Origin of the sequence: Shewanella algae (assembly GCF_009183365.2) — a bacterium.
GTDB classification, from domain to species: Bacteria; Pseudomonadota; Gammaproteobacteria; order Enterobacterales; family Shewanellaceae; genus Shewanella; species Shewanella algae.
This window is the reverse complement of record NZ_CP068230.1, coordinates 2,699,917-3,161,289: the sequence shown is the minus strand read 5'-3', so window position 1 is coordinate 3,161,289 and position 461,373 is coordinate 2,699,917. Positions and strand designations below refer to the sequence as shown.

At 52.6% G+C, this 461,373-nt stretch carries 400 protein-coding genes, 12 tRNA genes, 3 rRNA genes, 1 other RNA gene, 5 pseudogenes and 1 riboswitch (1 of these 422 only partly in view); of the genes and pseudogenes, 244 read left to right on the top strand and 177 right to left on the bottom strand.

Annotated features, from left to right (window positions below):
• Positions 1-33: 33 nt before the first annotated feature.
• From E1N14_RS14165 to suhB, 4 genes are all read right to left on the bottom strand, one after another.
• Positions 34-336 carry a PilZ domain-containing protein gene (locus E1N14_RS14165; protein ID WP_025011485.1) on the bottom strand — a complete coding sequence of 101 codons (303 nt, stop codon included), beginning with the start codon at positions 334-336 and terminating at the stop codon, positions 34-36.
• A 277-nt stretch (positions 337-613) separates the two neighbouring features.
• Positions 614-1,018, bottom strand: coding sequence for a phosphate-starvation-inducible protein PsiE (locus tag E1N14_RS14160; protein WP_028781034.1), 405 nt, complete (start codon positions 1,016-1,018; stop codon positions 614-616).
• An 85-nt stretch (positions 1,019-1,103) separates the two neighbouring features.
• Positions 1,104-2,270 (bottom strand): NnrS family protein, encoded by a 1,167-nt coding sequence (locus E1N14_RS14155; RefSeq protein WP_025011486.1) that lies wholly within the window; start codon positions 2,268-2,270, stop codon positions 1,104-1,106.
• Positions 2,271-2,621: 351 nt separating this feature from the next.
• A complete protein-coding gene (gene suhB / locus E1N14_RS14150; RefSeq protein WP_025011487.1) occupies positions 2,622-3,422 on the bottom strand; it encodes an inositol-1-monophosphatase in 801 nt (266 codons plus the stop codon).
• Positions 3,423-3,572: 150 nt separating this feature from the next.
• Between suhB and trmJ the strand changes: the two genes are divergently transcribed.
• The 14 genes from trmJ (at position 3,573) to E1N14_RS14080 (ending at position 18,976) form a co-directional block, all read left to right on the top strand.
• Positions 3,573-4,301: a tRNA (cytosine(32)/uridine(32)-2'-O)-methyltransferase TrmJ gene (trmJ, locus tag E1N14_RS14145; RefSeq protein ID WP_025889458.1), complete on the top strand. Its 729-nt coding sequence runs from the start codon at positions 3,573-3,575 to the stop codon at positions 4,299-4,301.
• Between the two features lie 14 nt (positions 4,302-4,315).
• Positions 4,316-5,137, top strand: coding sequence for a serine O-acetyltransferase (gene cysE / locus E1N14_RS14140; RefSeq protein WP_025011488.1), 822 nt, complete (start codon positions 4,316-4,318; stop codon positions 5,135-5,137).
• A 198-nt stretch (positions 5,138-5,335) separates the two neighbouring features.
• The gene (gene iscR / locus E1N14_RS14135) at positions 5,336-5,797 is read left to right on the top strand and encodes a Fe-S cluster assembly transcriptional regulator IscR (protein ID WP_025011489.1); all 462 of its coding nucleotides are present in this window, start codon (positions 5,336-5,338) and stop codon (positions 5,795-5,797) included.
• A gap of 81 nt (positions 5,798-5,878) precedes the next feature.
• Positions 5,879-7,093 (top strand): IscS subfamily cysteine desulfurase, encoded by a 1,215-nt coding sequence (locus E1N14_RS14130; protein ID WP_025011490.1) that lies wholly within the window; start codon positions 5,879-5,881, stop codon positions 7,091-7,093.
• 32 nt (positions 7,094-7,125) lie between these two features.
• Complete coding sequence (iscU, locus tag E1N14_RS14125) at positions 7,126-7,509, top strand: Fe-S cluster assembly scaffold IscU (RefSeq protein ID WP_025011491.1); 384 nt, start codon at positions 7,126-7,128, stop codon at positions 7,507-7,509.
• 14 nt (positions 7,510-7,523) lie between these two features.
• Entirely contained in the window at positions 7,524-7,847 is a 324-nt protein-coding gene (gene iscA, locus E1N14_RS14120) for an iron-sulfur cluster assembly protein IscA (protein WP_025011492.1), read from the top strand.
• Between the two features lie 23 nt (positions 7,848-7,870).
• Positions 7,871-8,395, top strand: coding sequence for a co-chaperone HscB (hscB, locus tag E1N14_RS14115; RefSeq protein WP_025011493.1), 525 nt, complete (start codon positions 7,871-7,873; stop codon positions 8,393-8,395).
• Positions 8,396-8,478: 83 nt separating this feature from the next.
• The gene (gene hscA, locus E1N14_RS14110; protein WP_062793808.1) at positions 8,479-10,341 is read left to right on the top strand and encodes a Fe-S protein assembly chaperone HscA; all 1,863 of its coding nucleotides are present in this window, start codon (positions 8,479-8,481) and stop codon (positions 10,339-10,341) included.
• An 8-nt stretch (positions 10,342-10,349) separates the two neighbouring features.
• Positions 10,350-10,685, top strand: a complete 336-nt coding sequence (fdx, locus tag E1N14_RS14105) for an ISC system 2Fe-2S type ferredoxin (RefSeq protein ID WP_025011494.1) — start codon at positions 10,350-10,352, stop codon at positions 10,683-10,685.
• A 132-nt stretch (positions 10,686-10,817) separates the two neighbouring features.
• Positions 10,818-11,717 (top strand): 30S ribosomal protein S6--L-glutamate ligase, encoded by a 900-nt coding sequence (rimK, locus tag E1N14_RS14100; RefSeq protein ID WP_025011495.1) that lies wholly within the window; start codon positions 10,818-10,820, stop codon positions 11,715-11,717.
• Between the two features lie 81 nt (positions 11,718-11,798).
• Positions 11,799-11,996 (top strand): Fe-S cluster assembly protein IscX, encoded by a 198-nt coding sequence (gene iscX, locus E1N14_RS14095; RefSeq protein ID WP_025011496.1) that lies wholly within the window; start codon positions 11,799-11,801, stop codon positions 11,994-11,996.
• 393 nt (positions 11,997-12,389) lie between these two features.
• Positions 12,390-12,821, top strand: coding sequence for a nucleoside-diphosphate kinase (gene ndk, locus E1N14_RS14090; protein WP_025011497.1), 432 nt, complete (start codon positions 12,390-12,392; stop codon positions 12,819-12,821).
• Between the two features lie 388 nt (positions 12,822-13,209).
• Positions 13,210-15,879 carry a TonB-dependent receptor gene (locus E1N14_RS14085; RefSeq protein WP_062793807.1) on the top strand — a complete coding sequence of 890 codons (2,670 nt, stop codon included), beginning with the start codon at positions 13,210-13,212 and terminating at the stop codon, positions 15,877-15,879.
• A 445-nt stretch (positions 15,880-16,324) separates the two neighbouring features.
• Positions 16,325-18,976, top strand: a complete 2,652-nt coding sequence (locus E1N14_RS14080; RefSeq protein WP_025011498.1) for a TonB-dependent receptor — start codon at positions 16,325-16,327, stop codon at positions 18,974-18,976.
• A gap of 212 nt (positions 18,977-19,188) precedes the next feature.
• Here E1N14_RS14080 and E1N14_RS14075 read toward each other — a convergent pair whose 3' ends face one another.
• Together E1N14_RS14075 and E1N14_RS14070 are read right to left on the bottom strand one after the other, a co-directional pair.
• Entirely contained in the window at positions 19,189-19,530 is a 342-nt protein-coding gene (locus E1N14_RS14075) for a TraR/DksA family transcriptional regulator (protein WP_025011499.1), read from the bottom strand.
• Between the two features lie 126 nt (positions 19,531-19,656).
• Entirely contained in the window at positions 19,657-20,610 is a 954-nt protein-coding gene (locus E1N14_RS14070) for a tRNA-dihydrouridine synthase (protein ID WP_025011500.1), read from the bottom strand.
• 293 nt (positions 20,611-20,903) lie between these two features.
• On the opposite strand from E1N14_RS14070, the gene E1N14_RS14065 reads away from it, so the two are divergent.
• The 10 genes from E1N14_RS14065 (at position 20,904) to E1N14_RS14020 (ending at position 30,648) form a co-directional block, all read left to right on the top strand.
• Positions 20,904-21,356, top strand: a complete 453-nt coding sequence (locus E1N14_RS14065) for an HvfA family oxazolone/thioamide-modified RiPP metallophore (protein ID WP_025011501.1) — start codon at positions 20,904-20,906, stop codon at positions 21,354-21,356.
• Between the two features lie 59 nt (positions 21,357-21,415).
• On the top strand, positions 21,416-22,252 hold the full coding sequence (locus tag E1N14_RS14060; protein WP_025890164.1) for an HvfB family MNIO-type RiPP peptide maturase: 837 nt from the start codon (positions 21,416-21,418) through the stop codon (positions 22,250-22,252).
• On the top strand, positions 22,252-23,040 hold the full coding sequence (locus tag E1N14_RS14055) for an HvfC family RiPP maturation protein (RefSeq protein ID WP_062793806.1): 789 nt from the start codon (positions 22,252-22,254) through the stop codon (positions 23,038-23,040). The genes E1N14_RS14060 and E1N14_RS14055 overlap by 1 nt, the downstream gene beginning before the upstream one ends.
• Positions 23,041-23,718: 678 nt before the next feature.
• On the top strand, positions 23,719-24,093 hold the full coding sequence (locus E1N14_RS14050; RefSeq protein WP_025011502.1) for a YbaN family protein: 375 nt from the start codon (positions 23,719-23,721) through the stop codon (positions 24,091-24,093).
• An 87-nt stretch (positions 24,094-24,180) separates the two neighbouring features.
• The gene (locus E1N14_RS14045) at positions 24,181-24,576 is read left to right on the top strand and encodes a response regulator (RefSeq protein WP_025011503.1); all 396 of its coding nucleotides are present in this window, start codon (positions 24,181-24,183) and stop codon (positions 24,574-24,576) included.
• Positions 24,577-24,671: 95 nt separating this feature from the next.
• On the top strand, positions 24,672-25,223 hold the full coding sequence (apt, locus tag E1N14_RS14040; protein ID WP_025011504.1) for an adenine phosphoribosyltransferase: 552 nt from the start codon (positions 24,672-24,674) through the stop codon (positions 25,221-25,223).
• A 121-nt stretch (positions 25,224-25,344) separates the two neighbouring features.
• Positions 25,345-28,224 carry a DNA polymerase III subunit gamma/tau gene (dnaX, locus tag E1N14_RS14035; RefSeq protein WP_082813126.1) on the top strand — a complete coding sequence of 960 codons (2,880 nt, stop codon included), beginning with the start codon at positions 25,345-25,347 and terminating at the stop codon, positions 28,222-28,224.
• 131 nt (positions 28,225-28,355) lie between these two features.
• Positions 28,356-28,685, top strand: a complete 330-nt coding sequence (locus tag E1N14_RS14030; protein ID WP_025011505.1) for a YbaB/EbfC family nucleoid-associated protein — start codon at positions 28,356-28,358, stop codon at positions 28,683-28,685.
• A 13-nt stretch (positions 28,686-28,698) separates the two neighbouring features.
• Positions 28,699-29,298: a recombination mediator RecR gene (recR, locus tag E1N14_RS14025; protein ID WP_025011506.1), complete on the top strand. Its 600-nt coding sequence runs from the start codon at positions 28,699-28,701 to the stop codon at positions 29,296-29,298.
• A 156-nt stretch (positions 29,299-29,454) separates the two neighbouring features.
• Entirely contained in the window at positions 29,455-30,648 is a 1,194-nt protein-coding gene (locus tag E1N14_RS14020; protein ID WP_208155339.1) for an ISL3 family transposase, read from the top strand.
• A 73-nt stretch (positions 30,649-30,721) separates the two neighbouring features.
• Here the strand turns inward: E1N14_RS14020 and E1N14_RS14015 are convergent, their stop codons facing one another.
• Positions 30,722-31,180, bottom strand: coding sequence for a carboxymuconolactone decarboxylase family protein (locus E1N14_RS14015; protein ID WP_062793607.1), 459 nt, complete (start codon positions 31,178-31,180; stop codon positions 30,722-30,724).
• 243 nt (positions 31,181-31,423) lie between these two features.
• Between E1N14_RS14015 and htpG the strand changes: the two genes are divergently transcribed.
• From htpG to E1N14_RS13990, 5 genes are all read left to right on the top strand, one after another.
• The gene (gene htpG / locus E1N14_RS14010; RefSeq protein ID WP_025011038.1) at positions 31,424-33,337 is read left to right on the top strand and encodes a molecular chaperone HtpG; all 1,914 of its coding nucleotides are present in this window, start codon (positions 31,424-31,426) and stop codon (positions 33,335-33,337) included.
• 70 nt (positions 33,338-33,407) lie between these two features.
• A complete protein-coding gene (locus E1N14_RS14005) occupies positions 33,408-34,253 on the top strand; it encodes a tetratricopeptide repeat protein (RefSeq protein WP_028781268.1) in 846 nt (281 codons plus the stop codon).
• 187 nt (positions 34,254-34,440) lie between these two features.
• Positions 34,441-35,085: an adenylate kinase gene (adk, locus tag E1N14_RS14000; RefSeq protein ID WP_025888745.1), complete on the top strand. Its 645-nt coding sequence runs from the start codon at positions 34,441-34,443 to the stop codon at positions 35,083-35,085.
• 70 nt (positions 35,086-35,155) lie between these two features.
• Complete coding sequence (hemH, locus tag E1N14_RS13995) at positions 35,156-36,193, top strand: ferrochelatase (RefSeq protein ID WP_062793608.1); 1,038 nt, start codon at positions 35,156-35,158, stop codon at positions 36,191-36,193.
• A 161-nt stretch (positions 36,194-36,354) separates the two neighbouring features.
• Positions 36,355-37,659, top strand: coding sequence for an inosine/guanosine kinase (locus tag E1N14_RS13990; RefSeq protein ID WP_025011037.1), 1,305 nt, complete (start codon positions 36,355-36,357; stop codon positions 37,657-37,659).
• A 140-nt stretch (positions 37,660-37,799) separates the two neighbouring features.
• Here the strand turns inward: E1N14_RS13990 and E1N14_RS13985 are convergent, their stop codons facing one another.
• Positions 37,800-39,152, bottom strand: coding sequence for a dicarboxylate/amino acid:cation symporter (locus E1N14_RS13985; protein ID WP_028781266.1), 1,353 nt, complete (start codon positions 39,150-39,152; stop codon positions 37,800-37,802).
• Positions 39,153-39,372: 220 nt separating this feature from the next.
• On the opposite strand from E1N14_RS13985, the gene E1N14_RS13980 reads away from it, so the two are divergent.
• Positions 39,373-41,805, top strand: a complete 2,433-nt coding sequence (locus tag E1N14_RS13980) for an Ig-like domain-containing protein (protein WP_028781265.1) — start codon at positions 39,373-39,375, stop codon at positions 41,803-41,805.
• 143 nt (positions 41,806-41,948) lie between these two features.
• Here the strand turns inward: E1N14_RS13980 and astB are convergent, their stop codons facing one another.
• Positions 41,949-43,283 (bottom strand): N-succinylarginine dihydrolase, encoded by a 1,335-nt coding sequence (gene astB, locus E1N14_RS13975; RefSeq protein ID WP_062793609.1) that lies wholly within the window; start codon positions 43,281-43,283, stop codon positions 41,949-41,951.
• 336 nt (positions 43,284-43,619) lie between these two features.
• On the opposite strand from astB, the gene topA reads away from it, so the two are divergent.
• On the top strand, positions 43,620-46,259 hold the full coding sequence (gene topA, locus E1N14_RS13970) for a type I DNA topoisomerase (RefSeq protein ID WP_025011036.1): 2,640 nt from the start codon (positions 43,620-43,622) through the stop codon (positions 46,257-46,259).
• Between the two features lie 271 nt (positions 46,260-46,530).
• On the opposite strand, the gene E1N14_RS13965 is transcribed toward topA, so the two are convergent.
• Positions 46,531-47,310: a hypothetical protein gene (locus tag E1N14_RS13965; RefSeq protein ID WP_025011035.1), complete on the bottom strand. Its 780-nt coding sequence runs from the start codon at positions 47,308-47,310 to the stop codon at positions 46,531-46,533.
• Positions 47,311-47,538: 228 nt separating this feature from the next.
• On the opposite strand from E1N14_RS13965, the gene cysB reads away from it, so the two are divergent.
• Entirely contained in the window at positions 47,539-48,513 is a 975-nt protein-coding gene (gene cysB / locus E1N14_RS13960) for an HTH-type transcriptional regulator CysB (RefSeq protein WP_025011034.1), read from the top strand.
• 218 nt (positions 48,514-48,731) lie between these two features.
• Positions 48,732-50,078, top strand: coding sequence for a heme anaerobic degradation radical SAM methyltransferase ChuW/HutW (gene hutW, locus E1N14_RS13955; protein WP_062793610.1), 1,347 nt, complete (start codon positions 48,732-48,734; stop codon positions 50,076-50,078).
• Between the two features lie 155 nt (positions 50,079-50,233).
• Here the strand turns inward: hutW and E1N14_RS13950 are convergent, their stop codons facing one another.
• On the bottom strand, positions 50,234-51,610 hold the full coding sequence (locus tag E1N14_RS13950) for an L-serine ammonia-lyase (protein WP_025011033.1): 1,377 nt from the start codon (positions 51,608-51,610) through the stop codon (positions 50,234-50,236).
• A gap of 298 nt (positions 51,611-51,908) precedes the next feature.
• Between E1N14_RS13950 and nagZ the strand changes: the two genes are divergently transcribed.
• The 3 genes from nagZ (at position 51,909) to E1N14_RS13935 (ending at position 54,148) form a co-directional block, all read left to right on the top strand.
• Positions 51,909-52,925: a beta-N-acetylhexosaminidase gene (gene nagZ / locus E1N14_RS13945; protein WP_025011032.1), complete on the top strand. Its 1,017-nt coding sequence runs from the start codon at positions 51,909-51,911 to the stop codon at positions 52,923-52,925.
• Between the two features lie 83 nt (positions 52,926-53,008).
• A complete protein-coding gene (ycfP, locus tag E1N14_RS13940; protein WP_025011031.1) occupies positions 53,009-53,569 on the top strand; it encodes an alpha/beta hydrolase YcfP in 561 nt (186 codons plus the stop codon).
• 306 nt (positions 53,570-53,875) lie between these two features.
• Positions 53,876-54,148, top strand: coding sequence for an acylphosphatase (locus E1N14_RS13935; RefSeq protein WP_025011030.1), 273 nt, complete (start codon positions 53,876-53,878; stop codon positions 54,146-54,148).
• Here the strand turns inward: E1N14_RS13935 and E1N14_RS13930 are convergent, their stop codons facing one another.
• From E1N14_RS13930 to E1N14_RS22050, 3 genes are read right to left on the bottom strand one after another with little or no spacing between them, the layout of a single operon-like run.
• Complete coding sequence (locus E1N14_RS13930) at positions 54,149-55,279, bottom strand: CsiV family protein (RefSeq protein WP_062793611.1); 1,131 nt, start codon at positions 55,277-55,279, stop codon at positions 54,149-54,151.
• Positions 55,279-58,743: a transcription-repair coupling factor gene (gene mfd, locus E1N14_RS13925; RefSeq protein WP_025011028.1), complete on the bottom strand. Its 3,465-nt coding sequence runs from the start codon at positions 58,741-58,743 to the stop codon at positions 55,279-55,281. Before mfd ends, E1N14_RS13930 begins: the two co-directional genes overlap by 1 nt.
• 53 nt (positions 58,744-58,796) lie before the next feature.
• On the bottom strand, positions 58,797-59,393 hold the full coding sequence (locus tag E1N14_RS22050; protein ID WP_062793612.1) for a hypothetical protein: 597 nt from the start codon (positions 59,391-59,393) through the stop codon (positions 58,797-58,799).
• 96 nt (positions 59,394-59,489) lie between these two features.
• On the opposite strand from E1N14_RS22050, the gene E1N14_RS13910 reads away from it, so the two are divergent.
• The 3 genes from E1N14_RS13910 to lolE are packed head-to-tail and all read left to right on the top strand — an operon-like array spanning position 59,490 to position 62,687.
• Entirely contained in the window at positions 59,490-60,722 is a 1,233-nt protein-coding gene (locus tag E1N14_RS13910; RefSeq protein ID WP_062793613.1) for a lipoprotein-releasing ABC transporter permease subunit, read from the top strand.
• Positions 60,715-61,431, top strand: coding sequence for a lipoprotein-releasing ABC transporter ATP-binding protein LolD (lolD, locus tag E1N14_RS13905; RefSeq protein WP_025011027.1), 717 nt, complete (start codon positions 60,715-60,717; stop codon positions 61,429-61,431). Before E1N14_RS13910 ends, lolD begins: the two co-directional genes overlap by 8 nt.
• Entirely contained in the window at positions 61,428-62,687 is a 1,260-nt protein-coding gene (lolE, locus tag E1N14_RS13900) for a lipoprotein-releasing ABC transporter permease subunit LolE (protein ID WP_025011026.1), read from the top strand. The genes lolD and lolE overlap by 4 nt, the downstream gene beginning before the upstream one ends.
• A 155-nt stretch (positions 62,688-62,842) precedes the next feature.
• Here the strand turns inward: lolE and E1N14_RS13895 are convergent, their stop codons facing one another.
• Positions 62,843-63,349 (bottom strand): DUF2062 domain-containing protein, encoded by a 507-nt coding sequence (locus tag E1N14_RS13895; RefSeq protein ID WP_025011025.1) that lies wholly within the window; start codon positions 63,347-63,349, stop codon positions 62,843-62,845.
• Positions 63,350-63,378: 29 nt separating this feature from the next.
• Here E1N14_RS13895 and E1N14_RS13890 point away from each other — a divergent pair, with 29 nt between their 5' ends.
• From E1N14_RS13890 to E1N14_RS13870, 5 genes are all read left to right on the top strand, one after another.
• Complete coding sequence (locus E1N14_RS13890) at positions 63,379-65,778, top strand: DNA internalization-related competence protein ComEC/Rec2 (RefSeq protein WP_338126672.1); 2,400 nt, start codon at positions 63,379-63,381, stop codon at positions 65,776-65,778.
• A 33-nt stretch (positions 65,779-65,811) separates the two neighbouring features.
• On the top strand, positions 65,812-67,611 hold the full coding sequence (msbA, locus tag E1N14_RS13885; protein WP_025011024.1) for a lipid A export permease/ATP-binding protein MsbA: 1,800 nt from the start codon (positions 65,812-65,814) through the stop codon (positions 67,609-67,611).
• On the top strand, positions 67,612-68,640 hold the full coding sequence (gene lpxK, locus E1N14_RS13880; RefSeq protein WP_028780480.1) for a tetraacyldisaccharide 4'-kinase: 1,029 nt from the start codon (positions 67,612-67,614) through the stop codon (positions 68,638-68,640). It begins immediately after the preceding gene.
• Positions 68,630-68,809: a Trm112 family protein gene (locus tag E1N14_RS13875; protein ID WP_025011023.1), complete on the top strand. Its 180-nt coding sequence runs from the start codon at positions 68,630-68,632 to the stop codon at positions 68,807-68,809. The genes lpxK and E1N14_RS13875 overlap by 11 nt, the downstream gene beginning before the upstream one ends.
• 284 nt (positions 68,810-69,093) lie before the next feature.
• Positions 69,094-69,819, top strand: coding sequence for a BUD32 family EKC/KEOPS complex subunit (locus E1N14_RS13870; RefSeq protein WP_025011022.1), 726 nt, complete (start codon positions 69,094-69,096; stop codon positions 69,817-69,819).
• A gap of 40 nt (positions 69,820-69,859) precedes the next feature.
• Here E1N14_RS13870 and E1N14_RS13865 read toward each other — a convergent pair whose 3' ends face one another.
• The 5 genes from E1N14_RS13865 to E1N14_RS13845 all read right to left on the bottom strand — a co-directional run bounded on the left by E1N14_RS13865 (position 69,860) and on the right by E1N14_RS13845 (position 80,120).
• On the bottom strand, positions 69,860-70,744 hold the full coding sequence (locus E1N14_RS13865) for an MBL fold metallo-hydrolase (RefSeq protein ID WP_037437209.1): 885 nt from the start codon (positions 70,742-70,744) through the stop codon (positions 69,860-69,862).
• A gap of 109 nt (positions 70,745-70,853) precedes the next feature.
• Complete coding sequence (locus E1N14_RS13860) at positions 70,854-73,925, bottom strand: efflux RND transporter permease subunit (RefSeq protein WP_025011020.1); 3,072 nt, start codon at positions 73,923-73,925, stop codon at positions 70,854-70,856.
• A complete protein-coding gene (locus E1N14_RS13855) occupies positions 73,922-77,170 on the bottom strand; it encodes an efflux RND transporter permease subunit (protein WP_062793615.1) in 3,249 nt (1,082 codons plus the stop codon). Before E1N14_RS13855 ends, E1N14_RS13860 begins: the two co-directional genes overlap by 4 nt.
• A gap of 21 nt (positions 77,171-77,191) precedes the next feature.
• Positions 77,192-78,247: an efflux RND transporter periplasmic adaptor subunit gene (locus E1N14_RS13850; RefSeq protein WP_025011019.1), complete on the bottom strand. Its 1,056-nt coding sequence runs from the start codon at positions 78,245-78,247 to the stop codon at positions 77,192-77,194.
• Between the two features lie 586 nt (positions 78,248-78,833).
• Positions 78,834-80,120 (bottom strand): citrate synthase, encoded by a 1,287-nt coding sequence (locus tag E1N14_RS13845; protein WP_025011018.1) that lies wholly within the window; start codon positions 80,118-80,120, stop codon positions 78,834-78,836.
• A 412-nt stretch (positions 80,121-80,532) separates the two neighbouring features.
• Here E1N14_RS13845 and sdhC point away from each other — a divergent pair, with 412 nt between their 5' ends.
• The 10 genes from sdhC (at position 80,533) to E1N14_RS13795 (ending at position 91,417) form a co-directional block, all read left to right on the top strand.
• Positions 80,533-80,928 carry a succinate dehydrogenase cytochrome b556 subunit gene (gene sdhC / locus E1N14_RS13840; protein WP_025011017.1) on the top strand — a complete coding sequence of 132 codons (396 nt, stop codon included), beginning with the start codon at positions 80,533-80,535 and terminating at the stop codon, positions 80,926-80,928.
• Positions 80,922-81,269 carry a succinate dehydrogenase, hydrophobic membrane anchor protein gene (gene sdhD / locus E1N14_RS13835; protein ID WP_025011016.1) on the top strand — a complete coding sequence of 116 codons (348 nt, stop codon included), beginning with the start codon at positions 80,922-80,924 and terminating at the stop codon, positions 81,267-81,269. The genes sdhC and sdhD overlap by 7 nt, the downstream gene beginning before the upstream one ends.
• A complete protein-coding gene (gene sdhA / locus E1N14_RS13830; RefSeq protein ID WP_025011015.1) occupies positions 81,270-83,036 on the top strand; it encodes a succinate dehydrogenase flavoprotein subunit in 1,767 nt (588 codons plus the stop codon).
• A 12-nt stretch (positions 83,037-83,048) separates the two neighbouring features.
• Positions 83,049-83,756 (top strand): succinate dehydrogenase iron-sulfur subunit, encoded by a 708-nt coding sequence (locus E1N14_RS13825; protein ID WP_025011014.1) that lies wholly within the window; start codon positions 83,049-83,051, stop codon positions 83,754-83,756.
• 194 nt (positions 83,757-83,950) lie between these two features.
• Positions 83,951-86,773 (top strand): 2-oxoglutarate dehydrogenase E1 component, encoded by a 2,823-nt coding sequence (gene sucA / locus E1N14_RS13820; protein WP_025011013.1) that lies wholly within the window; start codon positions 83,951-83,953, stop codon positions 86,771-86,773.
• 30 nt (positions 86,774-86,803) lie between these two features.
• Positions 86,804-88,000 carry a 2-oxoglutarate dehydrogenase complex dihydrolipoyllysine-residue succinyltransferase gene (gene odhB / locus E1N14_RS13815; RefSeq protein ID WP_025011012.1) on the top strand — a complete coding sequence of 399 codons (1,197 nt, stop codon included), beginning with the start codon at positions 86,804-86,806 and terminating at the stop codon, positions 87,998-88,000.
• A 77-nt stretch (positions 88,001-88,077) separates the two neighbouring features.
• Positions 88,078-89,244 carry an ADP-forming succinate--CoA ligase subunit beta gene (gene sucC, locus E1N14_RS13810; protein WP_025888715.1) on the top strand — a complete coding sequence of 389 codons (1,167 nt, stop codon included), beginning with the start codon at positions 88,078-88,080 and terminating at the stop codon, positions 89,242-89,244.
• On the top strand, positions 89,244-90,116 hold the full coding sequence (sucD, locus tag E1N14_RS13805) for a succinate--CoA ligase subunit alpha (protein ID WP_025011011.1): 873 nt from the start codon (positions 89,244-89,246) through the stop codon (positions 90,114-90,116). The genes sucC and sucD overlap by 1 nt, the downstream gene beginning before the upstream one ends.
• 513 nt (positions 90,117-90,629) lie before the next feature.
• Positions 90,630-91,043: a nucleoside diphosphate kinase regulator gene (gene rnk / locus E1N14_RS13800; protein WP_025011010.1), complete on the top strand. Its 414-nt coding sequence runs from the start codon at positions 90,630-90,632 to the stop codon at positions 91,041-91,043.
• 92 nt (positions 91,044-91,135) lie between these two features.
• Positions 91,136-91,417 carry a hypothetical protein gene (locus E1N14_RS13795; RefSeq protein ID WP_025011009.1) on the top strand — a complete coding sequence of 94 codons (282 nt, stop codon included), beginning with the start codon at positions 91,136-91,138 and terminating at the stop codon, positions 91,415-91,417.
• Positions 91,418-91,471: 54 nt separating this feature from the next.
• Here E1N14_RS13795 and fur read toward each other — a convergent pair whose 3' ends face one another.
• Positions 91,472-91,903, bottom strand: a complete 432-nt coding sequence (gene fur / locus E1N14_RS13790) for a ferric iron uptake transcriptional regulator (RefSeq protein ID WP_025011008.1) — start codon at positions 91,901-91,903, stop codon at positions 91,472-91,474.
• Positions 91,904-92,164: 261 nt separating this feature from the next.
• Between fur and cobB the strand changes: the two genes are divergently transcribed.
• The 3 genes from cobB to E1N14_RS13775 all read left to right on the top strand — a co-directional run bounded on the left by cobB (position 92,165) and on the right by E1N14_RS13775 (position 95,847).
• Positions 92,165-92,899 carry a Sir2 family NAD+-dependent deacetylase gene (gene cobB, locus E1N14_RS13785; RefSeq protein ID WP_025890087.1) on the top strand — a complete coding sequence of 245 codons (735 nt, stop codon included), beginning with the start codon at positions 92,165-92,167 and terminating at the stop codon, positions 92,897-92,899.
• A 131-nt stretch (positions 92,900-93,030) separates the two neighbouring features.
• Positions 93,031-93,456: an AAA family ATPase gene (locus E1N14_RS13780; RefSeq protein ID WP_037437211.1), complete on the top strand. Its 426-nt coding sequence runs from the start codon at positions 93,031-93,033 to the stop codon at positions 93,454-93,456.
• 357 nt (positions 93,457-93,813) lie between these two features.
• Positions 93,814-95,847: a multiheme c-type cytochrome gene (locus E1N14_RS13775; RefSeq protein ID WP_062793616.1), complete on the top strand. Its 2,034-nt coding sequence runs from the start codon at positions 93,814-93,816 to the stop codon at positions 95,845-95,847.
• A gap of 111 nt (positions 95,848-95,958) precedes the next feature.
• On the opposite strand, the gene bioA is transcribed toward E1N14_RS13775, so the two are convergent.
• The gene (bioA, locus tag E1N14_RS13770; RefSeq protein WP_025011006.1) at positions 95,959-97,275 is read right to left on the bottom strand and encodes an adenosylmethionine--8-amino-7-oxononanoate transaminase; all 1,317 of its coding nucleotides are present in this window, start codon (positions 97,273-97,275) and stop codon (positions 95,959-95,961) included.
• Between the two features lie 174 nt (positions 97,276-97,449).
• Here bioA and bioB point away from each other — a divergent pair, with 174 nt between their 5' ends.
• The 4 genes from bioB to bioD are packed head-to-tail and all read left to right on the top strand — an operon-like array spanning position 97,450 to position 101,176.
• Positions 97,450-98,514 (top strand): biotin synthase BioB, encoded by a 1,065-nt coding sequence (gene bioB / locus E1N14_RS13765; RefSeq protein ID WP_062793619.1) that lies wholly within the window; start codon positions 97,450-97,452, stop codon positions 98,512-98,514.
• Position 98,515: 1 nt separating this feature from the next.
• On the top strand, positions 98,516-99,661 hold the full coding sequence (locus tag E1N14_RS13760; protein ID WP_025011005.1) for an aminotransferase class I/II-fold pyridoxal phosphate-dependent enzyme: 1,146 nt from the start codon (positions 98,516-98,518) through the stop codon (positions 99,659-99,661).
• On the top strand, positions 99,658-100,449 hold the full coding sequence (locus tag E1N14_RS13755) for a methyltransferase domain-containing protein (RefSeq protein ID WP_062793617.1): 792 nt from the start codon (positions 99,658-99,660) through the stop codon (positions 100,447-100,449). The genes E1N14_RS13760 and E1N14_RS13755 overlap by 4 nt, the downstream gene beginning before the upstream one ends.
• A gap of 37 nt (positions 100,450-100,486) precedes the next feature.
• Positions 100,487-101,176, top strand: a complete 690-nt coding sequence (bioD, locus tag E1N14_RS13750; RefSeq protein ID WP_028780466.1) for a dethiobiotin synthase — start codon at positions 100,487-100,489, stop codon at positions 101,174-101,176.
• 45 nt (positions 101,177-101,221) lie between these two features.
• Here bioD and pepE read toward each other — a convergent pair whose 3' ends face one another.
• Entirely contained in the window at positions 101,222-101,932 is a 711-nt protein-coding gene (gene pepE, locus E1N14_RS13745; RefSeq protein ID WP_025011004.1) for a dipeptidase PepE, read from the bottom strand.
• 288 nt (positions 101,933-102,220) lie between these two features.
• Here pepE and htpX point away from each other — a divergent pair, with 288 nt between their 5' ends.
• Entirely contained in the window at positions 102,221-103,087 is an 867-nt protein-coding gene (gene htpX, locus E1N14_RS13740; protein ID WP_025011003.1) for a protease HtpX, read from the top strand.
• A gap of 305 nt (positions 103,088-103,392) precedes the next feature.
• On the top strand, positions 103,393-103,740 hold the full coding sequence (gene cctA / locus E1N14_RS13735) for a tetraheme c-type cytochrome CctA (RefSeq protein WP_025011002.1): 348 nt from the start codon (positions 103,393-103,395) through the stop codon (positions 103,738-103,740).
• Positions 103,741-103,840: 100 nt separating this feature from the next.
• On the opposite strand, the gene E1N14_RS13730 is transcribed toward cctA, so the two are convergent.
• Positions 103,841-104,581, bottom strand: coding sequence for a cytochrome b/b6 domain-containing protein (locus E1N14_RS13730; RefSeq protein ID WP_025011001.1), 741 nt, complete (start codon positions 104,579-104,581; stop codon positions 103,841-103,843).
• A 182-nt stretch (positions 104,582-104,763) separates the two neighbouring features.
• Here E1N14_RS13730 and E1N14_RS13725 point away from each other — a divergent pair, with 182 nt between their 5' ends.
• Positions 104,764-105,408, top strand: a complete 645-nt coding sequence (locus E1N14_RS13725) for a helix-turn-helix transcriptional regulator (protein ID WP_025011000.1) — start codon at positions 104,764-104,766, stop codon at positions 105,406-105,408.
• Here the strand turns inward: E1N14_RS13725 and E1N14_RS13720 are convergent.
• Positions 105,405-107,159 carry a M61 family metallopeptidase gene (locus tag E1N14_RS13720; protein ID WP_025010999.1) on the bottom strand — a complete coding sequence of 585 codons (1,755 nt, stop codon included), beginning with the start codon at positions 107,157-107,159 and terminating at the stop codon, positions 105,405-105,407. The genes E1N14_RS13725 and E1N14_RS13720 overlap by 4 nt on opposite strands.
• Positions 107,160-107,399: 240 nt before the next feature.
• On the opposite strand from E1N14_RS13720, the gene hinT reads away from it, so the two are divergent.
• From hinT to E1N14_RS13660, 12 genes are all read left to right on the top strand, one after another.
• Complete coding sequence (gene hinT / locus E1N14_RS13715) at positions 107,400-107,756, top strand: purine nucleoside phosphoramidase (RefSeq protein WP_025010998.1); 357 nt, start codon at positions 107,400-107,402, stop codon at positions 107,754-107,756.
• On the top strand, positions 107,753-108,253 hold the full coding sequence (locus E1N14_RS13710) for a PaaI family thioesterase (protein WP_028780462.1): 501 nt from the start codon (positions 107,753-107,755) through the stop codon (positions 108,251-108,253). Before hinT ends, E1N14_RS13710 begins: the two co-directional genes overlap by 4 nt.
• Positions 108,250-108,702 (top strand): PaaI family thioesterase, encoded by a 453-nt coding sequence (locus E1N14_RS13705; RefSeq protein WP_025010997.1) that lies wholly within the window; start codon positions 108,250-108,252, stop codon positions 108,700-108,702. The genes E1N14_RS13710 and E1N14_RS13705 overlap by 4 nt, the downstream gene beginning before the upstream one ends.
• 17 nt (positions 108,703-108,719) lie before the next feature.
• Positions 108,720-109,109 carry a YcfL family putative periplasmic lipoprotein gene (locus E1N14_RS13700; protein WP_062793618.1) on the top strand — a complete coding sequence of 130 codons (390 nt, stop codon included), beginning with the start codon at positions 108,720-108,722 and terminating at the stop codon, positions 109,107-109,109.
• A gap of 185 nt (positions 109,110-109,294) precedes the next feature.
• Entirely contained in the window at positions 109,295-110,488 is a 1,194-nt protein-coding gene (locus E1N14_RS13695) for an ISL3 family transposase (RefSeq protein ID WP_208155339.1), read from the top strand.
• A gap of 71 nt (positions 110,489-110,559) precedes the next feature.
• Positions 110,560-110,669: riboswitch (TPP riboswitch) on the top strand.
• 55 nt (positions 110,670-110,724) lie between these two features.
• A complete protein-coding gene (locus E1N14_RS13690) occupies positions 110,725-112,881 on the top strand; it encodes a TonB-dependent receptor (RefSeq protein WP_025011198.1) in 2,157 nt (718 codons plus the stop codon).
• A 63-nt stretch (positions 112,882-112,944) separates the two neighbouring features.
• Positions 112,945-113,205, top strand: a complete 261-nt coding sequence (locus tag E1N14_RS13685) for a hypothetical protein (RefSeq protein WP_025011199.1) — start codon at positions 112,945-112,947, stop codon at positions 113,203-113,205.
• Positions 113,206-113,208: 3 nt separating this feature from the next.
• Entirely contained in the window at positions 113,209-113,859 is a 651-nt protein-coding gene (gene pnuC / locus E1N14_RS13680; RefSeq protein ID WP_025011200.1) for a nicotinamide riboside transporter PnuC, read from the top strand.
• The gene (locus E1N14_RS13675) at positions 113,856-114,938 is read left to right on the top strand and encodes a phosphotransferase (protein WP_062793371.1); all 1,083 of its coding nucleotides are present in this window, start codon (positions 113,856-113,858) and stop codon (positions 114,936-114,938) included. The genes pnuC and E1N14_RS13675 overlap by 4 nt, the downstream gene beginning before the upstream one ends.
• 55 nt (positions 114,939-114,993) lie before the next feature.
• Positions 114,994-115,833, top strand: a complete 840-nt coding sequence (locus E1N14_RS13670; protein WP_025011201.1) for a DUF6279 family lipoprotein — start codon at positions 114,994-114,996, stop codon at positions 115,831-115,833.
• Positions 115,834-116,090: 257 nt separating this feature from the next.
• A complete protein-coding gene (locus E1N14_RS13665; RefSeq protein ID WP_025011202.1) occupies positions 116,091-116,702 on the top strand; it encodes an HvfX family Cu-binding RiPP maturation protein in 612 nt (203 codons plus the stop codon).
• Positions 116,703-116,802: 100 nt separating this feature from the next.
• Positions 116,803-117,351, top strand: coding sequence for an NAD(P)H nitroreductase (locus tag E1N14_RS13660; RefSeq protein ID WP_062793391.1), 549 nt, complete (start codon positions 116,803-116,805; stop codon positions 117,349-117,351).
• A gap of 67 nt (positions 117,352-117,418) precedes the next feature.
• On the opposite strand, the gene E1N14_RS13655 is transcribed toward E1N14_RS13660, so the two are convergent.
• Entirely contained in the window at positions 117,419-118,156 is a 738-nt protein-coding gene (locus E1N14_RS13655; protein ID WP_025011203.1) for an oxygen-binding di-iron domain-containing protein, read from the bottom strand.
• A gap of 12 nt (positions 118,157-118,168) precedes the next feature.
• The gene (locus tag E1N14_RS13650) at positions 118,169-118,777 is read right to left on the bottom strand and encodes a hypothetical protein (RefSeq protein WP_025011204.1); all 609 of its coding nucleotides are present in this window, start codon (positions 118,775-118,777) and stop codon (positions 118,169-118,171) included.
• Between the two features lie 339 nt (positions 118,778-119,116).
• Here E1N14_RS13650 and E1N14_RS13645 point away from each other — a divergent pair, with 339 nt between their 5' ends.
• Positions 119,117-119,740: a 2OG-Fe(II) oxygenase gene (locus tag E1N14_RS13645; RefSeq protein ID WP_025011205.1), complete on the top strand. Its 624-nt coding sequence runs from the start codon at positions 119,117-119,119 to the stop codon at positions 119,738-119,740.
• Positions 119,741-119,795: 55 nt separating this feature from the next.
• Here E1N14_RS13645 and E1N14_RS13640 read toward each other — a convergent pair whose 3' ends face one another.
• The gene (locus tag E1N14_RS13640; RefSeq protein ID WP_129585983.1) at positions 119,796-120,335 is read right to left on the bottom strand and encodes a hypothetical protein; all 540 of its coding nucleotides are present in this window, start codon (positions 120,333-120,335) and stop codon (positions 119,796-119,798) included.
• Between the two features lie 477 nt (positions 120,336-120,812).
• Between E1N14_RS13640 and E1N14_RS13635 the strand changes: the two genes are divergently transcribed.
• The 9 genes from E1N14_RS13635 (at position 120,813) to E1N14_RS13595 (ending at position 128,471) form a co-directional block, all read left to right on the top strand.
• On the top strand, positions 120,813-121,427 hold the full coding sequence (locus tag E1N14_RS13635; RefSeq protein WP_025011207.1) for a GNAT family N-acetyltransferase: 615 nt from the start codon (positions 120,813-120,815) through the stop codon (positions 121,425-121,427).
• 42 nt (positions 121,428-121,469) lie between these two features.
• The gene (locus E1N14_RS13630) at positions 121,470-121,925 is read left to right on the top strand and encodes a GNAT family N-acetyltransferase (RefSeq protein WP_025887133.1); all 456 of its coding nucleotides are present in this window, start codon (positions 121,470-121,472) and stop codon (positions 121,923-121,925) included.
• 55 nt (positions 121,926-121,980) lie between these two features.
• Positions 121,981-122,385, top strand: coding sequence for a hypothetical protein (locus E1N14_RS13625; protein ID WP_025011208.1), 405 nt, complete (start codon positions 121,981-121,983; stop codon positions 122,383-122,385).
• Between the two features lie 52 nt (positions 122,386-122,437).
• A complete protein-coding gene (locus tag E1N14_RS13620; RefSeq protein WP_025887135.1) occupies positions 122,438-122,845 on the top strand; it encodes a hypothetical protein in 408 nt (135 codons plus the stop codon).
• A gap of 271 nt (positions 122,846-123,116) precedes the next feature.
• The gene (locus E1N14_RS13615; protein WP_025011211.1) at positions 123,117-123,797 is read left to right on the top strand and encodes an ABC transporter ATP-binding protein; all 681 of its coding nucleotides are present in this window, start codon (positions 123,117-123,119) and stop codon (positions 123,795-123,797) included.
• A 130-nt stretch (positions 123,798-123,927) separates the two neighbouring features.
• Positions 123,928-124,860, top strand: coding sequence for an HlyD family secretion protein (locus E1N14_RS13610; protein WP_234520649.1), 933 nt, complete (start codon positions 123,928-123,930; stop codon positions 124,858-124,860).
• Positions 124,847-126,010, top strand: a complete 1,164-nt coding sequence (locus tag E1N14_RS13605) for an efflux RND transporter periplasmic adaptor subunit (protein ID WP_028780452.1) — start codon at positions 124,847-124,849, stop codon at positions 126,008-126,010. The genes E1N14_RS13610 and E1N14_RS13605 overlap by 14 nt, the downstream gene beginning before the upstream one ends.
• Positions 126,007-127,227: an efflux RND transporter periplasmic adaptor subunit gene (locus tag E1N14_RS13600; protein ID WP_025011213.1), complete on the top strand. Its 1,221-nt coding sequence runs from the start codon at positions 126,007-126,009 to the stop codon at positions 127,225-127,227. Before E1N14_RS13605 ends, E1N14_RS13600 begins: the two co-directional genes overlap by 4 nt.
• On the top strand, positions 127,224-128,471 hold the full coding sequence (locus E1N14_RS13595; RefSeq protein WP_025011214.1) for an ABC transporter permease: 1,248 nt from the start codon (positions 127,224-127,226) through the stop codon (positions 128,469-128,471). Before E1N14_RS13600 ends, E1N14_RS13595 begins: the two co-directional genes overlap by 4 nt.
• Here the strand turns inward: E1N14_RS13595 and E1N14_RS13590 are convergent.
• Positions 128,449-129,267, bottom strand: a complete 819-nt coding sequence (locus tag E1N14_RS13590) for a substrate-binding periplasmic protein (protein ID WP_025011215.1) — start codon at positions 129,265-129,267, stop codon at positions 128,449-128,451. The two genes, E1N14_RS13595 and E1N14_RS13590, sit on opposite strands and share 23 nt — an antisense overlap.
• 186 nt (positions 129,268-129,453) lie before the next feature.
• On the opposite strand from E1N14_RS13590, the gene E1N14_RS13585 reads away from it, so the two are divergent.
• From E1N14_RS13585 to E1N14_RS13575, 3 genes are all read left to right on the top strand, one after another.
• The gene (locus tag E1N14_RS13585) at positions 129,454-131,670 is read left to right on the top strand and encodes a DUF2157 domain-containing protein (protein ID WP_062793372.1); all 2,217 of its coding nucleotides are present in this window, start codon (positions 129,454-129,456) and stop codon (positions 131,668-131,670) included.
• The gene (locus E1N14_RS13580; protein WP_025011218.1) at positions 131,667-132,185 is read left to right on the top strand and encodes a GDYXXLXY domain-containing protein; all 519 of its coding nucleotides are present in this window, start codon (positions 131,667-131,669) and stop codon (positions 132,183-132,185) included. The genes E1N14_RS13585 and E1N14_RS13580 overlap by 4 nt, the downstream gene beginning before the upstream one ends.
• Before the next feature lie 253 nt (positions 132,186-132,438).
• A complete protein-coding gene (locus tag E1N14_RS13575; RefSeq protein ID WP_062793373.1) occupies positions 132,439-135,276 on the top strand; it encodes an ExeM/NucH family extracellular endonuclease in 2,838 nt (945 codons plus the stop codon).
• A 118-nt stretch (positions 135,277-135,394) separates the two neighbouring features.
• Here E1N14_RS13575 and fabV read toward each other — a convergent pair whose 3' ends face one another.
• From fabV to pspF, 7 genes are all read right to left on the bottom strand, one after another.
• Complete coding sequence (gene fabV / locus E1N14_RS13570) at positions 135,395-136,597, bottom strand: enoyl-ACP reductase FabV (RefSeq protein WP_025887141.1); 1,203 nt, start codon at positions 136,595-136,597, stop codon at positions 135,395-135,397.
• Between the two features lie 116 nt (positions 136,598-136,713).
• The gene (locus E1N14_RS13565; RefSeq protein WP_025011219.1) at positions 136,714-137,499 is read right to left on the bottom strand and encodes a peptide ABC transporter ATP-binding protein; all 786 of its coding nucleotides are present in this window, start codon (positions 137,497-137,499) and stop codon (positions 136,714-136,716) included.
• Complete coding sequence (locus E1N14_RS13560; RefSeq protein WP_025011220.1) at positions 137,480-138,487, bottom strand: peptide ABC transporter ATP-binding protein; 1,008 nt, start codon at positions 138,485-138,487, stop codon at positions 137,480-137,482. The genes E1N14_RS13565 and E1N14_RS13560 overlap by 20 nt, the downstream gene beginning before the upstream one ends.
• 2 nt (positions 138,488-138,489) lie before the next feature.
• Positions 138,490-139,380, bottom strand: coding sequence for an ABC transporter permease subunit (locus E1N14_RS13555; protein WP_028780445.1), 891 nt, complete (start codon positions 139,378-139,380; stop codon positions 138,490-138,492).
• A complete protein-coding gene (locus E1N14_RS13550; RefSeq protein ID WP_025011221.1) occupies positions 139,367-140,398 on the bottom strand; it encodes an ABC transporter permease in 1,032 nt (343 codons plus the stop codon). Before E1N14_RS13550 ends, E1N14_RS13555 begins: the two co-directional genes overlap by 14 nt.
• Positions 140,398-142,002, bottom strand: a complete 1,605-nt coding sequence (locus E1N14_RS13545; protein WP_234520667.1) for an ABC transporter substrate-binding protein — start codon at positions 142,000-142,002, stop codon at positions 140,398-140,400. Before E1N14_RS13545 ends, E1N14_RS13550 begins: the two co-directional genes overlap by 1 nt.
• A 226-nt stretch (positions 142,003-142,228) precedes the next feature.
• Positions 142,229-143,308, bottom strand: coding sequence for a phage shock protein operon transcriptional activator (pspF, locus tag E1N14_RS13540; RefSeq protein WP_025011222.1), 1,080 nt, complete (start codon positions 143,306-143,308; stop codon positions 142,229-142,231).
• Positions 143,309-143,487: 179 nt separating this feature from the next.
• Here pspF and pspA point away from each other — a divergent pair, with 179 nt between their 5' ends.
• The 6 genes from pspA (at position 143,488) to E1N14_RS13510 (ending at position 148,758) form a co-directional block, all read left to right on the top strand.
• A complete protein-coding gene (gene pspA / locus E1N14_RS13535) occupies positions 143,488-144,171 on the top strand; it encodes a phage shock protein PspA (RefSeq protein ID WP_028780442.1) in 684 nt (227 codons plus the stop codon).
• Between the two features lie 20 nt (positions 144,172-144,191).
• Positions 144,192-144,425 carry an envelope stress response membrane protein PspB gene (gene pspB / locus E1N14_RS13530; protein WP_025011223.1) on the top strand — a complete coding sequence of 78 codons (234 nt, stop codon included), beginning with the start codon at positions 144,192-144,194 and terminating at the stop codon, positions 144,423-144,425.
• Positions 144,418-144,807, top strand: a complete 390-nt coding sequence (pspC, locus tag E1N14_RS13525; RefSeq protein WP_025011224.1) for an envelope stress response membrane protein PspC — start codon at positions 144,418-144,420, stop codon at positions 144,805-144,807. The genes pspB and pspC overlap by 8 nt, the downstream gene beginning before the upstream one ends.
• A gap of 54 nt (positions 144,808-144,861) precedes the next feature.
• The gene (locus tag E1N14_RS13520; RefSeq protein WP_025011225.1) at positions 144,862-146,298 is read left to right on the top strand and encodes a YcjX family GTP-binding protein; all 1,437 of its coding nucleotides are present in this window, start codon (positions 144,862-144,864) and stop codon (positions 146,296-146,298) included.
• Positions 146,299-146,301: 3 nt separating this feature from the next.
• On the top strand, positions 146,302-147,435 hold the full coding sequence (locus tag E1N14_RS13515) for a TIGR01620 family protein (RefSeq protein ID WP_025011226.1): 1,134 nt from the start codon (positions 146,302-146,304) through the stop codon (positions 147,433-147,435).
• Positions 147,436-147,564: 129 nt separating this feature from the next.
• The gene (locus tag E1N14_RS13510) at positions 147,565-148,758 is read left to right on the top strand and encodes a trans-sulfuration enzyme family protein (RefSeq protein WP_025011227.1); all 1,194 of its coding nucleotides are present in this window, start codon (positions 147,565-147,567) and stop codon (positions 148,756-148,758) included.
• Between the two features lie 48 nt (positions 148,759-148,806).
• Here E1N14_RS13510 and E1N14_RS13505 read toward each other — a convergent pair whose 3' ends face one another.
• Positions 148,807-150,201 (bottom strand): DASS family sodium-coupled anion symporter, encoded by a 1,395-nt coding sequence (locus tag E1N14_RS13505; protein WP_025887150.1) that lies wholly within the window; start codon positions 150,199-150,201, stop codon positions 148,807-148,809.
• Between the two features lie 376 nt (positions 150,202-150,577).
• Between E1N14_RS13505 and E1N14_RS13500 the strand changes: the two genes are divergently transcribed.
• Together E1N14_RS13500 and ffs are read left to right on the top strand one after the other, a co-directional pair.
• Positions 150,578-150,886, top strand: a complete 309-nt coding sequence (locus tag E1N14_RS13500) for a ComEA family DNA-binding protein (protein WP_025011228.1) — start codon at positions 150,578-150,580, stop codon at positions 150,884-150,886.
• Positions 150,887-151,031: 145 nt separating this feature from the next.
• Positions 151,032-151,127, top strand: an RNA gene (gene ffs, locus E1N14_RS13495) — signal recognition particle sRNA small type.
• Positions 151,128-151,490: 363 nt separating this feature from the next.
• Here ffs and E1N14_RS13490 read toward each other — a convergent pair.
• The 6 genes from E1N14_RS13490 to dinG all read right to left on the bottom strand — a co-directional run bounded on the left by E1N14_RS13490 (position 151,491) and on the right by dinG (position 156,987).
• The gene (locus E1N14_RS13490; RefSeq protein WP_025011229.1) at positions 151,491-151,781 is read right to left on the bottom strand and encodes a late competence development ComFB family protein; all 291 of its coding nucleotides are present in this window, start codon (positions 151,779-151,781) and stop codon (positions 151,491-151,493) included.
• A 62-nt stretch (positions 151,782-151,843) separates the two neighbouring features.
• A complete protein-coding gene (locus tag E1N14_RS13485) occupies positions 151,844-152,749 on the bottom strand; it encodes a histone deacetylase family protein (RefSeq protein ID WP_025011230.1) in 906 nt (301 codons plus the stop codon).
• Between the two features lie 3 nt (positions 152,750-152,752).
• Positions 152,753-153,451 carry a DUF2057 domain-containing protein gene (locus tag E1N14_RS13480; RefSeq protein WP_025011231.1) on the bottom strand — a complete coding sequence of 233 codons (699 nt, stop codon included), beginning with the start codon at positions 153,449-153,451 and terminating at the stop codon, positions 152,753-152,755.
• A gap of 9 nt (positions 153,452-153,460) precedes the next feature.
• Positions 153,461-154,123 carry a primosomal replication protein gene (locus tag E1N14_RS13475; protein WP_025011232.1) on the bottom strand — a complete coding sequence of 221 codons (663 nt, stop codon included), beginning with the start codon at positions 154,121-154,123 and terminating at the stop codon, positions 153,461-153,463.
• Positions 154,120-154,893, bottom strand: a complete 774-nt coding sequence (locus E1N14_RS13470) for a TSUP family transporter (RefSeq protein ID WP_025011233.1) — start codon at positions 154,891-154,893, stop codon at positions 154,120-154,122. The genes E1N14_RS13475 and E1N14_RS13470 overlap by 4 nt, the downstream gene beginning before the upstream one ends.
• 21 nt (positions 154,894-154,914) lie before the next feature.
• A complete protein-coding gene (dinG, locus tag E1N14_RS13465; protein WP_025011234.1) occupies positions 154,915-156,987 on the bottom strand; it encodes an ATP-dependent DNA helicase DinG in 2,073 nt (690 codons plus the stop codon).
• Between the two features lie 86 nt (positions 156,988-157,073).
• Here dinG and E1N14_RS13460 point away from each other — a divergent pair, with 86 nt between their 5' ends.
• The 9 genes and pseudogenes from E1N14_RS13460 (at position 157,074) to E1N14_RS13420 (ending at position 169,665) form a co-directional block, all read left to right on the top strand.
• Positions 157,074-159,443, top strand: coding sequence for a DNA polymerase II (locus E1N14_RS13460; RefSeq protein WP_062793374.1), 2,370 nt, complete (start codon positions 157,074-157,076; stop codon positions 159,441-159,443).
• Between the two features lie 215 nt (positions 159,444-159,658).
• Positions 159,659-160,858: a porin gene (locus tag E1N14_RS13455; RefSeq protein ID WP_025887154.1), complete on the top strand. Its 1,200-nt coding sequence runs from the start codon at positions 159,659-159,661 to the stop codon at positions 160,856-160,858.
• 419 nt (positions 160,859-161,277) lie between these two features.
• Positions 161,278-164,032 (top strand): annotated as a pseudogene (locus tag E1N14_RS13450) (TonB-dependent receptor).
• A gap of 676 nt (positions 164,033-164,708) precedes the next feature.
• Positions 164,709-165,491, top strand: a complete 783-nt coding sequence (locus E1N14_RS13445) for a DUF3450 domain-containing protein (protein WP_025011235.1) — start codon at positions 164,709-164,711, stop codon at positions 165,489-165,491.
• A complete protein-coding gene (locus E1N14_RS13440) occupies positions 165,491-166,846 on the top strand; it encodes a MotA/TolQ/ExbB proton channel family protein (protein ID WP_025011236.1) in 1,356 nt (451 codons plus the stop codon). The genes E1N14_RS13445 and E1N14_RS13440 overlap by 1 nt, the downstream gene beginning before the upstream one ends.
• Positions 166,846-167,373, top strand: coding sequence for a MotA/TolQ/ExbB proton channel family protein (locus E1N14_RS13435; RefSeq protein WP_081737208.1), 528 nt, complete (start codon positions 166,846-166,848; stop codon positions 167,371-167,373). Before E1N14_RS13440 ends, E1N14_RS13435 begins: the two co-directional genes overlap by 1 nt.
• Before the next feature lie 13 nt (positions 167,374-167,386).
• Complete coding sequence (locus E1N14_RS13430; RefSeq protein WP_025011238.1) at positions 167,387-167,791, top strand: ExbD/TolR family protein; 405 nt, start codon at positions 167,387-167,389, stop codon at positions 167,789-167,791.
• A gap of 1 nt (position 167,792) precedes the next feature.
• A complete protein-coding gene (locus E1N14_RS13425) occupies positions 167,793-168,413 on the top strand; it encodes an energy transducer TonB (RefSeq protein ID WP_025011239.1) in 621 nt (206 codons plus the stop codon).
• 1 nt (position 168,414) lies between these two features.
• Positions 168,415-169,665, top strand: coding sequence for a tetratricopeptide repeat protein (locus E1N14_RS13420; RefSeq protein ID WP_025011240.1), 1,251 nt, complete (start codon positions 168,415-168,417; stop codon positions 169,663-169,665).
• Between the two features lie 49 nt (positions 169,666-169,714).
• Here E1N14_RS13420 and E1N14_RS13415 read toward each other — a convergent pair whose 3' ends face one another.
• On the bottom strand, positions 169,715-170,224 hold the full coding sequence (locus tag E1N14_RS13415; RefSeq protein ID WP_025011241.1) for a diguanylate cyclase domain-containing protein: 510 nt from the start codon (positions 170,222-170,224) through the stop codon (positions 169,715-169,717).
• Between the two features lie 79 nt (positions 170,225-170,303).
• Here E1N14_RS13415 and E1N14_RS13410 point away from each other — a divergent pair, with 79 nt between their 5' ends.
• The 6 genes from E1N14_RS13410 (at position 170,304) to E1N14_RS13385 (ending at position 175,920) form a co-directional block, all read left to right on the top strand.
• Positions 170,304-172,139 carry a DUF885 domain-containing protein gene (locus tag E1N14_RS13410; protein WP_025011242.1) on the top strand — a complete coding sequence of 612 codons (1,836 nt, stop codon included), beginning with the start codon at positions 170,304-170,306 and terminating at the stop codon, positions 172,137-172,139.
• 177 nt (positions 172,140-172,316) lie between these two features.
• Entirely contained in the window at positions 172,317-172,613 is a 297-nt protein-coding gene (locus E1N14_RS13405) for a peptidylprolyl isomerase (protein WP_470424760.1), read from the top strand.
• 14 nt (positions 172,614-172,627) lie between these two features.
• The gene (locus E1N14_RS13400; protein ID WP_025011244.1) at positions 172,628-173,161 is read left to right on the top strand and encodes a GNAT family N-acetyltransferase; all 534 of its coding nucleotides are present in this window, start codon (positions 172,628-172,630) and stop codon (positions 173,159-173,161) included.
• Positions 173,162-173,248: 87 nt separating this feature from the next.
• Positions 173,249-173,470, top strand: a complete 222-nt coding sequence (locus E1N14_RS13395) for an RNA-binding S4 domain-containing protein (RefSeq protein ID WP_037437279.1) — start codon at positions 173,249-173,251, stop codon at positions 173,468-173,470.
• 16 nt (positions 173,471-173,486) lie between these two features.
• Positions 173,487-173,873 carry a ribonuclease E inhibitor RraB gene (locus E1N14_RS13390; protein ID WP_025011246.1) on the top strand — a complete coding sequence of 129 codons (387 nt, stop codon included), beginning with the start codon at positions 173,487-173,489 and terminating at the stop codon, positions 173,871-173,873.
• An 85-nt stretch (positions 173,874-173,958) separates the two neighbouring features.
• Entirely contained in the window at positions 173,959-175,920 is a 1,962-nt protein-coding gene (locus tag E1N14_RS13385; RefSeq protein WP_025011247.1) for an NERD domain-containing protein kinase family protein, read from the top strand.
• Here the strand turns inward: E1N14_RS13385 and gcvA are convergent.
• Positions 175,890-176,795, bottom strand: coding sequence for a transcriptional regulator GcvA (gene gcvA, locus E1N14_RS13380; protein WP_025011248.1), 906 nt, complete (start codon positions 176,793-176,795; stop codon positions 175,890-175,892). The genes E1N14_RS13385 and gcvA overlap by 31 nt on opposite strands.
• A 121-nt stretch (positions 176,796-176,916) precedes the next feature.
• Between gcvA and E1N14_RS13375 the strand changes: the two genes are divergently transcribed.
• The 6 genes and pseudogenes from E1N14_RS13375 (at position 176,917) to E1N14_RS13350 (ending at position 185,030) form a co-directional block, all read left to right on the top strand.
• Positions 176,917-177,690 carry a TSUP family transporter gene (locus E1N14_RS13375; RefSeq protein WP_025011249.1) on the top strand — a complete coding sequence of 258 codons (774 nt, stop codon included), beginning with the start codon at positions 176,917-176,919 and terminating at the stop codon, positions 177,688-177,690.
• A gap of 124 nt (positions 177,691-177,814) precedes the next feature.
• Positions 177,815-178,957 (top strand): exonuclease SbcCD subunit D, encoded by a 1,143-nt coding sequence (locus tag E1N14_RS13370; protein WP_025011250.1) that lies wholly within the window; start codon positions 177,815-177,817, stop codon positions 178,955-178,957.
• Complete coding sequence (locus E1N14_RS13365) at positions 178,954-182,112, top strand: AAA family ATPase (RefSeq protein ID WP_062793375.1); 3,159 nt, start codon at positions 178,954-178,956, stop codon at positions 182,110-182,112. Before E1N14_RS13370 ends, E1N14_RS13365 begins: the two co-directional genes overlap by 4 nt.
• 170 nt (positions 182,113-182,282) lie before the next feature.
• Positions 182,283-183,566 (top strand): peptidoglycan DD-metalloendopeptidase family protein, encoded by a 1,284-nt coding sequence (locus E1N14_RS13360; RefSeq protein WP_025011251.1) that lies wholly within the window; start codon positions 182,283-182,285, stop codon positions 183,564-183,566.
• Positions 183,567-183,737: 171 nt separating this feature from the next.
• Positions 183,738-184,047: pseudogene (locus E1N14_RS13355) on the top strand (transposase).
• A 131-nt stretch (positions 184,048-184,178) separates the two neighbouring features.
• Positions 184,179-185,030, top strand: a complete 852-nt coding sequence (locus tag E1N14_RS13350; RefSeq protein ID WP_025011150.1) for a TPR end-of-group domain-containing protein — start codon at positions 184,179-184,181, stop codon at positions 185,028-185,030.
• 47 nt (positions 185,031-185,077) lie between these two features.
• On the opposite strand, the gene E1N14_RS13345 is transcribed toward E1N14_RS13350, so the two are convergent.
• The 4 genes from E1N14_RS13345 to E1N14_RS13330 form a co-directional block, all read right to left on the bottom strand.
• Entirely contained in the window at positions 185,078-185,482 is a 405-nt protein-coding gene (locus E1N14_RS13345; protein WP_025011149.1) for a hypothetical protein, read from the bottom strand.
• Positions 185,483-185,788: 306 nt separating this feature from the next.
• Positions 185,789-186,298, bottom strand: a complete 510-nt coding sequence (locus E1N14_RS13340) for a M48 metallopeptidase family protein (protein WP_028780777.1) — start codon at positions 186,296-186,298, stop codon at positions 185,789-185,791.
• A gap of 4 nt (positions 186,299-186,302) precedes the next feature.
• Positions 186,303-186,740 (bottom strand): DUF3010 family protein, encoded by a 438-nt coding sequence (locus E1N14_RS13335; RefSeq protein ID WP_025011148.1) that lies wholly within the window; start codon positions 186,738-186,740, stop codon positions 186,303-186,305.
• A gap of 47 nt (positions 186,741-186,787) precedes the next feature.
• A complete protein-coding gene (locus E1N14_RS13330) occupies positions 186,788-188,143 on the bottom strand; it encodes a DEAD/DEAH box helicase (RefSeq protein ID WP_062793376.1) in 1,356 nt (451 codons plus the stop codon).
• A 218-nt stretch (positions 188,144-188,361) separates the two neighbouring features.
• Between E1N14_RS13330 and rssA the strand changes: the two genes are divergently transcribed.
• The 7 genes from rssA (at position 188,362) to E1N14_RS13295 (ending at position 195,215) form a co-directional block, all read left to right on the top strand.
• Positions 188,362-189,309, top strand: coding sequence for a patatin-like phospholipase RssA (rssA, locus tag E1N14_RS13325; RefSeq protein ID WP_062793377.1), 948 nt, complete (start codon positions 188,362-188,364; stop codon positions 189,307-189,309).
• A gap of 158 nt (positions 189,310-189,467) precedes the next feature.
• A complete protein-coding gene (locus tag E1N14_RS13320; protein ID WP_062793378.1) occupies positions 189,468-190,211 on the top strand; it encodes a hypothetical protein in 744 nt (247 codons plus the stop codon).
• 210 nt (positions 190,212-190,421) lie between these two features.
• The gene (gene nrdD / locus E1N14_RS13315) at positions 190,422-192,539 is read left to right on the top strand and encodes an anaerobic ribonucleoside-triphosphate reductase (RefSeq protein ID WP_044734729.1); all 2,118 of its coding nucleotides are present in this window, start codon (positions 190,422-190,424) and stop codon (positions 192,537-192,539) included.
• Positions 192,540-192,588: 49 nt separating this feature from the next.
• A complete protein-coding gene (gene nrdG / locus E1N14_RS13310) occupies positions 192,589-193,062 on the top strand; it encodes an anaerobic ribonucleoside-triphosphate reductase-activating protein (RefSeq protein ID WP_025011145.1) in 474 nt (157 codons plus the stop codon).
• A gap of 151 nt (positions 193,063-193,213) precedes the next feature.
• Positions 193,214-193,570: a YibL family ribosome-associated protein gene (locus E1N14_RS13305; protein WP_025011144.1), complete on the top strand. Its 357-nt coding sequence runs from the start codon at positions 193,214-193,216 to the stop codon at positions 193,568-193,570.
• Positions 193,571-193,738: 168 nt separating this feature from the next.
• Positions 193,739-194,356 (top strand): GTP cyclohydrolase II, encoded by a 618-nt coding sequence (gene ribA, locus E1N14_RS13300; protein ID WP_025011143.1) that lies wholly within the window; start codon positions 193,739-193,741, stop codon positions 194,354-194,356.
• A 10-nt stretch (positions 194,357-194,366) separates the two neighbouring features.
• Positions 194,367-195,215 carry a hypothetical protein gene (locus E1N14_RS13295; protein WP_025011142.1) on the top strand — a complete coding sequence of 283 codons (849 nt, stop codon included), beginning with the start codon at positions 194,367-194,369 and terminating at the stop codon, positions 195,213-195,215.
• 6 nt (positions 195,216-195,221) lie between these two features.
• Here the strand turns inward: E1N14_RS13295 and E1N14_RS13290 are convergent, their stop codons facing one another.
• The 18 genes from E1N14_RS13290 to E1N14_RS13205 form a co-directional block, all read right to left on the bottom strand.
• On the bottom strand, positions 195,222-195,683 hold the full coding sequence (locus tag E1N14_RS13290; RefSeq protein WP_025887169.1) for a hypothetical protein: 462 nt from the start codon (positions 195,681-195,683) through the stop codon (positions 195,222-195,224).
• Between the two features lie 132 nt (positions 195,684-195,815).
• Complete coding sequence (locus tag E1N14_RS13285) at positions 195,816-196,166, bottom strand: VF530 family protein (RefSeq protein WP_025011140.1); 351 nt, start codon at positions 196,164-196,166, stop codon at positions 195,816-195,818.
• 173 nt (positions 196,167-196,339) lie between these two features.
• The gene (locus E1N14_RS13280; RefSeq protein ID WP_025011139.1) at positions 196,340-198,712 is read right to left on the bottom strand and encodes a S8 family serine peptidase; all 2,373 of its coding nucleotides are present in this window, start codon (positions 198,710-198,712) and stop codon (positions 196,340-196,342) included.
• Positions 198,713-199,257: 545 nt separating this feature from the next.
• Entirely contained in the window at positions 199,258-199,578 is a 321-nt protein-coding gene (locus tag E1N14_RS13275) for a rhodanese-like domain-containing protein (protein WP_231473597.1), read from the bottom strand.
• Positions 199,579-199,654: 76 nt separating this feature from the next.
• Positions 199,655-199,867 carry a YgaP family membrane protein gene (locus E1N14_RS13270; protein ID WP_025011137.1) on the bottom strand — a complete coding sequence of 71 codons (213 nt, stop codon included), beginning with the start codon at positions 199,865-199,867 and terminating at the stop codon, positions 199,655-199,657.
• 1 nt (position 199,868) lies between these two features.
• Positions 199,869-203,114 (bottom strand): efflux RND transporter permease subunit, encoded by a 3,246-nt coding sequence (locus E1N14_RS13265; protein WP_062793380.1) that lies wholly within the window; start codon positions 203,112-203,114, stop codon positions 199,869-199,871.
• A 9-nt stretch (positions 203,115-203,123) separates the two neighbouring features.
• Positions 203,124-204,149, bottom strand: coding sequence for an efflux RND transporter periplasmic adaptor subunit (locus E1N14_RS13260; RefSeq protein WP_025011136.1), 1,026 nt, complete (start codon positions 204,147-204,149; stop codon positions 203,124-203,126).
• Between the two features lie 225 nt (positions 204,150-204,374).
• Positions 204,375-205,091, bottom strand: a complete 717-nt coding sequence (locus tag E1N14_RS13255) for an SIMPL domain-containing protein (RefSeq protein ID WP_028780787.1) — start codon at positions 205,089-205,091, stop codon at positions 204,375-204,377.
• A 220-nt stretch (positions 205,092-205,311) separates the two neighbouring features.
• Complete coding sequence (locus tag E1N14_RS13250) at positions 205,312-206,598, bottom strand: OmpP1/FadL family transporter (RefSeq protein ID WP_025011135.1); 1,287 nt, start codon at positions 206,596-206,598, stop codon at positions 205,312-205,314.
• Between the two features lie 362 nt (positions 206,599-206,960).
• Positions 206,961-208,412 (bottom strand): sodium/proline symporter PutP, encoded by a 1,452-nt coding sequence (gene putP / locus E1N14_RS13245; protein ID WP_044734719.1) that lies wholly within the window; start codon positions 208,410-208,412, stop codon positions 206,961-206,963.
• A 148-nt stretch (positions 208,413-208,560) separates the two neighbouring features.
• Positions 208,561-209,265, bottom strand: a complete 705-nt coding sequence (locus E1N14_RS13240) for a DUF3379 domain-containing protein (protein WP_025011134.1) — start codon at positions 209,263-209,265, stop codon at positions 208,561-208,563.
• Entirely contained in the window at positions 209,258-209,821 is a 564-nt protein-coding gene (locus E1N14_RS13235; protein ID WP_025011133.1) for a sigma-70 family RNA polymerase sigma factor, read from the bottom strand. Before E1N14_RS13235 ends, E1N14_RS13240 begins: the two co-directional genes overlap by 8 nt.
• 298 nt (positions 209,822-210,119) lie before the next feature.
• Complete coding sequence (locus E1N14_RS13230; protein ID WP_062793381.1) at positions 210,120-211,739, bottom strand: BatD family protein; 1,620 nt, start codon at positions 211,737-211,739, stop codon at positions 210,120-210,122.
• Entirely contained in the window at positions 211,733-213,799 is a 2,067-nt protein-coding gene (locus E1N14_RS13225) for a vWA domain-containing protein (protein WP_062793382.1), read from the bottom strand. Before E1N14_RS13225 ends, E1N14_RS13230 begins: the two co-directional genes overlap by 7 nt.
• The gene (locus E1N14_RS13220) at positions 213,796-214,785 is read right to left on the bottom strand and encodes a vWA domain-containing protein (protein ID WP_025887175.1); all 990 of its coding nucleotides are present in this window, start codon (positions 214,783-214,785) and stop codon (positions 213,796-213,798) included. The genes E1N14_RS13225 and E1N14_RS13220 overlap by 4 nt, the downstream gene beginning before the upstream one ends.
• Entirely contained in the window at positions 214,779-215,282 is a 504-nt protein-coding gene (locus tag E1N14_RS13215; protein WP_025011132.1) for a DUF4381 domain-containing protein, read from the bottom strand. Before E1N14_RS13215 ends, E1N14_RS13220 begins: the two co-directional genes overlap by 7 nt.
• The gene (locus E1N14_RS13210) at positions 215,279-216,223 is read right to left on the bottom strand and encodes a DUF58 domain-containing protein (RefSeq protein WP_025011131.1); all 945 of its coding nucleotides are present in this window, start codon (positions 216,221-216,223) and stop codon (positions 215,279-215,281) included. Before E1N14_RS13210 ends, E1N14_RS13215 begins: the two co-directional genes overlap by 4 nt.
• The gene (locus tag E1N14_RS13205; protein ID WP_028780795.1) at positions 216,223-217,179 is read right to left on the bottom strand and encodes an AAA family ATPase; all 957 of its coding nucleotides are present in this window, start codon (positions 217,177-217,179) and stop codon (positions 216,223-216,225) included. The genes E1N14_RS13210 and E1N14_RS13205 overlap by 1 nt, the downstream gene beginning before the upstream one ends.
• Before the next feature lie 243 nt (positions 217,180-217,422).
• On the opposite strand from E1N14_RS13205, the gene fadI reads away from it, so the two are divergent.
• Entirely contained in the window at positions 217,423-218,733 is a 1,311-nt protein-coding gene (gene fadI / locus E1N14_RS13200; protein WP_025011130.1) for an acetyl-CoA C-acyltransferase FadI, read from the top strand.
• A 6-nt stretch (positions 218,734-218,739) separates the two neighbouring features.
• Complete coding sequence (gene fadJ, locus E1N14_RS13195) at positions 218,740-220,878, top strand: fatty acid oxidation complex subunit alpha FadJ (protein WP_037437251.1); 2,139 nt, start codon at positions 218,740-218,742, stop codon at positions 220,876-220,878.
• Between the two features lie 504 nt (positions 220,879-221,382).
• On the opposite strand, the gene E1N14_RS13190 is transcribed toward fadJ, so the two are convergent.
• From E1N14_RS13190 to ggt, 3 genes are all read right to left on the bottom strand, one after another.
• Positions 221,383-223,011 carry a methyl-accepting chemotaxis protein gene (locus tag E1N14_RS13190; RefSeq protein WP_025887179.1) on the bottom strand — a complete coding sequence of 543 codons (1,629 nt, stop codon included), beginning with the start codon at positions 223,009-223,011 and terminating at the stop codon, positions 221,383-221,385.
• A 344-nt stretch (positions 223,012-223,355) separates the two neighbouring features.
• Positions 223,356-225,449 carry a putative Ig domain-containing protein gene (locus E1N14_RS13185; RefSeq protein WP_025011128.1) on the bottom strand — a complete coding sequence of 698 codons (2,094 nt, stop codon included), beginning with the start codon at positions 225,447-225,449 and terminating at the stop codon, positions 223,356-223,358.
• Between the two features lie 571 nt (positions 225,450-226,020).
• Entirely contained in the window at positions 226,021-227,763 is a 1,743-nt protein-coding gene (gene ggt / locus E1N14_RS13180; protein WP_025011127.1) for a gamma-glutamyltransferase, read from the bottom strand.
• Between the two features lie 92 nt (positions 227,764-227,855).
• Between ggt and E1N14_RS13175 the strand changes: the two genes are divergently transcribed.
• Complete coding sequence (locus tag E1N14_RS13175) at positions 227,856-229,037, top strand: GNAT family N-acetyltransferase (protein ID WP_025011126.1); 1,182 nt, start codon at positions 227,856-227,858, stop codon at positions 229,035-229,037.
• Here the strand turns inward: E1N14_RS13175 and E1N14_RS13170 are convergent.
• From E1N14_RS13170 to E1N14_RS13160, 3 genes are all read right to left on the bottom strand, one after another.
• Positions 229,034-229,648, bottom strand: coding sequence for a LysE family translocator (locus E1N14_RS13170; protein WP_025011125.1), 615 nt, complete (start codon positions 229,646-229,648; stop codon positions 229,034-229,036). The genes E1N14_RS13175 and E1N14_RS13170 overlap by 4 nt on opposite strands.
• Before the next feature lie 150 nt (positions 229,649-229,798).
• Positions 229,799-230,839, bottom strand: a complete 1,041-nt coding sequence (gene hppD / locus E1N14_RS13165; protein WP_045282736.1) for a 4-hydroxyphenylpyruvate dioxygenase — start codon at positions 230,837-230,839, stop codon at positions 229,799-229,801.
• A gap of 71 nt (positions 230,840-230,910) precedes the next feature.
• Positions 230,911-232,071, bottom strand: a complete 1,161-nt coding sequence (locus E1N14_RS13160) for a homogentisate 1,2-dioxygenase (protein ID WP_062793383.1) — start codon at positions 232,069-232,071, stop codon at positions 230,911-230,913.
• Between the two features lie 244 nt (positions 232,072-232,315).
• Between E1N14_RS13160 and E1N14_RS13155 the strand changes: the two genes are divergently transcribed.
• Positions 232,316-233,230, top strand: coding sequence for a LysR family transcriptional regulator (locus tag E1N14_RS13155; RefSeq protein ID WP_025011124.1), 915 nt, complete (start codon positions 232,316-232,318; stop codon positions 233,228-233,230).
• A 118-nt stretch (positions 233,231-233,348) separates the two neighbouring features.
• The gene (locus E1N14_RS13150) at positions 233,349-234,143 is read left to right on the top strand and encodes a TIGR00266 family protein (protein ID WP_025011123.1); all 795 of its coding nucleotides are present in this window, start codon (positions 233,349-233,351) and stop codon (positions 234,141-234,143) included.
• Between the two features lie 152 nt (positions 234,144-234,295).
• Here E1N14_RS13150 and E1N14_RS13145 read toward each other — a convergent pair whose 3' ends face one another.
• Positions 234,296-234,616 (bottom strand): hypothetical protein, encoded by a 321-nt coding sequence (locus E1N14_RS13145; RefSeq protein ID WP_025011122.1) that lies wholly within the window; start codon positions 234,614-234,616, stop codon positions 234,296-234,298.
• Positions 234,613-235,077, bottom strand: a complete 465-nt coding sequence (locus E1N14_RS13140) for an EVE domain-containing protein (protein WP_025011121.1) — start codon at positions 235,075-235,077, stop codon at positions 234,613-234,615. Before E1N14_RS13140 ends, E1N14_RS13145 begins: the two co-directional genes overlap by 4 nt.
• 143 nt (positions 235,078-235,220) lie before the next feature.
• Between E1N14_RS13140 and E1N14_RS13135 the strand changes: the two genes are divergently transcribed.
• Both E1N14_RS13135 and E1N14_RS13130 read left to right on the top strand, forming a co-directional pair.
• Positions 235,221-235,571 (top strand): DUF6508 domain-containing protein, encoded by a 351-nt coding sequence (locus E1N14_RS13135; RefSeq protein ID WP_025011120.1) that lies wholly within the window; start codon positions 235,221-235,223, stop codon positions 235,569-235,571.
• A 331-nt stretch (positions 235,572-235,902) separates the two neighbouring features.
• The gene (locus tag E1N14_RS13130) at positions 235,903-237,624 is read left to right on the top strand and encodes an AMP-binding protein (RefSeq protein WP_025011119.1); all 1,722 of its coding nucleotides are present in this window, start codon (positions 235,903-235,905) and stop codon (positions 237,622-237,624) included.
• Positions 237,625-237,687: 63 nt separating this feature from the next.
• Here E1N14_RS13130 and E1N14_RS13125 read toward each other — a convergent pair whose 3' ends face one another.
• Positions 237,688-238,677: a cytochrome-c peroxidase gene (locus tag E1N14_RS13125; RefSeq protein WP_062793384.1), complete on the bottom strand. Its 990-nt coding sequence runs from the start codon at positions 238,675-238,677 to the stop codon at positions 237,688-237,690.
• Between the two features lie 346 nt (positions 238,678-239,023).
• On the opposite strand from E1N14_RS13125, the gene E1N14_RS13120 reads away from it, so the two are divergent.
• From E1N14_RS13120 to E1N14_RS13110, 3 genes are read left to right on the top strand one after another with little or no spacing between them, the layout of a single operon-like run.
• The gene (locus E1N14_RS13120) at positions 239,024-239,788 is read left to right on the top strand and encodes a substrate-binding periplasmic protein (RefSeq protein WP_025011118.1); all 765 of its coding nucleotides are present in this window, start codon (positions 239,024-239,026) and stop codon (positions 239,786-239,788) included.
• 52 nt (positions 239,789-239,840) lie between these two features.
• Complete coding sequence (locus tag E1N14_RS13115) at positions 239,841-240,869, top strand: DUF2817 domain-containing protein (RefSeq protein ID WP_025011117.1); 1,029 nt, start codon at positions 239,841-239,843, stop codon at positions 240,867-240,869.
• Entirely contained in the window at positions 240,862-241,638 is a 777-nt protein-coding gene (locus E1N14_RS13110) for an alpha/beta fold hydrolase (protein ID WP_062793385.1), read from the top strand. Before E1N14_RS13115 ends, E1N14_RS13110 begins: the two co-directional genes overlap by 8 nt.
• A gap of 66 nt (positions 241,639-241,704) precedes the next feature.
• Here the strand turns inward: E1N14_RS13110 and E1N14_RS13105 are convergent, their stop codons facing one another.
• On the bottom strand, positions 241,705-242,112 hold the full coding sequence (locus tag E1N14_RS13105) for a YccF domain-containing protein (RefSeq protein ID WP_025011114.1): 408 nt from the start codon (positions 242,110-242,112) through the stop codon (positions 241,705-241,707).
• A gap of 347 nt (positions 242,113-242,459) precedes the next feature.
• Here E1N14_RS13105 and E1N14_RS13100 point away from each other — a divergent pair, with 347 nt between their 5' ends.
• Positions 242,460-243,398: a 1-aminocyclopropane-1-carboxylate deaminase/D-cysteine desulfhydrase gene (locus E1N14_RS13100; RefSeq protein ID WP_037437241.1), complete on the top strand. Its 939-nt coding sequence runs from the start codon at positions 242,460-242,462 to the stop codon at positions 243,396-243,398.
• Between the two features lies 1 nt (position 243,399).
• Here E1N14_RS13100 and E1N14_RS13095 read toward each other — a convergent pair whose 3' ends face one another.
• A complete protein-coding gene (locus E1N14_RS13095; RefSeq protein ID WP_037437240.1) occupies positions 243,400-243,636 on the bottom strand; it encodes a hypothetical protein in 237 nt (78 codons plus the stop codon).
• Between the two features lie 314 nt (positions 243,637-243,950).
• Complete coding sequence (locus E1N14_RS13090; RefSeq protein WP_093983382.1) at positions 243,951-244,124, bottom strand: hypothetical protein; 174 nt, start codon at positions 244,122-244,124, stop codon at positions 243,951-243,953.
• A gap of 513 nt (positions 244,125-244,637) precedes the next feature.
• Here E1N14_RS13090 and E1N14_RS13085 point away from each other — a divergent pair.
• A complete protein-coding gene (locus E1N14_RS13085; protein WP_062793386.1) occupies positions 244,638-246,209 on the top strand; it encodes a mechanosensitive ion channel family protein in 1,572 nt (523 codons plus the stop codon).
• A gap of 108 nt (positions 246,210-246,317) precedes the next feature.
• Here the strand turns inward: E1N14_RS13085 and E1N14_RS13080 are convergent, their stop codons facing one another.
• The 5 genes from E1N14_RS13080 to E1N14_RS13060 form a co-directional block, all read right to left on the bottom strand.
• A complete protein-coding gene (locus E1N14_RS13080) occupies positions 246,318-247,394 on the bottom strand; it encodes a ketoacyl-ACP synthase III (protein ID WP_028780812.1) in 1,077 nt (358 codons plus the stop codon).
• Positions 247,395-247,481: 87 nt separating this feature from the next.
• Entirely contained in the window at positions 247,482-248,153 is a 672-nt protein-coding gene (locus tag E1N14_RS13075) for a GntR family transcriptional regulator (RefSeq protein ID WP_025011106.1), read from the bottom strand.
• A 117-nt stretch (positions 248,154-248,270) separates the two neighbouring features.
• Positions 248,271-249,902 (bottom strand): aldehyde dehydrogenase (NADP(+)), encoded by a 1,632-nt coding sequence (locus E1N14_RS13070; protein ID WP_062793387.1) that lies wholly within the window; start codon positions 249,900-249,902, stop codon positions 248,271-248,273.
• A 63-nt stretch (positions 249,903-249,965) separates the two neighbouring features.
• On the bottom strand, positions 249,966-250,967 hold the full coding sequence (locus E1N14_RS13065) for a 4-hydroxyproline epimerase (protein ID WP_025011105.1): 1,002 nt from the start codon (positions 250,965-250,967) through the stop codon (positions 249,966-249,968).
• Positions 250,968-250,993: 26 nt separating this feature from the next.
• Entirely contained in the window at positions 250,994-251,908 is a 915-nt protein-coding gene (locus E1N14_RS13060) for a dihydrodipicolinate synthase family protein (RefSeq protein ID WP_025011104.1), read from the bottom strand.
• Between the two features lie 187 nt (positions 251,909-252,095).
• Here E1N14_RS13060 and E1N14_RS13055 point away from each other — a divergent pair, with 187 nt between their 5' ends.
• The gene (locus E1N14_RS13055; protein ID WP_062793388.1) at positions 252,096-253,367 is read left to right on the top strand and encodes an NAD(P)/FAD-dependent oxidoreductase; all 1,272 of its coding nucleotides are present in this window, start codon (positions 252,096-252,098) and stop codon (positions 253,365-253,367) included.
• Between the two features lie 80 nt (positions 253,368-253,447).
• On the opposite strand, the gene E1N14_RS13050 is transcribed toward E1N14_RS13055, so the two are convergent.
• Positions 253,448-255,775, bottom strand: coding sequence for an OmcA/MtrC family decaheme c-type cytochrome (locus E1N14_RS13050; protein ID WP_062793389.1), 2,328 nt, complete (start codon positions 255,773-255,775; stop codon positions 253,448-253,450).
• A gap of 340 nt (positions 255,776-256,115) precedes the next feature.
• Here E1N14_RS13050 and E1N14_RS13045 point away from each other — a divergent pair, with 340 nt between their 5' ends.
• The 12 genes from E1N14_RS13045 to corA all read left to right on the top strand — a co-directional run bounded on the left by E1N14_RS13045 (position 256,116) and on the right by corA (position 268,529).
• On the top strand, positions 256,116-256,760 hold the full coding sequence (locus tag E1N14_RS13045) for a 4Fe-4S dicluster domain-containing protein (protein ID WP_025011103.1): 645 nt from the start codon (positions 256,116-256,118) through the stop codon (positions 256,758-256,760).
• A 14-nt stretch (positions 256,761-256,774) separates the two neighbouring features.
• Positions 256,775-258,898: an aldehyde ferredoxin oxidoreductase gene (locus tag E1N14_RS13040; protein ID WP_062793390.1), complete on the top strand. Its 2,124-nt coding sequence runs from the start codon at positions 256,775-256,777 to the stop codon at positions 258,896-258,898.
• A gap of 3 nt (positions 258,899-258,901) precedes the next feature.
• Positions 258,902-259,426 carry a hypothetical protein gene (locus tag E1N14_RS13035; RefSeq protein WP_025011102.1) on the top strand — a complete coding sequence of 175 codons (525 nt, stop codon included), beginning with the start codon at positions 258,902-258,904 and terminating at the stop codon, positions 259,424-259,426.
• A 199-nt stretch (positions 259,427-259,625) separates the two neighbouring features.
• A complete protein-coding gene (gmhB, locus tag E1N14_RS13030; RefSeq protein ID WP_025011101.1) occupies positions 259,626-260,180 on the top strand; it encodes a D-glycero-beta-D-manno-heptose 1,7-bisphosphate 7-phosphatase in 555 nt (184 codons plus the stop codon).
• A gap of 327 nt (positions 260,181-260,507) precedes the next feature.
• A 16S ribosomal RNA gene (locus E1N14_RS13025) occupies positions 260,508-262,052 on the top strand.
• 66 nt (positions 262,053-262,118) lie between these two features.
• Positions 262,119-262,195: transfer RNA gene (locus E1N14_RS13020), tRNA-Ile, on the top strand.
• Between the two features lie 232 nt (positions 262,196-262,427).
• Positions 262,428-262,503 (top strand) — tRNA-Ala (locus E1N14_RS13015).
• A 439-nt stretch (positions 262,504-262,942) separates the two neighbouring features.
• Positions 262,943-266,104, top strand: a 23S ribosomal RNA gene (locus tag E1N14_RS13010).
• A gap of 91 nt (positions 266,105-266,195) precedes the next feature.
• Positions 266,196-266,271: transfer RNA gene (locus tag E1N14_RS13005), tRNA-Val, on the top strand.
• A 166-nt stretch (positions 266,272-266,437) separates the two neighbouring features.
• Positions 266,438-266,553: ribosomal RNA gene (rrf, locus tag E1N14_RS13000) — 5S ribosomal RNA — on the top strand.
• Together the 16S, 23S and 5S rRNA genes with 3 tRNA genes alongside form the textbook arrangement of a ribosomal RNA operon.
• 563 nt (positions 266,554-267,116) lie before the next feature.
• Positions 267,117-267,482 carry a hypothetical protein gene (locus E1N14_RS12995; RefSeq protein ID WP_025889694.1) on the top strand — a complete coding sequence of 122 codons (366 nt, stop codon included), beginning with the start codon at positions 267,117-267,119 and terminating at the stop codon, positions 267,480-267,482.
• A 99-nt stretch (positions 267,483-267,581) separates the two neighbouring features.
• The gene (corA, locus tag E1N14_RS12990; protein WP_025889695.1) at positions 267,582-268,529 is read left to right on the top strand and encodes a magnesium/cobalt transporter CorA; all 948 of its coding nucleotides are present in this window, start codon (positions 267,582-267,584) and stop codon (positions 268,527-268,529) included.
• A 25-nt stretch (positions 268,530-268,554) separates the two neighbouring features.
• Here corA and E1N14_RS12985 read toward each other — a convergent pair whose 3' ends face one another.
• Both E1N14_RS12985 and E1N14_RS12980 read right to left on the bottom strand, forming a co-directional pair.
• On the bottom strand, positions 268,555-268,866 hold the full coding sequence (locus tag E1N14_RS12985; RefSeq protein ID WP_025011469.1) for a DUF3135 domain-containing protein: 312 nt from the start codon (positions 268,864-268,866) through the stop codon (positions 268,555-268,557).
• 124 nt (positions 268,867-268,990) lie between these two features.
• A complete protein-coding gene (locus E1N14_RS12980) occupies positions 268,991-270,250 on the bottom strand; it encodes a cyclic di-GMP phosphodiesterase (RefSeq protein ID WP_025011468.1) in 1,260 nt (419 codons plus the stop codon).
• A gap of 114 nt (positions 270,251-270,364) precedes the next feature.
• Between E1N14_RS12980 and E1N14_RS12975 the strand changes: the two genes are divergently transcribed.
• Positions 270,365-271,063, top strand: coding sequence for a 2OG-Fe(II) oxygenase (locus E1N14_RS12975; protein WP_025011467.1), 699 nt, complete (start codon positions 270,365-270,367; stop codon positions 271,061-271,063).
• 3 nt (positions 271,064-271,066) lie between these two features.
• On the opposite strand, the gene E1N14_RS12970 is transcribed toward E1N14_RS12975, so the two are convergent.
• The 5 genes from E1N14_RS12970 to E1N14_RS12950 all read right to left on the bottom strand — a co-directional run bounded on the left by E1N14_RS12970 (position 271,067) and on the right by E1N14_RS12950 (position 275,455).
• A complete protein-coding gene (locus E1N14_RS12970) occupies positions 271,067-272,416 on the bottom strand; it encodes an ATP-binding protein (RefSeq protein ID WP_025889696.1) in 1,350 nt (449 codons plus the stop codon).
• Positions 272,407-273,081 carry a response regulator gene (locus E1N14_RS12965; protein WP_025011466.1) on the bottom strand — a complete coding sequence of 225 codons (675 nt, stop codon included), beginning with the start codon at positions 273,079-273,081 and terminating at the stop codon, positions 272,407-272,409. The genes E1N14_RS12970 and E1N14_RS12965 overlap by 10 nt, the downstream gene beginning before the upstream one ends.
• A gap of 221 nt (positions 273,082-273,302) precedes the next feature.
• On the bottom strand, positions 273,303-273,638 hold the full coding sequence (locus E1N14_RS12960) for a hypothetical protein (protein WP_025011465.1): 336 nt from the start codon (positions 273,636-273,638) through the stop codon (positions 273,303-273,305).
• A 143-nt stretch (positions 273,639-273,781) separates the two neighbouring features.
• Complete coding sequence (locus E1N14_RS12955; protein WP_025011464.1) at positions 273,782-274,534, bottom strand: LysE family translocator; 753 nt, start codon at positions 274,532-274,534, stop codon at positions 273,782-273,784.
• A 96-nt stretch (positions 274,535-274,630) separates the two neighbouring features.
• Positions 274,631-275,455: an AraC family transcriptional regulator gene (locus E1N14_RS12950; RefSeq protein WP_025011463.1), complete on the bottom strand. Its 825-nt coding sequence runs from the start codon at positions 275,453-275,455 to the stop codon at positions 274,631-274,633.
• Between the two features lie 124 nt (positions 275,456-275,579).
• Between E1N14_RS12950 and nadE the strand changes: the two genes are divergently transcribed.
• Entirely contained in the window at positions 275,580-276,410 is an 831-nt protein-coding gene (gene nadE, locus E1N14_RS12945; RefSeq protein ID WP_025011462.1) for an ammonia-dependent NAD(+) synthetase, read from the top strand.
• Positions 276,411-276,457: 47 nt separating this feature from the next.
• Here nadE and E1N14_RS12940 read toward each other — a convergent pair whose 3' ends face one another.
• Positions 276,458-276,937 (bottom strand): DUF6942 family protein, encoded by a 480-nt coding sequence (locus E1N14_RS12940; RefSeq protein WP_141250898.1) that lies wholly within the window; start codon positions 276,935-276,937, stop codon positions 276,458-276,460.
• A gap of 90 nt (positions 276,938-277,027) precedes the next feature.
• Here E1N14_RS12940 and E1N14_RS12935 point away from each other — a divergent pair, with 90 nt between their 5' ends.
• Complete coding sequence (locus E1N14_RS12935; protein ID WP_025011460.1) at positions 277,028-278,488, top strand: alpha/beta hydrolase; 1,461 nt, start codon at positions 277,028-277,030, stop codon at positions 278,486-278,488.
• On the opposite strand, the gene E1N14_RS12930 is transcribed toward E1N14_RS12935, so the two are convergent.
• Complete coding sequence (locus tag E1N14_RS12930) at positions 278,454-280,622, bottom strand: diguanylate cyclase (protein WP_025011459.1); 2,169 nt, start codon at positions 280,620-280,622, stop codon at positions 278,454-278,456. The genes E1N14_RS12935 and E1N14_RS12930 overlap by 35 nt on opposite strands.
• 289 nt (positions 280,623-280,911) lie before the next feature.
• Entirely contained in the window at positions 280,912-281,940 is a 1,029-nt protein-coding gene (gene yejK / locus E1N14_RS12925; RefSeq protein ID WP_025011458.1) for a nucleoid-associated protein YejK, read from the bottom strand.
• Positions 281,941-282,019: 79 nt separating this feature from the next.
• Here yejK and E1N14_RS12920 point away from each other — a divergent pair, with 79 nt between their 5' ends.
• The 3 genes from E1N14_RS12920 to E1N14_RS12910 all read left to right on the top strand — a co-directional run bounded on the left by E1N14_RS12920 (position 282,020) and on the right by E1N14_RS12910 (position 284,353).
• Complete coding sequence (locus tag E1N14_RS12920) at positions 282,020-282,232, top strand: YejL family protein (RefSeq protein WP_025011457.1); 213 nt, start codon at positions 282,020-282,022, stop codon at positions 282,230-282,232.
• A 104-nt stretch (positions 282,233-282,336) separates the two neighbouring features.
• On the top strand, positions 282,337-284,118 hold the full coding sequence (locus E1N14_RS12915; protein WP_025889703.1) for a DUF3413 domain-containing protein: 1,782 nt from the start codon (positions 282,337-282,339) through the stop codon (positions 284,116-284,118).
• A 158-nt stretch (positions 284,119-284,276) separates the two neighbouring features.
• A tRNA-Pro gene (locus tag E1N14_RS12910) sits at positions 284,277-284,353 on the top strand.
• 129 nt (positions 284,354-284,482) lie between these two features.
• Here the strand turns inward: E1N14_RS12910 and E1N14_RS12905 are convergent.
• From E1N14_RS12905 to E1N14_RS12890, 4 genes are all read right to left on the bottom strand, one after another.
• On the bottom strand, positions 284,483-285,211 hold the full coding sequence (locus E1N14_RS12905) for a DUF4336 domain-containing protein (protein ID WP_025011456.1): 729 nt from the start codon (positions 285,209-285,211) through the stop codon (positions 284,483-284,485).
• A gap of 70 nt (positions 285,212-285,281) precedes the next feature.
• Complete coding sequence (locus E1N14_RS12900) at positions 285,282-285,941, bottom strand: helix-turn-helix transcriptional regulator (RefSeq protein WP_025011455.1); 660 nt, start codon at positions 285,939-285,941, stop codon at positions 285,282-285,284.
• A 44-nt stretch (positions 285,942-285,985) separates the two neighbouring features.
• On the bottom strand, positions 285,986-287,260 hold the full coding sequence (locus E1N14_RS12895) for an L-cysteine desulfidase family protein (RefSeq protein WP_025011454.1): 1,275 nt from the start codon (positions 287,258-287,260) through the stop codon (positions 285,986-285,988).
• A gap of 23 nt (positions 287,261-287,283) precedes the next feature.
• On the bottom strand, positions 287,284-287,667 hold the full coding sequence (locus E1N14_RS12890) for a RidA family protein (RefSeq protein ID WP_028781671.1): 384 nt from the start codon (positions 287,665-287,667) through the stop codon (positions 287,284-287,286).
• A gap of 264 nt (positions 287,668-287,931) precedes the next feature.
• On the opposite strand from E1N14_RS12890, the gene E1N14_RS12885 reads away from it, so the two are divergent.
• Complete coding sequence (locus E1N14_RS12885) at positions 287,932-289,239, top strand: SLC5/6 family protein (protein WP_025889728.1); 1,308 nt, start codon at positions 287,932-287,934, stop codon at positions 289,237-289,239.
• Positions 289,240-289,328: 89 nt separating this feature from the next.
• Here the strand turns inward: E1N14_RS12885 and E1N14_RS12880 are convergent, their stop codons facing one another.
• Positions 289,329-290,414 (bottom strand): AI-2E family transporter, encoded by a 1,086-nt coding sequence (locus tag E1N14_RS12880; protein WP_028781669.1) that lies wholly within the window; start codon positions 290,412-290,414, stop codon positions 289,329-289,331.
• A gap of 504 nt (positions 290,415-290,918) precedes the next feature.
• Between E1N14_RS12880 and E1N14_RS12875 the strand changes: the two genes are divergently transcribed.
• Positions 290,919-291,245: a low molecular weight protein tyrosine phosphatase family protein gene (locus tag E1N14_RS12875; RefSeq protein ID WP_025011452.1), complete on the top strand. Its 327-nt coding sequence runs from the start codon at positions 290,919-290,921 to the stop codon at positions 291,243-291,245.
• A 199-nt stretch (positions 291,246-291,444) separates the two neighbouring features.
• Here E1N14_RS12875 and E1N14_RS12870 read toward each other — a convergent pair whose 3' ends face one another.
• Entirely contained in the window at positions 291,445-292,794 is a 1,350-nt protein-coding gene (locus E1N14_RS12870; RefSeq protein WP_025889417.1) for a dihydroorotase, read from the bottom strand.
• 212 nt (positions 292,795-293,006) lie between these two features.
• Between E1N14_RS12870 and E1N14_RS12865 the strand changes: the two genes are divergently transcribed.
• From E1N14_RS12865 to E1N14_RS12855, 3 genes are all read left to right on the top strand, one after another.
• The gene (locus E1N14_RS12865) at positions 293,007-293,891 is read left to right on the top strand and encodes a 6-carboxytetrahydropterin synthase (RefSeq protein ID WP_025011451.1); all 885 of its coding nucleotides are present in this window, start codon (positions 293,007-293,009) and stop codon (positions 293,889-293,891) included.
• Positions 293,892-294,090: 199 nt separating this feature from the next.
• On the top strand, positions 294,091-294,933 hold the full coding sequence (locus tag E1N14_RS12860; protein WP_099049558.1) for a M23 family metallopeptidase: 843 nt from the start codon (positions 294,091-294,093) through the stop codon (positions 294,931-294,933).
• Positions 294,934-295,084: 151 nt separating this feature from the next.
• A complete protein-coding gene (locus E1N14_RS12855) occupies positions 295,085-296,485 on the top strand; it encodes a GGDEF domain-containing protein (protein WP_025011449.1) in 1,401 nt (466 codons plus the stop codon).
• Between the two features lie 17 nt (positions 296,486-296,502).
• Here the strand turns inward: E1N14_RS12855 and E1N14_RS12850 are convergent, their stop codons facing one another.
• Both E1N14_RS12850 and E1N14_RS12845 read right to left on the bottom strand, forming a co-directional pair.
• Complete coding sequence (locus tag E1N14_RS12850; protein WP_025011448.1) at positions 296,503-297,069, bottom strand: VOC family protein; 567 nt, start codon at positions 297,067-297,069, stop codon at positions 296,503-296,505.
• A gap of 14 nt (positions 297,070-297,083) precedes the next feature.
• Positions 297,084-297,587 (bottom strand): L,D-transpeptidase family protein, encoded by a 504-nt coding sequence (locus E1N14_RS12845; RefSeq protein ID WP_025011447.1) that lies wholly within the window; start codon positions 297,585-297,587, stop codon positions 297,084-297,086.
• Between the two features lie 251 nt (positions 297,588-297,838).
• Between E1N14_RS12845 and E1N14_RS12840 the strand changes: the two genes are divergently transcribed.
• Both E1N14_RS12840 and E1N14_RS12835 read left to right on the top strand, forming a co-directional pair.
• A complete protein-coding gene (locus E1N14_RS12840) occupies positions 297,839-298,699 on the top strand; it encodes an ion transporter (protein WP_025011446.1) in 861 nt (286 codons plus the stop codon).
• Between the two features lie 106 nt (positions 298,700-298,805).
• On the top strand, positions 298,806-300,242 hold the full coding sequence (locus E1N14_RS12835; protein ID WP_051547136.1) for an MATE family efflux transporter: 1,437 nt from the start codon (positions 298,806-298,808) through the stop codon (positions 300,240-300,242).
• Positions 300,243-300,287: 45 nt separating this feature from the next.
• Here E1N14_RS12835 and E1N14_RS12830 read toward each other — a convergent pair whose 3' ends face one another.
• The 3 genes from E1N14_RS12830 to E1N14_RS12820 form a co-directional block, all read right to left on the bottom strand.
• Complete coding sequence (locus E1N14_RS12830) at positions 300,288-300,515, bottom strand: DUF2986 domain-containing protein (protein WP_025011444.1); 228 nt, start codon at positions 300,513-300,515, stop codon at positions 300,288-300,290.
• 126 nt (positions 300,516-300,641) lie between these two features.
• Positions 300,642-300,998 (bottom strand): hypothetical protein, encoded by a 357-nt coding sequence (locus tag E1N14_RS12825; RefSeq protein ID WP_025011443.1) that lies wholly within the window; start codon positions 300,996-300,998, stop codon positions 300,642-300,644.
• A 66-nt stretch (positions 300,999-301,064) separates the two neighbouring features.
• Positions 301,065-301,499, bottom strand: coding sequence for a hypothetical protein (locus E1N14_RS12820; RefSeq protein ID WP_025011442.1), 435 nt, complete (start codon positions 301,497-301,499; stop codon positions 301,065-301,067).
• A 146-nt stretch (positions 301,500-301,645) separates the two neighbouring features.
• Between E1N14_RS12820 and E1N14_RS12815 the strand changes: the two genes are divergently transcribed.
• Positions 301,646-302,335 (top strand): energy-coupling factor ABC transporter permease, encoded by a 690-nt coding sequence (locus E1N14_RS12815; RefSeq protein WP_025011441.1) that lies wholly within the window; start codon positions 301,646-301,648, stop codon positions 302,333-302,335.
• Between the two features lie 11 nt (positions 302,336-302,346).
• Here the strand turns inward: E1N14_RS12815 and E1N14_RS12810 are convergent, their stop codons facing one another.
• The 8 genes from E1N14_RS12810 to E1N14_RS12775 form a co-directional block, all read right to left on the bottom strand.
• Complete coding sequence (locus E1N14_RS12810) at positions 302,347-302,904, bottom strand: RDD family protein (protein WP_240517100.1); 558 nt, start codon at positions 302,902-302,904, stop codon at positions 302,347-302,349.
• Between the two features lie 101 nt (positions 302,905-303,005).
• Complete coding sequence (locus E1N14_RS12805) at positions 303,006-303,362, bottom strand: glutaredoxin family protein (protein ID WP_025011439.1); 357 nt, start codon at positions 303,360-303,362, stop codon at positions 303,006-303,008.
• A gap of 57 nt (positions 303,363-303,419) precedes the next feature.
• Positions 303,420-303,884 carry a GNAT family N-acetyltransferase gene (locus tag E1N14_RS12800; protein WP_025011438.1) on the bottom strand — a complete coding sequence of 155 codons (465 nt, stop codon included), beginning with the start codon at positions 303,882-303,884 and terminating at the stop codon, positions 303,420-303,422.
• 134 nt (positions 303,885-304,018) lie between these two features.
• Positions 304,019-307,243, bottom strand: a complete 3,225-nt coding sequence (locus E1N14_RS12795) for a DUF748 domain-containing protein (protein WP_062793794.1) — start codon at positions 307,241-307,243, stop codon at positions 304,019-304,021.
• Between the two features lie 558 nt (positions 307,244-307,801).
• Positions 307,802-308,191, bottom strand: a complete 390-nt coding sequence (locus E1N14_RS12790) for a VOC family protein (protein WP_025011437.1) — start codon at positions 308,189-308,191, stop codon at positions 307,802-307,804.
• A gap of 223 nt (positions 308,192-308,414) precedes the next feature.
• A complete protein-coding gene (locus tag E1N14_RS12785) occupies positions 308,415-308,918 on the bottom strand; it encodes an ankyrin repeat domain-containing protein (RefSeq protein WP_051547127.1) in 504 nt (167 codons plus the stop codon).
• 233 nt (positions 308,919-309,151) lie between these two features.
• Entirely contained in the window at positions 309,152-309,574 is a 423-nt protein-coding gene (locus E1N14_RS12780; protein WP_025011435.1) for a hypothetical protein, read from the bottom strand.
• A 57-nt stretch (positions 309,575-309,631) separates the two neighbouring features.
• Positions 309,632-310,006 (bottom strand): DUF1993 family protein, encoded by a 375-nt coding sequence (locus E1N14_RS12775; protein WP_037437402.1) that lies wholly within the window; start codon positions 310,004-310,006, stop codon positions 309,632-309,634.
• On the opposite strand from E1N14_RS12775, the pseudogene E1N14_RS12770 reads away from it, so the two are divergent.
• Positions 310,001-310,216, top strand: a pseudogene (locus E1N14_RS12770) (IS481 family transposase); the annotation flags it as partial. The gene E1N14_RS12775 and the pseudogene E1N14_RS12770 sit on opposite strands and share 6 nt — an antisense overlap.
• A 58-nt stretch (positions 310,217-310,274) precedes the next feature.
• Here the strand turns inward: E1N14_RS12770 and E1N14_RS12765 are convergent.
• The 5 genes from E1N14_RS12765 to E1N14_RS12745 all read right to left on the bottom strand — a co-directional run bounded on the left by E1N14_RS12765 (position 310,275) and on the right by E1N14_RS12745 (position 314,317).
• Complete coding sequence (locus E1N14_RS12765) at positions 310,275-310,892, bottom strand: hypothetical protein (protein WP_025011433.1); 618 nt, start codon at positions 310,890-310,892, stop codon at positions 310,275-310,277.
• A 358-nt stretch (positions 310,893-311,250) separates the two neighbouring features.
• On the bottom strand, positions 311,251-311,601 hold the full coding sequence (locus E1N14_RS12760; protein ID WP_025011432.1) for a hypothetical protein: 351 nt from the start codon (positions 311,599-311,601) through the stop codon (positions 311,251-311,253).
• 219 nt (positions 311,602-311,820) lie between these two features.
• Positions 311,821-312,213: a hypothetical protein gene (locus E1N14_RS12755; protein WP_025011431.1), complete on the bottom strand. Its 393-nt coding sequence runs from the start codon at positions 312,211-312,213 to the stop codon at positions 311,821-311,823.
• Positions 312,214-312,421: 208 nt separating this feature from the next.
• Entirely contained in the window at positions 312,422-313,033 is a 612-nt protein-coding gene (locus E1N14_RS12750; RefSeq protein ID WP_025011430.1) for an imm11 family protein, read from the bottom strand.
• Positions 313,034-313,339: 306 nt separating this feature from the next.
• Entirely contained in the window at positions 313,340-314,317 is a 978-nt protein-coding gene (locus tag E1N14_RS12745) for a hypothetical protein (RefSeq protein ID WP_025011429.1), read from the bottom strand.
• Positions 314,318-314,408: 91 nt separating this feature from the next.
• Between E1N14_RS12745 and E1N14_RS12740 the strand changes: the two are divergent.
• A pseudogene (locus tag E1N14_RS12740) lies at positions 314,409-314,996 on the top strand (transposase); the annotation flags it as partial.
• A 7-nt stretch (positions 314,997-315,003) separates the two neighbouring features.
• Here the strand turns inward: E1N14_RS12740 and E1N14_RS12735 are convergent.
• Positions 315,004-315,243: a hypothetical protein gene (locus E1N14_RS12735; RefSeq protein ID WP_140142615.1), complete on the bottom strand. Its 240-nt coding sequence runs from the start codon at positions 315,241-315,243 to the stop codon at positions 315,004-315,006.
• Between the two features lie 189 nt (positions 315,244-315,432).
• On the opposite strand from E1N14_RS12735, the gene E1N14_RS12730 reads away from it, so the two are divergent.
• On the top strand, positions 315,433-316,560 hold the full coding sequence (locus tag E1N14_RS12730; protein WP_152134916.1) for an IS110 family RNA-guided transposase: 1,128 nt from the start codon (positions 315,433-315,435) through the stop codon (positions 316,558-316,560).
• Between the two features lie 314 nt (positions 316,561-316,874).
• Here the strand turns inward: E1N14_RS12730 and E1N14_RS12725 are convergent, their stop codons facing one another.
• Positions 316,875-318,014 (bottom strand): SIR2 family protein, encoded by a 1,140-nt coding sequence (locus tag E1N14_RS12725; RefSeq protein WP_025011938.1) that lies wholly within the window; start codon positions 318,012-318,014, stop codon positions 316,875-316,877.
• 1,433 nt (positions 318,015-319,447) lie between these two features.
• Between E1N14_RS12725 and E1N14_RS12720 the strand changes: the two genes are divergently transcribed.
• The 5 genes from E1N14_RS12720 to E1N14_RS12700 all read left to right on the top strand — a co-directional run bounded on the left by E1N14_RS12720 (position 319,448) and on the right by E1N14_RS12700 (position 321,743).
• Positions 319,448-319,864, top strand: a complete 417-nt coding sequence (locus E1N14_RS12720) for a GNAT family N-acetyltransferase (RefSeq protein WP_025011941.1) — start codon at positions 319,448-319,450, stop codon at positions 319,862-319,864.
• A 127-nt stretch (positions 319,865-319,991) separates the two neighbouring features.
• Positions 319,992-320,660 (top strand): DUF445 domain-containing protein, encoded by a 669-nt coding sequence (locus tag E1N14_RS12715; protein ID WP_044735846.1) that lies wholly within the window; start codon positions 319,992-319,994, stop codon positions 320,658-320,660.
• Positions 320,661-320,770: 110 nt separating this feature from the next.
• Positions 320,771-321,121, top strand: coding sequence for a VOC family protein (locus E1N14_RS12710; protein ID WP_025011943.1), 351 nt, complete (start codon positions 320,771-320,773; stop codon positions 321,119-321,121).
• A gap of 34 nt (positions 321,122-321,155) precedes the next feature.
• Positions 321,156-321,500, top strand: coding sequence for a 5-carboxymethyl-2-hydroxymuconate Delta-isomerase (locus tag E1N14_RS12705; protein WP_025011944.1), 345 nt, complete (start codon positions 321,156-321,158; stop codon positions 321,498-321,500).
• A 9-nt stretch (positions 321,501-321,509) separates the two neighbouring features.
• Complete coding sequence (locus tag E1N14_RS12700) at positions 321,510-321,743, top strand: DUF1289 domain-containing protein (RefSeq protein ID WP_081782998.1); 234 nt, start codon at positions 321,510-321,512, stop codon at positions 321,741-321,743.
• A gap of 97 nt (positions 321,744-321,840) precedes the next feature.
• On the opposite strand, the gene asnB is transcribed toward E1N14_RS12700, so the two are convergent.
• The 5 genes from asnB to purM form a co-directional block, all read right to left on the bottom strand.
• On the bottom strand, positions 321,841-323,505 hold the full coding sequence (gene asnB / locus E1N14_RS12695) for an asparagine synthase B (RefSeq protein WP_025011945.1): 1,665 nt from the start codon (positions 323,503-323,505) through the stop codon (positions 321,841-321,843).
• A 321-nt stretch (positions 323,506-323,826) separates the two neighbouring features.
• Entirely contained in the window at positions 323,827-325,473 is a 1,647-nt protein-coding gene (locus E1N14_RS12690; protein ID WP_062793948.1) for a M28 family metallopeptidase, read from the bottom strand.
• A 131-nt stretch (positions 325,474-325,604) separates the two neighbouring features.
• Positions 325,605-326,351 carry an HAD-IIA family hydrolase gene (locus tag E1N14_RS12685; RefSeq protein ID WP_025011946.1) on the bottom strand — a complete coding sequence of 249 codons (747 nt, stop codon included), beginning with the start codon at positions 326,349-326,351 and terminating at the stop codon, positions 325,605-325,607.
• Between the two features lie 218 nt (positions 326,352-326,569).
• A complete protein-coding gene (purN, locus tag E1N14_RS12680) occupies positions 326,570-327,214 on the bottom strand; it encodes a phosphoribosylglycinamide formyltransferase (RefSeq protein WP_025011947.1) in 645 nt (214 codons plus the stop codon).
• Positions 327,214-328,251, bottom strand: a complete 1,038-nt coding sequence (purM, locus tag E1N14_RS12675; protein WP_025011948.1) for a phosphoribosylformylglycinamidine cyclo-ligase — start codon at positions 328,249-328,251, stop codon at positions 327,214-327,216. Before purM ends, purN begins: the two co-directional genes overlap by 1 nt.
• 260 nt (positions 328,252-328,511) lie before the next feature.
• Between purM and upp the strand changes: the two genes are divergently transcribed.
• Entirely contained in the window at positions 328,512-329,138 is a 627-nt protein-coding gene (gene upp, locus E1N14_RS12670; RefSeq protein ID WP_028781646.1) for a uracil phosphoribosyltransferase, read from the top strand.
• A gap of 110 nt (positions 329,139-329,248) precedes the next feature.
• Here the strand turns inward: upp and E1N14_RS12665 are convergent, their stop codons facing one another.
• From E1N14_RS12665 to E1N14_RS12650, 4 genes are all read right to left on the bottom strand, one after another.
• Positions 329,249-329,578, bottom strand: a complete 330-nt coding sequence (locus E1N14_RS12665; protein ID WP_028781645.1) for an SMR family transporter — start codon at positions 329,576-329,578, stop codon at positions 329,249-329,251.
• Positions 329,579-329,589: 11 nt separating this feature from the next.
• Positions 329,590-329,979, bottom strand: coding sequence for an SMR family transporter (locus E1N14_RS12660; protein WP_025011949.1), 390 nt, complete (start codon positions 329,977-329,979; stop codon positions 329,590-329,592).
• Positions 329,980-330,156: 177 nt separating this feature from the next.
• Positions 330,157-331,110 (bottom strand): LysR family transcriptional regulator, encoded by a 954-nt coding sequence (locus E1N14_RS12655; protein WP_044734660.1) that lies wholly within the window; start codon positions 331,108-331,110, stop codon positions 330,157-330,159.
• 210 nt (positions 331,111-331,320) lie between these two features.
• On the bottom strand, positions 331,321-331,749 hold the full coding sequence (locus tag E1N14_RS12650) for a hypothetical protein (protein WP_025011950.1): 429 nt from the start codon (positions 331,747-331,749) through the stop codon (positions 331,321-331,323).
• A gap of 553 nt (positions 331,750-332,302) precedes the next feature.
• Here E1N14_RS12650 and E1N14_RS12645 point away from each other — a divergent pair.
• The 17 genes from E1N14_RS12645 to E1N14_RS12565 all read left to right on the top strand — a co-directional run bounded on the left by E1N14_RS12645 (position 332,303) and on the right by E1N14_RS12565 (position 342,089).
• On the top strand, positions 332,303-334,480 hold the full coding sequence (locus E1N14_RS12645; RefSeq protein WP_062793949.1) for a prolyl oligopeptidase family serine peptidase: 2,178 nt from the start codon (positions 332,303-332,305) through the stop codon (positions 334,478-334,480).
• 128 nt (positions 334,481-334,608) lie between these two features.
• Complete coding sequence (gene ybgC / locus E1N14_RS12640) at positions 334,609-335,010, top strand: tol-pal system-associated acyl-CoA thioesterase (RefSeq protein WP_025011952.1); 402 nt, start codon at positions 334,609-334,611, stop codon at positions 335,008-335,010.
• Complete coding sequence (gene tolQ, locus E1N14_RS12635) at positions 335,000-335,689, top strand: protein TolQ (RefSeq protein ID WP_025011953.1); 690 nt, start codon at positions 335,000-335,002, stop codon at positions 335,687-335,689. Before ybgC ends, tolQ begins: the two co-directional genes overlap by 11 nt.
• On the top strand, positions 335,686-336,123 hold the full coding sequence (tolR, locus tag E1N14_RS12630) for a protein TolR (RefSeq protein ID WP_025011954.1): 438 nt from the start codon (positions 335,686-335,688) through the stop codon (positions 336,121-336,123). Before tolQ ends, tolR begins: the two co-directional genes overlap by 4 nt.
• Positions 336,124-337,083, top strand: coding sequence for a cell envelope integrity protein TolA (gene tolA, locus E1N14_RS12625; RefSeq protein ID WP_025011955.1), 960 nt, complete (start codon positions 336,124-336,126; stop codon positions 337,081-337,083). It begins immediately after the preceding gene.
• A 9-nt stretch (positions 337,084-337,092) separates the two neighbouring features.
• Positions 337,093-338,418, top strand: coding sequence for a Tol-Pal system beta propeller repeat protein TolB (gene tolB / locus E1N14_RS12620; protein WP_025011956.1), 1,326 nt, complete (start codon positions 337,093-337,095; stop codon positions 338,416-338,418).
• 24 nt (positions 338,419-338,442) lie between these two features.
• The gene (pal, locus tag E1N14_RS12615; protein ID WP_025889363.1) at positions 338,443-338,982 is read left to right on the top strand and encodes a peptidoglycan-associated lipoprotein Pal; all 540 of its coding nucleotides are present in this window, start codon (positions 338,443-338,445) and stop codon (positions 338,980-338,982) included.
• A gap of 26 nt (positions 338,983-339,008) precedes the next feature.
• Complete coding sequence (gene ybgF / locus E1N14_RS12610; protein ID WP_025011957.1) at positions 339,009-339,737, top strand: tol-pal system protein YbgF; 729 nt, start codon at positions 339,009-339,011, stop codon at positions 339,735-339,737.
• Between the two features lie 137 nt (positions 339,738-339,874).
• Positions 339,875-339,950, top strand: a tRNA-Lys gene (locus tag E1N14_RS12605).
• Positions 339,951-339,976: 26 nt separating this feature from the next.
• Positions 339,977-340,052: transfer RNA gene (locus E1N14_RS12600), tRNA-Lys, on the top strand.
• 35 nt (positions 340,053-340,087) lie between these two features.
• A tRNA-Lys gene (locus E1N14_RS12595) sits at positions 340,088-340,163 on the top strand.
• Positions 340,164-340,200: 37 nt separating this feature from the next.
• Positions 340,201-340,276: transfer RNA gene (locus tag E1N14_RS12590), tRNA-Lys, on the top strand.
• A gap of 29 nt (positions 340,277-340,305) precedes the next feature.
• Positions 340,306-340,381 (top strand) — tRNA-Lys (locus tag E1N14_RS12585).
• Between the two features lie 35 nt (positions 340,382-340,416).
• Positions 340,417-340,492 (top strand) — tRNA-Lys (locus E1N14_RS12580).
• A 28-nt stretch (positions 340,493-340,520) separates the two neighbouring features.
• Positions 340,521-340,596: transfer RNA gene (locus E1N14_RS12575), tRNA-Lys, on the top strand.
• 19 nt (positions 340,597-340,615) lie between these two features.
• Positions 340,616-340,691 (top strand) — tRNA-Lys (locus E1N14_RS12570).
• Between the two features lie 228 nt (positions 340,692-340,919).
• A complete protein-coding gene (locus tag E1N14_RS12565; protein ID WP_025012039.1) occupies positions 340,920-342,089 on the top strand; it encodes a DcaP family trimeric outer membrane transporter in 1,170 nt (389 codons plus the stop codon).
• Between the two features lie 452 nt (positions 342,090-342,541).
• Here E1N14_RS12565 and acs read toward each other — a convergent pair whose 3' ends face one another.
• Entirely contained in the window at positions 342,542-344,494 is a 1,953-nt protein-coding gene (gene acs / locus E1N14_RS12560) for an acetate--CoA ligase (RefSeq protein ID WP_025012038.1), read from the bottom strand.
• Between the two features lie 599 nt (positions 344,495-345,093).
• Between acs and E1N14_RS12555 the strand changes: the two genes are divergently transcribed.
• Positions 345,094-348,522 carry a hybrid sensor histidine kinase/response regulator gene (locus tag E1N14_RS12555; protein WP_025012037.1) on the top strand — a complete coding sequence of 1,143 codons (3,429 nt, stop codon included), beginning with the start codon at positions 345,094-345,096 and terminating at the stop codon, positions 348,520-348,522.
• Between the two features lie 70 nt (positions 348,523-348,592).
• Here E1N14_RS12555 and E1N14_RS12550 read toward each other — a convergent pair whose 3' ends face one another.
• Positions 348,593-349,393, bottom strand: coding sequence for a phosphatase PAP2 family protein (locus tag E1N14_RS12550; protein WP_051547206.1), 801 nt, complete (start codon positions 349,391-349,393; stop codon positions 348,593-348,595).
• Positions 349,394-349,737: 344 nt separating this feature from the next.
• Between E1N14_RS12550 and E1N14_RS12545 the strand changes: the two genes are divergently transcribed.
• Complete coding sequence (locus E1N14_RS12545) at positions 349,738-352,962, top strand: S41 family peptidase (protein ID WP_062793982.1); 3,225 nt, start codon at positions 349,738-349,740, stop codon at positions 352,960-352,962.
• A gap of 410 nt (positions 352,963-353,372) precedes the next feature.
• Here the strand turns inward: E1N14_RS12545 and E1N14_RS12540 are convergent, their stop codons facing one another.
• Positions 353,373-354,335, bottom strand: coding sequence for an integron integrase (locus E1N14_RS12540; RefSeq protein WP_062793981.1), 963 nt, complete (start codon positions 354,333-354,335; stop codon positions 353,373-353,375).
• Positions 354,336-354,646: 311 nt separating this feature from the next.
• Between E1N14_RS12540 and E1N14_RS12535 the strand changes: the two genes are divergently transcribed.
• The 6 genes from E1N14_RS12535 (at position 354,647) to E1N14_RS12510 (ending at position 358,440) form a co-directional block, all read left to right on the top strand.
• Positions 354,647-355,480 carry a hypothetical protein gene (locus tag E1N14_RS12535; RefSeq protein ID WP_025012035.1) on the top strand — a complete coding sequence of 278 codons (834 nt, stop codon included), beginning with the start codon at positions 354,647-354,649 and terminating at the stop codon, positions 355,478-355,480.
• Positions 355,481-355,572: 92 nt separating this feature from the next.
• Positions 355,573-355,992 carry a hypothetical protein gene (locus tag E1N14_RS12530; RefSeq protein WP_152134915.1) on the top strand — a complete coding sequence of 140 codons (420 nt, stop codon included), beginning with the start codon at positions 355,573-355,575 and terminating at the stop codon, positions 355,990-355,992.
• A gap of 134 nt (positions 355,993-356,126) precedes the next feature.
• The gene (locus E1N14_RS12525) at positions 356,127-356,543 is read left to right on the top strand and encodes a VOC family protein (RefSeq protein ID WP_025012034.1); all 417 of its coding nucleotides are present in this window, start codon (positions 356,127-356,129) and stop codon (positions 356,541-356,543) included.
• A 138-nt stretch (positions 356,544-356,681) separates the two neighbouring features.
• Positions 356,682-357,146 carry a hypothetical protein gene (locus tag E1N14_RS12520; protein ID WP_025012033.1) on the top strand — a complete coding sequence of 155 codons (465 nt, stop codon included), beginning with the start codon at positions 356,682-356,684 and terminating at the stop codon, positions 357,144-357,146.
• Between the two features lie 158 nt (positions 357,147-357,304).
• Entirely contained in the window at positions 357,305-357,676 is a 372-nt protein-coding gene (locus tag E1N14_RS12515) for a hypothetical protein (protein WP_025012032.1), read from the top strand.
• A gap of 107 nt (positions 357,677-357,783) precedes the next feature.
• Positions 357,784-358,440, top strand: a complete 657-nt coding sequence (locus E1N14_RS12510) for a DUF4145 domain-containing protein (RefSeq protein WP_062793980.1) — start codon at positions 357,784-357,786, stop codon at positions 358,438-358,440.
• Positions 358,441-358,447: 7 nt separating this feature from the next.
• On the opposite strand, the gene E1N14_RS12505 is transcribed toward E1N14_RS12510, so the two are convergent.
• Positions 358,448-359,407: an IS110 family RNA-guided transposase gene (locus tag E1N14_RS12505; RefSeq protein WP_152134913.1), complete on the bottom strand. Its 960-nt coding sequence runs from the start codon at positions 359,405-359,407 to the stop codon at positions 358,448-358,450.
• Between the two features lie 354 nt (positions 359,408-359,761).
• On the opposite strand from E1N14_RS12505, the gene E1N14_RS12500 reads away from it, so the two are divergent.
• Both E1N14_RS12500 and E1N14_RS12495 read left to right on the top strand, forming a co-directional pair.
• Positions 359,762-360,673 (top strand): hypothetical protein, encoded by a 912-nt coding sequence (locus E1N14_RS12500; RefSeq protein WP_025012141.1) that lies wholly within the window; start codon positions 359,762-359,764, stop codon positions 360,671-360,673.
• An 81-nt stretch (positions 360,674-360,754) separates the two neighbouring features.
• Entirely contained in the window at positions 360,755-361,507 is a 753-nt protein-coding gene (locus tag E1N14_RS12495) for a hypothetical protein (protein ID WP_025012142.1), read from the top strand.
• A gap of 402 nt (positions 361,508-361,909) precedes the next feature.
• On the opposite strand, the gene E1N14_RS22045 is transcribed toward E1N14_RS12495, so the two are convergent.
• From E1N14_RS22045 to E1N14_RS12460, 7 genes are all read right to left on the bottom strand, one after another.
• Positions 361,910-362,236, bottom strand: coding sequence for an NAD(P)/FAD-dependent oxidoreductase (locus tag E1N14_RS22045; RefSeq protein ID WP_263858745.1), 327 nt, complete (start codon positions 362,234-362,236; stop codon positions 361,910-361,912).
• Between the two features lie 659 nt (positions 362,237-362,895).
• Positions 362,896-363,630: an NAD(P)/FAD-dependent oxidoreductase gene (locus E1N14_RS12485; RefSeq protein WP_152134911.1), complete on the bottom strand. Its 735-nt coding sequence runs from the start codon at positions 363,628-363,630 to the stop codon at positions 362,896-362,898.
• 541 nt (positions 363,631-364,171) lie between these two features.
• Positions 364,172-365,353, bottom strand: a complete 1,182-nt coding sequence (locus E1N14_RS12480) for an NAD(P)/FAD-dependent oxidoreductase (protein ID WP_152134910.1) — start codon at positions 365,351-365,353, stop codon at positions 364,172-364,174.
• Between the two features lie 66 nt (positions 365,354-365,419).
• Positions 365,420-367,540, bottom strand: coding sequence for a LodA/GoxA family CTQ-dependent oxidase (locus tag E1N14_RS12475; RefSeq protein ID WP_025012125.1), 2,121 nt, complete (start codon positions 367,538-367,540; stop codon positions 365,420-365,422).
• Between the two features lie 2 nt (positions 367,541-367,542).
• Entirely contained in the window at positions 367,543-368,823 is a 1,281-nt protein-coding gene (locus tag E1N14_RS12470; RefSeq protein ID WP_152134909.1) for a hypothetical protein, read from the bottom strand.
• A gap of 681 nt (positions 368,824-369,504) precedes the next feature.
• Entirely contained in the window at positions 369,505-370,479 is a 975-nt protein-coding gene (locus E1N14_RS12465) for a hypothetical protein (protein WP_045284114.1), read from the bottom strand.
• Between the two features lie 273 nt (positions 370,480-370,752).
• On the bottom strand, positions 370,753-371,925 hold the full coding sequence (locus E1N14_RS12460) for a benzoate/H(+) symporter BenE family transporter (RefSeq protein WP_025011197.1): 1,173 nt from the start codon (positions 371,923-371,925) through the stop codon (positions 370,753-370,755).
• A gap of 129 nt (positions 371,926-372,054) precedes the next feature.
• Here E1N14_RS12460 and E1N14_RS12455 point away from each other — a divergent pair, with 129 nt between their 5' ends.
• From E1N14_RS12455 to E1N14_RS12440, 4 genes are all read left to right on the top strand, one after another.
• Positions 372,055-372,630 (top strand): helix-turn-helix domain-containing protein, encoded by a 576-nt coding sequence (locus E1N14_RS12455; RefSeq protein WP_025011196.1) that lies wholly within the window; start codon positions 372,055-372,057, stop codon positions 372,628-372,630.
• Between the two features lie 198 nt (positions 372,631-372,828).
• Positions 372,829-373,203: a hypothetical protein gene (locus tag E1N14_RS12450; RefSeq protein WP_054745546.1), complete on the top strand. Its 375-nt coding sequence runs from the start codon at positions 372,829-372,831 to the stop codon at positions 373,201-373,203.
• A gap of 14 nt (positions 373,204-373,217) precedes the next feature.
• Positions 373,218-374,003, top strand: coding sequence for a hypothetical protein (locus E1N14_RS12445; RefSeq protein ID WP_062793909.1), 786 nt, complete (start codon positions 373,218-373,220; stop codon positions 374,001-374,003).
• Positions 374,004-374,151: 148 nt separating this feature from the next.
• Positions 374,152-374,655 carry a YaiI/YqxD family protein gene (locus E1N14_RS12440; protein ID WP_255265333.1) on the top strand — a complete coding sequence of 168 codons (504 nt, stop codon included), beginning with the start codon at positions 374,152-374,154 and terminating at the stop codon, positions 374,653-374,655.
• 174 nt (positions 374,656-374,829) lie between these two features.
• Here the strand turns inward: E1N14_RS12440 and E1N14_RS12435 are convergent, their stop codons facing one another.
• Positions 374,830-375,723 (bottom strand): LysR substrate-binding domain-containing protein, encoded by an 894-nt coding sequence (locus E1N14_RS12435; RefSeq protein ID WP_062793910.1) that lies wholly within the window; start codon positions 375,721-375,723, stop codon positions 374,830-374,832.
• Between the two features lie 132 nt (positions 375,724-375,855).
• On the opposite strand from E1N14_RS12435, the gene E1N14_RS12430 reads away from it, so the two are divergent.
• The 3 genes from E1N14_RS12430 to E1N14_RS12420 all read left to right on the top strand — a co-directional run bounded on the left by E1N14_RS12430 (position 375,856) and on the right by E1N14_RS12420 (position 378,453).
• A complete protein-coding gene (locus E1N14_RS12430; RefSeq protein ID WP_028781420.1) occupies positions 375,856-376,980 on the top strand; it encodes an S-(hydroxymethyl)glutathione dehydrogenase/class III alcohol dehydrogenase in 1,125 nt (374 codons plus the stop codon).
• Positions 376,981-376,990: 10 nt separating this feature from the next.
• Positions 376,991-377,827 carry an S-formylglutathione hydrolase gene (gene fghA / locus E1N14_RS12425; protein ID WP_062793911.1) on the top strand — a complete coding sequence of 279 codons (837 nt, stop codon included), beginning with the start codon at positions 376,991-376,993 and terminating at the stop codon, positions 377,825-377,827.
• A gap of 164 nt (positions 377,828-377,991) precedes the next feature.
• Complete coding sequence (locus E1N14_RS12420; protein ID WP_025011191.1) at positions 377,992-378,453, top strand: hypothetical protein; 462 nt, start codon at positions 377,992-377,994, stop codon at positions 378,451-378,453.
• Positions 378,454-378,476: 23 nt separating this feature from the next.
• On the opposite strand, the gene E1N14_RS12415 is transcribed toward E1N14_RS12420, so the two are convergent.
• The 4 genes from E1N14_RS12415 to ppsR all read right to left on the bottom strand — a co-directional run bounded on the left by E1N14_RS12415 (position 378,477) and on the right by ppsR (position 382,114).
• A complete protein-coding gene (locus E1N14_RS12415; protein ID WP_025011190.1) occupies positions 378,477-379,142 on the bottom strand; it encodes a response regulator transcription factor in 666 nt (221 codons plus the stop codon).
• Positions 379,143-379,366: 224 nt separating this feature from the next.
• Positions 379,367-379,798, bottom strand: a complete 432-nt coding sequence (locus E1N14_RS12410; protein WP_025011189.1) for an acyl-CoA thioesterase — start codon at positions 379,796-379,798, stop codon at positions 379,367-379,369.
• Positions 379,799-379,994: 196 nt separating this feature from the next.
• Positions 379,995-381,059 carry a 3-deoxy-7-phosphoheptulonate synthase gene (locus E1N14_RS12405; protein ID WP_025011188.1) on the bottom strand — a complete coding sequence of 355 codons (1,065 nt, stop codon included), beginning with the start codon at positions 381,057-381,059 and terminating at the stop codon, positions 379,995-379,997.
• A gap of 242 nt (positions 381,060-381,301) precedes the next feature.
• The gene (gene ppsR / locus E1N14_RS12400; protein ID WP_025011187.1) at positions 381,302-382,114 is read right to left on the bottom strand and encodes a posphoenolpyruvate synthetase regulatory kinase/phosphorylase PpsR; all 813 of its coding nucleotides are present in this window, start codon (positions 382,112-382,114) and stop codon (positions 381,302-381,304) included.
• A 124-nt stretch (positions 382,115-382,238) separates the two neighbouring features.
• Between ppsR and ppsA the strand changes: the two genes are divergently transcribed.
• The 4 genes from ppsA to E1N14_RS12380 all read left to right on the top strand — a co-directional run bounded on the left by ppsA (position 382,239) and on the right by E1N14_RS12380 (position 389,138).
• Positions 382,239-384,608: a phosphoenolpyruvate synthase gene (ppsA, locus tag E1N14_RS12395; RefSeq protein WP_044734630.1), complete on the top strand. Its 2,370-nt coding sequence runs from the start codon at positions 382,239-382,241 to the stop codon at positions 384,606-384,608.
• 97 nt (positions 384,609-384,705) lie between these two features.
• The gene (gene ydiJ, locus E1N14_RS12390; protein WP_025011186.1) at positions 384,706-387,750 is read left to right on the top strand and encodes a D-2-hydroxyglutarate dehydrogenase YdiJ; all 3,045 of its coding nucleotides are present in this window, start codon (positions 384,706-384,708) and stop codon (positions 387,748-387,750) included.
• Positions 387,751-387,818: 68 nt separating this feature from the next.
• Positions 387,819-388,268 (top strand): DUF1285 domain-containing protein, encoded by a 450-nt coding sequence (locus tag E1N14_RS12385; protein WP_025011185.1) that lies wholly within the window; start codon positions 387,819-387,821, stop codon positions 388,266-388,268.
• A gap of 447 nt (positions 388,269-388,715) precedes the next feature.
• Entirely contained in the window at positions 388,716-389,138 is a 423-nt protein-coding gene (locus E1N14_RS12380; protein WP_025011184.1) for a MarR family winged helix-turn-helix transcriptional regulator, read from the top strand.
• Positions 389,139-389,166: 28 nt separating this feature from the next.
• On the opposite strand, the gene E1N14_RS12375 is transcribed toward E1N14_RS12380, so the two are convergent.
• Both E1N14_RS12375 and E1N14_RS12370 read right to left on the bottom strand, forming a co-directional pair.
• A complete protein-coding gene (locus E1N14_RS12375; RefSeq protein WP_223828833.1) occupies positions 389,167-389,505 on the bottom strand; it encodes a hypothetical protein in 339 nt (112 codons plus the stop codon).
• Positions 389,506-389,678: 173 nt separating this feature from the next.
• Positions 389,679-390,713, bottom strand: coding sequence for a Glu/Leu/Phe/Val dehydrogenase dimerization domain-containing protein (locus E1N14_RS12370; protein ID WP_044734628.1), 1,035 nt, complete (start codon positions 390,711-390,713; stop codon positions 389,679-389,681).
• A 300-nt stretch (positions 390,714-391,013) separates the two neighbouring features.
• On the opposite strand from E1N14_RS12370, the gene E1N14_RS12365 reads away from it, so the two are divergent.
• Positions 391,014-391,448, top strand: a complete 435-nt coding sequence (locus E1N14_RS12365; protein ID WP_044734627.1) for a DUF4826 family protein — start codon at positions 391,014-391,016, stop codon at positions 391,446-391,448.
• Positions 391,449-391,576: 128 nt separating this feature from the next.
• On the opposite strand, the gene E1N14_RS12360 is transcribed toward E1N14_RS12365, so the two are convergent.
• The 6 genes from E1N14_RS12360 to E1N14_RS12335 form a co-directional block, all read right to left on the bottom strand.
• Positions 391,577-392,719, bottom strand: a complete 1,143-nt coding sequence (locus E1N14_RS12360) for a ribosomal protein uL16 3-hydroxylase (protein ID WP_025011182.1) — start codon at positions 392,717-392,719, stop codon at positions 391,577-391,579.
• 123 nt (positions 392,720-392,842) lie between these two features.
• Positions 392,843-394,213, bottom strand: a complete 1,371-nt coding sequence (gene purB, locus E1N14_RS12355) for an adenylosuccinate lyase (RefSeq protein WP_062793912.1) — start codon at positions 394,211-394,213, stop codon at positions 392,843-392,845.
• A gap of 28 nt (positions 394,214-394,241) precedes the next feature.
• Positions 394,242-394,859, bottom strand: coding sequence for a high frequency lysogenization protein HflD (hflD, locus tag E1N14_RS12350; RefSeq protein ID WP_025011181.1), 618 nt, complete (start codon positions 394,857-394,859; stop codon positions 394,242-394,244).
• Between the two features lie 3 nt (positions 394,860-394,862).
• Positions 394,863-395,978: a tRNA 2-thiouridine(34) synthase MnmA gene (gene mnmA / locus E1N14_RS12345; protein ID WP_028781431.1), complete on the bottom strand. Its 1,116-nt coding sequence runs from the start codon at positions 395,976-395,978 to the stop codon at positions 394,863-394,865.
• Positions 395,979-396,145: 167 nt separating this feature from the next.
• Positions 396,146-396,598, bottom strand: a complete 453-nt coding sequence (locus E1N14_RS12340; RefSeq protein ID WP_025011180.1) for an NUDIX hydrolase — start codon at positions 396,596-396,598, stop codon at positions 396,146-396,148.
• A complete protein-coding gene (locus E1N14_RS12335; RefSeq protein ID WP_025011179.1) occupies positions 396,591-397,421 on the bottom strand; it encodes a pseudouridine synthase in 831 nt (276 codons plus the stop codon). Before E1N14_RS12335 ends, E1N14_RS12340 begins: the two co-directional genes overlap by 8 nt.
• A gap of 324 nt (positions 397,422-397,745) precedes the next feature.
• Between E1N14_RS12335 and E1N14_RS12330 the strand changes: the two genes are divergently transcribed.
• The gene (locus E1N14_RS12330) at positions 397,746-399,971 is read left to right on the top strand and encodes an NADP-dependent isocitrate dehydrogenase (protein ID WP_062793768.1); all 2,226 of its coding nucleotides are present in this window, start codon (positions 397,746-397,748) and stop codon (positions 399,969-399,971) included.
• Between the two features lie 99 nt (positions 399,972-400,070).
• On the opposite strand, the gene cspD is transcribed toward E1N14_RS12330, so the two are convergent.
• The gene (gene cspD, locus E1N14_RS12325; RefSeq protein ID WP_025011178.1) at positions 400,071-400,277 is read right to left on the bottom strand and encodes a cold shock domain-containing protein CspD; all 207 of its coding nucleotides are present in this window, start codon (positions 400,275-400,277) and stop codon (positions 400,071-400,073) included.
• 396 nt (positions 400,278-400,673) lie between these two features.
• On the opposite strand from cspD, the gene clpS reads away from it, so the two are divergent.
• Positions 400,674-400,982: an ATP-dependent Clp protease adapter ClpS gene (gene clpS, locus E1N14_RS12320; protein ID WP_025011177.1), complete on the top strand. Its 309-nt coding sequence runs from the start codon at positions 400,674-400,676 to the stop codon at positions 400,980-400,982.
• A 34-nt stretch (positions 400,983-401,016) separates the two neighbouring features.
• Positions 401,017-403,275: an ATP-dependent Clp protease ATP-binding subunit ClpA gene (clpA, locus tag E1N14_RS12315; RefSeq protein WP_045283861.1), complete on the top strand. Its 2,259-nt coding sequence runs from the start codon at positions 401,017-401,019 to the stop codon at positions 403,273-403,275.
• A 191-nt stretch (positions 403,276-403,466) separates the two neighbouring features.
• Here the strand turns inward: clpA and infA are convergent, their stop codons facing one another.
• The 3 genes from infA to aat form a co-directional block, all read right to left on the bottom strand.
• A complete protein-coding gene (infA, locus tag E1N14_RS12310; RefSeq protein WP_005500725.1) occupies positions 403,467-403,685 on the bottom strand; it encodes a translation initiation factor IF-1 in 219 nt (72 codons plus the stop codon).
• An 80-nt stretch (positions 403,686-403,765) separates the two neighbouring features.
• A complete protein-coding gene (locus E1N14_RS12305; protein ID WP_025011175.1) occupies positions 403,766-404,476 on the bottom strand; it encodes an arginyltransferase in 711 nt (236 codons plus the stop codon).
• Entirely contained in the window at positions 404,466-405,176 is a 711-nt protein-coding gene (gene aat / locus E1N14_RS12300) for a leucyl/phenylalanyl-tRNA--protein transferase (protein WP_025011174.1), read from the bottom strand. The genes E1N14_RS12305 and aat overlap by 11 nt, the downstream gene beginning before the upstream one ends.
• A 53-nt stretch (positions 405,177-405,229) precedes the next feature.
• Between aat and E1N14_RS12295 the strand changes: the two genes are divergently transcribed.
• Entirely contained in the window at positions 405,230-405,709 is a 480-nt protein-coding gene (locus tag E1N14_RS12295) for an outer membrane lipoprotein (protein ID WP_025011173.1), read from the top strand.
• A 76-nt stretch (positions 405,710-405,785) separates the two neighbouring features.
• Here E1N14_RS12295 and E1N14_RS12290 read toward each other — a convergent pair whose 3' ends face one another.
• Entirely contained in the window at positions 405,786-406,139 is a 354-nt protein-coding gene (locus E1N14_RS12290; RefSeq protein WP_025011172.1) for a hypothetical protein, read from the bottom strand.
• 237 nt (positions 406,140-406,376) lie between these two features.
• Between E1N14_RS12290 and E1N14_RS12285 the strand changes: the two genes are divergently transcribed.
• A complete protein-coding gene (locus tag E1N14_RS12285) occupies positions 406,377-407,129 on the top strand; it encodes a Nif3-like dinuclear metal center hexameric protein (RefSeq protein ID WP_062793769.1) in 753 nt (250 codons plus the stop codon).
• Between the two features lie 68 nt (positions 407,130-407,197).
• Here E1N14_RS12285 and metG read toward each other — a convergent pair whose 3' ends face one another.
• Positions 407,198-409,228, bottom strand: coding sequence for a methionine--tRNA ligase (gene metG, locus E1N14_RS12280; protein WP_025011171.1), 2,031 nt, complete (start codon positions 409,226-409,228; stop codon positions 407,198-407,200).
• Between the two features lie 159 nt (positions 409,229-409,387).
• Between metG and apbC the strand changes: the two genes are divergently transcribed.
• Genes apbC through E1N14_RS12235 form a run of 9 tightly spaced genes read left to right on the top strand, consistent with a single transcriptional unit; the run spans position 409,388 to position 416,357 of the window.
• Positions 409,388-410,503, top strand: a complete 1,116-nt coding sequence (gene apbC, locus E1N14_RS12275) for an iron-sulfur cluster carrier protein ApbC (RefSeq protein WP_025011170.1) — start codon at positions 409,388-409,390, stop codon at positions 410,501-410,503.
• 12 nt (positions 410,504-410,515) lie between these two features.
• Positions 410,516-411,154 (top strand): uridine kinase, encoded by a 639-nt coding sequence (gene udk, locus E1N14_RS12270; RefSeq protein ID WP_025011169.1) that lies wholly within the window; start codon positions 410,516-410,518, stop codon positions 411,152-411,154.
• A gap of 30 nt (positions 411,155-411,184) precedes the next feature.
• Positions 411,185-411,766 (top strand): dCTP deaminase, encoded by a 582-nt coding sequence (dcd, locus tag E1N14_RS12265; RefSeq protein WP_025011168.1) that lies wholly within the window; start codon positions 411,185-411,187, stop codon positions 411,764-411,766.
• Positions 411,767-411,780: 14 nt separating this feature from the next.
• A complete protein-coding gene (pabC, locus tag E1N14_RS12260) occupies positions 411,781-412,614 on the top strand; it encodes an aminodeoxychorismate lyase (RefSeq protein WP_062793770.1) in 834 nt (277 codons plus the stop codon).
• Positions 412,611-413,618, top strand: coding sequence for an endolytic transglycosylase MltG (gene mltG, locus E1N14_RS12255; protein ID WP_025011167.1), 1,008 nt, complete (start codon positions 412,611-412,613; stop codon positions 413,616-413,618). The genes pabC and mltG overlap by 4 nt, the downstream gene beginning before the upstream one ends.
• Positions 413,618-414,250, top strand: coding sequence for a dTMP kinase (gene tmk, locus E1N14_RS12250; protein ID WP_025011166.1), 633 nt, complete (start codon positions 413,618-413,620; stop codon positions 414,248-414,250). Before mltG ends, tmk begins: the two co-directional genes overlap by 1 nt.
• A 25-nt stretch (positions 414,251-414,275) precedes the next feature.
• The gene (gene holB, locus E1N14_RS12245) at positions 414,276-415,187 is read left to right on the top strand and encodes a DNA polymerase III subunit delta' (RefSeq protein ID WP_025011165.1); all 912 of its coding nucleotides are present in this window, start codon (positions 414,276-414,278) and stop codon (positions 415,185-415,187) included.
• A gap of 10 nt (positions 415,188-415,197) precedes the next feature.
• The gene (locus E1N14_RS12240; protein WP_025011164.1) at positions 415,198-415,524 is read left to right on the top strand and encodes a PilZ domain-containing protein; all 327 of its coding nucleotides are present in this window, start codon (positions 415,198-415,200) and stop codon (positions 415,522-415,524) included.
• A 44-nt stretch (positions 415,525-415,568) separates the two neighbouring features.
• A complete protein-coding gene (locus E1N14_RS12235) occupies positions 415,569-416,357 on the top strand; it encodes a TatD family hydrolase (protein ID WP_025011163.1) in 789 nt (262 codons plus the stop codon).
• Between the two features lie 369 nt (positions 416,358-416,726).
• Here E1N14_RS12235 and rsmF read toward each other — a convergent pair whose 3' ends face one another.
• Complete coding sequence (gene rsmF / locus E1N14_RS12230) at positions 416,727-418,130, bottom strand: 16S rRNA (cytosine(1407)-C(5))-methyltransferase RsmF (protein ID WP_062793774.1); 1,404 nt, start codon at positions 418,128-418,130, stop codon at positions 416,727-416,729.
• Between the two features lie 71 nt (positions 418,131-418,201).
• Here rsmF and E1N14_RS12225 point away from each other — a divergent pair, with 71 nt between their 5' ends.
• Complete coding sequence (locus E1N14_RS12225; protein WP_062793771.1) at positions 418,202-419,428, top strand: nucleoside recognition domain-containing protein; 1,227 nt, start codon at positions 418,202-418,204, stop codon at positions 419,426-419,428.
• A gap of 62 nt (positions 419,429-419,490) precedes the next feature.
• On the opposite strand, the gene E1N14_RS12220 is transcribed toward E1N14_RS12225, so the two are convergent.
• Genes E1N14_RS12220 through E1N14_RS12210 form a run of 3 tightly spaced genes read right to left on the bottom strand, consistent with a single transcriptional unit; the run spans position 419,491 to position 423,365 of the window.
• Positions 419,491-422,112 carry a PqiB family protein gene (locus E1N14_RS12220; protein WP_062793772.1) on the bottom strand — a complete coding sequence of 874 codons (2,622 nt, stop codon included), beginning with the start codon at positions 422,110-422,112 and terminating at the stop codon, positions 419,491-419,493.
• On the bottom strand, positions 422,090-422,728 hold the full coding sequence (locus E1N14_RS12215; RefSeq protein ID WP_025887715.1) for a paraquat-inducible protein A: 639 nt from the start codon (positions 422,726-422,728) through the stop codon (positions 422,090-422,092). The genes E1N14_RS12220 and E1N14_RS12215 overlap by 23 nt, the downstream gene beginning before the upstream one ends.
• Positions 422,718-423,365: a paraquat-inducible protein A gene (locus E1N14_RS12210; RefSeq protein ID WP_037437264.1), complete on the bottom strand. Its 648-nt coding sequence runs from the start codon at positions 423,363-423,365 to the stop codon at positions 422,718-422,720. The genes E1N14_RS12215 and E1N14_RS12210 overlap by 11 nt, the downstream gene beginning before the upstream one ends.
• Positions 423,366-423,561: 196 nt before the next feature.
• On the opposite strand from E1N14_RS12210, the gene E1N14_RS12205 reads away from it, so the two are divergent.
• From E1N14_RS12205 to tnpA, 14 genes and pseudogenes are all read left to right on the top strand, one after another.
• Positions 423,562-423,849 carry a YebG family protein gene (locus tag E1N14_RS12205; protein ID WP_025011161.1) on the top strand — a complete coding sequence of 96 codons (288 nt, stop codon included), beginning with the start codon at positions 423,562-423,564 and terminating at the stop codon, positions 423,847-423,849.
• A gap of 13 nt (positions 423,850-423,862) precedes the next feature.
• On the top strand, positions 423,863-424,321 hold the full coding sequence (locus E1N14_RS12200; RefSeq protein WP_025011160.1) for a GAF domain-containing protein: 459 nt from the start codon (positions 423,863-423,865) through the stop codon (positions 424,319-424,321).
• Between the two features lie 263 nt (positions 424,322-424,584).
• Positions 424,585-425,244, top strand: a complete 660-nt coding sequence (proQ, locus tag E1N14_RS12195) for an RNA chaperone ProQ (RefSeq protein WP_025011159.1) — start codon at positions 424,585-424,587, stop codon at positions 425,242-425,244.
• Positions 425,245-425,274: 30 nt separating this feature from the next.
• Positions 425,275-427,338, top strand: a complete 2,064-nt coding sequence (gene prc, locus E1N14_RS12190) for a carboxy terminal-processing peptidase (RefSeq protein ID WP_025011158.1) — start codon at positions 425,275-425,277, stop codon at positions 427,336-427,338.
• Between the two features lie 125 nt (positions 427,339-427,463).
• Entirely contained in the window at positions 427,464-430,049 is a 2,586-nt protein-coding gene (gene pepN, locus E1N14_RS12185) for an aminopeptidase N (RefSeq protein WP_025011157.1), read from the top strand.
• An 8-nt stretch (positions 430,050-430,057) separates the two neighbouring features.
• Complete coding sequence (locus E1N14_RS12180; RefSeq protein ID WP_025011156.1) at positions 430,058-430,273, top strand: DUF2835 domain-containing protein; 216 nt, start codon at positions 430,058-430,060, stop codon at positions 430,271-430,273.
• A gap of 315 nt (positions 430,274-430,588) precedes the next feature.
• Entirely contained in the window at positions 430,589-432,643 is a 2,055-nt protein-coding gene (locus tag E1N14_RS12175) for a DUF1302 domain-containing protein (protein WP_025011155.1), read from the top strand.
• A 13-nt stretch (positions 432,644-432,656) separates the two neighbouring features.
• Positions 432,657-434,024, top strand: a complete 1,368-nt coding sequence (locus E1N14_RS12170; protein ID WP_025887720.1) for a DUF1329 domain-containing protein — start codon at positions 432,657-432,659, stop codon at positions 434,022-434,024.
• Positions 434,025-434,113: 89 nt separating this feature from the next.
• The gene (locus E1N14_RS12165; RefSeq protein ID WP_025011154.1) at positions 434,114-435,154 is read left to right on the top strand and encodes a WD40/YVTN/BNR-like repeat-containing protein; all 1,041 of its coding nucleotides are present in this window, start codon (positions 434,114-434,116) and stop codon (positions 435,152-435,154) included.
• Positions 435,155-435,166: 12 nt separating this feature from the next.
• A complete protein-coding gene (locus E1N14_RS12160; protein WP_062793773.1) occupies positions 435,167-437,476 on the top strand; it encodes an efflux RND transporter permease subunit in 2,310 nt (769 codons plus the stop codon).
• 265 nt (positions 437,477-437,741) lie between these two features.
• Positions 437,742-442,589, top strand: coding sequence for an NAD-glutamate dehydrogenase (locus E1N14_RS12155; RefSeq protein WP_025011153.1), 4,848 nt, complete (start codon positions 437,742-437,744; stop codon positions 442,587-442,589).
• A 61-nt stretch (positions 442,590-442,650) separates the two neighbouring features.
• Positions 442,651-443,670 carry a quinone-dependent dihydroorotate dehydrogenase gene (gene pyrD / locus E1N14_RS12150; protein ID WP_025011152.1) on the top strand — a complete coding sequence of 340 codons (1,020 nt, stop codon included), beginning with the start codon at positions 442,651-442,653 and terminating at the stop codon, positions 443,668-443,670.
• A 186-nt stretch (positions 443,671-443,856) separates the two neighbouring features.
• Complete coding sequence (locus E1N14_RS12145) at positions 443,857-444,390, top strand: cell division protein ZapC (RefSeq protein WP_025011151.1); 534 nt, start codon at positions 443,857-443,859, stop codon at positions 444,388-444,390.
• A gap of 166 nt (positions 444,391-444,556) precedes the next feature.
• Positions 444,557-444,884: pseudogene (gene tnpA / locus E1N14_RS12140) on the top strand (IS200/IS605 family transposase).
• A 68-nt stretch (positions 444,885-444,952) separates the two neighbouring features.
• On the opposite strand, the gene E1N14_RS12135 reads toward tnpA, so the two are convergent.
• Positions 444,953-445,834 (bottom strand): LysR family transcriptional regulator, encoded by an 882-nt coding sequence (locus E1N14_RS12135; RefSeq protein WP_062794020.1) that lies wholly within the window; start codon positions 445,832-445,834, stop codon positions 444,953-444,955.
• A gap of 109 nt (positions 445,835-445,943) precedes the next feature.
• On the opposite strand from E1N14_RS12135, the gene E1N14_RS12130 reads away from it, so the two are divergent.
• Together E1N14_RS12130 and E1N14_RS12125 are read left to right on the top strand one after the other, a co-directional pair.
• Entirely contained in the window at positions 445,944-446,807 is an 864-nt protein-coding gene (locus E1N14_RS12130) for an MBL fold metallo-hydrolase (protein ID WP_025012149.1), read from the top strand.
• A gap of 107 nt (positions 446,808-446,914) precedes the next feature.
• Complete coding sequence (locus E1N14_RS12125; protein WP_152134908.1) at positions 446,915-447,547, top strand: DsbA family protein; 633 nt, start codon at positions 446,915-446,917, stop codon at positions 447,545-447,547.
• A 197-nt stretch (positions 447,548-447,744) separates the two neighbouring features.
• On the opposite strand, the gene hisIE is transcribed toward E1N14_RS12125, so the two are convergent.
• From hisIE to hisG, 8 genes are all read right to left on the bottom strand, one after another.
• Complete coding sequence (gene hisIE / locus E1N14_RS12120) at positions 447,745-448,395, bottom strand: bifunctional phosphoribosyl-AMP cyclohydrolase/phosphoribosyl-ATP diphosphatase HisIE (protein WP_062794022.1); 651 nt, start codon at positions 448,393-448,395, stop codon at positions 447,745-447,747.
• A gap of 296 nt (positions 448,396-448,691) precedes the next feature.
• Positions 448,692-449,465: an imidazole glycerol phosphate synthase subunit HisF gene (gene hisF, locus E1N14_RS12115; RefSeq protein ID WP_025011639.1), complete on the bottom strand. Its 774-nt coding sequence runs from the start codon at positions 449,463-449,465 to the stop codon at positions 448,692-448,694.
• On the bottom strand, positions 449,447-450,184 hold the full coding sequence (gene hisA / locus E1N14_RS12110) for a 1-(5-phosphoribosyl)-5-[(5-phosphoribosylamino)methylideneamino]imidazole-4-carboxamide isomerase (RefSeq protein WP_062793792.1): 738 nt from the start codon (positions 450,182-450,184) through the stop codon (positions 449,447-449,449). The genes hisF and hisA overlap by 19 nt, the downstream gene beginning before the upstream one ends.
• Positions 450,181-450,843, bottom strand: coding sequence for an imidazole glycerol phosphate synthase subunit HisH (gene hisH, locus E1N14_RS12105; RefSeq protein WP_025011638.1), 663 nt, complete (start codon positions 450,841-450,843; stop codon positions 450,181-450,183). The genes hisA and hisH overlap by 4 nt, the downstream gene beginning before the upstream one ends.
• The gene (gene hisB / locus E1N14_RS12100) at positions 450,843-451,910 is read right to left on the bottom strand and encodes a bifunctional histidinol-phosphatase/imidazoleglycerol-phosphate dehydratase HisB (RefSeq protein ID WP_025011637.1); all 1,068 of its coding nucleotides are present in this window, start codon (positions 451,908-451,910) and stop codon (positions 450,843-450,845) included. Before hisB ends, hisH begins: the two co-directional genes overlap by 1 nt.
• 43 nt (positions 451,911-451,953) lie before the next feature.
• Positions 451,954-453,057, bottom strand: a complete 1,104-nt coding sequence (hisC, locus tag E1N14_RS12095; protein WP_081782983.1) for a histidinol-phosphate transaminase — start codon at positions 453,055-453,057, stop codon at positions 451,954-451,956.
• A gap of 5 nt (positions 453,058-453,062) precedes the next feature.
• Positions 453,063-454,421: a histidinol dehydrogenase gene (gene hisD, locus E1N14_RS12090; RefSeq protein ID WP_025011636.1), complete on the bottom strand. Its 1,359-nt coding sequence runs from the start codon at positions 454,419-454,421 to the stop codon at positions 453,063-453,065.
• Positions 454,422-454,424: 3 nt separating this feature from the next.
• Positions 454,425-455,321: an ATP phosphoribosyltransferase gene (hisG, locus tag E1N14_RS12085; RefSeq protein ID WP_025011635.1), complete on the bottom strand. Its 897-nt coding sequence runs from the start codon at positions 455,319-455,321 to the stop codon at positions 454,425-454,427.
• Between the two features lie 553 nt (positions 455,322-455,874).
• On the opposite strand from hisG, the gene E1N14_RS12080 reads away from it, so the two are divergent.
• Positions 455,875-457,815 carry a DNA repair helicase YoaA gene (locus E1N14_RS12080; protein WP_062793791.1) on the top strand — a complete coding sequence of 647 codons (1,941 nt, stop codon included), beginning with the start codon at positions 455,875-455,877 and terminating at the stop codon, positions 457,813-457,815.
• A 120-nt stretch (positions 457,816-457,935) separates the two neighbouring features.
• Here E1N14_RS12080 and hemB read toward each other — a convergent pair whose 3' ends face one another.
• The 4 genes from hemB to E1N14_RS12060 form a co-directional block, all read right to left on the bottom strand.
• On the bottom strand, positions 457,936-458,946 hold the full coding sequence (gene hemB / locus E1N14_RS12075) for a porphobilinogen synthase (protein WP_062793790.1): 1,011 nt from the start codon (positions 458,944-458,946) through the stop codon (positions 457,936-457,938).
• A 151-nt stretch (positions 458,947-459,097) separates the two neighbouring features.
• Positions 459,098-459,532, bottom strand: coding sequence for a hypothetical protein (locus E1N14_RS12070; RefSeq protein ID WP_025011634.1), 435 nt, complete (start codon positions 459,530-459,532; stop codon positions 459,098-459,100).
• A 26-nt stretch (positions 459,533-459,558) separates the two neighbouring features.
• On the bottom strand, positions 459,559-460,500 hold the full coding sequence (locus E1N14_RS12065) for a zinc dependent phospholipase C family protein (RefSeq protein ID WP_025011633.1): 942 nt from the start codon (positions 460,498-460,500) through the stop codon (positions 459,559-459,561).
• A 164-nt stretch (positions 460,501-460,664) separates the two neighbouring features.
• A protein-coding gene (locus E1N14_RS12060; RefSeq protein WP_025011632.1) for an MATE family efflux transporter crosses the window boundary here: on the bottom strand, positions 460,665-461,373 show its 3' portion. 587 nt of this gene lie beyond the right edge of the window; the window shows 709 of its 1,296 coding nt (coding positions 588-1,296); the start codon falls outside the window, past its right edge; the stop codon is at positions 460,665-460,667.

Genomic DNA, 461,373 nt, shown 5'->3' with positions numbered 1-461,373 from the left:
AAGTATAGAACACCCCGGATACTGCGTCGGAGTCTAGATAAGTTGCATAGCGATGTGAAAACTCTTTGGATGACTCTCGCTGCAACGGCACACCTGTCCTTTTACAGTGTTTTGGGCATCGGTTCCGGCATGGAAGGTCACGGATACCAGTTCTCCCAAGGCAAAAGGCTGACTGTATTCAAACAAAATTCCCCGTCTGGACAGATCGATACAGACACCATCGTCAATGTGCTCATTGCCCGCTTTATCCAACCAATGAAGCCTGATCCGCTCCGCCTCCAGATCGACTCGCAGTGATCTGCGTCTTTCGATAAAGTCATCCAGATTTTCATCCATGTCGGTCCCCTTTAATTCAATGGATAGTCGGCAGTTTCCCATGCATTATCTAAGTTAGAGTCACTCGTTGCCGTGTATGCATCCAAGGCCAAGGTCGAACTACCCTGATAAACCTTTCTTGCCCTATTTGCCACCACAGCTTTTATTTTTGCTGAGTGAGTCAACTCTCATGTGCAATGGTATAAGTGTTTTAAAAATAGCATAGATTTGTCGGTAACTGCGGCCGGTTATCTCGAGCCGATAAAAAAGAACCCGGCGTTTGCCGGGCTCATTGAATTCAGTTGTCATACTCTTGATTCTTGGGGTAGGGCATCTTCAACTGCCCCCAGCGGATCACTATTACGGTTGCCGCCAGTACCAGGGTCGAGATTGAAATGGCTACTATGCGCCAATCCTCCATCGACTTCATATCCAAAATTAAGTAACGGGCCAAAGCTACAATCGCGATATAGAGTGGCATACGTACAGGCAACTTGCCGGACTCGGCATAATTGGCCACCATTGCCAACACTTCCAGATAGATAAACAGTAACAGCAGATCGGCAAGGGCCACAGCCCCCATTTTGAAGATATGCACTATCTCCTGGCCAATGGCGACAACTGTGGCAATGGCAATAACAATCAACACCAGATGTTCGACGGCTTTAAGGCTCTTAGAGCCGTATTTGCGATACAGTTCCATGAAAACTCCCTGAAATCATTTCCTAAATAGTATCAGCAAATTTTCTGCCTGCCGCGAAATCTGTGTGATAGCTTTCACAGAACCTTTAACCGGGGCGGCCATCTAGCCTCGCTCGGCAAAGGATTGGTGCGTAAAGCAAAACAAAAGTGGCAAATGCCATCAGCCAGCAGAGAATCGCGCCCATCAGCAAGATTTGACTTACCTGGGGCACAATAGCTGCCGTAACCCGCAATATTGCAGCCAGTAATATCAAGCCAAAGGCGGGTATCATGGGCCAGGCAATCTGCAGCGGTCTGCCGGAATGCCCCAAAGATACCCTCGCCATCATAGCCAGGATCATTCCGCCCATACCGCCAACGGTCAGGGCATGAAACCCCAACATCATCTGGCCACTGACACCGATAATCAACAGTCCGAGCGGAATAAACAAATAACTTAAATGCAGTGACCACAACAGTGGTACCTTGAGACTGGCGCGCCAGCCCCAACGCGCCCAGCGCAGTAGCAATGAGACACCTGCCAGCAAGGACAATGCTTGTGTTAGCCAAGGGTAGGGTAAAAATAGACTGATAAGCATCAGGGGTAAGGAGGCGAAGCTGAGCGCTTCGAGTAAAGGGTTTGGCGCCTTGCGGTTAAAGTCGGTGGCGCGCTCGGTAAAGAAGGGGATCACCCTGCCACCCAGCAGGGCCACCAGGAGAACGACCAGCAGCGCTGCGGCTTGCAGTGCTTTTTGTGCCAATCCGGGCTGTTCAAGGCCGAGATAAGAGAGGAGGTTGGCACCGAAGAGCAATAGCAGCAGAGGCACAAACACCAGGTTGCGCCACTGTTTGACCCGAATAACGGCTAAACCGAGCAACAGCGCCGTGACTGGGAAAAATGCCAGATCCAGCAGCATGACCAAAGTAAAAGGGGCTATGCCGGCATCGAGCAAGAGTAGTCTGGGAGCCAGCCATAGACACCAGAGCAGCAGCAATGGCCAGCCTCTTATACCTGGAACCCCTGTCCAGTTTTGAACTGCTGTTAACAAAAAGCCCGCGATAACAGCGCCTGTGAAGCCGAACAGCATTTCGTGACCATGCCACCACAGAGGGTTGGCGTGGGGCGTCAGTGGTACTTGACCACTGAGTAACGCTCCCCAAAGTAAGAGTGATAACAAGCCGAACAGGCTGGCGCCGAGAAAAAAAGGTCTGAAGCCCAAACGGAAGAGCGCCAGCGGAAACTGCTTGTTGGCCGGTTCATCGATGTTGAGGATGCCGCCCCGGGTGTTGCGAGTGCCGGATTTGCTCATAGTCTTGCCTTAAATACCCAAACAAAGTACTCGGGTATTTTAAGGTGCAATATAAATGCATGTAAATATATCCAAAGAGTTATCTGTATGAGAGACTGAGGGACGATCCCCATCCTTGGTTATTCCGGCTTGACTCGGCAAGAGCCTTATTGATTTAATCCTGTTTGATTCAATCTGATTTACTCGAACGGATTGAAGTCCGCTCTATCTTCTTGGCGTTCAGGCGTAAAAAAACCGCCATGAGGCGGTTTTTACCAACAGACTTCAGCACTTAGCAGCCTATTGCAATGTTTGCTTAAGCACTTGTCTGATAACTTACTTCAGAGCGTCGCTCAACAGGGGACGGAAGCGTTTGACCAGCAGGCTGGTGGCTTTAGGCGCACCGGCAACGATATTGCCAGAGAGCAAATAGTTGTGACCACCACTGAAGTCGGTAACTGTACCACCGGCTTCACGAACAATCAGATCGCCGGCAGCGATATCCCAAGGCTTGAGGCCCAGTTCGAAGAAGGCGTCTACACGACCGGCGGCCACATAGGCCAGATCCAGCGCAGCTGAGCCGGCGCGGCGCAAGTCGGCACACAGAGAGAAAGTCTCGCCAAACAGCTTCATATAAGTTTCAGTATGCTGACGGGCCTTGAAAGGGAAGCCAGTGGCAACCAGACTACCGCCCAGATCGCTGACATTGTTTACACGGATACGGAAATCATTCAGCTTGGCCCCTTTACCACGTACGGCGCTGAACAGTTCATCGCGAACAGGATCATAAACAACGGCAACTTCAGTCTTGCCTTTGTACTGCATGGCGATGGAAACGGCGAAGTGAGGTACACCATTAACAAAGTTATTGGTGCCGTCCAGAGGATCAACAATCCACAGATAATCTTGGTTGGTGCCGCGGTTTTCGCCATTTTCCTCACCCACTATGCTGTGGTCAGGATAGGACTTGCGGATCTGATAGATAATTGCTGCTTCTGCTTCCTTGTCTACACTGGTCACAAAATCGTTGACACCTTTGGCATCGACTTCAATACGGTCGAGTTCGGTGTAGGCACGCATAATAGTTTGGCCCGCAGCGCGAGCAGCGCGCACGGCAATAGTCAGCATCGGATGCATTGCAATCCCCTGGATGTTAAAGAACGGACAAAAATTCGGCGCAGATTATACCCTAGTTGTCAGTTATATCAAATGGCGATTTTTCTATAAGCAAAAAAATGTGCCTGTGGTACCATCCGCCTCCTGATTTTTTATTTTTGAAGTTGTTCCATGCTCTCCAATATTCGTGTCGTCCTGGTAGGTACCACGCATCCCGGAAATATAGGTTCTGTGGCCAGGGCCATGAAAACAATGGGATTATCCAACCTTTATCTGGCGGAGCCCAAAGTTGAGCCAGATGGCCAGTCCATTGCGCTTGCCGCCGGTGCCTCCGACATTCTCAAACATCTGGTCAAGGTCGATAGCCTGGAAGAGGCGATTAAAGACTGCAGCTTGGTGATTGCCACCAGTGCCCGCAGCCGCACTCTCGACTGGCCCGTGCTCGAACCCCGTGAAGCGGGCAGTAAATTGGCGCTTGAGAGCAGTCAGGGCCCGGTCGCCATTGTCTTTGGCCGTGAAAGCCATGGCCTGAGCAACGAAGAGTTGCAGAAATGCCACTATCATGTGTGTATCCCCGCCAACCCGGAATACAGCTCACTCAACCTGGCCCAGGCGGTGCAGCTTATCTGTTATGAAACCCGGGTGGCTTGGCTGGAGAAGCATCAACAAGCCGAGCAGGAGCTGGTTGAGTATCCCAGCAGTGAAGATCATGAGCGTTTCTTTGAACATCTGGAACGGACACTGCAAAAAACCGGCTTTATTATCAAGAATCATCCGGGACAGGTGATGATCAAGCTGCGGCGCCTGTTCACCCGCGCCAGAATCGAAACGCAGGAGATGAACATACTGCGCGGGATCCTGACATCGGTAGAGAAAAAGGTCGACAGCAAAGAAGAGTAATCCGAGGAATCAAGATGGGTGTGATAGCCAGACTGAAAGAGGACATAGGGTCCATTTACCATAGGGATCCTGCGGCGCGCGGTGCGCTGGAAATATTGCTCAATTACCCGGGTATGCAGGCCATTTGGCTGCACCGTATCAGTCATAAGCTATGGAAGGCCAATTGGTGTTTTCTGGCGCGCTGTTTGTCCACCTTTTCCCGTTGGCTTACCGGGGTGGAAATACACCCGGGCGCAACGATAGGTCGGCGCTTCTTCATCGACCACGGCATGGGGGTTGTAATAGGGGAAACCGCCGAGATTGGCGATGATTGTACCCTTTATCACGGCGTGACCTTGGGAGGCACCACCTGGCAAGCCGGTAAACGTCATCCAACCCTTGGCAATAACGTGGTCATAGGAGCGGGGGCCAAGGTGCTGGGCCCCATTACCATGCATGATGGTGCCCGGGTTGGTTCCAACTCTGTGGTGGTCAAAGACGTGCCCAAGGACACTACTGTTGTGGGTATTCCTGGCCGGGCTGTCACAGTGGCGTCGGCTCAGTCCAAGGAAACCAGCGAGCGTCGCAGCGCCATGGCCAAGAAATATGGTTTTGACGCCTACGCCGTGTCACCCGACAACCCCGACCCTGTTGCCAATGCCATAGGCCAGATGCTGGACCATATGCATCTGATGGACTCCAAAGTACAGGAAGTCTGTCAGGCGGTTCAGAAAATGGGTGGCAGTGTTTGCACCGAGCGCCTGCCTGAGTTGGATGTGGGCGAGTTCAGCGAGGCCGAAACCGCTGCGGCGGAAAAGCGCCAGCAGGCAATGGATGAGTTTGATCCCATAATCTGATACTTAATGGCTATTTTGTGGGCTTTTGCCATTGAATAATCGCGGCGAAAAAGGTTAAATACCCCACCAAGCAGACAGGGTATTCAACCTGATTTATGAACCACTAATACCCGAGTAAACAAGTAGGATTTATACTTGACTAAATTGCTCGGGTATGTTGAAATTCCCACATACCTGTTTGGGAGCCGTGGTCGTTTTATGAAACTTACATCTAAGGGTCGCTACGCAGTGACAGCCATGCTGGACGTGGCCATACATTCGGCGCAGGGGCCGGTACCGCTGGCAGATATTTCCGAGCGCCAGGGGATTTCCCTCTCTTACCTAGAACAACTCTTTGCCAAACTGAGAAAACAAGGCTTGGTCGCCAGTGTGCGCGGTCCCGGTGGTGGTTATCGCCTCGGACTGGAAGCCAACGATATCTCGGTGGGCATGGTGGTACATGCGGTGGATGAATCTGTCGATGCCACCCGTTGTCAGGGACAGGGGAATTGCCAGAGTGGCACCCGCTGTCTGACGCATTCGCTCTGGGGTGACCTGAGCAAACAGATTTCTGACTTTTTAAATGGCATCAGCCTTGCTGCACTGATGCAGAAACGGGATGTACAGTTCATCTCGGTAAAGCAAGATAAGATGCAGCAGGAGCAGAGAGTCAGCGCTTGAGCTGATCCTCTGGTGGATATAAAAACGAATAATGTACGTTGTATGTAGCCTCGGCCGAGACTGCGAAGTACGGAGTGTGTAATGAAGCTTCCTATCTATTTGGATTATGCCGCAACAACGCCTGTAGACCCCCGGGTTGCAGACAAAATGGTACAGTACATGACAATGGACGGTGTATTCGGTAACCCCGCATCCCGTTCACACCGCTACGGCTGGCAGGCCGAAGAAGCAGTGGATATTGCCCGCAACCAGGTCGCGGAGCTGATCAATGCCGATCCCCGTGAAATCGTGTTCACCTCCGGCGCCACTGAATCTGACAACCTGGCTATCAAAGGTGTTGCCCACTTCTACCAGAAGAAGGGTAAGCACATCATCACCAGCAAGACAGAACATAAGGCCGTACTGGATACCTGCCGTCAGCTGGAGCGTGAAGGTTTCGAGGTCACTTACCTGGAACCTGCGGCCAACGGTATTATTCCCATGGAGCGCCTGGAAGCGGCCATGCGCGACGACACCATTCTTGTCAGCATCATGCATGTCAACAACGAGATTGGCGTGATCCACGATATTGATGCCATCGGCGAACTGTGCCGTAGCAAAGGCATCATCTTCCATGTGGATGCTGCCCAGAGTGCCGGTAAACTGCCTATCGATATTCAAAAGACCAAGGTCGACCTCATGTCTATCTCGGGTCACAAGATGTATGGCCCTAAAGGCATAGGTGCCCTGTATGTGCGCCGTAAGCCTCGTATTCGTCTGGAAGCCCAGATGCACGGCGGTGGTCATGAGCGTGGTATGCGCAGCGGCACCCTGGCGACTCACCAAATTGTGGGTATGGGCGAAGCGGCAGCCATTGCCAAAGCCGATATGGAAAAAGATAACGAACGTATTCGCTATCTGCGCGACAAGCTGTGGAACGGTATCAAAGATATCGAAGAAACCTATCTCAATGGCGATATGGAGCAACGTGCCTGCGGCAGCTTGAACGTCAGCTTTAACTATGTGGAAGGCGAGTCGCTGATGATGGCGCTCAAGGACTTGGCCGTATCTTCCGGCTCGGCCTGTACTTCTGCCAGTCTGGAGCCCAGCTATGTGCTGCGTGCCCTGGGGCTGAACGACGAGATGGCGCACAGCTCAATTCGTTTCTCCATCGGTCGTTTCACTTCCGAGGAAGAGATCGACTACGCAATCGAAACCATTAAAAACTCTATTGGCAAACTGAGAGAAATGTCACCACTTTGGGAAATGTTCAAAGATGGTGTGGACCTCAACCAGGTGCAGTGGGCACACCACTGATCCCCGCGGATAGATGAATTTGGAGCAGTATCATGGCTTACAGTGAAAAAGTGATAGATCATTACGAGAACCCGCGTAACGTAGGTTCTTTCGACAAGAACGACCCCTCCGTAGTGACCGGCATGGTGGGTGCGCCTGCCTGTGGTGACGTGATGAAACTGCAGCTCAAGATTGACGACCAGGGCATCATTGAAGATGCTCGCTTCAAGACTTACGGCTGTGGCAGCGCCATCGCATCAAGCTCTTTGGTGACCGAATGGGTTAAAGGCAAGTCCATCGAGGAAGCGGCTGCCATCAAGAACACGGATATTGCAGAAGAGCTGGCTCTGCCACCTGTGAAGATCCACTGTTCTATTCTGGCCGAAGACGCCATCAAGGCGGCTCTGGAAGAGTACAAGTCCAAGCAAGCTAAATAACGCCAGGAGTTAAGATGGCTATTACTATGACGCCTGCCGCCGCCGAGCGTGTCCGTGCCTTTCTGAGCAACAGAGGAAAAGGCATAGGTTTGCGCTTGGGGCTTAAGACTTCAGGCTGCAGCGGGATGGCTTACGTTCTGGAATTTGTCGACGAACTCAATGAAGATGATGAGGTTTACAACATAGATGGTGTCAACATCATCATAGATGCCAAGAGCTTCATCTATCTTCAGGGGATCGAGCTGGACTTTGTCAAGGAAGGACTCAACGAAGGCTTTAAATTCAATAACCCTAACGCCAAAGGTGAGTGTGGTTGCGGTGAGAGCTTCACGGTTTGAGTTTCACCGCTGCCTGAGAGTATATGAATTATTTCGAGCTGTTTGATTTAACTCCCTCCTTTGATGTGGACACCGCCGAGCTGGCCAGTCGCTATCGCGATCTGCAGCGGGCGGTGCATCCCGACAAGTTTGCCAACGCCAGTGAACAGCAAAAACTGCTGGCCATTTCCCGCACTGCCCAGATAAACGACGCCTTTCAGACCCTGAAAGATCCTATCCGTCGGGCCGAACATATGTTGGCGCTCAAAGGTGTGGATATCAGTCACGAGACCACCACGGTTAAAGACACCGCCTTTTTGATGCAGCAGATGGAATGGCGTGAAGCGCTGGAAGAGATAGGCCAGAGCGGCGATGCCCAGAGCGATATCGATGAGCTCGATGTTTCATTTGCGGCTTACCGTAAGCAGGTGACAGAGCTGCTGCGTAACCAACTTCACAGTTCCAAAGAGGCCGACGCAATAGCCGCGGCAGATCAAGTCCGCAAGTTGAAGTTTATGGCAAAATTGCAGGATGAACTGCAGCGGGCCCAGGATGCGTTGTTCGACTGACGTCGCCTTCGGCCTTCAAGCATATTCCTACGGTTGGCTCAATTTTTGATTGGGCCAACTTTTTAAACACAAGATGGAAGACTATGGCACTTTTGCAGATTGCTGAACCCGGCCAAATGGCCGCTCCTCACCAACACAGATTGGCCGCAGGGATAGATTTGGGTACTACCAACTCCCTAGTTGCTGCGGTTCGCAGCAGCGAGGCGAGCACGCTGGCCGACGAGCAAGGCCGGCACTCATTACCATCTGTGGTGCACTATGGCGAGCAAGGAGTCCGTGTGGGTCACGATGCCCTGGCCGATTCGGCCAAGGATCCTGAAAACACCATAGTGTCGGTGAAGCGTTTCATGGGCCGCTCTTTGGCCGATGTGCAAAGCGGTGAGCAAGCTTTCCCCTATCAGTTTGAAGCCAGTGAAAACGGTCTGCCTCTGTTTGTGACCCGCGCCGGTAAGATGAATCCGGTTCAGGTGTCTGCAGAGGTATTGCGCCCCCTGATTGCCCGCGCCGAGTCTACCCTGGGCGGGCCTTTGGAAGGCGTGGTTATCACAGTGCCTGCTTATTTTGATGATGCCCAGCGTCAGGGAACCAAAGATGCGGCAGCTTTGCTCGGTATCAAGGTGTTACGCCTGCTCAACGAGCCAACTGCGGCCGCCATCGCCTATGGCCTGGACTCGGGACAGGAAGGCGTCATTGCCGTCTATGACTTGGGCGGCGGCACCTTTGATATCTCTATTTTGCGTCTCAACCGCGGCGTATTTGAAGTCTTGGCGACCGGTGGCGATTCGCGCCTGGGTGGTGATGACTTTGATGAGCTGCTGCAAGGCCTGCTGCGTGATCGCATGGCGCTGAAGTCGCTTTCAAGCCAGGAAGCGCGGCAGTTGCTGATGGAAGCCCGGCGGGTAAAAGAAGCATTGACCGATAGCGACAGCGCTATTGCTAAGCTGACACTGAAAGATGGCAGTGAGCGTGAAGCCGAGGTGAGTCGCAGCGAGTTTGACCAGTTGATCAACACGCTGGTGAAGAAAACCATTCAGGGTTGCCGCAAGGCCCTACGTGATGCCGGAGTGGATACTGACGAGGTGCTGGAAACCGTGATGGTTGGCGGCTCCACCCGGGTGCCTCTGGTGCGGGAAATGGTCGGTGACTTCTTTGGCAAGGCGCCGCTGACGTCAATCGACCCTGATCGCGTGGTCGCCATAGGCGCTGCGGTACAGGCCGATATTCTGGTGGGTAACAAGCCTGACTCGGATCTCTTGCTGCTGGATGTGATCCCGTTGTCGCTCGGCATTGAAACCATGGGCGGTTTGGTGGAGAAGGTGATTCCGCGTAACACCACCATTCCGGTTGCCAGAGCCCAGGAATTTACCACCTTCAAAGACGGTCAGAGCGCCATGGCGTTTCATGTGGTGCAAGGTGAACGTGAACTGGTGGCCGATTGCCGCTCTCTGGCACGCTTTACCCTTAAGGGCATTCCACCATTGGCTGCAGGCGCCGCGCATATTCGGGTGACCTTCCAGGTAGATGCCGATGGCTTGCTCAGTGTCACCGCCATGGAGAAGTCTACCGGAGTACAATCCAGCATCCAGGTTAAACCTTCCTTCGGTTTGAGTGATACTGAAATTGCCGGAATGCTCAAGGATTCGATGCAGAATGCCAAAGAGGATATTGAGCTGAGAATGCTCACTGAGCAGCGAGTGGAAGCGGCCAGGGTACTGGAATCGCTGCACTCGGCGCTTGCGAAAGATGGCGAACTGCTCAGCCAGGAGGAGCGCGCTCTGGTTGACCGCGCCATGGCTGATTTGAGTGAAACCGCTGCCAATGGCGATGTTGATGCCATCAAAGCAGCGATAGAAGCGGTGGATGCGCAGACCCAGGAGTTTGCCGCCAGACGCATGGACAATTCGATTCGGGCCGCACTGAAGGGTCAGTCGGTCGATAACATATAGGTGAGACTATGCCACAGATAGTATTTTTGCCCCATGAAGAACTGTGTCCTGAAGGCGCCGTGGTGGAGGCAGAGGTGGGTGAATCCATTTTGGATGTCGCGCTGAAAAACGGCATCAACATAGAGCATGCCTGCGAGAAATCCTGTGCCTGTACTACCTGTCATGTGATAGTGCGTGAAGGCTTCGATGAGCTTGAGCCAAGCGATGATCTGGAAGACGACATGCTGGACAAAGCTTGGGGCCTGGAGCCTGAAAGTCGTCTGTCCTGTCAAGCCAAGGTGGTTGAAGGTGATATGGTTGTCGAAATCCCCAAATACACAGTCAACATGGTCAGTGAAGGTTAAGTGCTGACATCTTTTGAAAACCGGCCCCAAGTGGCCGGTTTTTTATTGCTATGCTTGGCGTGCAGAGATTGATTTCCAACACGGCAGGCGTATGATGCGCTGTCTTTTTCACTCTTAGGGACACTGACCTGGATGCAGATTGCAATTTTGTCACAGAACAAAACCTTATATTCCACACGCCGTTTGGTGGAGGCCGCCCAGGAACGGGGTTATCAGGTGCAGGTGATCAATCCGCTGGAATGCTATATGAATATCAGTATGCAGCAGTCCAGTATTCATATCGGGGGCGTCGAGTTGCCGTCCTTCGATGCGGTGATCCCGAGAATAGGTGCCGGCATTACTTTCTACGGCACGGCTGTGGTGCGTCAGTTTGAGATGATGGCTACCTATACACTCAATAGCTCCATGGGGATCTCCCGCTCACGGGATAAGCTGCGCTCCATGCAGTTACTGTCCCGCAAAGGCATAGGACTGCCTGTGACAGGTTTTGCCAATAAGCCCAGCGATATTCCGGATCTTATCGACATGGTCGGTGGCGCTCCCTTGGTGATTAAACTCTTGGAGGGCACTCAGGGGATAGGTGTGGTGCTGGCTGAAACCCGTAAGGCGGCCGAGAGTGTGATTGAGGCCTTTATGGGCCTCAAGGCCAACATCATGGTACAGGAATATATCAAGGAGGCCCAAGGGGCCGATATCCGCTGTTTTGTACTTGGCGACAAGGTCATTGCCGCCATGAAACGCCAGGCTCTGCCGGGAGAGTTTCGCTCCAATCTGCATCGGGGCGGCACGGCAACCTTGGTGAAGTTGTCCCCTGAGGAGCGTTCAATCGCGGTGCGCGCCGCCAAAACCATGGGGTTGAATGTTGCCGGCGTGGATATTTTACGCTCCAACCATGGACCCGTGGTGATGGAGGTCAATTCATCACCCGGACTCGAAGGGATTGAAGCCGCTACCGGCAAAGATGTTGCCGGCGCCATCATAGAGTTTATTGCCAAGCAGAGGCGTAAGGGCAAGACACCAAGCGAAGCCTGATCTTGGTCTCAATCAAGGCTATTAAGGCTTCAACTGCGGCGCTATACTCAAAGTCAGTACTTATCTGAAGCAGGAGTAACCATGGGACTCAAGTGGATAGATTCATTGGACTTGGCTTTGGAGTTGCTGGAGGCACATCCTGATGTGGATCCAGAGCAACTGCATTTCCCTGAGCTTTACGAGTGGATATTGGCGTTGGAAGCCTTCGATGATGACCCTAAACGCTGCAGCGAGAAAATTCTCGAAGCCGTGCAGCAATGCTGGATCGAGGAAAAGTAACCCCCTCTGGCAGAAAACTGATCCCGGTCAAATTATCACCATCACGAGTCAACTATATTAACTTGGTTAATAAATTGTTGTGCCGGTTTCGGAGGTTTGTCATGTCACGTTTCTTCGCCTGTAGTTTTGGATTATTTGCTCCGGCCGTGCTGGCACATTCGGGGCATGGTGGTGTTGGCTTGTTTCATCATTTTCCTCAGTTTATGCCTTTGTTATTACTTTTGGTTTGTCTCTGCGGCGGTTACCTTTGGCTCAAGCGTCGGCATTGAGTCTTTGTGTACCTCCTCCCGGTAGATTTTGCCAGGCGCTTTGCGAGATAGGATTAGGATCTGGCGCATTTATTTCGTATAATCCGCGCGAAATTTAAAAACTCGCTGATTAAGGAAGCTAGTCATGGCGATCGAACGTACTTTTTCTATCATTAAGCCTGATGCGGTAGCCAAGAACCACATTGGTGCTATCTATAACCGTTTTGAAACTGCCGGCCTGAAAATTGTTGCCGCCAAAATGGTTCACCTGACCAAAGAACAAGCCGAAGGTTTCTACGCTGAGCACAGCGAGCGTCCTTTCTTTGGTGCTCTGGTTTCTTTCATGACTTCTGGTCCTATCATGGTTCAGGTTCTGGAAGGTGAAAACGCCGTTCTGGCCAACCGTGAAATCATGGGTGCGACCAATCCTGCTGAAGCTGCCCGTGGAACTCTGCGTGCTGACTTTGCTGACAGCATCGATGAGAACGCTGTTCACGGCTCTGATGCTCTGGCATCAGCCGAGCGCGAAATCGCATACTTCTTTGCTGCTGATGAGCTGTGCCCTCGCACTCGTTAATTAACAGCAAATAGACAAAAAGGAGCCGAATGGCTCCTTTTTTGTTTGATTTTTGTGTGCAGTAGAAATTCTACCTACATCACATTTTTCATCAAAAGCGTTGCATTAACAGTTGGTTGAAAAGTAAGCGTTGTAAATAAAATGTTTTGATACCTAATGATACATCTTGGCTGTAGCCGGCATTTGTTCTGTAAAAATATCATTAGTTTTTGATTGATAAGGTGCTTGAGTTTTACAAATTAAACCAGGTGTCAACAATTCGTTATCATTTAAGTGATTGATAATGTTGCTGTTATTGGTATGTTTCTCGTTTGGGGGGCTGAGTATTACATAGAATAAGAACACGGTGTTCCCTCCCTGCCACCGTGCTTGAAAAAGGAATGAGAATATGTCAACGCAGACTGCAGTCGCTAAGGCCATCCGCTTTAGTCTGTTTGCTTTTGTTTCCACATCAATCCCTACAATGGTTTATGCCGCCGATGATGCTCAGGCTACAGAACAAGTAGAACGTATTGAAGTCACTGGCTCCCGTATCAAACGCACAGATATGGAGAATGCTTCTCCTGTTGTTGTGATGAGTGCTGCCGATATTGAGAAAGGTGGTTTCAACTCGGTTCAGGATGTACTGGGTAACCTGTCGCAGAACTCAGGCGGCTCCATGACCCAACAGGAAGTACATGGTTTTACCCCTGCCGCTTCCTCTGTCAACCTTCGTGGCGTGGGCGCCGGTCGGGTACTGACCCTGATCAATGGTAAGCGGGTGCCCAAGTATCCCTTTGGTGCCGGTGGTACCGACAGCTTCGTGGATACTGCCAATATTCCTTTGGGTGCGATCGAGCGTATCGAGATCCTGACTACAGGTGCCTCGGCTATTTACGGCTCTGACGCCATGGGTGGTGTTATCAACATCATTCTCAAGAAAGATGTCGAACAGACAACTTTCAAGTACCGTTTCTCCGACACGGATGAAGGTGGTCTGCGCAACAATCAGTTCTCTTTCATGACAGGTGTCAGCAGTGATACGGCTAACCTGACTTTCTTTGCCGAATATGAAGACAGAACGGCACTGAAAGGGACAGATCGCCCAGAGTGGGGTACAGATATTGTCGACGGTCAGCCATACTCAGGTTACAGCTCTTACGGTGCCAACCTGGTACAGGACCTCGGCAACAACAAAACTTCGCTGACCAAGACCTTGTCACCGGCAGAATGTGAGGCCCGTGGCTATGTGGTGATGGAAAATGGCCGCTGTGGTTTTGACCGCTCCAAGCAGCGTGATTTCCTGCCGGAGCAGAAGCGCTACTCGACCATGATCAACCTCACCAAGGAGCTGAATGCGGATCATCAGTTGTATTCCCGCATTGATTACACTCATTCCTCGACCTTTACCGAGATTGAGTCTGCGACAGTGGGCACTGATTTCAAGTTCAATGTAGCCGGCGATAAAGTCACCATTGCCAATAAGGACAAGGGGCTGTCCCAAACTTTTGACAAGGACACTGCATTCGGTGGTGACTTTGCCAATGCTGCAGACGGCGACTACTACTACACCCGCCGTATGAGTGAGCTGGGGCCACGTACCTCTGACTTTGAAACCAATAACTTCTCTTTCATCATAGGTTCCAAGGGGTTCCTGACCGACAGTATCGAGTATGATGCTTCCTGGTCTATTGCGCGTCAGACAGTGGAATCCCGCAGCAACGGTTCTCCAACTTACCAGAGCACCTTCGACTACCTGACCTCTGGCGACAGCGGCAAGTCTCTGCTGGATGTGATCTCTCCTGAAGATGCGGCACTGCTGAACTACGAAGGTAACAAGAAGGGACAATCTACTCTGTCCAGCTTTAGTGCCGGTATCAATGGTGATGCGTTCGAACTTGCCGGAGGCACTGCTGCCTACGCTGTGGGTATCGAATACAGCAAGGAGTGGTTCTACGATAAGTCTGACAGCTTCACCTCCAACGGTGGCGTCATAGGCAAGGGGGGCAGCAGCGCCGAAGGTGAACGTGAGCAGTATGCTGCCTATGCCGAGCTGGCCTTGCCATTGCTGGATCAGTTGACCATGACACTGGCCGGACGTTATGACTACTATGATGATGAGTCTGATGTTGGTGGCCAGTTTACTCCGCAAGTGTCACTGGAATACCGTCCAATCGACAGCCTGATGCTGCGTGCTTTGTATGCCGAGACTTTCCGCGCACCGGATATGCAACGTTTGTTTGGCGATCCTACCACTGGCTACAGCACAGTTATCGACACTCCGCGCTGTGAAGCCTATGGTGAATGTGACAAGATTGAGTCTTTGCCGATTGCCATCGGTGCCAACCCAGAGTTGGAAGCCGAAGAGGGTAAAAACTACAACCTGGGTCTGGTCTGGGACTATGAAGGTATCAACCTGACGGTGGACTACTGGATGGTTGAAATCGACAATCTGGTGAATGACCCGAGTGCGCAGTATATTCTGGATCACGCCGATGCTTTTGCCGACAAGATTGAACGTGACAGCAATGGCAAGTTGCTGAAAGTGAACACTCAGGCGATGAATATGTCTTCTCGTGAGACTGCCGGTATTGATTTCTCTCTGGGCTATCGCTATGAAACCGAGAGCTATGGTGAATTCAGCAGCCGCCTGGAAGGGACTTACCTGACCCGTTGGAAGGAAAAGCTGACTCCGGATTCAGAGGAGCTGGACCTTATCGATGGTGAGGGATCTGCGCCTCAGCTGCGTGCCAACCTGAACCTGGGATGGTCTTACAACGACTTCTCCACCAACATTCTGTTCAAGTATATCGACAGCATGAATGGTGAGCGGATGGATTACTTTGTCAGCGAAGGTCTGGACAGCACTTATCCGGTGAAAATCGATAGCCATGTCGAGGTTAACCTGGCTGCCAGTTACTTCATCTACGACAATCTGAAGGTTTCTGCCGGTATCAACAACCTGTTTGATTCAGGACCGGAGATCGATTACACCCAGTCCAGCTGGCCTCATTACCCACGAGCCTACTATAACGTTATTGGACGTGAATATTATGCAGGGGTAGAGTTTACTTTCTAATAGTATTCAAACCTTGAAAACCGGCTTAATAAGCCGGTTTTTTATGCCTAAAATAAACAAAGGGAAAATGATGTTGGATACATATTGATTCAGGTGTTTTCTAAGTGTTTATTCTGGTTCGTTGTGACTTTTTGCTACGAGATTATTGTTTCTTGAATATTAAAATACAGGTAATTTTAAACTTAATAAAAACATTGTTTTCAATATGTATCAATTGTGTGTTTCTGTTTTAATAGTTTGATTTATAGATGTTTTTTAGTTCCATTGGCAGTTTCACTCTATTTATTTGTATCAATTGGTTACCCATTGGTTGTTTTTGTGTTTTGTTTGTTGACCGCATTGTTTTATTTGTGGAGTATCTTTGTGAGTGTTGCAATTTGTTTGCAATGTTTAAAACAAAAATAATCAGATATTTCTTGCAGAAAGAAACATCAGGGAGACAAGTATGAGTTCCATCAGTTTAACTGCAAAGGCAGTTCGTCGCGGTTTACTTGCTGCGGCAGTTACGGGAATAGCTTTCAGCGGATATGCAACCGCTGAAGAAGCAAAAGAAGGCAAAGTCGAGCGTATTGAAGTAACTGGTTCACGTATCAAACAAGTGGATATGGAAACCGCTTCACCTGTTACTGTTATCACAGCAGCCGATCTTAAGGTTACCGGGGAAACCTCGGTTGCCGATGTATTGAATAACTCCAGTATCAACAGCTTTGGTTCCTGGCGTGGCATGTCCGGCTATGGTGCCGGGGCCAGTGCCACCAGTGATGTGGATTTACGTGGTCTGGGTTCTCAGGCAACCTTGATCCTGCTCGATGGTCGCCGTATGCCGGGTACCAGCTCAAGCTCAGGAACCGTTGCCGATACTTCCAGCATCCCAATGGCGATTGTTGAGCGAATCGAAATTCTGCGTGACGGCGCCTCTGCAGTTTACGGCTCGGATGCGGTTGCCGGGGTAATTAACATCATTACCAAGAAAGACTTTGAAGGTGTTGAGCTGAACTACACCGGTGAATCACCTGATGTGGAAGGCGGCGATTCTTCACGTTTCTCTGTAGCGGCCGGTTTTAGCACAGATAAGGGCAATATCACCCTGACGTTCGAGCATTACGATACTACCTCTGTGTACGATAAAGATGTTTGGCGCTTTGATGATCCTAGCTGGAACGGCATCAGCTCCTATAGTGTGATCCCAAGAGCTACCTATATTGGCGCCGATGGTAAATCGGCCAATTATACCAATAGCGAGCTTTGCTCCCAGGCACCGAATGTTATTGATGGTACCGACGGCGCCAATGCCGGAACCTGTTACTATGACTTTGGTAAGGTGACCAAGCTGTTTGGTAATGTGAACCGCAACAGTATTCTGTCTAACTTCAATTACCAGCTGACTGACGACATACAGTTCCGTGGCCGCGCTTCTGCCAGTCTGAGTGAAACCAATACCCGTTACGCGGGCACCCCGGTATCAACCAACGCCCCAACCATGGCTGCGGACAACCCAATGAACCCATTGGGCACAGATATCACTGAGATCCGTATGCGTTCGGTACAGATTGGTGAGCGTGACACTACCACTGAAACCAACTCAATCGACTTCCTGGCCGGGTTGGTAGGTTATTGGGATGTGGGTAACGGTATCGATTGGGAAATCAATGCCCAGCATACACGTTCAACCACTGACTCATTCAACTACAACCTGATCAACGACAATATCGTTCAGGACCTGATCAACACAGGCAACTATGATGTCTTCAACACCACAGGCATGAGCTATGAAGATTGGGATGCGCAGATGGCTGATCTCTATGGTCAAGCGGCCCATACCGGTGTGTATCAGGCGCAATTTAACAGCACCCAATTTGATGGTCTGTTGTCCGGCATGCTGTATGAAGGCAACGGTATTACTTTGGCCGCTGTTGTCGGTGCCGAGTATGAGATGATTGAGTTTGTGCAGCTGAGTGACCCGCAATCTGCTGCCGGTATTATCTCCGGTGGTTCGGGTGGCGACGATGTTGATGCAACCCGGGATCGCAGTTCTGGCTATTTGGAACTGCAATCTTCGCTGCCATACAATGTGGATCTGTCCGCTGCAGTTCGTTATGAGCGCTATGAGCAGGAAGGTAACATAGCTTCCGGCTTTGCCTCTTCAACCTTCGATTCAGTTGTGCCCAAGTTCTCTGCGAGCTGGCGTCCGGTTGACTCTCTGTTGCTGCGTGCCAGCTGGGGTGAGTCTTTCCGTGCCCCTAATATGGGTGAGATGTTCTCCGGTGAAGCGCTGAGTTTTGAACGTACCCTGGATACTGTCTGGTGTAGTGCCAACCCCGGGGCCGATGAAAACTACTGTAGCCCAAGTAACCAATATAAGACCTTCTATGGCGGTAACCCGGATCTGAAAGCGGAAGAGGGTGAGTCCTTGACCCTGGGCTTCGTCTGGAACGTGACTGACGATTGGAGTATTGAAACCTCTTACTATGACATCAGCTACGACAGCAAGATTGAAGTGGTCGATGTTGCGGATCTGATCCGTGAAGAAGAAGCCAATGGTGGTTCGCCTTATATCATTCGTGGCAGCGATGGCAAGATTGAGACCATTCACAGCCAGTATCGTAACTTGAGTGCGCTGGAAACTTCCGGGATTGACTTTGTCACCAGCTACAACCAGGAAACTGATTTCGGTGATTTCCGTCTGAAGTTGGAAATGACTCATGTACTGGAATATAAGACCAAGGCCGATGCCGAGTCTGACTTCTTCGATGAAGCAGGTCTGCAGGACAAGCCTGAATGGCGTGGCAGTGCGTCAATCAACTGGAGTCGTGATAACTGGAGTGCAGCTTGGACTACCTACTATATAGGTGGCCAGGATTCAGGAGCTGTTGAATACAACAACGAATACCTAATCAACGTACCAAGCTACTTCAAGCACAACGTCCAGGTAAGCTACGCCCACGACTGGAATGGTTCCATCACCTTGGGTGTGAATAACGCCTTCGATGAGGAAGCACCAACCTGGTACAACTATGCTGACTATCGTGATGTCAACACAGGTCTGTACGACGTACTGGGTCGCACCTGGTTTGTAACCATTAATCAGAAGTTCTGATAAAACGCCGATTCTCCCTTACGGCTCAGCCCCGCCATTTTGGCGGGGCTTTTTTGTATAGAGCCCCCCAACTAGGCTGGGGGTTCCGTTTATCCGAATAAAAGCTTGTCTGTCAGGAGCCGAGGACATACGCGCAAAGAAAGAGCGGAGTTTTACGATAGTCATAAAAAAAGCAACCCTTGAGGTTGCCTTCATCGCTCTTGATTGATCAATCAGTGATTCAATCGCAATTCTTGTCTGTGTTCGTGTTTATATTGCTCATGGCAACGTTCACAACGCTGCTCGGTCGGATCTCTGTCGAGCCGATATGCTTCGATTTCAGCTTCACAGTCTGCACAAAGGCCATAAAGCCCTAAATCCAGTTGGCAGAGGGCGGCATCCAGTCTCAATAGTCTGTGGTAGAGAGGATGTTTGCAAAGATCGGCCTGAATCATGGTTTCAATCAGATCACTGAGTGACATCTGGGGATCCCAGTGGGGTCCGAGCACCATTATCTCTTTCCTGAGATCGATTTCTAACGCCGACAATGCTTGTCTGATATGGGAGCTGCTCACTGATAATTGCCTGTAAAGATTGAGTCTACGGTCATTTAGTCTAAACAGCCGGGTCAATGTCACTATGATAAAGATCAAATCTGGGTGACATTTTCTGTCGTTAAGGCGCTAATTTGTCAGAATTGCTCACATCTTGTCATCTATTTCGCGATGAGCTCGGCTGAGAGTGGCCACTATGTCGTCGGTTTGCTTGTGTACCCTGAGCTCCCTGAACAGGGTATCGGCCTGTGGATACTGGCGATTGAGGTAGCTGAACCACTGTTTGATCCGTGCCGGGTAGTAGCAACTCTTGCGGCCGCTGAGCTCTTTCTGGCTGTAACTCATCAGCAGTGCCAGGGTCTGTTGCCAGCTGTATTGCATGGCGCCGTTTTTGATGTGATCCGCCAAATTGGGCAGAGAGATGGCGCCGCGGCCCACCATGATACTGTCGCAACCCGTTACTTCCATGCAGCGCAGGGCATCTTCCCGGTTCCAAATCTCGCCGTTGGCGATCACGGGAATGGCCAGTTTTTCACGGATCTCAGTGATATATTCCCAATAGGCGGGTGGACGGTAACCGTCTTTTTTACTGCGGGCATGGACAGCCAACTCAGTGGCGCCGGCTTCATAAATCGCCAGCGCGTTTTCCATAAACAGGCTCTTGTCTTCGAACCCCAGGCGAATTTTGGCGGTCACCGCATGAGGTGCAGGAACCGCCTGCCGCATGGCTTTGACTATCTTATGGATCTGCTCCGGATACTGGAGTAACACAGCACCGCCCTTGCTGCGGTTGACCATCTTGGCCGGACAACCAAAGTTGGCATCTACCCCTTGGGAGCCGAGTTCTATTGCCCTCAAGGCGTTTTCAGCCATCCAACCTGGCTCCTGCCCTAAAAGCTGTACCCTGACTGGCGTACCACTGAGAGTCATGCCGCCCTGCAGCAGTTCGGGGCAGAGGCGATGGAAGACTTTTTCAGGCAAAAGTTGATCCACCACACGTACAAACTCTGTGACCATCAGATCATAAGGATTAATTGCAGAGAGCAGTTCCCGCATCAGATTGTCAACAACCCCCTCCATAGGGGCGAGAATAATACGCACGTGTTTAAGGCCTGGCTGAAATAGAAAGTGGCGCATTCTACCTTAAATCCCATCCGGCACCAATCGACAGCTTAAAAGGCACAGGATTATTCGAGAGATCTAACTGTTAACAGCTTGATCTTATCGGCATTTGCTATTTTACTCATGTATCCCTACATGGGGTTTTAGGTAAAAACTGTGATCCGCGGTTGAAAATGTGAAATAGATTCTGCTGTCCCCGGGTCTGATATTGCAAGCCGGCAATTGAGGCCGGTCACTCGTAACAACTCTATGAGCAACAGGCAGGAAAGACAATGAAGACAGTCAAGACAACTACAGTAGCAGCCGCTTTGGGTATGGTTATCGCAGGTTCCACCGTCGCGGCAGAGGCCCAGGCCAGTGCTTTCGGTTTTCAGGCAATGGAAGCCGGTTATCAATTGGTTGGTAATGAAGGCAAATGCGGCGAAGGTAAATGTGGTGATAAGAAAGCCAAAGAAGCCGAGCACAAGGGCCGTGAGGGTAAATGCGGCGAAGGCAAGTGTGGCGAAGGGATGAAGAAAGCTGCCGAAGGCAAATGTGGTGAGGGCATGAATAAGGCCGCCGAGGGCAAGTGTGGTGAAGGCATGAAAAAAGCCGCAGAAGGAAAGTGCGGTGAAGGCAAGTGTGGCGAAGGAATGAAGCATTCCGCCGAGGGTAAAGCCAAAGCCGAAGCCAATAAGGTCAAAGAAGGCAAGTGTGGTGAAGCCAAGTGCGGTAGTAACCACTGAAGCTGAATAGTGCAGGGCGCATTGCGCCCTGTCTGAAACCACAAAGGCGGTAATTATTTATGAATAACTGTGTCGGTTTGGGGCTTAGGCGGGAGATGCTGGCCGAGTTTTGTCAGGCAGCACCCAAGGAGGCCGATTTTTTCGAGGTCGCGCCGGAAAATTGGATGCGCCTGGGGGGTAAGTTTGGCAAGCAGTTTCGACAACTGACCGAGAAGCATTCATTTTACTGCCATGGGCTCAGTCTTTCTATCGGTAGCCCAGCTCCGCTGGATCTGGCGTTTATCAAGGAGATTAAGCGCTTTCTCGATTTGCACCAGATAGATGTCTATTCAGAACACTTAAGCTATTGCTCTGCCGATGGGCATATGTACGATCTTATGCCTATCCCTTTTACTTATGAGGCTGTACGGCATGTCAGTGCCAGGGTCAAACAGGTGGAGGCGATTCTGGAGCGGCCACTTATTCTGGAAAATGTGTCCTTTTATGCCGCGCCTGGTGCCGAGATGACAGAGCAAGAGTTTGTCTGCGCCGTGCTGGAAGAGGCTGACTGTCGTCTGCTGCTGGATGTCAACAACATCTATGTCAACTCAGTTAATCACGGTTATGACCCCAAGACTTTTCTGGCTGCCATGCCCAGTGAGCGCATCGCTTACCTGCATATTGCCGGTCACTATCAGCAGGATGAAGATCTGATTATCGATACCCATGGCGCCGATATTATCGACCCTGTCTGGCAACTGCTGGCAGAGTGCTATAGGTTGCACGGGGTGCATCCCACCTTGCTGGAGCGGGACTTTAATATTCCCGAAACCCAAGTCTTGTGTCAGGAGTTGAAGCAGATAGACACGCTGCAACACCGGGCCTTGGGTGCATTTGCACAAGAGAGGAGAGCTTGATGGCCTTGGCCCAATTACAACAGGCTTTTGTTGCCTATTTGCGGCGGGATGATATGCCTTTGCCGGCCGGCACCGATGAACGGCACATGCGGGTATATCGCGAGCTTTTTTTCAATAATGTCAATGGCTTTGTTTCCAATGCCTATCCGGTTCTTAAGTCGTTGCATACAGAGGCGCAGTGGTTGGCGTTGGTAAAGGATTTCTTTGCCCGCCATGATTGTCAAAGCCCGTTGTTTATCGATATTGCCGCCGAGTTTCTCGACTATCTGTGCCGGGAACAGGCAAGCGCTTTGGATGCCATGCCTTTTATGCTGGAGCTGGCACATTATGAACTCTTGGAACTGCAGGTATCTGTGGCAGTGGACAGTTCGGCGCCTTGGCTGGAGCCGACCGAGCTCCAGGCGCTGGAGCAACTGGCTGCAAAACTGCAATTGGCCGTCACCGCCAGAGTGGCGCAATATCAGTTCGAAGTTGACCGAATTAGCCCAGATTTCCGCCCGGATTCGGTGGCGGCCACCCCGGTATTTTTCTGTGTCTATCGTGACCGGGAAGAGGAGGTGCGCTTTTTAAGGCTCAATCCCATGACGGCGCAGCTGTTGGCCAAACTGCAGCAAACGCCGCTGAGTTTTACCCGGTTACTTGCTTGGCTGGCAGAGACATTTCCCCAGTTTCCTGAGCAACAGCTTTGTCAGGGCGCGCTCACTACTTTGGCGGAGCTGGCGGTCTTGGGCATTATTCGTAAGCAACCCACAACCGCCATCCAAGCCACAACACCTTGTCAGGCATGAGTTTATTTTAGTTGTACTTGCCTTGGGCTGACCCTTTGGCTGACATTGATGCCTGAGTACGGCCTTAATACAAGGGAGTGGCTAATCCCATTGAAAAAACATGGTTTTTATCGGCGTGAGAAAGGGCTAGAATAGCGCGGTTTTGTGATTGAGATCACTCCCACACTGGCCCTAGAAGTAGAGGAGCTGTCATGAGTCAGCCGTTTAAAGACCCATTCAATATTTTGTATTTTCTTGGTTTTATTCTGGTAATGCTGTTACCTACACTGCCTGCCAGTCTGTCTTGGCTGAAACACGCGGGATTGATCTGAAGCAGCAAGATCCAGCTTTTGCTACAATGGCCACCCTCAGCGGTGGCTTTTGTTTAGGGAAGGTGCGAACAAGTCCCATGTGTGCTCTGCGTCGGCTTACGGACCTGGATGAAAGGCGTGGTTCGCCGCAAATGGCCCTAGTCCTTTGCAAGAAGCAGAACACAGCAGGCAGGTCTGTAAGCCACGCCCTTTGGGGCTTTCACAGCAACCGGCTCTCTGCGTTATCCGACTTCGACAGGCCCCGGCATGCCTTCAGTCAGATGCCTTGAACGCCAATTGCTGTGCAAGCCACTTTCTACAAAAGAGAAGGCCACGAGGACTTATTCGCACCTTCCTTAGGCGCGACCGGTTTTCCAGAGGAAATTGGATGGTTATCAAAAGAGGCTTCTTTTTAATCTCGGGTATTTTGAGCCTGGCTATGGGATTACTCGGCATTGTCTTGCCTGTGCTGCCCACGGTTCCCTTTATTTTGTTGGCCGCTTTTTGTTTTGCCCGCTCCAGCGAAAGGCTACACGATTGGCTGCACAGTCATCCTTGGTTTGCCCAGCCTCTTGCCGATTGGCATTCCCGTAAAGCGATGCGTAAAGGATTAAAGCGAAGGGCTTTTTTGGTCAGTGGTGCCAGTTTTGCCCTCAGCATTGCCTTGGTGCCACTTTGGTGGGTGAAACTCTTACTTGCCGTTTGCTGTGTCTGTCTGTTGTTGTTCCTGTGGCAGATCCCCGAGCTGGGAGATAGTGAGTGATCCTGTAGACAAAAACGCCGACTTGTCGTGATTTTGTCATTCAGTTGGGGTAGCCTTGGCGCGCCTTGAAACCACCAGGGAAATTTAATGAGTTTCAACATTTTGCTTGTTGATGATAATAACATCAGCCAACAGGCTTTGGCCGAACTGTTCCAGAGCCAAGGTTGGCACTGTACGTTGGCCACCAATGGCATGCAGGGGCTGGCGTGCGCCGAGCGGCAAAACTTCGATGCCGTGATTAGTGGCTTTTTCATGCCTTTGCTCGACGGGCCGCACTTCATCCCGCTACTCAGGCAACTCGACGGTTATGCCAACCTGCCTGTCGTGGTGCTAAGTACTCACAGCCAAGAGGAAGTGGCCGCCAGTATGGATATGTCCCAGGTTAATGGCTTTTGGAGAAAACCATTGAACTGTGACACAAAGCAACAACTCCTGGATCACTTATCGACAGAGATTGTTGCATGGCGGATTAAAGCGGCTTAAGCTTTAGCCGGATTTTTGAAATGCAGTCCACCTCAGTGTGGACTTTTTTGTTGTAAAGAGCCGGGCCCAGTGTCTGGAAATGAAGTATTGAGACTATGGCAATGAACTCCGACAGCTTAAGCCTGATTAAGCAAAGCATTAAAACCATTCCGGATTATCCTAAAGCCGGGATCCTGTTCCGCGACGTAACCAGTCTGCTTGAAGACCCTGTTGCCTACCAGTTAAGCATTCGGTTGCTGGTGGATCATTATAAAGATCATGGTTTTACCAAGGTTGTCGGTACCGAAGCCCGTGGTTTCCTCTTTGGTGCCCCTCTGGCGTTGGAGTTGGGTGTGGGCTTTATTCCCGTGCGTAAGCCCGGCAAGTTGCCAAGAGAAACCATAGCCGAAAGCTATGAGCTGGAATATGGCCACGACACCCTGGAAATGCATGTTGATGCCATAGTGCCGGGTGACAAGGTACTGGTTATCGATGACTTGCTGGCAACCGGTGGCACCATTGAAGCCACAGTTAAGCTTATCCGTCGCTTAGGCGGCGAGGTGAAGGACGCCGCATTTGTGATCTCCCTGCCGGACCTGGGCGGTGAACAGCGCCTGACCGAGCAAGGGCTCGAACTGGTTAAGCTGTGCGAGTTTGACGGCGAATAAAAGCTCAGCCCTGCTGCTTTGCGGGTCGTCTCGGTAGCGTGAAGTCATACCTCATGTTATTGTTTTACGATCCGCGGAGCTTGCTCCCGCAAAGATACTTTTATGGATTTTGGGGAGTTTCATGTCCTATCAGGTACTAGCCAGAAAATGGCGACCTGCCAGTTTTGATCAGGTAGTCGGCCAATCTCATGTCTTGCATGCATTGACCAATGCCTTGAGTCAGCAACGACTGCACCATGCCTATCTGTTTACCGGTACCCGCGGCGTCGGCAAGACCAGTTTGGCGCGCCTGTTTGCCAAAGGGCTCAACTGCGAAACCGGGATCACCGCCAAGCCATGTGGCCAATGCAGTGCCTGTCAGGAAATTGCCCAGGGGCGTTTTGTCGACCTTATCGAAGTCGATGCGGCTTCCCGTACCAAGGTAGATGATACCCGCGAACTGCTGGATAATGTTCAGTATCGCCCAACCCGGGGGCGTTTCAAGGTTTACCTGATAGACGAAGTTCACATGCTGTCCCGCAGCAGTTTCAATGCGCTGCTCAAGACACTGGAAGAACCCCCAGAGCACGTCAAATTCCTGCTGGCCACCACAGATCCGCAAAAGCTGCCGGTGACTGTACTGTCCCGCTGCCTGCAATTTAACCTAAAGAGTCTGGATCAGACGGAGATGGCCGGCCAGTTGCAGCATATTTTGCAAAGCGAAGGTCTTAAGTTTGAAACTTCTGCGCTGACGCTTCTGGCGCGAGCCGCCAACGGCAGTATGCGAGATGCCCTGAGCCTGACAGATCAGGCTATCGCCTTTGGAGCCGGGCAAGTGATGCTGGAGCAGGTACAAACCATGCTCGGCGCCATAGATGAGCGCCAAGTGCTGGCGCTGTTTGATGCGCTCCTCACAGGCGACATCGCCAAAATGATGCAGGAAGTGGCCAAGGTGCTGGCATTTGGCGCCGATGCTGCCGAAGTGCTGCGTAGCTTGCTGGAGCTCTTGCATCAGATAACCCTGAGTCAGTTTGCGCCGGCGGCGGCCAATCTGTCGCTGTTTGGTCCCAGAATTAACCACTATGGTGAAAACCTCACCCCCGAGCAGGTGCAGCTCTATTACCAGTTGCTGCTCAGCGGTCGCAAGGAGCTGCCTTATGCACCGGATCCCAAGTCAGGGCTGGAGATGGCGTTACTCAGAGCCGTTGCCTTTGTGCCGGAAACGCCGCCCAAACGCTGGCAAAGGGGTGAAGTCGCCGATCTGTCTGCCTTGGATGACAGCAGCAGTGCCGCTGCGCCTGCGACGGTCGGGGCGCTGAATCAACCCCTGGCAAGCAACAACGCCGATGAGATAAAACCTCAAGCCGCCTCTGCTCAATCTGTTACAAGCCAGGTTGTTGAAGCGCAAGCCGAAAAGACGCAAGCTGCCAAGATGCCAACACAGGTAAGCCCGGCGGCTGAGACGCAGGCGAGCAATATTGACTCACAGATGGCTGCCGATGAGGGCGAAGATGCAGACGAACAGGCCTTATTGGCCGAACAAGCGCTGCTGTTATCCCAGGCCGGTAGCATGGGGTTCCGGAATGAGGCCTCTGAGCCTGCTAAAGTGGCCGAGTCTCTGCCGGCACGGCAACCGGCTGCAGCTCAACCTCACAAGCCTGTGTCACAAGCTGAAACCTCGGCTATTAGTGATGAGCAGCAATCTCAGGATGACTTCTATACTGCCATGGGCTATTCACTGCAAGGTGAAGGGCAGGATAGCAGCCTGGATTTTTATCAGCAGCAGATGTCGATGGACGGCCAAATGCCATCCGCTGCTGACAAGAGTACCTCCGAGGCATCGCTATCAAATAAGCCATCAAGCGAGCCAGTGCCTGCCGATGCCAACATAGACTCGGGCAGCGATGACATCTTGGGTGATGATCTGCTCGATCAGGTGCTTGCCACCCGGGATTTGCTGCTCAGTGATATAGAGGCCGCCAGCCCCAAGGACGGTGAAGAAAAAAAGCCCTTGCTGGAGCGCCGCAGCGCGGCTGCAGCACCTGAGTCCGATGCTGTAGCGGCCACTCAGTCAGAAGCGGCAGCAGAGCCAGGAAACAGCCCTGAGCTGAGCAAAAGCCCTGAGCGGGTAGACAGCCCTGAACCAAGCAATAGCCCTGAGCCCTCCCAAGCAGAAACACAAACTCCTGTTGCCGGGGAAGTGCCCTCCAAATCTGGCCCAAATCATGTTGCGGCGCTCAAGGAGGACAGGCCACCATGGGAAGATGCCCCAGAGGGTGCGGTTGAAGCTGGTCGCGAGGCAATGCAAGACAGTGAAACGGTTCAAAACGTGGCTTTCCTACAAGCCGAACCAGAGTCTGTGCCTGAGCCACAACCACAACCACAACATACCGCGCAGCAGACAGCACAGGAAGCTGCACCACAGGCGGTAGACGAGCCGGGACATGAGCTGAAAAATGAACTTGAGCTGGGATCTGGCCAAAGCGCTACAGTAAATACTGTAAACACAGGAGCTCGGCCTGCATCCGAGCCGCGCCAAGCACCAGGCCCGGAGTCCGCCGAGGCCTTCGCCCATGCTCCGCCCTGCGGTCATCCACAGGATCTCTATTGGTATAAATTGATGTCCTCGCTCGAAATAGGCGGCCGGGTTCGGCAACTGGCGGTAAACTCAGTCTGTGAGCGGATAGCTGAACCGCTGCCCTTGCTGCTCAAGCCGGATCAAAAGCACTTGGCGGCAGATTCGGCCATCAAACAGCTCGAAGAGGCGCTTTCCAAACTGTTTGGGAAACCTTGCCGCACAGAGATTGTCGTAGGAGTAGATGACCAAAGGGAAACGCCGTTGGAAATTCGTCATCGTTTTCATCAGGAGCTCCTGAGCGGGGCTCATGCTTCATTGATGAATGATGAAAACATTCAATGGCTTGTCAGTCATATGGGGGCCGAACTGGATCAGGATACTCTAGGGTATCCCCCTGAGCTGCTCAGTCAACGGGCTAATTTGATTGCAGACAAGGCGCCCTAGGGCACTGTGGATGTTACCCGCTTCATAAGATTGCCGCTCAAAGCGACTCTTGGATTGCCAAGCGGGTTTATTTCAGTAAGATTAGCCAACTTTGACCTGTTACTCACAACTTGAATTGAAGAGATAAAGCTATGTTTGGAAAAGGCGGTATGGGCAACCTGATGAAGCAAGCCCAGATGATGCAAGAAAAAATGGCCAAAATGCAGGAAGAGATTGCCCGCATGGAAGTCACTGGTGAGTCAGGCGCAGGATTGGTGAAAGTCACCATGACCGGCAGCCACAATGTTCGCAAAGTCGAGATAGATCCCAGCTTGCTGGAAGACGACAAAGAGATGCTGGAAGATCTGATCGCCGCGGCATGCAACGATGCGGCTCGCCGTGTTGAAGAGAACCAAAAGTCCAAGATGGCCGAAGTGACAGGTGGCATGCAACTGCCTCCTGGCATGAAGATGCCATTCTGAGTCGGAATAACAGATGAAATTCAGCCCACTGGTGGATGAATTGATCCAGTCGCTGCGCTGTTTGCCCGGTGTCGGCCCTAAATCGGCACAGCGGATGGCGTTTCAACTGCTTGAGCGCGAGCGTAAAGCCGGGCTCAAGTTGGCTGAAGCATTGGAGCGGGCCATGAAGGAGGTGGGGCATTGTCAGTCTTGCCGCACCTTCACTGAGGAAACGCTGTGTCCCATCTGCGCCAGTCCTCGGCGCGGCAACGCCGATACCATCTGCGTGGTTGAAACGCCGGCCGATGTGTTGGCTATCGAAGCCGGTGGGCATTTCAGTGGCCGTTATTTTGTGTTGCTGGGGCATCTGTCGCCTCTCGATGGTGTCGGACCCGAGGAGTTGGGGCTGGCGCTGCTGGAAGAGCATCTGGCCAAAGGCGAGATTGCCGAGCTGATCCTGGCCACGAACCCGACGGTGGAAGGTGATGCCACGGCGCATTTTATTGCCGATATCGCCCATCGCTACCAAGTCAAGGTGAGCCGAATCGCTCACGGAGTTCCGGTAGGTGGTGAGCTGGAATATGTCGACAGCACAACCTTGGCATTGTCGTTCAATGGGCGAATGCCGCTCTGAAACTTGGGTTAATGTGCCTTCTGTGAATACCGGCCCCGCTTATGCGGGGCTATTTTTTAGGTTCATCGCAGATTAGCGTGGACTGGAAATGAAAACGGTTGGAGAGTTATTGTTTAGTCGCCAAACAAAAACAATGACCAACCCCAACCGTTCTCAATGTCGAATATTACCTTCCCCATTGCGCTCTGGGAAGGCTTTGAAGCCGTCCATACCGAGCAAAATCAACAAACCCTCATCATCCACCTAAAGCCGATTGATAACGGCCACTGTGCTTGCGGCAAACCGGCTAAGGCTGTTCACGACGCTTCACTTCGCAGCGTATCGGAACGAACCATACTGGCGTTTCAGGTTCAGTTACGGCTACCCGTCCGCCGTATTCTTTGCCCTGATTGCGGTATCGTTCGGGAGCATATCAGCTGGTTAAAGCCCTATGCTCGCCAGACCACACTGCTCATTGAGCATGTCGAGGCGCTACTCAAGCTCTTGCCGATTAAACATATCTCGCAACTCCTTGGCCTGCACTGGCATACCATCAAGACTATCGACAAACGTCGGCTGGCAAGGGAGGTCACAGAGCCTGATTGGAGTCGTGTCAAACGCCTGGTCATGGACGAGTTTGCCCTGTTCAAAGGCCATCGTTACGCCACCGTGGTGGCCGATGCGGATACTCATCAAGTCCTTTGGATAGGTGAAGGCCGCAGTAGAGAAGCTATCCGGCCGTTTTTCGTTAAGTTGGGGCAGTACTGCCAACAGATTGAAGCCGTTGCTATGGATATGAATACTGCCTTTGACCTGGAGGTACAGAAGCACTGTCCCCAAGCCAAAGTGGTCTACGACTTGTTTCATGTTGTTGCCAAGTATGGCCGTGAAGTCATCGACCGAGTCAGGGTTGACCAGGCTAATCAACTCAAGCATGACAAACCGGCCCGCAAACGGGTAAAACGGGGGCGCTGGGTCTTACTCAAAAACAGAGATAATTTGACAGACAAACAGGCGGGGTATCTCAACGAGCTGTTGGAGTCGAACAAAAGCTTAATGACGGTTTACCTGCTCAGGGAGCAACTCAAGGAGATGTGGTACTGCACAGATGAAGCCGAAGCCACGGCTCAATGGAACCTCTGGTTGCAACAAGTCAGAGAGAGCGGTATCAGGCCACTACTCCAATTTGGCCAGCGTCTTAAAAACTATCTTCATGGCATAGTTGCTTCAGCGGTTCATCCGTTGCACACCTGCCGACTAGAGGGGATGAACAACAAAATCAAACTGCTGAAGCGAATGGGCTATGGCTACCGGGATACCGAATACTTCTTTCTGAAAGTCAGAGAGGCGTTCCCCGGAGATCCGCGATGAACCATTTTTTAACTGTTCCAGGTGTGCCTGCCTTTGGGAGAATAGTTTGCCGTCCATGGGTAATCCGAGTCATTTAGGGCTGGTAGTTGCCAACCTCGGGTTTAAACACTTTCACTATACGGTTCCAACTATTGATGGCATTGATAGCTATGGTCAAATCTGTCATCGCCTGAGGGCCGAAACAATCCAGCACCTGTTGGTACTCTTCATCGCTGATGCTTAAACCGGCGGTCAGTTTCTCGGCCCAACCGAGGGCGACACCTTCTTCGTAGCTATAGATGGGCATGTCCCGCCAGGCATTGAGGCCAAAAATTCGTTCGGCCTTTTCGCCGTACTTCAGTGCGTCTTTACTGTGAATATCAATACAAAAGGCGCACTGATTGATCTGCGAAACTCTGAGTTTGACCAGCTCCCAGATAGTCACTGACATGGTTTCCGATGCATTGAATTGTTGATGGAAGTAGCTTTCCTGTTGGTAAAGAATCTTCATTGCCTGTGGTGCGGCGTTCGCGTAATCGAGTCGTTTCATCATGATATCTCCTGAGATAGGGTCTCAGACGATAACCGGGCAAAGAGCGCAAAGATTGGATATTTCCGACATGGATGGAAATCGTCAATGGGCATCCAGGCGATATTTTGGGCCATGTGAGGGCTATTTTTTCGACGGCTGTTATCGGTCTGTGTCCTTCCGCCCTTGAATTTAAAAATCGCATCCCCATTTAGTTAAGCAACTCAAGTTGGTTTAACCTATTGCGATAAACAAGGGAAGCTATTCATGTCACATCAAGAAACTCATGGTTTTCAAACTGAAGTCAAACAACTTTTGCATTTGATGATCCACTCTTTGTACTCCAACAAAGAGATTTTCTTGCGTGAATTGGTATCCAATGCCGCCGATGCCGCCGACAAACTGCGTTATCTGGCGCTTACCAACGATGCGCTTTATGAAGGTGATGGCGAGCTCAGGGTACGTATCAGTACCGATAAGGAAAAGGGCACTATTACCATTGAAGACAATGGTATTGGTATGACCCGTGACGGCGTTATCGAGCATCTGGGTACCATTGCCAAGTCAGGCACTTCAGAATTCTTCAAAAACCTCTCCGGCGATGCCGCTAAAGACTCGCAGCTGATTGGTCAGTTCGGTGTGGGTTTCTACTCGGCCTTTATTGTGGCCGACAAGGTAACGGTGAGAACCCGCGCTGCCGGTCACAAGGCCGATGAAGGCGTGCAATGGCAGTCTGCAGGTGAAGGCGACTTTACCGTTGAGAACATAGTCAAAGAGAGCCGTGGTACCGAGATTACTCTGCATCTGCGGGAAGAGGAAAAAGAGTTTGCTGACGACTGGCGTTTGCGCTCTATCATCACCAAGTACTCAGATCATATCTCCATTCCGGTAGAGATGTGGCAGGAAGGTTCGCCCGAGTCTGAAGGCCCGGATGGTGAAAAAGTACCTGCGACCGAAGGTCAATGGCAAGTGATGAACAAGGCCACCGCGCTTTGGACCCGCAACAAGTCTGAGATTTCCGATGAGGAATATCAGGAGTTTTACAAGCATATCTCCCATGACTTCAGCGATCCTCTGCTGTGGAGTCACAACCGGGTCGAAGGTAAGCAGGAATACACCAGCTTGCTTTACATTCCTTCCAAGGCGCCTTGGGACCTTTGGAACCGGGATCGCAAGCAGGGTCTGCAACTCTTTGTTCAGCGTGTATTTATCATGGATGACGCCGAGCAGTTTATGCCCTCTTACCTGCGTTTCGTCAAAGGCCTTATCGACTCAAACGACCTGCCGTTGAACGTCTCCCGTGAGATACTGCAGGACAACAAGGTGACCCAAGCCATGCGCACGGCCATCACCAAGCGGGTGCTGGGCATGCTGGAGAAACTGGCAAAAGACGACAGTGACAAGTACCAGCAGTTCTGGGCCGAGTTCGGCCAGGTACTGAAAGAGGGCCCGGCAGAGGATTGGAGCAACCGCGAGCGTGTGGCCGGCTTGCTGCGTTTTGCCTCGACCCACAATGACAGCGCGGCGCAAACGGTATCGCTGGACGACTACATTGGCCGGATGAAAGAAGGTCAGAGCAAGATTTACTATATTGTTGCCGACAGCTATGAGGCGGCGGCCCACAGTCCGCACCTTGAACTGCTGCGTAAGAAGGGCATCGAAGTGCTGTTGATGTCTGATCGCATCGACGAGTGGCTCATCAACCATCTGACCGAGTACAAGGAAAAGGCGCTGCACTCTGTCACCCGCGGCGAGTTGGATCTCGGTGAGCTGGAAGATGAGAATGAAAAGGCCGAACAGGAAAAACTGGCGGCTGAGTCCGAGTCTTTGCTCAAGCGTATCAAAGAAGCACTGGGTGATAAGGTGAAGGATGTGCGGGTGACCACGCGTTTGACCGATACCCCAGCCTGTGTGGTGGCCGGTGAAGGTGAGATGTCGAGCCAGATGATCAAGCTGATGCAGGCCGCCGGCCAACAGGTGCCGGAAGTCAAACCGACATTTGAGCTGAACCCGACGCACCCGCTGGTGGCCAGGCTCAATGAAGAGGCAGACGAAAGCCGCTTTAATGACTGGAGTAACCTGTTGTTGCAACAGGCAATGTTGTCAGAAAAGGGCAGCCTGGCCGACCCATCTGAGTTTATCCGCTTGATGAACCAGATGCTGCTTGCCAATCTTAAGTAAGCCAATCAAAAAAGGGCCTTTATGGCCCTTTTTTACTCGGGAATAGCCCGACCATCCAACAAGGATTGCTATGGAAACACGTATCGAACTGACCCGCGACAATATTCAACAGGTGGTGGAAGCCTCGAAACAACAGTTGGTCGCGTTGGTCTTCTGGGCCCAGCAGAGCCCGGAGAGTCTGGGGCTGCTCGGCACCATGGAAGCATTGGCAAGCCGTTATCAGGGGCAACTGCTGCTGGCGGCCGTTAACTGTGAAACCGAGATGGAAATTGCCTCCTATTTCCAGATCCAGAGCCTGCCGACCACTTTGTTCCTCAGTCAGGGCCAGCCGGTTGACGGATTTGCCGGGGTGCAGGACGAGTCGCAAATTCAGGCCATGCTGGATAAACATCTGCCCGCCGCCTGGGAGTTGCAACTTGCTGACGCCAGAGAATTACTCGCAGGAGGCGATGCCGCGGCAGCCCTGGTGCTGCTGAAGGAGGCCTATGGCGAGCACAACGGCGCCGAGGTGGCCTTGCCCTATGCCGATGCATGCCTGTTAAGCGGTGATATTGCCGGTGCCAAGAGCTTGCTTGCCGGCATCAAGCTTGAAGATCAGGATGCATACTACGCCAGTTTACAAGCCAAACTCAAATTGGCGGAAGAGGCTGCCGATACGCCGGAAATCCGCTCTTTGCAACAAGCGCTTGAAGCGGCTCCGGGTGACCTGAGTTTACTTGGCAAGCTGGCAACAGCACTGCATCAGGCGCACCGGGATGAAGAGGCTCTTGAGCTGCTTTTTGCGCAACTGCAGCAAGATCTCAACGCCGGCAATGGTGAGTTGAAACAACAGTTTCTGACGATACTTTCAGCCCTTGGCCAGGGGAATGCACTGGCGAGCGGCTATCGTCGCAAGCTCTACAGTTTACTCTACTGATAGAGTCAAGCTTGACAGCCCAAGCCTCTGCCTGAGCGGTTTTGACCATTTTCAACAGGTCAGAGCTGTCAGGTTTTTTTGGCGTTTCTGTGGCTAAAGTCGAAGCCAAAAGCCTTCTCATGGGCGGTCAGATGTGCGAAGATCGCCGCCCTAACAAGAATATCAATGCGAAAAGAGGACTCTTGATATGCGCATTATCCTATTGGGCGCCCCTGGTGCCGGTAAAGGTACCCAGGCTCAGTTCATCATGGAAAAGTATGGCATTCCACAGATCTCAACCGGCGATATGCTGCGTGCTGCCGTCAAGGCCGGTACGCCTTTGGGACTGGAAGCCAAGAAGGTGATGGACGCCGGACAATTGGTTTCAGATGAGCTGATCATAGGTCTGGTCAAAGAGCGCATTACTCAGGACGATTGCGCCAAGGGTTTCCTGCTGGACGGTTTCCCGCGCACCATTCCACAGGCTGATGCCATGGTGGCCAACGGTATCCATGTCGATCATGTGATTGAGATCGATGTGCCGGACGAAGAAATCGTCAAGCGTATGAGCGGTCGTCGGGTGCACCCTGGTTCTGGCCGGGTTTACCATGTAGTCTTCAATCCGCCTAAAGAAGAAGGCAAGGATGACGTCACTGGTGAAGAGCTGGTTATCCGTCCCGATGATGAAGAGAGCACAGTACGTAAGCGCCTTGGCATCTACCACGAACAAACCAAACCTTTGGTGGATTACTATGGTGCCATGGCTGCCAAGGGTGATACCAAGTACAGCAAGTTCGATGGTACCCAGAGCGTTGCTTCCGTCAGCGAAGCCATTGTGAAGGCACTGGGCTGAATAATTATCAGAACCGGTTCTCATAATCGAAAAAAGCCCGCAGCTGCGGGCTTTTTTTATGGTTTTAGCGATGTTAACTTGGCGCCATCTTTCTCGGAACAGGAATAATACAGTGCAGGATACCCGTCCTCCATTCGGTGTGCTTTTAGTTAACCTGGGAACTCCCTCTGCGCCAACCAAAGCGGCGGTGCGTGCTTTTTTGAAGCAGTTCCTCAGTGATCAACGTGTGGTGGATCTGTCTCCCTGGCTGTGGCAACCCCTGTTGCAAGGGATTATTCTCAATACCCGACCGGGCAAAGTCGCCAAGTTGTATCAGTCTATCTGGCAAGCAGAAGGCTCGCCATTAATGGTGGTCAGTAAACAGCAGAGACAAGCCCTGGCGGAATTGCTTCGGGAGCAAACTGGCTGCCATATTCCTGTGGCGCTGGGTATGAGCTATGGCAGCCCGTCCTTGAATGATGGCCTGACGGCGCTGAAAAATGCTGGTGTGGACAGGGTGCTGGTGTTGCCTCTCTATCCTCAATATTCCTGCTCCACTGTGGCCAGTGTGTTTGATGGTGTTGCCGCTGCACTGAAACTGGAGCGTAATTTGCCTGAGCTGAGGTTTGTGCGGGATTACCACGACAAGCCAGGTTATATTCTGGCCCTGGCAGGCAGCGTCCGTAGCCATTGGCAGCGAGAAGGGCGGGGACAAAGGCTGCTTATGTCGTTTCATGGGGTGCCTGAGCGCTACATCAAGGAGGGCGATCCTTATCGCAGTCAATGCGAAACCACGGCCAAGTTGCTGGCCGCCGAACTTGGCCTGGGTGAAGGCGAATGGCAGCTGTGCTTTCAATCCCGTTTCGGCAAAGAGCCCTGGTTAACCCCTTATACCGATGAGCTGCTCGAATCTTTGCCGGGGCAGGGAATCACAGCGGTCGATATCATGAGTCCCGCCTTCGCCGCCGACTGTCTGGAAACACTGGAGGAGATAGCCCAAGGAGGCCGCGAGAGCTTCCTTGAAGCCGGTGGGAAACAATATCAATTTATCCCTTGTCTCAATGCACAATCGGCTCATATGCGTTTTCTTGCCGATTTGGTGAAGTTTCACACTGAAAACTGGCATTAAGCCGGCGAGCGCGCACTGGTGCGGCGGTGGATTTGTGATAGAATCTGCCGCCATTCGGTGTGGTCGCTGGCAGCCCAGTCAGCCTGGCCTAAGATCATTATCAGGAAAGTCTGTACTCAAGCAGTGCAGCTACTCAGGGACGAAGACAACGAGAGCCCAATATGAAATTTCCCGGTCAGCGTAAATCCAAACACTATTTCCCGGTCAAAACCCGTGATCCTCTGCTGGCGCAGTTGACTCAACAGCCGCAACCTTTCAGTACCTGGATTTCAGGTATAGATCAAACTCTGGTGGATATCGAAGCCAAGGTCGAAGATGAACTGCTGCAGCGTTACGGCTTACCCAAAGGCAACTCGACTCTGATTGATGATGCCAGTGCCCACCAGTTGTACCATGAGCTCAAAAGCCGTGAGTTGGTCAGCGATGAGTTTGCCGGCGGTACTATCGGCAATACCATTCACAACTACTCAATTCTCGCCGATGACAGATCTGTGCTCTTTGGCGTGATGAGCAAGAATATTGAAGTAGGCAGTTATGCCTACCGCTATCTGTGCAACACCTCGTCCAAGGTAGATCTTAACTACCTGCAGCCGGTTGAAGGCCCTATAGGTCGCTGTTTTACCCTGATCTCCGATGGCGGTGAGCGCACTTTTGCCATCAGCAAAGGCTCAATGGACAAGTTAAGCCCGGAGTTTATCGATAAAGAAGTGATTCAGGGCAGTTCTGCTTTGGTGTTGACTGCCTACCTGATGCGAGCCAGCGATGGCGATCAGATTGGTGAAGCGGCGTTGACCGCCATTCGCTACGCCCAGGAAGCCGAAGTGCCGGTAGTACTGACCTTGGGAACCCGCTTCCTGATTGCCGAAGATCCCAAGTGGTGGCAGGAGTTTATTCGCCAGCACGTTACTGTGCTGGCGATGAATGAAGATGAAGGTGAGGCGCTGACCGGATTTGCCGATCCTTTGCTGGCCAGTGAAGCGGCACTTGAATGGTGTGACATGGTACTGACCACAGCGGGTGCTTCGGGACTTTACACCGCCGGTTATACCAACGATGCCGAGAAACGCGAGACGGCTCATACTCTGCTTCCCGGTGCTATTCCTGAGTTCAACCGTTATGAGTTCTCCCGCCCGAAACTGAAAAAAGACTGTGACAAGCCCATCAAGGTGTATGCCCATATTTCGCCTTACATGGGCGGGCCGGAGAAGATTCACAATACCAATGGCGCCGGTGATGGCGCTCTGTCTGCCCTCTTGCATGACTTGGCGGCCAATACTTTCCATAAGACCAACGTGCCGGGCTCCAGCAAGCATAAACGCGATGGTTTGTGTTACTCCTCATTCTCGCAAATCTGTAAGTACGCCAACCGGGTGGCTTATGAAGTGCTGGCGCAGCATAGCCCACGCCTCTCCAGAGGTTTGCCTGAGCGGGAAGATAGCTTGGAAGAAGCCTACTGGGAGCGTTAAGCTCGTTTCCACAAGTAGATTAAAAGAAGAGGGCGCTCAAATGAGCGCCCTCTTTGTATTTCCACTCTTTTTGTTTTTGGTATCTGAAAGCCAAGCAGCAAGGGCTAACTTGGCTTTGATACCCAAATCCGGATTATCCCTTACATGGGAGTGTGGTGTTCCTTGTGAAAGCTGACATTGTTTTTGCCGGCTTTAGGGTCATTGAAGGTCTCTTCATTGAACTCATTTTCCGACTTGGCAATCACCACGGTTGCGACTGTATCACCTGTGACGTTAACCGCGGTGCGCACCATATCCAGCAATCTGTCTACGCCGATAATCAGTGCTATACCATCTACCGGCAGGCCCACTTGATTGAGTACCATGGCCAGCATCACCAGACCCACTCCGGGTACCCCGGCTGTACCGATAGAGGCCAGGGTGGCCGTGACAACCACAGTGATATAGTCGGTAATCGTCAGGTCGATACCGTAAACCTGAGCGATAAACACAGTCGCCACACCCTGCATGATGGCGGTGCCGTCCATGTTGATGGTCGCGCCCAAGGGTAAGGTGAACGAGGCTATCTTATTATCTACGCCCAGGCGATGCTCGGCCGTTTCTATAGTGACCGGCAGGGTAGCGTTGGAACTGGCGGTACTGAAGGCAAATAGCTGCACGTCGCGCATTTTACGGATAAAGGTGAGGGGATTTAGCCCTGACAGCAGATTAAGCAGCACTGGGTAGGTGACAAAGGCATGCACCAGCAGTACGCCCAGTACCACAAAGAAGTAAGCGACTACGCTGCTGAAGGTCTCCATACCGAGAGTCAATGCCAGTTTACCCATAAGGGCAAATACGCCATAGGGGGCCAGATGCATGATCAGGGTTACCACCTTCATGATCACCTCATTGAGGTCCTCAAACAGGGCGGCAACCCGCTTGCCCTTGTCGCCCACATGAGAGATGGCGAAACCAAAGATCACGGCAAAGATGATGATCTGCAGCATATTGCCTTCGCTCATCGCCTGCATCGGATTGGTGGGCACTATATTGATCAACACTTCTGCCAGGCTGGGGGCATCTTTGGCCTCAAAGCTGTTACCTGCGGTAGGCATACTGCTATGTCCAGGATGCAGCAATACCGCCGCCATAATCGACAGTGTCAGGGCAACGGCTGTGGTAAACAGATAGAAAGCCAAGGTTTTACCCCCAAGGCGTCCCAGTTTTGAAGGCTCACTGAGTGAGCTGGTACCGCAGACGAGAGAGATAAATACCAATGGCACCACCAGCATTTTCAAGCTGGAGATAAAGATGGTACCGACAACGTTGAGAAAACCTTCGGTGATGTAATCCTCAACAAAGATGAAGTAGGGGTCTTGCCGAACTTGTTCTGAGTTCAGGTCACCATCGGGGAAAAAATGTCTCAGAAGAAGGCCGAATAAAATACCGGCCGCCATCCCGATAAGGATCTTGCCGGTCAGGCCTATTTTCTTGGTTGGAGTGAATGCCATAAATCTTCCTGTTTAATTCTTGTACTTTTGTTATTTGGCGCACTAAAGCCTAGCAAGAAAGCTCTCTCGAGGAAATGATACGTGAGTTAAAGTTTTTGGCAAATAATGAGTCGTATAGCGCATTTGTGCTGGAAATGTTTAAGGAAAATTGTGTAATGTTGCTCTATAAGTAATACACAAGCAGATTGTTCGTATTTATTGAGTAACAGGGAGTCTGACAATGAGGTCAGCGTTTAAGTTTTGCTTCACTTTATTATGTAGTTTTCTTTTATTTGCCTGTGGCGGTGGGGGCAGTATTTCAGATACCGGGGATGGCTCGACGCCGCCAACGGGAACAACAACCGTCACTCTGAATATTTCAGATCCCAATATTTCCGCAGAAAACCCTGCGACCTTGACTGCGACTGTCAGCAATAGCTTAACGGGAGCGTTGGCGGGGCAACTGGTGACTTTTACCCTAAGTAACGAAAACCTGGGCACCTTCAACCCAGCCATAGGCACAGCCCTGACTGATGCAGATGGCAAAGCCGTGATTTCGCTGGCAACGTCCAACATTGCCGGTGCCGGTACTGTTAGCGCTGCAATCAGCTCAGGAGAGTCTGCCTCGGTCGGTTTCACTATGAAAGGTGATGGCGGTCAAGCCGGAGGTGGCGCGCAAGTCACCTTAACTCTTACTGACGTTGATGGTAATACGACAGACAGCATTACCAGCACATCTCCCGGTATTCTTGTTGCCACAGTAACCGGTCTGTCAAAACCGGCCATAGTGACATTCGATGCCTCTTTGGGCGATCTCCCGATAAAAACTGCGATTACGGATGCCAACGGTAAGGCCAGCGTCAGTATTTATGCAGGAAGTACTCCAGGCGCCAGTTCTGCCACCGCCTCGTTGGCAACCGGTGAAAAGGCTGAGCATGTCTTTGTGATCGGTGCTTCAGATGTACAGATGGGGAGTGGTGATCCTTTTGTTTCCGGAAAAGCAGCAGTGAGTGCAGCGACTCTATCGGCGGGGGGTACCGCTACGATTTCGGTAATGTTGCAAGATAGCCAAGGTAAGCCGTTTACTGAACCTGTCGATGTGAGTTTTTCATCAACCTGTTCCAAAAAGACTTCTCCTGAAGCCGTAATTAGTAGCCCTGTAACGGCCATTAATGGCCTGGCGACCAGTACTTATCTGGCCAAAGGATGTGTCGGTGACGATAACATCACGGTTTCTGCCGATGTTGGTGGCAAAAACCTGTCTGCTACCGGGGTTGTGAAAATATTGGCAGCCGACGCCGGAAGCATAGTGTTTGTTGATGCTTCCCCTGAGAATATCGGTATCAAGGGTACAGGTTCGGATGAGTCCTCTATTATTCGCTTTAAGGTGTTGGATACCAATGGTAATGCTGTTGCCAACAAGGCTGTCAGTTTCAGCCTTAATACCGATGTAGGTGGTTTGAGTCTCAACCCGGCAACGGCGACAACCAATAACGAAGGGATAGTACAGACAGTTGTAAATTCGGGCACGGTAGCAACTACCGTTCGGGTGACGGCTGACATAGATGGGACCTCTCCGCTGATCTCCAGTCAGTCCAGTGTCTTGGTTATCTCTACCGGTAAACCGGATCAGGACTCCTTCTCGCTTTCGGCTGAAACCCTCAATGCCGAGGGATGGGATGTAGATGGCACGGCAGTGAAAGTAACTGCTCGTCTGGCCGATGCTTTCAATAACCCGGTTCCCGATGGCACGGCGGTTTACTTTACAACAGAGGGGGGCGCAATTACTCCTTCGTGTACCACCACAGGTGGTGTTTGCTCAGTGACTTGGACCAGCCAGAACGCTCGCCCTGAAGGCCAATTACTGGTCGATAATAGCGGCTCCCGTAACCCCATTGCGGAGCTTTCTGCAACCGGTGGCAACTTCTATGGCCAAAAGTATGGTGGCCGCGCAACCATCACAGCTACAGCCAACGGTGAGGAGTCTTTCCCGGATACCAATGGTAACGGCCGTTTTGACGCATCTGAAGTCGCTGCATTCCAAGGTACTGATGTCAGTGGCCAACCTTATGATCTGGCAGAGGCCTTTGTTGATCACAATGAAGATGGATTGTTCAATCCTCAGCAAGCCGGTGGTGAAATTGGCGGTGAGAATGAGGAACTGATCGACTTCGACAGCGATGGCGTATTTGACTCGGCCGATGGCAAATACAATGGTGTATTGTGCTCTATCCCTGCCCATGACGCTTGTGCCGATGGCATTAGTCATTCTCAATCCATCAACGTTCGTTCCAGCTTGGTGATGGTAATGTCTGGCAGCACGGCTTATGCTACCGACCCAGCCGACATCCGCATTATTGATCGTGACGGCGATAATCTGGGAGGTGACATTGATATCAACGGTAAATCGAGTGCGACAGTCCAGTTCACTATTTCTGACTTGCATAATCAGCAAATGCCATCCGGAAGCGTGGTGACCTTTACGACATCTGCCGGTTCGGTAGCCAGCTCAGGAAGCTATACTTGGCCCAGCTCCAATCACAACGGTGGCCGTCAATTCAGCGTAACCTTGAAGGGGGCAGATGAACCAGATTCAGGCTCCTTCATTGTTAAGGTCAAAACTCCTGGTGGTGCAGAAACCGAAGTCGTTAACTTGAAGGTCAATATTTATTGATAAAATCAAGTGACCCAAAAGGCGCCATCGGCGCCTTTTTTATCAAGAGTGTTTGTACATATCGATTGGTTTATAACGACTTGAAATACGCGCTATCTACAAAAAGACCACTCATTTGAGTGGTCTTTTCATTAAGAAGTTGCCTATCTCTGAAACTGATAGACACTACCGAGCTTCATTATCTGGGTCAGTTCATCCAGCGCGGTGCGAGACTCGACTATCAATTGTGGGTCGGCCAAGTCTGCGGGTAACAAGCGGTCGCGGTAGTGTTTGTCCACCCAGGCGTTGAGGCGAGGAAACAGGCTATCGTCGAGCAGTACATGCTGATTGATGGCTGCCAACTCGGCATCATTCATGGCGACCCTCAGGCGAAGGCAAGCCGGGCCACCACCGTTTTGCATGCTTTGTTTAACATCAAAGTATTCAACTTTCTGAATCGGAGTATCCAGAGTCAGCAGTTCATCGAGGTAGGCTTTTACCGCAGGGTTCTCGGCACAATCGGTTGGCGCTATGATGACCATTTTGCCATCACTCATACTCAAAAGTTGAGTGTTGAACAGGTAAGATTTGACCGCATCCTGAATACTGACTTTGGCGGTCGGTACTTCAATGAAATGGAGATCACCTTCCAGCTTGGCTCGGATCTCTGCCAGCTTGGCCTTGGTATCAACAAAGGCTTGCTCGTGATGGAAAAGCACATTGCGGTTACCGACAGCAATCACATCATTGTGGAATACGCCTTGATCTATCACCTCAGGATTTTGTTGAATAAAGACAGTATTGTCTTCATCAAGACGATGTAAGCGGGCGATAGCCTGTGAGGCTTCCAGCGTTTGTCTGGCGGGAAACTTCTTCGGTTTTATGGCCTGAGGATTGGTAGCTTCCTGACCGTAAACAAAGACTTCGACTCCGGCATGACCATATTCCTGACACAGGCGGGTGTGGTTGGCAGCGCCTTCATCACCAAAACTGCTGTGTTCCGGCAGGTGCTGGTGGTGTACAAAATAGCGACTGTCACTGAAAATGGCTTTGAGAATGTTACCTGTGGTTTGCGGCTCGATTGAGCGATGCAATTTATCCACCAGGTTGGCCGGGGTAAAGTGCACGCGGCCATCATGGGTATCGGCGCTCGGGGATACGGTTGCTGCATTGGCGGTCCACATGCTGGAGGCGCTGCAACAGGCTCTCAGAACCGCCGGTGCCTGCTCGGCGGCCTTCTGCAGTACTTCTTTATCGGTACCGCTAAAACCTATCCTTCGCAGCGTATGCAGATCGGGGCGTTCTTGCGGTGCCAGCATGCCCTGGATCATCCCCATGTCGGCCAGCGCCTTGGCTTTTTGCAATCCCTGCTTGGCCGCAGCCTTGGGGTTGGCTGCCTGGGCGGCATTGTTCAGGGAGGCGACATTGCCGAACGACAGGCCAGCATAGTTGTGGGTGGGTCCCACCAATCCGTCAAAATTCGCTTCAAAATGCTTCATTGCTTGTCCTTTTGGGGTATTTGAGGTTGTTATAGGGGCCCAATCCAGGCCCTGGACTGGCCCCAGTATACTTGAGCTCCTAGGCTTAACAAGTCGCCCCACAGGGTGGCAAAAGTGCTTTTTCATCACAAATGCATAACTATTACTTGCTTGCAGTGAAATAATGAAATATTAGTTTTTAATTACGCAATATTATTTTGTACAAATTTTTAACCCTGCTTAAAAATTGAGTCGCCGGTACACATAAAAGAGGGATTAACTTGAAAGTCCGAGGACAACCCTCTATATATGGTGCCAATTTTCACCGTTCTGAGATCGTTTGGCGCAAATCACACTATGGGTAAATCGCTAGTTATTGTCGAATCGCCGGCCAAAGCCAAGACTATCAACAAATATCTTGGTAAAGAATTCATCGTTAAGTCGAGTGTGGGTCACATACGTGACTTGCCGACTTCCTCCTCCGCCGACGCCAACGGCAAGGCAAAAAGCGCAGCCGAAGTGCGTAAGATGTCGCCTGAAGAAAAGGCCAAGTACAAGAAGGTGAAAGAGAAAAAGGCTCTGGTTGCCCGTATGGGGGTTGATCCTGAGCACGGCTGGAAAGCCAACTACCAAATTCTGCCTGGTAAGGAGAAGGTGGTAAAAGAACTGCAAGCGCTGGCCGATTCCGCCGATGAAATCTATCTCGCGACGGATTTGGATAGAGAAGGGGAAGCGATTGCGTGGCATCTGCAGCAGGTGATAGGCGGCGACAATTCCCGTTATAAGCGGGTGGTGTTCAACGAGATCACCAAGAGTGCCATCCAGGATGCTTTCAGCAAACCCAGCGATCTCGACAACAATATGGTCAACGCTCAGCAGGCTCGACGTTTCCTCGATCGGGTAGTGGGCTTTATGGTTTCGCCGCTGCTGTGGAAAAAGGTTGCCAGAGGCCTCTCCGCCGGACGGGTTCAGTCGGTAGCCGTGCGTTTGGTGGTTGAGCGGGAAGCCGAAATTAAAGCCTTCGTGCCTGAAGAGTTCTGGGATCTGCACGCTCAGTTGGCGACTGCTACCGATGATGCTCTGACCATGCAAGTGGTCAAGCAAAACGGCAAGGCATTTGAGCCGGTCAACCAAGCCCAGGCGCTGGCCGCTGTGGCAGCGCTGCAATCAGCCAGTTATGAGGTGATCGGCCGCGAAGACAAGGCCACTCAAAGCAAGCCCAGCGCTCCCTTTATCACCTCGACACTGCAGCAGGCCGCCAGTACCCGTCTCGGTTTTGGGGTGAAGAAGACCATGATGATGGCCCAGCGTCTCTATGAGGCGGGTCATATCACTTATATGCGTACCGACTCTACCAATCTGAGCCAGGAAGCGCTGGATAACGTCAGAGCCATGATTGCCAAAGAGTTCGGCGACAAGTACCTGCCGGATGCGCCTATTCGTTATGGCAGCAAAGAGGGCGCGCAAGAGGCTCACGAAGCGATTCGACCTTCAGATGTCTCTGTACACGCCGCGTCACTGACAGACATGGAGCGTGACGCTCAGAGGCTCTATGAGCTTATTTGGCGCCAGTTTGTTGCCTGTCAGATGACTCCGGCTCAATATGATGCCACTCGACTCACGGTCAAGGCCGGTGAGTTTGAGCTGAAGGCCAGTGGTCGCACCCTGAAATTCGATGGTTGGACCCGGGTACAATCTGCGGTCAAACGCAAGAATGAAGATGAAGTCACCCTGCCATATTTGGCCGAGGGCGATAAACTGGATCTGAAACAACTGGATCCCAAACAGCACTTTACCAAGCCACCGGCGCGCTACAGCGAAGCCTCTCTGGTTAAAGAATTGGAAAAGCGCGGCATAGGTCGCCCTTCCACTTATGCCACTATTATTTCCACCATCCAGGATCGGGGCTATGTGAAGGTGGAAAACCGCCGTTTCTACGCCGAGAAGATGGGGGAAATTGTCAGTGAACGTCTGGTGGAAAACTTTGCCAACCTGATGAACTATGACTTTACCGCCGGAATGGAGCAGACCCTGGATAACGTTGCTCAGGGGCAACTCGACTGGAAACAGGTGCTTGATGGCTTCTACAAAGACTTCACCAAGCAGTTGCAACATGCCGAGCTACCACCGGAAGAGGGCGGTATGCGCCCCAACCAGATGGTGCTGACAGACATAGCCTGTCCGACTTGTGGGCGCCCCATGGGAATACGCACAGGTACTACAGGCGTGTTCCTAGGATGTTCCGGTTATGAGCTGCCACCCAAAGAGCGTTGTAAGACCACGCTGAACCTGACTCCGGGTGAAGAAGCGATCAGCGAGAGCGAAGATGCCGAAACCGAGGCGCTCAGGGCCAAGCATCGCTGTGGTATCTGTGGCACAGCCATGGACAGCTACCTGTTGGATGAAACCCGCAAATTGCATGTTTGCGGTAACAATCCTGCCTGTCCTGGATATGAAGTCGAGAAGGGACAGTTCAAGCTTAAAGGTTACGAAGGCCCGGTCATTGAATGTGACCGCTGTGGCAGCGATATGGAGCTGAAGAACGGCCGTTTCGGTAAGTATTTTGGCTGCACCAACAGCGAGTGCAAGAACACCCGTAAACTGCTCAAGAATGGCGAAGTGGCGCCACCCAAGGAAGATCCTATTCCATTACCCGAGCTCAAGTGCAGCAAGTCAGACGCTCATTTCGTCTTGCGTGATGGTGCCTCGGGTATCTTCCTGGCCGCCAGCACGTTCCCGAGATCCCGTGAAACTCGGGCACCACTGGTCTCCGAGCTGGTGGAGTACCGCGAGTTGCTGTGGCCCAAATATCAGTTCCTGGCCGATGCGCCGGTGAAAGATGATGAAGGTAATCCGACTCTGGTGAAGTTCAGCCGCAAGACTAAAGAGCAGTACGTGGCCAGCGAAGTTGATGGTAAGGCAACCGGCTGGGTCGCCCACTATCGCGATGGCAAGTGGTTTGCTGAAAACAGCAAGAAAAAGAAAGCCAAGAGCTAAGCTCAACTGAATACTTGAGCCAATAACGCCCTGCAATTGCAGGGCGTTATTGTTTGTGAAAGTGTAAGTTGACCCTAAATGGCAGTATCGGCAGCCTGGATTATTCGGAATAGATTAATCGAGATAGAATTGGCTGAGAGATCTTTGGGGATGAGTTACTTGGCTGGTAGAGTTCACTTGGCTAGGCAAAACCGACAGCAGCAATAAAAAGCACCCAAGAGGTGCTTTTTATTGGAGTTTACCGGTAGTAGCTTAAGCTCAAGTTGACGGCTTACCACTTCTTCTTAGGCTGGAACAATACATCGATATCATCTTCATCATTTTTCTGTTTGGGGGCGCTGGGCTGAGCCATTTTTTGCGCGCCCATGATTTCATCGAGCAGTTGCTTGGCTTCATCCACTTTTCGGGCAATAAAGGGATCATTCGGAGTTTGTGCCTTGATGGTATGCAGGGTACTGAGTGCCTTGGTGACCATCTGCCTCGATGAGCCGTATTGTTTCATGTAACTGGCGGCGCGGGCGCGTGACAGCATGCTCTCCACATTGATCCTGAGTTGCAGGCTGTCAATGCGTCCTTCTTCAGCGGCAAATACTGTGGGATCGACTTTGCCCTTGTTATGCTCGGCGCGCAAAATCGCCTTGAGCTTTTTCAAGGTCTGTACCAGCACCAATACCTGACGATCGTTGTCAGGCAGGCGAAAGTTTTCGATGGCCGGTGTTTGAGGGCCGCTGCTTTGCAGATTGTTGATCAGCGCCTCAAGATCAGTCAGCCGCCGCTCATAATCCCCTTTCTGATTGGCTTTGCTCAGGGTAACGGCGATTCTTGCCGCATCCTGAATACGCTTGTAGAGCACCAAAACCATTTGTGAAGAGCAAGGGAACATGCCGGTATTGGAGAGGACTTCTTCGGTTTCGTCCAAAATAGCCCGTTGGCGAGCCAGCTCGGTACGACGTTCGGCCTCGGCTCGCTCTTTTTGTTGCTGAATAACATTGATGCCGATCACCAGCAGAAGAAGCGCGCCAATCAGCACCAGTACAAGAGTAAATGCCATAGCCTTTCCGTAAATTTTATAATTCTGTTAATGCTACAATAAATCAATAAACTAGCCTAGTTATCTTAGTCCAGCATGAGGTATCTGTCCTGAAGATAGTTCGCATTCGTGGCTATATTCCTGTTTGATTTAGTTATTGCTTTATACTATAACCATTGATTATAGATGTCCGGCATTACAACATTCAAATTCTGCTCCTGAATGGAGCAGAAATTCAAGGATCTAAAGATGAAACTGCAACAGCTCAGATATATTGCAGAAGTGGTCAATCACAACCTCAATGTTTCCGCTACCGCCGAAAACCTTTATACCTCTCAGCCAGGGATCAGTAAGCAGGTACGCATGCTGGAAGATGAACTGGGGATCCAGATCTTCGGTCGCAGCGGTAAACACTTGACCCATGTGACACCGGCCGGCGAGCAGGTCATCAAAATCGCCAATGATATTCTCGGTAAAGTCGAAAGTATCAAGAAAGTGGCCGAAGAGTACACCAAGCCGGATCAGGGGGAACTGAATATTGCCACCACAGATACTCAGGCCCGCTATGCTTTGCCGCAAATTATCCGCCAGTTTATTGAACGTTATCCCAAGGTAAATCTGCATATGCATCAGGGCACGCCATCGCAGATAAGTGAAGCGGCTGCTCGCGGGGACGCCGATTTTGCCATCGCCACCGAGGCGATGCATCTCTATTCCGACCTGATTATGTTGCCTTGTTACCACTGGAATCGTTCTGTGGTGGTATCCAGAGATCACCCTCTGGCCAGCCGTAGTCAGATCAGCATTGAAGAGCTGGCGCGCTTCCCCTTGGTCACTTATGTGTTCGGTTTTGATAAAGCCTCGGAAATTGAGCGTGGTTTCCATGGTGCCGGACTTGAGCCCAGAGTCGTCTTCAGCGCCACCAGTGCCGATGTGCTCAAGACTTATGTCAGATTGGGTCTCGGGGTTGGTGTGATAGCTTCCATGGCGATTGATCCTGTTATCGACAAGGATCTGGTGGCTATAGACGCCAGTCATCTGTTTGCCCACAGTACCACTAAGATAGGCTTTAGAAAGGGCAGCTTCCTGCGTAGTTATATGTATGACTTTATTGAACGATTTGCGCCGCACCTGACAAGGGATGTGGTGGAAAAGGCGGTTGCATTGCGTGATGCGCAGTTGATAGAGCAGATGTTCGCCGATGTCGAACTGCCGCTGCGCTGAGACTACTGCTGAACAAAACCGTCCACAAGTTGGGCGGTTTTTTATGCAGTTACAAGGTTGGAGAGTTAACTGCGATCATTGCACCTTGGGGATTATTTGACGTTCTCACTAAGCTCTTGGGTAAATTTCAGGAGCCGCTTCACAGTCTGTTGATCTGAATCAAAATAATGGTAATGATAGTTATTATCATTTAAGTCTGTCGTTCAACGGACTTTCCGATGATTTTCACTCCTTCGATGACGGGGATTGCCAGCCCATCCCCCTTACTGTTTGCTTTTAGCCCAAAACGTGCGCCCCATTCCCATGGCGGAGTCAGAGTTGAAGCTCAGCTCGATGCCGGCCAATGGCACGAGCTTTGGCAACAAACCTCGACCAGCAGCCAGCGTGCTCTTTATCTGCACATCCCTTTTTGCCGAAAACGCTGTAGTTTCTGTAACTTTTTTGAAAATGGCGCCAAGCCGCAAAGAATAGCCGATTATGTTGAAGCCTTGAGCACTGAGCTGCGCCGCGCCGGCCAAAATCCACTGGTGCAAAGCAGGCCTTTCCAGGCCGTCTACATAGGTGGCGGCACGCCGAGCGACATGACGGCCAGCCAAATCGCACTTCTGCTGCGTTCACTGACTGATTTCCCTTTGAGTGATGATGTGGAAATCACCCTGGAGGGGCGTCTCAACGGTTTTGGCGACGATAAATGGCAGGCGGCACTCAATGGTGGGGTTAATCGCTTTTCATTCGGGGTGCAGAGCTTTGATACCCAGGTGCGCCTTGCCGCGGGGCGTCTGGACTCGAGGGAAAAGGTCATAGAGCGTTTACAGCAACTCAGCCGCCGAAATGATGCACCTGTTATTGCCGATCTTATCTTTGGCTTGCCCTGGCAAGATGAGCGGGTGTGGCAGCAGGATATTGCCGACGTGATTGAAAGCGGCATTCACGGAGTGGATCTGTATCAGCTGATAACCTTGAGTGGCAGCCGTATTCAGCGCCAGCAGCAGAGTGAGGTTGAAGCACCGCGTGCTGACAGTGCTACGCGCGCGCGGATGTACGCTTATGGTGCCAAGACTCTTGAAGCTGGCGCCTGGCAAGCTTTGTCCTGTAACCATTGGCGCAGAGATGCCAGAGAACGCAGCCGCTATAACCATATGGCCAAAGCCGGCGCCGAGATCATTCCCTTTGGTGCCGGTGCCGGCGGTAACATTCTCGGGTATGGCATCATGTATGGCCGTGAGCTTTCGGCCTGGCAGCAGGCGCTGAAGCTAGGGATCCGGCCACCGGCCCATATTACAGCGCCTGTGTCCAAAGGATTTGCCGGCACGATTAAAGGTGCTCTGGACTCAGGCTCCCTGGCATTTTCTCTCCTGCCTGACAGTCTGGTCAGTCACTTGATGCCGCTGTTTTTACGTTGGCAAAGCCATGGTTTGGCCGAGGTCAGTCAAACGGCCTTGAAGTTGTCTCTGGCGGGGCGTTTTTGGAATGTCAGTATGCAGTCGGGCTTGTTTGAATACCTTGAGCGCAACCCGCCGGCGGAATATCCATCTGTCCCACAAGAGCGGGAAAATTGTGCTTAAGGTCTGCAAGCGATCAGAAAAAGAGGGTTACGGCATAGGAAATCCTGTAAACAGCGGGAGGCAGTAATGAGGCGTTGCCTGAGCAACGCCTCATATGAGCTTTGGTGAACGAATCTGCTCTTGCTATCCTCTGAGTAAGCGCAGAGCTGCACCAATCAACATTCGACGATATTAACCGCCAGGCCGCCTTTGGCGGTTTCCTTGTACTTGCTGCGCATATCTTTGCCGGTATCCATCATGGTCTTGATCACTTTATCCAGGGAAACCTTATGATTACCGTCGCCGCGCAGCGCCATGCGTGAAGCGTTGATCGCCTTGACGGCGCCCATGGCATTACGTTCGATACAGGGAACCTGCACCAGGCCGCCGACAGGATCGCAGGTTAACCCCAGATTGTGTTCCATCCCGATTTCCGCCGCGTTTTCGACATGCTCGACCGTACCACCCATGATCTCGGTCAGAGCGGCTGCTGCCATGGAACAAGCCACGCCGACTTCGCCCTGGCAGCCAACCTCGGCTCCGGAAATGGAGGCGTTTTTCTTGTACAGAATACCTATGGCCGCGGCCGTCAACAGAAAGCGGCTACACACATCCTCATCGACTTCCTGAACAAAGGTGTCGTAGTAGCAGAGCACGGCGGGGATGATACCGGCGGCGCCATTGGTCGGGGCCGTTACCACCCGATCGCCGGCAGCATTTTGCTCATTCACAGACAGGGCAAACAAGTCCACCCAATCCATGGCATTGAGGGGATCTATGTTGTTGCGGCCCTCAGCCTTGAGGCGGCGATACAGCGCCGGGGCGCGGCGGCGCAGCTTGAGACCGCCGGGTAAAATGCCCTCTTTCTGATAGCCTTTTTCCACGCAGGCCTTCATGGTTTGCCAGATATGCCACAGTTTGGCTTTGACTTCACTCTCAGGGGCTATGCTGAGCTCATTGGCCATCATCAGCGAAGAGATGCTCAGGCCATTGTCGCAGCACAGTTCCAAGAGTTCGCTGGCGGTATTGAAATCGTAAGGAGCCTGGGCGATGGGAGTCGCTGGAGAGGCGTTACGCTGCTGAATTTCATCCTCATCGAGAATAAAACCGCCGCCGACCGAATAGTAAGTGCGTTGATACAAACACTCTCCGGCCTTGAGGGCGTAGAGTGTCATGGCGTTGGCGTGTGCCGGCAGTGTCTTGCGTCTGTGGTAGGTGATGCCATCTTCGCGGGTAAACTTAACCTTACGGCCATCGCTGAGTGTCAGTGTCTGGCTGTCGGCCACCTCTGCCAGAATCGTCTCTATGCTGTCGGTATCGACGGTTTCCGGATCTTCCCCCATCAATCCCAGGATCACCGCCTTGCCGGTACCGTGGCCCTTGCCCGTTTGTCCAAGAGAGCCAAAAAGCTCGGCCTGCAGTTCGTCGACCTGTCCAAGTAAGTCATCTGCAGCCAGTTGTTCGATAAAGATTTTGCCCGCTTTCATCGGACCCACGGTATGGGAACTGGAGGGCCCTATACCTATCTTGAACATATCGAATACGCTAATCATTTGGTTAACCCTGTTGCTGTTTCGTTGTTATTTTAGTCATTGGGAGGCGCATTGCTCGCGCATACGCGGGTTTCGGAGTAACCTTGACCCAGAGTTACTCTGCCCATAGGGCAAGTATCCCATACTTTTGGCCTGGAATATCATTAGTTATTTTTATCAAGCTATGGTCGGATTAGCCTTGCTAACAATGGGATTGACCCTAGTTGCGCTATCCTGGCAGCCATACCTGTATCGGGGCTAACACCATTTCGTACCTTTTTCAGTCGCTTTCATGCGCGGTACCCTGTTGGAGATGTTTATGAGTCACTTAATGCTGGATCTTGCCTCTGTCGAGTTGACGCCAGAGGAGGCCTCTGTCCTGCAGCACCCGGCCGTTGGCGGCCTAATCCTTTTCAGCCGTAATTACCAAGACAGAGAGCAACTGATAGCCCTGATCCGTGCGGTTCGCAGTGTGCGTTCCGAACTGCTGATCGCCGTCGACCATGAAGGGGGCAGGGTACAGCGTTTTCGAAAGGGGTTTACCGAAATCCCAGCCATGGGCGATATATTGCCGGCCGCCGCAGGCTCGCTGGAGCTGGCAACAACCTGGGCCAAAGAGCTGGGCTTCCTGATGGCCGTTGAGCTCTTGGCTTGTGATATAGATTTAAGCTTTGCCCCTGTGCTCGATCTCAATGGTATCAGTCAGGTGATAGGCACTCGCAGTTTCGCCTCAAAGCCCGAGCAGGTCACGGCTCTGGCAGCGGCCTTTATTGAAGGCATGACTGAGGCCGGTATGGCCGCGGTGGGCAAACATTTTCCCGGCCACGGCAGCGTCGAGGCCGATTCCCATATTGCCCAGCCGGTCGACCCGCGCAGTTACCAAGAGATTGCCGAGTGTGACATGCAGCCTTTTTCACAGCTGATCGCCAGAGAGATACTCCAAGGCATTATGCCGGCTCATGTCATTTATCCCGAAGTAGACCCTAACCCTGCTGGTTTTTCATCTTTTTGGCTCCAACATGAGCTGCGTGGCAAACTGGCCTTTAACGGGGTGATTTTTTCGGACGATCTCGGCATGAAAGGGGCGGCGGTAGCCGGAGATTATCAGGCAAGGGCCAGGGCGGCGCTGGATGCCGGTTGTAACATGGTATTGGTATGCAATGACCCTGAGGGTGCCAGAAGTCTTCTGGGGGACTTCTCTTGGCCAGAGAGCAATCCTTTCCCGGCTGCAACATTAAGGGCCGACCCCGTAAAGGTGATGCGTGCATTACAGGATGAAGTGCGCTGGGAGCGGGCCCGCGAGCTGGCGGCAAGGATTTCATCCACAAAAAATTGATTTGGCACAATATAGGCGCAAACTAACTTGGTTAGTTTGAAACCTGTATAACCATGACTGGAAATGAGACTTGAGGAAACAAAATGATTTTGTATTTTCACGGATTTGATGCCACCAGCCCGGGTAATCATGAAAAAGTCAGACAGTTACAGTTCATTGATGATGATGTGCGTCTCATCAGCTACAGCACCCAGCATCCCAGACACGACATGCAGCATCTGCTGAATGAGGTCAGTAAGCAGCTTAAACTCACCGATGACCCCCATCCATTGATCATAGGTGTGGGGCTGGGTGCCTATTGGGCCGAGCGAATCGCTTTTCTGTCCGGGCTCAAGGCGATATTGGTCAACCCCAATCTGTGGCCGGAGGAAAATATGCCCGGCAAGATAGACAGGCCGGAAGAGTATGCCGATATTGCCAGCAAGTGCGTGACCGATTTTCGCAGTAAGAATCGCTACCGTGCCCTGTGCCTGCTGTCGACCGAGGATGAGGTCTTGGACAGCACCCGCAGTCATGCCTTGCTCAGCCGCTATTATGAAGTGATTTGGGACAAACAACAGAGTCATAAGTTTGCTTCGCTGGCGAGCCATTTGACTCAGATAAAAGCCTTCAAGCAAACCGAGGGGGTTGAACGGGTAGGATAAATATCCACTCATACGGTAAATCGGGTGCTTTTTGTGATCCAAATCACGAGAGTGCCTCCGGGTTGTTTTTCAGTTTGTTTCGCTGGTTGCATCGGGCCATTGACTGTGTAAAGTTACCAATCATGGCGAGTTTGATACAGAATGTTACATTCGGTTATTCATACAGTGCCAGACCTTTTGCGTATGTCGCCCGATGCAGCTAACACTCTTTTGTTAGCTGTTTTTTTTGCTTTTTTGTTAATCAACTGCTTGATTTATAAGCATGGCAACACAAGGCCACCAAGACAAGTCTACAAGGAGACGCCCATGAAGCGGGTGCTGCTGACTGTGAAAGGCAAGGTGCAGGGAGTCTGTTTCAGACGCTTTACCCAGCAAAAGGCTCAGTCACTTGGGGTGACAGGCTATGTGCGCAACAAAGAAGATGGTTCGGTGGAGGTGTTGGCGCAGGGCGCCTTCCCGGCGGTCGACCACTTGATTGCCTGGTGCGAGCAAGGGCCACCTCAGGCTCGGGTCGATGGAGTGTATGTAGAGGAAGACGAGGCAGATGAGATCTACCTCGACTTCTCTATCAGTGATTGATCAGAGTTCTTCGCCACCATCGGCTTGAGTTTGGCTGCCTGGCTGAGCCATACGCCTTACCTGTAGGATCATCCCCATTCTGGGATGATCGAAGTAGTGTATTTCCCCGCTGCGAATACGGCGATTCTGTTCCATGGGAATGCTGTAAAGAAAGGGGGTTTGCAGTTCAGGTTCGCCTTCCTGAGTGGCTAGAGATTTATAGCCGGCCTCCCTCAAATTAAAGCGGGTTTCCACATAGAGATAATGGCTGAGATAGATATTTAAAAGCCCATCGAACTCCCACACCGCCTTGGGTGTTTTGGGGACCATCAAGCTGCCAAGCGCTGCGTATTCCTCACTGCCCATTTGATTTGGTTCACTTAGGCCATTGCCTATTGCCTGCCCAGGCAGTTTGTCTTCCGATAATTCTTCTGACAAGCCATTCAAAGAGGAGCTTGAAGCCGTGTCCAACTGGCTCTGGGGTAAACCTGACTGCCTGAACTGCGAGCCAAAGTTACGGCCACCAAAGAGATGCATCGCCTCTGCTCTATGGCGGGGCTTCATCTGTTGCTGCCAGGTGAGGTGTAAAAGTCCTTTCAAACCGCTCTGCCGCTTGAGGGCATTGATAACACCGCCAAATTGGGCTCGACTTTCACTGAGCAGCAAGGCGCCGGGTTGGCTGGCTGTGCTGCTGTCTCTGGGACTGATATTCACAGGCAACTGCTTGGGCATACGGATTTCCGCTTGCTGCTGTTGGCAAGGCAAACCGGCGGCATCCGCTTGAGTCGTGTTATCGGTCTGGGCCAGAGATATCACTTGGCCTGCCTGAAGGGGACGGCCGCGCTGTGAGTCAAAGGTATCTTTATTGAGAGCCTTATCTGCTGCGCTGTCTGCGGATTGAGATTGCCATTGCGGATCACAGTATCCCACAGCCATGCTGCTTGAGCTGATTTCGGTGGCGACCTGGGGAGTGATCAAGTCTATGGTCTTGTTCAGCTTGAGCTCCAGCGGCGTATCCGGCCACTTTTCCGTGCTTGGCCCGGGGCGCTCAAACAGGTATACCTCGACTTCGTACCAAGGGTATTGTGCCGCCTGCAATACAGGCGAAAGTGTCAGCCCCAGAGCCAGGGTTGCCAGCATATTTCGATACACTATTTTTCTCCCACAGTGTGTTGTGCCAGTTGTTGCAGCAGTAGACCCACTATCTCCAGGCGTTCTTTACTGCTTTCGGCCGCCAGGGTGAACTTTAACTTATTCGGTCCATCCATTCGATAGATTTGTGGCTGGGATTGCAACAGGCCAATGATAAAGCCGGGATCGATAATATGATCGTCACCGAACTCTACACTGCCGCCGCGGGCGTGAAAATCCAGTTTCTTCAGCCCGAGCGCGGTGGCCTGATGCTTGTACAGTGTCAGTTGCATCAGGTTACGGGTGGCTTCAGGCAACAAACCGAAACGGTCAATCAGTTCTACCTTGAGCTCATCCAGCGCCGCTTCCGTAGTGCAGTTGGCTATCCGTTTGTAGAGCGATAGGCGAATATTGACATCGCCCACATAGTCTTCCGGCAACAGCGCCGGGATCCTCAGCTCGATTTCGCACTGCTGGTTGAGCATCTGCGCCAGGGATGGCTCCTTGCCCTGTTTCAGCGCCTTGACCGCCGACTCCAGCATCTCCATATAGAGGCTGAAGCCTATCTTGGAGATATGGCCGCTCTGCTCATCCCCCAGCAATTCACCGGCGCCGCGGATCTCCAGATCCTGAGTCGCCAGCATAAAGCCGGCGCCAAGATCTTCCAGGGCGTCAATCGCTTCCAGGCGCTTGCGGGCATCTGAGGTCATGCGTTTCGGATGCGGGGTCATCAGATAGGCATAAGCCTGGTGATGGGAGCGGCCAACCCGGCCCCTGAGCTGATGCAGCTGCGCCAACCCGAAGGTGTCGGCCCGCTCTATGATGATGGTGTTGGCGCTCGGCACATCGATACCGGTTTCAATAATGGTGGTACACACCAACACGTTGTAGCGTCTGTGGTAAAAATCGGACATTACCCGCTCCAGCTCGCGCTCACGCATCTGGCCGTGGGCCACTACCACTCTGGCATCGGGCAACAGCTCGCGCAGCTCCTCGGCGCGTTTCTCTATGCTCTCCACATTGTTGTGCAGGTAATAGACCTGGCCGCCACGGAGGATCTCCCGCTCTATGGCCTCACGGACACTGGCCTTGTCGTATTCGCGCACGAAAGTTTTCACCGCCAGGCGTTTGGCCGGCGGGGTAGCGATAATCGACAGATCCCGCATGCCGGACATGGCCATATTCAGGGTGCGGGGAATAGGGGTCGCCGTCAGGGTGAGAATGTCCACATTGGCCCTGAGCGCCTTGATCTTCTCTTTCTGCCGTACCCCGAACCTGTGTTCCTCATCTATGATAAGCAGACCGAGGGCGTCAAATTTCACCTCGCTGTTGAGCAGCTTATGGGTGCCGATAACAATATCCACCTTGCCGTTTGCCAGGTCGGCAATCACCTGTTGCTGCTCTTTGGCGGTGCGAAAACGGGACATGACTTCAATCTGCACCGGCCAGTCGGCGAACCTGTCCTTGAAGTTTTCATAGTGCTGCTGAGCCAGCAGCGTCGTGGGCACCAACACCACCACCTGCTTGCCGGCGTTGACGGCAACAAATGCGGCGCGCATGGCCACTTCTGTCTTGCCAAAGCCCACGTCACCACAGATAAGACGGTCCATGGCCACCGGTGACTGCATATCGGCGAGAACGGCGGCGATGGAGGTTTCCTGATCCACTGTCTCTTCGAACGGGAAACCCTGGGCGAACAGAGCGTATTCGGCCTCATCCAGTTCACAGGCCTCGCCGGGGCGGGCCTGACGGCGAGCGTAAACATCCAGCAGCTCGGCGGCCACATCACGAATGCGCTCTATCGCCTTCTTCTTGGCCTTGGCCCAGCTCTCGTTGCCCAACTTGTTGAGGTTGGGGGATTCATCCGGTGCCACGGCGTAGCGGCTGATGAGGTGCAGCGACGACACAGGCACATAGAGTTTGTCGCCACCGGCGTATTCCAGCTTGAGGTATTCGGCCACCACGCCGCCGGTATCCAGGGTTTCCAGTCCTTGATAGAGGGCGACCCCGTGCTCCAGATGCACTATGGGTTGGCCGACCTTGAGCTCGGCGAGGTTTTTAATCAGGGCATCGCTGCTGATCTGGCGCTGTTTTTCCCGCCGCCTCTGCTGGGAGATCCGCTGACCGAAGAGCTCGGTCTCGCAAATAATGCTCAGCTTGGGCTCATGGAGTATGCAGCCCTTGGCAAGGGGCGAGACGATTAACCCCAGCTGTGCATCCGAGTCGATAAACGCCTTGAGATGCGGGAACAGTACCGGGCGCAACTCTATCTTGGCCAGCAGCTCCATCAGCGCCTCGCGGCGGCCTTCGGATTCGGCGCTGAGCAGGACTCTGCCCGCCGAGGTGATATAGTCGGCCAATGCCTGCAAGGGCTGCTTCAGCTTATGGTTGACCGAGATATCCGGCAGCGCGCTTACTGCAGCCAATTGCTGCTGTTTTTGGGCATCCACCTGGCTCAGTTGCAATCTTGGCCAGCGCTTGAAGGCGACAAACAGCTGCTCGGTCAACAGATATAGGTCGGCCGGGGCCAGCAAGGGCCGCAGCGGATCGACCCGCCTGTCTTCATAGCGATTGCGCACCTGCGTCAAATGGGTGTCGGCGGCCTGCTGCAGGTCGCCCAGCGTCAGCAGTTGCACATCGCCGGCAAAATAGTCGAATAGGGTCGCGGTTTCGTCAAAGAACAAGGGCAGGTAGTTTTCGATACCGGCGGGCATCAAATGGCGGCTCACCTGCTGATAGATGGACTCGGGCTCTTTAACCAATACTTCAAAATAGCGCCGATAACGCTGGCGGAAGCCTTCTATGGCCCGTTCATCAGTTGGGAACTCCTTGGCCGGCAGCATTCGTACCTGCGACAGGGGTTCCTTGGATAGCTGGGTTTCAGGATCGAAATGGCGAATCGATTCCACTTCATCATCGAACAGTTCAATTCGCAACGGCTCGGCTGAGCCCATGGGAAAGATATCCAGAATCGAGCCGCGAATGGCAAATTCGCCATGTTCATAAACCTGGCCGACCAGATGATAACCGGCGCTGACCAAGTGCTCGCGCATCTGTTGCAGGCTGTAGTTGTCGCCCTTGTTCAGCAACATCACATTGGCCGACAGGAAAGACTTGGGTGGCAGTCGCACCATCAGGGTGTTAATAGGCACTATTACCAGGGCGCGCTTGGCACTTGGCAACCTTGACAGGGTTTCCAGCCGCTGGGAGATCAGATCCTGATGCGGCGAAAAGCTGTCGTAGGGCAGGGTTTCCCGATCGGGAAACAACCACACGGGCAGGGCATCACCCAAAAGGTATTTAAGTTCGGCTTCCAGTGTCAGGGCGGTTGGCGTATCCGCTGTTACCAACAGGCTGACACCTTGATGTTGGCGGGCGAGGTTGGCCAAGGTCAGCGCGCGCTCCACGCCTTCGCCGAGGCCGAGATGGCGTATCTCGCCGGCCTTTGGGGCACCCTCAGGCGCCAGTACAGAAAACTTATTCATTGAAGATGTGATAACAGATTCATTCTGAATGGATTGCGCACCATTGTAGAGATTTAGGATGGCTCGTGCCAGTTGGGATCCTGACTGGCCTTACGCCGTTTGAGCTGCTTTTGTTGCACGCTGAGACTGGCCTTGACCAAGAATTCGATATCGGCATCCTGGATCACCCGATAGTCGAGATCGGCCAGAAACTGGCCTTCATGGCCTGGGTCGGCGCGGCATTCCCGTACCGAGGCGATGCACTGCAAGGACAGGATTTCATCGCGAATAAACAGGGTCAGCTTGCAAAATGTACCGGCGTCCAGTGCCTGGGGTAACTGCACCCGCACGCCGCTGCCGCCAAATTGCACCCCGGGGCAGTGTTGGCCTTCGCGGCTCTCCTGCTCCAATACGTGCTGTAACACCAGATCTATCTTACGGGACTGGAGTTTGAGGTAGTCGACTATTGCCCGGCCCTCATCGCCGAGTTGCCTCAGCTGCAATAAACAGCCGGCTTCCAGCGCCTTGACCTCGCTCATCAGTTTCAAGCCGGTGGATTGCATCGCCAGCAGTTGGCTCTCGGTCGGCAAGGGAGTGTCCTTGGGCCAGAGGCTGAGATAGACATCGAAGGCGTGGGGCACGCTGAAGTATGGATTGGATTCAGGAAACAAGGTCCCGCCTCTTGTATTTACCCGGTCAATCCACCTATTATCGTGCCCACTTCATTGATTTAGCAAGCGCAGCGCACAGGACATGCTATCCCTCTCATGAATCCGGGACTCTCATTTTACATAGGTTATCGTTACTGGCGTGCCCGCAAGGCCAACGCTTTTGCTTCCTTTATTACCTTCTTCGCCGTCAGCGGGATTTTTCTCGGGGTGGCAGCATTGATTATTGTCAGCTCTGTGATGAACGGCCTGGAAGGCCAGCTCAAGACCCGAATCCTGGGGGCTATCCCACAACTGACGGTACATACAGACAACTCTTTTGACGACTGGCAGAGCTTTAAAGGCGATTTGCAACAATTGCCCGGCGTGCTTGGGCTGGCGCCTTCGGCGACCACCCAGGCGATGGCCCAGTCGGCCGACAATATCAGTGCGGTGCAGCTCTATGGCATCTACCCCGAGGCCGAAAAAAATCTCTCGGTTATAGCCAAACACGCCTATCTGGATGCCTTCGATTCGCTCAGCAGCGGCAGCTACCGGGTGTTGTTGGGCTCAGAGCTGGCTCGGCGGCTCAATGTTGCCACCGGAGACAAGCTGCGTCTGCTCAGCGGTGATGGTGTGGTGTACTCGCCGCTCGGGCCTGTTCCCAGCCAGCGAATTTTTGAAGTGGCGGGTATTTTTGAGATGGGTTCTCAGGTCGATGCCGGGGTGGCTTTTCTGCACTATGAAGATGCCCGCCGCTTGATGCGTCAGTCGCCAAAGCAAATTCAGGATCTCAGGCTGTTTCTGAGCGACCCCTTCAGCGCCCCGGCGCTGGCGCCCAAGGTTGAACATTTGTTCGAAGATAAGGGAGTTGAGGTGAGCGTCAGCGACTGGCGTGACAGTTATGGCCATCTGTTCGCCGCGGTGAAGATGGAAAAGAACATGATGTCTTTGATGTTAAGCCTGATTGTTGCAGTGGCAGCCTTCAATATCGTCTCGGCGTTGGTGATGATGGTGGTGGATAAAACTGCCGATGTCGCAGTGCTCAAGACCCAGGGGCTGGGCAGGCTGGATATCATGACCATTTTTATCTCCCAGGGCTCTCTCAATGCCCTGATAGGCCTGGCGCTGGGCTTGGGTGTTGGCATAGTGGCCACCCTCAACATCAATCCGCTGCTGTCGACCTTGGGGATCGCCGTATTGGGCGCCGGACAGAGGTTACCCGTGCAGCTGGAACCGCAGCAACTGGTGCTTATCGCCATCGGCACTCTGCTGATGACCCTGGCCGCCACCTTGTACCCGGCTATTCGGGCCGCCCGGGTAGAACCTGCGACTGCACTTAGATATGAATAAGAGAATCAATACCATGCAACAAGCCGCGCTCCTTGAAGCCAAAGCCGTCAGCAAGAGTTATCAGGAAGGTAAGCTCAGCACCAAGGTGCTGGAGCAGGTCGACCTCAAGGTGTATCCGGGGGAGCAGTTGGCGATTGTCGGCAGTTCGGGCTCGGGCAAGAGTACCTTGCTGCATATTCTTGGCACCTTGGATAGGCCTTCTGCCGGTCAGGTGTTGCTCGAAGGCGAGGATTTATACAAGGCCTCGGCTTCCCGCCAGGCACAGCTGCGCAATCAGGCGATGGGCTTTATCTATCAGTTCCATCATCTGTTACCCGAATTCAATGCCCTGGAAAACGTGGCCATGCCGGGGCTGATTGCCGGTCGACCCAAGGCGGAAGTGCGAGCGCAGGCCAGGGCCTTGCTCGAAAGAGTGGGGCTGGGACATAGATTGGATCATACCCCGGCGGAGCTTTCCGGTGGTGAGCGCCAGCGGGTGGCCATTGCCAGGGCCTTGATCAACGGCCCCAAAGTGGTACTTGCCGATGAACCTACGGGTAACCTGGATGCCCACAGCGGCGAGGCTGTCTATGAGCTTATCCGCGAGCTGGCCTCGCAACTGGGCACGGCTTTTGTGGTGGTAACCCATGATCATCAACTGGCGGCCAGGATGGATAGGCAGCTGCAGATGGTCGATGGTCGTTTGTCGGCGCCGGAGGCGGGCCAATGACGGCGCATCCCGCCTTGCTGCCCCTGGTCATCGGCTGGCGCTTTTACCGTGCCCGCCAGAGCAGCAGCTTTATCAGTTTTATCTCTTTTGCCTCCACCGCAGGTATCGCCCTCGGGGTTGCCGTGCTTATTCTGGTGCTGTCGGCGATGAACGGCTTTGAGCGCGAGCTGGAGCAGCGCCTGCTCGGGGTTGTGCCCCAGGGGGAGTTGAGCCAGGTCCGTGAACCTATTCATGACTGGCGTCAGATAGTGTCGGACGCCGAGCAAATCGACGGCATCAGCGCCGCCGCTCCGCTGGTACGTATGCAGGGGTTGGTGCAAAAGCCGGGCGGCTTTGTCGGCTTGTCTGTGGTGGGGGTTAACCCCGAGGCCGAAGCGCGGGTTTCGACCCTGAGTCAGTATCTGACACAGGAAAGCTGGCAGAGCCTTGAGGGCGACAGCAATCATATTGTGCTGGGCCAGGGGATGCTGGACAAACTGGGACTTAAGGTGGGTGAGCGCCTGACCCTCTATCTGCCTTCACCCCATGGCAAGGGCAGTGGTCAACTGGCGCAGGCCCGCAGTCATTCACTGTTGATAAGCGGCAGCTTTCGTCTCGGCGGCGAGCTTGAATACACCACGGCTTATGTGCCCATGGCCTATGCCCAGCGCCTGCTTGGGCTTGGAGACGAGGTGACCGGGGTGAGAATCAAGGTTGAGCGGGTATTTGAAGCGCCGCGGCTGATTCGCGAGCTGGGTTATGCCCAGAGCCAGACTTTGTATCTCAACGACTGGACCCGCACCCAGGGCCACCTCTACCAGGACATTCAGCTGGTGCGCACCGTCATGTATCTGGTGCTGGCATTGGTAATAGGTGTGGCCTGTTTCAACATAGTCTCCACCCTGGTAATGGCGGTGCGTGACAAGGCTTCGGAAATCGCCATCTTGATGACCATGGGACTTAAGCGCGGCGCCGTGATGCTGGTATTTATTGTCCAGGGTGCGCTCAATGGTGTGCTCGGCTGCGCCATAGGAGCTCTACTGGGGGTACTGCTGGCCAAGAATCTCTCGTCCATCGCCAAGGGGATTGAGCAGTTGACCGGGCATAAGTTGCTCTCGGGGGATATCTATTTTATCGATTTCTTGCCATCCAGGCTCGAGTTGGCAGACGTACTGGTCGTGGTGGCTATGGCGCTGCTGATGAGTCTGCTGGCTACCTTGTATCCGGCGTTCAGGGCCAGTCGAATCGCCCCGGCAACCGCCCTGGCCGGGCGCTGATAAGCGACAGGCACATCCTAAATAGCAAGAACCCGGCCATCGCCGGGTTCCTGGTTTTGGTTGGCTGAACATGCTTTGGGTTGCCAAGTTTGGTCAGCGCTAAGACTAGGTATCCCTGAATTGTGCCGCTCCAGTGATGTTACTGCCAGCAGCAATTACTTACGTCGTTTTTGCCACTGCAGATAGATGGAGTACTGCCAGGCACTCTTGATCACAAAATATCCCGTCAGGGCACTGACCACACCCAATACCAAACAACCGAGCAGGAAAGGTGGGCCTATGGTACTGATGGAAGATTCTATCCAGGCCCAACTGGCTTCGAAGGTAAACTGCTGCGGCGGGTGATTGAGCAGCTTGGCGCCTATCAAATAGGCCAGATAAAACATGGGCGGCATGGTCACAGGGTTGGTAATCCAAACCAAGGCGACCGACACCGGCAGATTGACGTGGAAGTAGATTGCCAGCGCGGCGGCCAACACCATTTGGAACGGCATCGGCATCCAGGCAACAAACAGGCCTATGGCGAAGGCGCCGGGGGCAGAGCGGCGATTCAGTGCCCAGAGGTTGGGTTTGTTCAGCAGGCTGCCGAAGATCTTGAGGTGTTTATGATTCCTCAGTTTCTCCGGATCGGGCATGAATCTCTGAATGATCTTTTTTGGCATAGGCTTGGATTGCTGTCTTAAATTACTCAATGATGAATCAATGCTTATCGGGCTTTTGCATCGCTGTACTCTCGGCCATGCTTTGGCCTTGGATACCGCCCTTATTCTCATTGCCAATTATTGCAGTGCTGCTGGTCTTGTGCCTCAGAGTCTTGAGCGGGAGCTGGGTTCCCAAGGGAAGTGCTTTGCTCTATGGTGCTTTGGGCGGCGTGCTGTGGGTCAGTGTTTACTGTCAGTTAGTTATTGATATTAAAAGCCTTACTGACTCATCATCCAGCTCTGAAACGTCTGTTACTCAGACACTGCGGGGCGAAATCATATCACTAGTTTCTGCAAACGGCGACTGGATCCGTATGGATATTCGGCCAATTGATGATAATTCTTCAACCCTGTTGGCACCCCTGGCCTCCATGTGGCGTTTGAGCTGGCAGGGGGATGCATTGCCGTCACCGCAATTGGGTGAGGTGTGGCAGTTTGAAGTTAAACCCAGAACCTTCGCCGCCGTGCTCAATCAGGGCGGCTTCAATCGTCAGCGCTATCTGCTCGGCGAGCGGATAGCCGCCAGAGGCCAGGTGATATCAGGTGAGCGGCTGTTGCCATCAACTGGGCTCAGGGCCCGATTGGTTACGGAATTAACTCCCGTATTGGCCGAAATCGACGGCGGCGATCTGCTGCTGGCGCTGACCTTGGGTGAGCGGTCACTCTTTTCCAAGGCGCGCTGGCAAGAGCTGCGTCAATCCGGCAATGCCCACCTGGTGGCGATTTCCGGTCTGCATCTTTCGGTTGTTGCCTTCTGGTGTTATCTGCTGAGTTTTGGAGTGCTCAAACGTTGGGCACCCACCTATGGGCGGCGCAATTTGGTGTTGGCATCTTTGGCTGCATTGCTGATGGCGCTCTTTTATGCCTACCTGGCAGGCTTTGCCATTGCCACCCAAAGAGCCTTGCTGATGCTGTTTTTGCTGGTGCTCTCTTCATTAATGATGCGCTATGCCTCGGCCTGGGATCGGCTGCTGTGGGCGCTGTCCTGTGTGCTCTTGATTGACCCCTTGGCCAGTCTCAGCGGCGGCTTTTGGTTGTCATTCTCGGCACTGGCGTTAATTTTGCTGAGCCTTAATCATCAAGTTCATAATCCTAACGCTCTGGAGCAGGAGCAAGTGCTGACCCACTGGCCAGCCAAACTCAAGCGCTGGGCCTTGGCATTTTGGGCGATACAGTGGCGCCTTTGTCTGGGGCTGTCGTTACTGCAGGCGGTACTCTTTGGCGCCGTGACAGTTCACAGCCTGTGGCTCAACTTGCTGCTGGTGCCTTGGTTCAGTTTACTGGTGATCCCTCTGGCGTTGCTGGCACTGCTGCTGTGGTCGATTTTTTCCGCTCTCGGCATGGATGCAGTGGCACTCATGCCTTGGCAATTGGCGTCTCTCAGTCTCTGGCCGGTGCAAAAATTATGGCAGTTCAATAGTCAGCTTCCCGGCGGCTGGCTCATGTTGCCGCAGGCTCTCAGCGCCGCGGCGCTGTTGCTATTCCCGGCATGGCTTTGTTGGCGTTTACTGCCCAAGGGCCGGGGAGTGGCCATGCTGCTGATATTACCCTTTGTACTGCAGCTCGGGCTATGGCTTGGACTGCTCAAACCCAAGGGCTGGCAGCTGCATATGTTGGATGTGGGGCAGGGGCTGGCTGTGGTGGTACAAAAGGGGCCTAATGCATTGCTCTATGATACAGGTGCGGCTTTTGACGAGCGTTTCAGTTACGCAGAGCGGGTGATAGTGCCTTTCCTTGGCGCCAAAGGCGTGACCAAGCTCGATTTCCTTATTGTCAGCCATGGCGATAATGACCACGCCGGTGGTACCCAAGTGCTGATGCAGGCCTTTGACAAGGCAGGGTTGATAACCGATGTCCCTGAGCTCAAGAGCAGTCATCCAAAGCGTTGGCACAGGGGCTGCCGTCCGGGGATGTTCGAGTGGCAAGGGATAGATCTGAACTTTCTCGGCCCCGAGCAGCCAGAGCCAGGCAACAACGGTTCCTGCGTGCTGCAACTCTTCGATGGACATCATAGGGTACTGTTACCGGGGGACATAGAGCTGGCCGCCGAGGTTGCCTTATTGCACAAAAAAGGGTCACTTGAGAGCGATGTTTTACTGGCGCCCCATCATGGCAGCCGCACTTCATCTCACCCTGAGTTTATCGGTGCTGTGGCGCCGAAATGGGTGTTGTTTGCTGCCGGATATGGCAATCGTTGGGGGTTTCCCAAAGAGGAGATACGTTTGAGATATCACGCCTTTGGGGCCCAAGCCTTGATTTCCGGCGAGCTGGGGCAGGTGAGTATCCACTTTGATAGCCAAGGTTATACAGTGCACAGTTACCGCGAGGATCTGGCGCCATTTTGGTATAACCGCTTGTTTGGGTTTGGTATGGCAGGGAATCCAGAGTAGAATGGCGACTTTGTCATAAATATAGTTTCGCTGATGAGCACATCTCAACAACGTGAAGTCTGGACGGTTTTCAGACGTTTGCTGTCCTACCTCAAGCCTCTCAAAGGGGTATTTATCATCTCGATTCTGGCGTTGATCACCTATGGGGTTGTGGACGCTACTTTTATCGCTTTTGTGAAACCTTTTATTGATGAAGGGTTTGCCAATAATTCGGTCGTTGCCAGCGTGGAGCTGGGCACCTCCAAAGGGTTTAATGCCAGCTCGGATGTATTGACCATGGCCCCCTTCGTGGTAGTGGGGCTGTTTAGTCTTAGGGGATTGGCCAACTTTGTCTCTACCTATGGCATCTCTTATATCAGTGCCAAGCTTATTCAGGATATGCGTCAGCAGGTGTTTGAACACATACTGTCGCTGCCTGTCAGCTATATGGACAAGGAAAACACGGGTTCCTTGATCTCCAAAGTAACCTTTGACACAGAGCAAATTGCCAGAGCCTCCGGCAGCGCGCTGATCACTCTGGTGAGAGACAGTGTCACTGTCATCGGCATGCTGGGGTTGATGTTCTATTACTCCTGGAAGCTGTCGCTTTGCATTCTGATCATTGGTCCTTTCATCGGGGTGGTGATTGCCGTTGTCAGTCGCCGCTTCCGTAAGGTATCGCGGCAGATCCAGGGCGCCATGGGGTCAGTGACTGCAGTGACTGAGCAGATGATCAAGGGCCACAAGAACGTGTTGTCTTTCGGCGGTCAGAAGACTGAGGCCGAGCGTTTTGCCAAGGTCAACGATCAAAACCGCTATCAGAACATGAAGTTGGCAGCGGCCCAGGCCATCAGCCAACCGCTTATTATGATCATAGGTTCCTTTGCATTGGCCTTTGTACTCTATGCTGCGAGCTTTGACAGCCTGAAGGATGAACTGACCGCGGGTACCTTTGCCACTATCCTGGGTGCCATGCTGGCCATGCTGCAGCCCATCAAGAACCTCACCCGGGTTAACGCCGAGTTTCAACGCGGTATTGCTGCCTGTACCACAGTGTTTGAGTTGCTGGATACTCCGGGGGAGTCCGATAGCGGCACTCACACAGTAGAGCGGGTTGAGGGTAATCTGCGTTTCGATAACGTCAGCTTTGGTTATCCGGGGCAGGAGCGTCTGGCGCTTGAGAATATCGACTTTGAAGTGCGTCAGGGGCAGACTCTGGCGCTGGTGGGTCGCTCAGGCTCGGGTAAGTCGACCATCGCCAGTCTGGTGACCCGTTTTTACGCTGGACTGAAACAGGGGGAGATTACCCTGGATGATGTCAGTATTTACGACTATTCACTCAAGTGTCTGCGTAGCCAGGTCGCGTTGGTGTCGCAGCAGGTCACTCTTTTCAACGACACCATAGCCAATAATATCGCCTATGCCTATCCAGGCGAGGCGACCCGCGAACAGATAGAAAACGCCGCCAAATTGGCCTATGCGATGGAGTTTATCGAAACCTTGCCCCAAGGACTGGATACCGAGATAGGTGAAAACGGCGTGATGTTGTCCGGTGGTCAACGCCAGCGGATCGCCATTGCCAGAGCCATCCTCAGGGATGCCCCTGTGTTGATCCTCGATGAAGCGACCTCGGCACTGGATACCGAATCAGAGAAGGCGATTCAAAAGGGGCTGGATAACCTGCGCCGCAATCGTACCTCGATAGTTATTGCCCACAGACTGTCGACCATTGAAAGTGCCGATCAGATTTTGGTGGTCGATCAGGGCAAGATCCTCGAGCGCGGCACGCATCAGAGCCTGCTGGAAAAGGATGGGACGTACGCCAAGTTGTACCAGATGCAATTCGGAGGTTAAGTGGAAGCTCTGCTTAACCGTATCTGGTATCAGAAGCATTGGGGAAGGTGGTTGCTTTGGCCGCTTTCCTGGTTGTTTGCCTTGCTCAGTGGCCTGAGACGCCTGGGGTTTAAACTTGGGCTCAAGGCCTCGCAAGCTTTGCCCGTACCCGTGATCATTGTCGGCAACATTACCGTCGGCGGCAGTGGCAAGACGCCTACCGTTATCTATCTGATTGAGTTGCTCAGGCACTATGGTTACCACCCAGGGGTAATAAGCCGTGGTTATGGCAGTGGTCAAACCGAGCCGAGACTGGTGCCCCAAGGCGCCAATCCAACGGATTTTGGTGATGAGCCGGCGATGATAGTGGCCCGCACTCAAGTGCCTATGGCTGTGGGAGTGGATCGTATAGCCACCGCCGAGTTGCTGCTGGCGTCCGCTGATGTGGATATTATTATCAGCGATGATGGTTTGCAGCATTATCGACTGGCGCGGGATATTGAAGTGGTGGTGCTCGATGCCAGCCGCCGCTTGGGTAATGGCATGTTATTGCCTGCAGGTCCCTTGAGAGAGGGGGAATGGCGCTTGGAGAGTGCCGATTTCGTTATTCACAACGGTGAAGCCAGCGATACTGTCAGAGAGTTTGGTATGCAGCTCATTCCCGGTGCAGTACTGAGTGTCGCAGGGGAAAACCAGACTCAGGCCCCCACAGCGCCTATGGCGGTAAAAGCCATGGCTGGTATCGGTAATCCGGAACGTTTTTTTGAAACTCTCTCTCAGATGGGGTTCAAGCTCGAAGCTCAAGAGGTCTTTGCCGATCATCAGGCCTACAGTCTGGAGGCCTTGGCGCCACTTGGCGATGAACTGCCGCTGCTGATGACAGAAAAAGATGCGATCAAGTGTCGCGAATTTGCAAAACAACACTGGTGGTATTTGGCCGTCAATGCCAAGCTATCACCCCAATTCGATGCCCAATTGCTGACTCGGGTGCGAGAGGCAATGGCAAGCAAACAAAAGGCAAACCAAAAAGGACAGTCTGATGGCGTTTGATAAGAAACTATTGGAAATCGTAGCCTGCCCCATATGTAAAGGCAGACTGGAGTATGACAAGCAGGCACAGCAACTTATCTGTAAGGCAGATAGGCTGGCTTATCCTATCAATGATGGGATCCCTGTGCTGCTGGCTGACAAGGCCGAGCCTTGGCAGGAAAAGCAATAACAGCCCCTGTCCGATCCCCCCAATCCGCAACAGCGGATTGGGGTCTACATTTCTACTTCCCTCCCTGGCATCGTCTCCCTCTTTTGTATTAGTTGTTGTGTTTGGAAATTGTTAATTTCATTCATCAATTGTTTTTATCATTAAGCCTCTGTGGTATTAGTCTCTGAAAATGCGTTAAATAGCAGGGTTTTAGCCTAAGTGAATTTGCTTTAATCGCCATTCCCTAAGATACTAATAAGAATTTTCTGTGAACCACCACCAATTCTTGGAAGGGAGTCCTGTCCATGGAGCAACCTAAATTCAATCAATATGTTCTGCGGGTGCTGGAAGCTCATCCCGGGGAGCGTATTTGCTCGTTTGAATATGAGGGTAAAAAATACTGGCTCAAACAGGCAGAGACTCTTCAGGGGGCCATGCGGGTGTTGAAACCCAATCCTCAACTGGCGCTGGAAAAAGAGAAACAGACTCTGGAACATCTGGCCAGCCGCTCAGCTCCTGTGCCGCGCATTGTTCAGTCCGATAAGGGCTACTTTGTCGTGGAAGATGCTGGTGTGACAGTCAAAGACTGGTTGGCACTCAAATCGGAGGATCAGCAAGGCATGCAGCAGATCCTCAATGACAGCGCCGCTGCTCTGGCGGGTTTGCACAGTATGGGCTTGGCCCACGGCCGTCCGGCACTCAGGGATATCAGTTGGCAACAGGGACAGGTGACCTTTATCGATTTTGAAGCCAATCAAAAGGGTAAAGACATGCTGATGCAGCAGATAAGGGATCTGCTGGTGTACATTCACAGCTTATACCGCTACATGGGGCCGGCCAACGAAGCGATTGCCCAAGCGATAGCCAGTTATCGCCAAGCCGGTGGTGAAGCTATCTGGCATGAGACCAGAAGTTTCCTGGTCAGTTGGCAGTGGCTCTATCTGTTGCTGAGGCCGTTTCGCGATATAGGCGGCCGTGACCTCAAGCCCATCTATTGGGTGTTGTGGCATTTTCGCAATATTCCTGCCTGAACCTTGCCGAGTCAATATACGCCTACAACTGAGAGGGCCGTTATTCCTCGGTTAATCCCTGATACAGGGTTTTAACCCAGCGCTCCTTTGGGATGAACTGCCAGCCCCATTCCCGCCATGCTTGGGGTAGTTCTGTGGCCTGCATCTGCTCGAGAGTCATGCCGCGCTGCTTCCCCTCTTTCATCCAATTGATGCAGTCATCCAGCATATGTTTGAACCTCAGGAGATCGGCCTTGTTGGCCAGTTCACCATGACCTGGAATAACCAAGGTATCCTGTTCTATGAGTTCAAGCACGGCCGCGACATTGTCTCTGTAGCCGATGACTGAGCCGCCGTGGTCGAGATCGATAAAGGGAAATCTGTCTTTAAAGAAGAGATCGCCCATATGTACCAGTTTGCGATCCTGCCACAGCACCAGGGTGTCACCATCCGTATGCCCTGGGCCCAGATGAATAAGTTCCAACACCTGGTTGTTGAAGTGAATTTTCAGTCCCTTGTCATAGGTGATAACAGGTAGCGCCTTCTTTTGGGGTTCCTTCTCACTCAACCGCTTGAGCACATTCTCGTGGGCAAGAATGTTGGCGTTTTGGCCAAAGTACAGATTGCCCCCGGTATGATCGCCGTGAAAATGGGTATTGATGACAAAAGCCGGATGGCCCGGCTTGAGACCCTGTAATGCCGCAGAAATCTTCTCTGCCAGCGGCGCAAACTGGTCATCTATGATAAGCAGTCCATCCTCCCCGGCGCTGACACCTATGTTGCCGCCGGCGCCGGTCAACATATAGCGACCTGACAGCAGTTCATGAGTGGTTATCTTGACCTCGGCATAGGGATTCTCGGCATAGGAATTATTTTCCGCCGCGGCAGCCAAGCTGACAAATGTAAACAGCACGAGTGATGTAAAGCGTTTACGCAAAAATGGCATGGGAACTCCAAATAGTTGAGTGCTGGGATAAAGCTAGTTCGCTATTGATGTCCGGGAAATAAAAAAGCTGCAATGGCAGCTTTTTTATCTGTTCAGCGGTGTTTTGGGCTCAGGTCCAGGGCAGCAGGCGCTGACTGAGTTTGAGCGATTGCCCGAGCCTGATGGCCGCATTATGACGCAGGCGGAAGAAGGCCTGGTAACACAGGGGCACCAAATAGAGACTGGTCAGGGTGGAGAAACTCAAGCCGCCTATGATGGCAATCGCCATAGGTGAGTATGGCGGGCCACCGCCGCCTATCTGAGTGTCTCCCAGCGCCAGAGGAAGCAGGCCCAGAACTGTGGTCCCAACCGTCATCAATACCGGCCGCAAGCGGGTGACACAGACAGAGGCTATGACCTCGGACAACTGCTCCAGTGGCGGCGTCATCTGATTGATTTGATCCACCAGCACTATGCCGTTGTTGACCACTATCCCCATCAGGATCAGTATGCCTATCATGGCCATCACGGACATAGGCGTGCCGCTCAGCCACAGGGCCCAGAATACCCCTGTGATGGAGAAGAGTATGCTGGTAATGATGGCGCTCGGCAGCAGCAGCGACTCAAACAAAGCCGCCATCACTATATAGATCATGGCAATCGCCAACACCATGTTGATCAGCATGACTGACTCTTCCTCGTCCTGACGTTGAAAGCCGCCTCTGAGTGAGTAGTCATAACCATGGGGGAAGTTGACATGCTTGAGCGCCGCCATGATCTGTTTCTGCGCCTCTTCCATACTGAGATCTTCAAGGTTAGCGCCTATGGATAGTGCCGTCTGGCGATCATAGTGACGAATGACATCGAATCTGGGGACAATTTCCACCTTGGCCAGACTCTCGAGCGAATAGACCTTGTTGTCCTGTCGCACTATGGGCAATTGTTTTAGCCGCTCCAGCGACTGACGCCAGTCGCGTTCAAAGGCCAGTTCGATTCTGAGCTCACCACTGGGATCGTGGCGAAATGAACGCAGTGCCGCGCCCCGCAGTGCCAGGGAGATACTGCCGGCAATATCCTTGATGCTCAGCCCCAGGCGGGCGGCCAGCTCTCTGTCTATCTGTACTATCACCTCCTGCTGGGCACCGTTGAGCTCAGAGCGCACATCATGCAGGCCCTCTATGTTGGAGAGCAAAGGGATCACCTGTTCACTGAGGCGAATAAGCTCTGAGGTGGAGCGTCCGGTCAGTGTGACTCTGACGCCGGACTCATCGCTGCCCCAGCCAAACTGAGGCTTGGCAATGGAGAACTTGGGAAATCCTTCGCGGATCCGCTTTTTCAGCTCGGCGACATCTTCTTCCAGATCCGGCTTCAGCAGTATGGTGGAAGAGGCATCCTCGGGAGAGTAATAGCTGTAGACGGCATCTATGTGGAACTCTTCCTTATGGGCATAGAGGTAGTCCTCCATCTGGCTGACCATGGCCTCGGTGACCGCCAGGCTATGACGTCCTTCCAACTGGTAGTTGATGTAGAAGCGCTCCTTGCTTTGGCTGTCCTGACTGTCCTGTTTCACCAACGACAGCGGCAGGGCGGTTGACAGTAACATCAGCAGTGCCAGGCAAGTAGCGGTTTTCGGGTGCTGCAGTATCCAGTTGAGACTGGTGTGGTAAGACTTCTGCAGCCGCGACTCTTTCTCGACCCGCTCAAACCTGAGTTGCAGTTTTGACAGCATCAAGGGGATCAGTGTCTTGGCCACCAACAGCGAGGCTGCCAGCGAAATACAGATGGCGATGGCAACATGTTCGAGGAAGATGGTCAGCTCCACTTTGACCCCGAAAATATTCGGCAGGAACACTATCGCCGTGGTCAGGGTGCCGGCCAGCACCGCCAGCGCCACCTTGTCGACCCCGTTGAGGATTGCCCGATCGCCATTGTCGTTGGGGCTGTCATCTGTATTGTGACCGGCAGCGCCATGTTGCTGCTCCTGCAACACACTCTCTGTGACCACCACGGCATTATCAATCAGCATACCTATTGCCAGCAGCAGCCCCATCATAGAGAGGATATTGAGGCTGTAGCCGAGAAAGTACATGCCGGCCAATGTCATACAGATGGAGATGGGCACGGAGGAAACCACCACCAGGGTCATGCGCAGGTTGCGCAGGAACAGGTACAGCACGGCAAAGGAGAGCAGGGCGCCCAGCAGGCCGGACATTAATAAGTCCTTGAGTGACGATTTCACTCCATGGGCCTGATCTTCCATGATAAACAGCTTGATCCCCTGAAATTGCTTATCCTCTCTGGCAGCCTCAATCACCTTTAGCACCCTGGCAGAAACTTCCACCAGATTGGCGCCGGATTCCTTGAACACATCCAGGCCGACGGCATATTTCTTATCAAGATGGCGGCCCTCGGTGGCTTCAGGCAGGGCGAAATTGACTTCGCTGATATCGCCCAGGGTCAAACCCGGCAGCAATACCAGCGCCTTGATCTCTTCGAGATTACGGAACTCGCCCTTGGGAGACACCTGATAGACCCGGCCGTTGTCCCTCAGGTTGCCGCCGCTTATCACAAAGTTTTCTGCCGCCAGACGTTTGTGAATGGCGGGAACACTCATGCCACTGGCGGCCAGGCGCTGGGCATCGAGACGTATCTCTATCTGTTTTTGCTCCACGCCATAGAGAGTGACCTTGGAGACACCTTCCACCCGCTCCAGTGGCCGTTTGAGCTGTTTTTCCAGTAGATCGAAGGCGCCGGAGAGTTCCCGCTCACTGGATATCCTGATATTCAGCATAGGCATGTCGGCAGTGGAGAACTGCATGATAAACACCCGCTCCACATCGGTTGGCAGCAGATGGCGCACCGCATCCACCTTTTCCCGCGCTTCCAGGCTGCGGGCGGCGACGTTTTCACCCCACTTCATTCTCACTTCTATCTCGCTGCCATCCTGGCTGGAACGTGAGCGCAGCTCATCGAGTCCACCCATGGTGGCGAGTGACTCTTCCAGGACATTGGTGATGTCGCGTTCCACTTCCGCCGGAGAGGAGCCTTTGTAAGGCACCTGGATAAAGATCCGCGGTATCTCTATTCCGGGGAACATCTCCAGCGGCAGCAAGCGGCTGGCGGCCAGACCAAAGAGCAGAATGGCCACAAAGAACATGCTGGTGGTCACCGGGCGCTTGAGTGCCAGTTTGGTCAGATTCATGCGCCTTCTCCCATGGTGGCCGGCTCGGCGTACTGTTTGCGGTCGAACAGGGCATAGAGCACAGGAATAACCACCAGAGTCAGCAGAGTCGACAGGCTGAGGCCGAAAATGACAGTGATCGCCATGGGGGCGCGTACTTCACTGCCGTCCCCCAAGCCTATGGCCATGGGCAGCAGCCCCAGATTGGTGGTCAGTGTGGTCATCAGTATGGGTCTTAAACGCGATGCTGCCGCTTGCTTGATGGCGTCGAGACGTTGTTTGCCGCTTTGCCTGAGCTGATTGATCCTGTCTACCAATACTATGGCGTTATTGACCACTATCCCGGCGAGCATGATAAGGCCGATAAAGACGATGACAGACAACTGGGTGCCTGTTATCGCCAGGCCGTAGATACTGCCGCTCAGTGCCATGGGTACAGCCATCAGGATAAGCAAGGGGTGCAGCAATGACTCAAACTGACTGGCCATCACCAGATAAACCAGGAATACCGCCAAGATCAGCGCTATCTTCAGCGATTGGAACGAATGCTCCATCTCTTCATTCTGACCGCCGAATCGGCTCTGCACCGAGGCGGGTAGTGTCAGTTGGCTGAGAATGCGCTTGGCACTGGCCACTGCCTGATTGAGATCGCCATAGGCCAGATTGGCCGACACTATGGCTACCCGCTGCTGGCTGATGCGATTGATTGCCGAAGGTCCCAGAGTCAACGAGACATCGGCCACGGCGCTCAAGGGGATGGGCTGGGGGCTGGATGGGTTGATCAGCATGGCATCGATATCGCTTATCTGATTGCGTTCATCCAACTCGCTGCGCACTAGAATATCTATCTTGCGCTCCCTGAGAGTGTATTTGCTGGCTACGGTACCGCCAACCCGCTGAGCTATGCTGGTGGCCACGGTTGGTGCATCGAGGCCAAGGGCGGCCATTCTGGCGTGATCAAAACGGATACTCAGCTCCGGCTGACCGTCACGCAGGCTGCTGCTGACATCGACAAAGCGGGGATCGCCCTCCAGCGCCTTAACCAGTGAAGCGGCCGAGGTTTTCAACTGTTCCAATTCATAGCCGGACAACTCTATCTCCAGCGGAGTCTTGAAGCTGAACAGCTCGGGATATTGGATCTGCGCTTCCAGCTCGGGAATAGTGCGCAAAGTGCTGCGCAGTTTGGCGGCAACTTGGTCAAACGCGCGGTGATCGGCCAGCACCACCTGCAGACGCCCCCAGTTTTCGCCGCCACGCCGGGTATCCGAGGTCATGAGACCACCGCTGCCGGCCTGGCTGTATGCGTGTTTCACTTCCTCTCTGTCCTTGATGGCCAGCGCCAGACGCTGCAATACGGCATCGGTTTGGCTCACCTCACTGCCGGGAGGCAGCAGGATTTCCACATAGAATTCGCCTTGATTCATCGGTGGGATCAGCTCCATTCCCAGGCGGCTCATCAAGACGCCAGAGATGGCGGTGACCGCAATGGCCAGCGCCAGAGTGATGCCACGGAACTTGAGCGCCAGGTTCAGCAGCGGCCGATAGCCATCGGCCAGCCAGCCGTAGCAAAGGTTAAACAGTCTGGACAGCGGCTTCATCACCAGGGATACCAGCCACACCAGCAGCCGGGTGACGATTAACACCAGCGTCAGCAGCAATCTTGGCAGATAGCTGAGCAGCAACAGGAAAGGGAAGGTAAACACAGTGGCGCTGTAATGCTTGAGCTTGCCAAGCTTACCCGCCGGAGGCTGCGGTTTGTCACGCTTGACCAGTTCCGGCAACATTGTGAAGCCTTCGCGGGAAGCCAGCATAGGAATCGAGGTGAGGGCAACCAGCAAAGAGGCCAGCAGGGCGAAAGTAACGGTCAGGGCCTGATCGGCAAACAGGGCTCCGGCAATGCCGTCGACAAATACCAAGGGCACAAATACCGCCAGCGTGGTCAGGGTAGAGGCAAAAATCGCCCCGGCCACCTCTTTGGTTCCTGTGATGGCGGCCTGACGGCGATCCATCCCCTGGGCCTTGCACCTGTCGATGTTTTCCAGCACCACGATGGCGTTATCCACCAACAACCCCACCGCCAGCGCGATACCACCGAGCGACATGATGTTAAGACTGATATCGGCAAAATACATCATGTTAAAGGTGGCTATCACAGAGAAGGGGATAGAGATGGAGATGATCAGGGTAGGGATGATGTCTCGAAGGAACAGGTAGATCACCAGCATCGCCAACAGACTGCCGATAAGGGCTGATGAAGTCACTTCACTGACGGCGCTTTCGATAAACTCCGACTGATCGTAAATTATCTCAGGCACTGGCGTGGCGCTGTCTTTGGCCTCGGAGCGCATCTGTTGCAACTGGCTCTTAAGCTTATTGGCTACGGCTACCGTATTGGCATCGCCCTCCTTATAGATGGCGAGCTCAATGGACTCCTTGCCGCCGATGCGGGTAATATCGCTGCGCTCTTTAAAGGCATCTGTGACCTCTGCTATTTCGCCAAGACGTACCAGGGTATTGCCCTCTTGGTAGACAATCACATTGGCCAGCTCATCGAGGGAGTGAAACTGGTTAACGGTGCGCACCAGATATTCGCGGTCGCCCTGGATCACCTTACCGGCAGAAAGGTTGACGTTTTCTTCACTGATGCGATTGCGAATAGCTTCACTGCTGAGATCCAGCTGCGCCAGTTTCTCTTGATTGAGCAGAATATGCACTTCCTGCTCCAGCCCGCCGGAAAGGCGCACGGCAGCGACTCCGGAAAGTGACTCGAGATCCCGCTTAAGCTCCTCTTCGGCATAAGTCCGCAGGCGCTTGAGCTCGGCTTCCGTGGCCTTGGGGGCCGGCAGTGCCAGGCGCATGATGGGATCGAGATTGGGATTAAAGCGCAGCAACAAAGGCTTTTTCACATCCAGCGGCAGCTCTATGGTGTCGAGTTTTTCCCGCACATCGAGACTGGCCATATCCATCTCTGTGCCCCATTCAAATTCGAGCACCACATCGGACATACCGGAGCGGGAAATCGAACTTATCTGCCTCAGCCCTTTAACAATACCGACCGCTTCCTCGATAGGTTTGGAGATAAGCTGCTCCACCTCCACGGGTGCCGCGCCCTCGTATAGGGTGCGTATGGTGAGTGTGGGGTAGCTCAAGTCAGGCAACAGCTTTACCGCCAGACGGGAGAAACCCACCATGCCGAACAGGATAACGGCCAGCATAAACATCCAGACGGTCACCGGACGCTTGACCGAAGTGGTAATAATAGACATAAGAGGTGGTCCTTGTGACAGTTAGTTGGCCTTGGCCAGATCCAGCGGAGCTATCACTTCCACCAATGATTGATCCTTGAGATTGTGTTGACCGCGAACCACCACCTGTTCACCAGGACTTATGCCCTCGGTGATTTCCACTTTATCGTCCTGGCGGTAACCCAGTTTGACCTCGCGGCGCTGCGCCTTGCCCTCTTTGATAACATAGAGCGCCTTGCGATCATCTTGATTGATGACGGCGTTATAGGGCACCACTATCACATTATCGTGGGTGTCGTATCTGAGTTCGACCCGGGTAAACATCCCGGCCTTGAGACTGGCATCCTGATTGGGGATCGAAAGGGTTACCTTGAAAGTACCGCTGGTAGCTTCCACCACAGGGCTTATTCTGAGTACCTTGGCCGCCACTTGCTGCTGGCGGGAACTGATGACTTCGGCTTCCTGGCCTATGCGCAAACTGCTCAGTTGCTGCTCCGGCAGATTGACTATGCCGTAGAGCTCATCCTGATTGACCAGGTAGAACAGCTCTTCAAACTCCTTGGCCATATTGCCCTGTTTGACAAAACGTTTGGCGACGACGCCATCTATGGGAGAGCGGATTTGGCTTTCTTCCACCTGCAGTTTGGCCAAGTCCCGACGCGCCTTGGCGGCTTGCAGGTTGAATTCCAGTTTGGCCATGGCATCGGCACTGACAAACTCTCGGTTATTCATTTTCTTCAGCCGGTTGAGCTCCTGCTCGATGATTTGCACCTCGGCTTCGGCCTTATCCAGCTCATAACGTTGGCGACGGGAGTCTATCACCGCCAACAACTGTCCCTTGTTGACTCTGTCACCTTCCTCGACTTGCAGAGCTTCTATCAGCCCGGCAATACGGCTGACCACATGGGCTTCTTGTGGCGCTTCCAGTGTGGCTGTGGTGGCGTAGAAGGAGGAAACCTGGCCTTGAGTGACTATGCTGGTCTCGACCGGAATGGCAAAGGCTTGTTGTTCTTCTTCCTGCTGCTGTTCGCTGCAGCCGCTGGCCAGAGACCCAAGCAGCAAAACAGTGCTCAGGGTGTAGGTGAGGTTACGCTTCATGTGAAAGTCCTTATCTTGATCTTTGTTGCGATAAAGCAAAACCAATGCCAATTTTAAATTTCATTTTAAAACAAAGGTTAATAATATTTTAGTGTCTACCTTATTGAGGTGTTTGATGCCGATGTAGCAAAAAAGTTTATTTTGTGATGATTTTTACCAATGCTGCTCAGTATAGCGTCTGCGCAAGCGGCTGAGCTGAGACCAGGGAAGTGACCGCACTGCGCTGAGCTGATGGTGTAATACAGTTCACGGCAAGCGAGGGAATCACTCATTCGCTAAAGGCGGCGCTATTGAGGCTTGGTAACATGAAGCGGGCACTAAGGGTTGGTGACATTAAGAGTTAGTGGCATTAAGAGTTGTACTGGATGCGGCTTTAGCGGGTGAACCGGCTTTTGAGAGGTGAGACAACAGCAAGTGAGCTTAAGAGATAGTGGGTTAGGCGAGGGCCAATTTGCAGAACAAAGTTAGCAGCCGGTTATCGAAAGTGAAGCCTGGCTGGTTTCCCCTTGATCACGCGACATGCTTGAACACAAAAAAGGCGCCCAAGGCGCCTTTTTTCAATGAGTTAGACTTAGCGTTGTCAGACTCAGCGTTTGTCCAGTTCCACGAAGTCGCGGGATGTGGCACCTGTGTAGAGCTGACGTGGACGGCTGATCTTGTGACCAGGCTGATCCAGCATCTCTTTCCAGTGAGCAATCCAGCCAACGGTGCGGGCCAGGGCAAAGATAACGGTAAACATGGAGGTTGGAATACCAATCGCCTTCATGATGATACCTGAGTAGAAGTCGACGTTTGGATAGAGCTTCTTGGAGATGAAGTACTCATCTTCCAGTGCGATACGCTCAAGTTCCATGGCGACATCCAGCAGAGGGTCGTTAACCTTGAGTTCAGCCAGCACTTCGTGACAGGTTTCACGCATCACTTTGGCGCGTGGGTCAAAGTTCTTGTAAACCCTGTGACCGAAGCCCATCAGACGGAAAGGATCATCCTTGTCTTTGGCGCGTTCGATAAACTCAGGGATGCGATCCACAGTGCCGATTTCTTCCAGCATACGCAGACAAGCTTCGTTGGCACCACCATGGGCAGGTCCCCACAGCGAAGCGATACCGGCAGCGATACAGGCAAATGGGTTGGCACCCGAAGAGCCCGCCAGACGCACGGTAGAGGTTGAAGCGTTCTGTTCATGGTCGGCGTGCAGGATAAAGATGCGATCCATGGCACGTTCAACTATCGGGTTCACCTTGTACTCTTCACAAGGTACCGCGAACATCATCGACAGGAAGTTACCGGCATAGCTCAGATCGTTGCGTGGGTACACGAACGGCTGACCTATGGAGTACTTGTAGCACATGGCGGCAATGGTCGGCATCTTGGAAACCAGGCGGAAGGCTGCAATTTCACGATGACGGGCATCGTTGACATCCAGAGAGTCCTGATAGAAAGAAGACAGGGCGCCTGTTACGCCACAAAGCATGGCCATTGGGTGAGCGTCACGACGGAAGCCTCTGAAGAAGAAGGCCAACTGCTCATGCACCATAGTGTGAGTTTTAACTGTGTAGGCAAACTTCTCATACTCTGCCTTGGTTGGCAGCTCGCCGTACAACAGCAGGTAACAGAGATCCAGATAGTCGGATTCTGTCGCCAGTTGATCTATCGGATAGCCACGGTGCAACAATACGCCCTGTGCGCCATCGATATAGGTAATTGCAGATTCACAGGAGGCCGTCGCGAGAAATCCTGGATCAAAGGTAAAGTAGCCTTTACTGCCGAGTTTACTGATGTCGATTACGTCGAAACCAGCAGTTCCTTGTTTCACTGGCAGTTCAATCGAGTCGTTCCCTGGTAATTCCAATTTGGCTTTTAAATCAGCCATACCCCGTTCTCCTTACTTCATTCTTATGTGAGTGCGGCATGTCAAACGGCCATTACTTTACAGCCAATCTAGATCACATTTCAATTTAAATAAGCGTTTAAATTCGTTAGACCATGGTATAGGTAAGACCAATTTCCCTGATAACACCAGCACTTATCCTGAAAAAAGCTCAAAAAAACAAAATTTGGATAATGTGATGTTTGTATTTGACATTTACGGCGAGTATACTTGCTCCGGCTCGCAAGAGCTGCAAACGGCGGGCTTGGTTAGCATATCACTAATTAACTAATTTTGTGTGTTGTCAACAAGTTAGCTTTTTGTTTCAACTTTCTTTTGTGAAACCCTTCTCTGTGACTTCAGTCACGGAACTGTGTAAGAGCAAAATCGGTTCACATAACAAAAAAAATGCTCAATGGAGCTGAGTGAGCAGAACGTGAAAAAGCAAAGACCTGTCCATTTAGATCTGCAGACCATTCGCTTCCCGGCGACTGCAATTGTGTCCATTCTGCACCGGGTTTCCGGTGTCATCATGCTGTTCGCTGTTGGTATACTCCTGTGGTTGCTGAATGCCTCGCTGGCATCGGCCGAGAGTTTCCAAGGCGTACAATCTCTGTTAGACAACTTCGTGGTGAAGTTTATCCTGTGGGGCATTCTGACCGCACTGGCTTACCACTTGCTGGGCGGCTTGCGTCACCTGGTAATGGATACCGGTCGTTGGGAAGAGTTACCTTCGGGTAAAGCATCGGCCAAGGCAGTATTTGTCCTGACCGCAGTGTTTTCTGTATTAGCGGGGATCTGGGTATGGTAACCAATGCAGCGAGTTTTGGACGCAGTGGTGTTCATGACTTCATCCTATTACGCGCAAGCGCCGTTATTCTGGCCGTTTACACTATATTCCTGGTCGGATTCGCAGCTTGCAGTTCACCTCTCACCTACGACGTCTGGCATGGGCTGTTTGCTTCACTGCCGATGAAGGTCTTTACTCTGTTGGCGCTGATTGCGCTGCTGATCCACGCCTGGATCGGTATCTGGCAGGTACTGACAGACTACGTCAAAAACGTAGCACTGCGTGGGGTTTTACAGTTTGTCTTTGTCGTGACCGCCTTTGCTTATCTGGCGTCAGGCATAGTAATAGTGTGGGGTGTTTAAGTGGCTATTCCAGTACGCGAGTTTGACGCTGTCGTGATTGGTGCCGGTGGTGCCGGCATGCGCGCAGCACTGCAGATTTCCCAAGAAGGCAAGAGCTGTGCGCTCCTGTCCAAGGTTTTTCCTACACGTTCTCACACGGTTTCGGCTCAGGGCGGGATCACTGTTGCTCTGGGTAATGCCCACGAGGACAACTGGGAACACCACATGTACGACACGGTAAAAGGTTCCGACTTCATCGGCGACCAGGATGCCATCGAGTACATGTGTCAGACCGGCCCCGAAGCGGTTATCGAGCTGGAGCAGATGGGTCTACCATTCTCACGCTTTGAAAACGGCACTATTTATCAGCGTCCTTTCGGCGGTCAATCCAAGAATTTCGGTGGTGAGCAGGCGGCCCGTACCGCGGCTGCAGCTGACCGTACCGGCCACGCTCTGCTGCACTGCTTGTACCAGCAGAACGTTAAGAACAAGACTCAGGTATTTTCCGAGTGGTATGCCCTGGATCTGGTTAAAAACGAAGACGGTGCCATCGTAGGTTGTACTGCAATCGAAATTGAAACCGGTGAAATCGTTTACTTCAAAGCCAAGGCCACTGTATTGGCTACCGGCGGTGCCGGTCGTATCTTTGCCTCTACCACCAATGCTCACATCAACACAGGTGATGGCGTTGGTATGGCTGCCCGTGCCGGGGTTCAGCTGCAGGACATGGAAATGTGGCAGTTCCACCCAACCGGGATTGCCGGTGCAGGTGTTCTGGTGACTGAAGGTTGTCGTGGTGAGGGCGGTTATCTGCTCAATAAGGACGGCGAACGCTTCATGGAGCGCTATGCGCCCAACGCCAAAGACCTGGCATCCCGCGACGTGGTTGCCCGCTCCATGATGACAGAAATTCGTGAAGGCCGCGGTTGTGAAGGTCCTATGGGCCCACACCTGAAGCTGAAACTGGACCATCTGGGCAAAGAAACCCTGGAAGCGCGTCTGCCTGGCGTATGCGAACTGTCCCGTACCTTTGCTCACATAGATCCCGCCGATGGCCCAATTCCGGTTATCCCGACCTGTCACTATATGATGGGTGGTCTGCCAACCAAGGTATCCGGTCAGGTGATCCATAAGAACGCCGATGGTACTGAAGAAGATATCACGGGCCTGTTCGCCGTGGGCGAAATCGCCTGCGTATCGGTTCACGGTGCCAACCGTCTGGGTGGTAACTCACTGCTCGACTTGGTGGTGTTCGGTCGTGCGGCCGGTCAGCATCTGGGTAAAGCGCTGGATGAAACGGCAGATCCCAAGGCTGCGACCGAAGCCGACATACAGAAGTCTCTCGAGCGCCTGAATCGTTGGGAAAGCAATAAAGACGGTGAAGATCCAGCGGTTATCCGTAAAGATCTGCAGATGTGCATGCAGCTGAACTTCTCGGTGTTCCGTAGCGGTGATGCCATGGCCGAAGGCCTGAAAGAATTGCAGAAAATTCGTGAGCGTCTGGCCAATGCCAAGCTGTCTGACAATTCCAAAGAGTTCAACACTCAGCGTATCGAGTGTCTGGAACTGGATAACCTGATGGCGACAGCAATCGCTTCTGCTTACGCAGCCAACTTCCGTACCGAGAGCCGTGGTGCTCACAGCCGTGAAGACTTCCCTGAGCGTGATGACGCCAACTGGCTGTGCCACAGCCTGTTTGACCCTGTCAACGAAACCATGTCCACCCGTGAAGTGAACATGGCGCCCAAGACACGTGAAGCCTTCCCGCCTAAGAAGCGTACCTACTAAGGAGTTGCGAAGATGAAATTGGATATTGCAGTTTATCGCTACAATCCTGATGTAGATACTAAGCCCTACATGCAGGATTACAGCCTGGAAGTGGCTGAAGGTTCAGATATGATGGTGCTGGATGCCTTGCTCAAGCTTAAAGAGCAGGACCCAAGCCTATCTTTCCGCCGCTCTTGTCGTGAAGGGGTTTGTGGCTCCGACGGCATGAACATGAATGGCAAAAACGGTCTGGCCTGTATCACGCCTGTGTCTACCTTCAAAGGCAAGAAGATTGAAATCCGTCCTCTGCCCGGTATGCCTGTGGTGCGTGACCTGGTGGTTGACCTGAGTCAGTTTTACAAGCAATACGAGAAGATCAAGCCGTACCTCATCAATGATGAGAAGAAGCCGGCCCGTGAACATCTGCAGTCACCGGAGGAGCGTGCTCACCTGGATGGCCTGTATGAATGTATCATGTGTGCCTGTTGTTCTACGGCTTGCCCATCATTCTGGTGGAACCCGGACAAATTTGTTGGCCCCAGTGGTCTGCTGCATGCCTATCGCTTCCTGATAGACAGCCGTGATACTGCGACCGAGGAGCGTCTGAGCGAGCTGGATGATGCATACAGCGTCTTCCGTTGCCACGGCATCATGAACTGCGTGGATGTTTGTCCGAAAGGCTTGAACCCAACCAAGGCCATCGGACACATCAAGTCCATGTTGCTGAAGCGGGCTGTATAAATGCAAGACGACGAGCTTAATCCAATAACTACATAGGCTCGTAGGGAGTCACTTTCTCTGGGCAGGAAGTGGCTCTTTTGTGTGTAAAGGACTACAAAAGGCCGTAACATCCGGATGTCCCAGGGGCGGCTGAGACCCTGCCAAGGCAGGGAAAATATGGCTAAGCACGTGTATCAAGTTTGAAAGGATAAGAAATGCACCAAGGCAGCATGAAAGCCTGGCTCGAATCATCTCACTTGAGTGGGGCGAACTCGACCTACGTTGAAGAGATGTATGAAGCCTACCAAGAAGACCCCACCTCGGTATCTGATGACTGGCGTGCGGTGTTTGAGCAACTCCCTCCCGTGAACGGTGCCTCTGCTGATGTACCCGAAGCTTCTCACTCCAAGATCCGTGACTATTTTCGTTCTCTTGCACAGGAAGGCCGCAGCAAAGGTACCAGCCGTGTGTCCGATCCTGATGTGGACGCCAAGCAGGTAAAAGTTCTGCAATTGATCAACGCCTACCGTTTCCGTGGCCACCAGAATGCCAATCTGGACCCACTGGAGCTGTGGAAGCGCGACACAGTTGCTGAATTGGATCCGGCTTTCCACGGCCTGAGCGGCGAGGATATGGAGCGGGAGTTCAACACAGGTTCTTTTGCTTATGGCGGTGATACCCTGAAACTGGGTGAGCTGGTGAAGGCGCTCAAGGCGACTTACTGCGGCTCTATCGGCGCCGAATATATGCATATCACCGACACCGAGGAGAAACGTTGGATCCAGCAACGTCTCGAACCTTCACTGGGTAAGGGCAGCTATGATAAGGCCGTCAAGACCCGGATCCTTGAAGGATTGAATGCCGCCGAAGGCATGGAAAAATATTTGGGTGCCAAATTCCCCGGTGCCAAGCGCTTCTCCCTAGAAGGGGGCGACTCGCTGGTGCCTATGATGCGCGAAATTATCTATCGCGCCGGTGAAGCGGGTACCAAAGAGATAGTCGTGGGTATGGCTCACCGTGGCCGTCTTAACGTTCTGGTTAACATTCTGGGCAAGCGTCCTGCCGAACTCTTTGACGAGTTTGCCGGCAAGCATCATGAGACGCTGGGTTCAGGGGACGTTAAGTACCATCAGGGCTTCTCTTCCGATTTTGAAACGCCCGGTGGCAATGTCCACCTGGCTTTGGCGTTTAACCCTTCACACCTGGAAATCGTTAACCCGGTAGTAATGGGTTCGGTACGCGCCAGACTGGATCGCCGCGGCAGCGAAGATGGCCTGCAGGTCATGCCTATCACCATCCATGGTGACTCGGCCATTGCCGGACAGGGCATAGTGCAGGAGACATTCAATATGTCTCAGACCCGTGGCTTTAAAGTCGGCGGCTCTATCCGCATTGTGGTGAACAACCAGGTGGGCTTTACCACCTCCAACCACCAGGATGTGCGCTCAACCGAATACTGTACCGATATCGCCAAGATGGTGCAGGCGCCGATTTTCCACGTCAACTCTGACGATCCAGAAGCTGTGGCTTTCGTATCTCAGCTGGCGGTGGATTATCGCAACACCTTTAAGCGTGACGTCGTTATCGACCTGGTGTGCTACCGCCGCCATGGTCACAACGAGGCCGATGAGCCAAGCGCGACTCAGCCACTGATGTACGCCAAGATCAAGAAGCACCCAACGCCACGTAAGATCTACGCCGACAAGTTGATTGCCGAAAACAGCATTGCGGCCGACGATGTCACCGCCATGATCAACAGCTATCGTGACGCGCTGGATCAAGGGGATTGTGTGGTCAAAGAGTGGCGTCCAATGACGCTGCACACTGTGGACTGGACTCCTTATCTCAACCGCGAGTGGGATGAGTCTTTTGAATCCGGTATGACCCGCGAACGTCTGCAGAATCTGGCCGACAAGATAAGTTATGTGCCGGAGAGCCATAAGCTGCACTCCCGCGTGGCCAAGATATATAACGACCGCGTCGCTATGGCCAAAGGCGAGAAGCTGATGGACTGGGGCTTTGCCGAGACTCTGGCCTATGCCAGCATCCTCGAAGACAAGCAAAGAGTCAGGATCACGGGTCAGGACTCGGGTCGTGGTACCTTCTTCCATCGCCACGCCGTGCTGCACAACCAGAACGATGCCACTACTTACCTGCCGCTGCGCCATGTGGCCGAAGAGCAGGGCCCTATCGACATCACTGACTCTGTGTTGTCTGAAGCCTCAGTGCTGGCGTTCGAGTACGGTTATGCCACTGCTGAGCCAGGCGGCCTGACTATCTGGGAAGCCCAGTTCGGTGACTTTGCCAACTGTGCCCAGGTGGTTATTGACCAGTTCCTGTCATCCGGTGAGCAGAAGTGGGGCCGTCTGTGCGGTTTGACCATGTTACTGCCTCACGGCTATGAAGGTCAGGGTCCGGAGCACTCCAGTGCTCGTCTGGAGCGCTTCCTGCAGCTGTGTGCCAACCACAATATGCAGGTGTGTGTGCCTTCGACTCCGGCTCAGGTTTACCACATGCTGCGTCGTCAGGTGGTGCGTCCAATGCGTCGTCCGCTGGTGGTAATGTCTCCCAAGTCGCTGCTGCGTCATCCGCTGGCAGTGTCTTCCATGGATGAGCTGGCCAATGGTCAATTCCAGAACGTTATCGGTGAAATCGATACATTGGATGCCGCCAAGGTCGATCGCGTGGTGTTCTGTAGCGGTAAGGTTTACTACGAGCTGCTGGAACGTCGCCGCAAAGAGAATATCGATAACGTCGCTTTGGTGCGGGTCGAGCAGTTGTATCCCTTCCCACACGAAGAGATGGCAACAGCACTGAAAGACTATCAGCATGTGACCGACTTTGTTTGGTGTCAGGAAGAGCCTCAGAACCAAGGTGCCTGGTATTGCAGCCAGCATCACTTCTGGGCAGCCATTCCCAAAGGTGCCCAGCTCAGCTACGCTGGCCGTGACGCCTCTGCAGCGCCGGCCTGTGGCTACCCTGAGTTGCATACGCATCAGCAGGAATCACTGATCACTAGCGCATTAAAACTGAAGTAATAGAAATTTATACAAAAAGGAAAGCTTTCCATGAGTATCGAAATCAAGGTACCTGTACTGCCCGAATCTGTTGCCGACGCGACTATCGCCACTTGGCACGTTAAGCCTGGTGAGCCGGTTTCCCGTGATCAGAACCTGGTTGATATTGAAACAGATAAAGTGGTGTTGGAAGTTGTAGCACCCGAAGATGGCCAGATCAGCGAACTGCTGTTCCAGGAAGGAGATACCGTCCTGGCAGAGCAGGTTATCGCCAACTTCGTCGCCGGCGCGGTTGCCGGCCAGGAAGTGAGCAAAGAGCAGGCTGAAGCCGCTGCGCCAAAGGCTGAAGAAGCCGCGGCAGAAGGCAACGATGCCCTGAGCCCATCAGTACGTCGCCTGATAGCCGAACACAACCTGGATGCCGCTAAAATCAAGGGCACAGGTGTAGGTGGCCGTATCACCAAAGAAGATGTGGAAGCCTTCGTTAAGTCAGGCTCTGCCAAGCCAGCTGCAGCTGCTGCCACAGCACCTGTGACCCTGGCGGGCGATCGCAGCGAGAAGCGCGTACCTATGACGCGTCTTCGCAAGACTATCGCCACTCGTCTGCTGGAAGCCAAGAACTCCACCGCCATGCTGACCACCTTCAACGAGGTCAACATGAAGCCTATCATGGACATCCGTAAGAAGTATCAGGAAGTCTTTGAGAAGAAACACGGCATCCGTCTTGGTTTTATGTCTTTCTATGTGAAAGCGGTAACCGAAGCGCTGAAGCGTTATCCAGAAGTCAACGCTTCTATCGATGGCAGCGACATCCTGTACCACAACTACTTCGATGTCAGTATCGCCGTTTCCACGCCTCGCGGCCTGGTAACGCCTGTACTGCGCGACACAGATACCATGAGCCTGGCCGATATTGAAAAAGCGGTTCGCGAACTGGCTATCAAGGGCCGTGACGGCAAGCTGACAGTGGAAGATATGACAGGTGGTAACTTCACTGTGACTAACGGCGGAGTGTTTGGCTCCTTGATGTCGACGCCTATTCTTAACCTGCCACAGAGCGCAATCCTCGGCATGCATGCCATCAAGGACCGCCCAATGGCAGTCAATGGTCAGGTGGAAATCCTGCCCATGATGTACCTTGCTCTCTCATATGACCATCGCATCATTGATGGTCGTGAGTCAGTTGGCTTCCTGGTAACCATTAAGGATCTGCTGGAAGACCCAACTCGTCTGCTGCTGGACTTGTAAGCGCCGCCAGACAATAACCTCGTGACTGGCCCCTCGGGGCCGGTTGGATTTAAAACGTAGTATACGGATAGATCATCATGAATTTGCATGAGTATCAGGCAAAAGCCCTATTTGCCGAATATGGTTTACCAGTGTCAGAAGGCTATGCTTGTGACACAGCTCAGGAAGCTGTTGAAGCAGCCGGTCGCATTGGCGGAAACATGTGGGTAGTCAAGTGCCAGGTGCACGCTGGCGGCCGCGGTAAGGCAGGTGGCGTTAAAGTTACTGGCGACAAAGAAGAGATCAGAGCCTTTGCCGAACATTGGCTGGGCAAGAATCTGGTAACTTATCAGACTGATGAAAAAGGTCAGCCGGTTGCCAAGATCCTGGTTGAAAGCTGCACTGATATCGCCAACGAACTCTATCTGGGTGCCGTTGTCGACCGTGGCACTCGCCGCGTCGTGTTTATGGCTTCTACCGAAGGTGGTGTGGAAATCGAAAAGGTGGCCGAAGAGACCCCTGAGCTGATCCACAAAGCCATTATCGACCCTATCACAGGTCCTCAGCCTTACCAGGCGCGTGACCTTGGCTTCAAGCTGGGTCTGAACCCAACTCAAATCAAGCAGTTCACCAAGATCTTTATGGGTCTGGCGACCATGTTCCTGGAGCATGACTTTGCCCTGCTGGAGATCAACCCTCTGGTGATCACCACCGAAGGCAACCTGCACTGTCTGGACGGCAAGATTGGCGTAGATGGTAACGCTCTGTTCCGTCAGCCAAAGATCAAAGACATGCACGATCCTTCACAGGATGACCCACGTGAAGCCCACGCCGCCAAGTTCGAACTGAACTATGTGGCTCTGGACGGTAACGTAGGTTGCATGGTCAACGGTGCCGGTCTGGCCATGGGTACCATGGATATCGTTAACCTGCACGGTGGCAAGCCAGCCAACTTCCTCGACGTAGGTGGCGGCGCGACCAAAGAACGTGTTGCCGAAGCCTTCAAGATCATTCTGTCTGACAGCAATGTGAAGGCCGTTCTGGTGAACATCTTCGGTGGTATCGTACGTTGTGACATGATCGCCGAAGGTATTATCGGTGCAGTGAAAGAAGTCGGTGTGAAAGTGCCTGTGGTTGTGCGTCTGGAAGGTACCAACGCCGAGCTGGGCTCTAAAGTTCTGGCCGAATCAGGTTTGGATATCATTGCTGCGACAAGTCTGACCGACGCTGCTCAGCAAGTAGTTAAAGCTGCGGAGGGCAAATAATGTCTGTTTTAATCAACAAAGATACCAAGGTTATCTGCCAGGGTTTTACCGGCGGTCAGGGTACTTTCCATTCTGAGCAGGCGATTGCCTATGGTACTCAGATGGTCGGCGGTGTGTCTCCAGGTAAAGGCGGTACCACTCACTTGGGCTTGCCAGTATTCAACACTGTGAAAGACGCTGTTGCCGCTACCGGCGCCACTGCATCTGTTATCTATGTACCTGCGCCTTTCTGTAAAGACGCTATCCTGGAAGCCATAGATGGCGGTATCGAGCTGATCGTATGTATCACCGAAGGTATCCCGACTCTGGATATGCTGCAGGTAAAAGTGAAGCTGGAAGAAACCGGCGTGCGCATGATTGGCCCTAACTGCCCGGGTGTTATCACCCCCGGCGAATGTAAAATAGGCATCATGCCAGGTCACATCCACAAGCCAGGTAAAGTGGGTATTGTTTCCCGCAGCGGCACTCTGACTTACGAAGCCGTTAAGCAGACTACTGACGAAGGTTTCGGCCAGTCTACCTGTGTCGGCATTGGTGGTGACCCAATCCCTGGTACCAACTTCATCGACGTACTGGAAATGTTCCAGAACGATCCTCAGACAGAGGCCATAGTGATGATAGGTGAAATCGGCGGTACCGCCGAAGAAGAAGCGGCGGCTTACATCAAGGCCAACGTCACCAAGCCTGTGGTCTCTTACATTGCCGGTGTGACTGCACCAGCAGGTAAGCGTATGGGCCATGCCGGCGCCATCATTGCCGGTGGTAAGGGGACAGCCGCTGACAAGTTCGCCGCCCTGGAAGCCGCGGGCGTGACTACCGTACGCTCGCTGGCCGAAATCGGCAGCGCGCTGCGTGAGAAGACCGGCTGGTAAGCACAGTCGTTAAGCTCACAAAAGGCGCCGCAAGGCGCCTTTTTTGTTGGCTGCTGTGATGAAGCTCAGATGCCCCCGGCTGGATATTTGATTGGGAAAAGGTTAGATTGGGGCTAGGCTATCCCTTCGGGGAGTCTTGGTGCATTAATGCGCTAAAAAATTAAAAAATTCAAATTGTTATCAATCATCTTTCTCTGGGTTGTGGGTTTGTTGTTATCAGGAGCCGGGTAATGGGTTGCGCCAGAGCAGCCACTGGCGCGGGTATCCGGATAAACCCAGAGGGTTTGATGCAGTGTTAACACAGACTTCAGCGCCGTATTGGTTCGCCCGATGCGGCGCTGAAGTGCAATTCGGGGGCGAAAGACCTCGAGATAGTTGATTCAAGCTGAATGAGTCTGAAACGCCTGTCAGGCGATTTTCAGCGATTGGGTATTGGTGTCAACCCTCAATGGGGGAAGGGATGACCCGATGTGGGGCCGCTCAGGCGGCTTTTCTGAAAAGTAGAGGATTGCTGTGAGTACACAACCTAATATCGTAATTTCTGAAGTGGATCTGGAGCGCCTGGAGCGTTTACTGGATTCATTGCCGGCCAATGCCTTTCCTGGCCATCAAGCGCTTGAGGCTGAGCTGGAGCGTGCGGAAATCAGGCCATCCAAGGAGATGCCGGACAATGTGGTGACCATGAACTCTGAAGTTCGTTTTCGTATGTCTTCCTCCAATGAAGAGTTCACCTTGCGTCTGGTTTACCCAAAAGATGCCGATGGCAGTGCCGGTAAAATTTCAATTCTGGCTCCGGTTGGCGGCGCCTTGTTGGGCTTGGCCCAGGGTGATGAAATTGAATGGCCGGGCCCGGGTGGCGGCACAGTGAAAGTGCGGATTGAAGAGATTATCTATCAACCGGAGCGCTCAGGTGATTTTCACCGCTAAGCACCGGAGCCGGTAAGGCTCTTGAACGGATACGGGAGTGATATACAACTAAGTCACTCAGAATGCACCAACGACAGGGAATGGAGATAAAGATGAAGCAGTACTTTGTCCACAATGGTTTTTCTGCCGGCAGCGGTAAATTACCGGCGGATCCACAGTTGATCAGTGAACAGGACGCCGACAAACTGATGCAGTTTGCCGGTTTGGAGCCCAAGCTCGTAGGGAATTTGACCCCTCCGGCGCAGTTTGCCGAAGAGGGGGACTGGTTGTTCAGGCTTTTCGCCAATAACCGTTTTCTTTGCTATGCGGATCCAACACTTTTCAGCCATGCCTGCCCAAGGAAGAAGGGCGAGCCTCTGGCTTTAAACTGGTAACTCCAAGGTTACCGGCAATAAAAAACCAGCGCTTGGCGCTGGTTTTTTTAATTATCACTCTTGGCCGTGATCGCACTTGTCGTTGGTGCAGACGCCATAGAGGTAGAGGCTGTGATTGGTGAGCTTGATATTGTGACGCATGGCGATTTCATGCTGACGACGCTCGATAAGATCATCGGAAAACTCGATCACTTTGCCACAGCTCAGGCATACCAGGTGATCATGATGGTGTTGGGTGGAGAGTTCAAACACGGCTTTGCCGCTTTCGAAGTGGTGACGGCTGACTATGCCGGCATCATCAAACTGGTTCAGTACCCGATAAACGGTAGCCAGACCTATCTCTTCGCCGATATCCAGCAATTTCTTATATAAATCTTCGGCACTGATATGCTGGTTCTCCGGTTCTTGCATCAGCTCCAGGATTTTGACTCGTGGCAGGGTGATTTTCAAACCCGCTTTCTTCAGCGCTTGATTTCCATCTGTCATGGCTAATCTCTTGATTGCAGAACCCTTGGTATTACACATAGGTTCGTCCGTGGATAATAGACCCCATTATATGTGTACTGTTCTAAAACTTAAACCTCTGATCCGGCTTTTGGTACTTCTGTGGGGTAACTTGGCTATAATCGGCATAAATTTGAATAAAAACAAGCAATTTAAACATACTTTTTGTATGGTTATACCAAGGCATAATTGCAGTGTTTGGTCATCGTTGGCAGGATGACAGAAAAACAAAAAGGACACTAGATGCATCGTCGAATCGTGGTTTTAACCGGCGCCGGGATCTCTGCCGAGTCCGGATTACGTACCTTCAGGGATCAAGATGGCCTGTGGGAAGAGCATCATATTGAAGATGTGGCGACTCCTGAAGGCTATGAGCGTGACCCTGAGTTGGTCGAGCGCTTCTACAATGGCCGTTGGCAGCAATTGCATGCGGGCAATATAGAACCCAACGCCGCCCATACGGCGCTCTCTCGCCTTGAGCAGGAGTTTGAGGGGGAACTGCTTATTGTCACCCAAAACATAGACGATCTGCACGAGAGAGCCGGTTCCAGGCGCTTGCTGCATATGCACGGTGAACTTTCCAAGGGGCGTTGTCCGCGCTCACGGCAAACCTTTACCCTGCACGAACCCTTCGGGCCGGAGAATACCTGCACCTGTTGTATTCCGGCGCAGCGTTTGCGGCCTCATGTGGTTTGGTTCGGTGAAATGCCCCTGGGAATGGATAGAATTCACGATGCTTTGGATCACTGCGATCTCTTTATTGCCATTGGCACTTCAGGCACTGTCTATCCCGCTGCCGGTTTTGTCGACAGCGCCAATCATCATGGTGCGCTTACCGTCGAGGTCAATCTGATGCCGGCAGACAGACACAGCCAGTTTCAAATTCACCTGCAAGGCAAGGCCAGTGAGATGGTACCGGCACTGGTGGAGCGGATCCTTGCCGGTCAGTCTATCTGCAATCAAACCGGCCAGAACTGATGCCTGAGCCCAAAACAGGTGCCAGCCTGCTTGAGCCGCCTGTCGGTATTTCAAGCGCGCGTAATATCCAAGAGATCAAGGGGGTTATTGACCCCGGGGCTATTGATGGCAACAGCCGCTTGGCGATCATCATGCGCGGCCTGCCGGGCAGCGGTAAATCATACTGGGTTCGGCAGTTTATCCAGGAACTACCAGCGAGGATTGCCCAGAATGTCACTGAGAGAGGCCTGTGCTCAACCGACAGTTTCTTTTACCAAAATAACCGCTACTGCTTCGACATTGCCCGTTTGCCGGAATTTCATCAGCTCAATCTGAGCCGCTTCATCGAGGCGTTGGCATCTGGTATGCCTGTGGTTATCTGCGACAATACCAATATGGCACTGTGGGAGTTCGCGGCCTATCAGGCGGCAGCAAAGGCCTTGAATTACCGGGTGCATATTCAACAGATTGGTGATGTGCGCAGCAAAATTCACCAGCGTGAATGTGCCAAGCGAAACAAACATGGCGTAAGTCTTAACTCCATTCAACGAATGGCCAGTCAATTTCAAAGAAATTAAAAATAACTTTTGCAAGTAAATTAAAATATCTGATTTCATAAATTGCAATATATCGGTATAAGATGAGTATGATTAAAGAAATTCCGAGTTGATATATTTCTTTAATAAAGCCAGTAATTCACCTATTAATATTTTTAAGTTTATTTTAATAATTGCAATCGTATTAAAATGTTCCATAGTCACATCTTGTGTCTTTGCTCACTCTTTTGTTTTATTTTTAGTCATATTATCTGCTCGGGTCAGAATAGACCCGTTAATCATTATTATAACTTTCGTTTGAGTTTCGGGAGTCGGATTGTTCCTCTTAAAAATAAAGAGTGAGCAAGCGGTATTCCTTTGCTCAAATAGGAGAGAAAGATGACCATACTTAAAAAGAAAAGAGTTGCGCTGATGGTGATGGCGATACTGTTGGCCGGTTGCAGTGATGGTGAAGATGGCCGTGATGGAGCGCCAGGTGAACCGGGAACCCCCGGAGAACCTGGGAAGCCGGGGACGAATCCCCCAGTGACCCAATCGGTCGAAACCCAAGTTAAAGTGATTAATTACACATTGGGCGAGGGTAAGGTTAGCTACGAATTTGAAGTAACAGATGAAAATGGCGACTTAATTAATGAACTGACAGATGTTCAGGCAAAAGTGGCTGCTTTGACTGCTAAAGGTTTTATTCTCAATCGGGATGAAAATCCTATTAATGGGGTTGAGGACAATGTTCATATCGGCGGTGCAGTAACTCAGGCAACAGAAGGTGCAACGCTGACTCAAGTAGATGATGGTCATTATATTTTTGAAGCCCCAATGGCAGGTGTTAATGCCTCCACTGAAGGCATTGTTTGGCTGCGTGTCGGCGGTAATGATGCCATTGCCCGTTCAAAGGCGTTGGTCGTCAATAAGCCGGAAGGTCAATTCAGTACCACAACAGAAGCCTGTTATGCCTGTCACGTGGATTATTCACTCAGTCCTCGTCGTCACGCCAGCTACGTGGCTGAAGGCATGGACGGTGAAGTGGATTTTGTGGCAGGTTGCTTGGTCTGTCACGGCTCAGTCAGTCGCGCAGCGACCAATGATGAAGGATTCTCCATCGGTGGCTATGCCACCAATACCTTATCCAAGATAGGTCACATCAATCACAGGGAGTTCAGCAAGGACTTCAGCGTGCTCAACTGCAGCAGTTGCCATACTGATGCGCCCATCAACAGTAACTTTACCGGCCCTGGTTGTATCGATTGTCATGGTAAAGAAGGGACACCGGCCGGAGACATAGTGCCTTCAAATGGTCTGGACTTCCGTGAACTGCATGAACAGAAAGCCGGGATCACCAAGTTGCAAGCGCTGCGCCTTGGTTACACAGTGGCGCTTTCTACCCCTGAATCCGATGGTGCCGGTGGTTGGTGTTCTACCATCAGTGTCAAGGATAAAGAGGGCAATCTGGTCAATATCGGCAACAACTATAATGCCGATTATGCCACCGCAGGTTATGTTGGCGCCAAGCCGATAGTCTATGCCGGCGCATACTTGCATGCCTATGACAACCATGGCTTGGTGGGCCGCCCGGGCGCCCGTAACTCAGAAACCAAGACGGACAATGCCGATGGTACCCGCACTGTGTGTTATGCGGCGGCCAACATAGCCGCAGGTTATGAGAATGCCGGTTATATGTTCTCGGCGCGGGTGACTTTCTCCAGCGAAGGTTGGCAGTACTATGATGGCAAGGTACGTGGTCAGACAGGTGATCGCATTCGTGCCAATGGTTATGACGGCTCCATGGGGGTCTCCTTCACAGCTTACTCAGATGTGATCAGTCCGGCCGATGGCAGCAAGATCTCCGGCTTTGATCGGCGTCAGGTGGTGGCTGACAGCAGCTGTATCACCTGCCATAACGATGTGACTGCCTTCCACAAGAACGGTGAGTTCGATAACGGTGGTAAGGGTTGTATCGCTTGTCACGGCAACGGAATGGCCCGCACCAGCGCCGATTATGGTGCCGGCTTCGGTCCCATGATCCACAGCTGGCACTGGGGTAAGGGGGCTACCGTCGGTGAAGTGGCTCAGGATGCCGATGGTAACTGGAGTCAGACAGGAAAAGCCAACGGCGCCGCAGCGATTGCACCGGCCAGCAGTTGTGTAGCCTGTCACCAGGATGGCCTGTCGCTGGCCGCTGTGCCCAACCAGTATATTCTGGAGCCCGGCAGCAAGATGACCAGCCCGGTCACCGCAAACTGTTATGCCTGCCACACCAGTGATTCGGCCAAGGCGCATATGAGCCAAAATGGCGGTGATATCAGCGTGGATATCCCGGCTGTTGAGTGGTTCAAGCAGCCAAGTGCCGAATCCTGTGCGACTTGCCATGACACCGGCAGAACCTTTGGTATCGATAAGTACCATAAGTTCTAAAAGGGTTCTATTGAGTAAACATTCCCTGCAAGGCTTGGTTTACCTCAAGACAAAGCGGCTCATTTGAGCCGCTTTTTTTGCTGTCCTGAGTAGAGTTGAGGTGTAGCGGGCTCAGCCGTGACTGACGAAGGCGCTGTCATCTTGATTTTGCTCGCTCGTCAGTGCTGCTACTTCCAGCATGGCCTGGCTCAGGCAGCTCAGCTCTTCTGCGCTGATACCATAGGGCGGCATGATATAGATGAGTTTGCCAAAGGGACGGATCCACACGCCGCGGGCAACAAATTCGGCCTGCAGCGCCGCGGTATTGACCTGTTTGTGCATCTCCAGTACCCCAACGGCGCCAAGTATCCGTACCGCTTTGACTCCCGGCAGTACCGCTGCCGGTGCCAGTTCCTGTTTAAGCTGAGTTTCAATGGCCTTGACCTGAGCTTGCCACTCACCGCTTGCCAGCAGTGCCAGGCTGGCGCGGGCGGCACTACAGGCCAGAGGATTGGCCATAAAGGTCGGCCCATGCATAAATACGCCGGCAGGGGAGCTGTCTATGCCCGCCGCCACTTTATCGCTGCACAGCGTCGCCGCCAGACTGATATAGCCGCCGGTGAGCGCCTTGCCGACACACATGATGTCCGGCGCTATGTCTGCGTGTTCGCAGGCAAACAGCTTACCGGTGCGGCCAAAACCTGTGGCGATTTCATCCAGGATCAGCAGCACATCGTACTTGTCGCACAGGGCTCTTGCCGCCTTGAGATAGTCGGCGCTGTAAAACCACATGCCACCGGCACCTTGCATTATAGGCTCGAGGATTAGCGCGGCGGTTTGCTTGCCGTGCTCGGCCAGCATGGCCTCGAGTCCGGCGATGTCATCTGCTTTAGCGGCTTCACCGAAGGGTGTGCTCGGCGCCGGGGCAAACAGTTGCCGGGCCACATTGTCACCAAACATGGTGTGCATGCCGCCCTCCGGGTCGCAGACGCTCATGGCGGCGAACGTGTCGCCATGGTAGCCCTGCTTGACCGTCATGATACGGTTTTTCTCAGTCTTGTTTTGTCCTTGCCAGTACTGCAGCGCCATTTTCAGCGCCACCTCCACCGAAATGGAACCTGAGTCAGCCAGAAACACCTTGGTCAGTGGCTCCGGGGTGATAGTGATGAGCTGGCGACACAGCTCAATGGCACTCTCATGGGTGATCCCTCCGAACATCACATGGCTCAGGCGTTTGAGTTGCTCTTCCATGGCGCTGAGAATTGCCGGGTGGCTGTAACCATGGACGCAGGCCCACCAAGAGCTGGTGCCGTCGATAAGCTCGCGACCATCCTCCAGCGTCAGGCGTACGCCCTCGGCGGCTTTAACCCCATAAACGGGTAGGGTGTGGCTCATGGAAGTGTAGGGATGCCAGATATGCTGACGGTCAAAACAATAATCTATGCTCATATATTAACCAAAGGTAAACCTGTGCAACTGGTTGGCGTTGACAGTGAGGGCGTCGCGGGTATGCTAACGAAAATAATTCAGGCCTTCAAGCAGCCAGCTGAACCCGGATCCCGATGGATTAATCGACAAAATCGGCTTCAGCAACAAATAGATCAGACTCAGGTAACACAGAATATGTCCAATACAGAGCTGCGCCATGACTGGCGCCGCGAAGAGGTTGAAGCCCTCTTTGCCCTGCCGATGAATGATTTGTTGTTTCGTGCCCACAGCGTGCACAGAACCCATTTCAATCCCAATGAAGTTCAGGTCAGTCGTCTGTTGTCAATCAAGACGGGTGCCTGTCCGGAAGACTGCAAATATTGCCCCCAGAGCGCGCGCTACGACACAGGATTGGAAAAAGAGCGTCTGCTGGAGATGGAAAAGGTACTGACAGAGGCCAGAAGTGCCAAGGCCGCCGGTGCGACCCGTTTCTGCATGGGAGCCGCCTGGCGTAACCCGCATGAGCGCGATATGCCTTATCTCAAGCAGATGGTGCAGGAGGTTAAATCCCTGGGGATGGAAACCTGTATGACCTTGGGTATGCTCAGCGAAAACCAGGCCAACGAGCTGGCCGAAGCCGGGCTGGATTACTACAACCATAACCTGGATACCTCGCCGGAATACTATGGTGACATCATCACCACCCGCACCTATCAGCAGCGGTTGGACACTCTGGCCAATGTGCGCGCCGCCGGCATGAAGGTGTGCTCCGGCGGGATTGTCGGCATGGGCGAGCAGGCTACCGACAGGGCGGGGTTGCTGCAGCAGTTGGCCAATCTGGAACAACATCCCGACTCTGTGCCTATCAATATGTTGGTCAAGGTGACCGGTACGCCGCTGGACAGCCTGGACGACCTGGATCCACTGGAGTTTGTGCGCACCATAGCCGTGGCCAGAATCATGATGCCTTTGTCGCGGGTACGCTTGTCGGCCGGGCGTGAAAATATGACAGATGAGCTGCAGGCCATGTGTTTCTTTGCCGGGGCCAACTCGATTTTTTATGGGTGCAAGCTGTTGACCACCGCCAACCCGGAAGAAAATGACGATATGAGCCTGTTCCGCCGTCTGGGATTGACCCCGGAGCAGGGTAAGGCCGCCACGGTCGAGGAAGAGGGCGCCGAAATAGCCCGCGCCGCGGCCAAGGCAGAGGCTATCAATAACAAGGCTCAGGGACAGTTTTACGACGCCGGAGCCCTGTAACTTGACCTCATTGCTGGACAAAATGGCCCGCCGCCGTGAAGAGCTTGCGCGCGGCGGCTTGCTCAGGCAAAGACGCTGCTTCGCCGCAGCGCCTGGCCGTGAGCGACTATTGCATCCTGTTGCCCATGCAACAGATAGTGGCAAACCATTACTGGATTTTGCCGCCAATGATTATCTGGGCCTGGCCCGTCATCCCAAGGTCATCTCTGCGCTTGCCAAGGGGGCAGAGATCTATGGCTGCGGCAGCGGCGCTTCACCTCTGGTTTCGGGTTACAGCGAGGCGCATCTCAAGCTGGAACAAGGCCTGTGCCGGGCACTCGGCGCAGAAGCGGCGTTACTGTTCAGCTGTGGTTTTGCCGCCAACACTGCGCTGATGAAAACCCTTTTTAGCGCTGAAGATACAGTGATTGCCGATAAATTGGTGCACGCCTCCATGATAGATGGCCTGCGCGACTCAAAGGCCAAAATACGGCGTTTTGCCCATAACGATATGGCGGCTGCTACAACGCTTTTGGCCCGGCATCCCGGCAGCGCTGTGCTCACTGAAACCGTGTTCAGCATGGATGGCGACAGGGCGCCGCTCGGTAAATTGAGCCACTTGTGCCAAGAGCACGGCAGCCCGCTTATTCTCGATGATGCCCACGGCTTTGGCCTATTTGAGTCATCATCCCTGCCTGTATTTGCCCGTTTGGTGACCTTTGGCAAGGCGCTCGGTGGTCAGGGCGCGGCGATTGTGGGCTCGCAGGAATTGATAGACTATCTGGTGGCCAATGCCCGTGAATACATCTATTCCACCGCGCTGTCACCCGCCTGCTGTATGGGCGTGCTCAAGGCTCTGGAGCTGATCCAGCAAGAGCCCTTGCTCGAGCGCCTCAACGCCAATATCGCTTTGTTTCGCCGCAGCTGCCAAGAGGCGGGGATCTCCTTGATGCCATCTGAGTCGCCAATTCAACCTCTGTTGGTGGGTGAGAGTGACAGATGTATGGCGCTGGCGGCAAGGCTTTTGGAACGCGGCTTCCTGGTGGGGGCGATTCGGCCACCCACAGTCCCAAAAGGCAGTGCCAGACTGCGTATTACCCTGAGCGCCGAGCACAGGGAGCAGGATATACTGGCCTTGGCCTCGGCACTGGCGGAGCTGATGGCATGAGCAACATGAGTCATGAGCCTCTGGCCAGTCACTCAGGCCTGGTGCAATCCGTGCCGCTTGGGGATGTTGCCGGGCGCTTTTCCAAGGCGGCAACCGCTTATGAGCGTCACAATAGGGTGCAGCGTCTGACGGCCGAAGCCTTGCTTGACTGGGACGATTGCCCACACTCAGGAAAACTGCTGGATATAGGTGCAGGTCCGGGCACGGCTTTTGCCACGCTCTGGCCCCAAAGCGTGACTGCCCTGGATATCGCCAGCGGGATGCTCAAGCAGCTGAAGGGAAACTTCCCCGATTATCAGGCTGTTTGTGGCAATGCCGAGCAGCTTCCCTTTGGCGACAACAGCTTTGATGCGGTTTATTCCAACCTGGCACTGCAGTGGTGCGGCGATATTCCGGCCGCCTTGGCAGAGATTTTTCGGGTCATGCGCCCGGGCGGCTTGGCGCGCCTTGCCATAGTGGCCCGGGGCAGTTTGCCCGAATTACAGACGCTGGGGCTGCGAGTCAAGGCGTTTGCAGCCGAGGATATGTTAGAGCAAGCGCTGGCGCAGCATCCCTGGCAGAGCTTGCACACGCAAAGCCGCACCTTTCAGTGCCATTTTGCCAATCTCAGGGAATTGCTTTACTCCATCAAGGGGGTCGGCGCTTCAGTCGGCGCCGACAAAAACTCAGGTGCCGGGCTCAAGGGAAAGGGTTTTTGGCATACACTTAACGGGCAGGCCGAAGTCCTTAGAACGGACAAGGGAATGCCGCTGACATACAGGATAGTAATGGTTCAGGCCCGAAAATAACCATTGATGTTTTGGCTGTAGGGGTAGTTCAGCGATGATTTTTTTTGTAACAGGTACAGATACCGACAGTGGCAAGACTCAGGTCGGGGCCGCGCTGCTGCATAAGGCACGAGTCGAGCATGGCTTGAAAACCTTGGGGGTAAAACCCCTGGCCTCGGGTTGCCACAACACCCCTTACGGGCTGAGAAACCCGGACGCCCTGGCCCTGATTGATGAATCCACTCTGAAACTGCAGTACGACAAGGTGAATCCTTTCAGTTTTGAGCCGGCGATTGCCCCTCATGTTGCTGCCGCCGATCTCGGCTTGGATATCAGCCCCGAGGCGGTACTGGCAGCGCTGGATTTTACCCAATATGCCATGGCCGATTTCTGCCTGATAGAAGGGGCCGGTGGTTGGCGTTTGCCTTTGGGGGAGGGGCGTTTCTTATCGGAAGCGGTGCAGGGACTGGCTCTGCCCGTGATTCTGGTGGTGGGAATGAAGCTTGGCTGCCTTAATCATGCCGTGTTGACCCAGGAAGTGATCCGCGCCGATGGGCTTGAAATCGCCGGTTGGGTGGCCAATCGCGCCGAAGCCGATATGAGTCGCTTCGATGAAAACCTGGCCAGCCTTAAAGACTTGATGCAGGCGCCGTTGTTGGGAGTGGTGCCGCATCTGGCTCATCCCAGTGCCGAGGCCATGTCTCAGCACCTGGATTTGAGCCCTTTGCTGGCCAAAGTGCCCGGTTGAGCCCTGGAGTTAAAAAGAAGCAAGGCCACGTAGGGCCGAGGTTTTTTAGCTCAATAGATTGGAAAGATCACTGCCTACAGGCACGGGGATCTCCTGCTCTACACCGCTGAACAGATAAGCTTCCTTATCTCCTAAAAGACTCAGTTTATTGTCCTGCAGCAACAGGGCGCTGCCTTCCTGGATGGCCAGTACCGGCGTCTTGGGATCGACACAGGTAAACTCAAGCAAGCGCTGGGCCCGGGTTTCACCATTATGACCCGGCGCCTTGTAGTTGCTGTAATGCGGATTGATCTGCAGTGGCAGCAGGCCAAGGGCGCTGAATGATGGCGGCTCTATAATAGGCATATCATTGGTGGTACGTATGCTGAGGCCGGCAATATTTGAACCTGCACTCCAGCCAATATAGGGTTTGCCGGCGGCGACTTCCTCTTTGATCAGATGCAGCAGATCGTAGCGGTACAACTCATGCAATAGGTGGAAGGTATTGCCACCACCAACCAGAATGCCGTCAGCATCGCGAATAGCCTGCTTGGGATCGCCATGTTGATGGATAGAGGAGATATCCAACCTCAATGGTGCCAGGCCATTAACCACGGCTTCCAGATAGTTGTCATAGCTCATGCTGACACCGGCATAAGGGATAAATATCCACTTGCGGGCCTTTTCTGTCATAGGCTCAATATAGGGCAGGGCATGTTCCAGGTAAGGGGTGTCGCCAGCGCGGGAGCTGCTGAGCAGCAGGGTATTTATCGTCATAATCGTCGCTGTCCTTCAGATTGATTTGCGTTGCTTGATGGTAACAAAAAGCCTTTACACTCAACAATCGCCGCCGGTGTTTTTGGTCGCTTTAAAAAGCCGCACTCGGGCAATTGATTAAGTTTGATTTAATCAAGCCTGCCTAGACTGCTTCCTCTGCGTAACCGGGGCGTTTGGGCGAGAAAGCTAAACAATAATTTACCTTTTCCCACTTGAATTCCCGCCAAGTGGACATATTATGTCTGCAATGACGCAATTCCGGTACAAGGGTACCTTACAGGAGCTGATATGAAGCGTGTATTTCTATTGATTTTGACTAACCTTGCCATCCTGTTGGTGGCATCGATCGTCATGTCTATTTTGGGTGTCAATACTCAAACCATGGGTGGCTTGCTGGTGTTTGCGGCGATCTTCGGTTTTGGTGGTGCCTTTATCAGCTTGGCGATTTCCAAGTGGATGGCCAAGAAGACTATGGGTTGTGAGGTGATCACTCAGCCCCGAGATAACACAGAGCGTTGGTTGCTCGAGACCGTAGCCCGTCAGGCACAGCAGGCCGGGATCAAGATGCCGGAAGTGGCCATCTACCAATCGCCTGAACTGAACGCCTTTGCTACAGGTCCAAGCAAAAACAATTCTCTGGTGGCTGTGAGTACAGGTCTGCTTTACGGCATGAGTGCCGATGAAGTGGAAGCCGTACTGGCGCACGAAGTCAGCCATGTGGCCAACGGTGACATGGTGACTCTGACCCTGATCCAGGGCGTGGTGAACACCTTTGTTATCTTTGCTGCCCGTGTGGTTGCCGGTATCATCAACAACTTTGTTGCCAGCAACGATGAAGAGGGTGAAGGCCTGGGCACCATAGCTTATATGGCTGTGGTATTTGTGCTGGATATGCTGTTTGGTATTCTGGCGTCCATGGTGGTGGCTTACTTCTCCCGCATCCGTGAGTTCCGCGCCGACGAAGGTGCCGCTCGCCTTGCCGGCAAGAACAAGATGATTGCGGCGCTTGAACGTCTGCGCACCGGGCCGGAAACCGGTGCCATGCCGGCCAATATGTCGGCCTTCGGTATCAATGGCAAGCGCTCAATGACCGAACTCTTTATGAGTCACCCACCGCTTGAAAAGCGTATCGAAGCGCTGAGAAACCGCGGATAATTTAGCAGTACTTTCTCTTAAGGAGGCCGGTTGGCCTCCTTTTTTTATGCTGTTGAAACGCTTATTGATACAGATGCTTATGTGTAAATTAAATGTAAAATTCCGTAATTAACCGATGGTTACATGATTCAGCGCACATTTTGCTTTTGCGCAAGTTGTTAAAGTGGCGGCGACTCAGAATTAGTTTGCCAATTGGCAAAAGCTTGGCTAAGTTAATCCAAGTCGTGCTATTTACTGATAGTGAGACAAAGGTCATACCTGACATAAGAACCTTTGCTCGACTGTCATCATCGGAGGATATTATTGTGAGCAAGAAACTCTTGAGTGTGTTGTTCGGTGCCGGTTTGGCCGCACTGGCCATGTCACCATCTGCTTTTGCAGAAGATCAGAAGCTGTCAGATTTCCACGCGGATATGGGTGGCTGTGAAAGCTGTCATGCCGATGGTTCACCTTCAGCTGACGGCGCCTATGAATTTGAACAGTGTCAGAGCTGTCACGGTTCGCTGGCAGAAATGGATGCGGTACACAAGCCACACGATGGTGCCTTGATGTGTGCTGATTGCCATGCTCCCCACGACATGAACGTAGGTCAAAAGCCTACCTGCGATAGCTGTCACGATGATGGCCGTACTTCAGATAGCGTACTGAAGTAAGAAGCGCATATCGCACGAATGACAACGCCGGCTTGATGCCGGCGTTATTGTTTCTGGCTGGTGCCTATCTCTGGCTCTGTGTGGTGAGCCAATATCTCAATCAGTCTTTATCCACCGGCGTTGTTGGCAGATATTTATTGCCGGAAAACATAGCAGAAATAATACCGGGCTGACGCTTACGCTCGGCGTGGATCACCGCGGCTATGTGCAGCAATACCAAGAGAAGCAACAGATATACGCTGTAGACATGTACTTTCCCCGCCAAGCCCTTGGCGCCCTTAATCGCTGCAGCCTTGTCTGGATTAACGCCTGTGTCATCATAGGGTTTGAGGCTGGCAGGCTCAACACCATCGGCGGCGATATATTCCTGAACCATGCCGCCCAGCGGTGGATAGAAGATGTCAGTACCGGCTCGCACCAAACCTGTCACCATGATCAGCGTCAGCAAACCCAATAAGGCGATGACCGCCAGTTTGCCCGCCGGATTATGGCCGAGATATTGTGGGTTTTCGCCTTTCTTGAGTGCTGCACGATAGCCTGCCAATTCCCCTTTTTTGGGGAGTAGTTTACCAAGACGCGCCTTGATAGGGCCGAATAATCCCCACAGTAATCTGAATGCCAGGTTGATGGCAAAGGCATAACCTATCCATACGTGCAGTGTCTTCAGGCCGATTTTGGCGTCGAGACCACTGATCCCGAAGTCAGATTTGAACATCATTACCCCGCCGATGATCACCAGCAGCAGCACCAAAAGCAGGTTTATCCAATGAAAAAGGCGAGTGGGAAGATCCCATGCCTTATAGCGAGACAGGCGCACTTCGCCCGCAGTATTTGTTTCCATGTTTGATCCCCCAGATCTGTTTTACCCCTTTATGTTAACGCCTGTAGCGGCGCTTGTTCAGTTAACTCTTATTCATTTTGAGTTTTTGGTAAGGAATCTGTACTTCCATTTCAAGCAGTTGTCTGCTTTGATACTCATGTTGCAGCAATGTAAATTTTTTATTTTTTAGCTGAGGGCAGCCTATGTTCAATGTGATGCACTGGCTGGTGGTTTCCAGATCCGCGCTGTTGACCGAGCTGATGGATAGCCGTTGGCCGCAGGAGTTTCTGGTACGCTTGTCCTGCTTATCTCCCGATAGATGGCACACAGATGCCTTGGGAACTGATGTCGACATGTTGTTGCTGGATTTGGCCACTGTGGAACCGGCCTTGGGCTATAAGATTCTTAAACAGGCCACCAGGAATCGCGGTTGCAAAGTGGTGTTACTGCATTATCCCAGAAGGGTGGAGTATGAATGCCTGTTGTTGCCGTCTGTGGTCAAGGCGGTTTTCTATCCCGAGGCGACCTTGGCACAGTTGGGCCGTGGCCTGGATATTGTGCAGAAGGGTGGCTGCGACATTCCTTTTGAGTTGCAATCTCGGCTGGCCAAGGGAGAGCTTAGTGGCGATGTACTGACTTTCAGGGAGCGGGAGGTGCTGCAGGCGCTACTGGCCGGGCTCAGTAATCAACAGATTGCCACTTCCCTTTATGTCAGTGAAAGTACGGTCAAGACCCATCTCTATCGGGTGTTTCGCAAACTGAATTTAAGCAACCGAGCCCAGGTGATGGCCTGGGCCCAGCGTCACTTGATGGCCGATGTGGCCGAGAGTCAAGGCTCAGGTAGTTAACCCAGCCAGGCCTTGGCTTTGGCTGGATCGGTGAGCTTGAGTGACACAGTATCTATTGCCGCCGGGTTGATAGGCAGTTGGCCTGTCATCAGTTCATCACGGCGGAAGAAGTGCAGCTCCAGACTATCGCCGGGCTCATATTGTTGCAGTTCATTTTCAAATTGAGCGCCGACCTGCAGACCATTGGCGGCAATCAGCAGATCCTGAGCCGCGAGCCCGGCGCTGTGAGCCGCGCTGCCATTGGTCACACTCACAATCCTTAACCCCAGGACTTCAGCCTTGTAGCGGGCTCCGAAGCCGATTTTTTGCCCCTCAACATCCCCGCCGCCCTGATCCTGAGCGCCTTGGGCACTGCGAAGTTGCATCTCGATTCCGAATTGCGCCAGCAGGGGCGCCAGTGGCAACTCTTGGGTATTATCCAGAAAGGCAAATTCTGCGCTGGCATCCCGGCCAAGCAGCTCCTCGTAGAGGCGGCGATGGGAGTCATCTTCAGTGCCTATACCCTGACTGCCAAAGGCCTGCCACAGCTTCTGCATCAGGTTATCCAGTGTGTATTCTCCCTGGGTTTCCAGTCTCAGAGTCAAGTCCAGATACAGGGCAAACAAAGCTCCCTTGGTGTAATAGCTGACGATGGCGTTGGCGGCGTTTTCATCCTGTTTGTAGAACTTGGTCCAGGCATTGAAGCTCGAATCTGTCAGGCTCTGCAACTGCCTGCCCGGCATGCGATACACCCGGGTCATGGTCTGGGATAGCATCTCCAGATATTGCTCATTGGAAACCCTGTTGGCTCTGAGTGTCATCAGGTCATCATAGTAGGAAGTGATACCTTCATAAGCCCACAGTTGACGGGTGTAGCTCTCGGCCTCCAGCGCATAGGGAATAAAGCTGGCAGGCTTAATGCGTTTGACGTTCCAGCTGTGGAAGTATTCGTGACTGCAGAGCGACAGATAAGTGCGGTAATCCTTGTTGACCGGCATCTCCATACTCAGCGGCAGATCCTTACGGGAGCAGTGCAGGGCGGTGGAGGCTCTGTGTTCCAGTCCTCCAAAGCCATTGCCCAATACCTGGGTCATAAACAGATAGCGCTCAAACGGCGCTTCACCGAAGAGGCGGATCTGGCTCTCGCAAATAGCCTTGAGATCGTCAAGCAGTCTGGGCATGTGGCAGCGGTGACGCCCGGTCAGTATCACATCATGGCGCACGCCACAGGCCTCAAAGCTGCCGTGGGTAAAGGTGCCCATCTCCACCGGATGGTCGATAAGCTCATCATAGTTGGCGGCGCTGAAACGGCCGAACTGCCACTCTTCACCCTCGATTCGACTCAGGGTTGTTGCCAGCTGCCAGTTGGCCTCCTCCTCCGGAGGCAGAATTTCCAGCTCCAGCGGCTCAAGCTCTTTGCCGGCCACCGCCAAAAAGACGCTGCTGCCGTTGAAAAAGCCGTGGGTCTGATCCAGGTGGGCGCTGCGCACCGACATATCCCAGGCATAAACCGAGTAGCGCAGTTGCAGCGATTCGGCATTGGAATCTATCAGCCAGCGCTGCTTGTCAAGCTGAGTAATGCTGAGCGGACGCTCCAGCTCATCAAAGGCTTTAATATCTATGATATTGCGACAAAAATCGCGAACCATGTAGCTGCCCGGGATCCAGGATGGCAACCAAAGTTCCTGTTTCGGAGCCGGTGCCTGAATGGTGATTTTGACCTCGAACAGGTGAGCGTGGGGATCTATGGGGCAAATCTGATAACTGATCATCTGATATCCGTATGAATCGTTGGCGAGTGCCGGGAGCCAAATTGAGTGCTATCCGGCTGAGCATGGCGACAATGCTGCCAAAAAAGCCAGGCTGCGGCAATTGCTGCCGAGTTTTAAATGGCTTGAGGTTCAAATCGCCGTGGCCAATTACATCTCCGGGCCGAATGGTATTATACTGCCAAGAACACAGAGGTTTGGCCCTTGGGCCGAGCCTGAACCGACACACCGGAGAGTGGCAAAATGGCCGAAGAAACCATATTCAGCAAAATTATCCGCCGTGAAATTCCCACGGACATTCTGTATCAGGACGAACTGGTAACCGCCTTTCGGGATATCAATCCCAAGGCGCCCACCCATGTACTGATAGTGCCCAATCATCTGATCCCCACAGTCAATGACGCCAAGGCTTCGGATGAGCAGGCCATAGGCCGTATGGTGACTGTGGCTGCCAAGCTGGCCGCCGAGGCCGGGATCGCCGAGGACGGTTATCGTTTAATCATTAACTGTAATGAACATGGCGGCCAGGAAGTGTTCCATATCCACATGCATCTGCTTGGCGGTAAAGCCTTGGGGCCTATGGTGAGTTCAGCGTCATGAAAGTGAATCCGGAGTTTTTCCCGCTGACGACTCTGGCTACCCGTTTCGTCAACCAGTTGGCCCAGTGCCGCCGTCTCGGGCTCAAGGTGCATGAGGCCAGTGAACACCATGTACTGATAGAATTGCCTTACAGCACCGAGCTGGTGGGTTACCCTGAAACCGGGGTTATTCATGGTGGGGTTATCACCACATTGATGGATACTGCCAGTGGTTGCGCCGTGGTTTGTGCCATCAAGGACAAATATGGTTCGCTGGAGATCTCGCCAACTCTGGATCTGCGGGTCGACTATATGAAGCCTGCCGAGCCCCACAAGCCGGTGTATGGTTTTGCCGAGTGTTATAAGTTGTCATCCAGCGTCGCGTTCACCCGGGCCATCGCCTATCAGGACAGCATAGACGACCCCATCGCCCATGCGGTTGGCTCCTTTATGCGGATAAGCCCTGAAATGATAGGGGATACTTTCCGCAAGGCACTGATGGGTGAGGAGACGAAATGACAGATCCCAAGGCATCCATGGATGTAAAAAGCATAGTTGCTAAAGTGACAGAAACCAATGATTTCAGTCACTTGCTTGAGCATGTTCCCTATGCTCGCTTTATCGGCATGCAGGTGGACAGGTTTGGCGATGAACTGGTGTTTCGTCTGCCGGCCAAAGATGACAACATAGGTAACCCGGTACTGCCGGCCATTCACGGTGGCGTGATAGCCGGGTTTATGGAGATGTCGGCCATCATCCAGCTTATGGTGTTTATGCAAACCAGTAAGGTGCCCAAGGTGGTTGATTTTTCCATCGACTACTTACGCGCCGGTTATCATAAGGACAGCTTCGCCGAGTGCCGAATAACCCGTCAGGGGCGGCGAGTGGCCAATGTCAATATCGACTGCTGGCAAACCAACCGCAAACAGTTGATTGCAACGGCCAGGGCGCACTTTTTGATTGATTGAGAATAAGGGATTGGCAGATGAAAAAAGTCTTGGTAATAGCAGCAACCGTGCTGGCTCTGGCAGGCTGCGCCAACCATACGGCCGGGGTGTATGCCAGCTCGACCGGTGAAAGCCGCGCAGACAACAGCAGCTTTGCCCGCTCTGTGAGTGTGGGTGATCTTATGGCCAGAGGCGAGGGCGGCTTGCTCAGAGGCACAGCCACCATCAGCAGCAAGGTCGCTACCGATATGCGCATTCAGTACAAGTTCACCTGGTATGATGCCAGCGGCTATACCCTGGATGATGAAGGTGTGTCCTGGAAGTCGGTCAAGCTGCATGGTAAACAGCAGTTGCAGGTGAGCGCCGTGGCGCCGAATCCGACCGCCAGCCGTTTTGAGATCTATGTGCGCGAGGCCTTTTCAAACTAAAAGTTGAAACCTCGGCACCACTGCCGCCCGAGCCATTATTCCCGTTGAATGCTCAACACTCGGGAGTATTGGAGTGGGCTTTTTTTTTGGTTCATCGCAGATTAGCGTGGACTGGAAATGAAAACGGTTGGAGAGTTATTGTTTAGTCGCCAAACAAAAACAATGACCAACCCCAACCGTTCTCAATGTCGAATATTACCTTCCCCATTGCGCTCTGGGAAGGCTTTGAAGCCGTCCATACCGAGCAAAATCAACAAACCCTCATCATCCACCTAAAGCCGATTGATAACGGCCACTGTGCTTGCGGCAAACCAGCTAAGGCTGTTCACGACGCTTCACTTCGCAGCGTATCGGAACGAACCATACTGGCGTTTCAGGTTCAGTTACGGCTACCCGTCCGCCGTATTCTTTGCCCTGATTGCGGTATCGTTCGGGAGCATATCAGCTGGTTAAAGCCCTATGCTCGCCAGACCACACTGCTCATTGAGCATGTCGAGGCGCTACTCAAGCTCTTGCCGATTAAACATATCTCGCAACTCCTTGGCCTGCACTGGCATACCATCAAGACTATCGACAAACGTCGGCTGGCAAGGGAGGTCACAGAGCCTGATTGGAGTCGTGTCAAACGCCTGGTCATGGACGAGTTTGCCCTGTTCAAAGGCCATCGTTACGCCACCGTGGTGGCCGATGCGGATACTCATCAAGTCCTTTGGATAGGTGAAGGCCGCAGTAGAGAAGCTATCCGGCCGTTTTTCGTTAAGTTGGGGCAGTACTGCCAACAGATTGAAGCCGTTGCTATGGATATGAATACTGCCTTTGACCTGGAGGTACAGAAGCACTGTCCCCAAGCCAAAGTGGTCTACGACTTGTTTCATGTTGTTGCCAAGTATGGCCGTGAAGTCATCGACCGAGTCAGGGTTGACCAGGCTAATCAACTCAAGCATGACAAACCGGCCCGCAAACGGGTAAAACGGGGGCGCTGGGTCTTACTCAAAAACAGAGATAATTTGACAGACAAACAGGCGGGGTATCTCAACGAGCTGTTGGAGTCGAACAAAAGCTTAATGACGGTTTACCTGCTCAGGGAGCAACTCAAGGAGATGTGGTACTGCACAGATGAAGCCGAAGCCACGGCTCAATGGAACCTCTGGTTGCAACAAGTCAGAGAGAGCGGTATCAGGCCACTACTCCAATTTGGCCAGCGTCTTAAAAACTATCTTCATGGCATAGTTGCTTCAGCGGTTCATCCGTTGCACACCTGCCGACTAGAGGGGATGAACAACAAAATCAAACTGCTGAAGCGAATGGGCTATGGCTACCGGGATACCGAATACTTCTTTCTGAAAGTCAGAGAGGCGTTCCCCGGAGATCCGCGATGAACCCTTTTTTTTATGCCCTCAGGTACAATTTGGCAACCTGGCTCACTTTTGTTGGTAACTCGTGTATACTGGCCCGCGCCAAGGGGTGTTTACCGCATTGCGGTTGACTGAGATGTCGTATGACGAACCCTTAGAACCTGATCCGGCTAGTACCGGCGTAGGAATGGGCCACAATTCGTGCACTTTCAACTCGCTTTCTTATTGCCGGATCTCAAACTGTGAATATTTGAGGTCCTATGTCCAAGTTTACCGTACCTACTCTGCTTGCCAGTACCATTCAGATGCTGCTGTGGGCACCCGTTCATGCCGCCGATAATCCCGGCGTTGAAAATCAAGATGAACAGCAAGCCATGGAAGTAATAGTCGTCAGCGGCGACTTTCGTGGCCTGACGCTGGAGAAGATGCCTTCCAGCGTGACTGTTATCGATGAGCAGCGCATTGAAGATCAAGGCGCCGAGCATTTCGAAGACATGCTGGGTAATGTGGCCAATTTCAACTGGTCAGGTGCCAGCTCCCGGCCAAGATACTTCCAGATCCGCGGTGTAGGTGAGCAGGAGCAATACCAGGGAGCGCCCAACTCCTCTGTGGGCTTTATTATCGACGATATCGATCTCTCCGGGCTGGGCAGCGTTTCCAGCCTGTACGACCTGCAGCAGTTTGAAGTGCTGCGCGGCCCCCAGGGCACCCGCTATGGCGCCAATGCTCTGGCCGGTCTTATCTATCTCAAGAGCAATGATCCTACAGATGTGTTCGAGCACGGCGCCGAAGTCTCGCTCGGTAATGATAATCTGCAAACCTTCAGCGGCTTCAGCTCCGGCCCAGTGACAGATTCCGGCAAGTTGCTCTATCGTGTGGCGCTGCAGCAACACAAGCAGAACGGTTATCGCGACAACCTGTATCTGGGCCGTGACGATACCAATGAGCGTGATGAATTCAGCGGCCGTATCAAGCTGCGCTGGTACGCCACCGACAAGTTGCAGGCGGACTTCACTCTACTGCACGCCGATTTTGACAATGGTTATGATGCCTGGACCCTGGACAATAACGGCTTCGATACCATTACCGATGCGCCGGGCGTCGACAAGCAGCGCACCACGGGCTCCAATCTCAAGCTGAGCTATACCGGCTTTGAGGCTTTTGAGCTGGTGTCCCTGTCAAGCTCTGCCGCAACAGATCATCACCACGGTTACGACGGTGACTGGGCCAACCCGGATTACTGGGCCGGGAAAGAGTGCGGCGGCGCACCCTGTGAGTACGATTACACCTGGGATAAACGCGGCGAGCGGCGCACTCTGTCACAGGAGTTCAGATTCAGCTCCAACGAGGCCGGGCGGATTTTCGGCGGCAGCACAGACTGGCTGGCCGGGTTCTATTTTATGGATCTCGATGAGGACAATGATCTCTACTCTGAATACAACAGCTGGCCGGATGAAGTGCTGACTTCCCGCTACAGCGCCAGTAACTATGCAGTGTTTGCCCAGTTGGACTCAGATCTGGGGGCGGGCTACAGCCTGTCTATCGGTGCTCGTATCGAGCGACGTGAGAGTGACTACAGCGACAGCAATGGTGATGCCTTTAGCCCATCGGAAAACATGTGGGGCGGCCATATCGCCCTGTCCAAGGCACTGGCTGAACATCATGAAGCCTATGTTCGGATAGCCAGGGGCTACAAGGCCGGTGGTTTCAATATGACGCTGCCCCAGGAGCTGGCCGACAAGAAAGAGTTCGATACCGAAATCCTCTATAACTATGAACTGGGGCTGAAATCCAGCTGGGCCGATGGCTTGTTGGATACTCGTCTGGCACTGTTCTTTATGGACAGGGAAGATCAGCAGGTAGCGGCCTCGCTGCAGGATCCTGTCGATCCCCAGCGCTTTATTCTGTTCACCGAAAACGCCGGCAGCTCCAATAACTATGGCGCCGAGCTGGAAGCCAACTGGTATCCCACAGATTCACTGCAGTTCTACACCAGCCTTGGATATCTGCAGACAGAATACGGTGATTACCTGTATCAGGATAAATATGGCAACCCTGTGGATCTCAGCGGCCGGGAACTGGCCCACTCGCCGAGATGGACCTATAGTCTCGGCATGACCTGGCGCAATGACATGGGCTGGTTTGCCAACCTCAACAGCAGTGGCAAGAGTGCGTTCTACTACTCAGACAGCAATGACTCCCGATCTGAAGACTATCAAGTGGTCAACGCCAAGCTGGGCTATGAGGCCGACAAGTGGTCGATTTACCTCTGGGGCCGCAACCTGTTCGATGAAAAATACGGCGTGCGCGGTTTCTACTTCGGCAATGAGCCGGATCAGGACTGGGCCGAGAAACAATATATCCGCTACGGAGACCCACGCCAGGTTGGTGTGACCTTCAAGGTCAAATTTATCTGATGGCATAAGCCGTTGTCGGCCGGGGCGTGTTGCAGCGCCCCGGTTCATTACAGGAGATGTAAAATGAAGTTAACTGCCGAAATCAGCATGTATCCGCTCCACGATGAGTATCTGGAGCCTATTCAATGGTTTATCAAGCGCCTGGACAGTTATGCCAACATAGAGAGAACCACCAATGCCATGGCGACTCAGGTGTGCGGTGATTATGCCGAGGTGATGGCCATGCTGGCCACCGAGATGCAGGCAGCGCACGAGAAATTTGGCAAGGCGGTGTTTGTCTGTAAATTTATCGGCGGTGAGCTGAACTTGGGCCACAGGGAATAACCCATGAGTGAATTCTGGCACTGGCTCGCCGAGGCCGGCTCTCAGGCCCAGGGTATGGGCGCCTGGGAAGCGGTAGCTGTGGTATTGGCCTTGGCCTATCTGCTGCTGGCCATGAAAGCCAATATCTGGTGTTGGGCGGCAGCCTTTGCCAGCACCGCCATCTACACTGTGCTGTTCTGGAAAGTCGCGCTGCTGATGGAGTCAGTGCTCAACGTCTATTACATGGCGATGGCGCTGTACGGATACTGGCTCTGGCGCCGGGGTGGGGAAAACCATCAAGGAGTGGCCGTGACCTCCTGGCCCTGGCAGCGGCACCTGGTACTGATTTTGTTGACTGGGTTGGTGTCTCTGTTTGTCGGTCATATGATGGCGACTTTCACTCAGGCAGCCTTTCCCTACCTGGATGCAGCAACCAGCTGTTTTGCTGTGATGACGACTTTTCTGGTGGCGCGCAAGGTGCTGGAAAACTGGCTCTATTGGGTGGTTATTGATCTGGTGTCCATCTATCTCTATTTAAGCAAGGGCTTGATGTTGACCTCACTCTTGTTTGTGCTCTACGTGGGGATGGCGGTAGCCGGATACTTTATCTGGCGCGCCAGAGCCCAGGAGTCCCGCGGTCGCGACTCCTCACAGCTTGAAAGCGGTGCGGCATGAAAGGCAAACCGCTGACAGCACTTGAAACCAGTCTGGGTGAAGGTTTGAGCTGCGAGCTCAACGCCGCCCTCAAGCGGCTACAGTTGTGGCCGCTTGAGGGGGCCAAGCCGCTCACCCTTGGGCTAAGCAACCAAAACTGGTTCTTGCAGGCCGGTAGCGAGTCATTGGTGCTGAGAGTCAATTCCCCGGGCTCAGACCGTATCTGCGACAGAAACAACGAACTGGCATGTTGGCGGGTTGCCGAGAAGGCGAACCTGGCACCAGGGCTGATTTGGGTCAGCGCTGACAAGGGGTTATATCTGAGCCGCTTTATCGAACAAGCGCCGCAAGCCAACTGGCAGCAGTTACTCGCATCCAAAGGCGCGACCGAGATCGCACGCGCGGCTCAGAAAGCCTATGCAAACTCAAAGAGCCTCTCTAGCCTGCCTGAGCGTAAACATGATTCTAAACATGAGCCTAAACATGAATTGGGCTCAGGCGCTGTATTGGGAGCCAAGCAAGGCAAATCCCCTCAGGCCTTACTGCTGGAGTTGCTGCTGGGGCTGAGAGCATTGCCGGCTCCCAAGCTCGAAATCAGTGTTGCCGAGCAGTGGCGCATCTATCTGGAGCGGCTCGATGATATGGCACTGAGCCGGGGGCAGCCTTCAAGCTGGCAACAGCGGCTTATGCAACTTCACTCGGCCCAAGGGTTATTCGAGCAGTGCAACGCTCGGCTGGAAGCCTGTCTGCTGAGGCCTCAGTATTGTCACAGGGATCTCAATCCTCATAATCTGCTGCTGGCCGAGGATGGACTCAAGTGCGTCGATTTTGAATATGCCTGCGCTTCCCATCCGCTGTTTGAGTTGGCCGGGGTGCTGTCATCCCATCTGCTGAGCGCCGAGGGGCAGCAGTGGCTCATCTATCACTATCTTGAGCAGCATCCGCATTTAACCGGCGATGCCCACCTGGCCGTGGCTGCCGCCGTCGATGTCTACTGGCTGTTTGCCTGCTGCTGGGCCTTGCAGATGGCCTGGGACAATCAGCAGCAGTCTTATCTCGACTGGTTTGATGACTTCTGGCATCTTGTAAAGCATCAATGAGTCAGGCAGGGAAGAAGCTGTCGCCTGGCCTTAGCCAACTTAAAGTATTTAATGGATGAAACGCATTGTTATTGCCCTGGCGCTGCTTATTGCGCTCAGTGCCTGCTCCACCAAGGTCAGCTATTATTTCCTCGATTGGGCCATAGAGTGGCAGCTGGAAGATTATGTCACTCTCGACCGGCAACAGGAGCAGGCGTTTGACGCCATTCTCGACCCTTTTCTCGTCTGGCATCGCAGCCAGGAGTTACCCAGATACAGTGCCCAGCTAAAAACGCTGCAAACCGAGCTTGCCGATGGTACTTTAACGCCACAGAGTTGGCGCCATCATGTGGATATGGCAAGAGATCACTGGTTTCGGCTGTTTGCCCAGGTGTTTGACGATCTTTTGCCCCTTATCGCTTCTTTGAGTGACAAGCAGGTCGCGCAGGTGATTGCCAAACTGGAGGCCGATGAGCAGGAGCTGGTGGATGAATACAAGGACAAGAACCAGGAACAACTGATTAAAGATGCGGATGAACGGCTGGAGGAGCTGTTTGCCGATTGGCTGGGGCGTTTGAGTGAGCAGCAAAAGGCCCTGATCCATGAGCACAACAGCCGCCGACTGGCGACCCTGGATATGTGGCTCGAGTATCGTCACGAGTGGCTCCGGCAGTTCAAACAAGCATTGCTGCAACGCAGTGATTCTGACTTGTTGGCGCAGCGCTTGCGGCTGCTGATGACATCGCCCGATGAGCTCAAGTCTGATGTGCACAAGCAGAAATTGGCGCAAAACACGGAAAACTTCGGCATGCTGTTGTTGCAACTGCACCAGAGCCTGAGTGCGCGCCAGCAAAAGCACTTCAAGCGTAAGCTGGGCAACTTGATTGACGATCTGGATGAGCTGAGTCAGGCATAGCCTTGAGTTGGCACAGCCCTGAGCTTATGAGGCAGACATAACCCTGAGCTTATGTGGTCGTAAAGCGGGTCTTTGGTCTGTAGAACGGGCATTGGACCATTTGCCCGCGAACCACGTCTTGCATCCAGGCCCTTAAGTGGACGCAGAGCAGACATGGGGCTTGTTCGCACCTTTCTAAACTAAAGACTGAAATAAAATCGCTTATTGCCGGGTCAACTGCAGCATGACAGGAATACTCCCCGAATAAGGAGGTTTTCATGCAAGCCATCATTCAAACCTATGCGGCATTTTTGAAATCACTGCGCCACTTCGATGCCCTGGCACCTTTGGCATTGCGGCTCTATCTGGCGCCGGTGCTGGTGCAGGCCGGTTACAATAAACTCAGCCACTTCAGCGACACAGCGGCCTGGTTCGGTAATCCGGACTGGGGGCTGGGCTTGCCCATGCCTGAAGTGATGGTGGCGCTGGCGGCCGGGACCGAATTTTTTGGTGGCTTGTTGCTTCTGCTCGGGTTGGCCACTCGGCTGGTAGCTATCCCCATGAGTATTACCATGTTGGTGGCGGCCTTCAGTGTGCACTGGTCCAACGGCTGGCTGGCGATTGCCGACCCCTCATCCTGGCTCGCAAACGACAGGGTGATGGCTTCGGTGGAGAAGCTTGAGCGGGCCAAGGGGATACTGCAGGAGCACGGCAATTACGACTGGCTTACCAGTTCGGGTAACCTGGTGATCCTCAACAACGGCATTGAGTTTGCGGCCACCTATTTCATTATGCTGTTGGTATTGCTGTTTATGGGCGGCGGCCGTTACACCAGTGTGGACTATTTTATTGGCCGTAAATGGCTGCCCAAAACCGCTAACCTCGGCTGATTGTTGCTTAAAACAAGTCGTCCGGCTTTTTTGCCTCTGGCGATCCGGGGCGGATTTGGTATCCTGTGAAGTCATTGATATCTCAGCTGAGGATCGCGCATTGGACGCACTTACTCTTCTTCTTACCCGTCAATCATGTCCACGACTGCAGGCTCCGGCGCCGAATGAGGCGCAACTGAAAATTATCCTGGATGCTGCGGCCAGAGTACCGGATCACGGTGGCCTGGCGCCCTGGGAGTTTATTATTGCTACCGGCGAAGGGCTCAATCGCCTGGCGGATATTTTTGTGGCGGCCGCAACAGCAGATGGTGCCGACGAGGGCTTTATCAACAAGGCTGCCGGTATGCCGCTCAGGGCGCCTATGGTGATCACTGTGGTTGCCAAGACCAAAGATCATCCCAAGGTCCCTGAGTTGGAGCAGCAATTGGCAGCCGGCTGCGCCGTGATGGCGATGCAGCAGGCCGCATTTGCCCAGGGGCTGGGCGGAATATGGCGCACTGGTACCTTTGCCTTTGACTCTACGGTCAATACGGCGTTGGGGCTCGATGGCAGCGATCAGATAGTGGGCTTTCTCTATCTGGGCACTCCTGTGGTTGAAGCGCCGCTCAAAGCCACCAAAGAGGGCAGCGCCTTTGCCCGCTATCTCTGATAGCTGCCGAACACTCAATGGCGGAAAACTTGCCATGGGCTAAGCTCATGGCATCAAGCTATTTTACTCAGTTGCCTACCGCAACCCCCACTTCCAGGCGCTCGAACCAGTCGAGAAACTCAGGTATCTGCTCGCCCCTGAATATCCGCCCGTGCTGCGGACATAAATAGTCCAGCTCCAGCTCTCTCACTCTGGCTATCCAGTCCTGCTTGGCGCGGTTGGAGGGCATCCATCTTTGATGGAAAAAGCGCATCTTCTCGGTGTGACGGCCAAAGTCATCGACAAATAGCCCGGCATCCGTGTCTTCCAGTGCCGCACCTATATCGCCCGACATTAGCACTTTGCCGACAGGGTCGTAGACATGAAAATTGCCGGAAGCGTGCAGATAATGGGCCGGGATAAACTGCACCTCTACGCCATCGAGCGTCAGCTTGCCGCCTTGATCTTTAATGGCCTGGTATTGGATATGCTCCATCCCGAAATGGCGGATGAAACCTTCCCAAATCCAGGGCGCGTGCAGCTGGGCCCGCTCCAGAGTCTGATCCCACAGCCCCAGGGAGGAGATGATATCGGGATCCTGATGGGATGCGAATAGATGGGTGAGCTGCTCTATGGGAATGTGGCAAACCACATTGGCCAGCATGGGGGCAAATAGCTCTATGCCACCTGGGTCCATCAGCAGAGCCTGCTCGGCAGTGACCAACATATATTGATTGGTGTCTATGATGCCGTCGGGTTTGTCCGGATCCCGGCCAAAATAGATCCATTTGTGGCTATGGGTTTCCAACAAGAGTTGGCTCTTCATCCCTGTACTCCCTTATTGTTCAAGTAATTGAATCGCCTTATCTACCTGAGTGCGGATCGCCCCGGCAGCAGCATCGACCCGGTTGGCAACATGGTTGAAAGTGGCCTGGTCGGCGGGCTTTATCCGGCAGGCTTCGATGCGGCACAGCGAGGCCAGCACTTTAGCGGTTTTCAGCTGCTGGCAGAGCTCTTCCAGTTGCAATTCAATATCCAGGCTCAGGCGTTTGCACTGCTGCTCAAGGGCCGTAAAGTGTTGGCTGTTCTTCTCCAGCGCCGGCATGATGCTGTCGCCATAACGGGCTTTACGGGCTTTCTCCCTGGCGCGGGCAAATTGCAGCATCGCCTTGCGGACTCGGGTCTGCTCGCTGGTTAGGCGGCTGATGGTCTGTGCCAGATGATTGATTCTTGCGGCTGAGTGGGTGGTGAAATGCGCCAGTTCGTCGATGGAGTGGGTCAGCGCCTTAAAGCCCAGCGCCATGCTGCCGGCACGAATCGATGCCGCCTGGGCATTGCTGGCGATGATATTAATCTCTTTGCAATGGCCCTGAGTCTTTTCCAGTTCGGCGGCTATGATGGCGGCACGAACATAGAACTGACGCGTTGGTTGACGTTCTGATCCCATAATTCACTGTTTTACAGTCATAATCCTGTTTGAGAGTATAGAAGATAATTAACTTCCCCACAGGCGCGAGCCGATTTTTCCCATCAATGGATTCAAGCTACAACTCAAGCGCTTGAATTTGCACCCTGTTTAGCTTGAAGAGCCTCTTTGAGAATAGATGGTTAGTGTTGTAACTATATGAATTGAAAGTTTTATTTTGATTGTCAGCCCAAATCGAATGCTCTAGTATCCGCTGCTATCAGAATCGGCCCCCGCTTTATTCAAGTGGGGGCTTTTTAGGTTGTGGCTTTGTCAATAAGCAGGCAATAACAGCCGCAGCATTTCAGAGAGGATACCCATTTGGTTTCGCTGTTAAACGATGAACTATTGGACAGGATTGCCGATGCACTTACGGACAAGGGATACATAGTGCTTGAGGATGTGCTGCCGGAGACGTTGAGTAGCGCATTGCTGGATAAGGTTAACCACTCGCCGGTAGAGAGTTTTCGCTGGGCTGAAATCGGCCGTGGCAATGAGCGTGTTCGCGAGCAGGAGATACGTTCAGACAGGATCCGCTGGTTGAATGAAGCACAACAACCGGATGCCGACTATTTGGAATACATGGCGTGCTTGCGTCATGGGCTTAACCGGCGCCTGTTTATGGGGCTATTCGATTATGAAAGCCATTACGCCTTTTATCGCCCTGGTACTTTTTACCGTAAACACCTGGATGCGCTGCGGGGCAGTCGCAACCGGATCTTGACCACGGTATTTTTCCTTAACCCCGACTGGCAACAGGGTGATGGTGGCGAGCTGATGCTCTATGAAGAGGACGACGCTCTGCTTGAGCAGATCCCGCCGAGAATGGGCACTCTGGTGATCTTCCTGAGCGAGCGTTTCCCCCATGAAGTACTGCCAACCCATAAAGATCGTGCCAGCATAGCCGGTTGGTTCCGGGTTGCCGGTAGTTATGAATTGTTGTAACTGGCACGATATTTGGCCGGGGTTAACCCGGCCAACGTTTTACTATTCTGAGCGCTTATATTGTTGGGGTTAATTCTGATGTATCAAACGGAATTGCTTGACATAAATTATGATGGCCGTTCATAAGGCCAGCGATAAACTTTTCCACAATACTAACATCAAAAAATACCGTATTTGACTCTTTCACCCTAAAAACCAAACGTTTATGTAATGGAATAAGCTCGAGTTTTTCCGGGCATATAGCTAGACGAGAAACAATAGGTGGTCGGTGGGGCTTTGGATTTTGAATAATTCTACTACGCTCAGTATCTATAACGTCAATGACATTCTTTATTGATACTATGTACCTTTCTGTAAGAAGTTCATTTTCAATGAGCAAACTTGCTGGATATATCTCCACACCATAAGGGTCAAATGACATTATTAGTTTAGCAACTTCTTTGGATACGAGCTTATCACCTTTTTCAACGATATCAGGAATCTCAGTACTATCTGATATCTCTAGATCCTCCCAAGTTATGGGTGAAATAGAAGAGCAAGGTATATATTCATTGGTGGCATAAAAGTAACTTCTCTCATCAACCTCTTTAAACATACAATCAGACTCGTCGAAGTCCTCGGATAGGGTCCCTAAATTAAAACATTTCTTACTCATCATTCTGCCTTCGACTGCAATTATTCAACTGTCATGACTCTATTACCGTCTCTCTATAGTGATTCAAGGGAAGCACGAATTCAACTTGGAAGTGCGACTCCGTCTATGTGATCAGAAGGTTCTTCAGGAGCACCACCTCAGGTTGCCTCAATTCAATCTATATAGGTAGCAGATGCGTGCTGCTCAACGGTTGATGCCTCAGTCCGTTCAACCATGCGCGTTGCACTTATTGACTGCAGCCCTGGCTGATATTCAGCGGGCCAAAAGGCCGGGTTTTCCCGTCAGATTGACAGAGTTCAGCTGGCTTGCTGCAGAAACCGTTTGTTAACATTTTCTCTGGTTTAATGATTTATTCATGTTAGTCTGGTAATCAAACAAGTGTTAAATCATCATCTTGCATTATTAGGGAGGCAAATCATGGGACTGGAAGCATGCTTGACCGGAGAACATGTGATCCTCGAACCTTTGAGTCAGGATCATCTGCCGGCGTTGTCGCTGGCGGTCGCCGATGGTGAGTTGTGGCGCTTGTGGTACACCAGCGTGCCGCATCCGGATGAGATGAAGGAGTATATCCAGCAGGCTTTGGATAGTGAGCAGCGCGGTGAAGCCTTGGCCTTTGCGGTACGTAGCCGAAGCAGCGGTGCAATTGTCGGTTGTACCCGCATTTGCAACTGGGATCAGGCCAACCGCCGGCTGGAGATAGGGTATACCTGGTATGCCAAGAGCGTGCAGCGCAGCGCCATCAATACCGAAACCAAGCTGTTGTTGCTGGAGTACGCCTTCGAGACCCTGGATGTGATGGCGGTGGAGTTCAGAACCCATTTTCACAACCAGGCTTCGCGGGAAGCCATCACCCGTCTGGGAGCCAAGCAAGATGGCATCTTACGCAATCACAGACTGCTCAAGGACGGCAGTGTCAGGGATACAGTGGTTTACTCCATCATTGACAGCGAATGGCCCGAGGTGAAACAAGGCCTCAAGGACAGGCTGGCATTTTACAGTGATCAGTACAATGCCGAACTCGCACAGTGAGTGAGCGCCACTTAGGACAATAGAATTGAAGGGAAATCATTCATGCTAAAGCAAGTTATTCGGGCACAGTCACAGGATGCCGAGATTATCTCACCGCTGTTTGATGAGTATCGCCGGTTTTATGGATATCCCAGCGAGCCCGAACTGGCGTTAAGCTTTATCAGCCAAAGGCTTAAGCGGGATGAATCCGTGATTTTTTATCTGCCGGATGAGCAAAACCAAGCCTTGGGGTTTGTGCAGCTCTATCCCGGCTTTTCTTCGCTGCAGGCGGCGCCGCTGCTTATCCTCAATGATATTTATGTCACTCAGCATGCCAGGTGTGTCGGCATAGGTCGTGCGCTGCTCGATGCCACGCTGAGTTACGCCAAAGCACAGGGCATTGATGAATTGATCCTCGAAACCCAGCGTAATAATGTCAGGGCTCAAGCGCTCTATGAGTCCATTGGTTTTGTCCGGGACAATGAATTTTTCCACTACAGTCTGACCCTAAAACCTTGAAATTCATCAGGCACTAAAGTAGCTTGCCTTCATTGATATCAAGAGGATCACCAAGATGCCCCATAAAACTGCTTTGTCTGTCTTTGCCGCCATCGGCTTGTTTTCCAGTGCCACAGCACTCGCCGGTTCTGCCGAGGAGGCCTTTAGCGCCGAGTTGCAGCAATGCGCCGCCTATTATCAGATAAGTTCTGAAGCCATAGCAGCAATGAATGCACCGCAGATGGCCGCCGTTGGAGATAGACTGAAACAATCTGCCAAGGATGCCGAGGCTTTGGCCGCCCAGTACAGTTCGGCACAGGATGCCGAGAAGGGCGTGGCTGCGGCCCGTGCCGAAATGCTGGAAACCATGGGTAACAGCAAGAGTTTGGGTGGTTTGATGAGCCAATACAAAGACAGCTGCAAAACCATCTTGGCCGAGCCGCAAAAGCGCCTTGACTACTGGATAATGGCCAACATGTGATGCAATAAAATGCAGCCGCAGCCTGTCTCTTTGTCCATGGGAGGGAGGCACTATGCTTTTGAGTCTGTTATTGGCTGCTTGTATCATCTTGTTCGCGCTGGTGATTGAGTTCTGGCCCAGGATCCGTTCCAAAGCCCGCGAACGCCGGCAAGGGGCAGCTTGGACGCAGGAAAACCATGGCCGTGTCAGCGGGCGTGAACAGCAAGACTGCTTTGCGGATCTCAGTTTTGCGCCCTTCTTGCTTACTGCTGCTCTGGCCTTGATAGCCTGCGCGTTTGAGCTGATGCCGGCAACTTATGTGTTTGGTTTAATACTCTTTATTGTTCTCAACCTACTTCTCTTGATGGTCTGGCATCTCTATGCCAGACTGCTTGGCGGGCAAAAAAGTGGCCAGAGCCTGTTGCCGCCGCTGCTTTACGGCCTCGCGGCCCTGTTTGCCTGGATAGGGGCTATGCCATAAGTCAGCCCATAAGTCAGGCCCTAAGCCCGATTCCAAGGCAAGAATTCATGAGCCCGGCCCGAATTACACCAAGAGGCGTTGCATCGGCCTCAAGCTGTTTGAGGCATCACAGCATTGGTTCTCGGGCGCTGAAATGTCAGCTTACAATTAGCTTGCGGCCCGGCGTTGGAATTTGGCATTAAATAGGGAACTTGCGCCTTTATCCAAGGTTCAAAGCTGCAGACAATAACAAGGAGTGGTTGAGCGCCGGTCGCAATACCCACCAAGAGCAATGATAAAGCTTCAACAACTTTGCAAAACCTATCAGATGGGCGACGCTTGTGTGCGTGCGCTTGATGAAGTCAGTTTCGACATTCAAGCCAATGAATTTGTGGCCATCATGGGGCCATCGGGTTCAGGCAAGTCGACGCTGATGAATATCATAGGCTGCCTGGATAAACCCAGCAGCGGCAGTTACCTGCTCAATGGCGAAGAGGTGGGACAACTGGATGATGATGCCTTGTCTGCGGTGCGTAACCGCCAGATAGGTTTCGTGTTCCAGAGTTTTCACCTCTTGCCGAGACTCACGGCGCTGCAAAATGTAATGCTGCCGTTGAGATACAGTCCAGAAGGGCAGGGCGATGAAACCCACGCTATAGAGTTACTGAGGCGTGTCGGGCTGGGAGAGCGACTGGATCACAGGCCCAACCAACTCTCGGGCGGTCAGCGTCAGCGGGTGGCGATAGCCCGCTCCCTGGTCAATCGCCCGGCCATTTTGCTGGCCGATGAGCCCACAGGGGCGCTGGACAGCAAGACTTCACTTGAGATCATGGCGCTGTTTACCGAGCTGCATGCCGCAGGGCAAACCATTATTCTGGTGACCCACGAAGAGGAAGTGGCCGCTTACGCCCAGCGGGTTATCCGCATGCGTGATGGTTGCCTGCAGAGTGACAGGAGGGCAGATGCGGCCTGATTCTCTTTTACTTTTGAGCCTGGCGGTCTCGGGCCTGACTTTTTCAAGCTTGGCTGTTTCAGAAATTGCTATACCGGCAACGGCTGCTGCCAGCTCGCCCTCTTCTTCATTCGGGGCGCCAGGGGGCAAGGTGACGGACGCCAAGTCGCAGCCCGCAGCGCAGCTGCTACTGACAGGTAAAGTCAGTTCCGCCAAGTCGCAGACTTTCAGCGTCCCCAAGGCCGGAGATGCCTGGCGCTATCAAATTCAGTGGATGTTACCCGAGGGCTCTTTGGTGTCCCCCGGGCAAGTGGTGGTGGTGTTTGACAAGAGTCAGGTAGCCAATCAGATAGAACAGTTGGAAGCCAGCATGCTCAGGGTATCGGCGCAGGAGCAGAGCCAGTCCATAGAGCTCAAGTCCAAGGTATTGCAAGCCAGATTTGAGCTGAAAAAGCAGTTACTGGAGCAGGAAAAGGCGCAACTGGTAGCGGCCGTGCCGGCGGATTTTATTGCTGCCAAGGAGTACGCCGACAATCAGTTCAAGCTGTTGCAGATAAACGCCGAGGTGACCAAGGCCAAGCAAGCACTGGCCGAAGCTCTGGATACCGAGAAGGCGACTCTGGCACAGCTGAAGATTGACAAGGAAAAGGCGGCGCTCGAGCTGGCCCAGGCCTTCAAGGACTTGGACAGCCTGGAGCTGAAAGCCGAAATCGCCGGCCCCTTGCTGCTTGGACGGGACCCTTGGAGCAACAAAAAATTCGAGGTGGGGGATACGGTGCAAGTGGGGCGACAAATTGCCACTGTGCCAGCCATGGAAGATCTGGAGGTGATCGCCTGGGTCAATGAGGTGGACGTGGATCGCCTGAAACCCGGGCAAGCCGTCACCATGAGTTTGGATGCGGAAATTGAGCGCGCCTTTCCCGGACAAATAGCCAGTATCGGTCGCCAGGCCATCAATTTACCTGCCTGGGGCCGCAGTAACTGGTTCGAAGTCGGGATCCGTTTCAAGGCGCCTGAGGATATCGCCATGATCCCCGGCATGAGTGTGCTGGTGGAAACCGGAGGCAAACATGAAGCGTTTTAGTTTGGCCTGGTTGGCACTGCTTGCGCTGAGCGCCTGCAGTGATGGGGTGAGCACTCAGGTGGTGCAGGGGCCCTTGAGTCAAAAAATAGAAGTCACCGGCGAGCTGGTGGCGGCCGATACCGTGTCTTTAATGCCGCCTGTGATGCGGCGCATCTGGCAATACCAGGTCAAGCAACTGGCGCCCGAAGGCAGCGAGGTGGAAAGCGGCGAGATGGTGGCTCAGTTGGATACCTCGGAACTGACCCAAAGGTTGTCGGTCAAATCGGCCGAGCTTGAGGCAACGGTGCAGGACTTGCAGACCTCCAAGCTGCGTAATGCCAAGAAGATGGAAGAGCTCAAGTTGCAACTGGCGGAGGCCAAAATGGAGTTGGACAAGGCCGAGCGTAAGTTTGCACTCTCTGATGACACAGTTGCGGCGCTGGATAAAGAAAAGTACCAACGTGACGCGGTGATTGCCCGTGACAAGGTGGCTCTGGTGCAGCAGCAACTGGTACTTGAGGCCGAGAGCGCCCGGCAACGGGAAGCCATGCTCGACGGAGACAGGCAGAAGTTCGCTGCCGAAGTGGCGGCGCTGAAAAAGGGGATCGCCTCGATGACATTGGTGGCGCCCCGTGCCGGTATGGTGGTTTATGGCAACGATCCTCAGGGCAACAAGCTCAAGGAGGGCCAATCTGTGTTTGCCGGTGATGTGGTGTTGTCTATCCCGGATCTCGACAGCATGCAGGTCAATATGGCGATCCCTGAAGTAGAAGCCCGCAGAGTTAAACTGGGCCAGCAACTCAAGATCCGTCTGGATGCCAATCCTGATAAAGTATTTACAGGAAAAATCAAAGAGTTGGGCGCGGTTTTTCGTAACAAAAGCCAGGAGGTTCCTCTGGTGGTGTTCGATGCGGTTGCCAGCATAGACGAGCCGGATACCGAGCTGATGCGTCCGGGAATGACCGCCAAGATCAGCATAGAAATTGCCGATGACAGCCAGCGTACTCTGGTGGCTCAGGATGCGGTGCATTACGAGGCCGGTCATCCTTATGTGCTGCTGGACGGGCTCTTGGGGGCTCGCAAACAGTCGGTGCGGGTTGGTGCCATGGGTGGCGATCAGGTTGAAATACTCTCCGGTTTGCAGGTGGGCGATGAGGTATTGCTGCCATGAAGAATCATTCGCTAATCGCTTGTGCCTTGATAACGCAGGCCTTAATAGCTTTGGCCTTGAGTGGCTGCCAACCAAGCGGCAACGATGGCGTGCTCACCATGACAGTCAGCCGCGGCGAGTTTCAGGTCAATATCCCCGCCAGCGGTGAGCTGGAAGCGGCGCAGTCCACTCCCGTTGTGGTGCCCACGGGGTTACGTGGGCCTCAGTCCCTGGCCTGGATCCAGAACAACTTTACCCAGGTTAAGGCCGGGGATGTGGTGGCCAGGCTCGATGATACCCGTGAGTCGTTTCGCTTGCAGATGGAAGCCTTCGACTTTGAGCGCCTGGCTCAGGATGCACAGATCCAGACAGAGAAAGATCTCACCTTGAGCCAGAGTTTGACTCTGGGAAGCAAGGTTACAGGTAATGAGCGGGAGTTGGCCGAGCGCTTTTTCAGTGAAGATGAGCGGGTCTACACCAAAATCGACATCATAGATCAGATGCGCAACAAGGAATATCTGGATGCCAAGCTGGATTATTTTCAGTGGGGCGGCACTCAGCACCAGGCGCAGGCCGATGCCGAGCAGGCGCTTATCAAGCTGAAACAGAAAGGCCATCAGGCCAAGATGGACAGGTATCAGGGCAATCTATCACAGATGGAGATCATCGCGCCGCACGATGGGCTGTTTGTCTATCAGGCTGGCTGGGATGGCGCCTTTCCTGTGGTGGGTGACATGATCTGGTCCGGATTCCCCATAGGTATATTGCCGGATACTTCCGTGATGCAGGCAAGGGTCTATGTGCTTGAATCGGAAGCTGTGGGGCTCGCCATCGGCAAGCAGGCCACCGTGACTCTGGATGCCTATCCTGAGAGGCCTTTTAGCGGCACAGTGACCCAGGTCGATGCGCTGGCCAAGCCCAAAGACAGAGATAGCCCGGTAAACTATTTCCAGTTCACCATCAGCCTGGATCAAACTTTGCCGGCCATTATGCAGCCGGGAAGACAAGTGAACGCCAAGGTACAGGTGCTGGATCTCAATGATGTATTGACTGTACCCAATCAAGCCCTGTTTCAAAAAGATGGGCGCTACTGGGTGTTTCTTAAGCAGGGCGGCGGGTTTGTGCGCCGGGATGTGACTCCGGGGCACAGGTCCCTTAACCGCACCGAAATTACCGCCGGGCTAAATCCCGGTGATGTAATAGCCCTGACAACCCCACCCAAGAGGAGTCAGCTATGAGTCCGGTGATAGGGCTATGGCAAGGATTTGCCCAGGCGTTCGATGAGATGCGCCACCATAAGCTGCGTACCGCCTTGACGTTGCTGGGGATGATATTCGGTGTCGGCGCCGTTATAGCCATGCTCAGCGTCGGTGAGGGTGCCGAGCGTGAAGCTTTGAAGATGATTGAATCCATGGGGGTTCGCAATCTGGTGGTCAACAGCCGCAGCAATGACGGCGAGGCGCTGAAATCGATTCGTGAACACAGTGTCGGCCTGAGCCTGCGTGATATCGACAGTGCCAGAGACACCTTGCCTTTTATCCAGGATTGGGGCGCCGCCAAGGAAGTAAAGGCCTTCAGCCTGTTTTCCGCCGAAGGGCGCAGCGATGCCAGTGTGATGGGAGTGACTCCCAGCTATTTTGGGCTGACATCGCTCAAGCTCAGTGAAGGGCAGATTTTTACCGAGCAGGATCAAGTTTACTTTCGCCAGGTCGCCGTGTTGGGGCCAGAGGCGGCCCGCAGCCTGTTTCCCAAGGGCGATGCCCTTGGCAAGAACATCAAGATTAACCATCAATGGTTTACCGTGGTGGGTATCTTGGCCGATGCCAATCGCGGTAAGTCCAAAATCCAGGGCGTCAAGCTTGGGGGCGAGCGCAATCAGGTGTTTATTCCACTGTCGAGCGCCCTGAAAAAGATGCAGTTCAAGGCGCTTGAAGATGAGCTGGACATGATCAAGCTGTCGCTCAGGGAAGAGGTTGAGCCTTCGCTGGCGGCCAAGAGCCTGAATCATCTGTTGCAGCGCCGTCATGGCGGTGAGAAGGACTATGACATAGTGGTGCCGGCCGACCTTCTGGCCCAACATCAGAAGACCCAACAGATCTTCAATATCGTCATGGCCTGTGTCGCCGGGATCTCGCTTCTGGTGGGCGGAATTGGCATTATGAACATTATGCTGGCCACCATTTTGGAGCGCACCGCCGAGATAGGTTTGCTGCGGGCGCTGGGAGCCAGGCGCAAGGATATCGCCCGGCAGTTTTTGATTGAAAGTATCGCCATTTCGGCTACCGGCGGTCTGTTTGGCATAGTCGTAGGGCTGGGACTGGCGCTGCTTATATCAACTGCGGCCGGTTGGCCTGTGGCTTGGTCTCCCTTTGCGATACTGCTGGCGCTCGGGGTTTGTATGAGTATTGGGGTCGGCTTTGGCCTCTATCCGGCGCAGAAGGCGGCCAAACTGGATCCCATTATTGCCTTGCAACGGGACTGACAGAGGGTTCTTTCGCCTCTGTCAGCGGCTTTGGCGCCATGGACGGCGCTCGCAAGGGCAGGCTGAACTGACGTGACAACTTTTGCAGCACGCCTTCGGCTCGTAACGCTTCCAGAGTGGCTATCAGTTTGGTCTCTTTGATGGCGGCATCGTCCGCGAGCAGAATATGGTGGTCATAATGCTGCACCCTGAGGTCGGATATCATCAATTGCCGGCGTTTATTGGGATACTTGGCCAGGTAGCGCTCCAGCATGGAACGGGTCAGGGGGGCGATATCTGCCCGCCCTTTGAGGATCCCCTGCAATACCTCATGATTACTGCTGACATAACGCACTCTTTTAGGTGGGCCTCCGAGCTCCTGCCAGAGTCCGGGGTAATGATAACCTTCCACCAGTAACATCTGTTTGTTGTTCAATTGGTTAAAAAACTGCTCGTCGCGATTTTTCTCTGCCTTGGCGATATAGATCTCACTGTCTTCAAATGGCAGTGGGATGAAGTGTGGCTGTGGGTTGAGTTTGCTCCAGCCCCACTGTGGGTTTTCAAACAACATCATCTGGAAACGGCCACGACTGAAGGCGGCGTATCTGTTGTGTATGCTGGTGGGAACAAACAGAAATCGATATTCGGGGTGTCTGGCGGCAATCGCATCGAGCAGCATGATACTCAAGCCCGAGGGTGGATGCTGATTGTGCAGCCGGATATAGGGCGGAAAATCATAACCGCCCACCAGGATAAGGGGCCTTGAGTCGCGAGACTCGGGCGTCTCAGTGGCGGCCTGCACTTGCGTGGGCAGCAACAGACAAGCCTGAAATAGGCAAGCCAACAGCCACTGCCAAACAGGGGCTCTTCTTGATATCTTCCCGGTATGGAAACGTCTGACACACAAACCCTACCTCCAACTCTGCTGATCTGTTTGATCTGTTTGATCTTGTGATTAAATATAGGAACTTAATTCATTCAAGGAAAGCGGGCAGGTCATTTCATGGATGCTTTGCAACAACACAGAGCCCAGGCCAAGCAGCAACTTTATCTATGGCATTCGCAGCATCTTGTCTCGGGGGCTGCGTGGCGCAAAGCCTTGGGATTACTGCCATCACCTGGGGCCAAGCAGAGCCTGAGCTTTTTCAACCCTCTGCTGCTGGGGAGTGCTGCACTCTGTTTTGCTTCGGCGCTTATCTGCTTTTTTGCCTACAACTGGGCCGCTTTACCGCGCATGGGCAAGTTGGCGTTATTGGAAACCGGCTTGCTGGGCTGTTTGTTGCTGGCCTTTGCGTTGAGCCGATGGTTAAAGCCACCCCTTGCCGACAAGGCACAAGGCGCTTTGCCCTGGCTCCTGTTTGTGGCCTGTGTGTTTATCGGCGTCTTGCTGGCCTTTATCGGCCAGAGCTATCAGCAAGGGGCTGACAACTGGCAGTTGTTTGCCGTGTGGGCACTGCTTATTCTGCCCTGGGTGGTGTTTTTGAAACTGGAAGCCGGTTATCTGCTGCTTATCTTGCTGTTGAACCTGGCCCTGTGCTTGTTGCTGCAGATAACCTCATTGCCGTTTGCAGACCTGTTTAGCTTGCTGGGGGATGACAGGCTCGCTATCCCTTGGTCACTGTTTGCGCTTAATTGGCTGCTGCATCAATGCCTGCTTCGTTTTGCGCTGACAGACAAGCACGGCATCCCCCTCAGCGAGGTAACAAGCGGGCTGCTGAGTTGGGGCTTTTTGTTGTTGGCGAGTTGTTGGACACTGTTCGACTCCTTGAGCGCACAGCAGTTTATTGCTGTCGTTCTCTACGGGGTTGTTGCCGCAGCGCTGATACGAGGCTATCACACAAGGCGTAAACTCTACGGCATGGCGCTCGGGCTTTTCGGCACGGCAGCGCTGTTTGATCTCTGGTTGCTGCGCTTGCTGTCTGAAGTGCTTGACGGTGATGCCGTGGTACTGTTGTTTGCCCTGATGACGCTTTGCGTGCTGCTCAGTGCCTCAGTCGTCGCCTTGCTGCTAAAGCGCTTGCAGGCTGACTATCTGGCCGCTGCACCAGAGCAACAGACCCAAAAATACAAGGATGCGACAGCCGACACAGAGCCCAGGGAGGATGAGCAAATCGTCCTTAATGCGGACAGCCTTTTCTGGCAACGGCTGCAGCAGGCAGGCATTGTCTCGGGGGATGTGGCACAAGAGACACCAGAGTTGCAAAGTCCCTGGTATCTCAAGGCGATGCTTATCCTGTTTGGCTGGTTAGCCGGGATCTGTTTGCTGGGTTTCATCGGCACCAGCCTGGCGTTATTGTTGGACGATATTCAGCCTGGGTTGTTGCTGAGCCTGGCGCTGGCGGCATCTGCAGTGGCCTTTGGTTTGAGCCGAGGTCAAAGTGGACTGTTTATCTCTCAGTTTGCCTTGAGCTTTGCCGTGGCCGCCTTGGTGCTCTATGGCATAACCTTTGACGAGCTGCTGTTTGAAGTGGCTTCCTGGCGCTGGTGGTTGATGCTGGCCCTGGTGGCCTCGCTTCACTGGTATCTGCTGCCACCTTATTTGACCCGGTCCAGTTGCGCGCTGCTGGCATTATTGGCCTTGATTGCGCTGCTGCAGACTCTTTCATTATTACCCTTGGTGACGCCGGCACTGCTACTGGGCTTTGTGCTGCTTTGGCGCCATGAGGCCGACTGGGGCAAGACGCCGCTTCGCTGGCGCTCCCTTGCCATGGCCATGACCTTGGCGCTGCTCTTTTGTCAGACGCCGCAATTGGTTTGGCTGGAAGGTGTCTGGGAGTTAAAGGATACCGGTGTGAGCCTTGCTATGTTGCAGGGCGCGCAATGGTTACTTGAAGCTTTGCTGCTGTGGCAACTTTGGTGTCTTTTCGGCAGTCGAATGAACGCAATCCGGCATCAATTGGATGGGCGTTCGCAGGTGCTGTTGTTACTGGGACTGCTGTCGGCCTTGGTTTGGTTTTGGTGGATCCCCGGGCTTATCGCCGGCGCGTTGGTCGCGGTTTTCGGCTTTGTGCTGGCCGAGCGCTTGCTGCTCTGGCTCGGGGTCCTGGCTATGCCGGTCTACTGCGGTTATTACTATTACTCGTTACAGCAAACCTTGTTGGAAAAATCCTTGCTGCTGATGTTGCTTGGCGTGAGTCTGCTACTGCTCTGGTTTGCGCTCAAGCCTTTGAGCGACAGGCCTGAGTGGCTGGCGGCGCAGAATGGAGGAGAGCAGTCATGAAACCGAAATTGACGCCAAAAATCATGGGGTTGTGCCTCATATGGGGGCTGCTTTGTTTGCTGGCCATCAACATTTCCGTGTGGCAGAAAGAGCAGCTCTGGCAGCACGGTGAGCCCATTTTGCTTGAGCTGGCCCCGGTGGATCCCCGCTCGCTGATGCAGGGGGATTATATGCAACTCGACTATAAATTGGCCCGGAAACTGGCCAATGAGCTGCGTGCAAAAGGGCAGTTTCAGGACAATATGCAGGGCTGGCTCAGAGTGAGTCTCGACGAGCAGCAGCGCGCCGCTTTTGTGGCGTTGGAGAGTGACCCGGAGGCTCCTTTGTTGCAGCGGCAAAGACGCTTGCCGTTTAAAGTCCGTCAGGGAGAAGTGCAATTGGCGAGTCAGGCTTTTTTCTTTGAAGAGGGCCAGGCCGAGCATTTCAGCCAGGGGCGTTATGGCGAGCTGAGATTGGGCGCTGACGGGGAGCTGATGTTAGTGGGCTTGCGTGACAGCCAACTTAAGCCGCTTTGAACCTAAGAGTGGTAAGGCCATATTCTTAGAGCACTAGAGTTACTCAGGCGCTTTCAATTTTTTCTCCAAGCTAACCCCTTGATAGGACTAATTAACTAACACTAAAGTTTGATAAATATTTTACATATTGCAACTTGATTGTAACCTGTGGCCTTTATAGTGGCTGCATCTCCGGATGCGGGGATGTGGAAATAACATTACTTATTGATAAATAAGAAAATCACTATAATCAGGATATATTTCAGGGGTCAATATGTTAACCAAGGCAAGTCTGCTTGCCCTGGCCGTGGGCAGTATTGCTGCCCAGGCTCAGGCGAGCGAGCAAGTGATCATTTCCGAATATGTTGAAGGCTCAGGCAATAACAAGGCCATCGAACTCTTTAACGCCGGCAGCCAAGCTGTCGATCTCAGCCAGTATCAGCTGGATATCTTCTTCAATGGCAGTAGCAGCGCAGGCAGCAGCATTGCCCTGAGCGGCATGCTGGCCGCCGGTGGCACTCATGTATTGGCCGACAATGATGCCGATGCTGCAATCCTGACATTGGCGCAGCAAACCAGCAGCGCCAGTTTCTTCAACGGTGATGATGCCCTGGTGCTGAGCCGTAATGGTGAGGTGGTCGACAGCCTGGGCCAGGTTGGGGTGGATCCCGGCTCCGAGTGGGGCAGTGGTGATGTTTCCACTCAAAACAATACTATAAGGCGTAAGCTGGACAACTTGAGTGCGGATCTCGACCCCTTCGATGCGGTTGACCTCAGCGGTTGGGATGGTTTCGCCATCGATAATATCGACGACCTGGGGGCCTTTGGCGGTAATGCCGGCGAGCCGGGTGAACCGACAGATCCCGGTAATGGCGCCTTGGTTTGCGGCGATGCGGCTACACCCATTCATGCATTGCAGGGTAGCGGTGAGGCCAGTCCATTGGCTGGTGAAACCCTGGAAGTGGAAGCTATAGTCACCAGCAACCAGGAAGCGGGTCTCAAGGGATTGTTCCTGCAGATGGCCGATGCCGAGGCGGATGCCGATCCTTTGACCTCGGAAGGGGTGTTCCTGTACACAGGCAATAGCGCCAGTGGCTATCAGGCCGGCGACCGAATTCGAGTGCGGGCTCAGGTCACTGAATATCAAGGCCTGACCGAACTGACCAATGTCAGTGCCAAGGCCTTGTGTGCCACATCACAGCCTCTGCCGAGTGCAGCCAGAGTGAGCCTGCCGGTCAATGACAGCAGTGCACTTGAAGCCTTCGAAGGCATGTTGGTTAGCTTTGAGCAACATCTTACGGTAAACGAAGTCTACAACCTTGGCCGTTATGGTGAGGTGTTGTTGGGTTCAAGCCGTCACTTTATCGGTACTCAGGTGGCCAATCCCGGCGCCGATGCCTTGGCGGTTACGGCAGCCAATGCCCTGGATTCCATAGTGCTTGACGATGGCCTGACAGCACAAAACCCGGATCCTGTTATCTATCCGGCCCCGGGTCTGAGCGCCGCTAACCCGCTCAGAGTCGGTGATACTGTCACAAACCTCACCGCGGTGATGCATTACGGCTTTGGCATTTACCGTTTGATGCCGGTCGATACCGTCAACTTTGTTGCCGCCAATCCCAGAGCGTCCGAGCCTGAGTTGAATCGTCTCGATGCCTTGACAGTTGCCAGTTTCAACGTGCTCAACTATTTCAACGGCGATGGCCAGGGCGGTGGTTTCCCCACGTCCCGTGGCGCCGATACTCAAGAGGAGTTTGAGCGCCAACGAGCCAAGATAATCGCGGCGATGAAAACTATTAACGCCGATGTCTTCGGTTTGATGGAAATCGAGAACGATGGTTTCGGCAGTAACTCGGCAATTGCCGATCTGGCCCGCGGTCTCAACGACGCCATTGGCACTGACAGCTATCGCTATCTGGCGCCACAGGTTAATCGTATTGGCAACGATGAGATCAGCGTCGGTATTTTGTATCGTCAGGACAGAGTCACCCCGGAAGGGGTAGCGGCGATTCTGGACAGCAGCAATTCGGCGCTGGATGACAATGGTCAGGTGCTGTTCAACGATGGCAAGAACCGTCCCATGCTGACCCAGAAGTTTAGCGTGAACGACAGTGAGGATAGCTTTGTGGTGGCGGTCAACCACCTCAAGTCCAAGGGCAGTGATTGTAATGCGCTGGGCGATCCCGACATGAACGACGGCCAGGGTAACTGTAATCTGACCCGAACCCGCGCAGCCATGGCGATAGGCCAGTTCCTGCAGGCAGAATATCAGGATGACAAGGTGCTGGTGATAGGGGATCTCAATGCCTACGCCAAGGAAGATCCACTGACGACCCTGGCCAATGCCGGTTACGCCGAGCTGTTTGGCGAGCTTGGTAAGCCTTCAGCATACTCCTATGTGTTCTCCGGTGAGTCGGGACAGCTAGATCATGCATTGGCCAATGAAGCCATGCTGGCCAATGTTCGTGATGTGACCGATTGGCATATCAATACTGATGAACCCAGGGTGCTGGACTACAACACTGAGTTCAAGACGCCGGAGCAACTGCAAAGTTTCTACAGCAACGATGCCTTCCGCTCATCGGATCACGACCCTGTGATCATCGCCCTGGACTTTGCCGCGGCCAATCAGACACCGGTTGCCGAGTTCTCAGTGCAGCAAAATGGTGCCGCAGTGGCGCTTGCTAGCACTTCGAGTGATAGCGACGGTGAGTTGGTGAGCCTGGAGTGGGATCTGGGTGATGGTACTCAAGCCTTTGGCGAGCAGGTGAGCCATGAATACCAACAAAGCGGTGTCTACCTCATCACTCTGACCGTGACCGATGACAAAGGTGCCCAGCACAGTGTCAGCCGTGAGGTAACCGTTGAGATAGCCCCTGAGCCGACCGAGCCTGTGGCGGTTATCCGTCATCTGGATCTTTGGCTGCTGCAGGTGTTTATCTCCGAGAGCTATGATCCTGACGGTTATATCAAAAAGCAGCAGTGGCGCTTCAACGATGGGCGTAGATTCAACGGCCCGGTTGCCATGCGTATTGGCGGTCGTGCCAATGAAGTGACACTGACAGTGACCGACAATGATAAGCAAAAGGCCAGCACCAGCCTGAGCTTCTAATCAAAAATACCCGAAAAGGTAAAACGCCCCCAATAGCTAAGGCAATTGGGGGCGTTTCTTTTGTGCATTTAATCAAGAGCAGCGTTTAACAGCGACTTGATACTTGCCTGCACCTTGTTTAGAGCTCTATAACATCAAACTCAACGGCCGGATTAACGTCGGCATCATAGTCTATGCCTTCGATACCAAAGCCAAACAGCTTGAGGAATTCGGCCTTGTACTCACGGTAGTCGGTCAGCTCACTGAGGTTTTCTGTGGTGATTTGTGGCCAGAGATCGCGGCAATGCTGCTGGATATCTTCTCTCAGTTCCCAATCATCCAGGCGCAGGCGGTTGGCATCGTCTACTTCTGGCTTGCTGCCATCGGCCTTGTATAGGCGCTCGCTGAACATACGGTAAATCTGTTCCATGCAGCCTTCATGCAGGCCTTCTTCGCGCATCTTCTTGAAGACCATGGCGATATACAGTGGCATTACCGGAATAGCCGAACTGGCCTGAGTGATCACACTCTTGAGCACGGCGACATTGGCACTGCCACCCTTGGCGGCCAGTCTTTGGTTCAGTTCGCCGGCGGCGCGGTCGAGATCCATCTTGGCTTTACCCAGAGCGCCATGCCAGTAGATAGGCCAGGTCAGCTCTGTACCTATATAGCTGTAAGCTACTGTCTTGCAACCATCGGCCAGCACGCCGGCCTTGTCGAGGGCATCTAGCCACAGTTCCCAATCCTGACCACCCATCACAGTAACAGTATCTTTGATTTCCTGCTCTGTCGCCGGCTCAACCGAGGCTTCAATGATGGTGTCTTTGTTGGTGTCCACCGCGGTAGAGCGATATGACTCGCCGATAGGCTTGAGGGCCGAGCGGATCACTTCGCCGCTGTCTGGCAGTTTGCGTACAGGCGAGGCCAGTGAATAAACCACCATGTCTATCTGGCCCAGATCGGCCTTGATCAGCTCAATCACCTTGGCTTTGGCTTCATGGCTGAAGGCATCACAGTTGATGCTCTTGGAATACAGGCCTTCAGCCTTGGCAAACTTGTCAAACGCCGCCGAGTTGTACCAACCGGCTGTGCCGGGTTTGGTCTCAGTGCCGGGCTTTTCAAAAAAGACCCCGATAGTGGCAGCATCGGAACCAAAGGCGGCGGCAATACGGGAGGAGAGACCATAACCACTGGAAGAACCTACCACCAGCACTTTCTTGGGGCCATTGGCTATCTTGCCTTTGGCCTTGGTGGTGTTTATCTGCTCCAGCACGTTGGCTTCACAGCCCAGAGGATGAGTAGTGGTACAAATGAAACCACGAATTTTAGGTTTAATAATCATGTCTTAGCTTCTTCTTCCGAAAACTGTCATTAGGATAAGTATTTCAACTCTAATTGGTACTGATTTTTTCAAAAAGCCTGCCGACGGGGCAGTGGTTGGAGCAGTTTGAACCCTTATCAACGCTTGCGGGCCAGTTGTGCCTGCTCCTGCAATAATCTTTGGGTGTATTCGTGTTGCGGATCATTGAACAGGGTCTCGGTGGCGGCTTTTTCCACCATCACCCCCTTGTGCAACACCATGATCTTGTCGCTTACATGGCGGATAACATTGAGGTTGTGGGACACAAAAATATAGGAAAGCCCCATCTCTTTTTGCAGCTTGAGCAGCAGGTTGAGGATCTGGGCCCGCACCGAGAGATCCAGCGCCGTCAGAGCTTCATCGGCGATAATGATCCTCGGGTTGAGCATCAAGGCCCGGGCCACCGCCACCCGCTGTTTCTGACCTTCGGAAATCATGTGGGGATAAAACTCCACGTGTTCCGGCAGCAAGCCGACTTTGCGCAAAGTCTCAACCACTTGCTCACTGCGGGCATGGGCCGAGAGCCGGGTATTGAACCTCAGCGGCTCATTGAGCAGTTCCCCTATGGTCAGCCTGGGGTTGAGTGAGGTATTGGGATCCTGGAATATCATCCGGATAAGTCTGCAGCGCTGTTTCAGATCATGGCTGTCGAGCGGCTCGCCATTGAACAGAATTTGCCCGCCGCTGCGATACTCGGCACCGACCAAAATACGGGCCAGAGTACTCTTGCCGGAGCCGGCTTCACCGGCAATGGCCAGGGTTTCGCCACTGTTGAGTTCAAACGAAATGGGCGCCAAAGCCTCAGTATATTGGCGGCGAAAGCCCTTGTAGCCGCTGAAGTAGCGTTTGCTCAGGTCCGTGACTTTAAGCAAGGGAGTCGTCATCAATAGGCTCACTCTGATAAGGGAAATGGCAGGCGTAATATCTGTCTTTATGATGGCTCAGTTGCGGTTGCACCACGCATTGTTTGCGGGCTTCCGGGCAGCGAGGCCCCAGGCGGCAGCCTATCGGCAGATGTTGCAGCGCCGGCACTGAGCCTGGCAGGGTCGGCATCAGTGTCTTGTGGGCTGCAGGGCCTGAGTAGTCCGGCATATTATCCAGCATCGCCTTGGTATAGGGATGATAAGGCTGCTCAAGTAGCTCTGCGGTAGGGCCGGATTCCATCACCTGGCCGCTGTAGAGCACAGTCAGACGGTTACACCAGTTCGACAGTGTGTCCAACTCGTGGCTGATCAGCAAGATGGCGACGTTCTGCAACTGATTGAGCTGAGTCAACAGACGAAATATCTGCGCCTGGGTACTGGGTTCCATCGAAGCCGTGGGTTCATCGGCGATCAGTAACTTGGGACGATTGGCGAGCGCCATGGCAATCATCACTTTCTGGCATTCACCTTCGGAGAGTTCCCAGGCGTAGCTGGCCAGCACCCGCCGCGGCTCTTTGACCCCCACCTTGTGCAACCATTTTTGTGCTGTAAGACGCCGCTCTTTACCGCGGCGCCAGAAAGGTGTTTGCTTATTCAGCGGCATGGCTTCAATCAATTGGCTGCCCACAGTGAGCGCCGGGTCAAAGCTGCCGGAGGGATCCTGAAATATCATCGACATATCAGAGCCCATAAGGCTGCGCCGCTCCGCCTGATTCATTTCCATCAGGTTGCGGCCATCCCACATCATGCGATCGGCGGTGACAGTCCAGTTGGGGCCGGGGATCCCGAGAATGGCCCGCGCCATGAGAGAGCGGCCCGAGCCGGATTCACCGACCAGACCATGGATTTCACCGGCATTGACTGTCAGGCTGACTTTTTCCAGCGCCTTGACCCGCCCATGGGGCGTGTCCAGTTCTATGGTGAGATTACGAATATCGAGTAACGGCATAATCAGTTTCTGATGGGCGCAAGCGCCGATCTCAGTCCATCGCCGACCAGGTTGACGGCCAACACACTCAGCAGGATAGCGGCTCCCGGAATGGTCACTGTCCAGGGAGCGGTCAGCAGGTTATCCAGGCCCTGGAATACCATGGCACCCCATTCGGATTTGGGCGCCTGGGCACCGAGATTGAGGAAACCCAGCGCGGCGATATCCAAAATGGCCGCCGATATTGCCAGCGTTGTTTGAATAATCACAGTCTCCCAGACATTGGGCATAATCACAAACCAGAATATCTGCAGACCATTGGCGCCATCCAACTTGGCGGCGGTGACATATTCTTTTTGCAACTCTTCATGCACGGCTTGATGTATGGCGCGAACAAACTGAGGCGTGAGCGCGATACCCACGGCCCAGAATACGTTCATCAGCCCGGGGCCCATTACCGCCACCACCAGAATAGCCATCAAGAGTGATGGAATCGACAGCAAGGCATCGAGCAGGTGCCCTAGGATACTGGACTTGAGGCCGCGCATCATCCCCGAGAATGAACCTATGATAAATCCGACCAGGAGTGCGGTGGCGACAATCGCCAGCGCCATGCCGAAGGTGTAACTGGTGCCATGCAGCAGGCGGGAAAAGATATCCCGGCCGAGATCGTCTGTACCGAGAAAGTGCTCAACCGTGCCGAGATCGTCCCAGGATGGTGGCAGTAACAGGGCGTTGGGATCTTGAAAATCGGCCGGGTAGGGGGCAATCATGGGCCCGAACATTGTCAGGATCAGCAGGCAGAGCACGCCCCAAAGCCCGGCAAGCGCAAAAGGATTGGCGGCAAAGGTACGCCAGAGCTTGAGGCTGGGGGATGGAATATCGTCTTCCTGATAAATCTTAATTTGAGGCATAGAGTTCCTTCCTGCTGAGCGGATTGGTGGCCGTATGCAGCACTTCAATCAGAATACTCAGAAAGATAATCAGCAGCGCTACCGCCAGTGTACCGCCCTGGATCACAGTGTAATCCCGTTGGTAGATACCTGATACCAGCCAGGAGCCGACCCCGGGCCAGCTGAAGATCACTTCCACCACTATGGCATAGCTGGCAAATGGCCCCAGCATAAGTCCCAGGTGCTTGAGCAGGGGGATTAAGGCATTGGGCAGGGCGTGGCGCAACACGATTTTACCCGTGGGCAGGCCTCTGGCCTCGGCGGCACGGATATAGGTCTGGTTCATCACATTCATCATCGCCGAGCGGGTAATACGCACCACCACGGTAAAGGGCAACACAGACAAGGTCAGCGCCGGCAGGATAATGTGCAAGGCGGCATCCTTAAAGGCGGATAAGCGGTATTGCGAGTCGGACAGCAGGGTATCTATCAGCATAAAACCGGTCACAGGCTTGATCTCATAGAGCAGGTTTATCTGCCCGGAAATTGGCAGCCAACCCAGTCTGACCCCGAACCAGAGTGACAGGGACAGCCCGAGCCAGAATACCGGAATCGAGTAACCTGTCAGTGTCACCGCCATGATGGCGTTTTGGGTCAGTTTCTGTTTACTCAGCGAGGCCAACACCCCCAGCGGCACCCCGAAGATGATGGCAAACAAACCGGATACAGTCGCCAGTTCGAAAGACGCCGGCAGTACCGCCAACAGCTCTTCTGCCACCGGTCTTTGAGAGGTCACAGAAATGCCGAGATCGCCACTGAGCCTCTGCCCCAGGTAGCCAATAAACTGAGAAAAGGAGCCGCCATCGAGATGATAGTCGGCGATGATTTGTGCCTCCTGGGCATCACTCGGGGCTTGGATCCCGGTCAGGGCATAGATGCGGTCCACCGGAAACAAACTGGTGGCGTAGAAGAGTACACAGATAAGGATGAGTGAGGTGGCGACAAAGAGATTAAGCCTGCGCAGCAGATAAGCAGCCATCAGTTTTGCTCCTTGGCGGGCGATGTTTTTTTCTCAACAGCCGGTTTGTTGCCGTGGCCTATGTTGGCAAAGGCGATGCCGCCAAAAGGCGTGAGGCTGGTTTCGGTCACGCTGGCATTCTTCAGTGCCATACGTTTGGCATGAGCCAGGCTCACCAACGGCATATCCTGTGCCAGAATCGCCTCGGCCTGGTGGTACAGCAAACTTCGGCTTTCTCTGTCGGTCACGCTTCTGGCCTGGTTGAGCAGGGCGTCAAACCTGGGGTTACACCAGCGAGAACGATTGTTGTTGGAGGCGATAGAGCCACAACTGAGTAAGGGGGTAAAGAAGTTATCCGGATCGCTGTTGTCGGCGTTCCAGCCGATGAGTACCGAGTCATAATCACTGCGTGCCAGTTTTTGGGTGAAGACACTCCAATCGTAGTTGACGATATTGACCTTGACACCTATGGTCGCCAAATCGGCCTGGATCAGCTCGGCGGTCTTCAGCGCATTGGGGTTGTATATTCGTGCCACAGGCATAGCCCAGATATCCAGCTCCAGTTTATCTATGCCGGCTTCATCCAGCAGAGCTCTGGCTTTGTCAGGGGCATATTCATAACTCTTGGCCGAATCGGAATAGGCCCAGGAGGAGGGCGGCAGAATACCGGTTGCCTCGACGGCTGTGTCCTGATAAACGGCCCTTAGCAGGTTTTGCTTGTCGATGGCGTAGGCCAGCGCCCGTCTGACCCTGACATCATTGAACGGCGGCTTTTGGGTATTGAAGGCCCAATAGGCCACATTCATCCCGGGGCGGCTTTCCAAAACCAGGTTGTCGTGCTGCTCAATAACCGGCAACTCACCGGCCTTGGGCAAGGCCGAGACGCTGCAATCGCCGGTGATCAGCTTGGCCAGGCGGGTAGTGCTTCGTGGCGTGATATCGAACACCAGCATTTCAGACTGCGGCATATTGCCCCAGTAACCCGGGTGGCGCCGGTAGCGGATATATTCATTCTTAACGTATTGCACCAGCATAAAGGGGCCTGTTCCTATCGGCTGGTTATCCAACTGCTGCGGGCTGCCTTGGGCAAGAAGCTGATCGGCATACTCTTTGGAGAGGATCACCGCAAAGTCGGTGGCCAGGTTGGAAAGGAATGAGGCATCGGGCTGGGTGAGTTCAAATCTGACTCTATATTCGCCCTGTTTGCTGATGGATTTTATCAGCCCGGCAAAACCTATGCTTTGGAAGAAGGGGTAACCGCCCTGAGCTACCTCATGGAAAGGGTGCTGCTTGTCTATGATGCGATTGAAACTGAACAGCACATCATCTGCATTGAAATGCCGACTGGGGTGAAAGTAGGGCAGATCGTGAAACTGGGTACCCTGGCGCAGCTCAAACTCATAACTGAGGCCGTCTTCGCTTATCTGCCACTCGGTTGCCAGTGCCGGAATGATATCACCGCTCTCGGGATCATAATCCACCAGGCGGCTATAAATTTGGTGCGAGGTGGCATCGATTGTGGTTCCCGAGGTCACCAGCTGCGGGTTGAACGACTCGGGATTGCCCTCGGAGCAGTATACCAGGCCGGAGGGCACTTTCTGTTGACCACAGCCGCCAAGCAGCATTGTCAGAGCCAGGCCGGTCAGTATGCTCCCGGTCAGCTTCAGGCGCCGGCATGAGCGGAATAAACGCCCTGCCACAAGATCTCCGTAGAGCTTGCTCCTGGAGACTCGCGCCATTGCATCAGAGTCTCGCCCGGGGCGTAACGTCAGCAGATTCATTGCAAAATCGTTAGTTATTCAGATGTTGACCGAACATTTTAGCAGTGCAGCCGTTACCTGGGCAATCGGCTTATGCCTTATCGAGCAAATTGTATTTTTTCAGTATGCCTCTGAGCTGATGGTAGCTAAGTCCCAGTAGCTCAGCGGTTTTCTTTTGATTGAACTGGCTGGCACTGAGCGCACGTTGAATAAGGTCAGTCTCGAAGTCTTCACAGCACTGTTTGAAGTCCACCGGGAACTGTATCTGGTTTGCCGAAGGTTCCGGGCTATCGTTTGTCGGTGCGGCGGCACTGCCGGCAATGACTTCATTGCCAACTTCAGCGGTCGCCAGCTGGTGACTATGAGTCTTGACCCGCTTGGTGGGGCGGTAGGGCGAGGCAAAAGGGTCGAGCACTATATTCTCAATCGGTTCGGGGTTATGACCATGGCGATAGACGCTGCGCTCTATGGCGTTTTTCAGCTCCCGAATATTACCCGGCCAGCTGTGATCCATCATGGTCGCCACGGCTTCGGCGGCAAAACCGGTAAACAGCTCCAGTTTGAGCTGACGCGCCATCCCCACGGCAAAGTATTCTGCCAATGGCAAAATATCTTCCCGGCGGCAGCGCAGCGGCGGCAGGGTGATCACATCGAACGCCAAACGGTCGAGCAGATCGGCTCGAAACTCGCCGGCTTCTGCCAGACTGGGTAAATCTTCATTGGCGGCGCAGATTAGGCGTACATCGGCATTGAGGGTCTTGCTGCCGCCCACCCTTTCATATTCACCATATTCTATGACCCGCAGCAGCTTCTCCTGAATGAGGCCGGACGTATTGGCCAGCTCATCGAGAAACAGGGTGCCGCCGTCGGCGCGCTCGAAGCGGCCTTCATGACGCCCCTTGGCGCCGGTAAATGCGCCGGACTCATGGCCAAACAGTTCACTTTCCAGTAGATTTTCACTCAGAGAGGAACAATTGAGCTTGATAAAACTCTGATCCCAGCGTTGGGAAAGATAGTGCAGACGTTCGGCGATCAGCTCTTTACCCGTCCCCCGCTCACCTATGATAAGCACAGGTTTGGACAGTGGTGCGATTTGGGAAACGTGCTCCAACACCTCCAACAGGGCATTGGATTGACCGATAAGATTGTCTTGCTGATAGGGATTGGCCACGATAACAGTTAGTCTTTAACGCTAATAATTGGTGAAAATCATAATATGCGGGTAGGTTAAATAAATAAAGAGAAAGTTAAAATTTATATTAAACTATTGATTTTAAATGGTGTTTAAAAGTTGGCACGGGATCTGTATTACAAGAACCGAGACCCACAATAAATGTAGAGGACAGGATTATGGGAATTTTCACACGTTTTGCCGACATCATTAATGCCAACATTAGTGCCTTGCTGGACAAGGCGGAAGATCCGGAAAAAATGGTGCGCCTGATCATTCAGGAAATGGAAGATACCCTGGTTGAAGTGCGTTCTACTTCGGCTAAAGTATTGGCAGAGAAGAAAGAGTTGCTCCGCCGTATTGGCAAAGTGCAGGCTCAGGTGCAGGATTGGCAGGAAAAGGCCGAACTGGCACTGACCAAAGACAGGGAAGATCTGGCCAAGGCCGCGCTGGTTGAAAAGCAAAAAGCCGCTACCCTGGCGCAAACTCTGGAGCAAGAGCTCGAGGTGGTTGAAGAGCATATTGCCCGCCTGAAAGAGGAAGTGGGTCAACTGCAGGAAAAGCTGGCCGATGCCAAGGCTCGCCAGAAGACCATCATAATGCGCAAGCAAACCGCTTCTTCACGCCTGGAAGTGAAAAAGCAGCTGGATTCCAGCAAAATCGACAACGCCATGCTCAAGTTTGAGCAGTATGAGCGTCGCATCGAAGGGCTGGAGGCTGAAGTTGAGTCCTATGATCTTGGTGGCAAAAAGTCCAGTCTGGAAGAGGAGTTTGCGGCACTCAAGGCCGAAGATTCTGTCAGCGCCGAGCTGGAAGCCTTGAAGGCCAAGGTGAAAGGCGATAGCGCCAAAACCAAAAAATAATACAGACTCAGAGGTGATTTATGGATATGGACTTACTGCTGGCACCCCTGATTATCTTCATGATCTTTGTGGCGCCAATCTGGTTGATTCTGCATTACCGCAGTAAACGTCAGGTGAGCCAGGGGCTTACCGAAGCAGAGTTCAAACAGCTTAACGACTTGATAGACACAGCTGACAAGATGGGCCAAAGGATTGAAACGCTGGAAGCCATCCTGGATGCCGAGTCCCCGGAATGGAGGCAACGTCATGACTGAATCAGGCAAGCGTACTCTTTACCGCATTCCCCAGCAAAGGAAGATCGCCGGGGTCTGTGCCGGGGTAGCCGAGTACTTTAATCTGGAACCTTGGTTGGTTCGGGTGGCTACGGTTTCAATCCTTGTGCTCGGTGGCTATGGAATGGTGATTATCACCTATCTGGTGCTGTGGATGATACTGGATGTCAAACCTTGGACCGCCAAAGACACCCATAAGGACATTGGGGTCAAGAAAAAGGTCTGGCAAGCCGGGGAGCCCGCCAAACAGGCGCTCAGAGATGTAAGCAATCGCTTTCAATCACTGGAGCATAGGCTCAGGGCACTCGAACAACATGTCACCTCTGAGCAGTTCGAGTTGAAAAGACAGATCAATAACCTATAAATCCTTGTTCAAGGGGCGGTGCTTACCGCCCCGTTTGTTTGTATCAGGAGAATTATGGCAAGCGTCAGGCAAAAGTTCGGCAAACTCAAACACAAAACCCGCGAGTTGGCACAGCGCACCACAGACAGGCATCTTAGGTTGGCGGTTACCGGCCTTTCCGGCGCTGGCAAGACTGCCTTTATTACCGCGCTGGTGGATCGACTGCTGCGCGCCGGCACTGAGGCTGATGGCAGTGGCTTACCCCTATTTCAGGTGTGCCGCGACGGACGTTTACTCGGGGTCAGGCGGGAGCTGCAGCCTGATTTGACCATAGCTAGTTTTGACTTTGATGCTGCGATTGCCAGCTTGACCGCGGCCAAGCCCAGTTGGCCGGCATCGACCCGCAGTATCAGTGAGCTGCGGCTGACGCTCAAATATGTGCCTACCAAAGGGATGCTGGCAAAATTGGCCGACAGCGCCAAACTGCATCTCGACATAGTCGATTATCCCGGGGAGTGGTTGCTGGACTTGCCCATGTTGAGCCAGGACTTTAACCGCTGGTCTGAAACCCGCTTTGCCCGGCAATCAACCCTGGAAGCCTCGACTCTCTACCCTAAGTTTGCTGCGGCGCTGGCGACGCTGGATTTGTACGCCGATGCCGACGAGCAGGCGCTGGCCGCCATGGCCGAAAGTTATCGGTTACTGCTGCTGGATCTGGTGCAACAACAGGGATTTTATCAAGCCCAGCCGGGGCGAATGTTGCTCCCCGGAGAGCTGGCCGGTACGCCAATTTTGGCTTTTTTTCCCCTGTTACCCGAGCAACTCCAAGATAAGCAGCAACTGGCATCTGCCGGACGTCGCAGCAATTATCAGGTGCTCAGGCACAGATATCAGCAATATCTGGCCAAAGTGGTCAAGCCCTTCTATCAGGAGTATTTTGCCGGTTTCGACCGTCAGTTAATTCTGGTGGACTGCTTCAGCGCCCTTAATCGTGGCAAGGCGCAGTTTGAAGATATGGCCGAAGCACTCAATGCCATCAGCGCCAGCTTCCAGTATGGCCAGTCCAATTTGCTGCGACGTTTGTTTGCTCCTCGAATAGATACTCTGCTGTTTGCCGCCAGTAAAGTCGATCAGGTGACCCGGGATCAGCAGGGCAATGTGTTGTCACTACTCAGTGCCATGTTGGCGCCCAGTCGGCAACAGGCCGGATTTGCCGGCAGTCGGGTGGAAACCATGGCCATCAGCGCCATCAAAGCGACCCGTCACGGTATGGTCAAAGATGCCGATGGCGTGGAGGTGGAAGTGGTCTGTGGCCGACGCATGAGCGATGGCCAGAAGGTGACCCTGTATCCGGGCGAGGTGCCCAGAGCCTTGCCTGAGCAAGCGTTCTGGCAAAGGCAGGGATTTCATTTCTGTGAGTTTGCGCCGCCAGACAGCCAACCGGAACTAGGCTATGAACATATCCGGCTCGATCACCTGCTGGAGTTTCTTTTGGGCGACAAGTTGAGGTAAGTCGTGGCAAAACACAGTTCAGAAAAGCATGTTGATAATGCTGCCGGCAACGGCAGTCACGCTGATGAAACGCAAACCACAGAGTTGGCGCCGCAGAGAATTTTCAGTCATCAGCCGGAATCCGCCGCCGAATTGGCCGCGGCCAAGGATTTCCAAGGCAATGATTTTGTTGAATACCCCACAGAAGCCGAACTGGAACAAGTGCTGAGTGCACAGCCCAAGGCGGATGAACTCATCTCCCTCAAGCCCAAACGCTGGTCCTGGTTGGCGCGTTTGGCTCTGTTGGGCGTGATGGCGGCGGTCGTGGTGCAGACACTGCTCGGTCTTGTCGATGCCTGGCGCGACAGCCCTTGGCTGTTTGGTTTTTACAGCCTGGTGCTCGCTTTGGTGCTGGCCTGGGTAGGCAAGCTTTGTTTCGGGGAATGGCGCAAACTCAAACGCCTGCGCCAGGTGGAAGATACCCAGCAAACCGGGCAACGCCTGCTCGGCAGTATGCAGATGGGCGAAGCGCGCGATTTTATCTATGGTATTTGCAAGCAGATGCCCAAGGGACCGGAGCAGGACAGGCTGCAGACGCTGCTGAATCCGGAGCAGAATGATGCCGAGCAGTTGCAGCTGTTTGATCAGGTAGTGCTGACCGAGCGCGACAAGGTTGGTATGAAGCTGGTGCGCCGTTATGCGGCCGAATCGGCCCTATTGTTGGCGGCCAGCCCGCTGGCGGTACTGGATATGGCGCTGATCCTCTGGCGCAATCAGAAGATGATCCAGGATATCGCCCGCTGTTATGGGGTAGAGCTGGGTTATTGGAGCCGTATTCGGCTGATCCGCGGGATCCTGGTTAATATTCTCTATGCCGGCACCACAGAGCTTGCCACCGACTTGGGTACCCAATTGCTGTCGGTAGAGATGTCCGGCAAGCTTTCGGCGCGGCTTGGTCAGGGGCTGGGTGGCGGTTTGTTGACGGCGAGACTTGGCTATCAGGCGATGGCGCTTTGTCGGCCGCTGGCATTTTCCAGTGCCAGCAAGCCCAAACTGTCGCGGATCCACAAAGAACTCCTGTTGGAGCTGAAGGATTTTTCCGCCTCAGTGCTGGCCAGAAAAACCGAACGTAACAAAGATTTTACAACCAAGGGGTAATGATTTTTGCTTGCCGATTTGGGCAAGTCTTGCTGACTCAGTATGTTGGTGCCAGGACAACTGAATCATCCCGGGCGAGAAGCCGAATAACAATATAAGGGATGGTCGGACTGACATGGGGAGTTAAGCATGCAACACAAGCAGCCAAAAGCACTGCACTCAGCCACACTGGCTATTCATGGCGGCCACTCGGGCGAGCCTTCCGGGGCATTGGTGTCGCCTTTATATCAGAGTGCCACCTTCTGTTTTGATACCGCCCAAAGCGGTGGTCGCCGCTTTGCCGGTGAAGAAGAGGGCTATATCTATACCCGCTTGGGTAACCCGACGGTTGCCGAGCTTGAGCGGCGTCTGGCGCTGCTTGAAGGCGCTGAAGCCGCTGCTGCTGCCGCGTCCGGTATGGGCGCGGTATCGGCGGCCTTGCTGGCATACTTGAGTTGTGGCGATCATCTGCTGGCTTCCTCGGCCGTCTATGGCTGTACTTTTTCATTGATGACAGAGCAGTTTGCCCGCTTCGGTATTGAGGTTTCTCTGGTGGATTTTGCCGATCTCGCGGCCGTCGAGGCGGCTGTTCGCCCCAACACCCGGGTGATTTTCTGCGAAACGCCGGTGAACCCGCATCTGGCCGTGTATGATCTCCGCGCCATAGCCGCTATCGCCAAGCGCCATCAACTGACCAGCATAGTGGACAACACCTTTATGACACCGCTGCTGCAGCAGCCACTGCAGTTGGGAATCGATCTTGTGGTTCACAGCGCCACCAAGTATCTCAATGGTCATGGCGATGTTATTGCCGGTATCATCTGTGGCTCACAAGCGGCGATAACGGCCATCAAGCAACAACAGCTAAAAGATATTGGTGCCGTGCTATCACCTTTCGATGCCTGGTTGATTTTGCGAGGCCTGAAAACCCTCTCGGTACGACTCGAACGTCATTGCGATAACGCCGAGCGCCTGGCGCAGTATCTCAAATCCCATCAAGCCGTGGCCAAGGTACATTATCCCGGGTTGGTTTCCCATGCGGGCCATCAGTTTATCGGCTCGCAGATGCGCAGGGCCGGTGGGGTGTTGGCGTTTGAGCTGAAGGCCGATTTGGAGCAGTCCATGGCTTTTGTCAATCGACTGGGATTGTTCAAAATTGCCGTGAGTCTGGGGGATTGTGAGTCGCTTATTCAGCACCCGGCGTCCATGACCCATTCACCCTATACCCAAGAGGCGCGTCTTAAAGCCGGCATAGGCGACAGCCTGCTGCGAATATCGGCCGGGCTTGAAGATGTGGATGACCTGATAGCCGATCTGGAGCAGGCACTGACAGTGATCAGTTAAAAGAGACAAGGCGAGCATGGCTCGCCTTGTTTTTCGGCCTTAAGAGAATCAAATGCCCCAGAAGGTGTGGGCTATGATATAGAGCACCAACATACTGATGAAGTTGATGATAATACCGGCACGCATCATTTCAGACTGCTTTATGTAGCCTGAGCCGTAGACTATGGCGTTGGGTGGCGTGGCCACCGGCAACATAAAGGCGCAGGATGCCGAAATACCTATGAGCACCGACAACATTACGGGCGATAGCCCCAATGCTTCGGCGATAGCGGCAAACACAGGTACCAGCAAGGCGGCACTGGCGGTGTTACTGGCAAACTCGGTCAGCATTACCACAAAGAAAATGACCGCAAACACGAACAGCGACATATGGGTACTGCCGAAGATGTCTGTCATCCAGTGGGCCAGAAAGACGCTGGTACCAGTGGCTTTCAGTACGGCACTCAGGGTCAGACCGCCGCCGAACAGTATCAGCACACCCCAGTCGGTGGTTTTTTCTATTTTCTTCCAACCAACCAAGCCAAGCCCTGCCAGCAAAACCACTGCAGAAAGAGCGACTATGGTGTCAAACTGGCTGATACCGCCAAGGGCAGCCGATAGAGGCTGACTGAAGATCCAGCAGCAAACTGTGGCCAGGAAAATAAGCAGAGTCAGTTTTCCCTGGAAACTCAGTTTTTGATCTTCGATATCCAGTTTACATTCCACCGACAGATCCGGTTTGAAATACAGATAAAGGGCGATAAGCATGGTTGGCAACATCAAAGCCACGGTCAAGAGGCCAAACTCCAGCCAGTCGCTGAAGCTCAAGCCGGCCTGGGCAGCGGCGATGGCGTTTGGCGGACTACCTACCAGAGTGCCTATGCCACCAATGTTGGCCGAGTAAGCGATACCCAGCAGCATAAAGACATAGGTGTTGTGCTGGCTCTCTTTATCCAGTTGCTGCAAGATCCCCAGTGCCAGAGGCAACATCATGGCCGCTGTGGCCGTGTTGCTGATCCACATAGACAGCAATGCGGTTACCCCAAACAACATCATACAGGCGATGCTGAGTTTACCTTTGGAAGCCAGCAGCACCTTTTGGGCGATAAGGGTATCGATTTTTTGATGGTGCAGGGCAGCAGCCAATACAAAGCCACCAAAAAACAAATAGATAATTGGATTGGCAAAGTTGCTCATGGCAGCTTTGGTTTCAAACACACCGAAAAATACCGCCAGAACCGGAATGAGTATCGCCGTGATACTCAGATGAATGGCTTCAGTAAGCCAGAGCACAGCGGCAAATACCAAGATAGACAGACCGGTATTTACCCCGGGTTCAAAAGGTAAAAAGCTGTGCAATAGAAAAAGCAGCAGGATATCTGCAGCCAAGATCAACATGTTACGTTGTTGGGTGCTCTTCTCTGTCTGCGAAGGGGGTAAGCTTTCCGTTTGTTCTAAAGACATTCTCAACTTCCTCGTCTTGTTTTTATGGCAAGCAATTTAGGGCATAGCTCACATTTGGCAAAGGGCTTTCTTGGGTAAGTTAACTACCATGCCCACTACATTTGCATGAGGAATCTATCACGAAAGCGGCAAATATGAGAGTTGCATCACCATAAATTGATCGCCTTTGAGCGTTTTTTTGTTTCAAACGGTTAACTAAGGAGCACAGCCTTTACTTTGTTGAAAGAGAATGAAAGTTTAAAACGGTGACATTGGTCACATTAACTTATTGTACTAATGTCTAGTTGCAATAATTTGGCAATATTCGTGCGCTGGTCTACATTTCTTTAAGGCCAAGGAAAGGGATACCGGCCTTAACAAATGACAGGAGTCTTATATGAAAACACCATTCTATGCTTTGCTACTTGCAGCCACCCTGAGTTCTCCCCTATACGCCGGAGAGCCCACTAAAGACAAAACCCCACAAACGCCGCAAGCCGGCCGAGCGCAGGTTCATAAAATCAACATTAATACCGCTTCGGAATCTGAGCTGCAGTTACTGAAAGGGATAGGTGAGGCCAAGGCCAAAGCGATTGTTGAATATCGCAGCAGCCAAGGTAAATTCAAATCCATTGATGAGTTGACCCAAGTCACGGGTATCGGCGCCAAACTGGTCGAGCAGAATAAACATCTGTTGGTACTTTGAAGGGCAGAGATAAACACAAGTTTTTGTTTATCTTATGTTCACTTGAATGCCGCAGAGGGCAAACCTTAGTAATTTCCCTTGATCCCGGCGGGGCCATGATGGATAATCCCCGGCGTTGCAGCAAGGCTGCAAATCTGTGGTGACCCCAGGGTCCCCCGCAATGATAACTTGTGAACCCGGCCAGGCCCGGAAGGGAGCAACCGTAGCAAGTGACTCATGTGCCGGGGTGTGGCTCTGGGGGAACCTCCAATTCCAAACCTTTTCAAATAGTTAGCGCTGAAAGTACCTAAGGGGTCCACAAGGTGGTCCACTTTGAGTCTAGCTAAAGCCGATTTCCACCCCTATCTCTGTTACTCCTGACAAGATATTTGATGCGCCAGAAGCGCGGCCCCTCTATAGCGAAGAAGCACCAATGGCTACCATTAACACTTTTGTTTGGTATAAACAGCTGGCTACATGGACTGCGATGGCTTGGCTACCACCTCATTAACGGCCAAAACAAGACAGCCAAGAAGTAAAAGAATAGCAGCAGAGCGGTGACTTTATTTCCGCAGGTGAGGCTTAAACACAGAGTTATCCGTGTTTCTTGATAACTGGGCCTGTGCTACCCCTGCGCTTGCTGATCGGTTTCCAGTTTCGGGGGCAGTTTGGATTTCAAAAACGCCCGTGATTTCTCTAATGCCTGGTAGATTTCGTTGCGCATTCTATCTTGCTCTTGATAGTCACCGTAGAAATAGGTGTCTACCAAATGGTGAATGTAGCGCACTGGTAGTTGATTGAGCGTGATACAAGCCAGATCGGCCACATAGTCGACCGGCAGCTCGTCCATTAATCCCTCTTCAGCGAGGATTTCCATTAACAGCACTTCGTAGTAGTTGCGGATCTCTAACTGCATAGGTGACGCTCCCCAAAGTTTTGCTGCATTACGCTTGGTTTATAGCATTTGGTTTGTAGCCTTTAGCGATATAGCATAGCAGCGGCATGAAATAACTGACTGTGTCTGAGTGTTAATTGTAGAGGGTCTTTGCAGTATCCGCCTCCCGTGACACAGGCTATTGGTATTGCAGCGTCTCTGGCATGACGCAATACGCTCATATCCCGCCGGAATATGCCCTCAAGGCTGAGCTGCAGCAAGCCGAGTTCATCTTCAGCATGCACATCGACTCCGGCGTCATAAAGAATGAGATCCGGTCTATGAGTCAAGATCAGCAAAGGCAGTATCTGCTCCAGCGTTGAGAGGTACTCGTCATCACCAGCGCCTTTTTCAAGCTCGATATCATAGTGAGAGTCTGCTTTACGGGCGGGGAAGTTTTGCCGGCAGTGTATTGAGCAACTGATGATATTCGCATCGCCGACTGTCATGGTGGCTGTACCATCGCCTTGATGGACATCGCAGTCGACAATCAGAACCTTGTCCGCCAGTCCTTGGTTTATCATGCGTCTGGCACTATAGACCAGATCGTTGAAAATACAGTAACCGCTGCCAAAGTCCTGGTGAGCGTGATGGTAACCGCCGCTGATATGCAGCGCTATGCCGTGCTCGAACGCTTTTCGCGCCGCAAGCTCGGTACCGGCGACTGAGTGCAGTGTCCGCGTCAGTAGATGTTCGCTCCAGGGAAAACCTATGCGGCGCATCGCCTTGGGATCCAGTCGATTGTGAATAAACCCGGCAACATATTGAGGGCAATGCACAGAAGCGAGGGCGGTTTGGTTTGCAGGCTTTGGAGAACAGAGGCTGAATTGCCCGGAAAATGGAGTTTGGCACAGATACTCAAACAGGCGTTGATATTTGCTGATGGGAAATCTGTGCCGGGATGGTAACGCCAGCCTGGAATAGCTGGCGTGATATACCAAAGGGATCATCTATCAGAGCTGTTTGATGGCCCAGCTCATGAACTCTTTGCGAGTCGCTTCATCGGCCTGTAACCACCAGTACTGCAGCATTTGCTGTGCGTGAGCGGCACTGTCACCATTTTGGCCGGCAGCTTGAGGAGCATTGCTTGGCATTGTCATGGCGCTGACGGGTGATGGCTTGGATACAGGTGCTACCGGTTGACTGGCTGCCATGTTGCCTGCAGTTACGGCAGCGGCAGCGGTTTCAACATCAGGGCCATTGTTGCCGCTGAACAGTTGCGACAGGAACGAGGTTTCTTTCAGCTGAGTCAGTTCCACCTGGTAGTTGACCTGGCCCTTATCGGCGCGGGTAATGACGACCTGAGGGGTTTTGGCAAACTCTTTGGGCTTCTTGACGTAGTCACCATCGGCAGGCTTGAGGATGTACTCGTTGTCGCCTTCGGCTTTCAGAGTCAGAATGAAAGGAGAAGACTTAACGAAGCTCTGACTGTCGGAAAACTCGTCATCGATCATGTCATGATAACGAATGGCAATCTTGTGGACACCTTCGGACAGTGCCAGCTCAGATTTGTGGTTGAAGTTGCTGGTTTCAATTTCCTTGCCATCCAGTGCCAGATACTCAAAAGACATAGGGATGGTCAGATTGGCCGCAAATACCGAGGAAGTGCTGAGCAGGGCCAGTAGGGCCGAGGCGGTCAAGCGTAGTTTCATTGTTGCTCCTTAACGATTGTAACTCTGATGCGGACGTTCAAATGCCTGAATGCGATCTTCAATATAGCTGATCGCCTGCCTGCACTTACCGAGGCGGCGATGCATCAAAAGGATGTCATTCTGGACGGGGATTTTGTCAGTACTATGACAGTTTTCAAGCTTTGATTGCAATTGTTCAATCTTTTGTTCTATTTTTTTGGCCCAGTTCAGATGTTTGTTCAGCTCTTCGTACAATTGATGGCTGTTTTGCATAACACCTGCGGCTATCCAGCCAAAACCACTTTCCTGATGCCGGCGGCCCTGACGTTGTTGGTAGCTTTGCCGTTTACTGGCCTGCTGCAGCTTCTGGATCCTGGCGTTGAGACCTGTGGTTCCCAAGGCCCGTTTCAGGGCGACAAACCTGTCCTGAATGCGTTCGCAGCTTAAGGCGATAGTGTGTTGGGCCAACTGATGGCGTAACTGTTTTTCCAGCTGATCTATGCTCTTGTGCAGCTGTTCCACGCAGGGATAGAGTTGGGCACCATGCTGAATAAACAGTTCGCTGTTGAAGCGTTCTGTATCCTGCAGCAGTTTGCGCTGCGCCGGTGGCAAAGAGGCATCATGCTGCAGCACTTCCTGCTCCAACTGCCTGAGTTGTTCCCGCAGGCGTTGTACCAGTTGGTTGGTGTTCAAAACCAGGCACTCCAGGCTAGATTGGCGGCGATAAGCACCACGATAGCAATAAAGAGTGGCCTGATAAACGGCATTCCAAAGCGGATAGCCGAGTGGGCGCCGATATAAGAACCCAGCATCATACACAAGCCCATCACCACACCTACCAAAAGGTGCACCTTACCTAGCAGCAGGAAAATCATCAATGCCGTGATATTGCTGACAAAAGTCATCGCTCTGGCCAAGGCACTGCTGTGCAGGAAGGGCAGGCGGTAAAGCGCGGTCGAGCTGACTGCCCAAAAGGCGCCAATGCCTGGGCCGGCAAAGCCGTCATAGGCGCCAAGCCCCAGCCCCTGAAGTATCTGTTTATGTTTCGCCGGCGTTTCGGTCACGGGTTTACACTGGCTGCAGCCCATGGCTCCGGGTGAAAACAGCGAATAGAGCGCGATGGCGATAATAAGCAATGGCAGAATTTTTTCCAGCCAACGGGTATCTATGAGATAAACGGCAATGCTGCCGATAACGGCGCCTACGGCGGTGGCAATAAAGGCGAACAGCCAGAACTTTGGCGTCAGCAACTGCTTGCGGTAGTAGGTAAATGCCGCCATGGAAGAGCCGAAGCAGGCCGCCAGTTTATTGGTCCCCAGTGCCAGATGAGGCGGCATGCCCACGGTCAGCAAGGCGGGAATGGACAGCAGGCCGCCGCCACCGACTACGGCATCAATAAATCCGGCCAGCAGGCCGACTGCGGCCAATATGGCCCAGCTGCTGGGTTCGAGCAGAATATCCACTTTACATCCTGATTGAGCGCATCATTCGATAACGCGGCGGTAAGGCGGCAGGGCATCGAGCAGCGACGACCCGTATCTTTTGGTTACCAAACGCCTGTCCAATATGGTTATTCGGCCATAGTCCTGCTCTTTTCGCAACAGGCGGCCGCAACTCTGGATGAGTTTCCGTGACGCATCCGGAATAGTCAATTGTAAAAACGGGTTACCGCCTTTCATTTTGACATATTCTGCATGGGCCTGCTCTACCGGCGAGGTGGGCACGGCAAACGGCAGCTTGGTCACTATTAAGTTGGTCAGATAGTCGCCGGGAAGGTCGAGACCCTCGGAAAAACTGCCGGTACCAAAGATAATGCTGGGCTCGCCTTTGTCACATTTCTGTTTATGCTGCTCGAGCAAGTGCTGGCGTGGGGCACTGCCCTGGATCAGCGGTTCGGATACCAGCTTGTTGCGCAGTAGATCGGCCACCTTTTCCATCTGCCAGTAGGAGGCAAACAGCACCAGAGTGGCCATTTCCCCCTCCACCAACTGCTTTATCTGGCTGGCGAGTTCTTCTGTGTAGGCGTCTTCGGTTGGCTCGGTGCGCATTTTCGGCAGGTAGAGAGTGGCGTTGTTTTCAAAATCGAAAGGAGATTGCAGCGCCAGGTAGCGACTGCCATCATTGAGTGACAGGCCAACCTGATAGGCAAAATGCTCAAAGCGGTTCAGCGCTCTGAGGGTGGCGCTACATAGCACGACGCCGGCGGCTTTTTCCCACAACATATGTTCCAGCATATAGCCGACTTCGATTGGCGATGCACTGAAAAGGTAGTCCTGCTGCTTGCCGCTGAGGGCTTCAATCCAGCGGGCGGTGGGGGCACCTTTGGGACTGTCCTCCTTGGCCATCATTTTCCAGAGCTTTTGCAGGTTTTCCAGGCGCTGCATCATAAAGCCGGTTTCACTCAATAGGGCTTCGGCCTGATGCCTTGGCAATTCACCATCCTTGACGCTTTCGCTGAGGATAGCCTGCATCTTGTTGAATTGTTTGAGAGCATCGTTGGAGGCCGTGGCCAGGTTTTCCGCCTGAATCAACAGGGCGTCCGGCAGCTTGCCATGTTCGAACCGCAGGCGGTTTTCCGGGTTGGCAAAGAGTTTGGGTTGGGTATCACAGTAGTGGGCAACCTGATTCAGCAGACCGGTTAATTCTTCGATACGATCCAGCATCGCCTGCGCCGGGGCGATGATATTGTTGCTCTTTATTTGGTTTTGCAGTTTGGCCGTGGTCTTGCTGACTTTCTCCAACCAATCACAGGCGCCCCTGAGCGTGGCCTGGGCGCTGGAGAAATCCCTGGCTACATTCGGCAGGTGATGAGCTTCGTCGATAACGTAATAGACTTCTTCCGGATCCGGCAGAATCACACCGCCACCCAGTTCAAGGTCGGCCAGTAACAAACTATGGTTGGCAATAAGCACATCCCAGGTGTCAATATCTTCGCGGGCCTTGTGGAAGGGGCAGTGGCTGTGACTGGCCAGTTGGCGATGACAGCTGTGTTTGTCACAGGCTATCTGCTGCCACAGGTGGTCCGGCAGCGGTGTCTTGAGGGTATCGAGCTCGCCATTCCAGCGGCCATCCTGATAGTCTTTGAGCAGCGCCTGCAACTGCTCAACCTGTGAGGTATCCGGCTTGGTCTGCCACATGGCCATCTGGCTGCCGTTGCCATCACCGACCAACATCTCAAGCTTGGCCAGGCACACGTAACGCTGACGCCCTTTGACCAGACCGAAACGGAAGTTGAGTTTGGAGTGTTGCAGAAAAAACGGCAGATCTTTATGCAGCAACTGTTCCTGCAGCGCCACTGTCGCTGTGGCAATACAGACTTTTTTCTTGCTGGCCAGCGCCAGGGGAATGGTTCCCAGAATATAGGCCAGGGATTTACCTATACCTGTTCCCGCTTCAATCACCATGATGCGCCGCTGCTTGTCGTATTCACCGGCAAGTGTCTTGGAGATCTCCGCCACCATATAATTCTGTTCCCGGCGGGAACGGAAGTTGGGCAGTGCAGAGGCAATGTCCTTGTAGATCTCACGGATCTGGGTCTTTACATGGGCTGCTAGCATGAGACTCGGTTCTGGAAAATTATCCTGTATATATTACCAGTAATTTCTTATGCTAATAAACCTCTAAAACGCGATTGTCCCGACTCATGCCCCAAAACACGCCGCAAACCCTTAAGGGTCGTATTCTTACCCGTCATCTGGCTCAGAGAGACGAGGGGCTATGCCTGCAGTACTATTTGGCCACCGAGTTGGGGCCTGTGTTGGTTGAGGTGCCGGGGCAGGAACAAGTTTGCTTTGCCAAAGAGCAGGATGCGGCGGTTTTATGCCAGGGTTTAAGCCAGGTGAGGGCCCAGCCGCTGGCGCTGAGAAACTTCGCCAAAGAGAAGGTTGCAGCGCTTTACAGTCGCAGTCGGCAACAGATGCGGTTGCTGCAAAAGCAGGCCCAGGATCAGGGGATGCCTTTGTATGAAGCCGATCTTAAACCCCAGCAGCGTTTCTTGATTGAGCGCTTTATTGCGCTCGATGCCGAGTTTTACGGTTATTTCAGCGAGGAAAGCGGTGCGCTGAAGCGGTTTGTTGCCAGTCGCGCCAGGAAAGCCTCGCTCAACAATATAGGTCTGGCTGTTATTTCCCTCGATCTTGAATGCAGCATGCAGGGTGAACTCTATTCCGCCGGACTCTACGGTCGTGACCGCGATGGAGAGCTGTTTCAGCGCGTGTACATGATAGGCCAAGCCCAGGACGGGCCTGTCTATATCCACTGGGTCAGGGATGAAGCAGCCCTGTTGCAGGCTTTGGTTGACTGGTTCAGTCTCTGGGATCCGGACATCATCATAGGTTGGTCGGTTGTCAATTTTGACCTGGCACTGCTGAGCCGACGATACGCCCATCATGGTATTGAAGCACGGCTTGGGCGCGCAGGCGTGCCCATGTCCTGGTTGGTGGAAGGCAAGTATCGACCGGAAACCCTCTCCTTGCCCGGGAGAGTGGTGCTGGACGGTATAGACTGGCTCAAGGCCGCCTTCTATCAGTTTGAGCGCTATTCGCTCGAGTTCGTCTCCCGCGCACTCTTGAGTGAGGGCAAGGCGATAGATAAAGTTGAAGATCGCGGTCAGGAGATAAGCCACCTCTTTCAAGAGGATAAATTGGCATTGGCCCACTACAATCTGACCGATTGCCGTCTGGTACTGGATATTTTCGATAAAACCGATCTATTGAATTTTGCTTTGGCCCGGGCGCTGCTGACCGGGTTGGAGTTTGGCCGGGTAGGGGCTTCGGTGGCGGCGTTCAATCACCTCTACCTGCCACACTTGCACCGGGCCGGATTTGTGGCGCCGGCAGCACCGGCCAGTGATGGTCTGGAGAGTCCCGGTGGCTATGTGATGGACTCCATTCCGGGCCTTTACCGGGACATTCTGGTGCTGGACTTCAAGAGTCTATACCCTTCGATTATCCGTACTTTTTTAATCGACCCCATGGGGCTGGTGCAGGGCATGGGTGAACCCGAAGTTGAGACGGTTCCCGGCTTTCTCGGTGCCAGATTCAGTCGTAAACAACCTATCTTGCCAACGCTTATCGCCAAGTTGGCCCAAGAGCGGGAAAGCGCCAAGGCCCAAGCCAATGCCCCCCTGTCTCAGGCAATCAAGATCATCATGAATTCGCTTTATGGGGTACTGGGCTCTCGGGGCTGTGTGTTCCACGATGCCCGATTGGCAAGCTCAATTACCATGCGCGGCCATGAAATCATGCAGCAGACCAAACGTTGGATTGAGGATGAAGGCATGAGTGTCATCTATGGCGACACTGATTCGACATTTGTTTGGCTGGGACAGCAGCATGACATCACAGATCCGCAAGCCTTCGGCAGGGAGCTGGCCGCCAGGATAACCGCCAAGTGGCAACAGCATTTGGCGGAGCATTTTCAGTTGCAGAGTCATCTGGAACTCGAGTTTGAGCGCCATTATGAACAGTTTCTGATGCCCACCCTCAGAGATTCGGAAGAAGGCTCCAAAAAGCGCTATGTCGGTGCCAGCCGCAATAGTCAAGGTCAGTTGGATATCATCTTCAAAGGCATGGAACAGGTTCGCAGCGATTGGAGTCCCCTGGCCAGACGAGTGCAGTACGAGCTGTACCGGCGTATGTTCAATGGCTTGGATGTAGTGGGCTTTTTGGCCACAGAAATAGAAGCGCTCAAACGCGGCGACTATGATAGTGAGCTTGTTTTCTCCAAGCGGCTAAGGCGTAAGTTGGATGCCTATCAGGCCAAAGCATCACCCCATGTCAAGGCCGCCAGACAACTGTTGGAGCAGACCGGCGACCCTCGTTATGGCCGTTTGGGCACCCGGATTGATTATCTGGTAACAATCAATGGCCCCGAAGCTGTTTCCCTCAGACGTTCAGCCATTGATTATGACTACTACATCGAAAGACAGATTAAGCCGATAGCCGATCCAATACTTTCCATAATGAAAGAAAATTTCACATCAATCAGCACAGGACAAATGAGTTTAATCTGACGCTTAATTTGTTTCAAAAAGTTAATAAAGTTAATAAATGGTTTTATTGCTGGGTTTTATCGGTTCTTGTGGTTTTTTTTAAGGTAAAACTAATAAAAAATGTGATTTTTGTCTTTGCCGCTTTACTGACCTTTTGCTAATCTTCGCCACCCTTGGAAGGAAATAAAACAACGGAATGGGGTAGGCAGACTGAAAACACTTAAGGTTAACAGCAAATGAACAAGACTCTCATCGCATCCGTCCTGGCAGGACTCTTGGCCGTTCCATCGGTTCAAGCTATTGAAATCTACAAAGATCAAAAAAATGCAGTCTCTATCGGCGGTTTCGTTGATGCCCGAGTAATCAATACTCAGGGTGAAACGGAAGTCGTCAATGGTGCTTCCAGGATCAATTTTGGCTTTGAACGTGAGCTGACCCACGGCTGGAATGCGTTTGTGATGCTTGAATGGGGGGTCAACCCATTCGGTAACAGCGATATTGTCTATAGCAGCAAGTTTGAATCAGTCCAGGATGATTTCTTCTACAATCGTCTTGGTTATGCGGGACTTTCTCACGACAAGTACGGCACCCTGACCATAGGTAAACAGTGGGGCGCCTGGTATGACGTGGTGTACAACACCAACTATGGCTTTGTGTGGGATGGTAACGCTGCCGGTGTCTATACCTATAACAAGGATGATGGCGCCATCAATGGTACCGGTCGTGGTGATAAGACGGTTCAGTATCGCAACAGCTTTGGCGATTTCAGTTTTGCCATCCAGACTCAGTTGAAGCACGATGACTTCTTGATGGATGAAAGTTCAGGTACCAACCCGTTCCCGCCAAGGGATCATGCGCCTGTTACCGGCACTGCTGCGACTGCCGGAACCGCCACCAAGGTGGAATTCAACAACACTTATGGCATTGCCTTGACCTATGCGGTCAGCAAAGATCTCAGCCTGATGGCCGGCTATAACTATGGTGAGTTTGAAGCGACCCGCGCAGATGGCAGTACTTTTTCCGAGTCTGACTATATCTATGGTGCAGGTATTACTTGGGGTGGTTGGGATAATCAAGGTTTGTATGCCGCTGCCAACGTCAACAAGAACGAGTTCCACGATACAGATAATCTGGGGCGTTTGATCCCTGAATCTTATGGTGTTGAAACTCTGGTTTCGTACCGCTTTGACAATGATATTCGTACCTTTGTCTCATACAACTTACTGAACGCCGGCGATGCTTACGAGCAGGCTTACGGTGGTGATGTGTTCAAGCGTCAGTTTGTGGTTATGGGTGTTCACTATATATGGGATGCCAATACCGTATTGTATGTTGAAGGCCGTAAAGACTTCTCTGATTTCAAGGGCGCCGAAGAGGCTGCTATGGAATTGTCTGAAGATGATGGCATTGCAATAGGTATTCGCTATACCCTCTGATTACAGATTAAGCTGTTCAAAAAAGCGCCGGAAGGCGCTTTTTTATTGGAAAAACACAAGTGCTCACACTCCTTTCCAGAAAGAGGTATGTAACACATGTGTTACGTTTTTGGTGGGAAAAGGCATCGCGACAAACTCCCCTTACTTCAGGCTGTTACAAGTTATAACACTACCCCAAATACCTAATACCGCTGTGATAGCCGTTATATTCAAGCTCAGTGAAATAATACCTTCTCTCTTTTGTTGTTAATTTTATATGCAATATTAACGTTTCAAATGTTGATAAAATGTTTGTTATGTGATTTTATTTGCGTGAAATTGTTGCTGGTTAACTTATGTCTACCTGCAAACAACTAAAGGATCCGGGCAAAGCATTCGGATCCGTTACCAAGACACAAGATGTCGAAAGGGAGATAAGTATGTATAAGAATAATTCGTTAACCAACGCAGTGCGTCTGGCATTGGTTGGTGGTGTTGCAGCGACTGCTTTTAGCGCTCCAACCGTTTTGGCGGCCGAAGAAGGTGCTGACAATGTAGAGCGTATTCAGGTTACAGGCTCTCGCATCAAGCGCACCGATATGGAAACAGCAAGCCCTGTTAGCGTGATCGATGCTTCATCTATCATAGCGTCAGGTGCCGTTAACATTGATGACGTTCTACAGAAAATGACCTCTGCCGGTGGCGCCATGACCAACGCCGGTATCAACAACGGCTCAGGCGGTAACTCTCGTATCAACCTGCGTGGTTTGGGTGACAACCGTACTCTGGTTCTGGTGAATGGTCGTCGTATGATTGCATCCGGTACCGGTGCAGCTTCTTCTGTTGACCTTAACACTATCCCAGTTTCCATGATCCAGCGTGTCGAAGTACTGAAAGATGGTGCTTCTGCCATTTATGGTACCGATGCGATTGCCGGTGTGGTTAACATCATTCTGAAAAGAGATTTCGACGGTTTTGAAATCAACGTTCAGACCGGTATTTCCGGAGAAGGCGATGCCGACGAGTCCAGCATCGACATGACTCTGGGTAACACCTTCGAGAAAGGTAATATCGTAGTTAATGCTCAGTACACCAAGCGCGGTGATGCCAGCCAGGCAGATCGCGATTTCTCCAACTGTCCGATTGCAGAGACAGGTCCAAAAGGGGACCGTAGCCTGTACTGTGGCGGTAGTAGCTACTCTCAAGGCGGCCATGTCTGGGGTGACAACAACTTTGGTATTGTTGGCACCGGACCTGAAGGTGCTTATGCCATAGGTGACAAGGGCTACTATGGTGAATATGTTGATAACGGTGAAGGCAAGCCAAAGTTCCAGTACTTTGATGGCATGTCTGAGGCCGATCTGAGTGGCCTGGGGGGTACCTACCACGAGTTCGGTGATGCTGACAGATACAACTACGCCAAGGACAGCTATCTGTCGACGCCAATGGAGCGTTTGAACCTGTCCATGGCCGGTACTTATGAACTGACCGAATCTATTCGCTTCTTCACCGAAGCCATGTACTCCAAGCGTTGGTCCAATCAGCAGATGGCGCCTCAGCCAATCTGGAACGGTGATGCCTGGGTTTACAATCCAAAATCAGCCGGCGGCTGGATGACTGATGACCTGTTGCCTTGGGTTCAGCCAGGTGAAGAACTGGCTTATGGTCGTCGTATGGTTGAGTCCGGTACCCGTGACTTTGACCAGGTAGTAGACACCATACGTATCGTTGTTGGCCTGGAAGGTGAGTTTGAAAACGGCTGGACCTGGGATGCTTCTTATAACAAAGGTAAGAACGACTCAACCGATACTCTGGCTAACCTGCACAACTTAGGTTCTATCAACGCTGCGGGTACTCGAAGGCACTTTCGATCCTTTCCTGCAATCTTCATGGGAAGGTGAGAGCATCAAGCCATACATCTATACCGAAGTGAACAGCGGTGGCAGTGAGTTGGATGTGATTGCAGCGACTCTGTCCGGCGATCTGTTTGAAATGCCTGCCGGTATGATGGGCTTTGCAGCGGGTTATGAGCACCGTAAAGAAGCGGCTCATTATACTCCGGATTCCCTGACTTCTCAGGGGCTGGCAAACGATCCTCGTGTTGAGCCAACTGCCGGTGATTTCAGCGTTAACGAATTCTACGCAGAATTGGCAATCCCACTGCTGAGCGAGCTGCCTTTGGCACAACAAGTGGATCTGAGTGCCGCTATGCGTTACTTCGACTACAGCACTTTCGGTGATGATACTACCTGGAAACTGGGTCTGACTTGGCGTGTATATGATGACTTGATGATCCGCGGTGGCATGTCTACAGCCTTCCGTGCACCAACTGTATATGAACTGTACGGTGGTAAGTCACCATCGTTCGAACAGATAGTTCACCCTGCCACCGATCAGGACCAGGCTGAAGTGACTGTTGGTGGTAACGAAATGCTGACCCCTGAAGAAGCTGATATCACTACTTTGGGTCTGGTGTATTCACCAAGCTTTGTAGAAGGTCTGTCTCTGACCGTCGATTACTATGACATCGAGATCTCCAACACTATTACTTCAGTTGACAACAACTATGTTGCCAACCAGTGTTTGGATGCCGGTGGCAACAAGATCAACACAGGCACTGCGCTGTGTCAGTCTTCCAACATCGAAATCGACAATAGTGGTCGTATCAAGTTCGACAACGGTCTGCAGAACATAGGTGCTACCAATACCTCAGGTTACGATATCAACATTGCCTACGTATTCAATGCCTTCGGTCTGGACTGGAAAGCCGGCTGGGACAGCTCTATCCTGAGCGAGTATGAAGAGTTTGACCCGGATGGTAATGCGGTTGACTATCGTGGTTACATCACAGGTGGTGTGGGTGCTTATGCCAAGTTCAAGAGCAACCTGAACATCACTGCAGCCGGTGATGACTGGACTGTCACTTATGAAGCCCGCTATATAGACGGTATGGATTCATTTGCTTGTAAGAACGACGATGGCAGCTGCTACGCGCCTTCAGTTGACAGTGTGGTTTACCATGACCTGTCGGGTTCTTACGATATCACCGACCGCATCCGCGTATCCGGTGGTGTCAACAACCTGTTCGACAAAGAGCCTCCATACTACACAGGTAACAACGACTCGAATACCGACCCTTATACCTATGATATGTTGGGCCGCTACTTCTTCGTTCGTGCCAGCATGAAGTTCTAATGGCAGATTTCATCTTTGGATGAATTAAGTCAGCTTCATTGAATGAAACCCCGGGATACCTTCCGGGGTTTTTACTTTTTAAACTCTCTATATAAGTAAGACATAGTCGCAAATTGACAAAACACTATTGCGTAACAACTGGAGTCGACCCGGGCTGCCAATTGATTTCATGGCAAGAGAGCAGGGGAGACGGCTTTGTGGTTAAACCGCTTTCCCAAGGACAGTAATCACTTGGAAAAAGTGTATTGCCATCGCTCGACAGAATTGAATTCTTTCGAGATTGATAAAACATAACGCACCGACTTATGCTTTTTAATTATATATAAATCATAAGGTTAAATATTAGTTGGTGCTGTTTTTACCGTTATTCACCGTTCAAGAAGATGGCTGACAATTGATCACTAAATGTAAAAAAAAGCCATTGATGATTAATCACACAGTTAGCCTTAGTTTCCAGCGTTTTCGTCTCATTTCAAATGTTGACACAGGTCAACATTTTGTGAAATGATGCCAGCGGGTCTATGCCTTCAGGGGCATAGGAAAGGGAAGATAAAAAACTAACAATCACAAGAGAAAGACATACTTGATAGCACCACCTGCCGTTGAAATAGGGATATTCGGGGCACTGTTGCTGAAAAGTTAAACCTTTTTAATCACTTCAAATTGGTTGGGAACTATGTCCAAGGTAAGCAATAGAACAAAAATCGCTTCTGCGCTTGTTGGCGCGCTGGCACTCGCCAGCAGCAACTTAGTCGTTGCAGATCCTCTTACCGACGCGCAACAAGCCGCGGGTCGTCTGCAGTCAGACGCCGTTGCGTCACAGAAGAAGATCGATAAGTATTTTGACCAGGCTCAAGATATGCTTTTCGAATATTCCGCCGTTGCTGACGAGCGTGAATCTCTCAAAGCCTACAATGATTATCTGGCTGGACTGGTCGCTGATCAGGAAGCCACAATGAAATCCATTCAGGACGATATCAATGGCGTAGACAAACTGCGTCAGGGTGTTGTTCCTTTGATGTTTAAGATGGTTGATGCACTGGAGCAATTCGTGGCTCTGGATCTGCCATTCAAATCTGAAGACCGTGCACAGCGCGTTAAAAACCTCAAAGACCTGCTTAACACTGCCGAAGTGACTCTGGCTGAAAAGTTCCGTCTGATCCTGGATGCTTACAGCATCGAGCGTGAATACGGCAGCTTTGTTGACGTTGAAACCGGTAAGCTGAATCTTGATGGTAAAGAGGTGCTGGTTGATTTCTTCCGCTTGGGCCGCGTAGCTCTGTACGCTCAGAGCCTGGACCAGAAGACTGCCTGGATGTACAACCCTGAAACCAAGGGCTGGGATAAGCTGGATGACAGCTACCTGCGTGACATCACCAAGGGTATTCGTATCGCCCGTAAACAAGGGGCTCTGGATCTGTTCGCACTACCAATTCCAGCTGCGGAGGCTGCACAATAATGAAAAAGCTAATCACTACCGCCGTCGTTGCTGCCAGTTTTTCACTGTCTGCCGGTATGGCCAGTGCCGCCGAGGCGCCTAAGACGATTGACCAACTGCTGCAGCAAGTTAAAGTTGAGCGTGCCGCTCAAGGTAAAATCAACGCCAAGCGTGAGAAAGAGTTCCAAGCCGAGCGTGGCGACAAGGCTGCTCTGCTGAAGCGTGAAAAAGATGCGCTGGCTGCTGAAACTCAGCGTGGTAAAGACCTGAACCAGGCTTTCCTCGATAACGAGCGTAAGATTGCTCAGCTCGAAGAAGATCTGAAAACCGCTCAGGGTGACCTGGGTGAAATGTTTGGTGTGGTTAAAGGTGAAGCAGGCGATTTCGCCGGCAAGCTGATCAACTCCAACGTCAGTGCTCAATATCCAGGACGTGACAAGTTCGTTCAAGACCTGGGTGCCCGTAAGCAACTGCCTAAGATTGAAGAACTGGAGCGCTTCTGGGAAGAGCAACTGTTCGAAATGGCCGAGTCTGGCAAAGTGGTTAAGTTCGAAGGTTCTGTAACCGACATTGATGGTAACGTGAAAAACACCACCATCTACCGTATCGGTGCCTTTAACCTGTTGGCTGACAACAAGTATGTGGTTCTGAACCACGAGCTGGGTCTGATCCAGGAGCTGTCACAGCAGCCTGAAGGTTATCAGGTTAAGCCTATCGCCGACTTCGAAAAGACCACTTCAGGTACAGCCAAGCTGTACGTTGACCCTGCCCGCGGTACTCTGCTGAACATCTTCACTCAGAAGGCCAGCTTCCAAGACCGTATCGAGGCCGGTGGTACCATTGGTTACATCATCATCGCCTTGCTGGCTCTGGGTCTGCTGATCTCTCTGGAGCGTCTGGTTACTCTGACTCTTATCGGTGCCCGTGTTAAGTCTCAGGCCAAGAATGTTGCCAACCCAGGTAACAACGCTCTGGGCCGTGTACTGAAAGTGTACCAAGAGAACAAAGATGTTGACGTTGAGACTCTGGAGTTGAAACTGGATGAAGCCATCCTGAAAGAAACACCAGCGCTGGAAACACGTATCTCCATCATCAAAGTATTGGCGGCTATCGCTCCTATGATGGGTCTGCTGGGTACCGTAACCGGTATGATTGCAACCTTCCAGAGCATCCAGCTGTTCGGTACTGGCGATCCAAAACTGATGGCCGGTGGTATCTCTATGGCACTGGTTACTACAGTACAGGGTCTGATTGCGGCTCTGCCACTGATGTTGTGTCATGCCATCGTTGTGGCTCGCAGTAAGTCTATTGTTCAAATCCTTGAAGAGCAAAGTGCCGGTATCATTGCTGAACACGCAGAGAAGAGGGCTGACTAATGATGCTATACCTGATGGACATTTGGGATTCCGTCAGGGGCTTCATGGCCTCCGGAGGCGACGTCCTCTGGCTTGTTGCGGCGGTGCTGTTTCTCATGTGGGTATTGATGCTTGAAAGATTCTGGTATCTGAACTGGGTATCACCAAAGAATCATAAAGACATTATTGCCGCATGGAATGCCAGGGAGGAAACGACTTCCTGGTATGCACACCGTATCCGTGAAGCTTGGGTATCCCAAGCGAAGCAAGATATGAATGCACGTATGCTGATCATCAAAACACTGGTAGCCATCTGCCCTATGATAGGTCTGCTGGGTACAGTGACAGGTATGATTTCAGTGTTCGATGTTATGGCAGTTCAGGGGACGAGTAATGCTCGTCTGATGGCAGCTGGTATTTCTATGGCCACTATGCCAACTATGGCTGGTATGGTCGCGGCATTGTCCGGGGTGTTCTTTAGCACTCGTTTGGACGCCAAGATGAAAATCAGCTTGGAAAAGCTGAAAGACAGCCTGCCACACCACTAGAGAGAGATTGAACATGGCACGTAAGAAGCATTCCAGTGTAGAAGAGGAAGCACAGATCGATATGACCCCGATGCTCGACATCGTGTTCATCATGCTGATCTTCTTCATTGTGACCACCTCGTTTGTGAAGCCATCCGGTTTGGACTACAACAAACCCAAGGCGTCCACAGCGACTTCAAAACCTTCGGCGAACATCTTTATCGGCGTCAGCAAAACCGGCGTGATTATGATGGAAAACCGTCAGGTTGATATTGAACGAGTAACCGCTAACGTAGAACGTATGTTGGCGGAGGCACCAGAAGCCGCCGTTCTGATCCAGGCAGACAAAGAAGCCCAACACGGCTTGGTTGTTAAGGTACTGGATCAGGTGAAGGCTGCTGGTATTGATAAGGTCTCGGTATCTGCGGGGAACGACTGATATGTTAAGAGCACTAGTATCTATCATTATTGGTGCTGCTGTGACTTTTGGTCTGTTCTGGTTTATGGCATTCCTGGTCGGAGGTGGCGCACAACGAGGCGACACCTCAGCCGAAACGCCAGTTATCGAGATCACAATGGACAAGCAGGATTCGAAGGCACAGAAGAAACCAAGGGTGACACCTAAGCCACCCCCACCACCAGAGCAGCCACCGAAGCCAGCGGAAACGCCACCGGATAGCTCTTCTGATATTGATACCAATATGTCATTCAATATGGGTGGAGTAGAAGCAGGCGGTCCAAGCACAGGCTTTAAGCTGGGCAACATGATGACCCGTGACGGTGATGCAACACCTATAGTGCGGGTTGAACCTCAGTATCCCATTGCTGCGGCGCGTGACGGTAAAGAAGGTTGGGTACAACTTCGCTTTACCATCAACGAACTCGGTGGTGTTGAAGATGTTGAAGTTATCCAGGCTGAACCGAGAAGGATCTTTGATCGTGACGCGGTTCGTGCACTGAAGAAGTGGAAGTACAAGCCGAAGATTGTTGACGGTAAGCCGATGAAGCAACCCGGTATGACAGTTCAGCTGGACTTCACCCTGAACCAAGGAGACAGATAAGATGCAAAAAGTGAATAAGCTTGCTGCAGCCATGCTGTTGACTTTGACAGGCAGTGCAGTGCTGATGGCGCCAATCGCCCAGGCCGCTGAGAAGTGTCCTATCGACCAGCGTCAGGCCAAGGCTGTGGGTCAAACTGCTGCCAAAAAGGTGCAGAGATCCTTTGAAGCCTATCAGGACGGTAATCTGGACGAAGCAATCGCCGTATTGCTGGAAGCCAATGCACGTAACGACTTCGACAAGGCCTATATCGCCCGTATGTTGGGTAACTTCTACGCTGAAAAAGGTCAGATGGGCACCTCCATCAAGTACCTGAAACAGGCGGTAGAAGCCGATATCCTCGGCGGAACCGACCACAGTGCAACTCTGAAGTTGTATGCGGATCTGCTGCTGCAGGAGAAGAAGTTTAAAGAAGCTATCACCTACTATAACAAGTGGATGGACTTCTCCTGTAAGCAAGATCCTGTGGTCTACCGTCGTATCGGTATTGCCTATACAGAACTGAAAGACTATCCAAACGTGCTGAAAACAGCGGACAAAGGTTTGTCACTGGCGGAAAAGCCTGACAAGAACCTTTACCAGCTTAAGTTCCAGGCTTACTTCAACCTCAAGCAGTACAAGAAAGCGGTAGGTGTTCTGGAAACCATGGTACCCCTGTTCCAGGACGATAAGCGTCTTTGGGTTCAGTTGGCTCAGCTCTATCTGCTGACCGAGGACTTCGACAAGGCAACAGTGACTTACGATCTGGCCTATCAGAACGGTTTCCTGGAAACCGCTGATAACATCACTCGTTTGTCGCAACTGTTGGCGTCCAAAGGTTCAGCTTATCGCGGCGCTGTGATTTTCGAGAAGCACATGAAACAAGGGCTTATCGAAAAGAATGAGAAAAACCTGTCTATGTTGGCCGGTTTCTTCCACAACGCCAAGGAGCTGAAGAAGGCCGCGGCCTATTATGGTCAAGCAGCTGCTGCCGGTAACGATGGCAAGCTGTACCTGAAACAAGGCCGTCTGCTGGCCTTGGATCAGCAGTTCAAGGAAGCGATTCCGGTATTCAAGCAAGCGCTGGATGCCGGATTGCAAAACCCAGGCGAAGCTCAGTTTGAGCTGGCACTGGCCTACTTGAACCTGAAAGACTATAAGTCGGCTTACCGCCGTGCCGAATTGGCCTCCAAGGATTCCAAGACTGCACGTAGCGCCACCAGCTACCTGTCATACATAAAAGAGAAAGCGCGGATCCACAACGTTTCGCTCTAATGTGATGTCAGTGAAAAGCCCCGCAAGGGGCTTTTTTATTGTCTGAGTGTCAATGAACTTCCTTGACCCTTGAAAGGGCGCTGTCCTGCTCTTCCAACTGATGGCTCAAGGTTTCGACGTCAATAAACAGGGTTTCGGGTTTCAATTCTTTGTTGGGTAAGCAAATACAGGCCGCCAGACGATAATCCAGCCGAAGATGATGAAATTTGCTGTACTCTTCGCTGAAGGCCTTGAGCTTTTCATTAATCCGCTCAATCACTTTCTCTGTCCCCATTTTATCGACGTTGAACAGACCAAGGGCGAACAGATGGTGGTTCATGCGCCCCAATAGATCTGTATTGCGCAGTAAGGCTTCCTGCACCTGTTTGGCAAAGAATTCCAGCAGGTGAGGTTGGTTAACTGTTTCATGTATGTGAGGGCAAAGATACAATAGCGCCAGACTCTGGTGATCTCGCAGATGGCGATACCATTCACGGTGAAAGACTTCCATAAAATAGGTCCGGTTATAGACCCCGGTTTCCGGATCCCTGAAACCCGAGTTACTGAAGGAATAAATCATGGGTTGGCTCCGAGCTAGTGACTGCTACAAGTATAGTTAACCAATCCATCTACTGAGTTGTGACAGGAGAATAACGACAATGAAAAAAGGGTTTTTGCTGTGCTCTATTATTTTGGCGTTGAGCGCTTGCTCCAAAGAGGAGAGCACTTTAGTGACTCAGCCACAGGCGGAGCAACAGCCCGCTGCGGCAATGGCACAAACGGCAGAGCAGGCTTATCTCGCCATGGTGGATCAGTTCTTCAAGGACTACCTCAAGCTTGAGCCCATCTATGCTACCTTTGTTGGGGTCAATGATTATAACGATACCTTCGGTGGCGACCTCTCCGAGGCTTACCTCAAACAGCGCCATGAACTCAATAGCCGCTACGCCGCCCAGGCCAAGACCATAGATAGACAAGCCTTGCCCGAACAGTTGCAACTCAGTTACGACATGTTTGTCTATGACAGGGACATGGCGCTGGTGGATGAAACCTTCCCCAGCCGTTTTATGCCAATAAGCCAGTTCTACAGCACAGTGATTACCATGGTGCAGCTTGGCAGCGGTGAGAGTGCCCAGCCTTTCAATACCCCGCAGGATTACGCCAACTGGCAGCAAAGGGTGAAAGGTTTTGTCAAATGGACTGAGCTGGCGAAACAGCGTATGGATGAGGGCATTGCCAGCAAGGTTGTGCTGCCACGGGTATTGGTCGAGCGGCTTATCCCTCAGTTGCAGGCGCAGTTGGTGGACACGCCTCAAGATAGCATTTTCTACGCCCCTGTGACCAAGATGCCCGAGAGCTTCAATGCCGCCGAGCGTGCCTTGATTGAGCAGGAATATCAACAGATGATCAGCCAAGAGTTGCTGCCGGCTATCGCCTCACTCAAGCAATATTTCGAGCAAACCTATCTGCCGGCCTCGCGGGCCACTGACGGTTGGTGGGCGCTGCCTAACGGTAAAGTCTGGTATCAACATCTGGCCAATGCCCATACCACAACCACTATGGCGGTGGACGATATTCATCAAATCGGCCTCAAGGAAGTGGCACGGATCCTCGATGAAATGGACAAGGTGCGCCAGCAAGTGGGTTTTGAAGGTGATCTCAAGGCCTTCTTTGCTTCATTGTCATCCGAGCCAGAGTACTTCTTCAGTGACAAGCAGGGCTTAATTGACGGCTATATGGTGCTCAAGGACAAGATCAATGCCGTACTGCCCGGTTACTTCAATGTGATGCCCAAGGCCGACTATGTGGTGAAGCCGGTTGAAAGCTTCCGTGAAAAATCGGCCGCCGGAGCCTCCTATGAAGCACCGGCCGTCGATGGCAGTCGTCCAGGGGTGTTTTACATCAACACCTATAACCTGAAAGCTCAGCCCAAGTGGGGCATGACCACTTTGTCATTGCATGAAGCGGCGCCGGGTCACCACTTCCAAATAGCCATCAAGCAAGAGCTGCAGGGCGTGCCTGAGTTCCAGCGTTTCAGCGGTTACACCGCCTTTGAAGAGGGCTGGGCCCTCTATGCCGAATATCTTGGAATAGAGATGGGTTTGTTTGAAGACCCGTACCAGTATTTCGGCAAGCTCTCGGATGAAATGCTGCGGGCGATGCGTCTGGTGGTGGATACCGGCCTGCATGCCAAGGGCTGGAGCCGTGAACAGGCGATTCAGTATATGAAAGACAACTCTCCGCTGGCAGAAAGCGACATTATCGCCGAGGTGGAGCGCTATATGGCAATTCCTGGTCAGGCGCTGTCTTATAAAGTCGGTCAGCTGAAGATCCTGGAGCTTAGAGCCCGGGCCGAGAAAGCCCTGGGGAACGACTTCGATCTCAAGGCCTTCCACGATCAAATTCTCACCACTGGCTCCTTACCCATGGCGGTGATGGAAGCCAAGATAGATCTCTGGATAAAAAAACAGCTGAAGCAGAAAGCATCAGCCTGAGACCAGACTTAAGTCGAGTCTTTGATAAGCAAACTAAAAACGCCGCCATCAGACGGCGTTTTTCATTTTCAACTCAAGGCTTGCCATTATTGTTGTGTCAGTTAACTTCTGACACAGAATGATATTATACTGGCTGGGTTTGTTCGGTGAACCACCGAAAAAGGCCACTTGGCCAAGATTACTGAGGAGCAAATTATGGTGCAGGCAACAGCAAGACATCTACTGGTAAAGACCGAAGAGGAATGTGCCAGCTTGAAACAACAGATTATCGATGGCGCCGATTTTGCCGAGCTGGCCCGTAAACATTCCGCCTGCCCTTCAGGAGCCCAAGGCGGTGAGCTGGGCTCTTTCGGCCCGGGTATGATGGTGCGTGAGTTTGATGAAGTGGTGTTCAGCGCACCGCTTAATGAAGTACAGGGGCCGGTCAAAACCGCTTTTGGTTTTCACCTGCTTGAAGTCACCAGTCGCGATTAGCACGGGTTAAGCAAGTGATAGAAATCTATACCGATAGACTCAGACTCAGGACTCTGACGGAGCAAGATTGGCCGGCGTTTCTGGCGCTGCATTGCGATCCTGAGGTGGGCCGCTTTGTACGTGAGCCGGAGCCGCAGGAGCAGATTAAAGCCAAGTTTGAGCAGCGAAGCCAGCCTTGGCGTTACGAGTCCGGGGATTGGCTGACGCTGGTGATTGAAGAACTGGGCAGCGACTGCTTTGTCGGCTTGACCGGCTTTTACTGTGTCGATCCTGAGCTGGCGCAGGCCGAGGTAGGTTACCTGTTGCATCCGGATATGCAAGGGAAGGGCTATGCCACAGAGTCGCTGCGCGGGGTAATAGATTGGGGCTGTTTGAGCTTCAATATTCACAAGTTCATCGGTCACTGCGCCAATGACAATTTGGCTTCGGCCAAGGTCATGGAGAAATGTGGCTTCGAGCTTGAGGGAATATTGCGGCACAACTTCCGTATCGGCGATCTTTGGGTGGATGACAGGGCCTATGGCCTGCTCAGCGATGAGCGTCGTTGACTTCTCTCCCCCAAGCGGATGCTTGCTGCTATAATCCGCCCCAAATCGAGTTAATTCCAGCAAGGCAAGGTCACAGTGACACAGAAAATGAGCGAATTCACCCTCAATAGCGGCGATGAGTATATTGAGCTTTATAAGGTGCTGAAGGCAGAAGGCATGACCAGTGCCGGCGCCGAGGCCAAGCATGCAATTGCCGAAGGGCTGGTGCTGGTCAATAACGAGGTTGAAACCCGCAAGCGCAAGAAACTGCTGCCGGGCGATCTGGTCAGCTTCAACGGCGAAACGGTTAAAATAGTGGCGGCGCAATAAGCGCAAGGGGAACAGAATGCAATTTCCAGATGATGACAACGGCAAGATGCTGCAGGCAATGCAGGAGTCGGGTATCGACTTGAGCAAGCCTTTGGATGTGGACTTTTTCCTGGTGTTTGATGATCAGCGCGACGCTGAATCGGCATTGGAAGACCTGAGTCAATCCGAGCAGGCAGGCGAAGTTGAGCTGCAGTTCAACGAAGAGATTGAAAAGTGGGAGCTGATTGTCTGCATCAATATGGTGCCCGAGTATCAGGCTTTGGTGGCGCGCGAAACTGAGCTGAACAGCTTTGCCGCCGAGTTTGACGGCATGACAGATGGTTGGGGCGTGATGCAGCATCAGGACGGCGATGACGAGTTTGCCGATGATGACCACGAGTGTGATGAGCACTGCCACCACTGAAGATAAGTGAATTTTTCCTGAGCCACCCAAATTTGGGTGGCTTTTTATTCTGCACTCACGGATTGCCAATCTCAGGGAGAGTGATATGGCCAAACACATCAGTTTTGGAACCCCGGTCAACGACGCCGAGCGCTGGGCCTTTGAACTGCTGGGTGATGAGTTACCCAAAGATTATCTGCTGCTGACCAATATTGAGATCCCGACTCAGTCCGGGCAAGCGATGGAGGTGGATGCTCTGGTGGTCGGCGAGTGGGGCGTGTATGTCATCGATGTCAAAGGCTATATCGGCCGACTCAATGCCGGTCTGCACGCTTGGTCGCTGGATGGTCGCGAGGTGGACAACAGCCTGTCCAAGGCCAATTATGTTGCCAGAGTTTTGGCCGGTAAGCTGAAGAATAAGATCCCGGTCGGTGTCTATGCTCCCTGGTGCCAAGGCATGGTATTTGTAACCGGTCACAAGGGCGAAGCCATAGAGCTGGAGAAGCAGGACGGTGCCCTGAGCATCTATACCCCAAGGCAGATCATCGCTGCGCTTACCAAAGAGTGGGGCCTGACGGCTCCCCATAAGCACCAGATCAATCAGCGTCAGAAAGAGGCGGTGTTGGACACTCTGGGGCAGGTGGCTCTGGTGGAACAGCGCAACAATAAAATACAGGATTTTATCAAGCTCAAATGCCTGTTCCTGCAAAGTGGCCTCGAAGTCTGGCAGGCCGAGTACAATCCCGGCGGCTGGACCGCGCCCTGGCTGCTGAAAATTCTGATCCCTACCCATTTCGAGCAGCTTTCTGAAGCAAGACAGCATGAAGAGCGGCTGCGGGGGGAGTTTCAACGGTTACAGAAACTGTCCGGTTGCAGCGGCGTGCCTTACTCTGCGCCCCTTATTCAGGATGGCGAGCAGTTGGTGTTGCCTATTCGCATGCCAAGAGGTGTGCCTATTCATCTGCTGGAAATCGAGCGGCTCAGCATCTATCAACTGCTGGAGATACTGCGCCGCGGGGCCACCAGTCTGTCGCAAATTCATCGGCGTAATATCTGTGTCGGTGGCTGGGATGAGCACTGCCTGTTTATCGGTGATGATGGCGAAGTCGAGTTTATCGATATCCGTGATGACATCAGTATCGACGAGGATCTCAGGCGCTATGCTGAGCGATTCTTGCCCCTGGCGCTGGCCACTCATCAGCCACGTATCTATCTCTGGTTCCAGCGAGTCGCGGCAGGGCGGGGCGCGGATCTTGATGAGCTTAGAGCCGACCTCAGCGCGCTTATCGAAACTGGAGTCTGTGACAGCCTGGATAGCGATACAGAGATAGCCGAGGGCAGCGTTATCGACCATCACTTCCGCCTCGAAGAAGTTATCTATCAGGCAGCTCACAGTGAACTCTGGCGCGCCACTCACCTTCAGGGACAGTTCGATGTCGGGCTGTCTGTCTACCGCTTTTTGCAGCAGGACTGGCCCGGTCTTAATCATCAATACCGCAGCCTGAGCCGCATTTATCACCCCAATGTGGAGCGGGTATTGGCCTTTGGCGAACTTGGCGGCAGCGACAGGGTCTTCATTGCCAGGGCCTGGGAGCGAGGAATTGCTTTGGATTGCGCCGAGATCCAATCGCCGCAACAGGTGATAGACTGGTTTCGGCAGTTGCTGACGGCACTGCAGTACCTCCACAGACTGGATATTTTCCATCGTGCCATCTGCCCGAAGAATATTGTTTGCAATGGCGATAGCGCCGTGCTTTTGAACTTTGGCCTGGGTCAGGACATAGCGGCCAGGCACTATGCTGCTCAATATGCCGACCCGGATCTCTGGGCCCTTGAAGGGGATGCCGAACGGGATCTCTATGGTTTGGTGGCCAGTTTTATTGATGTGTTGACCCCTATAGAGCTCAAGGGCGATGCCGGCCCTTCGGGTATGCTCAGGGCTCTTGATGCCTTCGATCCCCGTTGGTTGGGAGAGTCTTTGTTTGCCATGTGCCACAAAGTGCTGCGCTTTGAGGTCAGTCTGGCGGACAATGCCGACTATTTGCCACTGTTTGGCTTCAAGCGGTAGGGCGCAAACTCAGACAGCAGCCAATCGATAAACAGCGCCGATTTACGTGGCAGGCTGCTGGACTTGGGGGTTAACAGATAATAGCTGTAGGGGCTGACAAAGGGCGCTTCAAAGGGGATCACCAGAGTGCCAGCCTTGAGTTGATCTTCGATAAAGAAACGCGGGATCAGTGCCGCCCCCATGCCGCTGGCGGCGGCCTGACTCAGCATATAGAAATGCTCGACGCCAAACTTCTGCTCTGTGGTCAATGTTATCCCCAGTTGCCTGGCCCAATAAGGCCAAAGCTCAGGACGGGTGGTGTGCTTCAGCAGCGTCACCTTGTTGATGTCCTCGGGCCGTTTCAATTTAGGGGCCAGCAGCGGCGAGCATACCAGGCACAGCTCTTCATCCATCAGTTTGATCACATTCATCCCCTGAGGCTCGCTGGTGGCGGAGCGAATGGCAATGTCGTAGCGACCATTGGCAAAGTCGACAGCGAAGTCGCCTATAGTGAGATCCACATACAGCTGTGGAAAGTGTGACTTGAACTCCTCCATTCTCGGGATCAACCAGTTGATGGTCAGGCTGGGTAACACATTGATGGCCAGGGTCTGCGCCTTGAGACTTTGACGTTTCAGCTCGGCGGTGGCATTGGCCAGGGTTTGCAGTGCTGCCTGCACCTGTGGCAGGTATTGTCGCCCCTCATCTGTGAGCACCAGTTGCCTGTGTTGACGCACAAACAGGCTGAATCCCAGGAAGTTCTCAAGTAGGCGCACCTGTTTGCTGATGGCACCGTGGGTCACATACAACTCTTGCGCCGCCAGAGTGATGCTTTGCAGCCTTGCAGCTGCCTCGAATGAACGCAGGGCATTGAGAGGAGGTAATTCCTGAAGCATGTTTTCTCCGCTGTTTTTGTGTGAGAAAATCTCACACATGGGCGAGAATAACTCCTTTGCCTTTTGGGGGCAAACTGCGTCTAATAGCAATCCTTCAACTCTGTATTCGACAACATAAAAAATGGCATTTGAACTCACTCTGCAATTGGCTACGGTTCTGTTTTTTGTCGCCCTGGTGGCGGGCTTTATTGACTCTATCGCCGGTGGCGGTGGCCTGTTGACTATTCCGGCGCTTATGTGGGCCGGACTGCCTCCGGCGGCGGCGCTCGGCACCAACAAGCTACAGGCATGCGGTGGCAGTTTCTTCGCCAGCCTCTACTTTGTGCGTAAGGGAATGGTGAAGCTGGGGGAGATGAAACTGGCAATTGGTTGTGCCTTTGTCGGCGCCTCAGTCGGTACGGTTCTGGTTCAGTTGATAGATGCCAGCGTGCTGGAGTTGGTGCTGCCGTTTCTTATCCTGGCTATTGGTTGTTACTTCCTGTTTTCCAAGAAAATTACTGAAGATGACCGTGCCAGGGTTCTGGCCCCGGGGGTATTTGCCTTTACCGCCGCACTCGGGGTGGGTTTGTATGACGGCTTTTTCGGCCCGGGCACCGGCAGCTTCTTTGCCCTGGCGTTTGTGTCTTTGGCGGGGTTCGGTCTGGCCAAGGCGACGGCTCATGCCAAGGTACTGAATTTTTCCACCAATATTGCTTCGCTCATCTTTTTTGCCCTTGGCGGCAAGGTGGTGTGGCTGCTGGGGTTGGTGATGCTGGCAGGGCAGGCCGCCGGGGCGACTCTGGGCTCACGTCTGGTGATCACCAAGGGCAGCAAGATCATCAAGCCGCTGGTGGTGGTCATGTCGCTGGTCATGAGCCTCAAGCTGCTGGCCGATCAATATCAGTGGAGTCTTTAAACCCAAATAAGACAGACGGCTGAGTGGTAAGCACTCAGCCGTAGAACCTCGGCCGGCGCATATACTATTGCATTGATTTTGCATACCATAAGGCTCACGTATCCGCCTGTAATCTTAGCGCCCAATGAAATTTATCCATACCTCGGACTGGCATATCGGTCGGCAACTGCACAACGAGTCGCTGCTGGATGAGCAAGCTCATATGCTTGAGCAGATAGTGGCGCTTGCCGCTGAGCATCAGGTTGATGCCCTGGTGGTTGCCGGTGACATATACGACCGCTCGATCCCGCCTGCCAGCGCGGTTGCCCTGCTGGATAAGTTCCTCAATATCCTGCTTAATGAGCATCAAATTCCTGTGCTCATGATAACCGGCAATCACGACGGTCAGGAGCGGCTCGGATTTGCGGCGCGGCAAATGGCCGCCAGTGGCCTTTATATTAGCGGCCCGCTGCAAGCGCAAGTTAAGCCGCTTATCCTCAAAGGCCGTGACGGCGATGCCTGTTTCTATCCCATTCCCTATGCCGAGCCGGCGCAGGTAAGGCATGTGCTGGAGGTGGATGCCAGCAGCCACCAGCAGGCGATGGCCTGTTTGCTGGATCAGGTTCAGGCGCACGACAGTCAAGGCCTGCCCAAGGTCGTGGTGGCCCACTGTTTCCTCGATGGCGGCAGTGAGTCTGAATCCGAGCGGCCCTTGAGCATCGGCGGCGCCGATAAAATCGACCCTGCACTCTTTTGCGGCTTTGACTACGCGGCGCTCGGGCATCTGCATGGCCCGCAATACAAGGGCGCCGAGCACGTGCGCTACTCGGGCTCGCCGCTGAAATATTCCTTCAGTGAACACAAACAGAAAAAATCCGTGACTCTGGTGGAGCTGAGCGCAGGTAATCCCCCCAAAATCACCCTGCTAGCGCTAAAACCCAGGCGGGATGTGAGGGTGATTGAAGGCCTGCTCGATGAACTGCTGCAACAGGGCGAAAAAGATCCCGGGCGAGAGGACTACCTGATGGTGCGTCTGCTCGATACCCAGGCGCTGCTGGATCCCATGGGCAAGCTGCGCGGCGTCTATCCCAATGTGCTGCATCTGGAGCGCACGGGCCTGATGTCCCGGCAACAGGGGCAGGAGATTGGCCGCGACAGAATCAAAAAAGGCGAGCTCGACATGTTCAGCGATTTTTTCAGTCAGGTACAGGGTGAGGCCATGACAGAGGCGCAGCAGCAGACCATGAGCCGTTTGATTGAAGAGCTGCACAGGGAGCAGGAACAATGAGACCGCTGATTTTGGAAATGCGCGCCTTTGGCCCCTTCGCCGATTGTCAGCGCATCGACTTTACCGAGCTGGGCGACAAGCCGCTGTTTCTGATCAATGGCCCCACAGGGGCGGGCAAGACCACGATTCTGGATGCCATCTGTTTTGCCCTGTACGGCAAAACCACAGGTAACGAGCGGGAAGGCAGCCAGATGCGCTGCGATAATGCCGATGACGGCCTGCTCACCGAAGTGTATTTCAGTTTTGAATTGGGGCAAAAACGCTACAGCATTCGCCGCTGTCCCGAGCAGCAAAGAGCTAAAAGCCGCGGCGATGGTTTTACCCTGCAAAAGAGCGAGGCGGAACTCAAGCGGCTGTTGCCCGATGGCACCGAAGAGTTGCTGGTGGCCAGCAAGGTCACGGATGCCAACGCCTGCATCGAAGAGTTGACTGGCCTGGATGTGGATCAGTTTCGCCAGGTGATGGTGCTGCCCCAGGGTAAGTTCCGCGAGCTTTTGCTGGCGGACTCCAAAGAGCGGGAAAAGATCTTCAGCCAGCTGTTTCAAACCCATATCTACCGCCGCATTGAAGAGCGCCTCAAACAGCAGGCGCTGGAAATCAAGGCAAAGGCCAGAGACTTGCAATCACGTCGCGCCGGGATTTTGGAAACTGCCGGTGTCGAGAGTCTCGAGCAGTTGACAGCAGAAATTGCCGCTCTGACCCCCTCTTTGACCGAGGCGACAAGTAACAAACAAAAAGCCAGCGATGCCTTGGCCCAGAGTGCCAAGACGCTCGATAACGCCAAGGCGTTAACCGCCGAGTTTGAGCGCCGCAAGCTGCTGCAAACCCAGCTTGATGCGCTTGAACAGCGGCGCGCTGAAATCGAGCTGCATCAGCAGACATTGGAGAATGCCCGCAAGGCTGAAAAGTTGCTGCCAAGCCTCAAAGAGTTGCAGTTTCGCCAGCAGGAGTGGCAGCAGGCTAAAGCCAAGGAAGCTGACTATGCCAAGCAGTTGCAGAACGCTGAGCAGCGTCTGAAACAGGCTACAGATGATAAAGCTACACTCGCCGAGTTGGATGAGCACGGCAATAAGCTGCGACGGGAGCTTGAACAACTCGACAAGCTGCAGCCGGCTATTAACGAGCTCAAGCAACTGACCGAGGAGCATGAGCTTGGCCTAGTGGAGCTTGGGCGTCTTGAGCGGGCAGAGCAGCAGAGTCGCACTGAGCTGGAACAATGGCAGCAGCAACAGCAAAGACTCAGGTCAGAGGCGAACGAACTATTCTCAAGCGCCGAGCGCCAAGGGCCGTTGCATCAGGCACTGGCGGGACTGAACATTCGCCTGGAGAAGACGGAGCAACTCGGGCACATTAAGCAAAAATGGCAGCAAGCCCAAGCTGGCCTGCAGCAGGCCGAGGCCCATGGTCATCAATGCAAGGCTGAAAGACAGAGCGCCGAAACGGAACATCAAAGGTTGCAACTGGCCTGGCATACAGGGCAGGCGGCTATTCTGGCGGCTAAGCTGCAGCCTGGGCAACCTTGCCCCGTATGCGGCGGCTTGGAACATCCGGCGCCTGCCGAGATGGCGCAAGATATTCCGGGTGAAACCGAGCTCAACCGAGCGAGAGACGCCGAGCAGCAAGCCACGGCAAGGCATGAGGCGGCCCGCAGCGATTATCGCAATATCAAGCGGCAAACCGAGGAATTGCAGCTCGAACTACAGCGCTTGAGCGCTGAGCTACAGGCCTGTGCTGCAGCAGATGTTATGGCTGATGTTAAGACTGATGCTACGATTGATGCGGCAATGGATGCCGACTCTTATGCCAAAGCCGATCTCACTATGGAAATAGACAGGCTTGTGTCCCGGCGCAGGCAGCTGCTCAGTGAATTGCAACAGGCCGAAGCGGCTCAAACCCGCCTCAATAACTGCAGGCAACAATTGCAGCAGGCCGAGCAGCAAGTGGAGCAGCGACTCAAATACAGAGAGACTCAATTACAGCAGTTGCAGCAGCTAAGAGAGCAGTTGAGTCTAGCAGGTGCCCGTAAAGACGCGGCGCTTGCTGCTCTGCCCAATGAATATCATTCTTTGGCAGCCGAGGCGGCGCTTGAACTGATGGCGCGGCAACTTGAGCAAAAGCAGAGTGAGTGGCAACAGCTCAAACAGCAACAACAAGATATCAATCAACATTATACCGAGGCCGTCAGCCAGCATAAGGCACTGATGCAGGCATTGGCATCGAGCCGTGAAGACAACGCCCGGGCCGAGCAGTTTGCCATCAAAGCACAACAAACGCTTGATGATGCCCTGAAACAATCTGGATTTGCCGGCCGTCAGGCGTTGGAACAGGCGCAGCTGGATGAAGCGCAGATGCAGGCATTGGCTGAGAAGATAGAGGCCTGGCGCACTCAGCGCTCGGAGCAGCAGGCGCTGCTCAAAGCCATGGATGAGCGGCTCGCCGGACAAAGCCTGCCTGAGCTTGGGCAGCTTGAAAGCCTCTGGCAGCAACAGCAGCAGCAACTCGCCGAGGCGGAGGATGCCTGGCAGACGCTCAACAACCGAATGCAAAGCCTTAAAGGCACAGAAGCCCAGCTCAATAAAGAAGCGCTAGCCGCTCAGGCGCTGGAGCAGGAATACGCCCTTATCGGCACACTGAGTGATGTGGCTAATGGCAACAGTCATAGCAAGGTGAGTCTGCAGCGCTTTGTGCTCAGCGTCTTGCTCGATGATGTGCTGCTCGAGGCCAGTCGCCGTTTGGCGCTGATGAGCAAAGGCCGCTACCGCTTGCTGCGCAAAGAGGACAGGGCCAAGGGCAATAAGGCCTCCGGTCTGGAGCTTGAGGTGGAGGATGCTTACAGCTCCAAGGTGCGTCCGGTGGCCACACTCAGCGGTGGTGAGAGCTTTATGGCGGCCTTGTCGCTGGCGCTGGGGCTCTCTGATGTGGTGCAGGCCTACGCCGGCGGTATTAAGCTCGATACCCTGTTTATCGATGAAGGCTTTGGCAGTCTGGATCAGGACTCGCTGGAGCTGGCGGTTCGCACCCTGATGGATCTGCAATCCAGTGGCCGCATGATAGGGGTTATCTCCCATGTATCCGAGATGAAAGAGCAGATAAGCTGCCGTATTGATATCAACAAGCATGCACTGGGCAGCAGCATTCGCCTGGTTACAGTTTGATGCAAATGGGGCAATTTTGTCGGTCAATTCCGAAATTCACCCAGTAATCATGGGGTTTTGGCGAATAATACTTGTCTCAGGGACTTTTTTTGATATAAGTTTGCAGCTGGCCCCTTGAAAACAGGGGATCCAGCTATTGGTTTTTCAGTTTGAACTCGGTGAGGCAACAGTTGCAGACAGATAGAATATCCTGGTTGAGTATGATCCCTATGCGTTTGCAGGCCTTACCCGCTTTTCACAAGAAGCTGCTGCTCAGCTCAGGTTTGTTGGTGGGTGCGGCACTGCTTTGGCCCGGAGCTCACGAAGTCACCCCACAACGTATTCCCTTGCATCTGGATATTGAAGCTCTGCTGCCTCAAGTCGGCACTGAGCCTTCGGTTGTTGAAGTCGCCGGCCCGGATTTTGAACGTGTGATCCAAAGTGGTGACACCCTCAGCGTATTGTTCCAAAAGGCAGGTGTCGGCCAGCAAACCATGTACAAGGTGTTGGAAGCCGATTTGGATATTCTGGCACTCGATACCCTGCAACCGGGTAACAGGATCCGTTTCTGGCTCGATGAGCAGGGCAACCTGACCCAGCTGGAACTCTACTTCAACGCCGCACATCAGGTGCTGTTCAAGCGCTTCGACGATGGCGGCTATGGGGTGGAAGAGATCAACATCGAAGGCGTCTGGCAAAACCGGATTGTCAGCGGTGAAATCCAGGGGTCTTTCTATCGCTCGGCGCAGCGGGTCGGCCTGAGCGCCGCCGAAATTCAAAAAATAGAGAGCCTGCTGAAAGAAAAGCTCAATTTTGCCCGGGATCTGCGTGCCGGAGATCACTTTTCAGTGCTGATGAATGATCAGTACATAGAAGGGGAGTCGACCGGTGTCAGTCAGGTGCTGGGATTACGGATCCAAAATGGCCGCAATGAAATCACCGCGTTTCAGAGCACAGATGGCAACTTCTATGATGAGAAAGGTCAGAGCCTGGCGCGGGCGTTTCAGCGGATCCCGCTGGAGAAACGTTACCGTATCAGCTCATCATTCAACCCCAATCGCCGTCACCCGGTCACAGGGCGGGTTTCACCCCATAATGGCACCGACTTTGCCGTGCCGATAGGCACCAAGGTCGTGGCGCCGGGCGACGGTGTGGTGACACTGGTAACCAATCACAGATTCGCCGGTAAATATATAGTGATAGAGCACGGCAACAAATACCGTACCCGGTATCTGCACTTGTCCAAACCTTTGGTGCATAAGGGGCAGAGAGTCAGCCGTGGCCAGGTTATTGCGCTTTCCGGTAATACCGGGCGCTCGACCGGGCCGCATCTGCATTATGAATTTCATGTTAATGGTCGGCCGGTCAACCCAATGAAGGCGGATATCCCCATGGCCAGCCAACTCTCCAAAGAGCAGATGCGTGAGTTCAGCCAATTGGTCAGTACCCGCAAGATGATGATGGATCTCGGTTAAATCCGCTTATTGGTTTTGCAGTAGCCAGCGCTCAACGGCGCTGGCTTTTTTATTGTCACCCCAAAACCACCTCCTATGGAGGTGGTGATCGTCAAGTCGGGGCTCAGCCCGAAGAGTGCCCATGCTGCATACTGACTCGGTTTGTTACCTGCAAATCAAGGAGTAAGCAGTATGAGCCGATATGAAAGTGCATCGCACGTCTTCTATCGCTGTCAGTATCACATTGTATGGAAGCCAAAGTATGGCCGAGTTGGGCAGGAGGTTTGTCGCAGTATTTATATCTATAGCGGCATGAAGAGGTGTCGGATAGTAGAGCTAAATGTCCTGATAGACCATGTTCACTTATTGGTGAGACTTCCGCCAAGCTTGAGTGTCTTCAGTGGGAGCAAACGAAGAGATCATTCGTCGATATGTAAGGTATCAACAGAAAGTAGAGGCAGAGGAATCTATCGGTCAGCTCAAGCTTGGTTTGGATGGGTGATTCTTTTAGCCCCCTTCTAGGGGGCTGTTCAAAGCCACCTGCTATGCAGGTGGATTTTTTACAAGCAAATTTTACCCATCCAGGCCCATTTGTTAGGGTGTGGAGAAAACCTGAGTGCAACAGGAGGAAAAATGAAGTTATGGCATGCACTGGTATTAGTGTTAATGAGCCTGGCGTTGCCGGTTACGGCGGCCGAAGAGCCCCCAAAACCCTATTCTGAGCAGAGTATTTACGACAAGCCCTTGATGGAGCGCTATGTGCTCGATGAGCTCAAGTCGATACGGCAAGACATGCAGTCGCTGGAAAAACGGGTCACGGTCGATATTACCGACCGAGAGTTGGCGGTGGCCGACAAGTCGATGAACTATGCCAATGTGACTGTGACCTACTTCTTCTATCTTATCGCTGCCGCGGTGTCACTGATTGCTCTGGTAGGTTGGCAGTCACTCAAGGATATTCGCGACAAGACCCAGGAGATGGCCAACGAGAAGCTGGAGGCGATTGCTGCCCAGTATGAGAAAAAGTTTCAGGAAATGGAACGTGAGCTGAAACGCAAGAGCCGGATCATTACTGAAAACAACAAGGAAATTGAACGGATCAACGAGATCCACAACCTGTGGATCCGCGCTCAACATTCGCAGACACCGGAGCAGCGAATCGAGATCTACAACGATATCCTCAAAATACGTCCGGGCGATCTCGAGGCCTTAACCTACAAGGCCGATGCCGCCATGGAAATGGGCGAGTATCATTGGGCCTTGAGCATCTGTAACCGGGTGTTGGAAGTGGATCCCAAGAACGCCAATGCACTTTATCAGCGGGCCTGCGCCTTTACCCGCATGGGCTCGGAAGAGCAGGCGATTTCCGATCTGGAATTGGCTGTGGGTTTCAGTGCCTCACTCAGTGAGGCGGCCAAGGAGGAGAAAGACTTTGATTCCCTGCATGGCTACAAACGTTTTGACGATCTGATCAGTGACGACTGACAGTGAACCCTGCAGGCCGGGACTGTTCTTGAGGCTGAAGGCGGGCGTTAGCCTGCCTGCTGTAGCCGCTGCTGATACTTAAGGGCGCAGCGGCACAGTTTGCCCTTGAGTGCCGGGCAGCCGCCACAGGGGGATTTCTTAAAGGGCCGCAGCGCAAAGCTCATGCTGCCGGTCTGGGGTTTTAGGCTGTGAAGCTGCCCAAGAGAAGGTTGATTGGCGGCAATCCAACTGCCGGCACGGTTTTTTAGTTCCGCCTTGAGCAGTTTCTTTTGTGGCTTCTTGAGTTTCTTTTGCCGGGAGAGTTTTGTGGGCAGTTGCTGCTCTAATGCGCTAATCAAGTCTTTGCCAAGGCGTTTGCGGCTGGATTTGCCAAGCGCGGGCAGCGTCTTTTTCAGCGCTTTATTGGCCTGTTTATGGCATATCTTGGAAACATGCTTGCTTATCTTGGGCATAAACCACTCCACATCTTGCCGGTATCTTCATCTGTGCCAAGGCCGGTCAAAAGAAGCTGTCAGAAGGGCACTGACGATAACTTTTGGAAAGGCTGTTTGACAAGCAGATACCAAAAACTAAAGCTGATTTTAAATGAAAACTATTATCAGTCAATATGCGGTTGAGTTTATAACGCTTGGGTCTTTTGAGGGTAGGTCTTGGCGGAAACCGCTGCGAATAACGGCTGGATAGTAACTGGATATATTACAGGAAGCCCAGGAGCCGCACTTTTATAACCAAGTGGCTTTTGAATGCAGCTCTAACATTTACATTGGGTAGGGATCTTGGTTGGCATCCAGCAAGCTGAGGTAGATCCTGAGCTCAAACTCCAACTGATGGTAGTCAGGCTCCATATAGGTGCACAGTTTGTAGAAGGCCTTGTTGTGTTCTTTCTCCCTCAAGTGCGCCAGCTCATGCACCACCAACATCCGCAAAAAGGCTTCGGGTGCCCGTTTCAGGCGAGAGGAGATACGGATTTCATTCTTGGTCTTGAGTTTGTGCCCTTGCTTACGGGCGGCGTAGGTATGCAGCCCCAGCGCCTGATGGCTGAGGCTGATCTTGTCGTCGAAACACACTTTGGCAAGCGGGTTTGATTGACGCAGATAAGTTTGCTTCAGCGCCTGGGTATAGTCCCAAAGCGCTTTATCACTGCGGATCTGATGCAACTCAGGATGGCGTTTTCGCAGGTATTCTCCCAGCTTACCCGCTTGGCTGAGCTGCTGAACCTGCTGCTTTATCTCGTCGCTGTAGTGGGCCAGATAATCAAAACCGCTCAAGAGCTCAGACCTTCTTGTAGATCCGCATCTGCTGGAAGGCGTACGCGGCGTCAAAGGCGTTTTGCTGGAACTTTTTCAGCTCCAGGCCGCTGAAGTCCACTTGCGGTGGATTGCGTTTCAGCTGCTCTTTAATGCTTTGAGGTGTCAGCATTGTTACCGGCAACTTACCCAGTTGAATGGCTGCCTCGAACTTGAAACTGGCAGAGCTGCCGGCCAGCTTCCCCTTGTATTCGCGCTCGATAATCACTACATGTTCGACCTGATAGTCTTCCATCAGCTTATTGAAGGCGAATTGGAACTCCCTAATCGCTTCCTGGCTGGCAGGATTGCTCAAGGTAAATGAGTGACGGCGGCAATCGGGGACGTTGAATACGTCACCCTGGGCGCTCAGCAAACAGATGACGGCTTCGCCGCCTTTTAATTCAACAGCACAAACTTTCATGGTATTCCTTGTGGTTCATCATGCCGCACCGGCGGCTAATGTTAATCTTATGACTCGGAGCCGCTTTCATCGCCGTTATCTACTGGAGCGGGTTTACGCCTCATAGGGGCATCGCCCACATCCACCCCGGTAATAAAGCGTTTGTCTCTGCCGGACTTGGCCTTGCCCGGTTTAGCCGCTGTCTTGCTGCGGCCCTTGGGCTTGCTGGCCTTGGCGTTCTTGGGTTTGCTGCTCTGGCGCTTGGGATCGGCAAGGCCACTGAATTTGGGTTCTAGCCCCTCAAGGGTACTGAGCTCGAAGCGGCGACCGAGAAAGTTCTGCAGCTTCTTGAAGTTGAACCAGTCCTTGGGACCCACCAGAGACAGGGCGTCGCCCTTGGCACCGGCGCGGCCGGTACGGCCGATACGGTGGACATATTCTTCGGCGAATTTGGGCATGTCGAAGTTGACCACCAAGGACACATTCACCAGATCCAGACCGCGGGAGGCGACGTCGGTTGTCACCAGAATTTGCTGCTGGCCACGGCTGAACTGATCCATTATCTGGTTGCGGGCGCTTTGGCGCAGTTCACCACTGAGCGCCACGGCGCTGTAGCCTTCTTGCTTGAGCTTCTCGGCTAATCTGTCGGTATCCTGGCGGGTGGCGGTGAAGATGATCACCTGGCGCTGTTGCTCGCGCTTTAGCAGCTCAGTCAGCAGCGCCTCTTTATGATCCAGATGGTCACAGAGGAAAATACGCTGGTGTATGTCCTGATGCTCGGCATTGGCGGCGCCAATGGCTACGTGCAGTGGATCATTGAGCAAGGTGGTGGCGATGTCATTGACCTCTTCATGTTCCAGAGTGGCCGAGAACATCAGTGTTTGACGCCGTCTATGGTTGGCAGCGTCGTTGATTGCCTTGAGTTGCGGGGCAAAGCCGAGATCCAGCATGCGGTCGGCTTCGTCAAGAATAAGCAGTTCCAGCCCTTCCAGATACAGATGGCGTTGTGACAGGTGGTCGGCAATCCGTCCCGGGGTGGCGACGATAAAGTGTGGATCCCGCGCCAGCGCCTTGGCCTGATCGTTGAAGTTTTCCCCGCCAAGCACACTGATGGCTCGATATTGGGTATTGGCAACCAACAGACGCAGCTGGGCGTAAACCTGGTTGGCCAGCTCACGGGTCGGCAGGAGTATCAATACCCTGGGATCGCGCTTGCTGAGCGCCTTGGTGGAGATCACCCTTTGCATTGCCGGCAGCAAAAAGGCCAAGGTCTTTCCCGAGCCCGTCTTGGATGAGGCCATCAGGTCTTTCCCGGCCAGCGCTACGGGAATCGCTTCACGCTGAATTTCGGTAGGCTCGTCGATACCCATATGCTTAAGGGTTTGCAGCAGACGCTGATCCAGCGAAAAATCGGAAAAATGCAAAGGTTAACTCCTCAATAAAAACGACCGCATATTATAACGGCTTTTGTGGCGCTGGGCATGTATTTAGTCGAAGGAGTGTCGAAACAGCGGCGACTTTTGCTTAAAAAGGTCGCAAGCTCATGCCTGAAAGCCTGCCGGATAAAATCTGGAGCCGCTTAGGCTTCGGGTGTATGCTGCTTTGGCTGAATGGCATAGCTTGGAGTTTTTAAGGAGAGAGGATGGCGCAGAGTCATAACCCTTGTATCGGCATCGCCCTGGGAAGTGGCGCCGCCAAAGGATGGGCCCACATAGGAGTACTCAAAGGTCTGGCAGCCATGGGGGTGCATCCGGCCAAGGTGGCTGGTTCATCCATAGGTGCCCTGGTCGGTGCTGCCTATGCCAATGAGCGTCTCGAAGAGCTGGAAGACTGGGTGCGTAGTTTTTCCAGTTGGGACGTGTTGGGATTGATGGATATCAGCTGGGGCCGGGGCGGGCTCATCAGTGGTGACAAGGTGTTCAATGCCATTCAGGACCGCATCGGCGATCTCTTGATTGAAGAGCTCAAATATCCCTTTACAGCGGTGTCGACCGACCTCTACTCAGGGCAGGAGATCTGGTTTCGTCAGGGCGACTTGCGTCAGGCCGTCAGGGCTTCCTGCTCCATGCCGGGGATCATGTCGCCGGTGCGTCAGGGCCATCGTTGGTTGGTGGATGGCGCAGTGGTGAATCCCATTCCCGTGTCTGTGGCCAGAGCCATGGGTGCCAGTTTGGTGATAGGTGTCGATCTGCATGGTCACAGGCGCGAACAGTTGCAGGTACTGCCGGTGGCACTCAATAGTGAAGAGCACTCATTACAGAACAAAGTGGTGGAGCATTCCTCCGAGAACGGTTTTATGGATCTGTTGGCCAAGGGCAAGGATTATATTTCCGGCCTGACCGACAAGTTCTCCCTCGGCAATAAGGCCGAACCCGGCATGTTGGCTGTGATGTCACAGTCGATGGATATTCTGGAGCAGCGCCACAAGCGCGCGCGCTTGATGGGGGATCCACCGGATATCTGTATCGTGCCAAAGGTGTCTGACATAGGCACCATGGAGTTTCACCGTGCCAGTGAAGCCATTGCCGCCGGTGAGAAGGCGGTGCAGCAGGCCTCGCATCTGATTGATGCGGCGTTGGGTCGTCTCTGAAACAGGCGCTTTTTTGTTAGTGCTTGGTATGGGCACACTTCCTGCATAGTCAGCACATCATCAGCATCAAGGCGCTTCAAGGGCGATTTTTTGACAATTTTTCTGACAATCTTGTCTTAAAAACAACCGCTTGGGCGTCGATATGACGGAAAACTGACATGCAGCCTATCCATTCCTCTGTGGATCCCAGATTGTCCGGGGTCGATGCCTATGGCGTCAACAATCGTCTTACCAGCGGCAGCGGCCTTTCGGTTGTCGACACTGAAACTGTCAATGACAGCAAGAGCCGGGGCTCTGCCTCGGCAAACATAGGGCAGGACAGCATATCCCTCTCCAACGATGGTAAAAGAGCCGCGCGGGTGCAGGAGTTGGCCAAGGAATTTTTCGGCTCAGGCCAGTTCAGCAGTGCCGATTTACCCAAGCTGCTGGCGCGCCTAGGCGACGAAGGGCTGTTGTCTGAAAGCCAGATGGCCAGATTGCAGGGCAGCGGCCTGATGGGAGTTGATACCAAGGATAACGCTAGCCTCAAGGAGTTTATTCAAGGCCAGATTGGTTTGCTCAGACAACAGGCCAGTCAAAGCCCTTTGCTCAACGCACTCAAGGGGGCGGACAGCCTGATGGGCAATATGGGGATGATGTATACCCCATCGAGCTCTTTGGCGGCCAACAAGGTGGCAGCTCAGTTGGACGCCGTGCTCAAGGGAGAAAACCAAACTGCCGAGAGCGCAGAGAACAACAGCAACAAGCTAGCGGCCAAGGCCGATTCCGCACAGCAAGATCCTCAACTGTTATCCCGGCTCAGTGGTGTCAGCGCTCTGATGCGCACCGCAGCAGCCATAGGCAGCCAGCAGCAGGGCAGTGGGCAAATCAATAGTTATCTGGCCTTGGCAAAGAGGTACTGACTAGCGGCCGTTTGGGTCTCGGTCAAGGGAAAAATCTCCACAAGTTGTGCTCGTTGGCACTAATCCCATAGTGTTGTTCATCCTCTTCAATACCATGATCCAGATCATGGTATTGAAGAGCGATTTGTCGCTTAATTCTCTACATATTGTGCTTGGTTAATAAAACACCACTATATATGGTGTTAAATAAACAACATGGAGATTAGAGAAATGCCGGTAGTGATTAAGCGGGACGGGTGCCGTACTCAGTTCGACGAAACAAGGATAAGGGATGCGGTGCTGGCAGCCTCTAGCCACTGCGGTATAGAAGATGTGGACTATGCGGCCACAGTCGCAGCGCTGGTCACCCAGGCGGTAACCGACAAGGCTGAGGTCAATATCCAGGAGTTGCAGGACAGGGTCGAAAACCTGTTGATGGAAGGGCCGTACAAGCAAGTGGCCCGTAGCTACATCGAATATCGTCACGACAGAGATATCTGCCGTGAATCCAGCAGCCGACTGAATCTGGAGATCCGCGGCCTGGTCGAGCAGAGCAACGCGACCCTGCTCAACGAAAATGCCAATAAAGACTCCAAGGTGATCCCCACCCAGAGGGATCTCCTGGCCGGTATTGTCGCCAAACACTATGCCAAACATCATATCCTGCCCAAGGATGTGGTTGCCGCCCATGAGGCCGGTGAGATCCACTATCACGATCTCGACTATTCGCCTTTCTTCCCTATGTTCAACTGTATGCTGATCGATCTCGGTGGCATGTTGACCCAAGGGTTTAAGATGGGCAATGCCGAGATTGAGACACCAAAATCCATCTCGACTGCGACCGCAGTTACCGCGCAGATCATCGCCCAGGTCGCCAGCCATATTTATGGCGGCACCACAATCAACCGCATAGATGAAGTGTTGGCCCCTTTTGTGGCCAAGAGCTACGACAAGCATTATCAAACGGCGCTCAAGTGGGGGATTACCGATGCCAAGGCGTTTGCCACAGAGCAGACCAAGAAAGAGTGTCACGACGCCTTCCAGTCGCTGGAATATGAGGTCAATACCCTGCATACCGCCAATGGTCAGACGCCTTTTGTTACCTTCGGTTTCGGTTTGGGTACCAGCTGGGAGTCGAGGCTGATCCAAGAGTCTATTTTGCGGATCCGCATGGAAGGCCTTGGCAAGAACCGCAAGACAGCGGTTTTCCCCAAGTTGGTGTTTGCCATTCGTGATGGTATCAACCATAAGGCCGGCGACTGCAACTACGACATCAAGCAGTTGGCGCTCGAGTGTGCCAGCATCCGCATGTATCCGGATATTCTCAACTATGAGCAGGTGGTCAAGGTTACTGGCTCATTCAAGACTCCTATGGGTTGTCGCAGTTTCCTTGGCACCTATGAGGAAAACGGCGAGCTGCTGCATGAAGGTCGCAACAACCTAGGCGTAGTCAGCCTGAACTTGCCGAGGGTGGCGCTGGAAGCCAAGGGTGATGAAGCCGAGTTTTATCGCATTTTGGATCAAAGGCTGGAGATGGCCCGCAAGGCGCTGGATACCCGCATCGAACGTCTGGCCAACGTCAAGGCCAGAGTGGCGCCCATTCTCTATATGGAAGGGGCTTGCGGAGTGCGCCTGCGCGGTGATGATAACATTGCCGAAATCTTCAAAAACGGCCGAGCTTCCATCTCTCTGGGCTATATAGGCCTGCATGAGACAATCAATGCTCTCTATGGTACAGACACCCATGTGTTTGACGATGAAACATTGAGGCAGAAAGCAGTTGCCATAGTGGCTCACCTCAAGGCGGCTACAGTGCGCTGGAAAGAGGAAACCGGTTATGGTTTCAGCCTCTACAGTACACCGAGCGAGAGCCTGTGCAGCCGTTTTGCCAAGCTGGATGCCAAGAGCTTTGGCCTGGTTGATGGTGTTACCGACAAGGGCTATTACACCAACAGCTTCCACCTGGATGTGGAGAAGAAGGTGAATCCTTACGACAAACTCGACTTCGAACAGCCGTATCCCGAGCTCGCCAATGGTGGTTTCATCTGCTACGGCGAATACCCGAATATGCAGCACAACCTAGAAGCGCTGGAGAATGTCTGGGACTACAGCTACAGCCGGGTGCCTTACTATGGAACCAACACACCAATAGATGAGTGTTACGACTGTGGTTTTACCGGTGAGTTTATCTGTACCAGCAAGGGCTTTACCTGCCCCAAGTGTGGCAACCATGAGCCCAGTCGGGTGTCTGTGACCCGCAGGGTTTGCGGTTATCTCGGCAGCCCGGATGCCAGACCCTTCAACCATGGCAAGCAGGAAGAGGTCAAACGTCGGGTTAAGCACCTTTAACGACAAACTGTTTTATAGGCGCCCCTCGGGGCGCCTTGTGGATATAGCTATGAACTATCATCAGTATTACCCCGTGGATGTGGTCAATGGACCGGGCACCCGGGTAACCCTGTTTGTCTCCGGTTGTGAACATCAGTGCCGGGGTTGTTATAACCAGTCAACCTGGGATCCCCGCTCCGGGCATCCTTTCGACCAGGCGATGTCTGACAGGATCATTGCCGATCTCAATGACAGCCGGATCCCGAGAAGGGGCTTGTCACTTTCAGGTGGTGACCCACTGTTTCCGGGCAATCTTGACGCCATCAAGGCCTTACTGCTGCGGGTGCGGGACGAATGCCCTGGAAAGGATGTCTGGCTCTGGACTGGTTATCGTCTCGATGAACTCAGTCCGGCGCAGCGGGAATTGCTCGGGCTTATTCATGTGTTGGTGGATGGCAAATTCGTGCAGGAGCAAGCGGATCCGTCGCTGAAGTTTCGTGGTTCGGCCAACCAGGTGATACATCTGCTCAACGACCCTCAGTAAGTACAAAAGTGAAAACTGGTTAACACAATTGCTTTTCCCTGCTAAAAAACCCCGTCACCTGGGCTTGAGTTGCTGTTATACTTCTGTCCGGCACATTTACGGCAACCAGGCCGTCCATTCTCAGGGTGCCGGGATTTTGTAAGGTAACAGAATGAATTTGAAGCAGGAGCTGCAACAGCTCAACGATAAGCTGGATCAGTATCGCCGTAAATTGGCCGCCGCAGAGCAACGTGGCGATGGTCCTATCATTGCCCAGTTTCAGCGGGAAATCGCCGCCGTCAACAAGCGGATTGCAGCCATCAAGGGCCAGCAGAGTCGGCAGCTTGGCAAGCAGGGACAGTCTATTCGCGATCTGCCTTTTAGCCGCGAACTCACCAAAGCCGAACAGGCCGACATGGGCAAACTCAAGAAGTCTGTCCGGGGTTTGGTCGTTGTGCATCCCATGACAGCGCTGGGCAGAGAAATGGGTATTACTGCCGTTACCGGGTTTGCACCCAAGGCATTTTAACTGCCGCCGTGACAGCAGATAATAACCAATGAATTTACTTGGGTATTCCGGTCGGTGGTAAAAACGCATAAAATGACCGGCCTGAGTACTGAGCACGCTTCACTATTATCTTGATTTTGAGGGATGTTAACCGTCTCAGGGAATGAGAGCAGTCGTTAAGGTTAATTCATGTCTATTAAATTTATCGCCACCGCCAAATTGCCAACCCCTTGGGGGGTGTTTGCCATGCATGGTTTCGAGGATACCGAAACCGGTAAAGAGCACGTGGCGCTGACTTTTGGTGAGCTCCAAGCCGATAAACCCATGCTGGGACGGATCCATTCGGAATGTCTCACCGGAGATGCCCTGTTCAGCCTGCGCTGCGACTGCGGCTTTCAACTGCAGACCGCGATGCAAAATGTCGCCGAAGCCGGTCAGGGCTTTATTCTCTACCTGCGTCAGGAAGGTCGTGGCATAGGGCTGTTGAACAAAATTCGAGCCTACGAGTTGCAGGACGATGGCGCCAATACAGTGGAAGCCAACGAGCGTCTGGGCTTTCCGGCCGATATGCGCAAGTACGATATGATTGCGCCCATGCTGGAAAAAATTGGCGTTCACAAGGTTAGGTTGATGACCAATAATCCGCGCAAGGTGCAGGCGATGAAAGATGTCGGCATGGAAGTTGTCGAGCGGGTGCCGCTGCAGGTGGGCAAAAACCGTTACAACGAAGCCTACCTCAAGACCAAGTCTACTGAGCTTGGCCATATGATGTCTGAGTATCATTTCACCGAAGGTCATCAGGACTGAGTCGGCAAAGATGAAGTCACCGGGGAAAGCATCAACCCAAGTTGGTTTATTGAGTGTGTCTTCCCTGGGGCTTTTGCTGCTTGCAGCCCCAATCCTTGCCCAAGAGTCCCCCGGCCACGCCCGGCCGCCGGACAACTCCCACTATGCTTTTGGCAGCTATCTGGGCAGCGGGGTCTATCGCGCGTCCGAACAGGATGCTACCGTCATCAGCTTACCGCTGGACTTTACGCTGGAGCAGAGTGAGGACTCGGAGTTCTTGTTACGCCTGCCTATCTCGGTGGGCTTTTTCAACTATAGCCTCGAAGATGCCGGTGAGTTTGAGTTGCCTTCCAGTGTCGGTACTCTGACAGTGACACCAGGCTTTGAAAAGCGTTGGCGCCTGGATGATAACTGGCGCATGGAGGCCTATGGCGATCTCGGTTTTGGCAGTAATTTTGACCAAGGCGGTAATGTCGCCATCATGGCAGCCGGCATCAGTGGCTTGCGTCATTTTGAGCTGTGGCAGGCAGATTCTCTGTGGGTGACCCGACTGAAATTTGCCGCCTACAGTGAACGGGCGTTCAGCATCAGCCAGAGCTTTTCCGTATTGCAAACCGGAGTGGATATCGGTTTGCCTTATCACTGGTCCTGGCAGGGGTTACAGATGCAGCCCAGGGTGTTTGCTTTGGGTTATTGGTATTTTGACCAGTTACAGTTTGCCGGCGATCTCAACCAGGATACCTTGGTGTCCGGCAGTATTGAGTTGGGCGCCACCCTGGCCCTTGCCAAGCCAGTGCTTGGCATAGACAGATTGGGGATCAGTTACCGTAGTGGTGACGGGCTGGAGATCTGGCGCCTGGTGTTCAGCATGCCCATCTGAGCCGCATCAGCCCTCAGTGGCGGCGTTCTTGTCCTGGCGGGCTTTCTCGTTGAGCAGGGCGACCAACTGACCACTGACGGCGGCAATCTGATCCTGCAGCAACTTACGCTCTATCTCGGCCGCTTCAGAATCATCACCATTCAGTTGCTGTAGCTGCTGCTGCAACTCTTTGAGCTTGTCCTGCAGCTCTTTAATCTTCTTGTCAATTTCAGACATATCCGAGGTATCTTCCTCGGCGGCTTTCTGCGCTTCTGAGGTTTGCTCCGAATTGTTCCTATACAGCTGACCACCTATATCATCCGCCAGCGCCTTGCGACCGGCAGAAGAGATATTCACTTTATCCTGGCTGTCCGAACTTGTGGCAGCACTTTCCTTGGCTGCGTCTTTGTCAGCCACAGTGACTTCACTCAGGTTGCGGGGACCGGTTCCCTGAGTGGCGATTTGACCTAAGCCTGCAATGTTCATCATTAAACTCCCTGGCGGCATCTGTTCGTGCTGATAGTCGACAACGACTTATCGGCTGCAAGGGGAAGAACTTTAGCAGCTTTGAGGCAAAGTTGGTTAAAAATATAGCGGGTTGCGTGCTGTATCAGTATCTGCCTAGTCGCTCTTTTTACCCCAGATATGGGCATTGGTTTGAGGCTTGTCGGCACAGGTTTGTTTGGTTGGTTTTTCCCGTGTTGCCGGGGTTGAACTGCCCAGAAGGTGAGGCGGAATGGGCAAGCCCTTACTGGTCAGATAGAGACGTTCCAGTTTTTCCCTGGCCCATTGGGTCTTTCGCAAAAAGGTCAGGCTCGATTTAATGCTGGGATCATGGCTGAAGCAGCGCACTTTTATCCTTTGTGCCAGGCCATCAAAGCCGTACTGCTCCACCATCTCTGTGAGTATCGCCTTGAGGGTCAAGCCGTGCAGGGGATCTTTGTTGGCTTGAGGGGAATTGGAAGCTGTCATGAATGGGCCTTGGTAGCTGGTGTTATAAAAGCGGCGCCAGTATAACCGAGAAGCTTTTCAAATGCCTTGCAAAAAGGTTGAAAAAGTCGCGTCAAACAGTCCGGCAGCTCTTCAGCCAAGGGGAAAGCATCGAGAGAGGAAAAAGGGGCCGTAGCGGCCCCTTGAAAGAGAGATTATTTAAAGTGCAGTGACCAGCTGTCGATGTAGCCTACGTCACGGCGACCCGAGTCGACGGCCTTGAGCAACCAGGTACCACTGGACTCGACACCTGTCATATCGACCGAATAGCTCTGGTTGATATTGTCGGTGCCTTTGCCTGTGTTGTCGTGCAGCACGGCAATCTGGCCATTGGGGCTGTGCAGTTCAACCTGCAGATCGCCAATGTAAGGGTGCACTATGCTGACATCTACAGTGACCACACCCGAATCACCGCTGCGGCTGACGCTGATGGGGCTGGTAATGCCTGTGCTGTTGTTGTCGGGAATATTGGCATTATCACCATTGGTGTAGCTCGCTGCGCCGCCACCTGGATTGGTGCTGCTTGAGCCTGTGTAGCTAGCCACCAGGCTGGCACCGCCGAAGCTGCTGTAACCGCGAACCATCACATAGTAAGTACCGGCTTGAGGGCTGTTGACCGAACAGCTTTCAGTGTTGCCGCCTTTCCAGGGGCGACAATCAAAGCTGCTGGTGGTTGGAGCCGCGCCGTACTGCATGTAAAGGTCGGCATCACCTGTGCCGCCACTCAGGTTGAAGCTGAGGTTGGAAGCGCCGGCAGGCACATCGAGGAAGAAGTGCAGTTCATCGTCTTTGGCACCACTAAGGTTGTTGATTGCCACACCGTTTTCCAACTGACCATCGCTTGGTGTGCCGGGATCGCTCGGGCCATTACAGGAGGCATCCAGATATTCCTTGGCAGCCACGGCATTGACCAGACCATAGCCGGTGCGATCGTCACGACCGGGGACATCCAGATCTTCGGCGGTGGCTTTCAGCGCCTGACGCACCTGGGCGGCACTACACTCAGTGTGATAGCTCCATACCAGAGTTGCGACGCCGGATACGTGTGGCGTCGCCATGGAAGTACCGTTGTAGTACTCATAGTCTTCGCCAGTGGTGTTGGATACGCTGGCCTGCTGACCGATTTGGTTACGCAGCGCCAGACCGGTTTCACGGTCTACAGACACAGAAGCCTTGGTCAATTCAGTGTTTGAGTCCACCAGAAAGGGGTTTTGCAGTCCGGGCAGATCGCTGTTGGAGTAGACAATAGTCGCTGCCGCACCGGCGTTGTTACAGGCGCGAACCGCATTGATCTCGGGATAACCGGCACCTTGGTTTTCCAAACGCTGCACCAAACAGACTTTGCCTGTCATGTTGCCGCAGTTGTAGTTGCCGCCGCTGGTGTCACACTCGGCCAGTTCGCCGCTGGCACTGGCGCTGATGGGCGAGGGCACATAGTTGCTTCCCGATGGTACAAAGCGGTTGTGAGGCACCACCCCTTCGGCAAACAGCGACTGACCGGCAATGACAATATCAGCCAGACGTCCTTCGCCGCGAGTCACGGTTGAGAGGATTGCTTCACCCGGGCCGGAGATTTCGACCTGATTGGTGTACTGGGAGAAGGCCGAATGGTCTTTGTTGCTGTCGACCGAGGCCACCGACATTACCGCATCATAGGAAGCCGGGTAGCTATGGGTGTTGTTGCCATCGTTACCGGCCGCAGCAATCAATAGCACGCCATTGTTAAAGTGGTTGGTCATGGCATTGCGCTCAGTGGTGCTGGATCCTGAGCCACCCAGGCTCATGGTGACCACATTGGCGCCATTGTCGACACAGGTATCCACGGCGGATACCAGTGAAGAGGAGTAACCCCAACCTGACTCGTTGAATACCTTGATCACATGGATATTGGCGTTCTGATTCGGCATCACCCCAACCACGCCTTCATTGTTGGCGATGGCGGCTATGGTGCCGGCAACGTGAGTTCCGTGGGCATTGTTATTGCCCGGCTCGAACCAGTTTCCGGTGCCCGAGTTGTTGGTACCTGTGACATTGTTGCCACTGAGATCCTGGTGAGCACGATCATAGCCGGAGTCTATGATACATATGGTGCGATTACCGCTGAGGTTATCGGCCAACTGAGTCGCGCCGACATAGGTTTGACCCCAAGGCGTGGTTTCACTCAACAAGCGGCGGGGCATATCTTCTTCGACATACTCCACATCGGTGCGGGCACGCAGCGCCTTGAGCCCGGGGTTATCCAACTTGACGCTGTAGCTGTGGCTGCGACCAATGCGCTTCATTTCGCGAGCCTTAACGCCGTTAAGCGCTCTGTGCTGGCCGAATACCTGATTCAGTTCGCTTTGGCCACTCATGGTTTGCAGGCCGTTGTTGTCCTTGAACTTAACGATATAGCGCTTGGGCAGGGGCGACTGCTGTGACAGATCATTGGTTTGAGGCTTGAAAGGTGCGCCATGAACACCGGCAGAGACTGCCAGGGCCAGCATGGACAGACTCAGGGCCAGCTGTTTATTTGTTATTTTTTTCATACTTGTCTTCCGTGTAACAGATCTTGGTTTATTGTCCTCGGGCACTTCAGCATTCACTGAAATGACCCATTTGCAATCTACCGCTATGAAAAAGTCATGTAAAACAAATGTTAACAGCATGGCGTTCTATTTCGGCTTGGTTGTATTTCACTTTTTGTGAATAAAAATTCATTTTAAGTGTTTGCTGTTACTAAATGTATCAGTGGCGGGTGCATGAAATTTTGCCGGGTTTGAATAAGACTCTATGTGAGGTTTGATTGAGCCCTGAGATACGTGAAAGATATAATTGATTGATTTATAACTTTAATGATGTTTCTTATTCTAATTTTGCATAAGTAATTATTCTGAAGAATAATCGTTGCGAAAAGGAGACTTTAGTATGGGGTAAAGGCAACTTTTTGACTGAGTGTGCAGATTTGACACTTGCACGTCATCTTGGTTTTTTGGTTTATTGTTAATTCTTTGTGCTGCTTATTTCGTAAAAAGGCCCACTTGAGTGGGCCCGGTTGCATGAGTGGCGCAGTACTTAATGGTTATCTGGTCAGCTAGTTGCCGGCGCTGGCCTTGAGGCTATCATAGCCGCCACCATTGTAGACTTCCTGATAACCGGCTTTTTCCAGCGACTCTTTGGCAATACCTGAGCGGCGACCGCTACGGCAGTAAACAACTACCGGGGTGTCTTTGGCAATGCCCTGTTTGGCAAAGGCTTCGGCTATCTGTTCAAAGGGGATATTAACCGCCTCTGGCAGATGTCCCTCTGCATATTCCTCCGGGGTTCTGACATCCACCAGCATGGCGCCCTGGGCGACCTTGGTCAGTGCCACCTCGGGAACCATCTGCTCGGCGCGAGCGCTGAGGCTCAGCAGTACAGCAAACAGCAGAGTGGTCAGCCACAGGAATTGGCGCTGGGTACGGGTTATTATCTTCACTTGCATTCCTTATTCAGTGGGCCTTGGCCTGTTCAGCCTCCGTTTTCATACCGAATTTACGCATCAGCATGCTGGCAGGACAAAAGCCGGTAAAAGCACTCTGAAACAGGTTAGCGCCAACAAACAGAGTTAGCCATACAAAATTGTGATGGACAGTGGCGGTTAACAGTAATGACAACATCACCATAAATCCGGCAAAGGCCATAGTGGCACGTTCTACAGACATTTTAAGCTCCTTTGGCCGCCTGGGCCTGGTTGATCACTGAGTCGATGCGCTTGCGCATCAGGGCATAGTAAAGTACCGGGATCACCACCAGCGTCAGCAGGGTGGAGATCAGGATCCCGAAGATAAGACTGATGGCCAGACCGTTGAAGATCGGGTCATCCAGAATAAACATGGCGCCAATCATGGCTGCCAGGGCGGTGAGCATAATAGGTTTGGCCCGCACGGCGCCCGAGTGAATGACCGCCTGTTCAAATGGCACTCCGGCAGCGGTTTCCTGGTTGATAAAGTCCACCAGGAGTATGGAGTTACGCACTATGATCCCCGCCAGCGCTATCATGCCTATCATGGAGGTGGCGGTGAACTGGGCGCCGAGCAAGGCGTGTCCCGGCATGACCCCGATAATGGTCAGGGGGATAGGCGCCATAATGATCAGCGGTACCAGATAGGAACGGAAGTGGGCCACCACCAGGAGATAAATGGCAATCATGCCGACCCCATAGGCCAGGCCCATATCACGGAAGGTTTCATAGGTGATCTTCCACTCGCCATCCCAGAGTACGCTGATCGTATCCAGACCATCGGGTTGGCTGAAATAATGCTGTTTGAAGCCAAGGCCACCTTCTGAGTCGATATCCGCCGCCATTTCAAACATGCCGTACAGTGGGCTGTCGAGCGGCCCGGCCATGTCGGCAATCACCATGATCATCGGGATCATATTCTTGTGAATGATGGGTGCGTCTATCTGCCCCTTGCGGATTGTCACCAATTCGGCCACGGGCACAGTGCCGCCATGGAGGCTGTCGAGGCGCAGGTTAAGCACTGAAGTCAAATCCAGTTTGTCGGCCTCCGGCAGTTCCAGGCGAATGGGCACAGGGCGTTTCTGCATCGGCTTATGCAGCACATTGATATCCTTGCCGCCGACAGCAGTGGCCACCAGATCCACTATGTTGGCGTAGGGCACGCCCAGCAGACTGGCCTTGCTGCGGTCGATAAGTACCTGCCATTTCTGTTGTGCCGCCGGCAGGAAGATATCGATATCCACCACATCCTCGGTCGCCTGGAACAGGGACTGCAGCTCTCTGGCCGCCTGCTGGCGAATATCTTGGCTGGGGCCATAGACCTCGGCCACAATCGGCGACCACACAGGTGGGCCGGGGGGCACTTCCACTACTTTGACATTGGCGTTGAAGCCCTGGGCGATTTGCTGCAGCGGGCCGCGCACCGCCAGGGCTATGCTGTGGCTGTCTCTGTCCCTGTGTTTCTTGTCACTGAGATTGACCTGAATATCGCCAAGCTCCTGACTGTTGCGAACAAAGTAATGCCTGACCAGGCCGTTGAAGTTGATCGGGGCATGGGTGCCGGCATAGAGCTGCAGATGCTGCACTTCGGGTACAGTCACCAGATAATCGGATAAGGCCTTGAGGACTTTTTCCGTCTGCTCCACCGGCGTGCCTTCCGGCATATCCACCATCACCTGGAATTCGCTCTTGTTGTCGAAGGGCAACATCTTGAGCACCACCAACTGGCCGACGGGCAGGGCCACGGCCATGCCAATCAGCACAAACACGCCGGCGGCCATGCCTAGTCGGGCCTTGCGGCTCTCGAGGAATGGCTTGATAAGCCGGGTAAACAGCCTGAGCATCACAGGGCTGGCATTGTCGCTGTGCCCCTCGCCACCCTTGTGTCTGAGCAGTTTGTGGCTGAGCCAGGGGGTGACCACAAAGGCCACCGCCAGGGAGATCAACATGCCCATGCTGGCGTTGATGGGAATAGGGCTCATATAGGGGCCCATCAGCCCCGAGACAAAGGCCATCGGCAGCAATGCCGCAATAACGGTAAAGGTCGCCAGAATCGTGGGGCCACCCACTTCATCCACGGCGGCGGGAATGAGCTCACTCAGGCTGCGTTTGCCCATGGCCATATGACGGTGGATGTTTTCCACCACGACGATGGCATCGTCCACCAAAATACCTATGGAGAAGATCAGCGCAAACAGGGATACCCGGTTGAGGGTAAAGCCCCAGGCCCAGGAGGCGAAAAGGGTAATCGCCAGGGTAATGACAATCGCCACTCCCACCACCAGTGCCTCGCGCATTCCCATGGTGAACACCACCAGGATAACCACAGCGGCGGTAGCAAAGATCAACTTGAAGATCAGAGTGTTGGACTTATCTGCCGCCGTTACGCCATAGTTGCGTGACACAGTGACATTGACATTGTCCGGAATAAGCAGGTTACGGCTCTTTTCCACCTTGGCAAGGATAGCATCGGCCACATCCACGGCGTTTTCACCCGGTTGTTTGCCTATGGCTATGGTCACTGCCGGGAAGACGCCTTTAGCTTCTGCTTCGGAGCTGTGACCGTTTTGATGCCAGGCGCCATAGAGAGGCACATCGGCCTTGAGGCTGATATCGGCAATATCACTGAGGAAGACTGGGGCGGCCTTGCCTTGGCTGTCATTGTGCACCGCGACCACCAGTTGCTGCACATCCTCCAGCGAACGCAGGAACTGGCCGGTCTGCACCTTGATCTCCTGGTTATCCTGCACCAGAGACACAGGCATGGAGACCGCATTGTTGGCGCCCAGCGCCCGGTTGATGGCATCGAAGCTGACACCATAAAAACTCATTTTGGCCGGATTGATGCGCACATTGAGCACCAACTCATGGGATCCCATGGACTCGACATCTCGGGTGCCGGGAATGCGCTTGAGTTCGGTTTCGAGCCCATGGGCCACATGAGTCAGTTGCTGAGCCGAGACATTGGGATCCTCAGACCAGAGAGTCAGGCTGACAATGGGCACATCGTCTATGCCCATGGGTTTTATCAAGGGATCGCCCACTCCCGCGGCTCTGGGCAGCTTGTCCAGGTTGGAATAGATTTGGTTGTAGAGTTTGACTATCGCCTCGTTACGGGGCACGCCCACCTCAAAGATGACGATGATCATCGCGCCATCGGGCTGCGAGAAGGAGTAGAGGGTATCTATGCCTTTTATCTGCGAGATCACCTCTTCTGCCGGCAGGGTAACCAACTGCTCGACTTCGGTCGGTGTGGCACCGGGGAAGGGGATAAATACATCGGCAAAGGTCACATCTATCTGAGGTTCTTCCTCCTTGGGAGTGACCAGAATGGCAAACATCCCCAGCAACAAGCCCAGCAGGGCCAGAAGTGGCGTAATGGCACTGAGCTGGAAACTGGCAGCAATGCGGCCGGAGATGCCGGTGTTATTTTCGCTGTGATTAGCCATGAGTTCCCCTTACTTGGCCTTGCGCTGCTCGAGCAGCAACTGATAGGCGTTGGCGGCCACTATGTCTCCGGCTTCGAGTCCTGCCAGTATGGTCACGCCATCGTCACGCACATCACCCAGACGTACCTGTTGCAGGACAAAGTTGTCGCCGCGCTTGAGGTAGACGGCCGACAGCTCATTGACGCTGTAAAGTGCTTCTTTGGGCAGTACTATCTCCTGGCGCTTTTCTATGGCAAAGCGCACCTTAACGAAACTGCCGGGCAATAGATCGCCTGTGTTGGCCGGTAGTGGCAGTCTCACCTGAAAGGCGCGGCTCTGCTCATCACTGAAACCAAAGACCTTGGGGGTAGTGACGTCAAAACTGCGGCCATCGGCTAGGATAACCGTCATCTTTTCTGTGGCTTTGGCGGCCTGAAGAAAACGCTGCGGCAGCTGCATCACCACCCGCATCTCATCGTCGGCAAAACCGGACAGGAGCGGTTGACCGGGAGCGACTGTTTCTCCCTCTTCCACATGCCTGGCCGTGACTATGCCAGCATATGGCGCGCTGACGACTGTGTATTTCAGTGATTCCTTTGCCTGAATGATCCTCGCTTTGGCGGCGCTGGCCGCTTGGGAGGCTGACTTGGCATTGGCTATGGCCTGATCCATTTGGCCGCGGGAAATCGCGCCCTTGGGAAACAGTTCCTGATAGCGCTTGAGCGTCAGCTGCGCTTCGGTATCCAAGGCTCTGGCTCTGGCGTATTCCGCCTCGGCCGCCGCCAGGGACGCGCCTTGCTCTTCACTGGTGATCTCAAGCAGCGCCGCCCCGGCGGGGACTCGGTCGTTGACATCAAAGTAAAGCTTGAGGATCCGTCCCGAGGTCTGGGCCGACACGGTTGCGGCCTTGACCGCCTCGAGCCTGCCATCCAGGGTCAGCAATTGGGAGTGCTCTGTCTGGCGGACAGTCACTGTGGCCGGCTCGGCTGCCTTAACGGGTTGAATGAGCAGCAGCGCGGGCAGTAACAGGGTCAATACTGGCGTTATTCTGGGCATGGAACTGTTCTCAAAAAAACATCTATGAGAAAATTCTAATGAATAAGGTGGTCGCCTGCAACTATTATTAGAAAAATAAGATTAAATAAGAGGTGGCTTGAGTAACTGACTAAACCTTGAATACCCAGGCCAGAATATACACAGCCAGAATACAGATACGAAAACAGGCGGCCTTGGCCACCTGCTTATATTGAAAAATCCGTTTCAGGTTTGCGCTTCAAAAGTTCAGTCGTTGAGATAGTAGGTGAGGGTAGAGACGATTCGCACCTTCTTGATGTAAGGCGTATTACTGTCGCGATCGGAAATGGTGAAGGTGCCCTGGCTGGCTTGTTTGATCTTCCCAAGTACCGAGTCTGAATCTTTGGCAAACTTCTCGGCCACTTCACGGGCATTTTGAGTAGCCTCCTGCACCATGGCCGGCTTGATACTGTTGAGTTCGGTAAACAGGAATTCGGTGCGACTGTCATAGTCCTGACTGGCGATGGCTATGCCTTCTTTGGCCAGGGCCAGCAGCTTGTTACGGCTCTCAAGCAGCAGATCCACCTGGTGAGTATAAAGCGAAACTGTTACCCGGGCTGCGTAGCGATACTTAACATTGGGATCGACATAACCCTGGGCTTGCCTGTCTTCTATGGAAGGCAGAGAGACAGAGATTTCATCCTTGTTGAAACCTTGCTGTTCAAGAAAGGCCGTCACTTTATCTGTTTTTTGTTGCACCGTCTGATACAAGGTGTTGAGATCGTTATCCACCTCATTGAAGCGAATCGGCCAGATGGCGACGTTGGCCTTGACCTCGCGTTCAGCCAGACCTTTGACCGCCACGGTTCGCTCCATACCTTTCATTGCCAGCAGGCTGTTTCCAATACTGGTGCCAAGCAGCAGTAAACCGGCGCAAATAAAACCCCCAAGCAACAGGGCCGCCAGAGAATAATTTTTACTCATTTCGAAATCCTTTTGTGACATAGGGAAGGTACGAAGTACGCCTTATATCCGGCCCAGTAAGCCAGCCGATGCAGCGCAATTTACACCTTCCATAAGATAACCAAGCCTTGGCGAGAATGCATCTGTAAGCTTGAATGTTGCCTGAACAACTTGCTGTTAATCAACAAAAAAGCCGCCCCGAAGGGCGGCCTTGTCAGCTTAAACTCGTTGGAGCCTTGGCTCAGAATTGATAGCTGTACTGCACTGAGTAGTACATAGCTTCTGATTTGGTAATGGCGTTAACCGGACCAACTACTGCACTGTTTTCTACCAGTTCCACTTCTTCACCTTTAACAAAGGCCATACCGAAGTCGATGGTTTGATGCTGGTTGATGTGGTAGCTCAAGCCAGCAGTGAACCATTGACGGTCAGAATCAGGGATAGAGATTGAACTGATTTCATCAACCACACCATTGTCGAACATGTAACCGGCGCGAACAGTGAATTGTTCGTTAATGTCGTAGGTTCCGCCCACACTCATCAGCCAGGAGTTTTTCCACTGATACTGCTTCAGAGGGGCATTGACATTGTTGGCAATCACTGTACCTGTACCATAAATGCTGCTGACACCATCTTTGGCTGTAATTTGATCGAAGTTGCCCCAACGGGTGTATTGAGCCGTGTAATGGACAGCAAAGTTTTCGGTTAACTGGTGGAAACCGGCCAACTGGAATATGTCTGCCAAAGGCACTTCCAACTCGTCAAACAGGGTTGAAGCAAAACTGTTTGTTTGGCCAGGCAAAGGTGTCAGTGTCGCAATATGGCCACTCACATCGACATTGGGGCTGTAACGGTAACTCAGACCAAAACGGTTGTTCTCATTCAGCTCAAGTGTGGCACCAACAATACCGCCAATACCCCAACCATCGGCATCCACATCGACCAATGGCATTTGATTGTAATAGCGATCCAGGTTGCCTTCGCCATAAACCAAATCCAGTCCGACACCCAAACTCAGCATGTCATTGATGCGGTAAGACACACTGGTGTTGAAGTTGATGGTGGTTACTTCGGTATTACCTATTAGATCATAGGGAGCCGCCACTGTTTTGCTATTGACCAATGAGGCGCTGTCTGTGCCGGTACCGAAGTTGGAAAAGGCAGCAAAGCCCACAGCCCATTTATCATTCAAAGGCTGGATGTAATAGATGTTGGGGATCCATTTGACGCTGCCGGCATCATCAATCCCACCCAGATCCACCTGGCCGCCCATGAAGTTAACGTCTTTGATATCTACCTGGACGTCAACAGTGGTGACACCAACCGATATAGCGGCTTTGTCAAACAGTGCCATGGCGGCCGGGTTACGGGATAACACGGATGCGTTGTCTGCAATCACGGCATCACCGGCAAAGGCGCGGCCGATACCTGTGGCTGATTGGCTGTTGAGCTGGAAACCGGCTGCCAGGGTCTGGCCACTGACCAGCGCTACTGAAACCGCGATAAGAGTCTTGTTGAAATACTTCATTATTATCTTCTCTTTTATGTTTGCAGGTTGGCTGTCAGTCTCTAATACCCCACAGACACCCGCTTATTCGTCCAGTGCATCTTATGGACGCCCCATAGCGCCAACAACTCCGACCAGATGTGAAGTTTTGTAATATTTTGGTTAATTTCTGCGAATGTGCTGCGAACGTGCGATGAACTTCAAAATGCAGGCCGAGCCGGAAAAGCAGCAATAGCTGAATAGTGGCTGGTTGAAGATGACAAGTCCGTGTGTTGCTAAGCTGTAAAATCGGGTGAAACAATAAATTACAAACTGGCGGTGCGTTTGGCGTACAAGTGTACGCCAAACGCCAGGGCGGGCAATTGAAAGCTGAATTTACGAGCTTAGAGGCTCTGTTCGAAGCGACTGAATTGTGTCTGTGTAGCCTCGGATGGCGGCGACAAACGGCTCACTACAACCCCGGCCAGGGTGGCCAGAATGAATCCAGGCAATATTTCATAGAGGGCGAAGATACCGCTTTCCAATTGCTTCCAGATGATTACTGTCAAGCCGCCAACTAGGATGGTGGCAATGGCGCCGTTGCGGCTGTAGCCACGCCAAAACAGCGACAGGATCACTACAGGGCCGAAGGCGGCACCGAAACCGGCCCAGGCATAGCTCACCAGACCCAGTACGCTTGCTTCCCGATCCAGGGCAACAACCACTGAGATAATGGCAATGGCCAACACGCCGATACGACCGACCAACATCAGCTCCTTGCTTGAAGCCTCGGGCCTGAGCCACTTACGGTAGAAATCTTCGGTGATCACGCTGGAACACACCAGCAGTTGCGAGTCTATGGTGCTCATGATGGCCGACAAGATAGCGGCGATAAGCAGACCACCAATCCAGGGGTTAAAGGCGACTTGAGTCAGATGGATAAACACAGTTTCCGGATTCTTGAGCGGCTCGTCGGCAAAATAGAGCGCGCCGGCAATGCCAGTCGCCAGGGCGCCGATCAGGGAGACAAACATCCAGCTCATGGCGATGCGGCGCGAAACCGGCAGATCCTTGACACTGTTAATCGCCATAAAGCGCGACAGAATATGGGGCTGTCCAAAGTACCCCAGCCCCCAGGCCAGAGCCGACAGCAGGCCTATCAGGGTCAGCTTATCGCTCCATAACGACAGCATAGCCGGGTCCAGGGCATCCAGGCTCTTGTGACTCTCTGGATGGGTAAACATGCTGACCGGGACTATCAACAGGGCTATCAACATCAAGCAACCCTGGAAGAAGTCTGTCCAGCTGACGGCAAAAAAACCGCCGACAAAGGTATAGGCCACTATCACCGCGGAACCTATCAGCAGCGCCGTCAGGTACTCGAGGCCAAAGACATTGCTGAACAGCACCGCGCCGCCCACCATGCCGGAGGAGGCGTAGAAGGTGAAAAACAGTAATATGGTGACGGCGGAAACCAGTTTCAGGAGGCCACCCTCGTCGTTGAAACGCTTCTCAAAAAAGTCCGGCAGCGTGAGAGCATTGTCAGCCATCTGGGTATAGATCCGCAGGCGTTTGGCCACCAAAAGCCAGTTAAGCCAGGCGCCCAGTAACAGACCTATTCCCATCCAGGCTTCGCCCAGACCGCCGAGATAGACGGCGCCGGGCAAACCCAGCAGCAGCCAACCGGACATGTCAGAGGCGCCGACACTGAGAGCGGTCACGGCCGGGCCCATCTTGCGACCGCCGAGAATATAGTCATCGACCGAATCGGTCGCCTTGTAGGCCCAAAGACCTATCCCCATCATCAGAGCTAAATAGCCCAGAAAAGTTATCATTACCGGGGTTTCAATATGCATGCTGGTTTACACTTTTGTGTTGTTGTTTGGCGCGGATACTAGCAAAAGTTTGCCAAAGCGCCCAATGTTGACAGGTTATGTGAGGCAGATCTGACCAGTCCCGGCGAGTGTTCGCCGGGAGCTTTGGCAAGCAAAGAACCGCAATACCTTAGATAAAGCTCTGTTTTATTTCTTCTTTAACAGCGTCCAGGTCTTGAGGATATTCGGCTACCAACACCAGGTAAGCTGAGTCGGTTTTTATCGCCTCTCCCCGGTATTCGCTGTCAGCAAAGGCCTCGGCCAGCATCACCCTGTGCTCAGGGGGCACAATAAACACTGTTACCTTGCCTTGTTCACCGGCCAATACCAGGTGAATACTCTCAATTCCCTGAAAATCGCAGAAGGTGCTGTAAAACACCCGTCCCGGTTGGCTGTTGAATCTGGCACTGCCCAACCCCTTGAGCGATGCGAGCTTGGCATTGACCGCCTGATAAGAGATATCGGCATCACTGGTCATGGCGATGGTTTCATGGCGGACATGGGCGAGGGCGTGTTGTCCTAAATCCACCGGCCCCTGGCGCCAGAGACTGAAACTGACTCCGGCAACAAAAGCGACGGAGGCCGCCATCGCCAGCATCCAGCCGGTGCGTTTGCGTTGGGCGTGATGCACGGCCAGCTGCTGTTTCAGCAGCAGTTTTTCGCTCAGATCTTCGGCCACAGGAATTCTGAGCGCCTGACTTATTTTGCCATCGAGAGCCTTGAGTTCGGCGACAAACGCCTGATTGTCCTCGCTCTGGCTGAGGGCCTCGAGAAACTCGGGATCCTGATTATTGGGGTCGCCATAGGCCTGGCGGCGAAACTTCAGCTCATCCATTGGATTGACCTCTGACCTTGGAGTGTTCCAGTGCTTCTTTTAACTGATTTCTGGCCCGAAACAAGCGGGTCATGACAGTATTTCGGTTTAGATCCAGCAATTGGGCAATTTCATCGCCACTGAATCCGGCTATCAGCTGTAATAACAAAGGCTCCCGATACTCGGGTTCCAATTGGGCGATTTGACGCCTGAGCAGATAGTGTTCGGCATGATCTTCCTGGCTCTGGGAACCGGGATCTTGCCAATGCTCTTCGCCGATATCGGCATAATCAAACTGTTTACGCTCAAAGCGGCGGGCATTTTCCCGCCGTAAAATAGTGATTAACCAAGCCTTGGCCGCTTTGTCATCTTTCAAGGAATCCAGCGAGCGCCAAGCCCGGAGAAAAGTTTCCTGGGTGATATCTTCGGCCACATGACGGTCGCCGCAAAGCCAGAAGGCGTAGCGGTAAATATCGGTATGCAGCGCCCGGACCAGGCTATCGTAACGTCTTTGTTTATTCAGCATGTCAGAAATGACCGCGTCATCAGACTTTTTCTTTCGCCAGCTATCGAACATTTTCCATGCTTGTTTTATTTTTGTTGCCGCTAAGCTTAATGGCCTTGGGGGCATTCTGGCAAATACCATGAGTGTAAAATCGGTTGCAAGCCTGATTTAGCCTGGATTTCAGCACGCTTGGCGGTAAAAGTGATGGCCGAAATATCGGGATAAGGGTAAACACACTGTTGAAAAGGAAGGGAAACAGTTGGTTGAAAAAGTCTGCTGTTAAAGGCCTGAGAGGGGAAATGGTAACGGCAGGCTATACCCAGACGGGCACTCAGCCATAGCGAATAGACGCTATGGCTGAAGCAGTCGATTAAGGGTTTAGCGGCGCCAGCACTGAGGCCGTACCGGCGGCGTTGGAGTACTGACTCTTGAAGCGCTCAAAGGCCTGCAGCAGCGCCGGGAAATGCTGACCGGGATCGCCGCTTTGTCTGCCATAGCGGCTGGCCTGAATCTTGGCGACCACGGCGGCCAACTCAGGGGCCAGTTTCGGCAGTTCATCGAGTGTGACGCTATGGCCTGTGATATCACTGAGTTCCTGCTGCAACGCCTTGAACACCTGGCTCAAGTCCCCTTGCTGACAAGCCTGGCTCAATCCCGGCTGGGTTTGGCTTGTTTGAGCTTGCAACACTGTTGCCGGAGCGGTAGGAGCTTGCTGCCTGCGCGCCTTTAGCCACAACACACAGGTGGCCAGCCACAGCGACGCAAACAGGGCTGTCAACCAAGGCCAGAAACCTGCGCTGCTGCCGGGCTCCTGCGCAGGTTGGTTGATGGTTGGTTGCGGCATATCGGCGGCGGGGGCCACCTGGATAGTGCGCGCCGGTAGCAGGGCGAACTCCTGCTGTTTCAAATGCGGATTCCACCAAGGCACCTTGATCTCCGGCAGGGTATAGCTCCCCGGCTTCGAGGGCACTATGGCAATGGTCTGGGTCAGTTGCGATACCAGTTGATTGTCGCGAACAAAGGTCTTGCGCTGCGCCTTTTCCGGATAGCTCTTGAGATTGTCCGGCAAGCTCAGTTTAAGCTCCGGTAGGCTGGTTTCATCGGCATTGGATGCCAGCAGTGTCAGGTTTCGGGTAATAGGGCGACCCACTTCAAAAGTCTGCTTGTCGTCCCATTCCTCTTTGAGCATCACCAGATCCGATATCAGCCAGTCGCCGTGATATTCGGCCGGGATGGGCTTGATGCTGACCAGCATGCTGTCACTCTGGGCCTGCATGGGGCGACTTTCCTGAAAGGCGAACATGCCCCGTCTTGGGGTATCGACCAGCACATCGCCAGAGAAGTTGGCACCGGAAATCGCCAGCTCGCCGGGTTCATCGGCTATGATGCCGTAGCTGCGTTCTATCACCCGAAAACGGCGGCCGTTGACGATTTCACTGCCTTCTTTATCCTCGCCGAGCTGTTTTATCTGGGCGCCGCTGATAGAGGGGGCCGACAACACCCCACGCTGCAGCTCAACGGCCAGAAAGAGTTTTACCTTGTAGGTGAGCAGTTGGCCGACATAGGCCTCCTTGGCCGAGATACTGGTACGCAGGAACAGGTTTTTTTGCGCCTCGGGGCGACTACCGGCCGGCATTACCTTCAATTCGATGGCATCGCTGCTGACGCCATCGATACTCAGGGCCGGAATAGTAACCTGGCCGGTGGTTTTGGGGGCCAGCATCACTTGCCAGCGGGTTTCCTTGCGGGCATCAAAGTTGATGATCTGGGTACTGCGACTGACGCTGGTGCGGCCGACGATAAAGTCTTTCAACAGGGCCGAGGTGTCCAGTGCCTGGGCTTCGAGTTCATCATCTGCCACCACGGACAGCATAAAGTACTCGCTCTCGGTCACGGGATTGCGATCGACCGAGGCTTGAAGCTGTGTCAGTGCCAGTGCCTTGAGCGGCAGCAGGCACAGAAGCAATAGAGGAATAAGTCTAGTTACCACTGTTCATTGTCCTTGGGTGTCTCGCCGCGCTGGCGGCGTTTTTGATACTCGAGTTGCATCTTGTTGCGCAGCAAAGTGGCCGGGTCATCCACCAATGCCTTCAGCGCCCGCTCCATTTCAGGGGGCAGGGGCTCGGTGTCCTCGAGTGACGAGGCGGCAACTTGTGCCTTAATCTGTTCATCACTTTGCTCATCGTTTGGCCCTTCTTGTTGCTCGGCAAGGCTCGCCGAGTTAGCCTTGTCGGCATCAGTCTCTGAGCCATCCTGCTTAGCTGCACCGTTTTGACCTGCAGCTGCGCTTGACTCATTTTGCGACTCTTGCTCTTGCGGCAAAGAAGCCTGCATCTCAGGCTCAGAGCCTGCGCCAGTGTTATCCTCGGCATTTTGCGGGTTCTGATCGCCTTTGGCGTCCTTCTCGGCGGCATTGTCAGCATCATTTCGCTGCGAGTCGGCAGTGGAAGGCTCGCTATTCTCTTTGTTAGCGTCTTTATCTGAGCCCTGGTGCGAGTCCTTGCTTGAGCCCTGGTCGGCTTGGCTGTCTTGGCCTTGCTCTTTGTCCTGGTTTTGGCCCTGGCCCTGGCTGTTGTCACCCTGGGCGCTGTCCTGACTGCCCTGACTCTGATCCTTGCCGGACTGAGAATTCTGTTGTTGATCGTGCTGGCTTTGATCCTCTTGCTTATCCTGGCTCTGTTGATCTTGTTGCTGCTCTCGCTGCTTTAGCAAGGATTCCGCCAACGCCTTATTGTCGATGGCATCCTGCATATCGGGCACTTGTGTCAGGGCGTCACTGTAGCGCTTGATGGCTTCTTCATATTGGCCAAGCTGCATCAGGGCATTGCCTTGGTTGTATAAGCCTGTGGCACTGTCATCTTGCTCGAAGGCTTGCAGCGCGCCTTGATAATCGCCGCTGCGGTAGCGGGCGCTGCCTTGCCAGGCCGGGTCAACAAACTTGTCGGCGGCAGTGGTAAAATCCTCTTGCTTGAATGCCTGCATTCCCTGCTGATCCCGGGTTTGCCAGAGATCATCCCAGCCGCTTGCCTGGCTAGGTGGGCTGACAAGCAGGCCAAGACTCAAGGGCAGCACCAGCACCGGCAGGCCGCTGCGAAAGCTTAAGAGCAGCGGCAACAACAGCAAGAATGCCAGATAGGGGCCAAGGTCGACCCAGGTATCGCCGGCAAGATCTGTTTCTGTCGCATCCGAGCTGGTGGCGAGCCACTGCTGCAGCGTTTGCAGATCTTTGCCGTCGTTGCTGTAGGGCACCAGAATGCCGTTCCCGGCACTCGCCAGCTCGCTGAGCAGACCAAAATCGGTGGCCGGTACTACCACTTCATTTCGGCTGTCCTTGAGCAGTTGCCCATCCGGCAGCCTTATCGGTGCACCCTGGGATGAACCTATCGCCAGAATGCCCAAGCGGTAGTGACTGCCCTCAATCGCCTGTTTGGCGGCATTGAGCTGACGGCTGCCGACGCCATCTGTCATCAATATGATATCGCCCTGCAGGTGGCCGCCCTGGCTGAGCAGCTCCTTGGCTTTCTCCAGCGCTGCGGCCAAATTGGAGCCGCGCACTGGCATGATGGCCGGGCTCAGGGTTGGCAACAGATTGAGCAGGGTGTTGCGATCCCGGGTCAAGGGGCTGATGACAAAGGCGTCACCCGCGTAGGCCAGCAGGGCGGTTTCCCCTTCATTGAGTTGCTCCAGCAGATCCGTGGCGCGGAATCTGGCCTGGGTCAAACGGTTGGGGGCGGCGTCTGTGGCATACATGGATAAAGACATATCCATCACCAGCACCCGTCCTGTGCTGCTGGCAAATACCGGCAGGGGTTTCTTGTAAAGCGCCGGGCCGCTTAAGGCCAGTACTGCCACCAACCAGGCCAGACCAAGCCAGGGCAGGCGATTTCGGCGGCTTTTGCTGCCTTGGGTCAACAGCAGTGGCGCCAGATGCGGCGCAATATAACGATCCCAGTCAGATTGGCCCGCTTGACGGCGACTTTGCAGCACTAACAGCAATGCCAGAGGCACTAAGGCCCACAGCCATTCGGGACGGATAAAGTGCAAACTCATGATTTCCTCCCCCAACGCCCTGGCCAGACGCTGAGCAACAGGCTTTGCAGCTGCAATAGTGCGCTTAGCGCCAGCGCCAGTCCCAGCGGCCAGTAAAACAGCTCGGATTGCGGCCGGTAACTGAGGGCGTCACGGCTGACGGGCTCCAGCTTGTCGATTTCCTGATAGATCTGTTCCAGTTCTTCGGTATTCCGGGCACGGAAATAGCGCCCCTTGGTGGCATCGCTTATCCGTTGCAGCTGGGCTTCATCCAGATCCATCGAGGGGTTGACCCGTTCACGGCCAAACAGGGTGCGACGCTCCATCACATCGGCGCCCACACCTATGGTGTAGATGGTGATGCCGCGCTTGGCGGCAATAGCGGCGGCCTGATCCGGCACTATGCTGCCGGCATTGTTGGAGCCGTCGGTCAAAAGCACCAACACCCGGTTGCTGTCTTTCACCTTATCGAAGCGTTTTACCGCCAGGGCAATGGCATCGCCAATGGCGGTCTGTTTGCCCACCAGGCCGATTTGGGCTTCCTTGAGATACTGAGCCACAGAGCGTCTGTCCTGAGTCAGTGGAGCCTGCAGGTAGGCGGCATCGGCAAACAATATCAGGCCGATACGATCGCCGGCGCGGCGCTCGATAAAGTCGCTGACCACTTTCTGGATCAGGGTGAATCTGTCTACCGCTTTGCCATCGAGCACCATGTCTTCAATCTGCATACTGCCGGAGAGATCCACCGCCAGCATCAGATCCCGCCCTTCGGTGGGCAGCTCTATGGGATCGCCAAGCCACTGTGGCCGGGCGATGGCCAGCAGCAACAGGCACCACAGCAGCCAGAGACTCAAGGGCGCTCTGCGTTTGCTTTGTTGCTGCTCGCGGGCATGGGCATCGACGCCGGGCAGTTGCAGTTGCCCGCCGCTGTTGACGGCGGGGCGATAGGCTAGCAGCAGCGGCAAGGGAATAAGCAGCAGTAACCAGGGCCAATAGAGGGTCAGCATCTTGGCTTGCCTCCCTTGGCAAAGTGTTTGGGCGCGCGCTTGAGCCAGCAAACACAAAGCGCCCGCAACTCGGTGGGGGCAGCGCTCGGTTGGCTGCGGTATTGATTTTCGAGCAAAGAGGCGAAGCGACCGCGCTGCTCGGCTGGCAGTGCGTTATCCAGATACTCGGCCCAGGATTTACCGCTGAGTCCGGCCACCTGGGTGCGCTCACCATAGCTGATGGCGGTGCGTTTCAACAATGCGCTCATCTTGGATAGCAGCTCCGGGTCCTGGTCCTGCAGCTGTGTCAGTTCAGTCATGGCGGCTTGAGCCACCGCCTTGTGAGCCTTGGTTGCCTGCAGGCGCCGATAGCCAAAGAATGCCGCGGCGCCAAGCAGTAACAAGGCCAGCAGCATCAGCAGCCAAATACCGGGAGCCGGAGGCCAAAAGGGCACCTCGGCCGGCAGTTGAATATCCTTGAGCGCACTCAGCGCCGGATTGGCTTGATTGGGATTCATCTTAACAGTGTCAATTGTTGATTGAGGCGCCGGCCGGCATCCAGAGTGCGAACCGGGACCTTGAGTTGTTGCATCAGGGTATCAAACTGCGCCAGGTTGGCGCGCTGACGACCGAGCCAGGCATCATAACCGCTGCGATCCAGGATCAGGCTGCGGCCCGACTCCCGTACCGGCAGGGCAAACTGCCGCGGCAGCTCGAGTGTGCCTTGGCGCATGGGATCTGTTACCACAAAGGCCGCCAGCTCGCAGTGGCGTTTGAGTTCCGACAGCGCCTGCTGACATTCGCTGCCAAAACCGTTGCCGTCTGTGATTATCCAGATAAGGGAGCCGGGTTTGGCCAGTCGTGCCAGACGCTGACAGGCCTGGAGCATTAATGCCTGACCATCTTCATGGGGGCTGTCCAGCGCTTCGAGCTGCGACTTGTGTACCGCCACCAGCGCCGATATCAGAGCCAGGATCCCCTGGTTGCGTGCTCTTGGCTTAAGCTCTCTGTGGGCGTTATCGCCCACCACCAGCGCGCCGAGACGGTCGCCCTGCATGATGGCATTCCAGCCCAAGGTCGCCGCCAGATGTGCCACCTGTACTGATTGCAATAACAGCTGGGAGCCGAAATAGAGGCTGTGCTTCATATCCACCAACAGCAGAATAGGGCGCTCACGCTCCTCGACAAACAGCTTGGTATGCGCCTTGCCGGTGCGGGCTGTGACCCGCCAATCTATGGTGCGGACATCATCGCCCTGTTGATAGTGACGCACTTCGGCAAATTCCATGCCGCGGCCTTTGACCAGGCTGGCTCTGTGACCGGCCATGGCCGCGCGGGCTTTTCCCTGCCTGTCACCCAGAGCGCGGGCGATATTCTGGCAGGCTAGCAGCTCGGCCTCACACAGGTGGAGGCCGTCGGCAAACAGTGGCAGTGAAGAGTCTGTTGTTGCGGCTTTCATCAGGGAACGGCCACCTGATTGAGCACATGGTCAATCACCTGATCGCGGCTGACCCCTTCGGCCTGCGCCTGATAACTCAGCAGCAAACGGTGGCGCAGTACATTGGGCACCACGGCTTGAATATCTTCAGGGGAGACAAAGTCACGTTCATATAACCAGGCGCGGGCGCGGGCACAGCGCTCGATGGATTGGGTCGCCCGCGGGCTGACACCGTATTCCAGCCACTTGGCAAGCTGGTCGCTGTAGCGCTGAGGCTGACGGGTCGCCATCACCAAGTCGACAATATAACGCTCCAGCGGTTCGGCCAGATACAGCTCCAGCGCTTGCTCCCGGGCGAGGAACACTTCCTGCTGGCCTATGGGAGTGACTTTCTCCATGCCGTGGGTCTTGGCTTCGCTGCGGGACAAACGCAGGATCTCAAGCTCAGTGTCTGCTTCCGGGTAATCCAGGTTCAGGTGCATCAGGAAGCGGTCAAGCTGGGCTTCCGGCAACGGGTAGGTGCCCTCGTTTTCCAGCGGGTTTTGGGTCGCCATCACTAAAAACAGCGGCGGTAACTTGTAGGAGTGCTTGCCCACAGTTACCTGGCCTTCGGCCATGGCTTCCAAAAGGGCCGACTGCACCTTGGCCGGGGCGCGGTTGATTTCATCCGCCAGAATAAGGTTGTGAAATATCGGCCCCGCCTCAAACTCAAAGGTCGCGGTTTGGGCGCGATAGATGTCGGTGCCGGTCAAATCGGCCGGCAGCAGGTCCGGTGTAAACTGAATGCGGTGAAAGTCGCCCTCAATGCCATCACACAGCGCTTTAACGGCCCGGGTCTTGGCCAGCCCAGGTGGTCCTTCCACTAACAGGTGGCCATCGGCTATCAGAGCGATAAGCAGGTTTTCGGTCAAAATTGGCTGACCTATGATCACTTGATCCAGATAGGTCCGCAGTGCATGAAATCGACTCAAAGGCATGATGCTACTCGTTTTATTTTAAGGCCCAACTATAGACAGCGGTTATGGTAAAGAATTCCCTGCGCCCTTGGCTAGTGTTAAAAAAACAAACAGGTGTTTAAAACCGGCCAACAAGAAGTTAGAATCAGATCACATTTTTAATGGTCAGACCTGTTTAGGGCAGTACGGGTCTCTTATGGAAAAACAATAAAGCGCAGCGTCAGGGCCAGTTTTCGGCGTGCGCCACTGTAAAGAGGGTGACAAATGAGTGACAGACAACAGGTAACCAATGCCAGGGGCGAGCGGATTGCCATAGTGGCCGGTCTGCGTACCCCGTTCGCCAAACAGGCGACGGCGTTTCACGGCGTATCGGCGCTGGATATGGGCAAGATGGTGGTCAATGAGCTGCTCAGTCGCAGTGAATTGGACCCCAAGCTGATTGAGCAGCTTGTCTACGGCCAGGTCGTACAGATGCCGGCAGCGCCCAATATTGCCCGTGAAATTGTCCTGGGTACCGGCATGAATTTGCACACAGATGCCTACAGTGTTACCCGTGCCTGTGCCACCAGTTTTCAGTCCACTGTCAATATTGCCGAGTCGATCATGACGGGCAATATCGAAATAGGCATAGCCGGGGGCTCGGACTCCTCCTCTGTGCTGCCTATCGGGGTGTCCCGCAAGTTGGCCCATGCCTTGGTCGATCTCAACAAGGCCCGCACCCTGGGACAGAAGTGGAACATAGTTCGCCGTCTGGGGTTTAAAGATCTCTTGCCTGTGCCGCCTGCTGTGGCCGAATATTCCACAGGCCTGTCCATGGGGCAAACCGCCGAGCAGATGGCCAAGAGCCACGGCATCAGCCGTGCCGATCAGGATGCGCTGGCCCACCGCTCTCATACCCTGGCGAGCCAGAGCTGGAATGAAGGCAAGCTCAAGGATGAAGTCATGGTGGCTCATGTGCCGCCCTACAAGAGTTTTATCGAGCGTGACAACAATATCCGCGACAACTCGTCCCTTGAGTCTTACGCCAAACTCAGACCCGTATTCGACCGCAAGCACGGCAGTGTCACCGCCGCCAACAGTACCCCGCTGACCGATGGCGCCTCGGCGGTGATCCTGATGAGCGAAGGCAAAGCCAAGGCCCTGGGTTACACCCCCATTGGCTATATCAAGAGCTATGCCTTCAGCGCCATAGATGTTTGGGAGGATATGCTGATGGGGCCATCCTACGCCACGCCACTGGCGCTGAAACGCGCCGGTATGCAGCTCGAAGATCTGACCCTGATAGAGATGCATGAAGCCTTTGCCGCCCAGACTTTGGCCAATATGAAGATGTTTGCCTCGAAGAAGTTTGCCGAGGAAAAACTCGGTCAGAGCCGCGCCATTGGTGAAATCGATATGAGCAAGTTCAACGTGCTCGGCGGCTCGCTGGCCTATGGCCATCCGTTTGCGGCCACGGGCACTCGCTTGATAACTCAAGTGTGTAATGAACTGAAACGCCGCGGTGGCGGTACGGGGCTGACAACCGCCTGTGCGGCCGGTGGTCTGGGTGTGGCAATGATAGTGGAAGTGGAGTAATTGCAGATGGAAAACAGCAACAAGAGTTTTAGCCTCAGCCGCCGCGACGATGGCATTGCCATTCTTTCCATGGATGTACCCGGCGAAAGCATGAATACCCTCAAGGCCGAATTCGGCCCTGAGATTAGCGCCTTGCTGAGCGAAATCAAAGCGGACAGCAGTATCAAGGGCTTGGTGATCATTTCAGGCAAGCCTGACTCCTTCGTGGCCGGCGCCGATATCTCCATGCTCGATGCCTGTCAAAGCGCCGCCGATGCCCGCGAGCTGTCGAGCTCAGGGCATAAGGTGTTTGCCGAACTTGAAGGGCTGAAGATCCCCGTGGTTGCAGCCATTCACGGCGCCTGTCTCGGTGGCGGCCTCGAGCTGGCACTGGCTTGCCATCTGCGGGTGTGCAGTGACGACAAGAAAACCATGTTGGGGGTGCCGGAAGTTCAGCTCGGTCTGCTGCCGGGCGGTGGTGGTACCCAGCGTCTGCCACGCCTGGTGGGGATCACCACAGCGCTTGATATGATGCTTACCGGTAAACAGGTTCGCCCCAAGCAGGCGCTGAAGATGGGGCTGGTGGACGATGTGGTGCCCAAGTCGATTCTGCTGGGGGCGGCGGTTGAACTGGCATTGGCCGGCAAAGCCAAGCGCGGTAAAGGCAAAAATAATAAGCCTATGATGAACAAGCTGCTCGAAAGCAACGGCTTTGGGCAGAAAATCATCTTTGATCAGGCCCGTAAACAGGTTGCCAGAAAAACCCAGGGTAACTATCCGGCGCCGGACAAGATCATCGACTGTGTGCGGGTGGGGATGAGCCAGGGGCTAGAGGCAGGTTTGGCCACAGAGGCGCGCCATTTCGGCGAGCTGGTGATGACGCCCGAGTCGGCGGCGCTGCGCTCCATCTTCTTTGCCACCACAGAAATGAAAAAGGAAACCGGCGCCGAAGGTGCTGAGCCCAGTCCGGTTCACAAGGCCGTAGTGCTCGGCGGTGGCCTGATGGGCGGCGGTATCGCCTCAGTGACCACCACCAAGGCCAAAATTCTGGTGCGGGTCAAGGATATCAGTGAGCAGGGACTCAGCAATGCGCTGGGCTATGCCTATAAGTTGCTGGATAAGGGCGTCAAGCGTCGGCATATGACCCCAGCGGTGCGTGATAAGCAGATGGCCTTGATGACGACGACTACAGATTATGTCGGGGTCAAGGATGCCGACATAGTGGTCGAGGCGGTATTTGAGGATCTCAACCTCAAGCATCAAATGGTGCGGGATATCGAACGCGAATGCGGTGAACACACTATTTTTGCGTCCAACACCTCGTCTCTGCCCATAGGTCAGATTGCCGAAGCCGCCGCCAGGCCGGAAAACGTCATCGGCTTGCATTACTTCTCGCCGGTAGAGAAGATGCCGCTGGTGGAAGTGATTGCTCACGACAAGACCTCCCCCCAGACGATAGCCACCACAGTGGCCTTTGCCCGCAAACAGGGCAAGACGCCGATAGTGGTGAAAGACGGCGCCGGTTTCTATGTGAATCGTATTTTGGCGCTCTATATGAATGAAGCGGCGCAGCTGCTGCTCGAGGGCAACAGTGTCGAGAGCCTGGATAAGGCGCTGGTGAAGTTTGGCTTCCCGGTCGGCCCTATCACTCTGCTCGATGAAGTGGGTATTGATGTGGGCGCCAAGATTTCGCCGATACTCGAAAAAGAGTTGGGTGAGCGTTTCGCTGCCCCCTCTGCCTTCGATAAGCTGCTCGCCGATGACCGCAAGGGGCGCAAGAACGCCAAGGGCTTCTATCTCTATGGTCCCAAAGCCGGCAAGAAGAAGGAAGTGGACAAGAGTGTTTATCAGGTGCTGGGGATAGCGCCGGGTGTTGGCGCCGAAAATGCCAACCTGGCAGAGCGCTGTGTGGTGCAGATGCTCAATGAAGCGGTGCGGTGTCTGGAAGAGGGCATCATAGCCTCTGCCCGCGACGGCGATATTGGCGCCATCTTCGGCATTGGCTTCCCGCCTTTCCTCGGTGGGCCTTTCCACTATATAGACACCATGGGCGCCGATCAGTTGCTGGCCAAGCTGGAACGCTTCCAGAGCCGCTTCGGCGACAGATTCGCCCCGAGTGAATTGCTCAAGACCATGGCCGCAGAAGGACGACGCTTCTTCGACTGACAGTGATTGGAATGGCTGTTCTTCGAATCGCCTTTGAGTAACAGCACTTTGAATAACAGTGCTTTGAGTTACAGTGCTTCGAATAACAGCGCTGCTTTACTGTAAAAGCGGCCTCAGGCCGCAACCCTCCAACCAAACGCCCCGGTAAGGCAGTAAATCACCGGGGCGTTTTTTTATAGAAGCTTGGGACGTCCCGCTCTTGGCAACCAAGGTGGCAGAGCTCAGGGAAGAGCAAGGAGCCAATCTAAATGAGTGGGTCGCTATGCTTATCAATGAGCAGAATGCTGATGTCAATCTGGCATCAGATACAGGGCGATGCCGCGTTTAATGATCTGAAAGCCTGTCCACTGGATAAGTCAGCCTTGGCAGAGGTTTTCTAGCCTTGATAAAGGCAAACTGACTACACGCTTTATCCAGTCAGCTTATCGGTTGTTTCCATGGTGAGCCGGCTTCTGTGGCTTGGCGGGATTCGCCGTAAGCCACAGAAGCCGGGTTAATGTTGACTCAGAGCTTGAATACTTCCATCCTGGCTTTGAGGCTATGGGTTAAGTTGCTGATCTCCTGGCACGCTATGGCCGTTTGCGATGCCCCTTCGGCCATTTCGGTCGACACGTTATTGATATGGTCGACACTGCGGTTCAACTCTTCCGATACCGCATTTTGCTCACTGCAGGCGGTAGCAATTTGAGTACTCATTTGGGCGATGTTTTCCACCGAATGCTCTATTTCGGTTATTTGGTTTCCGGCTTCGTTAACCTGCTCTACGCATTGGGTGATACCCGTCTGACATTCTTGGCTGGAAAGACCGATTTTGCTGCTGTTTTCCTGCAGTTGATTGACGATGTCGACAATTTGCGAGGTTGAATCCTGGGTGCGCTGCGCCAAAGAGCGCACTTCGTCCGCGACCACGGCAAATCCACGTCCTTGCTCACCGGCTCTAGCCGCTTCTATGGCGGCATTCAGTGCCAGGAGGTTGGTTTGTTCCGCGATGCCGCGAATAACGTCGACCACCATATTGATGTTGTTTGAGCTTGATTCCAGCTCCCTTGCCAATAGATCGGATTGCTGAATGCTCTTGGACACTTGCTCGATAACCGCCACTGTGCGTTGCAGGGTAGCAGTGCCTTGTTTGGCCACTTCGGTTGCCGAATAGGCCGACGTTGCCCCGGCCTCGGTGTTTTGGGCCACTTCGGCGACTGCTGCCTGCATTTGGGTCATGGCCGATGCGACAGAGCTGAGCTCTGATTGCTGGTTTTGCATACTCGAGGCATTTTGCGCCGAAATGGCACTCACTTCCTCCACCGCTGCGGTCAGTTGGATGGTGGAGTCGCTGATCTCAGACACCAGAGAGTGGAGGTTGGCCTGCATGGTGACCAACTCTTTCAGTAGTGTTCCCAGCTCATCCTTGGTCAGGGCCTGCTCATCTATGGCGTTATTCAGTTGTCCCTTGGCTATCTTGGCGGCGAATTTCAGGGCCCTGTCTATGGGGCGGCAAATTGCCCGCGAGAGCAAGGTAGAGGAGAGGGCTATCACCATTATGATGATGAGCGCGCCTATGGCAGCACCGTACTGGGTCAATGAGGCTTCATGCTGAACGTCATCACTGATTTTATTGATTAATTCATCATTGAGCCCCAAGGTATTGTCGAGACTCGTCAAGGCGCGGGAATAGGTATCAAAGCTGGAGAGGATCACCTGATTGGCGGTTGTCGCATCACCTTTTTTCAATAGTTCATTATAGGAACGGGTTTCCTGAATGTATTGATTCCAGGTGTCTTTAAAGGCTTTAAAAGCGTTCTGCTCTTGCCTGCTCAGTTCCAAAGCTTCGTAGGCGACTATGCCCGCCTGAACGTCGGCTCTCAGTTTATCCAGCCCTTGCAGCCATTCACCTATTTGCGGGTTATCTATATTGGGAAGCAGTGAAAACTCATCTTTTCGAACCTTGGTGATATCGACCTGGATACCTTTCAATATGGCCACCGAAGGCAGGCTCTTGTCGGTCAGCACCTTGATATTTTGGTTCAATGCCGACAGGCTCAGTACCAATAATATGGCTACAGCAGCAAATACCACAAAGACGACCAGGTAACTCGCCCATATTTTTTTAACGACACTTAAGTCTCTAATATTCATTTACTTCCCCATCAAGGATTGGCTATTAGACAAATGTACAATAACTATAGCCTGATTCCGGGGGACTCCCACCTGTTATAAACAGTTTGCTATTCCGTTTGAAGATTGTGACTTTTCCAACGTTTGTGGGTGATGCCAAGTGAGTGCTAAAGCCAAAGCCAGGCGGGAGTTGTGTTTTTGCCAAGGGGAATAAATATGCGGCGTTACATGCTACGAGCCACTAAAGAAAGGTAGAGCGGGTTTACTTGAGATAAAAAAGCCGGTCAGCATCTTGCCCACCGGCTTGGTAGAGTTCACGGCATCAGAGCCCTATTCCGTCAAGGCGCCGATTCTATTTAGCGGTATCACTCGTTATTGCCTGTCCCTGTCCATTGGATATTGGCTTTAATCTCTTCCACCAGACCGGCATCCTCTTCGGTAACATGACCTATAACACTGTAAATTTTGCCGACAACAGGTTGCTCGATATCGAATTGCGCCTGGCAGTATTCGATACTATTTTCTTCACCGGGGAACAGATAGGCAGGAATGCGATATTCCATACCTTCGTAGCTGAGGTTGAGGTCGTAAAACTCCCTTACCTCATCACAGCTGAAGTCGGTGTTGGGCACATCGAAGTAGAGCCCCACCTTGGCGCCGCCATTATCCGCAGCTGTCATCTGCATGGTCAGGTGACCGAGCTGATAGGTCGCTTCCGTGGCCGCCGGCAGCTCCGCTGTAAACATACGACCTTGGGCATCGTCATCAGACTCAATATCCAGACGTTTTTCTACATCATCGGCTTTGCTGAACAGGGTATAGCGACCGTCCCATAGTTGCAGCACTTTGGCATTGTCACCGACACCGGCAATGGCGTCGTTCAGCTTGATGGTTTCCTGATGTTCAACACCTTCATCATCGCCGTACTCCAGCACCATTTGGCCTAGTTCATTAATGATATAAGTGGAGACTTCCACGGTTGCAGTGGCGGAACATTCGCTGAGGTTGTCTTGAGTGCGGACATTACGCAGCACAGAGCCGTTTTTGAACTCCAGAGTGTCGCACCATACTTGCATCACACCGTCGTCGTTCTCGTCGGCAGAACCCCATTCTGTAGTGAACCAGGTTTTGCCTTCCAGCGGATGTTTGGGCTCTGGTTCGACACCGTTATCGGCAACCTTGACTTTGAGGTCGGTCTTCACAGCTGCATGTTTGCCGTCATTGACTGTCACAGTGATCACAAAGTCGCCGGCAACCAGAGGCTTGCCGGACAAACGCAATGAGTCACCTTGCTCAATTTTCAGGGCGATACCTTGCATATCCGTCATGGCGCTGAAGGTCAGTTGATCTTTATCCTGATCGCCAAACAGCTCATCCAGGTCAATCACCTGATCGATTTGATTGCCTACTGTCAGCGACATGCGTGCCAGTTCAGCTTCCAGTTCGGCTTTTTCAGCCGGGTTGATGACAGGAGCATGGTTGATACTGCTGACTTCAATCTCAATTTCCAGTGGGTATGAGCGGGCGCCCTTGCTGTCGGTGGCGTAAGCGTGCAGCTCAATTTCACCGGCTACCTTAGGTGTACCGCTGAGTACGCCTGTTTTGGCATCGAATGCCAGGCCCAGGGTTTCCAGTGCTATGTTGCCATCTTCCTCCATCAGGCTCAGAGTGAAGCTGTCGTTGTCCTTGTCGGCAAAAGCGGCTGACAAATCTACGGCAGTCATCGGCTGACCCAGTTCCACTTCAATTTGGGTCAGCTTGTCCAGCTCAGTCTGGCTCAAGGCAATATGAGGCCTGTGGTTGGACTCTACACCGCCTTCTGGGGTGATCACCGGCTCGTAGTCGTCGAGTTTGTCACCGGCTTCTACCTTGGCAGCCACATCTTCAACCAAGCGTTGCAGATGCGCTTCAGCCAGGCCCTGATGGCTAACCAGCGTCTCGCCGACAATGTTCAGCGCTTGAGCGACCTTGTTGGCACTACTCTTGGCCAGATAGTCACCAAACAGCAGCTCTGGTTCGGCTTTAAGTTCTGCAAATTGAGCCGACACGGCTTGTTCGGCATCCGCCTTGGATACACCTTGGTTGGCATCCATATGCTTGACAACCAAGTCGGTCAGCGGGCTGATCACTTGGCTGTTGGCATCTTTGCTTGCCGGGGCCTTGAGCTCAAAGTTTTTTTTCACCAAGCCGCGGCTTTCATCCATGGTCTTGTCGGCAACAGCCTTAACACACAGTGTTTGTCCCTGATATTGGCCATCGATCCGGGCAATACCGCCTTTGCCGGTTGTCGCCACTTTGGTTTGGCAGTTTTCGCCGGCATAAACGTCGGCATTCACCAGATAACCATCAATGGCTGTGACCGAAAATGATTTGGCTGTGGGGTTGTCATTGTTGTCGCTGCCGCCGCAACCGGCCAGTGCCAGTGCAATTGACGCTGCAAGCAAAGTCGTCTTCTTCATTCTTTATCCCAAAATAATTTGAGCGCCTTGATGACGCCCATCCACCTTTTTAGATACAAAAGTTCCATTTAAAGGGATGCAGATGATAACTTTGATAAATAAAAGATAAATTGATTGGCATCACATAAAATTCCTGATTAAAAACAGTGTGATAGGTTGAATTTTGAGCTGTGGTTTAATTTTGAACACATATTGGCGTCATAATCGCCAAAAGTGCCGCTATCTGAGTTTTTACTTGTCAGAAGCAAGGAATTGTGCCGCCTGAATGGATTGATAAATGCTTATAAATAAGAGGGTTATTGATGGCTTGTTAATTGCGTCTCGGGTAGCAGAAATGAAAGCTCTGGATTGAATTAGCGCATATTTAGCCCACGCCAAGGCGCGGAGGTTAAGCCGCCGGTTTGTTAAAAGTGAACCTTGGTTCAGTGTAAAAAAACAGCTCCGCAAGAGTGGCATCTGCGGAGCTGTTTTAAATGAGAGTTAAGCCGAATTTAATGCCCGTCGCTCACTACTTTGTTTCAGAAACCTATCTAAGGAGTTTTTTCAGTGGCTTAGGTTTAGGTAACTGGGCTCAGTAGCCCGCCGCTTCGCTGCCGGCACGGCGCGGGTCAGATGCACCAAATTTACCTTCTTCGGTCACCATAATGCTCTGGGTGCTGCCCATGGAACTTTTGACCTTGACCTGGTGGCCCATGGCTTCCAGCAGCGCTATGGTGTCACCATTGAGGCTGCGCTCAACCCGAATTTCATCCGGCAGCCACTGGTGATGCATTCGCGGCGCAAAGCTGGCTTCGGCGATATTCAGGTCGTGGTCAATCACATTCATGATGATCTGCAGCACTGTGGTAATGATCCTGGCGCCACCCGGGCTGCCGGTAACCAGAAACGGCTGACCGTCTTTCATTATCATGGTCGGGCTCATGGAGCTCAGTGGCCGCTTGTTGCCCTGTACCGAGTTGGCTTCACCGCCCACTAGGCCATAACCGTTGGGGGTGCCGGGTTTGGCTGAGAAATCATCCATCTCATTGTTCAGCAAAATCCCTGTACCATCGGCCACCAGCCCAGAGCCATAACTGAAGTTGAGGGTATAGGTGTTGGATACCGCATTGCCCCATTTATCCACGACCGAGTAGTGAGTTGTCTGGTCACTTTCATAGGGGGCCAGTTTGCCGGGTTTGACCTGGCTTGAAGGGGTGGCGTGCTTGCTGTCGATGCTCTTGGCCAATGTCTGGGCATAATCCGGGCTCAACAGGGCTTTGACCGGCACAGGATAGAAATCCGGATCGCCGAGATACTCGCTGCGATCGGCATAGGCCCGTCTCATGGCCTCGGCCATAAGATGCAAAGTGGCGGCGGTGTTGTGGCCCAGATCATGGATGGGGTACTGCTCGAGAATGTTGAGGATCTCTATGATATGGATGCCACCCGATGATGGCGGCGGCATGGAAACCACCTCATAGCCTCGATAGTGTCCGCGCACCGGCTGGCGCTCTATGGCCTGATAGTTGTTGAGATCCTCAAGGGTCATGATGCCGCCGGCGGCCTGAATGGCACTCACCAGTTTCTCGGCGGTTTCCCCTTGGTAAAATCCTTTGCTGCCCTGTTTGGCAATCAGCTCCAGCGAGTGAGCCAACTCAGGCTGCTTGATGATTTCGCCCGGTACAAAGCTGCTGCCATCTGCCTTGTAGAAGATGGCGGCAGAGCTTGGCCATTGGGAGATGCGGCGCTTAACCCCATCGAGGGAGTTGGCCAGATCTGAAGTAACGCTGATCCCATCCCGCGCCAGTTTGATCGCCGGGGCTATCACTTGCTCCCGTTTCATGGTGCCATACTTGGACAGGGCCAGCTCCATGCCCATCACAGTGCCGGGAACGCCTACCGCCAGGCCGTGCTCGCGGCTGAGTTTATTGACCGCATTGCCCTTGTCATCGAGGAAGATATCCCTGTGGGCCTTGGAAGGCGCCATCTCCCGATAGTCTATGGCTATGGTCTTGTTTTCCTTCGCCAGGTGTACCAGCATGAAACCGCCGCCACCTATATTGCCTGCCCGGGGCAAAGTCACTGCCAGGGCATAACCCACGGCCACTGCTGCATCTACTGCGTTGCCGCCTTGCTTGAGAATATCCACCCCGATACGGGAAGCCAGTGCCTCCTGGCTGGAAACCATGCCATGCTTGGCCCAAACGGGCTGGGCTGTGGCCATTTCACTGTAAATCGAGGATTCGTTGGCGGTAGCTTGTGGGCTGTAACTCAGGGTGGAGGCTGCAGGCAGAGCCAGAGCGACGGCGAAGATCAGCGGTTTTATCAGACGCACTATATTTCCTTATACTGCTTTTGCTTAAGTTGCTATGCAATGTGCCGCCAATTATCCTTGATTGCAAGTTTGCCTCGGCATATGGAATAAATTTGGACAATAAGCACTGGCAGTGGCGTTTTGCCGCCAGCATTGATGAGATCCCCGCCGCCGAGTGGGATCTGTGTCTGGCTGAAGATGGAAAAACAGAGCCGGACAACCCTTTTTGCCGACATGCTTTTTTGAAGGCGCTGGAGCAAAGTGGCAGTGTTTGCGCCGCAGCCGGCTGGCAACCCATGCATTTACAGCTGTTTTGCAACGACAGGCGTTTGGCTGTGATGCCTCTCTATCTCAAGGAGCACTCCTGGGGCGAATATGTGTTCGACTGGGCCTGGGCCGATGCCTATCAGCGCCACGGTGAAGCCTATTATCCCAAGCTGGTCTGCGCCATTCCCTTTACGCCTGTCACCGGCCCAAGACTCGGGATAGCGCCTGAGGCCAGGGCGGCGGCCGCTGATATCCAGCAGGCGCTGGGGAAACTGTTTTGGCAACTGCTCGAAAGCTACTCCTCCTGGCATTGGCTGTTTGTCAGCAAGGGGCAACTCGAGTCATTGCGGCATTTGCCCCAGACCTTGGTGCGGGAAGGAACGCAGTTTCATTGGTTTAACCGGGGTTACAGCAACTTTGATGATTTTTTGGCGCGGCTCAACTCCAAACGGCGCAAGAATATTCTCAAAGAGCGCCGCGCCTTGGCTGGCTTGCAGTTTGTCTGGCTCAGGGGCGATGAACTGCAAGATTGGCACTGGCAGCTTTTCTATCGCTGCTATCGGCAAACCTATCTGAAACGCTCCGGCCACCGGGGATATCTTCAGCCCGACTTTTTCAAGCAACTCGGTAAGTTGATGGCGGCCGAGGTGCGTTTGCTCCTGGTGCACCGCTTGGGCGAAGCGCCGCAGCAGGCGCTGGCATGCGCGCTTTATCTGCAGGGGAAAGATACTCTTTATGGCCGCTATTGGGGCGCACTTGAGGAGATCCCGGCGCTGCATTTCGAAGCCTGTTACTGGCAGGGGATAGACTACTGTATCGAGAACGGCCTCAGTTGCTTCAACGCCGGTGCCCAGGGGGAGCACAAGCTTATCCGCGGCTTTGAGTGTGTCACCACCTATTCGCTGCATGGCATAGCGCATCCGGGCTTTCGGGAGGCGATAGCCGATTTCTGTCAAACAGAGGCCGGCAACAACCGCTTGTATCAAGCGCAGTTGCAGCAGGCCTTACCCTACAAAAAGGGCGATTAACCCAGCGCCAGCCAGACACCGACCCCCAGCATCAGACTGCCGGCTATCCGGTTGAGCAGGCGGACATTGTTGCCACGGCTCAAAAACAGCCTCAGGCTCTTGCCGCCATTGGCATAGGCCAGCATGCAGATGAGTTCGGTACACATGATAATGCCGATGAGTGCCGTCAGTTGCGGTGCCATAGGTTGCTGCAGATTAATAAAGGGAGGCAGCAAGGAAATCATAAAGGCCCAGCCCTTGGGATTGGCAATAGCGGTGACAAAGCCTTGGGAGATCAACGCTGTGCGCTTGATACTTCTGGGTTGGTCCAGATTGGCCATCTTGCCCTTGGCCCGCCACATATTGATGCCGAGCCAGATAAGATAGGCACCGCCAAGATATTTGAGCCCCTGGAAGATCATCGGATGTTTCAACATAACCGTGGCCACGCCCAGCACGGCCGCCAAAGCCACCAGGGCGACCCCCACGAGTTCACCCAGCATCATCCACAGAGTGCGGCGCACCCCAATGCTCATCCCCAGTGTCATGGCCAGGGTCATGCACATTCCCGGGGTAACGGAAACAAAGAAAAAGGTTGGAATAAAAGCGGCGAGCAGGGCGTAGTCTTGCATTTTGGGTACAGCTGTCTCTCAAAAAAGGGAGATCAGTCTAATGAAATCCTACCGGGTGACAAAGTAAAAAATTGCAGTGCTCAATACACTAAGGCGGAAAACAAGAGACCGATCATCAGATCGGTCTCAAACAGGTGATTTCGCTATCGGTTACAGCACGCCACGCTTCATTTGATCGCGCTCGATGGATTCGAACAACGCCTTGAAGTTACCCTCGCCAAAGCCGAGGTTGTTCTTGCGCTGAATAATCTCGATAAAGATGGGGCCGAACAGGTTTTTGGTGAAGATCTGCAGCAGGTAGCCACTGTCATCCCCGTCCACCAGAATTTGATGATGCTTTATCTTGTCACGGTTTTCAGTCACCTGAGGCACCTTGTCGAAGATGGTGTCGTAGTATTCAGGGATGATGTCCAGGGTCTCGATTGAGGTTCCTTCCATGGCATCGAGCGAGGCGACGATATCCCGGGTGCGGAACGCCAGATGTTGCACGCCCGGGCCGTTATATTCGCGCAGGTACTCATCAATCTGGTTTTTGTCGTCACCCTTGCCCTCATTGATGGGGATACAGAAGCTACCATCGGGAGAGCGCAGGGCGTAGGAGACCAAGGCGGTTTGTACGCCGCTGATATCGAAGTAACGCACTTCGGTGAATCCGAAGATATCCTTATAGAAATCAGACCATTGTTCCATGGTACCCTTGTGGACATTGTTGGTCAGGTGATCCACTTCCATAAAGCCTTTTTCTGGGACTATCACAGGGGCTGGCAGGTCGACAAAGTCTGTCTTGTAGATATTGTCCTGCTCGCCGAAACGGTCGATGAAGTAAATCAGGCTGTCGCCTATACCATAGATTGCCGGGTAGGGCAGATCAGTGTGGGCCTGATCCGCCGGACGGGCGCCGCGGGATACCGCCAGTTGCAGGGCATAATTGGCATCTTCTACCCGCCACCCCATGGAGCAGATGGCCGGGCCATGGTGCTTGGCAAATTCGGCGCTGAAGCCTTGACGCTCCTTGTTGAGCAGAAAATTAATGTCATTCTGCTTGTAATAGAAAATCTCCCTGTCCTTGGCTTTTTTCAGCATGGAGAAACCAAAGTCGATAAAGACCTGGTGCATGAAATCACTGTCCGGGGTTGCAAACTCGGTGAATTCGATACCGAGCAGTCCCAGTGGATTCTTTTCGCTTGCCATTTCTATGTCCTCTTCAATGATGTTGCTTGCGGCCATTCTCTGATGGCCTTGCTGGATATTCGTTTCCGGGCTCAGCCTTCGAGCCAGGAGCGGTTGTAATCAGTACTCATGCAGCTTTGCACATGGGTGGTTAACTGCAGCGGGGCAAAGGTGTCCACCATAACGGCGTATTCATAGGTGTCTTTCTTGCCGATGGAGGCTTCGGTGCGCCCGGGCTGTGGCCCATGAGGCACGCCTTTTTGATGCAGTGTCAGGTAACCGGCTTCTATGCCGGTGCGGCTCATAAAGTCGCCATCCACATAGTAGAGCACCTCGTCACTGTCGATATTGTTGTGGTAGTAAGGTGCCGGGATCGCCTTGGGATGGAAGTCGTAAGGTCTGGGAACAAAGTTGCAGATAACAAAGTTGTGGGCGGTAAACACCAGATGATCCGATGGGGGCAGGTGAATCTTGCCTACCTTGGGCGCGTACTCTGTGATGTTGAAGGCCCAGGGGTAGACAAAACCGTCCCAACCCACCAGATCAAAAGGATGCCATTCCAGCTGAGTCAGCTGATACTTGTCGCCAAACTTGCTGACCAGAGGGAACTCCCCTTGCTCGACCCTGGCCTCTGTCAGTTCGGGTACCCGGATATCCCGCTCGCAATAGGGCGCCGACTCCAGCAACTGGCCATAGTCATTGCGAAAGTGTTTGGGGATCTCCACCATGGAGAAGGATTCGATCACCAACAAGCGCACATTACTGTAGTCCTTGAATTTCAACTGATAGGTGGTGCCGCGGGGGATCACCAGATAGTCCCACTTTTGCACCTTGAGCTTGCCGTATTCACTTAAGAGCTCGCCTTCACCCTCGTGGACAAATACCACCTCGTCGGCGTAGGCATTGCGGTAGAACAGCTCGGTATCCTCGGTGACTCTGGCAGTATAAATCGCCAGATCCTGATTGAAGAAAATCTTGTTGCGGGCACAGAAGAAGTGCCCCTGTCTGTCGGCCTGTTTACTGTCCAGTTTATAGTTCTGTACCAGGGAGTCCTGCCACACTTCACCATGGCTGAGCTCAAAAGGCTCAACGGTTAACGCCTTGGTAGGCATATTGTGGTGATACTTGTTGGAATAGATATTGGAAAAGCCATGGGTTGAAAACAGCTCTTCACGGTAGAGTTCACCGGATGGCTTCTCAAATGCGATATGGCGCTTGTTGGGAACCTGCCCCTGTTTTACATAAAATGGCATCTGACTCTTCCTTGGTGGCGCTTGCTGTTAACCTTCTTTGGGAACCTTCGGCGGCCACTGTTGTTATTCTTGTTCTCTTTGCGCTCTTGTCTGTCGGAATTGCCGGTCGCTAGCAGCGCAAATGAGCCGTTTTTGTGATCTATCTTTCAATTTAGTTGCGCGCTTGTACAAAAAAAAGAATAATTATTCGGCATACTCAATCTAAAAATTTGATTGTCTTGTTGGATTTACGGGAGTGTAAACCTTGCGTATCGATATCGACGCCTTCAATGTGCTTAAGGTGGTGGTGGAAGAGGGCAGTTTTGCCAAGGCGGCAGAGCGTCTGCACAAGGCGCAGTCGGCGGTGAGTTATCAGATAAAGAAACTGGAACAATATCTTGGCGTTAATCTGCTTGACCGTAATCAATACCGGGCCGAGCTGACTCACGAAGGGCGGGTTATTTTGGCCGAGGGACAACGCTTGCTGGCGCATCTTGGCAATATAGAGCATCTGGCCAGCCGTTTCAGTGAGGGCTGGGAGCCCAGATTGGAGCTGGTGATAGACGGCGCCTTGCCGATGGAGCCTATCATGACCGCCCTCAAGCGCATGACAGAGCATAAGATCCCGACCAAAATCCAGCTCAATATGGAGTTTCTCGGTGGGGTACAACACAGGTTTGAGCGCGACAGCGCTGATCTTATGTTGGTGAAAGACTATCGCAGTGGCCCCAGTTACCACCCCAAGCCCCTGCCTGCTATCACCAGTGTGTTGGTGGCAGGTAAAGACCACCCCTTGACTTCGCGCCGCGGCATTACCCTGTCAGAATTGCAGCAACATGTGGAGCTCACCATCGAAGACTCATCACCGGTCAAGAGCCAGCGCGATGAGCTGCAGTTCGGCGGCGACAAGGTCTTTTATCTCTCCGGTTTCATCATGAAAAAGAACGCCTTGCTCAAGGGCCTGGGTTTTGGCTGGATGCCGGACTTCCTGATAACCGAAGAGCTGGCTTGTGGTGATTTAAGTGAGCTGGACTTTGTCGGCGGCAGCCGTTTTCGTTTTATTCCTCAGTTGGTGTCGACGCTGGAGCGGCCTCTTGGCCGTGCAGGAAGGCTGTTTACTGAGCTGATTCTGGAGGAGTTTGAGCGCTTTCAGGGGGATAATGCCAGCGGTCTGGGTTGAAGCATTCTGTTACTTTTTACTCAAATCACATCCGTCTCCTCACTTGCTGTTTTGACATTTTATGTCATAGACTGAGTGCCAGGTCATTCAGACCCTAAACCATTGAGGGGGAGTTTCAATGAGCAAGAACAGCCATGAAGTGGATTATGAGATCAAGGGCGAGAGCATGCAGCTGGTTGAGGTGGAGCTGGATCCCGGTGAAACCGTGATCGCCGAGGCGGGCGCCATGACTTACATGGAGGAAGGGATCAGCTTTGAAGCGCGCATGGGCGATGGCTCAGAGCCGGATTCAGGATTCTTTGGCAAGTTGATGGGGGCCGGTAAACGTATGCTGACAGGTGAAAGCCTGTTTATGACCCATTTCAGCAATCAGGGCCAGGGCAAACGTCGGGTGTCGTTCGCCGCACCTTATCCCGGCACCATCCTGGCAATCGATCTCGATGAGGTCGGCGGTGAACTCATTTTGCAGAAAGACAGTTTTCTGGCCGCGGCCCTGGGTACCCAGGTGACCATGAGGTTCAATAAGCGCCTGGGAACCGGTTTCTTCGGCGGTGAAGGCTTTATTTTGCAGAGCCTCAAGGGTGATGGCATGGCCTTTATTCACGCAGGTGGCACCTTGATCCGTAAAGAGCTTAAGGGCGAAACCCTGAGAGTGGATACCGGCTGTCTGGTGGGCTTTACCAACGGCATCGATTACGACATAGAGAGGGCCGGCTCTCTCAAGTCCATGGTGTTTGGTGGTGAAGGTTTATTTTTGGCGACACTTTCAGGGCATGGCATAGTGTGGCTGCAGAGCCTGCCGTTTTCCCGTATGGCCGACAGGATCATTGCCCATGCGCCTTCCGCCGGTGGCAGTGACAGGGGAGAGGGCTCAGTGCTTGGTGGAATTGGCCGTATGCTGGATGGGCGCTAAAGCGCTATTTGCGAAACTATCAGCAGAGATAGCAGTAAAGATAGCAGCGAAGAAAGGCAGTCAAGCGCTTAACCTATTTTGCCGACAAACAAAAAAGCCATGGTTTCTACCATGGCTTTTTGCTTTTGAACTTAGGGCTTTTGATAACGGTATCAATGTTCCAGGATCTCAATGATCCTGCGGGTCTTGTCGTGCAGCTTGAACAGTGTGCCTTCAATGTCGACCGTTATCAGGCCATCATTGCCCAGCGGCACAACCACTCGGCCGCGGGCATAGATATCATTATCAAGAATATCGCCCCTGTGATAGCGCTTCTGCCAACCCGGAGGCAAAGGTTCACCCCGGGCGGCTTTCTTTTGCAGTCCAGGGGGCAAATCTTTGTGGTCTTTATCCTGCTTGGCCAAAACGGCCGGACTGGCCAGCATGGCACCCAGGCTGATTGCTACCAAGGCTTTGGATAGTTTGTTTGTCATAGTTTCTCTCCTGCGAGTAGAAGAATACGTTGCCATTCCTGCTCTGTGACCGGTTGCACGCTCAGCCTGGCCCCTTTTTGTACCAGATACATATGTTCGAGCTGCGAGTCTGCCTTGACCTCTTTGAGGCTAACTGTTCTGGCAAACTGACGTTCAAAGCCGATATCCAACTGAAACCAACGCGGTGACTCTGGGCTCGACTTGGGATCAAAGTAGGGTGACTCTGGATCCCAGGCCGTGGTATCGGCTTTGGCCTCTCCGACGACTCTGGCAGTGCCCACCACGCCCGGCGTTTTGCAACTGGAATGATAGAACAAAATGGCGTCGCCGATTTGCAGTTCATCGCGAATAAAGTTTCGAGCCTGATAATTGCGGATCCCGCACCAGGGTTCCACCTTGACCCGCTGTAGATCGCCGATACTGAATTCATCGGGTTCGGATTTCATCAACCAGTACTTCATGCTGGCACTCCTTGAGTGTTTTTACCAGAAAAGCTTACCAGCCTGTTAAGCACTTATTCAGCAAGGCAAGGGCAGACTGACCTCATTAGATTGGTAGATTATGCATTATTGTGATAATCGATGTAAAAGATTAGGAGTCGCCTATGGCCACGCTTAGCCTGACAGCTTCAACTGCTGATTATCAAACCTATCGTCATGATTTTGCCCGCGGGGAACAGGATTACAATCCCGCGACAGTCCACAAATTTGTTGCTGAAATGAAGCGCCAAGGCATGCTGCTCAACGAGTTCAGTTGGGACGATTGGTACCAAAACAGCCATATGGTCGACAGGCCTGAATATATCGCCGATGCTTCCTTGTATGAATGCCGCTTGCTGCTCAGTGCCATGGTGCGACTTGAGCGTTTCAGCCCGGGTGTCCTGCAGAACATGCGCCGCCAGGGGGTCATGTTGGCCTTACTGGAAAGAATGCAGCAACTGCAAAAGGCGGCCTGAGAATATCCGGGGGCTGATCTTATATTGTCCATTTTGCTGCCATGATCCCGTCATCGGCAGACTTTTTATTCAGGGCTCCTTTGAGGGCCCTGATGGTTTTTGAGCCATTATTCTTTAGTCTAAAAGCCGGTTTCCTTGCTTGTTATTCCAATGCGCCATTCGTTAGAGTCGTTATGAACCCTGCGCCCAGGCCGCAGTGAAAGCCAATCATTGCCGCTGTTTTTGATACTTTTCAGATGCCGCCAATATGGCTTCACACTGTGAGGGGAGGGCCGCCGGCTCAGGGTGACAGACTCTTCCTATAACGATAAAACAACGCACGGAGGCTTAGATGTCTGCCAACAAGACAAGCAAGCAACCCAATGATTTACCTCTGTCCCAGAGCCGTTATCTGGGGCACAGTAATACTCCCTTGATAGACAAGACCATAGGCCAGTATCTGCAGGATATCTGCAACCGTTATCCGGACAACACTGCCGTGGTGATGCATCATCAGCAACTGCGCTGGAGTTATGCGCGCTATCTTGAAGAGATAGATAAGCTGGCCACAGGCCTGCTGGCACTGGGTATCGGCCCCGGGGATCGGGTCGGGATCTGGTCGCCCAATAATATCGAGTGGTGTCTGACTCAGTTTGCCACCGCCAGAATTGGCGCCATCATGGTGTGCATCAACCCGGCTTATCGCCCGGAAGAGCTGGAATATGCACTCACCAATGTGGGCTGCAAGGCACTTATCACCCACGACAAGTTCAAGTCCAGCGATTACCTGGCGATGCTGAATGAGCTGGCGCCGGAACTCAGTGATGCCGAGCCCGGCAAACTGATGTCCAGCCGTCTGCCGGAACTGCGCTGCGTTATTCGCACCGGCAGTGACAAGACGCCGGGCATGCTGAATTTCCCTGATGTATGTGCCATGGGCTCTGAGGCGGAATATGCCGATCTCAAAGGCATAGGTGAGCGTTTATCGCCCCATGATGCCATCAATATTCAATTCACCTCAGGCACCACGGGGAACCCCAAAGGCGCCACGCTGACCCACCACAATATTCTCAACAACGGCATGCTGGTGGCCGACGCCATGGGCTTTGGCCCGGACGACAAGCTTTGTATTCCCGTGCCTCTGTACCACTGCTTCGGCATGGTGCTGGGGAACCTGGTCTGTCTGGCTAAAGGTGCCACGGCCGTGTTCCCATCCGATGCCTTTGATCCTGCTATTACCCTCAAGGTGGTTGAGCAGGAGCGCTGCACCGGACTTCACGGGGTGCCGACCATGTTTATTGCCGAATTGGAGTTGGCCAACTTCCAGGATTATGACCTCAGCAGCTTGCGAACCGGAGTGATGGCCGGAGCCACCTGTCCCGAGGAAGTGATGAAACGGGTGCATAAGCTGATGCATATGACGGAAGTCGTAATCGGTTATGGCCAAACCGAATGCAGCCCGATCAATAACATGACAGAGGTGGAATCTTCATTCGAGAAACAAGTCACTACCGTTGGCCGGGCTCTACCCCATACCGAGGTGAAGATTATCGATGAGTTCGGTGAAATAGTGCCTGTAGGTCAGCCGGGTGAGGTGTGCAGCCGAGGTTACTGTGTGATGCTGGGGTACTGGAACGATCCGGCCAAAACCCAAGCCACCATAGACAAGGATGGTTGGCTGCACTCTGGCGACCTCGGGGTGATGGACAGCGAAGGTTATGTGCAGATAGTCGGTCGCATCAAAGACATGATTATCCGGGGCGGTGAGAACATCTATCCGCGGGAGATTGAAGAGAAACTCTACACTCATCAGGATATTCAGGATGCCGCGGTATTCGGGGTACAGAGTGAAAAATACGGTGAAGAGGTGTGTGCCTGGATCAAGATGCGCCCCGGCAGTACTGTCACTGAAGATGAAATCCGTCACTTCCTGACCGAAAAGGTGGCTTATTTCAAAGTGCCACGTTACATCAAGTTTGTTGAGCAGTATCCGATGACAGTTACCGGTAAAATTCAAAAGTTCCGCATGCGTGAGCTGATGTATGAAGAGCTGCACCGGGATATCAATGGCTGAGTCATTTAAACCGCAACAGTAAAAGAGAAGCGCCGCAATGCGGCGCTTCTTTATGGTTATGAATTACTTGCCGAAAGGAACCGGCCTTGGGGTATCTTTATTGGATGGCGGCAGAATCGGCAGTTCAACCTTGGGCTGTTCCCCGGTCAGCGACTTGAGGAAGGATACCATCTCCTGAGTTTCTTTTTCGGTCAACTTCTGGCCCAGCTGGATATCCGACATGGTGTTGACCGCCTCTTCCAGGTTCCAGACGCTGCCGTCATGGAAGTAGGGGTAGGTGAGTTCAATGTTACGCAGAGTCGGCACCTTGAACACCATCTTGTCAGCTTCCTTGCCTGTGACTCCCTTGCGGCCTTCGGCAGGGTTATCCGTGTGGAAAGGTTTGATGAGTCCCATCTTCATATACATGGTGCCACCGACCGCCGGGCCATTGTGGCAAGCGACACAGCCTTTGTCCTTGAACAGCTGATAACCCGCTTTGGCTTCGGCGCTGATGGCCTTTTTGTCGCCTTCCAAATATTTGTCAAAGGCGCTGTTGGGGGTCACCAGCGTCTTTTCAAAGGCGGCAATTGCATCTGTGATCCTGTCGATATTGACCTCTTCAGAGCCGTAAACCTGCTTGAAGCGGGCACGGTAAGCCGGCATGGAGGCAACGGTTTCGGACGCCAGCTCATGAGTAAAGCCCATCTCTTTAGGGTTGGCTATAGGACCTGCGGCCTGTTCCTTGAGATCTTTGGCGCGGCCATCCCAGAACTGTGCCAACATATAATCGGCGTTCAATACGGTAGGCGAGTTGATAGGACCTTCTTGCCAGGCATGACCGATCGAGGTTGGCAGGGCGTCGACCCCTCCCATGGAAAGGTTGTGACATGAGTTACAGGAGATAAACCCGGATTTTGATAATCTGGGTTCGAAGTAAAGCATTTTCCCGAGTTCGACCTTTTCCGGCTCGGTGATTTTCACCGGCTTGATAATTTCGATAGGCTCAGCCGCCTGAGCCGCAGTCATCCCGAGGGCTGCCGTTACAGCCATGACCAGTGCTTGATATCTCATTGCTATCACCTCTAATAGGCTTACTTTGTGTGTGGTTATTTGTCTATCATAGTGATGGGATAGAGGCTTTGACAGCTGTTAATATCGATTGGCTCCATCGTTGATTTAGATGGATTTTTTGTGATGATTGCCGCGGTTTTTACCTCTTGCTTTAGCTATCTTGTCTGAATCGACTTTTCTCACATTTTCATCCTGCATCACGCTTTGGGTAAAAGTGTGCTGAGGACGATACTTTTATCTTCCTGGCAGCGCTTATTAGGGCCTGTGGCTGACTGACATCGACAAGCTATACTCTGTTAACTTCCTGAATGCTTATGGGATTGGCCTTGGCAAACGGAGTGATACTATGGCAAGAACCTCAATCACCTTTTTCGGCCGGCCCGCGCTGTTCGTCCTCCTGTTGTTACTTTATAGTGGCAGCCCTGTGGCTCGCGCCGACACTCTGCAACTGAGCTCGCTTAATTGGCCACCCTACACTGGTCAGATGTTGGAACAACAGGGGGCTTGTGTTGCCGTGGTCAAAGCAGCACTCGCCGCCATGGGCCATGACCTCAAAGTCAATTTCTACCCCTGGAGCCGGGCGGTTAAATTGGCAGACATGCCTGGTTCACCCTATCTTGGTTACTTTCCAGAGTATTATCACCAAAGCGATAAGTTTATTTTTTCAAAGCCCTTTGGCTTCAGTCAATTGGCACTGGTGGAACAATCCCAGCGGCCAGTGAGCTGGCAACAGTTGCAGGACTTGCAGCGTTACAATCTCGGAGTGGTAAAGGGCTATGTTAATACCGAGAGCTTGGACCGGGCCATGGACTCAGGCCGGCAACCCTTTGAGCTGGCCAATTCCGATGAACAAAACCTTCGCAAATTAGCGGCCGCCAGAATTGATGCCGTGGTGATCGACGCCAATGTTTATCGTTACCTGCTGCGGCAAAAGGGGATGGAGGAGTTGGAAGGCAAGCTTAAACTGAATCGGCAATTGCTGGCCAGCAAGGGCTTGCTGGTGGCTTTTCGAAATTCCGAAGAGGGGCAACGTTGGCGGGATATTTTCGACCAGGGATTGGCCCGAATTGATGCCAAGAGCATATTGGAGCAACACTTAAAGTATCATTGAGTTGTCATCCAAAGCGGTTAAATTGAGCACTTTACCCCAGATGGACGGGTCTGTGACAGAAAGTGCCTATGAGCTTGAACTGCTTGCCGAACTGGAGCATAAATACCAGCAACACTTGAACGCCAGGTCTTTGGCTCAAGTCGGCTTTGCCGGTAAGTCGCTCGATGTGCGGGCGCTGGAACTGGGGAACCCAAACGCCAGGGTGCCCACAGTGCTGTTCGTCGGCGGTGTTCACGGGGTTGAACGTATCGGCAGCCAGGTGATACTGGCGCTTCTTGGCAGCCTGTTGACCCGCTGCAGTTGGGATAAGCATCTGCAGTTGATGTTAACCCAGATACGGTTGGCGTTTGTACCTGTGTTGAATCCCATCGGCCTTATCAGGGGAACCCGCGCCAATGGCAATGGGGTCGATTTGATGCGCAATGCTCCCATAGATGCCCGCGGCTCAGTGACCTTTATGGTCGGCGGTCAACGGCTTTCCCGATATCTTCCCTGGTATCGGGGCCGCAGCAATCAGCTGGAAACCGAGACCCGGGCGATTATTGACTACAGTAATGAACTTATGGCCCGCGGCAGTAGCTTGATTGTGCTCGATGCCCACTCAGGTTTTGGCCTGGTGGATCATATCTGGTTTCCCTTTGCCTGTAAGGACACACCTTTTGCCCGCCTGGGGGAGGTGTATCATCTAAAGCAGTTGTTCGAAATGAGCTACCCCCATCATTGTCACTATCATATTGCGCCCCAAAGCCGCTTCTATCGCACCCACGGTGATATTTGGGATTATTTGGTCAGTTGTAACCCCCAAGTGCCTTTCCTGCCCTTAACGCTGGAAATGGGCTCCTGGGCCTGGGTCAAAAAGAACCCCAGGCAATTGCTGCGTTTCTCCGGTTATTTCAACCCTCAAAAGCAGCACAGGCTGCAGCGTATTTTACGGCGCCACTTTACCCTAATGCAGTTCTTGCTCGATGTGGGGTATGCTCAGGTACTGGAGCAACTGCCTGAACTTCATCGGCATCACCTGGATTATCAGGCACGAAACTTTTGGTATCCACAAGCGGCGGAGAAACCAAGTCATGACTGAGCAGCAAACCTGGGTGATGATCCGCGGCTTGATGCGCGATAAACGTCATTGGCAGGCCTTTGCCGATAATCTGCTGGCGGCGGGGTTTCGGGTGGAGCTCATCGATCTGCCGGGAAATGGCGATAGGGTGGCGGATACCAGTCCCTGGGATATTCAGGATTATGCCGACTTTGTTGCAGATGAAATGTTACGGCGCAAGGTGGGTAAATGCCGAATATTGGCTATCTCCATGGGCGCCATGGTGGCCATGACACTTGCCGGGAAAAATGACACTGAAGCCGGCCGCCAAAAGGGATTTCAGCTTGAGGGGCTGTTATTGCTCAACAGCAGCGCCGCCGATCTTTCGCCTTGGTATCAGAGATTTCGGCTGCAAGCCCTGCTACGAGCCTTGTGCTCCAGAGTCAAAGGCGAGGGCATTCAATGGCGCGAGGCGACGATTCTAGCGCTTACCAGCCTTGCTCATGCCAAAGACAAGTCTCTGTGCCGTTTCTGGAGCCAACTGGCGCTTGAGGCCAAAACCACACTCGCCAATGGCCTGCGACAAATTGTTGCCTCGGCCCGCTTTCGCTCCCCGGCTAAGCTGTGGGTGCCGGCAACCATTGTTTATGGCTGTGATGATCACCTGGTTTCGCCCAAGTGCAGCGTTCGCCTGGCGGCCAAATATCGGCAAAAGCCGATTCCTTTTTGCCGCTGCGGGCATGATGTGGCGCTGGATAGGCCTGAGTTATTGCTGGAGTTGGTGCAGCGTTTGAGTCGACAAACGCCTTAGACTTGTTTGGGTAAAGCCTGAGCCCAGGTCGAAAACGAGTCAGCTATTCCGACCTGGGCTTTGTGATTAATGAGAGGCGACCACTGTCTTGCCTATGGGCGTTAAAGAGAGCAAGGCCAGTTTTAGGTGCTGAATGCCAAAAGGTATGCCTATGATGGTGACAAAGCAGGCCAGGGCGTGGGTCAGGTGGCCTATCGCCAGCCAAATCCCGAACAGCAGGAACCAGATAATGTTGCCGACCATACCCAGGGCGCCGGTGCCCAAGTCTTCGCGGCCAGAGAGCCTGTCGCGGCTGATATGTTCCTGACCGAAGGGCCAGAATGCCAGTTCACCTATGACAAAGCAGGCGCGGCCGAATGGGATACCTATGATACTGATAAAACAGAGTAAGCCGACAAACCACCAGGCCAGTCCCATGACAAAGCCGCCAAGAATAAACCAGGCAATATTAAAAATAAGACGCAAAATAGCCATTGAGTGCTCCTTTAAATGGCGGATCAGCCACACAGTTTTGCTGTAAAGCTTTGGATATTTCGATTATTAGCTAGAAGCATGCCATAATTATAACCTGTTGAATAATATTGGATATTGCTATTTCTGAGCCTAGGAGGATGGCGGCGATTGGTGATTTATACCAATAAGTGGCGATAATCATCACAGAGGGGAGCCGCAATGGATTAGCCTCCAAGCCATCACTTAGTCGGCATAAAGCCAACTGGTGCCTGTGAGGATTTGTGGCCTGAATCCTGTCCTCCTTGGCGGCAAACACATACAATAGCCATCCCTTGCACACCTTAGCCTTGAAATATATCGCCAGTGCCATGTCTTTAACCGATTTCAAACTGGATAAAACCCCAGTTCAAGCCTTTGAGTTTCGAGGTCATCAGCTGTTTATCAAGCGCGATGATCTGCTTCATCCCAGTTTCAGTGGTAATAAGGCGCGCAAGTTCCGTTATTTCCTCGACCACGACTTTCCCGGTATCAAGCGCCTGATAGGTTATGGCTCGGCCCAGGCCAACTCACTCTACTCTATGGCGGCGCTGGCCGAACTCAAAGGTTGGCAGCTGGACTTTTATGTGGATCACCTGCCGGAATGGTTGCAGCAGCAACCCCTGGGTAACTATCGCGCCGCGTTGGAATTGGGCGCACGGGTGATTGCTGTAAAGAATACGCCCAAGGCCGAGTTGATGACCGGCATGACCCTGGAGGACTTTGTCAGGCAGCATATTGTGCCTGAGTGTGAGCACAGCCTGTTTGTTCCCGAAGGGGGGCGCTGTAGTTATGCCGAATACGGCGTGGCTCAGTTGGGCGCCGAGATTTTACAGTGGCAGCAGCAACAGGCTACCCATAACCTCAAGCTGTTTTTGCCATCGGGGACAGGTACAACGGCACTGTTTCTACAGAAGTATTTTTGTGAGCAACAGGCTGATATTGAAGTGCTGACTTGCGCCGTGGTCGGCGGAGACAGTTACCTCAAGACCCAGTTGCTTGAGTTATCGCCCGATGAGGCATTGCATCCAACTATTGTTACACCCGAACGCAAGTATCATTTTGGCAAGTGTTACCCCGAGTTTTACCAACTTTGGCAAGAACTGGAGCAAAGCGGTATCCGCTTTGAGCTCTTGTACGATCCGCTCGGCTGGCAAGTGTTGCTCGACTTCTTGCGACGTGAGGGCCACAGCCAGGTATTGTATCTGCATCAGGGGGGGCTCCTTGGCAATGAGTCCATGCTTCCCAGATACAGGCGTAAATACGGCTGATTCAGACCAGCTGGTTGCGCTTGAGGATCTTATGAGTGCGCTCAGCCAAGCGCTGCAAGGATTTGAGATCGGCAAGCCCAGGCACCTCGTCATCGAGACGGGACTCCCAAAAGCATACCTCAGTGTCCAACATCTCCAGCATTTTCTTGGAGCAACCCAGGCATTTCCCGCCGCATAGGCTGGCTTCCGGCAAGTCCAGTGGAATACAGCGCCGGATCTCGCTAAGCAATGAGCGCATCGCTTCCGTGGTATTCGGTTTAATGGAGCCGGGTTTAGTCGCTCTGCTTTTAGTGGCTGTGATGGATTGATTCAAGGCAACACCGACAGATAAGTTTGTTAAGCATCAGCTTAATTCAAGTGGAAGGGTTGGAGAATGATCTGGCGCTTGATTTACTGTTTATCGCCATTTGGTCAGGCTGCTTCCCGGGATCACGGGAAAAGGCCTTGACCAAATGTGATGTTCTACCCGATTGCTGCTGGATAACAGTCCAATCTGCCTGAGCGTTCGATACAGTGAGAGGATAGGGGTATCGAGTGGGTATTTCGACAGTCTTACTTATTGGCGCTCAGCAACCACTTCATAAACTTGAGGGTTTCTGTACGCTTTGAGAAGGTTTGCTTCTTCTTGCCTTTGCTGTCGGTAAAGGCGATTGAGTTTTTGTTGATGGAAATTGAATCTACAGGGAAATTTACTGTGATTTCATGTCCGTTTACTTTGTATGACATAGGCCACACTCCTTATTTTCTGTTAGCGCCGATATTGGCGTATACAATCTTAACTATAGAAAATCCTTAGCATTTATTGCGAAAGATGCGTTGGTTGACTATTGAATGTACCCAGTTTGTCAGCCTTTATCAAGCCCCCGACAGACTGAAGTGCATACAGACACTCCGGGTGTCAGTAGAACATCAGACCATCGCCGCAGCACAGAGTTCACCACAGCTGTGTGACATTTCAATTAAACTCAGGAATTGTTAACTGAACGAATTTACTTAAGCGGCCTGGAGCGAGATGGGACGAGCTGAGGGTACCTTAATATCGTCGGCAATTATATCGACAGTTGGCTATAAGTCAAGCAGTATAAATACTGAGCCGATATATCCGGAACTACATGTTTCTGCTACTCTTTTTTGCTAAAGGTGCCAATAGCTCCCTGGTGTACTCTGGCTTGAACACAGCTTGAAGTGCTTACACCGGATGGATTGGTACTTTATCTTATAGTGGCAAGGAGCGCGTTAATGAATAGAGTGTTGATTGGCATAGGATTATTTATTCTGTTGCTCTGGCCTGGGTTATGTCCGGCGGCCGAACCTGCACCGGAAACGCCAAGCGAGCAAAGTGCTGCAGCGGCTTATGATTATCGCGACCCCTTGTTCAGGGATACCCCCAGAGGCGCCCTGCAGGGCTTTATGCAATACGCCAAAGACGGGGATTACCAAACCGCGGCCGAGTATCTGGATCTGCGTTTTCTTCCCACCGGCATGACAGCGGAGCAGGGGCCGCTCTATGCCAGGCAGTTGCTGGCGATTATCGAGCGTAATCTCTGGCTCAACCCGCAAGAGCTGGATGATACCCCGGAGGGCAAAACCGACGACAAGCTGCCCGCCTATCGGGAGGGATTTGCCCGTTTGGAAGCCGAAAAAAAGGCCTATCAGCTCCTGTTGCAGCGGGTGCCTAGCTCTGAATACGGCAGTCTGTGGAAGGTTTCCAATGCCACGGTTGCCAAGCTCCCAAAACTTTACCAGGCCTTGGGCTATGGCCCTGTGGTGGAGTGGTTTATTGAGCACATTCCTGAAGGACGCCTGTTTACCCTGAATCTGTGGGAATGGGCCATGATGCTGGCCTATCTGGCGCTGGCGTTCTTATTCGTGGTACCTGTGACCTGGTTGCTGCAATGGCCGCTTTCACGTTCATCACACCCGCTCAAGGCTGAATTGGGCGCCTTTATTCGTGGCCCTCTGCGATTCTTTGCCGCTGTGGCACTCGATAGAGCCATGCTTGCCAACAGTACCTTGAGCGCTGCGATGCAGGAGATAGTCAACACAGGCTTTTTCTTTATTCTGGCCACAGTTTGGTTGATATGGGCGCTGGTGGGGCTGGCACAGAGCAGCCTTAGGGAGCGCTGGATAGCCAAGGGCAACAAACAGGCGGCCTCCTTGTTGCGACCTCTTGGAAATTTTCTGCGGGTGGCCCTGCTGAGCTTGGCGACCTTATTATGGCTTGAGCATCTGGGTTTTAATGCCGGCACTATACTGGCCGGGATGGGTATCGGGGGGCTGGCAATCGCTTTGGCCTCGAAACAGTCGATAGAAAACCTGATTGGCACCATCACCCTCTATTCAGCCGCGCCTATCAAGGTTGGCAATATCGGTAATTTCGGCGGCGTTCGCGGCACAGTGGAGGAGATAGGGCTACGCTGTACCCGCATCAGAACTCTGGATCGTTCTGTCATTCATATGCCCAACGCCAAGTTGGCCGAAATGGAGATAGAGAATATTTCAGAGCGGGAGAAAATCCGTTTCAAGACAGAGATACGTCTCGATTACAGCACAGATGCCAAACAGCTGCAGGCGATAATCAATGATATCAAAGCCTTGCTAAAGCAACATGAGAAGGTGGACGAATCACCGATGCGGGTCACTTTCAAGGGTTTTGGCAACGCCGGGCTCGAGTTGAATGTACTGGCCTATGTCGGCACCACCAGTTTACCGGTTTATCAGGAAGTCGCCGAGGAGTTGCAGCTGGGGATAATGGCGATTGTCGCCGAGCACGGCAGCAAGATGGTGCCCGTATGGCCGGTTTCGGCCTGATACCCAAGATTGAAAACGGCAGAGGCTAAAGCCGTATAGACAATGGCAATAAAAAACGGTGCCCACGGCACCGTTTTTTTAAACAGGTCATTCGGCTCAGGCTTTATCTCAGGCCTTATCGCGATGGCAGAAATAGTCTACCGCGCGTTTTACCAGCTCAATTCCTGTCTGTTCACATGGCGGCAGGCTGGCATCGCTCTGCTTCAGCGGCGTGACTCTATCACCCCATTTCAGCAGCAAGGCGGCGCTGGTGAGGCCGGCACCAAAGGCACAGGAAAGAATATGTTGTCCTGGCTTGATCATGCCTTTTTCCAACGCATCACAGATGGCAATAGGAATGGTGGCTGCCGAAGTGTTGCCATAGTTGGCTATGTTGACGAAGGCCTTCTCTTTGGGGATCTTCATTCTGTGTACCAGAGTGTCGATGATCCTCTCGTTGGCCTGATGGGGGATAACCCAATCGACTTCCTCTTTGTCCAGACCACACTTCTCCAACACCTGGGCGCTGAGTTTGCCCATGCCGTTGATGGCGCGTTTGAAGATCTCCTGGCCATCGAATTGGATGTAGAAGTCCAGTGACTCGGCAACAAATCTGTCCATGCCTGTACCAAAGCTGGCTTTGAGAATGTCGCGGCCACCTGGATCATTGTTGAGTTCATAGCCCAGTACGCCACATGGGCTGTCTGTCGCTTCCAGTACCACGGCACCTGCACCATCACCGAACAGTACCGCGGTTTCTCTTCTTGACCAGTCGAGGTAGAAACTCAGACGTTCGGCGCCGACCACCAGGACTTTCTTGCATTGACCACTCTTGATTTGAGCGGTTGCCAAGCCAACCCCGTAGAGAAAGCCACTGCAGGCGGCGTTGATGTCAAAGGCGGCGCAGTTGGCGCCGACATTGGCCTGTACTGTTGAGGCTATGTTGGGGATCAGTGTGTCCGGGCTGGCGGTCGCCAGGATAATCATGTCCAGTTCGCTGCCTTCGATGCCGGCGGCGGCCAGCGCATGCTGAGCGGCTACAGTGGCCAATTCCGAGGTGTTGACGTGGCTGATATGGCGCTGGCTGATCCCTGTTCTGGGTTTAATCCATTCATCGGAAGTGTCGATAAAGGTGGCCAGATCATGGTTGGTCAGTACGGCGGGGGGAACGCACTTTCCCCAGCCGGTAATAGTGGCGTACTGCATTGAATTTACTCTCAAAATAAAAAGACAGAAGCCAGATCTGTCTTTTGGACAACTAAAGCGCTATTGCTTGGAAAGGGTCGTGATTTTTCAGCTCACCTGTTGGGCTACCAATTCACGAATGGCGTTGGCAGCGTGCAGTATGTGGGCCCTCAGCAGGACCACGGCCTCATCTATTTTCTTTTGCCGACATAATTGCAGCAGATCCCTGTGATCCTGCTCGGCTCTGGGGATCCCACCTGTCAGCAACAACTGTAAGCGAATATAGCGATCACAGTTGGTGTTCAGACCATGTACAACTTCCATGGTGTGGGGACGGTTGGCGGCGCGGTACAAACTTGTGTGGAACTCTGTGTTGAGCTCGCTCCAGCTGCCCACGGCATTATCCTGTTTAAAGGCGGATTCCAGTTTGTCCAGTACGGCTTCGGCCTGACGCAGATCTTCATCCTGCAGGTTTGGAATGGCTTTGGCAAGGAGATCAGTTTCAATCAGTGCTCTGAGTTCAAATAACTCGCTGACTTGCTCCACCGACAATTCGGTAGCCGTGGCGCCCTTATGGGCTTCAAACTTGACCAAGCCTTCGGCTTCCAGTTGCAAAAGGGCTTCCCTGACCGGAATCCGGCTGACATTCATCTCTTCTGCCAGAGCGCTCTGACGCAGCGGTTCGCCTGCTGCGATTTCACCTGAAAGAATTTTCTCCCGCAGCACTTCGACCACAACCTGGGTGCGCGTTTTATGAACGATGGGCGTAGTTCGGCTCATAGATCCCGTCTTTGTATACGTTATTCGGTTTTGATCCGAATAAGACTACAGCGAATGCTCAGATAAATAAAGGGAAACCACTTGGGTTTCCCTCTGCAATGCCGCGCAAGATGTGCTTTAGAAGTAGCGTGCGCCTGGGTGTTGATCCGAAACTTGCCCCTGGTTGAAGCTGTTTGTCAGCTCAGAAGGCAGGTTTTGCAGACTCAAAGGCCTGAGAAAGCGCGCCATAGCCTGAGTGCCTACCGAGGTACTGCGCAGATCTGTGCTGGCGGGGAAGGGGCCACCATGGTTCATGGCATGGCAAACCTCGACGCCAGTTGGCATCTGATTAAAAATCAGTCTGCCTACCTTGTATTGCAGCGCCTCCAAAACGTCCGGATAACCTTGTAAGTCGCTGCTGGTGGCATGGACACTGGCGGTTAACTGGCCATCGAGCGCCTGGATCACAGCCTGCAGTTCGGCTTCACTTTTGACCGTCACCAACAGGGCGAAGGGGCCGAACACTTCTTCCATTAGATCAGGGCTGGCAAGCAAGCTCTCGGCACCGGTTTCCAGCAATAGTGGCCGGGTATGATGCAGCGCCGCGGCGGCTTTACCCTGAGCCAGCAATTCAAGGGCCGGATTGGCGAGCAGCTGCTTGCTCCGGGTTTGAAATGACTCGGCAATTCCCGGGGTTAACATGGGAGCCGCCTCGGTTTCAGTGATAGCCTGACTCAGGACGCTACGGTAACGTGCAAGGGCTTTTTGGCTGGATTCGCTGTCGGCCAATGCCAGAATAAGCCCGGGGCTGGTACAGAATTGCCCCTGAGCCATCAACATCGACTGATGTTGATGGCCGGCGAGGGTTTCTGCCTCGGCTTGCAATTTACCCGGCAGCAGCAGCTGTGGGTTGATTGAGCCCAGTTCGCCATAAAAGGGAATGGGTTTGGCTCTGGCGGCGCAGCAATCGGCCAGGAGCCTCCCTACCTTGAATGAGCCGGTAAAGCCTACTGCCTGAATACCGCTGTGAGATACCAAGCCAGTCGATAGCTCTGGCCTGCGTCCCTGCAATAGGGAAAATACGGCGCTTGGCATATCGCAGCGAGAGGTAGCGCGGGCAATGGCGCGGGCCACCAGTTCACTGGTGGCCGGGTGTGCAGGATGGCCCTTGACAATCACGGGGCAACCGGCTGCCAGTGCCGAGGCACTGTCACCGCCGGCGGTGGAAAATGCCAGCGGGAAGTTGGAGGCACCGAATACGGCAACCGGCCCGAGAGGGAGCTGGGTCAATCTGAGTTCGGGTTTGGGCAGCGGCGTGCGCTCGGGGTTGGCTTTGTCTATCAACAGAGGACTTGGCGTCTCTCTGAGCTCTGATGCGAACAGCCTGAGCTGATTGGCGGTGCGGCCAAGTTCGCCGTTTATCCGCGCTTGTGGCAGGCCGGATTCCAGCATGGCCGCCGCCGTGATAAGCACGCTGTCGTTTTCAAGCTCGGTGGCGATGGCCTCCAGGAAGGCGGCCCTGGCTTGCGGCCGTGTTTGCCGGTACTGAACAAAGGCGGCACCGGCCGCTGTGACTGCCGCATCTATCTGGCGCTCGCCGGCTTCAGCGAAACTGAGCGCCAGCGTTTGATTGGCGACCGGATCCAGGCTTTGAAACCGTTCGACATCTGTCTCACTCTGCCATTGCCCGGCGATTAGATGTTGGCCGGTCAGTTGTGACGCTAACTCCTTGACGAGCGCCTCACGGCGGTTGGGGATCTCTGTTGTCATGGGGTCTCCTTTAATGTGTGGGCACTTGAGTCTGGGCTATCCAGTGTTGACTGTGATGACAGCTCACAGCACCTGGAATCCATAGGCGTAAGGATCCTCATCATCAACCAGGATACTGTTGTGCCCGGTGACTCTGGCCCAGCCTTGAATACTGGGCAAAATAGCCTCGAACTGGCCGACGCGGGTGGTGCCTTCGATACGGCCGATAAACTGGCTGCCAATGATGGATTCATGGGTGTAACTGTCTCCCGCATTGAGCATGCCTTTGGCGTGCAGCTGCGCCATCCTGGCACTGGTACCTGTGCCGCAGGGCGATCTGTCTATCGCCTTGTCACCGTAAAACACCGCATTGGCGCCATTGGATTCCGGGCTCAGACAATCGCCTGTCCACAGTACATGACTGATGCCCTGAACTGTGGCGTCATCCGGGTGAACACATTCGAGCTGCGCCCTGGCCGCTTCCCGTACCAGTGGGCTCCAGCGCAGAATATCGGCGGCGCTCCATTGCCTGAGTCCGGGAAAGTTTTCTTGCGGATCCACTATTACGTAAAAGTTGCCGCCGTAGGCCACATCGACCTTGAGGCAGCCAAGGCCGGGTACGTCGATGACTTTATCCGCATGGGCGAGATAAGCGGCAACGTTGTAGAGCTTTACCCAGTCGACTTTGGCGCCACTGCGTTGATACTCGATGCGTATTTGGCCTGCGGGCACATCGAGCAGCAGTTCACCTTCCCGGCGCGGTGTCAACAAGCCGGCTTCCAGTGCGGCGGTGACTGTGCCTATGGTGCCATGGCCGCACATGGGCAGGCAGCCACTGGTTTCGATAAACAGAATAGAGCCGTCGGCATCGGCCGAGCAGGGCGGGTAGAGAAAAGCCCCGGACATCATGTCATGGCCTCTGGGTTCGAACATCAACGCCTGACGGATCCAGTCAAACTGCGAGAGAAAATGCTGGCGTTTTTCGCTCATGGTCTGGCCCTTAAGTTCAGGATGGCCACTGGTTACCAGGCGTACCGGGTTGCCACATGTGTGGGCATCGATACAGTAAAAAGTCCCTTTGAGCATAAGTTCTCCTTGGTGCCGCTCTTGGCTCAGTCCAGATTATACTTGTCGAGGTCTATGCGCGTTGCCAGTGCCTGCTCAAGCAGTTGCTGTACATAGGCGCGCTCTTCGCCTTCCAGAGGCAATCTTGGCATGCGTACATGTTCACTGCCGCGTCCCACCAGTTCTTCGGCCAGCTTGATGCACTGTACCAGAGTCGGGATGGTGTCCAGTCTCAGCAGCGGCATAAACCAGCGATACAGCTCTCTGGCTTCCTGCAGTCGGCCGGCGCGGGCCAGGCGGTATAAGGTAACAGACTCTCTCGGGAAGACATTTGTCAGGCCGGATATCCAGCCATCGGCTCCCAGAAGCAGTGACTCGAGGGCAATATCATCGACACCGCAAAAGACGATGAAACGGTCGCCGAAGCGGCTCTGCAGTTCGGTCAGACGGCGGGTGTCTGTAGTCGATTCCTTAATGGCGACTATGTTGGGCTCTTTGGCGAGTTCGGCGGTCATTTCCAAATTGATGTCCACTCCATAGCTCACCGGGTTGTTGTAGATCATGATGGGCAGGGTGGTTGCGCGGGCGACGTGGCGGTAATGCGCCTGCACTTCTCTGTCTGTGCCGCGATAAACCACGGCGGGCAATAACATCAGGCCATCGACACCAAGAGCGGCCACATCTTTGGCGTATTCGGCAGCTTGCTCGGCACTGTGCTCGGTGCAGCCGGAGATCACCGGAATTCGCCCGGCGACGGTTTCGACTGTATGTTTGATAAAGGCGCGCTTCTCGGCCGCGCTCAGAGAGGCGTTCTCGCCCACAGTGCCCAGCGCTATGATGCCGTCAATGCCGTCGTGGATCAGGGCTTCCAGCATACGGCGATTGGAGTCAAAGTTGATTGAGCCATCGGCATTGAATTGGGTTGAAATTGCAGGATACACCCCTTGCCAGTTTGGTTTCATGGTACAGACCTCTTGTTGATTTAGTTGTTGTTCTTTATCCCTTGCGGGCTAACAGCTGTGGATATTGTCAGAGATATAGTATATTGTATACAAAAATATTTAACTAAACACAATCAGTGATCGTGGTGATTGGGAAAAGCGTTTCGTTATTTAAGGCTTTTGGCTGCCCGGCGCAGGGAGAAAACAGATGAACAGCAAACAAGATGGCACAGTGTCCTCAAAGGGAGAACTGACGGTTTTAGGGGGTGGCATAGTCGGGCTTTGCTGCGCCATAGCCGCGCAAAAGCAGGGATTCAAGGTGAGCCTGTTGGATAAAGATGAGCCGGGGCGAGGGGCCTCTTTCGGTAATGCCGGACATTTTGCCACCGAGCAGATGTTTCCGCTGGCGTCTTTCTCTCTTGTGCCTCGGCTCCCTGGAATGTTGCTGGACCCGCAAGGCCCGTTTCGGATCCGTCCCGGGTATTTTTTCAAAGCCTTGCCTTGGTTTTGCCGCTTTATGGCCAATATGTTGCCCGCCAAGCGACGTAAAAATGGTGCGGCGATCGCGGCTTTGAACCGTGAAGCCATAGGCGCCATGCGTCGGTTGCTGGCACAAGCCGAGGCCAGCGAGTTGATGTGTGAAAACGGCAGCCTGCTGTTGTTCGAGCGGGATGAAAAAGCTGCCCGGCAGGAGTTTGAGGCCTATACCAAGGCCGGTGTGGCGGTGAAGCTATTGAGTGGTGATGAAGTCAGGCGGCTTGAGCCTTCGCTGTCCGGCAATATCAAGGCTGCACTGTTTTTCACTGAGGTGGCGCATACGCCATCACCTTTTGAACTCTGCAAGCGTTTGGAGTTGCACTTCAAGGCACTCGGTGGGCAGGTGCTGCGCGCCGAGATCGATAAATTGCAGCCGGACAAGCAAGGTGTCCGCCTCGGTGACAGTCAGGGGCAATCCTGGCACTGCGACAGACTATTGCTCTGCTGCGGCGCCTGGTCCAAACCCCTGGCGCAGCAATTGGGCCATGAGGTGCCGCTGGATACCGAACGCGGCTACCACCTGATGATGCCGCAAGTCAGCGGTTTGTCTCGCCCTGTGGCGTCGTTCGAGCGTAAGTTTATCATTACCCCAATGCGCGGCGGTACCCGTTTGGCCGGCACTGTGGAGTTCGGCGGGCTCGAGGCGCCCATGGATCCCTCAAGGGCCGATTGTTTGCTGCCCCATGCCCAGGCGCTGCTGCCAAAGGTATTTTCCTCTGCCAGTGCCGAACAAGGTGAGCGCTGGATGGGGTTCAGACCCTCTTTGCCGGACAGTTTGCCGATACTGGGGGCGAGCTTGAAGCAGAAGGGGGTTTGGTTTGCCTTTGGTCATCAACATCTTGGGCTGACCTGGGCGGCGATAACGGCAGAGTTGCTGGCCAGCGAGTTTGATGGTGACGAGCCGGCGTTATCACTGCAGCCTTACCGGATTGACAGGTTTTGAGCCCGGGAGCCTGTTCACATTCTAATGCAAAATAGAAAAACGGCGCCGAGGCGCCGTTTTTGCCGATGGGAGCGAGTGGGTCAGTCTTTGAGGCCGTGCATCATGTCGACGCCGGTATTACGTCCCTCGGCGTGACATACGGCGCAGCTCTCGCCGCCACTCTGATAGACAGGGCCGCCGCTGGCATCTTTGCGGAAAACACCGCCGAAGGCTTCGGCATGGCTGGCCCATTTTTCCACTTGGATATGACAGCCGCCACAGGCTGCAACCGTTGGAGAATACTCGGCGATTTGGCCTTTCTCGGTTGCGCCGGGAGTGGCAACCAACACGGAGGCGCTCTGACTCAGGCCATCCAGCGTAAGCTGGCCCTTGATATGGCAGGCGCGGCAATCACTGGCCGGTTTCGGATAGGTGGCCGCCTCTCTGTCGGCGCCCATTCCGGCCACAGTGCGGGTACCACTGTGCAGCGAATGCACCATTTCCCTGTAGTTCAGACTGTTGTTCAGGGTACGGATCGCTTTTATTTGATCCATGCCAGGAGTGTGTTTCAGTCCGGCATTCAGGTACATGTTAGTGCCATTGTTGTGGCAGTCGTTGCAGCTCTTGTCGGTCAGGGCCGTAGCTCCTTGAGGCGCATGACAACTGCCACAGCTGTCATTGCCCGGCTGGAAGCGGCTCGCCAGAGTATGAGCGCTGACAACCCGCTGCTGCATGTCGCTGTCATGACAGCGCCGGCAGGCAGCCTCATCGGCAAGGGCTTTATTGCTCGCCGCAGAGCCTGTGAGTGACAAGGGGTTATCGGCAATCACCTCAATGCGGGTAGCGCTTGTATCACAAGCCACAGCAAAGCCTGTCGCGGGATCGGCGCAGACAAGCAGTTTGGCCTGCACCCGAGTCTTGTCCGGCTCACCAAAGTCCGCTGCCTGAAGCGGGCCTATGGCGGCGTTGAGGCTGTGTCCCTGCATGGCCAGGCTGACATCGGCCCCAGGGTTGGCCAAATTCCAAATTTTGCGCTGACCGTTGTTGAGCGGGCGATTGGCAGGTTCGGGATCGCCACTGACCGTTAACCACAATGACTCTATGGCCGGATCGTCTGCAGGCAGGCGGCCTTGGCTGCGAAAATCCAGGCTGATACTCAGCTTGTCGCCATCAATAGCGGCGGAGGAAAGCGCAAAGGCATACTCCTGTTTGATGAGTTTGCTTGTCCTGCCAAGGCTCAGGTGGATTTTACCCGCGCCCTCTGGGTTGCTGGCATCCGGATGGCAGCCTGAGCAGCTTTGTTGCCAGCCTCTGGGGAAGAGTTCTCTATCGTGGAATAAAGCACTGGCGCTGCCATTCCAGCCCTCGGGGGCATCCTTACTGTGGCAGCTCAGGCAGCTGTTATTGCCGGGAATAAAGTATTGGTTGGCCTGCGGCGCCGCATCGGGAATATGACAGCTGTTACAATCCTTGATATCACCGGGATAGTGCAATTGGCTGTAGTCATATTCATGGCCCTGATAGCCAACGACCTTGTACTCGCCTTGGTGAATTTTGTGAGTCAGGGTCGCCATATCAAGCGCCGAGCCGGTTTCTGGGTCGCCCGAGTAACTGGTGTGACACATGACGCAGCCTTCAAAGGCAAAACGCTTGCTGCCGTGCATCAACAAACGCGCCTCACTGTTATCCCTGTCACTGCCGTGGCAGCGATAGCAGGCCTGCTGCTGATCTATCAATACCCGGCTGTCTTCGGTAGCGGCGGCTTGGCCGGTTGCCGGAATAAAGTCATAGACACTGTTGATCAGCATGCTGCTCAGTGAGCTGTCTGCAGCGGGCTTGAGTTCCAGATAGACCCTGTGAGTCTTGTCACTCTCGTAATGGGTATCGAGCCCTTCAAAGCTTGGGTATTGATTGAGCGTCTTGCTGAATTGATAGCGGTAACGCCCCTGGCCCAGGCTCTGCAGGCAGTCGAGTTTACAGTCACTCTCAATCCCGGCTTGCCACTGCGCTGCGGCCTGGGCTGTGGCACCTGTACCCGGCTCAACCAGTTTATTGATATAGCTTATCCATTGGGGAGCGCGGCTTATCTCATAGCGCCCTTCCGCTGGCCTTGTATCACCGTACATGGGTTGAGCACTGCCCAGCTTGGCTATGCCCATGGCCAAGGCTGATACCTGCTCCAGTTGTTCCAGTCCGGTCACGGCAACGCCGTTGGCGTCGCTTAAGAAAAAGTCGACCGAAACCCGGGTTTGCTCATCTATGGTTACGGCTTCGATATTGGCCTGCAGTGATTTGGCTTTGGCAATATTGATCCCCACTTCTCCCGGAGGACCCACCTGGCCGTCATCGCCATCGGAACATGCAGCCAATAAGCAAACCACCAGTGGGGATAGTTTCCACCAGGCGTTTTTAGGCTTGAATTTCATCATTTCCCATTCCTTTATGTTTTAGATTCTGTCGGGATGTCTAATTAGGAATGTATGCAGGCCTTAATCTATTTAATTTGAATAATTTATCTGTGACCATCGTCAATTTGTTCCAGCTATAACTGATAAGCGTAGGTTTGGTCTAAGTTGTTTTTTCTGATTTTTGAAAGAGTGAAAAATTAATATTTGATTTGAGTTTTAGTTAATGAGTTTGGTCGGTTATCCTGTGAGTAAATGTGACTCAGATTGGGAAAAAATGTCTGGATTTAATTAGCATGAATTGTCGGGTATTTGGTGTATGCATATTTAAATAATATTTCTTAAACTAATTAAGGAACGCAATATGATTACCAGACGAGGAATGCTGAAAGGGAGTATGGGGGCAGCCGTAGGCACTGTCTATGGTGGAACGCTCATCAGCTTTCTTACCGGTTGTGGCAGTGACAATGACAGCGATGAAAAGGTTGAGGTGTTACCCGGTGGTTTGATGGTGGTTAATCCGGTTATCTGCGTCAGTTGCCGTCGCTGTGAAATCGCCTGTGGCTGGAACCATGAAGGCGATTGTAGCCCAACCCTGGCAAGGGTCAAAGTCGAACACAACATGAACTATGGGCCTCATGGTGTGCAGTTTAATTACACAGAGCAGCGGGGGGAATGCGGCGATCGCACTGTGGTGCCTGCCACCTGTCGTCATTGTGAAGTTTGTACACAGGTATGTCCGCAGCAGGCCATTTCAACTCATCCGGAAACCGGCGCTAAAGTGATAGATGAAAAGCGCTGCGTTGGCTGTGGTTATTGCGCCGATAAATGTCCACAACAAGTGATTAAAGTCGTACGCAGCAAAATGAAAGCCGTGAAATGCGACCTGTGTCAGGGCGAGCCGGCCTGTGCCCAGGTTTGTCCGACAGGTGCGATTAAATTTTATACCTGGGAACAGGCGGAAGCCGCGCTCGAACAATATGAAAAATATACTGGCCTGATCGGTTAATGAGGTAATTAAAAATGACAGATAAACTTGGCGGATGGGCTGGTAAAGTATTAAGGGTTAATTTAACAACCGGCAATATTACGACAGAATCAACAAATAAATATCATGACTATATAGGTGGTATGGGGATAGGCTACAAGATCCTTTGGGATGGCCATAAAGATAATATCAAGGCCACAGATCCTGAAAATATTATTGTATTCTCCGCCGGCCCGCTAACTGGTTCTGGGGTGATCTGTACGGGTCGTACCACTATAACTTCCCGCAGCCCGGTGATTAAAGATCATCTGATTTCTGATGGACATTTCGGTGGTCACTTTTCACCGGCAATGAAATATGCTGGATTTGATGCCATCGCCATTGAAGGCCGCGCCGCCGCACCGGTATGGCTCAGGGTTGAAGACGGCAAAGTCACGCTGGAATCGGCTGCCGCGCTCTGGGGCAAGGGGATTTTTGATACCCACGCCATGATAGCTGAAATGATGGGCCCCAATGCCCAGGTGGCTGCCATAGGTCAGGCGGGGGAGAATCAGGTGCCCCTGTCAGTGATTATGACTCAAGGTGGACACTCAGCCGGAGGTCATGGCGCCGTGCTCGGGTCAAAGAACTTCAAAGGGATAGGCATCATAGGTACAGGGGCCGTGGCCATTGCCGCCGATAATGCCAACATGCGTCGGCTCGATGACCATATTCTGGGGATTATAGGCGCCAATAACCAAGGGGTTGTGCCATCTACTCCCCAGTCCTGGGCCGAATATTCCAATAGTGGTAGTCGCTGGAAGGCGCGTCCCGGACTTAAATGGGGGCAATCGGATCAACAGATTGAGCTGGGCGAGGTACCCTGGAATGAACGTAACAAGGTAGGATTCCGTACCTCAATGGCCGAGATGTACTTCGGTGAAGAGTACGCCAACAAGTGGATGAAGCGCACCGGTGGTTGTCATGCCTGCCCCATTCGCTGCTTCTGTGAGCTCAAGGTGCCTGAGCTGAAACAGAAATATGGCCGTAAGAGCGAGCATATCTCCAACGTCTGTATGGGATTCCTGGCGCCTCAGTATCTGATGGATACCAAGAAAGGTTCGGAAGAGCACGCGATGACAGGTGCTCTGGGTGGAAACCTGATCGACGATTACGGCATCTGGTGTAACTACGGCCTGATTTCGCACCTGTTCAAGTACCTCAAAAAACACGATATGTTCCAATATCTGTTGCCCAAAGAGGAGTTTGACAGCATCCCTTGGGATCTGTGGGACAAGAAAGATCCGGCGTTCCTTATCGATTTTTACCGCCGTATCGCCTATCGCGAAGGGGAAATTGCCCATATGGCCGATGGCATGTCGGATCTGATTGATCGCTGGAAACTGGATGGGCGTAACCCGGATCTCGGTTATTGGGATATCCACAAAGAATCCTCGGTGAAAATTTTCAATAAGAAGACCAACGCCGCCGTGCACCATGCCAGCGAGACCGCAGGGCAGGTGGGCACCCTGATCAACATGGTGTTCAACCGCGATGCCCAGTGTCACTCCCATATCAATATTGTTAACTGCGGCTTGCCTCAGGACATGATAGAAACCATAGCCGCCGAATTCTGGGGCGAAGGGGCCTTCGATAAGGTGAAGTGGTACACTCCAATCAACCCGGCCAAGGTTAAGTTTGCCAAGTGGTCTTTGGTAAAAAACGTGCTGCACGATTCATTGACTCTCTGTAACTGGATGTTCCCCTTGCTGGCTTCGCCGGACAAGAATCGCAACTACCGTGGAGACAGCACCATAGAATCCCAGATGTTCTCTCTGGTCACAGGCAAGGAAGTGACTGAGACTGAGCTCGACTTTATGGCCGAGCGGGTACTGCATCTGCACCGAGCGCTGACCATCATTCAAATGAATGAGATGAATATGCGCAATGAGCACGATGTGCTTTGCGACTGGGTTTACGACCTGGACCCCGACAAGGCTTTTGGCGATGAAGGCACCATCAAGATGGACAGGGACGATATTCAAAAGGCGTTGGATATGTTCTATGACGATTTTGGTTGGGACAGGCAAACCGGGGCACCGCTGAGGTCAACCCTGGAAAAATTCGGCCTGGGTTATGCAGCCGATGCGCTGGAGGCCCGTGGCTTGTTGCCGGGATAAGCCATGCTGGAACTGGTGGACTTTATCCGGTTGTTCAGCCAACACGGACGCCTGGTTTCCCTGCCGCAGCTGTTGGCTGTGGCGGGGGATGACGCAGAGAAGGCTGTGGATGCGGTGCAAGAGTACATCCATTTGATCCTGGCGCCTGAACACAGGGATCTGAAGATGCGCATATCTGAGGATGAGCACTTCTTCTATTCAGACCGTTACATGGTAGACAGCTATGCCAACCGTTGGTTGGCACTGCAACGCGGGGAGGTTGCCGCGACCCTGGCGCAGCAGATACGCGAAGCCAGTTGTCGCCATACTGCTGTGCTTGAGGCTTCAGTTTTGGGGTATCCTCCCTACAGCCTAGATGCCGAAGCGCAGCAGGCGCTGCGACAACAGTTGCTGGCGATGCCAGAATATGACGACATACGTTATGACACCGGCAGCGATGGCAAGGGGTATTACTTTTCTACCGATGGCCTGAGTCCTGAATATGCCAGAGTGCTTGCAGACTACGACCCGTTTGAATGGTCATGCTGAGCCCGGAAGTCTGATGTCTCCCTGCGGGCGTGCTCCCGAACATCAGGCACTCGGGGTCAGCGCCCATCTCCCCCCCGGGCCTGAATGCCCGGGTTTTCTTATTCTATGTCCTGAAGCCCACAACATAAGTTTGTTACCACAGTGCATTTTGCCCCAATGAGTGGAATAATATCGCCATTCGCTTTCTGGGAGGCAAACAGTGAACCGAGCGGTTTTTTTGGATAGAGATGGTGTAATCAATGTCGATCACGGCTATGTGCACCAAATAGATGATTTTGAATATATCGAAGGCGTCTTCGAAGCTTGCCTGGCGTTGAAGCAACAAGGCTATAAGCTGGTGGTGGTGACCAATCAGTCAGGGATTGCCCGTGGACTCTACACTGAAGAGCAGTTTGCCAGCCTGACCGAATGGATGGATTGGAACTTTGCCGACAAGGGCGTGGATCTCGATGGTATCTATTACTGCCCGCACCATCCGGAGAAGGGCATAGGTGAATACAAGCAGGATTGTGACTGCCGTAAACCCAAGGCCGGAATGATCAACAGTGCTGCCAGTTTTCTTAAGCTGGATCTTGCTGCCAGTGTAATGGTCGGTGACAAGGCCGATGATATGCGCGCCGCCAAAGCGGCGGGGATCCCGGTGCGGATCCTGGTCAGAAGTGGCAAAGAGGTGACTCAGGAAGCCATGGATGAGGCGAGCGTAGTACTGGATAGCATTGCCGATGTACCTAAATATCTGGCATCACTGGCCTAATTTGGCGGATTATTGGACTTCTTGGTGTAATAGTAATCACTCGAAGACTTTGATAAGAAAAATCGCCTTTTAGGGGTTGCGCAAAAATTCAGGCTCCCTATAATGCGCAACCACTGACCCGCGACAGGGTCTGGAAGTCAAAGATTCAAGCATCGAATGCTTTAAGTTGAAATGCTTGGCTGGCTTCTTTTGCTCTTTAACAATCTATCAAGCAATCTGTGTGGACACTCACAGGCATTGAGAAATCGACAAAACGATTTAACTCGATGAAGAGTGTTCATACGAACAGAATTCATTGAGTCGAACCTTCGGGTTCAACCAAAACTTTAATTGAAGAGTTTGATCATGGCTCAGATTGAACGCTGGCGGCAGGCCTAACACATGCAAGTCGAGCGGTAACATTTCAAAAGCTTGCTTTTGAAGATGACGAGCGGCGGACGGGTGAGTAATGCCTGGGAATTTGCCCATTTGTGGGGGATAACAGTTGGAAACGACTGCTAATACCGCATACGCCCTACGGGGGAAAGCAGGGGACCTTCGGGCCTTGCGCTGATGGATAAGCCCAGGTGGGATTAGCTAGTAGGTGAGGTAAAGGCTCACCTAGGCGACGATCCCTAGCTGGTCTGAGAGGATGATCAGCCACACTGGGACTGAGACACGGCCCAGACTCCTACGGGAGGCAGCAGTGGGGAATATTGCACAATGGGGGAAACCCTGATGCAGCCATGCCGCGTGTGTGAAGAAGGCCTTCGGGTTGTAAAGCACTTTCAGCGAGGAGGAAAGGGTGTAAGTTAATACCTTACATCTGTGACGTTACTCGCAGAAGAAGCACCGGCTAACTCCGTGCCAGCAGCCGCGGTAATACGGAGGGTGCGAGCGTTAATCGGAATTACTGGGCGTAAAGCGTGCGCAGGCGGTTTGTTAAGCGAGATGTGAAAGCCCCGGGCTCAACCTGGGAACCGCATTTCGAACTGGCAAACTAGAGTCTTGTAGAGGGGGGTAGAATTCCAGGTGTAGCGGTGAAATGCGTAGAGATCTGGAGGAATACCGGTGGCGAAGGCGGCCCCCTGGACAAAGACTGACGCTCAGGCACGAAAGCGTGGGGAGCAAACAGGATTAGATACCCTGGTAGTCCACGCCGTAAACGATGTCTACTCGGAGTTTGGTGTCTTGAACACTGGGCTCTCAAGCTAACGCATTAAGTAGACCGCCTGGGGAGTACGGCCGCAAGGTTAAAACTCAAATGAATTGACGGGGGCCCGCACAAGCGGTGGAGCATGTGGTTTAATTCGATGCAACGCGAAGAACCTTACCTACTCTTGACATCCAGAGAACTTAGCAGAGATGCTTTGGTGCCTTCGGGAACTCTGAGACAGGTGCTGCATGGCTGTCGTCAGCTCGTGTTGTGAAATGTTGGGTTAAGTCCCGCAACGAGCGCAACCCCTATCCTTACTTGCCAGCGGGTAATGCCGGGAACTTTAGGGAGACTGCCGGTGATAAACCGGAGGAAGGTGGGGACGACGTCAAGTCATCATGGCCCTTACGAGTAGGGCTACACACGTGCTACAATGGTCAGTACAGAGGGTTGCGAAGCCGCGAGGTGGAGCTAATCCCATAAAGCTGGTCGTAGTCCGGATTGGAGTCTGCAACTCGACTCCATGAAGTCGGAATCGCTAGTAATCGTGGATCAGAATGCCACGGTGAATACGTTCCCGGGCCTTGTACACACCGCCCGTCACACCATGGGAGTGGGCTGCACCAGAAGTAGATAGCTTAACCTTCGGGAGGGCGTTTACCACGGTGTGGTTCATGACTGGGGTGAAGTCGTAACAAGGTAGCCCTAGGGGAACCTGGGGCTGGATCACCTCCTTACCTAAGCGATAATTGGTGTTTGTTGAGTGTTCACACAGATTGCTTGATAAAAGAAGTAGAGCATGGGGGTCTGTAGCTCAGGTGGTTAGAGCGTTCGCCTGATAAGCGAGAGGTCGGTAGTTCGAGTCTACTCAGACCCACCAATTCTTCCGCTATTCTGCGTTAAACAGGTCTCGTTTACTCCAGTAAACTTCCTCCCTGTTTACCTTGACTAGCGTCGAAGGAATGAACAAGTCAATGTTCAAGACTGTTTGCGAGAGATTTTTATCGGGTTCGAGGCAGCCGAGCGATGAGTGAAGGCGTTTAGTTAACTAAATGACTGAGCGAAGAGGCGAAGGCTAACAACGAAATCGGTAAAAAGAACTGCAAAGAAACGGGGCTATAGCTCAGCTGGGAGAGCGCCTGCCTTGCACGCAGGAGGTCTGCGGTTCGATCCCGCATAGCTCCACCACTTCCCTTGGAAGTGCTGGAACCGTCACTCTACAAAGGACGAGAGACGCCAAAGATAAGTCAGTATTTATCTTTGGCTTTTTTAAGCCCGCTCTTTAACAATTTGGAAAGCTGATAGTAGACATCAAAACCTCTCTTCGGAGTGGATTTGATGCATACAAATTGAGTTCTCAAACACTTCAATCAAGTGTTTTGGAAATTCTTCAAGGCGAGTCCACTTCCTTAACCCGGAGGTGAGACAAGTAAACCTAAGCTGGTTGCAATACAACCCGTGTTTTCCGCTATGTTACCGATAAGGTAGCGAAGTCAGGCGACATGGTGTCTAAGTGGTGATTTGAGTGAGGAAAGAGTGTAGCAGCGCTACATGACTGACGAATGAAAAGCACAATAACGACAACATGAGTACTGACAAGCGAGATGAAAACTCATCCGGGTTGTATGGTTAAGCGACCAAGCGTATACGGTGGATGCCTTGGCAGTCAGAGGCGATGAAGGACGTAGTAACTTGCGAAAAGCGTTGGTGAGCTAGTAACAAGCATTTGAGCCAGCGATGTCCGAATGGGGAAACCCGGCACCATAAGGTGTCATCACTAAGTGAATACATAGCTTAGTGAGGCGAACGAGGGGAACTGAAACATCTAAGTACCCTTAGGAAAAGAAATCAACCGAGATTCCCCAAGTAGCGGCGAGCGAACGGGGATTAGCCCTTAAGTCTTTGGGGTGTTAGTGGAATGTGTTGGAAAGCACAGCGGCACAGGGTGATAGCCCCGTACATGTAAACTAACCAGAGATGAAATCGAGTAAGGCGGCACACGTGATATGTTGTCTGAATATGGGGGGACCATCCTCCAAGGCTAAATACTCCTGACTGACCGATAGTGAACCAGTACCGTGAGGGAAAGGCGAAAAGAACCCCTGTGAGGGGAGTGAAATAGAACCTGAAACCGTATACGTACAAGCAGTGGAAGCCCCATCACCAGATTGCTTTTTGCAGTAGCAGTCAATTAGGCGATTGCCTAGATTATTCATGGAAAGACTAAAAGGAACTTTATATGAAACGACTACTGCTAATTCTGTGTGTGGCAATAGGTTCTGTATCCTCAGTTAGTGCAAATCCTGGATTTTGTGAAGATGGATACTATGACCCTGAAAATCCGTTTTTTTGTCCAAAAAAAGACTGATATTTAACACCGTAGTAGTGGACTATTTAATTTAAAGAATTGGTTCACGGTGAGAGTAATTTGGGATGGGGTGACTGCGTACCTTTTGTATAATGGGTCAGCGACTTACATTTAGTAGCGAGGTTAAGCGAATAGCGGAGCCGTAGGGAAACCGAGTGTTAACTGCGCGTTTAGTTGCTAGGTGTAGACCCGAAACCCGGTGATCTAGCCATGGGCAGGTTGAAGGTTGAGTAACATCAACTGGAGGACCGAACCGACTAATGTTGAAAAATTAGCGGATGACTTGTGGCTGGGGGTGAAAGGCCAATCAAACCGGGAGATATCTGGTTCTCCTCGAAAGCTATTTAGGTAGCGCCTCGGACGAACACCTTTGGGGGTAGAGCACTGTTAAGGCTAGGGGGTCATCCCGACTTACCAACCCTTTGCAAACTCCGAATACCAAAGAGTGCTATCCGGGAGACAGACGGCGGGTGCTAACGTCCGTCGTCAAAAGGGAAACAACCCAGACCGTCAGCTAAGGTCCCAAAGTAATTGCTAAGTGGGAAACGATGTGGGAAGGCTTAGACAGCTAGGATGTTGGCTTAGAAGCAGCCATCATTTAAAGAAAGCGTAATAGCTCACTAGTCGAGTCGGCCTGCGCGGAAGATGTAACGGGGCTAAGCAATTCACCGAAGCTACGGGTACTGATGCTTGCATCAGTGCGGTAGAGGAGCGTTCTGTAAGCCGTTGAAGGCGAAGGGGTAACCCACGCTGGAGGTATCAGAAGTGCGAATGCTGACATGAGTAACGATAAAGGGGGTGAAAAACCCCCTCGCCGAAAGACCAAGGGTTCCTGTCCAACGTTAATCGGGGCAGGGTGAGTCGACCCCTAAGGCGAGGCTGAAAGGCGTAGTCGATGGGAAACGGGTTAATATTCCCGTACTTCTGCTAACTGCGATGGAGAGACGGAGAAGGCTAGGCCGGCGCGGCGTTGGTAGTCCGCGTTTAAGGTAGTAGGTGGTGTGCTTAGGCAAATCCGGGCACACATACACTGAGAGCTGACGACGAGTCCCTAAGGGGATGAAGTGGTTGATGCCATGCTTCCAGGAAAATCTTCTAAGCTTCAGGTTAGCAGGAATCGTACCCCAAACCGACACAGGTGGTCGGGTAGAGAATACCAAGGCGCTTGAGAGAACTCGGCTGAAGGAACTAGGCAAAATGGTACCGTAACTTCGGGAGAAGGTACGCTCCTGTTGGTGATGAGACTTGCTCTCTGAGCTGACGGGAGTCGCAGATACCAGGTGGCTGCAACTGTTTATCAAAAACACAGCACTGTGCAAAATCGCAAGATGACGTATACGGTGTGACGCCTGCCCGGTGCCGGAAGGTTAATTGATTGGGTTATCTTCGGAGAAGCTCATGATCGAAGCCCCGGTAAACGGCGGCCGTAACTATAACGGTCCTAAGGTAGCGAAATTCCTTGTCGGGTAAGTTCCGACCTGCACGAATGGCGTAATGATGGCCACGCTGTCTCCAGCCGAGACTCAGTGAAGTTGAAATTGCGGTGAAGATGCCGTATACCCGCGGCTAGACGGAAAGACCCCGTGAACCTTTACTATAGCTTGGCACTGAACATTGACCCTACATGTGTAGGATAGGTGGGAGACTATGAAGATGAGACGCCAGTCTTGTTGGAGTCAACCTTGAAATACCACCCTTGTAGTGTTGATGTTCTAACCTGGGCCCCTAATCGGGGTTAGGGACAGTGCCTGGTGGGTAGTTTGACTGGGGCGGTCTCCTCCCAAAGAGTAACGGAGGAGCACGAAGGTTGGCTAAGTACGGTCGGACATCGTACGGTTAGTGTAATGGCATAAGCCAGCTTAACTGCGAGACAGACACGTCGAGCAGGTGCGAAAGCAGGTCATAGTGATCCGGTGGTTCTGAATGGAAGGGCCATCGCTCAACGGATAAAAGGTACTCCGGGGATAACAGGCTGATACCGCCCAAGAGTTCATATCGACGGCGGTGTTTGGCACCTCGATGTCGGCTCATCACATCCTGGGGCTGAAGTCGGTCCCAAGGGTATGGCTGTTCGCCATTTAAAGTGGTACGCGAGCTGGGTTCAGAACGTCGTGAGACAGTTCGGTCCCTATCTGCCGTGGGCGTTGGATGATTGAGGGGAGCTGCTCCTAGTACGAGAGGACCGGAGTGGACGAACCGCTGGTGTTCGGGTTGTCATGCCAATGGCATTGCCCGGTAGCTACGTTCGGAATCGATAACCGCTGAAAGCATCTAAGCGGGAAGCGAGCCCCAAGATGAGTCATCCCTAGGGCCTAGAGCCCTCTGAAGAGCCGTTCGAGACCAGGACGTTGATAGGCAGGGTGTGTAAGCGTTGCGAGGCGTTGAGCTAACCTGTACTAATGACTCGAGAGGCTTAACCATACAACCCAGATGGGTTTTACGGACTTGAAGAAGTTAGATACTTGATTGAAGTTTGAACTCAGGCTCTGAAAAGAGCACAGCCAAGAATACCGGTCGCTTAGCTCAGCCGGGAGAGCACCTCCCTTACAAGGAGGGGGTCACTGGTTCGATCCCAGTAGCGACCACCATATTTCAAAGCAACAGCTTTCTGAATTGAAGAACAAAGGTTAATGACGCAGGTAATTGTTTGGCTGACAAAGCCGTGACGAGCGAGCCGCGCAGTGTACTGAAGTACATGAGCAGTGTAGCGAGGAAACAATACCGTCAGACGGACAATTAACCAGTAAGAATATGTCTGGTGACAATAGCATTGTGGTCCCACCTGATCCCATCCCGAACTCAGAAGTGAAACGCAATCGCGCCGATGGTAGTGTGGGGTCTCCCCATGTGAGAGTAGGTCATCGCCAGACGCCCAATAAACGATGGATCCCCAGCACTTTGTGTTGGGGATTTTTCGTTTTAATTGCATTTTGAAATGTCCACTCTCACATGGGGAAGATAAAGAGTCCGAACGCAGTGAGGCACAATCCCATGTGGAGTAGGGTGAGGTTGTCGCGTTTATCAAACTCAGTTTGATGCGACAAACGAACGCGGAGAGCTTGCTCGAAGCTGGCTATCGCCAGACGGCTAATACCAATTTGATTAATTGTCTGGTCAGGTTTATCCAGTCTCTGGAGCACAGAGATTTAATCCGACCGGTATCATCTAAAGGCACTCGAGGCTTAAGTAGCGAAGGGTTTATCTCGCTTCCAGCGAGCATGACTTTCATGGCAGTCATATACTTCAGCTCGCCGTGGTGCAGTTTCATGTCACAAGCACTCATCAAAATCTGTTGTCATATGCTATCAATCCAAAGGCTTTAAGATGTTACTGGTGGCTTTATGATACAGCTAACTGTCATGGACAGGCTTTTCCTTTATAATTAACAATTTGATGCTTTCATATATTCTTGGTTAAGAATGAGGAGTCGAGCTTGCTGACCAAAATTCTGCTGACGGCCTTGGTATTGGTACTGGCGTGGACCATGCTCAAGCGAAGGGCAAGCCCTGAAGTGAGGCAGAAGGAGATTGCCGAGCCGTTGCCCCTGTTCAAACGCTTTCTGGTCCCGGGAGCCGTGGGCGTGACCTTGATACTGGCCTGCGGCTTTTTTGCCTGGCAGTGGTTTGATGGTTATCAGGTGGTTTCCGTGACCTTGGTTTCACCCAAGGAGGAGCGGCGGGAAGTTTATCAGGTGCGCAAGAAAGATATCTCAACTAATGAATTGGTTACCGTGGATGGACTTAGGATCCGCCTTTCCAGTGAGGAGCGTTTGATGATAGCCGAGAAAAGTGTTCCCTGACGCCATTGAGCACTTTCCATTAATGGCTTATCAGGTAAACTAGGCACATTTTTTTGCCGGGCATTTCTTTCTACGGCACGGCTATCTTCAGGAGGACCCATGATTACTGCATACACCTATCAGGATCAGCAGCTTAAAATTATTGAGCTGACAATAGAAGACGGTCTTCCGGAGCAAACTCTGTGGTTGGATCTCTACAAACCGGATGACGATGAACGGGATTGGTTGAGTCGTTACTCGGTGGAAGAGGTACCCGACGAGGAAGATATCAATGAGATTGAGGCCTCGGCACGTTTCTATCAAAACAAAGACGGCTTGCATATCAACTCTCTGTTTCCGCAGCGGGTTGGCCAGGATGTTCGTGGCGTCAACGTCTCATTCAACCTGCGTAGCCGGTTTTTGGTTACCATACGTGAAGAGGATGTCGGTCTTATTCGTTTGCTGCGTAACTATTTGCGCCTCGGACGCATCATGGTGGCCACGCCTCAAGCGCTGTTTATCGAACTCTTTAATCTTAAGGTAGAGTACCTCTCTGACTTGATTGAAGATGTTTACACTGTGCTGGAAAACGTTGGTGAGCAGGTGTTTGAGAGTAATGAACTCGATGATGTGTTCAAGCTGATCACCTTGCAGGAAGATTCCAACGGCAAGATACGTTTGAGTCTACTCGATACCCAAAGATCTCTGCGTTACATACAGAAGTATTACCGTAAAGAGTTGGCCGAAGATGAGCTCAAGGAGATCCGTGAGATGTTGTCGGACATCGAATCTCTTATGCCTCACAGTCAGTTTATCTTCGACAAACTCAACTTCTTATTGGATGCTGCCATGGGTTTCAGTGGCTTGCAGCAAAACAAGATCATTAAAATCTTCTCGGTTGCGGCCGTGGTCTTTCTGCCGCCAACCCTGATTGCCAGTAGCTACGGGATGAACTTCAGAGAGATGCCTGAGCTTGAGTGGTACTTCGGTTACCCTATGGCGCTGGTGATGATGTTGGCCAGTGCGGCAGGCACTTACCTGTTTTTCCGCCGCAAAGGTTGGCTGTAACGTTGTAAGGGCTTTAGCACCTTGGTTACAGGGGCTTGCGCCTTAATGGTATCACCTGAGCCTTGTGATCTCTGTACTGGTCCGGTGCTTCCAACACGCTCGCCAACGCGGCGAACTTGTGGCGCATAATGCGGATGCTGACCAGGCATCTGTGATAGGGGTTATTGCAGCGTGCCAGACTCTGCTGCAGGTGGTGTTTAATGGTTCTGAGCTGGTCCTGGTTGGAGTCGGAACCATTGATCAACTCATCACTCAAACGCTCCTGTAGCTTGTCCAATTCTTCAGGCTGGTTTTGAGCCAGCCACATCAAGGTGTCAAAATCCGGTAGTTCTGTCATTGCCGGCCTCCGCCTGTGAGGGGTGAGCCTGGTTTCAGGCTACCCAAATCCAGGTTGCAACAACAAGATTAGTTCAGTCTAACTATGATGGCGATAATGACTTTGGTTATATAGGCCGAAGGGCTCAGCCTTTGCTTTCGCTGCCGAAGTAATAGCTGACCCGTTCTCTGGGATTGAGATACTTGAAGATTTTCTCCGGCAGGGCCGCCGGTGGCAGGCAGCGCACAATAGAAAGGCCTTCTGCTTCCAAGTCGATAATCGGTGCCTGATCTTTGGGCACCAGAGCGTCATATACCAGAATTCGTGGCAGCAGTAGCTTATCCAGGTTGACCGACATTACCAGCCCATATTGACCGGAAGAGAGTTCGACCACGCTGCCGGGAGGATAGACCCCGAGCATCTTGATCATCTTGCCGACATATTCCTGATTCAGCTTCCCCTTGGAGTATTTATACAGATAGCCCAGAGCAGCATAAGGCGTTTTGGCCTTGGATTGCACTCCAGGGTGACAAAGAGAGTCATATTGGTTCACCACAGCCACCAACTGGGCGGTCTGGCTCAGTTCATCGGCTTTCAGGCCTCTTGGGAAACCGCTGCCATCGAGCAGCTCATGGTGATTGGTGATAACGTCCCTGGCATTTTCCGGAAAATCGGCTGCCAGCTTGATGAACTCTGCGCCCATCAACGGGTGCTGATTCAGCAGGTTTTGTTCGGGTTTGTTCAGTGGCTCCTGCTTACGCAGTATCTGGCTTGGCAGTTTGAGCTTGCCTACGTCATGGAACAGTGAACCCAGGCCCACGGCCTCGATATCTTCTCTGGGCCATTGCAACTCTTTGGCTACCAACATGGCGAGAATGGCTACGTTGAGAGAGTGAAAATAGATGCCTTCGTCTTTATCCGAATCGGCCATCAAATGGAGGATAAGGTTGTCGGAGGATAACAGTTGCTCGGCTATGTCACGCACCAAGTCCTGCGCCTCGGTAACAGCATTCAGAGGCCGGCTGCGTAGTTTGTTGACCAGATTGCGCATTCTTGCCAGTGAACGGTCAAAATGTTCCTCTGTCTTATGCAGCTCACGGCGCATTTTCTTGAGGATCTCGATTCGCCTTTGCTTGTCGCTTTCCATCTGTTGTTGCAGAGAGTCGACTTCCTGTGGATTTTCCACCGGGGCAGGCTGCTGATCGGCCGGTAGCGGCGGGGTATCACTGCGATCCGGCACCACGAACACGCTGTCTATGCCCAGCTTGCGGATAAGCTCAATTTGAGCCTGTTGTTTGATACGGAAGCTACTGAAAAGAAAAGGGTGATCTTTCCACGCCAGTGGAAGGCGGACGAAGTTGCCTACCTGCAGTTGTTGGACACTGACTCTACAGCTCTTGTTCATTCAAATCATCTTTTTTAAGCAATCGAATCATTTTAGCGCAAAGAGTACGCTTTACAATTAGTTAGCTCACATGTAAGCATGTTTGGATAAAAAATTAATCAAATTGAGATTTTTATGGACTTTATCGAAGTATATCCCAATGCCATTCCTGATGAGTTATGCGATCGTCTTATTGCCGCCTTTGATGCTCATCCGGGTGTTACTGAGGGCCGCACAGGCCATGGTGTCGACAAGGAAAAGAAAATCAGCCGCGATCTGACATTGGATCAGTATCCCGAGTTGCAGCCTCTGCGCAATGAGTTGCTGGGCCACACACTAAAGCATGCCGGGCGATACTTTGATAAGTATGCCATGGCACTGATGGGAGCCGTTGCCGTGCAGGTGGCTGATGAGTCCGGCAATGCAGTAACCCTGACACCGGATAACTATGCTCGTCTGGGAGCCCCCAGAGCCGAGGCGCTGGTACAATACCTTTATCGTAGTGGTACCATCAATCTGCAAAGATATCAGCGCGATGTCGGTGGTTATCCTCATTGGCATTCTGAGCAGTTTCCCCAGGCCGGTCACAACGACGCCCTTCACAGAGTGGTGCTTTACATGTTCTATCTCAATGATGTGGCCGAAGGCGGGGAGACTGAATTCTTTTATCAGCAGCGCAAAATTGCGCCAAAGAAGGGCACTATGGTGATAGCACCGGCGGGATTTACCCATAGCCACAGAGGGAATCGTCCCAAGAGTGATGACAAGTATATTGCCACCTCCTGGATCATGTTTAACCGCGCCGAGCAACTTTATGGGCCAACCCGGCGCTGAGACTCACTGCATGGGAATTTGAATGCGGAAGCGGGCACCTTCCAGATCTGAATCCTCAATGCTGAGGGTGCCGCCGTAACTGCTGACGATTTCATTACATACCGCCAGACCAATTCCCTGTCCCGGTGACTGGGTATCGGCGCGCACCCCGCGCTGGATGATCTTCTGTTTAAGGCTCTCATCAACACCTGGGCCGTCATCTTCTACCAGTATCTGCAGTATGTTGCCTTGATAACCGGCACTGACGCGAACGGTTGAGATACACAGGCGGAACGCATTTTCCATCAGGTTGCCGAACAGCTCCATCAAGTCGCCCTGATTGCCGGGAAACTGCAGCTCTTCCTCTATTTCTGCGCTGAACTTCACCTGTTTGTCACGGTATACCTTAAACAGCATCTGTGCCAGTTGCTCCACCAGAGGGGCAATCGGAGTCTGTTCCTGCTTGAGGCCTTTGCGTCCCAGCATGGCGCGCTTGAGCTGATATTTCACCAACTGATCCATCTGGCTCACCTGTTCCATGATTTTTTCGCTGCTGGCCTGTTTGTCCAGGCTGGCATCATCTGTGATGGCATGCACGGCGGCGAGACGGGTCTTGAGGCTGTGGGCCAGGTCATTCATGGCATTTTGATAGCGCTGTTGTTGGGCGCTGGATTGCTGCAGCAGTTGGTTGAGAGCTTGGGTGACGCCTTCAAGCTCCACCGGATAACCGCCCGAGAGTGACTTGGACTTACCGTTGATGATGGATCTCAACTCATTTCGCATCTGTACCAGTGGCCGCATGCCCCAGTAAGCGGCGCTGATAAGCAGTACCAGCGCCAGTGCCAACACCAGTGCCAGGCGAATATAGGTGCGTTTGGCAAATTGGCTGTATTCCTGCTCCAGTTTGGCCGCATCCTTGAGCACCAACAGGTTGTAGTGAATACCGGCGATATCGACCGACAGCAGATAGGCAAAATAGGCGCGATTATCGGCCATGTTGAGGTAGTAGGGGGGCGCTTCGTTGCGGATTTCATTGAAACGTTCACAGGTATCGAACAGACCTCTGTCCACCGCCAGCGACGAGGTCCATACCTGCTTGAACTTCTCGTCACAGGAGGCGATGACATAGCGCTCCTGTTTGTTGTTCTCCTCAAGCCAGGAACTGGTGTCCGGTATCAGGTCGTGCTCCCTGAGCTCGGCAGCCACCTGAGGGATTTCGGCTATCAGCTGCGCCGTCTCTTCGTTGTAGCTGTTTTGCGCATGCAATATGTTGACCATCCAGGCCAAGCCAAAACCGACCACGGCAATGATCGATAACGAAGTGAGAAACATCCGCGTCAGCAGGCGTTTCTTGGGCTTTATTCTCAATTGCATGGCAGGTTGAATTTGTACCCCTGGCCTCTGATGGTCACTATTGGATTTTCGATACCATCACGGGTCAACTTCTTGCGCAGTCGGCTCACCATCACCTCAATGGTGTTGGGATCGCCTTCCTTGTCGCCGTAAATAACGTCCAGCAGGCGCTGTTTGGCGACCACTTCATGGTTGTGACGCATCAGGTATTCGAGAATTTGATATTCGAAGGCGGTGATTTCCATCGGCTCACCGTTCATGGTGACTTGCTTGGCGGCGAGATCCAACGACAGGTCGCCGCTGTTGATCACCGGCTTGACGAAACCGGCACTGCGGCGGACCAAGGCATCGAGACGGGCCACCAGTTCCTCTTTTTGAAAAGGTTTGACCAGGTAGTCATCGGCGCCGGCGTTGAGTCCCTCAACTTTGTCTTGCCAGTTGACCCGGGCGGTAAGGATCAGGATAGGGGCTTTGACATCTTCATCCCGCAGGCGTTGGATAAGCGCAATGCCGTCCTGATCCGGCAATCCCAAATCCACAATGGCGACATCAATGGGGTAGTTGGTCGCCTGAAAAAATCCCTCTTTGGCTGTTCCCGCCACCTGGACCTGATTTCCCAATTCTCCCAGTTGTACCTTGAGGTGATGGGAGAGCAAGGGATCGTCTTCAACAACCAAAATTCTCATATTCTTTACGCCTTTAACTGAAATCCAAACAGTGTACGCAGTTCCCTGGAACAGCTCAAGCCGAGGGGCTAAATCAAGGGCTTAGGCCAAAGACCCGGCTGGCTTAAACAGGGCTATACACTGGCTCGAGTGTATAGCCCTTTTACTTAACCTGTGCTGACCTCTGATGCGGATTGTTGAGTAATTGGTCTAAGAATTGGAAAGGTTGTGGTGAGTTGCCGTTATGGCAGGCGGCTACGGTTTTTCGCCAGCCCATTACCACTCCAGGCGCACAGCAGAGTAAACAGGGTGACCCCGCCCATAATGAATGCCAGCCTGAGCCAGGGGGCATCCATAGCCTGGCGCATGGCAACATATTCAAAGCCACTCTTGGCCCATACCAGCAAGGCGCCGGCCAATAGGCCGACTTGCAGGATGCGAACGACAACGGCGCTTTTTACAAACAGCACGGCCGGCGCCAACAGGCAGATAGCGGCGGCGATTGTGTGTGAGTATCTGAGAAAATGGGCACCCAGCAGCCAATAAGCAAGACAGAGTAAAACAACACGCCACCACATAGAAACCTCGAATCGATTGAGTTGGGGCTATTCTAGTCTGGATTTAAAATGCATTCTATTTACTGCTTCACAGTTTGCCCCCGGAGCTCCAAGGGTTAAGTCCTTCAGGTTTTATACCAAGTTTGTGGCTCAATTGTTCCGCGTCAAGCCGTCAGCAACCTCAGCAGTATGGCAACCGAGACGGCCAGGAAGATAGCGCCGCAAAGGTAATCTATGTAATGGCCAAAGCGCAGCAGGCGTTGCTGCACCCGGGCGTGAGACAGCAGCATGGCCAGCATGGCAAACCAGATAACCGAGAGCAGCGGCAGTAATATGGCGGCCAATAGCTTGGTCTGGCTGTTGACCTCCGGGGTGATAAGGGTGGAAAACAGCGTTAAAAAGAACACCAACGCCTTGGGGTTGAACAGGTTGGTCGATAACCCAAGCAGCAACCCGGCGGCGGCAGACATGGTGTTATCGCTCGCACTTTTACCTGGCTCATTGTCTACCCTATTGTTTAACTCCTCGGACTGCATGACTTGTGTATCATTGATTGCTGCCCGGCTGGTTGGCAATTCATTGGTTTGAGCTTCAGCGAGTGGTCTTGCCGCCAAGGCGCGTTTAAGCCAGGCCTGAACACCAAAGGCTCCCAGTCCCATCCAGCCCAGATAAAGGGCGCCAAAGAGCTGCACCAGCACAAACAGGGTATGCGAGCTTTGAATGGCCAGGCTGACACCTGTGAGGCTCAGGACAGTGTGCACCAATATCGCCAGAGAGATGCCAACGGCGGCCGCCAGTGCGGTGCTGCGCTGCTCTCGGCTGGCAATTTTCAGGATCAATGCAAAATCCGGCCCCGGGCTCGCCAATGCCAGCAGGTGAATGGTGCCCAGGGTCAGCAAAAGATGCAGATCTGTCATAGTCAACTCTATCCTGTAGTGCCTCATTAAGACGAGGCTGAAAGTGTTTGGGTATAGGGGTAAAATGCTCAGCCACCAGAGAGGGGCGTGTGGCATTCACAGCATGCGCCGCTGAAACGCCTGTGGAGAAAGCAGGAAGGCACGCTTGAAGGCTTTGTTCAGATGGCTCTGATCGAAGAAGCCGACTTGCTGCGCCACCGAAATCACACTGTCTCCCCTGAGCAGGGCTTTCTTGGCATATTCCAGGCGGATCCGCTTTAAATAGGCATGTGGCGTCATGCCGGTTCTCTGGCGAAACTGCCTAAGCAGTTGGTATTGGCTGAGATCCAGCTCCTTGGCAAGCTGCGGCAACCTAAATGGCGCACCGGGATCGGCATGAAAGGTTTCTCTTAACCTATCGAGCTGACTCTGACTCAAGGCGTGAGGCTGCCTCTCGGTATTGAGCTTGCGGCCATGCAGGCGCATCAGCTTTTCCAAAAAGGCAATAACCGCGGCTTCGGGAACCAGGAGATCATTGGCTGCTATGGGTTGGGTCAGCAAATGGTGCAGCTGGCAAAATTCCTGATACAGCGCTGGATGATGCAACATAGGCGCGGCAAAACTGAAATATCCCAGGCCGAGATCCCGCGCCAGTTGTTGCAGCCAGTCATGGGGCAGGGACATTACCAGGGCACAATAGCCCTGTTGTTCGCTGCTCTGGCCATCATGGCTGCTGTCGGGATCCAGGGTCGACAGCCAATTGGGTCTCAGGTGCCAGGTTTGGCCACGGTAATGAAAGTCCTGGCCGCCGTGACTGACCACACCGATATGAAAGTCCAGATGAACATGGGGCTCGAAGTGAAAATGTTGAAAACTGGCCCGACTGATCTCCAGTTCGGGATGGGATGGGGCGCGCCAGTAATGGATTTTCTCCTCGTGCATCTTGCTATCCTGGGTAAGAATTTATGTTATCTTAGCGGTCGGTGATCCAGGCCGCCTAGTAAATTATTGCACGGCCGGTATCAAAGTCAGACTTATAAACACCGATAACAGATTGGAGCCCACTGTGAAAGGACAGATCTTAAGAGAAATGAAAGTACTGAGTGCTATTGAACCTGAATATGAGGTGGAAAGGCGGGTAGCATTTCTCAAGGCCAAACTGCAGGAGGCTCACTGCAAGACTCTGGTTCTGGGGATCAGTGGCGGGGTCGATTCTTCCCTGGCCGGACGCTTATGTCAGTTGGCGGTAGATTCGCTAAATGAAGGCAAAGCCGAGGCTGAGTACCTTTTTGTGGCCATGCGTTTACCTTACCTTGAACAGCGCGATGAACATGAGGCGCAGCAGGCGCTGGCATTTATCCGCCCCAGCAAACTGGTGACTGTGAATATTCATGACGGGGTTAGCGGCATTCATCAGCATGTACTCAGTGGCTTTGACCGCGCTGAACTGGCGCTACCGGATGCCAACAAGGTTGATTTTGTGAAGGGTAATGTCAAGGCCAGAATGCGGATGGCAGCCCAATACGAGGTAGCTGGCTTACTCGGGGGCCTGGTGGTCGGTACAGATCACAGCGCCGAAAATGTCACAGGTTTCTATACCAAGTGGGGCGATGGTGCTTGCGACTTGGCGCCGCTTTTTGGCCTGAATAAGCGTCAGGTCAGGCAGTTGGCCGCCTTCCTCGGCGCCTCGGAAACCCTGGTCCGCAAGGCGCCAACGGCGGATCTTGAGTGTGACAACCCTGGGCTTGAGGACGAAGTCGCCCTTGGGCTGAGTTACGATCAGATAGACGACTTCCTTGAGGGCAAGCCGGTTTCCGCCGAGGTGGAAAGCAGGATCATAGCCATCTACAAAGCCACGCAGCATAAGCGCAAGCCTATCCCGACCATTTACGATTAACCGCTCAAATTGAATCGTAAAACGCCGCGTTAATCGCGGCGTTTTCTTTATGGGTTGCAGTGCAGCGCTTGGCGCAGCAGCAAAATACTGGCGTTGGGAAACTGGCGGTAATCCAGGTAGGGGACTTTCCAGCGCCACTGATCCAGCCGCTGTACCCCGGAGGCACCGGTGAGCTCCTGTCCGGCATCGTCGGCGATATTGAGTTTGTCGGCGGCTTCATTGCCGGCGATAAGAGCTATGCCGCTATCAGTTACTAGCTCGGTCGCGCCTATCTCAAGCGCTACCTGGGAAAAGAGCCCCTGTTGCAGAAAACTACGCCAGTCGTCATCCGGGGCAAATATCTTGGCGCAGATCACCAGGATTTTGCGCCAGTGGTTGGAGTTGGCGGCTATCAAGGCCGCGGCGGCATCGCTCTGCTGCCAATGCCAGTCAAGCGGCAGTGTTGGCGGGTTGGGCAGATAAACCCGCGCTTTGGCCAGGTCGTTACCAATACGCAAAGGAAATGAAGGCGTTGAGTGTGCGTGCACGTTTGCTCTCTGTTAGACTTTTATGCCAATGAATCTCAGTGTAATGCCATTCCAGCGTCGCCACTTTGGGGCAGTTCAAGGTAAAGGTCAATGAAAACTCTGCTTATCAGTTCGGGGAAACAGCTCTCTATCGCGCTTTTTTATGCTTGCTTCGGTATAGGGCTGGCGTTGACTGTAACCGGGATCTGGCTACTCAATGGCCGCGCCGATTTAAGTCCTTGGCATACCCATTTTCTGAGCCATGAGTTTGATCGCCACAAGGGAGTCGAGGACTTCGGTGATTATCTCAAGTTGGAGCAGCAACTGTTTACCGAGCTTGATCAGGAACTTGGCAAGCTTTCCGGTGGCATCAGTTCCCCCATCAATCGTTATCACAGTGGCAGCATAGCGGATCCCAAGCGCTGGGCTTTGCCTTGGAATCAAAGTTTTGAGTGGGCCAATGTGGACGCGCAGTTCGGGCTCTTGCTGCTTCATGGCATGTCAGATTCACCCTACGCCATGCATCAGTTTGCCGAGCAGTTCAAGGGGCGCGCTCATGTGTTGGCATTGAGGCTACCGGGACACGGCACTCTGCCATCAGGCCTGGTGCGCCTGGAATGGCAGGATCTCGCCGCTGCCGTCAGGCTGGCCAGTCGCCATATGAGCCAGGTGCTAAACGGCAAACCTCTCTACGTGATAGGTTATTCCACTGGTGCCAGTTTGGCACTCAACCATGAGTTGGAAAACCTTCACAGCGGCCGGCCCACGGACTATGAAAAGGTGGTGATGCTGTCACCGGCCATAGGTTTGGCCCCCATGGCCGTGGGAGCGCAGTGGCAGTCGCAGCTGGGCTATATTCTGGGGCTGGAGAAACTCAGCTGGAATACTATCTCACCCGAGTATGACCCCTTCAAATACAGCTCTTTTGCCGTTAATGCCGGTGATGTGGTTTATCGCCTGGCGCAGCACAACAGTCAGCGTTTGTTGGCTTTGCCTGAGGATAAAAAACGCCAGTTGCCGCCGATTTTGGCGTTTCAGTCGTTGGTGGATGATTCGGTATCGACGAAAGCTGTGCTGGAGAACCTGTTTCTGCAACTGCCCAAGGGAGCCAATGAACTGGTGATCTATGATATGAACCGCAGTCAAGTGAACCTCAGCATGACACCTGTGGATCCGCTGGCGGAAATCAGCGGCATACTGGCACGAACCAACCTGACTTTCCGGGGAACTTTGATTGAGAACCAGGTGGGCTTTAGCCATCTGGTGCAGGCCAGAGAGTTTGGTACTCATACCGGAGTGGAAAAACTCGACTTCAAATGGCCCGTGTCTGTCTATTCCCTGTCTCATGTGGCCTTGCCGTTTTCTGCCAACGACAGCCTGTATGGCAATCAGATGCCGAACAGCATGGAGCGCATTCAAATTGGCGCCGCAGCGTCCCGAGGGGAGCGCGGTGTCATCAGCATTCCGGCTGCGGATATGCTACGCCAACGTTGGAACCCTTTCTTCGATTATCAGATGCAGCGGATTGAAGCCTTTTTCAACCAAAATCCTGAGCCGACAGAGTACAGATGACCCGGTTGCGCCCCTCGCTTTTGGCCTGGTACAGGTTGGCATCGGCTTCTTTCAACCATACCTCGAGAGATGAGCTGTAGGAGGCGTTGGCAATCAGGGCGCCGATACTGACAGTGACACTTATTAGGCGTTGATCTTCGGGGTTGATGATCTCAAGCTCGGCAATGGCCTGACGAATTTCATTCAGAAACTGCTCTATCTTGAGTGGGTTGCACATGGGCAGCAGCAGCAATAACTCTTCACCGCCATAACGGCTGATAAGATCCGAGTCGCGCTTGAATTTTGTCTTAAGTAAATCGGCAACCCGTTTCAAGGTCTCATCGCCGCCCAGATGACCATATTCATCATTGACCCGCTTGAAAAAGTCCAGATCCATCAGCACCACGGCTATGGCTTCGTGATTGCGCTGACACAGACCCTGCAAAGTGGCGAAACTCGCTTCGGCATGGCGTCTGTTGGCAAGTCCTGTGAGTGGATCTGTCTGGGCCAACTGTTTGAGTTTACGGTTGGCCTGCTCAAGCTCCAGAGTTCGTATGATGACTTTTTCCTCCAGATCCAACTGATGCGCCATCAGTTGGCGTTGGCTTTCCTTGAGCTCACTGTAGAGATGGCTTACTTCCACGGGCACATTGTGGCCATCGAGTAACTTATCCTCGGTAAGGCGTTTACCCTTGTTGAGCTGCTCTGAAATCAACTCCAGCGGCATGGTCAGGCGCTGCCCCACCACCCTGGCGACCAGCAGCGACAAGAGTAAAAACAGCAACAGTAGAGCAAAAGTGAACATAAACTGGCGCTCTACTTCGTGCAGCAATGGGGCGTAAGGGTCGAGCACAAAAATTTGCCAGTTGTTTGGCAGGCGATAGTGGCTGTAAACATATTCCGGGCTGTCATTATCCAGTGCTTTTAGATTGAGCATGGGCAATAAAGAGCTGTAGTGCTTGCCACTTTGGCGATAGTTGAGCCGCTCGAGTTTTGGCAAGGCCAACGCCCTGGAGGCATAGATAAGGCGCATGTTCTCATCGACAATAAACATCAACTGGTTGGTTTGTTCCAGAAAGTCATTATCCAGTTCGCTGAAACGATTGAGGTTGAGTGAGCCTTCCAATATGCCGATAACTTGTGGGCCTGTGGCGAGATACAGCGGGCTGCTGATGGCGACTATGGCATCTGAGCCGAAGCCCCGGCCGAGAAATACCGGTGAGACATAGAGGCGCTCGTTGAAAAACGCCTGCTGGAAATAATCCCTGTCATCTATACGAATATGATTTCCTTCAAGGCCCTGAAGCCTGCTGACAGGGCTTGCCTGCACTATGCTGCCTTCGGGATCGGCAATCAGCATGGTTAAAAATCCCGGATTGAGTTTGTGCAGCCGCGACAGCATCCGCTGCAATTCATCGGGAGTGGGTGAACTGTGTTTGATAAGCTCGGCGGCGGTGGCTATAACCGACTTATGCCGCTCGAGATAATGCTCTACCGCCAGGCCGATATTTTTGGCGGTTTCATGTAAGTGTTTACCCAGGATCTGTTGCTGCTTGTTGACCCAGTAATAATTGAATACCAGGGTAGAGATCATCAGGCTCAGGTTAAGCAGCAGTAAAAAGCTGTAAAAGAGTTGGTTGCCAAAGCCACTGCGCTTGGCGGGTAACTGACGAGCAATCATGTGTGTCAATGCGGGGATTACCAATACAATCAAGCAGGCCAGGGTGATATAGACCATGGCATTGACCGATTGCTTGATCACCACAAATGGAATGTATTCAGAAGGTAAGTCGCTGAAATAGTGGAGATAACCATAAATAAGTGGCATGCCCAGCAACAACCAGAAGCCGACACCCGCGTAAAATACCGGCCAGCGCCTGAGCCTGGCAAACCCCAGTGCCAGGGCCTCAAGGCAGAAAAGCAGATAAACGTGCGGGCTGTCCCATTGCAGCATCAGCGAGGTGACGCTGATGGTGGCGGCGAGCAGGGCATACCAAGGCCCAAGTAAGATGGCGACAATCACATAGAGGGTATTACCCAACACCAACTGCACATTGGCAAACAAGGGGATAGGGAAGCTGTTACAGGCAAAGCCTATCAGGCCGGCCATCAGACTCAGCAACAGTGGTTGTCGATACCAGGGCAAGTGGGTCAAGTCAGTTCCAACTCCCGTCTGGAGTTAACGAATAGTTAATGACAAATGCTAGAGCTAAATGGTTTATTTAACAATAATTTTTGAATATTTGTCTTGAGCGCTACCCAATACCTGTTTCGAATCGGTACTCGCCAAGGTTAGCTGTGGTGGCGGTTTTGCATAAAAAGGGATGGTTGGGTGGTCAAACAGGGCAAGCCAATAAAGATGAATAGCTGAAGATTGCGGCCGGAAAAAGCATCAAGGCGCCCTTGAACAATGAAAGCGCCTTGATGTGTTTGACATGACAGCCTTATTCGCCCTTGAGGCGCCGGTCCAGTTGATCTTTTAAGTTGGCGGGCACGCCTTTGATTAAAATGGTATCCGAGATAGGGTCGTAGATGACCCGTTCGCCCAGATGTGAGCTGTCAAAGCTCAGGGTCAGGCCGCCTCCGGTGCCGGAGAATTTCTTCAACTGCCTCAGGGTGGATTTATCGGCCGGAAACTCCTCTTCCAAACCGTAATCACCGCCCACGGCAAAGTCATAGAAGGAATCCATGCCGGATTCTGCCAGTTCATCGGCCAGATCCTTGAGCATGACTTCACTGCCGTTGTCGACCTGGGAGGTACAGTATTCAAACACCCGGTCGCGGCAGGTTTGACGCTCTTCTTTGGTCAGTTCACCGCCACCGACAAAGTCTTCCACCGCCTGCATCAGGGTCTTGCTCTGCTGCTTGGGGTTAACCCCTTCGACGCAGCCCATAAAGTCGAGGAAGAAGTCGGCCACCTTGCGACCGGCTCTGCCGCGGATAAAGGAGATATATTTGCGTGACTCACTGTCGGCTTGCCACTCGGTGAGATCGATTCGGGCCGCCAACTGGATATTATTCAGATCCAGATGGTCGTTTTGCGACAGCTCCATATCATCCAGCACTGTCATTGACGACTTGGCATTCAGCAGTGCCACAAACAGGTAGTCGCTGGCCATAAAGGTATAGCAGGCCAGCAGCAAAAATCCGCCCTGGCTGAAGTCATACTTGGAGAGTTCTTCCTGCAGCAGTTTGCCGGCAGTGGCTGAGAATTCTACAAAGCCTTGCTGCCCATCGCGATAAGACTTGAGTGCTTCCTTGAAGGCGGGGTTGGCTTCGCCATCATCACCGGGGACGCCAAAATAACCAAAGCCTTTTCCCGCTTTGCTGGAATAGCTTTGGTGCAGCTCATCAAGCATGGTCTCAACAGCCTGGCTGTTCAGCAGTGGTTGAGGGCGCAGACGGCAGCTGAGCTGGCCTTCGCCGTTTTGGGTGATTGCGTGAATAATCGCTTGTTCGACGTGAATACTCATAAGCCCCGATAGTGATACTCTGTTGTAAATCCGCTATTATATGCCGCTAATCCTAATCTGAGTGAATCATTTTTTATTTATGGCTATCCAATCAAAATATACCAATGCTCAAGTTGAATCCCTGATCGCCGAATTGCTGGCTGTGCTGGAAAAACACCAGGCTCCGACCGATCTTGGCCTGATGGCGCTGGGGAATGCGGCTTCGCATCTGTTATCGACCAAGGTGCCCAAGGAAGCCCGTCAGCAGGTGGCGGAACAATTTGCCAAGGCATTGACACAATCCCTGCGTTGACTTGTAACAACTGAAATGCGCTAAATAGTGGCGTTGTAAGTCAAAAAGCACATAATAGCAATCAATGTAAGATACACAGGCAACTTACAAAAAAGCGGATCCATATGGTCGAGCGAACAAAGCAGTTGGGCAAGGATAGGGTTTCACGCCTAATCAATTGGGGGCACTGGTTTGCCTTCTTCAATGGCTTTTTGGCCATGATAGTCGGCAGTCGATATCTGGAAAGTGTCGGCTACCCGGAAACCTGGATTGGTTGGGGTTACCTTGGCGTCAGTACCATAGGCCATTTCAGCTTCCTGGCATTTATTGTCTATCTGGTGTTGCTGTTTCCCGTTACTCTGTTGTTGCCTTACTCGCGTATCCTTCGGGGATACGCAGCAGTGGTGGCCACCCTTGGCCTGTGTATCATGCTTTATGACACCATAGTCTATGACGACTATGGTATGCATTTGAGTCCCTTCGCGGTCGATTTGGCCTGGGCCGACCTCAACAGTCTGCTGCATGGCACTTCCTATATCGTCACCCCCCTTGGGATCCTCGCTCTGGAGTTGACCGCCGCCAACTTTATCTGGAAGCGGATTGAGAAAATTCAAAAGCGCAACTATGGCAACAAGGTGGTGGCCTTTATCGGGGTTTGCTTTGTCAGCAGCCATCTTATTCATATCTGGGCCGATGCCGCCGATGTCACCGAAATTACTCGTTTCGATGATGCCTACCCGTTATCCTATCCGGCGACGGCGCGCACCTTCATGGAAAATCACGGTATCGATGGTTCCAGCAGCTTGAAGGTGGATACCGAAACCAGCTTTAAATACCCAAGAGCGCCGCTGACCTGCAGCGCCGAAGAACATCCCAATGTGCTGCTTATTGCCATCGATAGCCTCAGGGCCGATATGGCCGACGAGCAGACCATGCCGTTTTTCAGCCGCTACAGCAAACAAAACCATGAGTTTATGAATCACCTCAGCGGTGGCAACACCTACCGCAGCGGCATGTTTTCCCTGCTTTATGGGCTGCAGGGCAGTTATATGGACGCGGTGGAACTCAATTACACCAGCCCCTTGCTGGGGCAGAGCCTCAAGCAGCAGGGTTATAATCTGGGGCTGTTTACCAGCAGAAGCAATTATGCAGAGGCGCGGCCCCAGGCAATTTTCCGCGACTTCGACGCTCATATTGCCGAAGATGAGGGTGGCAGTGCCATGGCCGATATTCAAAATATCGACAGTTTCAAGCAGTGGCGGGCCCAGCAACAAGCTCCTTGGTTTGCACTGCTGAACCTCAAATCACCGGAAGACTATGATACCCCGGTAGGTTTCCTCGGTGTGCAGACGGTAAAACCCGACAGTGCCCTCAAGCCGGCGCAGAAGGTGTTGTTCAATCAATATCGGCAATCGCTGAACTTTATCGACAAACAGCTGGAGCAACTCTTGTCAGCTATGCCGGAAAATACTCTGGTGATTATCACAGGTGTCAATGGCAAGGTGTTCACCAGTAATGCCGATGAAGCCAGGCGCGACCTGTCACCGGCCAATGTCAATGTGCCTCTGGTGATCCATTGGCCCGTCGGCGGCCACGCCCAGGCTAAATACCGCACCAGTCACTATGGTTTGGTGCCAACCTTGATGAGCCAAGTGCTGGGGTGCAGCAATCCGGCCACAGATTACAGTGCCGGTCGCCATTTGCTGCAACCGGACAGTCTCACTTGGGTCTATGTCGGTGATGCCAGAATTTTTGCCATCTATCAGCAGTCGGAGATCACTGTGATTGACCGTCACGGTCAATATCGTATCTATGACAAGGCTTATCAGAACCGCCTGGACAAGAAGATGAGTGCCCCGGAACTTATCGAAGTGATGCGCGAAGGGCGGCGTTTGTACAACCATTAAGCGCTGCGGATTAAAGACTGTACGATAGAGAAAAAACAGACCACAAACTAGGCAGTTAAACTAAAAATCCTCAGATGGAGCTTGCACAGCCTCGCGACTGTTGATAAAGTTCTGCCTCGTTGAGACGGCACACTGCGCCAGCCGCTCAAGACAAATATCGGTATGTAGCGCAGCCTGGTAGCGCACTGTCATGGGGTGTCAGGGGTCGGAGGTTCGAATCCTCTCATACCGACCACATTCAAAACAAAAAAGCCCAATCTTATGATTGGGCTTTTTTGTGTCTGTCTTTTTTATCTGTCTTTTTTATTTGTCTTTGGGTAAGCAGCGAAGTCAGCAGTCTTGCTGTTTTATGCTGCTGTGCCTGTCAGTGGTCAAGGTTCCCAAGCCAGGAGAATGAACGGCGGATAAAGCGGTCGGCATCCCGGGACTGACATTCGCCGTGGGCTATGATGAGTTTCTCCGCTCGCCAGCCAAGTATAGTCGCCAGGGCCTTTCGGGCCTGAGGTTTGCCAAAACTGAAGCTCAGGCGCCAATCCAGAGGTGTCTTGCCGTTAGGGGCCAGTATGCCGCTGATGCTTGCCAGCGGCCTTTGCCAGGCTTTGAAGCACTTGGGCTGAAAGTTCTCAATCAAATCGGTCAGGATCAGTGTGCGGCTGTGGCGATGAAAGAATACAGCCTCCTGCATCACAGGGCTGCCCTGAAACAGGCAGAAGTCCAGCTCGGTAAGCCAAGGGGCATTGTGTTGCGAGTCTGCCAATTCGCTGAGCAGCAGTTGGTCGAAATGCAGATCGCTGCGTTTTTTTGCCAGTTCTTCGGTCGCGTAGCTTAGGGCGTTGGGAAAGGCTTGCTGCCAGTCTTTGACAAACAGATGGTGCAATGAGTTGGGCGCCAGCAGATAGCTGACTTCACCGAGGGCATTGACCTCCTCGAGCAGTTCGCGGCTGAGCTCTATGGGGGAGTGGAGCCAAAGCGTGCCATCATCAAGCCTGACCACTGTCATCCGGGTACTGTAAGGCAGGCCAAAGAAAGGCACTGTCTTGCCTGCAACTATCCAGATGTTATCACCGAAGGGTATGAGTCTGTGATTTGGCATTCCGGCTCCTTGGTCTCACTTCTTCCATGGCATTGTCATCTAACGCCGATGATCCCGCCCATTGTCAATGTTACTCCTGTGGGGCTTTTAATTCCCTCAGGTAGCGGTAAATGGTGTGCACAGAAATATCCAGGCGCTTGGCGGCCACCTGGGCACTGTCCTTGAGCTCAAAAATACCGGCATCGAAGAGGCGAGTCACTATTTCACGGCTCTTTTTCGATGGCGGGATCAGTTCACTGTGGCGTACTTCCTGGTTGACCTTGTCTATGGTGCTGTGCAGCGCTTCTTCAATATTACGGGCAAAGACTTCCGATGTGCCACTGCTCTCTGTGAGCGGACATTGCTGCGGCAGCATGGAGCGCAGTACAGACATCAAGGGCGCATCCATATCCGTGTTGATACACAAAAGGCCTATGGCCATCTGCTTTTCGTTGCGAATAACCGTAGTGATGGATTTCAAGGTCTTGCCGTTGCTGCTCTGGCTGAGATAGGCCTCGGAAATATCGTGGCCGCTCTTGAGCTTTTCCAATGCCAGATTGGTAATGGGAGCGCCGACACTGCGGCCGGTGACATGGCCATTGGCTATTTTGATGATTGAAGGGTGGTCTCGGTCCAGACTGTGCAAAACCACTTCTGTGTGTTGCCCATACATGGTGGCTATACCATCGACCACGTTTCCCATGGCGTTGAGTATGTCCATATCTTTGGGGGTCAACTTATGAAGTTTCACAGCTATCCTCTTGCGATGGCCCGGCAGTCGCCGGGCGTCGGAGATTAGGCAGACATAATACTGATAATGGTACTGTCGGTCGACACCATTCCATCACAGATCATCTGTCCCAGATTCTTGATTGTTTGTTCGACATCGGCGGCGACTATGCCTTGAGTCGATACGGCATGCTGGTTAAGCGCCATCAAAAACGCCCTGACAGCCGTGCTTGATGAGGTACTGACCTTCATGGCGCAGGAGGCTTTGGCGCCGTCACAAACCATGCCGGCACTGTCACTGATAACGTTCTGAATGGCGTAGCAACCTTGCTCAAAACTGCCTCCGGCGAGATAAACCATGGCCATGGCAGCGGCGGCACTGGTTACTGTATTGCCGCAAAAGGCTGACAGTGGCGGATAGTGGGACTTGATATAAATCGCGCCCAAGTGGCTCATGATGAGTGCCCGGGCCAGCTGCTCTTCACTGCAGTTGAACTTCTTGGCCGTTACAACCACAGGCACGGTGGCGGCTATCCCCTGGTTGCCACTGCCAAAATTGCTCATGGCCGGCAGGGTGGCGCCACCCATGCGGGCATCAGAAGCCGCGGCCGTATACATGACTATGGAGTTGAGCAGGTCATCACTCAGCAAGCCGGTATCTATGTTTTTCTTCAGCGTTCTGCCCACCTCCAGGCCATAGGCCGAATTCATGCCTTCGTCGGACAAACGGGAATTCAGATCCGATGCCGCCAGAATAAATCTGATCCGGTTAACATCTATCCCGGTGGCAAACTCATATATTGAGGCGATGCTGATATCGACCCCGTCGCATACCGAAGCGGTACTGCCCTTGGCAGAGGCTTCTGCCCGATACAATAGTTGGCCGTCGAGCCATTTCTCGGCAATTCGGGTATGGCTGCCACTGATAACGATTTTGGCCTGGTGCTTGTCGTTGGCAGCTGTCACAGCGCAGTAAATAAACTCGTCGGCCTGAATGCGGCATACCTTGACCTTACCTGCGTCAATAAGCGCCTGGGCCTTGGCCACTTGTGCCGGGTTGATATTCGCCAGCACTTCAAGGCCGGCATCGGCATCGCCCCCAAGGGCTCCTGCCGCTGCGGCAATGGCCAGGCCTATCTTGCCTGTGCCGGGAACAAATACTCCCATGGAGTTTTTGTAGAGGTTGTCCGAAACCTGAACTTCCAGGCTCAAAGGCTTGGCGCCCAAGGTTTCGGCTGCAACGGCCGCGGCATAAGCCGCCGCGATAGGCTCGGTGCAGCCCAGCGCGGGACGCACAACTTGATTAAGGATATCTATATATTGTTGCCACTGTGGTTTCATCACTAGGTTCCACCGAGTCTGGTTTAAGGATTGATATGGGCAATGGCTTCGACTTCCACCAAGGCGCCCATGGGCAGATCTTTCACCGCAAAACAGCTGCGGGCAGGGCAGTCTTGCTTGAAGAAGGTCTTGTAGACTTCGTTGAAGGCGGCAAAGTCATTGATGTCGGATAGATAACAGGTGGTTTTGAGCACGTTTTGCAGGCCACTGTTGGCGGCTTCAAGCACATATTGCAGATTCAAAAGCGATTGGCGGGACTGTTCACTGATCCCACCTTCGACCAAAGCACCTTGTTCACGGCAGACTGGCAGCTGGCCTGAGGTGAAAAGCAGCTCACCATAAGCGGCTGCATGAGAATAGGGGCCTATGGCTGCGGGGGCTTTGTCTGCATTGATAGTCTTTTTCATGATATTCCTTGCAAATATATTTGAGTAACAAGCGATTTTGTCTGCACAATTATTTGCAAATAGGCTTCTTCTTGCAAATTTATTTTATAAAAAGGTGGGCTGTAATTGCTTTTAGTGTGACGGTGATCTTATAAGTTGGCGGTTTTGTGGTTAAATTCTCGGCATCAGCAAAAGTTGCAAAAATCTGGTTGCTGCTGTCAGTTGGTTCAAATATATTTGCAAAAAATAACATGTTGGGTATCCAACAATAACTAAGGTTGTTATATGAAAACTGACACTTTGACATCAGAGTGGGGCGCAACAATTACTCGGGAAGACACGCAGGCCTGGAAGGAAGCGACCCGATTCGACAGTACTGACTGGGGCTGGATCATCATGTCCATCGGCATGGCCATAGGCGCGGGCATAGTATTTTTGCCTGTGCAGGTGGGGTTAATGGGATTATGGGTGTTTCTTTTGTCTGCCGTGGTGGGTTATCCGGCCATGTACATGTTTCAGAAGTTGTTTATCAATACCCTGGCCGAGTCCCGCGAATGTCAGGATTATCCCAGTGTGATCAGTGGCTATCTGGGGAAAAACTGGGGCATATTTCTCGGCGCACTCTACTTTGTCATGTTGGTCATCTGGGTGTTTGTCTACTCGACGGCGATCACCAATGACAGTGCCTCTTTCCTGCAAAGCTTTGGAGCCACCAAGAGCCTGCTGTCGGAAAACCCCTTCTATGGTCTGGGGCTTATTTGTCTTCTGGTCGCATTGGCCTCCCGCGGCGAAAACCTGTTATTTAAAATTTCTACCCTTATGGTGCTCACCAAGTTGGGTGTGGTGGCGCTGCTCGGCTTAATGATGGTCGACAAGTGGGATATCAATAATGTCGGTGCAGTGCCCACTACGACTCATTGGATCCGTGATGCCGTGGTGATGCTGCCCTTTACCTTGACTTCCATTCTGTTTATCCAGAGTCTAAGCCCCATGGTGATCTCTTATCGTTCGCGGGAGAAGTCGATTGAAGTGGCGCGCTTCAAGGCGATGCGAGCCATGAATATTGCCTTTGGTGTGCTGTTTGTTACCGTGTTCTTCTACGCCGTTTCTTTCACTCTGGCGATGGGCCATGAGCAAGCTGTGAGGGCCGAGCAGGAAAATATCTCTGCCTTGGCCATGGTGGCTCAAGGTATGCCTGGCCAGACGCTGAAACTCCTGAGCCTGACGCTGAACATCTTTGCCGTGATGACGGCTTACTTCGGGGTGTATCTGGGTTTTCGGGAGGCGTGCCAGGGGATCACCATGAACCTACTGCAGCGGGTTATGCCCAAGGAGAAGATCAACGCCAAGCTGGTGGGGTACGGCATTATGGTATTCACCATACTGCTGTCCTGGGGCGCGATTGTGCTGAATGCCCCTGTGCTGAGTTTCACCTCCATCTGCAGCCCGGTATTCGGTTTGGTGGGTTGTCTGATTCCGGCCTATTTGGTTTACCGGGTACCTTCGCTGCACAAATACAAGGGCGTTGGCCTGTATGTGATTATCGCCACTGGTATCTTGCTGTGTATCTCGCCCTTCCTGGCATTCAGTTGATAGATGCAATTGGCTTTAAGAACGCAGTCTTAAAATCAGTGTCAAAGAGCCCCGCAAATGCGGGGCTTTTTAAGCTTCAGGCGGCAGACTCAGGCTTGGTCCTGCTGCTGCAAAAACTCATGAAACTCCTCTTCATAGAGACGGAACAGCACCAAGGTAACGGCAAAGATGATCGGGCCGTAAATCAAGCCGATGAGACCAAATAGCTGCAAGCCACCCAGCAAAGAGAAGAAAATTAACAGGGTGCTCATTCCGGCAGATCCCTGCATCAGAATCGGCCTCAGGAAGTTGTCAATGGAGCCAACCACCAATATGCCCCAGGCGCAAAGGAACAGCCCCCAGCCCCAGTCTCCGGTCAATGCCAGATAGAGCGCTGCCGGCACCCAGATAAGTGCGGTACCCACCACAGGAATAAAAGAGGCGAATGCCATCATGGAGCCGAGGAACAATCCCGGCAGGCCGACTATGGCCATGGCAATACCACCGGCAAAACCCTGTGCCAAGGCGGTCAGGAATGAGCCGAGTACCGCCGACTTGGCGACTTTTTCCACCTCATCGAGAATTTTGTCTTCCTGACTGCGGGACAGGGGGATCACGTGTCTGAGACTGGCAATAATCTGTTCGTTGTCCCTGAGGAAGAAAAACAGTACGAACAACATCAGGGAGAAATTGACAAAGAAACCTGTGATATTGCCGAGCAATGCCGTGCTCAAACCAACCAGACGGGTGCTGAGCTCCGTAAGCGCTGCGGTGGCTTTTTGCAATATCTCCTGCGGCTCTATGCTGTCAAACGGCAGCCATTTATTGGCCAGCGCCAGTGCCGACTGTACCCAAGGATGTTCCAACAGCTCCTTGGCACCACCATGGGTCAGCCATTGATAGGCATGGGTGGCGGAGCTGACGCCCTGTTCAATCACGGAAATCAGCATGAACAGCAAGGGGATTAAGATGATCACCGTCAGCAAGATGCAGGAAAGCAATGCACTCAGGTTGGGATGTTTGGGGAGTTTCGCTTCTATGCGCTTGTGCACAGGCAAAAACAGCAAGGAGACGATAAATCCCAGCAGTATTGCCCCCAGATAGGGAGCGACCAATAGATAACAGGCGTAGGCAGCAATGGCCAACGCGGCGAGGATCAACCAATGGCGGGGTTCAACCCGAAAACGTACGGACACGGGAATTCCTTTTAATCAAGAGTGTGTTGAATTTGCCATCTGCAGGGAAGGGCATGGTTTATAGACTCATCGGTCTGTTGCCAAGGACTCCGGCTTTTAAGCCAAGCATATCCGGGACTTGCTTGTACCTTCCTCTGCCTGTCCGGGCGACCCAGACTCGGTTACAGCGGAAGTTATTAAACCACGGAGCGACGGGGCAAGAGAAGCACTGCTTGGTTGATAAGGGGGATTGGCGCTGGTTTTGTATGCTATGCGTTGCCGCCGGTGCCGTAGGGGGCGGATACTGGGGCAAAATGCTTGTCAAACTTAGGTTTTAGTCGCATTGCCGCATAACTGGCGGAATAGACTTTTAGAACCGTTTTTTATAGGCTAACTCATTGAAATTAGGAAACGAGCGTTAATCCCGTTAGCAATAAACCTATAGCAGATAGGAACAGATGCAAGGCTATGTTTAGACCATAAGCCGCTGTTAACTGGTATGCAGACTGAGAAAATAAATTAACCATGAATCTACTTTTTGTATGCAGTGAGAATCGCTTGCGAAGCCCTACCGGAGAAGAGGTTTTCTCTGCATTTGAGGGGATTTACGCGATTGGAGCCGGCACCAATGCCGATGCGGACACTGTAGTAAGTGGCGATCTTATTCAATGGGCTGACTTTATCTTTGTCATGGAAAAGTCTCACAAGATTAAGGTCGCAAAGAAGTTTAAGGAGCTTCTGAAAGGCAAGAAGCTTGTGTGTCTGGATATTCCTGACAATTACCAGCGGATGGATCCTGCTCTTGTGACCTTACTTAAAAATAAGGTTGCCCAGCATGTTCGATTATCTTAGATAATAATAAAAATCATGAACTTGCTATGTTAAGGCCTTAAATTCCGGAAAAGATAGCAACTGGCATAGCTTCAGTTTACCGAATTCATTATGCATTGACTTGAAATAAACAAGATATTGACCAGCATCACGCATACTTGTGTCTATGTAAAAAGGGCTCCTTTCGCGGAGCCCTTGGTTTATCAGCGATTAAGTGCGATTAAGTGCGACTAAATGTGAGGCGTTGGCCCAGGGTATTGTCGATAAAGCGACTGCCGTCAAACAGTTGGTTACCATTGACCCAGGTACCACTGATAGAGGCGGCAAACTTGTGGCCGGTAAAGGGCGACCAACCGCAGTGATAGCGGGTGTTTTCCAGCGTGGCCTCGAAAGGCTTGTTGAGATCCACCAGTACCAGATCCGCCAGATAGCCTTCGCGCAGATAGCCCCTGTCTTTGAGTTCAAAGCGCTCGGCCACCGCATGGCTGGTCTTTTGGACGATTTTTTCCAAACTGAAGTGCCCCTTGGCATGCAGATCCAGCAGGCCGAGCAGTGCATGTTGCACCAGCGGCAAACCGGACGGCGCCTTGAAATAGCTGTCGGCTTGCTTCTCTTCCCAGGTGTGCGGCGCGTGATCTGTGGCGATAATGTCAATGATGTCGCGATTGACGGCATCTATCAGTGCCTGTTGATCGGCAAGGGTCTTGATGGCCGGGTTACACTTTATCTGGCTGCCGAGGCGGGCGTAGTCACTGTCGTTGAACGAAAGATGGTGTACACAGACTTCGGCGGTAATGTTGGCACCCTTGAGTTGTGCCAGTTGCTTGGCCGGCTCAAACAGATAGAGTTCGTCGGCGGTGGTTAAATGCAGTACATGCAGGCGTGCCTTGTGACGGATGGCCAGTTCGGTCGCCAGTTGAGATGACTTGAGGCAGGCTTCACGGGAGCGGATTTCGCCGTGCAGCTCCATAGGTATGGCATCGCCGTATTTTTCACGCATGGCGGCTTCATTGGCGGCTATGGTGGGGCTGTCTTCACAGTGAGTGGCAATGACCACAGGAGAGTTGGCGAAGATGCCGTCAAGAGTGGCACTGTTATCCACCAACATATTGCCGGTAGAGGCGCCCATAAAGATTTTTACACCACAGGCCTGGTTGGGATCGAGACGTTTAATCTCTTCCAGGTTATCGTTGGTGGCGCCGAGATAGAAAGCAAAGTTGGCCAATGAACTTTGAGACGCGCGGGTATACTTGTCTTCCAGCGCCTGCAGATTGGTGGTTTGCGGGTTTACATTGGGCATTTCCATAAAGCTTGTGATACCCCCGGCCACGGCGGCGCGGGATTCACTGGCGATGGTGCCCTTATTGGGGAAACCCGGCTCGCGGAAATGCACCTGATCGTCGATCATCCCCGGCAGCAGGTGTTTACCCTGAGCATCTATGACCTGAGCCCCTGCCGGAGCCGTGATCTGGGAGGCAATCTGGCTGATGCGGCCGTTGTCGATCAGCAGATCCTGAGTACGGATTGTTCCTTCATTAACCAATTGGGCGTTGCAGATGAGGGTTTTCATAGGATACCTGATTAGCGTTATTAATATTGGCAGTGACTTGCGTATAATACCGGAAACTCAAGCAAAAAGCTGTGGAGCTTTTGGACAAGATCACAGACTTTTTGCGAAAGATACGTCAAGTGCCGATACCCTGGCCGGTATCGGTTCAATCGGTGCCAATATCGGCCGGCCGATAACACATGGGTGGACTGTTTATCTGCCTGGGAGCGAGAATGCAATTATTTGTCAAAGATTTAACTGTGGTTGATTTTTCTTACCTGTGCCCGTTTCGCGGCATGGTAGGCGAAAGTTGGATAGTCGATGTGCTGCTCGACGGTGGCCTGGATGAGCAAAACATGTTGCTCGACTTTTCCAAGGTCAAGCGCACCATAAAGCAAACCATAGATGAGGTGGCCGATCACCGTTTATTGGTGCCCACCGCCTGTAGCCAGGTACGCTGGCAACAGCAGGGCGACAAGGTGTGGATGGACTTCCATAGTCTGCGCGGCAGCATTCACCTGGCTTGCCCGGCGCAGGCTTTCGCCCTTATCCCCAGCGAGATTATCGACTTTGACAGTGTGAATCAGTTTTTGCACAAGGCGTTGACAGATGCCTTGCCGGACAATGTTCAGGGTATCAGCCTGACACTTCGCAACGAGGTGCTGGAAACGCCCTATTACCATTACAGTCACGGCTTGCGTAAGCACGACGGTAACTGCCAGCGTATCGCTCACGGTCACCGCAGTCCTGTCAATGTGTTTGCCGATGGTATCGCCGCGCCCAAATGGGATGAATACTGGGCCAAACGTTGGAAAGATATCTACCTTGGCAGTGAAGAAGATGTGGTTACCGTCAGCGAGCTTGAGCTGTCACCCCAAACCAAGATAGATGACAAGAGCCATATTGGCTTCAGATACCAGGCGCCGCAGGGTGATTTCCAGTTGGCGATGCCAAGAGACTGCTGTGATTTGATCCCCCATGACACTACGGTCGAACTGCTGGCTCATTTTATGGCCGACAGCATGGCGGGTTTTGAGCCGGGCAAACATTTTAAAGTGGTAGCCTTCGAGGGCATAGGCAAGGGCGCCATCGCATCGGCGCAGCATCAGGGCGACTGATATCACCTGGCCTGAGCCGGACCAAGAATAACGCCAACCTAAAAGCAATCTAAAGGCATCCGCAAATAGGCCGCACCTTGGGGTCTATGGGGCGTAAAGATAAAGAGGAGCAAGAGTGAAGTTCAATAACAGCAAGATGCCAATCCCATCTTTTAAGGCGCTGCCACTGATGCTGCTGGGCACTTTGGTTGTGAGTCCTATGCTGCAGGCCGAATCCAAGTCTGAGCCTCAGCCCAACATCAAACCCGAGTCATCACGGGTGCAGTTTCAGGGCAAGTTTGAACAGGGGGCCCTGATCAGAGCAAGAACAGAGCCGGGTGCTGAGGTACAGCTCAATGGCGAGAGCATCACCTTGACACCGGATGGCAGGTTTGCCTTTGGTTTTGAGCGTGAGGCCGCGCTCGAGCAGACGCTGACACTCAGTTACCCGGATGGCAGCAGTGAGAGCCGTAGCCTCAAACTCGACAAGCGGGATTATCGCATTCAGTATGTTGAGGGGATCAGCAAGAAAATCATGAAGCCGGATCCCAAGGCCCAGGAGCGCGCCGCCAAGGACAGCGCCCAGGTCAAGGCGGCCCGCAGTCATTTCAGTACCCGGCAGGCGTTTGCCGACGACTTTATCTGGCCGCTGACAGGGCGAATTTCAGGGGTTTATGGCAGCCAAAGGGTCTACAACGGTAAGCCCGGCACACCGCATTATGGTGTGGATGTTGCCGCAAAAACCGGCACTGTGGTGGTGGCGCCGGCCGATGGCGTTATCAGCCTGTCGGTACCGGACATGTTCTATTCCGGCGGCACCATGATTATCGATCACGGCTATGGCGTCAGCTCCAGCTTTTTGCATTTAAGCAAGCTCTATGTCAAAGAGGGCGATGAGGTGAAACAGGGCCAGGCGGTGGCCGAAGTGGGGGCGACAGGACGAGCTACTGGGCCACATCTGGATTGGCGGGTGAACTGGTATCAGATGCGTCTGGATCCTACCACTTTAGTGCCGCCAATGAGTCAGGTATTGCAGCAAGCCAAGAGTGACGCGAAAAAGTAGCGCTTTACTTTGACTGACTCATTGGACTGACTCACACTCGATGTCATACGCCGCCGGACTAGCCCCCTGGCGGCGTTGTTTTTTTCTTTGTCAGCCACAGGCTTAGAAGGGGTTGGCTATACTCATTCTATGAATATAGCCGGAAGAATAAGTGACTGATTTGAGACGTTGGGGGCGCGACGAATGGCTGCTGCTTTTGCTCGGAGGTTTGGTCTGTTATCTCAGCGGCCGACTGGGCATGGCCACTCTGGTATTGCAGCCGAGCAATATAACCCTTCTATGGTTACCTTCGGGGATAGGGCTTATTCTGTGCTTGCGTTTTGGCGCCGTCGCCATAGTCCCTTTGTTTATCGCCTCCTTTCTGGCCAATCTTCCCGGGCTCAATAACGGTCATCTGAGCCAAACCTTGCTGCACACCTGGGTCTCCGCCGCAATTGATGCCCTGATGCCACTTTTGGCCGCCAGAATGCTGCGTTGGGCCCTGCCCATGGGGTTGCAAAGAGCCAGGGAGTTACTGGGTTTTGGGATCTACGCTTGCGTTATTCCTGTGGCGTTGTCCAGTATCCTGCTGGCGGCAAATCTTGTTTGGGGCGGTTATATCGACAAGAGTTACTGGCCAACCATGGCGGTGATGCTGTTTTTGGCTGATGCCCTGGGGATAGTCTTGGTTTATCAGGTGTATCTGGGGTGGTCTGAGCGGTTTTTTATCAGCCAACGGCAAATCCGGGCATCTTTGCTGTCGATCCTGGCTTTAGTACTTATTTTCACTCTGGCATTTGGCAATCAACCCTGGGTCTTGTATCTGCTGTTGCCTGTGTTGGTGATGCAGGCATTTGAGGGCAGTTTCCTGTTGACTTGCAGCCTCAGCAGTGGTGCCTTCATTGTCGTTATCTGTGGCAGCGCCAAGGGGCTGGGGCCCTTCGATGCCGGATTGTATTCGGCAGAAACGGCGGAACTGGCGGCGTTTTGTTTTGCCAATGCGCTGGTCTTACTGGGGATTGCCCTGCAAAATCGCCAGTTGCGCCTATCCGAGCAGCACAGGGAAGCCTGGCAACAGGTGGCCTTTCGCGATCCGCTGACAGGGTTACTCAATCGCCGTGGATTCGAGCCGCAATTGGAGCTGGTGGATAAGCAGGCCAGGCTCAATCGTGAAGACTACAGCCTGGCGCTTTTGGATCTGGATCATTTCAAGTTAATCAACGACAGCTTTGGTCATGCCACCGGCGACAAAGTATTGAAGCAACTGGCCGGCTTGATGCAGGCCCAGTGTCGCCAATCGGATGCCATTGCCAGAATTGGTGGTGAGGAGTTTGCTATCTTGCTGCCAAACTGCGCGCCGGCTCAGGCTGTTAATCTGATGGAGCGGCTGCGGGCCAGAGTAGCCGATGAAGATTTCCATGATGAGAGCGGCCAACCTATCCGCCTCAGTATCAGCGTTGGCCTGGTGTCCGGCCCTGCCGGTTGCCGCTCGGGTAAAGATCTGCAGGATAAAGCCGATCATTTTCTTTATGTTGCCAAGGCTGAAGGGCGCAACCGGGTCGTTCAAGGGTAAAGCGGCATCAGAGCCGCTTACTGCTCGCTGGCGATGATGGCCTGAATGCTGTGAGGGTGCACCTTGACGCAGACACCGCCGACCTTGAACGCCAACGTCGGGTTGGCCAGGCGTTCGGTTTCGCCTTTGGGGCTGCTGGCCTTGCGTTTAATATCCGTGTCGCCATCGAGTGTGGCTTGGGTCCGGGGGCAAAGAGTACGCAGTTGCTCAGCCAGTTCATCGCAGCTTTGGGCGCCACCAGGCAAAACCAGCTCCAGATGTTCCCATCCCTCTTCGGGATAGTGTTTATCGCCGGGGAAGGGCAGCTCGATACAGGGAATTTGCCATTGACCCAGTTGTAGTGGCTGTTGCAGCCGTATGATCAGGATAGGGCGGCCGTTGATGATGTTTTCCGAGATAATTTCACCACATTGGACAAACTCGGCCTTGAGCTTTTCTGCCGCGGCAACAGAGTTGACCCGCAGCGCGGCGTGATCGCACTCGCCTAAACGCTCGAGTCCCAGGCGTTCAATCAGGGGCATGATTTTGTCGGCAAAGGCTTGCCAGTCTGCCAGCAACTGCGACAGAGATTGAAGGTTTTGCATATCTGATTCCTGTTTCAGGGCCAAATTTCTATTGGCGTGCCCGGCTCAATCAACTGCCAGAGTTCATCCATTTCTTTATTGGTGAGGGCGATACAGCCGTTGGTCCAGTTAAACTGCTGCGCCTCTTCCGGAGTTAACCCAGAGCGGGGATTTTGGCCGTGGATCATGATTTGGCCGCCTGGGCTGACTCCAAGCGCCTTGGCCCTGAGTCTGTCCTCGTCATTGGGGTAGGAGATGTGAATCGCGCGGTAAAAGGCGCTGTCGGCCTTTTTGTAGTCCAGCAGATAGCGCCCCTCGGGAGTGCGTTGATCGCCTTCCTGATATTTGTGGCCCTTGGGCATATCCCCCATGGCGATGCGATATTCCTTGATGACCTTACCGGCCTTAATCAGGCTCAGACGTGAATCTGACTTGTTGACCAGCACCAAATCCACCTGTGCCGAGGCAAAGGGACTGTACAACTGGGCAAACGCCAGCAGAAATATTGCATAAACTATATGACGAAACGATGGGCCCATGACCACTTGGCTCTGATTATGGTTATTTTGACGGGATAATAACTGAAAAAGGGGGCCCTCTTGAAGCCCTTGAACAAGATTGTTGCCGAGAGTCGCGGAGCGTCAGCCAGAGAATATTTGGCACTCACGCCAATGCGTGGCAGACTTACGCCCCTGCCTTTTGGGCGCGGCGCCACGAACTCGAATGCGTGAGACTCGAAAAGGTAAAGATTGAGGTGCCGTTTGGTTGGAAAGTAAGGAAAGCTTAGCGCATGAATCAACATAAGATGACAGATACGCCGCCGGAGCCGGAACTCAAGCGTAAGCTCAGGATCATCATCTTTGGTACCGAAACGCCCGCTGGCCGCTGGTTTGATATCAGCTTGATCATCTGCATTATTCTCAGTGTTGCCCTGGTTTTTCTCGATACCGTGGCCGATATCCATGCCCGTTTCGGACATATCATCCTGGCACTGGAATGGGCCTTTACCTTGGTGTTCACTCTGGAATATCTGCTGCGGCTCTATTGTTCCAGCAATCGCTTGAGTTATGCCCGCAGTTTTTACGGCGTAGTGGATCTGCTCAGTATCCTGCCCAGTTATCTGGCGCTGTTCTTCCCCGGGGCCAATTTTACCCTGGTGATCCGTATTCTGCGGTTGTTCAGAATTTTTCGGGTACTCAAGCTGCTCAGATACTTGAGTGAAGGGAACCTCCTGCTCAAGGCGATGCTGCAGTCGAGTCGCAAGGTGTTTATCTTCTTTTTCTCTGTGAGTCTTATCATTATGGTGCTCAGCGCCATCATGTATGTGGTCGAAGGCCCGGACAACGGCTTCAGCTCGATCCCCAAGTCTGTCTATTGGACCATAGTGACCATTACCACAGTAGGGTACGGTGATATCACTCCCAAGACAGAACTCGGACAGGCCATAGCGGCGTTTACCATGCTCTTGGGTTATTCGATAATCGCCATTCCCACGGGGATCCTCACCGCTGAAATCTCCCAGGAGATGGGCCGTAGCCGCGATCTGCGCCGCTGCGCCAACTGCTTGAAAACCGGGCATGATCACCATGCTCTCTACTGTAACCGTTGTGGCAGTGAACTGGAGCCACCTCCGGAAGAAAACAAGGACTAGGGTGTCAAACAACCAATCATCTGCTAAGACAGTCACTCAAACAGCCACTCAGGCCGTCACTCAGGCTAAGTTTGTTGAGGGCAATATACTGCGTCACATTCTGGTGATGAGCTCTACCGCGGCCGTTGGGATCTCGGCGCTGTTTGTGGTCGACCTGCTGGACATTTTTTTCCTCAGCATGCTGGGAGAGCTGGAGTTGGCGGCGGCCGTGGGCTATGCCGGTACCATCTCTTTCTTTACCACTTCCATAGGTATCGGCCTGTCGATTGCGCTGGGGGCACTGGTGTCCCGCGCCGTAGGTGCCAGAGACACAGAAGGAGCCAAGCGCTTGCTGCTGAATGCCGCCATGGTAACTCTGCTGGTATCCAGTCTGATGGCGATAGTGGTGACGGCTCTTATCCCTGAACTGCTGGCGCTGGTGGGCGCCAGGGGACATACCGCCGAGCTTGCCGCCGATTATCTGTATATTCTGGTGCCTTCCTTGCCGGTCATCTGTTTGGCGATGGCGCTTGGCAGTGCCCTGCGCGCCGTGGGTGATGCCAGGCTCTCCATGCTATCGACCCTGGCGGGCGGCGCGGTCAATGCCGTATTTGACCCCATTTTTATTTTCCTGTTTGCCATGGGCATAGAAGGCGCGGCTACCGCATCGGTATTGGCGCGCCTCAGTGTGCTGCTGATCGCGGCAAGAGGTGTGTTTATCAAACACGGCCTTTGGAGCCGTTTCGAACTTGCGAGCTTTCGCGGCGATCTGCGCGCCATTTTTGCCATCGCAGGGCCAGCTATGCTGACCAATGTGGCCACCCCCATAGGCAATGCGGTAGTGACCCGGGCGATTGCCGACTTTGGTGACAGCTTCGTCGCTGGCTGGGCCGTCGTTGGGCGTTTGACCCCTGTGGCCTTTGGAATGATCTTTGCGCTTTCCGGCGCCATAGGGCCCATCATAGGGCAGAATTATGGCGCCAGGGCCTATGACAGGCTCAGCGAATGCCTGACAAGGGCGCTGCAATTCTGTATCGCCTATGTGCTTGGTATGTCGCTGCTGCTGTGGTTGCTGCGCGAGCCTTTGGTATTGGTATTCGACATGCGCGGGGATTCTGCCGAGCTGGTACGTTTCTTCTGCCAGTATATGGCGCTGTTTTTCCTGTTCAACGGCGCACTGTTTGTGGCCAACGCCTCGTTCAACAATCTGGGTAAAGCCAAGTATTCAACCGCCTTCAATGTGGGCAAGGCCACTATAGGGACGCTGCCATTTGTTTATCTGGGAGCCGAGCTCGGTGGGGTATATGGAGTCTTGATTGGTCAGGCACTGGGGTCAGTGCTCTTTGGTGTATTGGCGGTGATCACCGCCTACCGCTTGGTTGCCAGAGTGGCCGCCAATGGCCGCCAGCAAGGTCTTGAGGCCGACAGGCTTGATGAGGAGGAACTCTCCATGGCCTCCAGCAGTCCATTGTCGTCTTCCTGTACTCAGATGGGGCAGATGACCGAAGAGCTGGAGCCGATAGCCAGTGCCCAGGCTACCTCGCCCCAGCGGGAGAGGTCTTAATGCCGGGAACGGCTCATGCGTTTAAAGAGGGGGCCTAGAAACGTTTTATTGGGTGTCAGATTGGGAAGTCGCGGCCGCAGCACTTTCAGTAGCGCCGTTATCTGGCTGCTCAACTGCATTGTTTTCTGCTTGCTCGGCGGCAGCGATTTTGGCGCGCTCGGCCTTGGAGATGTAACCCTGTTTAGCGGGGCCTGAGTTGGGGATCTCTTTCTTGTTTTCCCGGGCTTTGGCACGCTTGGCCAGTTTTTTGGTCAGTTTTTGTCGCTTGTTCATGCTAAATTTCCTGGTACTTCCCACTTGGATGGGCAAAGGGCAGGCATTTTAGCCTGCCGACGGCCGGGCAACAAGCTCAACCTGTCTCAGTGTCGGTGTTTGAATACCGCGATGACTGGAGCCTACTTACAGGAACAGGGTCATGAAGACACCGATATAGCTCATGGAAACCGCGACCCCAATACTGAGCAGGGCCATATCCAACATCAGTGGCCTATCCGGCGTTTTGGCAGCCTTGATAAGTTCTACCACGCTGGTGGGGATCACTATCAACCCCGAGACTATCAGCAACAAAAAACCGGGGCGGAACAGGCTGAGTTGCAGTGCGCTTTCATCCTGCCACAGGTGCGCATATTGATCGCCAAACAGCAATAACGCCATGGCGACCACGGCCGACAGACTGGTGGCCAACAACAACTGACGATTAACCTTGCTGCGGTTAACCGGCTCTTCTATCTCCTGAATAATTCCTGTGGGTTCCATCTCAAATACACCTGAAGCGGGAAACTGCGGCAAAACTAGCAAATTTGAGGCTTATTTTCAAAAAAATTACTTGTTACCGAAGCGACTCCTGTCCATCTCACTGGCGCCATCCCGACATTCACCGCGGATCTCCCCTCTGTCGGATTGCAGCAGACGACTGAGTTCATAAAAACCTTCACGGCAGTATTGATTCATTTTGAGGGTGTTATCGAGCCCAAGCTGCAGTTGCTGTTCAAACACGGCTTGCCTGGCTTCTCTGATAGCCAGTTGTTGGCGCATCTCCTTTGCCGTACGTGGTGCCTGGACACTTATCCTGTAACTGCCGCCAGAATCGGGCGTTATCAGCCGCGCCGTATAGGTAAAGAGCTTCAAGCCATCGGCCTTAATATCCGTCTGGAAACTGTCTTTGATGGCACCGGCAAAATCGGCCGGATCTATGTTGGGTTTTGAGCTGCAACTACAAAGCAGCAGTGGCAGTAATAACAGAAAAAGCGCACGCATAAGCTGGGGTGATTATCCTTATTATTTTTTTGGAGATACAAATTATCGTTAACTTACTGCAGAATAAGCACAATTGCATTAACGGCGTGATAAGTCAGCGCAGCATCGACCTCTACCGCCTTTGTTTGATAACCGGATGGTAGGTTATGTTCGAGTATCTTCAACATCTTTTCGATAAGGTGCAATGGCAACCTGGGCTGACGGATACCCTCTATTTGGTTCTGCTCGTTGGCTGGTTTGCCTGGATCTGGCCCAAACGGGACTGGCAACAACTGCTGGCGGACAAGAGCTTGCAGTGGCGGGCGCTGCTCAGTACCTTGGCCATTAATGGCCTTTGGCTGCTCAATGCCAGTGTTACCGAGGGGATCCACGCTCATTTTCTGGCCTTGGTAACCCTGATGTTGATGTTCGGCTGGCGCTTGGCGTCCGTGTTGATGCTGTTACCTGTAAGCTTCTTTTGCCTGTTTGTCTATCACCAGCCCTGGATGCTGGGCCCCATGATGTTGTTTGCTGTCTGCCTGCCGCTTTTATTGGCATTGACAGTACACAGCTTGAGTTATCATAAATTACCCAAACATTTGTTTGTGTTCATTTTTGTGGCAGGTTTTCTCAATGCCGGGCTATCTGTCGTCAGCCATATTCTCGCTTGGTCAACTTATCTCTGGGCCAGCACGGATTACAGTGCCACTTACCTGGTGGATAACTATCTGCTGCTTATTCCGCTGCTTGGGTTCCCGGAGGCTTTACTCAACGGTATGGCAGTGACTCTATTGGTGGTTTACCGGCCCGAGTGGCTCTACGACTACTCGGACCGGGTCTATCTCTGGCGTCACTGACAGGTGCGACTTTAGTCTTTGGGGGCGCGGATCACCAGGGTGCCGGCGAGTTTGTCATGCCAGCTTTGTTTCCGGGGATCGAAGGCCACCCAGAGATAGCCAAGGCCGAATACCAGAGTAGAGGGGATATAGCCTAAATAGCGCACTATCAGGCTGGCGGTCGATGGCTTTTGCAAAGTGTCGGCATCAACAATGACGGCTCTTAGCACCATCTTGCCCGGAGTCGCCGACTTATAATGCCAGAACAAGATGATCAAGATGAAAGGCAACAGGTAGTTGATCACAACATCGAGCGGGCCCAAGATTAAGGCATCGTTCTCCAATATGGCATCAATGCCAAAGACTAGCAGAGTCAGTGGCACTGTGATGCACATCAACATGAGTGAGTCCAGCAGGGTTGCCGCCAGTCGCTCCCAAAAACCGACATAGATGGGATAGCTGGATTCATTGCTTGCTGCTTCTGCTACGGGCGGTGGAGGCGTCATTCCTGAGGCCAGTTCCGTAGGGATTGTCTGTTCTTGATGAGCCAAGACTGACTCTATGTTGCGTGGGTTTTGCTCTGCTGCCATTTACTCTGTCCCTGATTAATAATTACTGTTGGGACGATACACAGGAATAAAGCTTGGAACAAGCTGTGCCTGCCGTATTGGCACGGCAGGCAAGGGATTGATCAACCGAAACGCTGATTGAGATAGCTGATGATGTCGTTGGATTCATACATCCAGGTCACTTCACCGGCTTGTTCTATTTTCAAACAGGGAACTTTCATGGTGCCGCCCCCGTTTTGCAGGGCACTCTTGTGTGGCTCCTGCTTGGCATCCAGGGTGGTGATATTCAGGCTCTGGCGTTTCATGGCTCGTCTTACCTTGACGCAGAAAGGGCAGGCCGGATACTGATACAGGCTGAGGCTACGACATTGTTCATCGATATCCGCCTGCTGCTCGGGTTGCCGCCTAAGGCCCTTGGGTGAAAAAACAAAGTTGAGCAGCAAAATAATCCGCCCCAGGATCCAACGAATAACAAACATAAGCATCCTCTATATAAGCTTGAAACGGCAGGCAGTTTAACTCAGTGGTGGTGAAACTCAAGCCCGGACTTGGAGTTCAAGGGTAGCGATGATTTCATCTTCATCCTCCGGGTCCGGCCCTTGCTCAACAAAGCCGAAACCGGCGTAAAACGCTCTTGCTGTTTGGTTTTCATCTGCATAGCAGATATGCACCCGCTGCGCATTTTCCTGGGCGCGGATCTCTTCGAGTACCAGTGCCATCGCGCGGCTGCCTATGCCTTTTTGCTGATACCCTTCGGCCACCATGAAGCGGAATATGTTGTAATCGTTGGGTTTGCCTTCTTCAGCAAGCGATTCATACATCAAAAAGCCTACCGGAGTGTCGTCCAGGTAAATCGCCTTGGGCACATAGAAAGGAAAAAACTGGGCTTCGGCGATGGAAAGCATATTATCGGCCAGCAGATCGCGTTGCTCCGGCTTGGGTTTAAGCTCGCCTACGATTTCAAAATTGTCTCGGGTTATCTGTTGCAGACTTATTGGCATTTGTGGTTATTGGTTTTGGTTGAATTGATTGCCGGCGATAATAACAGCCCTGCAACACTTTACCAGTTCAATAATCCGTCATGAATACGAAAAAGGCTCCCATAGGAGCCTTTCTTAGGTGATTTCAATAGGTTTTAATCGGCGTTCAGTGACAGAATCGCCTGAGATGCATCCTGTTTCATCTCTGTCTTGCTGTCGAGCAGGAAGACTCTTTCCGGGGCGACGGCTGCTCTGTCCACCAGGAAGGCCTTGATGGCCTGGGCCCTGGCCTGAGCCAGATTAGCCAGCTCGTTATTGCTGATCTCCTGAGCGCTGAGCAGTTGGTTGTAAAGGCCCATATGCCAGACGGTGAGCAGGGTATCTTCATCGACTTTTTCACCGTCGGCCTTTTCGGCAAGTTTTTGCTTCACTTTGTCTTTTTCCGCATCGGCATCCAGTTTGAGCTGTTGCTCGAACAATTCCACCAGGGCATCTGCCAGCTTACCCTGGGTAGGGAATCGACTGGCGCTCAGCTCGTCCGGCAGGGCTGCAAGCTTGCTGGCCTTGAGCAGTTGCAGATGCAGTTTTTGCTCTGCCAGCGCCTCACTGTCTTCCCGCAGCGCCACGCTGCCTTCAATGCTCAATTGCAGCTTGGGCCTGTCATCCAGCGCCTTGGCCAGCTTGCTCAGCTTATCTTCGGCGTCAGCGTCCAGCGTGGCTATACCGGGTTGGAAAGCGACCAGGTTCAGCTCTTCATCACTGCCAACCAGACCGGCCAGCAAAGAGAAGGGGGCGGTGACCGCCTTGGTGATGACATTGGTGATGGCGGTCATCACTATGCTGCCGAAGCTGAAACTTGGGCTGTCGAGATCTCCTGAAACCTGTAAGCCAAGATCTATCACCCCATGTCTGTCCTGCAAAAGGGCGATAGCCAAGGTAATCGGCAAACTGGTGGCCAGATCGGAATCACTGGGTTTACCCAGCTTAAGCTGATCTATCACCAGATGATTGTCTCCCTTCAGCTGGTTGTCTTCCAGTTGATAGTTGAGCGCTAAAGACAGCTGGCCTTTGTCTATGTAGTAACCGGCATAGGTGCCCGAATAGGGATTCACCGAGGTCAACTCGACACTCTTGAATACCAAATCCAGATCCAGATAGGGTTTTTCCAGCAGCGGGTTCACTTCACCCCTTAGGGTGACTGGAGCATACTTGTCTATCTTGCCCTTGATATCGACACTGGCCTTGGTTCCAGGGGTAGAAGACAGGTGGCTTATCTTGCCTTCCAGCGCCTCGATACCTGAAGCAAAGTTAGGGGTGAGGGAGTTATCGGCAAAATAGGCCGAGCCGTTGTTGATGGCAATGCTGCCGATATCCAGTTTAAATGCCTTATCTGTCGAGGCCTTGATGTTGATTTTTTCCTTGGCGGCCGTTTGCTGTGGCGCTTCTGCCTGGCTTTGTTTTGTCTGCGACTGAGCCGCTGAGTTATCACCAGGTGGTTCGGCACGGATCAGCTCGCCGATATTAGTGCGCTGATCTTCGGTGATCATCACTTTGGCGTATGGCTGTTCCAGCAATATATTGCTGATTTTCAGGCTGTTTGCTTCGGAATCAAAGCTCATCGCATCTATCGCCATATTCTGCCATTTCAGCAGAGGCTCAAATGCCAATCCATCCTTGATAAGCAGCTTGCCAATTCCGGCTTGTCCCTGAAAATGGGCCTTCCCCTCGGCGTTGGCAGTGAACTTGCCCTGAGTGCTCAACTTGCCGCTTTCAAGCTGCATATTGAGATAGGGCGTCAGATAGGGTTGGAACTGCTGCAGCTCCAGCTCAGTCAGCGTCAGCTCGCCATTGACAGTGAATGCCTTGGCATCTATCGCGCCGGTGGAGCTGAACTGGCCTTGGCTGGTTTCCGGCTGGGTTTGGGCATCAGAACTCAGTGCCAGTTGCAACTGGTAGTCTATGCTTCCTTCGAGATCGGAACGCACTGGACCTGTGGTGATATCCAATGGGTAGACACGCCAGTGGACACCATTGCTTTGCTGCTGCTCAAACAGGTTGAGATCGGCCTGTTTGAGACTGATTTTGCCAATAGTCAGCAGCCACTGTTTGTCTTGCTCCTGGGCTTTGTTTGGCTCTGCGGCTGTATGCGCTGTGGCTTTTTCTTGCGCTATGGCCTTATTTAGCGCCTCGGTTGCATCTGCCGCCTCTGGTTGGGCTAGTGCTGGTTCCACTTGTGCCTTGGCCGCGGTGTCATCGGGCTTGGCACTTGTGGCGGGCATAAAGAGCTGCTGTAGATCCAGGCCTTGCTTATCCAGGTGGGCATCGGCCCACAGGCCTTGCAGCGCCAGTTCGTCGATATCAACACTCTGGTTGTCACCGTCGATCCGAATGTTATCCAGTGCCAACAGCGGCAACTTGACTCTGGCTTGCTGTTGGTCGGAGAACAGCAGATTTTCCAGAATAAACCGGCCCTTGTGGGTACTGTAATGCAGTTGGTCTTGTTGCTGTTTCAACTGGTACTGGCTTTGGAAGCTGAGTTCACCGTCACTGAGCTTAGCGGCAATAAGCCCATCGGCAAACGGCCAGAAGGGTAGCAGGGAAACTTTGGCCAGTTGCAGCTCACCGGTGACTTCGAGAGGCTGCAGCTGAAACTGTCCCTGAGTCTGCAATTGTCCGTTATCGCTGCCGGTCAAGGACAGGGCATAGCGGTTGGCATCTTTCGCCAGTACCGGTTCGTTCTCGTCTTCCGGCAAGCTGAGGCTATAAGCCTTGGTATCCAAAGCTTGCAGGCTGAAATTAAGCTCGTCGTAACTGAGCTCTGTATTGGCGACCTTATCCATATAAGCGAGCTTACCCTCTGTTACCCGGATATCCCGGGCAATGACTCTGGGCGGTTCAGAGGTGTCTTCTGTAGCCTCGGCTTGCGGTGTTTGATTGGCTTCAAGGTGGGCAAGCATATCGCTGAAGTTGAATTGAGCTTGGCCATTCTCTGACGCCAGCCTTTGCACATTCACTTGCGGATCAAAGAGGTAGATATGATCTATGGCGATGGCCCCTTGGGTCAGCGAGCGCCAAAATGCCAGCTCCAACTCAAGCTGGCTGAAAGATGCAAAGACTTGCTGTGGGTCGCTGTCCTGCAGGGCGAAGTTATCCAGGCGGACTCTGAGAAGGAACGGGTTAATGCTGATATCGTTCAGGCTCGCCTGACGGCCGAGCAGTTGTTGCAGTTGCTTTGGGGCTTGCGACTTTATCACCCAGGGGGCGAGCCCACCAAGCAACAGGGCGTAGAGGCCATACCCGAGGAGCAGATAGATGCCTGTTTTGATGGCGAGCGGCGCCCGGCGAAAGCGTGAAAAGAGCTGAGTCAGCACATTGGGCATAGCGGTGTGAGATCCCTTGAAGCAGGTTTGCGGCAAAAATTTGGCGTTATTCTAACGCGTATTCGGTATGCTTTGTAAGTCACTTCTGAACCTATGATTTTTGTTATCTTGCTCGATACATGCATGATACAAAAAGAAAACTTAGCTAAGGAAGGTGTGAATAAGTCCTCGCGGCACTCTGGCTTACACAGCAATTGGCATTCAAGGCATCTGACTGAAGGCATGCCGGGGCCTGTCGAAGTCGGATAACGCAGAGAGCCAGTTGCTGTGAGAGCCCCGAAGGGCGTGGCTTACAGACCTGCCTGCTGTGTTGTACTTCTTGCAAAGGACTAAGGCCATTTGCTGCGAACCACGCCTTGCATCCAGGCCTGTAAGCCGACGCAGAGCACGCATGGGACTTGTTCGCACCTTCCCTAACTCATGTTGCAATGATCAAGAGTGATTTTTGCTGAACATTGCATTCACAAGAGGGCAATAACCAAGGTTGTAAAGACCTTGAATGTTCAGTATCAGCTCAGCAAACCTGAATCCTGGCAAGACTATTGCCTTTGCCCGCCCTTATCCTTTGGTTGGGCTGCTGTAGGTGATGGCGGCGATAATGGCGCCGCAGGGGTCTTTTATCCAACAAAAGCGGCCGACCTGGGGAATGTCCTCAGGGCCGTAGAGTACATCGCCCCCCAGTGCTTTGGCCTTAATGGCGACGGCGTCGACATCTTTAACGGTAATGTAACCAGTCCAGTTACTTGGCATGGCCGGCGCCGGGCTGTCTGTGATGCCACCTATGCTGATACCGTCATTTTCTATGATGTGATAGGGGCCTTGTGGCAACTGCATCGTCTTGAAGCTCCATCCAAAAATCTCACCATAAAACCGCATCGCCAACTCAGATTCATTGGCGGTCAGTTCGTGCCAACTTAAGGCTCCATGGGTAGTAAAAGGGGAGTTCATAGATAGGTTCTCCTGAGACTGAGGGGCTGACAATTCGGCTGTGAAGATCGCCGGCCAGCAGATCTTGAGCCGCTTTGAGTTCAGCTTTGAGTGTAGTCGAGTCGGCTGTGCTTTGTGGCTTTCTTGGACTACGAAGAAGAGGGGGCACAAGATGCCGGAGCCCGAATTATGGAAACCTTTTCGGCGCTGAAGAATGTGCTAACAGCAAAGTTGAAGGGGGAGGTTAGCTGATGAGCTTGATGTAATCTGCAATCTCAGTGCGGCCCCATTCATGGGCAAACTCGAGGGCTCCCATGTCCTTCATCGTCTGGCCGGTATAACGGATGCTGGTATCTATGCCCGCCTCAACCAACCGCTTCACAATATGGACGTGGCCATAATGAATTGCGGTAAAAAGGGGATTACGGTCTGGCTCAGAAGTATCGAGCCTTGCGCCAAGGCCGATGAAGTAGTTCAAAATATCTTCGTTGCCATTCGAAGCAGCCCTATGGATTGGGCTGCTACCACTGAGATTGTCTCTACTATCTATATCGGCTCCCAGCTTGACTAAAGCCTGGCACAATTCCAAGTTGTCATTATCAGCGGCAATATGAAGAAAGCTGCCCAATGGCGTTTGTAACTGAACCAGTTCAGTGTTCATTGATAGAAAGTCGATTGCATCAGCGGTTCTCTTCTCCCTGATGCATGCCATGAGTGTCCTTAATTTCAGTATTACTGCTTCGTTCACTTATTTATCCGTCCTGACTTAATGATCCCCTGTGGGTATCAAGCCTAGTGTTTTCGAGTGTATTCGATTAATCGACCGTCTCATGCTTGCCGAGTTTTACCGTAAAATACTGGCAAACATTCGCAAGTGGTCAGTATACCTAAGGAAGGTGCGAACAAGTCCTCGTGGCACTCTGTTTGTAGAGAGAGGCCTAATTTGCAGTTGCCGCTTTGGCAGAAGGTTGCGGCGACTCACTAAGTGCAGAAGTTCTTACTATTAGGATCATCAGGGTTCAGTACTTGTATCCTGAAGTCCGGTGCCAGATTAAACCGTTTTATAACGCTCGATATTCGGTCAGATGTTAATGCAGAACCGAAATCCAAGAAGAATGGGATTGGATCATTATTGATAGCCCACATCTCATTCATTTTCTTGGCTAATTCTCTGGCTTGCTCCCAATCTCCTGCAAATATCTTGGAGTAATCAAAATAGGGCCATGCTGCGATATCATCTTCCTCTGCCGAATCTTCGCTGAAGAGAAAGGATACGCTAATCTCCGAGTGCCAGGGAAATACGCCTATATCAATGATTCTTAGCTCTTTTTTACCAAAATTATCTACCGCTTCCTGCAGTTTTCCTTCTAGCAGTTGCTCAATATTTTCTCTGCTGTATTCCATATCCATTTCTTTTGATGTCTTAATTAAGTTGTATTGGCTTACATGAACAATCGGGCTTCATGCCTGCTTCACCAAGGATGCAAGATGCAGCATGTAGTCCGGTTTGCTTATGTCCAGACCTTTATGGCGAAGAATATCGTAGGCCGTAACCATGTGGAAGTAAAAATTGGGGATGAGGAAGTCATTGATATATAAGGTACCTGGAAGGTCTATGTACGAGCCTTGATCCAGCTCAATGCGCGTTACTTCCAACATCTTTGAGTCATCACTCTGTGCAGCAAGCAACAGTTGTTTGGTGTTGTTGATATGTACCAGCGCCTTATCTAACGACTCCACACACGAATCCAGATTGTCCATAGGCTGATTGGCACACCAAAGCGCGAAGTTGTGTGGTTGATTGCTTGTAAAGGCTATTTGTGTCCCTAATTCCACAGGACCATCCTGAATGAGGCCTATCAGGTCGCGTTCCGCAAAAAGCTGTACGGCACACTGGAGGAACTGCAAAAAGACTTGGACGAATGGCTGGTGCTGTATAACAATGAACGCACCCATCAAGGCAAAATGTGCTGCGGCCGCACACCGATGGCAACATTAATTGATGGAAAACGGATTTGGGCGGAAAAGAATTTAACCCAAATCTAATCTGACAACGGCACCCCAAAATCGGGTAACTGTCAGCTCAGGTCTGAGCTAGTACAACTTACACAAGTACATACTTTGTCTTTTTACCTGCTAGCGAGCTTTCTGCGATTTCTATGAGTCCGCTCCATTTCGATTCAGTACATGCTAAAAGAAAACTTTTAGTTAAAGCTTGAGGCCAATTGTAGCAAGCTGCAGCAATGTAACATCTAGGTGTTATTACTTTACCTTCATCCAAATCTCTTTTAATGACGGAGCTTAATAGCATATTGATCGTCTTTTCATCTGGTACCCTGCCCGACGTTAAAATTGCAGCGCATGCCCCTGAAAGCAAAAGGTCATTCTCTGTATCGAGAATGCTCAAAATGTATAAGAATGAATCATTGCTCACATCATTAATCATGCAAATTGCAAAACCTATATCCTTGTAAAGAACTGTTGCATCATGACTCTTGCTTTCAAGTTCTCTTAGGTATTCAAGAGATAAACTAGAACCAACGAAGCCAAGAGCTCTTATCACTTCAGATTGTGCTTGCCAGGAATTTGGCCTCTCTACCAAACACTTTAAAGCATCCAGCAATAGTTGTTCATAACCGCCAAATTTACTATTGGCTATCTTTTGGGCAGCTTTCTCAATTCTAGGTGGTGACTTTGACTTTAATTCTTCTTTGAATTCCATAACTGACTACTTTAGGTATTTAGACACAATGATTCTCTATGCCGTTGTAGGCCTCCACGTTTTTGCGTGGATTAGTTAAATATAGTTAAACAAGAGCCACTGTTTGTTGCCTTTATTGAAAGACCTGGCAAACAATTACAGAGGGCCGACATGTCTAAAGTAAACACACTTTTTATCGGGTTGGATGTACACAAGGAGACCACTGATGTGGCCTGGCTTTCTGACAAGCCCGCTTATGAGGCAGGTCCCGGAAAACATGGTCATGTGGTTAAACCTCACGCCGCTCTCTTCGAAATAGTTGCAAGGTCAGCCGTCGACCTGGCTCGCCAAAGTCCGATGCTGCCTTTGCATGTTATGCTTATGGCGGCCAATTATAGTCTACCCATTCCTCATAAAAATCAACTTCATACTGTAGATTGGTTATTTTATGGGGCAATTTAGCAGCTCTTAAAAACTCTGAAAATTGTGAAACGACTTTTCTGGCCGGGATCGGGGATTTATGAGATATAAACATTGAAAATGTGTATACATCATTTTCTTGAGATTCAAACGTAAAACCTGCAATTTCAGATACTTTTTTTTGCTTTAGTACAAATGTGTTTGAGAGAGCCTCTACAAGTTCTAACTCTATAGGACACTTACTGAGATGCTTTTCCAAGCATTCTAGACCCATTACTGCCACTATCTCTATATCGAAATCCTGATCCATGATTCTTAATTCCACATAACGTCCGTCTGATCTTGATACGTTGCTATTAAATCCAAGAGAGCCATAATTCTTGCACTCACGTCTATAGCCGAATGGCCTAATAATAGAGACGAAAGACTGATGTTCTCTCAGTGGAAAAATCAATCTTTTAGGGGGCCGGCGCTAGAGTCTTTGCTCTGCTAATAGTGGGGGCATATTTGGGGACCAGTCCGAAATTTTCTAGAAATTACCAAAACAAACAGTAGTAACAACACCATATTCAGTTTGAACTTCAAACTCATGCTCTTGAAAGTAATAGCTTTCCATTGAGCCATAATCTTCAAATTCGTACTTGGTTCCAAATATTATTTTGAGTTTAGAAATTGCTTCGTCTACGTCTAGACCTATGATGTTAATCCCTTGAATAGATAACGCAGGGTTTGAACATTGAATCCAGTGAAGTCCATCCGCCTCGTCAATCCAAAAAGTACACATTAGCTTATTGTATTGAAGAAGAGGAAACCCATCATTATCAGTATCAATTTTACTAGGTTCCCCTAGCTGCTTTGTCAGGTAGATTTGGTCTAAGCCAAATCGAATATCACCCAATCCAATCCCTAGTTTTACTTCCATGCTTAATGATTCCCTGTGCAAGTGTTGGCCTCTGTAGTGGATTAGTTAAACCAGAGACACACTGTTTGTTGATCCGATAGGTAAACAATCACTGGAGGCCGACATGCCTAAAACTAGCACACTTTTTTATCGAGTTGGATGTACACAAGGGGACCACAGATGTGGCTTGGGTGCTAATAGTGTCCATATTGCTTCAAATGCATATAGCTTAGTACTGTTTTCCTTCAAAAAAATCTACAACTTTAATAAAACGAACACCGGATAATTTTCTCTGAACGATAAAATCAACTACCTTCTGATGGAAAAATAGATAACTTTTAGAACAATTAGCGATTTTGAATATCAATCGTTCGTTTTCTGCTATTTTTTCCAAAACACGGCCGTCTAGAGAAAACTTCTTAACTTCTAAGAGTTCATCATCGTCATCAAAATCGAAAGTTTCAATGGAAGAATTATCACGATCAAGACAGTCAAGCTCTTTATAAAAACCCAAATACCAATAGTTCTCATGCCACACGTTATTATCATCAATATATATTGAAGGATAAATTTGCATCCCATCAATATCATAATTATCCATTTTTAGCTTAACTTCCTTATTAATTAACAAACCAGCAGAATCAACAAACAAGTCCGTTAGCGGCCATCTATTTTTGTCTTCACCCTTAAAGCCGTTCAAAAAGAACAAAGGCTTTTCTCCATAAACCAGTTGCTTGAAATGATATTGTCTTTTTGCAGTATTTAAGTCTGGATTAATATAAGTCTGGTTATCTCCACTAGGACGAAAAGCAATGTAATACTCATCATTATAATTTTTCACTGGTCTATCCTTAATGAAATATTAAGCCGCCCATTATAAAATAGCTTGTTATGTCAAATTTGGTAATTTAAATATCAAGCAAATATCAAGCCACCTATCATAAAATAATAACTTAATCTTCTTTCTGTCTACGTTCAAGCACCGCTAGGGGATTTGAGCACCCGGAGGTAGAAAGATATCCATGAGTTGCAGAGGTTTGATGAAATCGAACCGATTTCACGCAAAAATGCGAGATTTGAGCTGTGCTAGCCCTACCCATGGTTCAGGGGATTTCAATGACTGCGGTTGAGCTAAATAGCGTGGGGTTCAAGCCGTTTGAAAGTACTGACAGCTGGTTGCAAAATGCCGTCGTCGCTTCTCCAAGTGTTCGCAGTAACAGCTGAGCTCTTGCAAGGTGCCTACCGGCCCACGAAATAGTCTTCCAAATTCAGTGGTAAGCTTGAGCCAATTATCATGAGGGATATTCAACCGCGTCAGTAGCTTGGCACTCTTTTCACCTATCGCGCCACGTTTATCATCGCGAATACAACGCCCGGTATCATCCACTAATTCAAGATAATCCTTGAGCCCAAACGCAATACCATTGGGCTGATTACTGCACTCATCGCCAATAAAGGGCAATAGCTTGGCGGGTTGTTCGCATTTCAAAGCTGCCTGAATACGTAGCCGAATGCTGGTATGTTCTGACTGCTCAGGCGTATCGGCCATCTTGGCTCTAATAGGATTGAGGTCAACGTAAGCCATGCAGGTTAACACTGCGGCTTCATCGAGTAAGGCTTGTGACTTAAATCTTCCCTCCCAGAATCGGCCGGTACAGTTATCTTCCTGATTGGCTTGACGCGCTATCGGTTCATTAAGACAACGCATGAACCAACTGATGTCACATAACCTGCTGCGATAAATCGCAATAGTATGCTTCAGCCTGGGCACATCATACGCTTCAATCAGCTCACCTTGGGTGAATTTGCGGGTTAACGCATCACCTTTGAACAGCTTATGCCATTGCTCAAGCACTTCTCTGTCTGTCCATCGGTTTGCTGTCTCTATATCAATATACAACACCAGATGCAGATGATTACTCATGATGGCAAATGCCGCCACATCAATGGCAAAAACGGCTTCCAGTTCAAACAATAACGATTCCACCCAGCCACGGCGGTGGTCATAATTTTTACCCGAGTAGGCATCATCACCACACAGAAAGGCTTGCCGTACCACGCGGCTGCAACAATGGTAGTAAGGCGTATCTTCTAGGCTGATTTGAGTTCGGCGAGGGCGCGGCATAATAACCTCCTTGTTAAATGCTTAAAAAAAGCATAGTCGGAGGCTAACTACCGCGCCATTAACGCTGGGTGTCCATATTTTTTCCCGTTTAATGAGTGACTTAGTAATTCGCCGCAATCAGCTGCTCGCGATGCAGACCATGGAGAAAAATCGTATTCAAATTTTGCCTAAGCACCTACATTCGACAATGACACCCATCCTGACTGCGATAAAAAATCAGGTCTCAAAGATTGAAAATAAGCTTGTCAAACTCATCGAAGATTGCCCCGAATACCAAACTAAAAATACCCTCTTACAAAGCGTACCTGGCATCGGCAATATCGCCGCTGCGTCTATCATCAGCAATGTGCCTGAGTTAGGCTACATTACCAACAAGCAAGCGGCTTCACTCATCGGCGTCGCCCCTATTACACGTGAAAGTGGACGCTACAAAGGGAAACGAGTCATCCAAGGAGGCCGCGCACAGGTGAGAACCGTTTTGTACATGGCCATGATGTCAGCCATGCAATGTAACCCTGTTTTCAAGGACACTTACGCTCGATTACTCGAAGCTGGAAAACCAAAGAAAGTGGCGATTATTGCTTGCGTTCGCAAGATGGTGGTCATCCTAAACTCTATGCTTCGAGATGGCATCATGTGGGACCAAAACATCACCCCAAATAAAGGATTGACGCCATAGTCGTTTGTTAGCTGTTTTTGTACACTTCGCCTAATTTAGTCAAAGCTGTTTTCAAAACTGTCTCTGATTTTAAAGCGTCACCAGAATCAACCCATTCATCGAGCGCTTGTGTAAATTCATCTACCGAAAAATTAGGGAAGTGTTTTGCCAGTAAATTGTACTTATCGATTCCATCGTTTTTTGCAGATAAATCTAAAGCGTCTAAATCAGACTTTAACGCAATTAAATTTGTTCGAAATAACTTCATAATAATCAGGCTCAGAATAAAAGCGATATTATATCTCACACATAATAAGAACTTATAGATATTTTGCTCAAACAGCTAGACATAATGATTCCCTGTGCAGGTGTCGGCCTCCGTGTTTTCTCGTGGATTAGTTAAACCAGAGCCACACTGTTTGTTGATCCAATAGGCAAACAATCACAGGAGGCCGACATGTCTAAAGCTAACACACTTTTTATCGGGTTGGACGTACACAAGGAGACCACTGACGTGGCCTGGGTTTCTGATAAGTCTGCTGAGACCGTGCATTACCATGGCACAATCCCAACCAACCTGCGTTCATTCGATAAACTCATTAAAAATCAAACAGTCAAGACCAGCAAGCTCTGTGTTATTTATGAGGCTGGTCCCTGTGGCTTCTGGCTCTATCGCCATCTGTTGCGCCGTGGTATTGAATGCTGGGTGGTAGCGCCGGCACTCATCCCCAAAGCTCCGGGCGACCGGGTCAAAACCGATAAACGCGATGCCATGACATTGGCCAGGTTAGCGCGTAGCGGCGATTTGCACTCTATTTATGTTCCGGATGAGCGGGATGAAGCTATCCGCGACCTTATCCGCTGCCGGGAAGATGCCATGCTCGATTTGCGCCAGGCACGGCAACGGCTGAAATCCTTTCTGCTGCGTCATGGTCATCCCTGCACAGGTCGGCAAAACTGGACCGAGGCCTATCGACGCCACCTGGCTGATATCAGCTTTCCACAAAGTGCTACTAAAATCACCTTTCAGCATTACATTCATATCGTTACCGAGCGCTATGAGCGCTTGCAACGGCTGGAATTGGAACTGCAAAGCCTGGCCGAAAGCTGGCGTTGGTACCCACTGGTGCAACGTCTGACGGTACTGCGTGGAGTACGTTTCTTATCCGCTATGACCCTATTGGCGGAACTGGGTGACCTCAGACGCTTTGCTTCTCCGCGTTCACTGATGAACTTTGTCGGTTTGACACCCAGCGAACACTCCAGTGGTCAGCGGGAACGGCGTGGCGGCATCACTAAGTGCGGCAATAGCCACGCCAGACGCATCCTTATTGAATCGGCCTGGGCCTATCGTTTCCCCGCTAGGGTCTCGAGGGAATTGGAAAGTCGCCAACAAGAGCACTCTATCAAACTGCAAACTCGCTCATGGGAAATCCAGCAGCGCCTATGTCGACGCTTTCATGCCTTAAAAGCAAGAGGCAAAGAATACAATAAAGTCGTTACCGCTGTGGCTCGCGAACTGACAGGCTACATTTGGGATTTAGCCCAAGGTTTTGATGCCGATATGCCACAACAAGCGTACTGAATTACATTTAAAAATCACTCTGGCAGCGCCGGACGGCGGCAGCGGTGCGAGCAATCCTCGAGGGCGTTAAGCGGTCACATCCGCGCTCCTAGACTGAGGCAAGGCTCCTGCGGCGAACACAAGTAATGCGAATAACCAAACTCGCGGATATCAGCAAGGTCAACCGCCGACACTTACTCGCCAAAGTCCGACTGTCAGAGTGCCCTTACCGGAGATTTTTGGGTCTCCGGTAAGGACACTCTTATCTATTTGACAATGGGAATCATATCAACGCCGCGTTCAGCGGCTTGTCCGCTGGAATGCTTTGTTATAAATCATTTGACGCCAACTCTTATTTTCTTAAGCAACTCCGGTATTTCTTCATATTTGTCTACCCAAATTATGCCAACACCAAAAGACAGCGCATCATTTTCCTCGAATTTTTCCATCAATTTAATCAACTCATTTACGACTTCATCTAGTTGTAATTGAGCAGCAACTTTCTCATCCAGTATATCTTCATTATCTGTAAGGAGTTTTTCTAATTGTGATTTTACTTTCGATTTTTCATGTCTTTTCTTAAAGCAATAATGATGAACTTCATCATCACCTCTTTCATTCTTGGCAATGTCCAGTAGTCGCCGCAAGTTAGGATCAGAGAAAGATAAGCCTATCAATAAACAGTTAAAGTCCTTGAACTTATTTATCTGTATTAGGTTGCTCCACCCATATACATCTGTGTATTGCTGATGGTATCCATCCTCACTTAAAACAACTTTGTTTTTAGAGGTTAACTGCCCTTTCTGAGGTAAGTAGCCATGAACATGATATATAGGAAGATGATGTTGCTGGTGCTTCATTCCTCTAGCATGAATTGAAGAAAATGGGATGTCGACGTCAATTTTTTGAAGGCATTGTTCAAGCAAGTCGTCGTAATTATAAGTGATTATTGAATCCAAATTAGGGCTCTTTCCAGCCGCAATACAAAACTGTCTCATTTCTTTAAGTAAGTCAGAGTCGTCCTTTATATCAATCCCATGATATAGAGAATCTCGAATAGCATTTTCAAATGCAAGGTTAGATTTAGGGTTTTTCTTTTTAAAATAATTATGGAGATACCTAGCTGAAATCAATGAGTTTGGCTCGAATATGCTATTAAAAGTCCTTGCCAAAACGCCTGCCTTTTCTCCATTTTTTTCGTTTTCTTCATCATCAGATTTAATAGTTATTAGCAATAGCTTTTGAAGCAATGTATCCCAATTTGGAAGCCCATATGAAACGGACGAGCCAGCCCCCAACACCATTACAAGCCTCTGCTCTCTGTACCATTTGGTCACCGCCTCAAGTTTTTCATTTTGTGACTTTTCGGCTCCTCTAAACAAGAACAGAGCTTCTTCAAATTTTTCAGAAAGGGAGTTCCTAAGGATCTTATTAAAAATCTCACTTGTTAAAGATCCGCTCAACTTAGATGACATCTACCCTCTCCTTGATTTATAACGCCCGGCACAGCGGCGAGGTAAAACTGGCGCTAAATTTGCGCCAGCAAATTTGGTGACAGCTTTTGCCGAGTCCGCCTGCTGCCGCTTGTTATGTGCAAACCCGAAATTTACAAACATGCTAACACTCGAAGCGTGAATGGAAAACAGAAAATGGCCAGCTGACTTGATGCTAGAAATTGCGATTGGGCTAAAGAATGAGAAGTGGCCAACGCTGGATGTTTGCGCCACCAGATACTTTGAAGCGCCCGCCATTAATATGTGTAACGTGCTTAGAATGGCCGAGGCCTGAAATATGCCCAAGGTTCGTATGTGAGGGATCGATGGAATTCCAGTTATCCGCAAAATTCCTGGTTTGAAAATGTGATGACTAGATACGAATTCCATTTCTCAATACAACTCTGAATTTTAGAAGAGCCAAACTCTCAAATTTGAAGAGCCCATTCCCCAACTAAATCGCACATAACAGCTGTATAGTGCGCATGCGCGTTTTAGTCCTCGGAGGAGTGTAAACGCGCATCGCTATCTGTTTGTATTAGCTGGATATAAAAGATTTTAGTCTTAATATCCCTTGCAGCTAAACGCGCATGCGCGGTTTCCAAACCTATTATCTACCCACTGTATTTTTTAACTTTATGAATTTAATGAAATTTTCTAAAATGTTACGGAAATAACGCGCAAGCTTAGCTGCAAATTCCCGGCATTTTGTCCAGAACGTCAATAATACTGTATAAAAAATCAGTTCTGAGGCGCTTGTCATGAGCACTTCAAGCCGTACAACCAAGAACCCTAAAACCCAGTCCTTACAAAAAGCGTTTAGTAAATCCATGGCTACCGCACGGGTCCAAACTCTGTTCGTCCCTGCATTCCGCTGAAAACGGAAAAGTGTTGTTACTTTCGTCCTTAAGCTTAAGGAAGTGCTAAAGCTAAGTATTTGAATTGGTTATACAATACCCAGTACTTAATTTGAAAACAATTAGCCAAAGGTCAAGTTTTTAGCAAATGTTATAAAACCCTGATTTTGTGGGGGTTGACAACATAATTCGCCATGAAAACAACTGTGCCCGGCAAATCATATGAGCAATATTCCAATTGATTGCCTTGCTTAAATTGCCGGTTTCAGTGCTTGATGGCCGGGGGAACTATTTAGGAGCCTTGGTGTGGCCGGGTGACTTGCTTAATGGCGGGGGGCTGTTGTTATCGCCGGCCAATACGGCTAAATACGCCTGGTTCGTGTACTCGTTGAAAACGGCTACCGGGATAGGCATGAACGGGAACTGACTTATGGGGGAGGGCGATTAAAGCTGCTGCCAGATAAGCTTTTCTATGTTAACCTTGCGTTGTTTAAGGAGTTTATTGTCGTTTTGCCTCTGGCAAATAGTAAAATTTCAACTTGTATTCAGGGATGAAAAATGCAAATACGTTTGGCTACTGAAATGGATTTGGAACAACTGGTCCTGCTGTTTGACGAGTATCGGCAGGAACTGGGGCAGGGCTCAGATCTGAGTCGTTGCCGTGAATTTTTACGGGCCCGCTTACTGGAAAACGATTCGATGATCTTCATCGCCACCGAGGGCGATTATCCGGTGGCCTTCACTCAGGTTTTTCCCTCATTCTCCTCCTTGTTGCTAAAGCCTTTATGGTATCTGGATGATCTTTTCGTATTGCCCGATTACCGTGGTCAGGGCATTGCCAAAGAGCTGACTTGCCGAGCCCGAACTTTGGCGCAGGATGCCAAGGTGCTGGCGGTCAAGCGTGAATTTGGCGAGCTGTCTCAACAAGTCGAGACAGATGGCACAGAGCAAGGTCTGTATCACGCACTACTTTAATCTGCTGCCCCCTGTTTGCTACCATTAGCGGGTTTTAATTTCAGGGGATTTCAGATTGAAAACAGCAGTACAACAGACACCTGTGCTCGACAAGAGCGCCGTTACCAACCTCTTGGCGCTGGCCATTATGCTTACCGGCTATGGCATGCACTCTGATGTGTTATTCAACATCGGCCTGTTTGCCGTATCCGGCGCCATTACCAACTGGCTGGCGGTGCATATGTTGTTTGAAAAAGTGCCGGGTCTCTATGGCTCAGGGGTCATCCCGGCCCGTTTCGAACAGTTCAAGCAAGCTATCAGCGAGCTGATGATGGAGCAGTTTTTCTCTGAGGCCAACATAGACCGTTTCCTGTCGACCCGCTCCGACAAACAGAGCCTGGATCTGTCCGGCGTTATCGGCAAGGTGGACTTGGCTCCAGCCTTCGATGCTTTGGTGGCCACGGTTGCCCAATCTTCATTGGGTGGTATGTTATCCATGTTTGGCGGTGAAGAAGCGCTCACCCCACTCAAGCAACCCTTTATCGAAAAGATGCAGCAATCTCTGGCAGATATTGCCAAGAGCGATGATTTTTACGAGCTGCTCAAGGGCGAACTGGAACAGCCCGGGGTGATGGCGGATATGCGTAGCCAAATTCAGGATATTGTCGAGCAGCGGCTGGCCGAGCTTACGCCGCAGTTGGTCAAGGAGATGGTGCAGCAGATGATCAAGACCCACCTTGGCTGGTTGGTTGTCTGGGGCGGTGTCTTTGGCGGTCTGATAGGGCTGGCCAGTGTAACGCTGCAGCGCTTGCTATAACTATGACAAGCCTGCTTGAGCGATAGCCCCGGTCCAAGTTTCAGCCGCCCAAAATAATAAGTACTTAAGTATCACAGCAATCAAGTCGCCCAAGCGGCGGGAGGAAAGCCATGGCGTTACATCATAGGATTAATTATCTTGAACTTCCCGCCCGGGAGCTGGAAGCCACCAAGGCGTTTTTTCAGGCGGTGTTTGGCTGGGGCTTTGTTGATTACGGTCCGGATTACAGCTGCTTTACCCAGGCCGGGATCGATGGCGGTTTTTTTCGCTCATCACTGAGCTTTGATACCCTCAACGGCAGCCCCTTGTTGGTGATTTACTCAAATGATCTGAACGCCAGTCTGGAGGCCGTCAAGACCCATGGCGGGGAGATCTGCAAAGATATTTTCAGTTTTCCCGGTGGCCGGCGCTTTCATTTCCGCTGCCCGAGCCAAAACGAGTATGCCGTCTGGTCTGAATAGACCCAGATGCTTCTGCCTTTAACAAGGAAGGATTATGCCTCACTGTATTATTGAGTATTCGGCGCCCCTGGCGCAGCAGTTGTCGATTGCCAAGCTGGTTCAGGTGGTGCACCAAGGTGCCATAGACTCAGGCTTGTTCACACCATCTGCCATCAAGAGTAGGGCGCATGCCTGTGAACATTTCCTGGTTGGGGAGGACAGCGCTCAAAGCTTTATCCATGTGCGTTTGGCCATTATGCCGGGACGCACCGATGAGCAAAAGCAAGCCCTGACCCAAAGTGTGTTTGCCGCACTGGAGCCAATAGCGGTCAAAGCCGACAGTGTCTCGCTTGAGGTTACTGAGCTGCATCAGCCAAGCTACCTTAAACGCGGCAGCTAGGAAGCCAATATGTCCAGGCAACCAAAGCGCAGTAACAGGGTGGACTCTCCCTGTATTCGTCACTGCTGCCTGGACCTGCAGGATGTTTGCCTGGGATGTTTCAGGACGCTGGAAGAAATTCTTGCCTGGCATCAGGCAACTGACAGCGAGCGGCAGGCTATTCTCGAGCGCTGCCGGCAACGGCAAGTTGATCGCCACCAAGCAACGGCCGGGCTTAGAGTGATGAGAACAAGGCGCAAGTGAACAAGCTCAAAGCAAATAAAGCGGCACAGAAGCGAAGCTCCTATTTCCGCTAACGAATAAAGGCGCCATTTGGCGCCTTTATGGTTTTTACTTAAGCTCAATAAGATGCGCTATGCACAGAGCGCACCGCTCGGCCGGAAGGATCTATGATGCCTGACAGGCTCTCATCCCAGGCCAGCGCTTCCGGGGTGGAGCAGGCAACCGATTTACCACCCGGTACAGTCAGTGCTGCCGACTCCAGCGGGAAGTGCTCTTCAAAGAAACAGCGATAGAAGTAGGCCTCTTTGGTTTCCGGCGTGTTGTGCGGGAAGCGGAAACGGGCGTTGGCCAGCTCTTTATCCTCCACCTGGGCGGCGGCATGTTCTTTCAGGCCATCAATCCAAGAGTAACCCACACCGTCACTGAACTGCTCTTTCTGGCGCCAGGCGACTTCGGCCGGGAGCTTATGCTCGAAGGCTTCACGCAGAATATGCTTTTCAATCCGGCCATCGCGCGACATCTTGGCTTCTGGGTTCAGGCGCATGGCCACGTCCATAAACTCCTTGTCGAGGAAAGGTACTCGGGCTTCCAGGCCCCAGGCTGCCATGGACTTGTTGGCCCGCAGGCAGTCGTACAGGTGCAGCTTGTCGAGTTTACGCACCAGTTCTTCGTGGAAGGCGCGGGCGTTTGGTGCCTTGTGGAAATAGAGGTAACCGCCGAACAGTTCATCGGCCCCTTCGCCCGAGAGCACCATCTTGATCCCCATAGCCTTGATCTTGCGCGCCATCAAATACATGGGGGTTGCAGCGCGTATGGTGGTGACATCATAGGTTTCCAGGTGATAAATCACCTCCTTGATGGCATCCAGGCCTTCCTGGAAGGTGAAGTGCAGCTCATGGTGTATGGTGCCTATGGCATCGGCGACCTTTTGTGCCGCCGCCAGATCCGGTGCCCCTTTCAGGCCCACGGCAAAGGAGTGCAGCTGTGGCCACCAGGCATCGGAGGCATCGTTGTCTTCAATACGGCGTTTGGCAAAAGTTTGGGTTATGGCGGAAATCACCGAGGAGTCCAGCCCGCCTGATAGCAAAACGCCATAGGGCACATCTGACATCAACTGGCGCTTTACCGCGGCTTCCAACGCTTCGCGCAGCTCTTCGCTGGAGGCGCTGTTTTGGGCTACCGCTTCATAGTCGCGCCAGTCACGCCGATAGTATTGCACCGGCACGTCATCTTCACTGAAGAGGTAATGCCCGGGGCTGAAAACTTCCACGGTTTTACATACGGGTACCAGCGCTTTCATCTCAGAGGCGACATAAAGGTTGCCACTGGTATCGCGGCCGGTGTAAAGCGGGATGATCCCCATGTGATCCCGGCCTATGAGGTAGCAGTCCTTGGCCTTGTCGTAGAGTACGAAGGCAAAAATACCGTTGAGCTTATCGAGAAAGTCGCAGCCATATTCCTGATACAACGCCAGGATCACTTCGCAATCCGAGTTGGTCTGGTAGCTGTACTTGTCGCCGAGCTCGGCCTTGAGTTCTTTGTGGTTGTAGATTTCACCGTTGACTGCCAATACCAACTGGCCATCTTCAGATAACAGCGGCTGGGCGCCGTGTTCGATATCGACAATGGCCAGCCGCTCATGGGCGAGAATCGCTCTTGGAGTGGTATGAATACCCGACCAGTCCGGGCCGCGGTGGCGCATCAGTTTGGACATCTCCAGCGCAGTGCTTCTCAGAGCGGCGGCGTCAGACTGGATATCGAGAATGGCAAAAATTGAACACATGGTAAGACTCCAAACTTGGTGTTTCTTCAGCAATGGCTTCACTTTGCCTGTAGAATTCTCAAAAGCCAAGCTTTATTTTTGAATATAAATCATAAAAATGACTAAATCTGTAAATTATAATGCGTTTTGTGACCTGTTTTTTTGAGGGTTAAACAATTTAATCGCTTAATTGGTGAAAGATCTGCATTTTAGCTCGCTGTAACAGCGTGCAAATTGGCACTTTCCCAAAGCCGCTGCTTTTATCGGCGATTGATTTATCTGCCCGGAAAACAACGCAAAAAGGCGCCGGAGGCGCCTTTGGGGATGGGGAAATGTGTCTGGTTAAATCGCCGGAGCAACGCCGGTTTCCGGCCGCAGGCTATAAAACTCTGTGCCCTTGAAATAACCCGGGCGGTCGGCAGAATCCGCCAAGCCTTTGGCGGCCTTGTAGTACACGGCCAGATCTTCCAGCGCGCCGGAGAGATCCCAGTTGGCATGATACTCATCACAGAGGTTGTGATAGCAGCCTTTCATCTGCTGCTTCATTGCTGCTTTGTAGTCAGCGGTGGCCTGATCCACAGGTTCGCTGCCGCCACCGGCAAATACCGCAGGTACGCCATACTGGGCAAAACTGAAGTGATCCGAGCGGAAGAAACCGCCGGACTCGGGGTGTTTCTCTGCTGTGGCATAGCGGCCCTGGGTCTTGAGCGCGGCTTCCAGATAACGCTCAAGCTCAGACTTGCCTTTGCCCACTATGGTGAAGTCTTTGGTGCGGCCATAGATATTGGTGCTGTCGAGATTAATCACCCCTATGGTGTTTTCCAAAGGGTACGCCGGTTGGGCGGCATAGAAACGTGATCCCAGCAGACCTTGCTCTTCGCCTGTGGTGGCGATAAAAGTCAGCGAACGCTTGAGGCGCTTGCCAGCCTTGGCGTCGGCGGCAAACTCACGGGCGATGGCCAGCATGCCGGCGATGCCGGAGGCGTTGTCCATGGCGCCATTGAACACCTTGTCGCCTTCGGCCGAACTGCTCATGCCCAAATGATCCCAGTGGCCGGTAAACAGAATATGCTCATTGACACGGCTGCTGCCCGGCAGAGTGGCAACCACATTGTAGCTGTCGCCATACTCGGCCTTGTTATCGAAACCTATGCTGGCGGTTTGCCCCAGCGTCAGTTGCAGTGGACCGTGGGCAGCGCGGCTGATGGCGCTGTCCAGTTCAAGCCCGGCCTTGGCAAACACCTTTTTGGCGGCATCCAGGGTTATCCAGCCTTCCACCGCCACTCGCTCGTTGCCGGAATCCGAGGCCAGATCCTGTTGTGGGCCGGTCCAGCTGTTTTCCACCACAGACCAGGGATAAGCGGCAGGAGCCGTGTCGTGAATGATAATGGCGCCCAATGCGCCCTGACGGCTGGCTTCTTCATACTTGTAGGTCCAGCGGCCGTAATAGGTCATTGCCTTGCCGTTGAATTTACCGAGATCCGGGCGGGCAAAGCCCGGGTCATTCACCAGAATAAGGGCGATTTTGCCCTTCATATCCAGGCCCTGGTAGTCGTTCCAGTCGTACTCGGGGGCGTTGATACCGTAACCGACAAACACCAGCGGCGCGTTGGTGATATCGACGCGTTTGACATCATGGCGACTGCCGAGCACCAGATCTTGGGGATATTGAAAATCGATACCGGCCAGCTGTATTGCCTGGGTTTCACTGGCGGTATAGCTCACCATGGGCACTTTTTGCAGGTAGCTGCCGCTGGCGCCGGGCTCAAGCCCCATATCGGCAAAGGCCTTGCTGAGATAGTCCAGAGTCAGCTGCTCGCCGCGGGTTGTTGGCGCCCGGCCTTCAAATTCATCCGAGGCCAGGGTTTGGATGTCCTGGCGAAACTCTTGTTCATTGAAACTGACAACGCGGATGGGGTCGTCGGCAGTATTGTTTTGGCTGCAGGCACTCAAGAGTGCCAGGGTACACAGGGGGATCATCAAGCGCATAACGGATCCTGTTGTTGCTTTTATTGTCAGGTATGGAGTGGCAAAGGCTTTGCCCTTGCCCGTGCGCTATCATGGACGAAAAAACGCCCCCGACACAAGCGGAGGCGGTAAAAGGAATGTTACCAATGGTTTCAGATCACATCTATGTCGGCGGCGCAGGCAAAGACATGGTTGGGTCGGAAGGGCTCTTTCTCTATGTCTTCCAGCTTGCTGACCCCACTGGTGACCAGTATGGTTTCCAGCCCGGCCTGAAAACCGGCCAGAATATCGGTGCGCATGTTATCACCGATAATCACGGTATTTTCGGAATGACCATCTATATGGTTCAGGGCCGAGCGGATGATCCAACTGCTGGGTTTACCCACGTAGAAGGGCTTGCGACCGCTTATTCTCTCAATAGGCGCACAGAGAGCGCCACAGGCGGGACTATAAGCCGGGCCATGGGTATCCGGATTGGTGGCAATAAAACGGGCGTCGGCGGCAACAAAGCGGGCGGCCTTGTGGATCATGTCCCAGTTGTAGGAGCGGGTTTCGCCGACGATAACAAAGTCGGGGTTGATATCGGTAATGGTAAAGCCGGCCTTGTAAAGCTCGTGGGTGAGGGCGCCTTCACCTATGACAAAAGCCTTGCTGCCTTCCTGATGCTTGAGAAAGTCGGCGGTCGCCATGGCCGAGGTATAGAAACACTCTTCGGGAATATGCAGCCCGGCGGCGCCGAGGCGGTTTTGCAGATCTTTGCCCGTCTGTACCGGATAGTTGGTCAAGATAACCAAGGGGTTTCCCTGTTCCAGTACCCGGGCGATAAACTTGTCACTGCCGGGGATTAACTTGTTGTCGTGCATCAGCACGCCGTCTATATCGCAGATAATATTCTTCATGCGCGTCTCGTTCTGTCCTGATAACTGCCCCTATCTAACGCCATTGGTCATAAAATTACAATTGGCCGCGGTAAAAAGCCGGTAACGGAGCGTCATATCCGGGTAAATTAAGCGGAGAGTCAAGCTTGCGCCACAGCCGTAATAGCCATTGTTGGAATGAAAAAAGGAGCCGTATGGCTCCTTTTTGCTGAATTAATCAACCTAAGTTTACTCAGAGATCAGTCCGGGGCGTAGCCGTTGGGGCCGATGGCTTCATCGTCGAGCCAGGCCTTACCGTCAACCATCTTCAGTCGGCCCTGGCAGAACCAGCGCACCACTATCGGGTAGATGGCGTGTTCCTGCTCGTGCACCCTGGCCGCCAGAGTTTCCACTGTGTCATCGGCAAACACAGGTACCTTGGCCTGCAAAATCACAGGGCCACTGTCCAGTGCCGGGATAACGAAATGAACACTGGCGCCATGTTCGCTGTCACCGGCTTCGATGGCGCGCTTGTGGGTATCCAATCCAGGATACTTGGGCAGCAGTGACGGGTGGATATTGAGCATCTTGCCCTGGTAACGGCTGACCAGCTCATCACTGAGAATACGCATAAAGCCGGCCAATACGATGAGGTCGGGCTGATATCTGTCGATAGCCGCCTGCAGTCTGGCATCGTATTGGGCGCGGGACTCCTCTTTGCGGGCGATGACGCAACTGGTGTCTATTTCGGCATGATGGGCCCGGATCAGACCATAGGCATCGGCCTTGTTGCTGATCACTCCGACCACGCGCCCTGGCATCTTGCTATCACAGCTGTCGATAACAGCCTGCAAATTACTGCCATTGCCCGAAATCATTACCAATATGCGACAACTCTCCTGCATTAAAGGATCTCCACTTGCTCTTCTTGTTGAGTACGATTGGCGATAGTGCCTATCTGCCAGGCGTTTTCACCTTTGGCCTTGAGTAGCTCAATGGCGGCGGCGGCTTCAGCCTGAGGCAGGGCAACTATCATACCGACACCACAGTTAAAGGTGCGGTACATTTCATGTTCTGTGATATTACCGGCTTGCTTGAGCCAGTTGAATACGCTGGGCCACTGCCAGGACTCGCCCTGGATAACGGCCTTGGCATTTTCTGGCAGTACCCTTGGAATGTTTTCCCAGAAACCGCCGCCTGTGATGTGTACCATGGCGTGAACCGGATGTTTTTCCAGCAGTTCCAGCAAAGGTTTGACATAGATGCGGGTCGGTTCCAGCAAGTGATCGATAAGCGGCTTGCCGTCCAGATCTTGCTGTGGGTCGGCCTGGCTGACTTCCAGGACTTTACGGATCAGTGAGTAACCGTTGGAATGAGGACCACTGGAGCCCAGGGCTATCAGTGCATCACCGGCCTGTACCTTGCTGCCGTCGATGATGGCTTCTTTCTCCACCACACCGACACAAAAACCGGCCAGATCATAGTCAGCGCCTTCGTACATGCCGGGCATTTCGGCAGTTTCACCACCGATCAGGGCACAACCGGATTGGAAGCAGCCTTCGCCGATACCTGTGACCACATCGGTCGCCACATTGACGTCCAGCTTGCCGGTAGCATAGTAGTCGAGGAAAAACAGCGGCTCGGCGCCTTGTACCAGCAGGTCGTTGACACACATGGCCACCAGGTCGATACCGACAGTGTCATGCTTTTTGAAGTCAATGGCCAGGCGCAGCTTGGTGCCCACGCCATCGGTACCGGAAACCAGCACAGGGTGCTTGTATTTGGTTGGCAGTTCACACAGGGCGCCAAAACCACCCAGGTTGCCCATGACTTCAGGACGGTGAGTGCGTTTGACTACGGACTTGATGTTATTGACGAGTGCGTTGCCTGCATCGATATCGACACCGGCGTCTTTATAGCTCAGTGGGGTAGGGGTACTCACTTGATCCTCTCGGGTACATCGTTATGGATTTTATGCGGCGCTATTCTAGCAGTTTGCCGGGGGGGTCGAAAGCCAAGATTGCACTTTATTCATAGGGATATAAGTCACGATTTACCAGATTTATAAAACTTTCTGTTTTACCGCCGGAACAAATCAACTAAAATCTCAGAAATTTGCCCAAATCCGGCTGGTTTGTGCTCTTCACGCCGGGAGCCGCCAGTCTGATTGCTCGTCCCGCCCGCAAGATCAGGAGAAAAAGAATGAAAGTTGTCGAGGTTAAACACCCGCTGGTACGCCACAAAATCGGTTTGATGCGCGAAGCTGAGATCAGCACCAAGCGTTTTCGTGAGCTCGCCGCCGAGGTTGGCAGCCTGTTAACCTACGAGGCAACCGCAGGTTTGGAAACCGAAACTGTGACCATTGAGGGCTGGAACGGTCCCGTTGAAGTGGAGCAGATTAAAGGCAAGAAGGTGACTGTAGTGCCTATTCTGCGTGCCGGTCTTGGCATGATGGACGGCGTGCTGGAGAACATTCCCAGTGCCCGCATTTCTGTCGTCGGTGTTTACCGTGACGAAGAAACCCTGGAGCCTGTGCCTTATTTCGAGAAACTCGCCAGCGATATGGAAGAGCGTTTGGCACTGGTAGTTGACCCTATGCTGGCTACCGGCGGCTCCATGATTTGCACCATAGACTTGCTGAAAAAGCGTGGTTGTAAGCATATCAAGGCGCTGGTATTGGTTGCGGCTCCTGAAGGCGTCAAGGCACTGGAAGAGGCGCATCCTGATATTGAACTCTACACGGCGTCTGTCGATAAGTGCCTGAACGATAAGGGCTATATCCTGCCTGGTCTGGGTGATGCCGGTGACAAGATTTTCGGTACCAAATAAGTCTCTTTAGTGAGCACAACTCTTTATTGTTTTTAATAAAAGAGTGAGCATAAGAAAGGCGCCCTCAGGCGCCTTTTTGCTTATTTCGACCTTACTTATTCCTTCTGATCTTAGGCGGTTTTCATGGTGATAACCGCGGCGATAACCACGGCTATGCCGACCCAGCCTATGGGCTTGAGTCTTTGTTTGAACAGCAAGGCGCCGCCGATAGCCGTTCCCAAAATGCCTATGGCGCCCCAGGAGGCGTAGGCGATCGCCAAGTCTATCTCTTTCACTGCCTGTGCCAGCAGAGTAAAAGCGCTCAGCACCAGCAGGATTGCCAGCGCGCCCCATAATTTACGCTTGAACCCATTGGAGCGGGTGAGCGCCATATTGGCGGCAATATCAATCAAGGCGGCCAGCACCACATAGCCAAAGGAGAGCGTCAGAAACTGGTTCATGTTCGCCTCCGTTACAGGTTACCGGCGGTGCTGTTTGCTCCCAAGCCGGTATCCTGAACTTTGGTTTTATCACCTTCATGGCTCTCCCCCAGAGTCACCAACACTATACCCAGGATGGCCAAGGCCAGTCCGGCAAGCTCCTGCGGGTTGAGCCTGGAGTCAAACAGCAGCATGGATACCAGGGTGATCAGGGCTATGCCCAAACCTTCCCAAACCGCATAAGCCACGCCTATGGCAATCTTCTTCGCCGCCAGTGATAAAAAGAAGTATGACACACCAATCAAGAGGTACATCAACAGGTAGCCCCAGATTGAGCCTTCGGGTCCCAGCAGGTTCATGGTACTGGTACCCGCCACTTCGGCGGAAATCGCAAACAATAGAAATACGCGTGCAAGGATCATAATTCACCTTCTACATGAAATTAAAAATATGCATAACGGAGAATTGCGCATTACACCCGGAACTATCTGGCCAGATAAGTGATGAAAAAAGGAGTAACAACAAAATTAAGTAGCAATTCCAAACTTACGCCACTAGGTTAACCGGTCAATTTTTGGGTTGGTAGGTAATTGAGATATTCAATTTTGAATATCTATTTCAGTCTGGACAGATGCTTGCGATGGCCGAAAGGTGTCTTGCATTACCTTGTGAAGATGCCGGTGCAGCGGGTGATTACGGTAGGTCTGCAAAAAGCCGCCGGACACCACGAAGTGGCTGAACTCCCGATTGACCTGGGGCATGGGGAAGGAGGCCAGCTCCGGCATCAACCTGGCAGTGCCTTGACTGGCGTACATGATGGCGTCGGTTTCCAGCAACATCTGGCAGGCGACCCTAAGATTGTAGGACTTGAGCAGCACATGGGGCTGATAACCCATACGCTGATACTCTGACTCCACAGTGCATTGCGGATTGTAGGAGGCCGGTGCAGGCAGGGAGACTATCGGCAGCGTGGACACTGTCTGCCAATCATTTTCATCGCCGAGCAGCGGATGATTTTTGCGTGCCAGGATCACCCGTTTTTCGGTGAACAGCGGCCGCATATAGATATCCTTGGACAGCTCGGTTTCCTGATCCAAAATACAATAGTCATGTATGCCTTCGAGCATCTCATCATGGCTGTAACCATTCCAGCTGGAAAAGGTGAAGCTGGCTTTGGGAAAGGCCCGGTGACAGCTTTGCAGCAATCTTTGTCCCTGTTCATCCATCAGGTAGGGATCTGTCACTATGGCTATTTGCCCTGTGTAGGTGTCGGCGCTGAAGTCTTCGAACTCCAGCAGGACTTTCTCGATAGGGGCCAGAATATTGTCAAACTCTTCTGCCAGGCGCAGCGCCATGGGAGAGGGCTCTACACCATGGGGTTTTCGGACAAACAGGGGATCCTGGAAGGTTTGCTTCAGGCGCATTACACCCCGGCTGGCACTGGGCTGAGAGATCCCAAGTTGCATGGCGGCCAACTTGATACTGCGATTGTCGACAACCGCTTTAAGTAGGCGCATCAGATTGAGATCCAGAGTATCCAGTTCGTGAGCCATTTATCTATCACCCCTGTTTGTGGCTGGCGCCACTGTATAAGAGCGCGCGGCACAAGATAAAACATCAAAGTCTGCCATGGCTTCTGTGTTGCTTACGGCAATGATTGCAGGTAACTCGAGAGTAACACAGCTTAACGCTCTAAGCCCCCGTGGGGTTACATCGGCTGACTTTGGCGCTTGGCTAATGTCCCGCTCAGAGCAACGCTTTGATTACTCAGTTTCTTCACTGAGTTCTTCTACTGGCTTTCGGGCCTGCTTGAGACCTTGCCACAGCAGCAAGCCGCCGAGTATCAGCACCAAAATAACCACGGGCCCACCGACCGTATAATCGTTTAAGGCGATCATCGGCGGCAACTGGGCCGTGTCTCTGTATGATGCATCGGACACTATGATCAGAAGCGCCAAACCTGCTGCCGCCAACAAGGCGATACCGCTGGAGCGGCACCAGTTACGGCGGCGGTTGAGAAAACCGGCGAGGGTGAGGCTGACAGCCGCCAGCAAGGCGCCGAAGATAACCATAAAGTATTTTGCCGGTTGTTGCTCCGGCAGGCTCTGGAAGGCACCAAAAATACAGACATAAGTTGAAAAAGCGCCGACCAGCAGTAACAGGTAAGCAAGCAATATACGCAGCAGTGACATACGGGTCCTTGTTGTCTTTGGGAAAGGTGGCGATTAAAACATAAAAAAAAGCCCACTTGAAACAAGCGGGCCGCAAAAATTAAATCATTGCAATCAACAAATTGAAGGAAGGAAGTCAAGCATAAGAACCAGGGAAAACTGCCATGAAAACTACACAACAGTTTTGAAGTTCTTGGTTTTCATATTTACCGGGGTAAATACTTCCTGAAAACGAGGCACATTTTAGTGACAGAATGTGTCAGCAACAAGCGAGAAAAACTACGTCATGAGATAAGTAAAACTAATGTCACAAAGGTGATGCAGGTCACGTAAATGCACTTATAGCCCGTGTTTCGCTTCTTTACTCAATGTGGATGCATAAATCTGCAATTTATATAATTAATCCTTGTTGCCGTTTTATTAACATTTGTCATTGTTCAATCCTTGCACAGATTGTCATTTGGCGATTGTGTCGGTTTTTTTTGCTTGTATAGTACTTTGCAAGTCGCTGCGTTTGCATTTTTTGCTAAAACGCCGCTGTACGCCTCTTTATTTAGTCGGACAGGAAGTTTCCATGACAATAACTACAAAATTGGCTCGCCCTATGCTGTTGGCTGTAGGCTTGAGCCTGGCGCTCGGCGCCTGCCAGAGCACAGATACTCCAAATGGCCAGAATGCGCTGGCTACCGTTAAGTCCCAGTATCCGGCGACCCGCGCCGAAGTGCTGGTTGAAAATATTCACGGTGTTCAGGTTGCCGATCCTTATCGCCACCTGGAAGAAAGCACCCCGGAAACCGAAGCCTGGGTTAAGGCTCAGCAAGCTTTTGGACAGGAATATCTGTCGGCTATCCCCAACAAGCAGGCGGTAGTCGACAGGATCACCACCCTGTGGAACTACGAAAAAATCTCTGCCCCCTTTGAAAAGGGTGACAACACCTTCTACTACCGTAACGACGGCCTGCAGGCCCAGTCAGTGCTCTATGTCAAAGACAAGCAGGGGAATGAGAAGGTGTTGTTGGATCCCAACGCTTTCTCCGACAAGGGCACAGTTGCCCTGTCCGGCGTGTCAGTGAGTGACGATGGCAAGGTGCTGGCCTATGGTGTCTCCGAGTCCGGCTCCGACTGGCAACAGTGGCAGTTTATGGATATTGCCAGCGGCAAGCTGCTCAGCGACAAACTGGAGTGGATCAAGTTCTCCTCTGCCGTGTGGGATCATGCCAACGAAGGCGTATTCTATGCCCGCTATGATGCCCCGGCCGGCGGAGACAAGATGGCCGATGTCAACTTCAACCAAAAGGTTTACTACCATAAGCTGGGCACAGATCAGAGCCAGGACAAGCTGGTTTATGAAAGGCCACAAAACAAGGACTGGGGCTTTGGAATCGGTGTCTCTGAAGACGGCGACTATCTGCTGCTGTCCATCTCCCAGGGAACCGACAGCCGCAACCGCTTCTTCTATAAGTCACTCAAAGATCCAAAAGCGGAAGTGGTCGAGCTGATTTCCGACTTGGAAGCCGAGTACAGCTTTATCGGCAACGACAAGTCAGTGTTCTACTTCAAGACAGATCTCGATGCCCCCAACGGCAAAGTGATTGCCATAGATTTGCGCCGTCCGGCCAAAAAAGACTGGAAGACAGTGATCCCTGAGACAAAGGATCCTGTCGCCAGTGTCGGTATCATCAATGATCATCTGGTGGTGAGCTCACTGCATGATGTGCTGGGACAGCTGTCCATCTACTCCATGGGCGGCGTCAAACGCCAGGACGTGACTCTGCCGGGCAAAGGCAAGATTGCCGGTCCATACGGCAAGCGCAGCAAAGACTACTTCTATTACACCTTCAACAGTTATGTGCAGCCGCAGACCACCTATAAGTTTGACTTCAAGACAGGTGAGTCCGAGCTGTACCAGAGCCCTAAAATCGCCTTCAATCCGGATGATTATGTATCCGAGCAGGTGTTCTACACCAGCAAGGACGGTACCAAGGTGCCCATGATGCTGTCTTACAAGAAAGGGCTGAAGAAAGACGGCACCAACCCGACACTCCTGTACGCCTATGGTGGTTTTGCCATCTCCATGACCCCAAGATTCAGCCCGGCCAATATCGCCTGGTTGGATATGGGCGGCATCTATGCTGTGCCCAGCCTGCGTGGCGGCGCCGAATATGGTGAGAGCTGGCACCAGGCCGGTATGTTCGACAAGAAGCAAAATGTGTTTGACGACTATTTTGCCGCTGCCGAATACCTGCTGGACCAAGGCTATACCAACAAGAGTAAGCTTGGCGCCTATGGCCGCAGTAATGGTGGTTTGTTGATGGGCGCCGCCGTGACCCAAAGACCGGATCTGTTTGCCGCCGTGCTGCCCGCCGTAGGGGTACTGGATATGCTCAGATTCCACAAGTTCACCATAGGCTGGGCCTGGACCAGTGAATACGGCAGTGCCGACAATGCCGAGCAGTTCCCGGCGTTGCTGGCTTACTCGCCATATCACAACGTCAAGTCTCAGGCTTATCCTGCGACTATGGTGATGACAGCCGATCATGACGACAGGGTGGTGCCGCTGCACAGCTTCAAGTTTGCTGCCATGATGCAGGCCAAGCAGCAGGGAGATCAGCCGGTTATCATGCGTATCGAGTCCAATGCCGGTCACGGTGCAGGTAAACCCACGGCGATGAAGATAGATGAAGCGGCGGATATCTTCACCTTCCTGTGGCACAACTTTGGCTTGACCCTGCCGAGCAAAATCGACGGTTAAGCTTAAGTTAAGCCTTGAAAAAATAAACTGGGGCCTGCGGGCCCCTTTGCTTTTTCCGCCATTCACAAGCGGATTGTGGATAAGGTATAGTAGGCCTCACTTTTGGCGCATTAAAAGCAAGTGGAAGCATGTTTCGTTGGCCTATCACTGTCTATTATGAAGACACAGACGCGGGTGGGGTGGTTTACCATTCCAACTATTTGAAATTTTTTGAAAGAGCCCGAAGTGAGTGGCTCAGGTCTATGTCGGTGAGCCAAACCGCCCTGTTGCAGCAGGATATCGCCTTTGTGGTACGCCACGCCGAGCTGGATTTCTGCAAGGCGGCGCGATTTGAGCAGAACCTTTGGGTGGAAACCCGTGTCTCAGAAGTGAAGCGGGCATCTTTGGTGTTTGAACAGCGCCTGGTAGATGCCGAGGGTGAGTGTTATTGCGCAGCCAGCATTCTGGTTGCCTGTATTTCGCTCGAGCGCATGCGGCCATTGGCCATTCCCCAACACATATTGCAGGAGTTTAAAAAAGGTGGAAGCTGAGATTTCGTTTATTGGATTGTTCATGCAGGCCAGTCTGTTGGTAAAACTGGTGATGCTCACCTTATTGTCTCTGTCTATCGCGTCCTGGGCTGTGATTATCCAGAGGCGCAAACTCCTGAAAGCGGCCAGGCAAAATGCCGAACGCTTCGAAGAGAAGTTTTGGTCCGGTGTGGATCTCAATCGTTTGTACCAGGAGCTGTCGGCGCGCCAGGAAAGCAACTCAGGGCTTGAGTCCATGTTCGTATCCGGCTTTAAGGAATACGCCCGCCTGTCGAAACTGAACGGCCGGGTGCCAGAAGCCATTATGGATGGCAGCTATCGCGCCATGCGGATCTCCCTCTCCAAAGAGTTGGATAAGCTGGAAACCCATCTGCCACTCTTGGCAACCATAGGCTCTACCAGTCCCTATATCGGCCTGTTTGGTACAGTTTGGGGGATCATGAACTCCTTTATCGCCTTGGGCGCGGTTGAAAATGCCACTCTGGCCATGGTGGCACCGGGTATTGCCGAAGCGCTTATCGCTACCGCCATGGGCTTGTTCGCCGCGATTCCAGCGGTTATCGCCTACAACAGATTCTCCACTCAGGTGGAAAAGGTCGAGTCTTCCTACGCCAACTTTATGGAAGAGTTCTCCGGCATATTGCACCGTCAGGCATACAGCGATAAGGAAGCCGTATGATGCAGGGATATCAGCGCAAGCGGCGTCGCCCCGTCGCTGAAATCAATGTGGTGCCCTATATCGACGTGATGTTGGTGCTGCTGATCATCTTTATGGTGACGGCGCCGATTGTGACTCAGGGAGTGAAAGTGGACTTGCCTCAGGGTAAGGCCGAGCCGCTGCCCGCCGACAGCAAGCCGCCAGTGGTTGCCTCCATCAATGCCGAGGGTGAGTATTTTCTCGACTTGGGTGGTTCACCCAATAATGAGGTGCTGGATCTGGAAGAGATCAGCACCCGGGTTAGCGCCATCATCAAGATGGAGCCGGATCGCCCCGTGGTGGTCAAGGGCGATCGCGCCATTCCCTACGAGCGGGTAATCCAACTGATGGTGTCGCTGCAAAATGCCGGCGTGCCTTCGGTCGGTTTGATGACAGATTCGCCAGAGGAGAAGTAAGTGGCTGGGAAATCTGATTTTACTGTCCCCTTTATCATCTCAGCTGTGCTGCATATCGGGGTTATTGCGATTCTGGCCATGGGCGTGGACTTTCAGGACAAACCCAAATTGCCGACACCACAGGCTCAGTCTGCGCCTGTGCAGGCCGTGGTGGTCGATCAGCAGAAAGTGGATGACTATGTCCAGAAGCTGAAACAGGACAAGGCCGCCGCCGAGCGCCGTGAGCGCGAACGGCAGCAGGAGCTGGATCGCAAGGCCAATGAAGCCAAAAAGGCCCGTGAGCAGGAGCAGGAACGGATCCGCAAACTGGAAGTCGAGCGCAAGCAAAAAGAGCTGGAGACCCAGAAGGCTGCCGATGCTGCCAAGGCTGCCAAGCTGAAAGAGCAGCAGGAGAAAGAAAAGGCCCAGAAAGCCGAGGCCGAGCGTAAGGCCAAGGAGCAACAGCGTAAGGAAGCCGAAGAGGCTGCTCTTAAGGCAGAGCAGAAACGCAAGGCCGAGGAAGCCGCCGCTAAAAAAGCGGAAGAGGAGCGAAAACGCAAAGAAGCTGAGCGTAAGGCCAAAGAGGAAGCCGAGCGTAAACGCAAGGCCGAGGAAGAGGCCCGTCGCCGTCAGGAGCAGGAGTTGGCCGATGCGCTGGCCGCCGAGCAAGCCGCCTTGTCTGCTACCCGTAATCGTCAGGTTATGAGTGAAGTCGACCGTTACCGGGCGATGATCACCGCCACTATTCAGCGCAATCTGGTGGTGGATGAGTCTATGCGGGGTAAAGTCTGTAAGGTCAAGGTGCGTCTGGCCAAAGACGGCTTTGTCACCAACAGCCAGATCATCGAAGGGGATCCTGTGGTATGTCGCGCCGCCAAGGCCGCCATCAACAAGGCCGGGCGTTTGCCGGTTTCCCAGGAGCCTGATGTGTATCAGCTGATGAAAGAGATTAATTTGCAAGTCAGACCGGAATTCAACTAAGGGAGCCCCATGAAACGAATTGCCAAGAGTCTTATCTGTTTGCTGGCTGTGCTGGTGCTGCCGGCAAAGGCGGCACTGGATATAGTGATCACCGAAGGGGTGGACGCCGCGCGTCCCATCGCCGTGGTGCCATTTGTCTGGCAGGGCGCCGGGCCGGCCCCAGAGTCGATTTCGGATGTGGTGATGTCCGATTTGACCCGCAGCGGTACCTTCAAACCATTGGATGAATTGTCATTGGGTCAGCGCGCCATCAGCAAGATGGACGAGTTCAATGCCGCCGCCTGGAAAAATGTCTCTGCCGAAGCCGTGGTGATGGGTTATGTGAAACCCTATGGCGCCGGTAAGTATCTGGTGAGCTTTGATTTAGTGGATCTGGTGAAGGCGCAGATGCAGTCCGGTGGTCCTCAGTCCCGCAGCGAACTCCTGCTGGATAGCCGCGAAACCGTTATCAGCGAAGCACAATTCCGCCAGTATGGTCACAGGATCAGCGACATAGTCTACGAGAAACTGACCGGGATCCGTGGCGCCTTTTTGACTCGCATCGCCTATGTGGTGGTTAATCACCAGGAGAAGAATCCCTACCGCCTGATGATTGCCGACTACGACGGCTACAATGAACAGATGTTGCTGCGCTCGCCTGAGCCTTTGATGTCTCCTGCCTGGTCTCCGGACGGGCGCAAGCTGGCTTATGTCAGTTTCGAAAACAAAAAGGCCGAAGTATTCGTCCAGGATATCTATAGCCAAAGCCGTACCAAGGTTACCAGCTTCCCCGGTATCAACGGCTCGCCGAGCTTCTCGCCCGATGGCAGCAAGCTGGCGGTGACTCTGTCCCGTGACGGTCAACCTGAGGTCTACGTAGTAGAGATAGCCACGGGCGCGCTCAAGCGGATCACCAATCACTATGCCATTGATACCGAAGCCACTTGGTTCCCCGATGGCAAGTCGCTGCTGTTCACCTCCGAGCGGGGTGGCAGGCCCCAGCTATATCAGGTAGAGTTGGCCTCAGGCAAGGTGACCCGCCTGACATTCGAAGGCGAGTGGAACCTGGGGGGGACTGTGACCCCTGATGGCCGCAGTATGATTTTCGTCAACAGAACCAACGGCAAATACAATATTGCCCGTATGGATCTGCAGACGCGTTTTATGCAGGTGTTGACCTCAACCCGGCTCGATGAGTCACCCAGCGTTGCCCCTAACGGCACCATGGTGATTTATGGCACCACCTATAACGGCAAGCAGGTGCTGGCAGCGGTATCTGTCGATGGCCGTTTCAAGGCGCGGTTGCCAGTGGGGCAGGGCGAGGTGAAATCACCCGCTTGGTCACCGTTTCTATAACTTATATTTCAGAAGGATAACATGATGGATCTCAACAAGTTGTTTAAGGCAATCGTAATCGCTGCGCCATTACTGGCTCTGGGTGCCTGTAGCTCAACTTCAGAATCAGAAACGGACGCCAGCGGTTCGACAACTTCCGGTAGCGAGTACGGCAATGGTGCCGGCGGCGTGGAAATCGGTGGCGCCAATCCGGTGCTGAGCCCGGAAGAGCAGCAGCGCCTCAAGTTCCAGGAACTGCGTAAAGAACACATCATCTACTTTGATTTTGACCGCAGTGAAGTGCAGACAGAATTTGCTGAAATTCTGGAAGCCCACGGTACTTATCTGGTTGAACATCCTAACGTACGCGTGTTGATCGAAGGCCACGCCGACGAGCGTGGTACTCCGGAGTACAACATAGCTCTGGGTGAGCGCCGCGCCAAGGCTGTAGCCAAGTACCTGCAGGGTATGGGGGTACTGCCAAGCCAGATGAGCATTGTCAGCTATGGTGAAGAGAAGCCTCTGGATATGAGCCACACAGACGAAGGTTTTGCCAAGAACCGTCGCGCTGTGCTGGTGTATTGATCCCGGCATTAGAGGGACATTGAAGAATGAAGAAAGCCGTTATCATCACGGCCATGCTTCTGGGAACTGGGGTCGCTTATGCGGCCCCAGCGCCCGTTGAAGACATTGGCGGCGGTTCCAGTGAGGATCGCATCGCCCGCCTTGAGCGGATCATCAAGGCCCGTCAGCAAGCCGAGTTTGAGACCATGCGCAGAATGGATACTCTGCAGCAGGAGGTGCTGGAACTCAGAGGCCTGACCGAACAACAGAACTATCAGATAAACCAGATGTTGCAGCGCCAGCGCCAGCTCTATGACGAAATCGCCAACCTGCAAAGCAAGCCTGCAGCGCCCGCCGTCAGCCAAACCCCATCCAATGTGGTGGCCAGTTCGTCTTTGTCCGAGACCGACAGCTATCAAAGGGCGGTCGATCTGGTACTGAAAGAGCGCCAGTACGACGCAGCAATTCCGGCATTTCGTGACTTTATCAAGCAGTACCCCAATTCGGGCTTTGCCGATAACGCCAACTATTGGCTCGGGCAACTGCTCTATAATAAGAATGAATTTGCTGAAGCCAAAACCGCTTTTGCCAATGTGGTCGATAACTTCAAAGAATCGGGTAAGCGGGCCGACAGTCTGGTTAAACTTGGGCTGATTGCCGAAAAAACAGGCGATAAAACGGCAGCAAAGAACTACTATCAGCAAGTGGTGAAACAGTACGCAAACAGCGCTGCAGCAAGGATTGCACAGCAGCAATTGGCGGCAATTAAACCATGATTTAACTAAAAAACATCCGCCCAGTTTGTTTTTCATGCAAACAACAAAAAATCGGGAATTTACACTTGCATGAGAATCACAAAGCGGTATTATAGGCGCCCTCAGCACGGCATGGCCTGCTGAGGCGAAACTTGAATGGGTCGTTAGCTCAGTCGGTAGAGCAGTTGGCTTTTAACCAATTGGTCGAAGGTTCGAATCCTTCACGACCCACCAACTTCATGTTTCGTAAACCTTTTAGTGGGTCGTTAGCTCAGTCGGTAGAGCAGTTGGCTTTTAACCAATTGGTCGAAGGTTCGAATCCTTCACGACCCACCACTGATTTATTGCGGTCTGCCTCGGCAGTCAATGTCGGGTCGTTAGCTCAGTCGGTAGAGCAGTTGGCTTTTAACCAATTGGTCGAAGGTTCGAATCCTTCACGACCCACCATCGCAATCCAAATCAAACAATCTGGCAGTATATCCGTGGGTCGTTAGCTCAGTCGGTAGAGCAGTTGGCTTTTAACCAATTGGTCGAAGGTTCGAATCCTTCACGACCCACCACTTGCTTGAGAATAGGGTGACACCCAGATGGGTCGTTAGCTCAGTCGGTAGAGCAGTTGGCTTTTAACCAATTGGTCGAAGGTTCGAATCCTTCACGACCCACCATTTCTCAGCATGCTGCAAAAGGTAGATCTTCCTGCGGGTCGTTAGCTCAGTCGGTAGAGCAGTTGGCTTTTAACCAATTGGTCGAAGGTTCGAATCCTTCACGACCCACCATCAGGAAAGATAGACCACAACATTCAGTGGGTCGTTAGCTCAGTCGGTAGAGCAGTTGGCTTTTAACCAATTGGTCGAAGGTTCGAATCCTTCACGACCCACCACTGAATGCTCAATCTGTATGGGTCGTTAGCTCAGTCGGTAGAGCAGTTGGCTTTTAACCAATTGGTCGAAGGTTCGAATCCTTCACGACCCACCATCCAGAACTCCGCTTGAAAACGCCAAGCTCACCAATATCCAGCTTCAGTCGATTCGCTTTAATATCCAAGCTAATTTAGCCAATACTTTTCTACTTTTGTCTCATAGACCTATTGCCAATGTTTCAATTCTGTTAAACATCGGATAGTGCTTCTTGCTTTCTCAATCTGTCTTGGCAGTTGTGTTTTTTGCCGGATGGATTGGCATAACAACAAGGAGACAATCCAAGATGAAACAAGCAAGACTCACCGGGGTGTGCGCTGCAACCCTTCTGGCTCTGGGTGGTTTGGGGACGGCTCAGGCATCGGTATTGGAAAAGACTGACGTGCAGTTTGGCGGCTATCTCAAGGCCGATATCATGTTCAGCGATTACAGTAATGGCGCGCCCGACTCCAACAACGTCTCACGCCAGTTCTATGTGCCCGGCGCCATCTATGGGGTAGATGGCAACGGCAATCAGGTGACCGACTTCCAGGCGCGGGAAACCCGTTTTAACTTCAAGACGGTAACAGATCTCGACGGCCACACTCTCACCGGCTTTATTGAGCTGGACTTCATGACTCATACCGATGGTGATGAGCGGGTATCCAACAGCTATTCACCGCGCATTCGTCACGCTTTTATCAGCTATGACAACTGGACCATAGGCCAGACCTGGACCACCTTTATGAACCCGGGGGCACTGCCGGAAAACCTTGATTTTGTGGGTGCCACCGAAGGTACGCCCTTTGCCCGTCAGGCGCAGCTGAGATACAGCAATGGTGGCTTTCAAATCGCCATCGAAAACCCGGAAACCACTATTACTCCCTATGGCGGTGGCAGCCGGATCACCAGTGGCAATGGAGTGATGCCGGATCTTATCGCCCGATATAACTTCAAGACCTCAGGCGGCGCCAGTTTCTCTGTGATGGGGATGCTGAGGCAGCTCGAGCTTGAGACCCGTATCGCCAATCAGGATATAGACAGCACTGAGCTAGGCTATGGCGCCAGCGTGGCCGGGATCATTCCTGTGGGCCGTGATGATATCCGTTTCACCGCCACCTATGGCGAAGGCCTGGGCCGCTATGTGGCGCTGAACTTTGCCAATGGCGCGGTACTGGACAACAACAACGACCTGCAGGCGATAGAATCCTACTCAGGCTTTGTGTCTTATCGTCATTGGTGGAACGAGCAGTGGCGCTCAAGCTTTACCTTGTCTGCTTTCAGCGCCGATAACGATGTGTCTCTGACCGGAAGCAGCGCCAATAAGGAATCCTATTCAGGTTATATCAACCTGCTTTACTCGCCGGTGAAGGCACTGACCTTTGGGGTAGAGTATATGTATGCCAAGAACGAGCGGGAAAATGGCACAGATGGTGAGCTTAACCGGGTCACCTTCTCGGCCAAATACGTACTTTAACCCTTGTTGCGACCGGGAGCTGTGACTCCCTACTTGTGACTCCCTATTTATACTCTTAGCCAAGCCACCTCAGGGTGGCTTGCTTTATTCGGTGGCTACCTAAATATCCAGCCAATTGTGAAATCTGCCTCAAAGGTTTAGGGGCTGTAATGAATGACATGGTTCCCCTTCATTGCAAACTCCGGTCATAGAGGTTCATCAACGCCAGAAGCAGGCAATGGCCCATTATGTTGGTTATCGTTGCGCTGAGCTTACCAAACACTAATTCGCTATTCATGCCATTGATAACATGTGAGAAGTCATTCTTCACATGTTAATGCTTCGGGGTCAACTGGAGGAGGTACCTGAAATGTATGAGCGGCTTACATAGGTAACCCGTTTAAGCCGATTCTGAGGCAAGCTGAAAGTAAAAAAATGCCCCTCCAGGAGGGGCAATAGGAGGAAGTAAGCTTTTACTCTGTACGGTTGAGTCGCGACTCAATCAGAGTATCAATCACGGCTGGGTCGGCCAGAGTTGATGCATCTCCAAGGTTGGTTATCTCGTTGGCGGCAATCTTGCGCAGGAAGCGGCGCATGATCTTGCCGGAGCGGGTCTTGGGCAGGCCGCCGGCGAATTGGATAAGATCCGGGGTCGCCAGGGCGCCAATCTCTTTGCGCACCCATTGTCTCAGCTGTTGTCTCAGCTCTTCGGTGGCTTCTATGCCCTTGGTCAGTGTGACATAGGCGTAGATCCCCTGGCCCTTGATGTCATGGGGGTAACCCACAACCGCAGCCTCGGCCACCAGATCGTGCGCCACCAGTGCGCTTTCAATCTCGGCGGTACCCAGCCGGTGACCAGAGACGTTAATCACGTCATCGACCCGGCCGGTGATCCAGTAGTAGCCGTCTTCATCACGGCGGGCACCGTCACCGGTGAAATACATGCCGCGGAAGGTTTTGAAGTAGGTCAGGGCAAAGCGCTCATGATCACCGTAAACCGTGCGCATCTGTCCCGGCCAGGAATCCAGCATCACCAGGTTGCCCTCGGTAGCGCCTTCCAGAATATTGCCCATGTTGTCTACCAGCGCAGGTTGCACCCCGAAGAAGGGACGGGTGGCCGAGCCAGGCTTGGTGTCCGTTGCACCGGGCAGCGGACTGATAAGAATGCCGCCGGTTTCGGTTTGCCACCAGGTATCGACAATCGGGCAATGTTCATGACCTATGACCTCGTGATACCAGCGCCAGGCCTCAGGGTTGATGGGTTCGCCCACAGAGCCCATGATCCGCAGCGAGCTGCCGTCAAACTGATCAAATTGCTCCTTACCTTCGGCCATCAGGGCACGGATAAGCGTGGGGGCCGTGTAGAGTATGTTGACCTGATGGCGGTCAATCATCTCGCCCAGGCGGGCAGGGCTTGGGTAGTTGGGCACACCTTCGTGAATAAGTACCGTGGCGCCATTGGCCAGCGGGCCGTAAATCATATAGCTGTGGCCGGTTATCCAGCCCACATCTGCGGTGCACCAGTAGACTTCGCCCTGCTTGTAGTCGAACACATATTCGTGGGTCATGGAGGCGTACACCATGTAGCCGCCCGTGGTGTGCAGTACACCCTTGGGGTTACCGGTAGAGCCTGAGGTATAGAGCAGGAACAAGGGATCCTCGGCGCCCATCTCTTCCACTTCGCAATGCTCGGAAGCGGTTTCGGTCAGCGATTCCCACCAGACATCACGACTATCGACCCAGTTGATATCATTGCCCGTGCGTTTGAGCACTATCACCTTCTCAACCGTGGTGACATCCGGATGGGCCAGCGCCTCGTCGATATTGCGCTTGAGTGGGATGGCCCGGCCACCACGCAGACCTTCGTCTGCGGTCAAAATTACTTTGGAGCGGCCATCTATGATACGTGAAGCGATGGAATCCGGGGAAAAACCACCAAATACCACGGAATGCACGGCGCCGATGCGGGCACAGGCCAGCATGGCGATGGCGGCTTCCGGCACCATGGGCATATACATGGTGACCACGTCACCGCGGCGCACGCCCTGGCTCTTGAGGGCGTTGGCAAATTTGCACACTTCTGTGTGCAGCTGGCTGTAGCTCAGGGTGCGTTGATCTTTGGCATCATCGCCTTCCCAGATGATGGCGGTTTGGTCGCCCAGTTTTTCCAGATGGCGGTCGAGGCAGTTGGCCGAGGCGTTCAGTGTGCCGTCGTAGAACCAGTTGATGGACAGGTTGTGATCGTCAAATGAGGTTTTCTTGACTTTGGTATAGGGCTTGATCCAGTCGATACGTTTTCCATGTTCACGCCAGAAACCTTCGGGGTTAACCACGGACTCCTGGTACATTTTCTTATATTTTTCATCATTTACCAGTGCATTGGCCGCAATTGCTGCGGGCACTTTATAAAGAGACTGAGTGCTCATTTGGCTTCCCTTTGTTTTTGTCATGCGTGAGCCAAAGTATGGGATGCTTGCCGGTGCCGTCTCTATTAGACATTGGTCTAGTTCTGAAAAAATGTTATTTATTAACCGGTTATTGCGTTTAAAACGAACAGCTTGAAGTGCTTGAGCCGGCGCCGTTTTTTAGGGAAGGTGTGAATAAGTCCTCGCGGCACTCTGGCTTACACAGCAATTGGCATTCAAGGCATCTGACTGAAGGCATGCCGGGGCCTGTCGAAGTCGGATAACGCAGAGAGCCGGTTGCTGTGTAAGCCCCGAAGGGCGTGGCTTACAGGCCTGTCTGCTGTGTTGTGCTTCTTACAAAGGACTAAGGCCATTTGCTGCGAACCACGCCTTGCATCCATGCCCGTAAGCCGACGCAGAGCACGCATGGGACTTGTTCGCACCTTCCTTAGCTTTCCAGGACATTGAAAGCCGCCTGAAAACGCCGGGTTTCAGCCTCTGTAAAGTAAGGAAAACGTAAACGTGGACCAAGGCAGCGGTTCATCAAAGCCATTGGCTGGTGTAATCTAGCCGGGATAACAACAGTCGCCGACGGATACGGCGACAATAAAGAGAACCCTATGAATCTGACCCTTTTTGTGGCGGTGATCGCCGTCTGTTATGTCTGTTTGCTGTTTCTGCTTGCCTGGGGCGCGGAGCGTTGGTTCAGTGGTGTCACCCGCAGGTTGCAGAAATGGATCTACGCCCTCAGCCTGGCGGTGTATTGCTCTTCCTGGAGTTTTCTCGGCACGGTTGGCCAGTCGGCCAATGACTTTTGGTCCTATCTGCATATCTTTATCGGCCCCATCATCATTTTTACCCTGGGCTTTGGCATGCTGCGCAAAATGGTGGTGGTGTCCAAGGCGCAAAATATCACCTCGGTGGCCGATTTTATCGCCGCCCGCTACGGCAAGTCGCAGCCGCTGGCGGTGATCATCACTCTCATTGCCCTGTTCGGCATCATGCCCTATATCGCGCTGCAGCTGAAAGCCATGGTATTCAGCCTAAGCCTGTTCCAAAGCCCGGATGATCCGCTCGATGGCGCCAAAGTCGCGCTTATCATCGCCGTGCTGCTGGCCATCTTTGCCATCCTCTTCGGCACCCGCAAACTGGATGCCACCGAGCATAATCCGGGGATGATGCTGGCTATCGCCTTTGAATCCTTGGTGAAACTGGCCGCCTTTGTGTTGGTGGGCGGCATAGTGGTCTTCGGGGTATTTGGCGGCTTTGGCGACCTCTGGGGCCAGGCCAGCGCCAAGGGGGTAATAGTCAATCCCAATTTAAGGCTCGAAGCGCTGATGCCCGAGCTGATAGTCGGCATGGCGGCTTTTCTCTGTATGCCGCGCCAGTTCCACGTAATGGTGGTCGAGGCAGAAGGCGAGCAGACACTGTCCAAGGCGCGCTGGTTGTTCCCTCTCTATATCGGCCTGTTCGGCCTGTTTGTCGGGCCGCTGGCACTGGCGGGCAAGGTGCTGCTCGGCGACAGTGTCTCTGCCGATACCTATGTGATCAATCTGCCGCTGGCGCTGGACGCACCTTGGCTGGCGATAGTGGCGCTGCTGGGAACCCTCTCGGCCGCCACCGGCATGGTGATAGTGGCTGTGGTGACCATCAGTGTGATGATAAGCAACGAGTGGCTGGTGCCGGTACTCTTGCGTACCGGGCAGATCCGCCGCAAGAACTTCAGCCAGTTTTCCCTGCAACTGCTCTATGCCAGACGTCTCTCCATCGCGCTGATCCTGGCTTTCGGGTATTTCAGTTACCTAAGCTTTGAGAGCAGTGATTCTCTGTCCAACCTGGGTATGCTGTCTTTCGGCGCCTTTGCCCAATTGGCACCGGCCTTGGTGGGCGGGCTCTACTGGAAACATGGCAATCGCGCCGGGGTGTTTCTCGGCATGGCGGCGGGCTTCGGTCTGTGGGGCTTTTTGCTGCTCAAGGGCTCGGGCGCCTGGGAAGGCGTGCTGGCAGGTCAATTTGAACTGTTAAAGGCGCTTAAGCCCAATGTCAACGATACCCTGTTGGCACTCGGCGCCAACCTGATTGGCTATATCGGCGGCTCTATCTGGCTGCGCGCCGGCTTGGTGGAGCGTATTCAGGCCAGCGCCTTTGTCACCCCGGGTGAACTCAAAAACACAGGTAATCGCAAGACAGGCCCCATCAGTCAGCAGGACTTGCTTATCCTGGCCAGCCGCTTTGTCAGTCCGACCCGGGCCTATGAGAGTTTCTCGCGCTTTTCTGCCGATGCGGTGCGCAGCGACAGCTGGCACAAGACCGCATCGCCCGAGCTTATTGCCCATACCGAGCACATGCTGGCCGGGGTACTGGGGGCTTCCAGCGCCTCTTTGGTGATGGACTCAGTGTTGCAGGGGCGGGACCTGGCCCTCGATGAAGTCTTCAGCCTGGTGGATGAGGCCTCGTCGAAGATTATTCTCAGTCAGGACATGCTGCGCGCCGCCATAGAACACGCCTACGAGGGCATGAGCGTGGTCGACAAAGATCTCAACCTGGTGGCCTGGAACTACCGCTATGTAGAGCTTTACGACTATCCGGAAGATTTCCTGCAACCGGGCATGTCCATCAGCGAGGTGATACGTTTCAATGCCTCCCGCGGCTACTGCGGCCCGGGGGATGTGAACGAGCATGTCGAGCGCCGGGTACAGCATATGCGTAACGGCACCGCCCACAGCTCAGAGCGGCGCAGGCGCGATGGCAAGGTGATCAAGATTCAGGGGAATCCCATGCCGGACGGCGGCTTTGTGATGACCTTTACCGACATTACCCAATATCGCGAGCAGCAACAGGCGCTGGAGCAGGTTAACGAGACCCTGGAGGCCAGAGTCAAGGAGCGCACCTATGAGCTGGCACTGCTCAACAGCAAGCTGCTCGAGGCCAAGGCCCAGGAGGAGATGGCCAACGCTTCCAAGAGCCGCTTTCTGGCGGCGGTGGGGCATGACTTAATGCAGCCGCTCAATGCGGCCAGGCTGTTTACCGCCTCTTTGAGTCAGTATCCCGGGCTGGACAGGGAAGGGCGACTGACCCTCTCCCATGTCAACAGCTCACTGAAAACCGCCGGTGAACTGCTGACCGATCTTTTGGATATCTCCAAGCTGGATTCCGGCATGGTGGAGGTAAAACGGCGCGACTTTGCCATCTCCGAAGTGCTCAACGCCCTGGCGGTGGAGTTTGAGGCCATGGCCAAAGACTGCCAGATCCGCTTTGCCATGATGCCTTGTAGCCTGACAGTCAATTCAGATCCGTCACTGCTGCGGCGGGTGCTGCAGAACTTTCTCACCAACGCCTATCGCTATGCCAAGGGTGGACGGGTGCTGATGGGCTGTCGTCGCCGCGGCAGTGAGCTTGAGGTGCAGGTGCTGGATACCGGCTGCGGCATCGAAGCCGGGCAGCTTAGGGAGATATTTCATGAGTTCAAGCGCCTGGATAACCCCCATTCCAACAGCGTCAACGGCCTGGGGCTTGGGCTGGCGATAGCCGACAGAATAAGCAAAGTTCTGGAGCATGATATCCGTGTATCTTCGGTGCAGGGCAAGGGCTCTGTTTTTGCCATTCGGGTGCCGCTTGGGGCCACTGTCAGCGTGCCGCAGCCCAAGGCCATCTCTTCTGTGTTGCAGCCGCTCGCCGGAGTCAAGGTGCTGTGTATCGACAACGAAGAGGCTATCCTCGCCGGGCTCGAAAGCCTGTTGAGCCGCTGGCAGTGCGAGGTGATCTGCGCCCGGGATCTGAGTGATGCCAGGATCAAGCTGGGGCTCAAAGGGGTGGCGCCGGATATCATGCTGGCGGATTATCATCTGGATAAGGGCCAAAACGGCGTCGATGCCATGGATGAGCTCAGGGCGCTGTATGGGCAACATCTGCCCGGCATTTTGATCACCGCCAATACCCGTAAGGATCTGGTGGAGGATGTCGAGCGCCGCGGTTACCACTATATGGCCAAGATGATTAAACCGGCGGCGCTCAGAGCTTTGATCTCAAGCCTGGTGAAGAAGGCGTAATACACAAGCTCAGTGAAATAGCCTATGGAAACGGGGCCTGATTTATCGGCAATAAATCAGGCCCCGTATTTTAGTGGGTGACTTCTGTCTGTGTCTGTGTCTGTATCTGTGCCTGTGTCTGTATCAGAGTTTGTGCCTGCGCCGGAACCCCGGCGTATCCTGCCGCTAGCCAGGGGCGATAAGCCAGGCCGTAGCTCAAGGTCGCCATGGTCCAACCGATAAGGGCGCTGGTGATATCGTGGGATAAAAAGTGGGCGCCGCGAAACTCCTGACACAGACTGAACACGGCGCCTATCAGCAATACCGCGCCGAGTAACTTAAAGCGCCATTTCGGCTTCAAGACCAACGCCAGATAATAAAGTCCCACCCAGGCAAAGGCGCCGCTGGAGTGGCCGCCGGGGAAACACTGGCCCAATTCAGTGTCAACACTCAGGCTCATGGGGAAGGGCAGATAAGGCTGCTGGCCACCAAATAAACTGAGATCCCAGGGGCAGGCAACATTGGTCATGCTCTTGCCGATACGCACCAAAAGCACGGTTGCCAGGGCGCTTATAAACAACATCAGCAAGGGCCGGCGCCAGCGCTTCATTGAGGCTTTGAAACTGCTTAAAACCAGGGTCGACAGCAACACAACTGCCGCCAGCACCACCAGATCCCGTCCTCCTGTGTGCAGCAGTTTGTCTGCAACAAAGGCATGGCGCCAGGGCCAGGCTGTGTCGGTGCCCTCAAATGCCAACATCCACTGTGCCAGCAGCAGGTCGGCATTAGTGATGTGCAGCAAGATAAGCACGCCAAGCCCTACCGATAACGGCAACAGCAGATGATGTTTGAACCAGTGTTGAAAACTCAGCGGGTGGCTTGCAATGGGCATTGTGATTCCTGTGACATAGTGCGAGTTGAGACAGAGTCGCAGCTGAGATCTGCGAAATAAAAAGCCTGAAAAAGCGGGCGTTGAACTCATGGCGTTGAACTCACGGCCCGGTTGGTGGATAGGAATTATTCTGGCCGGCTCAGATTAAGGTCTGCTTAAGGCCGGGTTTTTTTGTCTCAATTGCCCGGAATGGCGTATTGCAATGAGTTGAAACAAAACCTTTTTTGCGTATTTTTTTACCACTGGTTATGTTACAGGGGTAGCTCTGCTATGGCGCTGGTTAAGTTGCGGTTTTGGCGGGGGATCCCCACAGGTTTGCTGGTATTCAAATACAAGGAACAGGAATGAAGCTCAATAAACTCTTTTGGCTGACGGCCCTTGCGCTAGGCAGCCCCAATTTGCTGGCTGCCGAGGCCAAACTCCTGCGGGAGCCGGATCTTCGCGGTGATACTCTGGTGTTTTCCTACGCCAAGGATATCTGGAAGGTGTCACTCAAGGGTGGCGAGGCGGTGCGCCTCACCAGCTTCCAAGGGCAGGAGATGCAACCCAAGCTGTCGCCCGACGGCAAGTGGGTGGCCTTTACCGGCGACTATGATGGCAATCAGGATATCTACCTGCTGCCGATTGCCGGTGGCGAGCCCAAACGCCTGACCTTCCACCCGGATGTGGATCAGCTGGTGGGCTGGAGCCCGGACAGCAAGTCGGTATTGCTGCGCTCCGGCAGGGCCAATGCCCCGAGAGGCTGGCAGCAGCTGTTTACCCTGTCCATCGAGGGCGGCAATCCCAAGCCTTTACCCATGAACCGCGCCTTTGACGGCAGTTTCTCTGCCGATGGCAAGCAGCTGGTTTACCGCCGCGCCGGTCTTTGGGACCCGGGTTGGCGTAACTACCGCGGCGGCCAGAATCAGCCGCTCAGGTTGATTTCGCTCGATAGCCTGGAGGAAAAAGATCTGCCCTGGGACAACACCCAGGATCTCGAGCCCCAGTGGCACGGCGACTATATCTATTTCCTCTCCAACCGCTCTCAGGTCACTAATATCTTTCGGGTAGCGGTCAAGGGCGGTGAGCCGGAGCAGGTGACCCATTACCAGGATGCCGATGTCAAAGGCTTTACCCTGGATAACGACACTCTGGTATACGAATACCGTGGCGAGCTGGTGAAAAAATCGCTGGCTAATACCAATGCCAACGACAAGGGCGAAGCACTGGCCATCAGCCTGCATGCCGATTTCCCCTGGGTGCGGCCACGCTTTGAAGAGGTCGAAAAGCAGATAGAGTCGGCGGCCATTTCGCCTACCGGTAAGCGCGCCCTGTTTGTGGCCCGCGGCGATGTATTTACCGTGCCCGTGGAGCACGGCGATGCCCGTAATCTTACTGAAAGCTCAGACAGCCGCGAAGTGGGCGCCGCCTGGTCCAACGGCGGCAAACAGTTGGCCTGGTTCTCCGACAAGAGCGGCGAATATCGACTGGTGATAGCCGATCAACTCGGCAAGCCGCAGCAAGAGATCAAACTGGCCGAAAAGGGCTTCTATACCGGGCTTATCTGGTCGCCCGATGATAAACAGCTGGTGTTCAGCGATCAGCGCCAGCAACTCTGGCTGGCAGACTTGTCCAAGGGCAAGGCGCAGGTTATCGACAGCCAGCCGGTAGTGAATCCCGACTGGGAAATGGCCCCCAGCTGGTCGCCTGACAGCCGTTATCTGGCCTACAGCAAGCAGGATGACAGCTTCTTCCGCAGCCTCTACCTGTTCGATACCCGCAATAATCAGAGCAACAGAATTACCCAGGGCATGGCCGATGTGCGTTACCCAGTGTGGGACAGCGCCGGCGACAAGCTCTATTTTGCCGCCAGTACCGACTATGGCCCTCACGCCGCCTGGTTGGATATGACCTCGGTTGCCTTCACCCCGACTTACGGCCTCTATACCATGCTGCTCAATACCCGCACCGAGGCGCCCATCCTGCCAAGAAGCGACGAGGAAGAGGGCAGCGGTACTGAAGAGGAAGCCAAAGGCTCAGATGCGCCGCCTGCGGTGCGAATCGATCTTAACGGTATAGCGCAGCGGGTGCTGCCTCTGGGTGAGAGCGGTAAAATCCACAGCCTGAGCGCCGGTAAGCCAGGTGAGCTGTTCTATATGCAGGATTTGGATGAAACCACAGAGCTTCGCAAGTACAGCACTGAGGAACGTAAGGCCGATACCCTGGCCGGTGATGTCGATGAGTATCATCTGAGCCACGACGGCGAGAGCCTACTGGTGAAAATTGGCGACAACTGGCAGCAATTTGCTGGCGCCGCGCCCATGGGTGACGATGCCAAGACGCTCAACGTCAAGCTGACGGCCCGTATCGATCCCAAGGCCGAATGGCAGCAAATCTTCCGCGAAGCCTGGCGCTTCCAGCGCGATTACTTTTATGTCAGTAATCTGCACGGTGCCGATTGGGACGCGGTATACAAGGAGTTCCAGCCACTGGTCGCCCATGTGCGCCACGGCGCCGACATGACCTATCTGCTCGATAACATGGGCGCCGAAACCTCTGTGGGCCACTCCTTTACCAATGATGGCGATTTGCCGGAAATTGCCGACAACCGCACCGGTCTGCTCGGCGCCGATGTTGAGGCGACCGACAAGGGTTACCGCTTCAGCCGCATCTATCGCGGCGAAAACTGGTATCCGGCTGACCAAGGCAGTGCGCCGCTGGCTCTCTATCCCCAGGTCAAGGCGGGCCAGTATCTGCTGGCAGTTAACGGCAAACCTCTGGATAACAAGGCCAACTTCTATCAGGCCTTCCAGGGGACTCTCGGCAAACAGACTCGTCTCAGTATCAGCCCGGATGGCAGCGACAAAAAAGCCTTTGAGGTGACTGTGGTGCCAACGGCCAGCGAACAGGCATTGAGACGTAACGCCTGGGTCGAGGATAACCGCAAGCGGGTGGATGAAGCTTCCGGCGGCAAACTGGCTTATGTTTGGGTTCCGGACACGGGTGAGAACGGTTTCAGTTACTTCAACCGCTACTTCTTCGCCCAGAATCAGCGCCAGGGGGTGATCATAGATGAGCGCTTCAACCACGGCGGTTACATTGCCGAGTACATCATAGATGTGCTGCGCCGCGAGCGTAACGGTTACTTCAATAACCAGATGGCCGGCGATCACCCCATGACCAGCCCGGGCAGCGGTATCTGGGGGCCCAAGGTAATGTTGATCAACGAAGTCTCTGGTTCGGGCGGCGACATGCTCCCTTATATGTTCCGCTATTACCAAGTGGGCAAGCTGGTGGGCAAACGCACCTGGGGTGGCCTGGTCGGCATCTGGGGTGTGCCTTCCCTGATGGATGGCGGCCATATCACGGCGCCACGCAGCGGTTTCTTCAGTATCGACGGCCAGTGGCGGGTCGAGAACGAAGGTGTGGCCCCGGATGTGGAAGTCGAGCAGTGGACCAAAGATACAGCCAAAGGCATAGATCCTCAGCTGGAAAAGGCCATCGCCATTGCCTTGGATGAGCTGAAATCCGCCGCGCCGGTGAAGCTGCCACAACCCGCCGATCCTGTGCGGGTGCCTCAGGTGAAATAGCTTTGATGATATGGCTCTGATGAAATAGCTCAGGGGAAACTAGCCCAATAACTTGCGCCGCTTGCCTCAGTCTTACTTACAGGCAAGCGGCGCTTTTTGTTGGAAAACTATCAAAACTCAGCCAATTATTTTGCAAAAAATAACCAAGACAGGCTTTTATGGTTTTTGTCAAAAACTTGACCTTTGGCTAATTGTCTTAACAAACGGGACTGGGTATTGTGTAACTAATTCAAGTGCTTATCTTTAGCGCTTCCTTAAGCTCAAAGTTGGAAGCAGTAGCACTTTTCCGTTGTCAGCGAAATTCAGGGGCGAACAACATTCGCGCCCGTGCGGTAGCTATGAGGATTACTCAGCTTTTGTAGGACGCTTGCTCATCGAATCAAGATAGTAGCTATGATTAACTTGGCGCTTCAAATCAGTTGATCTAAAGGGCTTACGGTTCCGGCATAGTGCTGGCCAAGCACATGTGTGTATATTTGGGTTGTTTTCAGATCATTGTGCCCCAACAGCTCTTGGACGCTTCTGATGTCTCGGCCAGCCTGCAACAGATGAGTCGCGAAGGAATGCCTGAAGGTATGGCATGTGACCCTTTTCGCAATACCTGACTTGATTACTGCGGCGCTGAGGGCTTTCCGAATGACGCTTTGATGTAAATGGTGTCTACACATAGTCTGTGTGTAAGTGTGTTGGCTAATGGCCGTTGAGGGGAAAACAAACATCCATCCCGGACGTCTATATGCAGAGGGATACTTACGCTCCAGAGCATAGGGTAAAGATGGGCCAATTCCTCTTTCGTTATCACGCGACTGTAAAGTATGAGCTTGTTCCATAAACACAGGTAATTGAGATGCACAGCGTTGGCTTAATATCGTCTGCCTGTCTTTACGTCCTTTACCGTCCCGTATGGTTAAGGCCAATTGAACGAGATCAATATCCTGGATCCGTAACCTAAGGCATTCAGATACTCTGAGTCCACTGCCATAGAGTAATTCAATGATCAACCTGTCACGCCCGCACAACTGCTGAAGGATGAGCTTGATTTCATCCGGGTGCAATACTGTTGGGAGTTGTCGTTGCTTACTGGCATAACGAAAACCTAAGTTGCCAAGTTCTTGATGCAAGTGCTTGTGATATAAGTAAACTAATGCATTCAACGCCATCTTTTGGGTATTGATTGCCACATTACGTTGGTTGGCAATGTAACTCAAAAACTGGCCAACTTCGTTCGTTCCCATAGTCTCTGGGTGGCGTTTATCGTGAAATAGAATAAAAGCCTTGATCCAATAGAGATAGGCTTTCTCAGTCTTAACACTGTAACCGCGCATCCGCATGGTTTCCCGAACAGAAGTTAAAAAAGGACTTGGACTGGTCATTGCGAGCACCTGGATACTGTTTTTTTATACAGTATTATTGAGATTTTGACAAAATGCCCAGAAATTTGGAGATAATTTTGCGCGTTATTTCTGCAACATCACAAAAAATAACTTAAAATTCATAAAGATATAAAACCATTTTGGTAGATAATAGGTTTGGAAACCGCGCATGCGCGTTTTGCTGCAAGGGATATTCGGGCTAAACTCTATTATATTTAACTAATACAAAGAGATAGCGATGCGCGTTTACACTCCTCCGATGACTAAAACGCGCATGCGCACTATACAGCTGTTAGGTGAAAGGAGTCACATTGAAGTTCCGTGAAGTTTTCAAAAGTTTTAAAAACAGACTAGTTTCAGATTTTATAAAACTGGATAGATCTCAGAAGTTTTATGCTTTAAGCCTTTACATGATCCCATTTATGGCTGTTTCTTTATTACTCCCCTTTGAAACGATGAGAATTTCGTTTATAGGTGGAGTTATATTTTGGGGTGCTCTAGGCGTAATCAATGATTTTATTTCACTTTATAAAAAGATCTGGGACACATTAATTGGTAAAGCTAGTATATTAATAATTTATGCATTACTAACAAATTTTTCCTTAGCCCTTTCTTCCCAAGTTATTAATTCGATTATTCAAGTCGAACCTGGAAAGTTAATTTACTCTGTTAGCTTTTTATCAATTTTAACTATTCCACTACTTATCTTCTCTATATCTTCTGTTTTCTTGGGTATTTTCATCATATTCTGGCAGTTTTATTTTTTCGCCATGTTATTTTTAAAAGACCTTAGAAAAGAACCTGCACTAGCACCTTTATTTTCAGAAGAAAAGAAAGAATATGTAATGTTAACTCTTTTCGTTAGAGGGCTTTATATATTAATAGCATTGAGTTTTTTGTATGGTTTGTTTCAAAGTTTTGGAAAAAGTTATGATAAATTTGTCACCGAGAAAACTAAATCATTCATTTATAATTTTGAGGCGTATTCAAAGTCACGTTGCATAATAGCTAGAGACGAAAAAGCAATTCATTTAAATGATAAAGAAATAGTTATTGTTAAAAAAGTAGACGATAGCTACAGTTTTACTCTAAAAGCTTGTAAGCCCATAATTTCACCTAACAAGTCGTTAAAGCAGGACAAATAACAGTTGGCTTTTGCTCCTGCGTCGCTTATTTTAGCCAACATATTATTTGCCTCTTAACGAGGCGTTATACATGGGATAGGTGATAGATTGCAGTGAATATCGAAGCTTGGGATGAAAAAACTCTAGGAGTCTGTGATTGTTGTGGAAACACAACTAGGTACGCGTCTGGACAGATAGTTGATGGAGATTTGTCCTATGGAATTTACTATATCTTTTGGACTGAAGGAAAATTAAATCACTATCCAAACTTTGATTTTATTCTTGGTCCATGTGGTAAAGGTAGTTCACAGAATGATCGAATTCAGGTTTCATTAGTTTGTCTTACTGACAGAGAAACGAGAGACTTTAGTATTATCAATGCTGGAAATCGCAATGAATGCTTACCTTATAAGGTTGCAAAGAGCCTTAATCGAGATGAGGTTATTGGAACAAAGCTAGCAGACCACGTATTTTCTATTGTAGACACGATCTGGCTTCAGGATAAGCGAATCGAGTTTATGCATGGCAACTAAAAAATGTATAACAAGCGCGTGCACATGACCTTCGGCAACTGTCACCGTTTTTGCATGCGCAAAAACGCCGCCATTTACCTCGGCCTGTGACGCGGGCGTTATGCTACCAGTCGAAATCTTCAATAAGGGATACTATGAAACAGAACATTGTCCATATTGCTTTAGTTGTAAAAGATTATGATGAAGCCATTGATTTTTATGTAAACAAACTCAAATTTGAACTTATTGAAGATACTCATCAACCTGAACAAGACAAACGTTGGGTGGTTATGGCTCCACCAAATTCTCATGGTGTTACGTTGTTACTTGCCAGAGCCTCGAAGCCAGAGCAGCATGATTTCATTGGAAATCAAGCAGGCGGTCGAGTATTCCTGTTCCTAAATACTGATGATTTCTGGCGTGACTTTAAGCGTATGAAATCGATTGGTATTAACTTCGTCCGCGAGCCAACAGAAGAAGACTATGGAACGGTAGCAGTGTTTGAAGACTTGTATGGAAACTTGTGGGATCTTCTTCAATTGAATCCAAGCCATCCAATGGCAAAAAGGTAGCATAACAAACGCTTCAAGAGGGACAGCCAACGCGCGGCATTTTTACTATGCGTTGGTTTCGGTGATTACGGTGTTATGCGGTAAGTTGGTAGTTGCGTTGTCTGCCCCTTAAGCGGGCGTTATGTGAACAGGGGAAAAATGATAAACCTTCACGAAGAAGCGGCTTGGGTAAGAAGTAAAATAGAATCAGTTGTTGGTAAAGGCTGGTTCTATTTTGGTTCTGACTTTCCAATTAATGCTTGTAAACATGCTTCAATGTTGTTCTGCTACCACTTAACCCAAAAAGGCTACAGTAAGCCTATATACCTTGTCTTTGGTATATCTAAAAAGCGTGGCGGTGAAGTTGGGCATTGGTGGGTAGAAAGTGAAGGTATTTTGGTTGATATAACAGCTGATCAATTTAACCTCATTGAAGACAGCGAACTTAGTTATAAAATCAAAACTAACAGGTTATATCTTCCTGTTTATAGTGTCCCCACTTTAAATGCACCTCACCACAAGGTGTTCGAACTCGTTCCTAAAGAATTATGGGCTTGGAACGAAGATGATGTTAGTGAAACCTACCTTGATGAACTAAGCATTTTTTATACTCGCTTGTTGTAGCAGTTCACATAACAAGCAATTTAAGAGGGATTCTCAACGCTTGGCATTTTTGCTTCTACTTCAATTTAGTGTTTATGGCACAATGCGTTAGGTTTGGGTGGAGGCGTTGTTCACCCCTTAATTGGGCGTTATGCATTCATGCAGCAAGGAGCAATATCATGAAAAAAGTCATCTTCACCGTCGCACTCGCTGCGAGTTCTTTTCCGGTCACAGCAAATGAAATCTATCGTGCTCCTTCATCTGGTGACAGCGGTAGTTATTTCATTATCACTAGCGAAAAAGGCAGCGACGGAATAATCACTGTCCTGTCAAGTCGTATCGGTAAAGGCAACGCCTATACTGACTTCACTAAACTCAACGTAAATTGTGAAAGCAAGCAATATTTTGAACTAGCTGGCAGCAGCGAAGACGGTGCTAAGAAATCTCCCTCAAAACCACTTAAAGACTGGTCTAACTCCAAATGGACATCATTGGTGCCAGGTTCCAGTAAGTCTGATTTAGTGCGGTATGTTTGCACTAAGCACAAATAGTCAAATGCATAACAAAAAATTCAAGTCGCCCGCAAGCGGGCTGGGACCTCAAAAGCTACGCTTTTTCGGCCCCTTAATTAAGCGTTAGGCTAATATGAGGAGGCATTATGCTCAAAAAGTTATCTGATAGATTCGACCAATTATACAGCGAAGTGCCTGCTATAGAGGCTTCGATAACTTATCACCGAAGTGACTTCGGTGATTATACTAAGATGGACGATGAGGCAGCTTTAACTTGGAAGGTTAAAGTTAAGAACTTGCTTGTTGCTACCTGCGGTAAAGAATCACAGCATTATCTAGAGTTTCTGGAAGCAGAAAAACTTGGCTCATATGATTCGAATTCAGACGCATTTAAAAGAATGAAATCTGTGTTAAATGCGGCAATGGATGACTACAAAAATGGTTATCTAACTTCCATTAAGAACCTAATTCAAGCTGATGTTTTCGACAGTGAATTAGAACAAGCTGAGGAGCTTCTTTCTAATGGTTATAAAATTGCTGCCGCGGTTATTGCTGGTGTTGTCTTGGAAACTGCGTTACGAGACCTTTGCTTAAAAGAAGGCCTATCGCAAGGTAAACTTGACAAAATGAACGCCGATTTAGCTAAAGCAGGTGTGTATAACAAATTACAGCAAAAAAGAATTACTGCTCTAGCAGATATTCGCAACAGTGCTGCGCATGGAAAACCAGATGAATTTTCCGAGAATGATGTGACTACTATGATACGTGACATCGAACAATTTTTGATTGCGCAGTTAGCCTAACAAACGACTATGGCGTCAATCCTTTATTTTGGGCGATGTTTTGGTCCCACATGATGCCATCTCGAAGCATAGAGTTTAGGATGACCACCATCTTGCGAACGCAGGCAATAATCGCCACTTTCTTTGGTTTTCCAGCTTCGAGTAATCGAGCGTAAGTGTCCTTGAAAACAGGGTTACATTGCATGGCTGACATCATGGCCATGTACAAAACGGTTCTCACCTGTGCGCGGCCTCCTTGGATGACTCGTTTCCCTTTGTAGCGTCCGCTTTCACGTGTAATAGGGGCGACGCCGATGAGTGAAGCCGCTTGCTTGTTGGTAATGTAGCCTAACTCAGGCACATTGCTGATGATAGACGCAGCGGCGATATTGCCGATACCAGGTACGCTTTGTAAGAGGGTATTTTTAGTTTGGTATTCGGGGCAATCTTCGATGAGTTTGACAAGCTTATTTTCAATCTTTGAGACCTGATTTTTTATCGCAGTCAGGATGGGGGTTATTGTCGAATGTAGGTGCTTAGGCAAAATTTGAATACGATTTTTCTCCATGGTCTGCATCGCGAGCAGCTGATTGCGGCGAATTACTAAGTCACTCATTAAACGTATGTTCTTAGCCTTTATGACCGTCAAATCAGGTTTAATGGCTTCACCATAATGGGCGATAAGCTGTGCATCTAAGCGGTCATTTTTGGCTCTACGACCAATAGCACCGGCAAAGCGTTTGATATGAACAGGATTGGCACGAACAATAGGCAACTTGGCCTCGGTACACGCTAACACGAAGGGCATTTCTAGGCGCCCAGTCGCTTCGATAACGATACGCTGTGGGTTGGTAGTTAAGGCTTGTTTGATACCCTTTTCGTTGTTTGGCACGGTAAAAAAGACATCGAGTGGACGGATGTAAATGTCGAGCTGTGATTTGCCGGTATCAACACCAATATTAATGTTTTGAAGTGTGTTTGTATTCATAATAAGCTAACTCTTGCTTGCGAAATGCGGGTTCGAGACCCAGTCGACTATTCGAGGTTTATGCTTGGAGTCCTATGAGGCGTTCATGTTTGTTATCGGTCTCTCGACAGAGGAGCCAGCGTTCAACCGAACTGCCACATAGAAAGCTTTAGTTGCCGCTAAAGCCTGGGTCTCACTTTACCCTTTTGGCTTGGTTATTATCCATACAAAGCGTTTAAGACGGATTCACAACGCTTGGCATTTTTAGTTTCAATCGGCTTTAGTGTTTACGGCACAATGGTTTAGGCTTGGTGGTCGCGTTGTTCACCACTTAACGCGGCGTTAGGCAGTAAAGAAGTGTCCAAGGGAATTGCGATGATCGAAGACCAAATTAGTCAACTAGTGGCTTCAATAAAGGGGCATCAAGAAGATTTGGATGCTACTGCGAAACTTTTCCGAACCCCGGAAATAATGGATTCGTTCGATAAATGGAACTACGATTGTTGGCGTAGTTCAGTCTTTGGGGATGGTTTAATAAAACTGCGCCTATTTACCGAAAATAACTTCAATTTTGTAGAAACAGTCGGTGTTATTTCTGTTGCTCGCTATATATTCGAGTTAAGTCTTTGGTTGCGTCTTTTGGATCTTGATGCACGCTATGGACTTGTGTACTACGAACAACTTATAGATACACAACTTCGTTACTGGAAAGACTACCGTTCGCAACTCAACAGAGAGATTAGTCTACTTAATCAGCTGGCAGAAGAAGAATCATCTCTGCTGAATGACAAGATAGGGGAGTTGAGCCTGATTTCTGATGAGCAAAAAAAGCAGCAGGCCGCTATATCAGCCCCTAAAATTGTAGCCGAAATAATCGACAGGAAAGCGGCTCGGCAATTTTCAATCTATGCCGAGCAAGCGAAAATTAATGGTTACGGATTTCAAGCATATTTGGTAGGGAAGCAAGCTTTGCCAGAAGTCGAAGGTTCCATAGCTAGTTTGGAAGAAGAAAAATCTACATTTGATGATACGGTTTCAGAAGATATACGAAGCTTGATACCTGGGCGTTGGAATTGGCGTCAAATGGCAGAAAAAGTCAGCTTAACTGAGGAATACAATTTCATCTACACTTTTAGCAGTAAGCTACTTCATGCTACTCCAGCAAGTATCACAACTAACCAGAAAAACCTTGATCTAGAAGAAATGCTTGTTTTTCTAAAATATATTGACGTGAAAATTAGAGACCTGCTTGAACTAGGTCAGAGTCGTGCGCCGGTAATTGCCTAACAATTTGCTGCACGCGGATAAATTACTCGCTGCGCTCGCAATTTACCGGTGAGCAAGGCGTTATGCATCAAAGGAGAGATCGTGGGAGTAACTGCACCTTATAGAAGAACCGCTCGTATCTTTACGGATAATACATACTCTGACTCAGGTAAGTGGATGTATGTACTACATCAGGATTATGCGGATTCCCCCGAAAACTTTGTGCGTGCCTTTTTGCTGATTCAAAAAGATATTTTAGAGCTATTCGACTATATAGAGCCGTCGGACATAAATCTTGCTTCTCATTCTCACAGAATCCACGAGCTTTTGTTAAGGACGTGTGTGGAGGTGGAAGCTAACTGTACTGCAATACTTAGAGAAAACGGATATGTAAGAAGTGGGAATTGGAATATGGGAGATTATAAAAAAATAGAGCAAAGTCACTATCTCTCCCAGTACAAAGTTAAAGTTCCCAATTGGCTTGGCTCGGCAGGGGTGAGAACTCCCTTTTCCGCTTGGGCATCTTCCGGCTCTTTAGCCTGGTACACTGCATACAACCAAACCAAGCATGACCGCCATTTAAATTTCACCCAAGCCAATTTCGAAAATCTAATTGATGCCGTCGCCGGACTTTCCGCGTTATTAGCTTCACAATTTCTTGATAATGAATTTTCTCCAGCGGGCATGGGTTTATCCATAAATCCGGGAGGGCCTAGTGATGGTTTCGAACCTAGCATTGGTGGTTTCTTTCGGCTGAAATTTCCTACCAATATTCCAGAAACTGAGAAGTATGATTTTGCATATTCAGATATTGACTTCGACAATGACATATTTCAAGCCTTCAACTACACGTAAAACGGCAACAAGGACACCCACAATTAGCTGAGTAAAAGCCTTAGTCATGTCTGTGTTACAGAAAGGCAGATGTTTCCATTGAAAGAACTTTGTTTTTCAAGCCCTTGAGGGGTGTTCGGTTATAGGAGCGAGTGCAAGAATTATGGGGCGGTTTTTATTTAGTTCTATTTAACTTAAAGGCCAGTACATATTTGCTAACTAACAGATCCTAATACCGCAACACAGCCAGAGATTCCACACAGACACAGGGTATCTCCTTGCAGGACGTACTGACACGGTGTTTGATATGAATGGATTTTCCAATGCCTAACGATAGGGATATCAAGGAATGGCCTTGCGGCATCGGGTTTCTTTGGAAATCACGAGTACAACGACAAGTGATCTACTATTCGCCGTCGCTATTTACGTTAAATTGGCCTGGAGTTCCATTTCGCTTTGAATCTTGTGAGGGCTCATAGCCTGCATTTTTTGCCAAAAGGGGCTGTTTAAAAAACGTTTTTCCTGCTGATAGTAATGAGCACGCATGGCCAAATAATGCTGGTAGCGCTGGATGAGCATTTGCTGATATTGCATCAAACCATGGTGAGTGTCATGACCTAATGTTTTGAATATACCCGCGATGATATCTGCACAGGTGATACCGTCGGCCATGGCTTTGATGATCCCGCCTGAGGTGATGGGATCGAATGTGCAGGCAGCGTCACCAATGGCAAGCCAGTTTTTGCCTATGGCAGAGTTTAAACAAAATGAGGAGGCTGGATAGCGTTTAGGCTGGGTATCTTCGGGAGTGACTCCCTGCAGCAGCGCCTTGGTATTGGGAGAGTTAACCAGAATATCGAGCCAGTTGTGTGTCTCATGAAGCTTGAGGGTTTTAGCTGTTTGGGGATCCGTCGTTAAGCTTATCAGTACTCTGTTATTTGGCAGACGGGCCGCATACCACCAGCCATTTTCAACAGCTTCAAGGTGTGTTTGCTGTGATAAAGGATAGCGGCTACAAGGACACCCACAATTAGCTGAGTAAAAGCTTTAGTCATGTCTGTGTTACAGAAAGGCAGATGTTTCCATTGAAAGAACTTTGTTTTTCAAGCCTTTGAGGGATGTTCGGTTATAGAAGTGAGTGCAAGAATTACGGGGCGGTTTTATTTAGTTCTATTTAACGTAAAGGCCTGTGCATATTTGCGAACTAACAGATGCTTATGCTGCAACACAGCCAGTGATTCCACACCAGACACGGGGTATCTCCTTCCAGGACGCACTGACACAGTGTCTAATATGAATAAATTTTCGAATGTCTAACGATAGGGATATCAAGGAATGGCCTTGCGGCATCGGGTTTCTTTGGAAATCACGAGTACAACGACAAGTGATCTACTATTCGCCGTCGCTATTTACGTTAAATTGGCCTGCAGTTCCATTTTGCTGTGAATCTTGTGAGGGCTCATAGCCTGCATTTTTTGCCAAAAGGGGCTGTTTAAAAAACGTTTTTCCTGCTGATAGTAATGAGCACGCATGGCCAGGTAATGCTGGTAGCGCTGGATGAGCATTTGCTGATATTGCATCAGACCATGGTGAGTGTCATGACCTGATGTTTTGAATATACCCGCGATGATATCTGCACAGGTGACACCGTCGGCCATGGCTTTGATGATCCCGCCTGAGGTGATGGGATCGAATGTACAGGCAGCATCACCAATGGCAAGCCAGTTTTTGCCTGTGGCAGGGTTTAAACAAAATGAGGAGGCTGGATAGCGTTTAGGCTGGGTATCTTCGGGAGTGACTCCCTGCAGCAGCGCCTTGGTATTGGGAGAGTTAACCAGGATATCGAGCCAGTTGTTTGTCTCATGAAGCTTGAGTGTTTTAGCTGTTTGGGGATCCGTCGTTAAGCTTATCAGTACTCTGTCATTTGGCAGACGGGCGGCATACCACCAGCCATTTTCAACAGCTTCAAGGTGTGTTTGCTGTGACAAAGGATAGTGTTTATCTGTGATGATAAAGCGGCGTCCCAGGCTTACCAGGGCATGGTTTGATTGTTTTTTACTTCCCTGGGTTTGGGCGAAGCTGGCGCGTGCCCCGCTGGCATCAACGACGAACTTAGCATTGAGTTGATGTTCAGCCCCAATCAAATAACAAGGACACCCATAATTAGCTGAGTAAAGGCTCTAGTCATGTCTGTGTTAGAAAGATAGGACAGCCATACCTTTTTGATGTTTCTCACAGCCTTGACTAGCCTTTGAAATACCCATCAAAGCTCAGTCGAGGTTGGTGGGCAACAAGGACACCCACAATTAGCTGAGTAAAAGCTTTAGTCATGTCTGTGTTACAGAAAGGCAGATGTTTTCATTGAAATAACTTTGTTTTTCAAGCCTTTGATGGATGTTCGGTTATAGAAGTGAGTGCAAGAATTACGGGGCGGTTTTATTTAGTTCTATTTAACGTAAAGGCCTGTGCATATTTGCGAACTAACAGATGCTTATGCTGCAACACAGCCAGTGATTCCACACCAGACACGGGGTATTTCCTTCCAGGACGCACTGACACGGTGTCTAATATGAATAAATTTTCGAATGTCTAACGATAGGGATATCAAGGAATGGCCTTGCGGCATCGGGTTTCTTTGGAAATCACGAGTACAACGACAAGTGATCTACTATTCGCCGTCGCTATTTACGTTAAATTGGCCTGCAGTTCCATTTCGCTGTGAATCTTGTGAGGGCTCATAGCCTGCATTTTTTGCCAAAAGGGGCTGTTTAAAAAACGTTTTTCCTGCTGATAGTAATGAGCACGCATGGCCAGATAATGCTGGTAGCGCTGGATGAGCATTTGCTGATATTGCATCAAACCATGGTGAGTGTCATGACCTGATGTTTTGAATATACCCGCGATGATATCTGCACAGGTGACACCGTCGGCCATGGCTTTGATGATCCCGCCTGAGGTGATGGGATCGAATGTGCAGGCAGCATCACCAATGGCAAGCCAGTTTTTGCCTGTGGCAGGGTTTAAAAAAAATGAGGAGGCTGGATAGCGTTTAGGCTGGGTATCTTCGGGAGTGACTCCCTGCAGCAGCGCCTTGGTATTGGGAGAGTTAACCAGAATATCGAGCCAGTTGTTTGTCTCATGAAGCTTGAGTGTTTTAGCTGTTTGGGGATCCGTCGTTAAGCTTATCAGTACTCTGTCATTTGGCAGACGGGCCGCATACCACCAGCCATTTTCAACAGCTTCAAGGTGTGTTTGCTGTGATAAAGGATAGTGTTTATCTTTGATGATAAAGCGGCGTCCCAGGCTTACCAGGGCATGGTTTGATTGTTTTTTACTTCCCTGGGTTTGGGCGAAGCTGGCGCGCGCTCCGCTGGCATCAACAACGAACTTGGCATTGAGTTGAGGTTCAGCGCCCTGTCTATCAAGCGTTAAATGATAGTGTTTGTCATTGATAAGCCTGCCAGTTTTAAATTGGCATTGGGTTAACAAGGTTACACCTGCACTTTGTGCCTGCTTGGCTAAAAAGCGATTAAATTTTTGGCGATCAAGGTGCCAGCCATGCCCATAGGGGCTGAGCAAACTGTCGTTAAAGCCATTGCGATTATCTCCCCACCATGAGCGACTGCCATAGCAGGGTTGGTGTTGCTCCTTGGCAAATGCTGACCAGATCTCGAGTTGATGAAACAGCTGTTTGGTTTGCGGGGGAATACTCTCACCGATGCGAAACTGCTGATAATCAGAAGACTCAATGATGACAATGTCATCTATCCCCTGTTGGATTAAGCGAATGGCGCAGCAGCAACCGGCTGGACCACCACCTATGATGGCAACTTGAGTAGCAGTGGCTGAAGCTGAATAATTGTTCATAGGCTGTTTTATCTATCTATTTTGCTGCTCTGGCACTGCAGTTGATGCAGGCCAGAGCATTTGGGATTACTTCTCTGGTGGATAGACAGGGTCGGTAACCGTATTGTCCCAAGGCATAACCAGGTTGCTGTCGTCTTGGCTAAAACCACTTTGGACTTCCAGGTAATAGTTAGGGTCTAAGTGCGCCGGGTATCCATCGATGGCGGCCCCTTGGATCACGACACCGATATTTTGCCAGTTGTTGAGGATCCCGTGACGATCCTGATATCGACCGACATTAGAAGCGGGTGAGTTGTTTAATTTACCCTGAGCATCGAAGGTGAGTTGTTGTCCACTGGCACTGGTGCCTTCTCCCCTGACCGAGTAACGCTGTAATGGCAGGGTATTATCATTGCGTTTGGCTACATCCTCATAGGTGTAAACGGCAACGGGTCTTTGGGCAGGCCAGGACCAAAACAGGCTGGTATTGATATTACCGCCGTAGATATTACTTTCTGTGATAACTCCACCCGGATTAGGCGCGGGAGTATGGGTAGCGCAGGAGTTATAATCCGTATGCCAGGGAATGGCCATGAATTTACATAAATCCCCTGGTTGTACAGGGTGGCTGCGCAGCGGAACGTAACCGACACCCAGAAAAGGGCTGCCTTTAGTGGCGACGGCATAATTTAATGGCTGGCGATTGATTCTAAATGGGCCAATATTCGGGTTTTGCCAGTCAGCGTTATACAGCTTAGTGTCCCGTACGATAAAGGTGAGATCGATACCCGGGCTAAAACGGCCACCCAAACAGTTCATTAGTACGGCTCTATCCAGGGCTTCACCCTCATTTAATGGGGTTGTCATGCTTGGAGCCGAGGTGGAACATAGTCCCTTAGCCCATTGTTGCATAAGGAAGTATTGGCTGTTACTTAAGGTGAGAAAGCTCTTATTGGCATCCCCCAGAGAGAGGGGCATCATCGGGGAGCCGTCTTCAAGATGATTGTTCTCATCTGCGCTGGGTTTGCGCATAAAAGACATGATGTCAAACTGAGGCTTGTCTTTAGTGAGTTTATCGATTTGCCGATGACTTTTGATGGCACTGTCAGGCAGGTTAGTGTTCCACATTTGCATGGAGGCCGCCCTCAGTATGGGCTGAATGTCCTGGGCAAAGTCGGGAACATACTCAGGGTTGTAGGCATTATTTTGATATAAGCCTGGGTTGAGATTGAATGCTTCTACCCAGGTGGTGTAGATATCATCCCACAGGCTAACAACATTGAGTGTTTGCGGCGCATATGCCGGATCTGTGCTAACAACCCAGGCGCTGTTTTCCAGTGCCTGATAACTGCCATCATCAAAGAGCAATACGGCGGTGACAGGGCCATCTGCGGTATCATCGAGCCAGTTGTTATTATCGACATCCATATCCAATTTTGCATTGGGATCGGCATTGCCCTGTTGATCAAAGCCACAGGCTTTACCAAAGCCGCCAAGCACCACCAGACGTCCGTTGGTTTCGGTTTGGATCTCTCCTAAATAGTCGATACGAGTGTTGGGATCATCATTGCCAGCCGTTGCTGGGTAAGATTGGGGATAGTCCGGTAGAGGGATAACTGCATTTGTGTGTTGGTCCCAGTAACTGGCCTGGGTGCTTGGGTTGAATTGGGCCGTCTGTCTTTTATTCGTACTTATGGTGCGAGGACCGGCATCAATGACTAATTTTTGCAGACGTACAGTATCGGCCGGGTTGTCCGTTTGATTAAAACTGGGATTGCGCAGGGGCGGTGTCTCGCCATCTTGATAGAGAATGATCCCTAAATTAGCGCTCTCATCCATTTCCCAGCAGTTTGCTTTCTTATTGGCAAGATGCACTGTCCAGATGATATCTGTGACCCGTTTACCATCGACCTTACTGCCAATGGTTACCTCCTGTGCTTGCGGCGCAGGATAACTTGGGCTGTTTTGCTGTGGATATTGATAAATTTTAAACCTTGCACCTTGTCGTTTGAGACGCCCCTGGCTGTCACGAATGTCTGAGCTGCTAATGGGGGTGTTGTCTGTGCCCGCTTTAATGGGGAGTCCCCCTGTGAGTGTTTGTCCGGGTTGCGGCATTGCAGCTATGGTTTGTGGTTCGATGTAGTAGTCCATACTGTTGCCGACGCGGGCAAAGCCTATAGTTGGGTGAATGCGTAAACTGACGGTCATAATTAATTCCTTTTAACTGAGTGGCCGTTGAGGTAGTTCTTTAACAGTATGTGGCTGGTATTGATATTTTTTCCTGCCAGAGGCGCTGTTTTTTCCGGGGTATCTGTTACCGCAGTGGTGTTGTGACAGGAGAAACATTCATTGGCTGAGCGTTGATTTTGAGTGAAGGTTTCGATAGTGGAATTTGATAGCCGCGTAGACCCAATCAGTAAGTTTGTTTCGGCATCGGGATCCATGTTCGGACTCCAGTCTGGGGTAAGATGGTCTTCTTTACTGAACCAGACGGCACCTATCTCAAGGTAGTTACGCCAGATAGAATCTTTAGGCATTAATTGATGCACGTTATCATTGAGACTGATAATGGCTTGAACATTTTCTTTGGCCTTCTTTGGATTTGGCAGATTATCAACCGTTCCTTGTGCGTATTGCAGACATGTCTGAGTTACCGCAGCCATGGTTTGGGTCTTGGTATCGAGCTTTAATATGGCATTCATGCCGGCGTTGTTGGTATTACAGTCTTTGGCTAAGGTGTTGGCTTTATAAAAGAGATAGTCCTTATCGGAAACAATTTTGTTGGGTGACTGCCCTTTGGCAAAGGTGGGAGCATTGTCTTTAAATTCGAATGTGGCCCAGATGGCTTCGGGGTGCTTATTGACGTATACCGCAATATGGAAACCCACCAAGGCAACTTGAGTCATCTCCTGTTGTGCATTCTCAGGGATCACCACCTGACCGTTATCGACGGTCAGCAGTTGTATCGGGGCTTTGGTGGTATATAAACCAGAGGTGTCTTCACAGGGCTGGACAATCTTCCAAGCGGCCTTGAGTGACATAGCGCCATTGGGGAAATTAAGTTTATTATCAGCTTGTTGCATCCCACTTTGGGTATAGAGTTTGTGTTTTATGACAAAGTCACGGTAGATATCGTTGATCATCATGCTGGTATATAACGCCCGTCCATGTTGGTCGATTAAAATTCCATTTGAACCCGCCTGGTTGACACCTCCCAGCAAATGGTTACCAGGCTGACTGTCAGGATAGATCCCGGTATCAGAATAGAAGGTTTCAAAGCGGAGTTTTCCTTCGCCAGCTTGTTCGGTTAACCAGATGAAGCTTCGCCAGGAGAATTGATGGAAGTCACATATGGTGGAATCATCAAAATTATCGGCAGCGATCTTGGGGTTGAATTTACCTTCAAACCATGACGCATCTGCGGTACAGTTTGCGGTTGGCGAGTATTCATCGGCCCAGCCTGAGAAGCTGAAAAGGCTTAATGTGCTCATGCTCAACACCGTCAACATGAGCTTACTTAACATCCTTGTTTTGTTCATAAATCCTCTCAAAATTGTCTATTAACAGATAAAGCTAAGCTCATCCTTAGCTTAGTATGGTTTATTATCCCGTGTTTATATCATCAGCACGAGGGACATCTTTATCTTTTAATTTAAGATAAAGAGTATAGTTCAAATTGATAGGGGCGCAATTTATGTCGGTGAAATTTGTGGAACTTAAGTCTGCTATTTTTTCTCTTTGAAAAGCAAGTAAATTTAGATGCTGATTTCAAATGTCTTACTGCAAGTGATTGATTTAAAGCAATTAAGAGAGTCGATAGGGAAGTGATAAAGAAATCGATAGAAAGATGATAATCAAGACACCCATCGTATAACAAATAATGACAGTAATTAAGGCGCCGACAATAATTAAGGCGCCCAATGCCAAATAATTAAGCTGCAATAATTAATGCAATAATTAAGACACCCATTGTAAATAACCGATTGTAAGTGTTGGGTGAGAAAAATCTCTAGTGATCTAGCTTGTAAAATACTGTGTTTCTATTGAAAGGAAATAGTGTTTCAGGCCATTTGAAGGCCATTCGACTATTGAAGTGAGTGCAAAATTCGAATTTCAGGCATTATTGAAATCGAACAAAGTTCGACTCAGTTGGTGGAGAAGACTAAGGGGATTTAGCTAAACAACTTCTGACAATTAGCGGCCCCTTGCCTTCGTCGTCGTTGCAGGTGAATACAGTAGTCTGTAAGAGATTCCAGTGTACCAACCGGCCCCTTGAATAGACGGCTAAAATCAGTCGTCAACTTGAGCCAGTTGCCGACGGGGATGTTTAAACGATTCAAAATGGTCGTAGTGCCAGCAGTAATCTGGCCGCGCTTGTCATGGCGGATAATACGCCCGGTATCATCGACCAGTTGCAGATAATCCTTGGCTTCAAAGTGCAATCCTTGTGGCATGTTCAGCCGTTCATTGCCGACAAAGGGTAACAGCTCAGGTGTGTTTTTGCCTTGCATCGCGGCCCGTATCCGCCGTTGAATACTGGTATAGTCTGAGTCTTCCGGGGTTTTGGCTATTCCCGCGCGGATAGGGTTCAAGTCAACATAAGCCATGCAGGCCAATACCGCTGCATCATCCAACAATGGCTGGGATTTGAAGCGGCCTTCCCAAAAGCGACCGCTGCATCCGTCTTCCCGATTGGCTTGTCTGGCAATAGGTTCATTGAGCGCCCGCATAAACCAACTGATATCCATCAAACGTTGGCGATAGACTTCAGTGGTTTGTTGCAGGGTGAGATATTCAATATCAGAAAGTGTTTCACCGCGCAGAAAACGCTGGGATAACAGGGTTCCACTGTAAAGCAGGTGCCAACGCTGTAAAACCTGCTCCAATGTCCATTCAGTGGCGGTTTTCAAGTCAACTCTGAGCACCAAGTGCAGATGATTGGACATGACTGCATAGGCACACAAGTCAATGGAAAAGACGGCCACCAGTTCCAATAGACGCGACTCAACCCAATCACGGCGATGTTCATAACTCTTGCCGGAATAATCATCAACGCCACATAGAAAGGCGCGACGTACACAGCGGGAGATGCAGTGATAGAAGGGGGTGTCCTCAAGACTGACTTGAGCATATCTTGGCCTCGGCATGGCATCCTTTCCTTTTCAAAGGCTCCATTCAAGCCTAGACAAGGTGAGAGAAACCTGCCAAGAATTATGGGCAAGAATTATGGGTGTCCCCATTTTGCTCCGGTGTCCCCATTTTGCTCCATTTTGCCCCTCCCCATTTTGCCCCCCATTTTGATGCATCCCCATTTTGATGCATTTTGCAATTTGCCTCTTATTTCCAATTTTCGTGTTCTTATTTCCAACTAAGGTGGCGAACTGCAATCTAGACCTAACCACAGCTAAGCTTTTGCCCGTTTAAGTTGTGGTTAAGGCGCGATGCTTGTGCCAGTAATGCATTAAAAATCCGAGCAATAATCCCCAGAAGGCGCTGCCGATCCCCAATACACTCACGCCAGATGCGGTGACGAGAAACGTAATTACCACCACTTCATGTTCGTCGTTATCCGCGAGCGCTGCGGTTAGACTGTTACCTATGGTGCCAAGCAACGCCAATCCTGCAATCGCGAGCACCAATTCCTTCGGAAATGCGGCGAATAGCCCAACTACTGTTGCGCCGAGTAGACCTGTTATCAAATAAAATACTCCGCTCCACACCGCCGCCCAGTAACGGCTTGCGGGGTTAGGGTCTGCCTCTTTACCCATGCAAATCGCTGCCGTAATGGCCGAGAGATTAAAGGCAAAGCCGCCAAAGGGGGCAAACAGTACGCCCATCAGACCCGTCACGGTAATTAGTGGCGAGATAGGCGGGCGATAACCATGGCCGTGAAGCGCTGCTACCCCTGGCATATTTTGTGAGGCCATAGTCACTACAAATAAGGGCAGCGCCACACCCACCACGTTGGTTATAGAAAACGCTGGCGCTATCCATACAGGGGCGGCGAATTGCAGCTCAAGCTTATCGAGTTTCAGTAGATCCAATTGATAACTCATCCCTATCCCCGCGACAAGGGTAAGCAACATAATGTAGCGCGGCGCCCAGGGCTTAAGCACAACAAACACCAATAACATCAATAGGATTAAACTCAGTTGAGTCTGCATGGCTTGAAACAGCCCTAAGCCAAACTGCAGTAAAATCCCCGCTAACATGGCCGCCGCCACCGAAGACGGCATAATACGAATAAGCTTGTCCATCCATCCAGCCAAGCCGCAAAGCGTGATCAGTAACGAACTCACCAGGAAGGCACCAACGGCTTCGTGGATACTTAATCCCGCAAGGCTGGTGACCATCAGCGCCGCCCCTGGGGTCGACCATGCCGTAAGCACCGGATTTTTATAGTAGAGAGACAGGCCAATACTGGTGAGCCCCATGCCGACACCCAAGGCCCACAGCCATGAACTCATTTGTGCCGATGTCGCGCCCACGGCATCCGCCGCCTGCAGGATAATCACCGCCGAACTGCTGTAGCCCACCAGCACGGCAATAAAGCCCGCCGATATTTTTGATAGTCCTAAAGCCTCGCGCCACATCATCCTTACTCCTCTACCTACCTTAGCCTTGATCGTCGAACCATTTTTTGTGCGCTATAACGCACGAGATAGACAAGATAGCACCTGTGCGTTATAACGTACAAATAATTTTTTAAGCGTCAGAACCTAATGCAGACCATCAATAGCTATCTTGCCGCGACCCTAAAGCAACTGCGCAGCCAAAAGGGTTGGAGTTTAGATAAAGCGGCACTCGAGACAGGCGTAAGCAAGGCCATGATAGGCCAGATTGAGCGCGGCGAATCTAGCCCCACTATTGCTACTCTGTGGAAAATCGCCAGCGGTTTTAATACCTCCCTCTCGACCTTTCTGGAGCCAATGCCCGAGAGCCAAGGCGCCGTCTTTCGTAACGCCGATGCATTACGCCAAAAGCCTGCAACCGATGGCATGTTAGTGGCGTCGCTATTTCCCTTTGAGCCTCGCTTTGGTTTTGAAATGTTTGAACTTACCCTATTGCCGCACTATGAGCGTCTCTCCGAGCCCCATGAGGCGGGTGTGACCGAGCATGTGATCGTGTTGAGCGGCACTATGGAAGTGTTAGTCGATGGTCAGTGGCAGCCATTACAGCAGGGTGAGGCCGTGCGCTTTGCCGCAGATAAACCCCATGGTTACCGCAACTTAAGAGATCAACCCGCAGTGTTTCATGATCTTATCCACTACCACAGGGAAGCGCCTGCCACTGAGTAACGCCGACAAGCCAAACACCCAACAAAAATAATTGAGACACCCAGTATTAGCTCTCCCAGTATTAGCTGCTAGTGGTTGTCCGGAGAGTCAAGTATGACGATAAAAGCTGTAGGCAAATCCATGGCGCTGACTTTGAAGGCACAGGGCTTCAAGCCGGTTCAGGAATGTGAAGCAAAGATCCCCGGGTGCGTCGCGCTTTTGAAAAGGCAAACCTGGGCCAGCAATAGAGCCGTAGCTATGGTTTGTCTGGCTGAGTTGCCTTCAGATATGGATACTTACATCAGCCAGTTAAGGAACAGAGTCGCGTTTAAGGTGGGATTCTTGCCGCTAGTTTGGGGCTTGTATCTTCAGGTTATTATCTTTTGCCCCAAAATCAGTGAAGAAGCACTCTCCCCGGCAGATTATGTAGCCAAATTGGATAATCAATGGGCCATAGTGCAAAGCGTTTTCTTGGTCGATACAGTCAATAAGGTTTTCAAAGAGGGCAGAACCTGGGGCCAGTTTTTGAGCTCCAGCTATCAGGATGCGATTTCAAGCGAGCTACAGGCCTTTTATACAAAGAGTGATAGATAATTTATGGTTGGAAAATGATCCCTAACTTGGATATTGCCGGCGATTGGCGAGCTTACCTCGAGGCCAGGGCGAGCGGAATTAAGTCTTTATGGAAAAAAGAGTTGGCAGCCGTGCTTGAGCGCATAGACGCGCTCGAGGGTGAGGCGCTGGCATCTTACCTTGAGTCGCTATGCGAGTTGGCTCTCTGCCGTTCACAGCCGGATATGAACGCCCCGCAGGCCGCGAGCGAGGAGGTTAGCCAACTTGAGCTGGACAGTCCTTCACTGGCACTGCCCTTGGCCCACCCCGGATTACTGCCAAAGTTGCAGGCGTTTTGGCTGGCACGTTTTGATGAGCCCAGAGTAAAACTTTGGCTCTACTGTGCTTATGGGCTGCAGGATACTTATATCAAAATGCGGCCGCTACTGGGTGCCGCAGAAGGCATTGACAATCCGTCTCCCGAGATTTTGCTGCAGCAAATACTGGCCGATAGCGGGGTTACAGACTTCCTGCGCCAGCAAGCAGCATTGCATTTGGCCCGCAGTCTGTTGGAAAGCCTGGATTTTGCGTTGCATGAAGTGCCGTATTGTTTGTGTATTCGGGCCGATATCTGTTGGCAGATGCTAGATGAGCTTGATGAGTTGGCCACTATTTTACCGGTTGTGCCGTTATCCCGCTTTAATTTGAGTGGTGAGGCTTATCGCCGGGCATTGACGCTGTGGTGCAACTATTGCGATTACACGGAAGAGCAAGGTGCGCGTGGGCACGAGCCGCTTGAGTATGATGACTGGTGTGCCAAACTGGCAGAAGAGCACGATTGAAAGCGTTTGAGTTGATGCTCAGGAGGGCGAAGTGTTGATACGCTCCCGGGCAAAATGCTTGATTGTAGGCATGGGGATTTAGCGCGCACCGATACGTGGCTTGGGATAGAATGGCATGCAAATTTTATTGCAAACTAAAGGAGCGCGAGTGCAGCAGAATCAAAATGAGCAGGCATCAGACCTGGCACAAATCTGGGTCGATGCCGATGCCTGTCCGGTAGTGATCCGCGAAATGTTGGTGCGGGCGGCGGCGCGTACCGGCATCAATGTCACTTTTGTCGCCAATCAGGCGCTCAGGATAATAGGTGCTGCCAGTGTCAAAACCTTACAAGTTCCCAAGGGGTTTGATGTGGCCGATAACGAAATCGTGCGCCTGTGTCAGGCCGGCGATTTGGTGATCAGCAATGATATTCCGCTGGCGGCCGAAGTGATAGACAAGGGCGCCAAGGCGCTCAATAGCCGCGGTGAGCTGCTGAATCGCGACAATGTGCGTGCCCGCCTCAATATGCGGGATTTTCTCGATACCCTGCGTGCCAGCGGCATAGATACCGGTGGCAGTCCCAAGTTGAGTCAGGCAGATAGACAGGCCTTTGCCAATGAGCTGGATAAATATCTGCTGCACTGGCAGCGCGCTAAGACGCGTCAGGGGTAAGCCTGCCAAGCCTAGATTTGAAATCACAGAGATTCGAAATCACAGGGACTCGAAAGCTCAGAGACTTGAAATTTTAGCGGCTATGCAGGATTCAGAGCCTACGCAGAATTCAGTTCCTATTTAAGATCTGGCTGCAGCTCAAGACCTGTCATCCATTCAAGGCAGGGCATCCATTCAAGACTTGCCCAGATCCGGCGCCTCCGGCAGCGCTTGCTGCAAAAAGTCCAAGAGCAGGCTGACCTTGGGCGACAGATGGCGGTTCTGTGGGTATAAGGCCCAAATACCCTCCGGCGCCGCCTGGTAAGCCTCAAGCACTGATACCAGGGCACCGCTGGCGAGATCCTCGCCGACATAATAATCTGGCAGTTGCACCAGCCCGAGTCCTTTGCGAGCAGCATCCAATAGCCCAGGGCCAGAATTACACACCAAGCGGCCACTCAAACGCCATTGACGTTCCTGGCCCTGCTCGATAAAACGCCAGTAAGGGTGGTTACCCAGTAAACATTGATGCCGATGCAGCTCGCCCAGAGTGTGGGGCATGCCGTGGTTGGCCAGATACTCCGGGCTGGCACAGACATAATTGCGGCGACTGCCAAGACGCCGCGCCATCAAGCTGGAGTCCGCCAGCTTACCCAGCCTAATCGCCAAATCATAACCGCCATCAATCAGATCCAGCGTCTTGTTGTTGAGATCCAGTTGCAGATCCAGCTTGGGGTGCAGACAGAGAAAGTCATTCAGCAACGGCAGAATAAACTGCTCGCCGTAAGTGACCGGCGCCGTCACCCGCAGCAAGCCCTGCGGGGTTTGTTTCAAACTGCCAAGGGCGCGTTCGGCTTCTTCTATACCATCTTGCAGCAAGCGGCAGTGGCGATAATAAAGCTGGCCCTCTTCACTGAGCGACACCTTGCGGGTTGTGCGATAGAAGAGTTTGCTTGCCAGGCGTTTCTCCAGCGCGGCGATTTGGCGGCTTATCTGCGCCACAGACAAGTTGAGCCGCTCGGCGGCGCGGGTAAAGCTCTGGCTCTCGGCCACGGCGATAAATTCGCTGATCCCTTCCCAGTGGTTCATTATTACTTCTCAGTAAAAGTGATTTGTATATTTGGCTGATTATCTTTTATTTGGGAATAAATACAATGTTGGCATCCGGTTTATGAGCCAAGAGGTTCGTTACCGAATCAATCACAACAGAAGGAAGCGACAATGACAGACAAATTTATCAAGTCCCGCGCCGCCGTAGCCTGGGCCGCCGGTGAGCCGTTGAAGATGGAAGAGGTGGATGTGATGTTGCCCAAGGCCGGTGAGGTATTGGTGCGCATTGTTGCCAGTGGTGTGTGTCATACCGATGCCTTTACTTTGAGCGGCGACGACCCAGAAGGCGTGTTTCCGGCCATTCTCGGCCATGAGGGCGGCGGTATAGTGGAGATGGTCGGCGAAGGCGTCACCAGTGTGGCGGTGGGCGATCATGTTATTCCTCTTTACACGCCTGAATGCGGTGAGTGTAAGTTCTGCCGCTCCGGCAAGACCAACCTGTGTCAGAAGATCCGTGAGACCCAAGGCAAGGGCCTGATGCCGGATGGTACCACCCGCTTCTTCAAAGACGGCAAGCCGATTTTCCACTACATGGGCTGCTCGACTTTCTCTGAATATACGGTATTGCCTGAGATCTCCCTGGCCAAAGTCAACAAGTCGGCACCGCTGGAAGAGATCTGCCTTCTGGGCTGCGGTGTCACTACCGGCATGGGCGCTGTAATGAACACTGCCAAGGTGGAAGAGGGCGCCACCGTGGCCATCTTCGGGCTCGGCGGCATAGGGTTGTCGGCGGTGATTGGCGCTGTGATGGCCAAGGCCGGTCGCATCATAGGCATAGATGTCAATGAATCCAAGTTTGAACTGGCAAAGAAGCTGGGGGCAACCGAGTGCATCAACCCCAAGGACTATGACAAGCCTATTCAACAGGTGATTGTGGATTTGACCGACGGCGGCGTCGATTATTCGTTCGAGTGTATCGGCAATGTGGATGTGATGCGCTCGGCGCTCGAGTGTTGCCACAAGGGCTGGGGCGAATCGGTGATCATCGGGGTTGCCGGTGCCGGACAGGAGATCTCCACCAGACCTTTCCAACTGGTGACCGGCCGGGTGTGGAAAGGCTCGGCTTTCGGTGGTGTCAAAGGACGCTCACAATTGCCTGGCATAGTGGAAGATTATCTGGCCGGTAAATTCAAGCTGGATGACTTTATCACCCACACCATGGGGCTTGAAGATATCAATGAAGCCTTCGAGCTGATGCATGAAGGCAAGAGCATTCGCAGCGTGATCCACTTCTGAGGACCTTCTGATGGAAAATATCAGTAACAACAGGTCGTTTGGAGGCTGGCACAAGCAGTATCGTCATCACTCCAGCAGTCTGAACTGCGAGATGCGTTTCGCCATCTATCTGCCGGAGCAGGCCAATAGCCAAAAGGTACCTGTGCTGTATTGGCTCTCCGGGTTGACCTGTACGGATGAAAACTTTATGCAAAAGGCCGGGGCCCAGCGCCTCGCGTCTCAGCTGGGGCTGGCCATAGTCTGTCCGGATACCAGTCCGCGCGGAGAAGGCGTGGCCGATGCCGATGATGCCGCCTACGATCTGGGGTTGGGGGCCGGTTTTTATGTCAATGCTACCCAGGCCCCCTGGAGCAGCCACTATCGTATGTATGACTATGTGGTAGATGAGTTGCCGGCATTGATAGAACAGCACTTTCCGGTATCGGATAAGCGCGCCATTGCCGGTCACTCAATGGGCGGCCACGGCGCGCTGATGATAGCCCTTAAAAATCCGGGCCGTTATCTCAGCGCCAGTGCCTTTGCCCCCATCAGTCATCCTAGCCAGTGCCCTTGGGGCCAGAAGGCGTTTGCTGCCTATCTTGGCAGCGACAGGGAGGCTTGGAAGGCTTATGACACGGTAGAGCTGATAAAAAGTGGTGCCAAAGGGCTACCGATGCGGGTTGATCAGGGCGAGAGTGATCTGTTTCTGGCCGAGCAGTTACTGCCACAGGCCTTGCAGGCCGCAGCCACTGATGCTGGAATTGCGCTGAGTTTTCACAGCCACCCCGGCTATGATCACAGCTACTATTTTATCGCCTCATTTATCGACGAGCAGCTTAAGTTTCATGCCGGCCATCTGGGCTTGTAAACGCTGAGCCTCTCAAATGCAGCGCCGCCGAGGGTTTGCCCCGGCGGCGCTTTTTTATGCGTTATAGCGGCCATTGCCCGGTATCCGCTTGTTGAGTACTTTCTTGTTTACCCCACTTTTGTCTGAGGGGGGATTAACGAGCGCAGGGATTAATGGGAGGGAGCATGAAAATAGGCAGATGGCAGACACCCTTTGAGCAGGGGGATCTTTTTATCACCGGGCTCTTCTGGGGCGGTGATTTCATGTTGCAGCTTCCCGGCGGCAAACGCTATCAAATCAAAAATACGCCCCATCCCGGAGTCGATCTCAGCCTGGAGCTGTTTCATTTACCGAGTGAAGGGCGCTATCGGCTGCATTACCACTCGGTCACTGCGTTTCGTATGTTGGATGAACATGGGTTGCTGGAACTTTGGCAGGCGCTGAGCGAGCTTGGGGACGAACAGGGTTACAACAGCCGCCTGATTAAAGATCACGCCTGGTCGCAGGAAAGCCCAATCAGTTTCTTCCATGGACACAGCGAAGGCTGGTCACATCTTATCTGCACCGGCGATGAGTGTGTCGAAGTGTTGTGCCCGGGTGCGCCGGAAATCATCTATCTTGGCAAATGTGCCGCCATGGAGGACTGAAAAATCTTTGGGAAGCGGTGAGATCAGTTGATCTCGACCTTTTCCATCCCCAGTTGCTGCAGCGCTATCACGGCCTGGGTGCGGTTGCGAACCCCCAACTTACGGAAGATAGCGGTGGCGTGGGCCTTGATGGTCGCCTCGGATACGCCCAGGTCGTAGGCTATCTGCTTGTTGAGCAGGCCTTCGGCAAACATCTGCAACACCTTGTATTGCTGCGGCGTCAGCTCCGAGAGCTTGCCGGCGACCTTGTCGGTTTCGTCCTCATCATTGATTTCAACCAACTCTATGCCTTGAGGCAGCCAGATATCGCCGAACATTACTGCGGTGATTGCTTCGATAAAGGTTTCCATCGAAGCCGATTTGGGAATAAAACCGGCGCCGCCGTAATGCAGGGCACGGCTGATGGTGGCGGCATCTTCGTGGGCTGAAATCACTATCACCGGCAGTTCGGGGAAGTGGGCGCGCAGATGGATAAGGGTGGAGTAGCCATGGGAGCCCGGCATCTGCAGATCCAGTAGTACCAGATCATAGCCCTGATGAGTTTGCTCAAGCAGTTTTTGCAGCGCATCGGCACTGTCGGCCTCAAACCAGCGGGTATTGGATAAACCACTGTTAAGCGCCTGGCGCAGGGCATTGCGAAATAAAGGGTGATCATCGGCGATGATAATATTTAAGTTTTCTGGCTTCATGGCTTGTTATGATTATGGCTCTGCACGCTGAAGAAGGGTCAATGTAACAGAAAAGTGACAAATAATCCTATTGCTTTATCAGGGTTTAAGTGACTTTTTGTTACTGTCGCTTTTAGACTTTAGTCGAGAATGACGGTCAATAAAAGCCTTTTCAGCGGCAAAGACTGTTGCAGAATGAAACCTAAAAAGCCTGTAGCCAGATACAGGCCAGGATTATGCGAGGCCTAGTTGGCCAGATCATCACTCCAGATCTGGGTCGGCTTTCTGTCTTCATCGACAGCCACGAAGGTGAAGACACCGCGGATCGCGTGCTCGCGCTTATCCTGATACATATCTTCTACAAAAATGTTCACTTCGACTTTCATCGAGGTGTTGCCCACATGGATCACCCGGGCGATCAATTCTGCCAGGCTACCGGCGGGGATCGGTTTTTTGAAATCGATTCTGTCAGAGCTGACGGTGACCAGTGTCTTGCGACAAAAGCGGGTGGCGGCGATAAAAGCGGTTTCATCCATCCAGGCGAGGGCTTCACCGCCAAACAGTGTGTTGTGATGATTGGTAATGGACGGGAAAACCGCCTTGATCACCCGAGCCTCGGCTTGTTCAATTCGGCGTGCTACGGCCACTTCATATTGGCTCTGTGTCGTTTCTGGCATACGGCAACCTCAAGGTTATGCTGGAAAATCAGGGGCGGTATTATAGTTCGACCAAAGGCGGATTGACAGCCTGGGCCAGAAAGCCCTGCATGAAAAATATTGGATGTTCAAATGTATCCGGGCATGAAAAAGCCCCGACATCTCCAGCGTGGAGATACCGGGGCGATTCCATTTCAGTGGTCCGTATCTGGGCGACTCATTTGCCCAGCAGGCGGCGTCTTTCCTTGGCAGCAGCGGCCAGATCTCTGAGCAGCTTTTCCGAGTCTTCCCAGTGCAGGCAGGCATCTGTGATGCTTTTGCCGTAAGTGAGTGGCTCACCGGCAACCACTTTCTGATTGCCTTCCACAATAAAACTCTCGGCCATGATACCGGCAATGGCGGTGGAGCCGCTGCGCAGCTGCGTCATGATATCTTCGGCGACTTCCAGCTGCTTCTTGTGCTGCTTCTGGCTGTTACCATGGCTGAAGTCGACCACTATGCCGGAGTGGATCCCAACCGAGTCCATCTGCTCTCTGGCTTTGGTCACATGTTGCTCACTGTAGTTGGGAGTTTTACCGCCGCGCAGAATGATATGCCCGTACGGATTACCATGGGTGCGGTAGACCGCCAGTGAGCCGTCTTTGTCCGGAGAGTAGAAGATATGTGGTTCTCTGGCGGCGCGCACTGCATCGACGGCGATATTGATGTTGCCGTCGGTACCGTTCTTGAAGCCTACCGGGCAGGAGAGTGCCGAGGCCATTTCGCGGTGAATTTGGCTTTCTGTGGTGCGGGCCCCGATGGCGCCCCAAGTGATGAGATCGGCAATATACTGACCATTCACCATATCCAAAAACTCGGTGGCGATAGGCAGTTTCAGCTCGGTGATCTGCTGAAGCAACTTGCGGGCAAGGCGCAGGCCTTTATTGGGGCTGAAGCTGCCGTCCAAGTCAGGATCGGAAATCAGCCCTTTCCAGCCGACTATGGTGCGGGGCTTCTCAAAATAGACCCGCATCAGAATGCAGAGATCGTCTTTGAGTTCATGGTGCAGCTTGGCCAAGCGACCGGCATACTCCAGGGCCGCTTCTGTGTCATGGATGGAGCAGGGTCCTATGATGACCAACAAACGCGGATCGTCACCCTGAATAATGGCTTCGACTTCGCGGCGTTGTTCAACCAGGTAGTCTGCGGCTTCCTGAGTCAATGGATACTCAGATGCGAGTTGGGCAGGTGAGATCACTTTACATAAGAGAGAGGTGCGTAATTCGTCTGTTTTAATGGTCATTCATGATACCGGGGGAAATTTCTTGAGCGCTTTGCGCTTATCTTGTGTCGGATTATAACCAATCGAGCCGAGCTGCAAAGTGGCAATTGTCCGATAATTGCCCAAGTGGGCCTTGAAAAAGTGTCAAGTCCCACTTGAGCCATTCAGGGTTCGCACTGTGGTAACAAGTAGTTAGCCAGAAAATGCCATTCTGTAACTCAGTTTCAACTCGGGCAGGTTTTGTCTGCCGCCTGGGGGTATTTTCAGAACATATGGCGCTCAAGACCCGTGGCGTCGAGGATCTTGGTGGCAATTTCCTCGACCGATTGGTTGGTGGTGTCTATATAAGGTATGCGCTCTTTCTTGAACATCATCTCCACCTCTTTGACTTCGAGGCGGCATTGGCGCAAGGAGGAATAGCGGCTGTTCTCCATTCGGCTCTGACGTATCTCATGCAGGCGTACGGGTTCAATGGTCAGCCCAAACAGTTTGGGTTTGTTGCGTTTCAGCACCTCGGGCAGCTTGAGGTTGTCCATATCATCCTGAATAAAAGGATAGTTGGCGGCCTTGATACCAAACTGCATCGACAGATAGAGGCTTGATGGCGTCTTGCCGCAGCGGGAAACCCCAAGCAGGATAATGTCGGCCTTGTCCATATGCTTCATGGTTTGGCCGTCGTCGTTTTCCATGGCAAAGTTGATGGCGTCGATACGGGCATCGTAACCTGCGTTGGCCATACCATGGGTGCGATGCAGTGCCGGGCTGGCCGGTACCCCCAATTGTTGCTCCAGTGGCGCGACAAAAGTGTTGAGAAAGTCGTAGTCCAGGCCTTCACTGGAATAAATGATGTCGCGAATTTCCGGTTTGACGATGGAATGAAACACCAGAGGCCGTTCCCCTGTTGTAATAAAACTATCATTAATCTGCTTTTTAACAGCTTCTGCCTTAGCAATATTTTCCACAAAAGGAATGGTAAGTGAGTCAAATTCCAATGGAAATTGAGAAAGTACTGCGTGACCAAACACTTCGGCCGTGATCGCTGTTCCATCAGAAATGTAGAATACTTTACGTGCCATGCCGACCTCGTGTAGTAATAAAATTACAAATAAAATTATAGATTTACGCTTGTTGCCACGGAGTGTAAAATGCCGCTGCCCTCGTGTGAAGGGGCCACTGAAATAAACTTGCGGAGATAGAACTGTGCAGCAATACGTACTCTGGTATCAGGAATTAGGCATGGGTGACGTCAACAAGGTCGGCGGTAAAAACGCTTCCCTTGGTGAAATGATCAGTAATCTGGCCAATGCCGGTGTTCAAGTACCTGGCGGCTTTGCGACCACATCCCACGCGTTCAATGAGTTTCTTGAGCAAAGTGGAGTAAACCAGAAGATATACGACATTCTTGACACATTGGATGTAGATGATGTCAACGCACTGGCTAAAGTTGGTGCACAGATCAGACAGTGGGTTATCGAAACCCCATTTCAGCCAGAACTCGAACAAGCGATTCGGGAAGCCTACGAAAAATTAGCCTCTGAAACCCAAGACGCCTCATTCGCCGTGCGTTCCTCTGCTACTGCAGAAGATATGCCCGACGCTTCATTTGCCGGTCAGCAAGAAACCTTCCTCAACGTGAAGGGCTTCGAAGCTGTATTGGTTGCCATCAAGCATGTGTTTGCCTCCCTGTTCAATGATCGCGCTATCTCCTATCGTGTGCATCAGGGTTACGACCATCGCGGTGTGGCGCTGTCAGCCGGTGTTCAGCGCATGGTACGTTCAGACAAGGCGGCTTCAGGCGTGATGTTCACCATGGATACCGAGTCCGGTAACAAGGATGTGGTATTTATCACTTCTTCCTTCGGTTTGGGCGAAATGGTAGTACAAGGTGCGGTTAACCCGGACGAGTTCTATGTACACAAGCCAACCCTGACTGCCGGTCACAAGGCCGTTGTTCGTCGTAACATCGGCAGCAAGCTGATCCAGATGGTGTACTCGGATGATGCATCTCACGGCAAGCAGGTGAAAATTGAAGATGTCGCCAAAGAACAGCGCATGACTTTCTCCATCAATGATGAAGAAGTGATGGAGCTGGCCAAGCAGGCGATGATCATTGAAAAGCATTATGGCCGTCCGATGGATATCGAATGGGCCAAAGACGGTAACGACGGTCGTCTCTACATAGTTCAGGCTCGCCCTGAAACCGTACGCTCCCGTGAAGATGTGCAGCTGATTGAGCGTTATCACCTCAAGAGCCGTGGCGAAGTGATCTGTGAGGGTCGCGCCATTGGCCACAAGGTGGGATCAGGTGTTGCCAAGGTGCTCAAATCTATCGACGAAATGGACAAGATCCAGCCAGGCGATGTACTGGTTACCGATATGACCGACCCGGATTGGGAACCTATCATGAAGCGCGCCAGCGCCATTGTCACCAACCGTGGTGGTCGTACTTGTCACGCTGCTATCATTGCCCGTGAACTGGGCGTGCCTGCGGTAGTGGGTTGTGGTGACGTGACCGACAAAATTCAAAACGGTCAGGAAGTAACGGTATCCTGCGCCGAAGGCGACACAGGTTATATCTATCAAGGCAAGCTGGAGTTTGATGTGATTTCCAGCCGCGTTGATTCCATGCCTGATCTGCCGATGAAGATAATGATGAACGTGGGTAACCCTGACCGCGCCTTCGACTTTGCCCGTCTGCCTAACGAAGGTGTGGGTCTGGCCCGTCTCGAGTTCATCATCAACCGTATGATAGGTATTCACCCCAAGGCTCTGCTGGAATTTGATCAGCAAACCGATGAGCTGAAAGCCGAGATCACCGAGATGATTGCCGGTTATGATTCTCCGGTTGAATACTATGTTGCCCGTCTGGTGGAAGGTATCTCTTCTATCGCTGCAGCATTCCACCCCAAGAAGGCCATCGTGCGTATGTCTGACTTCAAGTCAAACGAATATGCCAACCTGATCGGCGGTGACAAGTACGAGCCAGAGGAAGAGAACCCAATGCTGGGCTTCCGTGGCGCCAGCCGCTATATCTCCGAGTCGTTCCGTGATTGTTTCGCCCTCGAGTGTGAAGCCATCAAGCGGGTTCGTAACGACATGGGGCTGAAGAACGTAGAGATCATGATCCCGTTCGTTCGTACTCTTGAAGAAGGCCGTCAGGTTATCGAACTGCTGAAAGAGCAAGGTCTGGAGCGTGGTAAAGATGGTCTGCGCGTCATCATGATGTGTGAACTGCCATCCAACGCCCTGCTGGCGGATCAGTTCCTGGAGATGTTTGATGGTTTCTCCATCGGCTCCAACGACCTGACTCAGCTGACTCTGGGTCTGGACCGTGACTCGGGCATCATCAGTCACCTGTTCGACGAGCGTAACGAAGCCGTTAAGGCATTGCTGGCGATGGCTATCAAGTCTGCCAAGGCCAAGGGTGCTTACGTGGGTATCTGTGGTCAGGGTCCTTCGGATCACGCCGACTTCGCTGCCTGGTTGGTGGAGCAGGGCATAGACACAGTGTCTCTGAACCCAGACACAGTGATCGACACCTGGTTGTACCTGGCTGAAGCCCACGGCTAAGCTTGAAACAACTCAGTAAGTTATGAAAGAAGCCGCTTTTTAGCGGCTTCTTTTTGTTTATAATGGCCCGATAACAATAATTGAGCCGAGCAATAAGATGTTACCCCTATTATCACACCAACAAACTCTGGAACCCCTGTATCTGGATTATCTGGATGCGCTTGAGCAGCGAGGCTTTCGCGGCGATATCGACAGGCGCTACAGTGCCCGCTTGGCTCAAGCGACGGATAACTCTGTCTATCAGTTCCTGCCGCAGGCGGTGCTCTATCCCAGAGACAGCGCCGATATTGCCATGGCGTTGCAGCTCGCCTGTGAGGAGGCTTTTGCCAAGGTGGTCTTCAGTGCCCGCGGCGGTGGTACCGGAACCAATGGCCAGGCGCTGACCCATGGGATAGTGCTGGACCTCTCGCGCCATATGAACCGGGTGCTGGAAGTTAATCCAGAGGAAGGTTGGGTCAGAGTCGAGGCCGGTGTGGTCAAGGATGCGCTCAATGATGCGCTGCGGCCGCACGGCTTTTTCTTCAGCCCGGATCTTTCCACCTCCAACCGTGCCACTCTGGGCGGCATGATCAATACCGATGCCTCCGGCGCCGGCTCGCTGGTGTATGGCAAGACCTCGGATCATGTGCTGGAGCTTACCAGTGTGTTGGTGGATGGCAGTGTGCTGCACACGGCTCCGGTGAGCCGCGAGGCACTGGAATCGGGTGAGAAGGTCACTGACAACCCGCTCGGCAACAAGTTGATTACCGAAGTGGCCCGTCGCTGCCGTGAGCAGCGAGAACTGATTGAACAGCGCTTTCCCAAACTGAACCGTTTTTTGACCGGTTACGATCTGAAAAATGTCTGGGATCAACAGCTCTGCGAATTCAATCTGTCGCGGATCCTCACGGGCTCAGAGGGTACGCTGGCGGTGGTGACTGAGGCCAAACTGGATATCACCCCTTTGCCGGCCAGCCGCCTTATGGTCAACATCAAGTATGACTCTTTTGAATCGGCACTACGCCATGCGCCCGACTTGGTGCTCGCCAATGCCACTGTGGTGGAAACCGTCGATTCCAAGGTGCTGAATCTGGCGCGGGAAGACATTATCTGGCACTCGGTATCCGAGCTTATCCAGGAAGTGCCCGGCAAGGTAATCGATGGCCTTAACATGGTGGAGTTTGCCGGAGAACAAGCCCAGGTCGATGAGCGGGCAGAGCGTCTGGCCGCGGCGCTGGATGCACAGATTGCCGCCGGTGAAAAAGGGGTGCTTGGGTATCAGCTTACCCGGGATGCCGGTTCCATCAATAAGATTTATGCCATGCGCAAGAAGGCGGTCGGGCTGCTCGGGGCCACCAAAGGCCGCCGCAAACCGATAGCCTTCGCCGAAGATACCGCCGTACCACCGGAAAAGCTCGCCGACTATATCATGGAGTTCCGTGCCCTGTTGGATAGCCATCAACTGCAATACGGCATGTTCGGCCATGTGGATGCCGGGGTGCTGCACGTGCGTCCGGCGCTGGATATGTGCGATCCCAAGGATGAAGCCTTGCTGCGCATCGTTTCGGATCAAGTGGCGGCACTGACGCAGAAATACGGCGGCCTGATGTGGGGCGAGCACGGTAAAGGCGTGCGTGGTGAGTATGGCCCCCAGGTATTTGGCGAGCAGCTTTGGAGTGAGCTTGAAGAAGTTAAGACGCTGTTCGACCCCCAGAATAAACTCAACCCAGGTAAGCTGGTGGCGCCCAAAGGCCAACAGCTTATCTACAATGTCGACAGTACCAAGCGCGGCAGTTTCGATAGGCAAATACCTGTCAGTGTCCGCGATGCCTTCCCGGATGTGATGAATTGTAACGGCAACGGCCTGTGTTTCAACTACAGCCGCTTTTCACCCATGTGCCCCTCTTTCAAGGTGACTGGAGACAGGATCCATTCGCCCAAGGGCCGCGCCGGATTAATGCGTGAGTGGCTGCGACTGCTGGAATCTGAAGGCGTTGACGTCAATCTGCTGGCCAAGTCCAAACCCATGGGCTTATTGCAGCGGCTGCAGAACAGCCTCAACGCCAAGAAAGAATACGACTATTCCCACGAGGTGATGGAGTCGCTCAAGGGCTGTCTCGCCTGTAAGGCGTGCTCCGGCCAGTGTCCGGTGAAGGTGGATGTTCCCAAGTTCCGGGCACAGTTTTTCAGTATCTATTACCGCCGTTATCAGCGTCCCGCCAAGGATTACCTGGTGGCCGGTGTCGAGGATTCGGTGCAGCTGATGGCCAAGGCGCCCCGGCTGAGTAACTTTGCGGCGCAGAACCCTCTATCCAAGTGGGTGATTAAGAAGGCTCTGGGGTATGTGGATGCGCCTGCGCTGTCTGTTCCTACGCTGAAACAGCGCCTGGATGCTCACCCCAGCCGCGGTTATGATCTCAACGCCTTGAGCGCTATTCCCGCCGCTGAGCGACAAAATTATGTGTTGGTAGTGCAGGATCCTTTCAACAGCTTCTACGATGCTGAACTGGTTTATCGCTTTATTCGCCTGATTGAAGCGCTTGGACTCAAGCCGGTATTGCTGCCGTTCAAGCCCAACGGTAAACCGGCTCATATCAAGGGTTTCCTTGAGCAGTTTGCCAAGACGGCGCAGACCTCCGCCGATTTTCTCAATCAGGTGCATGCCCTTGGCATGCCCATGGTGGGGGTAGATCCGGCGTTGGTGCTGGTTTATCGTGACGAATACCGTGAAGCGCTCGGCGCCAAGCGCGGCCAATTCAATGTCCAGCTTGCCAGCGAGTGGCTCAGTGCCATGCTCGAGCAGTTACCGCAACTGCCTGCAAGCGGGCGCGAGTTCACCTGGTTCAGCCACTGCACTGAATCCAGTGCTCGCCCCGGCACTGCCAAAGAATGGCAAACCATCTTTGCCCGTTTTGGTGCCAAGTTGGGAACCGTGAATCTGGGTTGTTGCGGCATGGCCGGTACCTATGGCCATGAGCTGGAAAACCTGCCACGCTCCAAGGCTCTGTATGAGATGTCCTGGGACGAGGCGATAAAGTCGCTGCCGCAGGAGCAGATACTGGTGTCCGGCTACTCTTGTCGCAGCCAGGTCAAACGCTTTGGTGGCTTCAGGCCCAGGCACCCCATCGAAGCCTTGCTGGAGCTGACTCAAACGCAAGCCTGAGAGCGCCAAGAATAGGGCTCCAAAAGTGTGGAGCCCATGAATAGGGAACCCAAGAATAGGAAGTCAGGATGAAACAGTCGGCAGACAAGGTGAGTGACGCTCTGAAAGGGCTTGGGGCAAGGCCGGACTTGTGTCAGCAGCAAGCCCTGTTTGAGATAGACGTTAAAGGCGACTGGTATTATCTCAACTCACCGTTGCCGGCCAAGTTCGCCAGGCTCTTCAGTAGTATTTTGCACTGCATCGAGGGTGAACATCTGTTGATTACCCCGGCAGAGCGTTTGAAGGTAGCGGTGGCCGACACACCGCTCATCATAGTTGATTACAAGCAGCTGGATATCGAGGCCGAGAGCAGCCGTTTTGCCCTGGTTTGCTCCCAGGGTAATGAGTTCGAGGTGCTGGGGCTCAATGCCTTTGAGAGCGCCGAATCCGGGCTATTGGTAAGCTTGCCTCGAGGTCTAAAGGCCAGGCTTGGGCGTGCCTGTTTCTATCGCTTTGCCGAAACCTATTTACTGAGTTAAAAGTCAAAGGAATCGCTTTGCCATTCAGGCAGATATAAAACCTTTATTTACAGTAGCCTGACTGTAAATGCCCCATTATTCTCCTTTCTTGTGTTAGTGAAATATTCAGCAGGTGGTAGTATTAATACCATTCGTATAGAAGTTTGATTGACTCAGAATCAGGGCCGCCACTCAAGTTTAAAGCGGATACTGGACTGGTAGATATGCCCCAAAAGGCGAGTTAAAAAGCTGCGTATAGGGCGGTCAATGCAGATTTATTCCGCTGGAGATGCCCTACCTTGCGCTGCTTTCATGCCCCTGAGTAGGTCAATCATTTGGCTCAGTGGTATAGTTAAACTCGGCAGCGGCATGGCCCGGCGTCAATGAAGCAGAATAAGCGATTTTGCTGAATGGGGCGAAGCCCTGCCGATAGCGAACAGACAAGCCCTGAAGTACAGGAGGTGTTGCTTGAACCGCAAAGAGAGTCTCGGTTATCTGGTATCCCATCTGAACGTGGAACTGCAACATGAACTGGATAGCCGCCTGAAGCGTTATCAGCTGGATATTAAACTCTGGCCTGTGTTGTTTGCGCTCTGGCAAGAGGAAGGGATCAGCCAAACCGAGTTGTCACGTCGCTGTGATGTGGCCAACTACACCATGACACGCCTGCTGGATCAACTGCAGGTACAAGGCTTAATCTATCGCCATCAGGAAGAAGACAACCGGCGTGCGTTTCAAATTTTTCTGACCGATCAGGCCAAGGCGATGGAGCAGGACTTAATTCGCGAGGCCGAGCGGGTCAACGAGAAGTTTATGGCAGCCTTGGATGAGCCGGAAAGAGGGCAGCTGCTCATGCTGCTCAACAAGATAAATCATACTGACAAGCGTTAACCCTATGGTTGAATGTGTGCTCGGTAAATCAAAGATAAACCAATAGCACGCACACCAATCCCCCCAGTAGCAACCAGTGTTGCAGATGTGAGCTGCTTGACTGCTGTTTCCCCTGTTTGAGGCTCGCCAGCAGGCGGTTACACTTGTAGATGCGACAGATAGTCAGCTCTGTGGTGGGGTCAACCAGGAGTTGCATTCGGCAACGTACACCGTTACGCAACTTGAAGCTGTGCTCGCTGTGCAGCCCCAGGTTGAATTTGCTGGATACCACTTTACCGTCGACAAACAAACGCTCAAATCCATTCCAGTTGCTGGCCTGTAATTCAACCTTTTGCTGTTCCACTTCATAGCCGAATCTGAGCATCATTGACTCCCTGACCTTCGAGATGACGAATGCTAAGTCAAGCAGAGGCAGATGACGCTTGCCAGTCCGTAAAAATGAATTTTCTGTTTCCGGTGCTTATCTATTTGCCGACAGGAGGAAAATTTTTTCAGTAATAAAAAAGGGCCCGAAGGCCCCTTTATGGAATATGAGCGAGCTTAGGCTTGGGTACCATTGATGATGGCGCGGGCCATCTCATCTGCTACTTCAGCCGTGGTGCGGTTTTGCTCATCGGCCTGCTTGAAGATGGACAACAGGGTGTTGTAGATCTCTTCAACCTTGGCGGTAGACTTGGTGGCATCATAGTCTTTTTCGAAAGACACGTTGATGATACCACCGGCGTTGATCACATAGTCTGGGGCATAGAGGATGCCCATCTGCTTGAGCTGCTCACCATGGCGTGGCTCGGCCAACTGGTTGTTGGCGCAGCCTGCGACTATGCTCGCTTTCAGCTGTGGCAGTGTGGTGTCGTTAAGTGTGGCGCCCAGGGCGCAAGGGGCATAGACATCGACGTCCAGAGCATAGATGTCCTGAGGGGCAACCACCACGGCGCCAAAGTCGGTGGCGACCTTGTCCAGTGATGCTTGATGAATATCGGTTACAAACAGCTCGGCGCCTTCTTCATGCAGGTGCTTGCACAGATAATAGCCCACATGGCCTACACCCTGAACGGCTATCTTGAGGCCTTTGAGGCTATCTTTGTCCAGCTTGTGTTTAACGGCAGCCTTGATACCCAGGTAAGTTCCCATGGCGGTAAAAGGAGAGGGATCGCCGCTCATTCCTTCCAGGCCAAGCACATAAGGGGTTTCATCATGGGCAATCATGATGTCGGCAGGGGTGGTACCCACATCTTCGGCCGAGTAGTAGCGGCCGCCCAGGCTGTGAACAAAACGGCCAAAGGCGCGGAACAGCTGCTCACGATTCTCTGTCTTGGGATCGGCTATGATCACCGACTTACCGCCACCCATGGCCAGACCGGCCAGCGCGTTCTTGTAAGTCATACCGCGGGAGAGGCGCAACACGTCAGTGAGAGCTTCATCATCTGATTGATAGTTCCACATACGGCAACCGCCTACGGCAGGGCCCAAGTTGGTGTTGTGGATGGCGATGATGGCGCGCAGGCCACTTTCCTTGTCATGACAGAATACTACCTGTTCATGTTCGTCGAATGATACATGATTAAATACAGCCACGTCTGTTCTCCGCTGTGCTTATTGGGGCGGCGCTTAGCGGCCGCCGACCGCTTGTTATATTTATTGCAGAACCATAGCATTTAGCGATACTCTCAACAAAGCTGATGAGCAGAATATTTGTGATCTATCTGGCAATTTTGCTTTCCACCTTACGTTAACGTAAAGCTGGTTGAAAACTGAAGTCAGCCACCCATAGTCGTCTCATTATGGGGTGGTACTGAAAAAGCCGGCCAGAGGCTTAGTTGAACAGATACAGAATATAAAAACACAATAAAAACAAACAAGAAGAAAGGAAAGTTTATGACTGAACAGACAAGTACACCGCCCAACGCCGAACAGCAGGAAGCCTTGCGCCAGGCTTGGGTGCGTGAACAGTTCCAGAAAGCCAATAAATTTCTTGCAGAGAAAGGGGTGATCCCCAGCAAAGTGGTACCGGCGGAAAGCCGTTATCTGGCGCCTTATGTAGCCATGTGGAAAATCGAATCCAAACAGCCCAGCCACAAGACCTATTGGGTGATGTCCGGTGACTTGCCTTCTGACTATGTTGATGTCAGCGTAGCAGCCACTGCTCGCGAAGCCTTGCGTCACTTTTCGCTGACCTGGCAGCTCAAGGCCGAGAACCTGGTGCAATCTGGGGCGACCAAAGACCCTACCCAGGCCAAGTTCGCCCAGTTGCTGGTTTCCAGAGCCGAGAGCCTATACAAGATCCAGGAAGACGATAAACTCTGGGGCTGATAACCCTAGAGCAAACAAAAAAAGCAGCCGTAGGCTGCTTTTTTAGTGTCTGAGCTGTGTCTGGCCAAGCCAAGTGAGAGTCTGAATAAGGGTTCTCAAACCTCGGCTTTAGCAGTAGGGTAGTCGGCTCATTCCTCGTCACTGAGATAGCAATAACCCTTTTCCAAAAGTTCGCACAGCAGCAATGCCACGGCATCATCCTGAAGCAGTGACTCAAGATCTTCGCCGCTGATGCTGGTGTGATTGGCAATAAGCTGCGCCTGCTTTTCACTGCCTTGCGGCAATTCAAAAGCTTCACCATTGATGAACAGTCGGCAGTTGGGATCGTCTTCCAGCATGAGAATTTTAAGCCCACCTATGCGCTTGAATACAGCGCCTTCGGCCGCGGCTTCAATGAGTTCCTCGGTACCCATAGGCTCACCCTGGCAAATATCCAGTTCAAAGCGGTTCTGACTCAGCAACTTGCCAAGCACGCCCTGATAATAGTCAGGGTTTTCAGTCAGCTCTTTCAGCAGCGCCATCATCCCCTGTTGCTGGCTCTTGGCGATCAGCGCAGGTTGCCCGGCTTCTTCACTCGAAGTGAAGCGTTTGTGGCCGAGATCCTGATCCAGCATAAAGTCGGCCATTTCGCTGATAAGCTCTTGCTGGCTCGGTGCCCGGAAGCCTACCGAGTAGGACAGTGCCAGGGTCAGGGTTTCGCCCCTGTGGGGAAAACCGGGCGGAATATACAACATATCGCCGGGCTCCAGCACTGTATCTATGATGGGCTCAAAGTCTTCAATCAAAGGGGTATTGGGGTTATTGCCGCGCTTGGCGTATTGACCCTTGGCACCCACTGTCCAGCGCCTGCGCCCCTCGCCTTGAATGATAAAGACATCATAGTTGTCGATATGGGGGCCGACACCGCCACCCGGCGTGGCAAAGGACACCATTAGGTCATCAAAGCGCCAGTCCGGCAGGAAACGGAAGGCTTCCACCAGACCCTGTGAGTCCGGATACCAGTGGTTGACGGCCTGTACCAGCAGTTGCCAGTTTTCTTCACCGAACTTGTCATAGTCTTCAAATGGGCCTGAGATCACTTCCCAGTCCTGCCCCTTGGTGATTACTACCCGTGAGGAGATCTCCTCTTCACAGGCGAGGCCCGCCAGCTCATCGGCGGCGATAGGATCGACAAAGTCCTTGAAGGCTTGTCTGATCACCTTGGGTTGTTGCTGCCACACCTCTTTAACAAAGGCATCTCTGTCTAGAGTCAGCTGGTAAGTGTTCGTCATCTGTTATCCAATCCATAAACTGTTTCAATGGCCAGTCAGTTATCCCGCTTGCAACGGCATAAACCCCGGGGAGAAAAAAGGCGGTACTGGAAACCAGTACCGCCCGTGACAGCCAAGAGGCTATCAGTTCAAATCATCGACAAAGGTTTCGGCGCGGCCTATGTAGTTGGCCGGCGTCAGTTGCTTGAGTTCGTGTTTCACGTTCTCAGGCAGCTCCAGACCGTCGATAAAGGCTGCCAGCTGCTGACCATCGATACGCTTGCCACGGGTCAGCTCCTTGAGCTTCTCGTAAGGCTTTTCGATGCCATAGCGGCGCATGACTGTCTGTACCGGCTCGGCCAGCACTTCCCAGTTGTGATCCAGTTCATCGCGTAGGTGCGCCTCGTTGACTTCCAGCTTACTGACACCCTTGAGTGTGGCCTGGTAGGCGATCAGCGAGTGGGCGATACCCACACCCAGGTTACGCAGTACTGTGGAGTCGGTCAGATCGCGCTGCCAGCGGGAAACCGGCAGTTTACTGGCCAGATGCTGCATCAGGGCGTTGGCTATGCCCAGGTTACCTTCCGAGTTTTCAAAGTCGATAGGGTTAACCTTGTGCGGCATGGTGGATGAGCCGATTTCACCGGCCACAGTCTTCTGCTTGAAGTGACCCAGGGCGATATAACCCCAGATATCACGGTCAAAATCAATCAGCACGGTATTGAAACGGGCCACGGCATCGAACAGCTCGGCAATATAGTCGTGCGGTTCAATCTGAGTGGTGTAGGGGTTCCAGTTCAGCCCCAGGCTGGTGACAAAGCGCTGTGACAGCTCATGCCAGTTAACTTCTGGGTAGGCCGACAGGTGAGCGTTGTAGTTACCCACGGCGCCGTTGATCTTACCCATGATCTCAACCGCTTCAATTTGTTTGAGTTGGCGTTCGAGACGTACGGCAACGTTGGCCATCTCTTTACCCAGAGTCGAAGGCGAGGCGGGTTGGCCATGAGTACGGGACATCAGAGGCACAGTCTTGTAACGTCTGGCCAGCTCTTTAACGGCATCGACCAGCTTCTGGCAGTATGGCAGCAGTACCTGTTCACGGGCTTCGGTCAGCATCAGGCCGTGGGACAGGTTGTTGATGTCCTCACTGGTGCAGGCAAAGTGCACGAACTCGCCTATGGCGGCCAGCTCGGCATTGTCGGCGATTTTTTCCTTGATGAAGTATTCCACCGCCTTAACGTCATGGTTGGTGGTGGCTTCGATGGTTTTGACTCTCAGGGCATCGGCTTCGCTGAAGTTATCGCGAATATTGTCCAGCAATGCCAGAGCTTCTTCACTGAAGGGGGGGACTTCTTCGATTTCAGGGCAGCTGGAAAGCAGTTTCAGCCAGTTGATTTCGACCTGAACACGATACTTGGTAAGACCGTACTCGCTGAATATCCCCCGAAGTTCGGCGGTTTTACTACCATAACGCCCGTCTACCGGTGAGATAGCAGTCAGTGCGGAAAGATCCATTATAAGCTCCTTGATGAACTTGGCTTTATTATAGGGTGAGGCTTTTTTTAGCTGTATCGACGATCGCCTTGCGGGCAAACACCAGATGTCTGCGTTTGCCGCCGAGTTGACGCCAGAGTACGGCACTGCGCATTGCTGCCAGCAACAAGGCGCGTATTTTATGTTGGACCAGTGGCCGCTGCAGTATGTTGGGGTTGCCCGAAATCTGGATCTTGGGCCCCAAATTACTGATGATATCGCTGTAGATGCTGGCCAGGTTGGCGATAACCTGCTCGTCGGTTATGGCAAAGTGGCTCAATTGGCGATGCACCTGATTGATGCGCTCAGACAGCATCCCCAGAGCCGCCTGGTTGCGGCTCAGCTTGCGCTCCAGCGCCAGAATGCCAACCAGATAGCGGGTGATTTCCACATCTTTCTGGGCGCTGTCACCCAGTTGGTTGATAATCCACTTGTAGCCGTTGGCCAGCACGACTTTGTCGGGATAGATCTCATCGATATTCTCGGGATCTGTCACCATAATGCCATCGAGTGCCGCAGCCAACTGCTGCGGATCGCTTTCCCCGTGGCGGGCTAGGTATTGCACCTGGGCGATAGCCTGCAATATGCCGGCAAATGCCATAGTGCGGTCATGCAATTGCTCGCTCAATGATTACTCCCTAATCAGGGTTTCTATGATGCCGCCACCCAGGCAGACTTCACCGTCGTAGAATACTGCCGACTGCCCTGGCGTGACTGCCGCCACAGGTTCGTCGAAGATCACTCTCAGTTCATCGTCACCCTGGACATAAACAGTGCAGGGGATATCCTGCTGGCGATAACGGGTCTTGACCGTGATCTTGGCGCCATCGGCCGGGCCTTGTCTGTCTACCCAGTGCAGCTGCCTGGCCGTGAGGCCAACCGACATGAGTCTCGGATGCTGGCCGCCTTGGGCGACAACCAATACATTACGTTTCAGATCTTTGTCGACCACATACCAGGGATTGTCGTTACTGTTTTTCATGCCGCCAATTCCAAGGCCCTTGCGCTGGCCCAGAGTGTGGTACATCAGCCCTTGATGCTCGCCTATCACTTCACCGTCGACACTCTCGATTTTGCCCGGTTGCGCGGGCAGATAAGTGCCAAGGAATTCAGTAAACTTGCGCTCACCGATAAAACAGATACCTGTGCTGTCTTTCTTGTTGAAGGTGACCAGCCCTTGCTCTTCGGCGATGCGGCGAACTTCGGGTTTTTCCAGTTCACCTACAGGGAACAGGCTGCGAGCCACCTGTTGGTGACTCAAGGTGTAGAGGAAGTAGCTCTGATCCTTGTTGCCATCTATGCCGCGAAGCAGCTGGGTTTTACCGTCGGTATCACGGCGGCGCACATAGTGGCCCATGGCGATATAGTCGGCATCGAGAATGTCATCGGCAAACTCAAGGAAGGCTTTGAACTTGATCTCCTTGTTGCACATGATGTCCGGGTTAGGCGTGCGTCCCGCCTTGTACTCGGCCAGAAAATACTCGAACACATTGTCCCAGTATTCGGCGGCAAAGTTGACCGTGTGCAACTTGATGCCCAGCTTGTCACAGACAGCCTGGGCATCTTTTAAATCTTCGGCGGCAGAGCAATATTCGTCGGTGTCATCTTCTTCCCAGTTCTTCATGAACAGGCCTTCTACCTGATAGCCCTGCTGGAGCAGCAGATAGGCTGAAACAGATGAGTCGACACCGCCGGACATGCCGACAATGACTTTTTTTCCTGATGCATTGGGAGTGTTAGCTGTCATAGATCCTAAACCCGTTGAATTCATTCATGAACGCCCGAAAAGAGAACTGCTGCTTGTGCCCGGTTGTGGCAGGCCGTTATTGGCGCGACGCGGGGGTGGACAAACAGCCATAAGGCGCTCAGTTTCTGCGGGGGCGTATTCTATCACGCCTTGGTGCCCAGAGCTAATCACAACAGCTCGCTATTGAGCAAAGATAACGGCAGCCGTTGTCCCTGCAAATAGCTCTCCAGTGTGGCGCTGACCAAGGGGCTGCGAAGCTTGGATCCCAAGGCCGTGATTTCATCCATGCTCAACCAATGGGCGGCCTTGATGGCGACGTCCAACGGCTTGGCACTCTGACACTTGACCAGGCGAGCACAGAAGGTGAAACGTAAAAAGGCCAGCTCTTTGGAAGCACTGAACTGATCTATCCGCACCAGGGCTTCAGGGGTGACAGTCAGGCCGGTTTCTTCGAGCACCTCGCGGCGACAGGCGTCGATAAGGCTTTCATTTGCTTCCAGGTGACCGGCCGGTTGGTTAAATTTCTGTTGGCCGTCAATCAACTCCTCGACCAGCAGAAAACGCTTCTCTGCCTCAATAATGCAGGCCACTGTTACATTGGGGCGATAACGTTCAGTCATGGAGAAGCTCCTTAATCGCCGCCTCAGAAAGAGTACGATATTCACCGGGTTGCAGGCATTGCCCTTGCTCGGTATCCAGGCTGAGATCGCCTATGGCATAACGTATCAATCTTAAAGTGGGAAACCCGACATGGGCTGTCATCCTTCGTACCTGACGATTGCGCCCTTCGCGGATACAGATCTCCAGCCAAGTGGTGGGGATATTGCGCCGCTCACGAATGGGCGGATTACGTGGCCACAAAGATTCGGGTTGTTGCAGTAGCCGGACTTTTGCAGGTAGGGTGGGGCCATCTTTCAACTCAATTCCCTCACGTAAGGCTTGAATCGCGGTGTCATCGACATCGCCTTCCACCTGTACCCAGTAGGTCTTGAAGGTGTGCTTGTTGGGTTGGGTCAGCTTGGCCTGCAACTGACCGTTATTGGTGAGCAGTAACAGACCCTCGCTGTCTCTGTCCAGGCGGCCGGCGGCATAGATACCGGCGATGGGCAGTAGATCTTTGAGCGTGCGTCGTCCGCCTTCATCGGTAAACTGGCATAACACATCGAAGGGTTTGTTGAGCAGCACCACCTGGGTTTCTGCAACCGAGAGTGGTGGTACTTTTGGCCGGGGTTTTTGAGGACCAGGGCGCTTTTTATTCAGGCCCTGTCTCTTGTTATTGGGGCTTTTGTTATTAGGACTCTTGCTACTGGAACTCTTGCTGTTGGGGCTTGGTTTGGTGGAACGCTGACTCTTCTCTCGGCCAAACTCTTTACCGTCAGGGCCCTTGGGGTGACTGGGCTGGCGTTTGGGTTTACGTCTTGGTTGGGAGGCTGGCGAATTCATTGAGATATCCTGGCTGCTTGAGCCGCGTGCTCTGACCATTTGGGAGTGATATGCCTGAGTGTAACACCTATGTCCGGTTTGGCGGCGACACGGGGTTGTGACTTTTGGCAGAGTGTACCTGCCACTCGCCTATAGTGGAATTTGAATCTTGGCCGGAATGCTCTATGATGTTCGCCAAATTGTGATCTACAACCAATTTTTACGCCCATAACACGATAGACATAGATTACCGACTGTAGCGGTATCCAGGGCGAAAGAGGCAAGGAAATTAAAGAATAACAACACTTATAACAACTCATTTTTATAAAAAGCGTAGGACTGAAAATGACTGATAAAACCCCCACTATCATCTATACGCAGACAGATGAAGCGCCGGCTCTGGCGACCTTATCTCTACTGCCTATCATCAAAACCTTTACTCAGGCAGCCGGCATCAATGTCGAAACCCGTGATATTTCTCTCTCCGGCCGTGTGATTGCCTCCTTCCCCGAGCGTCTGACCGAAGCGCAGCGCATCGGCGATCATCTGGCTGAGCTTGGTGAGCTGGCAACCCAGCCCGAAGCTAATATTATCAAACTGCCCAATATCAGTGCCTCCATTCCTCAGCTGCAGGCTTGTATCAAAGAGCTGCAGGCCAAGGGCTATGATTTGCCTGATTATCTGGCCGAAGCCAAAACCGATGAAGAACGGGAAATCAAGGCCCGTTATGACAAGATCAAAGGCAGTGCGGTAAACCCTGTGCTGCGTGAAGGGAACTCAGATCGCCGCGCCCCGACTTCGGTCAAGAACTATGCCCGTAAGCACCCGCATTCAATGGGGGCCTGGAGCAAGGACTCCAAATCTCATGTGGCCCATATGCAACAAGGGGATTTCTACGGCAGCGAACAGTCCGTTACCCTCAAAGAGGCCGATACTGTCAGCATAGTGCTGGAGCAAGATGATGGCGGCCAACTGGTGCTCAAGCAAGGGCTTAAGTTGCTGGCCGGTGAAATCATAGATGCGGCCGTTATGAGCAAGCGTGAACTGACCGCCTTCTTCGAGCGCGAAATTGAAGCCGCCCGCAAGGAAGATGTACTGCTGTCACTGCACCTGAAAGCCACCATGATGAAAGTGTCCGATCCTATTATGTTCGGCCATGCGGTGAAGGTGTTCTACAAAGATGTATTCGCCAAACACGGTGAAACTTTGCGTGAGCTGGGTGTGGACGTCAACAATGGTCTGGGTGACGTCTATGCCAAGATAGCCAAGTTGCCGGCCGAGCAGAAAGCGGCCATTGAAGCCGATATCGCCGCCGTCTACCAGAGCCGCCCTGAGCTGGCGATGGTGAACTCAGACAAGGGCATCACCAACCTTCACGTGCCAAGTGATGTGATTATCGATGCTTCCATGCCTGCCGCTATCCGCTCCAGCGGCCAGATGTGGGGCCCGGATGGCCAGTTGAAAGATACCAAGGCGCTGATCCCGGATCGTTGCTACGCCGGTGTTTACCAGGAAACCATCAGTTTCTGTAAGGAACATGGCGCCTTCGACCCTGCAACCATGGGCAGCGTGCCAAACGTGGGTCTGATGGCACAGAAGGCCGAAGAGTACGGCAGCCATGACAAGACCTTTGAAATCCCTGCGGCCGGTACGGTTAAAGTACTGGACAAGGACGGCAATCTGCTTATGTCTCATGCCGTTGAAGCCGGTGATATCTGGCGCATGTGCCAGGTAAAAGATGCACCTATCCGTGACTGGGTCAAGCTGGCCGTACGCCGTGCAAGACTGACCAACACCCCAGCGGTATTCTGGCTGGATGAAAACCGTGCCCACGATGCCCAAGTGATCGCCAAAGTGAAGGCCTACCTGCCTGAGCACGATACCGATGGGCTTGAGTTGCATATCATGTCACCTGAAAAGGCGGCCCGTTTCTCCCTTGAGCGTATTAAAGCCGGTAAGGACACGATTTCGGTAACAGGCAACGTGCTGCGTGACTACCTCACCGACTTGTTCCCTATCCTTGAGTTGGGTACCAGTGCCAAGATGCTGTCAATCGTCCCGCTGATGAACGGTGGCGGTCTGTTCGAAACGGGTGCCGGTGGCAGTGCGCCCAAGCATGTACAGCAGTTTGAAGAGGAAAACCACCTGCGTTGGGATTCTCTGGGCGAGTTCCTGGCGTTGGGAGCCTCACTCGAGCACCTAAGCCAGACGACAGCCAATGCCAAGGCACAGGTGATGGCTGATTGCCTGGATCAGGCGATAGGGCAGTTCCTGGATAACAACAAGTCACCATCCCGTAAGGTGGGGCAGTTGGATAACCGCGGCAGTCATTACTTCCTGGCACAGTACTGGGCCAGCGCGCTGGCCAAGCAGGACAAGGATGTCGAGCTGAAAGCTTATTTTGCACCTCTGGCCGAAGGCTTGGTGGCTGCTGAAGAGCAGATAGTGGCTGAACTCAATGGTGCTCAGGGGGCCGCCGTTGAACTGGGTGGCTACTACAAGCTGGATCCTGTTAAAGCCGAGCAGGCTATGCGCCCAAGTGCCAGCCTGAATCGTCTTCTGAGCGCTTGATACTGAAAGCTGAATGAGGGAGCTCTCCCTCATTCAATTGCCAAACAGGCATTAAAAAGGCGGGGATGACCCCGCCTTTTTTCATCTCTGTTCACCCGGTTATTTAACTGGAGAGATAGCTGAGGCATGCATACCTTTTGGGCCCTTCTCAACTTGAAATTCAACAGGTTGGCCTGCTTTTAGAGTTCTGTAGCCTTCCATTTCAATGGTTGAATAGTGCGCAAAAACATCCTCACCACCTTCATCAGGGCAGATAAACCCGAATCCTTTGGCGTTGTTGAACCATTTAACAGTTCCGCTTGCCATACTTCCACTTCCTTCTATTGTCTGCTTCCCAGTAAGATAGTAAAACTTTTGAGCGCTTTAGCAGGCGCTCAGATAACAGAATGTAAGCAGTGTTGCTGGATGTCAAGCTTAAGTTAACAAAAAAACAACATTGTATTTGTTGCTGTGCGTATACGGTTTTGCCATGGTGGCACTTTATCGGTAATGCCTACGTCGGACACCTTAGGTTTATTCTCGGCGTATATGTTTTAACCGATTGAAAAATAAGCATGAGTTGGAAACGCCTTAGACAAGCGCCGCCGCGCCAGAGTATAGTGTGACAAAGGGCAATACCGCCCAGGGCCCGCCAAGCAGTACTTTGAGACATGGCCGGGCGTAGTGTTGGTAGAAGCCAAGTTGAGAGGCTAATATTGAATCATGGGTAAGACTGGACAGATAGAACGTGTGGAGGAAGGGGTTGAGCAGGAACTGCAACCACCTCCAATGTATAAAGTGATTCTGAACAACGATGACTATACCCCAATGGACTTTGTTGTGGAGGTACTGCAGCTGTTCTTTCGCAAGAATGAACAGGAAGCCACAGACATTATGTTGACCATACATCATCAGGGAAAAGCGGTTTGCGGCGTTTACCCGTTCGGGATAGCCGAAACCAAAGTGGTTCAGGTGAATCAGTTTGCAAGACAAAACCAACATCCGTTACTGTGTTCGTTAGAGGAAGCTTAACCAGCCTGTCTCTGTAGTTTTTTAGGGGGTGCGTATGCTGAACAAAGATCTTGAAGTGACCTTGAACCTGGCATTCCAACAAGCCAGAGATGCCCGTCACGAATATATGACGGTTGAGCACCTACTGCTGGCGCTGACCGATAACCCCGCCGCAAGGGATGCCTTGCTCGCCTGTGGCGCCAATATCGACCGACTCAAGGAGGAGGTCGCCAACTTTATTACCCAGACCACACCCATTATCAGCGATCCCGATGATGAACGTGAGACTCAGCCGACACTGGGTTTCCAGCGGGTGCTGCAACGGGCAGTGTTTCATGTGCAGTCGTCAGGCCGCAATGAGGTGACCGGTGCCAACGTGCTGGTGGCCATTTTCAGTGAGCAGGAGTCCCAGGCGGTTTATCTGCTGCGCCGTTACGATATTACCCGCCTGGATGTGGTGAATTATATTTCTCACGGCTTTGCCAAGAACGATGAGGCCGATGCTCCGGGATCGCAGGAAAGCCTGGAAGATCAATCCGAAGCCACAGAAGAGCGCAGCATGCTGGCTCAGTTTGCCAGTAATCTCAATGAGATGGCCAAGCAGGGCAAGATAGATCCGCTTATCGGCCGCGATAACGAAATTGAACGCTCGATTCAAATTCTTTGCCGTCGCCGCAAGAATAACCCGCTGCTGGTGGGCGAGGCCGGCGTCGGAAAGACTGCCATCGCCGAAGGTTTGGCCTATCGGATAGTCAATGAGTCTGTGCCTGAGGTGATAAGCGAAGCGACCGTCTACTCTCTGGATCTCGGCGCGCTGTTGGCCGGCACCAAGTATCGCGGCGACTTCGAGAAACGCTTCAAGAGCCTACTCAAGGAGTTAACAGCGGATCAGAATGCGATTCTGTTCATCGATGAAATCCACACCATTATCGGTGCCGGCGCGGCATCCGGTGGGGTGATGGATGCATCCAACCTGCTCAAGCCCTTGCTCTCCAGCGGTAATCTGCGCTGTATGGGGTCCACTACTTTTCAGGAGTATCAAAGTATTTTTGAGAAGGACAGGGCACTGGCGCGGCGCTTCCAGAAGGTGGACATTCACGAGCCTTCGGTGGCCGAAACCACCAAGATACTTCAGGGGCTCAAGAGCCGTTACGAAGAACATCATGGGGTGCGTTATACCCTGGCAGCCTTGGCTTGTGCCGCCAGCCTATCGGATAAGCATATCAACGACAGACATCTGCCGGACAAGGCTATCGATGTGATCGACGAAGCGGGGGCGCGGATGGCGATGATGCCACAGAGCAAACGTAAGAAAACCGTGGGTCAGAGCGAGATTGAAACCATTATCGCCAAGATGGCCAGGATCCCGGAAAAAACAGTGACTTCTTCCGAGAAGGACTTGCTGAAAAACCTGGAACGCAACCTGAAGATGGTGGTGTTCGGTCAGGACAAGGCGATAGAGAGCCTCAGCGCGGCGATTCGGCTGGCACGCAGTGGTCTTGGCAATGAAAACAAACCTGTGGGGAGCTTCCTGTTTGCCGGCCCAACCGGGGTGGGTAAGACAGAGGTGACCAACCAGTTGGCGGCTTGCCTCGGGCTCAAGCTTATCCGCTTCGATATGTCCGAATATATGGAAAGCCATACTGTGTCGCGTTTGATTGGCGCGCCTCCGGGGTATGTCGGCTACGATCAGGGTGGTTTGCTGACCGATGCCGTGATCAAGACGCCTCACTGTGTGGTGCTGCTCGATGAAATCGAAAAGGCGCATCCGGATATCTATAACCTGCTGCTGCAGGTAATGGATCACGGTACTTTGACCGATAACAATGGGCGTAAGGCGGATTTCCGCAACGTGACCCTGGTGATGACCACCAATGCCGGGGTGCAGGAAACTGTGCGTAAGTCCATTGGCTTCAAACAGCAGGATCACAGCCAGGATGCGATGTCGGAGATCAATAAGGTGTTCTCGCCCGAGTTTCGCAACCGACTCGACTCCATTATCTGGTTCAACCATCTGGATATGACCATTATCGCCAAGGTGGTGGACAAGTTCCTGGTCGAGCTGCAGGCACAGTTGGATCAGAAAGGGGTGACGCTGGAAGTCAGTGATGAAGCCAGAACCTTGCTGGCCGAGAAGGGTTACGACAAGACCATGGGGGCCAGACCTATGGCCAGAGTGGTCAAGGATCTCCTGAAACGGCCGCTGGCCGATGAAATCCTGTTTGGTAAACTTGAGTCCGGTGGCATCGCCCATGTGGATGTCAAAGATGGCGAACTGGAAATCAACACGGAAGCGCCGGAGAAGATCTCCTGAGAAGCTAAGTCGAAACAAAAAAATGGCTGCCACTGGCAGCCATTTTTATTCTGAATCCTGACCCTTATCCGACACATTGATGTCTGGATAGACAACGGCAGGCCAGGTGCGCCTGCTGCGCAGTGGGTCGCCCCCATGGGCTCACCAGCAAAAAAACCGGCACAGCCGGCTTTTGAGAAATAACTGGGATCTTAGCGTGAGCGGAAGACGATGCGGCCTTTGCTCAAGTCGTATGGAGTCAGCTGCACAGTGACCTTGTCACCGGTCAGGATTCGGATGTAGTTTTTACGCATTTTACCGGAAATGTGAGCAGTCACAACGTGACCGTTTTCCAGTTCAACCCGAAACATTGTATTTGGCAAGGTTTCAAGGATAGTCCCTTGCATCTCAATGTTGTCTTCTTTCGCCATTAATCAGTTATCCCGTTAGCCTCGAATGTAAAAAACCGCCGTATCATGCCGCAAATTACAGCGGCTGTAAAGGGGAGGCCTCAGTGATTGTCGCTTTTCTGCCAGCCCTGAACGCCGAGGATCTCATAGGGGCGGTACAGTCGCTTGTAACCCATTTTGTCGTGGTTATCTATTTGATATCCCAAATAGAGAAACGATTTCGACATCAATTTGCCCAGGCGGCATTGCAGCAGTACCAGCAAGATCCCGAGGGAGCGGTCGCTGTAGTCCGGGTCGAAGTAGCTGTAGATGGCTGACAGGCTCTGGGGCAGGAGATCTGTCACCGCCACGGCAACCAGTCGCTGACCATGCCAAAGTTCGATAAACACCGGGCTGAGCCACTCACAGGCGAGAAAATGACGGTACTGCTCTTCGCTCGGAGGATACATGGGGCCGTCACTGTGGCGGGCACAGATATAACGCTCATAGAGGGGATAGTGAGCCGGGGTTTCCTCGGTCACAATCCTAAAGTGCAGGTCACGGTTTTTGGCCAGGGTGCGTTTTTGTCTTTTGGACAGGCGAAATTCATCCAGGGGAACTCGGATGGGCTGACAAGCGTTGCAGTGGGGACAACGGGGCTTGTAGATGGCGCTGCCACTGCGGCGAAACCCCAGTGCCAACAGGCGCTCAAACAGTGACAAGTCCAGCTCATCTTCCTGGATCACCAATAACTGCTCCTGTTGTCCGCTCAGGTAGCTGCAGGCAAAGGGTTGGCTGAGGCCTATGGCAATGGCATGGTTATCAGAGTTCAAGTTTGACCTCGTCGGTTTGCCAGCAATCCCTGGCAAGACTACCGTCCCTGAATTGTTTCAAGAGTGCGAGAAAATCTTTACGCTTTAAACTTTTGGCTCCGAGGCTCTCAAGGTGCGGATTCATCACCTGGGCATCGATAAGCCTGAAACCCTGCTTGAGTGCATATTGGTGCAGGGCGATAAAGGCCGCCTTGGAGGCGTTGGTTTTACGGTGGAACATGGACTCGCCACAGAACACCTGACCCACGGCCAGGCCATACAGGCCACCTATCAGGCGACCATTGTCCCAGACCTCGAAGGAGTGGGCATGACCCAGGTGGTGCAGCTCCTGGTAGGCCAGACGTATCTCTCCGGTTATCCAGGTGCCGGGCTGATCTTTTCGCGGCATGGCGCAACCGGCCATCACATCGGCAAAGGCTCGGTCGATGCTGAAAGTCCAATCCTGTTTTTTCAAATACTTGCGTAGACTACGGGAGATATTGATGCTGCCAGGAACAAAGACGGCGCGGGGATCCGGAGACCACCAGAGAATGGGGTCATGGGTATTGAACCAGGGGAAAATGCCCTCGTAATAGGCGTTGAGTAACCGCCTGGGATGCAGGTCGCCGCCAATGGCCAATAGGCCGTTGGGATCCGTCAACGCCAGCTCAGGCGACGGGAAAGGATCCAACTCATGATTTAAGAAAGACAGTAGGTTCACAATTGCGTATGATTCTGCTCAGGGCCTTCTTATAAGTTAGCGGAAAAACAGCTATGTGGAAACTGATACTGAATGCAATGCTGCTGCTCTCATTGTCCCTCGCAGCGGGAACTCATACCCTCTATGCCGGTTATGACAGAAACCAGGCTCAGCCGGTTGAAAAAGTGCTCTACGGTCAGGTGGAGTCGGTACGAAAAATCACCGAGAAACAGCTGATGGAAGACAGAAATCGCGGCTGGAAAACCTTCGGTGGTGCCTTGCTCGGTGGCGTGATTGGTCATCAGTTCGGTGGCGGTAGTGGTCAGGATGTGGCGACTGTACTGGGTGCTCTGCTCGGCGCCGGCATTGGTCATCAATATGGTGACAGCAGTTACTATCGTGAACTCAAGTTGGTGGAGTTGATGATACGCCTGGAAGATGAAACCCAGGTGATGATCATACAGGATGAAGATCCCGGCATGACTTTCAAGGTAGGCGATGAAGTGCGGGTGGTTTATCTGCAGGGCAGTGTCCGGGTCGACCTGGCTATGTGAATTGACTATGTAAGCTTTGAACCAATAATAGATAAAACAAAGGCGCCATTGGGCGCCTTTGTTTTGGATGGAGTAATTAAAAACCGCGAGGCAGTTTGTGATTACCGGCTGCCAGTTTTTCACGCCACAGCTCTTTGGGGGTCTTGCCCCCCTGGCTACCGGCTTTGGCAGGCGCAACCTGTTTGGTTTTTGCCTTTGAGGCTGGCTTTGCTGCAGGCTTGGCCGCCTTGGGTTTTTCCTGCTTGGCTTCAGCCTTGGCCGGTTTGGTGCTATCTGCCAACATCTGTTCCAGTTCAGCGAAACGAAGTGATTTACCGCCATCGATTTTGTACCAGCTGCCATTTTGTTCAATGGTCACTGCTTTGCCCTGTTGTTCACTGAGAGCTTGCTGCAGTGTGCTGATAACTTCTTCTTTGGTCAGTTTTGCCATAATCATAACCTGTTTATTTTTAGAGTTACTTGAAGGTTTGCGATAATTTTATAAGTCAAAGGCCGGAAATGTCCAATTTGCCGGCCAAAAAGCAGCAAACTTGTGCCCAAGGGCGCAGCTTTTGGCCGCTTTGGGCGCTGAAACCGGCAATTAGGCTTAAATGTTGTGACCTCAATCCTTGGGCTCGCTGTGCTAGAATGGCGCCATATATCTGCAACTGAATCGACAGGGAACCCTATGAAAAGAGAGGAACTCAGACAATATCTGGGCGAGTTTTTACAACTGGACAAGTTTCGTGATTATGCCCCCAACGGTCTGCAGGTCGAGGGCAAGGCCGAAATTCGCAAAATAGTCACAGGTGTAACCGCTTGTCAGGCATTGATTGACCGGGCTGTTGAAGCCGGAGCCGATGCCCTATTGGTGCACCATGGTTTCTTCTGGAAGAATGAGCCCGAAGTGTTGACCGGAATGAAACAGCGCAGGATCAAGAGCTTGCTGCTTAACGACATTAACCTGTTCGGCTATCACTTGCCGCTTGATGCCCATCCGATGCTTGGCAATAACGCCGAATTGGGCCGGGTGCTTGGGGTCATTGAGCCGGAGGCGGTAGAAACCGTCGCCCAGGGTTTGCTTTGGCAAGGAGTGCTTGACTCACCCATGACAGCCAAAGACTTGAGTGCCTTGCTTGAGCAGCGTTTGGGGCAGGCGCCTCTGCATCTGGATAGCGGTGAAAGAAACATACAAAAACTGGCCTGGTGTACGGGCGGCGCCCAGGATTATATCGATGCCGCAGCGGCCTTGGGGGTAGATGCCTTTATCAGCGGTGAAGCCTCAGAGCGTACCTTTCACAGCGCGGTTGAGCAGGGGATCCATTATTTCGGCGCCGGTCACCATGCCACCGAGCGGTTTGGCATCAAGGCGCTGGGGGAGCATCTGGCACGGGAGTTTGAGCTGGAGCACGAGTTCATTGATATTCCCAATCCGGTATAACTATCAAGGGAATAGGAAAAAGGCCGCGATTGCGGCCTTTTTGATATGGGATAGATGCTACAAGAGTCTTATTTGACTCTCATGCCGGGTTGAGCACCTTCATGGGGCTCGAGAACCCAGAGATCCTTGCCACCCGGGCCTGCGGCCAGCACCATACCTTCAGACAAGCCAAAGCGCATCTTGCGAGGAGCCAGGTTGGCCACCATTACTGTCAGTTTGCCTTCGAGATCTTCCGGCGCATAAGCCGACTTGATACCGGCAAATACCTGACGGGTTTCGCCACCGAGATCCAGCTGTAACTTCAGCAGCTTGTTGGCTTCAGGGACATGCTCGGCCTTCTTGATAAGTGCAATCCGCAGATCCAGCTTGGCAAAGTCGTCAAACTCTATGGTTGGGCTGATAGGGTCATCCGCCAATGGGCCGCTGGCCTTGGGCGTATCCTCGGTTGCCTTGAGGCTTTCCTTGGAGGCTTCCACCATGGCATTCACCTTATCGAGCTCAATGCGTTGCATCATGGGCTTGAACGGGTTGATTTGGTGACCGGCCATATCCAGTGCCAAGCCGCTCCAGCTGAGCTCCAGCTTGAGGAAGGCCTCAACATCGGCGGCCAGGCGTGGCAGTACCGGCTTGAGATAAGTCACCAGAATACGGAACAAATTCAGCGCCACCGAGCATACCTGATGGGCGTGGGCCAAGGTTTCTTCGTTTTTCACCAACTGCCAAGGAGCTTCATCGGCAACGTAAGCGTTGGCGACATCGGCCAGCGCCATGATTTCACGCATCGCCTTGCCGTATTCGCGGCCTTCATAAAGCTCGGCGATCAGCTCCTGTTTGGCCAGGAAGGACTCGGCCAGGCTGTTGTCTTCCACTTTGGCCAGTTTGGCGTCAAAACGCTTGACGATAAAGCCGGCGGTGCGGCTCGCCAGGTTAACCAGCTTACCGACCAGGTCCGAGTTGACTCTGGCGGCAAAGTCTTCCAGGTTCAGGTCCAGATCGTCAATGCGGCTGGAGAGCTTGGCGGCGTAGTAGTAGCGTAGATACTCGGGATCCAGATGATCCAGGTAAGTACGGGCCTTGATAAAGGTGCCCTTGGACTTGGACATCTTGGCGCCGTTGACAGTGACATAGCCGTGGGCATAGACACTGCTTGGCTGACGGTAGCCGGCGCCTTTGAGCATGGCTGGCCAGAATAGGCTGTGGAAATAGACAATGTCTTTGCCGATGAAGTGATACACCTCGGCCTTTGAGTCGACATTCCAGAACTCGTCAAAGTTCAGCTCCGGGCGCTTGTCGCAGAGGTTCTTGAATGAACCCATGTAGCCCACAGGTGCATCGAGCCAAACATAGAAGTATTTGCCCGGCGCATCGGGGATTTCAAAGCCAAAGTAGGGGGCATCACGGGTGATATCCCACTGCTGCAGGCCTTGCTCGAACCATTCATCGAGCTTATTGGCCATTTCACTCTGCAGTGAACCTGAATGTGTCCACTCTTTGAGCATGGTTTCAAAGGCGGGCAGATCGAAGAAGAAGTGCTCTGTCTCTTTCATGACAGGTGTGGCACCGGAGACTGCCGAGCGCGGATTGATCAGCTCGGTTGGGCTGTAGGTGGCGCCACAGGCGTCGCAGTTGTCGCCGTATTGGTCTTCAGACTTACACTTGGGGCAGGTGCCCTTGACGAATCTATCCGGCAGGAACATGGACTTTTCCGGATCGAACAGCTGGGAAATAGTCTTGCTCTTGATATAACCGTTGTCGCGCAGTTTGAGATAGATCTCACTGGCCAGCTGGCGGTTCTCTTCGCTGTGGGTGCTGTGATAATTGTCAAAGGCAATATTGAACTCGGCAAAATCCTGCTGATGCTCTTGATTGACCTTGGCGATCATCTCTTCGGGTTGGATCCCCATCTGCTGAGCCTTGAGCATGATAGGTGTACCGTGGGCATCATCGGCACAGATATAATGACACTCATGGCCACGAAGTTTTTGGAAGCGGGACCAGATATCTGTCTGTATGTACTCGAGCATGTGGCCCAGGTGAATGGGACCGTTGGCATATGGAAGCGCGCTGGTAACAAGGATTTTACGTTGTGTAGTTGCCATCTTTTCTCTGTTAAATCTAGGCCCTGAAAGAATGGCATAGATACTAACCGATTAATCCGGCTTTTTCATCAAAACCTGACATGAGTGTGTTAATTCTACTCTAATATTTACGGCATTATCTGATACACTTGGCCAAATTTATCAAAAGGGGATTGCGTTTTGTCTTCTGCTTCTCAGGACTATCGTCTCAGTGACGATCTGCTCGGTCCGGTTCTTGCCATTCTCAATGCGTTTCAGGATCCATACCTGGCCCAGGGTTTAGTCGATGCCGGTTGTATTCGTAAGTTGGATTTGGATGGTAAAAGGCTGCTGCTGACCATCTTGTATCCATATCCTTGTCAGACCCAATATCGCGACACAGTGATCGCGCTGACCAATGAATTGTCCAAGCTCGATGCCATCGACGAGGTGGAGTGTGAGATTGGCTTTGAGCCTTTCAGTTACTCGGCCCTAGGCAATATTGCGCCTATTCCCAATGTGAAGCAGGTGATTGCCGTTGCTTCCGGCAAGGGCGGTGTGGGTAAGTCAACCACAGCGGTTAACCTGGCCTTGGCCCTGGCGGCCGAAGGCGCCAGGGTGGGTATTCTGGATGCCGATATCTATGGCCCTTCCATTCCTCTGATGCTGGGGATCCCGACATTCAGACCCGTTTCCCCTGATGGTGTGCATATGACAGCCGCCACGGCCCATGGTATCAGCGCCCAGAGCATAGGTTTCATGCTGACCGATGATCAGGCCGCGGTATGGCGTGGCCCCATGGCCGCCGGCGCTTTGGCGCAACTGCTCAACGAAACCCAGTGGCCTGAGCTGGATTACCTGATGATTGACATGCCTCCTGGCACGGGGGATATCCAACTGACCCTGTCACAGAAAGTGCCTGTTAGCGGCGCCGTGATAGTCACAACGCCTCAGGATATCGCCCTGGCCGATGCCAAGAAAGGCATCACCATGTTCCAGAAGGTGAACATCCCAGTCGTGGGTATTGTGGAGAACATGAGCTTCCATCTCTGTCCTGCCTGTGGCCATAAAGAGCATCCTTTCGGTACTCACGGCGGCAGCAAGATAGCCGAACGCTATCAAGTGCCTTTGCTGGGCGCCTTACCTCTGCATATCAATATCCGTGAGGATATGGATAACGGTGAGCCGACTGTGGTGGCCGCACCTGAGGGTGAAGTCGCCGCCATTTACCGGGATATCGCCCGCCGTGTGGGTGCCCAACTGGCAAAACAAAAGAATCACAGCAGTATTTCAATCGCAATAGCAGATGATGAGTAAGGTTTTAGCAGCATGAATTCGCCACAGTGTGTCGTTATCGGGATAGCAGGGGCTTCGGCGTCAGGTAAAAGTTTGATCGCCAAGACCATATTTGAAGAGCTATGCCGAGACTTAGGGACAGATCAGATAGGGGTTATCAACGAAGATGCCTACTATCGGGATCAGAGCCATATGTCCATGGACGAGAGGGTCAAGACCAACTATGACCATCCCAAGGCGTTGGATCATGAACTGCTCAGCACTCACCTGGTAGCGCTCAAGCAGGGGCAAGCAGTGGATATTCCCTGCTATAGCTACGCCGAGCATACCCGCACCAGTGATACCTTGAAGATGACCCCTAAAAAGGTCATTATTCTCGAAGGTATTTTGCTGCTGACCGACCCTAAGCTGCGTGAACTGATGGATGCCAGCGTGTTTATGGACACGCCGCTGGATATCTGTCTGCTGCGGCGTCTGACCCGTGATGTGGCCGAGCGTGGCCGCACCATGGAGTCTGTGATCAGCCAGTATCAGAAAACGGTAAGACCCATGTTTCTGCAGTTTATCGAACCCTCAAAGCAGTATGCCGACATCATAGTGCCAAGGGGCGGCAAGAACCGGATTGCCACCGATATTCTCAAGGCCAGAATCCAGCATTTGCTGGCGAAATAACCACAAGTATCCAGGGAGCTAGAAGGCGAGATGCGATTAACTGATATCGAAATTGAACAATGTCTGGACGAGGGCAACATAGTCATAGATCCCCGTCCCGGCATAGAGGCCATCAGTGGCGTGAGTGTTGATGTGCGTCTGGGTAACCAGTTTCGGGTGTTCAAGGATCACACGGCGCCTTATATAGATCTCAGTGGCCCCAAGGCCGAAGTGCAGGCTGCACTGGATAGAGTGATGAGCGAGCAGATAGATATTGCCGATGGCGAAGCCTTCTTTTTGCATCCGGGCGAGCTGGCGCTGGCGGTGACTTATGAGAGTGTTCATCTGCCTTCCGACATAGTCGGCTGGCTCGATGGCCGCTCATCACTGGCGCGTCTGGGCTTGATGGTGCACGTGACCGCGCATCGTATCGATCCGGGCTGGCAGGGGCGAATCGTGCTCGAGTTTTACAACAGCGGTAAATTACCGCTGGCACTTCGTCCCATGATGACCATAGGGGCACTGAACTTTGAGCGTCTGGCCCGCCCTGTGGCCAGACCTTACAACACCCGCAAGAACGCCAAGTATCGCGATCAGCAGGACGCGGTCGCTAGTCGGATCAGCCAGGACTGAACCCTGGATTGCGCATGACAGGCGTCTGGGTTCAGGGCAAAGAGCAGGATAGCGTTTGCGTTCGCGATCGGGGCTTTACCTATGGTGATGGCCTGTTTGCGACCATGGCGGTGGATGCCAGGGGGCAAATAGCCTTTCTGACTGAACATCTTGCCCGCTTGATTCAGGGGGCGCTGCGCTTGGGTTTTGTCTGGCAAGCATCGGATGCCTTGCACTTAAGCCTCAAGCGCATCGCCGTCGCCAATCCCCACTGCTGCCTTAAGTTGCAGCTCACCCGGGGAGAGGGCGGCCGTGGTTATACGCCGCCGGCAGACGCTTTAATCACCGAAGTCATCAGCCTGGCGCCATTGCCGGCGCATTACCCAGATTGGCAGCAAAAAGGGATTGCCCTCAAGACCTCGGCCATCCGGCTTGGCAAACAGCCTAGGCTTGCCGGTATTAAACATCTCAACCGTCTGGAACAGGTGCTTATCAAGGCGCAGCCATTGCCTGAAGGCTTTGATGATTGGTTGGTACTGGATTGCGACGATTTACTGCTCGAGTCCTCGATGGCCAATCTGTTTCTGCTATTACCTAATGAACAAGGTAAACTGACGGCGTATTCACCGGCCATGAATTACTGCGGTGTCTCCGGAGTGATGCGACAGCAGTTGATCGTGGCCTTGCTCGACCAGGGCATTGACGTGCAGCTGTGCCCTATCAAAACAGAGATGCTGCAACGGGCGCGGCACCTCTTTATCAGTAACAGCCTGTTGGGTTTGGTCGATGTTATTGCTGTGGATCAGCGCAGCTTTGAACTCTGGCCCGGCAGCACACCTCTTCGCAAGGCACTTGCTATCCAATTATGAAAAAATGCTTAGTTGCGGCCCTGGCCTTTGTATTTACCCTGATGACTCTGGCGCTGGGCGTCGGTTTTTGGGGTTACAACGAACTCAACCGCTTTGCGGCCACCAAGCTGAAACTGGATGAACCCAGAGAGCTGTTGCTGAAACGAGGCACCTCCTTTTACCAGTTGGGGCAAGAGCTGCAAAATCAGCAGCTGTTGGAGTTTGACTGGCACTGGAAGCTCTGGGGTAAGCTTTACCCGCAGATGACTGCTATTCGCAGCGGTCTCTACCAGATTGAACCCGGCGACACACCTGTGTCTTTGCTGGAGCGGCTGGTGGCCGGTGACGAGAAGACATTCACCCTGACGCTGGTAGAGGGCAAGACTATTCGCGAGTGGCAAGCGTATCTGCAGACCTTGGCGCATCTCAAGGTCAGCGACAAGCCGTTTATCGATGTGCTCGAAGCCCAAGGGGATAGCAGCGGCTTGCCTGAAGGCAAGTTTTTCCCGGATACCTATCAGTATCGTGCCGGCACTGAGCTCAATACGTTGTTGACCCAAAGCTTTATCAAGATGCAGCAACAACTGGAGAGTATCTGGCAGCAGCGGGACCAGAGCATTCCGCTCAAGAGTCCTTATGAACTCTTGATCCTGGCCTCCATCATAGAAAAGGAAACCGGCCTGGCAGAGGAGCGCGGCAAGATAGCGGCAGTATTTGTCAATCGCTTGAAAAAACGCATGCGCTTGCAGACAGATCCCACAGTCATTTACGGCATGGGTGAGCGCTTTGATGGCAATATCACCCGTAAAGATCTGCGCGAAGAAACGCCATTCAACACCTACCGTATTTTTGGACTGCCGCCGACACCTATTGCCGCGCCCGGGCGGGAAGCCTTGCTGGCGGCCGCACACCCGGAAGCCGTGGAGTATCTCTACTTCGTTTCCCGCAATGACGGCAGTCATGTATTTTCCCGTACACTGGCCGAACATAACCGCGCCGTGAACCAGTATCAGAGAAAGAGATAATGCCACAAAAAGCCACTGCAAAATTTATCGTTATCGAGGGCCTGGAAGGCGCCGGTAAGTCCAGTGCCATCGCATTGGTGCGAGACTTTATCGAAAAACATACCGGCAGGGCACCTGTCTGTACCCGTGAGCCGGGTGGCACCCCGTTGGCGGAGAAGATCCGCGACTTGGTGAAGGTGGCCGATGCAAGCGACCCTCTATGTGACGAATCTGAATGCCTGCTGCTGTATGCCGCCAGGGCGCAACTGGTGGCCCGAGTGATCAAGCCGGCGCTGGCCGAGGGCAGTTGGGTGCTCGGCGACAGACACAACCTGTCGTCCCTGGCTTATCAGGGCGGTGGTCGGGGGTTGATGCCATTAGTCAGCGCGGTCAGCGCCGCCACCCTTGGGGACTTTAAACCAGACTTGACCCTGTATCTTGATATAGAGCCAAGCCTTGGGCTAACCCGCGCCGCCAACCGTGGTGAGCTGGATCGAATCGAGCAGCAGGAACTGGCATTCTTTGAACGCACCCGTACCACCTATCTGAGTCTGGCACAACAGGACGACAGCATAGCGGTTATCGACGCCAGTCAGAGCATGGCCGAAGTGCATAAAGATATTCTGGCTGTGTTGCAAACCAAAGATTGGTAAGCACGCGGCATAAGGAGTGATGAAGATGGACATGCCCTGGTTGAGTGACGCCAAAGCCCGTTTTATGCAGCAACTGCACTCGGCTCAGATGCCTCATGCGTTGCTGCTGGGACTTTCCCAAGGCTATGGCGGCATGAGGCTAGCCGAAGAGATAGCCGCGGCGGCCCTGTGCAGCGAACCCACAGCTCGGGGAGAGTGCGGTCATTGCAAGAGCTGCCAGCTGGTGCTCGCCGGTAACCATCCCGATTTTCATCTTCTCGAAGCCGATGGTAAACAGATAAAAGTGGATCAGGTGCGGGCGCTTTGTCAGGACCTCACCTCCACGGCGCAGCAAGGTGGGCGGCGTGTGGCGCTTATCGCCCAAAGTGAGCGCCTCAATCAAGCTGCGGCCAATGCCCTGCTGAAAACCCTGGAAGAGCCGGGGCAGGGGACGCTGATTATTCTACAGACCGACAGCACCGCCGGGCTGCTGCCGACCATATCCAGTCGTTGTCAGAGAGTGCAGGTAAAACTGCCGGACAATAGTGCCATTCAGTCCTGGCTGGCGCAGCAATTGCCGCTGCCGGCCGATGTTACCTGGTGTTTGCCCGTCGTCGGCGGGCCGCTAAAGTTGGCAGAGGTTTTGCAGTCTGACAGATACCAGACCTTATTGGATTATCGCCGCGATTGGCGCGCCAGTTTGTTAACGGGCCATCTGTGTGCTAGTTTGTTAACAGTAGGTGAAGAACAAATCTCTGATGTACTTAGAGTTTTATACTTGGTGTTACATAGAGAGCTGTTAACCACCGAAGGGGAGGACCCCTTGCTGCGGGCGCGAATAGCGACCCTGGCTGCCAAGGTGATGGATACCTGTAATCGTCTGAGCCAGATGCCGAGTGTCAACTACTTGGCGCTTTGCCAGAATTATGTCTTAGAATATAAGAGACTGAAAACTTAAAAAGTATCCTATGGTCGATCTGACAGTGAATTTTGACACCCTGCACCAGTTGTATCGTGCTTACATGCCTTTTATTCAGCCAGCGGGCCTGTTTGTGGCAACTACCGAGGGACATTTCCTCGGTCAGGAGATACAGATAGGTTATCGTTTGCCGGGCTCGACTCATGTCAATGAGTTTCAGGGGGTCGTGGTGTGGATCAACCCGCTCGGTGCTTCCGGAGGACGCCCGGCCGGTATAGGGGTTAAAATTCTCTCGGATCCCGAATCCCACAAGCATCATATCGAAAAACTCCTCTCCAGAGAGCTGGCCTCGGGTGATTTGACCTGCACTATGTAGGGCGCTATCCTTGCCGTCCTTTTCAATTGTGGGTGGATTTCCAAGTGTTAGTTGATTCCCATTGCCATCTCGATCGCCTCAAAGCCGCGCCGGATCCCGAAAGCCTCAGTCAGTTGCTCGATGCCGCCAAGGCTCGGGGGGTAGACTATTTTCTTTGTGTCAATGTCCGGCAAAAAGGTTTTGCAGAGATGAAGGCCAAAGTCGCCGGGTTTGAGCAGGTGTTCCTGTCATCCGGGGTGCATCCTTTGGATGTGAAAGAGGGATTGGATCTCAATGAACTCAAGCGTTATGCCGCCGACCCGAAAGTCGTGGCCATTGGCGAGACAGGGCTGGATTATTTCTATGCCGATGATACCAAGGCATTGCAGCAACAATGCTTTGAGCAGCAAGTGGCACTGGCCAGAGAAGTGGCCAAGCCTTTGATTGTTCACACCCGGGATGCCAGAGAAGACACCATAGCCATACTGAAGAACGGTGGCGCCGAACAGTGCGGCGGGGTACTGCACTGCTTTACCGAGAACTGGGAAATGGCCAAGGCGGCTATGGATCTGGGCTTTTATATTTCGGTTTCTGGTATCGTCAGCTTTAAAAATGCCGGTGAGCTAAGAAGTGTTATCCGTAAAATCCCCAAAGACAGGTTGCTGGTCGAAACCGATTCGCCTTATCTGGCACCCGTGCCTCATCGGGGAAAAGAGAATCAGCCGGCCTTTGTTCGTGATGTCGCCGAGTTTGTTGCCGAGCTCAGAGGTGAGTCCTTTGAAGAGTTGGCCCAGTACACCACAGACAACTTTTTTACCCTGTTCAAGGATGCGGCCAAACTTGCGGCAAGATAGGCTAGAGGCTTAGGGATATCCAGCCACTGGTCATCTGCAAAAAAGCTGCAGATAAAAAAAGGCCCAAAACTATTCCAATTGTTTTGGGCCTAGGGGAATGGCTCATGGTTGAGCCGTGCGCTAATGTTGAGATCCGACAGGATTGGCTATCTCTGACTAAATATTAGCCGAACGCCGCTAAAAGAGGTATTTGGCCGGCAGATTTGTTAGCACCAATTGATATAAGATATAACAAAAATAGAGGTCGATTTAAGTAAGGGCACTTAAAAGAATGACTTAACAAGCCACTCTTTTAAGCATTCAGGCAAGTTTAATCGAAGGCGTGTCTGCAGCGGCGTTTACCTAATGCTTTCAGGACGGCCAAGGCTTTCAGGATAGGCAGATCTTGTCTTTGACCAGCTCCCGCGGCAGGTTGTTCTTCAGCCGGTTTCCCAGATGTTTACCCAACCCCAGCACTTGCCCGCCCCAGGTCAATACCAGCTCACCACGGGCCTTTTCACTGCCATCCAGCGCGATATCCCGGCCCATCAGATAAGCCTGAGCCTCAGGCTCTGTAACTTCATAACCCTTGTCGGCGGTTACTCCCAAGGCCATTAAGGCTTCATGGCGCAGTTTCAACCCATGCTTACTGTCATCGGCGAGCTTAAGACCGATACGTTGATAACGCATCTTGCCGATAAAGGGCTCAAAGCCGCTGGGAAACAGCCAGTACTCCTGATCCCGGATCCAGAGGCTGCCTTCGGGAAGTGTTTTGCCGAGCAACCGCTGCAGCTCGGCGGCGATGGCCTGTTGCTGTTTGGCACTGGCGGGACTGAAAGGAAACTGCTTTTGTTGTTTGGGTTCATCGCTTTCGCGCGCCACTGAACTCAGTTTACGCACCTTGGCAACAAAGAAACCTTCGCTGTCATAGATTTGCGGCCAAATATGCAGGAAGCCCTCGGCAGTGCAGGCTTTTTCCGCCCCGGCAAACAGTGACTCAAGTGACTCAAAAGCCACGGCAGCGCCATATTTTTGCTTGAGGTATTGCAGTACGGCCTGGTTTTCCTGGCTGTTGAGGGTACAGGTGGAGTACACCATTACCCCGCCTGGCTTAAGTGCCAGAAAGGCGGAATCTATCAGATCCCTCTGGGTGGCGGCAATGTCGGCTATCTCCTGTGGATCCCAGTGTTTGAGGGCATCCGGATCCTTACGTACCGTGCCTTCACCGCTACAGGGGGCATCGAGCAACACCGCATCCATGGATTCATACTGGTATTGGCCGAACACCCTGGCATCGAAGTGGGTCAGGGCCGTATTGCTGACCCCCATTCTCTGCAGATTGGCATGCAGCACTTTGACGCGGCTGGAGGAGTATTCGTTGGCGAACAGCGCGCCACCATTGGCCATCATGGCCGCCATTTGTGTGGTCTTGGATCCCGGCGCCGAGGCCATATCTAGCACCCGCTCCATTCCCGGCTCCAGCAGCGCCATGGGCGGCAGCATGGAGCTGGCCTCCTGAATGTAAAACAGCCCTTGCTGATGTTCGATACAATTTCCGGGTTGGCTATCGCCCGCCTGATACCAAAATCCCTCAGGGCACCAGGGAATGGTTTCGAACTGCCAGCCTTTGGCCCGCATTCTCGAGAGGAATTCATCGACGCTGATTTTGAGGGTGTTGACCCGCAAGGCGGCTCTCAGTGGTAAGCTGCAAAAGTGAATAAAATCCTCGAGCTTGAGATGTTCTGGCAGATCCTTGGCGATACTGTTGATAAAATTCTGATTTAATTGAACCATAAACAAAAAGGGTGACCCCGGGATGGCGGCAGTATAGCACACTCGGGCGCGGCGACTGTGGGGTGTTTTAGGTGTTGAACCGGGTTTGGAGTCTGTTCTTTATTATCGCGCTGGGAGCGATTTTGCTGCGTTTGATGAGCGGCGATGCGACCGTTCTCAATGAGTCTGTCACGGCGATGTTTGACAGCGCCAAATTGGCCGCGGAAATAGCCCTGGGATTGATTGGGGTGTTGACCCTGTGGATGGGGCTGATGCGCCTTGGGGAAAAAGCCGGAGTGGTTGCAGCCATCGCCTGGGTATTTGAGCCGCTGCTCAGCAAGTTGATGCCGGAAGTGCCAAGAGGCCACCCCGCCTATGGCAGCGTCACCATGAACCTGACCGCCAATATGCTGGGGTTGGACAATGCCGCCACACCATTGGGACTTAAGGCGATGGCGGATCTGCAAAGCCTGAACCCCGACAAGAAGACCGCCACCAATGCCCAGATCCTGTTTTTGGTGCTCAACACCTCTTCCGTGACTTTGGTACCCGTGACGGTTTTTCTGTACCGGGCGCAGCAAGGGGCGGCTGATCCTGCCGACATTTTCCTGCCGATTTTACTCTCTACCCTGGGCTCGACCCTGGCGGGTTTGAGTGTGGTGGCGCTGGTGCAAAGGATACGCTTGCTGGATTGGGTGGTGCTGGGTTATGGCGCAATACTGCTCGGCGGTCTCAGTGCCGGAGTGATGTACCTGTTGACCCTGGGAGCCGAGCGGATCGGCGAAGTCTCCGCCGTGTTGGGGAACGGTTTGCTGCTGGGGATCATCTTTGCCTTTGTGCTGGTGGCGCTGCTGCGGCGGGTGGCGGTTTACGATGAATTTATCGAAGGCGCCAAGTCGGGGTTTGAGCAGTCGGTGCGGCTTATTCCTTATCTGCTGGCCATGCTGTTGGCGATAGCCTTACTGCGCGCCTCCGGCGCGCTGGATTATCTACTCGGGGTTATTGCCGCTTTGGTGAGCCATATGGGGATGGATGGCCGCTTTATCGATGCCTTGCCAACCGCCCTGATGAAGCCTTTGAGCGGCTCAGGCGCCAGAGCCATGATGCTGGAAACCATGGCCCATTACGGCGTCGATTCTTTTGCCGGCAGGCTGGCGGCCATTTTCCAGGGTAGTACTGAAACCACTTTTTACGTGCTGGCGGTGTATTTTGGTGCCGTCGGTATCCGTAATGGCCGCCACGCATTGGCTTGTGGCTTGTTTGCCGATCTGGCGGGTATCTGCACTGCTATAGTTGTATGCTATTGGTTTTATGGCTGAGGCGATACATAGGTAGGATTACAGAGTTAAAAAACGGGGCTCATCTGAGCCCCGTTTGGGTTTTATGGCTGGCTGAGTCTTGGGCGCCAGTTGAGCCAGTCGCGCTCGGGTTTGTCATGAAGTGGCATCAGACTCTGGTTTTCAAGCGGTTTGCTGCTTTGATTGTCGAGCTCAGTGACCACTCCTATGCCGCCGGCGAGTATGGTTTCCAATGAGCCGGTTTCGATTTGGGCTCCGGAAAAAAGCCCCAAATCGACCCGAATACCGGACAAGTCGTAGAACCTGCTGCTCTGGTTGATAAGATGCCGATAAGGCGCAGCAATCTGGGTCTGGATCCAGACTTCATCGCCCTTGGGCGCCAGTCGATAGCTGGTTACATCGCCAATTTGAATGCCGCGAAAGAAGATCCCTGTGCCTATGTTGACCGAGCCCAGGCTGGCCTTGCTCAACACCAGCTGCAGCGCATCGGCCTCTGGGGCAACCGCCGTGTGTACTTGGCCATTGAACTGTTGGCTTACTTCGGCGGCTTGGCCGGGAAGAGCGCTGATATAGGCGCCGGTCAGCAGGGTTTCCGGTGCCTTTATGCCCTTAAGGGATATTTCGGCATTGACCAGGCTGAAGCGACTGTCGCTTTTGAGAAACGGCTCGGCATAGCGGCCATAGAGGAAGGCACTGAGTTGCTGGCTGTTGAGATCGTCACTCAAGGTTACCCGGGTGACTTCACCTATCTGATGACCCTGATAGCGGATAGCGGCACCTGGTTTGATAGTGGCACTGGCCGGGAAACTCAGCCCAATGGCAACGGCTTGATTGCGCGCCAGTGACTCGGAAGCATAAAGCTGCTTATTGTTGGGCTCGCCTTGCTCCAAAAAGCCCAAACTGATACTGCCCTTGATGGCACCGGCCAGCGGCGCGACATCCAGCTTGACTCCCGAAAGCCCGGCATCGATTGACACCGCCTGGTTGCGCCAAAACACGGCATTGGGTTTGAGCAGGGGCGCAAAGGTATGGTCTATGGCGAGCGCAATGGCAAATCTGTCATCCTGGCTCTGCCAGCTGACCTGTTTCACCTGTCCTATCTGCATCTTCTTGTAGTAGACAGGTGCGCCTGGGCTCAAGTCGGCGCCATCATCGCTGTAGAGCTGCCAGTTGAGCTGCTCCATGCCTTGGTAATAGTGGCCGGCCTCGGCACTTGAGGCAAACAGCGGCAGCGGCTTGGAAAGATCGGCGCCCTTGCGGCTTTGGCCGCGTCTTAAGCTGACACTGCCCTTGGTGAGGGTCGTAAAATCGCCGCTCTTGAGGCTGACGCCGTCCAGTGAGGCGTTGAAGTCCAGCGCGGCTTCGGCGATGAAGTCACTGCCTTGGGTAAGCAGCGGGGCAAACTCGGGCAACACCTCGGCCTGGTACTCGACCGAGTTAAAGTCCCGGCTCAGGGCAACCGAAGTGACCTTGCCTATGGCGATCTTCTTGTACCTCAGCTCGGCATCTGGGCTGATGCCGGGGTTTTCATCGGCTCTAAGCGTTATCTTTAACGCCTTGGCCTTGCTGAGATCTGGCGCCTGCTCGGCCAAGGCGTAACGGGTTTGGGCCTCGCCCGTACCCGGGAGAAAGGCGATGGCATCGCCGCTCAGCAATCGGCCCGGGTGTTTTATGCCGGACAGTGACAGCTCGGCGCCTTCACGCCAAAACTGCGCCGTGCCGGTCAAAAGACTCGAGTAGGGGGCGTCCAGGCGGGCATGCAGCGCCACGCCGTCATCGGCCAGCACTATTTCTTCGATTTCCCCTATAGGCAAACCGCGGTAGAGAATGGGGCTGCCCTTGTTGAGGCCATCGGCGTTTTTTGCCGACAGAATAAAGCTGGCGCCGCCACTGGCTTCTGTTTCATTGTCATATAGGGTGAAACTATCGCCGTTTACTGCGTTCTTTGAGCTTTCGGGGGAATCAAAGTTGATGCCGCCGGCGAGTATCGCCGCCAGGCTCTCTGCGCTGACCTTAACGCCGGAAAGTGAGGCGTTGATCTCTATGCCGGAGACATTCCAAAAGCGGGAATCTTTCTTGACCAGATAGGCATATTGCTCCTGAATAAAGGCACTCAGCTGCAGCTTGTCACTGTTGTCGAGTCGATAGCTGACCACACTGCCAACCGGTACCTGGCGATAGAATACCGGAGAGCCCACATCCAGTGAGCCGAGGCGATCGGCGCTCAGTTCAACCACTAAGCCATCATTACTGGGCAGCACGGCTGGGGCAGAGCGCTCGGCCTCGTAGCTGTAACGTGAATCGCCGTCTCCGGGTTGAATACCTATATAGTTTCCCGAGAACAAGGCATCCAAACCTTCGACACCTGTGATGGATGCCTTGGGGGTCACCAGCCAGAACTTGGTTTCATCCCTGAGGAAAGGCTCGGCGCGGTAGTCCATCAATACATCGACGTTAACGCCCTGCAGCTCTTCATCGATGGAGATATCCACCACCTTGCCGACGGTCAGGCCCTGATAGCGCACCAGTGTCTTGCCTACATCCATACCACTGGCACTGGGGAAGTGGATCCGCACCTCAATGCCGGATTCCTTGATGCTCTTCAGCCCCAGCCAAGCGCCCAAGGCCAACGCCACTATAGGTAACAGCCAGATGGGGGAAAAAAGCTTCTTTTTGACTATTTTAGGCTTTTCGATTTGCGTCATCTTCTGTGTCCAGTTGATCCCAAAGTAAACGTGTGTCCAACACCTTGGCCGCAAGTTGGGTAAAGAGGATGACCAAGGCAAACGCAGTTGCTGCCGGCGCCGGCTTGGCGTCCAGCAATTGCCCCATATTAACCAGGGCAACGGTAATGGATATTACAAACAGATCCAGCATAGACCAGCGTCCAATCCATTCTATGATATGAAACCCGGCCATCAGTGGCCGTTTGGGGATAGGCAGGTTGAAACTGATCGCCGTCAGATAGAAAGCGAGGCCGATAATCTTCAGCCAGGGCACCAGAATACTGGCGGTAAAGACTATGATGGCGATGGGTAACATGTCCGACTGTACCAGATGGGTGATGCCGGAAAAAATGGTGTCGTAGGTGACCTTGCCCTGTTTGGTGAGCATGGTAATGGGATAGATGTTGGCTGGGATCAACAAGATGGCTGCAGTGATCAGCAAGGCCCAGCTTTTTTGCAGACTGGTTTCGTCCCTTAGCCTGAGTGGGTTTTGGCAGCGGCTGCAGTACTCATCCTCTATCAGGTTGAGTTTCTTGCAGGCAGGGCAGGTGCACAGGCCCATGTCTTTGCCCTGGATCTGCTTTCTAGCTTTCATCGAGAAAACTCCACATATGCTCCAGGTTATATTCGCGCTGCAGGAAGAGAGTCACCAAAAACAGCATGGTAAAACAAAAGGTTCCCATGCCAAAGTAAACATCGGAGAAGTCGGACAACTGAAAGGCGGAAACCAGGAAACTGATCACATAAATTTCCAGCATGGTCATTTGCGACAGCAGGCCTTGCTTCTTGAGCAGCCAGGTGAGAACCCCTCGCCAGAAGTGATGCTGCACCAGACCTGTCTTGATGATCAGTACCTGAACAAAAATCGACAGATTGAGTACTCCTGGGGCTATTACCGCCGCCACCAATACGGCAATTCCCACTATCCAATAACCTTGGTCAATTACCGCCAGGGCACCTTGGTATGCGGTCGTGGTTCTGACACTGCCGAGAAAGTGCATTTCCAATACTGGCAGCAGCATGGCGGGCAGATAAAACAGCAGGGCACTGATACATAACGCCAGCATGCCATTGATAGAACAATAGGGCGCATCATAAAGCGCTGTATGGCATCTGGGACAAAGCGCTCTGACACCGGAGGGCAAGGCGCGTTTACTCACAGCCAAATCACAGGCGCGGCAGAGCACTATGCTGCAGTCCGGTTTGTTGTCGCTTGGAGTATAAGCTTTCAAATGCTGGATATGTCCTGTTCTGGCCATGGTGACCCAAGCTTAGTCGTCAACACACTAACTGCGTTGCGCGTGGGTCCATTGGAGTTAATCGACAAAACAAACTCGCAAATACTATCAGAAAGAGCGCGTCTCTTGCATCTATAGCGCATTTTATGTCACTCTATGTACTGTATATTTAAACAGTGTGAGGAAGGTCATGGCCGTTATAACTCAGTACGTTGTGGTCAGAGAAGGGGTTGAGAAGATGACATTTACATCTAAGAAGGAGGCAGACGCCTACGATAAGATGCTCGACATCGCGGATAACTTAATCCCCTTTATTCAAGCCAGTGAATTGGAACTGGATGATAATACAGCGGAAAAACTTGCTTTTTATTTAGCTTCTCATAAAGATACACTGGCGAATCTGCTCAAGGGCGCCCCGGTAAAAGCACCGGCCCCCGCCAAGAGCAGTAAGAAGAAGACAGAACCAGAAAAGGCATAACCCGGGAATACAGATGAAAGCTCAGTTTTACGATACGCTCAACCGTCAGGTACAGGCACTGTTTGCCGGTGAAGACGATGTCATTTGTGCCATGGCCAATTTCTCAGCTTTGCTGAATGACTACCTTGAAGACATCAATTGGGTGGGCTTCTATCTGCTCAAGGGTGAGCAACTGGTGCTTGGGCCCTTTCAAGGGAAACTGGCCTGTACCCGAATTCCAATGGGTAAAGGTGTCTGTGGCACCGCGGCCGCCAAGGCCGAGACTCAGTTGGTTGAGGATGTACATCAGTTTGCCGGACATATCGCCTGTGATGCCGCCAGCAACTCGGAAATTGTGATCCCTGTTTACCAAAAGGGCGAACTGATTGCCGTGCTGGATATCGACAGTCCCAGCCTGTCGCGCTTCGATAAAGAGGATCAAACCGGGCTGGAGACCCTGGTGCAGAGTCTGGAAAAGTGCTTATTTGGTTAATTCCCGTACAATCTGCCACAATTGGTGGTCGCATTAAGGCGCGTGCAGCTTATAATAGGCGGCCGCTCTGAGGGCCAAATGACCGTTTGTGGTGCTTGGCCGTATCAGGCTGAAATGTTAAGTTTTGTGTAATGCCTTTGGCAATGGCCGAATGCATGCTAATTTGTACGTTATCCCCCAAGGGGTTTACGAAGATGAACGACGCCGTGAGTACAGCAGACCTAACTGACCACTGACGTCCCCTGTTAACTGTGGAAGTAATGATGGAATCAACAGAAAAGTTGACCGACACCAACGCTATTCTGGCGTATTTGTATGAAACATTCCCTTTGTGCTTTATTGCCGAAGGAGAAACCAAACCACTGAAGATAGGACTGTTTCAGGATTTGGCTGAAAGGTTGGCTGATGATTCCAAAGTCAGTAAGACCCAACTTAGGGTCGCCCTGAGACGCTACACCAACAGTTGGCGCTATCTGAAGTGCATCAAGGAAGGCGCTCAGAGGGTGGATCTCGATGGTAACCCTTGCGGCGAACTGGACCCAGAGCATATTGAACATGCCAAGGCGACGCTGAAAGAGAGTCAGGAAAAAGCCAAGGCCCGCCGTGCTGCCGAGCCAGCCAAAGAAGGTGAAGCCAAAAAAGCCAAGCCTGCGCGTAAGCCTCGTCCTCAAGGGGACAAGCCCCGCAACGAGCGCCCACGCAGCGATAAAAAGGCGGCCCGTAAGCCTGGCAAGCCTGCCGCTCCAGCCGTGGAATTGGTACCAGCCGTATTGGAAGAGCTGAAACCTTCACAGCGAGTGAATGTCAAATTGGGTATGACACCGGTAGCCGGTGTGATCCTCGACATCAATAAAGAAGATGTTCACGTCCAACTGGATTCCGGTCTGTCAGTTAAGGTCCGCGTGGAACATATTCTGCTGTAAAATCATCAAATAGAAAGGAGTAACTTGCTGATGCGAAAATTTATTCTTGCTGCATCGATCGCCAGTGTCTTTATGGGAGCCCAGGCGCTGGCTATCTCACCGGCAGTCCCGGTCAGCGAGTTACCCCATTTGCAACAGGAGCCGCAACACAAGGTTGCCAGTAAACGGATAACCGGCCTGTTCAGTCGCTCCCATTATCACAGATTCGATCTGGATGATGCCTTCTCACAGCAGATCTTCAAACGCTTTCTTGAACAACTCGACTACCGCCGCAATGTATTGTTGCAGAGCGATATCGACAGTTTTAAGGTTTATGCCAATCAGTTTGACGATATGGTACGCAGCGGCGATCTGGAACCGGCGTACAAGATGTACGATCTGGTGCAGCAGCGCCGTTACGAGCGTTTTGCCTATGCCTTGAGTCTGCTCGACAAAGAGATGGACTTTAATCAGGCCGGCGATGCTTATGTCTTTGATCGTAAAGATGCCGCCTGGCCCAAAGACGAGGCCGAGCTCAACGAGCTGTGGCGTCAGCGGGTCAAGTACGATGCCCTCAACCTCAAGCTGACCGGTAAAGAGTGGCCGGAGATTGTTGATGTGCTGGGTAAGCGCTACAACAACGCCATCAAACGCTTGAAGCAAACCAACAGTGAAGACGTGTTCCAGGGGCTGATGAATGCATTTGCCCGCAGTGTCGAGCCGCACACCAGTTACCTGTCTCCCCGTAATGCCGAACGTTTCCAGATGGAGATGAACCTGAGCCTGGAAGGGATAGGCGCCGTATTGCAGATGGAAGATGACTACACAGTTATCAAGAGTCTGGTGGCCGGTGGTCCTGCTGCGCTGAGTGAGAAGCTGGCGCCTGAAGACAGAATTGTCGGTGTAGGTCAGGAAGGCAAGGAGATGGTCGATGTTATCGGCTGGCGTCTGGATGATGTAGTCGACCTGATCAAAGGCCCTAAAGGTAGCAAGGTGACTCTGCAGGTGCTGCCCAAGAAAGGCGGCTCCAATGCCAAACCCATCAATGTGACTGTGGTGCGGGACAAAATTCGTCTCGAAGACAGGGCGGCGACTTCCAAGATAGTCGAGCCGGAAACCGGTCCTTACGCTCAGCGTAAAATTGGTGTTATCCAGATCCCCGGCTTCTATATGGACTTATCCCGCGATGTGGCCAAGGAGTTGCAAACACTCAATGAAGCCAAGGTTGAAGGTGTGATTATTGACTTGCGTGGTAACGGTGGTGGCGCCTTGACCGAAGCGACTTTGCTTACCGGGCTGTTTATCGATCAGGGGCCTGTGGTGCAAATTCGTGACGCCAACGGTCGCATCAGCGAAAACCGTGACAACGATGGCAAGAGCTATTATGACGGTCCACTCACAGTGATGGTTGACCGTTACTCGGCCTCGGCATCGGAAATTTTTGCCGCTGCGCTGCAGGATTATGGCCGCGCCTTGATTATCGGTGAGTCTACCTTCGGTAAAGGCACAGTGCAGCAGCACAAGAGCCTTGGCCGTATCTACGACCTGTATGAAAAGCCGGTTGGCCATGTGCAGTACACTATAGCCAAGTTCTACCGTATTAATGGTGGCAGCACTCAGTTGAAAGGTGTGACTCCGGATATTCCGTTCCCCAGTGCGTTGGAGCCGGGGGAATATGGTGAGGCGGAAGAAGACAATGCACTGCCATGGGATAAGGTGCCTGTAGCCAAGTACCAGCCTTTGGGTGAAATCGGCGCAGAGATGGTCAGCAATCTTGCGAAACGCCACGAGAGTCGGATTAAGCAGGACGTCGAGTTCGGTTATATACTGCAGGACATCGGCGAGTTCAAGAAACACCATAAAGAGAAGAGTGTTTCTCTGGTGGAAAGTGAGCGCTTGGCCGAGCAGGATAAGGACGATCAGAAACAGTTGGCCCGCCTCAACGAACGTCGGGTTGACCATGGTCTCGAACCCTTGAAGTCTCTGGATGATGATGAAAATGTCTCCGAAGACGAGAAGAAAATCGAGACTCCGGATGCCTTCCTCGATGAAGCCGTCTATATCACTCTGGATATGGTGGACTATCAGAGATTGGCAAAAAACAGCGCAAATTGATGCTGGCTCCAGGAAACATAAAAACGCGCTGATTGCGCGTTTTTTGTTTGCTCCCAGCGCGAACAGAGGCAAGATCAGTCAACGAACTCAGCGACTGCCAGTGCCCAACGAATTAAGGATGACCTATGTCTGAAGCACAAACCCTTTCCCCGCAACAACTGCAGGCCAAGCACCTGGCCGATTATCGTCCACCGGCGTTTTTGATCCCCGAACTGTCACTCTCATTTCAGCTTGAACCCAAGCAAACCCGAGTGACGGCCGTCAGCCGGGTAAAGCGCAACGGCAGTCACAATGAGCCTCTGCAGCTTGACGGTGACGAGTTGGAGCTGGAGCAGCTGTTGGTTAATGGTGAACCGGCCGACTATCGCCTCGAGCCGGGTAAACTACTGCTTGAAACCGAACTCAACGAATTTGAATTGACTCTGGTGACTCGCATCAGCCCGGCCGATAACTCGGCACTGGAAGGCCTGTACATGTCCGATGGCGCCTATTGCACTCAGTGCGAGGCGGAAGGTTTCAGGCGCATCACTTATTTTCTCGACCGTCCCGATGTGCTGGCCAAATACCAGGTACGTATCGAAGCCGACAAGGCGTTTCCTTTCCTGCTTTCCAACGGCAACTTGCTGGAAAAAGGGGAGATGGCCGATGGTCGTCATTTCGCCGTCTGGAAAGACCCTTTCCCTAAACCCGCTTACCTGTTTGCCTTGGTTGCCGGTGACTTTGACCTGCTGGAAGACAGCTTTACCACCCGCTCCGGCAGAGAGGTCAAACTGCAGGTGTTTGTCGACAAGGGCAACCTGCACAAGGCCGGACACGCCATGGCTTCACTTAAAAAGGCGATGGCCTGGGACGAGTCACGCTTTGATCTCGAGTACGATCTCGATATCTACATGGTGGTGGCTGTGGACTTCTTCAACATGGGCGCCATGGAAAACAAGGGCCTGAATATCTTCAACACCAAGTATGTGTTGGCGGATAAAGACACGGCGACCGATGATGACTTTCACGGTATAGAATCTGTGATTGGCCACGAATATTTCCACAACTGGACCGGCAACCGGGTAACTTGCCGCGATTGGTTCCAATTGAGCCTGAAAGAGGGCCTGACCGTATTTCGCGATCAGGAATTCAGCTCAGATCTCGGCTCCCGGGCCGTCAACCGTATTCATGCCATCAAGGTCATCAAGAACCAGCAGTTCGCCGAGGATTCTGGTCCGATGTCGCATCCTATTCGCCCCGAAAGCGTGATAGAGATGAATAATTTCTACACAGTCACTGTTTACAACAAGGGCGCCGAAGTGATCCGCATGATGCACACCCTGCTGGGTGAGCAGGCCTTCCAGGCAGGGATGAAGCTCTATTTCGAGCGCCACGACGGCCAGGCGGTTACCTGTGATGACTTTGTCGCCGCTATGGAAGATGCCTCAGGTAAAGATCTTACTCAATTCCGCCTTTGGTATAGCCAGGCGGGCACCCCTCAAGTGACAGTGACCGATGAGTATGAGGCAAGCACAGAGACTTACCGCCTGCACCTCAAACAGTTCACCCCAGTGCGCGCCGGTGAAGCGGCCAAGGCAGCGTTGCATATTCCGTTCAGCCTGGAACTGCTGGGCAATGACGGCAACGCCTTGGTCAACCAAGTGTTTGATTTTACCCAGGCCGAGCAGACTCTGGAGTTTAAGGATATCAGTGCCCGTCCGATCCCTTCGCTGTTGCAGGACTTTTCGGCGCCGGTGAAGCTCAAGTATGACTACAGCACAGTGCAGCTGCTCTGCTTACTGCGCCATGCCGGCAGTGAAGTGGCCCGCTGGGAAGCGGCGATGAGTCTCTTCAGCCGCGCTGTTTGGGCCAATGTGACTTTACTTGAACAAGAGCAGGGGATGCATCTGGATCCTCGGGTTGTCGACGGCTTCAGAGGTGTGATACTGGACGAAGCTTTGGATAAGGGCCTTGCGGCCGAAATTCTCAAGCTGCTTTCAGTGTCTTCCTTGATTGAGCAGGCCGATAAGGTTGAATTGGATGCCCTGTTGCTGGCTCGCGACTTTGTGATTGAAGCCATCGCCACTGGCTGTGAAGATGAGCTGCTGGCCCGTTATCGTCAATTGCTGCCACTGGATGAGGCTGCCGCCCGCAGTTTGAAAAACACCCTGCTTTGGCTGCTGGCCAAAGTCTCTGATGAGCATGAGTCTTTGATTGAACAGCAGTTTGCATCGGCCTCTGGCATGACAGATGCGCTGGGCGCGCTGCTTGCCGCCAATGATGCCGATTGTGATTGCCGCAATACCCTGATGCAGGCATTCGAGCAGCGCTGGAACCAGACCCCTCTGGTGATGGACAAGTGGTTCAGCCTGCAGGCGATGGCCGAAGATGATGAGGTGATCGCCAGACTCGAGACCCTGTTGCAACATCCGGCTTTTAGTCTGAATAATCCCAACCGGGTTCGTTCCCTGGTGGGCAGTTTTGCTACGGCCAATGTGCGCCAATTCCACCGCCAGGACGGCAAGGGATATGCTTTCCTTACCGTCATGCTCAAACAGCTCAATAGCCTCAACCCGCAAGTGGCTGCACGGATCATTACTCCGCTGATCCAGTTTGCCAAGTTTGACGCCGGGCGTCAGGCCAAAATGAAGGCTTGCCTGCAGGAGTTGTTGGCTATGCCTGAGCTGTCACGGGATCTTTATGAGAAGGTCAGCCGCGCACTGGAAGACTGAGCTTAAAGATGGAATTTTACTTTCGCCTCAATCTGAGTTATCAGGACTTTTTACCTTACTATCAAGGTATTGCTGAAAATGTTGAGGTCAGGGAAAAGGGTGGCAAGATCCTCTGGATCAACGGCCGTCGTCTACGTCCTTTTCTGACCGCCGATGGTATTCACGGTGAATTCCATCTCAGATTGGACCGGGATGGAAAGTTCATTTCCCTGAAACAACTTTAGAGTAATTACTTAAAACGGTCGACTAAATCAGTCGGCCGTTTTTTACAGCTGTAACAAAGGTTAATTCATTGAAATTAATTGGGTTATAGCTGTTAACCTTCACTGTCGTTTGCATACTCAACAAAAATTTAAATCCCTGCGCCTTTCCTGAATGACGGATCCGTCTTAAGTCCTCAAATCTGCACAATAAATTTCTCAGTATCCGCCTTGCTCATCAGCATTAATTGCTGTAACAATGGTGTTACCTGTGAGCTAACAAGATGTTGGTTGAGACTCCTATAACAATTAATCCAGCAGGTTACGGAGAAGCGATAAATGAAAACAGTGATAAACCGTTTTAACAAGTCGGCGCTCGCTTTGAGGGTGGCGTCGGCACTGAGTTTAGGGATGATCCCCAGTGTCGAAGCGGTGTCTTTCAAATGGGGCGATGTGGATGGCTCCTTTGATTCGACCTGGACCTTGGGCGCCAGTTGGCGCGTGGAAGGACGTGACTGGGATGGTCAGATAGGTAAGGTTAACCATCCCAGATTCGACTGGAGTGGCTATTCGGCTTTCACCGATACCAAGTACACGGCTGCCGAGATCTGGGCGCAGCCCGGTTCCTATTCCAGCAACAATGACTTGAGTAATCTCCTCTATTCCAGGGGTGATACCACCTCGGAAATTTTCAAGGGGCTGCACGAGTTGTCGCTCAAGTATGAGAATTTCGGTATTTTCGCCCGCGGCATGTATTTCTACGATCGTAAGCTGAACGACAGGATCTACGATTTCAATGATCCTCTGACCGGCAACCGCTACGACCCTTGCGCCGACAAGCGCGCCGAGGAAGTGCAGTGTAAGGATATCCGTCTGCTGGATGCCTTCGTCTATGCCAACTTTGATTTCAACGATGGTGCCAACCCGCTGACTATCCGTGTGGGTAATCAGGTGGTGTCATGGGGGGAAAGCACGCTGATTTCCCATGGTATTGCGGTGATCAACCCGGTTGATTTGAACATACTCAACGCTCCGGGCGCCGAATTGAAGGAAGCCTTCAGACCGCAGGGTATGGTGTGGGCCTCTTTTGGGGTGACCGAAAACCTCTCGCTGGAAGCTTTCTATCAGTATGACTGGGAGCCTATCTGGGTTCCGACTCCCGGGTCGATTTTCGGCACCAACGACTTTGTCGGTTACGGTGGCTACAACCAAAACGCACAGCTAGGCTTCAACGCCAACCCGGATATCAATCTCGACTTCCTGACCCAGGAATATAACCGTCTGTCCAACATGATAGCCTCCGGACAGAATATTCCGACCGAGCAGTTGGTGCAGATGGCACTGGCGTATCCCACCAAGGTGACATTGGTGGAAGATGAAGCCGCTCCCAGCGATTCCGGTCAGTACGGTATCAAACTGGGTTATTACGCTCCGGAGCTGGGTGAAACCGAGTTTGGCTTGTACTACATGAACTACCATAGCCGTCGCCCACTCATCAGTGGTACCACGGCGGACTTCAGTACAGGCGCGCTGCTGTCTGATATGGCGGTGCTTGGGCAAAACGCCGGCAATATTAACCGTGAAGTGCTGCTGAGCCTGGACAGCTTCTCCAAGGCCCAGGTGGTTTATCCTGAAGATATCAAGCTCTATGGCTTTAGCTTCAACACCTTGCTTGGCGACACCTCTGTAGCCGGTGAAATCGCACACCGCCAGGATGAGCCACTGCAGATTGATGATGTGGAACTGCTATTTGCCGCTATGCCACAACAGCTTGCCAACGCAGGGCTGAGGCCGGATCTTGATGGTTTGTCCCAGTACACTTCCTATGTGAAGGATGTCGGTCCAGGTGAATACGCCGAAGGTTATATTCGTCTCGATACCACTCAAGCGCAGATGACCTTTACCCACTTGTTCGGTCCCACCTTGGGTACCGATAACCTGACCATGCTCGCCGAAGTCGGTGGGGTATGGATCCACGATATGCCGGGTTTCGATGAACTCAGGCTCAATGGTCCAGGCACAGGTCGCAGCGGCGGCAATCCGGATATGCCTGGCATCATAGAGGCGTTGCACAATGGCCCTGAAACCAATCCGTTCCCGACAGATTTCGCCTGGGGTTACCGGATTGTCGCCAAGGCCGATTTCAACAACGTGTTCTCCGGCATCAATATGTCACCTAGAGTGATTTTCTCCCATGACGTTGAGGGTATCACCCCGGATCCTATGTTCCTGTTTACCGAAGGTCGCAAGTCCGTGGCACTGGGACTCAGTTTTGACTACCAGAGCCGCTGGGGCGCGGATCTTTCCTATAACAGTTTCTTCGGTGGGGTAGGCACAACCAACGCGATGGCCGATCGCGATTATGTGTCTTTCAACGTTAAGTTTTCGATCTGATAAGGACAATAAAATGAGAACTATAGCTATATTGTCTGCTGCTGTGATCCTGGCTTTGGGGGCCACCACAGCTGTAGAAGCCAAGATTTCCGAGGCCGATGCGGCAAAATTGGGTACCAGTCTAACTCCACTCGGGGCTGAGAAGGGCCCCAATGCCGATGGCAGTATTCCGGCTTGGGACGGCGGTATTACCACACCTCCAGCGGGCTATCAAAAGGGCATGCACCATCCCGATCCTTTCCCGGATGACAAGCCGCTGGCGACGGTTACCGCGGCCAACAAGGATCAATACAAGGAGTTTTTGACGCCTGGCCAGCTGAAGATGTTCGAAACCTATCCCGACAGCTTTAAGATGAACATCTACCAGACCCGGCGTACCGCTTCTGTGCCTCAGTTTGTCTATGATGCCACCAAGGCCAATGCTACCCGTGCAACTCTGGTAGCCGAGGGCAATGGTGTCGATGGCGCTTCCATAGGTATTCCTTTCCCTGAGCCGGCCAATGGCCTTGAAGCCATCTGGAACCATATCCTCAGATTCCGCGGTATTGATATTGAAACCGAGCGTAGCCAAGCCGCGCCTACCGCCAGCGGTGATTATACTCTGGTGGAAATGGCCGAAGAGATACGCTTCGAATATTCACGCCCGGATGCCAGTCTCGAAGAGTTGAAAAAGAACAATATCTTGTTTGAATTCAAACAGGTAGTTACCCAGCCGGCGCGTCTTGCCGGTACCGCGCTATTGGTGAAGGAAACCATGGATCAGGAAAAGGAACCCCGCCAGGCCTGGACTTACAACACAGGGCAGCGCCGGGTGAGAAAGGCGCCCAACGTGGCCTTCGACACACCAGGTACGGTTTCCGATGGCCTGCGCACCACGGATGATTTCGATATGTTCAACGGTTCGCCTTCCCGTTACAACTGGGAACTGCTTGGCAAGAAAGAGATCTTCATTCCTTATAACGACTACCGTCTGCACTCGGATAAGGTCAAGTACAGTGAGTTGCTCAAGCCAGGTCACCTGAACCCTGACTATGTGCGTTATGAAAAGCACAGAGTCTGGGTGGTCAAGGCCAGCTTGAAAGAGGGAATGCGCCACATCTACAAGACCCGGGTTTTCTATCTGGATGAGGATTCCTGGCAGGTATCAATCGCCGATCTGTACGACAACCGTGACGAACTGTATCGGGTTGCCATGGCTCATGGCCTGAACTACTACGAGGTGCCGACTCACTGGAGTACCCTCGAGGTGTATCACGATCTGCAGTCCCGTCGCTATATCGCCATAGGTTTGGATAACGAAGGCCGTATGTATGACTTCGATGCCAAGTTGTCCGAGGCCAACTTCACCCCGGCAGCGCTGCGCCGCGAAGGGATACGTTAAGCCTGTGTCATCTGTAATGGGTGGCTGAGGTCACCCAGTAGGAAATTCCAGGGGCGCGTGCGCCCCTTTCAACCCTAAGGAAGTCTGTAATGTCGTATCGCATGCTTCAAGCAGCGGCTCTGGGCCTTGGCATACTCACATTCCAGGGCGCGATTTCGCCCCTTCACGCCGAAACGCAATCTGCAACCGGGGCTCTGACCGGCCAGCTGCAGCCTTTGGCGGTTCACTCTTTGATGTTGGATATTGCTCAGGCCGGCAGCACTATGGTGGCGGTCGGTGAGCGGGGTCATATCTTAAGGCTCAGCGCCGATGCCAATCAGTGGCAACAGGTGGCGACACCGAGTCAGGCGCAGTTGACCAAGGTATTTTTTCTCGATGCCAACCATGGCTGGGCCGTGGGCCATGATGCCACCATTCTTGCCACTCAAGATGGCGGGCTCTCCTGGCTGCAACAGTTCAGTTCGCCAGAGCTTGCCCGGCCCTTGTTGGATGTTTGGTTTGCCGACTCGCAAAACGGAATAGCCGTTGGCGCCTATGGTCTATTTCTGCGCACCACAGATGGTGGCCAAAGCTGGCAGAAAGAATTTCATCCCGAGCTCTTGAGCCAAGATGACGCCGATTATCTGGCGGATCTCAAACAGCAGGATGAAGAGGCCTATCAGGCCGAGTCTGACTCTATTCTGCCCCATTTCAATCGGGTCATCGCCCTTGAAGATAAGCGCTTGCTTATGGTCGGGGAGCTGGGAATGGTAGCCATTTCCGAAGATGGCGGCCGTTTGTGGCAGCGACTGGAGTTTATTTATGACGGCTCTTTGTTCAATGCCATAGAACAGGATAAACAGCTCTATGTGTTTGGTCTGCGAGGGCATGCCTTCAGCGCACCGGAAGATATGAGTCAGTGGCAGGAGATAAAGATGCCGCTTGAATCGACCCTCAATGCGGCTGCGCCGGTCAAAGGGGGCCTGCTGCTGGTCGGCAATGGCGGCGCCGTGATTCGTTTGGATAACAACTTACACGCTGAGCTGGTGACCCAGCGCAGAGGGGAAAACTTATCGGCAGTTGCCGTTGACCCCAAGGGCCGGTTATGGATAGCCGGAACCAAAGGGCTTTTCGAACTAAAACAACAATAAAGGGCCATTATTATGTTAGACAGACTGGTCAATGGGATTGAGAGTTTTCTCTTTCGCAATCGTATCGGAGTGATACTGCTGTTTGCGCTGACCACGGTATTTCTGGGCTTTCAGGCCAGTCAGCTGAAAATGGATGCGGCATTTGTTAAAAACATTCCGCTGCATCACCCCTATATGCAGACCTACCTCAAACACCAGAAGCAGTTTGGCGGCGCCAACTCCATCATGGTGGCGGTAGAAGACAGCAGCGGTAATATTTTCAATCCGGCGTTTTTCGACACCCTGAAGAATGTGCATGATCAACTGTTCTTTATTCCCGGGGTAGAGCGCTCTCAGGTGAAATCCCTGTTTTCGCCGTCGACACGTTTTACCGAAGTGGTGGAAGACGGGTTTGCCGGAGGGCCGGTGATCCCGGCGGATTTCAGCACGACAGAAGCCGGGCTTGAGCGGGTCAGAGGCAATATCGAAAAGGCCGGCATAGTCGGCCGTCTGGTGGCAGAGGACTACAGCGCTGCCATGGTGACGGCGCAGCTGATGGACTTTGATCCGCAAACCGGCGAGCCATTGGACACTTTGGCGTTTGCTGCCCAACTGGAAGAGCAGCTCAGAGGCCAGTTTGAAAAAGACGGCATCAAGATTCACATCATAGGCTTTGCCAAGATGGCCGGTGATGTGGCAGACGGGGCCAAAGGGGTACTGCTGTTTTTCCTGATAGCCATTTTGGTCACGGCCCTGATGGTGTATCTCTTCTCCCGCTCTATGGTGTTGACCCTGCTGCCTTTGGTGTGCAGCTTGATAGCCGTGGTCTGGCAGCTTGGTCTCTTGACCGTGGTGGGCTTTGGCTTGGATCCCATGTCGATTCTGGTGCCGTTTTTGGTATTTGCCATAGGTGTCAGCCACGGGGTACAGATGATCAACGCCATCCGCAAGCGGGTCGCCGATGGTCAGAGTACCAAGGTGGCGGCGGCTTCGGCGTTTCGTAGCCTCTTGGTACCGGGCGGGGTCGCCTTGCTGTCGGATACCATAGGGTTTATGACCTTGCTGGCAATCGATATCGGCATTATTCGCGAGCTGGCTATTTCTGCATCGCTTGGGGTGGCGGTGATCATCCTGACCAACCTGGTGCTCTTGCCTTTGGTGATCTCCTTCTTCCAGATAAAGGCCGCGAAAGCGGACGCTGGCACCGAGGCCAAGACAGCGGCCTTTTGGCAAAAGCTCACCTGTTTTGCAACCCCAAAATATGCTGCGGTGGTGGTAGCTGCCACTGCACTGCTTTATCTGGGCGGGTTGCAGCAAGCCGGCAAGATGCAAATCGGCGATCTTCAGGGCGGAGCACCGGCGCTGCATCAGGACTCCCGCTATAACCAGGACACCTTCTTTATTACCGATCATTTCTCTATCACCACAGACGTGATGAGTGTGATAGTGGAAGCCTATCCCGAGGCCTGTACCTATCACTCGGCGCTGGAGAAGATTGACAGGTTCGAATGGTTGGCGCGCAACACCCCAGGGGTTGAGTTTACCGCCAGTATCGCCTCGGTGGCACGCCAGGTGAATGCCGGTTTCAACGAGGGTAGCCCCAAGTGGCAGGTATTGCCCAGGAGCCCGGCGAGCCTGGCACAGTTGGTGTCACAAATTCCTACCAGCACAGGCCTGCTGAACGGCGATTGCTCTGTGATGCCTGTTTATCTGTTTCTTAAGGATCATAAGGCGGAAACCATAGAGCAGGTGGTGAACAAGGTGAAGCTGCTGGCCGCCGAAATGGACGACGACAAGCTGAGCTTTAAACTCGCTTCCGGCCCGGTCGGGGTGATGGCGGCAACCAACGAGGCCGTGGCCGAGGCGCAGCTGCCTATGATGCTGTATGTCTATGGCGCGGTGTTTATCCTCTGCCTGATAAGCTTCCGCTCACTGAAAGCCACGGTTGCAGTGATTCTGCCTCTGTATGTGGTATCGACACTGGCGCAGGCTCTGATGACCTGGCTGGATATAGGCCTGACGGTGAGCACCTTGCCGGTTATTGCCCTCGGGGTGGGTATCGGGGTGGACTATGGCATCTATATCCTGTCGACCATGGCCGTGAAACTGCGCGATGGTATGGCGGTGCAGCAGGCCTATTTCGAAGCCTTGATGGAGCGGGGCAGTGCGGTCATCTTCACTGGCCTGACCTTGGCTATTGGGGTGAGCACCTGGTTCTTCTCTGCACTTAAGTTCCAGATGGATATGGGAATTTTGCTTACCTTCATGTTTGTGGTCAACATGCTCGGGGCCATAATTATCCTGCCTGCGCTGGCGGCACTTTTCTGGCGCAAACACAGTTAGTGATGGGGGCAGGGGAAGAAGTTTCTCCTGCCCTTGCTGCATAGTTAGTCTGTTATTCCGATTACTTCTTCACCACTCCCTTCAATATCCCGTCATTGCTGGATTTGTACAGGATGTACCACTAAAATTTTGCTCGAATTATGGTGTGTTTAGTAATACACTGCGCGGCATGACCTCGGTCACAAAAAATTCAGGCCCGGGTCATTCGTCGAAGCATCCATATAATGAAAAAAGCGCTGCCATAGACGCTTAAGGAAACAGCAAAATGGCCTTGAAAGATGCAATGCCTTCAGTACTGCTTGAAAAGGTAGTCAGTTTAATCCACTCCAAAGTCCCTAAAGCACAAGCAAATCAGGTGGAACAGTTCGCCACCTGCCTCTACGCTCACATGTCCAAGGACGATCTCCTGGCCCGTAACGATAGCGATCTCTACGGTGCCGTCCTGAGTCTTTGGAATGCCCTGAACAGCACGCCTTGTGGGGAAACTCACTTAAGGGTATTTAACCCAAGCCAGGCCAAGCATGGCTGGCAATCAACCCACTCCATCATAGAAGTTGTGCAGCCCGATATGCCCTTCCTGGTGGATTCTGTGGGTATGGCCCTCAACCGTTTGGGGATCACAGCTCATATGATGTTGCATACGCCACTGGCCATCGAGCGCCAGGGCACAGACATCGAGCGGGTCAGCTTTGTTAACGACAGCAAGGAAGACAGCGACAAGGTGGCGGTATTCCTGATCGAAATCGACCGCCAAAGCAGCGACAAGGACATAAAACAACTCGAAAAAGAGATAGAGTCCGTGCTCGGTGATGTCGCCGCCGCCGTCAATGACTGGCGCGCCATGTCCGACAAGCTGGCAGAAGTGGCTGAAGAGCTGCCAAAGCGCCCATTCCCCGGTGAGAAAGCCGAACTTGAAGAAGCGACTCGCTTCCTTAACTATTTGAACAACCATCATTTTACTCTGATGGGTTATCGTCGCTACGACCTGCGAAAAGTCGAGGGTGACGTTGAGCTGGTGCCGGATATGGCAAGCAGCCTGGGCTTGATGAACAAACCCGGCAAGGCGCAGCCAGAGCACGGTTTGATGCTGTCTTCTTTCTCTGAATCGGCTCGCCGCGAAGCGCTGGACAACAGTTTGCTGATCCTGACCAAGAGCAGTGCCAAGAGCCGGGTTCACAGACCCGCCTATGTCGACTATATCGGCGTCAAACGTTTCGATGAGGCCGGTAATGTCGTCGGTGAAGACAGATTCATCGGCCTGTATGCCTCCAATCTGTACAACCGCAGCCCGAAAGAGATCCCCCTGCTGGCCGAGAAAGTCCAGCGGGTGATGGACAAGTCAGGACTGGCACCGCGCTCCCACGACTATAAAGCGTTGATGAATATTCTGGAAAACCTGCCAAGGGACGAGATTATTCAGGCAAGCGTCGAAGAGTTGTCGCACATGGCGCATGGCGTGTTGGAGATGCAGGATAGAGATAAACTCAAGCTGTTTGTCCGTAAAGACGGTTTCGGCCGCTTCCTGTCCTGTTTGGTGTATGTCTCCAAAGACAGATACAACACCCGTCTGCGTGAAGATACTCAAAGGATCTTCGCCCAAACCTTTAACAGTAATGAAGAGGTGGAGTTTACCACTTACTTCTCCGAGTCGAGCTTGGCCCGTACCCACTACATAGTTAAAGTCGACAACAACAATAATTTGGAACTCGATGTGGCTGCCATAGAAAACAATCTGATTGAAGCCGCTCGCTCATGGGAAGATAAACTTCAGAGCGCGCTCAACAATTCACTGGGTGAAGAGCAGGGTACTCGCCTGTTTAAGCGTTATCTGACCGCATTCCCGCAGAGTTACAAAGACGATGTGCTGCCGACTTCGGCAGTGGTGGATCTGCAGCAACTGGAAGCGCTGGACGATGACCATAAGCTGGGCATGTTGTTCTATCAGCCACAGGAAGCGGCGCCCGGCAGCAACAAGGTACGTTTGAAGCTGTTCCACAAGGATGAGCCTATCCATCTGTCGGATGTGCTGCCTATGCTGGAAAACTTCGGTCTCAGGGTGATCAATGAGCGTCCCTATGAAGTGAAGAGCACAGATGGTGCAACCTTCTGGATCCTCGACTTCCTGATGACAGTACAGGGTGGCGCCACTGAAAACCTGGCAGACAGCCAAGACAGATTCCAGACTGCGCTGGCTCAGGTTTGGCAGAAAAAACTGGAAGACGACGGCTTCAACCGTATGGTGCTGGCTACCGGGCTTTCCGGCCGCGAAGTGTCAGTGCTGCGCGCTTATGCCAAGTATATGCGCCAAATAGATGCGACCTTCAGTCAGGCTTACATCGAAGAAACCTTCAGCCGTTATCCGCAGATTGCCGATTCGCTGGTGAAGATGTTTATTCGTAAGTTCAATCCCAAGCTGAAGACCCGCACGCTGGATAAGTTTATTGAGCAGATCAATCTGCGTCTCGATGACGTATCCAGCCTGGATGATGACCGTATCATTCGCCGCTATCTGGATCTTATCAACGCCACGTTGAGAACCAACTTCTATCAGCAAGATGCCGCCGGCCAGCCGAAGGATTATATCTCCTTCAAGTTTGCCCCCAACCAGATCCCTGAAATGCCCAAGCCGCTGCCGAAGTTTGAAATCTTCGTCTACAGCCCAAGGGTTGAAGGTGTGCATCTGCGTGGTGGTAAAGTGGCCCGTGGTGGTCTGCGCTGGTCTGATCGCCGCGAGGACTTCCGTACCGAAGTGCTGGGTCTGGTGAAGGCACAGCAGGTTAAGAACACTGTGATTGTGCCCGTAGGTGCCAAGGGGGGCTTTGTTTGTAAACAACTGCCGACCGAAGGCGGCCGTGAAGCCTTCTTCACCGAAGGTCAGGAATGCTACCGGATCTTTATCCGTGGTCTGCTGGATATCACAGACAATATCGTCAACGGTGACCTGGTTCCTCCTGTGGATGTGGTGCGTCACGATGAAGACGACCCTTACCTGGTGGTAGCCGCCGATAAGGGTACGGCGACCTTCTCTGACACCGCCAACGCCATTGCCATCGAATATGGCTTCTGGCTGGGTGATGCCTTCGCGTCCGGTGGTTCCAACGGTTATGACCACAAGAAGATGGGCATCACCGCCCGCGGCGCCTGGGAGTCGGTGAAACGTCACTTCCGCGAAGTAGGTATCGATTGCCAGACCACAGATTTCACCTGTGTGGGTATAGGTGACATGGCCGGTGACGTATTCGGTAACGGCATGCTCTTGTCTGAGCACACCCAACTGGTGGCGGCTTTCAACCACATGCATATCTTTATTGACCCAACGCCGGACTCAGCGACCAGCTTTGTCGAGCGTCAGCGTCTGTTTAATCTGCCTCGCTCCAGCTGGGAAGACTATAACAAGGAGCTGATCTCCAAAGGCGGTGGTATCTTTGCCCGTAGCGCAAAATCCATCAGTTTGACGCCGGAAATCAAGAAGATGCTGGCGACCGACAAGGATGCTATGACGCCGACTGAGCTGATCAAGTGCCTGCTGAAAATGCCGGTTGACCTGATCTGGAACGGTGGTATCGGTACTTATGTCAAAGCGAGCAGTGAAACCCATGTCGAAGTCGGCGACCGCGCCAACGACGGTTTGAGGGTTAACGGTGGCGAGCTTAAGGCCAAGATCATAGGTGAAGGCGGTAACCTGGGTTGTACTCAGCTCGGCCGTATTGAATACGCCGCTAATGGTGGCCGTATCAACACCGACTTTGTCGATAACGTGGGTGGTGTGGACTGTTCGGATAACGAAGTTAACATCAAGATTCTGCTCAACGCCCTGGTGGCCGAAGGCGAGATGACCCTCAAGCAGCGTAACCGCTTGCTGGAAGAGATGACAGATGAAGTCGCTCAGATAGTGCTGCAGGACTGTAAAGATCAGACTCGCACCATCTCTGTGACTCAGGTGCGCGGCGCCGAGCAGCTCAAAGAGCAGATCCGCTTCATCAACTACCTGGAAAAAGAAGGTAAGTTGGACCGGGCACTGGAATTCCTGCCTACAGAAGAGGAGCTGTCCGAGCGTCTGGCCAGCGGCCGTGGTTTGACCCGGCCTGAGCTGTCGGTATTGGTGGCTTACGCCAAGATGGTGCTCAAGGAGCAACTGCTGACACCTGTTATCACAGATGACGTCTGGTTGAGCCAACTGCTGGTGGATTACTTCCCTGGCAAGTTGCAGCAGAAGTATGCCGACAAGATGACTCAGCATCCGCTGCGCGGTGAGATCATTGCTACCTCGCTGGCCAATGAACTGGTTAACGATATGGGGCTCAATTTCGTCCAGCGTATGCAGGATGAGACAGGCGCCTCAGTTGCCGATGCCGCCATTTGTTACACTATGGCTCGCGAAGTGTTTGGTTTGGCAGATTTAACCAAAGCCATTACTGACTTGAACGGCATAGTACCCGCGGTTGTTCAGGGCGAGATGCTGCACCAGCTGCGCCGTAACATGCGCCGTGCCTGTCGCTGGTTCCTGCGTAACCGTAGCCGCGCCATGAGCATAGAGCAGGTTGTTGCCTTCTATAAGCCGGTGTTCGACGAGCTGAAAGCCAATATCCGCTCTTATCTGGTAGCCGATGAGCTGGCGGGTATTGAAGAGGATATCGCCGCACTGGAAAAAGAAGCCGTGCCTCATGAGGTGGCCAGTCTGGTTGCCAACATGAGTACGCTGTTCTCGGCACTGGATATCGCCCAGATAGCTCAGCTTGAGTCCAAGCCGGTTTCACTGGTGGCAGAAACTTACTTTAAGCTGGGCGCCAGAATCGATCTGCACTGGTTCCTGGAGCAGATCGGTGGTCAGCCGGTGGCCAACCACTGGCAGGCACTGGCCAGAGCCGCCTTCCGTGAGGAGCTGGATTGGCAGCAAAGAGCACTGACATCGGCGGTACTGCGCAGCTGTACCGACAGCTGCGAGTCCGATGCCATTATCGAACAATGGGTCGAACTCAATCAGGGCTTGCTGGAGCGCTGGTTCCACATGCTGGCTGACTTCAAGACATCGCAAACCCATGAATTTGCGAAGTTCTCAGTAGCGCTACGTGAACTGAATCTGCTGATCCTGCACTGCGAAGGGCAGAAGTAAGCTATTATAACAATAAGAGCCCTGGCAAACGCCGGGGCTTTTTTTAGGTCTAGGAGAAACCATGTTTTACAAACTCGCACAAAAAGTCATGTTTCAGATGGATCCTGAGCGCGCCCACAACTTTGCCATCAGTAGTCTCAGAACCACAGGTAACTCACCGCTGAACTGCTTTTATGCGCAGCATCTTACCCCGGCCCCGGTCGAATTCATGGGGCTGACATTCCCTAATCCCGTCGGTTTGGCCGCCGGTATGGATAAAGACGGTGAATGTATCGATGCCTTTCATGCCATGGGATTTGGTCATATTGAAGTGGGAACTGTGACCCCAAGACCGCAACCCGGTAACGATAAACCTCGGCTTTTCCGGATTAAGCCAGCCAAGGCAATTATCAATCGCATGGGCTTTAATAATCTCGGCGTGGATAATCTGGTGGCTAATCTCAAGGCTAAAAAATCCAATGCCATGGTCGGTGTCAATATAGGTAAAAATAAAGATACACCGGTAGAGCAGGGGAAAGATGATTATCTGATCTGTATGGACAAGGTTTATGCCTATGCCGATTACATCGCGGTTAATATTTCTTCTCCCAATACACCCGGCCTGCGTACCATGCAATATGGCGAATTATTGGACGACTTGCTGGCGAGCTTAAAAAACAAACAAAAAGAACTGGCAGAAAAGCATGGCAAGTATGTACCCATAGCATTAAAAATAGCGCCGGATCTAACCGAAGAAGAGATCGAAAAGATCGCCGAGTCATTATTGAAACATAAGTTTGATGGTGCCATAGCGACCAATACCACTTTGACCCGTGATGGGGTCAGTGGCCTGGCCAACTCCAACGAGACAGGTGGCCTCAGCGGTAAGCCGCTGAACAAGTTGTCGACCAAGGTGATCAAATATTTGGCGCAGTGTTTGAAAGGTGAGATCCCGATCCTGGGGGTCGGCGGTATTAATAGCGCCGAGGATGCTCTGGATAAATTGGATGCAGGAGCAAGCATGGTGCAGATCTATTCCGGCTTTATCTATCAAGGGCCAAAATTAATTAAAGATATTGTTGACGCCTATAGATCCAAATAAGTTAAAAAACACTCAAAGGGATCGCAATTGCGATCCTTTTTTATTTGAATCGATCGTTTTTTGATCTAAAGGATCTGTCTAAGATATTGTTATCTCAATCTAATATCTAAAACTTTTTTTGATATTGGGTAAAATATCATCTATTATTCCGTTTGTAATAAATCACAGGTCTTATTGGATTGCGTTATGTTATTAATGCCAAACAGAGATTGGCAATGGAGATATAACGATTCGTATGGTGTCCTTAGCGTATCGTTAGGTTCGGAAATGGAATTTCTGACTCCTTATAAAGCCAAGACTTTGATACCGGATGCAATGAAAGAAGCAGAATTTAGCGTCGAGCACGCCAAGTTCTATATTGACCTGCTTGATCGTCTAACCAAATCACTGTCATTGACGGATGCACAAGTGGTTCAACTGGCATTGAATGCTACCGCTGCTCACTTTATGCAAAAACCGCAGATGCCCAAGTCATGGTTCTTCGACACCAGTGCTGTCTGTGTTTACAGTGAGCCGGGAAAGATGTTTGATCTCAAATGTCGTGGAGAGCGTGTGCTGGTGATGGTGGTTGAGACCGGGCTGCAGGCTTCTTTGGTAATGATGTTGGCCAACGAATGTCGACTCAGCGATGTCAAAACCCTGACCCGCTTTGAAACCATCAAGGTGATGCACGATCGTCTGCATCCGCTCAGGGCACAGCAGCAGATAGTTGCTGCCTGACAAAGGTTGTCAGCGAGTATCAACGGGGCCTATGGCCCCGTTTTTGGTTGTCACCCCAAAACCACCTCCTATGGAGGTGGTGATCGTCAAGTCGGGGCTCAGCCCGAAGAGTGCCCATGCTGCATACTGACTCGGTTTGTTACCAGCAAATCAAGGAGTAAGCAGTATGAGCCGATATGAAAGTGCATCGCACGTCTTCTATCGCTGTCAGTATCACATTGTATGGAAGCCAAAGTATAGACACAGGATCTTGAAGGGCCGAGTTGGGCAGGAGGTTTGTCGGAGTATTTATATCTATAGCGGCATGAAGAGGTGTCGGATAGTAGAGCTAAATGTCCAGATAGACCATGTTCACTTACTGGTGAGACTTCCGCCAAGCTTGAGTGTTTTCAGTGGGAGCAAACGAAGAGATCATTCGTCGATATGTAAGGTATCAACAGAAAGTAGAGGCAGAGGAATCAAACGGTCAGATCAAGCTTGGTTTGGATGGGTGATTCTTTTAGCCCCCTTCTAGGGGGCTGTTCAAAGCCACCTGCTATGCAGGTGGATTTTTTACTTGTCTTCAGCCTGAGAATGTCTGGCTCAAGTGGTCAATCAAGGCTCTCAGTGCCACCGGCATATGCTCTCTTGAGCTATAGAGAGCGTAGGCCGTCATGACTCTCGGTGTCCAATCCGGCAGCAAGCATTGCAAGCTGCCATCTTTGAGTGCCTCAGCCAGCAGATAATCGGGCAGTTGGGCGATACCGCTGCCGGCCTGAGCCGCCCTGAGTAACACTGTCGCTTCATTGGCCACCAGTTGGCAGTTGACCGCTACAGATTCGTTCTGCTCTCCCTTGGAAAGATGCCAAAGATTGCGATTGAAATGGCGGTAGCCAAGGCACAGGTGTTGGCGAAGATCCCTGGGGTGCTGCGGCGCCGAATACTGTTTGAGGTATTCAGGAGAAGCCACCAGCTGCGAATTCACCTTGATAAGCGGCTTGCCAATCAACAAGGGATCCGGGCTTGAAGCAATACGGATCACCAGATCGACCCTTTCCGCCACCAGATCCACAGCGCGATCGCTCACATCCAACTCGATTTCCACCCCGGGATTAAGCCTGATGAATTGCGCGAGGCTCGCTGCCAGTCGTGCGTGTGCGAATGACATGCTACTGCTTATTCTCAGTTTGCCGGTCAATTGTCTGCGTCTCTCGCTTAGGCTGATTTCCAGTGCCTCACGGGTCGAGAGTAACTGGCGACAATATGTCAGGCACTGATTCCCGGCATCTGTAAGGGTTACACTGCGAGTGGTGCGATTGAGTAATCTGGCGCCCAACCAATCCTCAAGCGTCTTGATATGGCGGGTTACCATGGCGCGCGACATCTCAAGCCGCTCGGCGGTAGCGGTAAAGCTGCCACTGGCGGCCAGATCCACAAAAACTTCGGCGGCGGTTAATCTGTCCATCTGCGATTACTTGTCCGGATTATGCAACAATATTGTGCAATTTTAGCCGTATATCTGCATTAATTGAAATCATAAACTGGCCAACGTTGAAATTCACCGGAGTAAAACCATGCTTAAATCACTCGTATTGGCTGCCAGTTTAGTGTTGCCATTTTCTTTACACGCCGAATCGGGCGCCCTCGACTTCAAAGTCTATAACGCCGACGGTAACAGCTTTCATGTCAACGCCACCCTGATAAGCGGAGACAAGGAAGCCATTTTGGTCGACACAGGCTTCACCCGCGCCGATGCCTTGCGACTGGCCGCCGAGGTTCTGGACAGTGGCAAGCAGTTGACCACTGTATTCGTCAGCCAGGCGGATCCGGACTATTACTTCGGGGTTGCCACACTCAAGCAGTTTTTCCCTAAAGCAAAATACCTGACGACCCCGGCAGTGCATGCACAAATTTCGGCCAAGCTGGAAGACAAGCTGAGCTTTTGGATCCCCAGAATGGGTAGCAATGCCCCCCTCAAGGCGCAGCTGCCAGAGATATTTAAAGGCCGTCAATTAATGCTTGAAGGCAAGGCGATTGAGATAAAAGGTGACCAGGGACTGCTGGCTGACAGGCCATACCTCTGGGTACCTTCGAGTAAAACCATTCTCGGCAATGTGGCCGTCTCCGGGGGCTTGCACCTGTGGATGGCTGATAGTCAGAGCCAGAGTGAGCGAGCGGCCTGGAAGGCGCAGCTTGCGGAAATGGCGGCGCTTAAACCTGCCAAGGTGATCCCCGGGCACATGTTGTCTGAATCTTTTCTCGAGCAGGACAATATTGCCGCGACACTCAAGTACCTGCAGGATTTCGAACAAGCCGAAGCCGACACGCAAACCAGCGCTGAGCTTATTGACACCATGCAGCGTCTGTACCCGAATGCCGGGCTTGCTATGGCATTGGAGATAGGTGCCAAGGTAAGCAAGGGCGAGATGAAATGGTGAGGTTGCACTACTTTTTTGACCCCTTGTGCGGCTGGTGCCATGGTGCGGCGCCCCTCATTCATGCCCTGAGTGCCAGACTCCCGATAGTTTTGCACGCTGGCGGCCTGATGGAGGCAACAAGAATAACGCCCGGGCTCAGGCAACATATCCTCAGCCACGACAGCAAAATTGCCAAGCTGACCGGGCAGCCCTTTGGTGACGGTTACACTCAGGGTTTGCTTCAATGCCCTGACGCCGTGTTGGACTCGGGACCGGCCATTGCCGCCATCCTGCTCGCCGAAAAGGCGGCAGGGCAGGGATTGGCACTGCTGGAGATATTGCAGCGTGGCCATTATGTTCAGGGTTTAAGGCTTGCCGAGCCTGAAGTGTTACTGCAACTGCTGATGGAGCTGCCGAGTCTCCAGGCGCTGGGGCGCGAGAAATTGGCTAGCGATCTGACGGCGGTTATGGACGCAAACTCAGCCGGGCAGATTTCGCCGCTGGCGAGCCACATCGCCCAGAGCCGGGCCATGATGGCAAAGCTCGGATTGGCAGGCTTTCCGTCGTTGGTTCTGGAAAGCGAAATCGGTGAGTGGCACCCTGTACCTTTGAACCGCTTCTACGGCCAGACAGAGGCAATGCTGGGTTGGTTTGACTCAAGTTTTGCCAAACAGCTCCCTGGGATTGACGCCAAGAGAGATAATCCGAAAGCCGCGCCAAGCGCTCCGGCGGCTTGTATCCTGGGAGGCGGCTGCGATTAAGCTTTCCGCATGGGTTCGAGCGGGCTTAAGGGCGTTGAAAGGGGCTGCAATCTTACTCTTGGCTTAAGTAGAAGCAGTGTAAGATTGCGATAAAAGCTGACAGCAGAAGGGGATGAATACCTATTGGTTGCATTCATCCTCTTCTCTTTTTGCCTTTGTTCGTTGGTACTGTGCCACTGCCTTATGTTGGCTTTGCTTTAACCCTGTGCCGCTTTGGCCTGGGTGTGGCGTTTGGCCAGGTTGGCATGGATATCATCGAGGGACAGTTGCTGATCTTCCAGCAGTACCAAGAGGTGATAGAGGAGATCCGAGGCTTCATTCACCAACTCTTCGCGATCATGAGTGGCCGCCGCCAGTGCGGTTTCCAATCCCTCTTCGCCCACCTTCTGGGCAATGCGCTTGGTACCGCGCTGAAACAGCGAAGCGGTGTAGCTCTCGTTGGGGTCTTCCTCCTTTCGGGAGGCTATAAGGCTTTGCAGGCGATTGATAAAGGGGTGCACTTCGCCGCAGGCCGGATTATCCCAGCAGCTGTCAGTCCCCTTGTGGCAGGTGGGGCCTAAGGGGGCGGCCTGCAGCAGCAGGCTGTCGTTGTCACAGTCCACTCCTATGCTGACCAATTGCAGCAGATTGCCTGAGCTTTCACCCTTGGTCCACAGCCGCTGTTTGCTGCGGCTGTAAAAGGTCACCAGGCCTTTGCTTAGGGTGACATCCAGGGCTTCGCGGTTCATATAACCCAGCATCAACACCTTGCCACTGTGAAAGTCCTGTACTACGGCCGGCAGTAATCCCTGTTGTTTGTCCCAGTCCAACTGTTTGAGCCAGTCGGCATTGTTTGTCTCGGTTGTCATATCAAATACCTGTATTGGGTTGTGGGGCTTATGGAAGGTGCGAACAAGTCCCATGTGTGCTCTGCGTCGGCTTACAGGCCTGGATGCAAGGCGTGGTTCGCAGCAAATGGCCCTAGTCCTTTGCAAGAAGCACAACACAGCAGGCAGGCCTGTAAGCCACGCCCTTCGGGGCTTTCACAGCAACCGGCTCTCTGCGTTATCCGACTTTGACAGGCCCAGGCATGCCTTCAGTCAGATGTCTTGAACGCCAATTGCTGTGCAAGCCAGAGTGCCACGAGGACTTATTCGCACCTTCCTTAGCTGCGAATGGCGACGCCGCTTTGCTTGAGAAAGGCTTTCAGCGTCTGGATCTCTATGATCCCCTTGTGAAATACGCTGGCGGCCAAAGCAGCATCGACCTTGGCCTTGTCGAAAACCTCGAGAAAGTGCGCCATGGTACCGGCGCCGCCGGAGGCGATAAGCGGCACATCGCAGACGGCTCTCACTTTGGCGAGCTGCTCGATATCATAACCCTGGCGCACCCCATCCTGGTTCATCACATTGAGGACGATTTCGCCGCAGCCCTGGCGCTGCACCTCTTCGACCCAATCCAGAGTGAGCCATTGGGTGTCGCGGGTCGCCGCTTCATCGCCGGTAAACTGTTTCACCTTATAGCTGTTGTCATTGGCATCGAAGAAAGAGTCTATACCCACCACTATGCACTGGCGGCCGAATTCATCCTGCAGCCTGCGAATAAGGCTGGGATCCGACAGTGCCGGTGAATTGATGGAGATCTTGTCGGCACCGAATGCCAGCAGCTCGCGTGCCTGGGCCAGGGTCTTGATGCCACCGGCTACGCAGAAGGGTATGTCTATCTGCTGCGCCACCCGGCTGACCCAGGACTTATCCACCAACCGCGAGTGGGCGCTGGCGGTGATATCATAGAACACCAGTTCATCGGCGCCTTCGGTAGCATATCTGGCCGCCAGCGGCACGATATCGCCTATGGTTTCGTGGTTACGAAACTGCACGCCTTTGACCACCTTACCGTCTCGTACATCGAGACAAGGGACTATACGTTTTGCCAGCATGCGATCGCCTCCTCTACGCTGAATTCGCCGGTTAGCAAGGCCTTGCCGATAATCAGGCCGCTGGCACCGGAATCCCTGACTGCAGCCACATCATCCAGACTGGCGATACCGCCGGAGGCCTGCCAGGCGATATCGGGAAAGGTCTGCGCCAATTCGCGGTACAGGGCCGTGTTGGCCCCCGTCATGGTGCCATCACGACTGATGTCGGTGACCAAGGCATGTTTAAGGCCCAAAGGGGCAAACTGGGCCACCAGAGATTCCAGGGTTTTACCACCGCCACTCTGCCAGCCGTGAACCGCCACTATTTTCTCGCCGGCGGCATTGATATTGACATCCAGCGCCAGACAGATGGCATCCGGGCCGTATTGCTCGAGCCAGGCGCCAACCAGTTTGGGCTCACGCACCGCCAATGAACCTATCACTACCCGGGAAACCCCGGCCTTGAACAGTTCATCGAGCTGACGCTGGCTGCGCACGCCGCCGCCCACTTGCAGTGGTGTATTCAGGGCGGCCGCGAGTGACGCTATCAGGCTGCTCTGGCAGCGCTCAGGGTCTTTGGCGCCGGTCAAGTCCACCAGATGCAAGAGTGAAGCGCCCTCGGCCTGATAGGCGAGCAGTTGGGCTTCAGGTTGCAGATTGAAGCGGGTCTCCTGTTGGTAATCGCCCTGAAACAGGCGCACTACCTGACCTTCTATTAGATCGATTGCCGGTATAATCATGCTGCAGCTCCGTTAAAATCATCCTGGGTCAGAGTGAGAAAGTTAGCCAGGATAAGGCTGCCGATAGCGGCGCTCTTTTCCGGGTGAAACTGCACTCCCATAAAGTTGTCTTTGGCAATCGCGGCGCTGAAACGCTCGCCGTAACGGCATTCGGCTATGGTGGCCGCCGAAGGCGCGGCGCAAAAGGAATGGACGAAATAGCAGTAGCTGCCTTCATCGATACCGGTAAACAGCGGGTGTGCCTGGCCGTTGGCATCAAGTACGGGGCTCAGTTGATCCCAGCCCATATGTGGACTGGGCAACCCCTTGCAGTCGAGCTGGCGTATAGTGCCCGGGATTAGCCCAAGACACTGGCATTCATCGGCATCTTCGCCACTTTCCTGCGAGCTGTCACACATGAGCTGCATACCGAGACACACTCCCAGCACCGGCTGTTTCAGCGCCTTGATAACAGGAATTAGCTGTTTTTCGGTGAGCGCCGCCATGGCGGCTCTGGCTGTGCCCACCCCAGGAAGCACCACTCTTTCGGCGCTGCGGATAACCTCGGCATCATCACTGATACAGACTTCGGCGCCGAGACGCTCGAAGGCGTATTTCACTGAGCTCAAGTTGGCGCAGCCGGTATCTATTATCACTGTCTTGGCAACGGCTTGGGTCATTACAACACTCCCTTACTGGAAGGCAAGGCATCGCCTTCAACCTTGATGGCCTGGCGTAGAGTGCGCCCCAGCACCTTGAACAGCGCCTCTACCTTGTGGTGGTCGTTGTCGCCCTCGCAGCCAAGGTGCAAGGTGCAGCGCAGGCCGTCGGCAAAGGAGCGAAAGAAGTGCGCTACCATCTCTGTGGCCAGCTCACCGACCTTTTCCCGCTCAAATTCGGCGTTGAACTTGAGGAAGGGACGACCGGAGAGATCCAGCAGGCAGTCGCCGCGGGCTTCATCCATGGGCAGGGAAAAGCCGAAACGGGCTATACCGCGTTTATCGCCCAGCGCCTGACGCAAAGCATCGCCCAGCGCCAGCGCGGTATCTTCCACACTGTGGTGATCGTCTATCTCAAGATCGCCGTCAACCTTGACCGCCAGTTTGAAATTGCCGTGGGTGGCAATCTGATCCAGCATGTGATCGAAAAAGCCTATGCCGGTATTGATGTCGCTGTTGCCGGCGCGGTCGAGATCCACCTCGACCCGAATGTCGGTCTCTTTGGTGGTGCGCACCACAGTTGCTTGGCGACCCCGGCTCAAGAGGGCATCACAGATATCGTCCCAGTTGAGCTTTTCCCTGTCATAGCGATAGCCGGTCAAGCCCATGGCCTCGGCCAGGGCAATATCGGTTTCCCGATCACCAATAACCGCCGAGCGGGTGAAATCCACCAGGCCCTGGGTCAGAAACCCTTTTACCAACCCGAGTTTGGGTTTGCGGCAACTGCAGTTTTCATCGTTGAAGTGAGGGCAAATCAACACCTCGCTGAAGTTGACCCCCTGGCTTGAAAAAATCTGCATCATCAGATTGTGGGGCGCATCGAAGTCTTCTTTCGGGAAGGAGGGGGTGCCCAGGCCATCCTGATTGGAGACCATCACCAAGCGGTAACCGGCGCTTTGCAGATTGAGCAGCGCCGGAATAACGCCGGGTTCAAACACCAGCTTATCCAGTCTGTCCACCTGTTTGTCGGTTTGCGGCTCTTCAATAAGGGTGCCGTCGCGGTCGATAAAGAGTATTTTCTGGCTCATTGATGTTTCCTTGTGCCGGCCGCTGCCGGGCTGATTATTATCGTTATTGCATCTGGCTCAGGGCGGCGAGCAGCCGCTCGGTATCTGAGTCATCGCTGAAACTGAAACGTATGGCGTCGACAAGACGCGGATCCCGGTAGCTGCGGGCGACTATGCCAAAGCGCTGCAACTGCTCACGCACCTTGGGGGCATCGGCGAAATACGCCAGCAGATAGTTGCCGCCACTTGGCAGTACCCGGGCTCCGAGTCTTTCCAGCGCCGCAGCCACTCTTTGCCCCTGGGTCTTGAGCAGCGCCACATCGGCCTGCATTCTGGCTATGCCCTCAGGGCTTAACGCCAAAGCCGCCAAGCGTGCCACAGGGACAGGTACCGGGTAGGGGGCCAGCACCTGTTTTACCATCTCGATAATGCCTTCATTGGCCAGCATAAAGCCGCAGCGGGCTCCGGCCAGGGCAAACGCCTTGGAGAGGGTGCGCAGCACGACCAGGTTGGGATACTCCTTGAGCAAAGAGGCGGCGCTCAGCTCGGGGCTGAATTCAATATAGGCTTCATCCACTACCACTAGCGTGTCTGGCATGGCCTCGAGTATCCGCAGAATTTCACCCTGGCTTACCCAGGTGCCTGTGGGGTTGTTGGGGTTGCAGATAAACAGCAGTTTGGCGCCTTGGGCCTGGGTTAACGCTTTGGGCAACTGAAAATTGTCATCCAACGACAGCGCCTTGACCTCGACATTGAAGGTCGCGGCACTGATGGCGTACATGCCGTAGGTGGGGCCAAAGAGGGCGATGCTGTCTGCCCCCGGGGTGCAAAAGGTGCGGATCAGCAACTCTATCGCTTCATCGGCGCCGCGGCTGCAGATGAGCTGCAAATCTGAGACTCCGGCATAGGCGGCATAGGCGGCTATCACCTCTGGCGGCTGGCACTCGGGGTAGCGGTTGACCCGGTCGATATCCGTGTGGTTGAAGGGGGATTCGTTGGCGTTGATCCAGACTTCCCCCTGGCCGCCAAGGCGCCTGGCGCTTTGATAGGGCTCGAGTGCCAAAAGCTCGGGGCGGGCCAGAGTAGCGGCAAGCTCGCGGCTTTGGCGGGTAACGGCTATTGTTCCTTTCTTGGCATCCGCAGTGGCGGTATTAATGGCTGCAGGCATGGTGTTTATTCCTCCATTCTCGCGGACGGCGCGCGCGATGATGAAACACTCTCGGTTGAACCTTCGGAGCCGGATACCCCAAGAGAGGCCAGACGCAGGGCAACGGCATTGCTGTGAGCGTCAAGCTGCTCTGCCTGGGCCAGGGTCATTACCGAGGGCCCCAAGGCGCACAGACCTTCAGCGCTCAGCTCCTGCACGGTAAAGCGGCGGCAGAAATCCGCCAGTGACAGGCTGGATACCGAGCGGCTGTAGCCGTAAGTGGGCAGCACATGGTTGGTGCCGCTGGCGTAATCACCCACAGATTCCGGGGTGTAGGGGCCGAGAAACACAGAGCCGGCGGCGCGAATTTGTGCCAGCAGCGCTCTTGGGCTGCGGGTCTGGATGATCAGGTGCTCGGGGCCATAGCAGTTGGAAACGGCTGCGGCCTTATCCAGTGAATCGAGCAGTAAAATACGGCTTTCGGCCAATGCTTGGCGGGCAATATCGGCGCGGGGCAGGGCCGCGAGCTGCTTGTCCAGCTCTTGGATGACGGCTTTTGCCAGCGATTCACAGTTAGAGAGCAGTATCACCTGAGAGTCGGGACCGTGCTCGGCCTGTGACAGGAGATCGGCCGCCACAAAGGCTGGACTCGCAGTTTCATCGGCGATGACCAGCATTTCGGATGGCCCTGCCGGCATGTCGATACTGACTCGCGCCCTGGGATCCTGGGACAACTGGCGCTTGGCTTCGGTGACGTAACGGTTGCCCGGGCCAAATATCTTGTCCACCGGCGCTATGGTTTCCGTGCCCAATGCCAGCGCGGCAATGGCCTGGGCGCCACCGGATTGGTAAATCTCTTCAATGCCGCATTCGCTGGCGGCGTAGATGATGGCGCTGTCTATCGGAGCCGGGCTTATCAAGACCCGGCGGCGACAACCGGCGATTCGGGCCGGCAGCGCCAGCATCAACACAGTGGAGATTAGCGGCGCGCTGCCGCCCGGTATGTAGAGGCCGACGCTGTCTATGGGCTCGCTTCTGAGTTCACAGCGCACTCCGGCCTGGGTATTGATATCCAAAGCCTGGGGTTGCTGCGCGCTGTGGAACACATCTATGTTGGCCATGGCGGTCTTGATGGCGTCTTTGAGCTCAGGGCTAACGTCCTGGGCAGCGGCTTTTATTTGCGCCTGACTGAGGGCGATATTCTCAAGGGGGATATTATCAAAGCGCTCGCTGTACTCCCTGAGGGCTTGGTCTCCCTTGGCGGCGACGGCCTCAATGATCTCGCCGACGCTCTGCTCGAGCGCTTTGCTGCTTACCAGGGAGGAGCGCTGGAGTGCAGCGACCTGCTCGCTTTCGCTCAGTTTGTCCCATACCAGATACTGCATGCTTCACCCCATCATCTTTTCAATTGGCATTACCAGAATCGAGCTGGCACCGAGCTTGGTCAGCTCTTCCATTGTGTCCCAGAATAGATCTTCTGTGCTGACCGCGTGGATGGCGACCCGGTTGCTGTCATCGTTGAGCGGCAACACTGTGGGGTTCTCGGCGCCGGGCAGCAGGGCAACAATCTGCTCCAGGGTTTCAGTGGGAGCGTGCAGCAGGATATATTTGCTTTCCCGGGCACGGATGACGCCGTTGACCCGGCTCATCAGCTTGTCGATCAAGGCCTGTTTGGCCGGGGTTTGGGTTTGCTGTGATTGGATGACACAGGCCATAGAGCGGAAGATAACTTCGGTCTCGTACAAGCCATTGGCTTCCAAAGTGGCGCCGGTGGAAACCAGATCGCAGATCCCGTCGGCGAGTCCGGCACGGGGGGCCACTTCTACCGAGCCCTTGAGCATACAATCGCGATAACTTATGCCCTTATTTTGCATAAAACGGCGCAACAGGTTGGGGTAGGAGGTGGCAATTCGCAAGCCTTCCAGTGAGGCGGCGTCCTGATAAGGGAACTCACTGGGTACCGCCAGCGATAAACGGCAGGCGCCGAAGTCCAGTTGTCTGAGTTTGTTGCAGGCCGAAGGTTTGCCCAGTGTCTGCCGTTCTATCTGCTCCTCTTCCAGCACATTCTCGCCAATGATCCCCAAATCGACCACGCCATCCATGACCAAGCCGGGAATGTCGTCATCACGCACCCGCAGCAGATCCAGTGGCATATTGTCGGCGTGGGCTATCAGACGCTGTTCGTTAACGGTGAATTTTACGCCGCAGTTTTTCAGCAGTTGTTGTGATTCTTTCGAAAGCCGGCCCGATTTCTGGATGGCGATGCGCAGTCGATTTGAAGTCATAGTGGTCATTCCTGTTGGTCAATTCAATCTTGGTTAAAAAACTCAAATCCGGAAACGAAAAACCCCCGGAATTCCTTCCAGGGGTTTTCAGATCTTATGAATCAACCGCCAGAAGGAATGAACCTTCGGCAGTCAGCTCCGAAGGCTACCGCTCGTGGTGGTGATGATGGATAGCGTTGCGAAGCTGTGTCATGTAATAAATCCTGTGATTTCACGCTGTAATTTTGCAGCGCATAAACATTCAATTCTGAGCCAATTCGGCTGGTGTGTTTTAAGCTAATCCCTTTGGCTGGAATTTGCAACACCCAAAATCAAAAAATGTCTGCTGCTTGAAAAGGATTCATCAAGCGGCCCGCTTGGGCATAAGTTTGCGAATCGTTAGCTAAAGAGTTGGTGTAAGTGGCTATGTTAACTATGTCAGCTATGTCAATGCCAACTCTGTCAACTATGCCAACTCTGTCGGGTAGAGCGGCTTGGCGATAAGGTTTGTCCCTTGTATCCGTCACTCAAATAGCGATAATGCACGCCATACCCCAGGGCAAAATGGAGCACAATGCGTAATCGACTCGTCAGCGAAACGGCACTGGCCTTTGCCCCGGGCGGCCCTTTGGCCACCAATATCAGGGGCTTCAAGCCTAGGGAGCAACAACTGGAGATGGCCCGCGAAGTGGCCCAGTTACTCCATGGCTCAAGCGGCGCTGCAGTGCCTTTGGTGCTCGAAGCCGGCACAGGGGTTGGCAAGACCTTCGGTTATCTGATCCCGGCGCTGCTCTCCGGCAAGCAAGTGATTGTCTCCACCGGCTCAAAGAACCTGCAAGAACAGCTGTTTTATAAAGATCTGCCGGCCTTGCTGCAGATGCTGGATCTGCAAGTTAGGGTGGCCCTGCTCAAAGGGCGCAACAATTATCTGTGTCAGTTGTTGCTGGAGCAGCAGTTGAATGGCGCCCAGAGCCGCAGCCCGGAAGTGCTCGATGATCTGCTCAGGATAAATCAATGGGCCGCGGCCAGCACAGATGGCGATCTCGGTACTCTGGCCACGGTTTCCGAACAGTCGCCGGCACTGGCGCTGGTGGCTTCTTCGAAAGAGCGCTGCAGCGGCAAGCGCTGCGCCTTCTATGACAGCTGCTTTACCCGCAAGGCCAGACAGAAGAGCCTGGAAGCCAGGATTATCGTGGTTAACCATCATCTGTTTTTTGCCGACAGGATCCTCAAGGATACCGGCTTTGCCGAGTTGTTGCCTGATGCCGATGCGGTGATTTTCGATGAGGCTCACCTGCTTGCCGATATCGCCGTAACCTACTTTGGTCGCCAACTGTCGCTCGCGGCTATGCAGCGAGTGCTGGAACGGGTGGAGGCGGTATATCAACAGGAACTCAGGGATACTTCACAACTGAGCGATCTCGCCAGACGCTGCGGCTCCCGCCTGGCGGATTGGGCGCAGATGACCCAGGCTTCCGGGCAAAGCGACTGGCGTCCCTTGTTGGCCGATAAAGAACTTGCGAGGCAATGCTGGCAGCTGCTCGAAGAGTTTCGGGCGCTGGAGCGGGTAATGCTGGCCAATATCGGTCGCAGTGATGAACTGGATGATTGCCTGGAAAAATGGCTCGATTACTGTAGGCAGCTGGAGCAGTTTTTCAACTGTGAAGATCAAAGTGCGGCTTACAGTATAGAGCAGGGCAGTCGCCTGCCGACGCTGAGAATGGCGCCTATTGATGTTGCCAAGGCGTGTCAGGCGCTGTTTGAGGTGCAAACCCGATGGCTATTTACCTCGGCAACGCTACAGGTGAATCGCAGCCTGAACCATTTTTGCCGGACATTGGGGCTTAAGGGGGCCAGGGAGCTTATTCTGGACAGCCCTTTTGACTACCGACGCCAGGCAATTTTGTGTGTCCCCAGGGAGCTTGGGGATGTGCGCTCTGAAGGGGATTATCAGTTTCGGCGCCTGCTTGAGGTGTGTGAGCAGGCGATTAATGCGGCCAAGGGCCGAACCTTTATTTTGTTTACCAGTCACAGGATGCTCCAACGGGTGGCGCAGGCGCTTCATGGTCGCAGCCGCTATCCACTCCTGGTGCAAGGCAGCGCCGGCAAGCAGACTCTGCTGAAAAAGTTTCGTCAGCTGGGTAATGCCGTGCTGCTGGGCACTGGCAGTTTTTGGGAAGGCGTGGATGTGCGCGGCAAGTTACTCTCTTGCGTGATAATCGACAAACTGCCCTTTGTGTCTCCGGACGATAATCTCTATCGCGCCAGAGCCGCAGAGATCAGTAAGCGACAGGGTGACCCCTTTATGGAGTTGGCCTTGCCCCAGGCTGTGATAGCACTCAAGCAGGGTGTTGGGAGGCTCATTCGTGACGAGAGCGACCGCGGTGTGTTAATTCTCTGTGATAATCGCATCGTCAATCGCAGTTATGGTCAGGCATTTCTCAACTCCTTGCCGCCCATGTACCGAACCCGCAATTTGCAATCTGCCTTGTCTTTTCTTGAAGGGATAGGTTGATTAAAAACAGTTAGATACTGTATTTGAGAGTATTAATTCAATTTTTGGAACAAATAAATTGATAGTAAAAAGGCGCCTAAAACTAGGCGCCTTTTGCTCTCTGTCTCTCTGTACTAGCTATTAGTCGCGATCTGCGGCCAGCCAGGAAGCAAATTGCTTGGTGTAGTAGCTGACAATCAAGCTGGCACCGGCGCGTTTGAAGCCGACAAAGCTTTCGGTAACCACGGCTCTTTCGTCCAGAGCGCCGGCCAGAGCCGCGAACTTGATCCCGGCATATTCACCGCCCACATGATAAGCCGCCAAAGGCAACTCGGTACGCTCTCTCAATTGTGACAACACATCCAGATAAGGCGTACCTGGTTTAACCATCAGAATATCGGCACCTTCCTCTTCATCGAGCAGGGCCTCTAACAGCGCTTGCCGGCCATTGGCGCTATCCAGTTGATAACCTTTACGATTGCCGCTGAGTTCACAATCTACCGCCGCCCGGAATGGACCGTAGAAAGAGGAGGCAAACTTGGCCGAGTGGGCCAAAATGGCAACATTTTCAAAACCGGCCGCATCCAGGCCCTCGCGTATCGCCCGAATTTGGCCGTCCATCATGGCCGAAGGGGCCAGCATGTCGGCACCGGCGCGGGCAGCGCAGACAGACTGCTTGACCAGGTTTTCCACAGTCGCGTCATTACAAACTTCATTGTGCTCAACCACACCACAGTGGCCGTGATCTGTGTACTCGCAGAAACAGATATCCGGGATCACCAGCATCTCGGGCGCTTCCTGCTTGATGGTGCGGATCATCCGTGCCAACAGGCCGTCATCGTTCCAGGTATCGCTGCCGATGGCATCTTTATGGTGTGAAATACCAAAGGGCATCACATAGCGGATCCCGAGGGCCTTCAGCTCACGGATCTCAGCTGCCAGCATGCTCTCGGGCAATCGGCTGATCCCGGGAAGGGTGCTGATGGCCACAGGCTCAGTAATGCCTTCTTCGATGAAAAGTGGGTGTACCAGATCTGTCAGGGAAACTTGCTGCTCGCGAACCAGATCCCGCATGGCTTCTGAGCTGCGAAGACGGCGAAGGCGACGAAGAGGTTTGGTGAAGCTGCCGTGACGGCAATGACTGTCTGACATGAGATTTCCTTTACTGCTATGGCGGGTGCCTGTTTGCCGAATATTGTCTCAAGACCCGGTAACCAGCACTAAGCTATTGAGGTTAAAGGGGCGCGAGCGCCCAAGTGCGCCTAGGATACCCTTTGCAGGAAACGCGATACTATGACAGGGATCACAGTTCATCCAGGCAGATGTTGGCAGGTGCAATACTGGTCTCACAGGGATGTGTGCCCTGTTGCCAATGCTGTTTGTCGAGCTTTGCGGTGCAGCCACTGTCTTCCATCAGGGCCCGCTCACCGTCTGCGCTGCAAAGCAACAAGAGGGCATGATCCTCGATACGAAACAGGTGCAGTTGGTATTGACTGAATGGCTCGAGCAGGGAGGCGTCATGGGCTGTGGCCAACGCCAATAAAGTTTGGCCGTCGAGGTTGGCCGGATGATTTTCATAACGTATGGTGGCTTCGGCCGCGCTGGTCACCTTGGTCAGTGCCGGTGCCAGTTGTTGGTATTCCTGATCATGCCTGTCACCGAGACCGCAGCCACCAAGTGTCGGTAGCAGCACCAGCAGCAGGCAGACGATTGGGCCTTGATGGAAAATTGATTTCATCCTTGAATCCTTATCTACAAATAGTGCTAGGTCGGCGTTAGTTCTTGCCAAAAGGCCAGTTTACCTGCGGCATCCCGGCCCGTGTCCAAATTCCAATCTTTGATACTTTCCAGATAGGCGCTATCTTGCTCCAGCACACCGCTGGCGATAAGTTGCCAAAAGTGTTTGACGTTTTCTCTGGCGCGCAGAAAAATTGCGTCATAGTGCATATCGCCTTCAGGGGTGGTCAGGGTTAAATACGTTTTTTCAATCTGCTCCTGCTCAGGGTATAGGACGGCGAACTTGACGCCCAGGTGGCGGGCAAACGGCAGCAGTCTGTTGCCTTCCTCGGCAATCTTGTCCACCACAGTGATAAAGCCTTTATGCCAGTCATTGATGGCGGGCGCATTATTGGCCCATTCCTCTATATATACATCTTTGAAGCAGTTGTCCCACAATCTCTCTATGACAGGATCCAGCTTCTGGCCTGTGGCATCGCAGCAGGCGGCAATGCCGGAATCCAGGTGTTCGGACAGACCGATTGCCCCGAGATTGAGCTTGGGATAGATATAGGCATCCTGATGCATTTCACAATGCCTGTGGGCATCGGCGTTTTCTTTGTAGGGGCCTACTTTCATCTCAATAACCGGATGGACAGTGACATCTGTGATCACATGGGCACAATAGCCCAGCAACCAGGCCAGGCCCTTGTCGCGTTCTTCCCCTTCACTGCAGGCCAGGTGACGAACGCCGGCTTTGAGCATTTCGCCGCTATGCTGGTAATGCATCTTGTCGGCCCAACTTTTGGCCTGTTGGCGGTCATTGAGAGCGAGATAGGGATAATCCGGGCTGACAGCCCCAAGCTCGCAGTACTTGAAGTGTTTCAGTAAGGCGCGAATAGCGGCCTTGGGCATATGGGTAACCGCCTCCAGCTCAAGTGGCTGTCTGAGGCTATTGACCAGTGTGAGGTGTGCATAGGCGCCTGGCATTCCCTGGCCTCCAATCCTTTGCTGTTGCGTGCTGTTCCTTGGGGGTTAACCTTAGCCGCTGAAGGTGAAAACAGCCATAGCCCGAAGCTACTATCAAGCGAAATTGACTCAAGAGTAAATCAGACTGGCCGCTTTCCTTGGTTGATACCCGGAAACCCTCTTCCTTAGGAAACGGCCGGTGAAGCCTGGGCTTTACTGTGGCGGATATGGCGCTCCACCAGAGCGCCTATCAGGTACATCATCAAGTAACCGCAGCCGAGGGCGAGGATCACCGCCACCACATTGGCCGTCAGTTGTCTGAGCAGGAAGAAGGCGCCTACCAGAGTAATGATGCCGGCCAGGCGGATCAGCAAACTGGCATTGAAGTAGCCTTCGGCCTTGATATAGGCCAGTTGATAACCGTTGAGCATCAGAAAGATGAAGAAAATGGCATAGTGCAGCAGTACCGGGACGGCGCCGTGATACTGGGGTGGAAACAGCATTCTGAATAGACTCTCGCCGCCCAGCAGCATGACAACAAAGAAACTGATGCTGACAATCAGCGCCAGCTTGTAGAGCCAGTGTTTGATGGCGCGGATCTGTTCATTGTCCCGGGCGCGAACACAGACCGCCAATTCCGGCAGTACGAAGCGGTAGATAGGGAATACAAACAGCAAGGTCATGTAAGTAAATACCGGCCTGACCACCACTTGGAAATCCCCCAGCTCTTCGACACTGAAATAACGTATGGTCAGCAGTACGGTAATATAGATCATCAGAATGCTGGAGCCGGCTTCGAGCGAGGCGGTGACACTGCGCTTCATAAAGCTTTTCAGCGCCGGCTCTAGATTGACCTTGGCGAGCGGCGCGGTGGCGATTTGACGCCGCCTTCTC

Bases quoted from the DNA above. Each gene is read 5' to 3' on its own strand.
- E1N14_RS14065 (WP_025011501.1), top strand. From the start codon at position 20,904: ATGAAGACAGTCAAGACAACTACAGTAGCAGCCGCTTTGGGTATGGTT.
- E1N14_RS12850 (WP_025011448.1), bottom strand. From the start codon at position 297,069: ATGCAAAACCTTCAATCTCTGTCGCAGTTGCTGGCAGACTGGCAAGCC.
- E1N14_RS12295 (WP_025011173.1), top strand. From the start codon at position 405,230: ATGTGGAAACTGATACTGAATGCAATGCTGCTGCTCTCATTGTCCCTC.
- E1N14_RS13280 (WP_025011139.1), bottom strand. From the start codon at position 198,712: ATGAAAAAAATAACAAATAAACAGCTGGCCCTGAGTCTGTCCATGCTG.
- pnuC (WP_025011200.1), top strand. From the start codon at position 113,209: ATGAGTGAATTCTGGCACTGGCTCGCCGAGGCCGGCTCTCAGGCCCAG.
- fadJ (WP_037437251.1), top strand. From the start codon at position 218,740: ATGGAAAACAGCAACAAGAGTTTTAGCCTCAGCCGCCGCGACGATGGC.
- E1N14_RS12815 (WP_025011441.1), top strand. From the start codon at position 301,646: ATGTTCGAGTATCTTCAACATCTTTTCGATAAGGTGCAATGGCAACCT.
- E1N14_RS12970 (WP_025889696.1), bottom strand. From the start codon at position 272,416: ATGCAATTGAGAATAAAGCCCAAGAAACGCCTGCTGACGCGGATGTTT.
- E1N14_RS13895 (WP_025011025.1), bottom strand. From the start codon at position 63,349: ATGCCAAAAAAGATCATTCAGAGATTCATGCCCGATCCGGAGAAACTG.
- E1N14_RS13500 (WP_025011228.1), top strand. From the start codon at position 150,578: ATGAAAACACCATTCTATGCTTTGCTACTTGCAGCCACCCTGAGTTCT.
- E1N14_RS12365 (WP_044734627.1), top strand. From the start codon at position 391,014: ATGACTGAACAGACAAGTACACCGCCCAACGCCGAACAGCAGGAAGCC.
- E1N14_RS13965 (WP_025011035.1), bottom strand. From the start codon at position 47,310: ATGGCATTTACTCTTGTACTGGTGCTGATTGGCGCGCTTCTTCTGCTG.
- E1N14_RS13565 (WP_025011219.1), bottom strand. From the start codon at position 137,499: ATGACGACTCCCTTGCTTAAAGTCACGGACCTGAGCAAACGCTACTTC.
- E1N14_RS13755 (WP_062793617.1), top strand. From the start codon at position 99,658: ATGAGCAACATGAGTCATGAGCCTCTGGCCAGTCACTCAGGCCTGGTG.
- E1N14_RS13410 (WP_025011242.1), top strand. From the start codon at position 170,304: ATGAAAAAAGGGTTTTTGCTGTGCTCTATTATTTTGGCGTTGAGCGCT.
- iscX (WP_025011496.1), top strand. From the start codon at position 11,799: ATGGGACTCAAGTGGATAGATTCATTGGACTTGGCTTTGGAGTTGCTG.
- E1N14_RS13630 (WP_025887133.1), top strand. From the start codon at position 121,470: ATGCTAAAGCAAGTTATTCGGGCACAGTCACAGGATGCCGAGATTATC.
- cobB (WP_025890087.1), top strand. From the start codon at position 92,165: ATGCATCGTCGAATCGTGGTTTTAACCGGCGCCGGGATCTCTGCCGAG.
- htpX (WP_025011003.1), top strand. From the start codon at position 102,221: ATGAAGCGTGTATTTCTATTGATTTTGACTAACCTTGCCATCCTGTTG.
- E1N14_RS12955 (WP_025011464.1), bottom strand. From the start codon at position 274,534: ATGACAGATCTGCATCTTTTGCTGACCCTGGGCACCATTCACCTGCTG.
- E1N14_RS13170 (WP_025011125.1), bottom strand. From the start codon at position 229,648: ATGCAAGACTACGCCCTGCTCGCCGCTTTTATTCCAACCTTTTTCTTT.
- E1N14_RS12460 (WP_025011197.1), bottom strand. From the start codon at position 371,925: ATGTGGCGCGAGGCTTTAGGACTATCAAAAATATCGGCGGGCTTTATT.
- E1N14_RS13665 (WP_025011202.1), top strand. From the start codon at position 116,091: ATGCAAGCCATCATTCAAACCTATGCGGCATTTTTGAAATCACTGCGC.
- E1N14_RS12825 (WP_025011443.1), bottom strand. From the start codon at position 300,998: ATGGAACCCACAGGAATTATTCAGGAGATAGAAGAGCCGGTTAACCGC.
- tolR (WP_025011954.1), top strand. From the start codon at position 335,686: ATGATGCAGGGATATCAGCGCAAGCGGCGTCGCCCCGTCGCTGAAATC.
- E1N14_RS12845 (WP_025011447.1), bottom strand. From the start codon at position 297,587: ATGGGCCCATCGTTTCGTCATATAGTTTATGCAATATTTCTGCTGGCG.
- E1N14_RS13950 (WP_025011033.1), bottom strand. From the start codon at position 51,610: ATGATTAGCGTATTCGATATGTTCAAGATAGGTATAGGGCCCTCCAGT.
- E1N14_RS13335 (WP_025011148.1), bottom strand. From the start codon at position 186,740: ATGAAAGTTTGTGCTGTTGAATTAAAAGGCGGCGAAGCCGTCATCTGT.
- E1N14_RS13100 (WP_037437241.1), top strand. From the start codon at position 242,460: ATGTCTTTAACCGATTTCAAACTGGATAAAACCCCAGTTCAAGCCTTT.
- E1N14_RS13485 (WP_025011230.1), bottom strand. From the start codon at position 152,749: ATGATCCCTTTGGTATATCACGCCAGCTATTCCAGGCTGGCGTTACCA.
- yejK (WP_025011458.1), bottom strand. From the start codon at position 281,940: ATGAGTATTCACGTCGAACAAGCGATTATTCACGCAATCACCCAAAAC.
- E1N14_RS13140 (WP_025011121.1), bottom strand. From the start codon at position 235,077: ATGAAGTACTGGTTGATGAAATCCGAACCCGATGAATTCAGTATCGGC.
- hisD (WP_025011636.1), bottom strand. From the start codon at position 454,421: ATGCAGTATCTGGTATGGGACAAACTGAGCGAAAGCGAGCAGGTCGCT.
- E1N14_RS12690 (WP_062793948.1), bottom strand. From the start codon at position 325,473: ATGCGCTTGATGATCCCCCTGTGTACCCTGGCACTCTTGAGTGCCTGC.
- E1N14_RS12205 (WP_025011161.1), top strand. From the start codon at position 423,562: ATGGCCGTTATAACTCAGTACGTTGTGGTCAGAGAAGGGGTTGAGAAG.
- E1N14_RS12405 (WP_025011188.1), bottom strand. From the start codon at position 381,059: ATGACCATTAAAACAGACGAATTACGCACCTCTCTCTTATGTAAAGTG.
- E1N14_RS12935 (WP_025011460.1), top strand. From the start codon at position 277,028: ATGAAAACTCTGCTTATCAGTTCGGGGAAACAGCTCTCTATCGCGCTT.
- E1N14_RS13605 (WP_028780452.1), top strand. From the start codon at position 124,847: ATGAAGCGTTTTAGTTTGGCCTGGTTGGCACTGCTTGCGCTGAGCGCC.
- E1N14_RS12480 (WP_152134910.1), bottom strand. From the start codon at position 365,353: ATGAACAATTATTCAGCTTCAGCCACTGCTACTCAAGTTGCCATCATA.
- E1N14_RS12950 (WP_025011463.1), bottom strand. From the start codon at position 275,455: ATGCACGAGGAGAAAATCCATTACTGGCGCGCCCCATCCCATCCCGAA.
- ndk (WP_025011497.1), top strand. From the start codon at position 12,390: ATGGCGATCGAACGTACTTTTTCTATCATTAAGCCTGATGCGGTAGCC.
- hisC (WP_081782983.1), bottom strand. From the start codon at position 453,057: ATGCCTGCAGCCATTAATACCGCCACTGCGGATGCCAAGAAAGGAACA.
- corA (WP_025889695.1), top strand. From the start codon at position 267,582: ATGATTACTGCATACACCTATCAGGATCAGCAGCTTAAAATTATTGAG.
- E1N14_RS12215 (WP_025887715.1), bottom strand. From the start codon at position 422,728: ATGAAAGCTAGAAAGCAGATCCAGGGCAAAGACATGGGCCTGTGCACC.
- E1N14_RS12515 (WP_025012032.1), top strand. From the start codon at position 357,305: ATGAAAAAAGTCATCTTCACCGTCGCACTCGCTGCGAGTTCTTTTCCG.
- holB (WP_025011165.1), top strand. From the start codon at position 414,276: ATGGACATGCCCTGGTTGAGTGACGCCAAAGCCCGTTTTATGCAGCAA.
- E1N14_RS12545 (WP_062793982.1), top strand. From the start codon at position 349,738: ATGAAGCTCAATAAACTCTTTTGGCTGACGGCCCTTGCGCTAGGCAGC.
- E1N14_RS13220 (WP_025887175.1), bottom strand. From the start codon at position 214,785: ATGCTGACCCTCTATTGGCCCTGGTTACTGCTGCTTATTCCCTTGCCG.
- E1N14_RS14165 (WP_025011485.1), bottom strand. From the start codon at position 336: ATGGATGAAAATCTGGATGACTTTATCGAAAGACGCAGATCACTGCGA.
- E1N14_RS12455 (WP_025011196.1), top strand. From the start codon at position 372,055: ATGCAGACCATCAATAGCTATCTTGCCGCGACCCTAAAGCAACTGCGC.
- E1N14_RS12445 (WP_062793909.1), top strand. From the start codon at position 373,218: ATGATCCCTAACTTGGATATTGCCGGCGATTGGCGAGCTTACCTCGAG.
- E1N14_RS12335 (WP_025011179.1), bottom strand. From the start codon at position 397,421: ATGAATTCGCCAGCCTCCCAACCAAGACGTAAACCCAAACGCCAGCCC.
- E1N14_RS13430 (WP_025011238.1), top strand. From the start codon at position 167,387: ATGGCACGTAAGAAGCATTCCAGTGTAGAAGAGGAAGCACAGATCGAT.
- E1N14_RS13055 (WP_062793388.1), top strand. From the start codon at position 252,096: ATGAACAGCAAACAAGATGGCACAGTGTCCTCAAAGGGAGAACTGACG.
- E1N14_RS13550 (WP_025011221.1), bottom strand. From the start codon at position 140,398: ATGGCTGCTTATCTGCTGCGCAGGCTTAATCTCTTTGTCGCCACCTCA.
- mltG (WP_025011167.1), top strand. From the start codon at position 412,611: ATGAAAAAATGCTTAGTTGCGGCCCTGGCCTTTGTATTTACCCTGATG.
- cysE (WP_025011488.1), top strand. From the start codon at position 4,316: ATGGGTGTGATAGCCAGACTGAAAGAGGACATAGGGTCCATTTACCAT.
- hemH (WP_062793608.1), top strand. From the start codon at position 35,156: ATGTTAACTTGGCGCCATCTTTCTCGGAACAGGAATAATACAGTGCAG.
- E1N14_RS13150 (WP_025011123.1), top strand. From the start codon at position 233,349: ATGAGCAAGAACAGCCATGAAGTGGATTATGAGATCAAGGGCGAGAGC.
- E1N14_RS12340 (WP_025011180.1), bottom strand. From the start codon at position 396,598: ATGACTGAACGTTATCGCCCCAATGTAACAGTGGCCTGCATTATTGAG.
- E1N14_RS13120 (WP_025011118.1), top strand. From the start codon at position 239,024: ATGGCAAGAACCTCAATCACCTTTTTCGGCCGGCCCGCGCTGTTCGTC.
- E1N14_RS13050 (WP_062793389.1), bottom strand. From the start codon at position 255,775: ATGATGAAATTCAAGCCTAAAAACGCCTGGTGGAAACTATCCCCACTG.
- E1N14_RS12685 (WP_025011946.1), bottom strand. From the start codon at position 326,351: ATGAAGAATATTATCTGCGATATAGACGGCGTGCTGATGCACGACAAC.
- sucC (WP_025888715.1), top strand. From the start codon at position 88,078: ATGAATTTGCATGAGTATCAGGCAAAAGCCCTATTTGCCGAATATGGT.
- E1N14_RS12550 (WP_051547206.1), bottom strand. From the start codon at position 349,393: ATGCCCATTGCAAGCCACCCGCTGAGTTTTCAACACTGGTTCAAACAT.
- E1N14_RS12145 (WP_025011151.1), top strand. From the start codon at position 443,857: ATGTTATTAATGCCAAACAGAGATTGGCAATGGAGATATAACGATTCG.
- E1N14_RS13640 (WP_129585983.1), bottom strand. From the start codon at position 120,335: ATGTTTAAAGAGGTTGATGAGAGAAGTTACTTTTATGCCACCAATGAA.
- pal (WP_025889363.1), top strand. From the start codon at position 338,443: ATGGATCTCAACAAGTTGTTTAAGGCAATCGTAATCGCTGCGCCATTA.
- fghA (WP_062793911.1), top strand. From the start codon at position 376,991: ATGGAAAATATCAGTAACAACAGGTCGTTTGGAGGCTGGCACAAGCAG.
- E1N14_RS12470 (WP_152134909.1), bottom strand. From the start codon at position 368,823: ATGAGCACATTAAGCCTTTTCAGCTTCTCAGGCTGGGCCGATGAATAC.
- E1N14_RS13545 (WP_234520667.1), bottom strand. From the start codon at position 142,002: ATGCTGCTTGGCGGCTGTGGTCAACAGAAAGTGCCCTCCGGCCTGGTA.
- suhB (WP_025011487.1), bottom strand. From the start codon at position 3,422: ATGCATCCGATGCTGACTATTGCCGTGCGCGCTGCTCGCGCTGCGGGC.
- E1N14_RS13415 (WP_025011241.1), bottom strand. From the start codon at position 170,224: ATGATTTATTCCTTCAGTAACTCGGGTTTCAGGGATCCGGAAACCGGG.
- hisF (WP_025011639.1), bottom strand. From the start codon at position 449,465: ATGCTGGCAAAACGTATAGTCCCTTGTCTCGATGTACGAGACGGTAAG.
- E1N14_RS12755 (WP_025011431.1), bottom strand. From the start codon at position 312,213: ATGGAAGTAAAACTAGGGATTGGATTGGGTGATATTCGATTTGGCTTA.
- E1N14_RS13625 (WP_025011208.1), top strand. From the start codon at position 121,981: ATGCCCCATAAAACTGCTTTGTCTGTCTTTGCCGCCATCGGCTTGTTT.
- E1N14_RS14045 (WP_025011503.1), top strand. From the start codon at position 24,181: ATGAGTTTCAACATTTTGCTTGTTGATGATAATAACATCAGCCAACAG.
- E1N14_RS14130 (WP_025011490.1), top strand. From the start codon at position 5,879: ATGAAGCTTCCTATCTATTTGGATTATGCCGCAACAACGCCTGTAGAC.
- E1N14_RS13670 (WP_025011201.1), top strand. From the start codon at position 114,994: ATGAAACGCATTGTTATTGCCCTGGCGCTGCTTATTGCGCTCAGTGCC.
- nagZ (WP_025011032.1), top strand. From the start codon at position 51,909: ATGAGTCACTTAATGCTGGATCTTGCCTCTGTCGAGTTGACGCCAGAG.
- E1N14_RS13890 (WP_338126672.1), top strand. From the start codon at position 63,379: ATGATGAATCAATGCTTATCGGGCTTTTGCATCGCTGTACTCTCGGCC.
- E1N14_RS13980 (WP_028781265.1), top strand. From the start codon at position 39,373: ATGAGGTCAGCGTTTAAGTTTTGCTTCACTTTATTATGTAGTTTTCTT.
- ribA (WP_025011143.1), top strand. From the start codon at position 193,739: ATGTCTATTAAATTTATCGCCACCGCCAAATTGCCAACCCCTTGGGGG.
- recR (WP_025011506.1), top strand. From the start codon at position 28,699: ATGAAATTCAGCCCACTGGTGGATGAATTGATCCAGTCGCTGCGCTGT.
- E1N14_RS13440 (WP_025011236.1), top strand. From the start codon at position 165,491: ATGAAAAAGCTAATCACTACCGCCGTCGTTGCTGCCAGTTTTTCACTG.
- adk (WP_025888745.1), top strand. From the start codon at position 34,441: ATGCGCATTATCCTATTGGGCGCCCCTGGTGCCGGTAAAGGTACCCAG.
- E1N14_RS13035 (WP_025011102.1), top strand. From the start codon at position 258,902: ATGCTGGAACTGGTGGACTTTATCCGGTTGTTCAGCCAACACGGACGC.
- E1N14_RS12565 (WP_025012039.1), top strand. From the start codon at position 340,920: ATGAAACAAGCAAGACTCACCGGGGTGTGCGCTGCAACCCTTCTGGCT.
- E1N14_RS12665 (WP_028781645.1), bottom strand. From the start codon at position 329,578: ATGAACCAGTTTCTGACGCTCTCCTTTGGCTATGTGGTGCTGGCCGCC.
- E1N14_RS12840 (WP_025011446.1), top strand. From the start codon at position 297,839: ATGAATCAACATAAGATGACAGATACGCCGCCGGAGCCGGAACTCAAG.
- msbA (WP_025011024.1), top strand. From the start codon at position 65,812: ATGAGCACATCTCAACAACGTGAAGTCTGGACGGTTTTCAGACGTTTG.
- sucA (WP_025011013.1), top strand. From the start codon at position 83,951: ATGCACCAAGGCAGCATGAAAGCCTGGCTCGAATCATCTCACTTGAGT.
- dinG (WP_025011234.1), bottom strand. From the start codon at position 156,987: ATGCTAGCAGCCCATGTAAAGACCCAGATCCGTGAGATCTACAAGGAC.
- E1N14_RS12980 (WP_025011468.1), bottom strand. From the start codon at position 270,250: ATGAACAAGAGCTGTAGAGTCAGTGTCCAACAACTGCAGGTAGGCAAC.
- E1N14_RS13205 (WP_028780795.1), bottom strand. From the start codon at position 217,179: ATGCCTTTGAGTCGATTTCATGCACTGCGGACCTATCTGGATCAAGTG.
- iscA (WP_025011492.1), top strand. From the start codon at position 7,524: ATGGCTATTACTATGACGCCTGCCGCCGCCGAGCGTGTCCGTGCCTTT.
- E1N14_RS13720 (WP_025010999.1), bottom strand. From the start codon at position 107,159: ATGATCAGTTATCAGATTTGCCCCATAGATCCCCACGCTCACCTGTTC.
- E1N14_RS12155 (WP_025011153.1), top strand. From the start codon at position 437,742: ATGGCCTTGAAAGATGCAATGCCTTCAGTACTGCTTGAAAAGGTAGTC.
- E1N14_RS13240 (WP_025011134.1), bottom strand. From the start codon at position 209,265: ATGGATGAGCTGAAGTTTCGCCGCCAGGCCTATGGCGACCCCAATAAT.
- E1N14_RS13320 (WP_062793378.1), top strand. From the start codon at position 189,468: ATGCAGCCTATCCATTCCTCTGTGGATCCCAGATTGTCCGGGGTCGAT.
- E1N14_RS13265 (WP_062793380.1), bottom strand. From the start codon at position 203,114: ATGGCTAATCACAGCGAAAATAACACCGGCATCTCCGGCCGCATTGCT.
- ybgC (WP_025011952.1), top strand. From the start codon at position 334,609: ATGTTTCGTTGGCCTATCACTGTCTATTATGAAGACACAGACGCGGGT.
- hinT (WP_025010998.1), top strand. From the start codon at position 107,400: ATGGCCGAAGAAACCATATTCAGCAAAATTATCCGCCGTGAAATTCCC.
- purN (WP_025011947.1), bottom strand. From the start codon at position 327,214: ATGCAGGAGAGTTGTCGCATATTGGTAATGATTTCGGGCAATGGCAGT.
- E1N14_RS12505 (WP_152134913.1), bottom strand. From the start codon at position 359,407: ATGAATACAAACACACTTCAAAACATTAATATTGGTGTTGATACCGGC.
- E1N14_RS13985 (WP_028781266.1), bottom strand. From the start codon at position 39,152: ATGGCATTCACTCCAACCAAGAAAATAGGCCTGACCGGCAAGATCCTT.
- E1N14_RS12795 (WP_062793794.1), bottom strand. From the start codon at position 307,243: ATGCCCAATGTGCTGACTCAGCTCTTTTCACGCTTTCGCCGGGCGCCG.
- E1N14_RS14085 (WP_062793807.1), top strand. From the start codon at position 13,210: ATGTCAACGCAGACTGCAGTCGCTAAGGCCATCCGCTTTAGTCTGTTT.
- E1N14_RS12920 (WP_025011457.1), top strand. From the start codon at position 282,020: ATGGCTATCCAATCAAAATATACCAATGCTCAAGTTGAATCCCTGATC.
- E1N14_RS13445 (WP_025011235.1), top strand. From the start codon at position 164,709: ATGTCCAAGGTAAGCAATAGAACAAAAATCGCTTCTGCGCTTGTTGGC.
- E1N14_RS13255 (WP_028780787.1), bottom strand. From the start codon at position 205,091: ATGAGTAAAAATTATTCTCTGGCGGCCCTGTTGCTTGGGGGTTTTATT.
- E1N14_RS12790 (WP_025011437.1), bottom strand. From the start codon at position 308,191: ATGAACTCCCCTTTTACTACCCATGGAGCCTTAAGTTGGCACGAACTG.
- E1N14_RS12415 (WP_025011190.1), bottom strand. From the start codon at position 379,142: ATGAAGCCAGAAAACTTAAATATTATCATCGCCGATGATCACCCTTTA.
- pyrD (WP_025011152.1), top strand. From the start codon at position 442,651: ATGTTTTACAAACTCGCACAAAAAGTCATGTTTCAGATGGATCCTGAG.
- fdx (WP_025011494.1), top strand. From the start codon at position 10,350: ATGCCACAGATAGTATTTTTGCCCCATGAAGAACTGTGTCCTGAAGGC.
- dcd (WP_025011168.1), top strand. From the start codon at position 411,185: ATGCGATTAACTGATATCGAAATTGAACAATGTCTGGACGAGGGCAAC.
- hisIE (WP_062794022.1), bottom strand. From the start codon at position 448,395: ATGACAACCGAGACAAACAATGCCGACTGGCTCAAACAGTTGGACTGG.
- E1N14_RS12125 (WP_152134908.1), top strand. From the start codon at position 446,915: ATGGAGGCAACAAGAATAACGCCCGGGCTCAGGCAACATATCCTCAGC.
- E1N14_RS13870 (WP_025011022.1), top strand. From the start codon at position 69,094: ATGGAGCAACCTAAATTCAATCAATATGTTCTGCGGGTGCTGGAAGCT.
- nrdD (WP_044734729.1), top strand. From the start codon at position 190,422: ATGCCGGTAGTGATTAAGCGGGACGGGTGCCGTACTCAGTTCGACGAA.
- mnmA (WP_028781431.1), bottom strand. From the start codon at position 395,978: ATGACAGCTAACACTCCCAATGCATCAGGAAAAAAAGTCATTGTCGGC.
- E1N14_RS12220 (WP_062793772.1), bottom strand. From the start codon at position 422,112: ATGACGCAAATCGAAAAGCCTAAAATAGTCAAAAAGAAGCTTTTTTCC.
- pepN (WP_025011157.1), top strand. From the start codon at position 427,464: ATGTCTGAAGCACAAACCCTTTCCCCGCAACAACTGCAGGCCAAGCAC.
- E1N14_RS12410 (WP_025011189.1), bottom strand. From the start codon at position 379,798: ATGCCAGAAACGACACAGAGCCAATATGAAGTGGCCGTAGCACGCCGA.
- E1N14_RS12730 (WP_152134916.1), top strand. From the start codon at position 315,433: ATGTCTAAAGCTAACACACTTTTTATCGGGTTGGACGTACACAAGGAG.
- hemB (WP_062793790.1), bottom strand. From the start codon at position 458,946: ATGTCAGACAGTCATTGCCGTCACGGCAGCTTCACCAAACCTCTTCGT.
- E1N14_RS13125 (WP_062793384.1), bottom strand. From the start codon at position 238,677: ATGAGATATCAAGCACTGGTCATGGCTGTAACGGCAGCCCTCGGGATG.
- E1N14_RS13065 (WP_025011105.1), bottom strand. From the start codon at position 250,967: ATGCTCAAAGGGACTTTTTACTGTATCGATGCCCACACATGTGGCAAC.
- E1N14_RS12725 (WP_025011938.1), bottom strand. From the start codon at position 318,014: ATGTCATCTAAGTTGAGCGGATCTTTAACAAGTGAGATTTTTAATAAG.
- E1N14_RS13070 (WP_062793387.1), bottom strand. From the start codon at position 249,902: ATGACAACAGAGATCCCCAACCGCCGTGAGGCGCTCGTCAAGGAGTTA.
- E1N14_RS12645 (WP_062793949.1), top strand. From the start codon at position 332,303: ATGACAATAACTACAAAATTGGCTCGCCCTATGCTGTTGGCTGTAGGC.
- E1N14_RS12965 (WP_025011466.1), bottom strand. From the start codon at position 273,081: ATGAGAATTTTGGTTGTTGAAGACGATCCCTTGCTCTCCCATCACCTC.
- E1N14_RS12830 (WP_025011444.1), bottom strand. From the start codon at position 300,515: ATGAACAAGCGACAAAAACTGACCAAAAAACTGGCCAAGCGTGCCAAA.
- E1N14_RS13585 (WP_062793372.1), top strand. From the start codon at position 129,454: ATGGATGCTTTGCAACAACACAGAGCCCAGGCCAAGCAGCAACTTTAT.
- E1N14_RS14160 (WP_028781034.1), bottom strand. From the start codon at position 1,018: ATGGAACTGTATCGCAAATACGGCTCTAAGAGCCTTAAAGCCGTCGAA.
- E1N14_RS12835 (WP_051547136.1), top strand. From the start codon at position 298,806: ATGAGCTCTACCGCGGCCGTTGGGATCTCGGCGCTGTTTGTGGTCGAC.
- putP (WP_044734719.1), bottom strand. From the start codon at position 208,412: ATGCATATTGAAACCCCGGTAATGATAACTTTTCTGGGCTATTTAGCT.
- E1N14_RS13555 (WP_028780445.1), bottom strand. From the start codon at position 139,380: ATGCCTCAAATTAAGATTTATCAGGAAGACGATATTCCATCCCCCAGC.
- ppsR (WP_025011187.1), bottom strand. From the start codon at position 382,114: ATGGCACGTAAAGTATTCTACATTTCTGATGGAACAGCGATCACGGCC.
- acs (WP_025012038.1), bottom strand. From the start codon at position 344,494: ATGAGCACTCAGTCTCTTTATAAAGTGCCCGCAGCAATTGCGGCCAAT.
- hutW (WP_062793610.1), top strand. From the start codon at position 48,732: ATGATTTTCACTCCTTCGATGACGGGGATTGCCAGCCCATCCCCCTTA.
- hisB (WP_025011637.1), bottom strand. From the start codon at position 451,910: ATGAGCCAGAAAATACTCTTTATCGACCGCGACGGCACCCTTATTGAA.
- prc (WP_025011158.1), top strand. From the start codon at position 425,275: ATGCGAAAATTTATTCTTGCTGCATCGATCGCCAGTGTCTTTATGGGA.
- E1N14_RS13855 (WP_062793615.1), bottom strand. From the start codon at position 77,170: ATGTCTATTATTACCACTTCGGTCAAGCGTCCGGTGACCGTCTGGATG.
- E1N14_RS13775 (WP_062793616.1), top strand. From the start codon at position 93,814: ATGACCATACTTAAAAAGAAAAGAGTTGCGCTGATGGTGATGGCGATA.
- htpG (WP_025011038.1), top strand. From the start codon at position 31,424: ATGTCACATCAAGAAACTCATGGTTTTCAAACTGAAGTCAAACAACTT.
- E1N14_RS14060 (WP_025890164.1), top strand. From the start codon at position 21,416: ATGAATAACTGTGTCGGTTTGGGGCTTAGGCGGGAGATGCTGGCCGAG.
- E1N14_RS12865 (WP_025011451.1), top strand. From the start codon at position 293,007: ATGCAATTATTTGTCAAAGATTTAACTGTGGTTGATTTTTCTTACCTG.
- E1N14_RS12715 (WP_044735846.1), top strand. From the start codon at position 319,992: ATGCTTACCGGCTATGGCATGCACTCTGATGTGTTATTCAACATCGGC.
- E1N14_RS12710 (WP_025011943.1), top strand. From the start codon at position 320,771: ATGGCGTTACATCATAGGATTAATTATCTTGAACTTCCCGCCCGGGAG.
- proQ (WP_025011159.1), top strand. From the start codon at position 424,585: ATGGAATCAACAGAAAAGTTGACCGACACCAACGCTATTCTGGCGTAT.
- E1N14_RS12660 (WP_025011949.1), bottom strand. From the start codon at position 329,979: ATGATCCTTGCACGCGTATTTCTATTGTTTGCGATTTCCGCCGAAGTG.
- E1N14_RS14050 (WP_025011502.1), top strand. From the start codon at position 23,719: ATGGTTATCAAAAGAGGCTTCTTTTTAATCTCGGGTATTTTGAGCCTG.
- odhB (WP_025011012.1), top strand. From the start codon at position 86,804: ATGAGTATCGAAATCAAGGTACCTGTACTGCCCGAATCTGTTGCCGAC.
- E1N14_RS12820 (WP_025011442.1), bottom strand. From the start codon at position 301,499: ATGCGTGCGCTTTTTCTGTTATTACTGCCACTGCTGCTTTGTAGTTGC.
- E1N14_RS14020 (WP_208155339.1), top strand. From the start codon at position 29,455: ATGTCGAATATTACCTTCCCCATTGCGCTCTGGGAAGGCTTTGAAGCC.
- fur (WP_025011008.1), bottom strand. From the start codon at position 91,903: ATGACAGATGGAAATCAAGCGCTGAAGAAAGCGGGTTTGAAAATCACC.
- E1N14_RS13935 (WP_025011030.1), top strand. From the start codon at position 53,876: ATGAAGCGGGTGCTGCTGACTGTGAAAGGCAAGGTGCAGGGAGTCTGT.
- metG (WP_025011171.1), bottom strand. From the start codon at position 409,228: ATGGCAACTACACAACGTAAAATCCTTGTTACCAGCGCGCTTCCATAT.
- E1N14_RS13160 (WP_062793383.1), bottom strand. From the start codon at position 232,071: ATGCCATTTTATGTAAAACAGGGGCAGGTTCCCAACAAGCGCCATATC.
- E1N14_RS13225 (WP_062793382.1), bottom strand. From the start codon at position 213,799: ATGAGTTTGCACTTTATCCGTCCCGAATGGCTGTGGGCCTTAGTGCCT.
- E1N14_RS13295 (WP_025011142.1), top strand. From the start codon at position 194,367: ATGAAGTCACCGGGGAAAGCATCAACCCAAGTTGGTTTATTGAGTGTG.
- E1N14_RS12510 (WP_062793980.1), top strand. From the start codon at position 357,784: ATGCTCAAAAAGTTATCTGATAGATTCGACCAATTATACAGCGAAGTG.
- hisA (WP_062793792.1), bottom strand. From the start codon at position 450,184: ATGATTATACCGGCAATCGATCTAATAGAAGGTCAGGTAGTGCGCCTG.
- E1N14_RS12555 (WP_025012037.1), top strand. From the start codon at position 345,094: ATGAATCTGACCCTTTTTGTGGCGGTGATCGCCGTCTGTTATGTCTGT.
- cysB (WP_025011034.1), top strand. From the start codon at position 47,539: ATGAAACTGCAACAGCTCAGATATATTGCAGAAGTGGTCAATCACAAC.
- E1N14_RS12130 (WP_025012149.1), top strand. From the start codon at position 445,944: ATGCTTAAATCACTCGTATTGGCTGCCAGTTTAGTGTTGCCATTTTCT.
- E1N14_RS13650 (WP_025011204.1), bottom strand. From the start codon at position 118,777: ATGGGATCAGAACGTCAACCAACGCGTCAGTTCTATGTTCGTGCCGCC.
- E1N14_RS12180 (WP_025011156.1), top strand. From the start codon at position 430,058: ATGGAATTTTACTTTCGCCTCAATCTGAGTTATCAGGACTTTTTACCT.
- E1N14_RS12800 (WP_025011438.1), bottom strand. From the start codon at position 303,884: ATGCCAATAAGTCTGCAACAGATAACCCGAGACAATTTTGAAATCGTA.
- dnaX (WP_082813126.1), top strand. From the start codon at position 25,345: ATGTCCTATCAGGTACTAGCCAGAAAATGGCGACCTGCCAGTTTTGAT.
- E1N14_RS13185 (WP_025011128.1), bottom strand. From the start codon at position 225,449: ATGAAGAAGACGACTTTGCTTGCAGCGTCAATTGCACTGGCACTGGCC.
- pspA (WP_028780442.1), top strand. From the start codon at position 143,488: ATGGGAATTTTCACACGTTTTGCCGACATCATTAATGCCAACATTAGT.
- E1N14_RS13110 (WP_062793385.1), top strand. From the start codon at position 240,862: ATGACTGAGCAGCAAACCTGGGTGATGATCCGCGGCTTGATGCGCGAT.
- E1N14_RS13375 (WP_025011249.1), top strand. From the start codon at position 176,917: ATGGCATTTGAACTCACTCTGCAATTGGCTACGGTTCTGTTTTTTGTC.
- E1N14_RS13675 (WP_062793371.1), top strand. From the start codon at position 113,856: ATGAAAGGCAAACCGCTGACAGCACTTGAAACCAGTCTGGGTGAAGGT.
- E1N14_RS13090 (WP_093983382.1), bottom strand. From the start codon at position 244,124: ATGTCATACAAAGTAAACGGACATGAAATCACAGTAAATTTCCCTGTA.
- E1N14_RS12720 (WP_025011941.1), top strand. From the start codon at position 319,448: ATGCAAATACGTTTGGCTACTGAAATGGATTTGGAACAACTGGTCCTG.
- pspB (WP_025011223.1), top strand. From the start codon at position 144,192: ATGGATATGGACTTACTGCTGGCACCCCTGATTATCTTCATGATCTTT.
- E1N14_RS12430 (WP_028781420.1), top strand. From the start codon at position 375,856: ATGACAGACAAATTTATCAAGTCCCGCGCCGCCGTAGCCTGGGCCGCC.
- E1N14_RS13910 (WP_062793613.1), top strand. From the start codon at position 59,490: ATGAATCCGGGACTCTCATTTTACATAGGTTATCGTTACTGGCGTGCC.
- E1N14_RS12285 (WP_062793769.1), top strand. From the start codon at position 406,377: ATGAAAAGAGAGGAACTCAGACAATATCTGGGCGAGTTTTTACAACTG.
- E1N14_RS13250 (WP_025011135.1), bottom strand. From the start codon at position 206,598: ATGAAGTATTTCAACAAGACTCTTATCGCGGTTTCAGTAGCGCTGGTC.
- E1N14_RS12500 (WP_025012141.1), top strand. From the start codon at position 359,762: ATGATCGAAGACCAAATTAGTCAACTAGTGGCTTCAATAAAGGGGCAT.
- E1N14_RS13080 (WP_028780812.1), bottom strand. From the start codon at position 247,394: ATGCAGTACGCCACTATTACCGGCTGGGGAAAGTGCGTTCCCCCCGCC.
- E1N14_RS12435 (WP_062793910.1), bottom strand. From the start codon at position 375,723: ATGAACCACTGGGAAGGGATCAGCGAATTTATCGCCGTGGCCGAGAGC.
- infA (WP_005500725.1), bottom strand. From the start codon at position 403,685: ATGGCGAAAGAAGACAACATTGAGATGCAAGGGACTATCCTTGAAACC.
- E1N14_RS13285 (WP_025011140.1), bottom strand. From the start codon at position 196,166: ATGACAGCTTCCAATTCCCCTCAAGCCAACAAAGATCCCCTGCACGGC.
- udk (WP_025011169.1), top strand. From the start codon at position 410,516: ATGAATTCGCCACAGTGTGTCGTTATCGGGATAGCAGGGGCTTCGGCG.
- fadI (WP_025011130.1), top strand. From the start codon at position 217,423: ATGAGTGACAGACAACAGGTAACCAATGCCAGGGGCGAGCGGATTGCC.
- hppD (WP_045282736.1), bottom strand. From the start codon at position 230,839: ATGGCAAGCGAAAAGAATCCACTGGGACTGCTCGGTATCGAATTCACC.
- pspC (WP_025011224.1), top strand. From the start codon at position 144,418: ATGACTGAATCAGGCAAGCGTACTCTTTACCGCATTCCCCAGCAAAGG.
- E1N14_RS13365 (WP_062793375.1), top strand. From the start codon at position 178,954: ATGAGACCGCTGATTTTGGAAATGCGCGCCTTTGGCCCCTTCGCCGAT.
- E1N14_RS13390 (WP_025011246.1), top strand. From the start codon at position 173,487: ATGCAATTTCCAGATGATGACAACGGCAAGATGCTGCAGGCAATGCAG.
- E1N14_RS13270 (WP_025011137.1), bottom strand. From the start codon at position 199,867: ATGTCTGTAGAACGTGCCACTATGGCCTTTGCCGGATTTATGGTGATG.
- E1N14_RS13845 (WP_025011018.1), bottom strand. From the start codon at position 80,120: ATGGCTGATTTAAAAGCCAAATTGGAATTACCAGGGAACGACTCGATT.
- E1N14_RS13505 (WP_025887150.1), bottom strand. From the start codon at position 150,201: ATGTCTTTAGAACAAACGGAAAGCTTACCCCCTTCGCAGACAGAGAAG.
- E1N14_RS12650 (WP_025011950.1), bottom strand. From the start codon at position 331,749: ATGTCACTGCTGCGTATATTGCTTGCTTACCTGTTACTGCTGGTCGGC.
- tolB (WP_025011956.1), top strand. From the start codon at position 337,093: ATGAAACGAATTGCCAAGAGTCTTATCTGTTTGCTGGCTGTGCTGGTG.
- E1N14_RS12870 (WP_025889417.1), bottom strand. From the start codon at position 292,794: ATGAAAACCCTCATCTGCAACGCCCAATTGGTTAATGAAGGAACAATC.
- lolD (WP_025011027.1), top strand. From the start codon at position 60,715: ATGAATAAGAGAATCAATACCATGCAACAAGCCGCGCTCCTTGAAGCC.
- E1N14_RS13705 (WP_025010997.1), top strand. From the start codon at position 108,250: ATGACAGATCCCAAGGCATCCATGGATGTAAAAAGCATAGTTGCTAAA.
- ydiJ (WP_025011186.1), top strand. From the start codon at position 384,706: ATGTTACCCCTATTATCACACCAACAAACTCTGGAACCCCTGTATCTG.
- E1N14_RS13520 (WP_025011225.1), top strand. From the start codon at position 144,862: ATGGCAAGCGTCAGGCAAAAGTTCGGCAAACTCAAACACAAAACCCGC.
- E1N14_RS12290 (WP_025011172.1), bottom strand. From the start codon at position 406,139: ATGGCAAAACTGACCAAAGAAGAAGTTATCAGCACACTGCAGCAAGCT.
- E1N14_RS12080 (WP_062793791.1), top strand. From the start codon at position 455,875: ATGCGTAATCGACTCGTCAGCGAAACGGCACTGGCCTTTGCCCCGGGC.
- E1N14_RS12170 (WP_025887720.1), top strand. From the start codon at position 432,657: ATGAGAACTATAGCTATATTGTCTGCTGCTGTGATCCTGGCTTTGGGG.
- clpA (WP_045283861.1), top strand. From the start codon at position 401,017: ATGCTGAACAAAGATCTTGAAGTGACCTTGAACCTGGCATTCCAACAA.
- E1N14_RS12375 (WP_223828833.1), bottom strand. From the start codon at position 389,505: ATGATGCTCAGATTCGGCTATGAAGTGGAACAGCAAAAGGTTGAATTA.
- E1N14_RS13560 (WP_025011220.1), bottom strand. From the start codon at position 138,487: ATGCCGTTACTCGATATTCGTAATCTCACCATAGAACTGGACACGCCC.
- E1N14_RS13215 (WP_025011132.1), bottom strand. From the start codon at position 215,282: ATGAATCCCAATCAAGCCAATCCGGCGCTGAGTGCGCTCAAGGATATT.
- iscR (WP_025011489.1), top strand. From the start codon at position 5,336: ATGAAACTTACATCTAAGGGTCGCTACGCAGTGACAGCCATGCTGGAC.
- bioB (WP_062793619.1), top strand. From the start codon at position 97,450: ATGTCCAATACAGAGCTGCGCCATGACTGGCGCCGCGAAGAGGTTGAA.
- fabV (WP_025887141.1), bottom strand. From the start codon at position 136,597: ATGATTATTAAACCTAAAATTCGTGGTTTCATTTGTACCACTACTCAT.
- E1N14_RS12905 (WP_025011456.1), bottom strand. From the start codon at position 285,211: ATGCCAAATCACAGACTCATACCCTTCGGTGATAACATCTGGATAGTT.
- upp (WP_028781646.1), top strand. From the start codon at position 328,512: ATGAAAGTTGTCGAGGTTAAACACCCGCTGGTACGCCACAAAATCGGT.
- E1N14_RS13105 (WP_025011114.1), bottom strand. From the start codon at position 242,112: ATGGCTATTTTGCGTCTTATTTTTAATATTGCCTGGTTTATTCTTGGC.
- gcvA (WP_025011248.1), bottom strand. From the start codon at position 176,795: ATGCTTCAGGAATTACCTCCTCTCAATGCCCTGCGTTCATTCGAGGCA.
- E1N14_RS13235 (WP_025011133.1), bottom strand. From the start codon at position 209,821: ATGTTCGATAGCTGGCGAAAGAAAAAGTCTGATGACGCGGTCATTTCT.
- E1N14_RS13395 (WP_037437279.1), top strand. From the start codon at position 173,249: ATGAGCGAATTCACCCTCAATAGCGGCGATGAGTATATTGAGCTTTAT.
- E1N14_RS12540 (WP_062793981.1), bottom strand. From the start codon at position 354,335: ATGACCAGTCCAAGTCCTTTTTTAACTTCTGTTCGGGAAACCATGCGG.
- tmk (WP_025011166.1), top strand. From the start codon at position 413,618: ATGCCACAAAAAGCCACTGCAAAATTTATCGTTATCGAGGGCCTGGAA.
- E1N14_RS12780 (WP_025011435.1), bottom strand. From the start codon at position 309,574: ATGGAATACAGCAGAGAAAATATTGAGCAACTGCTAGAAGGAAAACTG.
- E1N14_RS12700 (WP_081782998.1), top strand. From the start codon at position 321,510: ATGTCCAGGCAACCAAAGCGCAGTAACAGGGTGGACTCTCCCTGTATT.
- hscB (WP_025011493.1), top strand. From the start codon at position 7,871: ATGAATTATTTCGAGCTGTTTGATTTAACTCCCTCCTTTGATGTGGAC.
- cspD (WP_025011178.1), bottom strand. From the start codon at position 400,277: ATGGCAAGCGGAACTGTTAAATGGTTCAACAACGCCAAAGGATTCGGG.
- E1N14_RS12475 (WP_025012125.1), bottom strand. From the start codon at position 367,540: ATGACCGTCAGTTTACGCATTCACCCAACTATAGGCTTTGCCCGCGTC.
- E1N14_RS12885 (WP_025889728.1), top strand. From the start codon at position 287,932: ATGAAAACTGACACTTTGACATCAGAGTGGGGCGCAACAATTACTCGG.
- E1N14_RS12890 (WP_028781671.1), bottom strand. From the start codon at position 287,667: ATGAAAAAGACTATCAATGCAGACAAAGCCCCCGCAGCCATAGGCCCC.
- E1N14_RS13190 (WP_025887179.1), bottom strand. From the start codon at position 223,011: ATGAATATTAGAGACTTAAGTGTCGTTAAAAAAATATGGGCGAGTTAC.
- E1N14_RS13290 (WP_025887169.1), bottom strand. From the start codon at position 195,683: ATGATGAACATTGCAGGCTTAGGTCAAATCGCCACTCAGGGAACCGGT.
- sdhD (WP_025011016.1), top strand. From the start codon at position 80,922: ATGGTAACCAATGCAGCGAGTTTTGGACGCAGTGGTGTTCATGACTTC.
- E1N14_RS13385 (WP_025011247.1), top strand. From the start codon at position 173,959: ATGGCCAAACACATCAGTTTTGGAACCCCGGTCAACGACGCCGAGCGC.
- pabC (WP_062793770.1), top strand. From the start codon at position 411,781: ATGACAGGCGTCTGGGTTCAGGGCAAAGAGCAGGATAGCGTTTGCGTT.
- rssA (WP_062793377.1), top strand. From the start codon at position 188,362: ATGGCGCAGAGTCATAACCCTTGTATCGGCATCGCCCTGGGAAGTGGC.
- iscU (WP_025011491.1), top strand. From the start codon at position 7,126: ATGGCTTACAGTGAAAAAGTGATAGATCATTACGAGAACCCGCGTAAC.
- E1N14_RS12655 (WP_044734660.1), bottom strand. From the start codon at position 331,110: ATGGCTCACGAACTGGATACTCTGGATCTCAATCTGATGCGCCTACTT.
- E1N14_RS13095 (WP_037437240.1), bottom strand. From the start codon at position 243,636: ATGCGCTCATTGCTTAGCGAGATCCGGCGCTGTATTCCACTGGACTTG.
- pepE (WP_025011004.1), bottom strand. From the start codon at position 101,932: ATGACGATAAATACCCTGCTGCTCAGCAGCTCCCGCGCTGGCGACACC.
- E1N14_RS13865 (WP_037437209.1), bottom strand. From the start codon at position 70,744: ATGCCATTTTTGCGTAAACGCTTTACATCACTCGTGCTGTTTACATTT.
- E1N14_RS13490 (WP_025011229.1), bottom strand. From the start codon at position 151,781: ATGCAGTTAGAGATCCGCAACTACTACGAAGTGCTGTTAATGGAAATC.
- E1N14_RS13260 (WP_025011136.1), bottom strand. From the start codon at position 204,149: ATGCCCAGAATAACGCCAGTATTGACCCTGTTACTGCCCGCGCTGCTG.
- E1N14_RS13795 (WP_025011009.1), top strand. From the start codon at position 91,136: ATGAAGCAGTACTTTGTCCACAATGGTTTTTCTGCCGGCAGCGGTAAA.
- E1N14_RS13850 (WP_025011019.1), bottom strand. From the start codon at position 78,247: ATGAAGCGTAACCTCACCTACACCCTGAGCACTGTTTTGCTGCTTGGG.
- E1N14_RS12385 (WP_025011185.1), top strand. From the start codon at position 387,819: ATGAAACAGTCGGCAGACAAGGTGAGTGACGCTCTGAAAGGGCTTGGG.
- E1N14_RS12860 (WP_099049558.1), top strand. From the start codon at position 294,091: ATGCTGCAGGCCGAATCCAAGTCTGAGCCTCAGCCCAACATCAAACCC.
- E1N14_RS12175 (WP_025011155.1), top strand. From the start codon at position 430,589: ATGAAAACAGTGATAAACCGTTTTAACAAGTCGGCGCTCGCTTTGAGG.
- E1N14_RS13695 (WP_208155339.1), top strand. From the start codon at position 109,295: ATGTCGAATATTACCTTCCCCATTGCGCTCTGGGAAGGCTTTGAAGCC.
- E1N14_RS13370 (WP_025011250.1), top strand. From the start codon at position 177,815: ATGAAATTTATCCATACCTCGGACTGGCATATCGGTCGGCAACTGCAC.
- E1N14_RS12915 (WP_025889703.1), top strand. From the start codon at position 282,337: ATGGTCGAGCGAACAAAGCAGTTGGGCAAGGATAGGGTTTCACGCCTA.
- E1N14_RS12065 (WP_025011633.1), bottom strand. From the start codon at position 460,500: ATGCCAGGCGCCTATGCACACCTCACACTGGTCAATAGCCTCAGACAG.
- E1N14_RS14005 (WP_028781268.1), top strand. From the start codon at position 33,408: ATGGAAACACGTATCGAACTGACCCGCGACAATATTCAACAGGTGGTG.
- E1N14_RS13460 (WP_062793374.1), top strand. From the start codon at position 157,074: ATGCCCCAAAACACGCCGCAAACCCTTAAGGGTCGTATTCTTACCCGT.
- rsmF (WP_062793774.1), bottom strand. From the start codon at position 418,130: ATGGTTCAATTAAATCAGAATTTTATCAACAGTATCGCCAAGGATCTG.
- E1N14_RS12735 (WP_140142615.1), bottom strand. From the start codon at position 315,243: ATGAAGTTATTTCGAACAAATTTAATTGCGTTAAAGTCTGATTTAGAC.
- topA (WP_025011036.1), top strand. From the start codon at position 43,620: ATGGGTAAATCGCTAGTTATTGTCGAATCGCCGGCCAAAGCCAAGACT.
- E1N14_RS13725 (WP_025011000.1), top strand. From the start codon at position 104,764: ATGTTCAATGTGATGCACTGGCTGGTGGTTTCCAGATCCGCGCTGTTG.
- nrdG (WP_025011145.1), top strand. From the start codon at position 192,589: ATGAACTATCATCAGTATTACCCCGTGGATGTGGTCAATGGACCGGGC.
- clpS (WP_025011177.1), top strand. From the start codon at position 400,674: ATGGGTAAGACTGGACAGATAGAACGTGTGGAGGAAGGGGTTGAGCAG.
- E1N14_RS13700 (WP_062793618.1), top strand. From the start codon at position 108,720: ATGAAAAAAGTCTTGGTAATAGCAGCAACCGTGCTGGCTCTGGCAGGC.
- E1N14_RS13875 (WP_025011023.1), top strand. From the start codon at position 68,630: ATGGCGTTTGATAAGAAACTATTGGAAATCGTAGCCTGCCCCATATGT.
- E1N14_RS13510 (WP_025011227.1), top strand. From the start codon at position 147,565: ATGCAACACAAGCAGCCAAAAGCACTGCACTCAGCCACACTGGCTATT.
- E1N14_RS12165 (WP_025011154.1), top strand. From the start codon at position 434,114: ATGTCGTATCGCATGCTTCAAGCAGCGGCTCTGGGCCTTGGCATACTC.
- hisH (WP_025011638.1), bottom strand. From the start codon at position 450,843: ATGACCCAAGCCGTTGCCAAGACAGTGATAATAGATACCGGCTGCGCC.
- E1N14_RS13085 (WP_062793386.1), top strand. From the start codon at position 244,638: ATGAATAGAGTGTTGATTGGCATAGGATTATTTATTCTGTTGCTCTGG.
- E1N14_RS13135 (WP_025011120.1), top strand. From the start codon at position 235,221: ATGGCCACGCTTAGCCTGACAGCTTCAACTGCTGATTATCAAACCTAT.
- E1N14_RS13040 (WP_062793390.1), top strand. From the start codon at position 256,775: ATGACAGATAAACTTGGCGGATGGGCTGGTAAAGTATTAAGGGTTAAT.
- E1N14_RS13595 (WP_025011214.1), top strand. From the start codon at position 127,224: ATGAGTCCGGTGATAGGGCTATGGCAAGGATTTGCCCAGGCGTTCGAT.
- E1N14_RS13615 (WP_025011211.1), top strand. From the start codon at position 123,117: ATGATAAAGCTTCAACAACTTTGCAAAACCTATCAGATGGGCGACGCT.
- E1N14_RS13600 (WP_025011213.1), top strand. From the start codon at position 126,007: ATGAAGAATCATTCGCTAATCGCTTGTGCCTTGATAACGCAGGCCTTA.
- E1N14_RS12765 (WP_025011433.1), bottom strand. From the start codon at position 310,892: ATGGAATTCAAAGAAGAATTAAAGTCAAAGTCACCACCTAGAATTGAG.
- E1N14_RS13350 (WP_025011150.1), top strand. From the start codon at position 184,179: ATGAAGTTATGGCATGCACTGGTATTAGTGTTAATGAGCCTGGCGTTG.
- E1N14_RS13425 (WP_025011239.1), top strand. From the start codon at position 167,793: ATGTTAAGAGCACTAGTATCTATCATTATTGGTGCTGCTGTGACTTTT.
- E1N14_RS12135 (WP_062794020.1), bottom strand. From the start codon at position 445,834: ATGGACAGATTAACCGCCGCCGAAGTTTTTGTGGATCTGGCCGCCAGT.
- E1N14_RS13635 (WP_025011207.1), top strand. From the start codon at position 120,813: ATGGGACTGGAAGCATGCTTGACCGGAGAACATGTGATCCTCGAACCT.
- sdhC (WP_025011017.1), top strand. From the start codon at position 80,533: ATGGAGCTGAGTGAGCAGAACGTGAAAAAGCAAAGACCTGTCCATTTA.
- E1N14_RS12805 (WP_025011439.1), bottom strand. From the start codon at position 303,362: ATGTTTGTTATTCGTTGGATCCTGGGGCGGATTATTTTGCTGCTCAAC.
- mfd (WP_025011028.1), bottom strand. From the start codon at position 58,743: ATGAATAAGTTTTCTGTACTGGCGCCTGAGGGTGCCCCAAAGGCCGGC.
- ybgF (WP_025011957.1), top strand. From the start codon at position 339,009: ATGAAGAAAGCCGTTATCATCACGGCCATGCTTCTGGGAACTGGGGTC.
- E1N14_RS13075 (WP_025011106.1), bottom strand. From the start codon at position 248,153: ATGAGCCGAACTACGCCCATCGTTCATAAAACGCGCACCCAGGTTGTG.
- bioA (WP_025011006.1), bottom strand. From the start codon at position 97,275: ATGAGCATAGATTATTGTTTTGACCGTCAGCATATCTGGCATCCCTAC.
- E1N14_RS13060 (WP_025011104.1), bottom strand. From the start codon at position 251,908: ATGAAACCAAACTGGCAAGGGGTGTATCCTGCAATTTCAACCCAATTC.
- E1N14_RS13455 (WP_025887154.1), top strand. From the start codon at position 159,659: ATGAACAAGACTCTCATCGCATCCGTCCTGGCAGGACTCTTGGCCGTT.
- sucD (WP_025011011.1), top strand. From the start codon at position 89,244: ATGTCTGTTTTAATCAACAAAGATACCAAGGTTATCTGCCAGGGTTTT.
- E1N14_RS12520 (WP_025012033.1), top strand. From the start codon at position 356,682: ATGATAAACCTTCACGAAGAAGCGGCTTGGGTAAGAAGTAAAATAGAA.
- trmJ (WP_025889458.1), top strand. From the start codon at position 3,573: ATGCTCTCCAATATTCGTGTCGTCCTGGTAGGTACCACGCATCCCGGA.
- E1N14_RS12160 (WP_062793773.1), top strand. From the start codon at position 435,167: ATGTTAGACAGACTGGTCAATGGGATTGAGAGTTTTCTCTTTCGCAAT.
- E1N14_RS13685 (WP_025011199.1), top strand. From the start codon at position 112,945: ATGAAGTTAACTGCCGAAATCAGCATGTATCCGCTCCACGATGAGTAT.
- E1N14_RS13990 (WP_025011037.1), top strand. From the start codon at position 36,355: ATGAAATTTCCCGGTCAGCGTAAATCCAAACACTATTTCCCGGTCAAA.
- E1N14_RS12985 (WP_025011469.1), bottom strand. From the start codon at position 268,866: ATGACAGAACTACCGGATTTTGACACCTTGATGTGGCTGGCTCAAAAC.
- E1N14_RS13305 (WP_025011144.1), top strand. From the start codon at position 193,214: ATGAATTTGAAGCAGGAGCTGCAACAGCTCAACGATAAGCTGGATCAG.
- E1N14_RS13860 (WP_025011020.1), bottom strand. From the start codon at position 73,925: ATGAATCTGACCAAACTGGCACTCAAGCGCCCGGTGACCACCAGCATG.
- E1N14_RS12975 (WP_025011467.1), top strand. From the start codon at position 270,365: ATGGACTTTATCGAAGTATATCCCAATGCCATTCCTGATGAGTTATGC.
- E1N14_RS12420 (WP_025011191.1), top strand. From the start codon at position 377,992: ATGAAAATAGGCAGATGGCAGACACCCTTTGAGCAGGGGGATCTTTTT.
- E1N14_RS13655 (WP_025011203.1), bottom strand. From the start codon at position 118,156: ATGAAGAGCCAACTCTTGTTGGAAACCCATAGCCACAAATGGATCTAT.
- E1N14_RS14015 (WP_062793607.1), bottom strand. From the start codon at position 31,180: ATGATGAAACGACTCGATTACGCGAACGCCGCACCACAGGCAATGAAG.
- E1N14_RS14055 (WP_062793806.1), top strand. From the start codon at position 22,252: ATGGCCTTGGCCCAATTACAACAGGCTTTTGTTGCCTATTTGCGGCGG.
- hisG (WP_025011635.1), bottom strand. From the start codon at position 455,321: ATGACTTCAAATCGACTGCGCATCGCCATCCAGAAATCGGGCCGGCTT.
- E1N14_RS13825 (WP_025011014.1), top strand. From the start codon at position 83,049: ATGAAATTGGATATTGCAGTTTATCGCTACAATCCTGATGTAGATACT.
- E1N14_RS12895 (WP_025011454.1), bottom strand. From the start codon at position 287,260: ATGAAACCACAGTGGCAACAATATATAGATATCCTTAATCAAGTTGTG.
- E1N14_RS13690 (WP_025011198.1), top strand. From the start codon at position 110,725: ATGTCCAAGTTTACCGTACCTACTCTGCTTGCCAGTACCATTCAGATG.
- apt (WP_025011504.1), top strand. From the start codon at position 24,672: ATGGCAATGAACTCCGACAGCTTAAGCCTGATTAAGCAAAGCATTAAA.
- E1N14_RS12810 (WP_240517100.1), bottom strand. From the start codon at position 302,904: ATGGCAGCAGAGCAAAACCCACGCAACATAGAGTCAGTCTTGGCTCAT.
- asnB (WP_025011945.1), bottom strand. From the start codon at position 323,505: ATGTGTTCAATTTTTGCCATTCTCGATATCCAGTCTGACGCCGCCGCT.
- E1N14_RS13710 (WP_028780462.1), top strand. From the start codon at position 107,753: ATGAAAGTGAATCCGGAGTTTTTCCCGCTGACGACTCTGGCTACCCGT.
- E1N14_RS12240 (WP_025011164.1), top strand. From the start codon at position 415,198: ATGGTCGATCTGACAGTGAATTTTGACACCCTGCACCAGTTGTATCGT.
- E1N14_RS13575 (WP_062793373.1), top strand. From the start codon at position 132,439: ATGTTAACCAAGGCAAGTCTGCTTGCCCTGGCCGTGGGCAGTATTGCT.
- E1N14_RS12070 (WP_025011634.1), bottom strand. From the start codon at position 459,532: ATGAAATCAATTTTCCATCAAGGCCCAATCGTCTGCCTGCTGCTGGTG.
- E1N14_RS13580 (WP_025011218.1), top strand. From the start codon at position 131,667: ATGAAACCGAAATTGACGCCAAAAATCATGGGGTTGTGCCTCATATGG.
- E1N14_RS12875 (WP_025011452.1), top strand. From the start codon at position 290,919: ATGAATCTACTTTTTGTATGCAGTGAGAATCGCTTGCGAAGCCCTACC.
- E1N14_RS12705 (WP_025011944.1), top strand. From the start codon at position 321,156: ATGCCTCACTGTATTATTGAGTATTCGGCGCCCCTGGCGCAGCAGTTG.
- E1N14_RS14030 (WP_025011505.1), top strand. From the start codon at position 28,356: ATGTTTGGAAAAGGCGGTATGGGCAACCTGATGAAGCAAGCCCAGATG.
- E1N14_RS12960 (WP_025011465.1), bottom strand. From the start codon at position 273,638: ATGTGGTGGCGTGTTGTTTTACTCTGTCTTGCTTATTGGCTGCTGGGT.
- rimK (WP_025011495.1), top strand. From the start codon at position 10,818: ATGCAGATTGCAATTTTGTCACAGAACAAAACCTTATATTCCACACGC.
- E1N14_RS13345 (WP_025011149.1), bottom strand. From the start codon at position 185,482: ATGCCCAAGATAAGCAAGCATGTTTCCAAGATATGCCATAAACAGGCC.
- E1N14_RS12200 (WP_025011160.1), top strand. From the start codon at position 423,863: ATGAAAGCTCAGTTTTACGATACGCTCAACCGTCAGGTACAGGCACTG.
- E1N14_RS13130 (WP_025011119.1), top strand. From the start codon at position 235,903: ATGTCTGCCAACAAGACAAGCAAGCAACCCAATGATTTACCTCTGTCC.
- E1N14_RS14080 (WP_025011498.1), top strand. From the start codon at position 16,325: ATGAGTTCCATCAGTTTAACTGCAAAGGCAGTTCGTCGCGGTTTACTT.
- ycfP (WP_025011031.1), top strand. From the start codon at position 53,009: ATGATTTTGTATTTTCACGGATTTGATGCCACCAGCCCGGGTAATCAT.
- E1N14_RS13780 (WP_037437211.1), top strand. From the start codon at position 93,031: ATGCGCGGCCTGCCGGGCAGCGGTAAATCATACTGGGTTCGGCAGTTT.
- E1N14_RS12330 (WP_062793768.1), top strand. From the start codon at position 397,746: ATGACTGATAAAACCCCCACTATCATCTATACGCAGACAGATGAAGCG.
- hscA (WP_062793808.1), top strand. From the start codon at position 8,479: ATGGCACTTTTGCAGATTGCTGAACCCGGCCAAATGGCCGCTCCTCAC.
- E1N14_RS12360 (WP_025011182.1), bottom strand. From the start codon at position 392,719: ATGACGAACACTTACCAGCTGACTCTAGACAGAGATGCCTTTGTTAAA.
- E1N14_RS13730 (WP_025011001.1), bottom strand. From the start codon at position 104,581: ATGGAAACAAATACTGCGGGCGAAGTGCGCCTGTCTCGCTATAAGGCA.
- E1N14_RS12525 (WP_025012034.1), top strand. From the start codon at position 356,127: ATGAAACAGAACATTGTCCATATTGCTTTAGTTGTAAAAGATTATGAT.
- E1N14_RS13210 (WP_025011131.1), bottom strand. From the start codon at position 216,223: ATGAAAGCCGCAACAACAGACTCTTCACTGCCACTGTTTGCCGACGGC.
- purB (WP_062793912.1), bottom strand. From the start codon at position 394,213: ATGGATCTTTCCGCACTGACTGCTATCTCACCGGTAGACGGGCGTTAT.
- E1N14_RS13435 (WP_081737208.1), top strand. From the start codon at position 166,846: ATGATGCTATACCTGATGGACATTTGGGATTCCGTCAGGGGCTTCATG.
- astB (WP_062793609.1), bottom strand. From the start codon at position 43,283: ATGAAGCATTTTGAAGCGAATTTTGACGGATTGGTGGGACCCACCCAC.
- E1N14_RS13420 (WP_025011240.1), top strand. From the start codon at position 168,415: ATGCAAAAAGTGAATAAGCTTGCTGCAGCCATGCTGTTGACTTTGACA.
- E1N14_RS13620 (WP_025887135.1), top strand. From the start codon at position 122,438: ATGCTTTTGAGTCTGTTATTGGCTGCTTGTATCATCTTGTTCGCGCTG.
- E1N14_RS13480 (WP_025011231.1), bottom strand. From the start codon at position 153,451: ATGAAACTACGCTTGACCGCCTCGGCCCTACTGGCCCTGCTCAGCACT.
- E1N14_RS13145 (WP_025011122.1), bottom strand. From the start codon at position 234,616: ATGACAAACAAACTATCCAAAGCCTTGGTAGCAATCAGCCTGGGTGCC.
- E1N14_RS13045 (WP_025011103.1), top strand. From the start codon at position 256,116: ATGATTACCAGACGAGGAATGCTGAAAGGGAGTATGGGGGCAGCCGTA.
- lolE (WP_025011026.1), top strand. From the start codon at position 61,428: ATGACGGCGCATCCCGCCTTGCTGCCCCTGGTCATCGGCTGGCGCTTT.
- E1N14_RS12760 (WP_025011432.1), bottom strand. From the start codon at position 311,601: ATGGATCAGGATTTCGATATAGAGATAGTGGCAGTAATGGGTCTAGAA.
- E1N14_RS12745 (WP_025011429.1), bottom strand. From the start codon at position 314,317: ATGCCGCGCCCTCGCCGAACTCAAATCAGCCTAGAAGATACGCCTTAC.
- E1N14_RS12465 (WP_045284114.1), bottom strand. From the start codon at position 370,479: ATGCCGAGGCCAAGATATGCTCAAGTCAGTCTTGAGGACACCCCCTTC.